We start from the raw sequence: 461,373 nt of genomic DNA on the forward strand, positions 1-461,373 counted from the left end.
TGAAAATGTCAGAAGGATTCACGCAATTACTCCCTTCTATAGGGGTTATTATTGGTTTTATTATTGCTTTTTATAGTTTATCCATAAGCCTTAGAGAATTACCGTTAAGCTTAGCTTATGCGATTTGGTCCGGTGTAGGTACTGTTCTAACTGCAATTGTGGGTATTGTTGTGTGGGGAGATCCATTTGGTATTCTTACTTTTGCCGGAATAGTATTAATAGTAGGAGGAGTGGTATTATTAAACTCTCCTGCCAAAGGTGAAGACAAAGAACGGGCCTGATAAATCAGGCTCTTTTTTTATTTTTAAACGGATGTCATAGATTCCATAAATCGCATAGTTTCGCGATAATGGTATCACTTACCTTTTCCGTAGAATTACATCTTATAGTTTGAGCTACTATTTATCTATAATGAGTGTGTCTGAAAGTGAAGGGAGGGTGTGGTTCTTTTTAATGTGCTCTGGATGATCTCTATTGAAAACGCTACCATTTGAGCACTCTGATAGGTTCGTGAATTTTTGAGAATCTAACATATTTAAGGAGGATTAAAATTAAAATGCGTAACAAGTATGTTGTATGGTCGCTGGTAGTATCCATGCTGATTTCAAGTTTATTCTTGGCTGCGGGCCCACTTAATTTTGTTTCAGCCTCCGGAGGACCAAACCTGACACTCGGCAAAAATGTAACTGCGAGCGGTCAATCACAAACTTATAGTCCTGACAATGTTAAAGACAGTAATCAAAGCACGTATTGGGAAAGTACGAATAATGCATTCCCGCAATGGATTCAAGTCGATTTAGGTGCAAATACGAATATTGATCAAATCGTTCTAAAGCTCCCTTCTGGTTGGGAGACGCGGACGCAAACATTGGCTGTTCAAGGTAGCACAAACGGTTCGACATTCACAAACATTGTAGGGTCTGCGAATTATGAATTCAATCCATCAGTGGCAGGTAACAGTGTTACCATCGACTTTGCCTCAACCAGTACGCGTTATGTTCGTCTGAATGTAACGAGCAACACAGGTTGGCCGGCAGCTCAGCTCTCTGAATTCGAGATTTACGGCGCTAGTGGTCCTATTCCTACTCCAACTCCATCGCCTTCCGGCACTTATGAAGCTGAATCCGCTTCACTGTCTGGAGGAGCTAAAGTGAACACGGATCATGCCGGTTACTCCGGCGCGGGCTTCGTGGATGGATATTTGACACAAGGTGCAACAACGACATTCACGATTAACGTGCCAGCAGCAGGTAGTCGTGAAGTGACATTGAAATACGCTAATGCAAGTGGCAGTGCAAAGACAATAAGTGTCTATGTCAATGGTGCTAAAATTGGCCAGACCTCATTATCTAACTTACCAAATTGGGATTCATGGAGCACTAAAGTAGAAGTTCTTAATCTAAATGCGGGTAACAACACCATCGCATATAAATATGATGCTGGTGATTCTGGCAATGTTAACCTTGACCAAATCACTGTAGCGTCGACGACAACAACACCACCTGCAACACCTGCTCCGACACCGACAGCCACACCAACACCGTCAGCCACACCAACACCAACACCAACACCAACGCCAACAACCACACCAACACCGACGGTCACACCAACAGCAACGCCGACACCAACACCAACACCTGCTCCTGGGAGTAATATTGCTGTCGGCAAGACGATTACCGCTTCTTCCAGTACACAAACGTTCGTAGCAACAAATGCGAACGATAATGACACAAGCACGTACTGGGAAGGTGGCAGCAATCCAAGTTCGCTCACCCTCGACTTAGGGGCGAACCACAACATTACGTCAATCGTTTTGAAGCTGAATCCAGCCTCTGCATGGAGTACTCGCACACAAACGATTCAGGTGCTCGGTCACAATCAAGACACGACTACCTTCGGTAATTTGGTATCGGCTCAATCGTATACGTTTAATCCAGCTTCGGGCAATACAGTAACCATCCCGGTTACGGCAACGGTTAAACGTCTGCAGTTGAATATCACTTCGAACTCTGGTGCCCCTGCTGGGCAAATCGCGGAGTTTCAAGTATTCGGTACACCAGGGGCGAACCCTGATCTAATGATAACGGGTATGTCCTGGTCACCTACTACTCCTGTCGAGACAAGTGCAATTACATTAAATGCAGTTGTTAAGAACAACGGTAATGCTAGCTCCGCAGCAACCACTGTCAACTTTTACTTAAACAATGAGCTCGTTGGATCTGCTCCAGTAGGTTTATTAACTGCAGGCGCATCAACAACAGCCTCAATGACATTAAACACTGGAGCCAAAACCGCTGCGACCTATGCTCTCAGCGCTAAAGTAGATGAGAACAATGTGATTTTCGAGCAGAACGAAGGGAATAACAGCTATACGAACGGGGCATCGCTTGTTATCGCTCCAGTCTCCAGCTCTGACTTAGTTGGTGTGACTACATGGACACCAAGTAATCCAGTGGCTAATAGTACAGTAGGCTTTACTGTAAATCTCAAGAATCAAGGAACCACTGCTTCTGCAAGTGGATCTCATGGTGTTACTGTAGCTCTTAAAAACTCAGCGGGTACCACGATTCAAGCATTTAACGGATCCTATTCCGGGACCCTTGCTGTTGGAGCTTCCGTTAACGTCACGATTCCAGGGACATGGACAGCAGTCAACGGTAATTACACTGTAACCACTACTGTTGCAGTGGATGCTAATGAGGTAACAGCGAAGCAATCAAACAATATAAGCACAACTAATCTGGTGGTCTATGCTTTACGTGGTGCAAGCATGCCTTATAGCCGGTATGATACCGAAGATGCTACTCTCGGCGGTGGAGCTACGTTGAAATCAGCACCTACGTTTGATCAAGCACTAATTGCTTCAGAAGCATCTGGTCAGCGTTATGCAGCTCTTCCTTCAAACGGCTCGAACGTGGGATGGACAGTCAGACAAGGACATGGCGGCGCGGGTGTGACTATGAGATTTACTATGCCTGACTCTTCGGATGGTATGGGACTGAATGGTTCACTTGACGTGTATGTGAATGGAGTAAAAGTCAAAACGGTATCGTTGACATCCTACTACAGCTGGCAGTATTTTTCGGGCGATATGCCTGGTGATACTCCTAGTGCTGGGCGTCCGCTCTTCCGATTTGACGAAGTCCACTGGAAATTGGATACTCCTCTCCAGCCTGGAGATATCATCCGGATTCAGAAGAACAATGGAGATAGCTTAGAGTATGGTGTTGATTTCCTCGAAATCGAACCCGTTCCTACTGCAGTCGCTCGTCCGGCGAACTCCGTGTCAGTGACAGATTATGGTGCTGTAGCAAATGATGGTCAGGATGACCTTGCAGCTTTTAAAGCAACGGTGAATGCAGCTGTTGCAGGCGGTAAGAGCATGTATATTCCTGCCGGAACATTTAATCTTAGCAGCATGTGGGAAATTGGTTCTGCCAGCAATATGATTAACAACTTTACGGTGACAGGTGCTGGAATCTGGCATACGAACCTCCAGTTTACTAATCCTAATGCGGCGGGAGGCGGTATTTCACTCCGTATTAGCGGCAAGCTAGATTTTAGTAATGTTTACATGAATTCGAATTTGCGATCCCGTTATGGACAAAATGCAATTTACAAAGGATTTATGGATAACTTTGGTACTAATTCAATTATCCATGATGTCTGGGTAGAACATTTTGAATGTGGCATGTGGGTAGGCGACTATGCTCATACACCTGCTATTTATGCCAGTGGGCTTGTGGTTGAAAACAGCCGGATTCGGAACAATCTTGCCGATGGTATCAACTACTCCCAAGGCACTAGCAATTCGATTGTTCGAAACACCAACGTAAGAAATAACGGTGACGATGGTCTTGCAGTATGGACTAGTAACACCAATGGTGCTCCGGCGGGTGTAAATAACACATTCTCCTACAACACGATTGAGAATAACTGGCGTGCAGCAGCCATAGCATTCTTTGGAGGCGGCGGTCATAAGGCTGATCATAACTACATCATCGACACTGTAGGTGGTTCTGGTATTCGTATGAACACCGTTTTCCCTGGTTACCATTTCCAGAATAATGCGGGCATTGTTTTCTCAGATACTACGATTATCACAAGTGGTACCAGTAAAGATCTGTATGGTGGAGAACGTGGAGCCATCGATTTAGAGGCATCGAATGATGCCATCAAGAACGTCACCTTTACAAACATTGATATCATCAATACACAACGCGATGCAATCCAGTTCGGTTATGGTGGTGGATTTGAGAATATCGTGTTTAACAACATCAATATTAATGGTACTGGGCTTGATGGTATTACTACTTCACGTTTCTCTGGGCCACATCAGGGTTCGGCAATCTATACTTACACAGGCAATGGTTCAGCAACGTTTAACAACCTGACGACTACGAATATCGCTAACCCCAACCTGAATTATATTCAGAGCGGTTTTAATCTGACGATTCATTAAGCGATAGTGTGAGGGAGGAGTTCTTCGGAACTTTTCCCTTTTTTTATATTGTGGATAGTGAAAATTTAAAACTACGGAGAAGGATATTGACTTGATCAACAAGAAATAAATGGGAAGAGATAGTATTTATCTCATAAGAAATAAATTTTTAGGAATGTGTCGATTTCATCATCTTCCGTTCGTCGTTTAAATAGAAGTCCGGATATCAGACGTTAAAGCGAAGGAGAGATGAAATGCATTTAGTAACTTCAATGGACGGAACTAAGATTGCCTATGACAAAATGGGTCAAGGGCCAGCACTTATATTAGTGACAGGTGCATTTAGTTACCGAAAATTCCCAAGTCAGGTACAGTTAGCTGATCTGTTGTCTGAGAATTTCACAGTCTTCAACTACGATCGACGAGGTCGTGGCGATAGCGGAGATACACAGCCATACGCAATAGCTCGTGAGATCGAAGATCTGCAGGCTATAATTAATGCGGCCGGAGGATCGGCATATGTCTGGGGATTGTCTTCTGGAGCAGTTCTTGCTCTACAGGCAGCAGCGGATGGAGCAAATATTACAAAATTAGCTCTGCATGAGCCTCCATTTGTTGTCAATGCTTCGGATCCCAAGCCGCCTCTAGATTTCGTAATGAATGTTACTGAGCTTATTGCTACAAATCGCCGATCTGAGGCAATTAAGTATTTTATGACTAAAGGTATGGGAGCACCTGCGTTTGTTGTTAAATTGATGCGCTTAATGCCAAGTGTATGGTCTAACCTAATGGCTGTAGCGCACACTCTTCCCTATGATGCTGTTTTATTGGATGGGTATATGGACGGAAAGCCGCTTCCTGCCACATTGTGGAGCACAGTTACCATTCCAACGCTGGTCCTCGAAGGTACGGAGAGTCCTGTTGGCTTACGGCATGGTGCTCAGGCAATAGCTAAAGTACTACCTAATGCGAAACTATTAAGTAAAAAGGGGCTCGGTCATACGAAGAAACTCAATACAAGGATCATTTCAACTGAGCTTACTGCATTCTTTATGGGAAATTAATAATAGGAGGGATACACCTATGAGATTTATGATGATTGTTAAAGCTACCACAGATTCAGAGGCGGGAATTATGCCTAGTCAAGAACTGATTGATGCTATGCAGAAGTATAATGAGGAATTGGTGAAAGCAGGTGTGTTGCTGGCTGGCGATGGATTGCAACCGAGTTCCAGTGGTATTCGAATTTCATATCCGGAAGCTGGCGGCAAACCGAAAGTTATGGATGGTCCGTTTACAGAAGCTAAAGAAATGATCGCTGGATATACGCTGATTGAGGTCAAATCAAGAGAAGAAGCCATTGAATGGGCTTTACGTATGCCGGACCCTCATGGTTTTGGCCAAGGAGAGATTGAGCTAAGGCAGGTATTCGAGCCGGAGGAAATAATGGACGATCCCGAAACTTTGGCGAAAGAAGCAGCACTTCGTAAACAGGTTGAGGAGCAGAAGCAAGCGTGAGTTTCTCCCATACGCATCGAACGATTGATACGATATGGCGAATGGAATCGGCAAAAATCATTGCGGGTTTAACGCGCATGGTACGGGACGTAGGTCTTGCAGAAGATCTTGCTCAGGACGCATTAGTAATTGCCCTTAATCGATGGCCAGAGACGGGGATTCCAGATCATCCAGGTGCTTGGCTGATGACCACCGCGAAACGGCGTGCGATTGATCTTATTCGCAGGACCAAGCTTCGAGATCAGAAATACGTAGAGGTTGCACATAGCATGGATTTATACACTGAGATAGACATAGATGATGCGTTAGATGAGGAGATCAGTGACGATCTCCTTCGTCTGATCTTTATGACCTGTCATCCGGTGTTGTCACAAGATGCCAGAGTAGCCCTGACCCTTCGACTATTATGTGGATTGACGACAGATGAAATCGCACGTTCTTTTCTAGTCGGGGAATCAACGATTGCTCAGCGAATTGTTCGGGCGAAGAGAACCCTGAGTGCTAACAAGGTTCCTTTTGAGGTACCCGTTCAAGAAGAGCTTAAAGACCGTTTGTCGACGGTGCTTGAAGTCCTTTACCTTATGTTTAATGAAGGATATTCTGCAACCTCTGGAGTGGACTGGATCCGTCCGCTGTTATGCCAGGAGGCGCTGAGGTTAGGACGGGTACTAGCTGAGATTGCGCCTTATGAACCTGAGGTTCATGGACTGGTCGCCCTTATGGAGATTCAATCCTCGCGTTTTAGGACGAGGGTTAATAGCAAAGGGGAGCCCATTCTACTTATGGGTCAAAACCGGGCACAGTGGGATCAATTACTGATCCGCCGTGGCCTGACTGCATTAGAGCGTAGCCGAAAGCTTGGCCGTCCGCCCGGACCTTACTCGCTTCAGGCTGCGATTTCTGCTTGTCATGCACAGGCGTCTACTGCAGCAGAGACAGACTGGATCCGTATTTCTGCACTGTACGAAGTGCTCTCGAGAGTCATGCCTTCGCCGATCGTCGAATTAAACCGAGCGGTCGCCATATCCATGGCGTTTGGCCCAACCTTTGGACTGCAAATAGTGGATGAGCTGAATACTGAACCATCCATGAGGGAATATCATCTGCTGCCCAGCGTTCGTGGTGATCTTCTGCTGAAGCTGGGTCGATATGATGAGGCGCGTACAGAGTTTGAACGTGCCGCATCCTTAACCGAGAATGAACGTGAAAGGATTCTTTTGCTGAATCGGGCGGAAGCGTGTAACTTAGGAACATCGTAGTTAATTCAATAGTATTTTAAACCGATACGTACATAAAGGAGAGATAAAATATGAATCAAGAAGTCATCGATTTTATTGAAGCATTAAAAGAACCATGGCAGGTGGAGTTATCTACTAATCTTCGTGAGGTTGTTCACCAAGCAATCCCAGATGTACAGGAACGAATTCAGTATAAGAAGCCTCATTTTTTGAAAAATGGTAAATACGCAGCAGCTATTTCAACTTCGAAAGATGCGGTAAGCTTTGTTATTTTTAATACGAATGAGCTTGAGTTTCCAGAAGGGATGTTCGAGGGCCCTCCGGAGAGAAAAACACTGAAACTACGAAAAGGGGATACAGTGAATACATCTCAATTAGTGGCTTGGGTCAGCCAATCCTCAGCTTCCCTTTAATTGCAAGATTCATGATGTAGGACGGTATCTCAAACTCATTTGACTTCATGGGATATCGTCTTTTTTGGACGAATTTGGCTCCATCAATACATAATCATTCAATAAATTGTGAAAAATACATCAAGAGCTAGCAATGAAGGGAATGAAACCCATGAAGATATTAAAACAAACTTGTTTGCTACTGCTTACGGTCCTTGCACTTAGTGCATGCTCAAGACCAGTAGCAGATAAATCCCAGCTACCACCTCCAACGGTTGTGCCAAGTGGAGCTGAAGAAAGATTTAGCCTTGAGGAACTTGCCACTTTGATTGGAAAAGAGGATGCTCAAGTTGTCCAAGCTCTCGGCAAAGGCGAACCTAATCGTAATGAAGGTACGAATTCTACTCTTTTATCCCGCGAATATAACGAGAAGATTGTGAATCACGAAGCAAATCTTCAGGTCTCCTATGATCACACTGGAAAAGTGATTGGAGAGACGATTCATTTTGAAGAAGCTACCAAGGAAAAATTAACGCAAGAGATAACGCAACAGCTTGGAGAGCTTACGACTAAGAGTGAAGGTAACACAGCAGATATAGAAAAAGAAGGCGAAGGTACAAACTTTCGTAGGGTATGGCAGACGGATAATGCCAAAATTTCTTTAATTGAATCCAATGGAAAGCTGTCTATTTCCATAGATACGAAGTAACATTCGAATAATGTGAGAAAAAAAAGGACAATACCCATTGTAATTAGACAATGGGTATCGTCCTTTTTTGATGAATAATTAAGGCTTAAGAGGAAGAATTATTGTTTGTTGCGGAGCTTAGACGATGAATTTGCTCTTCCAGAACCGCACTTGCTTTGCCAACAAATTGTGTAATAAGTTCAAGCTCTTCATCCGAGTAGGTGGAAGCTAATTTAAGCATCTCGGCATGCAGGGAAAGGTAGGCATTCCCGACCTCATTATTTTCATACAAAGGGACAATAATTACCTTACGACGGTCACTGGGGTCATTTTGTCTGCGAACAAAACCGTTATTTTCAAGTCGATCAATTAATGCCGTAACACTGCCTGTAGCCAGTCCGGTTAGTTTGGACAGTTCACCAGCGGTGATGGGACCTCTTTCATGGAGGATATCTATGGATAGATAATCATTATTATATAACCCAAGTGAGGCTGCCACATTTTGCTGATATAGTATCGTTCGACTTCCTAGGCCCCGCATACGCAAGGTGAAGTCTTCCTGCTGATTTTTCACTTGATTGTGTCGATCTCTTGACAAAAGAGAGCCCTCCTTTTAAAATATTTATATCTTGATAATCGAGATATAAGACAATAAAGATACTCGATGTACGTGCGATTAATTGGATTCATTTTATCGGAATTATTAAAGTTTTGCAAAAGGTAATGCATCAAGAAGTTTAGAGAGAGGCTGGTGTGCGATCTTATAACGATAAGATTAAATTCGAAATTAAGGAAAAGTGGAGGGAACAAAAGAGAATGGTAAAGAACTTGGAGAAGAAAAATAATGTAGGGATTATTATAGCGGCTCTATTGCTGGCCACACTTATGGCATCCATGGATAACACTATATTAGCAACTGCAATGGGAACAATCGTAGGGGATCTTGGCGGTTTTGACAAACTGATGTGGGTGACTTCTGCTTATATGATAGCTGAGATGGCAGGAATGCCGATTTTCGGAAAATTATCGGATATGTATGGCCGCAAGCGTTTCTTTATTTTCGGAATTATTGTATTTATGATCGGATCTGCTTTATGTGGTACCGCAAACTCTATAGTTCAGCTGAGTATTTATCGTGCGATTCAGGGTATTGGTGGAGGGGCACTCGTTCCAATTGCGTTCACCATCATGTTCGATGTGGTTGCTCCGGAAAAACGGGGGAAGATCGGTGGATTATTCGGAGCAGCTTATGGTATATCAAGTATTTTCGGACCCCTTATTGGCGCTTACATAGCGGATTACATTCATTGGTCTTGGGTCTTTTACATCAACTTACCTATAGGTGTTATTGCCTTCTTTTTGATTGCTTTCTTCTACAAAGAGTCTGTCGAGCATTCCAAGGAAAAGATCGATTACCTAGGTGCGCTTACACTTGTAGCTTCCATCCTATGTCTCATGTTTGCGATTGAGCTGGGTGGAAAAAAATATGCTTGGGACTCTGCTATGATTTTGGGATTGTTCTTAGCTTTTGTAGTGTTTATCGTGGGATTTATTTTTATCGAACGTCGTGCAGAAGAACCCATCATTACTTTCGGCATGTTCAAGAATCGTCTTTATTCTACGAGTAATGTTATGGCTATATTTAGCGGAGCAGCATTTATTACAGCCTCGGTGTACATTCCAATCTACATTCAAGGGGTGCTTGGCGGCTCAGCAACGAATTCGGGTCTTGTTTTACTTCCTATGATGCTCGGCTCCGTTATCACTGCAGCAGGGGGCGGATTCCTGCTCTCGAAGTTCAATTATCGCACCATCATGATGTCGACGTTAATACTACTTGTTTTAGGTATCGCCTTGCTAACCACATTAACACCAGATTCTTCACGGTTCATGGTCACCATATTTATGTTTCTAGTAGGTCTTGGAATAGGTTCTTCATTCTCTGTTCTAAGTAACGCAGCCATTCATGGATTTACAGCAAGGCAGCGTGGGTCCGCAAGTTCGACACTTAGTTTTACAAGGGAGCTGGGAATGACACTCGGCATAACAGTATTCGGTATTATCCAAAGTCATGTGTTTTCGAATAAATTAGCATCCATGTTCAGTAGCGGTGGTGCGGCACCTATAGGGGTAAATTTAAGCGATCCAAGTACTATTTTGACTCCGGATACTCGTGAGAAAATCCCTACTGAAGTTCTTGATAAGATTACAGAGGGTTTATCCTCATCGCTTGTTCACACTTTTGCTTGGGCAATTATTCCGTCTGTTATAGCTCTACTGGCTGCATTTGTGATGAGTAAGGAAAAGTTTGATCCGGCTTCTGAATTGGGAGAGTATACGGCTTCGCATTAAAGGATCGCGTTCATCTTATGCTTCTATAATATTGTAGCGTGAATGCAAATACCAAATAAGTTCTCTACGGCTGCTGACATTTGCTTTGCTAAAAATGGACTTTAAATGATCCTGGACGGTGTATGCAGAAATATGCAGTGCAGAAGCCAATTCTTTAGTGGATAATCCTCGAATTACACCGTGTAATAGCTGTTGCTCACGTTCCGTCAAACCATAAGCTTCAGCAATGATGGGGAGCATGTCAGCAGGACGCGCGGGTTCGAATGAAATGGCAACCTGTTTCTGACCGTTGCTAGTCTGAAGACGACTTGCTCGCACGACTAAATAGGGCCCCTCAGTCATACGAATGCATGCCTTAGCTATCCCCACTGATTCGGAAGGGCTGTTTAACGCTTGCGTGCTTACAGCACGGATTGGACGAGGCAGAACATGAGCCTCGATCATTTCCAATGATCGAAGTTTGTCTATCCAGCGATCCGCTGCGGGATTGGAGGAAAGAAGAGCTAAGTCATCAGATAAAACTGCAATGCCGGAACCGTAATGATCTTCAAGCCAAGTCTCATCTCTCTGTGGAAGCTCAAGACTGAAAGCCCGCATTCTTGCTGCAATCAGAGGGATGAGCGAGGTGATCCAGTCACATTCCTCTTGTAAGAATTTGCATTGATCTGCATTCCTGTACAGCGTCAAATATCCCCAACAAGATTCGCCAAGAATTAGGACTGCACGTAGTTCATCCCCAAAGCCTGCAGGAGACAAAACCTTTCGATAGCGGGCACTCCGCTCGGGTTGCTGCCCGGTTGCTTCATATATTGTAGCGACGAGGAGTCTGCTATTAACCATTTGCTCATAGGTGTTAACATCATCCTCACCGTATTCGATCTGGAACAAGTGGGGATGAATGGACTCTATATTGTCTTCAGTAACCGCTCCAGTAGAAAGCAATGTCTGTGGATCAACATGAGTACAGCAGGCTGCATCAAAGGGAACAGCTTTACGTAAGAGTGACAGCAAGGAAGTACGGTAGTTGTGAGATGAATCAGTAACCATACCTAACTTAATGATTTGTTTCTTTATTAGAATGTATTGTTTATTGGTATTCATTGAGTAGCCCTCTAGTCCTTAATGGATTATATCGAACCCCCACATTTGTGGGATAGTGAACCGATGCGAAATCCGTATAATTGAGAATGATTCTTAATCAACTCTATTATATAGGATACGGTGATAAAAATGCAGGAAAAAGAAGATATTGTTGTCATTGGTGGTTATGGACATGTAGGGCGTACTATATGTGAAATATTAGAGAAGAAATATCCAGGTAAAGTATTTGCTGCAGGGAGAAGTCTTGAAAAAGCAGAGCGGTTCAGTCAATCTACCCACGGCAAGATCAAGCCATTACAGTTAGATATTAATAAGCCGATACCTCCACATTTACTAGATCAAGTGAAGCTAGTCATCATGTGTTTGGATCAAACGAATACGGATTTTGTAAGAGCCTGCTTTCGTAGCGGTACGTATTATGTGGATGTATCAGCGAGCGGTCCGTTTTTATCTCAAATTGAGGTGTTATACGAAGAAGCTGCACGACATGGATCTAGCGCCGTTCTTAGTGTAGGGCTTGCACCCGGAATAACCAATCTAATGGCTCTTGAAGCGGAAAGACTGATAGAACAGACGGAGGAAATCGAAATCGCGATTATGCTCGGACTTGGTGATTCTCATGGTAAGGCGGCGATCGAATGGACAGTGAATAGTTTAGGAGAAAAGTTTGAAGTTAAGCAGAAGAATTGTCAGGTAGAGGTGGAGAGCTTCACCGATAGAAAGTCATATCACTTTGGTGACGATTTAGGGAGTCGCCATGCCTATCGTTTCCCATTCTCAGATCAACAGACCCTTGCCCGAACGCTCAAAGCATCGTCCATCTCCACGCGATTTTGTCTGGACTCAGTTTTCGTTACTAAAATGCTGGCTATAGCCAAAAAAACAGGGGCCGTTCGTTTGTTAAAGACAAGCTGGGTGAACAGGTGGATGGTTCGTGCTATGGAGCGGCTGCATATTGGGAGCGACCAGTTCGCTATCAAGGTTGAGGCTCGTGGAAGAAATCGAGAGGGGAAGCCAATGCATGCTGATTTAATATTGCAAGGAAAGAATCAATCCATTATCACTGCAAAAGTGACAGCAGCAGTATCAAAGATCCTCTATGATTATCCTTTTCCTGGCGGCGTTTATCATATCGAGCAGATAACTGATTTAGCATATATACAAAGAGAATTAGGATCGACGCTCTCGCTAAAGATCCAAGTAAAGGAGCATAATGCAGATTAATCTAAATAGAATAATTTGTGTATAGTTATTTTGAAAGAAGCTTGATTAGTCAAGCTTCTTTTTCGTAACCCAAAAGAGTTTTGACCGTATTAACTGATGAACATTTCATTCAGGAAGAAATTCTGTTCTTCCCTAATGGGTCATGTTAACAAAAAGAGAAGTTGAGGTCATCACCTATGAATGATAAATTTACAGATTACGCCGATACAGGATATTCGATCGCTGAGCAGAAGGCAGCTCAGTATTTTGCATCTCTTCGTGAACAGTTCAAAGAAAAAACTTATGTGTCTACCTTGATTGAAGATTTTCAATTGTGGAAGAAGAACCATATTCATCGCCGTTCATGGTTGTCCTTTTTATCAAGAGGAAAGAGGAAACCTGATTCTCAGGATTATCATAGATATCTAGGATGGCTGAATCAGACCGGTAAATTGGATGATTATTTGGATCGAAGTGTTTCCTATCTTTATATGAGAGATCTGGGGCAAGCTTTGGATTCACCGAATACACAGCTCCGGATTAAGCGTATGGTTGCCGACATTAGAAATCAAATGATTCTTCCAGGCTCCACAAGTTCGGAGGATCAGTCAGATTTCATGAATTTCACCGGGATTTACCGTTGGGCTCAGAAGGAAGGCGTTGAAACGGCCACGATTTGGGTGATAGACAAACTTAAGCGGGTATCAGCACATCTTCCGAAGGAAATGAATCCCGAGCAAGCGCAGCGTAAATTAATCAAGATCATTATTGGGGTGATTCTCCATGTGATGGAAGAGATGGACGATGACGTACCACCTGTGGAGCGATCTAAGAGGATTGGTGAAGCCATTAGACTTGGTTATTCATATGGCCTAACTTATCCATTCATTGATGATCTCCTTGATTCCAGTGTCTTAACCGACCAAGAGAAAGAACAATATTCTCATATGATACGCACTGCGATCCTTAATAGAGTTGTACTGGAATTGGGTGAATGGTCCGGAGAGAACATGCCGTTCATTCGATTTGTACATTCGGAGCTCAAGGAGGCTTTTGAGTATATTAGAGGGTATCAGCGGGAAGAAATGCAGGATGCATTTTTCGAGCAGTCTTTTGTATTTTTCCATTCTCAGGAATTGGATCGTATGAAGGATCTTTCTAACTCTGAATACAGCAATGAAGAGCTTTTCATACCCATCATTTTAAAATCCTCTTCTTCCCGTTTAATTGTCCGATCCGTAATTAGTGCTCCAGCAGATGACGGATTTGATCAACGTACCTTTTTCTATGGGTTATATAATCAGCTGGCTGATGATTTTGCGGATATGTTTGACGATATGAAAGCGGGAGCGGTAACCCCCTATACTTATTATTTAAAATACCGTAGTCAACGTACAGATCTGATCAATCCTTTTGAATTATACTGGACGGTTATTTCCCATTTAATACACACTGTGTATCGCTCTGATCCTAAAACCCGTGAAGTAATATTAGATCGCGCCATTAATGGTCTCAAGCGATGTAAAGAACGTGTAGGAATTGAGAAGTATAAAGAGATCATGGAGATTTTTGCTTCTGGTCAACCAGCATTTAATCGGCTTGTCCAGCAGATGGTGCAGAAAGCGGACGATGTGGATTTTTTCGATAAACTGCTTCGGGATCAGTTGCTTTTGAATCTAAAAAACAGCAAGAAGGAAAAAGCGGAATTTCGAGATACAATTCAAAGGGTCCGCGATCAAATCAATAAACAATTGCTGATAGCCAAGCCAGACGGGACGCCAGAAATGAAAGAGTTGCTTATTGATGCGGCTAATTATAGTCTAGCAGGCGACGGCAAGCGGATAAGACCTATATTGACTTGGGTCATGGGTGTTAACGAATATGGTCTAGATGCATCCGCAATTGTGCCGCTTCTAAGATCTTTGGAATATATGCATACCGCTTCTCTAATCTTCGATGATCTTCCATCCCAGGATAATGCTTCAACCCGAAGAGGTCGTGCAACTCTACACGAAATGTATACTAGTTCAACGGCGGAATTAACCGGACTATTTCTGATTCAGAAGTCGATCGAGGAACAGGCGTCACTTCATTCTTTTGATGCAAAAGCAGTGCTAGCCTTGATGCAATATTCAGCCCAAAAAGCAGAAGATACATGTATGGGTCAGGCAATGGATCTGAATTCTAAGGGAAAAGCATTGACGCTAGAGCAATTAAATATGATTTGCTTTTATAAGACCGGAATTGCATTTGAAGCTTCACTAGTGATGCCTGCGATTCTGGCTCAGGTTAAGAAAACTGAAGTTCTGGCTTTGAAAAAATTTGCCTATCATGCGGGGATTGCCTTTCAGATTAAAGATGATTTGCTCGATTTGGAAGGAGATCATCATTTACTAGGTAAGCCGATAGGTCAGGATGTGGAGAATAACAATTCAACGTTTGTATCTATCCTTGGTGCTGAGGGTGCAAGAAAAGAGATGTGGGAACACTACTGTCTCGCTATGGAAGCGTTAAAAGAGATCCCTCGTAATATTGCTTTTCTGAAGCATTTATTGAATTACATGATTAATCGAAATCGATAATTGATTGTAGAGTGTTGGCATTATTGCCAGCACTTTTTTTATATTTTTTTTGCAGATTATAGTTTATTTGTTTAATTGAATTTTATTGTTTATAATCGAAATTACGTGTATGATGAAGTTGAAAATAGATAAAGGAGGTGTAACTTGTGAAGCTAGGAATTTTCTCAAAAGTATACTTGAACTATGAACTGGAGAGCGCCTTACACAAAATCAAAGCGCAAGGCATGAGTAGCGTTCAATTCAATTTTGCTAATGTAGGACTGAAAAGCTTGCCTAAAGAGATTAGTCAGGAGACCATCCATCAAATCAGAGAAGCAGTAATGAACAGTGGAGTTAGCATTGCTGTGATCTCAGGAACGTTTAATACACTAGAGCTAAATGAGGAGAAGAAAGTTGAAAATCAGCAGTGTTTTAAAAATGTAGTTGAGGCTGCAGCTGCATTAGCTGTTCCGTATGTTTCGATTTCTACGGGTAGTTTGAACCAAGAAAATTTCTGGAGTTCTCATCCTGACAATCATACAGTGAGGGCATGGTCACTATTGCATGATAGTCTTGCGTGGATGCTGAAAATTGCAGAAGAGAACCAAGTAACGCTAATATTTGAACCTGAAAAAGCCAATGTGGTGAGTACGGCAGAAGATGCTTTGAGACTATTACAAGATCTAGATTCACCTTATCTTAAGGTTTTGTATGATGCAGCAAATCTAGTAACCCCACAGGATCATAAGGACCTCTTAGGTAAGATTTCAAAAACGCTAACAGCGCTGAAGGAGCACATTGCCATTGCGCATTGCAAAGATGCTTTTGTAACCGAAGAGAAGATCACTTTTGCACCGGTGGGAAAAGGAAACTTGCCCTTAAAGGAATATCTAAATGAATTAAGTAAGGTTTATGACGGTCCTGTTATTATGCATGGGTTAGCTGAGGACGATGTAGCACATGCTTTGAATTTCTTTAACTAGAATAGGAGGACATGAATATGAAAAAGGAAAACCAATTGTTGAACATCGGCGTATTAGGTTGCGGTCAGATTTCACAAGCGGCGCATTTTGACTCTATAAGGCGTTCACGTAATGCTCACCTTTACGCAATATGCGATGTAGACGAATACTTACTTCGAAGAATGAATGCTATCTATGAACCTGACAAGGTATATATGGATTATGATCAAATGCTGGCGGACCCGAGCGTAGATGCTGTAGTTATTGGGATTGCCGATCAATTACATGTGGAGGCAGCTAAACAAGCCGTGCGTGCAGGTAAACATGTCTTGGTAGAAAAACCTCTAGGTGTATCCATCGAAGAAGTGGAAGAATTAAAAGAGCTTGTGGATCGTACCGATCTCAAAGTGCAAGTGGGGAATATGAAGAGATTTGACCCCGGTATAGTAGCAGCTAAAGAGTTTGTGGATCATGAAATGGGTGAGATTATTGGCCTAAAAGCTTGGTATTGTGATTCCACCTATCGATATACCGTTACCGAGAATGTTCAGCCAGTGATTATATCCGGTAAAAATATAAAGAGACCTGCTGGAGATCCAAAAGCGAACAAGGAACGCTATTATATTATAGGTCATGGAAGCCATTTGTTCGATACCGCAAGATATCTAGGTGGAAATATTGTAAGTTTGAAAGCATGGAATACGCAAAAGTTCGGTGCCTATTGTTGGTTTATTACTGCGGAGTTTGAAAGCGGCTTTGTAGCTCAATTGGATTTGACCATTGCGGTTCGGATGGATTGGCATGAAGGATTCCAAATTTATGGTGAATTCGGATCAGTAGTAGGAAAGACATATAACCCGTGGACATTAAAATCAAGCGATGTAGAAATTTTCAAAGCTAGTGATAACAGCTACCATAGACCGCTTGGAGCAGATGGTCATTTTTATAGATTGCAGATTGAAGGTTTCGCAGATTCAGTTCTGCATAATAAGCCAGGTGTAGGTGCAACGATTGAAGATGGGATTGCTACGATGAGAGCGATGCTCGCTGTTGAAGAATCGGTAAAGACCGGAAATACAATTTATCTAAGTGACGTTTCTGGTCCTTTGTAAAGGAGGGGAGAATATGCCTTACTTTACCTACGAGCACATTCGATTTTATTATGAAGATGATGGAGGGGATGGAGAGCCGTTTATTTTTCTTCATGGTCTGGGCGGTGACATTAATCAAACTTTCGGTTTAATGAAGCAAACAGATCACATACGAAGGATCTCACTAGATTTTAGAGGTCATGGAAAGACTGTGGCGTTTGGACATGCGGATGATTTTTCTTTTAAACAATTCGCCGAAGATGTGATGGCTTTAACGAAACACCTTCATATCCGTTCATTTAATATTGGAGGGATTTCCACAGGTGCTGGAGTGTCGCTTCATTTGGCATTGAGGTACCCGGGTAGCGTTAAGAAGCTTATTTTGTCACGTCCAGCCTGGAAGGATAAGCCGCAAGAGGTGTTGATTCGTGAAGCCTACGCCAAAGTTCATGATGTACTGCAGGATACAGATCCTCTGACCGCTCAAAATAGATACGAAAATTCAGAGGTTTATAAATCTATAAATTCAATATCTACTTATGCGGGTGAATCCCTATTAGGGCAGTTTAAATATCCTTATGTAAAAGAAACCTCGATGAAGTTTGTGAAGCTGCCAAAGGATTGTCCTAATCATGATCGTGAGGCTTGGAAGAACTTAAAGCTGCCCACATTGATCCTTGCTAGTCAACTTGATCCAATTCATCCATACGCCTACGGACGATTACTCTCAGAATATATCCCAAACGCTCAATTTATTGAGATTACTTCGAAAACGATCAGTAGTAAGCAACATAATCAAGATTCTTATGAGGCTATTGAGAACTTTTTAAATGAAAGATGAGCACAAGCTTCAAAGGTGTTCATCTTTTTTTGTACAAATTTTGAAAGTATCTATACTGTAATTACGTTAACGCCGAGTTTGTTATATGTATCAACAATTTTATTGTCTACTATACCTTCAGTGATTAAATAGTCTAACGCGGATACCTTGGCTACAAAAAAAGTAGATATTTTCTCCAGCTTTTCTTTTGTAGCTATGGCGATAACCATGGAGGATTGTTCAAAAAGTTGATTCTTAATGATAGATTCCTCATAAGAGGGAACAGTTATGCCCACCTTTGAATCCAGCGTGGATACGCCAAGGATTGTTAGATCCAAATGGATTTGCTGTATCGCTCTAAGCGTTGCGGCTCCGAATAACACTTGGTTCTTTTTATCGAGGTCTCCACCTAACAAGGTTATACTAGCTTTGGACAACCGGCACAGCGATAACGCAATTGAGGGGGAATTGGTAATAATTCTTCCATCAAAATGCTCAGGGATGTTCTCAGCTACTTTTAAATTTGTGGACCCGCCATCAATAAAAATAACCTTTGCATTCTCAATAAGCGTGCAAGCTCGTTTAGCTAAGTCAGCTTTGGTCTGGCTATTAAATTCTACACGTGAATTGAAATCTTTCATGTCACTAATAAGGCTATGAGCACCACCATGAATTCGTTTGAGAAGTCCCAGCTTCGATAAGCTTTGTAAATCTTTTCGTATGGTATCTTCTGTTACATTTAATTCCTGTGTTAATTCTTGGACAACGACGCGGCCTTCGGTCTCTACTTTTTTTAGGATATACGCCTGTCTGTCAGCTTTTAGCACCGATCCACCTCTTTTCACAAAATGCTTTAAAGGTTGTACTTAACGTTACTATTTTACTACATATGAAATGAATTTGAAAAAAATCAATCGTTTTTACGTTCAACTCCGTCTTACTTATAGATATATGAGGTGGATGCATCTTCCTGATAGAAGATAGAGGGGGTGGTGGAAGGTGGAAAACATAATGGATGAAGTCAGAATGGTAGATTTTGCGCAAATGGATGAAGAAGCTTTTTTTAGTCGATTGTATGTGGAGCATCGAAAAATGTACGCTATTGCCTACAGTTATCTGCGAACAGAGGCAGACACGCTGGAGGTGATCCAAGAAGCGTCATGCAGGGCATGGATGAAACGTAAAAAATTAAAGGATGAACAGTCCTTCACACCTTGGCTGATCCGAATAACGATCAATTGCTGCATGGATGAGCTACGGCGCAAAAAGCGTGTGATTGTAGCGGAGAAGATGGTGGAGGAAGCGGCACAGGAAATGAAGAGTAATGACCGAATTGATCTGGAGCGTGCGATGAATCGGATAAAACCTAAATACCGGCATGTTGTAACGCTTAAATACTACCATGACATGACCACTGTCGAAATTGCCAAAGTGTTAAAAAGACCAGAAGGTACCATTAAGACTTGGCTGCGAGAGGGACTCAAACAGCTTAGGAGCTATTTATAGCAATATTGGAGGTGAACGCGGAATGACAGAAAAAGAAGAACGTATTCTACATAAGAACATCGATGAAGTGCAACAAAATGTCGAAGCAATACAGGAGATGAAAATTTACAACGCCATGAGAAAAGGAATAGCAAAAGGGAAAAAGCAAGAGAAACGGCGCATTTATACTGCAGGAATGGGTGTCGTTGCAGCTGCAGCGGTTGCGTTACTGGTTACATATTCAACAATCGGATTACCGAATAAGGGAGTGGCGCAACCTTCAGTACAATCAGCAAGCACTAAAAACACGGATAATTTCAAAGCTTATCGCTCGTTCTCAAGGTTAGAGCCTGCATTAGCCAGTGCCCTTGAGCAGAATCTCGTTGTGCCGGTCGGTCAAAGTGCGGAAAACAAGGGTTACCGAATAGATGTGACAGGTGCCGTTACAGATGGACGGAAGGTTTATGTTTTATACAGTGTTCAGAACAATACGGACGAAGTAGTTATACACGCGGATTTTGAGCTTCAATTTGAAGGGATACAGGAGTCGCCTCTTCACAAAGGTGCATCATTAAGTATGCTCGCTAGTGAGAGCCGAATTCAACCCGGACAGTCTATGGATTTTATATACTCCACTAATCTTTCACCATCTGTAAAATATCCAAAGAAAGTCAACTATAATATAATTCTTACCGAAACTTCAGATAAGGCTCTCCTATCCAGTAGTAATAAGTATCGGACTAGCCTAGATGTTGCTTTCGAGCTTGATCCTGACATGCTCAAAGCACAGGAACGTATGCTGGATACAGACGGAACACTGACAGTGGACGGGCAAAAGATTAGAGTGAATCAAGTGCAGTATACTCCGCTTAGCACCTATGTGGATCTGGAGTATAATCAAAACAATGATAAACAAATTTTTCAATTAATTAATCCAGTACTGATTACTAAAAAAGGGGACACAGTTGAGAAGTTGTATTACCCCGATATCATTAATTCTGACAATTCCGAAGTCTACTCAGACAACTCCAAGTTCACGTTAGTGTTCAAGAATAGTAAGGGCAGCCAGCAGCCGGATTCTGTGACGTTGAAAGCATTCGGAATTTCGGCAGTCGAAAAGGATCAAATGAAAATTGTCGTGGATCTTAACAAATATCAGCTTATTGAAGCGCCCGGAACTGGACTTGAGTTAGTCACGCCAAAACAAGAGAATAATGTAGAGGAAGGAGAAATCCTCCTAAGACGTAATCTTGAGAATGCTCAATATTTAGAAGGCTCTACTAGACTTGCTGAGACTTTTACTGACGCAAAAGGGAAGGTACATAATAGAGCAACTTCCACAAGCAGCTTCAGCAGCTATACGACTTCTAAGGATGGGTCAGCCGTGAACGAGTTTGGATATAATTTTGGTGCGGAAGCGAAGAACTATCCTCAGCCATTAACGATAACGTTAGAGAAATATACAAATCCAATTATGGATACGCAGGCTGTGGAGTTGTACTCGAAGAATTAGAAAGCAATGAATGATTAAACAAAAGATTGAATTTTATATTAACTCTTTTAGCCGTTGATAATTCTATCAACGGTTTTTCTGTGACCCCACATCTTCATTCTTTGAAATTTAAGAAATACTTAATATATACCGTACTTCTTTTTAAAAAGTTTTACTTATTCTAAGTACATGAAGGAGGTTACTGAAAGAATGATAAACCCAATTATGAAGAAATGGCTCCGAAAGGATGGCTCAGCGGCAATAATGTTCCTGGCACCAAGCGGTATCGGATTCGCGATGTTTTACCTTATACCGTTTGTTATGGGAGTATTCTATTCTTTTATGGACAGCACGATAGAGGGCCACTTTGTAGGGTTTGATAATTACCGAGAGCTGCTAGATAGCGATTCTTTCCGTAAAGCAGCATCTAATACATTTTATTTTAGCGTGATAAGTGTTCCACTAATGCTTGTGCTCTCGTTAGGATTAGCGATGTTATTGAATAAAAATACATATCTTCGGAATTGGCTGAGGACTGGATACGTGTTGCCGCTTGTCGTACCTGTCGCCTCCATCATTCTGATCTGGCAGATGCTCTTCGATTGGAATGGATCGCTTAACGCCTGGCTGAACAACTTCGGTATCGATCGTGTGGATTGGATGAAGACGGATGCAGCTAGAAATGTAATCATTGTTGTTTATTTATGGAAGAACATCGGTTATAACGTGATTTTATTCTTGGCGGGATTGCAGCAAATTCCAAAGGATTATTATGAAACGGCTCAAATTGAAGGTGCTGGACGATTACGGCAGTTTCGCAGTATTACGCTTGTCTATCTAACCTCTTCGATGTTTTTTGTGGTCATTATGTCGATCATTAATTCATTCAAAGTGTTTCGAGAAACGTACTTGATCGCAGGCGAGTATCCGCATGACAGTATCTACATGCTGCAGCATTATATGAACAATATGTTCATGTCGCTCGATGTTCAGAAGCTGACTGCTGCGGCGACCTTAATGTTTGGTTGTATTTTATTGATCGTGTTGGGATTGTTTGCATTTGAACGGAGGCATAGACAATTCATGGAATAGGGGTGAAAAGGTTGTGCCAGTTGTCAAAGTGTTGCGAAAAGGGACATTAACATTCGTCATGGCTATTATTGCAGTCTTGTTATTATTCCCAATTGTGATCACATTCACAAATTCTCTTATGACAGAGAAAGAAATTGAGATCAATTATGGACCTATCGGGCAGATGAATGAGGTGATTGAAGGGAGAGAAGATCCTTTTGTAAATTTAAAATTGCTGCCGGATCAAGTGTCCTTGGACCAGTATACTAAGGTTCTCCTAGACAACCCTAAATATCTGACGATGTTCTGGAACTCAGTATTCATGGTTGTGCCCATCATTGCAGGGCAAACATTGGTAGCAGCACTCGCTGCCTATGCTTTCTCGAAGCTGAAATTCCGGGGACGAGATCCTTTGTTTCTTATTTATGTCCTAACGATGCTTATGCCTTTCCAAGTGACGCTAGTACCGAACTATATTATGGCGGATAAGCTAGGAATATTAGATAGTTCATATGCAATTATATTGCCTGGAATTTTCGCAGCTTTTGGTGTGTTTATGCTCAGACAGTTCATGCTAGATATACCGTATGCGTATATCGAAGCAAGCAAAATGGATGGTGCTGGACATTTTCTGATCTTCTACAAGATTATTATTCCGATGATTAAACCTGGTCTGGCAGCACTCGTCATATTATTGTTCGTGGATTATTGGAATATGGTAGAGCAGCCGCTTATTTTTCTAAATGATCCGTTTAAGCAGCCATTGTCAGTCTTTTTATCGAGGATCAATGAAGGCGAGAGAGGAATTGCTTTTGCTGCATCCATACTTTATATGGCTCCGATGGTGATGCTGTTTCTGTATGCGGAATCGTATTTTATTGAAGGCGTTCAATTGTCTGGTATCAAAGGTTGATTGGAGGAGAATGACGGGATATGGAGTTAGGTATAGAGTCGACTGATCGTAGGCGTAAACGAAATATTCAAGTCGTCTTCATGGTTTTTATGGGATTATTGTTGTTTTTTACATTGTTCAGTAACACAATACAATCTTTGACCTTGCCGAAAGTTAGAACCGAAAAACCAACAAAGGGAAATCTTTTATTTACGATTGAAGGTAGTGGGATATTGCAGCCACTTGCTGAAGTTAAACTTTCGAATACTTCCGGACTAAAGGTCGAACAAATTCTAGTGAAAGAAGGAGAACGTGTAAAAAAGGGACAAAAGCTTATTATCTATGAGAGCAAAACGGCTGAGCAAGAATTGAAAGATGAAATAACAAATTTAGAAAAGCAGAAAATTGATCAACAGAATAGGCAAGATCAGTACATCCAATCCGCACTGGAGGAGGATGAATTCAAAATCAGAAATGCAAGACGTGATATTGAAAAAGGTAAATTAGATATCTTAGCTCAGGAAAATAAGATTAGCGGGCTAAGAAATCGTCTAACTACTGAAAAACAACTATTTTCTCCTTTCGATGGTCTGATTTCAAAACTGAATGCCGTCGAAGGGTTAGCTTCAATGGGAGAACCGGATGTAATTGTATCCAACAGTAGTCGGGGTTACAGATTGGATATTATTATGGATTCCGTGCATTTGTCCAATTTAGAGATTTCTGCTGGAGAAAAGATAGAGGTTGAGGTTTATATGAATCATGGACAAGAAGCCCGGACCCTAAACGGCTCCATTGAAGAAATTTCGAATTCAGAGTCACGTACTGATAGCCCCTCTAGTAATGAGACCGGGAAGACTCAAACCATTCCTCAAAAGAATCTGAGAATAAAAGTCGTTGATCCAGAACTTAAAGGAGGTGAACAGGCTCGGATCAAAATCGAAAAACATTCACTCCAAGAGGGATTACTCCTATCCAATGAAGCTATTCATGAGGATCGCGAAGGTTTGTTTATCTATAAAGTTGACGAGCAGCGGGGGGCACTAGGCAATGTCTTTGTCGCTCAAAAAGTTCGTATTCACTCCAGTGAAAAAAACGAGAAAGAAACGATGATTCAATCGGATATTCTCTATGAGGAGGATTCAATTATTCTGGAAAGTAATGAACCTCTTGAAGATGGGAACCGAGTTCGACTGCAATAAGAAATCATATAAACGAGAAAATAGGAGGAGGAAATCAAATGATTAAAAGGTCTATTTTTGTTCTATTAATGGGTGCTTTGATAATGACAACGGCATGTAATTCCGGAGGTAATGAGAAAGTGGAAAGCACGGGGGAAACGACAACTGAAGAGGGAAAGACAATCTTGACTCTATCCCTAGCAGAATCGAGTGCATTCTATCAGGCGTTAGAAAAAAAGTTTGAAGCGAAATACCCGGATATCGACCTACAAATTAAGGCATATAAAGAAGTAGGAAATGAGTGGGGAGAGAATGGTTATGTAGAATATAAAAAAACAACGAATACAGCCCTACTCTCTGGAAAAGGTGCAGATATTTTTGATGTAAGCGCCTTTTCAATCAATGATTATGTGAGTAAAAAGTTGCTTGTGAACATGAATGATATATTTGAACACGATAAAACGGTAAATAAGAGTGATTTAGAAATGAATGTTTTGGACGCAATGAAGGTAAACGACGGCCTATATTTCATTCCTACCGGGTTCGCTTTTAGAGCGTTCATAGGTGATGGGAATATGATTAAGAACTCTAATGTGAAGATTGATGATAAGAAGTGGAATTGGAAAGAGTTTGGAGAGCTATCGAAGGAAATTATACAACAGGCTGGGAAGGACGGTAAAAACAAACTGTATGCCTTAACGGATTACCCAGCGGAAATGACACTCCAAGAAATGGCTATTGATAATTATAATTTGTTTGTTGATAGTGAAGCGAAACAAGCGAAGTTCGACTCGCCTGATTTTGTGGAGCTGTTGGAACAAGTCAAGAAAATGTATAAAGAACAAGTTTTGACTGCGGAGCCAGCGGAGATAGGTAATCAGCTATTTAACTCCATCGTTATAGGGTCACCAACAGACTTTATCGATGGTCCATATTCTTACTTTGAAAATCCGGTGTACCTTCAAAAGCCACATGCAGGTCAGACTGGTGGTATGAGAATCATTCCTTCATCTTCGCTCGCCATACAAGCCAATACTCCGGTGAAGGAAGAAGCTTATAAGTTTATGACCTTCTTGTTATCTGAAGAAGCACAGTCATTGCAAGATAGAGAAGGATTCTCTTTGCTCCAATCCGTGAACGATAAGAATTTAAACGAGATACAGGAAAAGATGAAAAGTGGAGCATACAAGCTTCCAACCGGAAAAGCAGCTAAGGTTTCTGATGAAGAATTTACTAAGTTTAAAGAAATCATTCATACAGTAGATCAATATGCAGAACTGAATACTAAAGTGCTTTCTATTATTGGAGAGGAGTCCTTATCATTCTTCAGTGGACAAAAATCTGCGGAAGCTGTTGCAAAGTTGATCCAGAATCGAGTAACAATCGTTCTAAACGAATAGATGTATTAAACAGGATTTTGTATAAAGGAGGGGGACTCATGTACAAATCACTAAAGACATATGCTGTAGTTCTGCTCAGCGCAATACTATTAAGCCAACCTTTTTCAAACAGCACATATGCAGCATCGACAAGTGCTTCAGCTACAGCGGTATTCACGCTGGACAAACTTGGTACGATCGCTTTAAAAAACAATGTCAACGTGAAGCTAATAGATATGGATATTATTGAGCAACCGAGCGGCAATATACTTATATACACACTTAGTTATAGCAATGGTAGCAGCTATAGTGTAGCTCACGTTGATTATTTTTCAAGGGTTACTACAACTGGGGGGGCTGTCATTCAAGGCAAACCTGTCACGAGAGATGTCACCAAAAAAAACATCCCTCCAAAGAGTAGCCAAATTGTAACTTACTATGTGAATATTGGACAGTCTACTAAATTGAACGGCACTAAAGTGACCCTATTGAAGTGGGATTTCAGTAGCCAGGATTATCAGAAAAAGCTAGGCGAATTCGCCATTCCGGCAAGTTATTCCGTTGTCGTTCCACAAGGCCAGAGCAAGAAGCTCACGATGGATAATCTGCTAGTAAACATCAAAGCGGAAAGTCTACAAAGGCTTAAAAGAAATGGAAAAGTATATATGAGAGTAGGCGTTAGTTTCACGAATTTGGGTAAAAAAGTGCTAAGCGGTTCCACTTATGTTGCTTACCTGAAATCAGCCGGTGGCTCGGTGTTCGAACTTAAACTGGAGGATGCCAGAAGCAGTATCAATGTACAGTCCCAAGAGAAGAAGACGGTTTACTATTTAACAGAAGTTCCTTCCTATATGAAGACTGAACATATGATATTGCAATTTGCACAAGAAGATGAAGCTTTGAAAATAACGCTTCCTGTTAAATCGTTTAAGCTTCCTGCATTAACAACTGTCGACTTTGCTGTGGCTAATTATGCTGTTAAGAATATTTCTGTTAAGAATAATACGGTTGAAACGCAATTGAAGAGTGCTTCCGTATATTCGGAGAATGACTCCGCGAAATGGAATCTTCAATTCCGTCTTAAGAATCTTGGGAATAAACCTATCACTCTACCTGCATACGAGCTTACAGTTAAAGCTGCTGAAGGATTTAGTATTCCGGTAGATTCAAAAGCACTTGCGAATGTAACCTTGAAACCGCTTGAAGACAAGATCGTCAGTCTCAGGGCGGATGTGCCATTAATGCTTAATCAAGGTACCTTAAAGCTAGAGTGGACGGAACCTGCTGTTGATGACAAGGTTATTTTCCCAACTGCGCTGTATAACATACCTTATGCTCTAGAAAACAATAATCTGATAGGACAAGGGTATTCGGTCGAGAATAGGTACGGGAAATTCATGGTGAAACTTGGATCCTATCAGCGTTTGCCTTGGGATGATGGTGATCAAATCGTAACTACTATCAGCATCCGTAACACCGGCTTATCCTCAGTACAGCTACCTTCTTTAAAAGCTATAGTTAAAGCAGGAATGAGTGATCTTAGCAGTACAGCCCAGATCGTGACCACAAATACGCAATCTATGCTTGCTCCTAATGAAGCGACAGAGATCTATGTGATAGCGAGAGTTCCATATACTTATAGTTTCAATCAGCTAAAGATAGTGTTGCAAGACACCTCCGGAGATGAAGTCACGAAGTTTCTCTCTATGAATACAAATTCGCTAAGTAATGTGATCAATACGATTGCTGCAGGTGAATCTTACCAAGTGAACTCGTTAGGCAGAAAAGCAAAAGTTCGCGAGCGTCGGACAACCACTTATAATGAAAACAGTTCTAGCCTGATCTATACGGAACTGGAAATGATTAACGAAGAACCACGCAAGTCGAAACAGGCACAGCTTGTGGCTTATTACAAAACATCTGACAATCAATTTTTCAAGGCGATGGTTAGCCAATCGACAACTCCAACTAACCCAAATGGTAAAAACCTGGTTACAATCTGGAGTAAACTTCCGCAAGGGGTGAATACGTCAGAGCTTGTGCTTTATATTGGGGAAGGGGTTGCTGACGGTAAGCTTACAGATTTAGGGGGGACATCCACTGGATTTATCAATAGTGTTAAATTAGCACTTACCCCTATGACAGTAATCTCACAGAATAATCTAACAAGTGTCGATCTATTCCCATACAACCTTTCGGTTGCAAATGCAGTGGGTACGACTACTGAAGAGAAAGGTACATTAGATATAGTTATGAATTATAGCTTATTCGAAAAAGACGCTTTTGAAGTAGGTGCCTATGAGCATAAGCTAGTCTTAGAAATTATTGACCCTTACGGACAATCCATGGAGAAGACTTTGCAACTGGGGTCTGATTTGCCAATGGGTAAGAATAAATCATACTCCATCTCATTTAATAGTAACTTCCACAAAATATTAAGGGGAGGAAGCGTTCGTATAAATCTATATGATGAATTTCAGGGTCATAGGATGTTGTTAGGGAGTCAGTCTTACCCGTTAAATTACGTTTCATCTGAACCGAGAACAACTAAAAACACTGACAATTAAAATTGTAGTGAGCTGGGTTAAGAACCAAGTCAAATGTGTTGGCATAATTGCCAGCACTTTTTTTAATTCTCGCATATACTTATGAACTTTTTATGGAAATTCCTTCAATGTATGTTCTTTACATTGACTGTTCTCAGTCTTTTCGTTAAGATTACCTCTGCGCTTCAATGCCAAAAAGCAAAAAAGCTTAAAAGTGTGGAAGCGTTCGATCATTATTTTATACCCAATACAATGTTAAGGAGCATTATTTTCATGGAACGACAGCTTAGTTTCTCAAAAAGCATGATCATCATCGTTTTTATTTTAGCACTTCTATTTGTATCCATCTTTCTATTGAAAGCGGAGCCGCATCTACCGCTTCTCGTAACTACAATAGGCACGGCCGTCTTACTAGGAATGTTTGGTTTCTCTTGGAAGAAGATCGAATCAGCCATTATTCATGGGATACAAACGGCCATAATGCCAATTCTTATCCTCATGCTGATTGGAATTCTGATCGCTGTGTGGATGATGAGCGGTACAGTACCGTCGCTTTTATATTATGGTATGGATTATATTAATCCGGATTATTTTGCGGTGAGCGCATTATATGTCACGATCATCGTCTCGATGTTCACTGGAAGCTCCTTCACGACAGTAAGCACCATCGGCGTTGCTTTAATGGGAATTGCAGTAACTACGGGGATTTCCCCAACTTTGGCTGCTGGAGCAATTATCAGTGGGGCTTGTTTTGGTGATAAAATGTCGCCACTTTCCGATACAACGAATTTTGCACCTGCAGTAGCGGGTATATCCTTGTTTACACATATTCGTAATATGGCATACACTACGGTGCCGGCGCTTGTTATCACCACTCTCTTTTTTCTGTTCGCTCCAAAGGGGAATTCGATCGACTTATCCTCGATTAAAGACATTAAGCTTGCGTTACAAGATGGATTTCATATTCATTGGTTAACGCTGCTATCTCCGCTAGCTGTCATCGCTTGTTCGATCAAGCGGATACCGATCCTGCCTACGTTAGTTGTTGGTATTGTCAGTGGTCTTCTTGTGACGGCTTTGATTCAGCAGCAGACTGAAATCGATGTCTGGTTTAGTGTAATGCAGAGTGGATATAACAGTAATATCGCGAATGAAATGGTTGCTTCTATCGTGAACCGCGGAGGAATGCAATCGATGATGTGGTCGGTATCTTTAATCTTAATTGCATTATCTTTAGGTGGTTTGATTCAGCATTGTGGCGTCATCGAGGCCTTTTTCCGTAAACTCATTCAACCACTCAAGCGTAAAAGCAGCATTGTACTGATGAGCGGAGCGTCATCCATAGCGGTAAATGGCATGACGGGTGAACAGTATCTTTCGATTCTTTTGCCAGGTCAAATGTTCAAAGATGAATATAATCGCCGTGGCATTCCAGCAAAGACACTGTCCCGTACGCTAGAAGATTGCGGTACTCTCGTTAATCCATTGATTCCATGGGGTGTCAGTGGTGCCTTCTTCGCAGTGACTCTGGGTGTACCCGTGATAGAATATGCGCCTTATGCAACTTTCTTATGGTTAAGTCCATTCATCACGTTTGCTTACGCGTTGATCCCTAGATTACAAAGGAACTCATTGGGTAAAGATTAAGAAATCTCAAGATAATGGACACCTAATGCATTGATTCAACGTATATAAAGAATACTATGCGTTGAGTCAATGTGATCAAGCTAGTGATCTAAGCTTAAAAAGTGGTCAATTTATCGGAGGTAATAACAGTGAGTCGCAGTAAGTTACAGGATAGAATCAGATTAGCTAATGTCGAGACTAAGCACGCAGAACAATTTAATAATCTATTACGTTATGTATTTCAAGTGACCAATCGTGATCTGCAAATCTTTGGCTGGGAGAATCGTGAAATCACTCAGGCTAAGTTGCCAGTTCTTAAGTATGCTGATGTTGTAGGTTGGTTTGATGGAGACAAGCTCATCTCTCAGTTAGCCGTATACCCATTTCAGGTTAATATTTTTGGGCATATCTATGAGATGGGTGGATTAACGGGTGTTGGAACCTATCCAGAATATGCCAATTTGGGTTTAATGAATAAACTAATGCTTCATGCTTTAACTAAAATGCGGGATCGTAAACAATCGATATCTTATCTTTATCCGTATTCAATCCCTTATTATAGAAGAAAAGGCTGGGAAATCATCACTGATAAAATCTCATTTGAAGTGCCAGATACACAGTTGCCAAAAATGAGAAATGTCCCAGGAAATGTGGAACGTGTATCCATTGAACATCCAGATATCAAAGTGATTTATGATCAGTTTGCCGTGCAGCATCATGGGGCGATGATTCGTAATGAGTTAGCTTGGGAAGAATATTTGCGGTGGGATTTAGATGATATGACGGTAGGTATTTATTACAATAACAACGATGAACCCATGGGGTACTTGTTGTATTGGGTCGCCGAAGAAATATTTTATATCAAAGAGATGGTATACATTGTTGAAGAGGCTCGAACGGGCTTGTGGAATTTTATTAGTGCGCACTTTTCAATGATTAAGCTGGTTAAAGGGGATATTTATAAAGGAGAACCGTTGTCATTCATATTAGATGATGGGGATATCAAGGAAACGATCGCTCCATACTTTATGGCACGGATTGTAGATGTCCGTTTATTTATCGAACAGTATCCTTTTAAACGGCAGGACAAAGACTGTGAGCTCATTTTTAACTTAAGCGATCCGATGCTGGAATGGAATCGAGGGACATTTTCATTAACTGTAGATAAAGAAGGGAAGGGAACCCTGCGAGAAGGGGGATTAAATCCTTCACTTACGATTGATATTCCTACCTTAACAACCATGTTAATGGGCTATAAGCGGCCAACCTACCTGGCTCGCATCGGACGTATTCAGACGGATGAAGCTACGATTCATTTGCTGGAAGGACTGATTAGACCAGAGCATCCTTATTTCTCTGATTATTTTTAAAATAGGTGAACCTTTGAAGCATACTCTAATGAGTGTGCTTTTTTGCTCTTTTTATAGTAGAATAGTCTCTCAGCAACACAATATGATATGAGGTGTAAGCATGGCAATTAATTTTACTAAACCAATGATCACTAAATTACAACAAGAAATTACCGAGCTCGAAAACAAAATCAAGAGCACACAGAACAAAAAAGAAAAATCTAAATTTAAAATTAATCAATTAGAACAGGATATGAAATTTAGCAAGTCTCACACAGATTTGAGCAGTAAAATGTCGCGAATCAAAAAGCTGAATGATGAGATAAAAACCTTAAATCGTATGCAAGCTGATCTGTCAAAAGAATTAACCGCAAAGAAAAACTCGCTAAAGAAACTCCAAGTGAACGAAACCGCACATGTTACGAATGATCCTGCAAAAGGATAAATTGATTATAGTTTATAGCATAAACGCTTACCGTCCTTATAAGGAGTCGAAGGCGTTTATGCTTGTTTTATCGGCTCATCCGTTTCTCCTCGTAACAATGAATTCTCATGCTTATAGGGCGGGTTGACATATTTCTTTTCACCGATGGAGGGGGTCTCCAGGAGCTTGGGAATGGTTGCTAGCTGTGGATGGTGGACTACATATCGAAGCGCCTGAAGGCCGATATATCCATGTCCGATATTTTCGTGCCTGTCTTTTCGCGAGCCGATGATATTCTTTGAATCATTTACGTGAATGACCTTTAGGCGCTCTATTCCAATTATGCGATCAAATTGATCCAATATGCCATCAAAATCTTCCTTCACATTATAACCAGCATCGTGGATATGGCAAGTGTCCATACAAATAGACAGGCGCTCATTGTGCGTCACTCCATCAATAATAGCCGCAAGTTCCTCAAATGTAGTTCCGCATTCACTACCTTTTCCAGCCATGGTCTCTAATGAAACCTGAACATTTCGTTTATTGGCTAACACTTCGTTTAAACCTTCTACGATCCGAGAAATTCCGGCCTGTGGACCCGCACCAACATGGGACCCGGGATGAAGGACAATTTGTGTTGAGCCTAAAGCTTCCGTTCTTATAATTTCTGATTGAAGAAACTCAATACTATGTTCAAAGACTTGATTCGATTGCGTATTCCCTAAGTTAACAATAAACGGAGCATGCACAACAATATTTGAAATGCCGTTAACTCTCATGTGAGCTTGTCCAGCTTCAACATTCAAAGCTTCAATGGGTTTGCGACGTGTATTATGAGGAGCTCCGGTATATATTAGGAAGGTGGTCGCTCCATAAGATGCTGCCTCTTCACTAGCTCGAAGGAGCATTTTTGGTCCAGTCATGGATACATGTGACCCTAGGAGTAAAGTCATCTGGTTCAACGCTTCCTTTCTTCAGAGAAAGAGACCGAAATTTAGTCACTACATGTCTATTAATATTTGTAGAAGGCCCTAATTATATGTATTTCAGCGCAGGCTAGGTTGTCTCGTCCGTCTATCTCATAAGGGAGACAACCTTACCCACCCAGAATGATCGTTATTCAGCAGCGGTGATCGTCTCGCCTTGGATCGGCTTCAATCCGTTCCCCCACCTAACAGGGATAGAACGAGAGTTGAATAAATCCACTCCGTCAGAGATCTGGAAATGTAAATGGGGCTCACTAGAGTTGCCCGAGTTACCCGTCAGCCCAATGATATCACCTTTTTTGACTTTATCGCCTGGCTTAACTGTAATCGAACCTTTTTTGAGATGTGCTAGATGGCTGAATTCACCACCGTGATCGATGACCACGTTATTGCCGGTTGCCTGGTTTGGATTCATAACACCGACAGGTTCATTATCTTTAATATCATTCATAACCGATACGATTGTACCATCTGCAGGGGCGAAGATTTTTTCCCCAAAGGCATAATAACTTTTGTTTTTTAGCGGATCACCTTTATAAGAATAGTTCTCCTTGGCCTGAATGAAATCATAGGCGTAACGCTGGATCTCTACTTCATAATGATAATTTACGAGAACATTTTCTCCGCCCCAAAATACAAACCAGTCACCTTCGAAAGGCAATGCGTATTCATGCTTACTAAGTTTTGTATCGGTTTCAGGGGAAGATGTCAGTTCTTGAATCTGGATTAATGAAATGGTTCCATCCGGTTCAAACATTCCGATGAGCCCTTTATTACCTGTATCACTCAACCAAGTACGTCGATCAAATCCATTAAGCTGCATATCAGATGCTTTGTTCAGTGTCTGGATATCCTTAGTGAATTCCTTAGCGGTCTCAGCTAATTCAGTTTCACTTACCTCATCCTTCAAAGGCTGGCTAAAGTAGGCGTACATTTCTTTATAGTTCCCTTTAAGCAGAAAATTTGGCAGATCATCAGGCAGGAACATTATTTCGTTTGATTCTACAGCTGAACTGGATGTTTGCTCCACTTTCGCATTATTTTTCATATCCGTTTTTCCTCCTCCACAAGCTGTTAATAGTAAGGCAAGTGATCCTATTGCCAAAACTGTTTTTGCTGACATTCAATATCGCCTCCCAATAGTCAAATTATAGCAAATGAGTCTTAGCTCTTCTGAAACACAGTATTAATACGATCTTAACTTTTGGTGTAGTAGACGAATACGAATTAAGCTTCTGTTAAGGTAAGTGCGATTGATAGCGTCAAGAATCATGCTATGATGATAAAAAAAAAGGGCTATTTGGAAAGGGAATTTCACAATGAATGAAGCATCGATTTTACTTGTAGATGATGAGCAATCGCTTTTGGAGATTATGGAGACTGTACTACGCAAGGAAGGTTATTTGAATATTGATACTGCGGTGACGGGTGAAGAAGCGATAAGCGCTTGCGAAGCCAAAAAATATGATTTGATTGTATTGGATGTGATGTTGCCAGGGCGCAGTGGAATTGAAATCTGTCCTTTTATCCGGCAGACGACGGACGCACCTATCCTGTTTCTTACGGCTCGAACCTCTGATTTTGATAAGCTGACCGGATTTGCTATAGGTGGAGATGATTATATCACTAAACCCTTTAATCCACTTGAAGTTGTCGCTCGAATAAAAGCGCAGTTGCGGCGATACTTAAGTTCACCTGCTCCATCAGGTACTGATAAGATCACAGCGACAGTTCACAGCAAATCTGCGAACGTTTACGATTACGGGAGATTTAAACTGGATGAGACGGCAGGGGAGCTGATGGTTGAGGGTGAGTCGGTATCTTGTCCGGCACTTGTATTCCAATTGCTGCTGTTCTTATGTAAACATCCCAATCAAATATTCAGCAAAAGTGAATTATATGAAAAGGTTTGGGGTGAAGAAGCCTTAAGTGATGATAATACGGTCATGGTGCATATTCACCGCATAAGAGAGCGTATAGAAGCTGACCCATCCGATCCGAAGTATATCGTTAATGTTAGAGGTCTTGGGTACAAATTGGTTAAAGTAGAACGCCAAGAATTGTCTGCGCCATGAATATTAAGCGCCGTTTAACGTTAAAGTTTGTTCTACAGCTGGCAATTACGGGCATGGTAGTTCTCGCTATTTCTGCCATAACATTTACTTGGATTTTGCTGCGGTTTCTTGATATTAGTCTCACGCGTGATTTTGCCAATGTGGGTCTTGAACAATTGGTAGAATCTTCTAAGATTGATGAGGATGGCATACATTTTTCTCCGAGTTTACTGGAGCAAGTGAAGAAAAATAAAGGATGGCTACAAAGTCTAAATGAAGATGGGCAAGTTGAGAGTGCCTATAATACACCTAAAGATGTACCCATTCAATATGGTCCTGGCGAAGTAGTTGCCTATTGGACGGGCACTCAGCCGTTTCCTTATAATCTGGCATTATGGATTCAAGAAAAGGATGGTAAACAGCTCGCACTGGTGTATGGTGCGCCTAATGTATTAGGTCCACTATTAAAGAAAGTGAGTGAGGGGACATTTGCTGTTGCGAAAGGGGAACCAGTACTTCCTGATGAACTTGAAAAAGAAATTAAATCGGCCCAAGCTTTTGTTCAACTTATAGATTCAGCAGGCAATGAAGTGGTTTCTTATAATAGACCTAATATGATACCCACTCAGTACTCCGTTCAAGAGCTTGCACTTCGCACCCTGTACAGTGAACGATATGGGTACCATGTTCTTTCTTCTTTTGATAAGGAGTCAGGTCGTACTTGGATCGTGGGAGAACCCAATATCAAAGGGACAGATCCAGGCAAAAAAATGTGGGTACCAGAAGAAGTTAAAGTCGTGATCATCGGTTCATTTGCAATGCTTATCGCTTTATTGATCGCGTTTGTGTTGCTTTCCTTATGGCAAGCACATCGTTTTGGTGCGCCAATGCTGCATATGCTCGTATGGCTCGATTCCATCGGAAATGCCATTTATACAGAGCCAACGGATCGTAAAGGACTTCGTCGTAGTCGAACACCCGCCTTAAAATGGAGGAGAAGGTACCGTGTTTTTGCTGATGTGATGGTTTCAATTGAGAAATTATCGGCAACCTTGAAGAGTGATCAAGTCATGCGGGAGGAGACGGAGAGCTTACGCGAAGAATGGATCGCTGGTGTTACTCATGATTTGAAAACCCCATTATCCTCAATCACAGGATATGCTCATTTACTGGCAGAACCAAAATACGATTGGTCGAAAGAGGAAGTTCGTAAGTTTACAACGACTATGCTAGATAAATCAGCCCATATGGACATGCTGATCAGTGATCTTGCAATGACCTATCGTCTAAAGTCAGGAATTAAACCACCTGAAACGATGGAAGTTGAATTGAACACTTGGCTGCAACAAGCTCTCGAACAAGCTGCTGCCAATCCTGCCTACGGGAAGCAGCGAATAGTATTTCTACCTGCACAAACCGAAGTAAGAGCTCAATTGTATACGCCATGGTTAGAGAGGGTTGTCAACAATTTAACTGCAAATGCGCTGCTCCACAACCCATCGGATACGAAGTTGACCGTTTCGCTTATTCATAAAGATAGGAACACCGGATTTATCATTCAATTTGCTGATGACGGCGATGGAATGGATGAAGAAACAAAGATTCGGCTATTTGAACGATATTATCGAGGAACGGATACAGCGTCTACCTCCAACGGTTCTGGGCTCGGCATGGCGATTTCTAAAGGACTGATCGAATGTATGGGGGGCCAGATTACTGTCGAGAGTCACGTAGGTAAAGGAACGGTTATTAAGTTAATATGGAGCTGATATCTTCATTCAAGCCCTCGCTGTATTCCAACCGGATACCGCGAGGGTTGTTTGTATTTATTAGGATGAGTCAAGGCTATAAAAATAAAGGAGTTGACATCTTTTTTGAATGTAACTACAATGGTTACAGGTTAACAATTATTAAGAGGATAAAATTTATCCTAATTTGAGGAGGATTTTAAAATGAAAATAGCTGTAACAGGAGCAACAGGTCAATTCGGATCATTGGTGATAGAGTCTCTACTTAAAACTGTACCCGCAGGGGACCTTGTAGTTAGTGTCCGGAATCCAGATAAAGCAAGTGATCTTAAAGCGCGTGGTGTGGAAGTCCGTCATGGTGACTTTGATAAGCCGGAAACATTGGATGTAGCGTTTGCCGGTGTGGATCGACTGCTAATTGTATCTTCAGATGGAGATAACGAGACTCGGATTCGCCAACATAAGGCAGCTATTGATGCAGCCGCTAAAGCTGCTGTTGGATTCATTGCCTATACAAGCGTAGGACATGCAGAGAAGAGTGAGCTGTTCCTTGCTGAAGTACACCGTGTAACCGAGGAAGCCATTCGAGCTACCGGAATTCCATACAGTTTCCTTCGCAACAACTGGTACATGGAGAACGAGATTGGATCTATCCAAGGCGTCGTAGCAGGTGCCCCATGGGTAACTTCTGCTGGTAGTGGTAAAGTTGGCTGGGCAGCACGAGGAGATTATGCAGAAGCTGCTGCTAATGTTCTAGCTGGGGAAGGACATGAGAATTCTGTCTATGAATTGTCTGGCAAGCCTTTAACACAAGAAGAATTGACTGGAATTATAAGTGGCGTAATTGGTAAAGAAATTAAAGTGCTGCAAGTTGACGACGAAGCTTATGCGAAAATCATGGCTGAGGTTGGTGTACCAGAAGCTGCTCTGCCATTCGTTGTTGCGATTCAACGTGGTATTCGCGAAGGATGGCTGGATATTGAAAGTGGCGATCTAGAGAAAGTACTGAATCGTCCAGTCACTCCGTTAGCGGATGTTATCAGTGATCTTGTGAATAGTCTGCAAGCTTAAATAATATATCAAGATTTAAGGCTTCTTCTCGGTGAATAACCAGAAGGGGCCTTTTTTGTGTATCGTTAACATCAATGATAAAGGTTTCGTGAAGTAATAATAATGATATAATAGGAAACATATGTGAACTATTGGTGTAATGAAAATGATTGAATTGAAGAGAAGGGGATGAATATCAATGAGGACAAAAATTTGGATGGCTTCTGGTGCAGTAGTTGTTGTTGCTTTAGGGGCAGTTTTATTTGTGGGGGGAAACGATAAAAAATCACCCGCAGTAACCGATACATCTAACGTTAAACAATTAGTGCAGGAATATAGTTCAAGCAGCATGAAAAACCTCTCTGCTTCCATCACTTCAGAGCAGCTTATTGTGACCGACAGCAACAATCAATCAACCAAATATGACTTACCCAAAGATGAGTTTTTTGTTTCCATCGCACCATATGTTAAGAATACACACCCGTGTGCAACACATAGCTTGACTGGATGCCAAGGGGAATTAACAGAACAAGCGTTTAATGTATATGTCGAGGACACTGCGGGCAACGTGGTTGTGGATCAAACTATGAAGTCCCAATCTAACGGATTCATTGATCTTTGGTTACCTCGTGATAAGAAATATAATGTAACTATTGAACAGGATGGTGTAAAAGCGAAAGCCGAGTTATCCACGTTTAAGAGTGATAATACATGTGTAACGACCATGCAATTAGTAGAGAGCATCTAAGCATCAGAGACAGTGAAGTCACTACTTCCTCTGAAAATTCCATATCGGACCTGCCATTTTAAATCCTTCCATTTCATGAAACCTTGATCAAATAGGTTCGAATTATAGGAGGGTTTTTCTATGTAAGAATAAGGTAAAGATTAATTATAGTGATTTTCCACCTCCTGGAAATGGTATAATCTGCTGGATATCAAGAATCGAGTTTTATAGGGAGTGTTGTTATGCTTAGTTTTAAGAATACAACATTTGAAGGGTATCGTCGAAAAACTCAAGGGTGATTCTCTATGAAAAATTTTAGTGTGTACTTCATTTTTGGGAGGAGACAGAGGAATGGATAAAGATCTGATCATCGGGGATGTTTTGCAGGAGTTAGCTGGTACGCGTCGTATGCTGGAGAAGCTGACGCAGGAGCATATGACATGGAAACCACACGAAAAGTCAATGAGTCTCGGTGGGCTATCCACACATCTCGTCAATCTGCTAAACTGGCAATCAGCCATTCTTCTTCACTCGGAGTTTGATTTGGCATCTGTGCCATATCGACGAGAAGCGCTGGAGAGCCCCGCCGCGGTTCTGCAAGAGTTCGATATGAGCGCTCGCAAGATTGAAGAATTAATTTCTGAAAGCAATGTGGAGACGCTTGGTGCGGAGTGGACACTGCGTAATGGCACAGCGGTTATCCGCCGTCAGACACGGGCAGTCGCGCTTCGTACCATCGGCTTGAATCACATGATTCACCACCGGGCACAGCTTGGGGTATATTTCCGACTTCTAAATATACCAGTGCCGGGCCTTTACGGACCCTCTGCAGATGAATTAGCGAACGCCTAATAAATGAATTTCTTAATGAGTTAAGGATCGGAAAGTTGAAAAAAACAAATCGGCATGATAACATGGATACAAATTAATGATCGGAGTTGAAAAGTATAGTGTAGTAATTATTCTTGCGACACATGATGAATAAAACAACAAAAACGGTTTATTTCGTTTGTTTTATTTTTTGTATGCAAGAAAGTTACTACTTCTTTTCACTCGAACAATATATCCTTATCTAACTCCATTTGGGGCTAGATTTGCTGTATTTATTTGAGTCACAAGAAAGTAACTTTCTTGTGGCTTTTATTTTTTTCATACAGGAGGATACTTATATGTCATTAATAAATGTTACAAATCTAACCTTTGCCTATGAGGGCAGCTACGATAACATTTTTGAGAATGTTAACTTTCAAATCGATACTGATTGGAAATTAGGATTTACCGGAAGAAACGGCAGAGGAAAGACCACCTTTCTGAGTTTATTACTCGGAAAATATGAATACAGCGGAAATATTTCTGCCCATATTAGTTTTGAATATTTTCCTTTTCAGGTGGATAACAAGGAGCTTAATACCATTGATGTGATCAGCGAGATTTTTCCGGATTATATTCATTGGAAATTAATGCGTGAACTTTCATTATTAAAGGTGTCTGAAGATGTGTTATATCGGCCCTTTGATTCATTATCTAACGGAGAGCAGACGAAAGTGCTGTTAGCCACTCTATTCATTAAGGAAAATAGCTTCCTATTGATCGATGAACCTACCAATCATTTAGACATGACGGCAAGAAAGCTGGTCAGTGATTATCTCAATACGAAAAGTGGATATATTCTGGTCTCTCATGACAGATCTTTTCTTGATAATTGTGTAGACCATATTTTGTCTATAAATAAGACGAATATAGAAATTCAAAAAGGCAATTTTTCAAGCTGGTGGGAGAATAAAGTCAGACAAGATAACTTTGAGCTGGCAGAGGACGAGAAACTCAGAAGAGATATTAAACGCTTATCTGCTTCTTCTAAACGGACAGGCAACTGGTCACATGAAGTGGAAAAAACAAAAAACGGAACGAGAAATTCCGGCTCAAAGGTGGATAAAGGCTACATTGGACACAAGGCCGCTAAAATGATGAAACGCTCTAAAGCCATTGAGCAAAGACAAAATTCTGCGATCAACGAAAAGTCTAAGCTTCTTAAAAATATCGAAAATTCTGAGAACCTAGAGATTACACGGCTTGACTATCATAAACGTCAACTTGCTGAGCTAGACAATATTTCGATTTTTTACGGTGAAAAAAAGGTTTGTTCAGACGTAAGCTTCACAATCGAGCAGGGTGAGCGTATTGCTCTGTCGGGTAAAAACGGCTCAGGTAAATCAAGTATCATCAAATTGATGTGTGGTGAGGATATAGATTTCACAGGCACTCTCACAAAGGATAATCAGCTTATCATTTCCTACGTATCCCAAGACACCTCTAATCTTCAGGGGAATCTAACGGATTATGCCAGAGACAACGGAATCGATGAAAGTCTGTTTAAATCTATTCTACGAAAGCTTGATTTTTCTAGAATCCAATTTGATAAAGACATATCCACTTACAGTGGTGGTCAAAAGAAAAAAGTACTGATTGCCAAAAGTCTTAGTGAGAAAGCTCATTTGTACATTTGGGATGAACCGCTTAATTTTATTGATGTCATTTCACGTATGCAGATTGAAGAGCTGTTGCTTGAATACACGCCAACTCTTGTTTTTGTGGAGCATGATCGGGAATTTTGCAACAATGTTGCTACGAAAATCGTTGAACTCCACTAAGAACTTTTTCCAAAGATAGTTAATCTCAAAACCACTAGACCAATATAATTATATTAATAAAGTTAATTATTATATATATTCCAGTTTTCCAATGTACTATAATGATATAGATGCATTGTTAGCATGTTATTAAAGGAATGAAGATTTCAAGAAATAACCTATAGAATTGAACAACAGGAGGAAATAAGTTGAGCACACAGAATGTGGGAATTCCATTAGAAGGTTTTGCAGAATTTAGCCGGACAGTAGCCGCTGAAGGTGCAGTGCTGGTGAAGAATGATAATCAGGTTCTTCCGCTTGGCGAAGGTGACAATGTTGCGATTTTCGGCAGATCACAAGTGAATTATTATCGCAGTGGTACTGGTTCCGGCGGTAGTGTCCATGTTACTTATACGACTAATTTATTGGATGGTCTTCGCAGTAAGAAGAACCTTACAGTTAACGAAGAGCTGGCTGCTGTCTATGAAAAGTGGATTGAACAGAATCCATTTGATAATGGTGGAGGCGCATGGGCTGCAGAACCTTGGCATCAGAAGGAAATGTCTTTGAGCAATGAATTGGTTTCCGAAGCTAGAAACAAATCGAATAAAGCCATTCTTGTAATTGGACGCACGGCAGGGGAAGATCAGGATAATGCTGATGCACCGGGCAGCTACCAATTGACAAATGATGAACAGGCAATGCTGAAGCAGGTAACTACATATTTTGAGCAAACAATCGTTGTCCTGAATGTCTCCAACATTATTGATATGAACTGGATGAACGATGAAAGCTATAAATATCCAATTTCAACTGTGATTTATTCATGGCAGGGTGGTATGGAAGGCGGAAATGCGATTGCAGATGTGCTGTCTGGAGAGGTAACTCCAAGTGGTAAACTGACGGATACAATCGCTTATTCCATCAATGATTACCCATCAACACAGAATTACGGCAATGAATTTACGAACTTGTATCAGGAAGATATCTATGTAGGATATCGTTATTTCGAGACATTTTGCCCAGATAAGGTTCAATTTGAATTTGGTTATGGTTTATCTTATACAACTTTTAGTATCGAGCCAGAAGAAGCTAAATTGATTACCAAAGAAGGCGAGTCTTTCATTGAAATCGGCGTAACCGTTACCAATACAGGAACTTCCTTTGCTGGTAAAGAGGTTGTTCAGGTCTATTATGAAGCTCCGCAAGGTAAGCTTGGTAAACCAGCTAAAGCTCTGGTGTCATTCGGTAAGACGAAAGTTCTTGAACCGGGTGAAGCACAGCGCCTTACCGTGAGTTTCTCAGCTCATTCTATGGCTTCTTATGATGACGCAGGCGTAACAGGACATGCTTCTGCCTATGTTCTCGAAGAAGGTACGTACCGCTTGTATGTGGGAACAAGTGTTAAACAAGTGGTGGCAGTAGGTGTTGAGGGTAAAGACGGCTATGTCGTTGAGGCTCTTCAAGTTGTGGAGCAATTGCAAGAAGCGCTCGCGCCTACAGAAAGCTTTACGAGAATGATGCCAGGTGCTCAGAAGGCGGACGGTTCGTACGAGATTGTTTATGTTGAAGTTCCTAAACGTAAAATTTCGTTGGCTGAGCGAATTGAAACTAATCTTCCAGAGACGATCTCACAAACAGGTAATAAAGGATATAAATTAAGAGACGTATATGAACAGAAGGTTAGCATGGAAGCCTTCATTGCACAGCTCAGTGATGAGGATTTGGCTGCAATTGTACGTGGTGAAGGGATGAGCAGTCCTTTAGTTACACCGGGCACGGCTTCTGCATTTGGAGGCGTAAGTGACAGTTTATTTAATCTCGGAATTCCAGTGGCTTGTACAGCTGATGGTCCTTCAGGGATTCGTATGGACAGCGGAGCAAAGGCGACTCAAGTTGCTATCGGAACGCTTCTTGCAGCTACTTGGAATGCGGAATTGGTAGAAGAGCTTTATGTTATGGAAGGGCAAGAGTTGTTAAGAAATAACGTGGATTCCTTGCTTGGACCTGGCCTTAATATCCGACGCAGTCCGCTTAATGGACGTAACTTTGAGTATTTTTCAGAAGATCCTTTGATCTCTGGGGTGTTCGCTGCTGCATGTACTCGCGGTATTTTGAAAGGCGGCTCAACCGCTACGATGAAGCATTTCGCTTGTAACAATCAGGAGAAACATCGTAGTAAAGTAAACGCCGTGGTGTCTGAACGTGCACTTCGTGAGATTTATTTGAAAGGTTTTGAAATCGCCGTGAAGCAGGGCGGTTCGAATTCTATAATGACCTCCTACAATCCAGTTAATGGACACTGGGCGGCTTCGAATTATGATTTGAACACCACGATTCTTCGTGGGGAGTGGGGCTTTAAAGGCATTGTAATGACTGACTGGTGGGCGATCATGAATGATGTAGTTAATGGTGGACCAGCAGATCGGAAATATACAAATTGGATGGTTCGTGCACAAAACGACCTCTATATGGTTGTACCTAACTATGGTTCAGAAATTAACGGATGGAATGATAACACCATTGAGTCCTTGGAAAATGGTACGTTAACCCGTGGAGAGCTCCAACGTTCTGCCATAAACATTTGTGAGTTTATCATGAATGCACCTGTATTCTCGAGAAAACAGGAAATTGTAGAAACTGTAGAGTTCTTTAAAGCTAATCCTTCACTTACTGGAGAACAAGCTCAATCCTTATCACAGAATCCACAGGTTAAACCTGTCGTAGAAGGATCGACTAGCTTTAAAGTGGAACAGGCTGGTCAATACCGTATCCTGGTGCATATCATGTCAACGGAACCTGAGCTGGCTCAAAGTGCGTGCAATGTATCAGTGAATGATCAATTGATGACAACCATTCAAACAAATGGTACTGAAGGTCAGTGGATCAGACAAAAGCTTGTGAAAGTTGAACTCGAAGCAGGTCTTTATGATATGAAATTGGAGTTCATCAAACCAGGTTTGCAGATCGATTGGATTGAATTCAATAAAATCGACTAGGTGTCATGTGTTAATGTTGGAATATTAACCATTTCTAAAAACCGCGATATTTTTTCGCGGTTTTTTTTGTTGTACTTATTGTTGCGGGGGGATCATATATTTCATTTCCACTGCTCTACATGAGTATGGAGGGGTGATTTCAACTCCTTTATCGGATACTAAAATATGAGGAAATTGCCCGGTACACCAACTATGGTGTGTCGGGCTTTTTGCAGATTATATACTTTACAAATACTTGTCTGCATGTACTTGTGTTTGTTCGAATAAGTTAGAAAGTAGGACCAGGACAAACCATAGGTGGAGATGCGTAGAAATGGGGATGCGTAAACAAAGCTTTATTCGTGGCACGTTCATTTTAACCGTGTCGTCATTTTTTACAAAAGGGCTCGGATTTTTGAATGGCGTTTTGCTGGCACGTTTCTTGGGAGCCGAGGGGGTAGGGCTGCTTATGATTGCTCATCCACTGCTACCCTTGTTTATTACGTTGACAGAGCTGGGGCTTCCTGTTGCGATTTCAAAGCTTGTCTCAGAAGCTGAGGTTAAGCAGGATGAAGCGCGAGTAAAGCGAATTCTCAAAGTATCTTTAAGTATTACGGGTACGTTGAGTATTATACTAACTTTAGTGGCTCTATTTGGCTCCAAATGGATCGCGTCGGTTTTTTTAGCCGATCAGCGGGCGTATTATGCTATGGTCGCTATTACGCCGATCATTCCAATTATTGCGATGTCAGCTGTACTGAAAGGTTATTTTCGTGGAAAACAGAACATGAACCCGCTGGCCTTTTCCGATATTATTGAGAATTTGGCGCAAATCATTGTCATTATCGGTGTTGTCAACGTTTTACTGCCTTATGGGATTGCTTATGCAGCCGCGGGCGCTATGGCGGCTTCCGTGATCGGCGAAGGTTTTGGTTTGCTCTATTTGTTTGCTGTCTTCAAATGGGCAAATCGAGGGAAAATCAAACCCGCCCCACCGCCTAATTCAAGTTTTTCACCCAAAGGAGACACTACGTTGAGAGATCTGCTGCGCATCGGCTTACCGATGACAGGCAGCGGTTTTATTCATTCTCTCTATCATGCGTTTCTCCCATTGCTGATTACGAAAAGTCTAGTCCTGTTTGGTGTGGGGGTTGAGATGGCGACTAAGCAATTCGGACTTTTAGCGGGATATGCTCTCCCCATGTTGTTTCTCCCCAGCTTCTTCACACAATCGTTGTCCACTGCATTAATTCCGGCGATCAGCGAAGCAAGTGTGAGCAATAATAGCAAGCTTATGCATAGTCGTATGGATATGGCTATGCGATCCGCGCTTATTGTAGGTCTTCCATGTACAATCATCCTGTACTTATGGGCTGTACCATTAACTACTTTGATCTATCATTCGCCAGAAGCGGGCGAGCTGCTAAGGTTGATTGCCCCCTTATTTTTCCTTTATTATTTTGGAGCACCACTGCAAGCGATTCTTCTTGGTTTGGGGAAAGCATCAACCGTCATGTGGAACCATATTCTTACAAATATTTTTGAAGTGATTGCGATCTTTGTTCTCGGTTCTAATATTGGCATCGAAGGGGTTGCTATAGGGTTCGGACTAGGGCTTTTGCTGCTGACACTGCTGAATTTTATGTCTGTGGCAGGAACGATCGGATTTTATTTTGACTTTCGCATTGTATTCAAGGTGGGCGCTGGAGGAATTATCATGACGATTTGCGGGATGACGGCTCACGGTATACTGGAACGAATGGACCTGGGGCAGATCATTGAACTGTCCGGAGCGCTATTAGTTTCATTGATCACCTATGCTGCAACATTGCAGGTAACCCATGCTTGGGAACGGTCACCGAAACCACCGACGATTACGCCTGTTTCTTGAAAGGGGATATTTCGGTATCATGCTCCAAAAAGTAAATCGAATATGATGTAACCCTCTGTGTAACAGTATGGAGGCGGATGAAGGTAACGGGGAGCAGCGAGGTGTTTAACTGTATTTTGTACAGCTATAATCATTCAAAACAATTGCGCATTGAAAAATACCCCAAATGACTCTCTTTTTAAGGAATAGTTTCACTGGAGTCCGTAACCTAACTGAAAAGCCTAAAAACAGGCAAATAGTGTCTTCTGGGTCAGAAAAGCTCTGAGCTTGATCAAGACTGGGTGATTTAGAAGGAAGTGTAACGGACAAAAGTATTCAACCCCCGGTTCATAACATCAGAGCAACGATTCTCCAATATAGGTTGATCGCTGCTCTGATGTTTTTTACGAATTTTGTTTGAACTGATGAATACATACCGGAGCGGGGTATTGGAAAGGGGAGCTAGATCCAAAAAAGGATTACATAAGGCGCGATCTAGCTTTTATGAGACACCTTGTGAAGTGAAGCAGGACTACGCTAGTTATTACCGAGTATTATCCTTGGCCGTATTTTTTTCTAAAATGACTCAGTGTGAGTAACGGCCAGATATAGCGATAACTATGATAATTGGAATAGAAATTACCGGGGAGACCAGCGCCTGTTGGATAAGAAGTTTTCCAATCCTCTTCATGAATAGACATGATTAATCTTTCAATTCCTTTTTCCACCGCTGCTGTTGATTTCGGCTGAATGGTGATGAGTGCGTCAAGCGCCCATGCGGTTTGGGAAGGCGTACTTTCGCCTAATGGTACATACTTCAAAAGCCGATCACTATGACAAGATTCCCCCCAGCCACCATCCGAATTCTGTATGCTTAGAAGCCAATTCGCTCCTTTTTGCAATGTATCATGTTCCAGTGGCAGGCCAACTGCCTGCAATCCTGTTAAGGCAGCCCAAGTCCCATAGATGTAACAAACGCCCCATCTTCCGTACCATGAGCCATCCTTCTCCTGATGCTGAATCAGCCATTTCACACTTCGCCCGATGAATTCGTTTCGCGTATCAAGGTCGGCAAAGTTCCCGAGATACTCCAAGGTGCGCCCGGTTAGATCTGCCTCCGAGGGATCAATAGCAGCAGATTTAGCCCCATCGATTGCGAGCCAAGTGAGCATTTCTTTATTGGTGTTTTTTTCAAAAGCTGGCCAGCCCCCGTCTTTATTCTGCATCGATAGGACCCAGTTCAGTCCACGATTCCATGACTCTAGATAGGATGGCTGAGTTATTGATAAACTTCGAATGGCTCGTAAAGCAGCGGTCGTATCATCCACATCCGGATTAATCGTATTAGATTCTGAGAAACCCCATCCCCCCGGAGTCGTATCCGGATTATGAATACTCCAATCAGCAGTTTTATGTTGTTGTCTAGTCAGCAGATACGAAGTAGCACGTTGAATCGCGAGATAATGATCGGGAATTTGTGCCTCCTGCAAAGTATAAGCGATTAGAGCCGTATCCCATATCGTTGACGGAGAGTTTTGAATTGTTATTTTACGTTCAGAACGGCATTGCATCGAGGTAAGCCCATCTATTGCATTCGTAATCAGAAGATGCTGCTGGTCATAGTCCAGAGCCAGAAGGGCATACACCATAAGAATTGTACTAGTTGCGTAACTGTATAGAGTCCCGTCTGATTCAATCCGCTGGAGAATAAACTGTTCTGCTTTAGTTCGGGCAACCTCGTGAATGTAGCGAGGACTTCCAAGAAGTCTGCTTAGGCCAGTTTGAATAACGTCCTGCAGCTCATGATATCCACGGGAAGCGGGTTCAACATCTTCAATGCGTGTGTCTATGAGATCAGATAGATCAGGAGCATTCGCTGTTGAGATCGAGAAACGTCGATCGGCCATGATAAGCATAGGCGTGAGATGCACTCTTGAGTAGCCAGAGAACTCAAAATAGTTAATAGGAAAATAAGACGGGAATAACAGAACTTCTAGGGGAATCGAAGAGATCGATAAAGGCCATTTGCTCTGACCAGTAGCTGCGAGAATGACTCTGGTTAGGATGCTAGTTACTTTTCCAATTCCACCTTTGGATTGAATATAATGCTTTGCGCGCAATATCGGCTCATCTGTCACCTTACTGTACCCAGAATAGAGAAGGGCGTAGTAGGCTTCAACCGAGGTGGATAAGTTACCATCTTCTTCATCTCTATACAATTGCCAGAATCCAGCGGACTGTTGCTCAGCAAGAATACGATCATGTAGTTGTCGAATCAGGGCTTCATTCTGTACGTTCAAAATCCGAAAAAGAATGATGACATAGGCATCGATAACGATTCCATTTTCAAAACAAAAGTGCCAAGATCCATCTTGCTGCTGTTGATCAATCAGGAATGCCGTTAAACGCTCGATCTCATTATCTACTGTGCTCAGTATAGAATTCATTCCTTAGGTACCTCCGAGGTCCTTCATTTTTAGTATTATATGATGGATGAGAGGTTGAAATGAAAAAGGACTGTAAAGTTGCTTTATGCAACCTCACAGCCCTTGATACTATGTTAGCTAATCAATCGGTTAATTTTCAATCACGATACGGTTCAGCTTAAGATTTACGGGGGCAGCAATCGTGTCACCAACAGGGCATTTGCTTTCTAAAAATTGTACGAATGCTTCGACCTTCTCGGCAGGGGATGGGGTCTTTATGTAGAATGTATATCGAATATCGGAATAGCCGGGACGGACTTCAGAACGGTTAAAAAATCCATCGAGGTCCAGATCACCTTCCACGTCTACTCTGAAATCTTCAAGCTCTACCTCAAATTTGGAAGCATAAACTCGAGCCACAATAGATTGGCAGGCCCCTAAAGAAGCAAGCAAAGCTTCAACAGGATTCATTCCTGTATCCGTACCCCCAAGATTTTGTGGTTCATCGATGACGAGCTCGAATTGTCTTGCTTTTGTAATGACTTTAACCCCATCTTGTAAATGGGCAGTTGCTTTGAAAGTTTGAACATTTGGCATTTGTCTACACTCCTTCTTCTGGACAACTCAATTATGATTAGATGTTTCGAATTTTATGTAATTCATAGTATTTTTCTAGGAATTGTTTAGATTATAGTTCTATTCTTTGTACCTTGTCAATACTTGATTAGTATTATTTGGATTCTTACATCTTCATGAGTTGGATTTTGTTAAAAAGTATGGGGAGGAGATAAAGTGTCAAATGAAATTGAGCGCTACTTGAACAGTCCTATGGTTAAAATTCTAGGGGGAGCAATAGAGTTAAGAGATGATCGAATAAAAACTAAATGGAAGACTGAAATAAAACCATTTCTTCTTGCACCGAATCCTGTAACGGTGGATCTATACAATATTGTTACTAAAAAAACAACGAAGTCATCCGTCGAAAATCTTAAACCTGTGGTGAATGTTTCTTGGAATGATGCTATTTCTTTCTGTAATCTGCTTTCTCAGAAGGCTGGATTGAAAGAAGCTTATATTATAAGTGACGATGGAGATCATATTATTTGGGATAGGGAAGCGGGTGGCTATCGACTTCCAACAGAAGCAGAGTGGCAATATGCATGTAAAGCAGAAACTACTGGCTATCAATATGGCGAGCTAGATAAGATAGCTTGGTACAATGAAAATTCAGATGGTGAACTCCATGTTGTAGGGTCGAAAGAACCGAATGCATGGGGGCTTTATGATATGTTGGGGAATGTTTGGGAGTGGTGCTGGGATTTATATGATGAACAAGTGTACGGCTCCTATCGGATTTTTCGAGGAGGCAGCTGGGCTGAAGAGGCCAGGGGCTGTGGAGCAACCTGTCGTCGTCGTAGCCATCCCACATTTTGTGTGGATGATCTTGGATTTCGTCTTGGTCGATCTTTATAACATTAATTCGTCTCTACATTAATCAATTCACATTAACACAGAAAATGATTGTTCCTAAAATAGACTTACTACAGGAGGTGCTTCTAGAATTAGAAAGTTTGTAGCTATCTCCGTTGTAATTATTACTCTGCTCGTTCTAGGAATGTACGCAGCACTTCAGTTTAAATATAATTCACTTGAGAAAAACTTAAGAGAATATTTGATCACTGTTGAAGGATACTCTGAATCTGATTTACTGAGTATTAAAGCTAAACTGAGCTCAATGCCGAAGTTCCCTGTATATGTTAGATTTGCTAATGAACCAGATACGGATTATATTTTCACAGACAGAGATGCATCAGATTGGAAGCAACTAGATCCTAAGGAGCCGCAAAGATTAAAGAAGGTTAATCAATAGTTGAGATATAGCAAAAAATCTTGGTCAGTAAAATGAATAGCATCTCTCCAAGCTGACCGCACTCTGTGCGGTTTTTTCTTTGTGGATCTTGCTAATGAAAAAGATAACTTGACAGATAACAATCGGACGTATACATTTGTATACATAAACGAAACGTATACATATGTATACAAATAAAAGGAGGAGTAAATATGCGTGATGGACATTTCGAAAAACGCGGTCATAGAGAACATGGGGAACACAAAGACCGTGGAGAGCATAGAGATCGCGAGCATATGAGCAGACATGGGATGGATTCTATGGATGGTCCCCCCAAAAGTGCTCAAACTTTTCGTCGCGGCAGAGCTCTAGCATTTTTGGAAAAGCTTAATGTGAATCGAGCCACTTTACAGCGGCAGCTGCAAACACCGGAGCTGGATTCGATCAAGCAAGTGATTAGCGGTGAATTGAAGGCAACGGAAGCGATTATTGAAGAGTTTATCCATATTTTTCAGATTCATGAAGTAACGCCGGAAGACAAAACTGTTGGCGAAATTAAAAAAGAGGAGAATGATCAAAAAAATGAAAACCATTGATCTTATAAAAACCCGTAGAAGTATTAAGCAATTTAAGGCGGATTCGATTCATGAGGATGATTTATTGAATTGGCTGGAAGCAGCTAGTTATGCTCCAAACCATCGTATGAACGAACCTTGGGAACTCCTATTTATCGGGCCTGAGACTAGAGCTAAATTAAAGCATAAGACGAATTTTGGAAGTGCTCCTGTCGTTCTTGCTATCTTATCTAAACCTGGTGCAACAGCGTTTGAACGTGACGAGAATGTTATGGCTGCCGCTTGTTTCGCACAGAACTTCTTATTAGCTGCACATGAAGTGGGGGTTGGAGCATATTGGGCTTCTTTAGGTGCTTTACCTCATAATCGTGAAATTCTAGGTGTCCCGCAAGATTACGATGTGATTGGACTATTTGGTATTGGATATCCGGAGGAAATCCCAAATGCTAAACCAAGAACACCGATGAAATCAAAAATCACATATTTATCTTAAAAGGTGATGGAATGTGGAAACTTAAGAGTTACTTAAGGCCATATTGGGTGTGGTCTGTGTTAGCACCACTTATGATGATGCTCGAAGTGTTTATGGATTTGCTTCAACCTACACTAATGGCGAGCATTGTGGATCATGGGATTATGACGAAAGATTTATCACATATTTATTCGACGGGATTGACCATGCTCGGAGTAGCATTTGTCGGTCTAATTGGTGGGGTGGGCTGCACCGTTTTTTCGAGCATCGCCTCACAAAATTTCGGGAATGATTTACGGATTAACCTGTTTGAACATATTCAGAAATTCTCAAACAAGAATCTGGATCAATTGAAGACGGGCTCGTTGATTACTCGTTTAACAAACGATGTGGTACAGCTACAAACCTTTGTTCAGATGATTTTGCGGAATATTCGCTCTCCATTACTATTAATTGGCAGCTTGATAATGGCTATACGGATTAGTCCTTCGCTGACCCTTATCCTTGTCGTTGCCGTGCCATTGCTGGTTGCAATATTATATGGGTTGATTCGACTTTCTTTCCCTTTGTTCGAGAAAATGCAGGTCAAATTAGACGGCGTCAACACAGTATTACAGGAAAATTTATCGGGTATCCGTGTAGTCAAAGCCTTCGTCCGTGCTAAGCATGAACAGAAACGGTTTAATACAGCTAATAAGGATTACACAGAAACTGCGATAAAAGCGGTGCGATTAATGTCGTTAAATATGCCGCTCATGATGCTTGTGCTCAATGTCAGTATCGTAGCTGTTCTTTGGTTTGGTGGGCTGCAGAGCTGGAACGGCTCGCTGCCGGTCGGTCAGCTAATTGCCTTCATTAACTATATCACTCAATTGTTGATGTCTATGCTGATGTTGAGCAATATGCTCACTTTCTTCTCGCGTGCAAAGGTCTCCGCTGATCGGGAGAATGAAGTGTTTTCTACGATCAGCGAGATTACAGACGTAACCGAAGCTAAAAAAGATAAGCTACAAAACGGTCGAATTGTATTTGACAACGTTTCCTTTGCCTATGATCCTGCGGATGAGAACCTCGTTTTAGATGGCATCAATTTCACTGCTGAGCCAGGTGAAACTGTAGCCATTCTTGGAGCCACCGGCGCTGGTAAATCAACCTTGGTGAGCCTCATTCCACGCCTTTACGATGTATCTTCTGGATCAATCACAATTGATGGTTCCGACACTCGGCAAATTTCTTTGGAACATTTACGTCGCAAGATCGGTTACGTTATGCAGCAAGCCATTCTGTTCAGCGGAACAATCCGTGATAATATCCGATATGGCAGACCGGAGGCTACGGATGAAGAAGTGGAACAAGCAGCAAAAGCTGCTGAAGCTCACCATTTTATTTTAGAGCTACCACAGGGTTATGATACAGTGCTTGGCCAACGAGGCATCAACTTGTCCGGTGGGCAGAAGCAGCGGCTTTCGATTGCAAGGGCGTTGTTAATTCAGCCAACAATTCTCATCATGGATGACAGTACGAGCGCGCTCGATGCGGCGACAGAGTCGCGAATTCGGCAAATGTTAAAAAAACGGCTGAGTAGCAGCACTAATATAATGATTGCTCAGCGTGTCACATCAGTGATTGACGCGGACCGCATTTTAATTCTAGAAAATGGCCGAATTGCTGTACAAGGTACACATGATGGTCTAATGAGTAGCAGTGAAATTTATCGAGACATCTGGAAATCGCAGATGAAAGGGGAGGAGGTTCCTTATGTCAAAGCATGATAACGGCATGAACACCCCTCCTATCACTAGAGCAGGCGGATTCGGACCAGCAATAGGACCGGGATCTGGCCCCGGACGCGGCGGCGCTGTGCCAATCGTGCGCGCCAAAAATCAAGCGAGCACCCTTAAACGCATCTGGACTTATTTGAATCGTCAACGGTTCGGGTTAATCATTGTATATGTATTTACTGTGTTGAATGCACTTCTTTCATTGATCGGACCGTATCTCATAGGTAAAGCGATTGATACTGCGGTTATTCCACACGATTATCAGGGTCTTATTCGGTTTTGCATACTCCTTATTGGCATTTATGGGCTAGGCAGTGTAGTTGCCTGGGTGCAAGCATACGTCATGACATCTGTTTCGCAGAATACTGTTTTTGAGCTGCGCCGTGATCTGTTCAGCAAGTATCAGCAGCTGCCCATTAAGTTTTTTGACACTCGTGCTAACGGAGAATTGATGAGCCGGGCAACTAACGATATAGAAAGTGTATCCAGCACACTCAATCAGAGTGTAACCCAATTGTTAAATAGTTTAATTACACTAAGCGGCTCACTCGTTATTATGTTAATGATGAACGTTCCGTTGACTGTAGTCTCATTAATCACGATCCCGCTCGTTTTATTGGCTAGTCGAAAAATCATTGGTTTAAGCCGCACTTATTTTAGAAATCAGCAGCGACATTTAGGTGAACTTGGCGGGTTCATCGAAGAAACCATCAGCGGACAAAAGGTGGTCAAACAATACAGTAGGGAAGAGTCAGAAGTTAAACGATTCCGAAAAATAAGCGGAGAACTGAATAAGGTCAGCATTAAGGCACAAATCGTATCAGGATTAGTGGGACCCGTGATGAACATGATTAATAACCTTGGATTTGCGATCATTGCCGGGGTTGGGGGCTGGATGGCGTTCCATAACATGGCTACGGTTGGTATAATCGTTAGCTTCCTTACCTATTCCAAACAGTTCGGTAGACCCATTTCTGACCTTGCTAACCAGTACAATTTAATTCAATCTGCAATCGCCGGTGCTGAGCGTGTGTTTGAGGTTTTGGAGATGCCGTCCGAATACGGGGATGAAGAAAGTGAGGATCTCCCAAGATTAACAGGGGAGGTTGTTTTTCAGGACGTTTCTTTTGCTTACAAAGCGGATTCCCCGATTCTGTCGGGCGTTACGTTTGAAGCAAAACCTGGGGAGAAAATTGCACTCGTTGGGCCAACAGGAGCAGGTAAGACAACCATCGTTAACCTGCTGATCCGATTCTATGATTTGAATGGCGGTTCCATACGAATTGATGGTCGCGACATCCGAGAGCTGGATAAAAATGCACTTCGTAGTCAACTAGGGATGGTGCTGCAAGATGCGCATGTATTCTCGGGAACGATTCGTGAGAATATTCGGTTTGGCCGACTCGATGCGACCGATCAAGAGATTGAGCAGGCGGCTCAGCTAGCCAATGCGGATGCTTTTATCAAAAGATTGCCGCATGGTTACGAGACCCTCCTCAATGCAGAAGGAAGTAATTTGAGTCATGGTCAGCGCCAGCTGTTAACGATTGCTCGCGCAATTTTAGCTGATCCTGCCATATTAATTCTTGACGAAGCAACCAGTAGCGTGGATACACGTACGGAAATGCACATTCAACAAGCAATGAAGAATTTGATGAAGGGTCGAACAAGCTTTGTAATCGCCCACAGGCTTAGTACGATCCAGGACGCCAATCGCATACTCGTGATCCAGGGTGGAGGAATTGCTGAGCAAGGAAGTCATGAGGAGCTTCTTGCGATGCAGGGCGCCTATTACGAGTTATACAATACCCAGTTCAAACGAGCGATTTAAAGAAACATTTGTATGGCTTATGAAAAAACACTGACTTGGATCAGTGTTTTTTTGTTAGCGAGGTGACCACAGACCATCGAATTGACCGCCGAAACGCTACATTGTATGCTACTACAAGATAATGTAAACAAGGAAGTGATTATTTGAGCCATTCCAGCTATGAACAGCTTGAGACCGAAGGCAAACTACCGTTTGATGTTTCTTTACATAGTGTCAACTTTGTGCCGAATCACTGGCATATGAGTGTGGAGCTGATTTTTGTGCTGTCCGGCAATCTAGAGGTTTCGACCGGAAACCGTCAATATAGGCTTAAAGAAGGCGATATGCTACTCATTAACCAGTGTTACGTGCATGAAGTTATCGGATTAGATCAGAATATCATCGCTACCTTTCAAATCCCAACAACCTATCTTAAGCAGCATATCCACAATGTGGAGAAGATCAGCTTTGAATGTTATTCTGCTGAAGTCGGTCCTGAGAAGCAAAATGGCTTAGATAACATGCGTCAGCTCATGGCTGAAATGGTACAGCTGAAGTACAAAGGTGGAGAAGCCTATGAACTGGGGATGGAAGCACGTATGCTTGGGTTATTCTCTGTTTTGGTCAAACAGTTCAAGCTGCCAAATTCCGGCGAAGCGATGAATATAAAATATATGGAACGAATGATGAGCATCATCACTTATATAGATGAACATTATAAAGACCCGGTGTCGCTGCAGACAATCGCGGAACGAGAGTATTTGTCAGTGCCGTATTTGTCCAAATTTTTTAGTGAGAACATTGGGGTCAACTTCCAGACTTACTTAACCAGCATTCGTTTAAAAAATACCGTAGAAGCCCTTTTAAGAGATCAAGAGCATTCGCTTGCTGAGCTGGCACTTGAGCAGGGCTTTCCAAACGCAAAATCTTTTTACGCTGCATTCAAAAGCCGATATCATATTACACCACATGAGTATCGCAAAAAATATCGGCCTCAAACTCATGCGAAACAGGAAGGTTCTGCTTCCGGCTACTTAGCATTTAATCAATCCAGCGCACTGGGTATTGTTCGGCAATTCCTCCGGCGTAGTCAGTCTCACCAACTTGAACCCGTACATGCGGTTGTTCAGCTGTCTGCGAGTATTCCTTTAGACAGGATTCAGCGGCAAATCCAGCATAGCTGGAAAAATATCATTACGATTAGTAAAGCAAATGAAGGACTTCAAAGTGATGTACAAGCTCATTTGAAATATGTACAAGAGCGGTGTCCGTTTCGCTATTTGCGTTTTCATGGAATTTTTGATGATTCAATGATGGTGTACAGGGAGGATCACGAAGGGCAGGCACATTATAATTTTCGCTTTGTCGATCAGTTGTTTGATTTTTTGTTATCGATCGGCTTGAAGCCTTTTATAGAACTGGGGTTTATGCCTTTTGATCTTGCAGCAGACAGCAGTAAACATGTGTTTTATGAAAAGAGTTACGTGAGTCCGCCTAAATCCATGGACCGCTGGTGTGAATTGGTAGATCGGTTTATTCGCCATTGTCTCTATCGGTACGGTCTTGAAGAGGTGGAAAGCTGGAAGTTTGAATTCTGGAACGAACCGGAATATGGTTTGTTCTGGCCTGCGACGGAAGAAGCGTACAACGAATTGTATGCCCGAACGTTCGAGACCCTTAAATCCATCTCTCTGAACCTTCAGATTGGCGCTCCCGGTAGAATTATTACTCTGAACTCCAATGCGTTTTGTGAACAGTTTTTCGCTTTCTGCAAAGAACGGGGTTGTCTTCCAGACTTTATCCCGTTACATTTTTATCCGCATGAGGACATGGATGATCTGCTTAGTAAAAATTGGGAGCCTAAGGAACGATTAAGTGAAAAAGAAATATCTCCGCTTACAGTAGAGGGGTTCAACAAAGTGTCCCCAAACCCCGATTATTTGAAGGAATCGCTGGAGCGTGAAATCGGACTGCTCGCTGAGCTGGGACTTAACGGACAAGAGCTATATTTAACCGAATGGAATTCAACGGCATTTCATCGCGAACTGACCAATGACACATTATATAAAGCTGCATATATCGTAAAAAATATCATCGAAAATCTCGACAGCATCAGTGGGTTCGGATATTGGGTACTGAGTGACAATATTGAAGAAACAGCGGCTTCATCCCGGATATTTCATGGTGGACTTGGACTTATGGCTCAGTATGGAATTTCGAAAGCGGCTATGAATGCCTATGAAATGCTCGCTAAGCTGGGGAATCGGCTAGTCGCACATGAAGAGGGTTATATCGTGACAGCTGGAAGAGGTGGTTATCAGATTTTGGCTTATAATTACTGTCATTTTGATGATTTGTACGCGCTTGGTGATACTTCATTCATTACACCTACTAGTCGTTATAATGGCTTCAAAAACGAGAGGCTTCTTAAAATTGAGCTCGCTTTAACTGGATTACCATCTAGCAGATATAAGCAAGTGAATCATACGATCAACAGGGCACATGGCAGCAGCTTTGACAAGTGGGTAGAAATGGGGGCTCCACCCGTTCTGACTGCAGAGGACACTGCTTATCTAAAAGCTGCCTCTCTTCCAGGTAGACAGATTCAACTTCTTGAAGTAGGTGAAGAGCTTTCTGTTGTTATTAGAATGGAACCTCATAGCGTAGAGCTCATTGAGCTGACTCCATTGTTTTGAGAAAATGAGTCAATTTTTAAGCTTCATCTTGATGAATGATATTGAAACGCTTTCATTTAGATTAAAAATGAACCTAAAAGTGTGTAATTGACCACCTCTCCTCCAAGAGGTGGTTTATTTTATAATCAAATTGTAAACGTTTTCTAAAAGGACGAGGAGGAATTACAATGACTGGAGCATCGATTAAAGGGCAGGTTCACACCCCTTTTCGTAGATTGACCTTTGGTATTCTGCTTGGTTACGGCATGATGATGCTGGCACTGATGACACCTGCCACCTTGCTGCTGACCTTTAAAATGATTGAAGTGGATCCGAATGGATATACCTCTTCCTATGGACTGGTTGCAGGAATAGGTGCATTCTTTGCTCTTATCGGAAATCCGATTGGCGGTGCACTCAGTGACCGAACCCATCTTTCGTTCGGACGGCGGCGCACGTGGATTATCCTAGGTCCACTAGTTGGCTGTGCTGCGCTGGTATGTACTGGTTTCGCCAAAGAGCCTTGGCAGATCATGATTAGCTGGGCAGTCGCACAATTTTTCTTCAATGTAGGGATGGCAGCCTATACAGCGCTTATTCCAGACCAAGTACCTCAGGAGAAACAAGGGACAATCTCCGGATTAATCGGTCTCACTATTCCAATCGCTATGACGGTAGGGATGATCATGATGACAGTGATGACCTCAGTTTCTTCAGAAATTAAGTGGCTTTTGCTAGGCGTAATCGGCATCATAGGTCCACTTCTCAGTACATTGATTATTAAAGAAGGTAAAGTAGAACTTGTTCCCAAGACACATAATCAAATATCGCTGGGTAAGAAGCTGAGTGCGATTTTTCCTAGTCCACGTAAATTCCCGGAATTCTCTTGGGCTTTCGTATCCAAGTTCCTGATCATGATGGGATATTGTAGCACTTTATACCTCACAGTCATGCTGGTAAACCGGATGGGACTTACGGAAGAGCTGGCCACCGCAAAGGTTGCTACGATTAATATCGTTATGCTAGTGGGTGTTGCAATTACAAGTATCTTCGGTGGGGTGTTGTCAGATAAATTTGGTAAGCAAAAACCATTCCTGATTGTTTCAGGGTTCATCATTGCTATTGGGGTTCTGTTGTTTGCCTTTGTGCCAAGTTATCCGGCCTACATTGCCGGAGCTGCAGTGATCGGATTGGGCTTCGGCTGCTTCTCAGCCGTAGATATGGCACTCGTTGCACGCATTCTTCCAAGTAAAGAGGATTCAGCCAAAGACTTCGGGATTATGAACGTAGCTAATGCCTTGCCACAGTCCATTGTTCCAGCAATCGCTCCTGTGCTGTTAGGCATCGGCAGTTGGACCTTCTTTTACATCTTCCTTGCCTTCTGCACTATACTCGGTATGCTGGCAGTGAAGCCACTTCCAGAAGTGGGAACAGAGAAAAGAGCTCAAACTGCTGAACTAACAGCTGTCGAAGTGCAATCACAAAAAGCCAATCTGGTCTAAGAAAAAAACAAACAAGAAAACAGTGGAGGGAAACCATATGAATCAGAGAGAGACTATTAACACTAGAAGCCTTCATACCATTTCTTACGTAAGCAATAAGGGCGGTCCAACCTTGGGTTATTCCCCTGATTCTGGAGTGCAGATTCTCGAACAGGACGGACTGTTCTTCAAAGATCTGAATCGTAATGGCAAGCTGGATAAATATGAGGACTGGCGATTGACGCCGCAAGAGCGGGCTCAAGATCTAGCTTCACAAATGAGTATTGAACAAATTGCTGGACTCATGCTGTATAGTCGTCATCAATCCATCCCAGCACTTAGTAGCAGCTGGTTCTCAGGAACATATAACGGTAGATCCTATGAGGAGAGCGGAGCTAAGCCTTGGGAGATTACCGATGAACAATTAGCATTTCTGGCACAGGACCATCTGAGACATATTCTGGTGACCACCGTGGAGAGTCCAGAAATAGCTGCTCTGTGGAACAATCAGGTGCAGGCATTTGCAGAAGGAACCGGCCTTGGGATTCCAGCCAACAACAGCTCCGACCCACGCCATGGCTCAGATTCTAGCTCAGAGTTTAATGCTGGAGCTGGTGGGCAAATCTCCATGTGGCCGGAGACGCTGGGCCTTGCGGCAACCTTCGATCCGAAGATCACCTATCGTTTTGGGCAAGTTGCCTCACGTGAGTATCGTGCACTTGGTCTAGGGACGGCGCTATCGCCGCAAATCGATATTGCTACAGATCCGCGATGGTTTCGTTTTAACGGCACTTTTGGCGAGGATTCGAAGTTATCTGCTGACATGGCAAAGGCTTATGTCGGCGGCTTCCAGAGCTCGGAAGATGACCGGGAGATTAACGAAGGCTGGGGATATGACAGCGTGAACGCTATGGTAAAACACTGGCCTGGCGGTGGTTCCGGGGAAGGCGGAAGGGATGCACATTATGCTTGCGGCAAATATGCTGTCTATCCGGGCGGTAACTTTGATGAACATCTTATTCCTTTTACAGAAGGAGCTTTTAAGCTGGATGGCCCAACCAAGCAGGCTTCAGCGGTCATGCCATACTACACAATTTCTACAGATCAAGATCAGTTGAACGGGGAGAATGTCGGAAATTCTTATAGTTCCTATCTTATTACCGATCTGCTTCGGGATAAATACGGTTACGATGGCGTTGTGTGCACAGATTGGCTCATTACAGCAGACGAATCAGATAGTAAGGATTCCTTTCTCAGTGGTAAACCTTGGGGCGTAGAGGGTATGTCTGTCGCAGAACGGCATTACAAGCTCTTGATGGCAGGCGTTGACCAATTCGGCGGCAATAATGAGATGGAGCCCGTCCTTGAAGCATACCGAATGGGAGTAGCTGAGCATGGAGAGGTATGGATGCGGAATCGCTTTGAGCGGTCAGCTGTTCGGCTTCTACTTAATATTTTCCGTCTGGGTCTCTTCGAGAACCCGTATTTGAAGCCTGAGGAGAGCGCTCAGATTGTTGGGAATCCTGAGTTTATGCAATCAGGCTATGAAGCACAGCTGAAGTCGATCGTGCTGCTGAAAAACAAAAATCGGGTATTGCCGTTGGCAGCGAAACAAACCGTATATGTTCCGAAACGTTATACTCCAGCAGGAAAGGATTGGTTCGGCAACCCAACGCCGGAAAAGACAGAATATCCGGTGAACCTGGATGTTGTGTCTAAATATTATCATGTGACAGATCAGCCGGAAAAAGCAGACTTCGCTCTTGTCTTCATAAGCAGTCCTAAATCAGGAGTAGGCTTTAGTCAGGAAGATTCTGAGCAAGGCGGTAACGGCTATGTGCCCATTAGCTTGCAATATAGACCGTACACTGCGGAACATGCTCGGGAGCAGAGCTTAGCTGGAGATGCGCGAGATAACGATGTACTTAACCGTTCTTATAAAGGAAAAACCGTTGTTACGCATAATGAGAGCGATCTGGATCGTGTCCTTGAGGCTCGCAAGCTGATGAAAGACAAACCGGTAATTGTGTCGATGTTATTGTCCAATCCTTCGGTTGTTGCCGAATTTGAGGGAGAGGCTGATGCTATACTTGTTAATTTTGGGTTACAGGATCAAGCACTTATGGAGGTGTTAACGGGTGCCGAGGAGCCTTCGGGATTGCTCCCAGTACAAATGCCATCAGGTATGCAAACGGTAGAAGAGCAGCTGGAAGATGTGGCACATGATATGGAATGTCATGCGGATTCAGAAGGAATTGTATATGATTTTGCCTTTGGAATGAATTGGAATGGTGTTATAGAGGATGAAAGAACGAAGAATTACAGGAAATAAGAACCGTTCTGCGGAAAAATAAAAGCAAAGCACCCCCTGAAGAATTTATCAGGCGGTGCTTTGTATATCAATCGGTTTTTCCGATGGTGGAGCTATAAATTCCTTTCCAACAAAGTCCCAAGTTGTTCAGCCAAGACTTGATGTGTCACAGGCTTCTCATTCTTGAACCACCATTCCACTACCCCTGCATAAGCCGATGCCACAAAACTAATGATAACCTCTTCATTTAATCCGTGGTTTATCCCTTCCGTTACATTTACTTCATGTCTAAACTCTTTTTGAAGAAAGGTTAAGAACCGATTACGGAAATAAGGGGCGCCTTTGCTCGCAAGCATCATAGAGAAAAATGAATAATGATTATCGAAGTATTCCGTCCACTTCAACGTGGCCTCGATGAAATCTAATTCTGCTGCCGATTCGCAAAGTACTCTAAGAACTTCTATATGTTCCTCGATAAGCTTGTCTAACAAATCATATTTATCCTGATAATGAAGATAAATGGTTCCTCGGCTTACATTTGCCTTGTCGGAGAGATCCTGTATGGTAATGTCGTCAAAATTCTTCACGGACATCAGTTCAATAACAGCTTTTTTAAGTGCTTCTTGTGATTTAAGAATCCTTCTATCCACTTTAGACATTTGATTTTCTCCTTACTTTCAAAAAAAATGAACACTTTTATAGGACCTGTTCAGTATTGAACAAAACACACACATCGTACAATTGAATGTCTTCTATAACTGTTTATAATAATAGACTATGGTCTATTAATGAATCAACATATAATATCGAAAGGGAAGAACGTCTACAAAATCTACAGGGAGAAATTGAAAAAAATGGTGGAACAGCCATCTGTAAAGTGACAAACGTTACCTCCCATGTACAAATGGAAGAGCTGGCTGCTTATACACTTGAGAAATTTGGCCAAATTGATGTGAACATCAAAGCACTAATTTTCAGAAAAAAGCGCGATGCGAAAAATGCATCGCGCTTTTTTAACTAAATACTAAGTAATCAATCCCGCCAAATGCAAAATCTGCTTCAGACGATCTATATCCACATAGATATCTTCGAATCCCGGAAAACGAATAGCAGGATCTGGCCAGCCTTGACCATACATCATGTAATAATCAAGAGCGTTATGGTTGCTGATCATCCAATACGTTGGAACGACATGCTGTTCATGAACAATTTCAATAACTTGTGTTCCAGATTGACAAAAAGCCAGATTGGCCAGTCCAGCGCCATGTGCTCCCATGATTACCTTTGCCGAAGCGAATAACTGGATTTGCTGGGCAACCGTCCAATCCTCAAGATAAATAGGTTGAATGCTATATTCTTCAAGGCAGCGTATAACTTCCTCTTCATTGACCAAGCGCCTGGTGCTTGCTTTGTTTCGAGAAATATAAATACGCTCAGGTGTAGCGAGTGTTGATTCCCTATGAGGCAGTAATAATTTACGTAGCGTATCCGTGGTCCACGGGGGATAGTGGGAATTCATCATCAAAGAAGGGACAAGTAGCTGATCAGCTTCAAAGTAAGTTTGAGGATTTGTCCGGATTACTGAAGACTCTGATATACCGAGCATAGCCCAGGTTTGTTCCACAAATGGTCCATATGGATTTGGATTCATGATGATAGAGGTATAAGGAATTCCACTCGTTTTGAGCATCGCCAGCCTAGGGAGCACATCATACAACCAGTGGAAATAGTTATGGCTTCCGCAAAACGTCAACACAGCCACGGTTCCTTCTAAATATTGAAGTTTTGGATCATTCCACCGATGGAACACAGGGTGCTCCTCTGCTTCTAGCATTCTATTTTGAACGGCGTCATATTCTTGTGACAGATCAAAGATCAGCTTTCCCTCCGGAGACAGAACAGCACCAGATTCTCCCCATACCCTTCCACTCGAGATGGTGGCTACGTATCCGCCAAACGGCTGTAAACAATAAGGCGTCAGTGCAGGATGAATACTCGATTCAATGCATTTAGGAGCGGTGAACTCGGCCACCTGACCGAAATCAAACGGAATAACCTGTCCAGCTTCATGGATAGTTCTTTTTTGTCCCCATGCTGTTTCAAGTTCCAAGACGCTCCGGTAATATCCAGAGGGCGCTCCCCCGTTCACAGAAAAACTCATCGTTTCACCTCTTTTGACCAATTAGAACTCCAGAAACATCATTAAGCTATTCTATGGAACAAAGAACTTAACGACACAATTCCTTCTGAAAAGGGCGAGTGAACAGAGTTTGAAGGAGTCAATTTTATAAATAGCTTGACTTGGAGTGAACTCCAAGTGAAATAATAACAGTTATCAGCAAGTGAACCTTACCATCTATTGAAAGAGAGGAATCATTGTAAATGGACTATGTGAAACTTGGCAATACTGGGTTAGATGTATCCAGGTTGTGTCTAGGCTGTATGAGTTTTGGGGTAGCAGAACGTTGGATCCATCAGTGGGTACTTGATGAGGAGCAGAGTCGGCTGATCATAAAAAAAGCTCTAGAGCTCGGAATTAATTTTTTTGATACAGCTAATGTGTATTCTGACGGAACGAGTGAGGAGATTCTTGGACGAGCACTCAAGGATTATGCTAATCGAGATGAAATTGTCCTCGCCACTAAAGTCTATAATCGTATGCATGAAGGCCCCAATGGTGCTGGGCTTTCCCGAAAAGCAATTATGAGTGAAATTGATAAAAGTCTTAAAAGATTGGGTACGGATTATGTGGATTTGTACCAGATCCATCGCTGGGATTATCACACACCTATCGAAGAAACTATGGAAGCTCTTCATGATGTGGTTAAGGCGGGTAAAGCGAGATATATTGGTGCTTCTGCTATGTATGCTTGGCAATTTCAGAAAGCTTTATATGTAGCGGAGAAAAATGGCTGGACCCGATTTGTATCCATGCAGAATCACCTCAACCTCATTTACCGTGAAGAAGAGCGTGAGATGTTGCCACTTTGTAAGGAAGAAAAAATCGGTGTTATCCCGTATAGTCCGTTGGCTTCTGGTAGATTAACTCGCGACTGGGCAGTATCAACCCATCGTTCTGAGACTGATCAAATCCAAAAATCCAAATATGATGGAACTGCAGCTGCAGATCAATTAGTTGTGGAAAGGGTAGCAGCGATCGCCGAAAAATATGGTGTTCCGCGGATTCATATCGCCCTTGCATGGCTGCTTCAGAAAGAACCGGTTACTGCTCCAATTATTGGTGCTACGAAAATGTCACATATCGAAGATGCTGTAGGAGCATTATCCATTATGTTAACACCTCAAGAAATTACGTTCTTGGAAGAACCCTATACACCGCACCCAATCATTGGTTTTAATTAATACCGAGCACCGGAGGATAACGAAATTATGACCATTACAGAAGTAAGTGAAAAATTTAATCTTACGCCGGATACGCTCCGCTATTATGAACGCATCGGTATTATTCCACGTGTAAATCGCAATAAAAGCGGTAATCGAGACTATTCGGAAGAAGACTGCAGGTGGATTGAACATATCAAATGTATGCGAGGCATTGGTCTTCCAGTTGAAATCTTGATTAAGTATGTTGAGTTGTACAGGCATGGGGAGGAGGCTAATCATGGTAGGGTAGAGCTCCTAATTGAGCAGCGGAAGCAACTTGTATCTAGATTGGAAGAGATGAATAGAGTATTGGAACGGATGGATGAAAAAATTGAACGATTGAGTAAACAATAAGTCCTCTTTTGAGGACTTATTGTTGTATTAAGGATGTTTTTTTATGATTTTTTCCGATAAGCCTTAGGAGACATACCGTAGGTTTTGGTGAATTGTCGTGTAAAGTAATTGCTATCGCTAAACCCGCTTTCATGTGAGATCTGAGTAATACTGAAGTTAGAATGCTTCAACAAGCTGCAAGCCCGTTCCAGACGCAATCGATGGAGATAGGAGATAGGAGTCGTCTGATAGTAAGAGCGAAAGATTCGGTTTAAGTGTCTAATAGATATCCCTGAGTGTGCGGCGATTTGATCCAGCGACAACGCTTCAAGATAATGGTCTTCCATAAAAGAGAGCGACTTCGCCAAATGTATTAGATGATTATCCTGGCTGCCTTTATCCTGTTTTTCATAATGCCTTGCTAAATAGACAACCAGTTCCATAAACCGTGAGACGAGCAACGTCTGATATCCTTGAAGCTTGTGGTTATATTCTTCAATCATACCGGCAATGAGTGCAGTGACAAACTCCAGCATGGGAATTGGCAAGCTTAGTTTACTTGTGTAGGCATGTTTATGACGATACAACGGTTCCAATACAAACAGCGCCTGAAAGCCGTTCGAAGTTCGCAGATCCGATCCAGCCGTCGAGAGCATTTCAGGCTTGTACATAATATTACAGATCTTAAAATCCTGAGGATCTTTAAAAGCATGTGGGGTTGAACCGTTAATCACAAAAACATTCCCCTTCTTGATGAATGATTCTTCGGTATTCACAATATGAGTAGCAGTACCACTCAAGACGATTACGAGCTCTGAAAAGTCCACATGTCTATGAAGGTCAGTATCATTGTCGTGAAAGCCGTATTGAATAAAGAATGGGAATTTCTGGTCTGATGTAAACCAATTCAAATAAAATTCGCTCAATTCGTAACCCTCCAAAAGCATGTCTAGATGAATGTCTATATCATGCTATTTTACGACTGGATAATCAAGGTTTATCGTTTAGTTAGTGGAGTATAATCCTTGACATAGATGCAAATGTTCAACAAAAGGAGAATGCTTCATGAAATATAACAATCCGATATTACCAGGTTTTTATCCAGATCCAAGCATTTGCAGAGTAGGCGAGGATTACTTTTTGGTAAACAGTTCATTTGCTTACTCTCCGGGAATACCCATTTGGCATAGTAAAGATTTAGTCCATTGGAAGCAGCTCGGGTATTGCTTAACACGTGATTCCCAGCTTCAATTTGATAAATCGGTCGTGTCTGGAGGGGTGTGGGCACCAACCATTCGTCATCATAATGGTCGATTCTACATGGTGACGACAAATCAGGATAGCGGTGGACATTTCTATGTTTGGACGGTGAATCCAGCAGGTGAGTGGTCGGATCCTATTTATGTGGATCAGGAAGGGATTGATCCGTCCCTATTTTTTGACAATGGAAAAGTATATTTTACAAGCACTGGCATCAAGGATGGTATGGGAATCTACCAATGTGAGATTGATATTGAAACGGGCCATAAGCTGTGCGATTCTCGTTTGATATGGACAGGCAGTGGCGGTAAATTTCCTGAAGGACCACATCTTTATAAAATAAATGGCTACTATTATTTAATGTGTGCTGAAGGCGGGACAGAATATGGACACATGGAAACCATAGCAAGAAGTAAATCACCCTATGGACCCTATGAATCCTCACCCCGGAATCCCATTTTGACTCACCGGAGCTCGGATTACCCTATACAAGCTACGGGACATGGCGATCTGGTAGAAGCACAGGATGGCAGCTGGTGGGCGGTATTTCTAGGGATTAGACCAGTAGGATATCCATATCGACATCATCTTGGCAGAGAGACATTTCTTGCTCCGGTCCATTGGAGTGAAGATGGATGGCCGATGATTGGAGATCACGGTGTTGTTGGATTAGAAATGGAAGCTGACACTCCACCACCAGTGCTATGGGAAGACGAGCCTGAGACCGATGATTTTAATCCATCTGATTTAGGAATGAGCTGGAATTTTATTCGCAATGCTAAAAAAGTCGATTGGTCTTTGCAGGAGCGACCAGGGTGGCTAGCATTACATGGAGCGGATGTGAGATTATGCGAACAGGGAACGCCTGCATTTATTGGCTGTAGACAGCACCACTTGGTTTGTGAAATTTCCACTAAAATGGAATTCAACCCACTAGATGGTGATGAAGCGGGTCTTGTTGTGTTTATGGATCAGATGTATCACTACACAATCGGACTAACCCAGGTAGAAGGTGAAAATGTGATTACGCTGGGAAGACAAGTGGGTAGCATAAGTGATGTGAAATATTCTTCTCCATTTGAAGACACAGTCGTAGAATTGAAGATTCAAGCATTACCTGAGAAATATTTGTTCTCTTATCGAGGTGCAGATCAGTTATGGCATCCACTAGGTGAAGCGGAGACACACTTGATCTCTACAGAAGTGGCAGGCGGATTTACCGGAGTGTTCTTTGGGATGTATAACTACTCTACCAACCGAACAATCGCATATTATGATTGGTTCCGCTATCAAAAGGAATAACAATCCCAAAATATGTTAAATTAAGAAATGGCGATGCTCGGGATGTTTCCCTGCACCGCCATTTCTTGTATTCGGCAATAGCTTAATTTTTCCGTATATAATCTATATACCAGTGCTGATTGTGACCGCCGTTATCACTCCATTGAATGGCCTGCGCACCGCTGGTTTTATCTTGTCCCGATATATCCAATAACTTGCCACTGGCTCGGTTTTTAATTTTATACATGTTTTTTTCACCGGTTGGAATAAGCTCCCACTGTTGGTTCCACCCGTTATTGCTCGGCCATTGAATAACACTGGCCCCATCGGATGAAGATGCTCCGTTGACATCCAATAAATCTCCGCTAGCTATGTTTCTGAAATTATAATATCCGTTTTCTGCAATTTCGAGATACCATTTTTGATACTCTGCTCCTTGATCGATGTATTGTACGATAAGTGCACCGTCTGCTTGTGAATCCGCTCCGCTGACTGACAGCACGTTATTGCTGTGTTCATTGATAATTTTGAGAGGAATTGGCACTCCAGCGTGCGTCGTTGAAGTTAGTGCGAGTGATGATGCAGATACAACTAACACAAGTGCCAAAAACATTTTCACCCCGTACCTAATTTGAACTCGTTTCATGAAAATACACTCCTTCTTGAATTTTATTTAATTTCTTAACTTGCGACCTGTTCATTTTAAAAACAAGTTTTATGTATACAATTTAATCACCTCCTAAATCAGTAAATATAATGCCTGTCATTTGATAGAATTTGAAAAAGGACTCTATCCTCAAAAGTAAATAGATAAAATATAATTAAATAATGGTTCATTTGCTAAGAATATACTTTAATATCAAATAATGAGTCAATATGATTTTTTTCGCTATTTATATAAAAATAATACTATCAACAGCTTTAAATGAGCATATCAAAAACCAAAAAAATACTCATCGGACCATAAAAAGACACGGATACAAGTCAGTGTTTTTTGTGGACATTTATGATATTTCACTTCTTTGTTCAGTGCTAAAGGAAATATCTTCTTGTCTACTTTTTAAGATATTCTTGGTAAGGTAAGGGGATATCAAAAATAAAAGGTGATGAATTGTAATGATTAAGAAATACTGCTTGTTCTGTGATGAGATGGTATCCATTACATCGGAAGGTGATTACGATAGATTTTTAGGCTGTAATTGTTCTCCTGACGGGTTCTATAACTTATTGAGAGACAGCTATGAGCCTATAAATTCTCTCGCGCATCCAAAGAAACGCGATATGTTTCATGTGATATCGGCTTATATACGGGAGCTGACAGATCGTGGAGAAAAGGTCAGTCTATCGGCCGACGATTTAGAATCCATTGTAAATTCCTCGAAAATACCAGTGACGATTGAAGATAAAGGAAACCGTTTACTGCAATACTTATACAGACATTCTGAAGCCCCTGGGGAATCCGTTGTTATTCAGCCACTCTCCAGTAGCTATAACCTAACGTATTCGCCTAATCTGCAAGAACTGGTATATATCATAGATAAGCTGATTAACGAGCAGTTTATGATCAGGGAAGGCATGACCTTTAAGCTGACGGACAAGGGATGGAATGAAGCTGCCGCAATCGCAGGAGGCAAAAAATTAAAACCCTGTATCGTTCTATTGTCAGATGCGGAGGATTTGCACACGGAGTGGGTGGATAAGCTGCTTCCTAAAATCGAGCAGTTTGGTTATATACCACGGTTACTAAGGCATACGTCAATGCAAAACCGTGAACCGTATTCTTTGGAGCTTATAGAGGAGAGTAAACTGATTATCGCTGATTTAACCGGCCAATCTCCTGAAGTGTATTTTACTGCAGGATATGCGCTCGGGTTGAACATTCCAGTGATTTGGACTGTGAACAGCAGCGATGCCAATGATCTTTTTGTACAAGTGAAAAATATCCGTCCAATCGTTTGGGATACAGCTGAAGAGCTGGTAGTCTTACTCCAGCAGAAATTGAGTTTATAGAGTCCATGTCAAATTTAAAATGAACATCCAACGCAGAAGAAGCCGCGAAAAAATTGCGGCTTCTTTCTTTTTGCTATAAAAGTTAATATCCCCACACAACGCTATTACGAAATCTTTTTTCTATTATTGAGGACTGACCCGAGACCTACGAATAGGAATGCTACAATACTGCAGAAAAAAAATAGGTAACTAAGCGGAATTAAAAAAAAAGCCGGCTCATGCAAGATTCCATCCGGTCCCACGCTTGAACCCACCATACGTGAGATCATTAAACAGATGATGCTTAATAATAATGGTGAAGCGGCTATTAGATATTTCTTTTTCATATGACATTCTCCTTTGCTTGATTATCATATAATACACAAAAAACACTCGCAAATCAACATTAATTTATTGTAATTCGATATATCATTGTTGTAAATCAAATGAATTGATTTGTGCTTGGAATTGGAATTGAAAATGGGGACTTGACCATAATTGCTGGTGAGGACTATTATTTGGTTTAAACAAATTTAAGTAAGTCTCAAGGCATTATTTGTATAGAAGGTCGCTCTAAGTCGGATGGATTGAACTGTAACAGATAAATAGAAAACGGTTACATCCAATGCTTCGATAGTATGAAGGAACGGCGTTCTGATCATTTGTATGACTTTTTAAATTTGTCCAATCAGTGAATGAACATAATAACAGGGTTGAACAGCTGCAAGGGGGCAGATATGAAACCAATATTTAAGATTATGATTGTAGATGACGAGATGCTGGTTAGACAAGGAATTAAACATCTTTTGGATTGGGAACAAGAAGGGTATCGAATCGTCGGAGAGGCCTCTAACGGTGTTGAAGCACTGAGTATGATGGATGAGCTGAATCCTCATATTATTATTACGGATATCGTAATGCCAATAATGGGCGGGGAGAAGCTAGTCAAGATCGTTAAGGAGAAGTACCCACACATTGAAGTAATCGTCTTAAGCAGCTTCAGTGAATACGATTATGTCCGTTCCACATTTCAAAGTGGGGTAGCAGATTACATCCTTAAGCCGAAGCTGGAAGCCGATTATCTGTTGTCCATCCTAAATAAAACTACAGCTAAGATGGCAGGGATGAAGATAAGCGATCCAGGGGCCGATCCAGAGGAAAAGCAGCTTTTGTTCGCGATCGAGAAGCTCATGACGGGATATGAGTCAGTGCTAGAATCTGATTTGCTTCATTCCAAGTTTCCACACGCACAATTTGCATTTTTCGGAGCAGATATGAAGCATATTAAAGATTCTGGTGATAAGTTAACGTTCGCAAATGAAATCGAAAGAGGAATTCAAAAGTTAGCTTTGGACGATGTTGTGTTTATTCGGTTAAAGTTTGTTAACGACTCGGTCATTTATTTGCTTAACGTTAATCCAGAACATTGGGACGAGCTTGTGATTGAACTCCGTTATCTGATCTCAGAAATAGAACATCGTGTGAGAGAAACACATTTTATTATCAGTCAGAGCTTCGCGGACTTTGAGTGTCTTGGTGAGATTTATCGAGACAATTACTTGAAGCTTACACGTTACAGTTTCTACTTGCCAGAACGAAGTCTGATTGAGAATGATCATTTGCCGGGTCTTCCAGGAGCATATCAGGAAATTGACATGGGAGAATTAATGGATCAGTTGAGACGTAAGCAATTCCAGAAGGCATTTACAGAGTTTCTTGAATATGTCCATCTGCGTTCAATGGATTATCGCATTGATATTTTCGAATTTAAATCGCTATTGGGGAACTTTATATTTAACGTAGCGACCACGCTTGGAAAAATGAAGTGTGAGATCGGAGGTCTGGAGGAGACCAAATACGATTACTTCCGAAAAATAGATGAAGCGATGTATGCAAGTGATGCTATTGCTGTTACCGAAGCATTCATTCGAGAAGTTGAGCGCACGATTGGTGAGACGAATTCATCGGTTAACCCCAATATGACAAAGCTACTCGAATATATTCAGAATCATTATGCAGATCCGATCACACTGACAGGGGTAGCTAGACAGTTCCACTTCAATGCTTCTTATTTATCGAGTTATTTTACTGCCCATAATGGCGAAGGCTTTAGTGAGTACCTGAATAAAGTCCGTTTGGAAAAAGCTATGGAATTGCTCGAGTCAACAGAAAAATCAATTTCTGATATTAGCGCAAGCGTGGGATATTCAGATCAGAGTTATTTCACCAAGGTGTTTAAAAAGCAGACTGGCATTTCTCCAAGCCGGTACCGGAGACGGGACGTAGAGCAGCCATGATTGGAAATTTCATTAACAATATTAGAAAGCAGGGCTTATTCCTCAAGCTGTTTCTCGTGACCCTAATTAGCATCGTAACTGTATCACTCTTGACGCTGGCTATTACAATTAGTATGTCGGAGAAATTATTTTTACAGACCTTTAGTATTACAAACGGCAAACTGCTGAATCAGATGAAGACAAATCTGGAATCGTATAACAACATTATCGCTACCGGTGCTACTATGATGGCTCAAAATGAAGCTATCCGGAACTATTTATCTAGCGGAGAGACGGATGCAGTAAATCTTGCGATCAAAACATATCACATGACAGAGGGCATGCGGGCAATCCGCTCTAACCTCAGCGCCATTGATGTTGGTATCATGATCGTAGGTGTAAATGGCAGGAGTTATTCAACAGATCCTTGGTATTGGGACATTTCCGCAGATGAACTAATGGCTCACCCAATAACGAAGGAAACCATATCCCATCCTGATCAAATCCTGTACCAGCTCGATCTAAGGGAAAATAAAGAGAACGTGAAAGAGCCTATGCTGGTAGCTTCCAAAGCTTTATTTGATCATTCGACCGGAAGAATTTATGGCACCATGTACGTTGCCATTCGTGATCGAGATTTCAAGCCCTTTTACGCTAACTTTACGAGTGAGGGTAATGACGTCGTTCTGCTGAATAAGAAGGGATTAATTGTATCCAGCAGCAAGACAGAAATGATTGGGCTCCGCGATAAAAAGCTGCTGCAAGAAGTAGAGGATGGAGGTAAAGATGGCGATTCTACCTATGTGATGGGGAATGAACGAATTGTTTTCTCGGAATACTTACCTGAATTTGATTTTTATATGGTGAACCTGATAGATAAGAACGCCGTGACCGGACAGATGGTGAATGCCAAAGCGGTGACACTGACAATCATGGCTATCGTGGCAATATCGCTCATTATTGTTTTTTTGATTACCCGAAAAATGACGAAGTCCTTGCGTGTACTCGTTAAACAGATGTCGAGTATTCCTACAGGTGATTTCGATAATCATGTAGATGTCACTAATAGTAGTTATGAAGTTAAGGAGTTAGGTAACGCCTTCAATTTTATGCTTGATTCACTTCATGATTATGTTGATAAGCTGATGGAGACTCAAAAGCAACAACGTAATGCGGAGCTGGCGGCACTCCAAATGCAGATTAACCCACATTTTTTATATAATACGCTGGCTTCTATCAAATTTCTGGTGCAGCAGGGCAATAAGGAAAAAGCAGCTGGAACGATAAATTCACTAATCTCACTCCTGCAAAATACAGTAAGCGATGTTCATTCTACCATTCCTGTTAGTCAAGAATTGGAGTCGTTGAAGCATTATGTGTATATCAATCACGTGAGATATGGTGAGAAGATCCGTGTGAATTACTTTGTGGAGCCAGAGAGCTTGGATTATCATATGCCGAAGCTAATTCTTCAACCTTTTATCGAAAATGCATTCTTTCATGCATTCAACCTTAAAGATGAGGGAAGAATTCTCATCATGATTTCCGTGCAGGAAGAGCAACTAGTATGTGAAGTTGTAGATAACGGTGATGGAATGGATCTTGACCCGAATTTGCTGGAAGAGGAGCAGCTACCAGCTTCGAAGCACAAACGCCAACTGTTCTCCGGGATCGGTATACGGAATGTGGATGACAGAATCAAATTGTTATACGGTGAGAGATACGGGATTAATATTACAAGCAAACGGAATGAAGGTACACAAATCGTTGTTACGCTTCCATTGTTAAAAAACTAAAAATTTTACATGAATCTAAAAATAGTACCAGAGTCGATATGAGAATCAAAATAGGACCCAATAATATCACCAAAGCTAACAAAGATACTGCCAAAGAAAACGAATACAAAATGATAAGATGGAGGCGTAGCAGAGAAAACGCTTCCATCTTTATTATTTTTCAGACTATCAAGGGGGTTTACGTAGTGAAAAAATTATTATCCGTAATGCTAGCTAGTGTGGTTCTACTGTCGGCATGTTCCACAGGTGGAACGAAAAATGAAACGAGCAACTCTGGTAACTCCGGTGCCGAAGGTAGCAGCAAGCCAAAAGAGATTACAGTTTGGGCTTGGGACCCGGCGTTTAACATTGCCGCTATGAATGTTGCCAAAGATGCTTATGCGAAAGTTAATCCGGACGTAACGGTTAACGTCGTTGAGAACGCGCAAGCTGATATCGTTCAAAAGCTGAATACGGGGCTAAACTCTGGTTCCACGAAGGGTCTGCCTAACATTGTGTTAATCGAAGATTATCGTGCACAGAGCTTCTTACAAGCATATCCAGATTCTTTTTATGAATTGACGGATGTTGTAAAGGCTGCTGACTTTGCGGATTATAAGATTGGCCCTACCAGTGTTGACGGCAAACAATACGGTGTTCCGTTTGACTCTGGCGTAACTGGAATGTATGTACGGACAGACTATCTCGAGCAAGCAGGCTACAGCCTGGATGCATTACAGGATATCGACTGGAAGCAATATATCGAGATCGGTAAAGCTGTAAAAGAGAAAACTGGCAAAAGCATGCTAACACTTGATCCGAACGATCTTGGACTTATCCGAGTGATGATCCAATCGGCGGGCGCATGGTATACCGGAGATGATGGTCAGACTCCGACCATAGAAAGCAACCCTGCTTTGAAAGAGGCACTTGTAATGTACAAAGAAATGATGGATTCCGGTATCGTAAAAGTAATTTCAGACTGGAGTCAGTTTGTAGGTGCATTCAATGGTGGTGAAGTGGCTAGTGTACCTACAGGTAACTGGATTACACCTTCGATTAAAGCAGAAGCTTCTCAATCTGGTAAATGGGCAGTAGCTCCACTACCTAAGTTAGGAGCAACAGAAGGCTCTGTTCACGCTTCCAACCTTGGAGGTAGTTCCTGGTACGTAATGAATGTAGATGGTAAAGAAGCAGCAGCTGAGTTCCTATCTAAGACTTTTGCCTCTGATGCTGAACTGTATCAGACGTTGAATACAAAAGTTGGTGTTATCGGCACCTTGAAAGCTGCGGCGAGCGGTGAAGCTTACTCAGCTGCGGATGAATTTTTCAAAGGCCAAAAGGTCGTATCAGACTTTGCAGCATGGACCGAGCAAATTCCTAACGTCAACTATGGCATGAACACTTACGCAATCGAGGACATTATGGTTGTAGCAGTACAATCTTATCTAGGTGGCAAAGATGTAGACACTGTTCTGAAAGATGCGCAGAAGCAAGCGGATACTCAAATTCGCTAATCGCACTTAGGCTGTACAACCGATGCCCTTGCTCCTTCTTCTCCTGTAAATTGGATTTATACAGAAGGATAGGTAGCAGGGGCTTTCATCTCTAATATATAAGACAGAAGGGTGCGGAGTGGAGTGGAAACTATAAAGACAGGGCTAAGCCCGCAGAAACATAAGAGCTCTAAAGGGTCACGGCAGATCCGTCTGACGGGTTGGTTATTCGTCCTTGTGCCGGTCATTATGATCAGTATTTTCTATTTTTATCCAATGATCCAAGCGTTAATTCTATCCTTTAAGACGGGTAGAGGCAACAATCTTCAGTTTACCGGACTAGATAACTATATTCGATTGTTTAGCGATACTACTTTTCTTACTGCCGTCAAAAATACATTTATTTATTTGATTATTCAGGTTCCAGTCATGCTGGTACTGGCGCTCTTTATCGCCGTCCTGCTAAATGACGATAGACTGAAATTTAAGGGTTTTTTCAGAACGGCTATATTTCTGCCGACGGTAACCTCACTTGTAGCGTATTCCGTTGTTTTCAAGTACATGTTTGGAGCCGAAGGGATCATTAACAAATTTCTGGTGAATCTTCATCTAATCAGCGAACCGATTCAATGGATTACCGACCCCTTCTGGGCCAAAGTTACCATCATCATTGCTATCACCTGGCGCTTTACTGGCTATAATATGATTTTCTATTTATCATCCCTGCAAAATGTAGACAAATCTATTTATGAAGCTGCTCACATAGATGGCGCTAGTGCATTTACTCAATTTTTCAAAATCACAATTCCTCTATTGAAACCGATTATCTTGTTTACGACGATAACATCGACCATTGGAACACTTCAGTTGTTTGATGAGGTGGTTAACATCACGAAAGGTGGACCCGGCAATGCAACTATGTCGATTTCCCAATATATTTACAACCTTTCTTTTGAATACACACCTGACTTTGGATACGCTGCAACCGTCTCCTACTCGATTGTTGTAATGGTACTCATTCTGACGCTGATTCAGAACAAAGTAGGAGGAGACAAGAGATAATGAAAACTAAACGCATGTTTACTTACCTGTTTCTAGTCATCGCTGCGCTGATCTCTATCTTTCCATTTATCTGGATGGTTATTAGTGCCACAAATCAGTCGGTTGATGTAACTAAAGGGACATTACTTCCGGGTACGCATCTCTTTAAGAATATAGACAATCTCTTTAGTTCAGTGGATATGTGGCAGGCTCTTTGGAACTCTGCAAAAATCTCTGTTGTTACTACTTTACTTTCACTATTGGTAGCATCTGCGGCTGGATATGGTTTTGAAATGTACCGCAGCCGTGGTAAAGATATCGTATTTAATATCTTACTAGCCTCTATGATGATTCCGTTCGCGGCAATCATGGTACCTCTGTTTCAAATGTTCGCTAAAGTATCGAGTGTTGTGCCGTTCCTTGGTATCGATACAGCAGCAGCAGTTATTCTGCCGACATTTACAACAGCATTCTTAATTTTCTTCTTCCGTCAAAATACAAAAATGTTTCCTAAAGAAATGATGGAAGCCGGTCGCATCGATGGTCTTTCGGAATTTGGTTTATTCTTCCGCATATATATGCCAACGATGAAATCAACTTATGCTGCCGCGGCGATTATCACCTTCCTTAACAGCTGGAACAACTATTTATGGCCTTTGATCGTATTGCAATCACCAGAAAATATGACCGTACCATTGCTAATATCGAATCTTGGATCGGGTTATGCGCCTGACTATGGTCTGATTATGTCCGCGATTGTCATTACGACTCTGCCGACTGCCCTTGTATTCTTCATGATGCAAAAGCAATTTGTGGCTGGGATGACGGGTTCAGTTAAATAAGCTAACGATCATTTTAAAGCAGAAGGAGGAAAATTAGATGAAGCAGCAGGTTGAACGGGGCGTTGCTCCAAGTCTGGAATGGTTGTCAGACCCTTCCATTTATGCAGTAGGCAGAATACACGCGCACTCCGATCATCGGTATTACGAGACGAAATTTGAAGCTGAAGGGCTTGGAGATATGCGTTGGCGCCATAGCCTGAACGGAAGCTGGAAATTTTGCTACGCCCACAATGCTATGGAACGACAGGCGCATTTTTATAAGGAGAACGTGTCCTGTAGAGGGTGGGATGATATTGAGGTTCCTGGACATATCCAGCTTCAGGGTTTCGGGCAGCCTCAGTACGTGAATACGATGTATCCATGGGATGGTCATGAGCATCTTAGACCTCCAATGATATCTGAGGATCACAATCCTGTAGGAAGCTATGTTAAATATTTTGAAGTGCCTTTAGGCTGGGAGCAACGTCCACTGTATATCTCTTTTCAGGGAGTTGAATCCGCTTTTTATATCTGGCTAAATGGGGAGTTTATTGGCTATAGCGAGGATAGCTTTACGCCGAGTGAATTTGATCTGACACCGTACTTGACGGCAGGTGAGAATAAGCTGGCGGTTGAGGTCTATCAGCGCAGTACCGGAAGTTGGTTGGAGGACCAGGATTTCTGGCGCTTCTCCGGAATCTTTCGCGATGTGTATCTATATACTGTGCCTGATGTTCACGTGCGGGATCTCCACGTTCAGACCGATCTGGATGAGAAGTTTGAGCAGGGAACGCTAACGGCTGTATTGCAGTTGATGGGTGAGTCTGCTTCGAAAGTGGTCCTTGAACTTAAGGATAAGGCAGGTAATCTTGTAGTTCGTAGTGAGACTGGAGTTTCAGGAGATTCCGTTTCGCTTACGGTTGAGGCATCAAAGGTTCATCTGTGGAGCGCAGAAGATCCTAATTTGTATACCCTTTATGTATCTGTCTTCAACGCATCCGGGGATCTTGTGGAAGTCGTGCCGCAAAAGGTTGGATTTCGAAAATTCGAGATGATCGATAAGATTATGCACTTAAATGGTAAACGTATTGTATTCAAAGGTGTCAACCGGCACGAGTTTAATTCGCGCTTCGGACGCAGTATTACGAAAGAAGATATGCTGTGGGATATAAAGACCTTGAAACAGGCGAATATCAACGCTGTAAGGACGTCGCACTATCCGAATGAAACACTCTGGTATGAGCTGTGTGATGAATACGGTGTGTATGTTATTGACGAGATGAATTTAGAGTCGCATGGATCATGGCAAAAAATGGGCGTTGTAGAACCGTCTTGGAACATACCGGGCAGTAAGCCTGAATGGCAGGATATCGTAATGGATCGTGCGATTTCCATGGTGGAGAGAGACAAGAACCATCCATCGATTCTGATTTGGTCCTGTGGCAACGAGTCTTTTGCCGGAGAAGTCATTCGGAACGTAGCGAATTATTTTCGTGAGAAGGATTCTACGCGTCTGGTTCATTACGAAGGGGTGTTCCATAACCGGGATTATGATGATGCGAGTGATATGGAAAGCCGGATGTATGCGAAAGCAGCAGATATCGAAATGTATTTAAAAGAGAATCCATTAAAGCCATATATTAGCTGTGAATACATGCATGCGATGGGGAATTCCGTTGGAGGATTGCATAAATACACAGAGCTAGAGCAGAAGTATCCAATGTATCAAGGTGGATTTATCTGGGATTTCATGGATCAGGTCATCGTAAAAAATGATCGATATGGCAAACCTTATATGGCTTATGGTGGAGACTTCGATGACCGTTCAACCGATTACAACTTCTCCGGAAACGGAATTGTGTATGCGGATCGCAGATGGTCTCCGAAAATGCAGGAAGTGAAATTTCTATATCAGAACGTCAAGCTTTCCCCTGATTGCTATGGGGTTATCATCAGAAATGAGAACTTATTTGTTGGCTTGGATGCTTATAAATTGAACTATTGTCTGAATTATGAGGGCAAGGAATTCCATCGTGGCATTGTATTCGCCCAGGTTAAACCCGGAGAAGAAAGATATGTAGAACTTGATTTACCAGAGACTAACCTATCTGGTGAGTATAGTTTAGATGTTTCTCTTGTGCTCAAAGAAGATTCGTTATGGGCAAGCGCTGGTTATGAAATCGCTTTTGGACAGTATGTATTTCAAGTGGAGAACAAGTCAGAAGATGAGGTTACAACACAGCCTAAGGTAAGCACTAATGTAAATGATTTTCGCGTAGTTGAAGGGGATGTAAATATTGGCGTACACGGTCGTGACTTCTCTGTAATGTTCTCGAAGCAGGCTGGTACACTAATATCCGTCAAATATTCAGGAAGGGAAATGATCTCTTCGCCGCCGGCACCGCTCTTCTGGAGAGCGATGACAGACAACGACAAGGGGGCGGGAATGCATTTCGACTCTTCCACTTGGTATGCTGCAAGCTTGAGCCGAAGAACCTTAAGCTTCGAGCTTATGGAAGAAGAAGACCGAGCGACTGTGACTTACGTGTATAAACTGAGTGTGTCAGAGGGAGTACGAGTAAGTGTAACTTACACGGTGTTCTCCGATGGGAGCATAAAGGTAAAATCAAGCTACCATGGAGAGCCGGGTTTACCGAAGTTTCCCCTCTTTGCTTTAACCTTCAAGGTGCCAGCGGATTATTACCAGCTGAATTGGTATGCGAATGGGCCAGAAGAAAATTATATTGACCGTTCGTTTGGCGCGAGATTGTGTCGCTTTCAGAATCATGCGGTGGACAATGTATCGTCCTATTTGGTACCGCAGGAATCAGGCAACCGTACAGGTGTGCGCGAAGTATCCGTAACCAACGATCTTGGTCATGGGATTATAATATCCTCACCAGTATCAGCCCCTGTTGAAGCCAACATATCGCCATATTCGGCAATGGAACTGGAGAATGCGACGCATCATTATGAGCTGCCGAACATTCATCATACCGTTGTTACGATTGCCGGTCGTCAAATGGGCGTTGGCGGTGATGACAGCTGGGGAGCACCAGTTCTTGATGAATATTTAATTGATCCATCAATAGATTTGGATTTTGAATTTACAATTCGCAGAGCATAATTAGAGACGGATAGCAGTTGCCTCAATGGATAAGGTTGGGGCAACCAAATCCTTTTTGTGAATGATGTAATAGTTTATTTATACATATTTGTAATCGTTTACATTTTATAGGGGAGGTGTTTGGAATCTAAAAAATAGTTTGCAATGTTGATCGGAAGATAGTAAAGAAGTGGTTTCTATGATTATTTTTATGAGAAGGGGGTAATCTGGATGATTACTACATTTAAACGAAGGTTGACCATGTCTTTTCTTTCTATTTCTTTAGTCGCACCTATGTTTATGGGTTTAACAGGTCAGAAGGTAGATGCAGCGAATACTACGATTAAATTAGATCCAAACCATATGAAGCAATCTTGGGAGGGGTGGGGAACCTCACTTGCCTGGTTCGGTAATATCACTGGTGGTTGGAACGATAAAGTCAAAAATGCAATGGCTGATGCACTATATTCTCCAGACGGATTGAATTTTAATATTGCTAGATATAATATAGGCGGCGGAGAGAATCCTGCTTACAATACGATGCGCCAAGGAGGGGAAGTACCCGGATTCTCTCCATCACCTGGAGTATTTGATTGGGCGCAAGATGCTAATCAGCGTTGGTGGCTGCAGGCGGCTAAAGAACGAGGTGCCAACATTCTGGAAGCGTTCTCGAACTCTGCTCCGTATTATATGACGGAAAGCGGAAGTACGACTGGTCACTGGGATTCGGGGAAAGACAACTTGAAGCCGGATGAGTACGAGAACTTTGCTAATTATTTGACAGAAGTGGTTAAGCATTTCAAAGATGACTGGAATATTGACTTCAATTATTTATCACCAGTGAATGAACCTAGTACGAGTTACTGGGGATTCGGTGGGGGTCAAGAGGGTTCCCACTGGGATGTTGGTTCTCAAATGAAGATCATAAATACGACACGTGCTAAATTGGATGCAGCAAATCTACAATCTGTACAAATAGCTGCCATGGATGAATCTATTCTGGACACCTTTGTAAGTAACTGGAACTCTTATGATGAGACAACTAAAGCTAATGTTGGTAAAATGAATACCCACTCCTACGGTGGTTCAAAGCGAGCTGAGATCAGAGATGCCGCCAAAGCTGCAGACAAAACGTTGTGGATGTCTGAAGTGGATTTAGGTCCTTCTGGGGTTGCTCACGACCATGATGATTTCGAACCAGCACTAGCTTTGGCAGAAAGAATTATGACGGACATTACTTGGCTAGAACCTACGGCGTGGATCACTTGGCAAGCGTTTGAAAGCGAGAAGAATATGCAAAAGGATAAGGAGAACATGAACTGGGGTCTCCTTCATGCAGATTTCGACACGCAAGAATGGTGGTATACGAAGAAGTATTACGCCATGCAGCAATTTAGTAAATTTATTCCGCAGGGTGCACGTTTCATAGAGGATACCGACGATAACACGTTGGCCGCTTATGATCCTTCAACTAACAAAATTCATGTTGTATATAGAAATCCTAACGTAACCAGTCAAAATATTTCCTTAGACTTGTCACAGTTCGATACGATCTCTGGAGATGCAACGCCTTATGTTTCTTCCGCGACAGAGAATGTCGTACAGAAGACTAAAGTTCCTGTTCTGGATAATATGTTGCAAACGACTGTTGGAGCAAAATCCATCACAACCTTCGTAATTGATGGCGCTACCTATACAAGCGACTCTCTAATTCCTCAGAGTGATATGACGGCAACAGCAAGTAGCGCTCAGTCTGGTGAAGAAGCTGAGAGAACATTGGATGGAGATGCTTGGACAAATTGGCACACTTCATGGGACCCTTATAATGCGGGACCGCATTCGATAACCTATGATCTTGGAGCCGAATATGATGTCAACAAGCTGAGTTATATGCCTCGGCAAGATAAAGATGAGAACGGTATTGTAACGAAGTTTACCATCGAAGTGAGTTCGGATGGCGATAACTTCACACCGGTTGCGAAAGGAACCTGGAAGAACGATAAATCCGAAAAAACTGCAACGTTTTCTACGCAGAAAGCGAAGTTTGTAAGGTTAAACGTAGATGAAAGTAATGGGTCTGGAGCACAGTACGCATCGGCTGCAGAGATAAATATTATGAGAAAGTCCAATTTCACAGTGGATACGACTTCACTCGCTAATGCAATTTCTAGAGCAGAAGACTATATCTCAGCTAATAACGCAAATGTAAATGTATCGGATTTGCAAAAGTTGGTGGTTGAAGCCAAAGTTGTTCAAAAGAACACTTTAGCAACACAGGAAGAGATCACACAAATCCTTTACAAACTGAACGTCGAATATAGCGTTTTAGGCCAAGGACTTATCCCACAAAGCCAGATGACGGCAACGTCTGACAATTCCGCATCTGAGGATGGACCGGAGAAGACTATTGATGGCGATCTTTGGACTAAATGGCATACTGCATATAACAACGATTATTCAACACTTCCGCATTCCATTACTTATAATCTCGGTAAAGCATATAACGGTATCTATAAACTTCAATATTTGCCACGACAGGATGTAGACTGGAATGGTGTAGTCACTAAGTTCGAAGTTTCTGTAAGTGACGATGGTGATAAATTCACCAAAGTAGTTGCAGAAGGAACTTGGAATGCCGATAAGACAGAGAAAACAGCAACCTTTAATGCGCAGGGTGCTAAATATGTTAGATTTACTGCACTTGAATCGAGAAGCGATGCAGGTAAGCAATATGCATCTGCTGCAGAGATCAATATTTTTAACAAGCAGGGATATAAAGTGGATTTCTCCAGCTTAGACAGCGCAATTCAAGCTGCAGAGAAGTTCAAAATAGATTCTGGGAAAGATGAGTCTTACTTCAAGAATCTGGACGCGATCCTTAGTCGAGCTAGTACTCTGCTAAATAGCGCAACAGCGACACAAGAAGAGATCGCGAAATTTGCCAGCCGTATCTTAACTGAAATATCCAATATTCAAAACAGTGATCCAAATATTAAGGGAATGAGCCTTTTCTATACACCAGAAGCTTATTACGCGAATCCAGCCAATCTAATGGTGGATAACGACATATCTACCTACTTCGAATCGAACTGGGACAAGAATGGAGTGAAGTATAAATCTGGCGATTATATCGTTGTAGATCTGGGTGAGAGTATGCGTGACGTTGGTAAGGTGCTTGTTACACCAAGACAAGACAAGGCAAACGGCCGCATCAAACAATTCAAAATCTATTACAGCGATGTGAATCTGAAGGATTTACCTGCTGACGCTGTCGGTACGCAAGCTTATTTGGACGAGAATTTCAAATTTGCAGCAAATGGTTCTTTTGATGACTATAGCACGAGTGTTCAATCCGCAACGTTCAAATCCGTTGAAGCTCGGTATATCGCGATTCAGGCTATAACTACTGGCGGTGACGGTAACACACTCAGCGCTGCAGAAATTGCAGTTAGTCAGAAACAAACAGCGACTTTTGATACTAGTAAACTACAATCAGCAATCGATCAATTGCGTACGTTGTCAGACATTAGTCCAAAAGTGGAAGCTGCGATAGAAAAGAAAATTACAACGATCGGTGATCTTAGTGATTTAACCGAAGAAAGCATTTCGCAATACACCAGACAGATAAATGACTTATACAATCTCTATTTGACTGTAAATAACAGAAACTCCATTAAGAGCGGTGAAGTATGGTTGGATACGGAAGGCGTGCCTATTCAAGCACATGGCGGAGGCATTCTGTACAACGAGAAGAATAAGACATATTACTGGTACGGTGAAGACAAGACGGAAGGTTATCTTCCTACTGGAGTTCACGCATATTCGTCCAAAGATTTGTACAAATGGCAAAATGAAGGCATTGTATTGCCTGTCTTCAATAACCCTCAACTTGGCGAAGCTGTAGTGCCGGCTGGAAATGACCTGCCATTATATCTAGATGAAAATTCTGAAACGTACAAGAATAGCGGGGTTCCATACGATCCGGATAGGAAAGTAGAAATTAAAAGTAAAGATGAAGATTATACAGGTAACATGAAAGCGCCAAACAATACGCTCAGTAAACATAATTCACCAGCTCGAATCGCTGAGCTAAATGCGCTGTATGCGAATTATTCGAATAAAGAGAAGCAAAAGATGTATAAAGATTTCAACTGGGATAAAGTTGTCGAGCGTCCTAAAGTCGTCTACAACAAGAAGAACAACAATTATGTGATGTGGTGGCATCAAGACGGACCGATTGCTGGCGAATATTGGACAGCAGAAGGTGGTGTTGCTGTCAGTGATTCGCCGACTGGGCCATTTAAATATCTCGGCACATCCCGATTGCCAAATGTAGGTGATGAACATGGCAATGAAGGAATGCTTCGTGATATGACCTTGTATGTCGATGACGATGGTAATGAAGCGACGGATGACAAAGCCTACTTGATTTTTTCTTCCGAAGAAAATGCTACGACCATAATCATGATGTTGAACGATGATTATACTGGTCCAGCCCAGAATGAGAAGGGTGAATCCTTAGAAGGAACTCACTATGTGAGAGCGTTTAAAGATTGGAGAGAAGCACCAACGATCTTTAAGCAAGACGGAGTCTATTATATGATTACGTCCGGTTTGTCCGGTTGGGATCCTAACGAAGCCCAATACCGCGTCTCCACTGAGGGAATGTTTGGACCGTGGGAAAATAAAGGCAATCCTATGGTTAATGACAATAGAAATACCTTCAGGAGCCAAAGTACGTTTGTACTGCCTTATCGGGATGGTAATGGTGTTCTGGTACCGAATAAATTTATCTTTATGGCCGATCGCTGGTACCCGAGTAATTTGAGTGATTCCAGATATGTTTGGCTTCCGATTGAACTCGATAACGAGAATCGCAGAATTGCGGTAAGTTGGCATGATGAGTGGGATACTTCTCTATTCAAGACCGGTACGACTATTAACTTCAATAGTAATGGAGGAAGTTCAATTTCTTCCTTGTATGGGGTTGAAGTCGGTACGAAAATTACTGCACCGTCAGAACCTACTCGGGAAGGATTTAAGTTTGTAAATTGGTATAAAGACGAAGCACTAAGTACAGTATGGGATTTCACTAAAGATACGGTCCCAACAAATGATATTACTCTCTATGCGAAATGGGTGCCTGTAGCTGCACCAGTGATTACAAATATCATGCCAGTCAATGTAGCTACAGTAACTGGAACTCCACCAGTACTGCCAACAGTCGTAACGGCTGTTTACAGTGATGGAACAACCCAAGACAAATCAGTTGTATGGGATGTAATTGATCCTTCACAGTATGCCGAAGCGGGTAGCTTTAGTGTAAGTGGAGCGGTAGACGGCACAGTGATCCCAGCTGTTGTGAATGTGATCGTAAGCGATGATGTTAATAGAGCACAACTTGCCGCACGAATCGCAGATGCACGAGCCATTCATGATTTAGTCGTGGAAGGAACGGCTGTTGGTCAGTATGCAATAGGTTCGAAACAGAAACTGATGGATTCGATCATGGAGGCACAGCAAGTGCTTGACAATGATTCAGCTACACAGTCTGAGTTAGAACAAGCAACAATTGATTTGAATTCAGCAATTCAAGTATTAGAGGCTTCAAAGAATCAACATGTTAAAGTACAGTCTATCTCAATCACGAGCGTTTCGTCGTCCATTGAAGTGAAGAAAGGAACTCTGCAGTTACAAGCGGAAGTCCAACCGGCTAATGCTACGAACAAAACCGTTACGTGGGCGGTCTATGAAGCAGATGGAAAAACTTTAGCGGATAAAGCAATCATCAATACAAATGGGTTGTTAACGGCTGCGAAGAACGGCGTTGTGAAAGTCGTTGCAACATCCGTTGATAACACCACAGTTTACGGAATAAAAGAGATTATGATAAGCGGTCAAAATGACAGCCCAGAGCCTACTCCAAGCCCAGGAACAAATCCAGGCAACCCAACGACATCAACGAGTCCTACACCTACACCAACGACCCCTCCTACAAAAGAAGATCCACATCGTTATGTGCCAACTGGTAAAGAACTACAAAATGAAACTGCACAGAACGGAACAACAAGCCTGACCATTAACATTGATAAGGAAGCTTTAGCGAAGAAGTTAGAAGCACTTAAGCAAGCAACAGGAACCCCTAATCTTGACATCGAGATTCAGGGAATGAATTCATGGAATGCAGTCAATTTGCCATTGGATGTCTTGTATAACAGCTTGAAAGCAAATAAGGAAACAATCATAACACTAAGAAGCCATTTAGGCAGTTATGAACTTCCGCTTGCCAATCTGAATCGTGATGAACTTGAGAAAGCTGCTAAAGTTGCGGGTGCAACCTTAATCATTCGAATGGATAATGTGACTTCACAGCATGAGCAGAAGTTTGAACAATCCATAGTAGAAAAAGGGATGAAACGAGTAAGCGACATCATCGCGTACAAAGTCATTCTTAAATCGAATGATAAAGAAGAAGAGCTTCAACGTTTCGGAAATCCGTTTATGACACGTGTCATAAATATGGATGGCGTTATTCAAGATCCATCGACTGCGACCGCTGTTATGTTCGATCCGGTTACAGGACAAATGCGTTTCGTACCATCGGTGTTTAATGTGAAGAACGGCAAGACTGAAGTCTCGATCTTCGGACATGAAAATGGTCTATACACCATCGTTCAGAACAAGAAAACATTCGATGATATGATTGGACATTGGGCACAAAAGGATGTTGAAACCTTAGCCTCTAAACTGATCATTAACGGAATGTCGGATCGGACGTTTGCACCAGCAGGCCAAGTTACACGTGCTCAATTTGCGGCACTACTGGTAAGAGGACTAGGATTATCGACGGAGTCGTTAACGAATATGTTTGTAGATGTTAGTACAACTGCGTGGTATGCACAGGATGTGAATACAGCAGCGAAACTTGGTTTGGTTCAAGGCGTTGGTGAAGGGAAATTTAGTCCGGATTCACGGATTACGAGAGAACAAATGGTTGTGATGATCATGAACGCTGTTCAGTTTGTCCAAGGAACAGAAAGCGTCGAAGCAAGTCAACCATCCTTTGCAGATCAGGCTCAAATATCATCCTATGCTCAGGAAGCAATTGCGGCAGCAGCAGAAATAGGATTGATTAATGGCAAGACAGCAATAACATTTGCACCAAAGGATATGACAACTCGTGCTGAAGCTGCAGTTGTTCTGAGAAATGTATTGTATTACTTGAAGTTTATGAACAATTAGAATGTTAAAACTGCGCCTGATCTCTATATTGGATTAGGCGTAGTTATATTAAAGTGAGTTGTTTCTAGTATTTTGAAATCATATTAATTTTCAAGCCCAGCTCGAAGGTTTTAACTGTGAAGGAGACTTCAATCGAGAATGATGCTTTGATGGCAATATGAATACAATCGTAGAGATTGTAAAAATGAAAAAATGTAAACGATTACAATAAATTTTGTAAATACAGTTGCTAGGCTCTTTACACCACAAGTAGGAGGAACATATCATTTATGAAAAAAATCAAAAGAATAGCGTTGTTTAGCTTAGTAGTAATGTTATTCATATCATGCCTTACAATAGGTCAAACTCAGGCAGCTAATGCAAATGAGTTTAATGGTGTAGGTACTTCATTCGCGGACGGATTGGATGTTGCAACTCAAAAAAGACTGGCAGAGGCACCGCGAACAGTTGAAGCATGGATCAAGGTACCAGCTAATTTACCTAGCGGTCAACGAATTGGAGTTATTTTAGGTAATTACTTTGATAACTACTACGATGATATTTCTAGATTTAGCTTTGAAGTTAATCAAAATTCCAATCCAAGAGTTTATTGGAAATCTGGTTTGGGTAATCCAATCGATTATGTGGCTACAAATGTAAATGTAAAAACTGGTGATTGGATGCATCTTGCGATTACTCTCGATGAAGTAGGAAACAAAGCTGTAACATACGTTAATGGAGAGAAGATGCATGAAGAGCAATTTAAGGTGCCACTGCCTAAGGATCGCCCAGCTCGAGAAATGAAAATTGGTTCGGACTATAGAGGGTACACGAATGGTAAGCCATCTATGAAGTTTAATGGTGAGTTAGCTGATTTACGTGTATGGTCTGATGTTCGCACAGCTGAAGAAATCAAAAACAACTACAATGGTTATTTGCAGGGTGATGAAGCCAGCTTAATGGGAAATTGGAAGCTGGCTAATCAAATTGATGGTAAGTATGTTGACAGCTCTTTAGAGCAAAACCATGTAACACTATACAATGAAGAAACAACCAACTGGCTTGATGGTGAATTTCCGGAAGGCGACTACTCTATTGCTATTATTCCTGACACCCAGTATCTTGTACGATACCATCCGGAAGCCTATATGAAGCATATAAACTGGATTAAGGAGAATGCGGAAAAATTAAAGATTAAGCTTGCTATTCAGGTTGGCGACTTGGTTGACGAGCCTAATAGCACTGAGCAATGGGGAGTTTCATCAACAGGGATGAGAATGCTCGATGATGTTGTTCCTTATGTTTTTTCGCCAGGAAATCACGATATGATTTTAGGTAAGTCTACCTTAACTCGTGACACAACAAAATATAATCAGTTCTATCCGTACAGTAAATATTCTGCAGAACCAGCATTTGCTGGTGCTTACCGAGAAGGGAAAATGGATAACACCTATAGTAAGTTCAATATTAACGGTGTGCGCTATTTGGTACTGGTTATGGAATTTGCCCCTAATGATGCTGTACTGGCTTGGGCTGATCAAGTTATTTCTGAAAATCAGGATCGAAAAGTAATTATTAGCACGCATTCATACATGTATCATTCAGGTGAACAGATTAGTACAAGGCATAAGGACTATCCATCCAAGGATATTGATGATGGCAATAACGGCGATGATATGTGGAATAAGCTTGTAAGCAAGCATAAAAACATCGTACTAGTGACGTCGGGTCATATCGGTTACCCGGATATTGTAGTAAGAGAAGATATTGGTGAACATGGAAATACCGTTCAGCAAGTGCTGGCTGATGCTCAATTTATGACTAGTGATCTAGGTATGATTATGCTAATGACCTTTAAGGAAGGTAGCAACAACGTTGATGCTAACTGGTATTCCGTTACGAAGGAGAAGTTTTATCGTGCTAGCAACCAGTTTTCAATGGATTTAAACTTGTATGATGGGAGTGAGCCAGATCCTGAGAGAACACCCATTGAGTTTAGGACAGAGGATCATTCGGTTAAAAAAGGCGAACTTGTTACTGTTCCGATTACTGTTAGCCAAGCATCTAAAATGACAGGTGTCGAAGGCGTGGTTCAGTATGACAAAGAGCTATTAACGTTGGAAAGCTTCGAATTTGTTGAATTTAAAGAAAATGAGAGTCACAATGCATCTATTGCTGGAAAAGTTAGCTTTGCTGGAATTGCACAGCGTGCAATTGGAACTGATGAGAATACGGTAATTGCTAATCTGACATTCCGCGCAAAAGCAGATGTAACAGGTGAGCAGGAGACAAATATTTCTTTCTTTAATGTACAAGCGATTGAGAAAGGTACGGCAGGGCAGGCCGTATTTGTTCCAACTACTGCGGTAGGCTCCAAAATTACACTTAGCGGAAAAGCGATACGAGATTTATTTGACCAGAAAACATTTAATATTATGGTCAAGCATAGTAGCTTAAATATGGACGTAGATGGTGGATCTTATAATAATGGCGCAAAAATTATTCAATGGTCTAAGGGTCAGGGGGTAAATCAGCAATGGACATTTATTAAGACGGGTCCTGGATACTACAAAATTGTTTCTCAACATAGCTCTAAGGTGCTCGCAGTACAGAATGCATCAATGGAAAATGGTACTACAATTGTTCAGCAAGAATATTCAGAAGATGAAAGTTATTACGATGAATGGTCAGTCCTTGAAATAGAAAATGGCTATTACCAATTGATCAATCGAGCTTCTGGAAAAGTAATAGGCATTAGTAATGGCAGTACAGGTGGGGGAACATCATTCACACAAAGCGAGAATATTTCAGCAGATTATCAAAAGTTCTTCTTGTCGTTAGATCGAAGAATCAATCATGACTGGACAGGAACAGGTCAAAATCAGCTTGAATATAGCTCAGGCTGGGGGTCTTGGGATACCCATTACTCTAATACGAAGGATGCAAGTGTAACGTTACGCTTTATTGGAACTCAAGTGAAATTGTATGGTGCGAAGGGCAAGGATCAGGGGATTGTTGCGATTTCTATTGATGGCGGACCAGAAACACTTGTGGATGCTTACGCTTCATCAAGACAGGATGGACAGTTGCTCTTCGAAAGTCCAACAATGACGAATAAAGAGCATGTGCTAAAAATTAGAGTGACAGGAACTAAAAATGAGGAAGCAACAAATACTTACTACACGCTTCATTATATTGATCTCTTTTCCAGAGTAGATCGTTTATTAGAGTCCATTGCAATCACAACTATGGATAAAGAGATTACAACAGAAGGTGGGACGTTGCAATTTGAAGCGACGGTTCTTCCTGAAAATGCCGTGAATAAAGATATCATCTGGTCAGTGTTCGAAACAGATGGTAATGCGACTGATAAGGCGACTATTAGTACGGATGGTCTGCTTACCGCAGTGAAGAATGGTGAAGTTAAAGTAGTAGCTACCGCGGCAGTAGGCACGGCTGCGAATAGTGGAAGCGCAGTTGATAAAAAGATCATTGTGATCAGCGGTCAAAAACTAGTTAACTCGATAACTGTGGTCAGTGAAACTGGAGCAACTGAAATTACGACGAAGGGTGGTAGCTTACAGCTTAAAGCAGAAGCTGAGCCAGCAAATGCAGCAAATAAATCTGTAACGTGGTCGGTTTATGAAGCAGATGGCACAACAGTAACTACTAAAGCAACAATTAGTGAAAGTGGTGTACTGACAGCTATGAAGGATGGTGAGGTTAATGTCGTAGCGACAGCAGCCGATGGATCCGGAGTATTCGGAAGCAAGATCATTACGATTAGCGGTCAAAGCGATACGCCAGACCCAGACCCAGTGAAGGTCGAAACAATTACTGTAACAAGCGAGGGAAATGCTACAACAATAACGGCAAAAGGCGGCACGTTGTCAATGGAAGCGACGGTTCTTCCTGCGGATGCAGCAAACAAAGTTGTAACATGGTCAGTGCGTGAAGCAGATGGCACAACAGTAACTACTAAAGCAACAATTAGTGAAAGTGGTGTACTGACAGCTATGAAGGATGGTGAGGTTAATGTCGTAGCGACAGCAGCCGATGGATCCGGAGTATTCGGAAGCAAAATCATTACGATTAGCGGTCAAAGCGATACGCCAGACCCAGACCCAGTGAAGGTCGAAACAATTACTGTAACAAGCGAGGGAAATGCTACAACAATAACGGCAAAAGGCGGCACGTTGTCAATGGAAGCGACGGTTCTTCCTGCGGATGCAGCAAACAAAGTTGTAACATGGTCAGTGCGTGAAGCAGATGGCACAACAGTAACTACTAAAGCAACAATTAGTGAAAGTGGTGTACTGACAGCTATGAAGGATGGTGAGGTTAATGTCGTAGCGACAGCAGCCGATGGATCCGGAGTATTCGGAAGCAAAATCATTACGATTAGCGGTCAAAGCGATACGCCAGACCCAGACCCAGTGAAGGTCGAAACAATTACTGTAACAAGCGAGGGAAATGCTACAACCATAACGGCAAAAGGCGGCACGTTGTCAATGGAAGCGACGGCTCTTCCTGCGGATGCAGCAAACAAAGTTGTAACATGGTCAGTGCGTGAAGCAGATGGCACAACAGTAACTACTAAAGCAACAATTAGTGAAAGTGGTGTACTAACAGCTATGAAGGATGGTGAGGTTAATGTCGTAGCGACAGCAGCCGATGGTTCCGGAGTATTCGGAAGCAAGATCATTACGATTAGCGGTCAAAGCGATACGCCAGACCCAGACCCAGTGAAGGTCGAAACAATTACTGTAACAAGCGAGGGAAATGCTACAACCATAACGGCAAAAGGCGGCACGTTGTCAATGGAAGCGACGGCTCTTCCTGCGGATGCAGCAAACAAAGTTGTAACATGGTCAGTGCGTGAAGCAGATGGCACAACAGTAACTACTAAAGCAACAATTAGTGAAAGTGGTGTACTGACAGCTATGAAGGATGGTGAGGTTAATGTCGTAGCGACAGCAGCCGATGGTTCCGGAGTATTTGGAAGCAAGATCATTACGATTAGCGGTCAAAGCGATACGCCAGACCCAGACCCAGTGAAGGTCGAAACAATTACTGTAACAAGCGAGGGAAATGCTACAACCATAACGGCAAAAGGCGGCACGTTGTCAATGGAAGCGACGGCTCTTCCTGCGGATGCAGCAAACAAAGTTGTAACATGGTCAGTGCGTGAAGCAGATGGCACAACAGTAACTACTAAAGCAACAATTAGTGAAAGTGGTGTACTGACAGCTATGAAGGATGGTGAGGTTAATGTCGTAGCGACAGCAGCCGATGGTTCCGGAGTATTTGGAAGCAAGATCATTACGATTAGCGGTCAAAGCACAAGTGGTGGCGGTAACGGCAATGGCGGAGGCAATAATGGTGGAGGAAACAACGGCGGTAGCACGACAGAGCCCAGTGTCGGAGATCCAACGGTGTATGAATCTAAAGGTAGTGAGCTTACGGTTAATGCAGCTGATAACACAGTGAAGGCCCAGCTGGATGCAGAAGTCTTTATGAAGAAGGTTCAAGCATTCGAAAAAGCAGGAGAAAATACAGGCTCGGTGCTGAGCATCAAGGTTTCTGGTTCTTACGCAGGCTACGAGATAGCGATTCCAGCGGAAGTAATAAACCGCTTGGCGAACAGCAAGCCTGATGCTGTCATTAAAGTGAATAGTTCAATAGGAAGTTATGCATGGCCGGTTTCTGAATTGTTAGGGGAAGGCCTTGATCTAAACGGACAAGTGATTGTTCGTATTGAGCAAGCAGACCGGGCAGTACAGAAAGGTTTGGAAGAAAAGCTTGCTGGTAGCGGTACAAGGATACGAGGTGCCGTTGTTAGTTATGGAGCAAAGCTGAAAATGAAGGAAGCGACAACGGAGCTGACACCAGCGGGGTATGTGGAGCGAACGCTAAACTTAGATGGTGTAGTAAGTAATCCGAATGAAGCGACGGTAATGAAGTACGATCCGGTAACGGGAGAACTTCGTTTTGTCCCAGCCGTATTTACGTTGAAGGATGGTAATACGGTGGCGACGATTCAACATAATGAAAATGGCCTGTATGTGATCGTAGAAGGGAAAAAAACGTTTACAGATATGCAAGGTCACTGGGCGCAGGCTGATGTTGAAGCACTTGCTTCTAAGTTGATCATTAACGGAATGACGGATCGGACGTTTGCACCAGCAGGCCAAGTTACACGTGCTCAATTTGCGGCACTACTGGTAAGAGGACTGGGGTTATCGACGGAGTCGTTAACGAATATGTTTGTAGATGTTAGTACAACTGCGTGGTATGCACAGGATGTGAATACAGCAGCGAAACTTAGTTTGGTTCAAGGCGTTGGTGAAGGGAAATTTAGTCCGGATTCACGGATTACGAGAGAGCAAATGGTCGTGATGATCATGAACGCTGTTCAACTCGTTCAAGGAGATCATAGAACTGAAGCTCAATTGCGCACTCCATTTGCCGATCAGGACCGAATCTCTGGTTATGCTACCAAAGCCGTAACAGAAGCAGCAAGCAAAGGATTAATCAAAGGCAAAACAGAAACAACATTTGCTCCGCAAGATGCAGCCACACGTGCTGAGGCTGCGGTGATGATCAAACAAATTTTGCAATACTTGAAGTTTATGAATAAATAGAGTTAATGCTGCGCTTGATCTCTATGTTGAATCAGGTGTAGTAGTTACATTTGGTAATTATATTGAATTAAGCCTTTTATCAAAGAGAACTCTTTAGCAAAACGTTTACTGAATTAGTGCACCGAGTCTAGGTTTTGCATAAAAATTCTTTTCTCTGACTTGACATCAATCTTATCTCATTAAGTAACGTTAGTGACTTATTAGTGACAGCGCTTAATTAATTTAATGAACGAGGAGAGAACGATTTGAAATTAACTAGAATATTTACAACCACACTTGCAATTGCGATATGTTCAATGAGTTTCTTGCATTTATTGGCTGTACCTGTTCATGCTGATTCTAATTCTGGATGGCCAAGGTCCGTTATTGTGCCAATTCCTGAAACAACGACTGGTGTTTCGGAGCCAGTAATCAGTTTGAATGGAACATGGAAGGCGACCACAGACGTTCCGGAAAAATTCTGGGAAAACAGTGTTGATCCTTCCTCATGGAGAGATATACAAGTGCCAGGTGAAATGAACCTACAAAATTTTGATATTTCTCTCGACACTGAGTATCCCTACAAAAAGCTTGTTAGCATCCCTGCCGACTTTAGCGAAAAAAAGGTTATCCTTCGATTCGAAGCCGTATTTAGTGATGCCAAAGTGTGGGTAGACGGTAAGCTGGCAGGAGATCACTCAGGCGGCTTTACCGCATGGGATTGCGATATAACGAGCTTTGTAACTCCTGGGGAATCTGCATGGATAACAGTAGGAGTAACCGAAAAATCGGATGACATATCAAATGCATCTGGATATGCCAAACACAATATCGGCGGTATTCTTAGAAATGTTAAAATGATGGCGCTTCCGAATGATTATGCAACCCGGTTTCACGCATCAACAGATTTCGATTCCACTTATGAGAATGCAAGACTAAATGTTACAGTAGCTATGAATTTCAACGAGGGCCAAGATGCTACTGTTAATCTGAGTTTGAATGACCCTCAAGGAAATAGTGTAGAGATTAGTCCAAGTTCAGTTAATCTAGCGGCAACGAATGCAGAACAAGCGGTAAGCATTCCTGTATCTGTTCCACAAAAATGGGATGCAGAGCACCCTAATCTTTATACATTAAATGCCAATATTGTTATTAACGATAATGTTGTCGAAACACTTACAAAAAAAGTTGGCTTTAGAGAAGTTGTAAAAGCAGGAAATAAAGTATATGTCAATGGAAATGAAATTAAACTAAGAGGCGTTAATGCGCATGATGCACATCCAACCTATGGACGTGCAACGACAGATGAGCTAGATGCGGAGCAAGTTAAACTTTATAAAGATGCCAACATCAACTTTGTTCGAACATCGCATTATCCGCGCTCGGATGCGTTCCTAGATGCTGCTGATTTATACGGTATGTATGTGCTAGAAGAAACAGCAGTAGTTTGGCAAAATGGCCATGCCGGCGAGAATCCGTATACGGTGAACGATCCGGCGTATACAACTAGATATATGAATCAGTTTGCCGAAATGATAGAGAAGGATTTAACGCATCCTTCTATTATCATCTGGTCTTTAGGTAACGAAACAGATTGGGGGTTAAACTTCGATAAAGAGCTTGAATATGTAAAAGCTGAGGATCCGACTAGACTGACTATCGTAAGCTGGGGAAATGCTGCAACAGATATCTTTAGCTTTCATTATCCAGATTATAATGGCAATATGGCACCCTCAAATTGGCAACCAAATCTCGCAGATGAATATGTACATGTGAACAGTTATAACGTAAATACACAAAAACGAGACCCTGGTGTTCGTAATTTTTGGGGAGAAAGTCTAAAAAGGTTTTGGGAAAACATCTTTACTACAAGTGGAAGTCTAGGAGGAGCGATATGGGCCTCACCGGATGATGTATTTGAATCCCCTATTAACGGTTCCATAGGTTACGGGGAATGGGGAATTATTGATGGATGGCGTCGGGTGAAGCCTGAGCACTGGCTTACGAAGAAAGCATATTCACCGATCCGTACAACAGATACTTCTGTTACGAATCCTGGAACTGGAAATCCACTTCTTATTCCAGTGAAAAACTGGTTTGATAGCACGAATTTCAATGAGATTTCTTTTAACTGGCAAGTAGGTACGGATTCAGGCAGCGTAACTGATCTTAATCTTGCCCCTCATGCTGACGGAACGCTGATCATTCCAGCTCGAAATTGGAAGGAAGGCGAAATATTAAATATTAAAGTTTATCAAGGAAGCAGTTATATTGACGAATTTAATCTGCCGATTGGATTTGTGGCCAAGACATTCTCGAGCCCACAGGGACCTGCCCCTATCATTTCGGAAAATGATAGTGAGATTACGGTTTCTGGAACGAATTTCGATATCTTTTTCAGTAAGACAACAGGAACGATTACGAACGGCTCATACGAGGGAAGTACAATTATTACAGGAGGACCGAGACTGAATTTAGGCAATGTCACACTATCTGACTGGAGACTCTCAAGTATTAGTCATTCTACGGCAGGCAATGAAGCCGTGATTAATATTTCTGGCAGTTATGGTGCTGTTGAAGCTGGCTTTACAGTAAAAGTAGATGGTAAAGGGCTCATTACTAACCAATATAGTATCAAAAATCCTCCAGGGGATGTAACAGAAGTGGGAATTGCATACGATGTTTCTCCTTCCGTAGACAGGCTAAGTTGGGATAGACAAGGTTTGTGGTCGGCATATCCATCTGATCATATCGGCAGAACGACTGGTGTTGTAAATAGAGATAGTGGTCATTATGCCGAATTTGGAGTTCAACCTACATGGTCATGGTCCGAAGACATGCAAGATTTCTTCCTATATGGATCCAACGATCAAGGGGGACGAGGTTCCAATGATTTTAGAAGCATGAAAGAAAATATTTATTATGGTTCTGCCATTGTTGCGGATTCAAACAATAGGCTGCGGGCGGAATCTAACGGCACTGATGCTTTCCGAATGGAAACTTTGAAGACAGAATGGGTGGATGATACAAACGATAAACTTTCTTACAGTGGAACATGGGATTCTCACAATGACTCGGATGATTATCAAGGTACAGAAAAATTTAGCAATAGTGTCGGTGCCTATGTGGAGCATACGTTTGAAGGATCAAGTATTAGCCTTATAGGCCCTAAAAACAATAATATGGGTAAATTTGATATATATATTGATGGAGAGCTTGATGCTTCTGGAATAGACGCTTATGCACCATCTAAGCTGTATCAGAAAACACTATATAGTAAAACAGGTCTTGCAGAAGGTCCACATACGATCAAAATCGTTGTAACAGGGGAGAAAAATGAAAATGCGAGTGATGCGTATGTAGTCATGGATGTATTTGAAGTGTCATTGCCTTCAACATCAATGATTGTGAATAATGAGTGGAGTTATACGGATTTGGACTGGGGAAATTATGAAACCTCAATCTCTGTTTCATCAGGCTATACGAACACAGTGAAAGTGAGACTAACGGACAATGATCTCAATGACTTCTACAAATTTGACGACACAAGTAGCAGTGTGGCGTACGGTGAAGGATGGAAGACGTACCCAGACGAACATGCATACCAACAAACGAACCATTATAGCAATACTGACAATGCGACCGCAACGTATACCTTTTACGGAACCAAAGCAAAGTTTTATGGGTTTTTGAGAGATGATTTGGGTAAAGCAGATATTTATATTGATAACAAGCATATAAAAACGATTGATTTGTACTCGTCTCATATGCAAAGCGATGTGATGCTTTTTGAAAGTGACTTACTTGATGAGGGCACTCATACTTTGCAGATCAAGGTTAAAGGTGAAAAAAATACATCTTCAACCAACACTTATATCATTGTTGATGCTTTTGAGAGTGATGGTTTGAATATACTCACGGACACGCCAACATCTACTGTCAGTTTTGACAGCAACGATGGCAGTGAAGTGGAAAGTATTACAGCAACACGGGGGTCCACAATTGCTGAGCCAACAGCACCAACGAAGGACGGTTCTATATTTCTTGGCTGGTACAAGGATGAAGAATTAACAGAGAAATGGGATTTTGCAACTGATATAGCACCAGATCAAAATATTACTTTATATGCGAAGTGGGAAACTGAAGCTACGTTTGTAAAGGTGGAATCGATTACTCTAACTGGCCAAAATGATTCAGTAGTGATTGATGTCAAAGGCGGCAGTCTGCAGTTAACTTCAGAAGTGCTCCCAACTAATGCTACGAAAAATACGATTGTGTGGTCCGTATATGAAGCCGATGGCGTGACATTAACAGATAAAGCATCGATAAACACAAGCGGTTTGCTAACAGCTGTTAAAGACGGAGTAGTTAAAGTCGTAGCAACAGCAACAGATGGTTCTAATGTTCATGGAGAAATGGTTATTAGCATAAGTGGTCAAACGGACATTATCGATCCAGGCACTGATCCTTTGAATGTTGAAAAGATTAACATCACAAGCTCAGGTAATGTGTCCACAATTACTGCTAAGAATGGAACTTTGCAACTAGGCGCTACCGTGCTACCTGCTAATGCTACGAATAAGTCGGTAACATGGGCTGTATACGGAGTAGATGGAAGAATAGAAACGGATATCGCAACCATTGATGTAACCGGTTTGCTGACGGCTGTGAAAGATGGAACTGTGAAGGTGGTAGCCACAGCAGTGGATGGTTCTGGTGTTCAAGGAGAAATGCTTATTACCATTAGTGGTCAAACGGATATTATCGATCCAGGTACAGGTCCAGGAACGGGCGTAGATCCAGGCAACCCAACGACATCAACGAGTCCTACACCTACACCAACGACCCCTCCTACAAAAGAAGATCCACATCGTTATGTGCCAACTGGTAAAGAACTACAAAATGAAACTGCACAGAACGGAACAACAAGCCTGACCATTAACATTGATAAGGAAGCTTTAGCGAAGAAGTTAGAAGCACTTAACAAAACTACAGGAACCCCTAATCTTGACATCGAGATTCAGGGAATGAATTCATGGAATGCAGTCAATTTGCCATTGGATGTCTTGTATAACAGCTTGAAAGCAGATAAGGAAACAATCATAACACTAAGAAGCCATTTAGGCAGTTATGAACTTCCGCTTGCCAATCTGAATCGTGATGAACTTGAGAAAGCTGCTAAAGTTGCGGGTGCAACCTTAATCATTCGAATGGATAATGTGACTTCACAGCATGAGCAGAAGTTTGAACAATCCATAGTAGAAAAAGGGGTGAAACGAGTAAGCGACATCATCGCGTACAAAGTCATTCTTAAATCGAATGATAAAGAAGAAGAGCTTCAACGTTTCGGAAATCCGTTTATGACACGTGTCATAAATATGGATGGCGTTATTCAAGATCCATCGACTGCGACCGCTGTTATGTTCGATCCGGTTACAGGACAAATGCGTTTCGTACCATCGGTGTTTAATGTGAAGAACGGCAAGACTGAAGTTTCGATCTTCGGACATGAAAATGGTCTATACACCATCGTTCAGAACAAGAAAACATTCGATGATATGATTGGACATTGGGCACAAAAGGATGTTGAAACCTTAGCCTCTAAACTGATCATTAACGGAATGTCGGATCGGACGTTTGCACCAGCAGGCCAAGTTACACGTGCTCAATTTGCGGCACTACTGGTAAGAGGACTAGGGTTATCGACGGAGTCGTTAACGAATATGTTTGCAGATGTTAGTACAACTGCGTGGTATGCACAGGATGTGAACACAGCAGCGAAACTTGGTTTGGTTCAAGGCGTTGGTGAAGGGAAATTTAGTCCAGATTCACGGATTACGAGAGAGCAAATGGTCGTGATGATCATGAACGCTATTCATCTCGTTCAAGGAGATCATAGAACTGAAGCTCAATTGCGCACTCCATTTGCCGATCAAGCAAGTATCTCTGATTATGCTACCCAAGCCGTAACAGAAGCAGCAAGCCAAGGATTAATCAAAGGCAAAACAGAAACAGCTTTTGCTCCGCAAGATACAGCCACACGTGCTGAGGCAGCGGTGATGATCAAACAAGTTTTGCAATACTTGAAGTTTATGAACTAGATAAATGTTTAAAAATTGTGCTCGGCTCACACTGAACTGTGGACCGAGCACAATGATTATCAACTATTTATATAAGGAGGAGTGAATGATCTTGATTAAAATCAAACCTTTAGCTAAACGTTTAACTGTGAGCGCTTTATCATTGAGCTTAATTATTCAGAATCCTATATCAGTTCCCATAGCTAAAGCAGAACCTGTAAGCGCAATCAATAGAATGTCTGATGCTCCGGAGAATAAATTGTCCCTATGGTACCGACAACCGGCGATAAATTGGGAAACGGATGCGCTTCCAATTGGCAATGGCCTTATGGGAGGGATGATCTTTGGTGGCATCGAGCAAGAACGGATTCAGTTAAATGAGAAAACGTTGTGGTCCGGTGGTCCAGGTTCTTCTTTTGTATATACTTGGCCTTCCACGGATGATCCAACGACTTCTAACCCATATACATTCGGTAATCGTGAGGGTGGTGCGGATCATTTAGAGAGTGTCCGAGCTAAACTCCGCGCGGGGGATATCGATGGTGCTCACAAAGAAGCGGATGAGAATCTTACAGGCTTGAATGAAGGCTTAGGAAGTTATCTAACCTTTGGTGACTTGTATCTGGACTTTGAGAAGTCCTCAACAACCAATGTAGAGAATTATCGCCGGGAGCTTGATCTTGAAGACGCGATATCTCGAGTTAAATACACGCTGGATGGAGTAGAGTATACACGAGAATACTTTGTCAGTTATCCAGATAAAGTAATGGTTACTCGCCTGACAGCCAATCAGCCGGGTAAGCTGTCCTTGGATGTACGCCCGACAAGTGCTCAGGGAGGGACCGTCACGGCGAATGGCAACAACATTAATATTAGAGGTAATGTACTAGACAACAATATGCTATATGAAGGTAACTTCCGCGTCCTAAATCAAGGTGGAAATATAACATCAGGTAACGGAAAGATCCATGCAGCGAATGTAGATTCATTAACCATCCTTACATCATTAGGCACCAACTATGCTAACAGCTATCCTAATTATAGAGGCACTGATCCGCATAATGAGGAAGTGGCGATATTGGATGCCGCTGAGAGTAAATCTTACGAAACATTACTTGAGAATCATAAGAAAGATTATAAGTCATTATTTGATCGTGTGAAATTAGATTTGGGCGAGTCCAAGCCTACGATTCCGACAGACGAACTCTTAGCCACCTATGCAGGAACGAAAAGTAAAGCGCTTGAGGTTTTATTTTATCAATATGGCCGATATTTGTTGATTTCATCTTCTCGTCCCGGTTCACTACCGGCCAACTTACAGGGCGTGTGGAATAATTCTAATAGAGCGCCTTGGAGCAGCGATCATCATTTTAATATCAATATTCAAATGAACTATTGGCCAGCGATGGTAACGAATCTCTCGGAGACAATGACACCACTGATCGATTACATAGATTCGCTGCGTACTCCTGGGCGTATTTCTTCCGAAAAATATTATGGCATTTCTAATGCGTGGTCGATTGGAGTGGCAAACAATCCGTTCGGATATACTGCGCCGGGTTGGAATTTTGATTGGGGCTGGTCACCTGCATCCAATGCTTTTATCTCGAATAATATTTGGGAGAGTTATAAATTTTCCGGAGATATCGATCTACTAAAGTCACGTGTTTATCCAATATTGAAGGAAACGACGCGATTTTGGACCCAGTATTTAGTAGAAGATACGGATGGGACATTGGTATCCACACCTTGTTACTCACCAGAGCAAGGTACGATCAGTACAGGATGTGCCTATGACCAGCAGCTTGTACAAGATTTATTTACTAACTACTTGGAGGCAAGTACAACATTAGCTGTCGATTCCGATTTTCGTGAGGAAGTTCAAAGTAAATTAAATCAGGTGTCTCCAATCAAAATAGGAAAGTACGGTCAAATTCAAGAATGGAAAGAGGACATCGACGATCCGAATAACAAGCATCGCCATTTGTCCCAACTAGTTGCTTTATATCCAGGCAAGCAAATTAACAAAAATACACCTGAGCTTATGGAAGCTGCCAGAGTGTCATTGCAGCATCGCGGAGACGAGGGTACCGGGTGGAGCAAAGCTAACAAAATTAACATGTGGGCTCGTGCGCAAGATGGCACACATGCACATACGATTCTGGAAGGTCAGCTTACTGGAAGTACATTAAACAACTTATTCGATACGCATCCGCCATTCCAAATCGATGGCAACTTCGGAGCTACGTCCGGCATGTCTGAAATGCTGCTACAAAGTCATTTGGACAATATTGATGTTTTGCCAGCGCTCCCTGCTTCATGGCCGAAAGGAAGTTATTCGGGCTTGGTTGCCCGCGGGGGATTTGAGGTTAGTGTGAATTGGAACAATGCTAGAGCTACAAGCATCAGTGTCAAATCTAATAAAGGCAATCGTGCAGTTGTTTCTTATCCAAGCATAGCTGGAGCAACTGTCATGAATCAAGCGGGACAAAATGTAAAGTATTCCGTAGACAATAACAATCAGATTTCTTTCGACACTCAAGTTGGAGACGTTTACACGATTGGTTCAATTCCTTTACAAGATGGACAATTGTTGACAATGACAATGAAAAATAGTGGTCATGTGCTAGATATTGAAGGGGCATCGGAGCAAGAACAAGCAGCGGTTGTTCAAATGACAGCAGGATCGTTATCACAGAGTCAGCAGTGGTATGCAGAAAGCGTAAGTGATAGATACTACAAAATCACAAATAGCTTGAGTAGTAAAGTGATTGCTGTGCTAGATGAATCAATGTCTGATGGTGCAAAGCTCGTTCAACAAACCTACACTTCAGACAACTCTTATAATGATGAATGGCTTCTCGTTGATAAAGGGAACGGTTATTCTCAGTTGGTTAATCGTGATAGTGGTAAAGCGCTTACAGCTTCAAACACTAGCATAGGGACTGGGAAAGAGTTGATCCAATCTTCAATCACAGATTCTGATGAGCAATTGGTGAGAATCGATCCTGTGAGAGACTTTTTTGATCAGCAAAAGTTCAATCTAACCGTCCAACACAGCAATCTTCGTATGGACGTGAACGAGGATTCTAAATCAGATGGCGCCGCTATCATACAATGGTCCGAAAGTTCGGGTCAAAATCAACAATGGATGTTTATGAAGACAACCCCGGGTTATTACAAAATTATCTCAATGAGCAGTTCAAAAGCACTTACTGTAGAGAATGCATCAACAGAGGAAGGTTCAGGAATCATTCAAGCCACATTCACCGATGATGCAACCTACAATGATGAATGGTCAGTTGTAGATGCTGGTGATGGCTATTATCAATTGAGAAATCGGGCTAGCGGCAAAGTGATCGAAATGCCAAATAACAGTGTTTCTAGTGGTGAACAATTCGTACAAAATAAAGCCGGTAAGGGGAGTAACCAGAAGTTTGCTTTTTCATTAGATAGAACCGTGAACGACAATGCAACCGGATCATGGAATGACCAGTTTGTATATGGCTCGGGATGGGAGTACAGTGCATTCGAATCCGGGGCATACAATCGTGACAATCATTATTCAAACGAGACGGATTCATATGCGTTCTTGCGTTTTAATGGCTCTAAAGTGCAATTGTATGGGGCTAAGAACAATAATCAGGGTATCGTTGCATTCTCTATCGATGATGGTCCTGAACAACTGGTTGATACTTACGCCTCTTCGCGTTTAGATCAACAACTGCTCTTTGAAAGCTCTGAGATGTTGAATCAGGAGCATGTACTCAAAATTCGGGTGACAGATCAAAAGAATGACAATTCGAACAACACATATATTTCAGTTGATCGAGCGGATATTCAGTCTCGTGTAGTTAAGAGTGTGGACAAAGCCGAAGATTATTATATACAGACTATAGAAACAATTAATGGAGTTAATCATAGCGTAATCACCCTGAATTATAAAGGTGAAGACGCAGGTGATGCAGTAAGAGCGGCAATCGAGGCTGCCAAAGCGGCGCAGAAGCCTGTCATCCTAGACTTTCCTACAGAAACGTATCATTTTAAAGCATCAACCGCAAATCAAGTGCAATATTTCATTTCAAATACAACCACAAAAGAACAGACACCTAGTAGCACTCGTAAGGTAGGTCTTATATTCAAGGATATCGATGATCTTACCATTCGAGGGAATGGTTCGACCTTGTTATTCCATGGTGTGATGACACCTATCGTATTCGACCATGCAACAAATATTAAAGTGAACGGAATTAACATTGATTTCAATCGTCCTGTCGTATCGGAGATGACTGTAACTGAAGTAGGCAACAACTACATGAAAGCGAGTATACATCCGGATTCATGGTACTCTATTCAGAATAATCAATTAGTATGGTTCGGTGAGGAGAACTGGACAGAGAACGGAACACAAAATGTACGCGCTGTGCAAGAGTATAACCCAGCTACGAAACAGACATGGAGAGTGGCCAATCCTCTAGACGGCACAACAAGCACGAAGGATCTCGGTAAACGGGAGGTGCAATTCAACTTCACTAAGAATCCAAATTTGTCGGTAGGAAACACGTTTCAGTTTCGGGATACAACAAGAAGAGAACAAGGTGCGTTGATCTATCGAAGCAAGAATATTGCGTGGTCAGATGTTAACTTCTATGCTGCACCTGGGCTTGGAATTATCAGTCAATATAGTGAAAATGTATCGCTCGATAACTTGAACTTTGCACCTAAGACAGGCAGTGGACGGACGAACGCATCAATGGCAGACTTCTTGCAAGTTTCTGGAGGCAAGGGTGAGATTCGGGTGTTAAACTCTTATTTTTCCGGAGCTCACGATGATGCGATTAACATTCACGGCACTCATCTGCAAATTGTGCAAGTAACGTCATCCAATCAGGTCAAAGTACAATTTATGCATCCTGAGAGTTGGGGCTTTGATGCTTTTGCTGTAGGAGATTCGATCGAATATATCAACAAGTCGACTTTACTTTCGAAGGAAAGTGCAGTGGTCACCGATGTGACACGCCTAAATGATACTCAAATTGTTCTTACGCTAGATAAACCGGTACCTTCTTCGATAACTGCGAATGAGTATGTCGTTGAAAATGCCACATGGACGCCGAATGTCACCGTTAAGAATTCAACATTTGAATCGATACCGACAAGAGGTCTCCTCGTAACAACGCGCGGCTCTGTTCGAATCGAGAACAATACGTTTAATGGCATGCAGATGAGTGCGATCATGATCGCACATGATGCTAGTAGCTGGTACGAATCAGGAATGGTGAAGGACGTCTTGATCCGTAACAATACGTTTAATAATAACGGTAACGCGGTGATTAGTATTGATCCGAATACTTCCCTGACGAATCCCGAAAAGACCGTGCATAGTCATATTGAGATTGACGGCAACCAGTTTAATAAGGTGGGCGGCAATTCTGAGATTTATGCAAAGAGTGTAGACGGGTTAAAGTTTACGAACAATACTGCAACTCAAGGTGGTTTTGAACTTACATTTGATGCCTCTAAAGCTGTTACTGTCACGGGGAATAGTTTTAAAGAAAGTGATGTTGACAAGAAAATCAACTTCAATCGCATGATCCCTGGTACGGATTCTGTAGAAGCAACTCAAGGATTTATTGTCACGCGAACGAATGATTATACACCTGCAGTTACAGATCCAAATGATATTCCGCAAAGTGAAATGACAGCTTCATCTACCAGTAATCGCAGTGGAAACGAAGCGGATAATGCCATAGATGGAAACCCTTCAACCATCTGGCATACTGAATGGGATCCTATGGCGGATTTGCCGCAATCGATCACCCTAGATCTTGGAAATACGAGAATCATATCTAAACTAAAGTATTTGCCAAGACAAAATGGGGAACAAAACGGGAACATTACTTCTTATGTATTATCAACCAGTTTAGACGGAACAACATTTAAACGGTTTACAAGCGGAAGTTGGGATGATGACAGCACCGAGAAAATCGCAGAATTCGCTCCGGTCGCTAGTAGGTATCTGAGACTTACTGCTATCGAAGGCCATGGTGGATTGGCTTCAGCGGCAGAGATTAACATTACGAAGAATGAGATGGATGAGGACTATCAAGCCCTTAAAGCGCTCATTACAAGAGTCCAAAGCAAGCACGACGGTGCTGTAGAAGGGACTGAAGATGGTCAGTATCCAGAAGGCTCAAAACTTACATTGCAAAAAGCCATTGATCAGGCGAAGAAAGTACGCGATAGCTTATCTGTTACACAGCAGCAATTACAGCAAGCGGCGAGTGACTTAACTGCTGCGTTGCAAGTGATGGAAGATAGCATCAATAAACATGAGATGGTTCAATCGATCACGATTACAAGTGAATCATCAGTGATTACTGCTAAGAACGGAACTCTCCAATTAGGCGCTACTGTACTGCCTGCTAATGCAACGAAAAAGTCGGTAATATGGTCTGTGCATGAAGTAGATGGCATAACAGCAACGGACAAAGCGACAATTAATCAAACCGGTATGCTAACGGCTGTGAAAGATGGAACTGTGAAGGTGATAGCCACAGCAACGGATGGCTCTGGTGTTCATGATGAAGTGGATATTAGCATTAGTGGTCAAACGGACATTATCGATCCAGGCACAGATCCAGTGAATGTTGGAAAAATAATCATCACGAGCTCAGGGAATGTGTCAACGATTACCGCTAAGCACGGGACTCTCCAATTAGGCGCTACTGTGCTACCTGACAATGCAACCAATAAGTCGGTAACATGGGCTGTATATGGAGTAGAAGGCACAACAGAAACGGATATTGCAACCATTGATGTATCCGGTTTGCTCACGGCTGTGAAAGATGGAACTGTGAAGGTTGTAGCTACAGCAACGGATGGCTCAGGTGTTCAAGATGAAATGGATATTACCATAAGTGGTCAAACGGACATTATTGATCCAGGCACTGATCCTGTGAATGTTGAAAAGATAAACATCACAAGCGCAGGAAATGTGTCGACGATTACCGCTAAGAACGGAACCCTTCAATTAGGCGCTACTGTGTTACCTGACAATGCAACTAATAAGTCGGTAACATGGGCTGTATTCGAAGCCGATGGCCGCACACCTACGGATAAAGCAATTATTGATGTAAACGGGTTGTTGACAGCTGTGAAGAACGGAACTGTAAAAGTGGTTGCCAGTGCAATGGATGGTTCTGCGGTTCATGGATTTAAGGAGATTGTGATTAGCGGTCAAAATGACACTCCTGACCCTACTTCAAGTCCAGAGCCTACTCCAGATCCAGGAACAAATCCAGGTAACCCAACGACATCAACCAGACCAACGCCATCACCTACACCAACGATCCCTCCTACAAAAGAAGATCCACATCGTTATATTCCAACAACTAAAGAACTACAAAGTGAAACTGCACAGAATGGAACAACGAGCCTGACCATTAACATTGATAAGGAAGCTTTAGCGAAGAAATTAGAAGCACTTAACAAAACTACAGGAACCCCTAATCTCGATATCGAGATTCCAGGAGTGAATGCATGGAATGCAGTACATCTGCCGCTTGATGTTCTGTACAACAGCATGAAGGCGAATAAGGAAATAATCATAGCTTTTAGAAACCATTTAGGAAGTTATGAACTTCCGCTTGCCAATCTGAATCGTGAAGAACTTGAGAAAGCTGCTAAAGTTGCGGGTGCAACCTTAATCATTCGAATGGATAATGCGACTTCACAGCATGAACAGAAGTTTGAACAATCCATAGTAGAAAAAGGAATGAAGCGAGTAAGCTACATCATTGCGTACAAAGTCATTCTAAAATCGAATGATAAAGAGGAAGAACTTCAATGTTTCGGAAATCCGTTTATGACACGTGTCATAAATATGGATGGCGTTATTCAAGATCCATCGACTGCGACCGCTGTTATATTCGATCCGGTTACAGGACAAATGCGCTTCGTGCCATCGGTGTTCACAGTGAAGGACGGAAAGACTGAAGTCACAATATTCGGTCAAGCAAATGGTCTATACACCATCGTTCAGAACAAGAAAACATTCGATGATATGGTTGGACATTGGGCGCAAAAGGATGTTGAGACCTTAGCCTCCAAGCTGATCATTAATGGAATGACGGATCGGTCGTTTGCGCCAGCAGGACAGGTCACGCGTGCTCAATTTGCGGCATTGTTGGTAAGAGGAATAGGGTTAACTACGGAGTCATTATCGAATGTATTTGCAGATGTTAGTGCCACGGCGTGGTATGCGGAGGATGTGAATATAGCTGCGAAACTCGGGTTAGTTCAAGGCATAGGCGAAGGGGAATTCAGCCCGGATACAATCATTACAAGAGAGCAAATGGTCGTGATGATCATGAACGCCGTTCAGCTCATTCAAGGAGATTATAGAGTAGAAGCTCAAATGCGGACTCCATTTGCTGATCAGGACCAAATCTCTGATTATGCTAGCGAAGCGGTAACAGAAGCGGCAGAGAAAGGATTAATCAAAGGGAAAACAGAAACAACATTTGCTCCGCAAGACGCAGCAACACGTGCTGAGGCAGCGTTGATGATTAAACAGCTTTTGCAATATTTGAAGTTTATGAATTAAGTAATATTAAATAGGCTCGGTTCAAACGATAAGTTTGAGCCGAGTTTTTTTGTTGCGTTGGAGCATCTAAGTACTCAGTCAGTTAATGGAATTGAGAGAATGAATTCAGTTCCTTCTCCTGATTTACTTCGTACATTTACATCACCGTTCATCGAACGGATCAGTTGATAAGAAAGCGTAAGTCCCAAACCGGTACCTTTGCTTTTAGTTGAAAAATAAATGCTTCCCAGTCGATCCATCTGCTCGCTGCTCATACCAACCCCATTATCAATTATTATTATTTTTGCGAATTGGGATTGACGCTCAATACGGATGCTCACAATTCCTGTTGAATGAACAGTGCAAGCTTCTATCGCGTTTTTGATGAAATTTATGAATAGTTGTTTGATTTCAGTAGGATTTGCAGATACATATAGTTTATCCTCCAAGGGGTGCATCTCCAAAGTAACGTTATTCATATTGGCGTACGGCGTTATGATGTCTACAATAGAGTAGATTTGCTGCACAAGTTCAATTTTCTCTACCATAGAATGATTGGGTTTAGCTATCGATAAATATTCAGAAAGAATAACTTCTGTCCGCTTAATCTCTTCAAGGCAAATTTCAATATATCTCTGACTCTTTTCTCTTGTGATCGAATCATCCTTCAATAATTTTAAAAATCCCATAACGGCTGTAAGTGGATTACGGACTTCATGAGCTAGAGAGGCTGCGACATGAGCAATCGTTTCCGATTTTTCACTTTGAAGATACCTGAGATATAATTCCTTATCAGAAACTGCTTTATTAAAAAGGGAAATCAATATCCAAATTCCGAGGAAATTTTGTACTGGCATAACGAGGATATTGAACTTTAAATGCTGTATCGTGTATTGGTATTCCGTTGCAAACATAGTACCTATTGGAATAATGGAAAAGCATATCCCTGCAATGAGTGTAATAAGCTTTCGGTACTCGGAACGACGACGGTATAGATTGGATAACAATGCGGATATGGAGAAAGTGATGGAGAGAATAATTATCGCTGAATATAGTCCCTGTCCACCTATAAGGAGGCGGTATACTAGAAACTCAACGATAAGAAAAACTCCAGTAGTTATGCCTCCATACACCATACCGAAAAACATGATCACGTAACGAATGTCGAATATGATTCCATCTTGTATACTAGCAGGAAAGGTCATCGACATAAAAAGACATATCATGCAGGTGATCGTGATAAATTGTTTTGAATAGTTAACGGCTTTGTCACGATAGTAAATGGTATAAAGGACAAAAGGGGTTAGGGCAAACAATAATTGCAGTAAAATATCCTTAACATACAGCATATTAGCCCTCCCAATAGTTTAGAAAGAATTTGATATACTGTTTATTCGTTGTGACTATGAATTCCTCCTTCTGAGGGAGTGATGTAAAGGCACTAAAAATAACTATTGAGAAGAAAGTTACATATACAGGAAGAATTATACTGTGCGTGCGAAACCTGTCGTTTAATCATTTCAAATAAAAAGGCTGAAGAACAACTTTTAGTAATTAAAAGTTGTTCTTCAGCCTTTAGTTGATCATTTCATCTGAGTTTACTCAATCTTAGATATTCCACCACTGATCAGATTCACCTTGATATCAATCTTGTCGATGCTGCTTGAATCGAGCGGTAAGATTCCTTTATCATTCAGTTTGTTCCACTTTTTTGGAAGATTACGATAGAATATGCCTGAGAGTCCATATACATCGGCATTTATTTCTAAACCTTTCAAGTAAGTTTCCCTAATCTGATCATCAATTACTTTTATTGCTTTCAGTTCAATATCTTTTCGATTAAGGTTTGCGCTCAATTCCGGAAGAGTGCCCTGCATAGACACTTTAATATCGAAGATAGGTTTGCCATGCTTCATCTTGGGTTGAATAGAGAATTTAAGTTTGTTCATGACGATCACAGCAAGTACTTCTTTGTCATCTTTGATTATCAGAGGCGTTCGTTGCGTCTTTTTTTCCAGCCATCGAACCCCTAATATCTCTTTAGACTTCAGGCAACCTCGAAATTGCTCATTTTGCAGAAAGCAGATCCCCGACATGCTAATGTTAGGGGAAGGTTCCTTATTACTGGTCCAGTCTGGCGCAACTTCAAGAAAAGGTAATCGAACCGTTTCGGCTTTCTCTCTCCATTTCCATATAAACTTGTACAGATACAACGGAGCGACAACCGAGCTCTGTTCATAGGTTCGCATGGGACTGTTAAGCTGCGAGTAGATCACTGACAGATCGGCGATCGACGGGGTAGTCAGCACTTCTTCCATAGGTTCGTTGGTTGCCATGGTCCAAACGGTATATCGAAATTCATAATATCGATCCCAAACGTCCAATACTTGATTGATGACGCTACCCTTCTTTAGCGCTGCTTCACTAAATACGATTGTTTTCACATTACTCCAGATAATTCTTTGTGGACTAGTGGCATATAAATTAAATATTGCCGCATCAAACGAATCTCCTTCTGCTTTCCCTATGAAGGTTTTTTGTTCTAGGCTCTGCCCCGCCTCTTTTTTCGCAATGCCACTAAAGTTAACCATTTGAATATAAACAACGACTTTGTTATCTACATAATCGACGCCTAATGTATTCACATAGATCATATGCTCAATTTCTTTTGATCCCCAACAACCTGTAAGCAGCATGGAGAGCAGAGCAGTAACAAGCATGCACCGGATCAATTTCATGATCGATCTCGTCCTTTATTTCCCGTATTGTCCGTGAACTTTCCCTTTCCCCACGGCATTCTGAAAATAACCTTATAAAATTCCTTCCAGTGAGGCGGGGATAGAGGGGAAAGATAGTAGGTGCCGAAAGAACGTAAATTGACCATAAAGAGGATCAGTGCAAGCAGACATGTCATCGTACCAAACAACCCCAGAAACCCGCTAATGATGAGAATAGTAATTCGAAGCAAGCTAACAACGCTAACTAATGACTGGTTGACCAATGTAAAGGTAGCCAATACTGAAATGGCTATTACCACAATCGTACCTGGACCTGCAATGCCGGCGCTAATGGCTGCCTGACCGATAATTAAACCTCCAACTACCGATAAGGTCTGGCCATAAGCAGTAGGTAATCTCATCCCTGCTTCCCGAAAAATCTCAAATAAAATGAGCATCACAATCGCCTCCAAGGGAGCCGGAAGAGGCACGCCTTGTCTCGAATTTACTAACGTTGCAAGCAGCGTAAAGGGGATTTGATCTTGATGAAACGTAGTAAGCGCGATCCAAAAGCCCGGCAAAAACAGGGAAAGCATAACCCCTAGGACTCTTAATAACCTAGTAAAAGCAACAAAGATGTTTACCATATGTGCATCTTCCGAAGTATTCAACAAGAAGCTAAAGCTCACTGGCGCTATAATCACAGTAGGCGAACCATTCGTCAAGAGCACAAATTTGCCATGAAGCAGTGAATTCGCAGCATAGTCAGGTCTGCCCGTATATGCGAATAATGGAAAAAACGAAAATCCAGTCAGACTTTCTTCAAGCTGGGTGCTACTCACCAATCCCTGGATTTGAATGCCGGTTAGTTTTGACTTGATCTCATCTAGTACATGAGGTTTAATCGTTTCCTTGAGATATAAAAGATGAACTTCAGTCGCGGTTTGGATTCCAATACTGAATTGTTCAACAGCCAGTAATTCGGTCTTAACTCTTTTTCGAATAAGGGCAATATTGGTAAATGATTCTTCCGTAAAACCATCCTTAGGCCCTCTTGTGGACACTTCTGTATTGGGTTCTTCAGGTTGCCGTTTAGGTGGATCAGCCAATTTCACAACATAGTATTGATTCGATGGCGTAAAAAGAAGGAAAAGATCACCATTAAGCACAGTATCAATCATTGAAGCATTAATCTCTTTTGATGGAAGGGGGGTCATGTGAAACGGAACCTTTTGCATAAGATCGAGTTCACGTGATGTGAGAATAGATTCCGGGATCTTTTTTAATTCCGGGATGATATATTCTTCCACTTTGATTTCATCGCACAACCCCTGGCAATACACCAGTTGAACGGCATTGTCCGAGTCAGACAAAGAGATAGTTAGTCTCTTAATGTCTGAACTTGAACCAAATACTCGTTTGAACAAATCCTCGAACGTATTGGATTCCTTTTGCTCAGGCTCTTTCATGATGTTGCTTTCCCCTTTCGTTGAGCCAAGCTAATCAGCCCTGCAATAATTACAGAAAAAGCGAGTACCCCCCAAAAAGAAAAGGGAAGTACATAGTGAGCTAACATACTCAGAAAAAATTGGTCACTAAATGGAATGGCTGTGAACACTACAATAGCAAAAGAAATGCTTCCAAGAACCAACATTTTCACTTTTTTACTTTGAATTTGGAGTATATCGAGAATTAGAAACATAGTTAGAGAAATTCTCAGAAAAGCACCACTGAACCATTGATAAACGCTAAAAAAATCTAGATGCTCAATGTATTGTCCAATCGTCAGCAATCTCCATTCTTCATACGTGGGAAATCTGAGTTTATCAGCCTCATCCGGACCAAATTCAACAATTGCACCAATTATCGGACCCATGGTTAAACCTAAGATAAGCAGGATCATGATCATAAACGATAGATATGACAATCGCGATTTGATGTGATGTTGCATAAAGAAAAGCATGATGACCTCAACAAAACCTGCTCCTACGTACACGCTCCCTTTCCAAACGGGCTGCATACCGTGCTCAAGCATCGGTCTTAGTAAGGAATAATCTTTATGAGTTGTATTAGAGAACATTATAAAAAAACCCAATATAACAACAAAAGGCAGCAAAATAGCAGCGGTATTCGCGAGGGAGTGAATACCTAAATAAGCATTTATCACAGAAATCAAAAGTAATACGAACGTAAGGACCAGTATAGGTGTCTCTGGTGAGAAGGTCAGATGCACCCAGTATACAGTGTCTCTAGTTGTAAGCATGCATAAGACAAACAAATATACACTAGCGACTACCGCAAGAATACGGCTCACGATTGGAGGGTAAGCTTTAGCCAGCCAAGCGAAAAGATGCTGTTTTTTGATTTTAGTAGTACTAATGTGCAGGATAAAGATCCAAACTAGCGCACATGCCCCAGCAAGCAGCACTGAGATCCAGGCGTCACGTTTTGCCGCGTCCAATAGGATGGGGATGATAATGACATGATTTAGAAGGCCTGTACTCAGCATAATAATCATGATGGATTGAATAAACGTAATATTTGTTTTGATTTTCCTCATCCTCCTAAATAAACCGGACCCACCGTCTACCTTATAATGCCATTCTTGGAGGTGATTTATTCTGAGAATTGAGCAGTGCAAAACGTAAAGAGCCGAGCGGATATCGGCTCGGCTCAAAGTGTTATTATTTAGCGCTCCATAAGGCAACACGATCCTGCACATATTTGGTGTAGCCTTTTTCCATTTTTTCTACTCCGGCTTTCTCCAAAGCTGCCATGTAGTCAGCCCAGATTTTATCGAAATCTGCTGGTTTGGCAAGAATGGCTTCCGGAATACGTTTCCATGTAATATCTCTCATTTTGTTACCTAAAATGGTGACCTCATCTTCACCTGGAATCGCGATATTCCACGCTGCACCATAGGCCTTTTCAGTGAATTCTTCTTCTTTCGGGAATAGATCCTTCCAAGTGGTTGCCTTGTAGGCAGCTAAAGTTTCTTTCTCAACATCGCTATACCCAAGTACAAGTTGTTCCGGGAAGTTTTTAGTGTAATAATTTCCACTTGCATCCTTAGCGCCGTCTCCGTAATGAACCATCATATTCCAGTAGAAGCCGATTCCTGTTTCCTTGGTGAAGGCTGTGTTGTCATTGTTGATGCGATCTTGTACATCTGTCGGAACGATCCGTTTGCCGTTCTCTACCACGTAATGCTTACCTTCAATTCCCCAGTTATTCAAGATTTGTCCTTCATCAGAAGCGAGAAAATCCAGGAACTTAATTGTACGAATTGGATCCGGATTTGTGCTGGAGATCGAGATGCCATAACCACCCATGAAGCCGGTAGGCCAGAAGCTAGTTTCCTTGTATTCTTTCGTTAATGTTACCGGATAATGACCATAAGTTTGATCGAACTTTCCTGCCGTTTTCAACGCTTGTTGAGCATCATTATAATCCCAATCTTGATCAATCAAGCCAAGCACACGTCCTGTGGCTACTTTAGCTTTGTACTGGTCATACTTTTGCACGAAGCTCTCTTTGTCTAGCAATCCGATATCATTCATATGATTCAGCCAGCGGAAATACTCTTTCTCCTCCGGACGGCGAAAGTGGTAGATCGCCTCATGTGTCTGTTGATCTACGTAATATTCCCCGTCATCCGAACCGCCTGATGTTGCAACAGCAGGGTTAGTGACGGAAATGTACATATGCCAATCATCCGCGTTCAGGGAGACTCCGATGTTCTTGTTGCCGTTCTCATCAGTTGGATGTTTCTCAAGATAGGCTTTAATTACATTCTCATAATCGGTGACTGTTCTGATTTCAGGGTATCCGGCTTCCTTCAAGACGCGATGTTGAAGCTCAAATCCGCCGCCAGCCACGAATTTCTTCTCATCAACCGCTGCCCAGGTAGGAATGGCATAAATCGATTGATCTTCATTCGTGTATTTTGCCCGGGCAAGGTTGTCACCAAGCACACGTTTAATATTTGGTGCATATTTGTCGATTAACTCCGTTAAATCGATGACTGCTCCAGCATCTACAAGTTTACCGATATCAGCTTTGGCAGATATGATATCCGGATAATCACCACCAGCAGCGATTAAGGCGATTTTTTGTTGTGGATCACCTACCGCAAATTCCGCATCGAGTGTGACGCCTGTTTTCTCTGTAATCACTTTACTGATGTCGTCTTTCATATTGTTCCAGTTCGGATTTGGATCTTCAGCGAAGAAGGAGAGTGTAAGCGGGCTTAAATCTTCGGCTTGTGCAGTTGCTTCCGCGGTAGCCTCTGCAGTGGCACTAACTTCATTCGTTGGTTTAGTTCCTTCGTTGTTATTAGCTGTTTTGTTGCTTGATCCACTACAACCTGCCAGCACACTAATAAGTAAAGTCAAGACCATCAACATCACATGCGATTTTACTGTATTTCTTGTCATGAATAGAAACCCTCCCTTTTTCTGGTCAAAAAATATATTGTGTATACAGGCTGAGCCTGCTTATACCATTAGCGTACTAACTCTTTACTGAACCCAAAGTCATACCTTTAACAAAGTAGCGCTGCAAAAACGGATAGACGATTAGAATAGGCACAGTGACTACGATCGTGATTGCCATTTTGACTGATTCCGGAGAAATTTGTGCCATAACCTCTGTCATATTGCGACCTCGGAAATTGTCTGCATTAGTTGTCGTACTCTGTATGACCTTCATTAGCTCGAACTGGAGGGTAGTCAACGCATCCTTGGAACCATTGTAAAGATAAGTATCAAGCCATGAATTCCATTGGCCAACGGCGAGGAAGAGAGCGATGGTTGCCAGCGCAGGTTTGGTCAGCGGAAGAATAACCCGCCAATAAATCGTGAAGTCATTAGCCCCGTCCAACTTAGCGGATTCCTGCAGCGCATAGGGCAAGCCATCGATAAAGGAACGGATGACAAATACATTAAATGCGCTGACTAGACCGGGGAGGACATACACGCCAAAGGTTCCTATCATATGAAGATCTTTAATCAGTATGTAGCCAGGGATGAGACCACCTGAGACATACATCGTAAGCGCGAGAAATGTAGAGACGAACTTTCGGGCTTGGAAGTCTACCCGACTCAGAGTGAAAGCTAACATGGAGGCACTGACCAACCCAAGAATCGTGCCAATCAGCGTACGTAATATAGAGATTTTGAGTCCGGTCATCAGCCCGGAATAGGCAAAAATCGTCTCATAGTTCTTAATAGTGAAGACGCGTGGATATATCGTAATTCCACCCTTAATGCTGTCTGTGGAGTCGTTAAAGGAAATTGCTAACACATTCAGAAAAGGATATAGCGTAACTATGGTCACTACAGTGATCGCAATATAGACTACCAGATCGAAAATGCGGTCCGACCATGACACGGCGGCCAGTTTTTTACTTAGCATAAGGGCCTCCTATATGATGCTTTCTTTTGTTATTTTTTTGAATATCCCGTTGGCGACAAACAGCAGAATCACACTTACCACAGAATTGAAGATATTAATGGCTGTACCGAAGGAGAACCGGCCCATGCCAAGCCCGTAGTTCAATGCGTACAGATCCAGCGTCTGTGAGTAGTCGCGCACCAGGTTATTGCCAAGCAGGAACTGCTTCTCGAACCCAATGCTAATTAAATGTCCGATGGAAATAATGAGCAGAATAATGATGGTTGTCTGAATACCTGGAAGTGTAATGTTTCGTACTTGCTGCAGGCGACTTGCACCATCTACTCTTGCTGCTTCATAAAGCTCAGGACCTATACCTGAGATGGCTGCAAGGTAAATGATTGTGTTCCACCCGGTTTCCTTCCAAACATCAGAAGCTGTGACGATCCCCCAGAATAAATGACCTTTAGCCATGAATTGTATAGGTTCACTAATAAGATGCAGACTTAGCAGCAGGTCGTTTACCGCACCGTTATCGGTAGAGAGCATCTTGGTAATAATTCCGGCAGCAACCACCCAAGATACGAAGTGGGGGAGATAGGAGACCGTCTGCACAAACCGTTTCAGAAACTGAAGCCGTAGCTCGTTCAGAAGGATAGCAAAAATGATGGGAATAATGAATCCAGCAAACAAGCCCATGATGCTCATAGCGAGTGTATTGCGAAGTGCATTAAAGAATTGATCATCTTGAAAAAGCTCTCTGAAGTACTGTAAGCCGACCCATTGTTGATCGAAAAAGGATTTCCCGGGTTTGTATTTCTGAAAAGCCATCGTCCAGCCCCATAAAGGCAAATAATTAAATACAAATGCCCAGAGCACAAATGGGAAGGCCATCATATAGAGGTATTTCTGCTGTATAAAAGTTGGCCAAAAGCGTGAAACAGACTTCTTCAGCTCCGGTTGATCTTTTGAGGTAATCGCTTTCATTTATGTCCCTCCTTCGATATGCCATAATCATAATCTACAGAAAGTGAAAGAAACACCCGAATATTTTATATAAAAAACAGGGGTATATCTGCTATTTTCGTAAGCGTTTTCTGAAAAATATTGAGTCTTTTTCAATTCTTTCTGCGGTAGTCGGAGGGAGAGACACCTACATGCTTCTTGAATTTTTCACGAAAATAATCTACATCACTGATGCCCACTTCGTTTGCGACCTGATGGATTTTGTAGCCTTGAGTAAGCAGTTCCTTGGCCTTCTCCATGCGGACATTATCTAGATAGCTGTTAAAAGAATACCCCGTGCTATTCTTAAAAAGCTTACCTAGATAAGCGCTACTATAACTAAATACATCCGCTAGCGTGTCGAGCTTAAGATTCTTATTATAATGTCGATGGATGAGATCCAGCATCCGCTTTAGGAAGACCTCCATATCGTCGCGGATAATGCCTTTTGCATAATACTCAAGAAGAGTGGAGGCATAGCGCTGCAATTGAGGCAGAGAGGTATGTTTATAGATTTGTTCAATTTGCTCATCCATGTTGCTGTGCAGAGGACTCAGCTCCTTATATTGAAACGAGAGTTTGTTGAGTAGATAAGAGACGATACGCACATAACGCGATTTCACGGCCATCTCGGAATAATCGGCGGTAATCATAAGTTCTCCAGCTTCTTGAATCAGGGTGAAGAGTAACGCGCAACTGCCGGTATCCATACAAAAAAACATCCGTTCTAGAACGGACTCCAGCCTATTCTCTATTTCCTCTGGACTAACTGTCAGCCCATTCTTTATTTTCATGGAATCCGGTCCAATCATCCCCGTCTCGTCATAGAAGAAATGCTCTTTCATCCTTGCCAGCGCCGATAGGTGGGAGACGGAGATATCCTCCAGAGAGTTCACCATATCACCTGCGGTGATGATACATTCAAGTTCATGGTCAAATACTACTTGCTGTATATTCTGGACCATTAACTTATGTACAAGTTCTTTCTGAAATGAGGGCTGAAGCAGAACCCCCAAATAAGAATCTAGCAAGAATACTATGCCCCAGTCATTTTCTTCAAAGCTTTTTGCAAGTCTCGCCTTTACGACTGATGAAGGTCCATGATCCGCATTGTCCTGAAGTATCAGCCTAATCAGAACCACTTGATAAGAATCCCATAGTAGTTCTGCATCAAGAACGGTTGCCTCCTTTATTGACGGAGTCTTCGCACTTCGATCCATTAACAAGGATTGAACTAGCATTTCCCGGTTCCATACTTTGACTGCGGCCTGTTTCTTACGATCAGTAATACGTGCATCCAGCTCAATGGACAGATTCTCCAAGTATAGCTGTAGTTCATCTTCATCTACAGGCTTGAGCAAATAGGTATCAATGCCAAAGGATAACGCTCGCTTAGCATAGTTGAAATCCGCATAGCCACTGAGGATGATGATGTGCATTTCCGGATCAAGTGCTCTCAGCTCTTCAACAAGCTCTAGACCATCTCTACCGGGCATACGGATATCTACGATCATTAAATCAGGGGAGTAAAGTTCATATTTATGTTTAGCCTCAATGGCATTTGCGGCGGAATCGATGACTTGATATCCAAGTCTCTCCCAGTCTAGCAGAGCAACTAGTCCTTCACGGATCGCCAGCTCATCATCCACTATCAACACGCTATACATAAGAATCACTCCTTAATGGAATCGCAAAGCTGATTTGCGTTCCGAATCCGATTTGACTTGCTAAGGTCAGCCCAAATTGTGGACCATAGGTCAGCTGCAGCCGCAAATGAATATTGCGCATCCCAATATTATTAGTTTCATAGTCATCATTGTTGTTCAACATCCTCCTAATTTCTTGTATCCGTGTTTTTGAAATACCCACTCCATTGTCAGATACCTGAACCTTTAGAGAACTGTCTTCTAAGCGGATTTCCACCCGGACCATGCCGCCTTCAATTCGATTCTCCAATCCGTGGATGACACAATTCTCTACCAGGGGCTGAATAATTAAAGGGGGAATTTGAAAAGGATTCGCCTTTGGGTCCACAAGTAGCTCATAAGTGAGTCTGTCATCATAGCGGAATTTTTGGATGACTAGGTAACTGTTTACGGTTTCTAGCTCACTTTGCAGACTGATCCTCCCATTGCCGACCTCAAGGTTTTTACGCATCATTTTTCCCAGCAGTCGAACGACTTGAGAAATATCCGCTTGTCCTCTGACAAGAGCTTTCATGCGGATTGATTCTAGGGCATTGAAGAGGAAGTGAGGATTGATCTGGCTGGCCATCATCTTGAATTTAATTTCATTTTGCTTAAGTTGAGTCGCATTTTTCTGTCGATTAGATTCTTGTACCTCACTCATTAGTTCATTAATGTTCCGAACCATATGATTGAATTGTCTGGCAAGCTGACCGATTTCATCTTTACCGTCAATAACAAGCGTGGCTCCTAAATTTCCCGCAGCGACCTTAGAAATATGTTTGCTCAAATGTAGCATCCTTCCGGTGAGTAGCCGCGAGACATAGTAAATCAAGAGAATAGCCATAATCATTGCCGAAAGAATTACAATTGAAGCTAGAAAGATAATTCGGTTGGGCTCATCGACGATGCTTGCTACAGAAAAAATGGAAATGATACGCAGGCTATTCAAGCTTCCTCCAGGTTGCCAGTGATCGATCACCATTTTGAAGGGTTTGCCATCAATGGTTACATCGTGGGGACCTTGCCCTGTAGCGGATAAGGTTGCTAGGTCAATATTCGACAGTGATTTATCTTGTGTATCTACACGATTTGAGGCGACAATATTATCGTTCTCATCCATAATAAGAGTTTCAAAAGATTCTTGGTTGAGGATCGCATTGAGCTTTTTGGTATTCACATTCACGACTAGAACACCGGTGGTTCTCGCCTTAAAAAAATTGACCTTTCGGATTAAACTTAAATAATATTGTCCATTACGGTTGTCTCGAATATAATTCCACAATACCAGTCCCCTTTGGGCTAGTGCGGTTTGGTACCATTGTTCCTGCGTAACACTCTCATTCGTCTGTAGAAACTCCCAGTTGTTGAGAACCGTTGGGTTATCGATATATAAGCGGATACTGGAAACTTCGTTGTATAGTCGAACAAAATCACGGAAATCAGGATAGTTCCAGTAAGCTTCAACAACATCATAGACAGACTCATAACGATGATTGGCAACCTCTTCAAGTCGGCTATCATTCGATAGGCGATAAGCAATATCAAGCGGGATGTTGAGCATTTCGCCAGTCCGTTTTTTCACTCGATCCACGTTGGCTGTAATCTGCTCAAGCGCATTAGCCATTGCCATATTCCGTAGTTCATTTGTAAGGAACAGCCCTACAATTAAGACCGGGATTAGAACAACACAGCCAAATGACAGAAATAACTTCGTTCTGAGTCTTAGATTATTCATAAGAGTGATGATACGAGCATACACGACTAATGGCCACCTCCTGCAACAGAATGTTAACGCTTACATAAAAGTATATCGTTAAACGAACTTCCATTATATGTGATCATTTAGGGATTTATTGTCTTCTGTTATGGAGTTTTGGAATGAAGATATATTATATAAAAATCTATAAAAAAAAGAAAACCACTGATCTAGTCAACTAGATCAATGGTTTTTTTCATCCAATTGAATGGTCTCGATTTTCTTTACCGAAGAATAATTCTTAAATCAGAATGCGGATCCTTATGAGGATTTGGTTTGAATGACAGACTCATTCTTTAAAATAGGGTGTAATCCCTTTTGAATATAGGTTCTCTACTAACTTGAAAAATTCTTCTGACGATAAATCCTTTTGACGCTGGAGCCAAAGACGAAATAAAGAAAGGGCAGTTGTCAGGTAAAACTCAATGAAGTATGGCGTTAAGGATTGGTTTTGCGGAACGTTTAATTCTAATTGATCCAAAGTGATTTCTTTTTTTAAGCGTTTTAAAAAACGGGCACTTCCATAATCACCCAAAAGGGCATTAAGAACCAGGAGATGTTCTTTTTTATCCAGACAATAGAGCGTATCTTGAACCGTATCCATCGATAGCTCTTTATTTGCCAATTCTTTTTTCATTTCATTCAATAGGTCATTTTCAACAGAGTCTAACAATTCGTAAATATCAGTAAAGTATTGATAAAAGGTGCTGCGGTTATATCCTGACTTATTCGAAATTTCCTGAATCGAAATTTTCTCAATCGGCTTTTGGCTATATAACTCACAAAAAACTTCTACAAACTTTTGTTTTCTCCGTTATTTGGGGTTGCTTTTTCATGTTTCCCTCCTACTAGCGAATAAGAATATCATCCGACAAATCATAAAAAACTGATGGTTGATCAAGGAATAATGAAGATTTATAATCACATCATACAACATGTTGTCGGATAATCAAAAGGGAATATTAATAAGTAGGGGTGGTTTATATGTCAGCAAAACAAGATAGAATTTTAATTTTTGGTGCAGGTGTCATCGGGAGCATTTACGCAATTAAGCTTATTGAAGCTGGGTTTGACGTTAGCTTGTTTGCACATTCGAATAGATATAAATCATTAAGAGAAAATGGCCTGCAGTATATAGAAAAAGGTACAGTTAGATCGATACAAGTGAATGTCATTGATACGCTCGAAAATGACGATGTATACGATTTTATTTTCGTTACCGTTCGTTATGATCGGTCCGAAGCAGCGTTGTTAGTGCTAAAAGATAATCAAAGCAAAAATATAGTTACGATGACTAGTAATTCAATTGGATTTTCTTCGTGGCTGGATATCGTAGGGGATAGACTTTTACCAGCTTTTCCTGGCTTCGGCGGACAGATTAAAGATGGAGTATTGCATGCTCGATTTCTACCAAAGTTTATAGCGGCAACTGCATTTGGAGAAATTAATGGTGTAGTGACAGAACGCATAGAAAACCTTGCAAAATTATTTAAAAATGCAAAGCTTCCCTACGTTATTAAAAAAGATATGCAAGCGTATCTAATCACACATTCCGTATCAGACATTGCCATGTTGAGCTTTTTGCATTCTGAGAATAAGATCATTGACAAAAAAACAACCAGAACTAGAAAGACGGCACGCAAAATAATATTTACTTTAAAAGCGTATCTAAGGGCAATTCAAAAAGCTGGCGTTTCAATTGATCCACCAATGCTTAAAATGGTGCTTAAATTTCCAAACTTATTTCTGGACCTCTTCTTTATGACATGGCTACGAACTAAAATGGTTAGGGATATGATGTTGCCGGATTATGCGAATAATGCTAACAATGAGATTGTGCAGCTGAATAATGATTTAAAGAAATTTTTAAGTCAACATGTTATCAAATCAGAAATACATGTTCAGTAATTTTTTGTTAAAATATTATAGTATTGTGGAGGGGCTTGTAATGAACTTAATTAATCTGATATATGACAAGTAAAAGGGGGACGCTAAGTCCTCTTTTTTTGTATGTTATTTCTTTATATTTCCATTTATAACCACAAAAGAACAATACTTTTTGGGGTAAAACCTTTAATTTGAACAGATTAAATTGTACGTAAGCTATGATAAACTTCTATTTGAAATCGCTTACAATTATATAAATGGAAGGATGTGGTGATCTCGGGAGTTTTACCAAACAACAAAGAAAACCACAGACGATTGCTTGGAATACTAGAGGTCAGTCAAGTAGTATGTAATCAAAAAAAACTTAGGAGGTAGATTATGTTTAAGATGAATAAGAAAATCTTGACTGTATTATTCGCAGCTACTATGAGCTTTAGCTTGTTTGCAGCAACTACAAATGCAGCGACAGATTATTGGCAAAATTGGACTGATGGTGGAGGAACAGTAAATGCTACGAATGGATCAGGTGGGAATTACAGTGTTACATGGTCAAACACCGGGAACTTTGTTGTTGGTAAAGGCTGGAATACCGGATCACCAACAAGGACAATAAACTACAATGCCGGGGTCTGGGCGCCGTCCGGTAATGGATATTTGACACTCTATGGGTGGACGAGAAACTCACTCATAGAATATTACGTCGTTGATAGCTGGGGCACCTATAGACCAACTGGAACATTTAAAGGTACCGTGACCAGTGATGGTGGAACATATGACATCTATACGACTACCCGAACCAACGCACCTTCTATTGACGGCACTGCAACTTTCACTCAGTTCTGGAGTGTAAGACAGTCGAAGAGAGCAACTGGGAGTAATGTTGCTATCACTTTTAGCAATCACGTTAACGCATGGAAGAAATATGGAATGAATTTGGGAAGTAGTTGGGCTTACCAAGTGTTAGCTACTGAAGGATATCAAAGTAGTGGGAGCTCTAACGTAACGGTGTGGTAACAGGTAAACTGTAGCCTCTTAATCGATGATAATACTAAGGACTGCCGGTCTCACAACCGGCGGCCTTATTTATTCCGAAAGAAGACTTACATACTACTAACGACTTATTATGTTCCTATCCGTTCAAAGGAGATAAATCAATGAGAAAACTATTGAGTTTCCTATTCATAGCAACAATAGTTGTTATCAGCGCTTGCTCACAAGAAAAGCCTGAAACGAGTAATGACAATGTATTTGTAAAGGGAGGGACTTTTATAGACACAAAGTCCAACTACAATGGTGCAACCCTATCGAGCTTTTATATCGGTAAATATGAGGTAACTCAAAAAGAATGGATTGAGGTAATGGAAAGTAATCCCTCAGAATTCAAGGGCGACAATTTGCCGGTTGAAATGGTTAGCTGGTATGACGTTGTTGAGTACTGTAATAAGCGGAGTATAAAAGAGGGTTTAACACCCTATTACAATATAGATAAGAATAAAATAGATACAAATAATAAGAGCGAAAACGATAATATAAAATGGACCGTAACGATCAATGAAGGTGCTAATGGTTATCGATTACCGACAGAAGCAGAGTGGGAATATGCTGCAGGTGGAGGTCAATTAAGCAAGAGTTACACCTACAGTGGAAGCAATAATGCAGATGAGGTAGCATGGTATTGGAAAAACGCTGGAGATAAATACTTATCGGGAGAATGGAACTGGCCTATCATTGAAAACAACAATAATAAAACAAAAAATGTTGGTGTCAAACAGCCCAACGAGTTAGGACTTTATGATATGTCAGGGAATGTAAGGGAATGGTGTTGGAACTGGTATGGGGATAGGGGAAGCGATGTCGGATCTTACCGGGTTGTGAAGGGCGGCGGTTGGATCGGCAACATCACCAACAACGAGATATCTTTTCAAGGCAAGTTCGACGCAAATGGCATGGGACCTGATCAAGGCTTTCGTGTGAGTCGTGGTGAGTAAACGGCGGGAAGGTTATTCACTTTTAAGTTAAGACTCCATTTCGTAGGCAATGATAAAATGATCTAGCCAATAAGCAGCTTCCGGTACTCTACCGGAAGCTGCTTATTTAATTTCGTTTATTTCCAACTACAAAAGATCTAAACTTTTCACGGTACAAGCTTTAGTTTATGCATATGAAAAAATTAGGACAATGATTGAATCTAATTGTTTTCGCTTACATTAATATATATGGAATAAAAAGGAGGTTGATCAAACAGGTTGCACAGCATCTTAGTAAGACTAGTTGCAGTATAACCAAGAGGAGGACAGCAAATAAAACAGAAGAGAATGCGTTTATTTTTAGTAATCATTATTTGTTTTATGCTTGCATTGCCTGCAGTAAGTGTAAATGCCGCAACAACGATCACATCTAATCAAAGCGGCACCCAAGACGGCTACTACTATGAGCTATGGAAGGATTCCGGTACCACGAGTATGACTCTTGATAGTGGAGGTACATTCAGTGCTCAGTGGAGCAAAAAATGGTCTCAATGAAGTGTTATGGAACGTTGACTCCCAGGACTGGAATGGAGCCACTACCGCCCAGATTGTAAATGCTGTGGGTACAATGCAAAATGGCGACGTGATCCTTATGCACGATCAGTACCAAACTACGGTTCAAGCGATTCCACAGATTGCACAGAATCTCAAGAACCGCGGTCTTTGTTCAGGCATGATCTCGACGAGCACAGGCAGGGCAGTCGCACCTGATGGTGGAGGCACAACAACAACACCAACCTCCACACCAAATCCAGGCACAAGCACAAAAATAGAAGCTGAAAACATGACTAAAAGTGGTCAGTATACCTCCAATATAAGCTCACCATTCTCCGGAGTTTCTTTATACGCCAACAATGATCTAGTGAAATACACACAGAATTTTACGACCGGTACCCATAATTTTTCACTCCTCGGGGCTTCGAATAACTCTAATATGGCGAGAGTCGATTTGAAAATCGGTGGAGTGACCAAGGGCACCTTTTACTTCGGGGGAAGCAGTCCCGCCGTTTATACTCTAAACAATGTCAGTCATGGAACCGGAAATCAAGAAATCCAGCTCGTCGTAACAGCTGATAACGGGACATGGGATGCTTATCTTGATTATCTGGAAATCCAGTAATATTCCAAACACGGAAAATGGAGCCGGACTGCTTAATGTAGAGACAAAATGAAAAAAGCAACCTACCAGCCATGACTGGTGGGTTGCTTGCCTTGTATAAACGGAAAATTTATTTATCTGTTTAAATTACAACCTATCTCTCAACAACGGTCTCACCTTCAATTAACACAGGCTGATAATAAGTGTTGTTTGGAAGGTCTTTTTTTCCTTGTAGTTTCTTAATGACCCAATCCGCTGCATCGCGTCCCATGGCTTCTTGTGGGTGTGTCAAGGTGGTTAGTTTGATGTTCGCGTTTTTGGCGATATAGGAATTATCTTGTCCGATAATCGATAATTCCTCGGGAATAGTGATGTCCAGCTGTCTGCAGGCATGAACCACTTCCAACCCAACCTCGTCGTTATAACAAACAATAGCAGTGAGCGTATCTCTATTTTTATTCAGAAAATCCTTCAAGTCTGTAGATAACGTCTGTTTTGTCTCCGTATTGAATGAAAAAATCTGCTCAGGATAAAATCGTAATTTGGATTCTCCGAGTGCTTTAATATACCCTTTCATCCGATACTTTCCTTGTAAATCATCCATTTTTGCAATGAGCCCTATTTGGGTGTGCCCTTTGGTTATCAACTCTTTTGTTGCCAAATAGCTGGACTGTACATCATCAAGACAAAGGTACGGCAGTTCTATTTCTTCATAAAAGGCATTAATCATTATAATCGGAATATCCTGTTCCTTAAAAGAAAGGTAGTAAGCAATATTGGGGTTATATAGATTGCTTTTCGTCGGTTCAATAATTAAACCATCTACACCGTAGGACAGCATCATTTCAAGGGCCTTTTTTTCTTGAGCAACATCGTTATTTGTACTAGCTAATAGTAGAGAATAATTATCCTCATTTAGCCGGCTCTCGATCCCACGGATAATGGAAGGAAAGATATAGTCGGAAATATAGGTCGTGATTACACCGATCGTCTTCTTATGGGAACTCCCGCCGGTCTTCAAACGATATTGGTTGCTTACATAAGTACCAGATCCTTTTTCGCTTCGCAGGAAGCCTTCGTTGGAAAGTTCTAAAATTGCTTTTCGAACAGTCTGCCGGCTAACTTCGTACATGGACTGCAAGGCAGATTCAGTAGGGATTTGTTCACCAACATTGTAATCTCCCGAAAGGATTTTGCTTTTTATGTCATCTAATATCACTTGATACTTTGGTTTCATGTAATTCCTCTTTCCATTCTTGTTCGCTAAGTTATTCGTATATTCGGTAAATTTGTATGTACAAATTATAGCATGACAACGAAAAAAATAGAAAGGGGCTCTTTTTTTTATACAGTTAAATCATTATTATCTCCATATTTGTATGTATATATAACTATTGAATTGACAAATGTACGTACAAAAAATTATACTATAGCTGTCAATTAAGAAAGCAAATTCTTATCATGACCTTTTAAAAAAGCGCTCTCAGAGAGGTGACAAACGTGATATCGAATCGATTAAGCATCGAACAAGCGATTAATAAGGGAGAAACTTCGCTTGGTATTGAATTTGGGTCCACGCGCATTAAAGTTGTACTTATCGATCATAGCTTTCAAACGATCGCTTCTGGAAGTTACGAATGGGAAAATCAGTTGAAGGACGGTTTTTGGACGTACAACTTGGAAGATATTATCAAAGGTCTGCAAGACGCCTATCGCGAGATGAAGGAAGAAGTTGCACAAAAATACGGAATTACCCTTCAAACGGTTGGTTCAATCGGTTTTTCTGCAATGATGCATGGATACATGGCTTTCGACGAGCGCAATGAACTGCTTGTTCCATTCCGGACTTGGCGTAATGCAACTACGGGTGCGGCTGCCAAAGTATTGACCGATCTGTTTGGGTTTAATATCCCAGAACGCTGGAGCATAGCTCATCTTTATCAGGCGATTTTGAATGAAGAAGAACATGTGCCACAGATACGTTTTGTTACGACACTAGCAGGATACATTCATTGGCTATTGACTGGAAATAAAGCACTTGGTGTTGGTGATGCATCCGGTATGTTCCCAATTGATGAAACTACAGGAAATTTTAACGCTTCCATGATACAGCAGTTTGATGAACTGGTTGCAAGCAAAGCTTATCCGTGGAAAACCAGTGATTTACTTCCTAAGGTGTATGTTGCAGGAGAGCAAGCAGGTATTTTAAGCGAAGCGGGAGCTAAAATTCTGGATCCATCGCTGCATTTACAATCAGGTATTCCGCTTAGTCCTCCAGAGGGGGATGCTGGAACCGGGATGGTTGCAACGAATAGCGTAAGAAAACGCACCGGGAATGTATCTGTAGGAACCTCTGTTTTTGCCATGATTGTATTAGAAAAAGAACTTTCCAAGGTTTATCCGGAAATCGATATGGTTACTACTCCGAACGGAAGTCCAGTGGGCATGGTTCATGCGAATAACTGTTCAAGTGACCTCAACGCCTGGCTCGGGTTATTCCGCGAATTCTATGAAGCCATGGGACACAAAGTGGATGCCAATAAATTGTACAGCGTGCTATTAAATAAAGCTTTGGAAGCAGATCCAGATGCCGGTGGATTACTAAGCTATGGTTATCTCTCAGGAGAGAATATTACTGGGTTAGAACAAGGTCGTCCGCTATTTGTCCGCTCGCCGGAGAGCAAATTCAATCTGTCCAACTTTATGCGTACACATCTATTCAGCGCCTTTGGTGCTTTGAAAATTGGAATGGACATTTTGACGAAGGAAGAGAATGTAGCCATTGATAGTATTTTAGGCCACGGCGGCTTATTTAAGACTCCGGTAGTGGGTCAAAAAATGATGGCAGCTTCAATGAATGTTCCTGTTTCCGTAATGTCGACTGCCGGTGAAGGCGGTGCATGGGGAATGGCTATTCTTGCCGCTTACATGATGAATAAAAATCAGGAAGAAAGTTTAGAAGACTTCCTCGATCAAAAAGTGTTCAAAGATGTTAAGGGGGAAGAAATTCATCCAGAGGCAACCGACATTAAAGGATTTGAAACCTTTATCGAACGTTATAAAAAGGGTCTGGCGATTGAGCAGTCCGCTGTTGACAATTTAGTGTGAAAATGGAGGTAGCAAGATGTTAGAACAACTTAAAGAAGAGGTTTTTCAAGCCAATCTGGAATTGCCGAAACAAGGACTTATTAAATATACATGGGGAAATGTGAGTGCAATTGATCGTGAAAGTGGATTATTCGTAATCAAACCTAGTGGTGTAGATTATGAAACAATGAAAGCCAGCGATATGGTAGTTGTTGATCTGGATGGCAATGTGGTTGAAGGAGATATGAGACCTTCCTCCGATACACCTACTCACGCCGTGCTTTATAAGCATTACTCCGAGATCGGGGGAATCGTGCACACGCATTCCACTTGGGCGACCATTTGGGCTCAAGCAGGACTAGATGTTCCTGTCATGGGAACGACCCATGCTGATACCTTCTATGGTTCCATTCCTTGTGCGCGTTTCTTGACGCAAGAAGAAGTCGATCGTGGTTACGAAGCGGAAACGGGTAATGTAATCATCGAGACCTTTGAACAACGTGGGATCGATATTATGGCGGTTCCTGGTGTTTTACTTAAAGGACACGGACCCTTTACTTGGGGGGGAAATGCGAAATCGGCGGTAATAAACAGCGTAGTTTTGGATGAAGTATCCAAAATGAATTTGTTTGCAAGAGAGCTGAACCATTTTGCTGAGGAGTTGCCACAACGTATTTTAGATAAACATTACTTGCGAAAACATGGAAAAGACGCTTATTACGGACAAAAATAATTAAACCACAAAATTACGAAAAGAGGATGAATATGTCAACAGCAGTAGCAAAAGAATTTTGGTTTGTCGTAGGTTCACAACATCTTTATGGCGAAGAAGCATTGGCTGAAGTTAAGGCGCATGCCCAAACGATGACAGATGCTTTGAATAAAAGTGGAGTTTTGCCTTACCCACTAGTATTGCAGGATTTGGCTGTCAGCGCAGATAAAATCACAAACATCATGAAAGAAGTCAATTACCGCGATGAAGTTGCCGGTGTTATCACTTGGATGCATACCTTCTCACCTGCAAAAATGTGGATCCGCGGAACTAAAATGCTGCAAAAGCCTTTGCTACATCTAGCTACGCAATATAATGAAAGTATTCCATGGGCAACCATCGATATGGATTTCATGAATCTAAATCAAGCCGCTCATGGTGACCGTGAATATGGTTTTATTAACGCCCGGTTGAACAAACAAAACAAAGTGGTAGTAGGCTACTGGGAACGTCCTGAAGTCCAAAAGCAAATTGCAGAATGGATGGACGTAGCCGTTGCTTATAACGAAAGCTTCAATATCAAGGTCGCTCGCTTTGGTGACAACATGCGTAACGTTGGCGTAACCGAAGGAGATAAGGTTGAAGCCCAAATTCAATTTGGATGGACTGTTGACTACTTTGGTATTGGCGATCTAGTACAAATCATTAATGAAGTTAAAGAAGAAGAAATCGACGCCTTGTTCGCTGAGTATTCAGAGCTGTATGAATTTGATTATGGGACTAACAGCAAAGAATCTTGGGAAGCTAGCGTAAGAGTTCAAGCAAGCTATGAAATTGCTATTAAACGTTTCCTTGATCAAGGTGGCTACAACGCCTTCACATCGAACTTCGAAGATTTACACGGAATGAAACAACTTCCAGGACTTGCTGTTCAACGACTGATGGCACAAGGCTATGGTTTTGCTGGAGAAGGAGATTGGAAGACTGCAGCTCTCGATCGCTTGCTTAAAGTGATGAGCCATAACCAATCCACTGGCTTTATGGAAGATTACACTTATGAATTGACGGTTGGCCAAGAATCCATTCTACAATCCCATATGCTTGAAGTAGATCCTACTTTGGCAAGCAACAAACCAAAAATTATCGTATCTCCACTAGGTATTGGTGGTAAAGACGATCCAGCACGTTTAGTATTTGACGGTAAAGCAGGAGACGGTGTAGTTGTTTCCATGGCTGACTTCGGTACGCATTACAAACTATTGATCAATGAAGTTACTGCTTTCGAACCAACGGTTCCAGCTCCCAACCTTCCAGTAGCTCGTGTACTTTGGAATGTTAAACCTAACTTCCAAGATGGGGTTAAAGCTTGGATCGAAAATGGTGGCGGTCACCACACCGTAGTTTCATTAACGCTTACAACAGACCAAATTATTGCTTATGCAAAACTTGTAAACTTGGAATATGTAGTTATTAAATAATAGCAAAGCTTTATTACGATTAATAGGACTCCATTCCTCAATAGGTTCGAGGAATGGAGTCCTATTTTTTTGTTCGATTTCCTTCAATAGATGCGATAATTTCCACTCAAAGCCAGTAAACTAAAAAAGTACAGACAGTTGTCATAGTAACGACGGAGTCCAGTGCGCAATGGTGTATCCCAAAACAAACGGACAAAATGCTCTGCCTCCGGGCCATTAGAAGCAAGGGAAGCCATGGCATTGGTCGCCAACAGACCTGTCGGGTGCAGCGCCGGTTCGTCAAAGGGCTGTCCCTCAATGGTATACCGCCTGTAATCGGAAACTTCGATATTCCTAAAAAAAGCCTGAATCCGGTTACATTGATCGACCTGCCAGATGTCCTTTTGGAACCAAGCCCAGTCCAGACCAATATTAGCCGCTACCCGGTAAGCATCACTGAAAAAATGGCTGAAATCACCATGAGGCTGTGGTTCTGCCGGGGACCCGTTAAAATTAGCATATTCGGGAGCAAGGCCAGTTATCGGATGGCATGCAGTATGCAGATATGTGCGGCTGGCTTCCGCGGCTTCTCGCCAAAATATGTGGTCACGTTCGTCTGCCCACAAGGCGAACAAATTATAGAAATGGGGGAGATGGTAAGACGGATCACTGAAGGTGGATTCCGGTACGAATTTGATCAATTTCGTTTCCGCGTCCCACATTGAGTCGCCATCTCCTGTTTCAGTTTTATGTACACAAGCATGTAATATCGTTCGGGCCTGCTCAGAATAATTATAAGGTTCCGGACCGTTCCCCCAACGTTTTGAGGCAAAAAACAGAGCCATGGCGAAAAACTCTTCGCCGTCCGGTGCAGGTCCCTGAGAAATCCTTGTACCGTCAGGCTTGCAGTGCCAAGCAAAGTAATTGGCATAGCGACCTTCTTTGTGCTGCATAAACGTCTTTGAGAAGTTCCATAGACGATCAAACTCTTCTTTTTTATTCATTTGAACGGCCATCATCATCCCGTAAGACATTCCTTCCGACCGAACGTCTAGATTACCTGTATCCAGGATATAGCTTTTATCCTCATCCTGCGGATAGTATATTCGTACGTTCGGATCTCCGTAAAACAAATCATTCCAAGTTTCATTGAGTTTAGCGTTGATATCATCTTCAGAAAAGCCGAGCTCCTTAAATATATTGCGATATTCCCCTGTATAAAAAGAACCTTGTTGTGTCATTGTCATCAAAAACGCCCTCCTGTGAACTACAGCATGCAGTCCATTTTAATAAAAACTAAGGATGGATAGTTTGAATGGTGCCATCATCGTTGTATCTCAGCTCTGTATATTTTACAGAACGCTTGTTGTCAGCTCCACCAGACAAAGAACTGTCATGATAAAATAAATACCATTTCTCTTTAAACTGAACAATAGAATGGTGCGTTGTCCAGCCTATCACTGGAGAAAGGATTTTCCCTTGATATTCATAAGGTCCAAGCGGATCTTTACTGATAGCGTATACAATATTGTGGGTAGTACCCGTGGAATAAGAAAGATAATAATAACCGTTATATTTATGAACCCATGGACCTTCAAAATATCTTCTCTCTTCATCTCCAGCAAGAATCGGATTTCCGTTCGTATCGATGATGGATATTTCTCTAGGCTCACTTTCAAAGCTCAGCATATCCTCGCTCAACTCCGCTACAATAGGTCCAAGAGCTGGTGCCTTTTCAGACGGCCCCTCGGCATCCGGAACAAATGAGCCGGTTTGCCATTTTTCAAGTTGACCTCCCCAAAGACCCCCAAAGTATATATACGATTTACCATCATCATCAACGAAAACGGCGGGATCAATGCTATAACTGCCGGGAATGTAGCTTGGTTCAGGTGTAAATGGTCCGGAAGGTGAAGCTGAGGTGGCGACCCCGATACGGAAAATATCGTCATGGTCTCTGGCTGGGAAAAACAAATAGTAGGTATTGTTTTTGTATGCTGCATCCGGAGCCCACATTTGCTGCTTAGCCCATGGAACATCCTTCACATGAAGCACTTCACCGTGGTCAACACAAGGGGAGCCATCTCCATCAATAGAAAGAACATGGTAATCCTCCATATTATATTGGTCACCATTGTCATTAGAGATCATTTCGTGATCCAGGTCATGTGAGGGATAAATATAAATTTTGCCTTCAAATACATGAGCGGAAGGATCCGCAGTATAAATATGAGTTACGAGAGGTTCATTGGGCTGCACAGGCTTAGTCAAGTCATTTCCTCCTATAAAGTTAATCGCTTACAAAGTTAATGGTATAAGAACTTTAGGACTCTGTATATATAGCAACTATAGTTTATACCCCACAAAGTTTAGGACATAAAAAAGAACCTTTATTCAAAGGTTCTTTTTTTACTACTGTCTTTGTCCGTGGAATTGTCGATGAAGTTCCCGCACTTGTTCTGCAAGCTCCGTTACAGGGCCATCTACGACCGCATTATGGATAACTTCCTGAATGGTCAAATTACGGACAGGTGATGCTGCAATGCCCATTTCGCTTAACCACTGTGATAATTGCTGCGAAGAGCTGGCATATACAATCCTTCCTAATTGAACCCAACCGTGAGCCGCCGCACACATAGGGCAATGTTCCCCGGAAGTATAAACAGTTGCCTGCATACGTTCTTCCAGTGACATATTCTGAGCTGCCCAGCGAGCTAAAGCGAATTCGGGGTGCTGAGTATGGTCACCACCGCCTACATGGTTACTGTCTTCGGCCAAGACCTCTCCATTTGCTGAGACCAGGATGGAGCCGAAAGGTTCGTCCCCAACCTCGAGTGCAATTCGGGCAAGTTCAATACAACGCTGAAGATGTTTGATATCTGTATCGTTTATCATTATGATAGAGCCTCCTGAAATTTAATTTATAGATAAATCTCACGAACAGTAGGCCTAAGCCTGTTTGTTCACCGCATTCTTCTATGTTAGCATGTAAAGTATTCGATTAAAAATATGTTATGCAATTTCAAAATAGGGAGGACATCTAGAAATGAAACACCCATTTATATTAAATGCGGTATGGAACGGTGGTCGTAATAGTGATGGAACGATTGAAGCTGGACAACTCAAGACTCAAATCTCCATTCCGAAAGAAATGGGCGGACCAGGAGTTGGAACGAATCCGGATGAGATGCTACTGGGTGCCGCGGCAACCTGCTATCTCATTACACTAGCAGCTATGCTGGAGCGATCAGGGCTTACGACTTCCAGCCTGACGTTAACATCAGAGGCGACAGTGGATGTAACAAATAACATTTTTACATATGAAGCGATCAAACATTCACCCATCATCACACTTACCGAAGATGCCTCACAGGACGATATTGATAAAGCAATTCGTATTGCCTATAAAGCAGAAGGCTCTTGTATGATTTCCAGAGCTGTAGCAGGAAACGTACAAATTACCACAGAGCCAACAGTGCTAACATCAAGTATGTAAGGTTAAGTTATAAAGGAGTTATCCCTTAGGAATCAGAGAGGAGAAATTAACTTTGAACGTTGAGTTGTATAAGGATTTGATTAAGGATGAACGTGGGAATTATTACGTAGCGGTACAAAAAGAGGGCAATGAACTGACCTTGGTAAATGCAATGCTTGAGCGTTCTTATCAGGACCTGCTGGAATTTAATGAAGAGTTTAAAAAGAAATATGCGGAATACGAGCACCAGTTCATCGGCAAAGTGATTATGGATAAGCTGCGGCACGATGTTGTGTTCGCGTCCAAAGAAGACGGCCATGGACGAATGTATAATCTGGCAGCGATTGCCGGCGATTACAAGGTTACTTTTATTGATATGATTGAATTTTACCGAAACCCTCGAGTAGGACGTAGCCATGACAACGACATCCATTAAGCTTAGCGTTTTGGACCTTGTACCTGTATTTGATAATGTGGATGCAAGCTTTGCTTTAGGACAAGCGGTGGAACTGGCTCAAACAGCTGAAAGACTGGGATATACTCGTTATTGGGTTGCCGAACATCATGATATGCCGGGCTTAGCGTGTACCTCCACAGAGGTGTTTTTATCGCATATCGGAGCGAGAACACAGCATATCCGCATCGGATCGGGAGCTTTATTGCTGCCGCACTATAAGCCGTTAAAAGTAGTGGAATCTTTTCATTTGTTGGCAAGTTTATATCCGGGACGCATCGACCTTGGGTTAGGCAGGGCTCCTGGCGGTGCTGCTGAAGTAAGCTTAGCACTAAGCGGAAATTTTCTCGAAAATGTTTGGAAAATGCCGGAACTGCTTAAGGGAGTCACCGAATTGTTGCAGGGGAACTATTCATATGAAGGACGTCAGATAACCGCCCGTCCGACTCCATCCGAATCGCCAGAGCTGTGGATGCTAGGCACAAACAAGAAAAGTGCGGCATATGCTGCCGAGTTTGGAGCATGCTATGTGTTTGGTCAATTCATGAGCGATGTAGCTGGGGAAGAGATTTTGCAAGCTTACCGTGAAGCTTTTATCTCTTCTTCAGTTAATGCTAGCTCTCGGGCCATCGTAGCTGTTGGCGTTATTTGCGCCGAGACTGAGGAAGAAGCAGAGCGGCTAGCCTCTTCCGGTATGACATTATTTCAACAAGAAGGCTCAGCCGAAGAGAAATCTAAGCTTTTGGAACGCAAACTGCTGATAGGCACACCCAAAAGCATCAAAGAAAAGCTGGAACAGTTATCTCACTTGTATGGAGTTGATGAATTCATTATCGTTACTATGATTCCAAACTATGAGAAACGGTTGCATTCGTTTGAGTTGCTTGCCCGTGCTTGCTTGAATTCTAACTAGCCCTTTCTTCATGCAATGATGCTAAAGGAGGTCCACATAGATGCAGACTCATACTTCTGACTCCATTAAAATCCCTCCCGGATTTTGGGCTGGATTAATTCAATTAGGGATAACCGCTCAAGATATAGCCAGTAAAGCATGTCTTCCCCTGAGCCTTATCACGGAGTCAGAAGTCACCACAGCCCAATATTTCGCTATCTGGCAGGCATATTCGGATCTCGTTGGAGATACCGCTGAGGGAATCATCAAGCTAGCAACCGTTTTTGAAACCACACAATATCCGCCGACCGTCTTAGCCACTTATCATGCTAAAGATTATCGCGACGCTCTAAACCGAATGGTGCGCTATAAACGAATGTGCCCTCCAGAAAGCTTGCATATCGTCGAGGAGGGAGAGTTGTGTACAATATCTCTTATAACGAAGAGTTGCTAGAGATTCTGACTCCCGTTTTGGATCGGACACTTGCTGAACAGCAGGGCAGTCGCTCAATTACTGAAAGAGTCAAATGGATTATGAAACGCAGCCTTAGCGGAGGCCAACCCGAGATTCAAACCGTTGCTAAAGAGCTAAGGATGAGTGCTCGTACCTTACAGCGGAGGCTTACTGAAGAAAATACGAGCTTCAAGCATTTGCTGACACAAGCCAGACATGAGCAGGCGCGAGCGTATTTAGCAGATCCTTCCCTCGATGTTAAAGAGGTGGCTTTCTTGATCGGATATGAAGATCAAAACTCGTTCTACCGTGCCTTCCGACTTTGGGAAGGAGATACTCCTTCAAATTGGCGTGTTAAACAAGAAGTTTGGCGCAAGACACTAGTTACTGAATAATCCCGGTAAGATAGTATAAATACTACCCGATGCTCAGTACAGTTCTTGAGAAACTGCTAATTAACTCGCCATGATTAAAGGAGAAATGAAATATGGATATGGGATTAAATAATAAGACAGCTTTAATTACAGGATCTACAAAAGGTATTGGTAAAGCTATCGCCTTTGAACTTGCCAACGAAGGCGTTAATGTACTAATAAATGGACGTGATTTGAAAAGGTAGAACAAACAGTAAATGAAATTAAAGCAAAATTTCCGGAAACTTCTCCACTGAATGCTACAGCCGATATTGTAGATATGGAGCAAAGAGAAGCTTTATTTGAAAAACACTCCCATATCGATATTTTAGTTAATAATAATGCCGTCAGCTCAAATGCCACAGTATGCAATGACCAAATCAATGCTATTATCATTAGCAAAAAGCTTATCTAAATTAACAATCGGAACAGAAGTTACCGTCCATACTATCATGCCAGGACCAACACTCTCTGAAAACGTGTACCAAATCATTGATGGAATGTACCCAGATGAAGCGTTGACCTTTTCAGAAAAAGAGAAAAACTTCATGGCTAAAAACTTACCGCAATCTGAAATACAGCGATTTATTAACCCTAATGAAATAGGTAGACTAGCAGCGTTTATGAGCAGTCCCTATGCCTCTGCATTTAAAGGTTCTCCGATCCGTATGGATGGGGGCATGGTACCTACTATTTTCTAAATGTAGTATCGATACACAAAAAGCCACTCCTTATGGAATGGCTTTTTTTATTTGATATATTATTCACTGTCCTCCGGTATAACAAAGGATACCAAAGTACCTTCATCTTGTTTACTTTGAATAAAAAGACCCTGACCATACAATTGCATCAGTCTTCGATGGGTGTTAGCCAGTCCGATGCCACTTTTAGCTTTCATGGTCGGTTCCAGCAATAACGAGAGCGTTCTATGATCCATACCTTGCCCATTGTCCTCCACTTCGATCTTTACAGCATTGTTCAGACGTGTGATCCGAATATAAACGGTACCCCCTTGTTGACGCTTGAGCAGACCATGCTTGATAGCATTTTCTACCAAGGGTTGGATGGATAGAGGGGGTAACAGGATATTAATGTCTGGATCTACCTCCCAAACAACGGAAATTCGTTCTGCAAATCGTGTTTGTTCAATATACAAATAAGATTCTACCAGCTCTAGTTCATGAGAAAGGTTCACGAGTTCTCCGATATTTAAAAAGTCAAAGCTGATTCGCAAAAAGGAAGTAAATGCAGTGATGAGCTCTTGCATCTTTTTAGTATCCATATCACTGAGTGCCGCAATAGAGTTCAATGTATTGAACAAGAAATGGGGTTGAATCTGTGCCTGTAGATAAGCCGCTTCAATACGCACCCGTTCATTAAAAGAAATTTTCATCGCTGTTAATGCTCGAATGCGATATTTGAGTTCAACTGCATCCACCGGTTTGGTAACATAATCATTTGCGCCGGAGTAGAATCCAGTGTAAATATCCTCAGGTTGAGTGCGGGCAGTCAGCAATAGTACTGGAAGCTCATATAGGGAATAACGAGCGCGAACCTTTTGCGTTAATTCATATCCTGACATATGCGGCATCATTACATCACTAATCAGTAAATCCCAACTCTTTTTATCTAGCCAATCCAGTGCCTCTTGCGCTGAGTTCACTGTCGTAATGAGATAAGGTTCGTTTTCGAGTATGCCCTTTAGTACATTCAGATTAACAGGGTCATCATCTACCACCAAGAGATTCACTTTCGCATTTGTAAAGAGTGGCGGGATTTTGTCAGTATGTTGATTAGTTTGTTCGGAAATCCCCCATTCAGCCATCTGCTTATAAATATCATCTGGAGTATACGTTGTTATAGGTGCAACCTCTCTTACTATCTGTTCGCTATAGGAATCAGCAAGGGGGAGTGCAAAACTGAAAGTAGAACCTTTGCCGAGTTCAGAATGTATGCTCAAGCTGCCACCATGAAGTTCTACCAACTGCCTACTAATGCTTAGTCCCAGTCCAATTCCACGCCCGTCATTTATTCCGTGAGGGCCTTGCTCATAGGGGAGGAATACTCGCGCCAGGGTCTCTTCGGTCATGCCTACTCCGGTATCTGTTACATATATAAAGACATGAGCGTCTTTTTCCTCAGCTGAAACAGAAACAAGTCCTTGCTCGGTGTATTTGAGCGCGTTGTGCACTAGATTTAATAATACTTGTACTAGTCGTTTCTCATCCGCAAGAATAGGAGGTATAGATTCTGGTATGTTCATGGATAGCCGTACCGGTTTGCCTTCAATCAAATATTGAAGCATATTGATGACTCCGGGAACCACCGATTGAACCAAAATAGGCTCCTGATGCAAAATAACGCGATGCTCTTGAAGACGTACTACATCCAGTAAATCACCAAGCATATGGGACATACGGCGGCTGATAGTAATCAGTAACTCCATATCTTGCCGACTACTCTCGTAGAGTCTATCCTTTTCCTTCGTTATTATATTTTGCGCGATATTCATAATTCCATGAACTGGTGTTCGCAGCTCGTGAGAAGTATTGGCGAGAAACTGATCCTTGAGTTTGTCCGCTTTTTTCAGCTGTTCATTTAGCTCCATGTTCTCTTTGGCATTCTGAAAATACTTTTTAAACCAATAAGCTGAGAAGCCAACGATGGCGGCAATAATATCCACAGGATAGTAGACAATTGAATAATGGCCGTTATTATCCCACAAATTCCATAACAAATTAGAGATGATGGCCGCACCTGATATCAGTAGAAAAACAACATCTTTTTCATCATGCCTTTTGAACAATAAGCACCCCAAGCTATATATTAACCAGATGAAGGGGATATACTGAAACACTTGAATGATTCCCCAGTGAATCGATGTACTGACCAAATAAGCAGGAACGATAAATATAAGTAAGGTATAAAGGAATAGACACCACGTGTAAGCACGTAACCACTTGTTGACTTCGGCACCTGAGGTGAATTTCCTGAAAACAAGCAGAATAAAAAGGTTCTGCCATAAGAAGGCGATTAAACGGATTTTTAATGACCAAGTGTAATTAATCGGCAGTAATGCTAGAACTAAATTGTCATTTCGGGCTAAAAGGATTACGGCTACAGATAATGTCATTAGCCCTACAAGAAACAGGGCACGTTCTTTAGGATTAAATAAATATAGAATACAGGCATACAGCCCATGTAGTAGCAGAATGATTGCAGTAAGCATTTGAAATCCAACGGTATAAAAATTTGTCCGGTTAACCACTTCCTGAGAGCCAAAGAAAATAGGCCCACTAATACCGCCTTTATAGGGGTGATCAAAGTTTGCTACCTGAATAAGTACATCTATTTCTGTCATGTTTTCCGAAAAATATGATGCTGTAAATGAGGTGGTTCTTGGTGCATATGTATTGGCATCGAGAGAAACTGTCCCATTATTGAGAATAGGGGTACCGTTAATTTCCACACTGGAGGCGGAATAAATTTGTTTGATCCAGAACGAGATAGGCTCCTGAAGCGGTTCTACCAAAATACGCAGACGGTAAGTCCCGTATCCATATGAAGTTGTCTGATCAGTTCCGATAGCGTGGCTCCATTTCCCAGGAACTTGAAGCGCTTGGGATTGCTTTGGGATAGTGGAAGTCTTGGATGAAACAAATTGCGAAGGATAGAAGCTCCATTCACCATCTAGCCTGAATAAGTTAGCTTTCTCCAGATCCTGGCCACGTAAATCCAGTACACCGTTGCTAATCATAGGTACATTGTTGGAAACCTTAAATATGCTGAACCAAATGCAGCGTAGGCCAAAGAGAATGCTGATAAAAAGTAGAATGACTGCTAATTTGTTTAGGATCGTATTATTTTTCATGAGAACATTATAGCAAATAATTCTAATCTAGATTTTAAAATGGATTTATTTATATAAGATGAGCAAATGCCAGCAATGATCTTAAAGGACAGTATAGTTATAATTGTTTTTTATAAACAATAACTTGTAAATATTGTTATTATTAGAGAGGGAGTTTTCATCGCTAAGAGGTCAAAACTCTGCAATAGGTAATGCACTGAACAGAAAAGGAATGAACCTAATGCCTAAGGAAGAAGTGTTAAAAGGCGGTAATGTAAATCATATAGTCCGTATGGCGAACACTGTTCGCCGCCCTATAGGTTATTGGAGTCCGAATGTTCATGAACTACTCAAACATTTGGAACAACAGGGCTATGAGGGAGCACCAAAGTTCCTCGGAATCGATGATTCTGGTCGTGAAATATTGACATTTATTTCTGGAGAAGTTCCAGGGAATAATTATCCAAACCTTGAACCGTATATGTGGACGGACGAAACGCTTGTGGGTCTGGCACATCTTATACATCGTTTCCATGATCTGACTACAGTGTTCAGACCCAATATGGAGGACAGATGGCAGCTTAGCTATGCTGACGATGCCGAACATGAAGTGATCTGTCATAATGACGCAGCCTTGTATAATGTTGTCTTTCAAAAGGAGGCTCCTGTGGCGCTCATTGATTTTGACATGGCAGGGCCAGGTCCGCGTATGTGGGACATTGCGTACACCCTTTACACATCTGTTCCACTTGCGAGTTTTGCACCTGATCATACTTCTGGAACCATAGTAGCATACCAATATGAAATACATGCCGTAGAGCGACGTCGGCGAATTCATTTGTTTTTTGAAGCTTATGGAATTCCCGTCCCAAATAATCTGCGACAGTGGATTAAACAACGTTTGATAGTACTGTGTGATACATTGAGAAATGGTGCTGCTGATGGGAATCCTGCCTTTCAGAAAATGGTTGACAAGGGTCACTTGGCCCACTATGAAAGTGAGATTCGGTTTGTAACAGATCATTTCGAAGATTGGATATAAAAATCGGATATTCCGCTCACGGACAGGATCATTGAATAAAATTAAAAAAGTATACCATTAGAATTGAGGTCTGAGAATGAGTGTAAAACGAATTGTCACAAATATTAAAACGCAGAATGTTTCGGCAGCAAAAAGCTTTTACCAGGACGTACTCGAGCTTGATTTATTGATGGATCATGGTTGGATTGAAACATACGGCTTACTCGGGAAGGAGAACATTCAAATAAGCTTCGCATCAGAGGGCGGCTCCAATACGCCTACTCCTGATCTATCGATTGAAGTTGATGATGTCGATGCTGTGTTTGAACGTATGAAGAGTGCTGGATATACAATAGAATATGGACCTGTTGATGAGCCTTGGGGTGTTCGGCGATTCTATGTCCGCGACCCATTTGGCAAACTTATCAACATCCTTGCTCATGGACATTAGATAAACGATCACGGCGTGCAGAAATCTAGATTATTAAACAATCATGAAACGATAGTGGAGGAGCTTCCTATAGGGTAGCTCCTTTTAATTTTAAACTAACGGGCAGGATAGTCACAATGAGACTTTGAGACTTGGTTTGATTCCGGATAAATAAAAGTTGCAAAAAGGAAAAATATTGCTATACTAAGTTTAAACGTTATTTAAAACGTTATTTAAAATGTTGTTTAAATCAGAGGAAATATACTTGGAGGTTGCGTATGGAGACAGACAAAAAATTGGAAACAAAAGAGAAGATTATGCGTGCCACACTGGAGTTGACCAAACAAGAAGGCTTTGAAAGGATCACTATAAAAAAAATTGCAGAAGCCTCAAGCACGAATGTCGCTCTAGTTAACTATTACTTTGGGTCCAAAGAAAACTTGTTTAGCGAGTCCATCAAATTGATATTGAACAGCTTTCAGCATACCTTTGCCATACTTGACGATTTCTCTATATCCTCACGGGATAGATTGAGGCAATTTTTGCTAGATTATTTGCAAGTGATCCGTCAATATCCCGAATTGCTCTCCAGAATCATCCTGATGGGCAATACCGTTTTCTCCTCCCAGCATGAATATGGATCATTTTTGAATCTATTGGGGTTTCCTAAGATACAAAATACTTTAAGAGAGTTAACCGATGAACAGCAGCCAGAGCACCTGATGACCATGACGATGCAGATTTTTGGAGCGCTTTTTCTACCGGCACTTATGAGTCCTATTCTAGAAACAGGAGCTTCCGTGAAGATTGCACCTATAGAGGAACAGATTGACTTGCTCTTTGAAAGATACTTTCATTAATAAACTCAGATTGAGGTGATTAAATGAATTTTTTGAGAAAATATTGGCAGGATATTGGACTATTCATTGGCATTGTTATATGCATTTATCTTCTAATGAACTGGGAAACAATACCGCGGATAAACAGCATATTATGGTTAAGCTTTGTGGCGATCCTTCTTCATCAGTTTGAGGAATACCGCTGGCCAGGGTACTTTCCAGGCATATTTAATATAGCCCTGTTTAAAAGTGAATCCCCTGACAACTATCCGTTAAATAAACAGTCGGCAATGATTATTAATGTGGTCATCGCCTATGTGTTCTACTTGCTCCCTGTATTCTTCCCGTCAGTAGTATGGCTGGGGATGGCACCTGTTTTAATGGGCTTTTTCCAAATCATTTTCCATGGAGTCGTAATTAATATAAGAGCAAAAAGCATGTATAATCCAGGATTAGTCTCCGCAATTATTATACATTTGCCGATAGGGATCTGGTACATTAACTACATATATGAGCATCATTTAATAACCCTATCAGACTGGATTTGGAGCGCGATTTATTTTGCCATAGCTGTTTATATTTTAATAGTGAAAGGAAATACATGGATGAAAAACAAAAACTCCATTTACAAATTTTCGCAAAAACAGTTAAGGTCTTTTCACAAGTATAATAAAGGTTAAATATGATACTTATACAGGTCCTCATAACTCATTAGAAGGTCCAGTTGTTATAACTCTTGATGTAAAATTAGACGGGGTTAATGTAACTAAAATTGAAGGATGATTATTTTCTCAACTAACGGGAAACGTTAGCTCAATAACACACAATGATGAGTAGGTGCTTCGTATCCTGCTCTTTTTTATTAAGCTAACGGGCAGGATACTGATAAAATATACCGAATGTTAAAATAAGAAAAACAAGACGTGGAGGGGTAAGTTTGACTGAGGATTTTTATTGCGATGAGGTATTAAGTGGTCGTACTTCTGTACAAAAAGTATTTGAAACTGATAATGTTCTTGCATATCATCACACTCGCCCTTTTTATCCCGTTCACATTGTTACGATTCCGAAGAAGCATATCTCATCTCTTCTGACACTGGAACAAAGCGACAATGAGCTCTTAATTGAGTTGATGGACGTTGTTAAAAAGGTTGCATCGCAAGTGCAGTCTGAGTATGGAGCTTGCAGGGTGTCGACTAATTTGGGGAAGTACCAAGACTCAAAACATCTTCATTTTCATGTAATCTTCGGCGAACCATTACGCTAATCGTATTTGTCTTGCTCGCTAAACTAACGGAGACGGAGAACGTTGGTGGAATAGCGGTTGCTTCTGCAGCCGTTTTTTATTTGTTCAAATAACGGGCAGGTTAACGCAACAATTCATTCAATCGCTCCTGTCGTCTTAACCTAGCAATAAATAGATAAGAGGAAGATCATCGAGGCGAGTGGGACGTGCGGTTGCGCACATCGGTTTTTCGAAGATAAAGAGAGGAAGAGCGGAACATGAATGTGGAAGTGTATACGTTAAATGCGTTTGCGAAAGGGGAGCGTGGCGGTAATCCAGCAGGCGTTGTCTTGGAGGATGGCCTTTCTCTGGATGCTGCCGAAATGCAGCTCATAGCGAAGGAATTGGGCCTTTCGGAGACGGCCTTTATGGAAAAATCCCTGCTTGCGGATTACAAAATCCGCTATTTCACCCCCGCCAGCGAAGTTGATCTGTGCGGACACGCCACGATTGCTGCATTTGGACTAATGCATTTGCTGGGTTTGTCAAAGGAAGGGACCTCCTATTCGATAGAAACCAAGGCAGGGATTCTGGATGTCGATATTAGCTCCGAGGGTCTTGTTTATTTGTCACAGGCTTTACCTCAATTTCTTGAAAGGATATCCTGTGAGGAAATCGCCCCATCTTTGGGGATGGATGCCGAGGGTCTGGAAACCGGGTTGCCGATCCAGATTGTATCGACGGGCCTGCGGGACATTATGATCCCGATTCGCAGCAGGAAGCTCTTGAATGAGGTTCAGCCAAATTTTGATGCCATAACCGCCATCAGCGAAAAATATGATGTGGTTGGATATCATCTGTTCACGATGGATACTCCAGACGATGCTGCTGCGGAATGCCGGAATTTTGCGCCGCTGTACGATATTCCCGAGGAGAGCGCGACAGGAACATCCAACGGTGCCCTGCTCAGCTATTTGTACCAACATGGCCAACGAACTTTGCGGGAAGTAGAGAATGTCATGTTCAGGCAAGGGTATTCGATGGATTGTCCTTCTGAAATCAAGGCAGGATTGCGCCTGAGCGAGAGCGGTGAAATCAATCAGGTTCGGGTCGGCGGTGCAGTGGCTGGCATTGAACGAAGACATATCATGATATAAGCGGAATTAAAAAGCCTGTTTGCAGCCACCGTACCATAGGGGGCAAATAGGCTTATTTTGCTACTGCGAGGCTAGATAGCAGAGGATGCTTGCGTAAACAGACGGATTAACAGTTCTTCATCCAACCTGTCGTTTTCCTTGATTTTGATCGTTTTGCGTTCCTCGAGGCCATCGAACAAGCCCCTCCCGCAATGCTAGGCCGTTTGCGTTGAAGATCGTGAACGACACGTAGTTGCATTGAACTAACGGGGAACGTTATTGGAATAGCGGTTGCTTCGGCAGCCATTTTTTATTTGTTCAACTAACGGGCAGGATAGTTGAAGATTAATTACGGTAAACCTTACCATAAGTGGCGGCGAAAAATTGGGTAATTCAGAGGGCATAGGTGTTTAATAAAACGCTAAATATGCATATAGTAGATAAAGAAGTTAAAAATAAAACTCAGTTATCAGGGGAATACTTTAAAGCCGTTAACCCTTCTGCTAATGAAGCAGAGGGGTCCTTTTGTGTTCCAAGAATAAAGCTGATAAAAGTGTGAAGTTTACGATTGCGATCTAGTAGTTGTACCGTTAGCATATAGTATGATGAATTGATTCATTAGGCAGATAAGGCCAATAAGATAAGTTAAATTTTTAAAAGGAGAATGAAAATGAAATTTAACGATTATTTTGAAACAATCCCGCATCTTAAAACCGACAAATTAATATTACGTGCATTTTGCAGCGATGATATAGACACCTATTTAAGAATTATCCACGATCCACAGGTACAGCAGTTCTTAGGCGGAGGAGTTAGCCTTTTCAACAAAGAACCGCATATATCAAATTGGCTGAACAATATTAATGGTAGACTTCTTAAAACAAAAACAGTATTTACATGGTGTGTGGAGCTTAAAAAAGAAAATAAGCTAATAGGACGAATTGATCTAGGTGGATTTGTAAAAAAATCAATGGCTGAAATATCCTACTATTTCTCTCCAGAATATTGGGGAATGGGATTTGCATCGGAAGCTGTGAAGGAAGTAACCCGTTTTGGATTCGACGTTTTAAGATTGCATAGAATACAGGCAATGGTTATGTCGGAAAATATACCTTCATTAAAGGTATTGAAAAAGGCGGGATTTACTGAGGAAGGAGTACTAAAAAAATATTTATTTGGTAAGGAATTTCATGACACTGTTATGCTGGCGGTGGTTCGTGAGCAAAATTTGAATTAAGAAAAGTATTAGGATACAATGATGAACCTAGTTAATCAGACCATCTTATTGCATACATTGCATAGTTATATAACATAACTGCAAGGAATGTAAGACCGAAAATTATTAAAACAGGTGAAGCAGTTGAACATTCAAACAGAAAGACTTATTATAAGTGATTTTTTGAAGGTAGTGCATTGAACTAACGGGACACAATAGCTCAAGACAATATGATGGTAGCTGGCATGATGGTCAGCTGCCGTTTTTATTAAAGTAACAAAATAAAATTGAAGACTAGGAAAAGTTCCCTTTAAAACACAAGGAGGATTTTCATGGATAATAATCTGAATCAAAAGTTCGAAATTTCAATTACGCGTGTATTCGATGCCCCTCGCGAACTGGTATTTAAAGCATGGACAGAGCTCGGTCATTTCGCGATATGGTGGGGACCAAAGGGGGGCACCTTCGAAGTCGTTAAAATGGACGCTCGATCAGGTGGCGAGTTTTTAGGTATTCAAACGTCTCCTGACGGAAATCAGGTTATGTGGACAAAATTTGCATACCAAGAGGTTGTCGAACCTGAGAAAGTGGCTTATATCCGATCCTTTTCCGATGAACAAGGCAATACGGTCCGAGCGCCTTTTAGCGTGATCTGGCCACTTGAAATTATGAATAACATAATGTTAGAAGATGACGAAGGTAAAACTGTATTAAGACTGAAAGGTTTCCCTGTGAACGCTTCAGCTGAGGAACAGGAAGCCTACAGAGGTATGGCACCAAAGCTTCAACAAGATCTTGAGGGTACTTTCGATAAACTTGCCGATTATCTTGCCTTCCTGAATTAAAATGCGAAATAAAAAGTTAATCGGCCCGAAAAGACTTAATCACTTTGAACATTACATGCATTGCGCTAACGGGGAACGTTAGTTCAATAAACTAGCGGCTGTCTGGGTTTCTGCCGTTACTAGGAAGTATCGTCATTAGACGATAACAGAGAGGGTGTATTCATGAATACACCCATCAGGGTGGTAACGCGAAATCAACTCCGTCCCTTAAGGGAGGAGTTTTTTGCGTTCTTATAAATGATTTTAAGAAGGATTAATTATGTTCCAAAAAATCTATGCTTTCGATCGTATTCTGAGCCAGAATATATTTATTGCTGTAAGGACTTCTTGCCGAAAGAAGGGGTATGCAGGTGCACTGGTATTTGAGTTAAGTTTTCTTCTTTTTGGGAAGATTGTTTGTTGATATCAAGTTATCAAGTTTAATAGTATTTCACATATTTCATAAGCTCAGCGATCCCTAAAAACTGCTTCATTAATTGACTATTTAATTTTTGTAACGCAAGCTCGAATGACATTTCTAATTTTTTATAGTTTTGTGTCTCTATTTCATTCAGGAGTTGTTTCATATTCTCGATATAATACACGGTCTTCCTTAGACTGCTGATTAGTATAATCTTTCTTAAATCGGTTACAGTATAGAGCCTATAGCCGTTGTCTTTGTTTCTGTTAGAAGTAATAAGGCCTTCTTGTTCCCAATGTCGAATGGCTGAAGGCTTAACGCCTGCCATTTGTGCAACTTCACCAATAGTCATTGCATTTGTGACCTCTAAATCGTTGTATTTTGATAAATCTGCGTTCCGGAACATTTGTAACACATCCTCTAACTTATACTTTTCCGTTTGTGTATTATGCTGTTCCTGATTGATTGACCACAGTGCATCCTCAATTTGCCGAGCTTTAATCTTTCTCATCACATCGTACACAACTGGAATCTCATATCCTTGTAAAAGTGCCCGAATCGTAATAAAAGCTTGGACATGAATGTCTGTATAACACCGGCGATTGCTAGGAGTCCTTGGGACTTCGGGAACTAAGCCTTGATCTTCATATCTTCTTAATGTAGTGGTACTTACATTTAATTTCTTAGCTATCATTGTTGGTGTATAATTATCTCCCATAATCGTCATCGCCCCAGAACATTAAAGTTAAACCTTCAAGTGCTACAACAACATTAAATCTAATTTAATTAGATATATCAAGGCTTAGTATGGGATAAACCGAAAGATTGCATGAATGTTATATGATATTTTTATAAAATAGTAAGGAGAGGATTGTTTGAAAAAAATCATACGATTAACCAACCATTCAGCAATAGAAGTAGGATTGACAGGAGGATCAGATCGTCCAACCATTATGTTACCTATCGCTAAAAAATCCGTGTACAATCAGGAGGCAGAAAATCTAAAGCTATGGGGCGTAGATCCTGAATTAGGTAAACATTTTGTTGAAGGTCTCGCGGATACGTTTCAAGTGCTTTATTTTGATTATGAAGGTCATCTCTTTCAACATCCAGTGGATAACGTAACCGTAGACCATATAGTGAAGGATCTGCTCCTCATTGCTGATGAAATGAACGTTAAGAGCTTTAGCTACTACGGTTATTCTTGGCTAGCTTTAATTGGACTACAATTGGCTATCAGAACAAATCGTCTGGAAAGCTTGGTCATGGGAGGTTTTCCGCCTTATAATGGTCCCTATCAAGAGATGCTGACTGTAACTCAAAAAACACATACCCAAGCTTTGAATAATCAAAATGAGGCAGCTGAAAAAAGCTCTATTGAAACAGAGTATCCTGATGAGATAGACTGGGACAACATCAAAGTATCAATGGATACCCGTGTAACAGCTCAATTTGTTGCCTTATACGAGAGCCTCACTGCTTTTGATGATCGTAGTATTCACCATTTGCTTAGTCTTCCAAAATTAGCTTTTGCAGGAGAAGATGATACTATCGTATATGGTGAGAATTTTGGGAATGTTACCGTTGATATTGCTGGGATATTAAAGAAGAATACGACGAAGCTGTGTGATTTAGGCTGGGATGTTGAAATGCTAACGGGAACCCAAATGGATCATACAAAAGCTATGCAACCAGCCTTGGTCATACCATTAATTAAGCCCTGGTTTATAAAACAATTATGAATACAGACTGGACTGTAATTCGGGAGTAGTTGTACCCCAGCTGTAAATGAAAGTGAGAGGGTTACAATTAAGAAGCTTATTTTGCAAGTAGCATCATCGGTTTTAGCATTTAGTTTACTCGTTGCCTGTAACCATCAACAAGTCAACTCATCTACTCAGGAACAAAAACCATCAGAGGTTAGCTTATTTCCAAAAAACGATCTCATGGATTCCATTGTAATTGACGCTGTAAATGAGGATAAATCAATTCGGGCGGAACAGCAAACGGAAAAGGGAACATTATTGATGATAGCCAAAGGTAGAGAAGAACTTGGGCATTTGGTCGTTTCGAGCACGATGGGACAAGAGGGTGATCAGACCTTTCAGAGTAATTACTCTATTATCTACAGACAGGGAGATCAGGATAAAGTCTTAATGGAACTACCCAATTACTTATTTTTCCGACCATCCAGCAAAAAAATATCCTTTGAGAAGCTGAGTTTTAAAGAAGCTGAGGTTTACATCCTTACTCCTCAATATCAAACAGGTCATGGCGTGGAAGGATATATTTTCGCGATTGATAAGCAAAATGAAGATGTATTCCCATTAGAAATTGTAAACAAGGATCAAGTCTCGAAAACACTTCTTTATTCAGAAGCACAGCCTGTACCAAGTGTCGAAAATAATATCTTAGTAGTCCATCCACCAGTTGGAGCAGGTACACAAGAAGCAGATGCAAAAGATATCTTTTACAAATTGGAATTACACAATAAACGGTTAGTGGCTGAATAGCATGATTTGAACAAAAAGAAGGTCAGTTCACGAAATCGCAGAGCGTCTATGCTTCTACCTTGAAGCTGCAGCAATTCCTCTATAGTTTCTACTTTTAATATTTTGGCCGGTGTTACCCGTTAAAGGGTACACCGGCTTTTTTCATAGGAATCAAAAGGATAAGATCACACGTCATATTATTGGCATTGAATGTCGAAGCTTATGAAGACATACAATGATTTCCCGCACTTGTACATAAGAAAAAAATTTTTTGCAACCAAAACCCTTCTTTTCTTACTTTATAAGTGAGGCCTTAATCAAACTGAACGGAAGTGATGGAGTGGACGATAGTGAAATCATACAGCTGTACTTTGCCCGCAATGAAACAGCAATAGAAGAAACATCCAAAAAATATAGAAATTATTGTACCAAGATTGCTCATAACATTCTGTCTAATTTTGAAGATTCGGAAGAATGCGTGAACGATACTTTTCTAGGAGCGTGGGAAACGATACCGCCGAAGACGCCTGCTAAGCTCTCATCTTTTTTGGGGAGGATCACACGAAATATCGCGTTAAATAAACACGATTATTACATGGCCAAAAAGCGGAATAAAACATTCGATACGATTCTTGATGAATTAAATGATTGTTTATCCTCTCCAGACAATGTCGAAAGTCAATATGAGGAAGAACAAATCGCTGAATCTATAAGCAATTTTCTGCTGAAGATTAATGAAGATCATCGGAATATTTTTCTTAGACGTTACTGGTATTCCGATTCTTTGGCTGATATCGCAACTCGATTCTCAATAAGTGAAAGTAAAACGAAATCGGTTCTTTTTAGAACACGAAAAAAACTCCAATTATACCTTATGAAAGAAGGCTATATCCTATGAATAATAAAGATCTATTTAAGACTATTGGTTATGTAGACGGCAATCTGGTGGAAAAGGCCAACACTGCGAGGCGTACTAATAAGAGAACATATGCGAAGTGGGGAACCATGGCTGCTTGTGCTGCACTTGTGTTAGGAGTGGCCATTTATACATCTCCTCTAAAGTCATCATTAACGAATTCACCACAAATCTCGCAGCAAACGCCAGTTTCAGCTCCTACCGGAGTTCGAAAAATTTTAAATTACAACGGATTTCGTTATGCATTCGTAAGTGATGGTGCTCAGTTTAAGTTCACAGGAATGAAGCCTGAAAAATCACTTGGTACCATAGATTTTGATATTAACCAAGAGATCGGGAAGAACAATGGAGGAGAAGTTGTAGAAAAGGATTTTTCGTCTACGTTCGCTGTTGGAGGTAAGTTATATGAAATTCCGACGTACCCATCCCAATTCCGCATCGCTGTTAAAGTTGAGGAGCATTATTATTTGGCAGAAATCGTGGCGAAGACTAACGATTCTACGATGACCGCTAAGGAATATCTGGATATGTCTAATCTAAAAGAGCATGCAAAAGATATCCATGTTCTTAATCATGTGGGAAATGACGTGTTAAAGAAAATGACAGATCATGCTTCTGTGGAGTCTATCATTGATGGATTGTACAGCGCAAAAACAGCTGATTTAAGTAATAAAGAATACGAGGCTATTGCAGAGGCGCAATCCCTAGGGAAATCGTATCAGCTAAAGTTCAATCTTAAGGACGGAACCTATATGGGCATGTATATCATTCCTGAATTAAAAGTCGTATCTATAGGAGATGCTTACTATCATTTGCCTGACGCCTTCTTTGAGCAATCCGGCGAACTTTTTTCAGGGCTTAAACAAGAAGTGTTGCCGCTTTATTGAGTAAAGGAATCCTGAGCTAGAGAATTACCGGAATATAATTAATTTGGAATAAGAACGAATGATAGGAGGGCGTATGCTCCTCCTTTTTCGTATGATGTCGTATTAGAAATTGAAATCAAAATACATAAGATAGAACGTCTTGGAAAATTAAATATTCATTTCTTATTTCTTTAAAAATAAATAATAAAATTTTAAGGTTATTGACGCGACACCTTTTGGTGTCCTATAATCAAATAGACACTAAATGGTGTCCAATAGGGTACTGATGAAGTATAATCGGTCACACTACAGGTAATATTACGGAAAAGGTGGGGGTGGTTTTGAACGATAATAGTCAAGTGAGGGATGTATATGACGCTGTTGCAGATCCAACAAGGCGAAAATTACTTCAAATCCTGGCTGATGTTGATGAATTACCCCTACATGAAATCACGGTTCATTTTGAAATGGGTCGTACTGCAGTTTCTAAGCACTTGTCTATTCTTAAAGAGGCTGATCTTGTAGTTGCTCGAAAGGTTGGTAGAGAAACGAGGTATCGTTTGAATGCCAATCCATTGAAAGAAATTCGGGATTGGGTATCTTTTTACGAAGGATTCTGGAAAGAAAGAATCGATAAACTAAAACTTTTATTGGAGGAAGAATAATGAAACCAGATGTATCCTTAGATTATCAATTTACAAGCTCCATCGAGAAGGTATGGAATGCTTTGACGGATTCAGATACACTTGCGAAATGGATTTGGAGCAATGACTTTAAACCAGTCGTAGGGCATAAATTTCAATTTCGTGCAGAGCCAAATGAATGGTGGGACGGTATTGTAGATTGCGAGGTTCTCGTAGTAGATGAGCCACATACATTATCCTATACTTGGCATAGTGCCGGAGAAGGTACAACAGTTACTTGGACTTTGAGCAAAGAGGAAGATGGTAAGGTTCATCTGCATCTTGCTCAATCTGGATTTAGTGAGGAGACCAAAGCTCGCCAAGGCGCTATTGAAGGAGCTAAATATGCTTGGGCGAATATGGGCAGTCAGCTTGAAAAAGTATTAGCAGAATTGTAAATTCAAGAATAGGGCGCTTTTCTGAAACACGGAAAGTGCTCTTTTTAATGGAAAAAATCATGGCAATACTAAATGAAGAGAATGGAGATGAGATGATACCACTATGAAAATCAACCGATTAATTGCGAACAATATTAATAAGCTAGATGCAGTATTACCTGTAGACCAATCCCTAGGGATTGCTGGTTTATCCGGATCTGGTAAAACCACCTTTTGTCAAACCATCGGCGAAGAATCCAAGAAACGTCTCGTTTCTTTATTACCAAAGGCAGAATATCAGTATTTATTCCCTAACATTATGGAGACTAATTTCAGTACGATTCAGATGGAAGAAATGCCACTCGTACTTTTTCTAGGGAGATCATCTATTTCTTCCAATCCTCGTTCAACCATTGGCACACATACGGGTGTGTTCACAGAGATTCGAGTTGCGATTGCTGAACAATATAACCTATCGCCAGAGGTTTTTTCATTTAATAATGAATTAGGCTGGTGCCCAGATTGTAAAGGTCGCGGCACTACTAAAAATGTCGAATGTAAAAAGTGTAAGGGTAAGCGATATAATCACGAAACTGAACAATACAAAATGGAGTTATTAGACCAAGACAAGAGTATTTCCGATATTAATGACTTAAGCATTGAAACCATTTTTTCTCTAGCAGAAGTTCTAAACATTAGTGAAGGTAAACAAAACATTCTAAAGAACATAATCCATATGAATATTGGTTATCTAACCTTAAATCGTATAATGGGTACCTTGTCAGGTGGAGAGTTAACACGACTTTATTTGGCAGAATTCATGGCAACCAGTGAAAATACAGTAATTATCATTGACGAAATCTCTGTGGGTCTGGATCACCAAACCCTTTTAAAAATATTAGAGCAGATAAAACAACTAGGATTTAAGAATCAAATTTGGCTTATTGATCATTCGGATACCGTATTAGACATAACGGACGAGCAATTGTTCTTTGGACCAGGAAGTGGTAAATATGGCGGGAAAATCGTTGAAGAATCGCCACGTCCAGCGCCCATCAATGGAGAAATAAATCAGGCAGCTCCAACTGAATATTATCATTTTCATGATCTTTACTGTCGTAATATTCAAATCGCCGAAATTCAGATTCCTCGTAATAGACTTGTAACGTTCACTGGGGAATCTGGCTGCGGTAAATCTACATTGGTCAATGAGTGTATGTCCAAGGTTTTTGTGAAGCGATATCCCAAGGATAAGCTGGTGATTGTGGGGCAGGATCGAAATCAATCGATTACCAGCCGGTCTACGGTTGCGACTTTTCTTGATATTAAGAGAAAGCTCACAAAATATAGCGAAGAGATTGATGATATTTTTCAGCGCTCAATTGAAGATATTATTGATGAACTGCCAAATGAAGACATCGCTCATAAACGTTTAAGTTTATTGATCAAGCTTGGGCTGGGTTATTTAACGTTGGAAAGAAAAACACAGTCTTTATCCACAGGTGAATTTCAATGTGTTCATTTAGTCTCCGAGTTATTTTCAGGTTCAAGAAACCCCAATACACTTTTCATTTTTGACGAGCCTTCCAAAGGGTTATCACAAAATATTCTAAATCAATTCATTGATAGCATTAGAGTCATTCTTCAGGACGAATCGGTCTCCATAATGATGATTGAACATAACTCGTATATGCTGGAAAACTCTGATTTTATCGTTGATTTTGGTAAAAGACAGCTTGAACCTGTTGAGCATCTAGAAGTTGTCGGTCATCAAAATTATTATCTCGAGCAAAACAGTGAAGATCATGTCGCACCATTGCAGATTTCTTCAACACTGCGTCAACAAAATGGCATTAACTATTTAAAAGAAAATCAAATTGCCTACTTTAAAAATGCGGAAAACGTTTATAAAGGTGGCATCTTAAAAAGCTTATCCTCTATGGCGCGTTTGATATATGGTGAATATGAATCAGATACCATTGCACCTGTCATCGCCATTGATCTGGAAAGACACTTATATAGTCAATATACTTTTCTATATGAAATTGGTGGCTTGATCAACCAAATTGTAACGGCACATCCAACTAATAAAGATACAAATAGCTTCGATTTCTATAATCAAGACAATCATTGTCCATGCTGCAAGGGGCGTCGAGTCATTGAAAAATTTGATTTTGAAGTTGTTCTTCAGGATCAAAATGTGCCATTTTGGGATGGCTTATTACATCCAGATGCAATGGATATTCTGAAATTCTATCAATTCCCCAAAATAAAATTCATCTTTGATGAGATTAAGAATGAACTCGGACAAGATATCAGTAAGAGTTATAATGAGATGACGGATGCAGAAAAGCATACTTTTTGGTACGGATATTGGGAAAAGTCATTTTATGATAAAGTAAGCAAGGCAACGAGGACTTGGGAAGGCTTTAATTACATCATTGGGAACTACATGGTGATATCGAAAGCGATTATTAAAGAGCATATTAAACAATCCAAAATACTGATTACCTGTCCAATCTGTGAAGGAACCGTACTAAATCATCATAAGAAGCTAAAGTTTGGCGACACAGATATTCGTGAGATCATTGGACTACCTCTTGATCAAGTGATCAGTACCGTTGGCAAATTACCGGTGCTTGAAAAAATGAAAGCTATTGTCGGCGGTGATATGGTTCTAGCAGAGGATGTCTCTCTATTGCCTAGGAAAATACAAGTTGCTCTAAAAATGCTTGAACTTGAAGTAGCGAGCTTTGCGCACTATGAAATGGTATTACAAAATGCACTGCCATTCTGGGGCGATATTAGCGGCAGTATTGAATCTATTAGCTTGAATAATCAGATCACGATTTGTGATTTTGAGAATATCACCGAAACCAGAGAATACATCATTGATAAGTTTTTCACGAATGGAAAATACAAAAAGCTGACCTATGTTTATGAAGCGTTTGGTTACAAAAAACTGGTCACTCTAATTAATAAGATAAAAGCTAGTCAGCCATGTCCATTCTGTAAAGGAAAGAAAGTCATATCCGAAGATGGACTTCACGATGGCGTTTATAAGTTAACGATTCCATGTGTTAGTTGTTACGCAAGTGGCATTAATGATGAAGGGCGTAAAGAAATTGTCGAAGGCATTGACGTACAGACCTGGCTTACAGGTAACGTTAGTGATGTCGTGACTGAAAGCTCAAATATTGAAGCTGTAGCAGATATTCCAATTTTCAATCGTATTCGGGAGCTAAATAAACAAGAAATGATGGCCGTTTATCATTACCTTGAAAATAATTAGTTAACCTAATGAAACCGCGCTTTGCGCGGTTTTTTATTATGTGGACACACATTTGGGATAGCAAACGATGTGACATAACTCACAATTTAGACACATCTTATTAATAGGGATAGCTACATTGAGCTATAGGCATGCAACTTCCTTTTCTTTACAATTAGGCAAATGATAGATTAGAGAATGAATTGCTGATAGGGGGTGAACAATGGTTATACGCAAAAGTTTCTGTCACCTCAGAGTAATGCTAATGATGTTATTCAGCCTTTTCTTAATAATCACGACCTACAGTGGGAGTGCCAGTGCAAATACTACTTCGAAAGCGATTCCACTCCAGCCGATTATTAATGCCGCCCAAATCGGAGATTCGATTACTTTAGCTCCAGGTACTTACCTGGGTCCGGTTCAAATTGATAAAAGGCTGACGATTAGCGGGGATGGAAGGGCAACACTATTAAATTCATCTCCCGATGCTGAGGTTGCAGTTATGATTGAGGCTGATGGGGTAAAGCTTCAAGGACTTAATATACAGCAGCATAACGGGGGAGAAGCAGCAGCGATTCGGGTGGAAGCCGATCAGGTAACTTTGAAAGATTTAGTCATACATACATTTGGCTTTGGCATTATGCTACGTGAGTCTGATAGTGGAGTTATAGTAAACAATAAAATCCGTTGGTTTATACCTAAAGGTGCTGCTTCGGGAATAAGAGGTAATGGCATCGATCTCTATAACTCTCATGGTTCAGATATCAGAGAGAATGAAATCTCTTATCTCCGAGATGGCATTTATTTAGAGAAGAGTCGCAATACAAAGGTTGATCACAATCGGCTCTATCATTTACGATACGGTGTTCACTGTATGTATATCAATGGATCATCTGTTACGAACAATATTGGAGAATACAACATTACTGGCGCGATGGTGATGGGAGTGAGCGACGTTATGGTATCAGGAAACTCTTTCCGTAAACAAAATCAGAATGTTCATTCTCAAGGAATCCTGCTCTTTGACGTTCGTACCTCTCAGATTGTAAATAACCTCGTGGAAGGAAATCGGGTAGGAATCTATATGCAACAATCCTCCGACAACACTCTCCAGAATAATATGGTGCTCCGAAATTATATTGGGATTCAATTTGAGGGTTCTGAAGGAAACCGCTTTCAGAATAATGCTTTTATTGCAAATGTGATTGAAGCACAGGCAACGGATTCTAAGAATAATAAGATGACGAGAAATTATTGGGATTCATTCGCAGGGCTGGATGTATCGGGTGATGGCATAAGTGATCTGCCATATGCTATTAATCCATTTTATCAGCAATTAGTTACAGAAAATGCTGCTTATCAGCTCTTTTTTCAATCACCGGGCATGACATTTTTAAGCGATCTGTATACAAATGATAAAGAACAATGGTCCACCGATCCAGAGCCGCTTATGCAATTGGATTCAGTTCATGCAGATGTTGGACAAGTTAGTGAGGGGCAAGGGTCGGTGATGGTAGCCGGTTGGCTGCTTTTGTTTTTCTCTGTGATCACAATACTATATATGGGGGTATTACGGTTATGAAAAAATGGAGTTTAATGCTGATGTTGATGGTGGGTTTGTTAATTCTAGCGGCTTGTGGTTCCAAAAAGTTTGAACCTTTGGCGATTAATGAAGAAGTTGATATTTGCGCGATTTGCAATATGCAGGTTAAGGACGATGCCTTTGCTACTCAGCTAACAACGAAAGACGGGAAGAATTATAAGTTTGATGATATTGGTTGTATGAATGAATGGAAGAACAAGAATGGAACCAAAAACATCGGAAAGGATTATGTCCGTGACTATAACGACAAAGAATGGGTGGAATTCAGTAAGGCAAGCTTTGTCTATGATGAGACACTACGCACACCTATGGCTTATGGAGTTATCAGCTTCAAGGACACTGCTTCAGCCGAAGCTTTTGTGAAGGAACAAGGTGTTGGCAGCGTTCTGTCAGCAAGTGATCTGTCCAAGCATGAATGGAAACAAAATACGGATATGATGCAAATGGATATGAATGGCGGAGAAGGTCATATGGACGAGCATAAGTCTGAGGAAATGGAAGGTATGACATCGGATAAAGAGATGGATATGTAATGGTTGATATCCTGCAAGTCGCACGCAGAGAGATTAAAATGGGGTTTCGAAATCCATGGGCTTATTCTTTTTTGGCATTATTTTGTGCGTTTAGTCTTGGCTTACTGCTGATTAATGCACAAAATGAGATTCAAGGCTACACCGCAGTTACAGGTTCCATGCTAAGTCTGATTTTGTATCTGCTGCCGCTTATGACCTTATTCCTAGGCTCTTTTTCACTGACCTCAGAAAAGGAAGAAGGTAGTTGGCAGCTTTTATCTACTTATCCAATAGGAACGTTGTCATTTATTCTTGGCAAGTATGTGGGGCTGGCTGTCGTATTACTTACGGTTGTGGCTTTCGGCTATGGTTTAATGGGAATGATTAGTGGATTCTTGGGCATGGCCTATGATTCTACTACTTACTTTCTATTCTTGTTGTTTTCCGCAGGACTTGTTTTACTATTCTTGACCATCGCCTTGTTTATCGGTTCATTATCAAGAAACCGCTGGCAGGCGCTGACTGTTTCTGTTGCTGTGTGGTTTTTCACAGTAATAGGGTGGCCGACCTTTTTGATCGCCTTTTTAGGTTTAATGCCTTATCTCTGGATTAAGCCCTTACTGGTCGTATTCACAATACTCAACCCAGCAGAGCTTGTTCGGTTATTCGTTGTAATTAAGCTGGGCGGAGGTTCAGTACTGGGACCTGAATATTACCAATGGGTAGAATGGATAAATGGTTCGAAGGGTAGTTTGTTGTTTATGGGAGTCTGTCTAGTCTGGATGTTGAGCTCGATCCTGTTTGTATATTGGATATGGGAAAGGGGGCGCTCTCGTGGATAACCCCTTAGTGAATGTAAGAGGAATTTCTAAGGTTATTAAAAAGCAAACAATAGTTGAAGAGATTAGCTTTCAAATCCACACTGGGAGCATACTTGCACTATGTGGCGGTAACGGGGCTGGCAAAAGTACCGTTTTGCGAATGGTTGCGGGTATTCTTCAGCCTTCGGTGGGCGAAATCTCAGTGGGTGGTTTATACTGGCACAAATCACGCAAACAATTCTCGAAACAAATTGGTTTTATGCCGGATGATTATCAATTCAATCAGGGGCTGTCGGCAGAGGAAGCTCTGACTTTTTGGGCCGCTCTCCGTAGGGTACCCAATCGCAAAACGAGAGTAAACGAAGTCCTTGGCTTAGTAGGTCTACAGGATAAACGAAATCGTCTGGTCAACACCTTTTCAAAGGGAATGCGTCAGCGTATCTTATTTGCTCAGGCATTGCTGGCCAAACCTTCGTTGCTAATTATGGACGAACCCACAAACGGTCTTGACCCTTTCTGGATGAATGAATTCGTAGACCTCCTCCAAAGAATCAAGGAAGAAGGGCATACTGTTATTTTCTCCACACACCAGTTAGAAATCGCTGATAAGATCGCAGATCAGATTGTCTTTTTAAGTCATGGAAGAAATGTTGGTTCAGGTCCGACCAAAGAATTTCATGCGAAATTTGGTTCTTTGTATACAGCCTTTAATCATAGTCTGGGTCTGAAATGAGCATGCGTCGAATCATTGCTTTGCTGGTGATCATCGCAGCTGTCACGACTGTTGTATGGGTATTTAGCCATAATGAAACAAGAGATTCATTTGAGAGGATTGCAGTGGGCTCTATCGCTCCCGAATTTGAAGCTACAACTATAGAAGGCAAAAAGGTTCGTCTAAGCGATTTCCAGGGACAGATTGTGGTGCTTAACTTTTGGGCTTCCTGGTGCACTTCATGTGTGCGAGAAATGCCCCTTCTGAATGGCATTCACAAATCCACTAGTTCTCAAATCGAAACCTTGTTTATTAATGTTGGTGAGTCTAAAGGGACTGTATCAGAATATCTTAAGAATCATAGTTTTTCTTTTCCAGTTGTCATCGATGTTACCGGAAAAATATCTACTTCGTTCGGAGTTAGTGCGCTTCCTGCCACGTTTATTATAAACGGAGAGGGAAAGATCAAAGAGGCTATATTAGGCGAAATCACAGATTTCCCCTTAATGCAGCAGTGGCTGGAGGATGCTAGAAATCATAACTGATCAACTCATATACATATTCCGGTATACAGCTGGAGTGAGATTCTCGAACCGTTTGAATGTTTTAATAAAATAACCAGTATCACAAAATCCTAAATCATCGCTCACTTGATTAATAGGTGCGTCTGTGGTTTCCAGCAACTGCTTGGCCCATTCAATTTTGAGCCTGGCAACGAAGAGGGAGAAGTTCTCGCCTGTTTCTTTTGTAAATATGCGACTGAAATAACTGGGGCTGATATGACAAAGCTTGGCCATTTCTTTTAGGCTGAAATTTTCATTTTTGTGCGCATAGATGTAATCGAACGCAGGCTGAAGCACTGCATTTGAAGAGACCAACTTTTGTGCTCCATTTTTCAATTTGGTCTCAATAAGCGCTCCTGACAACTCTTGCTGCAGAGACTGAATTTTGCGATAAGTAAGGTCTGTCTCCTCGAAAGATTCTGCTGAAGAAGATATATCGATATCTGTGGTCAGTACTCTTTTGTACAAATCAACGGTAGTACGCTTTTGAATGGCTTCTTCCACGATGTAAGTACTTAACTGTAGAAGTAGGTCCACGCACTTGGTTACTTCATCGTAGGATAGGACAGGAAGTGCTTCGTAATCCTCTTTGAGCGCTTGAAACTTCATGTTCGACTCAACATTAGGCGGCCTAGATACTATCTGCTCCAGCTGTGACACATCCGGTTCACGAAGCTTAAGCTGTCCGGCCATAATTGCACCCAAATATTGATCGTCAATAATAATTGGAATCGCGATATCGATAATATTGAAATGGCATAAATAAATATAAGGCTTGTTCTGGCGTACAGCTTCAATGCCGGCACGAGCATCACATTTTTGACAATAAGGAGAGAGATTAGAATCTTGGCGAACGCCTTGGCAGAAAGGCTGACAGAAGCTGTGCTTAGTCACGGGAACGCCTTTATAATCTACGGTAAGAATCGCCATTTTAGTCACGAGTGATAAAGAATCCTGCAGTTTCTCCCATTTCTTCAAATCAATTATTTCTTCTAAATTAAATCGAGATTTGGTCATCACGATATTCTCCTAGGTAAGTTATAGAAACATATTGAACATTATAGCGAATTTTTGCTCAAAAGGACAAGATAATACTATTCCTTAATAAGAAGACAAAAAAACTCGGTAAGAAAACGCTTTATTCTGATCTTATTGTTTCATGCATACCGAAATAGAGCAATCTATAATAATAACTATATACAACCTAGGAGGAATGAAAATGAGAAGAGCGTTTATCAGTCCGACGAAATATGTGCAAGGTGAGAATGAACTTTTGAATTTAGGATATTTTGTAAAAACATTCGGTGATTCCGCACTGCTCATTGCACATCCAGATGATGTTACACGTGTAAAAGATAAATTGGAGTCAACTAAACAGAAATTTAATATAACGCTTGTTGAAAGTGGCTTCCATGGGGAATGCTCAAGACAAGAAGTCGCAAGATTACAGGCTCTGGCTAAGGAACATCAATGTGCATGTACGATTGGTTTGGGTGGAGGTAAGGCGATTGATACGGCAAAATGCGTAGCAGAAGGTGAAGCATTGATTATCGTTCCAACGATAGCAGCAACTGATGCACCAACAAGCCACTCCGCAGTACTCTATACCCCAGAAGGTGAGTTTGATGATTATGCTTATTTCAAGCAAAGCCCAAGTGTAGTAATGATCGACACAACAGTCATTGCCAAAGCACCAACAAGATTTCTTGTTGCAGGGATGGGAGATGCACTCTCCACTTATTTCGAAGCAAGAGCTACAGCAAATTCTTATTCCAATGTGAATGCGGGATTACCTTGCGGGGTTCGTGAAGGTGTTTGTGGGGAAGCTAAAGGAACGATAACCGCACTAGGTCTTGCCAAACTGTGTTATGACACTTTACTTGAAAATGGGTTCAAGGCGAAGCAGGCCTGCGATCTGAATATCGTAACCCCAGCCTTGGAGAATATCATCGAAACGAATATTTTGTTATCGGGACTAGGCTTTGAAAGTGGAGGTTTGGCTGCGATTCATGCGATCCATAATGGTTTAACAGCTTTAGAAGGAACGCATCATTATTATCATGGTGAGAAGGTAGCCTTCAGTACAATTGCTCAATTGGTGCTTGAAAATGCAGACCGTACCGAATTAAGAGAAGTATTGGATTTCTGCCTGTCTATTGGGCTTCCGGTGTGCTTAGCAGATATCGGAGTGGAGCAAGTAACTTACGAAGAACTTCTTGAGGTTGCTAAAAAAGCTTGTATTGCTGAGGAATCGATTCATTCGATGCCGTTCCCAATTACAGAAGAAGCCGTAGCATCGGCGATTATGGCTGCCGACCAATTAGGCCGTCAATACAAATTAAGTAAGGAGCTTTAAGATGAAGAAAATTATGAATAAGCCGGAAACGCTAGTCCGAGAAATGTGTAATGGACTTGTCTTAGCGCATCCTGAGCTGGATTTCAACGATAAATTCAAAGTGATTTCTAAAAAAGAGATCAACACCGATAAAGTTACACTTATAAGCGGTGGTGGAAGTGGGCATGAACCGGCCCATGCCGGGTTCGTAGGCAGCGGTATGCTGGATGCAGCCGTGTGTGGCGATGTGTTTGCTTCTCCATCCCAGATTCAGGTCTACCAAGCGATCCGTAGCTCTGCTAGTAAAAAGGGAACGCTGCTTATTATTAAGAACTACAGCGGTGACATCATGAACTTTAAAAATGCGGCTCATCTCGCAAGTGAAGATGGCATACAAGTGGAATATGTCAAAGTAGACGATGACATTGCCGTTGAAGACAGTCTCTATACCGTAGGGAAACGAGGGGTGGCCGGAACTGTTCTCGTTCATAAAGTAGCCGGGGCTGCGGCAGAAGCAGGACTGTCCCTGACGGAAGTAAAAGAAGCGGCGCAACATGCGATTGACCATGTTCGCACCATCGGCTTCGCCTTTACATCTTGCACCGTTCCTGCTAAAGGAACCCCAACGTTTCATATCGAAGAGGATGAGATGGAATACGGCGTAGGAATTCATGGTGAACCTGGAATTCGCAGAGAAAAAGCCGTGTCAGCGGATGAACTGGCGCAGCGAATGGTTACGTCCTTGCTGAGCAACTTGCAAATGAACGATGAGTCGCAGCAAGAAGTTGCTGTTCTGATCAATGGATTTGGTGGAACACCACTGCAAGAGCTTTATTTGTTGAATAATTCTGTGATCCGTGAATTGACAGCAAAGAATAAGCAAGTGTTTAAAGTATTTGTCGGCAACTATATGACCAGTATCGATATGGCTGGCGCATCAGTGTCAATTATGAAGCTGGATGAGACGCTGAAGAAATGGTTGTCTGCTCCGTGTGATACACCGGCATTGTCGGTTAAAGGTTCATTTGAGCCTGTGAAATATACGGAAGTCATCAAGGAAGAGAAGGCAGACAGCACGGTATCCTTCAAGAATAATACGGATGCTGAAGCAGCGGTAATTAAGAACAACCAGTTTTCCTTACAAAATATCGTATTTTTGATTGATCAAATGAGTGAGGTCATTATCGAGAATGAGGTACCGTTCTGCGAGCTAGACTCCCACGCCGGAGATGGTGATTTTGGGATGAGCGTAGCCAAGGGCTTTAAGCAGTTGAAAGTAGAATGGGAAGATATTCTAGCTAATCATCACAGCAATATCGGTGACTTCCTTGATGCTTGTTCATTGATCATTATGGAGCATTGTGGAGGAGCTTCCGGGCCGATCTGGGGATCGGGCTTCCGCGCTGCAAGCAAGACTGCGCAGCAGAAGCAGGAGTTATCCATTCAGGAATTTGCCAATATGATGCAAGCTGTAGTCAAAGGGATTCAGGATACGGGTGAAAGATCCTTCGGGAGAGGTGCTGTCGTTGGAGACAAGACATTAATTGATGCGCTTGTGCCTTTTGCAGATGCCTGGACACAAGCCGCAGAACAAGGCGAAGATATAAAGCTGGCAGCTGTCAAAGCTGCTGAGGCGGCAGTTCTCGGTGCACAGAAGACTTCAGATATCGTTGCCCGTATGGGAAGAGCAGGTACGGTAGGTGAACGCAGCATTGGTTATCCGGATGCAGGAGCTTACGCGCTTGGAGTTATTTTCACAGAGCTAGCTAAAGCGATGAGATAAGAGATAATATAAACTGAATCCGGATCTGAATAATGCTACGAAAGTTAAAAGCTGATTAACAGAAATCGACTTCCCCTTATCCATTAGGATGAGGGGTTGTTTGTATTTGGAATCATACGCTAACACTCCTCATAAACTGTTCGTTGCAGTTTAGCTAATGTCTCGAATATAATGATACAAATGATAATCGTTATCATTTAATACATGAATAAAGGTGATCTCCTCATGATAAAACACTACATTGGGGTTACAGCGTACTACAGATCTGCTGAGGGTATGAATTAATGACAAGAAAATCAATTCATAACATCTATAACGGGTATTTCAATGCATTGTTTGAGACTCCGTCTATAAGGGACACCACAGAGCGAATGCATTTTTCACAACCTAGTGACCATGGATACGTCGATAGGGTTATCACATCTTCCGGGATCGAAATTGTAGATAGTGATTACCGTTTCACTGAGGATCGTTTAGTCCGAGTTCAATCCGAAGCAGCTATGATTGAGCTAAGCTTTTGTCTACAGGGCAGCGGAGAAGTTCATGTAACAGGCAATAGTCACGAGTTGGTGCCCGACAGTTGTTCATTGCAGCTCATGCGAGATTTCCAAGCCGAATTTCACTATCGCAGTGCTGAACCCATCCGTTTACTGTCCATTGGTGTACCGGTAACACTGTTCGATTCATGGATGGTAGAGCAAGGATCTCCACATACTTGCAGTTTATCCGGGCTGTTAGATGCACAATCTTTTCGTATGTTCCGTATGCCTATTCTTCCAGAAACCTCCCGACTATTGGTTCAATTGAGAGATTGCCCATATCATATCTCAATGCGCAGGTTATACGCAGAGGGTAAGGCATTAGAACTGCTTTCCGCATATTTTGGCGCTTTTCTTTTTGAGCAGAAGCATACAAAACGTAGCTTGCATTTATCTCGCAGTGACCGGGAAAGCGTTCGGAGAGCGAGGGAAATCATACTCGAGCAAATGGCAAACCCTCCATCACTTATAGAGCTGTCCAAGCTGGCAGGTATTAACGAATACAAATTAAAAGTTGGTTTTAAGGAAGAGTACGGTACGACTGTATTTGCCTATTTACGGAACAAACGTTTAGAAAAAGCATGGGAAATCATGCGTTCCGGGGAGAGTAGTGTTAGTCAAACAGCGACGATGGTAGGTTACAACAACTTCAGCCATTTTGCGGAGGCATTTCGGAAGCAGTATGGAATAAATCCTTCTGAAATAACAAAAAAACGTTAGACAACAAATAAATATCCGCCAAACCGTTATTCAATCCCTCTGTCGGTAGTTCAGCCCTATCAGCAGAGTGTATGATCGGACTTGCTAGTAGTGAGAATGATTATCAACAGATTGGAGAGGGTTGGAAAAAATGTTCAGTTTAAAACGTATCTCTTTTGTCGGAATCGCCTTATTCATGATGGTGATGTTGTACGGATGTGGCAATTCAAGGCAGGAGGCTCAAGGAGAGAACTCCCCACCTGCGGTAAAATCTGATCCCGTCGCTACGAATTCCTCCGAAACACGTACCATTAAGGACGCCAAAGGAGATGTTGAAATACCGGTAAACCCGGTTAGAATTGCTGATGTATCTGGCTCAACTGAAGAACTTTTAGTGCTTGGATATAAACCTATGATTACCGGGAATACAGACATGGCTAATTCACTGGAAATCACACCTATTCTAAAAAAAGAACTGCCTAATGTAACGCCCGTTGGATGGTTTCAAACGGAAGTTAACTTAGAAGCGATCAGTGCAGCAAGTCCTGACTTGATACTGGCAGGGCCTACGCAAGAGAAAATCTATGATCAACTAAATATGATTGCTCCAACAGTGAGGGTTCCTTATGGCTTTAATGCTTTTAGAGAGCGGTTTGCCTTTGTTGCAGAGGTACTTGATAAGAAAACAGAAATGGATGAGTGGCTGAAGACCTATGATCAACGTGCTCAACAACTGCATGATCAAATCACAAAGATAACTAAAGAAGAAACGTTTGCAGTAATCGAAGCTACAGAGAAAGAAATCCGGATCTATTCCCGCACAGGTATTGCAGATATGATTTTTAATGATCTTGGATTACTCATCGCGCCAGGAACACCGGAACCAGACCCATGGGGAGGAAAAGTAACAAGTCTAGAAGCATTGTCTACCTTTAATCCAGACCACATCATTTTATTGTCTGATAATGACCGGAATGTTCTAGACCAAAGTAAGGTCTGGAGCAGCCTAAAAGCTGTAAAATCGAAAAATATATATCGCATGACAAGCAGACAAAATTACAATGAAGCATTCTTTGCATTAGGGAAAGAGGCTTTGCTGGAACAAATCGCTGAACAAATCAAGGAACATATCAACAAGTAAAGCTGTTCTGTTTAAAAATGTGTAGCTAAAAAACACTGATCCTAATCTGGATCAGTGTTTTTTAAGTTCGAGATTCTTCCAACTTTATGAATCTAATCAATACATTCAATTTTCCTATAAAGGTTTTTTCATGAAAGTCAAAGAATTTGTATATGCTGCATGATTCGCTGGAAGTCAGAACTTGGAAGCTGATTGTCGTGAATTTGATTTTTGGTGTAATGTTGATTAATCTGATAGGTGCGCCTATCATAGCATTGATTACGAATACTTCCATTTGGGCTAGATTAACAAGTGTGGTGATCTTTCTTCCAGGTGATATCATTAAAGCGGTTATTGCAGCCATCATTGCGATATAGCTTAGAATAATCCGCAGGTTTTACATAATTATGAATCAAGAGGAGATTTGATAGGATTATGAATGGTAATTAACTGGATATGATGTAGAAAACAGCACCAAGTAAACAACAATAAATTTTTGAAAAGAAGAGGGAAGCTTTATGCAAAGGATTCAAAATTCTAAAATGTATTTTATATTTATTCACATATTTTTATTGATCTTATTGTGTACCTCAATGTATGCCTATTCTCCATGGATTCGTACTAAAGTGAAGGAAATTCTCGAGCCTGCGGACAAAGTCTATACCATTGCTCACCGTGGCGCTTCGGGATATGCTCCTGAGAATACTATACCTGCATTCGAACTAGCCATTGATATGGATACCGATTATATCGAGTTAGACATTCAGTTAACTAAGGATCGTGTTCCTGTTGTTATTCACGATGAAACTATTAATCGTACGACAAATGGAACGGGGTATGTTAAGAATTATACTTTAGAGCAGCTTTCGAAATTAGACGCTGGCTCTTGGTTTAACGAACAATATCCAATGTTTGCTAGGGATCAATATGCTGGATTACGCATTCCGACTTTAGAAGAGATATTTGAAAGGTTTGGAAAAGAAGTGGACTATATGATTGAGATTAAAGATCCCGCTTTGAATCCGAATATCGAAACCATATTAAACGAACAAATTGAAAAATATAATCTGTCTGATCATGTTTCCATACATTCATTTAGTGAGGCGAGTTTACGTAAGCTTCATTCGATTAACCCAGAGATCCCGCTTTATCAAATTGTTTGGTATAATATTCCGGTTTACAAAGTACCAGAATCTTTTATCAATCGGGTGAAAACTTATGCAGTTGGTATTAGCCCTAACTTTCAAAGAATAAATTCCTCCTATGTCGCACAGGTGAAAAATTCGGGTCTAAAGGTATTTCCGTACACAGTGAATTATCAAGTGAATATGGACAAAGCCGTGGTTTGGGGTGTAGACGGGGTACATACCAACTTTCCTGACCGTTTTAATGAAGTGATTAAGAATAATAAGAAGTGAGGAAGTACGGAAACGGGAATTCAACTATCGGAAATTCATATACCGAATACATCGATTTCAGAGACAGGATACCATGTTTTTGAATTTACGTCTTTAAAAAATACTTGAATAGTATAGGTGCCTTTTGTATTAAACGAATAAGTAAATTCGTTAGTTTTGAACCAAAAGTTTTCTTCACTCTTCTTAATTTGTTGATTATCGATAGTTTCTGTTTTATCTGCGGGATCAGTGATCGTAAGTTTTATATCTGAAATTTCTGTTTTTAAATGATCTACTTGTAATAAGGTTGAAAAGGCAAACCGTGCAGGGCTTTTTACCTTACCGAAAATCTCTCCATTGTTATCAAGCAATACCATGTTCACATTTGGCTTGTAGATTCGAACCGTTTTACTTGTTTCATCTAAAGCGATTAAAGCAAACAAATTTTTAGAGAGCTGTTCAACAGGTAAGAGAATGTCCCCCTCGGATATTACTGCTGCCTGTTTTTGTACCACATTATTGAAATATAATGAAACTTCTGATTGGTTCGATGCGGCATAAATCATTGTTCCCGGTAGAATCATTATGCAAAGTGCTAATATAGTCAGTTTAATTATTTTTCTCAATGAAATCTCCTCCTATATTTTTGTTATGTTAATTATACCCATAAGATGGAAGATAGTTTCTTTTATGCAATTAATAAAATAAAAAAAGGTCAGTAGAGGGGATTACCCTTTCCTGACCTTTTTGGTGTTAAAATTAAGGAGCGATAGCAAGTACAAGACTACTTCCTTTGTTCACCCTAACTAGAACCCTCTCACACTGCTTGGGGGTACTTTTCTATGTTTTTTGAAAGTCCGGCTGAAATAGTAGATATCACTGAAGCCAGTTGTGGTAGCGATTTCAGAAATCGTTAACTGGGTATGCCTTAGCAAATAATCTGCACGATCTAAACGGACAGCATTTATATATTCCGATATCGTATGACCAGTTAATTCCTTGAAGAGACGACTGAAATGGAAGCGGCTTAGCCCTGTTAGTGCCGCAAGTTCGTCAACTTGAATGGGCTCCTGGTAATGGGTATCGATATAACGCAAAACAGGTGCGAAGCGTTCAACGGTTTGAATACGTCTTTCTTGCTCAGCCTGTGAGAGTACGGTGACGATATGTCTGCGCAATAGCAACGTTAGCAGGCGGTATAGCTCGGACTTCACGGCCAGCTCATATCCAAATTCGCGAAGTTCCAGTTCCCGAATAATAGCCAGCGCACAGTCTGTAATGTGCTGATCCCCCCGGATATGATTACGTAACAGCAGCTGGTTCTGCTGAATCGGGGCGATGAACTTGGTCTCGGCAGCGTCGCTTACCGCACTATGCAGCAAAGAAGTATCTGCAATAATCGCATAATACAATAAATCAGAAGAAGCGCTCACCCCATAATGCAGCTCGTTGCTGTTCACAGCAACTAAATCACCAGCCCGTACGTTGATCGGTGTTCGTCCGCATTCAAAAACAGCCTCACCGCTTTCAATAAACAGAAACTCAAGATGCTCATGCCAATGATGTGGGAACAACAAAACTCCCTCTTGGTTGAAGCGCTGGGTATGTACTTTAATCGGAAACTCGGGATCCGGCATGTCCATGGGTTCCTGTAGATGTTTATCATAGTCCAACATATATTGACTGCACCTCCTATAGCACAATTGTACAAATGAAACCGCAAGGTTCTGCATGGTGTTTAGGGTTGAAATCATTATAATACGAATCATAACCTATGCAAAATAAAGGAGAGAATATTTATGGATATGATTAAAATTGGAGTAATAGGAACCGGCTCTATCTCCAGCATGCACTTAAGTGCTTATCGGACTAATCCGCAGACAATCATATATGCGGTTTGTGACCTGAATGAAGAGCGTGCACGAGCTGTTGCTGCTGAGTATAACGTGGAGAACGTATACACGGATTATCGTGAATTGCTGGCTAATTCCGAAATAGATGCAGTCAGCATCTGCACATGGAACAACTCTCATGCTGAGATCAGCATCGCGGCACTTGAGGCAGGCAAGCATGTACTTGTGGAAAAGCCGCTTTGCCGCACGGTGGAAGAAGCGCTTCAGGTTCAGCAGGCAGTGGAAAAGAGCGGTAAAATTTTGCAAGTAGGCTTTGTACGACGTTATGACTCTAATGCCCAGCTACTTCAGACATTGGTGGAACAAGGAGAATTCGGCGAAATCTACTATGCGAAGGCAACGACGTTCCGGAGACTTGGTAATCCCGGCGGCTGGTTCAGTGATATTGAACGCTCCGGCGGCGGACCATTGATTGATATCGGCGTCCATGTGATCGATCTATGCTGGTATTTGATGGGCCGTCCGAATCCAGTATCAGTAAGTGCCAATACTTACCGGAAGCTCGGCAATCGTTCCAATATCAAGAATCTTTCTTTCTATAAAGCCGCTGATTACGACGCAGCGAACAATACGGTGGAAGATTTAGCAAATGCACTAATTCGTTTTGAGAATGGAGCTTCGCTGATGGTTGATGTTAGCTTTACACTGCATGCCAAAGAAGACGAGCGCTCAGTCCGCCTGTACGGTGACAAGGGTGGGTTTGAAATTGATCCTGAGATAGTCCTCGTCAAAGAACAGTCGGATACGATCGTCAATATCTATCCGCAGACCGATCATAAGGGGTTTGAGTTCAACAGTGCATTCCAGAATGAGATTAATCACTTTGCGAACAACATCAGCAACGGCTCTACACCGATTAGTCCTGTGCAGGACGGCGTTACAATCATGAAGATTCTCGGCGCGATCTATGAATCCGCTGCCAAAGGCGAAGAGGTGAAACTATGAAGCTAGGAATCAGTACCTACAGTTTGCATTCAGCTTTTTCAACGGGTGAGCTTACGCTTGAAGGAGTCATTGAGACGATCGCCGATCTGGGCGCGGAGCATGCGGAGATTGTACCCTTGGGCATCAATTTGGTTGAGAATCCTGAGCTAATTGATCAGATTGTACGAACAGCAGCAGGTCGTGGACTAGAGTTGTCTAATTATGCTATCGGGGCGAATTTTGCCGGTCTGGAGACAGCGGAAAGACAGCGTGAAGTCGAACGGGTAAAGCGGGAAGTAGACGTCTGTGCGGCGTTAGGCATTCAGCGGATGCGGCATGATGTAGCCTCGTCAAATGATCTATCAATTACGCACTTTTTGGAAGAGCTTCCACATTTGGCTGAAGCCTGTCGGGAAATTGCCGATTATGCCGCAGGTTTGGGCATCACAACCAGTGTGGAGAATCATGGATACTTTATTCAGCACAGCGATCGTGTACATGCGTTGGTTCACGCAGTAGGAAGAGATAACTTCCGTACAACACTCGACATTGGTAACTTCCTGTGCGCAGATGAGAATCCGCTTATTGCTGTGACTAACAATATTAAGCTTGCTTCGATGGTACATTTCAAAGATTTCTATATTCGTCCGCAGGATCGCCAGCCTGGCGAAGGCTGGTTCCAGTCTACTGGTGGGAACTGGTTGAGGGGTGCCATCGTTGGTCATGGAGACATCGATATGCCGAGTGTCATTCGAACCGTTAAGGAAAGCGGCTACGACGGATATATCTCTGTAGAATTTGAGGGAATGGAAGAGTGCCGTAAGGGGACAAGACTTGGGCTCCAATACATCAAGCGGGTTTGGAACCAAATCTAATTCATTTTAAAGGAGGATTATTACCATGGTTAAACCAATTATCACTAACAAAATCGGCGTTATCGTAGACAGTTTTCAGGTCGGAGTAAAAGAGGGGTTGCGCAAGGCAAAAGAAGCAGGGGCTGATGGAGTTCAGATTTATGCGGTGCAAGGTGAATTTGATCCCGCTAACCTTTCTCCTTCAGCCCGCCGTGAATGGAAGGAATACATCGCTTCACTGGGTCTCGAAATCTCTGCCCTCGTTGGAGATTTAGGCGGACATGGATTTCAGGACCCTGCACAGAACCGTGCCAAAATCGAAAAGTCCAAACGCATTATGGAGCTGGCCAAGGAGCTAGGTACAGATATCGTAACTACACATATCGGTATTGTTCCCTCTGACCACACCAGTAAAATTTATGAAACCATGCACATCGCCTGTGAGGAACTAAGCAGATACGCGCATGAGATGAATTCTTACTTTGCGATTGAGACTGGGCCAGAACCCGCTGCGCGTCTGAAGACGTTCCTCGACGGTTTGGGTTCCAAAGGGGTTTCTGTTAATTTTGACCCGGCCAACATGGTGATGGTGACTGGTGATGATCCCGTGCAAGGTGTTCATACACTAAAAGACTACATTGTACACACCCATGCTAAAGATGGTCTCAAACTTGCCGATATCGATCCGCGCGATGTTTACGGTCAATATGGTTATGAAGCACCCGCATTAGACCATGAGAAGATGGCTGAAATGGCCGAGACCGGCTCGGCGTTCCGTGAAGTTCCACTTGGAGCAGGTTCTGTCGACTGGAACAATTATCTGCAAGCGCTGAACGACATCGGTTATACAGGTTTCCTGACCATAGAACGGGAAGTTGGCACTAATCCAGAGGAAGATATCCGCCAGGCTGTGAATTTTTTAAAGGCTTTTCGGGTCTGAACATGGTAGTGATAATGATTAAATAGTTCATCCAACCTTTGGGATAAAAGAGTAGCTGCCTTACAGGAGAACAGGCCTGTACGGTGGCTTTTTTTATTGCTACAAACAATTTTACTTAGTTCAGGATAAGAATCTGATCCATTTACTACAGGCTAGGTTTGATCTAATTAATACTTTTTAATAGGTATTAAATCTCATTTATTGCAACTTTATCCTCTATTTGGCGTTAAAGAAGAGAGAACATGAAGGGGGAGCCTATATGAAAAAGATAAATCTACTAGCCCTTTTAGCAGTCATTTCAGTAATCATTGTTGGATGTATCAATACAGGGAATAAGGATAAAGCGAATCAACCACTAATCGATCTGAGTACTGTTAATTCCATTAAAGTCCAGAATGTTGGCGGTGAATCGATAACCATAACGGACAACAATTTAATAGAACAATTCAATGAAGTTATACATACTGCTGAGTATGACAGCGCCAAGCTTGATATTGCAGCACCCGATTATGAAGCTATTGTTGAATTGAAGAATAAAGAAAACGAAAAGTTCTCATTCTGGATTCTAGGTGAGAATAATGGTCTTTTCACCAAATCAGGACAAAATGGACATTACAAGCTGCCGGAAACAAAAAAAGTAGTTTTACTTGACTTATTTCAACCCAATGAGCAACAAGTAGAAGCCGATAATCTAAAAATTGACGAGGAAATCAAGCGAATCACAGTAGCGAAATCTCTAGCACATGGTTCAGTGAATGCTAACATAAAGGCTGAATACATAGATGATGAAAGCATAGAAACTTTCGTCCGAGCCATCCGTACCGCTGTACAAATACCAGGAAATTTAAATACCGCAACGCCTAACTATGATATTGTTCTAATTTCAAATAATAATAAATATGCCTTTCATCTATGGATTAACGAAACAAGCGAGCAAGGCATGTTAATGAATGTGAACGAAACGAGCACAGGCTACACACTTACTAAGGAATCAACTGTCGAGTTAAAAAAGCTTATATTCTTGGAAGCAAACTTTAAGGGTCTGGAGTTTAATGCAGTACGGAGCTCAAATGGAGAACTGGTGGCTAAACCAATTGGCATAACCGAAAATAACTATCTATTAAACGGTGGGGCAGTGGTTGAATTACAAGGAATCTTATATCACACCATTCATTTTTTCTATGGCGACCATAATGCAGTTAACGCTTTACTAGCCCATGATCCTGCTACGGATGAGGTGATGGTAAAATGGAGCGATGAGCTGATCGATACCGATAACCGTTGGAACAATGCATTTATGAACAACTATAATATGCTAATCAAGTTAGACGAGGATCATCTATTATTTCTGGAATCGGATCTGACGAAAGAAGCTGGGAAATATCATTTGTCCTCTTATAATGTTGTTACAGGAGATATTGAACGACTTCGGGAAGACTTTTGGCCGCTTTCTGATGATTATGACTACATCTATAAATTCCAGTGGAATGCTGATGAACAAATATTATTTATGCAAAGTTACCTCGGCAATGTATGGTTCTTTGATCTGAGGAAAGGAAAGGACGATGTGCATCTTCTAAAATATCCGGTAATCCCTCACTCGACGACCGGTGCGCCATCCCTGTTTCCTTCACCAACCTTTAAGAGATTTGTACATGATGATGAGAGCGGCCAATTAACCTTTTATGATAATAAAGGAGCTTCGCTACGTACTGTGCCGTTACCACACGAGCAATATGTACCTTCTGAGAAAATAAAGTGGAATTCGGCGGGCACGATTGCCTGGATGGATACAGCAGGGATGAACCAAAACCGAATCCATGACATCGACATCGATTATTTGAAAATAGCTCCACAAAAAATTAATTTTTATAATCAGGATGGGCTTCCCATCAGCTCTATTAAGACTGAAAGCGACCATGAAGATGCAGCGGTTGAAGTTGTAGGATGGATGGACGCTAATGTAGCTGTGATAAAATCCTATTCAGTAGAACTTTTGAACAAGGATACTATAGGGCTGAAGGTTAAGAATGTTTCTTATTATCTCTATGATGTAAAGAAGAAGCAGAAGGGGGCTAGCTTTTCGTCCATCCCCTCCAGCGCAACTGTAATTTTAGATCATCGCATGGATAATGCAGATAATGAAGGCAATATCACTGTGAGTTTTAAAGAAATAACCTATAAAAAAGGAAATTAAATGAGCCTCGGAAGTTCGCCGCAATGATCACATAAGATCATTGGGAAGCTTCCCGAGGCTTCTTTTTTATAATTTCTAGACAATGGTTAAGAAGACGTTATATTCATCGAGTTAGTCTGTCTCGAATTTTATAATTATCCTGCTGTAGTACGGACTGAGGTTAGTAGGTCTAGTTGGAAACCCTGTACCAGGGTTTCCCCGTTCATAAGATCGGTCTCATACGCCCGTTTGAAGCCTAAGCGATAGTAGAGCTTGATTGCTGAAGCCATCATTTCTGAAGTATGCAGATTTAAAGTGATGGCACCCAACTCACGAGATCTCCTAGCAGCTTCGTGAATTAGATGGGTTGCAACACCGAGACCGCGAGCGGATGGAGATACGGCAAGCAGGCGTAGGATAGGGGAGTGAATGCCTAACTCTGGTTTACCGTAAGCCGTTTCTGAGGAGCTAAACAAGAGTGCGCTACCAATGATTTTCTTGTTGATTTCAGCGATGATCCGCATGATCGGGGCATCGCCATGGACAGATTCAAGAAGTGATTTCCGGTACGCTAGCCACAACGGCTCGGGCATGATTTCCGAATATTGGTGGTAAGCGTCCAGTATCACTTCAGCGATGGCATCACGGTCATTATTCTCAGCTTCACGGATAATAATCTTTTGTGACATAATCTCGCGATCCCCTTTCAGTTAATGTATAGTTCATACGAATGAAGTCATTATAAACGATAATTCCGAGTTATATAAGGGGTATTTTATTTTTTTGATAAATGAATAGAAAAGCTCTATATGAAATAAACATAACAGTCGATTACAAAGGGATTCACTATAGCTTCTGCAGTTTCAAATTTTAAATTATTAATCATTTATGAAGGAAATTTTGTAGAAATCCGATTATTTTACACGGAATTTAAGTTGACAAAAAATAGGGGGGTGCATAAGATATAAACAAAATCTATAGGAAAGCATCGTTATATTTCATTGTTTTTTCATCGGAATAGTAAAATTAATATTAGTTTAGGGGGATTAGGGATGAACATTGAAAATATTGAGGCTTTTGTCTACATTAACCATTATGGAAGCTTCAATAAAGCGGCCGAAGTCCTATATATCTCTCAGCCGACAGTTACGGCACGGATTCAATCGCTCGAAAGGGAATTGGATTGCAGAGTGTTTGATCGGTTAGGTAAGCAGATTAGCCTAACGGATAAAGGTAAGCAATTTCTTCCCTATGCCCAGCAGATTCTCCAGATCTATCAGAACGGTAAATATCAGGTTCAGGCCAAGGGGAATATTCCAAATGAACTGAGGATCGGCAGTACTGTCTCGGTATCCAATTATTTAATGCCGCATCTGATGCTTCATTTGAAGCGCAGGTATCCGCATATCACGATCAAGCTGACGACAGCTTCTACGGAAGTATTGATTGATAAGCTGAAATCGAAAGAGCTAGATCTGGCTTTTATTCGTAAGGTCGTAAATCCAGCCATTCAAGCCTTTCCTTTCTGCGAAGACCCCATTTCGCTGTATGTAGAGAAGGGGCATCGCTTAGCTAAGGCACAACGTACATCGCTGGAAGATATTCGCCAGGAGACGTTAGTCTTTTTTGAATGCGGGTCTTTGGATTGGATGCGACTGCACCGAGTATTTGAAAGCATGGAACAGCCGCCGAAGATTGAATATCAGGTGGATAACCTGGAGACAGCCAAGAAGCTGGTGTTGAAAAAAGCTGGCATCTGTTTCCTTCCGGCACTTAGTGTGCAAGAGGAAGTAGCGGCTGGGACGTTAGTACGGGTGGATATTGCGGAGACGGAAGGCATCTCCTTACGAACCAGCCTGATTTCACTAAATGGGGAGAACGCTGAATTCATAGAAACCCTGCTTGAACTCGGTATTGGTAAAACGGGAGATCGACTAATTGTATAGATGTATTAAAAAACTCTATTAGCGCATGGACACATGCAGTGATAAAGTTAATTGCATATAATGACGACTATTTCGATAGGAATTATAAATTTAATTTCGGAAGGGTGGAGGGCTTGCGATGAGTGAGACATACAGACTGGCAGAACTGAAAGATGCGGAGATTTTGCTTGAGGTTACATATCGTGCGTATGAGCTGATTCGTGAGCTCCGGCTGCATTGGCCGGCGGCTACAGCTGACTTGGCACTTATTGAAGACAATATTGCTACGAATGAGTGTTATGTGCTTGAAGTTGATGGAACGATAGTTGCGACGATAACACTTTCAAAAGAAGAAGAGATTAAGAAGATTAGCCCACTGCCTTTTATTAAATGGTTTGCTGCTCATCCGGATTACAGTAACAGAGGTTATGGTGGAAAGCTTCTGGATTGGGTGGAAGAGCACATTATTGCTGGACAATTGGGTTCGGCTGCGGTCACGCTGGCAACGGCGAAGAAGCACCCATGGTTAGTTCAAATGTATGAACGCCGGGGGTATGAACGGTTTCTGGAACTGGATCAGCAGAATGGTGACGGCATTATGTATCTGATGAAAAAAACACTCTTAGATAAACCACAAATCATTCAAAGGGGATAGAACAATGAAAAAGTTCATTTCATTAGTAATTGCATCGTTATTGACAGTGGCGATAGCAGGCTGCGGAAATAACAGCACGAACAGTAGTCAGAATGGAAATGCAGCCGAAGCTTCGGGAACGGCAAATGGTTCGACAAAGGTAACTAAGATCATCGTAGGCACGGGTACTGCTTTTCCGAAGGTCTGCTTCATAGATGAGAACGGCAAGCTTACAGGCTTCGATGTGGAACTGCTCAAAGAAATCGATAAGCAGCTGCCTGAATATGAATTCGAGTTTCAAACCATGGATTTCAGCAATTTACTGCTGAGTCTGGAAACTAAAAAAATCGACCTGGTTGCCCATGTCATGGAGAAAAATCCGGAGCGGGAGTTGAAATATTCTTTTAACAAAGAAGCCTATGCCCACTGGAGAAACCGCATCGTAGTGGCGAAGGATAATGATTCGATCCAATCACTGGATGATCTTAAAGGAAAAAAGGTATTAGTCGGTGCGACAAGCGCACAAGCGCAAATTCTGGAAAACTACAATAAAGAGCATGACAATGCGATTAATATCGTGTATCAGAACGGTGCAGCGAATGATACCGTCGCACAGATTAGTACTGGGCGTGTGGACGCTACGCTGGCTGCAGATTTTGTCCTGCCGATCATTGATCCGCAGAGTCAGCTAAAAGCTACGGGCGACGAGTTGTCCTCCGCGGACATTCTCTATGTTTTCCGTAAGGATGATGCCGATTCACAAAAGCTGTCAGATGCGATTGATAGTGCGATTAAAGAGCTGAAGACAGACGGAACACTGGGTAAGCTGAGCACGGAATGGCTGGGTGCGGATGTTACAGCGGATTCGGTTAAATGATTGAGCCGGTGAGCACGGGAAGGGAGGGAATATATGGGCGCACAGTTTGATATCAGTTTTGTATTTTCGTTTTTGCCTAAGTTACTAGGGACTTTAAGCACCACGCTTCTGATTGTCGCCTGTTCTCTACTGACAGGAATTATTGTCGGCTTTCTCGTAGCTCTGCCAAGACTTTATAAAGTGCCTGTGTTAAAGACCCTCTCCGAAATCTATATTTCTTTTTTTCGGGGAACTCCGATTCTTATCCAGCTCTTCTTGTTTTATTATGGTCTGCCTGAAATCATGAAGCTGGTCCATGTGGATATGACCCGAACTCCTGTACTTGTCTTTGTGATTCTAACCTACGGTCTGCATACGGGTGCATACATGTCCGAAATGATTAGGGCTTCTGTGATGGCGGTGGATAAGGGGCAGGTGGAGGCTGCATACGCTGCGGGGATGACGGGGTTTCAAGCTTTTACACGAATCGTGCTGCCCCAAGCGCTAGGTATAGCAGTTCCTGTATTCTCTAATCTAGTAATTGCACTACTGAAAGATACATCATTAGCTTTTACCCTCGGGGTGATGGAAATGTCAGGTAAAGCTCAGACGCTTGGCAGCTTAACACAGCATTTTATTGAAACCTATATCGCGCTTGCACTTATCTATCTGGTCATCAGCTTTACGATTGAGAAGCTGCTGCTTGTAGCAGAACACCATCTGCTGCGGCATGAAAAGCGAAATACGCCTGAGAAAAAATTGTTTAAAATCAACAAAAGCTGGTCCTACCGACGCATTATTGCAGAATTGGGACCGGGCAAAGGAGGCACCAGATTATGAAACTGGACCCATCGTTTATATGGACTGCTCTGGTACAAATTCTGAGTGCAATTCCTACGACCTTATATATTACGGTTGTCTCTGTATTGATTGGTTTTGTGATTGGAGTGGCTGTAGCCTTGATCCGGCTATACAGAGTTCCACTGCTACATCCGCTGGCCGTCGGTTATGTTACGTTCATCCGCGGGACACCGATGTTGACGCATCTGCTGCTTATATATTTTGGGCTTCCTGTGCTGATTGATGGTCTAGCGGTGCATTTCGGCTGGAGCTTTAGGTCGGTTTCGATTCCGATGATCGGTTTTGCTTATATTTCGTTCTCGATTACTGCTGGAGCTTATATGTCCGAGGTCGTCCGTTCCGGTCTGCTCGCTGTGGATCGTGGTCAGCTAGAAGCGGCCCACTCTATCGGTATGACTACGCCCCAAGCACTAAAGCGGATTGTTTTTCCTCAAGCGCTGGCGGCAAGTCTGCCTAATCTATCGAATTCGGTAATCGGCATGCTGCACGGATCTACCCTTGCTTTTACTGTTTCTGTGGTGGATATCAATGCTAAGGCACAGATTGTGGCTTCAACGAACTGGAAGTTTTTTGAGGCTTATCTGGCGGCAGCACTGATCTTCTGGGCACTAACATTTCTGATCGAACGCGTGACGTCGGTCATTGAGAAAAGGATTAATCTGTACAATCGAGGTGGAGTAGCATGATCAAGCTTGCGCAAATTTCGAAGTCATTCGGTCGGAATCAGGTATTAAACAATATAGATTTAACGGTGACGAAGGGAGAGGTTGTCGTCATTCTCGGCCCCAGTGGCTCCGGCAAAACGACTCTCTTACGCTGTGTGAATTATCTGGAGAGGCCAAGCAGCGGAGAGATCGCCATTGGAGATTTTAAAGTGAACTGCAAACATGCCCGCAAAAAGGAGATTCATCAGCTTAGGCAAAAAACGGCAATGGTATTTCAGCAGTACAATTTGTTCCGTCATAAAACCGCGCTGGAGAATGTGATGGAAGGGTTGTTAATTGTCAAAAAGCTTCCGAAGGACGAAGCGAGAAAGCGGAGTATAGCACTGCTTGAAAAGGTTGGTCTTGCCAGCAAGCTGGACGCTTACCCGAGTCAGCTGTCCGGGGGTCAGCAGCAGCGTGTAGGGATTGCCCGAGCCTTGGCGCTTGAGCCAGAGGTTATATTGTTCGACGAACCAACATCGGCGCTGGACCCTGAGCTAGTGGGTGAGGTGCTGGCTGTTATCCGAAAAATTGCCAAGGAAGGCATCACAATGATTGTAGTCACCCATGAAATGGGGTTTGCTCGTGATGTGGCGAATCATGTGGTTTTTATGGACGGAGGCGTCATTGTTGAAGAAGGAACGCCGACTGAGCTGTTTAATCATCCGCGCGAAGAAAGAACGAAGCAGTTCCTGAAGCGAATCACACCTGAATTTAACTATTCCATATAGGAGGAAAAACAATGGCTATTACAATCAGCGTACTTGATCAAAGTCCGATCTATCCGGGAGAAACGCCAGAGGAAGCATTCCAGCATACCATTAAGCTGGCACAACTCTCTGAGGAGCTTGGATTTCATCGATTCTGGGTTTCCGAGCATCATGACTCTGAGCAGGTAGCCGGTTCTTCTCCAGAAGTACTCATCTCACATCTGCTGGCCAAAACAGAACGCATCCGCATTGGCTCCGGTGGCATCATGCTCCAGCATTACAGTCCGTACAAGGTGGCGGAGAACTTCAATGTGCTGTCTACGCTCGCTCCTGGACGAGTGGATCTCGGAGTGGGACGTGCTCCCGGCGGTCTCCCGCGCAGCACACAAGCGCTTCAGCAGGAAAGAACCGAATCCCCTAGCTTAACGGACAAAATCATCGAGCTGGAGAAATATGTGCATAACCGGCTCGAAGAAAACCACCCGCTGGCTGGGTTGAAGGCAGGTCCCCTTCCTGGTATTCCGCCCGAGCTGTATGTGCTTGGCGCGAGTGTAGGCAGTGCAGAGATTGCTGCTGAACTTGGATTACCTTATGTGTTCTCCCTATTTATTAATAGCGATAAGACAGTAGCGCTAGATGCTATTCGTGCTTACCGCAGCGGTTTTGTTTCTTCACAAGGCAGACAACCGCAAGCAATTATCGCTTTAGCACTAGTGGTGGCTGAGACCGAAGAGGAAGCAAAAGAACTGGCGGGTGCACATAAGCTGATTCGGATTCAGCTGGCAAGCGGGAAGAAGCTAACCGTTGGAACCCGGGAACAGGCGGAGGAGTTTGCCCGCCAGAGCAATGAAGCATACACGATTGAAGAGTTGGAACCAGAGATTACCAAAGGAACAAAGAACTCTGTACGTGAACAGCTGTTGGCACTTTCAGAGGCATCCGGTGTTGAGGAGTTCATCATAACTACGAATGTGCAGCCATTTGACAAACGGTTCCGCTCCTTTGAGCTATTGAGCGAAGCAATCGCTGAAGTGCCGGCAGAGGCATAAGCGGGCGGATCAGGATCACACAACAAATCGTTTAAAGGAGGGTGACTGTATATGACTAGTAAAGCTAAAGAGCTGAGTGCGGAAGCACTTGGAGAAGAATTAATCGGGATACGCCGTCATCTGCATCGGCACCCGGAACTGTCGAACGAAGAATATGAGACAACAAAATATATTATTTCCCTGCTGGGGCGGGCAGGAGTCAGGGTCGTAGATTACGGTCTGTCTACCGGAGTGATCGCAGAAATTGGGGGCAAGCAGCCCGGTCCGGTCATCGCGCTGCGCGCAGATATCGATGCCTTGCCAATCCAGGAGGAAACTGGAGCAGCTTATGCGTCGTTGTATCCCGGCAAAATGCATGCCTGCGGACATGATTTCCATACGGCTGCCTTGATCGGTGCCGCCTATCAATTGAAGCAGCGAGAGGGTCAGTTACTAGGAACGGTACGCCTGTTGTTTCAACCGGCTGAAGAGAAGGCGCAAGGGGCACAGCGGATCATTGCTAGCGGGGCGCTAGAAGAAGTCCGGGCAGTAATCGGGCTGCATAACAAGCCGGAACTGCCAGTCGGAACGATCGGTATTACGTCGGGCCCTTTAATGGCAGCGGCTGACGGGTTTGTGATTGAAGTGCAGGGTGGCAGTTCTCATGCTGCCGTTCCAGAAGCTGGGATAGACCCGATTGTAGCTGCTTCGCATATCGTGACTGCATTTCAATCCATTGTAAGTCGCAATGTCAGTCCCCTACAAAGTGCGGTGGTCAGTGTGACGCAGATTCACAGCGGAAATTCATGGAATATCATCCCCGAAAAAGCCGTGCTTGAGGGTACAATTCGTACCTTTGATGAAACGGTGCGCAGCAAAGTACTTGACCGCTTTCGGGAAGTGGCGACTGGTGTGGCAGCTGCTCTTGGAGCAAAAGCCACTGTCCGCTGGATCGAAGGGCCGCCTCCGGTCATCAACGACGCCGCCTTAGCGGCGTTAGGGGTAGAGTCGGCTGATGCTCTTGGCTACCGAGCGGTCAAACCAGAGCTTTCACTGGCCGGAGAGGATTTTGCCTTCTATCAGCGCGTGGTACCGGGATTGTTCGTCTTTATAGGTACTGAAGGAAGCCAAGAATGGCATCATCCAGCCTTCAATCTGGATGAACAGGCACTCCCTGTGGCAGCACGTTTCCTTGCGGATGCGGCTGTACGTTCCCTTGAGTACTACAATTCCGGTGGAGGTGCAGAATTATAGCTGAACATAAGAGTTACGATGTAATTATCGTAGGCGCAGGCTCGATGGGCATGAGCGCTGGTTACAATCTTGCGAGGCGCGGAGTGAAGACGCTACTAGTGGATGCCTTCGATCCTCCACATACACAGGGCAGCCATCACGGGGAATCCCGGCTGATCCGGCATGCTTACAGCGGTGATCCCGCCTACATTGATTTAGCTTTGCGGGCAGATACACTATGGAAAGAAGCGGAACAGATGAGCGAAACAGAACTCCTTGTCCGCTCTGGCGTCTTGAATCTCGCGGATAGCGCAGTGTATTCCTTCAACGGTCCTCTCGAAGAAGCGAAGAAACGGAAGGTGCAGGTCCATCATCTGGATGCCGAAGAGATCCGGCGGCGCTGGCCGGCATTGAACATACCGGAATCATTCGCGGCAATGTATGAACCAGATGCCGGATATTTGTACAGCGAACGCTGTATTTCCGCCTACCGTCAGCTTGCCCTTGGACATGGTGCGGAACTGTTGACGAACACTCCAGTAGTGAATGTCACCGCTCGCGAAGGCAGCGTTACGGTTCATACGACAAATGGCGATTATAGCGGAGCGGCAGTTATTCTTAGTGCCGGAGCTTGGTTTGGCAAATTGGCACCTTTTGTACATTTGCCGATTAAAGCAATCCGCAAAGTTGTGGGCTGGTTTGAGAGCTCCCCTGCTTTTGCTGCTGGTAATTTCCCTGGCTTTACGTTAGGAGCAGAGGAAGGTGGCTATTACGGATTTCCCAGCATTGATGGAGCTGGCCTGAAGATCGGCCGGCATGATACAGGGCTGGAATGGAAGCTGGGTACACAGCTTGCCCCGTTCGGCAGTGAAGCCAGCGATGAGGGTGACCTCCGCAAGGTACTGGAGTCTTACATGCCCGGTGCTGCTGGTCGATTGCTAAAAGGTTCTGCATGTAAATATGAGCATACGCCTGATGAAGATTTCATTATAGACTGCCATCCGCTCCATTCCAACGTGCTGATAGCTGGAGGATTTTCGGGGCATGGTTTTAAATTTTCTAGTGTTGTGGGTGAAATACTGGCTGACTTAGCGATCGGCGGAGTTACAACTCATAACATCCAGCCTTTTTCGTTATCTCGTTTCGCACCACCGGATCATTCGCGAACAAGTCTTATATTGGAGGGGATTTAATGAGCAGAGTTCAAATCAGTGATTATCTAAGGACGTATCATCAATTAGTAAAGTCGACCGCCGGGTTAACGGAGGAACAACTGAAATGGAAGGCAGAACCCGCCAGTTGGAGTGTGACTGAGGTACTGACTCATCTGGCTGATCACAGCATCGTAGTTTCGTTCCGCATTCGTGATATTCTCGCTGCTACGACTACACAGCTTCCAGTCTTCAATCAGGATGCTTGGGTCAGCGGTCAGTACGCCAACAGCGGCAATGCTTCCGACAATCTGGAGCTGTTCCGCAGCCTGCTTTACTATAACAGCCTCTTGTTTGAACGGCTTAGCGAAGAAGATTGGGAGAAAAGCGGAATTAATTTCAAGGGGGAGGCTGTGAAAATTTCCGATATCGTGCACGGCTTCACTGGACATGTGGAGAGACATCTTGGCCAGATCGAGCGAATCAAACAGGGCGCAGCTAATGCATCGTTTGTGCAATGATTGCTTCCGAAGTCAGTTTTGCATGAAGTGAAATCAAGGAAGCGTATGCTCACAAAACTTTTAGGAGGAATGAACATGACCAAACCAAGACAACTGAAGCTGGGTGCACTGCTGCATGGGGTAGGAGGCAGCACGTCGATGTGGCGCCATCCAGATGCCAAACCAGATGCCAGTGTAAACTTTGAATTATACAAAGAGTGGGTACAGAAGGCAGAAGAAGGCAAGTTGGATCTGATCTTCATCGCAGACGGTCTGTACATTAATGAAAAGTCCATTCCTCATTTCCTTAACCGGTTTGAGCCGCTGACCATTCTTAGTGCACTCGCAGCCGTCAGCACTAACATCGGTTTAGTTGGTACCTTGTCTACCTCCTACAGTGAACCGTTTACTGTAGCGCGTCAATTCGGATCACTGGATGTAATCAGCGGAGGCCGAGCCGGCTGGAATGTGGTGACTTCACCGCTGGAAGGCTCTGCCTCGAATTACAGCAAAAAAGAGCATCCTGACCATGGCAAGCGCTACCGCATTGCCACCGAATATTTGCAGGTCACGCGCGGATTATGGGACTCTTGGGAGGATGATGCGTTTGTCCGAGACAAGGAATCAGGTGTATTCTTTGATCCGCAAAAAATGCATACCCTGGACCATCAAGGAGAGTTCTTCTCCGTGAAGGGACCGCTGAATATTGCTCGTTCGAAGCAGGGGCAGCCAGTCGTGTTTCAAGCAGGCTCCTCGGAAGTCGGTAAGAATTATGCCTCCAAGGAAGCAGATGCTATCTTCACTGGACACGAAACACTAGAAGATGCCCAAGCATTCTATAACGATGTTAAGACACGGGTAGCTTCGTTTGACCGGAACCCGGATGAGGTGCTGATCTTCCCTGGAATCGCTCCAATCATCGGTGACACGCCGGAGGAGGCAGAGCGCAAATACCAGGAGGTTGCTGGCCTTGTAACGATTGAGAATGCACTGAACTACTTAGGCAGATTCTTCGAGCATCATGATTTCTCGCAATATCCGCTGGATGAGCCGTTCCCTGAGCTTGGCGAGTTGGGGCGCAATAGCTTTCAGAGCGGCACGGATAAAATCAAAAAGGATGCGAAGGAGAGAGGCTTGACGCTTCGACAGGTCGCCTTGCAATCGGCTACCCCACGCAGCAGCTTCATTGGCACACCGGAGCAAGTAGCTGATCAGATTCAAACTTGGTTTGAGAGTGGTGGGGCAGATGGATTTATGATCGCGGCTGCCGTCCCTAACGGACTGGAGGAATTCATCGATCGGGTAGTACCGATTCTGCAGGAGCGGGGTTTGTTCCGCACTGAATACGAAAGTGACACGCTGCGTGGAAACCTCGGCATTCCGTTGCCGGAGAACCGCTATTCCAAAGCTTCTCAGCCAGCAGGGCAAATTTGACGATTGATCCAGTATTCGCAATCCACCAAAACTCGAATATTGCGGAGATGATGCATTACGCCGGCCAGCTGCAGGATGAAATGATTGAATACCGTCGTGATTTGCATGCCCATCCGGAGCTACTGTATGATGTCGTTCGCACTTCTAATAAAGTAGCAGATTTGTTAGAGGAGTGGGGGATCACAGTACGTAGAAATGTCGGTAAACATTTCGGAATGGGGGTGGTAGGCCTCCTGCAAGGCTTAGCAGACAATGGCAATAGTGGGCCCACTCTTCTTCTTAGGGCAGATATGGATGCCCTGCCGATACAAGAGTGCAATGAGTTGCCTTACAAGTCAGTCAATGACGGCATCATGCACGCCTGTGGCCATGATGCCCATACCGCTATGCTGTTGGGGGCTGCCCGAACCTTGGCAGCCTTCCGGGAACGATTGATGGGTACGATCATTTTCGTCTTCCAGCCAGCTGAGGAAGGCGCGGTCAAGAGTCCGCTTGATGGAAGATTACTCTCAGGCGGCCGCGATCTCATTGAGGATAACGTGCTGGAAGGTGTCGACTATGCCTACGCGCTACATGTCCTGCCAGAGCTTCCGGTCGGAACGCTTGGTATTCACCCTCATGATGCCATGGCAGCGTCCAGCCATTTTAAGGTGGAATTTCAGGGGACATCCGGTCATCATAGTGCTCCGCACAGAGCTGTAGATGCGATCCAGATGGCGGCACGATATATAGGAGAGATTAACGGAATGATGGCTAATCGAATCGATCCCCAGGAGGCGGCGGTGTTGGCCTTCGGAACGTTGCAAGCTGGTACTGCTATTAATGTGATCGCTGAACACAGTGAACTGACAGGAACGTTCAGAGCATTTACCAAGAGTACGGTAGCTGCGATTACAAATGGTTTACAGCGCCATGCTGCAGCTATAGCTGAGTCTTACGGAGGGAAATACAAGCTGGAGCTGCGTGAAGGAATTGCAGTAGTGAACAATGGGGAAGCGGTGCAGCAGGTGCTTCATGCAGCCCGTGCAGTTCTAGGTGAGGATCAGGTAATACTTTTGGAGCAGCCAAGTCTGGCTGGTGAGGATTTTGGTTGGTATCTTGATAAAGTTCCTGGTGCCTTCGCCTTTATCGGTTGCGGCAATAAGGAGAAGGGAATTCTCCATGCTATCCATCAGCCACAGTTTAATATCGATGAAGCGATGCTAGGTCATGGTGCGAGTATACTGGTTAGACTCGCAATACAGCATAATGGCTCGGCCGGCGGTAAAGAAACGTAAAAGGTACCCAACTAGGGTACCTTTTACATTTGTTTAAGCTTGTCAACTCACCAGAAATACGTTTCGAATGTGTAACCGTTTTTCCCAAAGAAAGTTATCTCCCCGCTTGTCACTTCCTCAGGAATGTCAAATAACATGCCTTGTTTACCCGCGATATCATAGGTGTGAGTTACTTTCTTATCATGAACTTTGTAACTTACTTCGAAATGACTGAATTGCTTCTTAAGACCTTGATCGAACATACCAACACTAACGAGTTGTCCGCTCCTCTTCACTTGGACGTCGTCTCCATCATCCCCCATGCCTAAATCCATACTCCAGTCCAAACTACCGTTTTTTAAACGATCGACGTATTTCAACGTAAGCGATTCTTCGCCATCTTCCTCTTCGATATGTAAGAGTACAGCTGTATATTTATCAATAATCCGAGAGTCCAGAACTGGGAGTCCGCTCAAAATAGCAAATTCAGTTAACTCCTGCTCTGTTATTGCCTCTCCTGAGGGATCATCCATCTCGATAGGTTTCATTCCTAGCCAATCTTCCCACTCCTCAGGAGATTCGAGTTCAGCACGAAAGTCATCATCCGTGGTAATGATGGCTGTTCTAGTTGCTACATCCCAATCAACGGAAATCCCGATTCGTTCCGCAATAGCGCGCAATGGAACCATAATGTCACTGCCGGAGAGATAAGGTGTAGGACTTTTCCAATCAATCCAAACGTCAGAATCCTCTATATCTTCGTTGTAATCGCTAAACATATAATCACTTTTATCCGGATAAATAGAAAGTGCTCCGTTAAAATGTGAAATAAAAACATGCGGATAAGGGTTATCTATAAACTTCGAAATATCGGCTTGTATGTCGGGATGCTCAAAAAGTTGGGTTGGAACGAACGTTTTTCCCTCTATTAACGTAGGCAACTCATCTTGAAAGGAAAAGTTTATGCCATTAATTGTGACGGAGGGTTGGATTACAGAACGTTGGATAGAATCGGATAACTTCGGTACAACCGAAGCCGATGCAAAGATCGGAGTCGAATTGGAAGCCGATAAGAAAAGAATAAGTAATACGTTCATGAAGCGGCGGTTGTGCATGAATACAAGTCTCCTTTTTTTGTTTATCACTTTAATAATCAAATCAATATCCTAAATATACCATGTGGAGATTATTATAGGGGATTCTTAGCACAAGGCTTAAATCGAGTTGTTTTTTCTTAACAGGATCATTAGTTTGACATTATGCAAGCACTTAACTATACTTATTATAGTGACTTACTTAATTATATTTAATCGACAAATCATAAATGAATTCTTACTTCTTAAAGAAAAGAGGGTAATCATGGAACGATATCGGATCAATGCAGACAACGGCTTAGAGTTTGGACTTTATACATTAGGTGATCATCTAGCGAACCCTGAAACTGGGAGCCGAATATCTGCCAAACAACGCATACGTGAAATTATTGACTTGGCTCAATTAGCGGAGCAAGCAGGAATTGATTTTTTTAGTGTAGGAGAGAGTCATCAAGAGTATTTTGCTACTCAGGCGCATACCGTTGTGCTGTCAGCTATTGCACAGGCTACTAAGAAAATGAAAATAGGTAGTTCATCTACGATTATAAGCACCTCTGATCCGGTTAGGGTGTACGAAGATTTCGCTACAATTGATTTGATCTCAAATGGTCGAGCTGAAATAATAGCTGGCCGTGCCTCTAGAGTGGGGTTATATGAATTATTGGGCTATGATCTTAATGATTATGAGGAATTATTTGAAGAAAAATTCGACTTGTTATTAAAGATAAATGAAAACGAAGTTATGAATTGGAAGGGAGAATTTCGTAACCCTCTCAAAAATGCAAGAATCCTCCCCCGTCCTGAGGGAAACTTACCGATATGGAGAGCTGTAGGGGGAACTTCTGCCAGTGCGATCAAAGCAGGTATTGCAGGTGTTCCTATGTTTTTGGCCCATTTAGGGGGTCCCGCAGTCTTGTTTAAAAGATCCATTGATGCTTATCGTGAAGCTGCAAGCCAGAACGGATTCGATCCGTCGAAGCTGCCTGTAGCGACTGCTGGATTCTTTTACGCGGATGAAACAACACAGAAGGCACAAAGAACCTATTATCCATATATAAACGAAGGAATGAAATTAACCAATGGACGTGGTTTTCCTAAACAGGCGTTTGCTCAAGGAGCCGATCCGCGCGATGTTATGAATATTGGCAGCCCACAGGAAATCATTGAAAAAATTCTATATCAACATGAACTCTTCGGCCATCAACGATATATCGCACAAATGGATTTTGGTGGCGTACCTTTTGAAAATTTAATGAAAAACATAGATTTAATTGGTTCTGAAATTCTACCAGCTATTAAAAAATATACGGCAAAAAAATAAACTCCAGGAGGTCAGAATTATGAAAATCGTAGCATTATCAGGGTCAAAGATAGGATCGAAAACCAGAATCGCTATGAATTACACAATAAATTCGTTTCATGAAAAATACAAAGATGCAGAAGTTACGCTTCTAGATCTGGCGGAGTATGATGTTCAATTCAGTGATGGTCGCAATTATCTGGAATACGAAGGGGACACCAAGTACGTAATTCAAACGATCATGAAAGCAGATGTTATCGTAATCGGAACGCCTATATTTCAAGCTTCCATCCCAGCAACACTAAAGAATATATTCGATTTAGCACCCGAAAAAGCATTTCAACACAAGGTTGCAAGTATGCTCGTCACGGCAGGATCTGCACGCCACTATCTGGTAGCTGAGCAGCAATTGAAACCGATATTAGCCTATATGAAAGCGCAAATTGTTCAAACGTATGTATTTATAGAAGAGAAGGATTTTTATCGAAAAGAAATAGTAAATGATGATGTGCTATTCCGTATAGACCGCTTAGTGGAAGATACCTATGTACTCTCTGAGACCTATGCCAAAATTCGAGAGGCTGAAGAAGCTAAATATGGTTTCTAAGAAAGATCGAAATAGGCTAACATTTCGCAAACTAGTTACTATTTTCCAAGTCACCCTTCATCCTTTAGGATGAGGGGTTATTTGTACAATTTCGTTCCAATAAGGCTCCCAGCTGTTCTGCTAATACTTGATAGGTTACTGGTCTTTCGTTCGTAAACCACCATTCAACTACACCTACATACGAAGAAGCTAAAAATTGTACGACTAGATCCTTATTTAATCCTTCGTTTTTACCCTTTGTGATATCCACTTCGTCTTTGAACTCTTCTATAAGAAATTCCAGAAAACGACTCCGGAAGAAAGGGGCTCCTTTGCTAGCTAACATCATGGAGAAAAAGGCATAGTTACTCTCAAAGTATTCTGTCCAAATCACGGACCCCGTTACAAAATCCAAATCAGAGGCTGCTTCACATCTTTCACGAAGTTCATTGATATGCTTCTCGATAAGCTTATCAAGAAGATCATATTTATCCATATAGTGAAGGTAAATAGTACCACGGCTCACGTTTGCTTTATCAGAGAGTTCCTGAAGGGTTATATCATCAAAATTTTTCACAGTCATTAGTTCAATGACTGCTGTCTTCAGGGCTTCCTGTGTTTTTAGGATTCTTCGATCGACTTTAGACAATTTGCTCACCGAACTTTCTTTATTCATCAACAAAAGAGTAAGAATTCATTATATAACATACTATAACGAGCTCATCAATGGGACATCTGTTTATAAATTTATATAAAAGAATCGCGAATACGCATTAGGAAATAAACAATTTCGATGGTTTTGTTTATTAATGTACAAATCGCATCAAATTAACAATTGGCATCAAATTTAATCTGATTATAATAATAGACATGTGATCATTATTGTAATTATGCGTATTAAATATTCGTCACAACTACTCATGTGCTAAGTATTCCAGCAGCTAAATCGGAATAAGAAGTTTGGGAGGAAATGATTATGAACAATCGCACATGGCTTATCACCGGTGTGAGCAGTGGTTTTGGTTATGAGATGACGAGACAGCTTCTTGAAAAGGGCAATAAGGTTATCGGTACTGTTCGTAACAAAAGCAAGGTCGCTGACCTCATTGAGAAGTATCCCGAAACCTTCAGTTGCGAGATTCTAGATGTGACCGATGTTCCTGCCATTCGAAATCTTGTCGATAGATCTTTTGAAAAGTTTGGACGAATCGACGTTATCATAAGCAATGCTGGTTATGGACTTTTCGGGGCTGCAGAAGAACTCTCTGACGACGAGGTTAATCATATCATTGCCACGAATCTAACAGGGTCCATCCAGCTTATTCGTTCAGCTCTCCCGCATTTGCGCACTCAGGGTGGTGGACGCATTATTCAGATCTCCTCCTATGGCGGGCAGGTCGCCTTCCCAGGAAATTCGATGTACCATGCGACCAAGTTTGGGATAGAGGGCTTTTGTGAGTCCGTTGCTCAGGAGGTTGAAGCTTTTAACATCGGTATTACATTGGTGGAGCCGGGAGGAGCCCGTACCGAGTTCCGTTATGGGAGCGCACAGGTAACGAAACTCATGACAGAATACGAAGGCAACCCAGCACATAACTTTTTGAACATGCTGGACACTTCTAAGAGTTTAGCTCCTGGAGATCCTGTGCGGATGGCTGCCCGAATCATAGAAAGTGTTGAATTAGAACCGGCACCGATGCGAATGATACTTGGATCTCATGCACTGGCAAGCACGATTTCGACCCTCAAAGCTCGTGTTGCCGACTATGAGAAGCAGACTGAACTGACAGCTTCTACTGATTTTCCAGCGGGAGAGTAAGAGGATTACAGTGCTCTAATAAACATTAACTATAGGCAGAAAGTAGGAATCAACGATGAAAAATGAACAACTTAGTAGCAGCACTATTTTTCCTTTAGGGGCAAAGGTTAAAGCAAACTTTACGGGTGACGCTTATTTGCAAATGGTGTTTACAGATCCGAAGCCGCTTAATACCGCAATTGGTAATGTAACCTTTACTCCAGGCGCACGCAATAACTGGCATGCTCATCAGGTTGGACAAGTTCTGTTAGTCACTGGTGGAAATGGCTGGTATCAGGAAGAAGGAAAACCTGCTCAATTGCTCGAAATAGGTGATGTGGTCAACATCCCACCTAATGTGAGACATTGGCATGGCGCGACAAAGGATAGTTGGTTCGTTCATTTGGCTATGACTCCAGGCGAAACAGAATGGTTTGAAGCTGTAGCGGATGAATGGTTTGAAGCACTGTAAGAACTAAAATTCATTTAAACATAGAAATGGAGGCTTGCTTTATGGAACATATCAAATTTGGAAATACGGGAATGGACGTCTCTCGGATTTGCCTTGGTTGTATGAGCTTTGGAAAAGTGCTGCCTGGAGGGCACCAATGGGTGCTCGATGAGGAGAACAGTCGTCCTATCATTAAAAGAGCGCTTGAGCTTGGCATCAATTTTTTTGATACAGCTAATATTTACGCAGGTGGTTCCAGTGAAGAGATTATCGGACGTGCGCTTAAGGACTATGCGAATCGGGATGAAATTGTACTTGCCACGAAGGTCTGGGGCCAGATGCGTCCAGGTCCTAATGGTGGTGGGCTTTCTCGAAAAGCTATTATGAGCGAAATAGATAACAGTTTGAAGAGACTTGGGACCGATTATGTGGATCTCTATATCATTCACCGCTGGGATTATAACACACCCATTGAAGAAACCATGGAGGCCTTGCATGATGTGGTGAAGTCTGGAAAGGCTAGATATATCGGTGCGTCTGCTATGTATGCTTGGCAATTCCAAAAAGCATTACATGTGGCCGAGACAAATAGCTGGACTCGCTTTGTATCCATGCAAAATCACCTTAATCTCATCTACCGAGAAGAGGAAAGGGAAATGATGCCACTTTGTCAGGATCAAAAAATTGCGGTAACTCCTTATAGTCCTCTGGCATCAGGAAGATTGATTCGCGATTGGTCGGAAACAACACGCAGATCCGAAACCGATCTCATTCAAAAATCAAAGTATGATTCAACCGCTGATGTAGATCGATTAATTGTTGAGCGAGTAGCGTCGTTAGCAGAGAAACGAGGTGCCCCACGTACTCATATCGCACTTGCATGGCTGTTGCAAAAAGCTTCTGTAGCTGCTCCAATTGTGGGCGCGACGAAAATTGCTCAGCTCGAAGATTCAGTAGATGCTCTATCGGTGAAATTATCACCTGAAGAAATTTCATTCCTTGAAGAGTTGTATGTTCCTCATCCAATAGTTGGAGCTCAGTAATGAGGACTGGGTAAGTTGTCACTTAAACGTAGACCTTTTCGCCGTCTTTGTGCATCCGAATATTAAAATAAAGCCGATGATCTAAACCAAAAGATCATCGGTTTTTTGTTTGCTAAATAAGATAACGGACCATGTATCTTTTAACGTAATTCACTTGGAGTCCGTTGTTTAATCTGTTTAAATACTCTGTTAAAGGTACGGATATTAGTGAAACCGCATTCCAGTGCGATATCTAAAATGGATTTGTCTGTAGTCAGCAGCAGCTGTTCTGCTTGGTTGACTCGGATGTTGCTAAGGTATGCAATATAGCTCATACCCGAAAGACTCTTGAAGAAGCGGGAGAAATAAAAGAGGCTCATATTGGCTTGCCTTGCGGCGTCAGCAAGTGTGATGGGATGCATGTAGTTGACGTCGAGGTATTCAAGAACCCCTTGCATAATCTTCATGTTAGTGATGCGTCTTTTATCTTTCTGTGGATTAATCTTATCCAAGGGAACATGCCGTAAAATGAGTCCGCTCCACTCGTGCAAAAGTCCAATGATTACCTGTTCATGATATTCCAGCTTCTGATTATATTCGTCCATAAGTTCCTGCAGGATCAGAGAAAGACGGTTGTTGATACGGACTTCTTCTTCTCGTGTTGCTATTCGTTTCTCCATAAATGGGGAAGTCAGCCTCACATTCAAAGGCCATCCACCAGGAAAGCCGATTAATGAAGGATTGAATATCACCATCATTATCTTGGAGCTGCTGTCTTTACTGTCATAGTAGTGGATGTCTCCGCTGCTGCATATAGCCATATCTCCCGCTTTCAAGATCCTCGTTTCGGAGTTGATTCCCATCCGAATTGAACCTTCAAATACATAGACTATCTCAAGATCGTTATGCCAGTGGGCTAGAAAATCAATATCATTAGACATTATTACAGTGAAGGGGAAAGTCGAATGGTAAGTTCTATTTTCGTGGAAGGCTTTCATGAGATCTCCTGTTCATGTGGTTTGAATTTTAAGTTCATCTCTAAAACTTAGCAAAAAATGACCATTCCTACAAGTGAAATGGCGAGCACACCTCTCTGATCTGGATTACAATTTCATCAGATGGACGAAAGGTTGATTACATATATAAAGGAAAAGGAGATTGCAGGATGACGAAGAAAGCATTGATTGTAAAAGGTGGATGGGATGGGCATGAACCAAATGAAGTAGCCGCAATTTTTGCTGGCATTCTAGAGGCTGAAGGCTTTGAAGTTGAAGTGTCTGATACGCTGGAGAGCTTCAACAGTGCAGAGAAGCTTACGGATTTAAGCCTTATTGTACCGGTATGGACCATGGGAGAAATCAGTAATGATCAGGTATCCTCAGTTCTGAAGGCAGTAGCTTCTGGAGTAGGAATTGCCGGTTGTCATGGAGGGATGTGCGACTCTTTCCGTAACAATACAGAGTGGCAATTTTTGACCGGGTCACAATGGGTAGCACATCCATTTAACGATGGGGTAGAGTACGAAGTTAATATCATACATTCTGGATCCAGTCCCATTGTGGAGGGCATCCAAGACTTCAAGGTGAAATCGGAACAATATTATTTACATGTAGATCCTGCAGTGGATGTCTTGGCAACAACTACGTTTGTAATGAGTGAGGGTGAGCATTCAGCAAATGGTGTCATCACGATGCCCGTTGTATATACGAAGAAATGGGGAAAAGGGAAGGTTTTCTATAATTCACTTGGCCATCATGCAGACGTTTTCGATATACCGGAAGCCAAGGAACTGATGCGAAAAGGCTTTTTGTGGGCGGCTAACTAAAACTGAGATAAGGTGGGAATGAACTTGCGCAAAGTGAAGGTAGGTATAGTCGGCTGCGGAAACATCAGCAGCATTTATTTTGAAAATTTGAACGGGACTTTCGTTAATACTGAGGTTTATGCTTGTTCCGACTTGGATAAAGGTCGTGCAGAGCATGCGGCGGAGAAATATGGCGTTCCTCATGTATGGACGACAGAACAATTACTTGCTTCGGAAGAGATTGAAATAGTCGTTAATCTAACAACGCCTAATTTTCATTTTGACGTGTGCAAGCAAGCCTTGCTAGCTGGCAAGCATGTGTATGTGGAGAAGCCCTTATCCCTTTCCCTTGAAAATGGCACTGAGCTAGTTCGTCTGGCGAAGGAAAAGAACCTGTTCCTTGGCTGCGCACCAGATACTTTTCTTGGAGGCGGTCTGCAAACCTGTAGGAAGCTGATTGCGGATGGTTATATCGGGGAGCCGGTGGCAGCAACTGCCTTTATGCTTTGTCATGGACATGAAAGCTGGCATCCTGATCCGGAATTTTATTATAAAGCCGGTGGAGGACCCATGTTTGACATGGGACCCTACTATCTAACTGCGTTAGTATCTTTGCTGGGCCCAGCTAAAACAGTATGCGGCATCACTAAAACCTCCTTTGCTCATAGAACGATCACGAGCGACAAAAAGTTTGGCAAAGTCATTGATGTAGAGGTGCCCACACATGTTGCTGGAACGATTGAGTTTGACAGTGGCGCTGTGGCAACCATGATTACCAGCTTTGATGTTTGGCACAGTACTTTACCGAGGATCGAAATCTACGGATCGCAAGGAACCTTGATCGTACCGGACCCTAACAACTTTGGAGGGCCGATCCTTTTACGCCCGGCACACAGCTCGGAATTCCAAGAGATCCCGCTTATCTACAATTATGCAGATAATAGTAGAGGCATAGGAGTAGCAGATATGGCACACTGCATCGACACGGGGGAGACTCCTCGTGCAAACGGAGAACTCGCCAATCACGTACTTGAGATCATGCATGCATTCCATACAAGTTCCGACTCTAAGCAATATGCTCAACTGGTAACCAGCTGCGAGCAGCCCAAGCCATTGCCGCTGGGCTTAGTCAATGGGTATTTAGAGTAGCAATTTCCCAGAGCAAATACTAAATGTACGCTGCAGATAATCAGCTTTTAAAAAGGGTGGAAGACAGATCTTTAAGTCTTCTACCCTTTTTGGTTTGATGAATCGCAGCATACACCAAATCTTAACCATACACTTACCAGACAGGTCTTGATCTCATAGTAGATTTATCTTCATTTGCTTTATATACAAGTGTTGTTAAATCATCTTTGAGCATTTGCAGTCGTTCAGTTCCTATGATTTCAATCCAACGTTGCTCAATCTCAGTTAGTATTTCCTCTTTTGCTTTCACTGCTAACCAACCTCGCTCAGTCAAAACAATGATTTTTCCTCTCTTGTCAGTGGGATGATTTTCGCGAATTACATAACCACTTTTCTCAAGATAATCTACCATTTTACTTACAGCTTGCTTCGTGATTCCTAAATATTCGGCTAATTCTATACCTGTTGCTCCGTTTGGAGCAATACACTTAAACATAAAACCATGTACAGGTCTAATATCTGCAAATCCTAATTCACGCAATCTATCATGTAGTTCATTAATTGATGTACTAAAGGATAATGATAAAAGTGTTGTCAGATCCAATTCACTAAAGACTTCCTGAGTCATACATAAAACCTCCTTAAATAAAGTCAACTTAGTTGACTTTGTACGAAATACATTGTACTATGCGAAAAGTAGTCAATCAAGTTGACTATATTTTCTGTTGTGAAAGAAACAGGAATCACTGAAACAGAATTAATAAATTATGGAGGGTTCTCATGACTAATATTGTTAAAGTTAGAGCAAGTGTATTTATTCCAACACCGTGGACTGATCCTAGGAAGGATGAAGCAACAGGAAACGTAATCCATTTTGAAGGTGACTCACGTGAATTTACACCCTATGCTGTCAACGCTATGCGCTCCAGAGTGGAACAAGAAGTAGTTGTAGATTTTTACAAAAAAGATATTTTCATATATGCAAACACTGGTATTACAACAGAAAGAGTCACTACTCCAGATGGTTCTGTTAATAAAAAAACAGGAAAAGCTACTACAGAAGGTATTTTGTGCACTGATATTGTGTGGGGCTCTGAAGACGTTAGGTTTCAAATGAGTGCAAGTGCTAGCAATCCATTAAATGCATTTGCACCTCCAGTTGACTATCTTTTAATAGTTCATATTCAAAAGGATGGTACTGTCAATATGCAAGGAGCACATGATGGATTTCCTTGTTTTGAATTTTATAAACAAGTGAACTTTGGAACGTTCGAACAAATTTATACACATGATTACAGAGTAACTAGTGATACTCCTGAAGCTATGGCTGGAGAAATGGAGTATAGCTTCAAAAAAATATTATAAACAACATAAGAGTGCACATCAGGAGGAACAAGGAATGACAACAGTTTTATTTGTAAAAGCAAACAATCGACCAGCAGATCAGTCGGTAAGTGTTAGATTATTTGAGTCTTTTTTAGCGAGCTATAAAGAATCACATCCAAATGACACTGTAGTAGAGCTGGATTTATACAATGAGGAGTTGCCTTACGTAGGTGCAGATATGATTAACGGAACATTTAAGTCTAGTAGAGGATTAGATTTAACAGTAGAAGAAGCAAAAGCAGTAGCTGTTGCTGATAAGTATTTAGATCCATTCCTTGCAGCTGATAAAGTCGTATTTGGGTTCCCTTTATGGAATTTAACCATCCCAGCTGTACTACACACATATATTGATTACTTAAACCGCGCAGGCAAAACATTTAAATATACGCCAGAAGGTCCAGTAGGGCTTATTGGAAATAAAAAAATAGTGTTATTAAACGCAAGTGGTGGTGTGTATTCTGAGGGACCAAAAGTTGATTTAGAGATGGCTGTTAAATATGTAACAAGTATGATGAACTTCTTTGGTGTGAAAAATATAGAGACTATTATCATTGAAGGGCACAGCCAATTCCCTGATAAGGCAGAAGAGATTATTGTCGCAGGGCTTGAAAAAGCTGTTAAAGTATCAAGGACGTTCTAATTAACCAAGCGTGTATCAGTCTATATAGGGCAGTACCAACACTTTTATAGCGATGGTGCTGCTTTTTTATTCGCCTATTTCACTATTTTTGGGGAGTACGTAAAGTCGATAGAAAGAAGGATTACATTACAATGGAACGTTTATGGACAAAAAACTATATCATGCTGACCCTTACAGCTTTATTACTATTTAGTGGATTTTATTTACTAATGCCAACATTGCCTATGTTTATCAAACAACTAGGTGGAAGTGAATCTCAAGTTGGATTAATAATTGGAGTGTTTACAATATCGGCAGTAATTTTTCGTCCTATTATTGGAGGATTAATGGATCGGTTTGGTCGACGTGCATTTATAATAAGCGGATTACTATTTTTTGCTATAACCATGTATTTTTATGATTGGGTAACAGGCATTATATTTTTAGTAATATTACGTATCCTTCATGGAGTCAGCTGGGCAGTTGCTACAACTTCGATAGGAACGGCTGTGACTGATGTTATTCCACAATCTCGTCGTGGAGAAGGAATGGGATGGTATGGACTAGCAATGACATTAGGAATGGCGTTAGGACCAATCATTGGTCTTTGGGTAACAAAATCTTATTCATTTCATTACCTATTTCTTCTATGCACAGCATTAGCTTTGATTGCATTCATTCTTGGATTTGGTGCAAAAATACCAACAGTTCAAAACACATCAAAAAAACCAATATCATTTTATGAAAAAACAGTTTTACCTATCGCTATCGTTACATTTTTCTTATCATTTACTTTTGGTGGTATTACAACTTTTTTACCACTTTTTGCGGCAAATATTGAAGTTAACACGGGTACTTTTTTCTTAGTGTATGCAGTCACACTTACAGTAATTAGACCACTTACAGGGAAGATATCCGATAAGTATGGGGAAGGGGTCATTATTGTACCTGCTCTTTTCATATTGATAGTCGCACTATTCGTCCTAACAATGACTAAAGGAATTGTTGGAGTGGTTATTACAGCTATTTTGTACGGAATTGGATTCGGATCAGCTCAACCAGCGCTTCAAGTAGCGATGATTCGATTAGCCCCACCAGCGAAAAGAGGTGTAGCGAACGCTACATTCTTTACTGCTTTTGATTTAGGAATTGGTTTAGGAGCTATACTCCTTGGATTTGTTTCACTGCTTATGGGATATCAGATGGTATTTATTACTTGTGCTATATCTGGGTTTATTAGTCTGGTGTTTTTTATATTGTTTGTAAAAAAGACACTAAAAACAACCTGAACCTTCGTTATCAATAAGACAGTAAACTTGATTTCATGGGTTTATATGATAGGATTTTGGATGAGGCAAGGCCCTATTAAGATTAAGAATAGGAGGTTAGGTATGCAAGAAAATACATTGATAGCCTCGGATTTCAGGTTTTCAATTAATCTCCCTGAAGACGCTATCGCTTCCTGGCATCAAGAACTTGAGGTAATGTACATCTTGCAGGGAACTGGGGTACTACAGTTGGATGACAATCAGTTTACCTATGAAGTTCAGCAGGATGACATTATTGTATTGAATAGCTACCAACTGCACGCTTTAAGTATGAAAGGTTCGGGCAAGGCGCTGTCGCTGTTTATCTCGCCGGCATTTTTGGCAGCTTTTTGTCCTGAGATTGAAAGTATAATTATAGAGTGTAAGTCTTTTCTATACCCTAAGGACGAACAAGCTCGCTTTAATGTAATCCGAAGTGAGTTCGCCAGTGTATTCCAGGCCTATTACAAAAACGAATCTCGTTTACCTATACTAATGCGTAGTCGTGTAGGTGTACTGCTGAACAGTCTAGTGCATACTTTTCTTGAGCAGAACAAGCAGAAGGATCCCTCCAAATCCTCAAGTAAGGAAAGATTGCGCAAAGCAACCGACTATCTCCACCGACATTATCGGGAAAGTATTACTCTGAGTGGACTAGCCTCTACTATCTATTTAAGTAGCTCCTACCTTTCCCATTTATTTCAGAAACAGCTTGGCCTTACTTTTACTGCCTACCTTACAAATGTCAGACTGAGTCAGGCAGTGGCACTTCTTCGTAGTGAAAGAACGATCACGGACATCGCCTCAGAAGTTGGATTTCCAAGTACCAACGCTTTGATCGACGCCTTCAAACGGCGCTTTGGTGTTACACCAGGGCAATACCGTCTAGTAAATGAGCATGATGCGACAGATCCACAGGAGAACAGAATGGTCACAGCGGGATTTTCGACCGATTTCACTTCACTAATGCGGCATTTGCATCACAACGAGAACTCCATTGTCCAACCTCAGGTCAATGAGGGATATGATCTTCATGTGGAAACTGGCCGTAAGATTCGGACGCTGAGTCATAACTGGCGGACATTGATTAATGCAGGTTACGCCAAGGATCTGTTGAATGGCGCGGTACAGGCGCAAATACGAAAGCTGCAAAAGGAGATTGGCTTTCGCTATATGCGCTGCAAAGGTCTGTTAGACGATGACATGATGCTGTATGTCAGGAAAATGTCTGGTAGCGCAGATTATAACTTTGTTTATGTAGATGAGGTAATGGACTTCATGCTTTCAGTGGAGTTAAAGCCTTATGTTGAATTTAGTTATATGCCTTCTGCATTAGCGAGGGAAGCCGTGTTTCCATTTAAGAGGCCAAGCATCCTTTCTATGCCTGAGCATCTAGACAAATGGCTCGACCTTGTGACTTCCCTTGTTAGGCATTTCATTGATCGGTATGGGATTGAGTCCGTGCGGGAATGGAGATTTGCTCCTTTCGTGAGTCCAGAGTTTTCAGGATATGGTGTGTTTACCATGGAAGAATACTGGGTGCTTTACCGTGAAACCAGCCACGCCATCCGTGCTATCGATCCGCAGCTACATATTGTTGGTCCAGGAAGCAACATTGATTCTAGTAATTTTATCAGCGAATTCCTAGTGTCTTGCAGTAAGGGGAATTGTTTGCCCGACTCTCTGGCTCTACGTGCTTATCACAGCATCTTACCGGGTCAAGAAGACACCGGTCTTCAGCTCATGGCAGAGGATGAAGCTTTTCCACTTGCGGTAAGCGGCGATGAACAGTTTATGAAACACGCGTTACATAAGGTCAAAAAGCTGTTGCGTCAACGTGGTTTCGCTAGTCTGCCCGTGATTCTTGAAGAGTGGAGTAATAACATATGGCAGCGTGATTTGTGTAATGATACCTCCTACAAATCTGCTTTTCTTTTCAAAAATTTTCTGGAGAATTACGACCACTTTGAGGCTATGGGATACTGGTCGCTTAGTGACCATATGGAGGAGATTGTTCCTTCGTCGGATCTTTTTCATGGCGGGTTTGGTTTATTCACTCGCGGAGGTTTGCCCAAAAGCTGTTATCGGGCGCTGCAATTGTTGCGTTATGCAGGAAGCGGTCTGATAGCTGAAGGTGATGGGTATTTTATAACTTCCTCGAAAGGTGAAATACAGATATTCCTATATAATTATTGTCATTATGATACTCTATATCGCTACCGTCATACCACTCACTTGACTCAAACCGAACGTTACAACGTGTTCAATATACGCAATACCCGTCAGTATCACATTCGTCTAGACGGCTTAACGCCGGGTGTTTATACAGAGCGAAGGTATTCAGTAGGTCCGGCTGGGGGAAGCGCCTTTGATGAATGGTTGAATATGGGGGCACCTAAGGACATGCGTCCAGAAGAATGGTCTTATCTTGAAGGTCGGTCCCTGCCGTTATTTCAAATGCGTTCGCTGCAGGTGACAGCAAATTTTGTGGTAAATGCTGTTGTACAACCACATGAGGTACAAGTGATTAGATTAACACGTTAAATAGAGAATAGTATAACAAGGATGACTTTAGTGTTGTCCTTTTTTGTTTTTTATATTGTATTTTTGCTCTCGACATCATTTTTGAAATCGTTTTCAATAAAAATGATAAAAGAAGGATATAACAAAAGAAATAATACGATATTTTTTCTGCAAACCCAAACCTATAATTGAGTTATGGCAACCAATACAAATCGCCGCAAATCATTTTACCATACAACATTTGAAAAGGAGTAATCATCATGGAACGTAAATATTCGCAACAGCTTCTTACATCGATGCTAGAAAGGCAACATGTAATTAATGAAAATGGACTGGATATCCTGATTAAGCCTATTCCTGAAACCGATGCGCCTGGCGTGCTGGATCCTCGCTTTTATCAAAGTATGGAGTCAATCCTAAAAGGCTTCAAGGGAATGCTGGTTAAGATGATGTTGAAAGGCAGCCGAAAGAAAAATATCCAAAAAAGTGCAGCTCAAATGCGCAAGATGATGAATGGCGTGAACAGCATTCCGATTACTGAAGGTGTTGATGTGAAGCATACTACCGTTCAAAACGGTGATGTTGCTGTCCCAGTGCGAATTTACACTTCGCAGAAGAAGAGTGGAGAGTTGCAGCCAGTGTTCTATTACATCCACGGAGGCGGTTTCGTAGCAGGAGGACCCGAAGTAGTAGAGGAGATGTGCAAGCTTGTGGTTGCAAATACGGGCTGTGTATCGATTCAGGTTGATTACCGCTTAGCTCCGGAGAACCCATACCCCGCTGGGCTCGACGACTGTTATACCGTGTTGAAATGGATATATGCTCACGCCGAAGAATTTAATGGTGATCCGAATCGCATCTGTATTTCCGGTGATTCCGCAGGTGGGAATTTAGCCACGGTATGCGCAATGAAAGATCGGGATGAAGGAACGCAGATGGTAAAGGCACAGGCACTACTATATCCAAGCGTGGACGCAGCAGGTATGCAGGAACATATGCAGCGCAGAGATGTTTATGAAATATCCCCGTCTCAGGATAAAGAGATTAGATCAATATTGGATCTGTTGAGCGGTGGATTAGGAACTGTCGGCTTAGGTGAATATTTGGGCGTACCCGATGATACAATCCCTCATGTGAGCCCGCTGCGAGGAGATCTGAAAGGGATGCCGCCTACCATTATTTTGTTTGGCGAATATGACTTTCTGCGAATCGAGGATGATGCATATGCCTTAAAGCTGAAGGAGTCGGGCGTCAAAGTGAAAACGGTACGGTACAAAGGACTTTCTCACGGCTTTGCCGATCAGGTGGGGGTCACACCGCAAGCGGAAGATAGTTTGATTGAAATTGGGAATTTCATGCTGGAGAATGTGTAATAAATTATATTCAAAAGCCGCTCATTGCGGCTTTTTTTATTGTTCTGAGATTACTATTAAATCTTGTCATCAGGCACATTCATGCTACGGCTATATTGGAAGATTAGACCTGTCGTCATTCAAATGAGTGTTAACCACTCTACTGAATTATCTGGCTTAATATGCTAAGCTTTACATAGTAGAGCATTATACTGCTAGAGTTCAGTGATTACCATAATAGGAGTGATATTTTGCAGACAAAGATCAACCTAGAAGGCGAATGGAAGTTGCAATTGGATGAGACAAAACAGGGACTAACCTTGCCTTTTACAGATGTTATCACACTGCCGGGAACAACGTCATACGCACGTAAAGGACCAAAGAACGAGGAAGTTTTAGTAAGCGCTCTAACCGATGAATATTTGTTTGAAGGACAAGTCTGGTTCGCAAGAGAGGTATTCATTCCGGATGAGCTGGCCGGTAAGGCCTGCTATCTATTTTTGGAACGGACGAGACTTACGACGCTTTGGCTGGACAATACGGAGATCGGTAGCCGTAATAGTCTGAACACCCCGCATATATATGAATTGCCGAAGCTACAAGCTGGAATTCATACAATCACCGTCCGTGTGGACAATATCGATTACCCAACCAAAGGCGGACATTTGACTTCACAGGATACCCAGACCAACTGGAATGGAATTACCGGTCGTATGGAGCTTCAGTTCTATGGGGAATCGCAGCTTACTAATATCCGACTGGAGTCGAATCTGGCTGAACGTACGGTTCGTATTACAGCAATTTTGGACAGCAACAGTGAAACTACGCTTGCGGTGTCTGCCCAAAGCTTCAATAGTAAAGAGACACACGCGGTGGACGAGCGTGAGTTTCCTGTTTCACCGGGGCTTTTTTCCGTCGATTATGTGCTAGGCCAAAACGCGTTGCTCTGGAGTGAAGGCGCTCCCAATCTTTATAATATAACCCTTGTTTTGAAAGACAGGGATGGACATATTACTGACCAACAGGAGCTTATCTTTGGTTTGAAGGAATTCCGAGCGGAGGGCGACAAGTTTACAATCAACGGAGAGAAAACCTTTCTCCGCGGCAAACATGACGGCCTGATATTCCCGCTCACCGGCCATGCCCCAACTGATGTCGAGGAATGGGTAAGAATCCTTGGCATTTCCAAGTCCTACGGTATCAATCATTATCGCTTCCATACCTGCTGTCCACCGGAGGCTGCATTTACCGCTGCGGATATGCTTGGGATCTATATGCAACCAGAACTTCCATTCTGGGGTACAATCACGGAAGAAACCGATGATGGCCATAATCAAGCAGAGCAGGATTATCTGATCAGTGAGGGTTATGCCATTCTCCAGGCCTTCGGCAATCATCCCTCCTTCGTGATGATGTCCCTTGGTAATGAGTTATGGGGCAGTAAAGCTAAAATTGATTCTTTCCTAAAGGACTATAAAGCGTTCGATAATCGGATTCTCTATACACAGGGCTCCAATAACCACCAATGGGTACCGGAAATTCTGGAACATGACGATTTCTTCAGTGGGGTACGCTTCTCCAGAGACCGACTATTTAGAGGCTCTTATGCCATGTGTGATGCACCACTAGGACATATACAGACTGCCTTGCCGAGTACAATGAAGGATTATGATGATCAAATCGTACCTTTGGATCTCTTAAATGGAGAGAAGATCGAAGATACAGCTGGCGGTGAGATCCAGATTCAGTATGGTACCGAAGCCAAGACCGTGAAGGCAGATGAGGCTTCCGGAGAATGGATACCGCACATTCCTGTTGTTTCGCATGAGATTGGACAATACGCAACCTATCCAAATTTTGAAGAGATCGAAAAATATAACGGACCACTCAAGGCCGAGAATTTCAAAATTTTCCGTGAACGCTTGGAAAGTAAGGGACTGGGGCATTTAGCCGCTAAATACTTCGAATGTTCAGGGCAGCTGGCCGTAGCCTGTTACAAAGAGGAACTTGAGGCGGCATTCCGCTCCCGGCGGCTTGCCGGCTTCCAGCTCCTGGATCTCCAGGATTTCAGCGGTCAGGGAACAGCATTAGTAGGTGTCCTCGACGCCTTTATGGATTCTAAAGGAATGATTAGCCCTGAGGAATGGCGAACCTTCTGTAATGATGCCGTTCTGCTGGCGAGATTTCCTAAGTATAACTATGTCTCCGGTGAACCGTTCGATGCTCATGTAGAGCTCAGCTGCTTCCGCAGCGGTTTGCCAGATACACTTGAATTACGTTGGGAACTAACTGTGGATAACGGTATTTTGACAGAAGGGACAACCGAGGTGAACGTTCCTGCAGGAACGAATTACATCGATATCTGCGATTTGGAAATAACGCTGCCTGTAGTTGACCGGATGAGTACAATCGTATTGTCTCTCTCGATACAGGGGACAGATATTCGTAAGAGCTACGATCTATGGATTTACCCAGAAAAGAGCGGCAATATGCTGGAAGGCATCCATGTGTTCGACAAGCTGTCTAGTGATGCGCTTGCACTGCTGGAGCAAGGTGAGAACGTGCTGCTGATGCCGAAACCGGAAACTCTCCAAAATGCTGTCGAGGGTTATTACTGCACAGATTTCTGGTGTTACCCAATGTTCCGCTCTATCTCAGAGAGCATGAACCGGCCAGTTCCTGTGGGTACCATGGGGCTGTTAATTGATAACAGCCATCCTGTATTCCACGAGTTCCCTACCGAGGAGTATTCAACCTATCCATGGTGGAATATCGTTCAGCACTCAAAATCCATTATCATGGATGAAGCTGATCGCAGTTGGAATCCCGTGGTGCAGACCATCGACAATTTTGAAAGAAATCATAAGCTTAGTTTCCTCGTGGAATGCAGCGTAGGAGCAGGCAACTTACTAGTGTGCGCTTTAGATGCAGATAAGGTAAGCGATACGCCTGAAGGAAGACAGTTCTTATCAAGCCTTGCGGGATACATGAGATCCGCAGCGTTCAAACCACAATACAAAGCAACTGTTAACGAGCTTCTTGAGTTAATCAAGTAGGGGTTTGCTAAGACTCTTCATTGTATTTCATATGGATGAACAGAACACAGGGACAGTGCTCCTTTATATACGATGGACCGTTTAACAGCAGAGCAGCGATTCTCTAAGTCACGAGAGAACCGCTGCTCTTTTTGTGCTAGTTAGGAGGCAGACTTCAACTTCAACAGTGTAAACATCCTCTAGCTTGTGAGAGTTTCGAACTCCAGTGAACCTATTGCTTAGAAAGAGGCTCAATTACAGAGTTTTTTATGCGATTAGCGACTATAGGGTCCGTTAGCATTCTAAAAGTGTAATAATACTGCGCTTAGGGTCATCTCAGTCCGATAGGTGCTACGTCGTTGCAAGAGTTCTTGAATCTCAAACTAAACAAAAAGCAAAGGAGATCCCAAGTGGCCATTCACAGCTTGAGGGAACTCCTTTTTCGCGTTCTACAAACGGCTTGTTTCTAGAATGGTTGTTTGTATTTATCTGCAACTGCGCAGATTAACAAACGATTTCACAGGGTTAGGGGCCTTCGAAAATGATAACCCGATGCTATCATTGGTAATGAAGCTGGATGAATAGAATTGTAAGCGCATTAACCGATGGCGCCAGAGCCGTTCTTAGTCATGAACAGCGCCAAATTAAGCAGGATTTGGGGGAACGGGAGAAGACATGAAACAAATTTTATTGAACGATCTAAAGTGGGAAGTCAAAGGGTACTGGCCTTGGGTTCCGTTAAAGGGCACCAGCATGGAGCTAGGGCAGGAATTGATGGGAGTTACAGACTGGATGCCAGCTACTGTGCCGGGTGGAGTTCATTATGATCTCTACAGACAGGGCTGGATTAGCAATCCTTATGAAGAGTTGAACAGCTTAAGCTGTGAATGGGTAGAGAACCGTTGGTGGGTTTACCGCACGACTTTGAAACATCCTGAGCTGAAGGCATCCCGAGTTGAACTGGTCTTTCAGGGGCTAGACTATGAAGCAGCTGTTTACGCCGACAATATCCTGTTGGGTGAACATACGGGAATGTTCGAGCCTGCTGTATTTGATGTTACAGATCTCCTCTCGGAGCGGGAGAGTCTGGAAATCTCAGTGCTACTGAAGCAAGCACCGGATGAAATGGGGCAAATCGGTAAAACTTCGGCCACCTTTACGCAGAAGAGCCGTTTTAATTATAAATGGGATTTCTCCACCAGGTTAGTTAACGTCGGAATCTGGGATGATGTGGTACTGAGGGTTCACCGGGATTGTTCTTGGCAAGACGTGTCGATCACTACAGATGCAGAGCTTGGTGAGAATGACGGACAGGGGTCTGGTCGAATTTCTATTCAGGCAAGCATCAAACAGATGGCTAGTCCTGAATATGCACTGGCGATGACAGCTAGCATCACTTGTTCTGATCCGGAGGGGAATCCGCTGGTGGTTCAGACATACTCGGTTCTCGTGGGAGAAGTTCTGAACGCGGAGCTTGATATTCCTGAGCCTCAGCTATGGTATCCGAACGGCTACGGAGAGCAACCGCTCTACAGCCTTGAGCTGAAGCTGCTGGACGAAGAGGATATGGTGCTGGATACCCGGAGGTTACAGACAGGCATCCGCAAGCTCGATTATATCCTTAATGAAGGAAGCCCCGACAACGCACTACCTTATACGGTCGTGATCAACGGGCGCAAGATTTATATAAAAGGTGTAAATATGACACCCTTGGATCATCTCTACGGAAATGTGACGATCGAACAGTATCAGCAGATGATCTATTTAATGAAAGCGGCACATATCAATCTTGTTCGGGTATGGGGCGGCGGAATCATTGAGAAAAAAGCCTTTTACGATTTATGTGATGTGAACGGCATTATGATCTGGCAGGAGTTCATTCAATCGAGCTCCGGCATAGATAATATTCCGTCCAAGCAGCCTGAGTTCCTGGAACTGCTACACACAACGGCTTGCACCGCACTCCGTGACAAACGCAATCATGTATCGCTGACGGTATGGAGCGGTGGTAATGAATTAATGAGTGAACCGAACAAGCCATCAGACCTCAGCGATTCCAATCTGGCGATGCTGAAGAGTCTGGTGGAGCAGTATGATCCGCAGCGGCTCTTTCTGCCGACCTCGGCATCTGGTCCGGTGGAATATATTACGGAAACCAAGGGCCAGGGTCATGATGTTCATGGCTACTGGAAGTATATGGGCAACCCGTATCACTACGAATTATATGGCAGTAACGATAATCTGCTGCATAGTGAATTTGGAGTGGACGGTCTGAGTTCTCTCAAAAGCCTAGAGAAATTTCTGAATGCTTCCAACCGCCAGCCTGTCTCGATGGAGCAAAGCGCGGTATGGAGACATCACGGGGAGTGGTGGGATACGCTAAGCCGTGAAGAAGAAATGTTCGGTAGCATGACTGATTTGAAGCAGTTCTCCGCTTGCAGCCAATGGATGCAGGCAGAAGGAATACGCTTCGTGCTGGAGGCTAACCGTCGCCGTAAATTCCGGAATAGCGGCAGTATTGTCTGGCAGTTCAACGAGCCATGGCCGAATGTGTCTTGCACCAATCTTGTAGATTATTATGGTGAAACTAAAATGGCCTACCACTGGGTGAAACAAGCCTTCCGTCCGCAGCATGCTTCGCTAGATTATCGCAGCCTACTTTTAACGCCTGGTACTAGATTTCATGGAAATGTATTCGTGCATGGTGTGGATGGAGGCAAGGTAAAGGTTGATGCAGAAGTGCTAGATGCAACGGGCAGAAGCCTATATCGGCAAACCTTCGAGGCAGAAGGAGACAAAGATCGTGCTGTCTGTGTTGGGGAGTTGAATTTCAGCGTGCCTGAGCCTGAGGATCTATTATATTTTGTCAGATTGTCATTCCGGAACATTGAAGAAGAATCGCAGCAAAATTTATATGTGTTCTCTACCGCTAACCAACATCTTTATGCCCCAGCACTTGATCTTACAGGTGGCAACCTTCAGGTGCGGCAGGAAAGCTTATGGCAACCTACTGGTGTAGGAAAGATAAGTCACCAAGCTCACTTCACTCTCCATAATACTGGTAGTGAAGTACTGTTACATGTACATGCAGAGGAGAAGGGGGACCGCTACTGGATGGAAGCAGAAGAACAGTTCCTCACCCTTTTTCCAGGAGAAAAAAGGACGGTGACGGTTACTTGCACACCAAAACTGTCGGGAGGATTTCTGGCTGGGGAGAATTACTGTAGTACCGACGGTCTGCCAGAAATTAAATTTTGCTCGTTTCTGACAGCACATGGCGATACGATACCAGATGAAGGAGAAGGAATTTATGAGTAAATCATTGTGTTTTGTACCGGGGAAATACGTTCCGCTAAGTCGTTTTATTCTGAGTGGTGGATCTGAACCCATTGCTCTACCCATTACTAGGGCTGTGGCCGAGTACTTAAAAATGCACGATGCAGAACTACTACTGGCCTGCTTGCGGAGCGGTGAAGTAACTTATCACAAAGCCGGTTGGTCAACCCTGCGAGAGGATACAGTCGAGGCTGAAAAGGCGGAAGGAACCCAGAATTCAGAGGAAGGAGTGTTCGTATTGGTCAGTCCGTTACTGATCAATACGCTTCCAGTAGTGTCACACTGGGATAACAGTGCTGCTGAGGGGAAAGGCGGCTTCCGTTATGGTGGGACCGACGGCATCGGGACCCTGCGGATGGACGAAGCTGGAGAGAAGGTTGTAGCTGAGCATGTACGGCTCTATAATAACGATCCAGATAGCCCTTATGTATACAATACCGAAGATTATCAGTTGTTCGGCAGTAACGAAGGGGATAAAGAACTTAAAACCCCGCAATTTGAACGCTATATTGGTGACCGCTACAGTCTCTATGCAGTAGATGATTTAGTTGCCATCTCCTTGAGCGACCGTATCCTTAAGACCTTCGGGTATCCGGTGGTCTACCGTAATGAATCCGCTGACGATGGGGCTCTTTTAAGCAATGCGCCTGTGTTTCAGCTCATTAGCGGCAGTCTGTTAGTTACGAAGAATGGTCAGCATAGCCTTGCGTCCTATATTTTGCCCCCCAATTGGAGTGCGAAAAACGTTAAGGGCTATCCGCTGTTATTCAACGGTTATTATGATGCCAATGAAAATACCTTCAGCACTGTAGGTCCCTCATTTCTGGAGATCATCGGAAAGACTCTGGCCAGCACAGGCAAAGGTGTTGTTGGTGTTCTCTGGAACGGCGGAGGTTACATCGGCAGCCGCTCTCTGCAAAGCTCCATTTACGCCGGCATTGGGGCGGCAATTGCCAGAGGCCAAGATAGCTATGGTGGTGATGCGGAGCAGGTTGTGGCCGTGGGTGGCTCACGCGGTGGGCTGACCGCGTTGCTGGCGGGAGGCAATCCTCTAAGGCTGCCGTACCGGGTGCGGTACACATTGTGTTATGCACCTCCGCTAATTCTGAATGGGCTTACCCGTGAGTTTGCGGAAGGGGCATGCCCGTTGATCTGGCATGTGGCAGAGGTGGACACCGGTTACCGGGATATCTGGAAGAAGGACTGGCGGCATCCTCAGACCGGAAGATCAGGTATCGAGACTCTGCTACGGACACTAACGGGAGCTGGTGACTCTGCAAGTCTGCGGGAAACGACCGGACTGGAATCCAATTTCTTCCTAGACGGCCTTAAAGCGAGCGGCACTAAGCTACTGATAAACCACGGCACGCATGATGCCTTTACCCTCAGCCGATTCAGCTTTGCCTTCGCGGCCTTGGTCCGGAGTCGCGGCATTCCACTTCGCCATGAGATCGGCTACCGCTTCGGGCATAACAACTGCACGGACCTTTACGAGCAGGCTGCTCTGTGTCTAAAAGCTATACTACAGGAACAGGAGCTTGAATTCACGGGGACGGTGCATTATCGAAGACGCAGTTCAGCTGCGGGCGAGTGGGAGCAGACGGAACGTTTTGTTCCGGTTCATCAGCCAGTTTTTCTGGAGGCACCGAAGTTCGTTGCGGTGGGTAGTCCAGTGGCTTGGACTCTTTATGGAGAGCCGGGAATGGAATACCGCCTAGAGCTGGGAATCCTAGATCAGCAGGCTTGGGAACAGAAGCAGCAGGTAGTCCGTAATGAGTGCATTACCCTCGCGTCCGGTGTTTTACCTGACAAACAGCATCCTCTTGAACTCTGCTCATGGCAGGATGGGGTAAGTCAACTCGCTGACGGGCAGCATGCGAGTTATTATCTCTATGAGTTATCTTACAGGCTCAAGGGTGAACAGGACTGGAACGTAGTATCTCCATCCCGTGTGCCGCAGCCCGGCGTGGAGCCGCAGGCGGTACTCCGCATTTTGGAGGAGCAGCCCAATCCGGCGAGCGAAGCATTTCGAGCGGAAGCAGCCGTCCTATGCATTAGCTCAGGGCTAAGTGAGGCCTAAACAAAACGTCATACCATGAACATAAGCGGTGTACGACCATTCCGGTGCGTACATCGCTTTTTTTGAAATATAAGAAAGTATAAGTTTCATACCATACACAATCTCTTATATTTCTCGCATGATTGCTTGCCAGCAAAATAAGTAGCTTTACAAACGCTTTCGCAGGGTTACCGGATTTCGAGGTTTTGTAGGAAGCGCTATCATTTAAATATAACAACTATACAACGCCTGACCGGAGTGAATTCTTGGCTTCGGGAGGAAGGAAGGACAGGAGCATGATTGGAAAAACCACTGAACTAAATCCTTTAATGACTAAGAAAAAGAAAGGTTATCCTGTGCGGCGTCTATTTAGAGATTGGTCATCTTGGATATTAATTGTCCCTACGCTGTTTGCCTTTTTCTTTTTTTCCTGGCAGCCGCTGGTCAAGGGCATTGTGCTCTCTTTTTTCAATACAGAGGGTTATAATGCCGTAAGCTTTGCCGGACTGCAGAATTACAAGGATGTGATACAGAACTCAGCGTTTCAGCAGACACTGACCAACTCTTTCGTGTATGTGTTCTGGTCGCTGCTGATCGGTTTTGCTGTACCCATTATAGTCGCAGTTGTGATCAATGAGCTCAGGCATGGGAAATCGTTTTTCCGCTTTTCGGTCTTTTTTCCGAGCATGGTTCCCGGCATTGCTGCCTCGATGTTATGGATGTTTCTGTTTGAGCCTGGGAAGGGCGGCGTGCTGAATATTATGCTGAGTGCTCTGGGATTCCCGGTGCAGCAGTGGCTTCAGGACCCAGACATGACGATTATGCTGATTATTTTCACGATTACCTGGCGGAATTTTGGTGGAACGGTACTGCTCTATCTAGCCAGTCTGCAAAGCATTAATCATGATCTGTACGAAGCGGCTTCCATCGATGGTGCGAATGTATGGCGGAGATTTAAAAGCATCACCATTCCGCAAATCTCCAGCATGATCGGATTGATGATGATTTTGCAGATTAGCGGTGTATTTCAGATTTTCAACGAGCCTCTGGTCATGACCGAGGGTGGGCCAAACAATGCTTCGATGACGTTGATGCTGCAAAGCTATTATTATGCGTTCCGAAGTTTTGAAGCAGGGCATTCTATGGCGCTGGGGGTTATTACTTTTCTTGTTCTGATGGTGCTAACTATTATTTATTTCCGGCTGGATAAGAAATTGAACAGGGAGTAGAAGCTATGAAAACAAAAGAAGCATTTGGCATTATCGGCAATATAGAATACAGGTCACCTTGGGTACGCGTGCTGTATTGGTGCATGTTCATTCTGATGATTGTGCTTGCCGCCGTCTGTATTCTGCCTCCGGTCTGGATTATGGTTTCGAGTCTTAAAGACATCAAAGAGTTTTATGCGATCCCGCCAACCCTGATTCCTCGCTCATTCAATGTAGGCAAGCTATGGGAGACCTGGCAGGAATTTAACTTTCTCAGTTACTATCTGAATACGGCTTACTTAGCTGTTGGTTCTGTACTGTTCTGTCTTACGTTTAACGGGCTGGCAGGATATTTTTTTTCTAAGCTGAAGCCTCGAGGGAGTGCACTGCTGTTTGCCCTGATCGTGTGGACTATGATGGTTCCGAATACAGTCGGTATGGTGCCGCTGTTCAAAAACCTGATTGATTTTCCACTGCTGCACTTGAATCTGACCAATACCTACTGGCCGATGTGGTTTATGGCTGCTGTGAATCCGGTGGTAATTCTGATCTTTAAAAACTTTTTTGATACCATTCCACTGGCGCTGCTGGAAGCGGCCAAAATTGACGGAGCGAGCACCATCGGCATTTTTATCAGGATAATCCTCCCGCTTAGCGGACCAGTTATGGCCACAATTACGATACTAACGATGAACAGTGTCTGGCAGGACTTCTTCTGGCCTTTTATGGTGCTGAAGGATAAATCGACCTGGTCGGTCATTGTGGCGATCTATAATCTGAAAGCGACTTTGCCGCAGGACATTCAGTTTATTGCGCTGACGTTTGCGATTCTGCCGCCGATTATTCTGTTTGTTTTTTTCCAAAAGTACATTATGAACGGACAATCCATGGGCGGCAGCATTAAAGGGTAACATCACCCGATCACAAACCATTTCACAGTTTTGCCCCGTAGGGTGCTGCAGAAGGTGCGTGGTAAGATGATTTCAGATTTAAAAGAAAGCGCTTTACATGTTGTGAAGAATGCTTTAACAATAAGACTAGGGGGAATTACATTGAGAATCGAACACACCAAAAAAATTACAGCTACACTGGCGCTAACGCTGCTCCTTACGGCCGGTCTGGCTGGTTGCGGAGGTTCCAAAGAAGAGAACGCCGGAGTGAATACGGAGGAAGCGAGCAACAAACAGGTGACGATCAAGGTCAGTAACTGGCCGAAGCCGAATGAGGAAGCCAAAATCGCCCAGTATGAGCAGGTTATGGCGAAGATGAAAGCTAATTTTCCGGATATCATTGTGGACAAGGATGAATGGGGTTATGACGTCAGCTCTTTCCTGCCTAAAGCGGCCAGCGGTCAGCTTCCAACGGTTTACGAGACCTTTTTTACAGAAACAAGCAAAATTATCAAGGCAAATTACGCAGCTGATATAACGGATACTATGAAAAAATACGGCTATGATCAGGCGATCAATCCAGATCTGCTTAAAATGGTTACTAAAGACGGAAAATATTACGGGATTCCGAAGGACGGATACGTCATCGGCATGCTCTACAATATGAATCTCTTCAAGGAAGCTGGTTTGTTGGACGATAAAGGCATACCAAAGTTCCCTAAGACATATGATGAGCTGGCAGAAACCGCGCAGATCATCAAGCAAAAGACTGGTAAGGCGGGAATGTTCCTACCAACAAAAAGTGGCCAGGGCGGTTGGATGTTTATGAATATTGCCTGGGCTTACGGCGCGGAATTCGAAAAACAGGTAGATGGCAAATGGCAAGCGGTGTTCAATTCTCCAGAAGCAGCGGCAGCACTGCAATATGTGAAAGACTTGAAGTGGAAATATGATGTACTGCCGGACAATAATCTGGTGGATGTTACAAATGATATGTTCCGCTTGTTCGGAACTGATCAAGTCGCTATGAGCTTCGGCACGAATGACTGGTCTCCAGTCATCCAGCAGCAGACCAAAATGTCGAAAGACAACGTAGCAATGTCCGCACTTCCAGTCGGACCGATCGGTAAACCTGTAACCCTGCTCGGCGGTGGTCTATATATGTTCTCGCCTAATGTAACACCTGAGCAGATTGATGCTGGATTCAAATGGCTAAAAACCTACGGATTCACTCCGGAATCCTCAGAAGAGGCATTAACTGGTTGGGATATCGAGAAAAAGACACTGAGTGATCAGGGGCTGATCGTAGGCCCTTACGGACTGCGGATTTGGACAGATGAGAAACGGATCGGTGAAGAACAGAAGATTCTCGACAAATACAACAATGTGAACCTAGATTTGTTCCGTGATTATATGGACAACGGCAGTAAAGGCATGCGGGCAGAAGAGCCGGTCAACGCTCAGGAATTGTACCAGAAGCTGGATATTGTACTGCAAACCGTCCTAACGGACAAAAACGCAGATCCACTGGAGATTTTGACTAAGGCTGCTGAAGAATTCCAACGTGATTATCTCGACAAGGTGAAATAAACACAGTCAAACGGCGGCGTCGTCCTTCTTAAGGGCGGCGATGCCGTTTCTGCGTACATTGCCAAATTCTACTCTAAGGGATAAAGAAGAGGTGCATTATATGGCAGCAAAAGAATGGGGAGACTGGAGCGCGCGTTGGATCTGGCCTTTGGATGAGGAAGGGACAGAAAGTTGGGAGCAGCAACACGAGCGAGTGTATTTTCGCAAAATGTTTGAGCTGCCAGCTGGAGCCGAGAGGGCCTACAGTCTGAATTTGGCCATTACTGCTGACAGTCGCTACAGACTCTTTGTTAACGGACAGCGTTTATGGGCCGGTCCTTGCAAGGGTCATGGTCATGTACACTATTATGAGGAGTTCAATTTGGACGACGTTTTGCAACCAGGTATAAATGTGATTGCTGTTATGGTAGTTCATTATGCTGGGACTTCGCCATTTGAGCTGGGTGAAGACGGTCCTCTATCGATTTGGCGCTCGCAAAAAGGCGGCTTGCTTGTAGAAGCGGATGTTATGAACAATGGTCAGCTTGTGCAGGAACTCAATACGGATACCTCATGGAAAAGCACTAGGGACCACAGCTACCGTCTTCAGCCGTTTCCGATTATGCGCTGGATGGGCGGATTGGAAGAGGTGGAGGGGGACATGTCGCTGTTGGATTGGACTCTGCCGGAATATGACGACAGCGCCTGGCTAGCCGCAGGGATTGTACAGCCGGTGCGGGATGATTATGGTCAATTAACCCCCTGGCAATTGGCGGAGCGACCGATTCCGCTGCTGTATGAGCGCGAGCAACTCTTCCTGAAGCTGATGCGCAGCAGCAGTGGTGAAGGGGAAGCCCTTTTTGAAAACGGGCATAGTCTGGAGCTGCGGAATGAAGCTGGTGGAGCCTCGACGCCATTAGCAGGAATACACGTGGAAGCGGGACAACAACTCTGGCTGGAGCTGGATGCAGGTGAGCTAATCACAGCTTATCCGCAGCTTAAGCTTCTTGGAGGGAAAGGTAGCCGGATCACCCTACTGTACGCCGAGTGCTACGAAGAAGAGACTGGGGATGACGAGATCCGTCGCAAAGCTGTCCGCGATGATATGCAGGAGCATGTGTTAAGAGGCGGATATGACAGCTACCATCCAGCCGGTTTTGGCACCTCGGTGCAGATGGAAAGCTATGAGCCATTCTGGTTTCGTACCTTCCGGTATGTCCGGCTGGAGGTGAATACTGGAGCTGAGCCTTTGACGATATCCGGCTTCAGTTATCGGGAGACCGGATATCCTTTGCTGCCGGAAGGAAGCTTTCATTGCAACGATGAACGATATAACCAGCTCTGGGAGCTGAGTGTCCGAACACTACAACGCTGCATGCATGAGACCTACGAAGATACGCCGTATTATGAACAGTTGCAATATACCATGGATACCAAACTGATGATGGAATTTACGTACCTGTTATCAGGAGACGACCGATTGGCACGGAGGGCAATGGAAGATTATAGGGCTTCGCAGCTGCCAAACGGCATGTTGCAAAGCCGCTACCCCTCTGTGCTGCCACAGGTCATCCCCTCCTTCTCTTTATATTGGATCGGGATGCTTCATGACCACTACAGATCCTTTGGAGATCTGGCTATCGTAAATCGGTACCGACTGCCACTGTTATCCGTATTGGACTGGTTCGATCAGCGGCTGACACCGCAAGGTCTGGTGGACAGAACGCCTCGCCAATATTGGAATTATTTTGACTGGGTAGAAGAATGGCCACTTGGTGCACCAGACTGTACGGATGATGCACCTGCAACCGTGCTTAGCTTGATGTATGCAGCCGCGTTGGAGCAAGCGGCTGAATTACTTGCCGCCAGCGGGTGGACGCAGATTGCATCTGAGTTGCGTCAGCGCAAAGCCGCGGTCAACGCTGCGGTACTGGATTGCTGTCGCCAATCGAACAGCTTGATGTTCCGCGACAGTCCGGCGGCAACAGCGGAAATGCAGCTTAGCCAGCATACGCAGGTCTGGGCGATTTTAGCTGGCACGGTGGACGCTGTAGAGGGGGCAGCACTACTAGAGGCTACAATGGCTGACACATCACTGGCTAAACTTTCGCTGCCGATGAGCTATTATCTTTTTCGCGCGTTGGAACATTGCGGATTGTATGACCGCTCCTTCGGACTATGGGCTCGTTGGATGAAACAGCTGGATTTGAACCTCACTACACTCCCCGAAATGGATTCTGTTGGAACCAGAAGTGACTGTCACGCCTGGAGCGCGCTGCCGATCACTGAGTTCACAAGAGGGATATTGGGTGTCCGGCAAGGGATAGAGGGAATAACCGTAAAGCCACATTGCGGCGAACTGCAACAGGCCAGTGGAACCGTAAGCACAAGTCTGGGCCTAATACATGTAAAATGGGAAATCCGTTCAGAAGCGGATATGAAAAACTTCTACATGGAGGCTGCCTGGCCAGCCAGTACGGTAATTACAATCATCCTGCCAAATCATGAAGTGCTGCTGACAGATGCAGGTTCTTTTTATAAGGAGATCGACATTAGTCACTTTAGCTGATAGTCTGATTTCAATTGATCTTCGTTTTCGTTGATTCATACACCAGAGGGGGATGGGGTGTTATATGTTCAGATCATTCGGCCGCAACATCCGCCTTGTCCTGGTGCTGTTTATTACCGTTTACATTGCCGCTTCGAGTTTCATTTTGTATCGTACTATGGAGCATAGAAGTTTGGATATGTTGCGGCAGTTGTCCGTTCAATACACTGGCCAGCAGCATAAGAACACTCTTTTGTTCATGAACTGGCTGGAGGAGACCTCGAAGCTTATCTCCAATAATCAGGTGGTACAAAACGCTCTGAAAAAACCAGCGTACGACGGAGCGATTTCTCCGATACTTGAGGGCATTCGCTCCTCTAGCAGTGACATTCTCGGCATTTATATTTGGGGTGAAGCAGGGGGGACGTACTCCTCGAGCAATGTGTCTGGGCTTCTCCCCTTTGCAGAGATCAAGAAAGTTCCGGGAATGGAACAATTTCTGGATAATCAGGAGCAAACTTTGCGCTGGACGGTGCTAAACCGGGAACATCTGATGAACGCACCTTCTGATCTGCGCGACCGTCTGCTGCTTGAGGTAAAAATTCAGAACACGGAGGGGCAAATTTTAGGTCTGCTCTCGCTCGAAGTTGAGATTGACAAGCTGTACAGCTTCTATCTGTCAGGTAAGAATACGATCTACGGCGGGAATGAAGTTTATCTGCTGACAAGTAACGGAAAGCTATTGAATGCGGCGGATGTGCCCATGAAGCGACTGCAAGAAATTAAAACAGCGCTGGCCACACCAGAGAAGGATAATCCAGCTATGCCGGAAGAACAAGATAGTTCTAGTAGCGGTGCTATGGATTTGTTGGAGCGTGAAACGGCCGACGGCTTGATTTTGCTCTATCCGCTGCCCGAATCGGACGAGCGGATAGTCACCTATATCTCTGCAGACGGGATGAATGCAGAGCTGCGGACATTTAAGTATTTAATGATTGGATTAAACATTGTCGTGTTCATAGTGTTCTGGTTGCTGATTTCAATGCTTAGTGGCAGTATTGTTAATCCGCTGAAACAGTTGTATTTGAAAATTAACTCCACGATGAAAGACTAAGATTGGCAGTCGGAATGGCAGACAGAATCTATGAAGCATTGGAATTTCAGGCTACCCGCTAAAATCTGCAAAAGGTCACTGGCTAGCAGTGCTTATATCTACTCAGACAAAGAGGTGTCCCCAAAAGCAATGAATTGATTGCTTATGCTTGGGACGCCTTTTGGTGTTTTTAATAGAGTAGAGAATGCGATGCACAAACTAACCTATGCTTCAACATATCTCGCTCTGGCAGATTAAACTAGTGTCCAAATACACTTAATCGTCTGCTCTTAGTAAAATAGGGTGTTTTGAAAGTCTCTAATTCGTCTGACTCATCTGATTCACTCTAGAACGTTTAACTTACGGGGACTGAAAAATAAAGTATCAGACCGGGAAAATAAATCAATAGACTGACGAGGCATTACACTTACGAGCAGTTAATGTCACAAGAGGAAATAGCAGGTTGATATCAAATTAGTTTGTCTGAATAGTTAGAATTTTAATATTTCGATGATATAAATTAGGAAAATGACTGGTTCTCTTGGTGTGAAGATGTATCTGAAGATGAATTGCTTAAAGCTCGTATTGGCGGTGTTGGAGGAATCTTAAAAACGCTGTTTCACATCGTTTATTGGGAATATAGTTGGATTCACAGCGTATTGCAAGGAAAGGAAAAATTTGAGCAAGAGTCCTTCGAGGCTTACAGAAGTCTGAAGCAGATACGAGATTTATCAATACAGTTTCACGCAGAAGTGGAGCCATTTGTTACGTCATGGATACCGGAGATGGAATGTAAAGAGCTGACACTTCTACGTGATAATGGTGAATGGATAACATATAAGCATGGAGAAATCATGCGTCACGTCATCGCTCACGAAATACATCACATTGATGAGATGTTCGTATGAAACCATTGTTAAGAAGCTTTCGTCAATTTCATTCATTTGAATTAATCAAATGAATGAATTATACTTGCAATGTAACAGGTTCATTCATGACATCTATTGGAAGGGAGCCATTCGCATGTATACGGTTGGATGATGACAAAAGGCAACGATCAGCAATGAACTCTGGAAAGAAATAATTGTTAGGAGGAGAAAGAGGTATGAACAATCAAGATACTAGAATCCCTACCTACTCACTTGAGGAAAGAGATCGTAGATGGAATATTGCAAATCAGCTAATGGAAGAAGAGCATGTGGATGTATTGATTGTGTATGGAGATCGAGAAGGTGCGTTCCCTGCTGTATTTAACCCGGACACCTACTTTACGAATGAGCGTCCAGGTTCTATTGTCATTTTCCCTAAGAATGAAGAGCCGATCTCAGTTGTCTTTTTAGCCACTGCTGTGGAAGATCATATTCAAGCTGGATATACGAATACGCAAGGCTGGATACGCCCGGAAAATATGTATGTCGGAAAAATGGGTGCGCACATTGTCAAGATTATGGAAGAGAGAGGACTTACAAATAAAGCATTTGGTGTGATTGGCTTAGAGCCTTATCCTCCCTATTACTTTGATGGAGCCATGCCCTATAATACTTGGCAAACGATCCAAAAGGGATTACCGAATGGGACCTTTAAGTCTGTGGGACACAAATTTTTCGCACTGTCTTCTGTGAAAAGTCAGGAGGAGATCGAGGTATTAAAATGGTCAGCGAACGTTGGGGAAAAAATGTGTCAGGCGATGCTTGAGGCAACGAAACCAGGCGTGAGAGAAAATGAGATCTATGCGGCAGCGATGAATGCTTGTGCGATCCATGTCGGGTTCACGACAACGATATTAATGGGATCAGGACCAGAGTTCGTAGGATGGGGATTGCCCGCATGGACATATCGACCAGAGCGGCCACGGGTGATCCAAGAAGGAGATATTATTTTGGCCGAGGTATTTTCATCATTCGGAATGCTGGAGACGCAGCATCAGCCTTCAATCGCTGTAGGAGCTGTGCATCCGGATTTTGAGCGGGCGGCAGCGGCAGCGAGACAATCGTATGAGAACGGAGTAAAAGAACTGCGGCATGGGGCTACTTTCGGAGACGTGGTCAAAGCGATGAATGAGCCAATGCGTGAAGCAGGAGGCTGGCACGTTCATCCGCTTATTCATTCCATTAGTCCATTTGGTCTTATTGGGGTTGGCGATGAGATTGCACGGTTGCCTGAGGCGAGAGAGTACGGGAAAGTGCTGCCGATCCCATCCATAGGGTTAGAGACCGAACTCAAGACAGGAATGGTGTTTGCATTTGAGCCGAATTGTGCGATTGGTAAGAAGGTCATTAATCTTGGCGGAACGGTGATCGTGGGTGAAGCTGGGGGGATTGAACTAAATAAAAATTCTACTCATCTGATGAGGGCAACTTGGTAAAATAGCAAAAGGGTACGTATAGAGGAGTGTTTATGTCTTTGTTACGTACCCTCTTTTTAATGAGAATAGCCGCTGCATGTACGAATCGACATTTCGCCAAGCTCCTTGGCGATCAAAGCAACGTGTGCTTCATCCAAGTCTTGAATCCCTTGGCGTCTGAAATAGGTTTCCTTCGCCACAGAGAACGCAACCGATTGTCCAATAATTGCATGTGCGATTAATATCGTTTTTGGATCTTTTGCGTCTAGATCCATTAATTTACTCACCAAGACGGCAATCATCTGATGTAGTGGCTGGAAGAATTGTTCATACAAAATGTCATAAGCCTCTGTAGGCTGCAACTGCTCTCTTGCGATAAATACACTTCTTGCATTGGCTTCATGATTGCCAATCATCGTCTTGGAAAATTGCGTCATGACTTTTTTAAGAGCTTCTGTGGCTTCTTCTTTTGACCGTTTCTCAATCTCTTCTGTCTCAATTAGAGCTTGCTTCAAAAAATCATCTTGAACGGCTTCTGTCAAGCGACGGGCAACCGCTAAGTACAATCCTTTTTTTCCACCGAAATAATACGGAATCGCCGATTGGTTCACACCAGCTTCATGTGCAAGAGTCCGCGTACGTACGCCTTCATAGCCATTTAATCCAAAGATCCGTAGCCCTGCTTCTAATAAACGAGTTTGGGTGGAGTCTTCATTTCCTTTATTCATATCGCTGCTTAGGTTTGTATTCAATGTCCATTCCTCCATACTGTTGAGTATAATTAATTCAAATGAATTAATCAAACTAACTTCCGTTATGAAGTGCGACACGTAAAACAAAAAGGCCCATGCTGGTGTACATGCTGTGAAAATGCCAGGCAGAACCGCCCATTCCATGGAAGTTGCTTTTGGTGTGGTGGCCAGTCAATACCCTCAAGGATTGGAAGAATGTGTTAAATGGTGATTCTACGTATATCTATGCACAGTATTAAGCACGTAGCTGTCTATTTAAGAAAATCACGGGAAGATGGTGAGTTTGAAGACGTTCTCTGAAGCATAGGGATACCCTTCTGACCTTGGTAGAGAATCGAAATTGGACCTATAGGCTGTATGAAGAAGTGGCCTCTGGTGAAAAGTTAGAGTCCCGTAAGGAAATGAAGAAGTTACTTCGGCATGTTGAAGACCAGCTCTATGATGGAGTAGTGGTCATGGATATTGACCGTTTAGGGCGTGGAGAAAACAAGGATTAGGCACTCATTAAAGATACATTCTTAAACTCAGAAACGGTCATTATCACACCAAACAAGATATACGATCTGGAAATAGACAATGACGATGTATCATTTGATTTCATGTCCATTTTTGCCAGAATAGAACACAAAACGATTAAGCGAAGAATGAAGCAGGGCAAAGAGGCTGGGGCGAAGAAAGGCATGTGGACAAACGGAAAGCCACCGTTTCCATACTATTATGATAAGAACACAAGGTCGGTACTGGTGGATGAAACGAAGCGTCCGATTTACCGAGCGATTGTTGAAAATATTTGAATGGAACAAACCTTGGTCATATTGCCATTTGGTTGACGGATAACAAGATACCTACGCCATACAACATTAAGCCCGATGGAAGAATAAGGGATGGTCAAATATTACGGTTCAAAGATTGCTGGCAAGTGAGATCCATTTGGGTTATATCACTTATGGCAAAACCCGTTCCAAGCGTGGTCAGGTGGAACTTGTACCTGAAGAAGAGCGGATTAAAGTCATGGGAACACATGAAAAGCTGAAAACGCCTGAAGAACATGAAGACTTTATGGAGCGGCTGCTTAAGAATTGCATGCTGAACCCCAATTCAAGGCGTAACATTTTTCCTTTGTCAGGGTTGCTGTATTGTGAAAAGTGCGGTTCACGGATGAGATTCCGAGTAGGTGAGAATAAAAAGCAAGGGCAGCACTGGAGTGCATTGTGCTATCACCAGTACAAAGACGGAAGCAAATGTGAGCAGCGTGGCAAGGTAATGGATGTTGACTTTTTCAATACGATATATGACCGGATTATTCATGTAGACCCGAACATTTTACGGGAGATTGAATTGCATGGAAGTAGGTACAATGATACTCAAGTGATCATCGAGGTCAAAGCGCAGGAATTGAAAAAGCAGAAGCGGGCGCTGGACAAGCTGCATGAATCGTATGAAGAGGACATGATAACGAAACAAGTGTTTTTAGAGCGTAAAGCTATCCGGTCTAGACAGATACAAAAACTGGAAGAAGAGTTAAAGGATTTGCGGAAGGTTGTAGTAGATGAAGGGAATTATCCGACTGTGGAGCAGATATATGAGCGGATAGGTGAGTTTAGGGAGTTGTGGGATTTAGCAGTGTCGAGTGAGGAAAAGAATAAGGCGTTGAAGAAGCTGGTGGAGCGAGTTGTGTATAATCGGGAAGGTAATCGGGTGGAGTTGACGGTTTGTTATAGATGATTCAATTTGAAATACGTTGTTGACTTCTGGAAAATATACCAGAAGTCTCTTTTAATATAGTACAATCTACCTATAATTATAGTTTGTCAGAAATATGGAGATGAAAACACAATGTGGCCTTTAGGAGAATATGAAAGACAATAACTTTTGGTCTGCTTATTGCTGATTATCGTCAACAGTTAAATAGAGAATATATTCTTAATTATATAAATAGATTTAACTACAAGTCTGGTAAGTATATTAACTTCTACCTGCCAGGCTATTTTGAAGAAGAGATTTAGTTCTCAGCAAATTATCAAAATTAAAGATAAAAAATACTATTTTATTGAAGATAAGTATACGGAGTTTTTAGAGAAACTCGAAACTGATTTTGATCTTGAATATATATATAACCCCAGATTAATTCTTATGGAATATGAGCAGGGGAATTTTAAAAGGACTAAGAGAATAATAATTGAGCTAGATAATGAAGGAGCAGATATCAAGAAAACAGGGGAGCTATTTGAAACAATTTTTGATATAGCAAAAAGAAATGTGAATATTAAGGATTTCTCTAAAGTATTGACATTACATGAGTTTGAAAATGGATTATTTGATCGAATTGTATAGATAGTAGATAACAAATTTTTGAATGAAATTGTAGATAGCCATAGCAGGGTGAAAAAATATAAAATAACATAAAAATATGTAGACATATTTTATCTAGGACTACATTGATTTAATTAGGAGGCCATATAGTATTATGACTACAACAACAGTTTTAGAAGAGAAAGCCAGAAGAATTGCGCAAACTTCTGAGAAAGCACAATTGTATTTGGATAAAATATATTTTCCTTACATAACATTTCAAAGTCAAGAAAAACACTTGAAATCTTTTTCTGATCTAATAAAACAGTATGATTATGAGGGGATCTACAAAAGTAATAATGAAAAAAGCGGTATTTTTTATTCAATTCTAGGTTATCAATATGATGAACTAGATAGATTGTTCTCAAAGAATACAACCTATTGTCTAATCATAATGCTCCGTTTACTTGAATATAACAGGCACTTAGCTCTTGTTCTTGCAAATTGGTCTAGAAACTTTGAAGATAACAATAGTAATTATATTAATGAAATTGTAGATGTGTTTTTGAAAGAATTACTTAGAAAACTTGAACATGGCAAAAATGAATCAGAGATTTATTTGTTATATAGGCATTATGAAAATATGTTGGCCCTACATCTGCGTGGAATAGAACTGGTTATTGAACGAATGGTATATTTAAGCTCTAAACGAGTCTTTACCATTTTTGATGAAAATTCTGATGAAATAAATGAAATGGATATTAATAAAATTTTTGATCTTGCATTTGATCTTGCAAATTTATATAATTACAAATTACTTTATACAATTGGTGATTTTAAAAAAGAAGAGCTTGTTTTGGATTCAAATGAAGGAATTGTTTTTCCAATTGCTAATTCAATTTTTGAGGATCCAGATTATGCTTACTTTAACTATATAACAACTTCACGTAGCGTTGATAAAAGTTTCATGTTTGATAACGACGATTTGAATGGGAAAATAAAACTTTATTATGGACTTACTCCGGAAGAAATGTTAATCCTGCTTGATAAGTGCAAGCGTGAAAATCTTACTGAGACATTTATTACAGATAAAGAAGCGTTTATTGATTTTATAGTCCAAAATACACAGTTTCCAACAGAAAATGTTGCTACCTTTGTGGAAAATTTATGTTTCAAATTAGAAAAAAATGAGTTTCACATTGAGGGAGCGTCAAGAATAAGAAAAGTCAGTAGAAGATTTTTAGTAGAAATGGATGGCTTTTATATATTTCCTTTTGGACTACTGGTTAGCTCGATATTTAATATCCTTACTGATTTAATAACTGGGGAAACAGAGTTTAATGAATTATCAAAAGAATTAAAAAAGCATATGAAAGAGAATAATAGAGAGTTCGAAAATGAAGTTTTCAAGATTCTTCAATCTATTCCTGGTGCAATTGTAGAAAAAAATATTCACGCTCTTAAATATCCTGGAGGTAAGATTGCATTTCCGAAAGAGATAGACATAGTTTTATTGTATAACTTTAAAATTTATATAGTAGAATGTAAGGACATACCGTTAAAGACAGATATGAAAAAAATAAGTAATTTTGAATCTAAGTTAAGGGGAGATTTTAGCCGCAAATTATCTGAAAAAATCAAAGAAGCTGATACTCACAAAAGATTATTATTAAATCACCTAGGAGACAAAAAGGAAGCTTATATTAATTCAGAGGTTCAGGGATTTTTTGTACTTAGCAGCTTTTTTAATACCGATATCAAAAATTCTGAATATCCTATTGTGCTGCTCAAAGACTTGGAAGACTTATTGAAAAACAATGAAATATAATTAGTGTCTCTCTTGGTGTTGATATTGCGTTGCGCTACGGTATTGGAAAGAAGAAATGAGCATCACATTAATAAAAAAGGTAGTTGGGCTTTACAAAAATATTTAATCTAAAGTCTGAGAGCAATCATAAAAGGTAACTCATATCATATGGAGTTACCTTTTTATTTTCACCTGCGTCCTTCCCACCAATTTGGCTAAACTAACCCCAAGCAATACTTTACCCCAATCCCACCGAAACGAGGTGATGCCCCATGACAACTCACAAAGCACCCAATAGATTAGCCAAGGGATAGTCACCGCATTTGCTGCAACACGCACATAATCTGGTAAACTGGTTCCCTTGGTCGGACGAGGCTTTCGAAATAGCCAAGCGCGAGAACAAGCCTGTCTTCCTTTCTATTGTGCATAGCTATTTATTGAACCACACGTACCTGTCATTGGTCAGTTGTCTGTATGGGCGAGAGAAATTGGGCGGGAACCGATCACAGCGAATCTACTTCGTAGGGGCTTGTTCAACTATTGGGCTGGATAACGTTATGGTAAGATAATGCAATAGAACATATGGGGTGAAAAAATGAGAATGTATGCTCTTCTTACAGAACCAATAGGGGACATCAGTAAGGTAATGATTTATGAATCAAAGTATCGTGTTTATTTATTTCTATTTGAAACTCATGAAAATAAGGGTGCAAATGCTGACTATTGTTATGAAACATTAGAAGAAGCAATGGAATTCTGCAATGAGGAACTAAACATAGTTGAGGAACAGTGGGTTGTTATTAACGATCCTAAAGACGGGGAACAACACGATATTATTTACTAAACCAGTATTGACAGCATTGAGCAAACAGGAAACGTTTCTGAAACGTAATAGCGGCAGTCCAGGGCTTCATTTTCCCCGCGACATTGAGCAGAATACCTACCCACACTGCTCACACGTCAAAAAAAGAAATCGTTCTTTGTGAGAAAAGTGGAAGTACCACCTACCTCTCAAAAAAGGAACGATTTCTTTGTAGTGTCCGCATTCATTAACAATCTTAGTTAATTGGGCAGCTCCTTCTTCAAGCTAATCGTAACCGTGGTGCCTTGCCCCGGAGTGCTGGAGATGCTTAGCCCATATTGAGGACCGTATTCCAGCTTGATCCGTTCGTCCACATTTCGCAACCCATATCCGCTCTGGAACAGCACATCTTCCTTAGCTTGGCTAAGTGTCGCGCCGTTGGCAAAGCCGACTCCGTCATCCGTCACTGTAAAGCGAATCTCATCCTCCAGCAGCTCGCCTTTAATCCAGATTCTGCCCATGCCACGTTTCTCGCTGATGCCGTGCTTGATCGCATTCTCTGCGATTGGCTGAAGAATCAGCTTTAGAATGCGGACTTTGTGCAGCGATTCCTCAATATCGTATTCAATCTCGAATTTATTCGGGAAACGCATTTGCTCGACCGTCACAAAACTCTCCACCAAACGAATTTCTTCGTCGACTGTAACGAATTTATCGCCTTTATGCAGGCTAATCCGAAAAAAGGTCGCCAGAGAAGAAATCAGCCGCTCAATGTCGGGCTGCTTCTTCAGCCGGGCAATCCAGGCGATCGCATCTAACGTGTTGTAGAGGAAATGAGGATTGATCTGCGACTGCAGCGCAGTCAGCTCCGCCTTTCGCTGCTTCTCTTTTTCCTCATCTTTTTCAAGCATTAATTGGCTGATCCGTTCTACCATCTGATAGTAGCTGTTCTCTAGCTGGAAAATCTCATCGACCTGTGCCCGCTGCTCATAGACAGCTGCTAAGTCTTTTTTGCCAAACAGACTCAGCTTCTTCTTCAAGTTCAGTAGTGGTCGGGTGATTTTGGCCGCCAGATAAAAGGAAAGAATCAGTAGCACAATGAAGGTAACACTGGCGAAAAGAAGGGCATTTCGGTTACCCTTGGCAATTCCCTCCAGCAACTTATGGCTAGAAATCACACTGGTGAACTCCCAGCTAACGCCAAGCGTTTCCAACCTAGGATTCAAAGGATAAGTAGCAATGATATAGGAATTCCCGTTACCTGACCAGGTGCGGTAGCCTTCTTTCTGACCCGGACGAAGAGGGGCGTTCTCCTCCAAAAAATTGCCCAAGAGCCGCTTGTCGGGGTGAGATATAATCCGGTCGCTGGAAGTCAGGAAGGAGTAGCCAATGCCAGTGAAACTGGAGGAATAAAGATCTGCCAAGGCGGCTTCTCTGACATAGATGATGACGACCCCGATATTTTGCCCCGTATTGAAGTTGCGGAATTGCTGTCCGAAGGGGATATAGGCATTACCGTCGCCATCTCGTTTGATTTCACCGACAACAGGCATGCTGCTCTCCTGTATACGTTTAATGAACAAGGCTTCGGGAACCTCGAGCATCTGCTCCTTGGACTGATAAGAGTAAAGCATATTATCATTGGTGTTGATGATTACATTGCCCACCAGATCATTCTGTGCCAGCATACCGTCGATGATAGCCCCGATCCGTGATTCCTTGTCTGCTGCCGGTAGGGAATCGTTATTAATGATCTGGTAAATGTCGCTGTTCACAAGAAACCGCAGGAACAACATCTGAATGTCATCGACCATCAACTCCACACTGAGCCCAATTTGGCGCTGAGTCTGGACCACATGGCGATACAGATCCTTTTGCAGATAGGTATAGGAATAGAAGTTAAAAATAACAAGCATCAGCACCAGATGCAGAGACAATCCCACTAACAGGACAACAACAATCCGACTTTTGATCTTGAACCTCCGCATCCAAGAATCCATCCGGTTGGCCATCGTTAGCTTAACCATAGGTTTTTGCATATTCGCTCGGCGGGATGCCCGTCATCTTTTTGAAAATCTGGCTAAAGTATTTGGAGTCGGTGAAACCAACCTGATTGCCAACCTCATAGACCCGGTACATCGGATTGCGTAGCATACGTTTGGCTTCTTCAATCCGATATTCCGTCAGACATTCATAGAACGTCTTGTTCAAATCTTTGCGGAATAGATGCATTAAATGGGTTGGACTGACGAACACCGCAGCAGCAACCATCTCCACGGTAATGTTCCCAGCATAATGCTCCCGGATAAAAGCGAGGGCGTCTCTGATTTCACGCCGGCATCGAGCTCCGGCCTCTTCCTCAGCGTACAACACGCGTTCAATACCAGACAAGGCACGCTGCGCAGCAAGCACAGCCTGTTTGTATGAATCTACGATTCCGTTCCATTTTTCAGTTGGTTTGCCGATGCCAACGCTAAGAGCCTGGCCGAAGTGCTGCTGGCTCCATTCCGATAGCTGCTTACCTAATCTGCGGGCAGAATCACCGGCAAGCTCAGGTTCATCGGTTCGGAGAATCATAACCCACTCCAGATGACTATCGCGGAATAGACAGAGCTGTTCAAAAGAATACGCTTCCAGAATAACCGCTGCTTCATCCTCTAACGCTTTGCCTACATCAGTTCCTTGAAGACCATTATCAGCAGGGAAGGCTATGGACAGCGGCAGCATAGCTTTTCCTGGTTCCAATTGCAGCTCCAGCAGCTTTATTTTGCTGGTAATGAATTCCTCACTATGCAGCTGGCCATGCAGTAAATCCTGCCAGAATTGTTTGGATATCGCGGCAATTTCCTCATTAAGCTGTGAATATCGCTTGGAGAGTTGCTTTTTCCCCAGGATTTCTTCGCCAACGCTTCGTACTGTATCTGCGAGTTCTTCTATATTAATGGGCTTCAGCAAATAGGTGGAGGCACCATAACGTAATGCAGCCTGCGCATATTGAAATTCGTCATAACCGCTAAGTACGACAATGCCTACGAGCATGTCCTGCTCCCGTATTTTCTCGATAAGTTCAAGACCGTTCATATACGGCATACGGATATCGGTAATAATCACATCCGGGCGGTGCTGTAGTGCAAGCTCCAAACCCTCCTCGCCATTGCTGGCTTCTCCTATGATCTCGACGTTGTATTCTGCCCAGTCTATGGTTTGGGTGATGCCCATACGGACGAGATATTCATCATCTACTATAAGCGCTTTTAACATTGGCCTCACCTCGAAGTAGTTTCTAATATGTCTTACAGTCATTATAAACATGAAACCTCTTTTAGAGGAGCGGTAATTTCTCAGTTGTCAGGATCACAAACGATTTCGCAGTATGTTCACCGGTGGCTAAGTACAAAAATGTCCGCATAGCGGAAGCTCTAAACATTTCAACAGCTTAACAAACCGTTTCATAGGATTCCATCCTAACTTTTGCAAAATGTACTGTGATAGACTTTAACCGTAAAAGAGCGGTAAGCGCTTTTATAAATACATGACATCGAAATTGAACGCTGTAGGAGGAGTACCCTTGATACAAAATTCATTTATTCCATTCGGGTTTCAATATTACCGTTCCCCAACCCCATTCCGGGATCAATGGGAGAAAGACCTAAGCAACATTGCCGGGCAGGGCTTCAATTGTGTGAAGTATTGGGTGCAGTGGCGCGCCAGCGTGTCCAAAGAAGGGATCTACCAGTTCGATGATATTCAGGAGCTGATGGATATTGCTCAACAGAATGGCTTAAAGGTCATTTTGAACGTGATTTTCGATGTGGCGCCAGCCTGGTTTTATAAAAAACATCCTGATTCCAAAATGATCACAGCAGACGGTTCCGTTCTGGAACCAAGGGCAATTAACTGCCGCCAGATTGGCGGAGCTCCTGGACCTTGTTATCACCATGCAGCTGCAGCCACGGAGAAGGCGAAATTTCTGGCGGAAACAGTGAAGACTTTCAAAGATCATCCTGCACTCTGGGTGTGGGATTTATGGAATGAGCCTGAGCTGACGACAGGGATTAAGCGCAAGCTGTCATTTGACAACCAGGTATGTTATTGCGAGCACTCAGTGCTGGCATTCCAAGAATGGCTGAAAAATAAATATATTACTCTGGTAGCTCTGAACGAATCATGGCAGCGGACTTACGGAAGCTGGGAAGAAGTAGAGGCACCGCGTGGGCAAGGCGTATTCAATGATTTGGTGGACTGGCGGCTGTTCATGTCTGGTACTTTGACAGTTGAGCTGCGGAGCCGGGTAGATACTGTGAAGTCACTGGATCTGCTGCATCCTGTTATGGCACATACTGTGCCAGCTCCTATTTTTAATATGATTACAGCAGGATCAGACGACTTTAAGCTGGCTGAGCCCTGTGACCTGACAGGCAATAGCCTAGGGTCCTCAGCTTGGTCGGCTGATCTACTGATCTCTGCCGCCAAAGGCAAACCGATCATCAACTCAGAGATTCATGCACTGCCTGGCAATACGGCGATGAAACCGCGCCAGCCGGAGCTGCGAGAAATGAAGCGGCATATTCTGACCCCGCTCGCCCGTCGCATCACGGGATATCTGTTCTGGCAGTATAGACCGGAGGTATTAGGACAGGAGGCTCCGGCTTGGGGTAGTGTGTATTTGGACGGAAGTCCAACCCCATGGTACAAGGATATGGCCCAACTAAATAAGCTTGTGCAAGACAATAAGCAAGAGCTTTTACAGGCAAAACGGCGTGGGGACGGGATTGCTATTCTATTCAGCCCACAGAACCAAATCGCAAACTTTGCTGCCCATGATCATTTGGACACCTATAACGATTCCCTGCAAGGCGTCCATAAACTGCTACATGATCTTAATTATAAAGTGGAATTTCTGCATGAGTCGGATGTTACGGAAAAGACATTGGACCAATACCGCTGCCTGTGGATGCCTTATCCACTGTATCTGAACCGTAAACTGTGTAACCTCCTGCGTGAGTGGGTTGAAAAGGGAGGCATATTGATTTCGGAATGCTCCTTCGGAGCGCTTCAGGCAGAGAATGGCTGTCACAGCTATACAGTTCCCGGTTATGGATTTGATGAAGTCTTTGGGGTTCGGGAGACTTGGATTCATTCTGCCGAGAACCTGGATCATAGCTATCATCAGGTAGCATTCGAATCACGGACGGCGATCCCACTCCTTAATGTAATGAAGCACAGCAAGGAAGGGGACGCAGCTGCAGATGATAAGGCACACGGCTCCTATTACAAATCAGATATTTCGCTGCAAAGTCATGTGAAGGTCCTAGCCGAATTTGCCGAGGACAACATGCCTGTGTTGACGGCCGCCGCTTATGGCAATGGGCGTGCTGTGTGGTTCGGTACCTTACTTGCGGCTGCATACTGGCAGGATGGACATACCGGAACGCTCCAGTTGGTGCGCGATCTTTTACAGCAGGAATTGAAGCTACAGCCGAATGTGCAAGTAAGCGGAGGTGTCCGCGCTGATCTTTCCGAGTGGGAAGTTGAAGAAGACAGAGGTGCGTTCCTCTATGTGCATAATGAAGGGAACACGTTGGCAGAAGCCAAAGTTACGCTGCCTGCCAATTATACTTCAGCAGAGCCATGGTTTGACGATGGGAATGCCAAAATTCAGCCAATAAATCCGTTTGAACCTTTAACAACCCAACTGTCTATATGGTTAGAAGCTGGAGATGTTCAAGTATTTCGATTATCTTAGCCGGCAGCAGTTAAGGTCGGAGATTATAGAGCTGGTGTAAGCCAGCCAAAGGAGTGTATCCATTTGGGTTTGTTAGATTATGTTAATCCTTTACAGGGGACTAAGTCGGATTTCCGCTACTCACACGGCAATACTCTGCCGCTTACAGCGATGCCATTTGGCATGGCGGCTTGGAGCCCACAAACCCACGAAGCAGGGGGGACCTGGTTCTTCCATCCGCACCATCGCCACCTGGAGGGCATACGATTAACTCACCAGCCCAGTCCTTGGATCGGAGATTATGGACATCTAACACTGTTGCCGCAGACTGGACCGTTATTGCTCAGTCCTGATTCGCGCTCATCTTCCTTTAAACCGGAAGAGATGCAAGTGTCTCCACACTACTTCGGTGTGTCTCTTCAACGATATCGTACCCGACTGGAGCTGACCCCTACAGAGCGCTGTGCGGTGATTAGAATAACATACGCTAAGGGACAGCAGAACAGGCTCATAATAGCACCGCTTAAAGGCGAGTCTCAACTCACCTTTCAACCGGAGAAACGCAGGATCATCGGCTTTACAAGAGGCCATACCGCCGGGGTACCCGATAATTTCGCGATGTATTTCGTCTTCCAATTCGACACAGACATCCTCATGGAGGATTCGGGAATCTTTGACGGGGAGTACCAACCTCTAAGGACGTATGAAGGAACCGGCGATAAGCTGGGCGCATACGTAGAATTAAACATACCGGAATCCGGTGTAATAGAAGTGAAATGCGGCACTTCCTTTATTAGTGGGGAGCAAGCGCAATTGAATCTCGATCGGGAGGTTGGTGGGCACAGCTTCGGAGAGATCTTGAGCAAAGCAGAGGCAGGCTGGGAAGAACGGCTGAGCCGCATCGTTGTCGAAAGCGCGGATGAAGAGAACCTCCGTACCTTTTACAGCTGTATGTACCGGATCTGCTTGTTTCCTAGAACATGGCATGAATATAACGAGCAGGACGAGCAAATTCATTACAGTCCTTTTAACGGCAGCATTTGCCGGGGTCCAATGTATTCAGATATCGGAATGTGGGATGTATACCGGACTAGCTTCCCGTTATACAGTATCCTGTTTCCATCCTTGCTCGGTGAGATCATGCAGGCTTGGACATTAGCTTACGGTGAAAGCGGTTGGCTGCCAAAATGGCTCTCACCAGGCGAACGCAGTGCCATGCCCGGCACACTGATCGATGCGGCAGCTGCGGATGCCGTGGTTAAGGGCATCGGTGGCTTCGACGTAGAGGTATTATATGAAGGTTTGCTGAAGCATGCAGATCGTCCAGCTACAGACGAGAAGCTGGGTAGACGGGGGCTAGAATTGTATTTGCAGCACGGCTATCTGCCGCATGATCGTTTTCATGAAAGTGTAAGCAACACGCTGGATTATATATACGGAGACTTCTGTATAGCCCAGATAGCCAAAGCACTCGGCAAAATGGATGATTATGAGCGTTTTATGGACCGGGCGCAGAATTACAAGCTGCTGTTTGATCCAGAGGTTGGTTTTATGAGAGGCCGTAACGAGGACGGTACTTGGCAGGAAGGATTTGATCCTTTAGCGTGGGGTGATCCGTTCTGTGAAGGTGGGGCTTGGCAAGGGAGCTGGTCAGTTCCCCATGACTTCCCGGGATTAGCCAGTCTGATGGGTGGCGAGGAAGCTTTTGTTCGGCGTCTGGACCAGTTAATGGCCGAGGAACCGCTATTCAAAGTGGGATCTTATGGCTTGGAAATTCATGAAATGTCGGAAATGGCTGGGGCCGATCTAGGGCAGTTTGCCATAAGCAATCAGCCCAGCTTCCATATTCCTTATATTTTCGCCAGACTCGGGGCGTTGTCCAAAACACAGTACTGGGTTCGCAAAACCATGGCTAAACTGTTCAACAGTGGAATGGATGGGTTACCCGGCGACGAGGATAATGGCAGCATGGGTGCCTGGTATATTTGGAGCGCCATCGGACTGTATCCGTTAAGTCCCGGAATTCCCGAATATGTGCTAGGCAGCCCTCTATTTGATAAAGTAACGATTCAGCTTGAAAATGGGCGGCAATGGGTCATTGAAGCGCAAAACAACAGCCCTGCCAATGTGTACAGTAAATCGGTCCACTGGAACCATACGCTTTGGGAGCACCATTCTTTGCCTCATGAAGAGATTATCAAAGGCGGCGTCCTGAGCTTCAGTATGTTTTCGGGTTAGCCCCAACATAAGAGCAATGCTAAGCAGTCCGGAATATTTCGGGCTGTTTTTGTTTTTTGGATGGAGTGAAATTGCTCTTTTTGGTCAAATCGTGAAATGGCAAACCATTTCGCAGCATTCCCGCCTGTTTTTTCAAAGGTAACATGTCTAATATCGAAGAGAATGAAAGCGCTTAATATGAGTGCAGAGAGGAGGAATCAACTTATGACTTTAAGACTTCATTCCAAAAGAAATCGACTTATCACTATTCTATTCGCCCTGATTGCGGGAAGCCTGCTGCTGATTGGCGCGATGAATGTGCAGGCTCCACAAGCAAAAGAATCACTTCTGACCCTTAACGGACAGGAGGTCACTGCAGCGGAGTTCAATTGGCATCTTCAAATGAATCGGGCACTGACTGCTGATTACTTCAAACAGACCTACGATGCCGACTACTCAGAGAAATTCTGGTCTACCGACTATTCCGGCGAAAAACCAATCCACAGGTGGATAAAAGAATCCCAGACGCAGCTACTGACGAAGCGGATGGAGTTGCAGCTTGCTCAAGAAGCAGGAGTGGTATCGGATATCAGCTTTAAAGGTTTTCTAAAAGGAATGGGGCACGAGAATCAACGGAGGAGTCAGGCGGTAGCGAATAAGGAAGTGGTGTATGGTCCTCTTCATCTGGAAGCGCAGGCCTATTACAGTTATTACATGAGCAACCTTGAGGATGCCACGATTGAGGCAATGCGCAGCAACGGAGGTATCGTGATTTCAGATGAACAGGTAAGGCTGGAATATGAAGCAAATCTAGCTGCTAAATATTCTCGGCCGGGAGCTATACGTCTTGAATGGGCGTCACTGCCTTTTGGTCCGGAAACAGAATACAAAGATCAGCAGAAGGCCTTGGAGAAAATGGAATTGCTCCGGGCAGCAGTAATAGCAGCAGAAATAAGATCAGACACAGGCATCCATCAGCAGGCAAAAGAGCTGGGTATAAACGTGGGCGAAGTCAAAATAACAAGTGCTTCCCGACGAACAGCAGCGCTGGAAAATCCTAAGGTATTGCTTGCAGCAGAGCAGCTTGCACCTGGACAGATTAGTGGCTTGTTTGCTGAAAATGGGGCTATTCATCTACTTTACTGTCTATCGATAGAGGATGCAGGAGTTGAACCTTTCGATCAAGTGAAGGATGCTATCACGCTTCATTTGGCGCAGCAAAAATTTAGATCCATGGTGGACGATAAGTTAGGCAAAGCTATCGCAGAATGGAATTACCCGATGGCCGAAAGACTCGCAAACCAAGCCAATCAATAAATATTCAAGGGGGAATCCTACAACAATGTTAAAAAAACTCGCAAAATCACTGCTAATGATAATGCTGATCTTCACGACAGTGTTCCCTGTAATGGGTGCTTCTGCCCATGCTGAAGAGACGTATGCCGATGATTTCTCTGCTCTGCCAGCAGCGGAGCTGCGTTCGGAGAATTGGTTGATTGACAGCAGCAATCCTCAATTCTTCGGCGGAGATGCTACGCGGTTGGTCAGGACATCCACGGATACCGGTTATGCCGTTTATTCATTAACAGGAATTCAGTCGTTTACGCTTCAGGCCTATTATTTCTCTGGCTCAACCGCCGTAATCAAGTTCTACGGATCGGGCGATGCGACAGCGTGGACGGAGCTTCCGTCCATTAATGACAGTCCTACAGCAACCGGTTCTGGTTGGTATGGAACAATATACACGCCCGCAGGTGCACTTCCGAATGATATCAATTATCTCAAAATCGAGATCAGCGGCGACCTCGACACCTGGCTGATGCAGCTCGGACACCTTACAATTTCCAATGTATCACGTGCACCCCAAACGATTAACGATGAGCTTGATGACGTTTCACAGCTCTATGCATTTAGTACAAATTGGTCTTTAGATACAAGCAATCCCGCTTTTTTTGGTGGAGATCATTCTCGTGCGGTGAGAACAGCAGATTCGGCAGAATCACTTGTGTACCATTTGCATAATTTGCAGCATTTCATCGTCCGTCTGCATTCCTTTGCCGGGTCTAGCGGAAGCATCAAGTTCTATGGATCGGCGGATGCATCCACCTGGACAGAGATTTCAGCAATACATGAAGCTCCACAATCTACAGGAGATGCAGCTTGGACCGGGACGAATTATACCCCAGCACAAGGGATTCCTTCCGGCATTCATTATTTAAAAATAGAGCTCAGCGGCGATTCCGCCCCTTGGCTGATGCAGCTAGGATCGGTCTCCTTGTCCAACCGCTTGCCTGGAGATGGAGGGAACAGCGGTGGAGACGGAGATTATTACGTCGATTCATTTGCAGGCAGCGACAGCAATGATGGAAAAACACCTGAGACAGCCTGGAGGACCTTCTCTGTAGTTAACCAGACTACCTTTGATGCTGGAGACCGAATTTTGTTAAAGAAGGGTGGAATCTGGAACGAACAATTATATCCTAAGGGTAGCGGAACAGACGATAAACCGATAACAATCACTTCCTATGGCAGCGGAAGTAAACCGACTATCAATGGTGGAGGCATGGCCGGAGCAGCTGTATACCTGCGTAATGCCTCAAACTGGGTAATTCGGGATCTTGAGGTTACTAATTATGCTTCCGAGAGAGGAACGGTTTACCGGGAAGGCATAATGGTGGAGAACGCAAACGGAGGAACTTTAAGAAATATCCGCATCCAGGATAACTATGTTCATGATGTATCAAGCAGCTTCCGTTATCCGACAGTTTCCGGTGCAGAAGGTGGTCCACATGCGTTCGGTGGAATCTCCTTATATGTGGGCGGAACGACGGGCACGGACAAATTTGATGGGGTATGGATCGAAGGTAACACGGTCGAACGAATTGGACGGACAGGAATTGTGGTATGGGATCAGCGTTTCAACGGAGCCGACTATGCTACGGTCAATGTTACGATCCGCGGAAATTATGTCAAACAAGCAGACAGCGACGGCATCCTCACCTTCGGTGCGGACGGAGCGTTAATTGAGCATAACATAGCAGAAGAAGGTGGGAACTACTCCGAAGAAGGCGAGTTTAACGGCTCAGCCGCAATCTGGCCGACCCGGGGCAAGAATAATATCGTGCAGTTTAATGAGTCCTTTAACACAAATAAACCAGAGGGAGATGGACAGGGCTTCAATCTGGATATCGATACTATGGACAGTGTAGTTCAATATAATTACAGCCATGGCAATAAGGGCGGATTCATGCTTTTTGTCGATGCCCGTTTAACTCCAGGAGTGTTTACCGGCTCCTCTAACAATGTAGTCAGATACAACATCAGCCAGAATGATCTGACGCATACGTTTAATTTTGCAGGCGGGGTTACGCCGGATACGCAAATCTATAACAATACGATCTATATCGGCACTGGGCAAAACACCAAAATAATCGACCATGAATGGGACGACGCGGGAAATATCAACGCTCCCTATACGTTCAGGAACAATCTGGTCTACAACCTTGGACAGGGAGGTTATAATCTGCCCGGGGTAAATGGCAGCTTCGACCACAACCTGTTGTATGGAAATCATCCAGTAAGCGAGCCGGAAAATACGAATCCCGTCACAGCGAATCCGCTCTTGGTTGCTCAGGGCAGCGGTGGAATTGGCTGGAATACAGTGAACGGTTACAAACTGAGAGAAGGTTCTCCTGCACTTGGTGCTGGTGCTATTATTGCAGATAATGGCGGTCGGGACTATTGGGGAAATGCTGTTTCTGCAGAAAATCCACCGAATATCGGAGCCTATAATGGACCCGGACTTGATCCTGCCACACTGCCTGAAGCACCTGTAGATGATCTGCGATTATATTTTCAAGGCTTAAAAATTGCTCCTCATATTACAGATGGTAGAAACGGAGGCATATCCCTTCAACTTCAGTTTACAAACAGTTCTGGAGTAGACCCTCTGAGAATTAACAAAATTTCCTGGAAAATAGGGGAAGGAAGTGGCCAACTCAGCGGTAGCGAGTCGCAACTAGCCGAAATCGCTCCGAATAGCGGATTTACTTATCCAATTCCTTTGCCGGGATTCTCTGAAAGCGTTAAATATCCACTAGAGTTGACAGTTGACCTTGAAGGTTATGAGACAGTTCACCTCAAGCAAAACATAGATATTAACCGGATGCAGCATCAGTTAGACACAGGAACGCCCACGCTGATTGATCTTGCAGACGGAACCCCTTTGTTGAGCGGGTATAACGGTGTGGAAGATCTTAGCGGCACAGCACAACTCCGCTGGGATGCAGATCACATTTATTTAACCGCCGACATCCGTGATGATGTATTCAGCCATAACGCTTCCGGGATTAATATTTGGCAAAATGACAGTATTCAATTCAGCCTTGCTCCCGGTGTACCGGGCGATAGCCAATCCTGGTACGAATATGGAATATCGCAGACGCCAGAGGGACCACAAATTTACCGTTGGCTGTCTATGAAGGGAGCCGCTACCGGAGTGTTGACCAAGGGAACACTAAGTGTAACCCGAAATGAAGCGACTAAGATTACCTCATATGCACTGGCACTGCCGTGGAGCGAAGTAAGTCCAATTCGAGGAGCGGGAGGCAATGTCTTGAGCTTCTCGATGTTGGTCAACGATAATGATGGTGAGGGCCGAAAAGGGTATATTGAGTGGGGATCAGGCATTGGCGCTGCGAAGGATCCGGCACTTTTCCGCACCTTCCAGCTTATGAATGTCGAAGATGAGGAGGAGACACAACCGAGTGATAATGCTGATTTAAGCCTTTTGAGTATAGAGGGTTCAGAAATTCCCGGGTTTGACCGGAACACACTCACCTATACAATAAATGTACCCTTTTCAAAAACAGCCGTGACTGTAACAGGGATACCTCTAGATCCGAAAGCCAAATTAACAGTAACTGGCGGAAGTGAACTTAAGGTAGGAGAAAATAGCGTCGATATCAAAGTTACGGCTGCAAACGAAACAACAACAAAGACCTACACTTTGAAAGTGGTACGGAGTGAAGACCACGGGAGAACGGATACCCCCAGCAGTTCGTCTGGCAACAATAATGGCGGGAACAATAGTAACAGTGGAGGGAAAATAGTTAATCCAGTGAATATAATCTCAGCCGGCCGTATTCAGATTCAGGCTTCACCTGATACTGAAGGAATACGCCTTGCACAGCTTCCTACTGGAGAAATTCAAAAAGCGATGAAGGGTGTGCAAGATGGTGCATTGGTACTTGAGCTTACTAAATTAGATGCCACAGCTAAGGGTGTAACCTTTCAATTGCCCGTTACCGAACTGAAAGATAATGTTACCTCTCTTACAATAAAAGCAGGTGCAACCACCGTAACGTTCCCAATTGACAAGATGGGTAGCAATATTCCGGAGGGTTCCAAGCAGTTGGAGCTGTCCATTCATTTTGTTGATCCTTCAACCCTTTCTGTTGCATTAAAAGAGAAAGGGAAAACGCATGCCGTGTACCGGATCTCCTTGATGGTTGATGGAAAGCAAATAGAAACATTAAGTCAATCTGCGGCAATGAAGGTATCGTTTGGATATAAATTGAATCCAAGTGAAGCGCCGAATCAAGCCATCGTCTATTCTATTACCCGCGAGGGGCTGGCGGAAGTGGTCAAGAACTCCAAATACGTTTCAGGTACAGAGAGCATCACCTTCACAACCCGGAACTTCGGATTATACGCTGCAGCGAATGGAGATATACACTTCTCTGATGTCAATTCGGACTTCGCTGCTATCCTTGAAGCGTTGGCATCTCGTGATTTGGTGCACGGCACAGGCGATGGCAAATATGAGCCTGCCCGCCAAATCACAAGAGCGGAGTTTGTTCAACTGCTGGTATCGGCACTGGACCTTCAGGCTGAGAACAGCAATACTTTCGAAGATGTGAGTCCAGACGCTTGGTATTACCAAGCTGTCTCAACAGCTCAGGCACTGAAGCTGGTTAACGGTCGCAGCGAAGGCTTATTTGGCGCAAAAGAACCGATTACTCGCCAAGAAATGGCTGTTATTTTGTTTCGCGCTCGGAGTTTAGCTGCTCTTCAGCCGGATTACTCCAGCAAAACCGTAGTATTTGCTGATCAGAAGCAAATCGGAGCTTATGCCAGGGAAGCAGTTGAGTACCTGCAGCAGTCAGGGATAATCAATGGTTATTCCGACGGAACCTTCAGACCACTGAATCTAACCACCCGTGCGGAGGCTGCTGCTTTGATTTATAGAATTATGGGATTGTAATCATCACAAAAGAGCTGGAGCCTACTGTATTTGGCTCCAGCTCTTTTTCTTGCATGTATAAGAAATTATTCCTTCAGGCTGGCCACACAACATATCTCATGTCCGCGACGTTCGCCTTGCCATTTGGCCAATAATGCCATTCGCTCTACAAATGGAGTATTCGGCCCATAGTGAGGATGTGCATCGATCAATACATCCGAAACAGAGACCAGCTGCCGCGTGAATATCGAAATGATCTCAAATCCAGCCTGATTGAGTAATTCACGCACATTAGCGTCCGTGTAATGATACAGGTGATCGGGTTCAATAAATAACGGTGATTCAGGTCCGTAGACTTCGTTGGTTAATGAATGGCTGTTAGGAATACTGAAATATATTTTCCCTTGCGTTGTCAAAAGATTACGAATATCCTTCAAAAATGCAAATGGATCGGAAATATGCTCAAGCACATGCCAGAACACTACCGCATCATAACGAGTAAGATCAGGATTTTCAGCCGAGTCATCGTCTTGGGTGCTTTTCCATTCATCTTTAACCAGATCCACACCGTATTTATATTTGGCATAGGCTCGTGACATTTGTGAGGGTTCAATGCCAACCGCTCTCCAGCCGCTATTTCCAGCAGCATGTAAAAATTCACCTGTTCCAGAGCCAATCTCTAGCAATGCTCCTTTTTCTGGACTGAACATTTCCAGCAGCATTAAATTAAACAGAGCATGGTCGGAATAGGTAGCTTGAGCATATTTTTCACGCGTTGCAATCCATTCTGTATTATAAATATCTGCGATTAAGCCGGTTGTATCAACCTCCGCAATATTCGCTCTAAAGATAAGACCACAGTTGCTACACCGCATTAACGTAAACGAATGATACTCATGGAATACGGTGATAGCTGGGGCAGGGCCACACAAAATACATTGCATATAAAATACACCTCCGTTAATCGTTTCACATATTCCTCCCAGGCCACTAGCTGGGGTTAGGCATCATAGTTCAATTGAAGTGCTTGGAGTGGGTTTTATTTCTTTCATTCTATTATCAATCTCGATAGAATATGCTCGTCACACTGATCCTAAATAAGGTCAAACTTCAATAGATTTATAGTATAGCTTTCTAGGACTTTATATTAGGTGGAGCGGATATTGGGAATCCTTCTGTTGTCGATGCGCATGATTGTAAAGGATGAAGAAGCAAGCATTGTTACAATCCATGATTACGCCAAAAGATTGTTGGCTTCGGAAATGCCTGTTAATATTGGAAATAGAATCATCTCTTAGATTGGAGAGTCAATGATATGAAGGTCATTATTTTTGGAGCTACAGGTATGGTTGGTCAAAGCGCGTTGCGTGAATGTTTGATGGATGGTAGAGTTCAAGAAATACTTACGATTGGGCGTAAAAAGACAGAGCATCAACATACAAAACTAAGACAAATTCAACTATCCAATGTAGCTGAATTATCAAGTATAGAACATGAAATCACAGGTTATGATGCATGCTTTTTCTGCCTTGGGGTTTCCTCTGCTGGTATGAAGGAAGATGAATTATGATATCGCGCTATCCGCCGGAACAACATTAGCAAGATTGAACCCTCAAATGACCTTTATATATGTTTCTGGAAGTGGGACGGATAGTTCGGAAAAAGAACGCTCTATGTGGGCGAGAGTGAAAGGGAAGACAGAAAACGATCTGTTGAAGCTACCTTTTAAGGACGCATATATGTTCAGACCAGGTGTAATTCTACCCCTATATGGCATACAATCCAAAACAAAAGTGTATCAGATTTTTTATGATGTGATGAAGCCACTTTATCCCTTGCTAAAGAAGTTAAACAGTGTCATTTCATCGGAACAATTGGGACGAGCTATGATTCAGGTAACGATTAACGGTTATCCAAGACCCAGAATAGAAAGCAATGAGCTCAAATCCATGATCAGGAGATTAAATCAATGAACATTATCATTAGACAAGAAAAAGCTCAAGATATTAACGAAGTCTACCATGTAGTCCAAAAATCATTTGAAAATGCGGAACATTCAGATCATGATGAGCACAATTTGGTAAATAGACTAAGGAGCTCGACAAAGTTTATTCCGAAGTTATCTCTTGTAGCTGAATATGAGAATAAGATCGTCGGTCATATCCTTTTTACAGAAATTCTAGTGGGTGATCAAACTCTGGTTGCGCTTGCACCTGTTGCAGTACTACCAGAAATGCAAAGCAAGGGCATAGGGAAGCTACTGATTACTGAAGGCCACAAAATCGCAACACAGCTTGGATATAATGGCTCTGTCGTTTTGGGTCATGATAAGTATTATCCGAAGTTTGGTTATAAAAAAGCTAGTCAATTTGGTATAGAAGCACCTTTCGAAGTTTCAGACGATAATTTTATGGCCGTTGAGCTTATAGATGACGGTCTCTCAGATGTCCATGGCGTTGTCGAATACGCTAAAGAATTTTTTGAAATTAGATAAACGTAAAAAAGTGGAGCAAATGCTACGGCAGTTGCTCCACTTTTTTATTTGTTTACAGGATCAATTAACACCTTTAAAAAAAGGATTGTGAAATATCGAGACTGAAAACGGCTTGACGAACGACACTATCCTGTATAAAATGAAGCAGTGATTTAGTAAATTAGTAAATAAGTAAATTAGTAAATAGGAGTGGTGCAATGAAAATACCAACAACGTTTAAACATAATCCTGTTGTCATGTTGGAGAGTTTTGAGAAGGTGTAAAAAATAGTAAAGGATATGGGGAATTAAAATGTTTTCTAATCGTTATGTTCGAACAATTATCCTCTCCCGTGTGTTATTGCAGCTCGGAATATGGATCCGGAATTATGCCGTCCTTCTTTATGTATCTGAATTGACGAATAATAATCCGGTAGATGTATCTCTGATATCGGTTGCCGAATTTGCACCGATCTTTCTTTTTGGTCTTATTGGTGGGACCTTTGCCGACCGATGGCGGCCGAAGAGAACCATGGTATGGAGCGATTTGTTATCTGGCTTGTCCGTCGGGGTGGTGCTGATTGCGGTCATGAATGGCGAATGGATTGCGCTTCTTATCGGATCTTTTGTATCTGCCAGCTTATCTCAATTTTCTCAGCCTTCGGCGATGAAACTGTACAAGAGACATGTGCCAGCTGAACAGCTGCAAGGCGTTATGGCGATGTCCCAAACCCTTGTCGCTGTCTTTACGGTTTTGGGACCCGTTATCGGTACGTTTATTTTTATTAAGTTTGGAATTCACGTATCTCTGATCCTGACAGCCGTTATGTTTCTGGGCTCTTCGCTTATATTGTCTTCCCTTCCTCGGGATGAAGAAGAACCGAAGTCAGATAAAGCCAGCGGCTTCATCAAAGAGTTAACGGCTGGCTTGCGTTACATCGGGTCGAGTAAACCCTTAAGAACACTTAGTTTAACTTTCTCGGCGGTGGGTTTGGCATCAGGACTAACTCAGCCGCTTCAGATTTTTCTTGTCATCGAGAACTTAGGTAAGGACAAACAATTTCTTCAGTGGCTTGTGATGGCTAGTGGGGCAGCCATGTTAGTAGGCGGAGCTGCAATAATCGGGATAGCCAAAAAAGTAAGGCCACAGCTATTGCTTTTGATAGGCTTACTCGTCAATGCCGTCTGTACGGTTGGAATGGGTGCTTCTAAGCAAATTTGGCTGACGATTATTTTCTTGGTGATCAGTGGTTTGTTTTACCCTTGCATTCAAGGAGGGATTCAGACACTTCTTGTGCGAAATACCGAAGGGGCCTTTATTGGCCGAGTTTCAGGAGCAATCATGCCTATTTTTATGGGAATGATGGTGGTTGGCATGTTCATTTCCGGCTACCTAAAGGATACGTTCTCCTTGATGGGCGTATTTATGGCGAGTGGTGTATTTGTGATTATTGGTGCGCTTTTTCTGCTTCCTATTGTGGTTAAGAAAAGAAGTAAAGTGGAGCTGGAATCGCTGGGAAAATGAAAATCCAACTACAATTTCCATGAATTTATTATCTACGATAAGGAGAGAAAGATATGGATATGAATAAACGCAAAGAGCTGATCGAGGAGTACAAACAAATTAAGATTTATATGGGTGTTGCTCAAATCAAAAACCAAATCAACGGCAAAATATTTATCGACAGCTATCCTAATTTGAAAAACAAATGGCTTACCCTGCAAATGCAGTTGGATTCAGGGAGATTTGCAAATGCCCAGCTCCAGAAGGATTGGAAAGAATTCGGTGCGGATGCGTTCACCTATGAGGTACTAGAACAGAAGGAGATAGATAAGGTAACTGATATGCGCTGGGAACGGAAGAAAATCTTAAAGCCATGGTTAGAGAAGTTACAGCCCTACGGAGATACAGGTTATAACAAACCACGAATTGACTAACGATGAAATCCAAGATAAGATGAAACCGTCGTTTAGTAAATTAGTAAAATAGTAACTGGAAGGAAGAAAAAAAACATGAAAATACCTACAACTTTAAAACATAAGCCTGTTGTCGTATCGGAGAATTATGAGAAGGTTGACGGCCGAATGGCTGGAAACACAGATGCTAAAGGTCTTTCCTTAGGATTGGCGCAGTGGAATGATAGAGGAAAGGTCGATATTTCGGCTAAGGTATGGAGATATACCGGGGAAAAATGGTCCAGACAATCGGAAGAACTGCCTCTTCATCGCGTGCTTGATTTGTCCATTTTAATTTGCCGGTCGTTGGAACATTTCCGTGAAGCATATAGATATGAGAATTTATATGACCCGGAGCAGCCCGTCATCGACAGAGTTGGACTGCAAGGGGATGCCATGACTGTGTCAGTATGTACGGATAATGAGCGAATTAATGAAGATATTAAGCTGTTCAATCAAGCTCTAAGTGATGACGATGAAATGATCGGTGAGCGTCTGAGCACGTTATCCAAAATATTGAAGGATATGGGATATTAAACAGAAAGTGGCCGTCAATCGGGGCTAAGAAGCCTTCGTGACTGCCACTTTTTATTATAATCAGCATATATACTGCCAGGACAAAAAGTAAGTCATAAAAAACAAATGATAGCTATAGTCAATTTTCCTCTGCGACGAATAGCAGGCTTTAAATCAGAGGTATTAGTTCTTGGAGGTGTACCGGAACAGGTAGACGTCATTCTATTGAAGTGGTTTTATGTTGATTAACGCAAAGAGGAGTTGTTGTGATTCCAAAGCCTGTCCGGGAAGAAAGCCTGTTCTTTTCACATTGAGATCCTGTAATGGTAAAAGCGTTAAGTACTAAGAAGCTGGATATCTAATTTTTCTTAGGATCTTGTTGGTTTTGATAAAAGATGGGTTAACCATAATTAAGGGGTTAACCCATCTTTTATTTATAAGAACACCCTTAGCCTTGTACAGTTCATTCTATTTTGGAGGTTTAAGAATAAAGGCAGCTAAAATTTGTGAATTTCGCATTATAATCTTGGTCTTCTCCAGTGGCGTACAAACCAATAAGCACACCTGTGAACCCTCCGGCTATTTCAGAGGATAGATATTTGGTTTGCGCAGCTCCGAGTAAGATCTCAGTACCATCTACCTGGATATAAAAGTGATAATGTGTTGGACTGCTTTTGATAATTAATGAAGCATGGTTGCACTGACTTATATTTTTTGTTTTTTCAATGGATTTGATATCTCCGATATTCAGCCGTTCGATAATCTCATAACCCTCTGGATGTTTACGCAAGGCCAAGTCATAATGGTGATTTTCGTCCATGTAAAGTGTAATTCCGGCTTCACCATTCGTAAGGCTGACTTCGCATGAAATAATCGCGTTAAAGTCTTTTTGACGAATACCAATAAATGTCGGGGTAGCCGGGATATCTAACGTTACAGCAGTTCCTTTAAGCTTTATTTTATCAGCTTCTAACCTATAATTTTCTGTAACCGGGTGACGCAGGTAACACCAGTCCAAATTCCAATCTGTGTTCTCGAACGTAAAGACTCTTTTCTCCTGCTGAATGACTTTGTCCGCAATACGATCAGTCTCGAAACTTATAAGAGTGGTACCTTCATGACCTGCTGTAAACCATCCCTCCTCGCCAAAGGTAATCGGAGTTAGAAAAACCTCGCGCCCCAAATGGTGATAGGTAAGATACTGACCAGTCTGCCGGAATCCAAGATGTAACAGCCACCAATCCCCCTCATGGTCTTGTACCAAATCTCCATGTCCAACTCCCTGAAGCTCGTAACCGCCTAAATTTCGATTAGTCAATACGGGGTTATGCGGGTAGGCTTCGAATGGACCAGTAGGAGAATTTCCCCTTGCATAAGTAACCATATGCCCATATTCGGTTCCGCCCTCAGCTGCTAGCAGATAGTATTGTCCATTAATTTTGTATAAATGAGGACTCTCCAAATAACGCCCACCGGATCCTTGCCAGATTGAACGGCTTGGCGACAGCTTCTGCCCGGTTTCAATTTCAATTTCACATTGGACTATACCATTAACTCCGTAATCGTCTGTCCCATTACTCATGAAATATGTTTTGCCGTCTTCAAAATACAAATCTGGATCAATACCGCCTTGATTTACATTAATCGGATCAGACCATTCGCCGTAAATATTGTCAGTCCAGACATAGAAGTTCTGGCGCAAAGTGTCATTAGTGGTCGTCATGTAGAATCGTCCATTATTGTACCGCAGGGTGGGGGCGAATACACCACCGGAGCTGTCCACAATATCCAGTTGAATCTGGTTCTTTCGGGTTAAGCAATGACCGATTTGGGTCCAATTAATTAAATCTTTACTTTCAAAAATCGGAACACCGGGAAAATATTGAAAGGAACTGCAAACCAAATAATAAGTGTCTTCAACTTTACATGCACTGGGATCAGGATAAAACCCTTTGATCACCGGATTATTGTATTTCATTTCTCCACCTCATTAATAAATTCATATAAATAAGAATTCAATATATTTAACTACTAAGAAAATTAAACACTATTGCTTATAGGTTTTCAATGAATCAGGGTTGAAGATATACGTTATATTTATTAAATTAATATATATGTAATTTCAATAAGCACAGGTCAGGTGATTATGATGATGATCAAAGCAAACGGCGAAGCAAAATTCATGGCGTTATATGAAGCGCTGGCAAGCGAAGTCAGATGGAGGATTATGAGCCTTATTGCTGATAATGAAATGAATGTGAAGGAGATTGCGGCTAAGTTAGAGCTTAGCCCTTCCATAGTCACTATGCATATCCGAAAGCTCGAACAAGCTGGACTTACAGGAAGCCACAGGGTACGCCTAAACGGAGGAACGCACAAAATGTGTTTCCTTAAACAAAAAAGAGTTGAAATCGAACTCCCCACTGCCACTCAAACCCCGAGGATCAGAGAGCAGACCATTTCAGTCGGTCATTATACCTCATTTGATGTCCATCCTACATGTGGTCTTGGGACACAAGAGAAAGAAATTGGGGTTTGGGACGATCCCCGATATTTTCTCGATCCCGAGCGGGTCAACGCTGGCATTTTGTGGTTTGGGAGAGGTTACGTAGAGTACAAAACGCCTAACTACTTACTTGCCGGTCAAATGCCCGAGGCCATCGAGATTTCAATGGAAATTGCTTCTGAAGCGCCAGGCTTGAGAGATCATTGGCCTTCGGATATTGAGTTCTTTTTTAACGGTGTAAAGCTTGGAACTTGGACCAGTCCAGCAGACTTTGGAAGAGCGGCACGAGGCATATATACTCCGGATTGGTGGCATCGGAATGTAAATCAATACGGGTTATTGAAGACGATCCGCATTGACACTTCGGGCACATTTATTGATGAAGAAAGGATGTCGGACATTACTGTCGCAGATATTTTGCTACGGGAACAATTCTGGACGCTTCGGTTCGCAGTTGACGAGAAGGCTGTTAATGTTGGTGGTTTGACACTTTATGGGGCTGGATTCGGTAACCATGACCAAGATATTTTAATTCGTGTGTACCTAGGAACGATGACCTAATGAAGCAGGATATTTCAGTTATAGTTGTTTTCTCCATCCAGTTTATCAGCTGGAACTGGTAAACTATCCATATATTGAAGAAGTTGAGAGGAGAGATATTCTGAATTATAACGAGGTTATTAAAATCGCTGATACACACTTACTTCCATTAGTGATGGAATTGTACGGATTGGAAGGTTATGAAATCAGGCTTATCAATGCACATAAAGGAGGACGGAATATCGCATATAACTGTGATAAAGCTGATTCTGAAGCAAAAATAATCAGAATTGCCTTCTTAAGTGACAGAAGCCGAGAAGATATTTTGGGTGAAGTGGAATATATCAGGTATTTGTACGAGCATGGCGGCAGTGTTTCGAATGTAGTCAACTCCCAGAAGGGGAACCTGTTGGAAACGATCACTCTTAATAATCATACCTTTTTTGTCTGCTTGTTTGAAAAGGCCAAGGGGAGCATGCTCGTGGAAAATCATTATCGGTATCGGGAAGGCGTTCCTATTACTGAATACTATTATAACTGCGGCAAAGTCCTTGGGAAAATGCATCACTTATCGAAGGGATATACGCCTGTCCATTCTCGGTATAATTTTTTTGATAAATACAATGCCGATTATATAGATAAGCTAATACCTGACTCGTTATCTCTGCTGAAGGAGAAGCTGGTAGATCTCCTTACAACCTTAGAAGGGATGGACAGGAATCACGAGTCTTTTGGGATGGTACATTTTGATTACTGCGATGGGAATTATATGATCGATTTTGATACAGGGCAAATAACTGTTTTTGATTTCGATAATTCCTGCTTTTGTTGGTATATGTATGACCTGGCAAATCTCTGGACACTTGGAGTGGGCTGGATACAATTTGAACTAGACGTCTTTAAACGCAAAAAGTTTATGGATGATTATTTTAAAACAGTGCTTGAGGGCTACAGATCCGAGACCAGGATCGAAGATTCGATGTTAGACACATTGCCATTATTTATCCAAGTAACCCTCATGGAAAACATTGTTGATGCATTCGAGGTAATGCGGAACAATGGTGAAGAGCCGGAATGCGATGAAGAGCTGTCATATCGTATAAAATGTCTAGAAGACGATATCCCATATGTAGGATTTTTCCATGAATTTTACTCATGTGATGAACCCTTTGAGTATGAGGAACGAGATATTTAGGAAGATGGTGTTTTTGATATGCTGCGGATAATTTCATAGTAGACTCGAATAAGCAGGAGTTGGAGTAAAATGACTTACGAAAAACCGGAATTGACCATGAGTGAAATTGAAAAAGTACTGTGGAATCATCTTGGACAGGGAGCGGCTGAGATTACACCGTTGTCTGGCGGCAACATTAGCAACGTGTTTTCATTTATTTTAGAAGGAAAAGACTATGTTGTGAAATTCAGCGATTTGGAACGAGCATATGAGACCGAACAATTTGTATCCAATTTGATACTCGATCAAGGTATTCCTTTCCCAAAATGTTTGGGGTTAGGGAGGACTAATCAGTTAACCTATTTGATCATGGAGCGAATGGAAGGTCGCAATCTATCCGATTTTACAGCAGAGGAACAAACCCGTCTGATGCCAGAAATTATCGGCATTTTAACAAGAATGGCCGAAACGGATATTGGTGGAACTAACGGGTATGGTTGGATCGGACCAGATGGTAATGGCTCCTATTCATCTTGGAAAGACTTCGTCATTGCCGTAAATGCGGAAGATCAGACGGGGACATTCTGGGAGAATTGGCATGAACTCTTCCGCACGTCTTGCTTGGAGAGAGAAGTATACGAAGAAATCTATAGTCGTTTGATGACATACGTACCCTATAATGAATTTAATAGAAGCTTTATACACGGAGATTTTCAACAGTGGAATATTTTGTCCAACGGAACACGAATTTCCGGCATTATTGATGGAAATTGCATGTATGGCGATTCTCTCATAGACCTTGCGATTCTCGACAAGCATATGCCTTGGTGTGATGTCATTAACGCGTATCAAAACTATCAAGAGAAAGCTAGAATAGTGACCCCGAATTTTGAGGAGCGGCTAATCGGCGCCTATTATTTTAAGGGACTCGATGGACTTCGTTTCTATGCTAAGATGGGCTGGACAGATGCTTATCAGGACACACGGCATTTTCTTTTAAACCTGAAAGCTTAATAACAGAACGCTTTACATTTGAATGGATACAAGGTAAACACTTCAGTATAAATTGATTTCATGTAAGATGACCAAATCATATACATATACTAGCCGCATAGTTGCGGCTTTTTGTATATAAATATCAAATTTCTAATTACTACTAGGATTATTGATCCTAGAAATGATGCTTGTTATAGAGCTTCAGGCTTACAATCTGTAATATTTGCACCTGGACTTGTCATTAATCCACTATCTAGAGCTTTGTCCAACTTGATAAAATGTAAGCGCAATCATAAAATTATCGATTGGAGGAGTACGGCATGAAAAAGATTGGTGCAGGTTTTATATTCTTATTTGTGATGTGCGTAGCATTATCCACTACTGCGTTCGCTAAACAGCCTTATTCATCCTACTGGTTTCCAGAGCAATTGCTTCAGTGGAGTCCTGCATCCGACCCGGATGCGGTATTCAACCGAAGTACAATTCCGCTGCAAGACCGCTTTGTGACAGATGGAGTCAATGCTCATGCGACAAAAGCGCCAAAAGTTATGGCTTTATCAGCACTGAACTCTGGAACAAGTGGTGTGCCGTCACAGGGATCAGACAAATTTGGAGCTAATACGTTTACTTATTGGCAATATGTTGACAAGCTGGTTTATTGGGGCGGATCTGCCGGAGAAGGGATCATCGTACCGCCAAGTGCTGATACGATCGACGCAGCACATAAGAATGGCGTACCGATCGTCGGAACGGTGTTCTTCCCGCCAACTGTTTATGGAGGGAAATATGAATGGGTGAAGCAAATGCTTCAGCAGAACAGCGACGGTTCCTTTCCTGCTGCAGACAAGCTGATCCAGGTTGCGAAGTATTACGGATTTGACGGTTGGTTTATTAACCAGGAGACTGAAGGTGGAACACCGGCTGATGCACAGAAAATGAAAGCTTTCCTAAGTTATCTAGAATCGCATAAATCTGCATCTATGCAAATCGTATGGTACGACTCTATGACCAAGGAGGGCAGTATCAGTTGGCAAAATGCACTAAATGACAAGAACGCAATGTTTCTGCAAGACAATAATAAGAAAATATCAGACAATATGTTCCTGAACTTCTGGTGGAAAGATCTTAAAAGCTCAGCAGAGAAGGCCAAAAGTTTAGATAGAAGTCCGTATGACCTGTACGCAGGGATCGATGTTGAAGCCAAAGGCTACGATACGAATGTGAAATGGAATCTGCTGTTCCCGGATGGTCAACCTGCCGTCACTTCCCTTGGTATCTACCGTCCAGACTGGGCTTTTAACAGCGCAGAAAGCATGGAGGATTTCTTCGCACGCGAGAACAAATTCTGGGTGGGGCCAAACGGGAATCCAGGTAATACCGTTAGCGATCAGGCCTGGAAGGGGATCGCGAACGATGTGATAGAATCATCCCCTGTAAATAAGCTGCCTTTCATCACCAACTTCAATACTGGAAGCGGACAGAAATATTATGTCCGAGGGCAGCAGGTGCGAGATAAGGGATGGAACAACCGGAGCCTGCAAGATATTCTGCCAACATGGCGCTGGATCGCAGACAGCAAAGGTACTTCACTTACTCCGGAGCTTGATTGGTCCGATGCGTATTACGGTGGCAGTTCGCTGAAGGTATCAGGTGATCTGAGCCATAACAATGCGACACATCTAAAGCTCTATAAGACAGACCTTAAAATTGAAGCAAGTACAAAGCTTTCGATTACTTATAAAACGCTGAATAAGCCTAGCTTGAAGGTAGGTCTTGCTTTTGCAGACCAACCAGACCAATTCATCTTTCTTAACGTGAAGGATAAGACAGCCCCAGGCTGGACTACCGAAACTTTGAATTTGACCCCCTACAAAGGGAAACGAATCGTAGCATTGTCACTTTATTTTGATACCAAGGATACGATTAGTAATTATAGTATTCAAATTGGTCAGCTCTCCATCCAAAATGCCAACGACCCGGTTAAAACACTACCGGCTGTTCGCGATCTGAAGGTTACTCAATCCGATTTCCGCGATGGAATTTATGGAGATGCTAGATTAGAGTGGAAACCACTTGACCAGCAGGTGAAGCAATACGAAATCTATCGAGTACTGCCAGATGGTAGTGAGGTATTATTGGGCGCAACGCCAAATCATGTGTTTTACGTTCCTGAGATGAGAAGAATAGACAAAGAAACGCTCACAGCATTAAAGGTTGTTGCAATCAATGGAAGATACGAGCAAGGTCAGGCTTCCAGCGTGAAGATCAGCTGGCCAGCTTATCCGAAGCCGATTGCAGAGTTCAAGGCAGATCGGACCTTGGTAGCTCCAGGTGAGAGCGTAAACTTCACCGACCTGTCGACCGAAGTGACAGAAGAATGGTCATGGAGCTTCGAAAGCGGTAGCCCAGCTGTCAGCACATCGAAGAACCCGGTTGTAACGTTCAATCAGGAGGGCATATATAACGTGTCACTAACTGCAACCAACAGTTCGGGCCAAGACACAATTATGAAAAAGGCGCTCATTACAGTGAGTAAGGAAGCTGGTGCGGTGAAGAATTTAGCACTTGGAAAACCTGCAACAGCCGATCATGCATGCGGAGATAAGGAAGGCGCGCCAAACGCAGTTGACGGTAAAGTGACGGATAATAGCAAATGGTGTGCACTTGGAAATCTGCCTCATTGGCTACAAATCGATCTAGGAGCCGAGCATCAAATCAGCACTTTTATCATCAAGCATGCTCAGAGTGGAGGAGAATGGTCCGGGTTTAATACAAGCGATTATACCATTCAGGTGAGTAACGACGGAACGAACTGGACGGATGTTGTAAACGTGCAAGGAAACTCGGCAGCTGAGTCGACAGACGCGATTGCTTTGGTGAAAGCTCGCTATGTAAAATTAATAACTCTTAAGCCCTCACAAGGAGCCGATACAGCAGCACGAATTTATGAGTTTGAAGTCTATGGGTTGTAGTTCGGTTCGAACCATGATTTTTGAATAACAAAAAATAGCGGGAAACACAAAAAAGAACCTGAATAGCTTTCAGGTTCTTTTTTATTGCATATAAAAAGACACGATGATATAATCGGATCACGATTACAAAAAATATAAAGGCATAGATAATACATCTTATATTTATAATATACCATGCAGCTAAACTCTTGTCAAATTTTTTCTCATTTTAATGGTTAGGAGAGATATTGTATGCGTTCATTGGTTCTTGGTTTTCAGGAAATAGAAACCACACAGCTTTTGCACGTGGGCGGAAAAGGGTTGAATTTAGGGCGATTATCAACTATCGAAGGAATAAAAGTACCAGAAGGATTTTGTGTTACAACAGTGGGCTACCAAAAAGCCATCGAAAAGAACGAAAAGTATCATATTTTATTGGATCAACTATCCATGTTAAACGTAGACGATCGAGAGCAAATTGGTGAAATCAGTAAGAGGCTTCGACAACTCCTTATGGAAGTAGAAATTCCTTCCGATGTTGTGACAGCAGTTACTCACTATCTCTCCCAACTTGGTGAAGAACAGGCTTATGCAGTACGCTCTAGTGCAACTGCTGAAGATTTACCACATGCCTCTTTTGCCGGTCAACAGGACACCTATTTAAATATCATCGGAAGAGAAGCAATCATGCAGCATATAGGCAAATGTTGGGCATCTCTATTTACGGATCGCGCGGTAATCTACCGCATGCAAAATGGATTTAACCACAGACAGATATATTTATCTGTTATCGTGCAAAAGATGGTTTTCCCTCAGGCTTCAGGGATTTTATTCACAGCGGATCCGATCACTTCTAATCGAAAGCTGCTATCTATTAATGCCAGTTTTGGGCTTGGAGAAGCTCTGGTCTCTGGCTTGGTATCTGCCGATTGTTATAAAGTACAGGAAGAGGAAATCGTCGATATGATGATAGCCACCAAAAAATTGGCTATCTATGGATTAAAAGAAGGTGGAACAGAGACCCTGAAAATCGATCTCGATCAGCAAAAGACTCAAACCCTTTCCGAACAACAAATTTTACAACTGGCACGCATAGGTAGAGAGATTGAAACTTATTTTGGTTGTCCGCAAGATATCGAATGGTGTTTGGATCATGATACTTTTTATATTGTTCAGAGTCGGCCAATCACTACTTTATACCCGATCCCTGAAGTAAATGATCAAGAAAATCACGTTTACGTTTCTGTCGGTCATCAACAAATGATGACGGATCCCATGAAACCACTAGGATTGTCTTTTTACCTGTTAATCACTCCTGCACCCATGCGTAAGGCCGGTGGAAGGTTGTTTGTTGATGTTACACATATGCTGGCTTCACCTGTCAGCAGAGAAAATTTCATAAATACCCTTGGGAAATCCGATCCGCTCATAAAAGACGCATTTATGACCCTAATAGAACGAGAATATATAAAATCGTTACCAGATGATAGAAAAGAACAGAGTCCCGTTAATAGCAGTAAAGATAGTTCGTCAGAAGGTTTTCAAGCATTAATCGAAAATGATCCGGCAATCGTTTCTGATTTGATTAAGAACAGTCAAACGTCGATAGAAGAATTAAGACAAAACATCCGAACGAAATCAGGAGCAGATCTATTTGATTTTATTCTTGAAGATCTTCAGGAATTAAAGAAGTTCTTATCTGACCCACAAAGTACAAAGGTTTTTATGACTGCTATGAACGCTTCGTCATGGATTAATGAAAAAATGTACGAGTGGTTAGGTGAAAAAAACGCAGCAGATACGCTTTCTCAATCTGTTCCAAACAACATTACCTCGGAAATGGGTCTGGCGCTTTTGGATGTTGCAGATGTGATTCGTCCTTACCCGGAAACAGTTGATTATTTACAACATGTAAAAGATGATAATTTTTTGAATGAACTGGTTAAGTTTGATGGTGGACAGGCAACTCAAGATGCAATCTATGCTTATCTCAACAAATTCGGAATGCGATGTGCCGGTGAAATCGATATTTCGAGAACTCGTTGGAGTGAAAAGCCGATTACACTTGTCCCCATGATTCTCAGTAATATCAAAAACTTTGAGCCTAATGCTGGCAATCGGAAATTTGAGCAAGGCCGACAGGAGGCTTTAGAAAAAGAACAAGAGCTATTAGATCGATTGAAGCAATTACCGGATGGAGAACTAAAAGCTGAAGAGACAAAACGAGTAATCAGTTTTATCCGGAATTATATCGGTTACCGTGAATATCCAAAATACGGAATGATTAACCGCTACTTCATTTATAAGCAGGCTTTACTGAAAGAAGCCGAACAACTTGTACAAGCTAGTGTTATTCATGAAAAAGAAGATATATTCTATCTCACCTTTGAAGAACTTCACGAAGTCGTACGCACAAATAAACTGGATGATCAGATTATCAGTAAACGAAAAGACGATTACAATTTTTTTGAAAAACTTACTCCGCCACGTGTAATCACATCTGATGGTGAAATTATTACAGGTGAATACAAACGAGAAAATCTGCCAGACAAAGCGATTATAGGTCTCCCTGTTTCTACTGGAGTAATAGAGGGGCGAGCTCGTGTCATCTTAAACATGGAAGAGGCAGATCTGGAAGATGGCGATATATTAGTCACCGCCTTTACTGACCCTGGCTGGACATCATTGTTTGTATCTATTAAAGGCCTGGTCACCGAAGTTGGCGGACTGATGACCCATGGAGCCGTTATCGCTCGTGAATATGGCTTGCCAGCAGTTGTCGGAGTGGAAAATGCCACCAAGCTGATAAAAGACGGGCAACGAATTCGTGTGAATGGAACAGAAGGTTATATTGAAATATTGTAGAGGTATTTAAAAATAAAAATAATTATCGATGTTCTCTTTCGCTGGTCTGAAATTCGGTTTAATGTAGGAAAAGAAAGTAAATAATATGGGGATATGGACAACCTCCGGAAACAAAGCCAACTTATATTTGCAAAAGGAGAGTTCGAAGTAATATTCCTTGACGTGAATATTCTTCATGAGGTATATTTAAAAAGCAATAAATTATCCCGCTAAGAAGGAGAGTATAACTTATGATTAATAAAATTGGACAAATTATGTTATATGTAAATAACCAAGAGGAATCCAAAAAATTCTGGACAGAAAAGCTAGGATTTGAGGTGATTTTAGACGAAACAAATGGCCCTATGAGATTTATCGAGCTTGCTCCGAAAGGTGCAGCGACTAGCATTGTTCTTCATAATAAAGAGTTGGTTGCCCAAATGAATCCTGAAATGAATCTCGGAACACCTTCTTTAATGTTCTTTTCGGATAATTTTGATCAATTGAATCGAGAGTTGAAGGACAAAAATGTTACGGTTGGAGATATTGTAGAAATTCCCGGTGGAAGAGTATTCAATTTCGCAGACGGTGAAAATAACTACTTTGCGGTAATGGAAAAAGGACAATAAAATTGAGTGAACATGCAATAAGACTATAGTTAAATAAATTACGTCAGCAGCTAATCAAAATGATTAGCTGCTTTTTTATTCCCATTATGACCGTTATAAACTTCAAAATCTTACTTGTTAAGTAAAGAATATCATGTTATTCTGCAAATAAAGAGGAGATGATCAGATGTTTGAAAAGGGGTCGTTCCAACCCGTTCAAGCCACTAAGTTAGTGGACGATGTTGTTAATCAAATACAACAAAAAATTTCAACAGGAACAATCCTGCCAGGAGACAAATTACCTCCAGAACCTGAATTAATGCAATTATTTAATGTAGGGCGATCAACGATAAGAGAAGCAGTCCGTGTGTTAGTTCATGCTGGTCTATTGGAGAAAAAGCAGGGTTTTGGAACTTACTTAAAATCCAGTCCTATTATTCAAGAACCACTTACCCATCGTTTACTTCGTGCAGAATTGATTGAGGTCTTTGAAGCTCGAAAAATGATTGAATTAGAAATCGCAAGATTAGCAGCTCTACGGCATGATGACACTGACTTATTCAACATGCGAAAACATTTGGATACAAGAGATATGGCTCTAAAGCAGAATGATCGTGAACTGTATGCCAAATCGGATATAGAATTCCACATGGCTGTAGCGATGGCAAGTAAAAACGCTGTAATCATTGACTTATATAGAACGTTTACTCATATTTTGTCAGATGCAATGAGTAAATTAAACCGTAATTATAGTTCCCATGATCCTCAATCCGATTACCATGAACAAGTGTATGAATCTATTAAAAATGGGGATTCAGATCAAGCAGTACAATCGACGCTCAAAATTTTAAATGGAACACTTTCTGAGCTATAAGTTCAATATAGACATTCATGTAGAGGAGGAATTTGGGCATGATTATATCACTCAAAAATGTATCATGGCAACGTGATACAACAATGATCTTACGCGATATGAATTGGGAAGTGAAACAAGGGCAACACTGGTGTATCGTCGGACTAAACGGTTCAGGCAAGACGACGATGCTGAACGTAGTGAACGGCTATATATGGCCGACGACTGGTCAAGTCGAAGTGCTAGACCACCGCTTTGGCGATGTGGATCTTAGAGAGTTACGGAAGCGAATCGGTTGGGTCAGCACCTCGCTGCAACAGAAGCTATACGGCCACCAGACTGCGCTGACCATCGTCCTCAGCGGAAAATTCGCAACTATCGGTTTATACGACAAGACGAATGAAGAGGATCAAAAGCAAGCCGAGGAGCTGATGGAATTTCTAGACTGCTCTTCCTTAGCCGCTCGTACATACGATACCTTGTCGCAAGGTCAGCGTCAGAAAGTCCTCATTGCACGCGCACTTATGGCCAATCCAGATCTATTGATCCTTGATGAGCCTTGCACAGGACTCGATATTTTTGCCCGAGAACAGCTGTTGCAAATGATTGAGAAGATTACGAAGCAGCCCAACGGACCAACTTTGCTGTATGTAACGCATCATATCGAGGAGATAACACCATGCTTTACACATACTTTGCTGGTGAAGAACGGAGAAATCTATAAAGGGGATGAGACAGAAAACTGCTTGCAGTCGGATGTGTTGAGCGATTTCTTTGATACTCCTGTTGAAGTTCAGGAGCATCACAATCGTAAGTGGCTTACACTTGCCGGTGATAACTAGGATAGGTTGCATGTCCATCTTATAAAACAACAAAAGCTGCTGAGCAATTGCTTAGCAGCTTTTGTTGTTTTTGAGCTAAATTTTAACACTGACTTCTCCATTTGAAAGATATTCCTCGTCACCATTTTCATATCTGACTTTCAGATGGCAATCGTTATCGATATCAATGGCTGTTGCCTTAAGCTGTTCATTATTCTTTATCACTGTTACGGGTTTTCCAAGTGAAATTAACCGTTTTCTATATTCGGTAAGAAACAATCTGTCCGTTAATTGCTCATAATATCTCATGAAATTGTTCAGTACTTCTGCTACCAGTCGGTTGCGGAGATCACCATAAGAATTGTTTTCAGAAATTACAGTTGTTGCAATCTCGGTAAGGTCGTTAGGAAAGCCGTCGAACGGTAGCGCTACATTGATACCAATACCAAGAACGGCATAATCAAGCCAGCCGTTTTCCAGTGACACGGATGCTTCAGTAAGAATCCCACACACCTTTTTACCTTCCATGAAGACATCATTCACCCATTTAATCTGCGTTTCTTTACCGGATACGCTCTCGATGGAAAGGGCGACTGCAACAGCGGCGCAAGTGGTCAGCAGAGCGGAATCTGTTGCTGATAGCTTGGGACGCAGCAGGATACTCATATAGATACCCGTTCCCGGTGGAGAAAAGAATTTTCGGCCCATTCTCCCGCGTCCAGCGGTCTGTTCTTCGGAAAGGATCACCTTACCCTCAGCTTCTCCATTTGAGGCAAGGCTTTTTACGGCTTCATTCGTTGAAGATAGTGTCTTAAAGACTTCTAAACGTAACTTTTGCTCCTGGGTATCCAGATATTTTGAAATTGCACTTGCAGATAGGATATCTGTTTGAGGTGACATGGAATATCCTTTATTAGTTACAGCTTGTATGGAATATCCGTCTGTCTGTAACGATTTTATGGCTTTCCAGACAGCGCTGCGCGTCACGGATAACTGAACGGCTATTTCTTCGCCGGAAAAGTATTCACCCTTATTACTGTCGAGCAAGGCAAGAATATGTTCTTTTACTGTCATGAACTTAAACCTCCAAAAGTATAACTCTCCGACCAAAACCCATTGAATATAATAACATCCAACGATTGCGACTGAATACTCTAATTCTATATAACAATTGGAAAAACTCAAGCTTGGTATTTCATTCTATTGTGAACTATAAATTAATTTTTGGTTTACAATCATGAATATCTCCATTATAATTCAGCTTACTGGACGTATTTACTAACCAGAATACAATTATTTATATCCAATGGAGGTCAATTTTTTGAAGACAAAAGAACTTATTTATGCTGCATTATTCGCAGCACTTATCGCGGTGCTGGGCATGATTCCACCCATCCCCCTCGGCTTCATCCCCGTTCCGATCACTGCCCAGACGCTTGGCGTCATGTTAGCTGGATGTTTTCTGGGGAAACGGATGGGCGCCCTCAGTCTAGTCATTTTCATCATTCTAGTAGCCATTGGACTGCCTGTTCTGACTGGTGGCCGCGGCGGAATCGCAGTGCTCATTGGTCCTTCTGCAGGATACATATTTAGCTTCCCTATCGCGGCCGGCCTTATCGGCTGGTATTCTGAAAAAATCTGGCCGAAGGTCCGAACTTGGAAGCTGATAGCGATCAACATAATCTTTGGTGTATTACTAGTGAGTCTGATTGGTGCACCAGTCATGGCATTAATAACCAATACGTCGATCTGGGCTGGACTTGTCGGAGCGTTAGCCTTTCTTCCGGGGGACATCATCAAAGCCGTTATAGCAGCCGTCATAACGATGCAGCTGAAAGCAATTAGCCCTATTGAAGAAAAAACACAAATATAAAGTGATTTAAAACTCGGGTAAAAGAAACCCGAGTTTTTTTATTGAAAAATAATATGGTTATAGATGTGAATTTGTTTATACTATAAAAATTAAAATGATATTGAAATAGGGTGGATAACAATGGATAAGGGATTTAATTTAGCTAGCCAACTATTAACGCTGCTTGATACGGAACAAAGATGGTTTACCTTAGCCGAAGTGGAAAAAAGTTTAGGAATCTCAGATAAGACAATACGGAAGATGGTGGAGGAAATCAGTAAGCAACTACCCTCTACTGTAACCATTGAAGTTTCTAGAGGTAAGGGAATCGTTCTTTTACGTGATGGGCAAAGTACGATAAGTGAAGTGATTTCTTCTATGTTCAGACAAACCATTTTTTATCGGCTGATGCATTTATTGTTTACGAATGCTGGTCGAATGTCTGTGGAGGAGCTTTCTGAAGCCATGTTTATGAGTACCTCGTCATTGAAAAAGCTGATTGTGGAATTAAATAATAATGATCTAAAAGCGTATAAGTTACGCATTAGTTACTCTACACCTGTGATCAAAGGGAATGAAATGAATATTCGATATTTTTATTGGAATTTATATTGTGATGCGTATGAGTTTACAGGATGGCCCTTTGCGAATGTCGATTTTGCTTATATAAATCAGTTGATCACAAATATAGAGAATGAGAATAACATTGTATATTTTATCAATTCCAAAAGGAAATTGTCCTTCTTGTTGGCAATTGTAATAGAAAGAGCTGGGAAAGGAAATTGTGTAACCATCGACGAAAATGCATACCCCTGGGAAAAGGGAATGTTTTATATACCAGTGAGAGCCATAGCAGAGCGTCTTGAAGAAAAGCTGTCTATCGAATTTCCAAAGAGTGAAATATTCTTTATGCAATCCATGGTTAGTCTCAGCCAATATCATTATTATGAAGGGTCAGAGATCACTCCGATTAAAGAAGTCGAATTACACAAGGATAAAGAAGAATATCAAATGGGGAATCTGCTTCTAATGTTGTTGGCAAAGGTATACCCGAACTTGGATATGCATGAACGATTTATCTTGGAGATTTACGGGTTCTTTGACAAGTTATTAATCGAAAATGCCATTCCGGAATGGATGATGATTTCGAAAAGTCATTTAACAACATATGTAGAGCAGGAGTGCCAGCAGATTTATCAAGAAATGCAAACCTGTATGCAAATGTGGAATAAAACTTACCCTTCCGTTCTCTTCAATAATTTTCATTTAACAAAACTAACCTTAATTGTCCGTTCGAGTTTACGTTATAAGAGTAAGAGGGCTTTCTTAGTGATCGGGGAGGAATTTTCAATTCGTCATTACATAGCAGATTTGATAAAGAAGGAAATAGGGGATCAGTTGATCCTTAATACCTCCATTATGAAAGGGCTAACCGACGAGATCATGCAGCAAAATAATATTGATCTTGTCATTAGTAATATCCCGGTTGCACTAAAGACCGTGCCTGTTGTTATTATTTCTACGATCCCTTCTAAAAGAGATTTGGACAATATCCGTAAAGAATTGCTTTTATAATTTGACCAATTATTTTCCGTTACCTACGTAAGTTTTTGGTCTAGTTTGTAATGTCAAAAAACCTTATGCTCAATCTAGTTTCGAAACTGATTTTACTTGAGGGCAAGTAGAAAGTGATTTCGGTAAACCTCAGTTTACTATTAAAAGTTGGAGGAAGAACTATGAGTAGGCATTTAGGTGCAAATAAGGGAGAAATAGCAGAGCGCGTTTTGCTCCCAGGAGATCCTTTACGTGCAAAATTTGTAGCAGAACACTTTTTAGAGGAGGCTAATTGTTATAACGAGGTAAGAGGGATGTATGGATACACTGGATTATACAAGGGTGTACCGGTGTCGGTTCAGGGGACAGGGATGGGAAATCCATCGATGAGTATCTATGCTACAGAATTGATCGTCGATTATGAAGTTAAGAAATTGATTCGCATTGGTACATGTGGTGCGATGCAGAGTGAAATTAACATCCGCGATATTATAATAGCCCAAGCGGTGTCTTCAGACAGTAATATGACGGAGAAGATCTTTCATGGTTGTAATTTTGCACCTACAGCAGATTTCTCATTGTTAATGAAAGCGTATCAACAAGCACAAGCTAAAAATGCAAATATTTTTGTTGGTAACATTTATAATTCTGATGAATTCTATCGTGAAAATTTAGATCGACTTCACAAGTTTATGGATTTTGGAGTATTAGCAGTAGAAATGGAAAGTACAGCCCTATACACTTTAGCCGCTAAATATGGCGTAAAAGCGTTATCGATTTTAACAGTCGGCAGTCAATTGCTAAGACAGGAACACCTGACTCATAAAGAAAGTGAACAATCCTTTTATGAAATGGTCGAAATAGCCCTTAACACAGTCATTGATGGCTGATTTATGGATAAGAGCAGTGTTGTTAGAAAAGAGAGTGAGAAAGAAATGAAGGTAATACTGTCAGGATTGCAGTGGATGATTTTTATGATCGCTGGTGCAATTGCTGCACCCATTGCTATCGCAGATTTATATAACTTAACACCCATAGAAACTTCCGGGCTTATCCAGAGCACAATGATTACTTTAGGGATAGCTGGATTTTTACAAGGCCTGATGGGTCATAAATTCCCTATCCATGAAGGTCCGGCAGGGTTATGGTGGAGCATTTTTACGATTTACGCAAGTTTAGTGGGGGGACTTTATTCTTCTAACAATGGTGCTTTACAAGCTTTAAGTGGGGCGATGATTATTAGCGGTGTGTTATTTATCCTAATTTCAGCATTTAAGCTAATGGATAAAATCGCTCGTCTATTTACTCCCACCATCACTTTTATTTATTTACTTTTATTGATCTTTCAATTAAGTGGATCTTTTATGAAAGGGATGATGGGGATTACCATAGCCCACACCACGTTAGATGTTAAAGTATTCATCCTTAGTGTGATTGTGGTTTGCATTACTTTTTGGTTAGGAAAAAGTCGCTTTGTAGTACTCAGCCAGTTTTCAATAATTTTCAGTATATTAATAGGCTGCCTATTATTTATTATCTGCGGTAATATACCAGTGTTTTCTCATGCGGATACTCTATTTAAGCTACCGAAAATATTCCCATTTGGCAGACCTCAATTCGATGCCGGGACAATCACTACTGCATTTTTATTAACGCTGTTATTAATAACCAATGCAGTTGCGTCGATCCGTTTGATGGAGACCGTTATGAAACAAAAGCAAGTGGATCATCATCGTTATTTGCGCGCCGGGTTTACTTCTGGAATTACGCATCTTATTAGTGGCGGTTTAGGAGCGGTCGGTTCTGTCCCTATCTCGGGAGCGGCGGGATATGTTGAACAAACAGGGATGAAGGAGCGCAGATCATTTTTAATTGGATGTTGTTTTGTGATCTCAATATCATTGTTTCCGCCAATAATGAATGTTATATCAGCGATTCCAGCTCCCATAGGCTATTCCGTTACCTTCGTCATTTTTGTGAAGATGGTCGGACTAGCGCTAAAGGAATTGAAGAAGGTCATTCATGAAGAACGAACATTTATCGTTAGTGGAATTTCCCTTTTAGTGGGTGTGGGATTAATGTTTATCCCTTCATCAGCTACGGCCCATTTATCTCCGATCGTGATAGCCATTTTAAATAATGGATTAATATGCGGAAGTCTGTTGGCGATTATTTTGGAACAAGGGTTAATGTGGAAAGATGCATTTCGATATGAGGATTCCAAGAAAATTAACCGATAATTTGGAGGGCTAAAAATGCATTATCTAATTTCTATTGCTGGTTTGGTCATTGTTCTATTACTGGCATGGCTAGGAAGTAACAATAAGAAAAAGATTAAATATCGACCAATCATTGTAATGATTGCTATTCAGATCGGTTTGGGATTAATTATACTAAAAACAAGTATAGGTGAGTTCTTAATTAAAGGGTTTGCCGATAGTTTTGCAAAATTGCTTGGATACGCCAATGAAGGGACTGACTTTGTTTTTGGTGGGATTGCAAATGAAGGGGCCCATACATTTTTCCTTTATGTTTTGATGCCAATTGTTTTTATGTCGGCATTAATTGGGATATTGCAGCATTACAAAATTCTCCCGTTCATTATCAAGTATATTGGTTTGGTACTAAGTAAAATAAATGGCATGGGCAAATTGGAGTCTTATAATGCAGTTGCAGCCGCAATTGTAGGACAAAATGAAGTGTTTATTTCGGTGAAAAATCAGCTTGGATTATTACCAAAACATCGCTTGTATACATTATGTGCGTCTGCAATGTCGACGGTATCCATGTCAATTGTTGGTTCATATATGACGATGCTAGAACCTCGGTATGTAGTAGCTGCATTGATATTAAACCTATTTGGCGGATTTATCATTTCATCCATCATTAATCCTTATGAAGTTACAGCTGAAGAAGATATTGTTGAAGTTCAGGTAGAAGAAAAACAAACGTTTTTTGAAATGCTGGGCGAATATATTATGGATGGCTTTAAAGTAGCCATAGTAGTTGGTGTAATGTTGGTTGGTTTCGTTGGGATCATTGCATTAATTAACGGGGTCTTCAGCGGAGTATTCGGTATCTCGTTTCAAGGAATTTTAGGGTATGTCTTTGCACCCATTGCCTTTCTTATCGGTGTCCCATGGCATGAAGCTGTTGATGCAGGCAGTATCATGGCGACAAAGCTTGTTGCGAATGAATTCGTTGCTATGCTTGACTTTGTTAAGATCCAAGATGGTTTAAGTGGGCGTACTACAGCCATTGTCTCGGTTTTTCTAATCTCATTTGCTAACTTTGGGTCCATTGGTACCATTGTGGGTGCAGTGAAAGGCTTAAATGAAAAACAAGGGAATATTGTGGCTCGATTTGGATTAAAACTGTTATTTGGCGCCACACTTGTAAGCGTTTTATCCGCTCTGATCATCGGTATCATTTTTTAGTTAAACTTAGCGGATTTTCGTTATCGTTATGAATTCTGCACAAGACATCTTTGTATATAAAAAGCCGCTTACTTAGCGGCTTTTTTTGTTGTGATATTGAACAATTATTAAGATAGGAAATAGGAAAAAGAATAATTGATTATCAAATGGGTTAATTAAAGAAGAACCGCCAGTTTTTACTCTTTTTCCGAGTCAGATAGCAAAAGTATTGACAACCTGTATATACAGGTTTAAACTGTGTGAAGTGTTTGAACTTGTATATACAGGTTTAAAATTTGACATAAAGTAATTCTTTTGGAGGTGTTCAACTTGAGTCAGTCCCAGTATTCGGAGTGGTGGCGCCGGTCCACGGTGTATCAGGTGTACCCGAAGAGCTTTAAGGACACTACAGGCAACGGAACAGGAGATATTAAAGGACTTATTGAAAAATTAGATTATTTGCAGCAGCTTGGAATTGATATTGTCTGGTTACAGCCGGTCTATGTCTCGCCACAACATGATAACGGTTACGATGTTGCGGATTATGAAAATATCAACCCGGATTTTGGTACGATGGAGGATTTCGACGAGTTAGTACAGGAACTGCACAGACGTGAAATGAAGCTAATGATCGATATCGTGGTTAACCATACTTCAACAGAACATGAGTGGTTCAAACAGTCCATTTCAAGCAGAGATAATCCCTATCGTGATTACTACATCTGGAAGGACCCGGCTCCGGACGGTGGCTTACCCAACAATTGGCAGTCGAAGTTCGGAGGTCCTGCCTGGCAGTTTGATGAAGCTTCGGGACAATATTATCTTACTCTCTTCGATAAAACCCAGGCGGATCTGAATTGGGAGAACGAGAAGGTACGTAGAGCAGTGAATGATATGATGCTATTCTGGGCTAAAAAGGGTGTCGACGGCTTCCGCATGGATGTAATTAATTTAATCTCCAAGGATCAACGCTTCCCTAACGATGACGGGAGTGTTCCACCGGGAGATGGACGCAAGTTCTATACTGACGGTCCACGGGTTCATGAATACATCAAAGCGATGTACGAAGAGGTATTTGGTCCGTATGAGATGGTGACGGTCGGAGAGATGTCCTCAACTACATTGGAGCATTGCATCCGATACTCGAGTCCTAAAGAGCGGGAATTTTCCATGACTTTCAATTTTCATCATTTAAAAGTCGATTATCCGAATGGACAGAAATGGGAGCTAATGCCCTATGATTTTGAGGCGATGAAAAGCTTGTTCACAGAGTGGCAGACCGGAATGCAGAAAGGTCAGGGCTGGAACGCCTTATTTTTTAACAATCACGATCAACCGCGTGCCCTCTCCAGATTCACTGATGATAAGGTCTACCGTGTAGAGAGTGCCAAGCTGCTTGCAACAACTCTGCATGGCCTTCAGGGAACACCTTATGTGTATCAGGGGGAAGAAATCGGGATGCCAAATCCGGTATGGAAGAGCATCGATGAGTTCCGTGACATTGAGTCACTGAATATGTACCGTATTTTGTGTGAACAGGGGAAAAGCCCTAAGACTGCCCTGAGTATTCTTCAGGAACGTTCACGGGACAATTCCCGTACGCCGATGCAGTGGGATGACAGCCGAAATGCCGGATTCACCACAGGTACTCCATGGCTGAAAGTTGATGAGCGGTATTCGGACATCAATGTGCAGAAGGAGCTAGCCAATCCCGATTCCATCTTCCATCATTACCGCAAGCTGATTGCGCTACGCAAGGATTATGGGATATTCATTGAAGGTGTATTCAAGAGACTCGATGATGGTCATCCTGAAGTGTTCGCTTACGCCAGAACAGGTGATGGAGAGGCGCTTGTAGTGGTCTCGAACTTCAGCAGTAAAGAGATTACCTTCCGCTTTGAAGATAGTCACTGGGCAGAGTTATCATCAAGTGGTAAAGACGAGCTTCTGATTGGAAATACAACAGAAACACCTGCATTAACACAAGAGCTTCAGCTTAGTCCTTATGCTTCCTACATGTGGTTAATCCGCTAACGAGGTGTACTTGAGAAGGAGCACAAATCAATTATGTAAGGAGTGAAAATATGGCTATAGACCGCAAAAATGTTGAGGATATTGTACGGGCAGTTGGGGGCAAGGAGAATATAGAGGTTGCGACACATTGTGTAACCCGGCTGAGATTCTCGCTGTATGATGAGAGCAAGGTGGATTCGGAAGCCTTGGACCGCAACGAACTAGTAAAGGGACAATTTTCTAGCCAAGGGCAGTTTCAGATCGTTATCGGACCGGGAACTGTAGATAAAGTATACGATGAAATGATTCAGATCACTGGCGGTTCTCGTTCTTCCAAAGATGAAGTGAAATCCGCTGCTGCCCGAAAACAGAATCCGCTGCAGCGTGCGATCAAGACGCTGGCTGATATATTTATTCCTATTCTTCCAGCTATCGTAACCGCAGGTTTGCTGCTTGGGATCAATAATATTTTGACCGGGCCTGGTATCTTCTTTGATAATCAGTCGCTGGTGGATGTCTATCCCGCATGGAAAGACATTGCTGCGATTATTAATACGATTGCCAGCACAGCTTTTACCTTTTTACCAGCACTTATCGGTTGGGCAGCTGTTACACGTTTCGGCGGAAGTCCTCTGCTCGGGATCGTTTTGGGTCTCATTCTCGTGCACCCAGATCTTTTAAGTGCCTATAACTATGCAAGTGCTTCCACTGAGGGTACTGTTCCAACCTGGAATTTGTTCGGCTGGCATTTGGAGAAGATCGGTTATCAGGGACAAGTATTGCCAGTGCTGGTTTCGGCCTATATTCTGGCAAGGCTGGAGAAGTTCCTCAACCGCCGGGTGCATGATTCCATTAAACTGCTGGTTGTTGCGCCAGTGACTCTACTGATTACCGGTTTTCTGGCCTTCACCATTATCGGTCCGGTTACGTTTGGCATTGCCAATGCCATCACCTCCGGCCTGATCTTTGTATTTGATCATTTTGCGCTTCTTGGTGGCTTGATTTACGGCGGATTCTATGCGCTTCTGGTCATCACCGGTATGCATCATACCTTCTTGGCGGTTGATGTGCAGCTCATCGGCAGCGAGGGCGGCACTTTCCTCTGGCCGATGTTAGCGTTATCCAATATTGCACAAGGTGCTGCGGCACTGGCAATGATGTTCGTAGTCAGAGAACAGAAGGCAAAAGGCTTGGCGGCTACATCTTCCGTCTCTGCATTCCTCGGTGTGACGGAGCCGGCGATCTTCGGAGTGAATATCCGCTATCGTTATCCTTTCATCTTCGGGATGATTGGCTCAGGGATTGCCGGTATGCTTCTTACCGTTAATCAGGTTCGCGCTTCTTCCATTGGCGTAGGCGGGATTCCCGGCTTCCTTTCGATATTCCCGAACCAGTGGGGCGTGTTCTTCATTGGCATGCTTATTGTTCTCATTGTGCCATTTGTCGCCACTGTACTCTACGGCCGTTCTGTGGTGGGGCGTTCCGAAAAGAACTCAGCTACAAAGGCTACTACTGTGAGCGAGACAGATAATTTGAACAGCCGCCATATAGTTCAAGAGTCACAGGAATCCGTGAATATTCTGGAGCTTATCTCTCCGCTCAGTGGAACTGCAGTATCCCTAGAACAGGTGCCTGATCCTGCCTTTGCCGAGAAGCAGATGGGCGAAGGCGTTGCAATCGAACCTTCTGAGGGTAAAGTATATGCACCCTTTGATGCTACAGTAGCACATGTGATCAAGAGCAAACATGCGCTTATATTGGAGCATGCCAGTGGTGTACAAGTACTCATCCACGTTGGAATAAATACCGTGTCGCTTAAAGGCAGTGGTTTTACCACACATAAGAATATTGGCGACAAGGTGCAGGCAGGCGAGCTTCTGCTAGAATTTGATATGGAAGCTATCCGCGCAGCAGGTTACCCTTTGATTACTCCAATCATCATTCCTGCAGGTCAGGATATGGTGAAGAAGATTGAGGAGAAGACTGGACCAGCTGCAGCTAGACAATCTAGCATCTTGACTATTCATCTCAAGGGTTGATACAGGCTATATTGGCAAAGACTTTATATTACAGAAAGACAGCCCCTGGGGGCTGTTTTTCTGTAAATATAAGAATTCATATGTTCCACGCTATAAATTCCCCTCCAATTGAATCGATGCTTCTAAAGGCATGACGTGATACAATAAAGGGCGGTGATCAAAATTGAGAGAAAATAAATATTTGCAAATTTATAATGAGTTCAGCAACCAAATTCTTTCTGGACAACTGGTACCGGGAACCAAACTGCCCTCTGAAAGTGAACTTGCTGAAGCTTACAGCACTTCACGAGAGACCGTTCGCAAAGCGCTGAACCTGCTGTTCCGTGAAGGATACATTCACAAAATTAAGGGCAGAGGCTCCTTTGTGCTTGATATGACGAGAATGGATTTCCCCGTTACCGGTCTGATTTCATTTAAAGAGATGGCCGATACACTGGGTACTGCCTCACGGACACTGGTAGAGCGGACGATAAATGAGCCGGCAGGCTCCACGCTTGCCAGACATCTCCAGATTCCGCCTGAAACCCTGGTTTGGAAAGTTATTCGTGCCAGAGAGATTGAAGGTGATCGGATCATTTTGGATAAGGATTATTTCCGAGCGGATATTGTTCCATTCCTAAGTGAGGAAATCGCGGAAGGCTCACTCTATGAATATCTGGAGCAGGAGTTGGGGCTTAAAATCAGTTATGCGAAAAAGCTTATATCCGTTGAACCTTCTACAGAGGAGGATCATAGACTGCTTGATTTGAAGAGTTACACGCATATTGTAGTAGTACGAAACTATGTTTATTTGGAGAACACGGTGCTTTTCCAATATACCGAGTCAAGGCATCGACTGGATAAATTTCAGTTCGTGGATTTTGCTCGAAGGGTGAAACGTTAAGCTAAGCTTAAAGAGGGGTGTCCCAGTTTGGGATACGCCTTTTTTTCCAAAAAGGCACTATATTACCAATACAAGAAGGCTTGAGAAGTTCATTCCTACGTTCGCAAATAACGATATATTAAGAAAAAGGCTGCCCACAGAGACAGCTTTTTTATATGCCGTTCTAAACAACAAGCTACCCCTGGCGATTCCTCATTACTCATAAAGCATCTCTCATATTTTTATATGTAATTATAGTTAATCGCTTCTGTGAAAAATAAGAGGAACAGAGATTTATTCCAGTCTTTCTCTTAATGAGGTAGAGGGATAGAGACAATAAAACGCCTAAATCGTAATGACGTGGATAAGGAAAGTTGATTTCAATTTTCTTATGGTTGAAGGCAAAACCATGAATCGTCTTCTGGAACTGAGGAGAATACGAAAATCCACACTTGACATTATAGGGTAGGGGGGTATAGTATTACTGCGTTGGTATTAAAAATTTTAATTATTGGTTACAAAAGGAGGAGGAAGAAAATTATGAATAATCAAGCACAGACTTTACCGCAAGCCGATCCCAAACGCTGGATGGCGCTGGCCTTACTATGTCTTGCCAATTTCATGGTGATCATGGACACATCCATTATCGGCGTTGCACTGCCAGCCATCAAAGAAGCGCTCGGCTATACGCAGGCAAGTTTACAGTGGGTGTTTAATGCGTATGTCATTTTCTTTGGCGGATTATTGTTACTTGGTGGTCGATTGTCCGATCTATTTGGTCAGCGCCGCATATTCATGTGGGGATTTTCCATTCTAACGTTAGCTTCCTTGCTGGCAGGACTCGCTTGGAACGAGGAAGCACTTAATGTTGGTCGCGCCCTACAAGGATTTGGTTCCGCGTTAATAGCCCCATCCGCGTTAACGATTGTTATGATGCTCTTCGGTGGCAACCCCAAAGAACTAGGGAAAGCATTAGGCTTCTGGGGCGCATCAGCTGCTGCTGGCGGTTCAGCCGGCGTGTTTCTTGGCGGGGTCATTACCGAGTGGCTCAGCTGGCAATGGACCTTCCTCATCAATGTACCCGTTGGCATTATTGCATTACTCCTGTCGCCTGGACTTTTAGCCAAGGGAATGCGAAGAAAAGGCAGCATTGACGTCATTGGCTCCATCTTCGTCACAGCGGCTTTGGTTTTGGTGGTATATGGCATTGTTACTGCAGAACACAATGGATGGGGAGCGCCATCCACGTTGTGGACGCTTATTTCAGGAATCGTGTTATTTATCCTGTTCCTGATCGTTCAGGCAACTAAAAAAGAACCGCTTGTTCCACTGAAGATTTTTAAAACACCCAATCTGGCTGCAGGCAATATCGCGCTCATTATGCTGGCTGGGAGTTGGATTCCGCTGTGGTATTTCCTCAATCTCTATATGCAGCAGGTGCTAAAGTTTTCTGCTTTCGCCGGCGGAGTCGGCTTACTGCCGATGACGGTCCTAATTACTATCTTCATGATTTTGATTACCGGTAAATTAATCGGAAAATTCGGAATAAAAGCAAACTTGGTCATTGGATTGATTGCACTCGGGGGTTCGATGCTTCTGTTCGCTAGCAATACGCCGGTTGATGGGAACTTTATCGTTAACGTGCTTCCAGCTTCCTTGCTTGGTGCACTTGGCATGTCACTTGCCTATATTCCGGCTACGATGTCCGCCATGTCGGGGGCTAAACCCGAAGAAGCAGGGCTTGCATCGGGTCTCGCCAATACGAGCTACCAGATTGGGTCAGCTATCAGTTTGGCCATCATGGTTGCGATTGCGGGTTCAACAACTGCTTCCCAAACCGGTATTGACCCGGTCTCCGTGCTAAACGAAGGCTTTCAACAAGCTTTTATGTGGTCCGGTATCGTCGCTCTTGCAGGTGCTGTGCTAGCGTTTCTATTTATCCGTTCACCTAAGCAGGGTGAAGCAAGTGACAAGGTAGCTATGTAACCAATGAATCGAGCTCCAGTGCCTAATCAACGGAGTTGACAGGACTCCATCGAATTAACAAACTTATATTTTATGTATATAGGGGTGTGGAGTATTTTAAAAGAAAAGGGGATTCCGATGAGCAAAGAATCGATACTCTTTGAACAAGTGATACAGCAAGATCAGGGCTTTTGCTCACCTGGAGAGGATAAGCGCAAGAGCCATCATTCCGATCAAGCCAATAGCGATCTGCTCAACCGATTGAATCGAATCGAAGGACAGGTCCGTGGCATTAAAGGCATGATTGAGAAAGATATTTACTGTGACGATATGTTGAATCAGATCTCTTCGGTGCAAGCATCATTGAATGATGTCGGGAAGCTAGTACTTGAATGTCATATGAAAAGTTGTGTCATCGAACGGATTCAAGTAGGGGATACGGAAGTATTAACGGAATTCATGAAGACGATCAATAAACTGATGAAATAAAGGTCGGACCGCTTTCAGTAATGATACGGCTTTTATGCCATCATTATTATAGGGTAAGGGGAGGCTTTGCGGCTGCAGCGTGTCAAGATGCGCTCTGCATCTTCGAATTTAGATTGAAACGGAGTTGCAATAACCATGAAGAAGAAGATACTCCTCGTCGCTGCTGCGGTAGTCGCTTTTAGCGTATTGGCTGCATGTGGTAAAGCGGAGGACAAGAAGTCAGCAAACGGAAATAACCATGCCGGGCATACAGCAAGCAGCGGGCAAGAAATCGCCGAGAAGCATACAGGAAATGAGAAAGAGGAGGCGGGAGACATGGAGCACGGAGGCAGCCACGGCAATCACGGCGCAGCTGCGAAGCCTTCATTGGAGGATCTTAACGTATCGTTTACCTTCCCCACAGGCACCGCAAAAGCAAACGAAGAAACGGAATTGACTATTCAAATTACGGATAAGGACGGGAAAACGGTCAATAAGTATGATATCAATCACGAGAAATTGCTTCATCTCATCATCGTCAATCACGATTTGTCATTCTTTAACCACATTCATCCCGAGTTTAAGGGAGACGGCACATTTACAGTGAACACTTCGTTCCCGGCTGGAGGTGAGTACAAGGTGTTTGCGGACTTTATTCCTACTGGCGGTGCCAATTCCACGCTTAGCGAGTGGTTGAAGGTGGAAGGCAAGGAAAGCAAACATGCCGCGATTACGCCCGAAGGGAAACTGGTGAAAGTAGTGGGTGGCAAGGAAATTGAACTGGCCTTGAGTGGTACGAAACCAAACGAAGAAGTGACATTGACCTTCAACATTCGCGATGCGAAGACGAAGAAGGGGATTGATAACCTGCAGCCTTATTTAGGAGCGGTCGGCCATGTTGTGATTCTATCAAAAGATGCGAATCAATATCTTCATGTTCATCCAATCGATGAGAAAGCTACGGGACCGGATGCGAAATTCGCGACTTCTTTTCCGCAAAGCGGGATGTATAAATTATGGGGACAATTTCAGCATAACGGGGAAGTGTTCACCGTACCATTCGTCGTTGATGTGAGGTAAGGCGAATGATCATGGGATAAAAGACGATGCTGGCGGTATCATCTGCTATTCAAGTCGGGGTAAGTCGCTTTACGCCGAATCTGCTTACCAAGATAGTTATGATTTGTTCCTGTCGTATCCACGCGATCGATTTATACAAGGAGCAGGCGAAAGGGAAAGAAAGTTTAGCATGTTGTGGACCGAATTAAATCGAGCAGTTAAAACAAATTAACGCGTAAAGGAGCGAACATTTATGCTGAAAATCGATTCGAAAACACCGATTAAAATTTACACGATTCCAACTTGCAGCGATTGCCGATTTGCCAAGCGCTACTTTAATGAGCATCAAATTCCCCTACATCGATTTCAACTGCGAAGAAGATGTGAATTATGCGAAGGAAGTGCTGGAGCTGACAGGCAAGCAGATCGTACCGACCATTGTCATTCAAGACAAGGTATTCGTTGGTTTCTCTGAAAACTTGAACGAGATAAGCAATCTTCTGCAAACTTGACTGCTAAAATGATGGAAGTATGGTAGACAAAGGAGATTAGCGATGAGTGCCCTTCCTTTATAAGGAAGGGCTTTTTTGAATAGAACGATTATATAATTATCATCGACCTCCAATGTCTACAGTTATTTATGTGGTAAAATTAGGATAAGTGAATCTTGGGAGGCGAGTAAATTGAGTCTCGATCTTGTGATGATCATTTTTCTACTGTTCTTAAATATTCCAGTATATAAAGTATTGTTTCGCGTGTTCTTTGTGGATAATGATGATTATAACGATACGATTAGACATACTTTTACACCTAACATCGTTTCATTATTCCGAGGAGAGTATTGGAAGGATAGAATGAATACGGCAAGACTTCAGTTTTTTATTATTCTTTGCGTTGGGATCATTGTTTTAGAATACCTTGTTTTGAATAAAGTATTTGAAATTCTTGCATAAGCTCCGCTCTATTATGGAAAACTTCTGTAGTGCGAATAAACTGCATGATTCCATTTTGGGAGGATAGCATTATGACAAATCAGGATCCGCAGGAGCTTCTTAAGAGTAAACACAAGCTAGATGAGCAGAAAAGGCAGTTCACAAATTTTGCCCGAAGTGCTTCCGGTCATGGTGAAGTAGAAGCAGGCCAGGAATTCAGTAATGATCGAGTGCCTGACGATCAAAACCGCATGAAATCTGTTGAGAACAGACAAGATTGATCTTAAAAAATCTATTAAATAAGCCGATCCTTTTCTGGATCGGCTTATTTAATAATTATTACGTTGTAAGGTGTTGTTTGAATAGGTATCGGATACTAGCGTTTTCTTGCTTTAATTACAGAAGTTACAGGAAGCATTTTTGCTTTTTTTTAAAAAAATCGCTTTTATCGTCCCGCGACTGCATAAGTTATCATCAGATTGCTCAATCATTTGCTCAATGATACATGGATCCGATAATGTTAGCGTACTTTCATCAAGAGATACTGAAAACCAAGATTCATCGAAATAACAATTTTTAAAAACTAGCATTTCATTTTCTGTATAAACACATTTGTGTATAGGGTGAGACCATCTGTAAATAAATGATCCATCTTTTTTTAAGGTAAGAAGCACTCCGGCTAAAGGTCGGTTGTCCAGCTTATAGCATAAATCGAATAAACAAAGTCAAAATAATCCTCTGGTAGTTTTCTTCCATGGGAAAACAGATCAATTTTGCTGAAATTAAATTCTAGCTATAGCATAGTCCAATCCCAACTATAGTTCTTACATACGTTAAAGAGAGACTGGTAGTTTTTTAAATCTTTAATTATGGGAATTAAGGGAGGATTCGTTAGAATGGCAATTTTATCATCAGGACCTATTGATAATGGTACTGTGAGCGGTTTAAGGCCTACTGAGCAAGTGACGGTCAAGATCGATAACCGGGATGCACTGAATCAGTCCGCTATTCTGATCCAAGGGTACAATTTAACCCTCACAAGGACTTTGTATGTAAGCGAGCTTATTACGGCTTCTCCAGACGAGGTGATCACAAGAAATTACTTTGCCAATCTGGATGCCTTTGAGTTTGTCTTTACAACGGAAGGTCTCGCTGAATTGCAAACGGAAATCTCCGTGTGGGGCAAAAACTCAGCCGGGGAGCTGGTTACCGCCCACCGTCTTGTCTCATCCGAACTGCTGGGAGCTGAAAATAGGGGAGCCACAGGCTCCGTTAACCGCATTTATGTTTCCAATTTCAATAGCAATGATGTTTCTGTGATCAACGGAGTAACAGGTGCGGTGATAGTAGTCATCCCTGTAGGCGTGAATCCTGCGGGAGTAGCCATAAACCCGTTAACCAATCGTATTTATGTTGCTAATTTGAACAGCGACAACGTATCCGTTATCGACGGAGCGACCAATACGGTGCTGGCCACCGTTCCTGCCGGGGATGGAGCAGGTGCAGTCGCGGTCAATACCTCTACCAATGCTATCTATGTTGCCAACTTTAATGATAATACTGTTACTGTCATTGACGGATTAACCAACACTGTCGTGACTACCATTATTCCCGCCGGCGGTTCTCCTTTTCCAACGGGGATCGGCGTGAATTCCTTAACCAATACTATTTATGTAGCTGATTTCAACTCGGATATTGTTACCGTCATTGACGGGGCTACGAATATGGTTATTACACAGATTCCCGTTCAGGTTAACCCGTTCCGGGTCGGTGTTGATCCCTTAACGAACCGGATTTATGTCTCGAACTTCACCAGTAACACCGTTTCAGTCATTGATGGAGCCACCAATACCGTGATAACTAACTTGCCTGTAGGAACGACTCCGGCTGAATTGGGAGTGAACATATCAACCAATGCCATCTATGTGCCAAACCGGGATGACGACAATGTGTCGGTGATTGGCGGATTAACGAATACGGTGATTACTACCATTCCGGTCGGGAATAACCCTAATGGTGCAGGAGTTAATCCATTGACTAACCGCATCTATATCACCAATCAGGATGATAACACGGTATCGGTCATTGATGGGGTTACCCAGGCGGTGATTAGTGTTATTCCTGTAGGTGCACGTCCGTTCTCAATCGGTGTCAATCCGTAGGAGGCAAGGACAAAGAATTTAGTACACTCTAAATTCTGTTCTTCATCTTACCGCAGGGGGTGAATTATACGATGGAAATAACATCGGCAGAAGAAATCATGATTCTGTTATCGAGCATGGACAAAGAGCATTCTGTAGCACGTATCTACGTTCCGGGCATAGGTGAATTCACGATTGTACTGCAGAAAAAAGAAGGCAACAGCGGGGCAGCAGCAGAAGAACGCATACCGGCAGCAGGGTTAACAAGGAACCCTTATCTTTAGAAATTTCCAGTAAATCAGCTTTCTTCCGGTAAGGAAGAGGCTGATTTTGGGGTTTGTATCTGAGGGGCGTGATTGCTGATTATACACCTTATTCCTGGGACATTAGGGTAGTGTATTCGATAATCTGAAAAAATGAGATACTTCCCATAAATCTCATAGGCGGCTGGTTCTTTCATCCGTCGCACCGCTGGTTTTAAGATCGAGGGACAAGAACATAGTCCCTTTAAAAGTCGCTAAAACAGCAGCTTATTTTGCCTAACCGTATATACACAGTTTCTTCCTCCCGCTAAAATATACTCCCCCCGTTCAATATGAACATTATTTCCTAGAACAGTTTTAAATAGATGTAACTCATTCTTGCATAACCCGGTACATACAGCAGCAGCTTCACAGATCGGGCAATGTTTCTCAATGAATAAAAGACTGCCATCATCCTGCTCCTTAACCTCGGCCATATAACCTTCATTTGTTCGAATCTCGGCCAGTTTCTCCAGCTTCACTCTAACGTCTGCTGTATCACCAAGATGCTGAAGATATTGTTCTTGCATATTCTTATTTCGAACAGCCAGCAGCTTGTCCAGCCCCTCATTTCCGAAAGCTTCTTTCATGGAATTGATCAAACTGATGGATAAATCCGAATATCCGCTTGGAAAAAATCGATCGGCCGCAGGTGTTAAGATCCATAGCTTGGTGGGTCGCCCCATGGGACGGGACTCTTCTTTATTAGTAACCAGCCCTTCTTCTTTCAGATCATTCAAATGTTGACGAATAGCCATTCCAGATAGCGAAAACTGGGAGGAGAGTGCCATAACATCCATTCCCCCTTGCTGCTTTAACAGATCAATGATCGCTCTTCGGGTCTTGGTTGAGACATCCTTTTTGGTATGATTTTGGCTCAAGGTGCACCTCCTTTTGAAGCAACTAAATCTATATCACAGACTACATTTTAAACAAAAATGTTGACAAAGTCAAAGCTGAACTGTAGCTTAGACATTATAAACAAAAATGTTTACTAAGTGTCCGGATACGATATATACATACCAATTTTCTTGGAAGTCACATTTCATGCCGTCTAATCATCAAAGCATTTTCAGCCCACGTTATTTTGTACTATCCATAGGTATTATTCTGTCAGTGATGGCATTGGATAACCACCATTGCCCCTTCAAGTGCTGTAGATTTGAACGGCCTTAACATGTTTGGCTGGATATTAAGTACGTATCTGCTTGCGTAGATTATCGGGACTCTAGTCGTCGGTCGAATCATAGATAGAAGAGCACCTGCAGTACCGTTCACTATCACACTTCTTTTGATTATCATTGGGCTGATCGCTGCCGCAACATCAGGCAATACGTATACCAAGATAGGAACGGGTATCCAATCTTTAGGTTTGAAAAACAAATAAACGAAGGAGGAGTTCACAATGATCATCGAGGTCAGTGAGAAGGCATCAGAAAAAATCGCCGAAATCTTATTAAGTGCGAATATCCGAAATCCATTTCTTAGAGTGGGTGTTGATGAAGGGGGATGCAGTGGATTATCCTACACCCTAATCGTAGATGAACAGCAGGCAGAAGAGGACATTGTATTAAATAAAAAGGATTTTAGTATATTGGTTCACCCGAATAGTATCCCATATATTGACGGTCTTGAAATTGACTATGAAGAGAGTGGAATGGTAGGCGGATTCACTATGAATAACCCTAATGCAAAAGCTTCATGTGGATGCGGAGCCAGTTTCAGAATGGCCAATTATCGTGGCGAAATAAAAAAATGTGATTAAACAGCAGAAAGGAGAGAAGAGGAATGATATCATTTGCAGTATCCGAAAAAGCATTGGATTCATTTAAGAATGAATGGGGTTTGGAAGAGGGCCAATATGTAAGAATTTATGCAAAATATTCCGGTGGAGGCTCAGATGCCTTCACTGTTGGAATTAATGCAAGTGCTACACCGATCGATCCCGCATGGGTTCAATCCATTGGCGGATTTCATTTCTTTGTTGAAAACACTGATGTTTGGATTTTACAGGATGAACTTCTTCAAATTGATTGTAATGAAGACGGCATATTTTCAACCAAAATCTCCTGAGCATCTTCTTGAGTGCAATGTACAGTAGAATATCTACTACACTTCTAGCAATTTCGCACGCTTTTGTCTATACTATTTTAAATAAATATCAGAATGGGATCTGATTTTAACAGAAGCAGGTGCAGAACATTGATAAATTTGGACAAATTAGCAAAGGCATTTACTAATGGTGTCTATGATATAGAAGATAGAAGCAGATTAGTCATCCAGCCCAAAAGTTTATTAAGTGAATTTACCACCGTTAAGCATGGATTTCTGTTTATCATTCGCGGGGGAGCCAGAATACGTGTGAATGGAACCGTATATGAATTACGGCCAGGGTCAGTTTTTCATGCGGCTCCAGGCATGCAAATGGATTCGCAGGTTATAGGACAATCAGAGCTTGAGTATTACTCCCTTTTTTATAAATTGGATATGCCAGAAGAAATGAATTGTACTACCGAATTTGACTCTCATTTCAAGCTGGAGCCAGGAGCCAATCTAAAAATTATTGAATTACTAATCATGCTTCATCAGAATACCCATCTATCCGGAGAAATTGGAAAGCTGCGTATCAAAGAGCTGTTCTTAAGCCTAATGCATCAGGTTCTGATTGCTTGTAGTTCCAGAGAGAACGACAGTTCACCGAATCAAAGGATGGTAGACGAAGCCCTTGCATACATTAAACTACATTATATGAATTCACTTACACTCGGTGATTTAGCGGAACGGCATGCAATGAGTACGAACCGCTTCTCTTACTTCTTTCACAAATACACGGGGCTGCGTCCAATTGACTATGTCGTTAATTATCGTATGGAACGAGCCTGTGACTTACTCAAAGCAGGCAATTTTCCTATCCACGAGATTGCGGACCGTGTCGGTTATGACAATCCGCTGTATTTCAGCCGATTATTTAAAAAGAAATTCGGTGTTTCTCCCTCTGCCTATAGATAATTAGATAATATACATATCGAGTTTCTTATACTTGAATTAAGTCTGCAGCTACTGGTGATGAACCAGAAGTGCAGACTTTTTTATTTAGATTAAATAATGATGCATGTAGAATTTGAGATTTGTACATTTGAATTTATTTAAATTTTTGATAAACTCACCCTTGTAACTGAGAATCATTATCAGTAAATTGATTTATAAATGAAAGGCTGGTAGATATGACAGGAAAAAGACAATTATGTATTGGGTTGTCCTTAAATGCAACCTGGATGAAAGGAGACGGCTGGCGGCACCCGGATAGCGGAGTCGAAAAGATGGGGTCTATCGAATATTATATTGATTTGGCAAAAATGGCGGAGAATTCTAAGCTCGATTTTCTTTTCAGGGCTGATTATCTGTATGTTAGCCCACAGATGTTAGGGGATTCCTCTAATTTCGGCAGCCCGGACCCTGCATTGTTTTTTGCAGCGATAGCCCGTGAAACCGAGCGGATCGGACTGGTGACGACGATTTCTACCACTTTTAATCCGCCTTATGTTGTAGCAAGACAGCTTCAGTCTTTACACTGGCTGAGCAATGGACGTGCCGGCTGGAATATTGTCACTTCTATTGAAGGCGCCGATAATTTCAGCGAGTCACCTATGCCTTCACCGGAAGAGAGATATGCCAAGGCAAAAGAGTTCACGGATGTCGTAAGCAAGCTGTGGGAGAGTTTTCCGAATGAAGCGATTGTTATCGATCGTCAGTCGGGTATGTTCTCGGATAAGGATAAAGTAACTGCTATAAATCATTCCGGGGAATTTTTCAGTGTAAAAGGACCGCTTACTTTGCCTGCTCACAAGTCAGGAACGCCACCGCTATTTCAAGCCGGCGCTTCGGATATTGGACGGAATTTCGCTTCTTCCGTTGCAGATGCTATTTTTGCAGCAATGCCGGATATCGAATCAGGAGTGGAGCTAAGAAATGATCTGAGAAAAAGAGCGGCAGAGCAGGGACGTGATCCGGATGCCATCAGAGTTTTGCCGGGCTTATATTTTTTTCTGGCTGATACGCGCGAAGAAGCGCTTGAATTACATAAGACCGCACATGCGAATTTAAGTCTTGAGCGCAGACATGCTTCGCTTAAATCGGTGTTAGGTCTTGATTTAACTGATTATTCCATAGATAGGCGCGTAACTGCCGATATGTTACCTGATCCAAATCAGGCCGTCCGCAGTCGGACACATGCTGAACTATTGCGGCGGTATATTATCAAAAACCAGCCTACAGTGAAAGAGATCCTGGACAGGCCGGAGGTTGTCGGATCTGCTCATTGGGTATCTGTCGGGACAGTCGAGGATGTACTGAACGATATAATTGAGCGGTTTGAAGCGGGGGCTATGGATGGCTTCATCGCCTTGCCGGGCGGTTCAGAACAATCTATGGAACTGTTTTTTGAGAAGCTGGTACCGAAGCTGGTTGAGAGAGGCTTGTTTCGAAGTGAATATACGGGGTGCACTTTTCGTGAGCATCTAGGGATATAAAAAAAGAGAGTTGAGGCGATTGAATGATGCATGAAGAGGAAATGTTTGATGTTACGTTACGATTATTGGCGGCGGTCCGGCCGGATTATTTGCTGCATTTTATAGTGGACTCCGCGAAATGAAGACCAAAATCATTGAATTTCAGCCTGTACTTGGCGGCAAGGTGCATGTCTATCCGGAAAAGATGATATGGGATGTGGGAGGCTTACAACCTATTCTTGGCTCGCAGCTTATTGAACAAATGGTTGCGCAAGGGATGACGTTCCAGCCGGAGGTTGCTTTTAATGAAAAGGTCACATCCATCTCGAAAGATGAAGCAGGTTACTTTATATTGCACACGGCCGCAAACCGGAAGCATTTCACTAGAACTGTAATATTGGCCATTGGAGGAGGCATTCTGAAGCCGATCAAGCTTGAAATCGAGGGTGCCGAAAGATTTGAAATCACAAATTTGCATTATACGGTGAAGTCACTTGCCCGCTTCAAAGAGAAGACTATTCTAATATCGGGTGGCGGACATTCTGCTGTTGACTGGGCGAACGAACTGGCCCCGATTGCCAAGAAGGTGTATTTAACGTACCGGAAAGAGAACTTAAAGGGGCATGAAGCCGATATTTCACGCTTGGCGAACAATGGCGTAGTGTGCTTGTTAAATACTTCAATCGAAAAATTGATTGCCACACCGGATCACGAAAGAATAGGGACAGTACTGCTAAAAAGCAATGACAACGGAGAAGCATTTGAGCTGTCCGTTGATGAGGTCATCATTAATCACGGCTATGAACGCGACAAAGAACTGCTGGTGAACAGTGAAATTAAAATTGATCTGTGGGAACATCGGATTTCAGGATCAGCAATGAGCGGGACATCCGTGCCGGGCATTTATGCGGCAGGTGATGTTCTGCATCATGAAGGAAAGCTGCACCTGATAGCGGGAGCGTTCCAGGATTCTGCCAATGCAGTAAACCAGGCCAAACAATACATCACGCCGGAGGCAAATTCGACCGGGATGGTGTCTTCGCACAATGACCTGTTCATACAGAAAAACCGTGATTTAATGAAGCATTTATACAGATAGTAATGATAACAACTCAAGGGGGAGCCAAATGAATAGACTATTTGGATGGATTGCATCCTTAATTATAATAGCAGGATTACTGGCTGGATGTTCCGAAACTTCAGTCACATCTGCACCTGAAGTCGGCAAGATCGAGGAAGCGGGATGGCCAAGAACAATTACAGATGCCAGCGACAATGGAGTGGTGCTCAAGACACGACCTGAGCGGATAGCGGTTCTTCATCCTTTGTATTTGGATTACTTTTTTGCTCTAGATACGCCTCCAATCGCATCAACTAACGCAGCAGAAGCAATGAAAGATTTCGCTACTTTACAACCTTATGCCGGAACTGCTGAGATTATTGATTTGGGCAATAGCAATGCGAATCTGGAAATGATCATGGATGCAAAGCCTGATGTGATTGTAACCTTCAAGGGTTCTGTTGATAGCAATTATGATGAGTTGAATAAGATTGCACCTGTCATCTTAATTGACTACACCGATACCTGGGAAAAAACGACGATGCTGTGTGCTCAGATTGTTGGGAAAGAGACGTTAGCAGAACAAGCCATTAAGGAAACACAAGAAATGATAGCCAATACGAAAAAACAGTTAAATAGTCTTGAAAATAAGACCTTTGCCTTGCTACGGGTCGATGGAAAAGCCAATTTTAATGCTCAAGGCTCTAAAAACACGATGTACTACAATCAAACAGTGGGCTTTGGGTTGTTGCCACCAAAGGGATATCCCGAGGAGGGCGGGGCACTTTCTCTGGAGGGTCTATACAGCATGAATCCCGATTATATTATTATCCAGCATGATATGGATATCGCAAAGGCGGCCATCAAGGAGAAGGAAACTTCAAAAGCGTGGAACTCACTGGAAGCAGTAAAAAACAATCATGTTCTTATCTTTGATAATTCACTAAACAGCGCAAGTATCCTGGCTGTCCGTTTGGCAGCAGATCATTTCCTGCAATTGGCGGCTGAACAATAATTTATTATACAACAATCCGATTGACGCTGCTGGGCGCAATCGGATTGTTGTTATTTAGATAAATATCTTGGCCTGTTGTTTGGTGAAAATAAAATATTAGACTGCAGCTGTTGTCGATCCAATAACGTTCCCCGTTAGCATAATCACCTTAAGTGACAAGGTCATCTTACCGTCTGGTAAACGAGGCCTATTGCTCCAGAATCAAAGGTCTTGTTTTCGATTAGCTTAAGATTGATCTTCTCCTTGAGACCTTGGAATAACGGCAATCCCTTACCGATCAGAACGGGAGAAACCGTAATTTTATACTCATCAATTAAATCAAGCTGCATGAGGTGGTGTGCGAACCTAGGACTGCCGAGGATAACCATATCCTTGCCTGGCTGCTGTTTGAGGTTATTGATCTCTTTCTCGACATCTTCTTTCACGAGTCTGGAATTATTCCATTCGACTTTCTCCAGCGTCGTGGAAAATACGATTTTAGCTGTCTTTTTGATCCACTCGGCATGATTCCGTTCATGCTGCGAAGCTGATGGGTTCGAAGGCACAGATGGCCAGTAACTATGCATCATCTGATAAGTCCCACGTCCCCAAAGGACAGTGTCGGCAGTACTCAGAATTTCTTTCGCATGATTCTCCAAATCAGCATCGTAGGAAACCCAGCCAATGTCCATTTCACCATTCGGCCCTTCTACAAAACCGTCAAGCGATGCGTGAAGAAATAGAACGAGTTTTCTCATTTTCAGTTCTCCTTTGTTCATGAGGGATATCTACATTATACATTAACTACATTTTAGCAGTTTTCTTCAGTCTAGAACTTAAAATCTTTAGACAACTGTTATTGATAATGGTTATCATTTATGATGAGTATTAGACAGATAACGGAGGGGTAGTCATTATGCACAAAAGCAATCAAATATTGCTTTGGGACCAAGCGACGGTCAAGTTATTGGATGTGCGCCGTATTGAAAGGGTTCAGGGCGAAATTCTTCATAAATATAAGATTCCTGCCAGTATATTTTTACTTTCGGTACAAGGGAGCGCTCAAGTTCAATTAGATCAGTCTGAATTTTCTTTTACAGGATTTCAAGTCCTGCATAGCGGGAAAGGAGCGACCCTTAATATTGTTCCGACAAGCAAGAATTTTGATTACTATATGATTTATTACCGTGCATGGATGCAAGAGGAGGATCTGTTCCAAACACAATATTGTTTTTCCCCTGATGCACCCATTTTACTTTATAACAAAATGCAATTGATGTATCAAAAATGGAACGAGCAAGAAGAGAGACTCAACGTAAAATCACTTTTTTATCAATTCATTCATCAGGTTTTAAAAGAATTACATAGAAAAGAGACTGAGGTGAAACAGACCAGTGTTGCTGTCCAAGTAATCACCTACATTCAGGAGTACTATGCGGAGCCAATTACATTAGATTCGCTTGCGGAAGTATTTAATTTCAGTGCTTATCATTTGTCATCCTTGTTTAAAGAGTACACAGGTATGAGTCCGATTGATTACTTAATTCGGTTTCGGCTTGAACTTGCAACAGAGCTTTTAATGACAACAGATGCTTCGGTCGGAGAAATATCAGCAAGTGTTGGTTATAAAGACGTATATTATTTCAGCCGAATTTTCAAGAAAAGAAAAGGTGAATCCCCTGCACATTTTAGAACAAGAGAGTTACAGCGGCATAAAGTTGCTGAAAGTCCATTAAACTTCCCCACATCCTCTATTTTTGAACCCATCGTTCAACAGTATATTAATAATGATAATCATTATCATAATACGGAAAAAGGGGAATTACATATGTTTAAAATGACAAAATCTCAGACGACGGCAGCTTTACTGCTTTGCAGTTCTCTATTATTAGGTGCTTGCTCAAGTGGGACGGGTACTGCTACGAAGGAACAAAGTAATGGGAATGGAACCGTAAATCAAGCAACATCAGAAGAAAGTACGAACACTCGAATAGTATCAACGCCTAAGGGAGATGTGGAAGTACCAGCAGAGCCGAAAAGAGTGGCGGCTGACCAATATATGGGGCATTTATTGAAATTAGGAATTGTACCCATCGGAGCAAGAACGTTTATGCTGGATGAAGGCTGGATGGAAAAAGCGGACATACCCAAAGAAACGATCGAGAAAATTGAGGATTTAGGGGATTTTCCTTTAAATTTGGAAAAATTAACGATGCTAGATCCGGACTTAATTATCGGTTCGATCGATGAGAACATAGAACAATATGAAAAAATTGGGACCACTGTTTTTCTGCCTTATTGGGAGGGGTTAAAAACAGCAGGGCCGCTTGATAAATTTAGGAGTGTAAGCAAAATATTCGGAAAAGAAAAAGAAGCAGAAGAATGGATTACGGAATATGAACAGAAAGTAGCTGAAGCAAAGTCGAAACTTACCGGGGTTATCAAGGAAGGGGAAACCGTTTCGATTGTTCAGTTTTCACAAAAGGCCGTGTACGTCTTAGCGGCAAAGGGCGGAAATTATGGTTCTTCCACTATATACAATATGCTGAAGCTACCTCCAACAGAAAGTGCCAAAAATATGGCAGAGGGGTTTGAATCCATTTCACTTGAAGTGCTTCCAGAATATTTAGGTGATTATGTTTTTGTATATAATGGCGATGCGGATGCAACCAATAAAGCAATGGAAAGTAACATATGGAAGGGCATCCCTGCAGTGAAAAATGGCAAAGTTTATTTGTATGGCGATAATTATCATGATGAATTCGTAATGGAGGATCCTTTTTCATTAGAGCTTCAGCTTGATACGATTGTGAATTTGTTACTTGGCACTAGTAAATAGTTTAATAGATATGGCACATCTGAGCGAAACGGAATTCACCTCCAGAATAAATTAAATAACCGCTCCGTTTGGACTGTGGATCAGGCCGTTCCTGATAGGAAGTGGAGGAACTCCGAGAGTGAGGTTGTCCGGTACCACATAAGGCTTTGTCCAATGAGCAAGTGCCTTGGTCGACATCATCCACATAAAAATTCCAAGCGCAGCATTCAAAAGAGGATTTTAATCAATGGATATTAATGACATTGACATCTATAGGTTTTTCTAAAATAATAGAATGTAATTGAATACTGGTACCTTTAATTCAGTCCAGAGAGGCTGACAAGGACAGCGGATTTTTATAATCACGTGAGAAGCAGGGCATATTCCGTCAAGGGATGCTCTGTGTCTTAGCGCGGATTATGATGAACAAAAGAGGCTACTTGTCAGTTTGATCTGACGAGTAGCCTCTTTTGTTTCTGCTTTTTTGGTATCAGGACACTTTATACTGGGGGTATTCTGATGAGTAAACAAGATCAAGAGTTTTCGTGGCAAGCGGTGCCGAAAACGCAGAGAAATCATTTTGGAAAAACGTTCTCCGTCATGTTAGCATTCACTTTCTTTTCCGCAAGCATGTTGGCAGGGGGAACGTTAGGGGTCAGCTTGACATTCATGGAGTTCATTGGAATCGTGCTTGCCGGTAATCTGGCACTCGGCATCTATACCGGAGCATTGGCACATATCGCTGCCAAAACAGGTCTTTCCACGCATTTGCTTGCAAAATATGCGTTCGGTGAAAAAGGCTCGTACCTTCCTTCTTTCCTCCTTGGCTTCACACAGGTCGGATGGTTCGGTGTCGGTGTAGCTATGTTCGCGGTACCGGTCGCCAGAGCGATGGACTGGAATGTGTACCTTTTGATCTTCGTGTTTGGTCTCGCAATGACGGCATCAGCCATCTTCGGTATGAAGTCGCTCGTCATTCTGGGTTATATAGCAGTTCCGGCCATTGCTATTCTCGGTGGTTACTCCGTGTTCGAAGGAGTAAACACGCTGGGTGGTCTGCAAGGGTTGCTCGATTACTCACCAACAGAGTCGCTCACCGCAGCAGCAGCATTGACCATTTGTATTGGGTCATTCATTAGCGGCGGAACGTTGACGCCCGATTTTGCCCGGTTTGCCAGAACATCCCGGCAGGCGGTTACTGCAACGGTCATTTCGTTCTTTCTAGGGAACTCACTTATGTTCCTCTTCGGTGCAGTCGGCGCAATGGCTTATAATTTGGCAGATATCTCGGAGGTCATGTTCTTGCAAGGATTGCTCATTCCTGCGATCATCGTACTGGGGCTGAACATCTGGACAACTAACGATAACGCACTTTACGCTTCCGGGCTGGGCTTTGCCAATATCACTAAAATTTCGAAAAAGTTCTTCGTTATCGTTAACGGCATCGTGGGTACCGTATTTGCCATGTGGATGTACAACAATTTCGTAGGTTTCCTGAATGTGCTGGGCGCGGCGATACCGTCCATCGGGGCGATCATCATCGCAGACTATTTTATTGTGAAGCGCAGAAACTATAAACCATTTGCCGACATGACTTTCAAAAATGTAAACTGGATCGCGATGGTGGCTTGGGTTATCGGCGTGGCCTTCGCCCAACTGGCTCCAGGAATAACACCACTTAATGCACTGATTGGAACAGCGGTTGTATACACCGTGATAATGCTGATCGTTGCTAAGAAAGAAACCAAAGAAAAGGGGAATAAAAATGATTATACAGAACGCAAAATTGCGGGGTAAAGAAGGTTTATGGAATATTGTTGTGAAAGATGGGAAGTTTGAGCTTATAACGCAGTCAATGGAACTAACTGCGAATGAGGAAGTAATTGATGTTAACGGCTCACTTGTGCTGCCGCCGTTCATTGAACCTCATATTCACTTGGATACAACGTTAACAGCAGGTGAGCCGGAATGGAATTTGAGCGGAACACTGTTTGAAGGCATCCAGCGTTGGTCAGAACGCAAGGCCTTCCTGACGCATGAAGACGTCAAAATGCGTTCCAAAACTGCATTGAAGTGGCAGATCGCGCAGGGTATCCAGCATGTACGAACACATGTAGACGTTACTGATCCAAGCTTAACCGCTGTAAAAGCGATGCTTGAAGTGAAAGAAGAAATGGCACCGTTCATTGACATCCAGCTTGTCGCTTTTCCACAGGAAGGTATTCACTCCTTCCCGAACGGCGTGGAATTACTAGAAGAGTCGCTGAAAATGGGTGTTGACGTGGTGGGTGGTATTCCACACTTCGAATTCACAAGAGAATATGGCGTTGATTCGATGAAGGTTGCGTTTGACCTCGCTGAAAAATACGACCGTCTGATCGATATCCATTGCGACGAAATCGATGACGAGCAATCCCGTTTCTTGGAAGTTGTAGCCAAAGAAGCTTACGAACGCGGGCTTGGCTCCCGTACGACAGCAAGCCACACGACGGCGATGGGGTCATACAATGATGCATATACGTACAAATTGTTTAGATTACTGAAGATGGCTGACCTAAATTTCGTCTCCAATCCTCTGGTTAACATCCATCTGCAGGGACGCTTTGACACTTATCCGAAAAGAAGAGGATTAACTCGCGTCAAAGAACTGCTGGAAGCGGGACTTAATGTATGCTTCGGTCACGATGACATTTTTGATCCATGGTATCCGCTTGGCACAGGCAACATGCTTCAGGTGCTGCACATGGGTATTCATGCTTCTCAGTTGCTCGGATACGATCAAATCGTAAATTCAATCGATCTTATTACGAAAAATAGTGCAAGAACGTTGAATATCGAGGATATGTACGGCATTGAAGTAGGTAAACCTGCCAACTTCATCGTTCTTGAAGCAGAGAACGAGTATGAGACCATTCGTAAACAGGCCGGAGTACTTTATTCGTTCAGAGCCGGGCGCAAAATCGCGGAAACAAAGCCGCGAGAAACTTCGATCATTCTTGAGAACGGTTCGGAGAAGATTACTTTCAATAAATAATCGAATGAAGTATGTGCTCCATCAAGCAGAGCCTGCTTTTTAGCCAAAAATCCCCTCATGATATTCAGGAATATAAGAGATCACCTGATTGTGAACTCTTCCTGTATACATGGGGGGATTTTTTTGCTTGTTGTGTTTGACCATTTTTCTATTGCAGGACATTCCGAACCCAAACTCCAGTATCACTAAGACTTTTTTCATAGCTTATTTCCAAGATTCGACCTTGTTTTCACCCACTGTATAGGCCGAAAGTATAAATTTACAACACTTTACAAAAATCTATGTTTTTCCTAATCCTTATGAGATAGCATATTAGACGAAAGCGGTGGACAATTATGGAAAAATCCACCGATCTATATCTTAAGGAGGAAGAATATGAAGGAGAAGCGTTCAGGTTGGAATAAGAAGCTGCTAAAAAGCATGCTGGTTGCATCTGTTGCCGTACCCCTGCATTTATTCGCATTCGGAGCCGGCTCGGCGATATACGCCGAGGGACCAAGCGACCCCGCCCCATTCATTGAAGCCAAAGTGGTCAACGAGCATGCAGGCCAGAAAATTCTGTTTGACAATACCCACGCGCAGACGGCCGGAGCGGCCGACTGGGTTATTGATGGCGCTTTTTCCGATTTTGGTAATGCGCTTGCGCAAGAAGGCTATTACGTCAAAGAGCTTCGTAAGACCACTCCGATTACGCTAGGCGATCTTTCCAGCTATGACGTCTTCGTCGTGGCCGAATCTAACATTCCATATAAATCCAGCGAGCAGGCAGCTATGGCGGAATACGTGGAGAACGGCGGCAGCATCTTCTTCATCGGCGATCATTACAATGCGGACCGCAATAAGAATCGCTGGGACGGCAATGAGGCATTCAACGGTTACCGCCGCGGAGCTTGGGACAACCCGGCCAAAGGCATGAGCACCGAAGAGGCCGGTTCCGCGGCAATGCAAGGCGTGGTCAGCTCCGACTGGCTGGCGGAAGAGTTCGGCGTCCGGTTCCGCTTCAATGCACTCGGTGACATTAACGCGACCAACATCGTGGCTCCCGATCAGGCCTTCGGTATTACATCAGGAGTATCAAGTGTAGCCATGCATGCTGGCTCCACGCTGGCAATCCTCGACCCGACCCGAGCGAAGGGCATCGTCTATCTGCCGAAAACCAACAATGCTTGGGGCAACGCGGTGGACCAAGGTGTCTACAATGGCGGCGGCGTAGCGGAAGGTCCTTATGTGGCCGTGGCGAAAAAAGGTGCCGGCAAAGCCGCCTTTCTCGGCGACTCCTCTCCAGTCGAGGATGCCACGCCGAAGTATTTGCGCGAGGATACCGGTGCCAAAAAAACGACTTACGATGGCTTCAAGGAGGCTGACGATGCTGAGCTCCTGGTGAACACGGTTAACTGGCTCGCCGAACAAGAGAGCTATACGGATTTCACCAAGGTAAGTGGCCTGACGCTGGATCAGCCGACTCAGCTGCTGCCGTTCGAAGAGCCGGCGCTTTCCACTGAGCCTCAGCCAGAGCCATGGGCCGCTCCGAATGCCGGCTACAAATGGTTTGACCGCACCAGCTACAAGGCGGGCTCTTACGGCGGACCGGCAGCTACTGCAAGTGCGGTGTACAATTTCACGCACCAAACGGTGCTGCCGAACGCGCAGGATTTCCAGATTCGTGTCAGCGCAGATAATCTCCCTGCCAATACGAGCGTATCAGGCTTCCAATTGGGTATCTACCAGGTGAGTAGCGGTGCCCAGATCGCCAAGATCCAGAACAGTGACGGCACTTGGCCGAGTAGCTATGCTTACAGCGCCAACTTTAGCCTGACTTCAGACTTGAACGGCCATGCCTACAAAGATCTGACCGTACAGATCAAACCGGGCACCACGGCTGCATCCAATCTGCGTCTGCGCCAGAACGGAACGAACCTGAAGACCGAATCAGTAACGCTCGGTAACGTCCCAGCAGAACCGCTTCCGGACGAGGAAGATCCGATTCCAGCGACCGTTTCCATCGGCGAAGCCCGGACCAAGATTGTTGGATCCTTGGTGACGGTTGAGGGGATCGTAACGACTGAGCCAGGTATTTTCGGCGGGCAAACCTTTTATCTGCAGGATGAGACCGGCGGACTTTATGTCTACCAGAGCCAAAGTGGCTTCCATGCCGGCGACACGGTCAAGGTAACAGCGTCCACGGCGCTGTACAATTCGGAGCTAGAGTTGACCGAAGTTGTGCAGATCGAGAAGACCGGCACTGCGAAACTGCCCGAGTCCATTGACGTGCCGTCAGTGAACGATACCAATCAAGGTCAGCTGCTCAAGCTTAAAGACGTGAAAGTGACGAATATTATCACAGCCACTCCAAGCGGTTCTTTTGAATTTGACGCCATCGCCGATGGCGGGACAAGCAATCACATCCGGGTGGATGCCCGGACGGGCATCACGAAAGACAGCTTCCCTTATGCGGAAGGACAGAAGCTCGATATTACGGGCGTAGCCGCGATCTTCAAAGACGTATACCAACTCAAACCTAGAAGTCTCGGAGACTTCAGCATTGTGGAAGAAGTGGGGGCTCCGGTAACGACGGCGACGCTGTCGGCAAATCCGAACGCTGAGGGGTGGTTGAAACAGCCCACCGAAGTGACCCTGAAGGCCGACTCCGATACAGCTAAAGTTTATTACTCGCTGAACGGCGGTGCGGAAGCCGTATACAGCACTCCGTTGACCGTAAGCAAAGATGGACGGCATACGCTGTCTTATCATGCGGTTTCGGGCAAGGGAAAGGCGGAAGAAACTAAGACACTGAGCCTTAATATCGACACGGTTTCACCGACAGCGGAGCTGACGGAGTCCGGTCATGCGGTCGGAGATGTCGAGGAGGAAGCCCAGCTTAAGTTTGTATTGACTGCCGAAGATAATCTGTCTGGCGTCACCTCCAAGCAGCTTCTGCTGGATGGACAGCCCATAGCTGACGGACAGACCCTGAATGCTGCGGAGCTGGGTACCGGGTCCCATACTGTAAACTACATCGTGACCGACGCCGCAGGCAATACTGCCGAAAAGAGCTACACGTTCCAAATTACTGGCGGAGCGGCGCTTGCAACTGACAAGCCTGGACAGCCAGTGTTGTCTTCGAACAGCGGCTACGGTTATGGACTCAGTGACGGTAACTTTACCGTCACCATGAACCTCTGGTGGGGCAATAACGCTACCAGCTACAAGCTTTATGAGAATGGCACACTGATCGATTCCAAGTCTCTGAAGGATGTATCTCCGTCCGCGCAGACGGCAAGCATAGCGCTTTACGGTAAGCCGAATGGCACCTATATATACACAATGGAGCTAACCAACAAATACGGCACAACCAAGAGCCAGCCGCTCACGGTGACGATCCGCGATGCCGCACCGGGCAAACCGGTCCTGGCCCATGACAACTGGGACGGAGACGGCTCTTATAAAGTAACGATGAATCTGTGGTGGGGCACTAATGCCACAGAGTACCGCCTTTATGAGAACGGGCAACTGATCGACACGCAAGCGCTAATCGCCAACACGCCTTCTGCGCAGAGCGCTACGACTGATGTCACTGGCCGCGCTTCAGGCAATTATGAATACCGGGCGGAGCTGGTTAATGCAGCGGGAGAGACCCTAAGTGATATCATCAAGGTAACAGTCAACAAATAATACGATGAGCGTTTTAAATCTTGTAAGAAGTATTCCAAGATGTTGCATTCCGATTTGCTGTTGATCTAAATATGTCTCCAGGAGGTGCTTATATCTTTCAGATATAACGCCTCCTTTTTGACTTGTTCATATTCCGTTCATATTGTCGTCACGATGAGTACATCTTAGTTGATTACACTTTGAATATGTCGTCAAGGCGGCACTTCAGATACAGAGACAAGGAAGGGAAGAGATGAACGTGGCAAATAAGGTAGAAATAAAAACAACTGGGACTAAGAGCCACAAGAAACGGAACCTATGGTTAAAAATAATCGGAGGTATTGTGGGGGCGCTCGTGCTGTTCATGGGCATCGTTTTTATCGTTGATGCAATCAGCGATGGGGTAGAGAAAAAGAAAATCGAATCCTATGGCCAGTATGTCAATGTGGATGGGAAAAAGATGAATGTGCTCATTCAAGGGAGTGGAGAACAAACCGTTGTACTCCTACCGGGACAAGGAACCCCGTCGCCTGCACTTGATTTCAAATTGCTGATCGATGAAATTACCCCTAATTATAAAGTCGTGTTGGTCGAGCCTTTCGGTTATGGTTTGAGCGATGAAACCGAGAAGGAAAGAACGACGGAGAATATAGTAAGTGAGGTTCACGAAGCTCTGCAGCAACTGGGTGTTGACAGTTACATTCTAATGGGACATTCCATCGCGGGACTTTACGGAGCGACCTATGTGAACACTTATCCGGATGAAGTTCTTGCTTTTGTCGGCATCGATAGCAGCGTTCCCAATCAACCCGGGATGGATGTCAAATTACCTTTGAAATCCATGCAATTTCTTCAAAAATCAGGTCTGATGAGATTGTTCCAAAAAGTGAGCGGAGATGCGTATAAATCGCTTGCATTCGATGAGCATACCAAAGAACAGATGCGTTTGATTTCGAATCAAGTCGCGACCAATCCAACGTTGATGAATGAACTGAGCCACCTCGGTTCCAATTTTAAAAATGGAGAAAAACTCACAATGCCAAAAGACTTGCCGTTGCTTCTCTTCGTTCAATCGAATAATGAGCACAATAAACAGTGGATTCCGCTTCATGAAGAGCAAGTCAAACAATCCGCACAGGGGAAAATGATCCCGATGGAAGGTTCTCATTACCTGCATCATACAAAATACAAAGAAATCGCTGAGGAATTCAAAGCTTACATGAAACAAATCCAATTGTAGAGTTGATAATTAAACTGCGGAGCCAAACTTGGTTCCGTAGTTTCTTTCTTTTTCCATTCTAAAAAAAACAATTTTTCAAACCTTATTCCTGGGACATTGGAGTTTGGTATACATCGAGACAAATCTTGGTCATCTCATCAATGGATTTTGCAAAGTCGGATTGTATCCATTTGAGGAGAACATTATAGAGGGCCCCCGCTTTAAAGTATATTCGGTACACATTTTCATCGCTTTTGTCGTGAGCAGTAGAGAGCATCATTTCATTCAAGCAATCCAGAATTACATCATCAAACTTTGCGCTTTGAAGTGCTTTGTAGATGTTCCGCTGCTGAAAAATAACTTCAAAAAGCACTTTAATAAATTTTTGAGGTTCTTTGGCTTTGCCTGTTATTTCATTGGTGTAAGGTAAGAGTTTTTGATTGATTTCGAAAATAAGCGAATCGACCAAATCCACCAGGATCTCTTGCTTAGAGGAATAGTTGTTGTAATAGGCCGTTCGAGAGACCCCTGCGCGCTTCACAATATCGGTGATGGTAATTTTGTTAAAAGGCTGTTCCTGGATCAAGTAGACTAATGCCGTACAGATGGCTTCTCTTGTCAAACGGTTGGTTTCTTTATTGGAACGATGCTGAGAGATATTTGGGCTGTATAATTCATGATTTGAGATGACATTTCCCCTCCGTTTGTACATTCTGGTGTTCATTTTATTGTTTTTCATGAGTCTTTTCAATATGCTAACACCATAAGGCATTACAAATGTAATGTCAAAATAGTAGTAGATAAAATGGGAGGGCGTCATGTTAGAAAACTTATATAGACGATTGTCAGCGGTGCTGCTTTTGATCCTTGCACTCTGTGCTACAGTATTCATTGGCAAAGAAACGGTAATCTCGATAGTGACCATTACCCTTTTGTTAGCGGAATTAGGCATCTCCTTTTTACTTTTAAAGAAACGTGAGAAGTTACATGTGGTGTTAATTAGTGCGATGGTGGCAGAAGGGTTGTTCTTACTAACAAGAGAATTTTGGCTGCTTGCGCTTTCTATCCTGCTGCTGATCGTAGCGGGCATATGGAGAGGACTCTTTGGGCAAAAGGTGAGCAGAAGAGTCACTCCATTTCTAGTGGTTCGTAAAATATTATTCAGCATTGCTGCTCTTATCGTTACTGCACTTTGGGGTATTGGAATCTATGCAAAACCTATTACAACACCTGTGGCATTAGCAGTTGACGCGGCTGTGACGATCGATGAACGTAAATTGGATTCTGCAGCAGTGATGCTGAAGGATATTGAAGTAATGAATTCTTTTGGAAGCCGTACAACCGGCTCTGTGGGACATAATCAATTTATTGCATGGCTGGAGCAACAGGTAACGGATCTGGGGCTGAAAGTTTATCGTGATCACTATACTTTTGACCGATGGGAAGAAAAGAGCAGCTCTTTAATGATTGATCAGCAGTCAATTCATGACTCTTCAGCTTTTCCTTATTCCGGGGAAACTGACGAAAAGGGGGTAACAGGTGAGCTGGTATATACGAAGCGTGGTGAGTATGACCAGGCCAGCGGAAAAATTGCTGTCATTGAAATTGAGAATTTCAGAAATTTCCCAAGTGGGATCGTTATGAACATGCGGGATTCATCTCCAATGGAAAGCCAAATTGCCCCAAATGAAGGCGATCTAGTCCTCACTACAGCTTTAAAAGAAGCTAAATTGCAGCAAGCGAAGGAAATGGGTGTGAAAGCTGTTGTTGTTGTCTGGAAAGGGGTATCCGACGATAAGGTTGAAAAGCAGTATGTGCCTTTTACTACAGATTATGTTGGAATTCCTGCGATCTGGGTCAATGAAACGGAAGGAAAAAAGGTGATCAGTGCAGCCCAGGAGCACAAAGAAGGTACGGTTATTTTAGAAGCGGAAATACAAAAAAATGCTCCAACAGAATCCTTTTATGTGAAAATTGACGGGAAAAATAAGAATGAAGCGATTATCATAAATACCCATACGGATGGGATAAATGTGGTGGAGGAAAATGGTGCTGTGGGCATGCTGTCCATGATTCGTTACTTACAGCAGGAGCAGCCGGAACGTACGATGATTTTCGCTTTTGTGACAGGCCATTTTAGATTACCGGATTTCAAAGGATCTTCTCAGGCGACTTCCACTTGGATGGAGGGGCATCGAGAGCTCTGGGATGGCAAGCAAGGCCATATAAAAGCTGTAGCTGGAATTACGGTTGAGCATTTAGGCAGTATGGAGTGGAAGGACGATGATACGGGTCACTATAGACCAACTGGAAAAATAAGTACAGAATACACCTATGCGGGGAATGAAATGATGGCGGCCATATGGCTGAAAGCTATTGAAAAGACCGACGGCACACGTACTGTATTATTACGTGGACATAACAAGTTTGAGTTTGGAGAGAGTCAGCCTTTATTTGAAGCAGGGATACCGGTGATTGGCTTCATTCCAATGCCCGACTATCTGCTCGTGGATAGTGAAGACAGAGAGATGGGCAAATTTGATGCAAAGCTCATGAATACACAAATTATATCGTTACTGAAAGCGGTCAAGATAGTGGACGGAATGGAGACGACTAAGCTTGGAAAGTCAGATGGGTATTCTTTTTTCTATGGCCGTACTAAATGATGAATTGGAGATTGGCTGATGATTAAGAACTTAGTACCAAAAGAAAAGGAGAAAAAAACTACATGTTGATCAAAAGTGTTAAGGATCTTGAATTACAAGAGTTTACAACTTGCTTTAACGAAGCCTTCTCCGATTATGTAATTCCATTTCATGTTTCTTCGGAGTATTTAGCTGATAAATTTGCAGGTGCGGGAGTTAATTATCAGATGTCGTTTGGTGCTTTTGATCAAGAGAAGCTGGTTGCATTTGTTATGCATGGCATCGGGGATCGTAACGGCGAAAGTACTGCATTTAATACTGGTACAGGAGTCGTTCCTTTATATAGAGGGAGACGGCTAGTCGAACAAATTTATCGTCATGCTCTTCCCATCCTTAAAGAAGCTCATATTCAAAAGTGTTTGCTTGAAGTGATTCAAACGAATGATAAAGCTATAAAAGCGTATACCGCCATAGGATTTCAAATTCATAGAGAATTGGCTTGTTTCAAGGGGCGTATTGATGTCACCCTTCAGGACGATCATAGACATACATTCATTACAATGGTTCGACCGGAAGAATTCGATTGGACATCGGTACATTCTTATTGGAATTTTGAACCTTCTTGGGAACAATCTGTTCATGCGATTTTACGAAACCCGCATTTATACGATGTGGTCACGATAAGGGAAGAGAATAAGATTTGTGGATACGCGGTAATAAAATCGGCTAACGGAGCAGTTGTACAATTCGGTATTTTGCGAGAAAAAAGAAACCAGGGATTTGGGCGTTCCTTATTTCATTGGATGGGAGAGAGACATTCTATCATCACCGTTAACAATGTAGACAAAAGAGATACAAATTCTATACGTTTCCTTCAAAGTGTTGGTCTTGACGTATACATCGAGCAATATGAAATGGAGAAAGATTTGTCATGACGAAGATGACATTAGCTTTAATTCAAAAACACTGATGATTTGAGTCAGTGTTTTTTTGTTGCAGAAGGGGGTATATATTAGAGGTAAAAATGAGGAAATATTGTTTTTTTCTAACATCGAAGTAGGAGGAGACTTGTGAAATCATATATACGCTATTGAATCAATAGCTCTTTTGGGTTCTTTTTGTGTTATTCACTGAGTTGTCAGAAAGATTTGACCCTTTCTTGAACGTTTAGGGATAAAGAGATATCTGTGATTGAATTACTTGCAATTTAAGATAAGATGATTTTAATCATTAGGTCACGTTATTAATTTGACTGCTCAGTATCAGGTAAATCAGGCTCGCCAACTCTTGCTTTGTGAAATTTTTCTCTTTTTTACATAGCAAAGAACGAGGAACGTCATACTAAAACGAACAGGCAACGATGTCGCTGAGCCCTGCTAAACCTGATATTGAATACAGCCTAAGAGTTAGCCGGCCTAATCATAAGCATCAAGTTATGACGAAAAATGAACAGAGTTTGAAGGGAGCAGTAAAGAATGGCAATTGATACGGTGCTATGGAGCAGGCTGGTGACAGGCTTGACTCTCGGGTTCCACGTTATTTTTGCGACGATTGGCGTCGGTATACCGCTAATGATCGCTATAGCAGAGTTCATCGGGATCCGAAAGAAAGATCCCCATTATACACTTATGGCGAAGAGGTGGTCTCGGGGATTTGTCATTTCTGTAGCGGTTGGTGTCGTGACCGGTACAGCGATTTCACTACAACTGGCACTGGTGTGGCCGAATTTTATGAAACTGGCTGGGAATGTTATCGCTCTTCCGTTATTCATGGAAGTGTTTGCGTTCTTTTTTGAAGCCATCTTCTTGGGCATTTATTTGTATACGTGGGATCGGTTCAAAAATCCGTATATCCATTGGCTGCTGACGATTCCTATTGTCGCCGGGGCAGGCATGTCTGCCGTCTTTATTACGACGGTGAACGGATTCATGAACCAGCCTGGAGGCTTTGTCATGGAAGCAGGCCAATTCACAGCGATTGACCCAGTGCAAGCGATGCTGAATACGGCGACGTTCTCCAAGGTGTTCCATGTATTAAGCTCGGCCTATTTGACAGGAGCTGCCTTGTTAGCCGGTATTGCAGCCTTTGCGATGCTGAGAAAAGGGGTATCCGCATACCACAAAAAATCCTTGAATCTCATGATGGCGGTTGTTTTGGTGTTCGGCTTGCTGAACACGTTAGCTGGAGATGTGTCCGCCAAGTTTTTGGCCGAGCATCAGCCGGAGAAGCTTGCAGCGGCAGAGTGGCATTTTGAGACGGGTAGCGGTGTGGATTTGGTTTTAATGGGATGGCTGAATGCAGAGCATGAAGTTCTAGGGGCTCTTCATTTGCCGAAGGTGCTCAGCTTTCTGGCCTTTGGAGACTTTAATGCAGAGGTAACGGGGCTGGAGGAATTCCCCAAGGATGAATGGCCACCGCTTCTCGTTCATTATCTGTTTGATTTAATGGCCGGAATCGGATTTGCTCTGCTCGCGATAGCAGTCCTATATTTCCTGTTTGTGTTCTGGAAAAAGCGCAATGCGCTTAACAAGTGGATGCTTAGCATCATCGCACTGATCGCACCGCTCGCTTTTCTAGCTGTAGAGCTAGGCTGGTTTTATGCAGAGGTTGGGCGACAGCCGTGGATTATCCGTGGATATATGCGTGTAGAGGAGGCTGCCACGACTTCACCGAATGTAAGAATTATATTCTTCGCCTTATTGCTCTTGTACATCGTACTCGGCAGTATGTGTGTAATCGTGCTAAGACGCTTGTTCAACAATAATCCGGCAGAAGTTGAGATGGAGAAATGGATGAAGGAACATCCTAATCAATCTACGGAAAAGGGGGGCACTGAATGATGAGTTACGAAATAATTGGCATCTCGGTGCTCTGGCTGTTCTTGTACGGCTATTTAATTATAGCTTCCATTGATTTCGGTGCAGGATTCTTCGCCTTTTATGCTCGTTTGACTAAGCAGGATCATCTCATTAATCGTCTGATTTCCCGTTATTTATCACCCGTTTGGGAGATCACAAATGTATTTTTTATCTTTTTCTACATTGGCATCGTCGGATTTTTTCCGGACACGGCCTATTATTATGGCTCCGCGCTGCTAGTTCCGGGAAGTATTGCAGTTATTCTTCTTGCGATTCGCGGTTCGTTCTATGCTTTTGAAAATTATGGTTCCAAGAAAAACATAGTCTATCTTTTTTTGTACGGAGCTACAGGCCTGCTTATTCCGGCTTCGTTGTCAGTGGCGCTAACTTTGTCTGAAGGCGGCTTTATTGTGAAGCAGGCTGAGTCAGTTTCTCTGGATTACTGGGCGCTGTTTACCAATCCGTTATCGTGGAGCATAGTTGGACTGGCAATCGTGTCCGTTTTGTTCATAAGCGGCTCATTTCTGACTTTTTACGCATCTCGTGCAGAGGATCATTCCGCGTTGAAGCTGATGCGGAACTACGCCCTGTTTTGGAGCACACCGACGATAATTCTCGCACTGACAGCATTTATCTATTTGGGCCAACACAATGAACGGCATTTTCAAAATATGATGGATTTATGGTGGTTGCTGGCACTTTCCGTTGCTTTCTTCATGATCGCGATGTGGCTGTTATATAACGGACGCCGTTACGGATTAGCTTTCATATGCATCATGTTGCAATTTTTCTGTGCTTTTTTCGCGTATGGGATTGGGCAATACCCTTATATTCTTGATCCGTATATCACGATTCAGAGCAGTGCAACTTCACCAGCAATGGGCTTAGCGTTAGTTGTTGTATTTATCGGCGGTCTATGCCTGTTGATCCCATCCCTTATCCTGGTCTTCAAACTCTTCCTGTTTGATGCGGATTATGTAAAAGGGAAAAAATAAAGCTGATTAATCCATTACGGCATGTTTGAGAGTTCTCTACAAGCCTATATATAAAGGAGGTGTGATCTGTGAAGAGGAAATCCAGTCTGATTTCTCAGCAAATGTCTTCACAAAGGAAAAATATGACCCTCCTCGCGGTCATTTCGCTTGCGCTTGGTACAGCTATTGTGAGTCAGGCAGGGCTGCTTGCTGAAGCAGTCCAAAGGATTTTTGTGGAGAGAGCTTCATTTTCATCGGTTATCCTGTTGCTTGGCATACTTCTGGCTGTTATGGCTGTACGCACACTGTTGTCGTATGCAAACGGTAAAGTTGGTTTGCACATGGCTGCCACTGCCAAGACGAATATGCGAGCGGCTGTGCTGCAAAACTTGACCCACGCTTCCATGCCGTCAACCCTTCGTGGACAGACCGGAGGGAAGGTCAGTATTGCTCTGGATGCTGTGGATGAGGCTGATAGTTATTTCAGTCAGTACATGCCGCGGATGATGGAAGCTGCTATCATCCCGATTCTAATTTTGGTCGTTACTTTTATCCAACATGCTAACACTGGTTTCATTCTATTGTTTACAGCTCCGTTCATCCCGCTGTTCATGATTTTAGTGGGTCTGAAAACGAAGAACAAATCTGAAGAAAAATATGCACAACTTGCTGAGTTTTCGGGGACGTTTCTGGATTCTCTTCAAGGGCTGGTGACGTTAAAAATATTTGGACGGGCACACCGTCAGCAACAGAAAATTGAACACAGTAGTCTGAGTTACCGTGATGCCACAATGGGTATTTTGAAGATTGCATTTACGAACACCTTCATGCTGGAATCGATCGTGATGCTAAGCATAGGCATTGTCGCTCTTGAACTGGCCATCCAGTTGCTTGTTTTCAAATCTATGACGTTCCACACCGCTTTTTTCGTTTTGCTGCTCGTTCCCGAGTTTTACAACCTGTTAAAGAATACGGGAACGGCCTTTCACAGTGGCCGAACAAGTATGGGCGCAGTACGTAAGGTGGAACAGATGCTTGAAGAAACGGCAGGGGAGAGCATGGACGCGAAAGGCAATGAAGGAACATTAACATTTGGTGGAATCGACGAGAACGTCAACATGGGTAGGGTCGACAAAACAAGCAAATTGGAGCTTGCCCATACCAATGATCTTTTAGTTCCGCCATCCATGGAAATTGACCATCTCAGGTTTCAGTATGCACCAGATTCATTCGAGCTTAAGACGGGTCGGATCCAGTTTAATCCGGGAGAACACATTGCGATTGTAGGTAAAAGCGGTTCCGGCAAAACGACTTTGCTTCATCTCATCGCCGGTTTGCTGAAACCTGCAACGGGAACAGTCCTGGTGAATGGAAGCCCACTCTCGCAATACGATGAGTCTGCTTGGTTCGAACATGTTAGCTACATTACACAGCATCCCTATATTTTTGCAGGTACATTTTCTGAAAATATTGCAATTGGTGCTCGTGAGAGCATCTCCAAGGCAGAAATTGAGCGGGCGGGGGAGGAAGCAGGACTCGCTGCGCTTACAGCCCAATTGGAGCATGGATTTGATACCTTTGTTGGTGAAGGAGGCAGGGGTCTGTCTGGTGGGGAGAAGCAACGGCTTGCCTTGGCACGCGCTTTTTTGAAGCGGCCTGCCATCATTCTGTTTGATGAACCTACAGTTGGACTGGATTTGCACACCGAACGGGTACTGCAACGCTCCATAGCCAAACTGGCAAAAACGGCTACGATGATTACGGTGGCTCACCGATTATATACGATTCAACAAGCCGACAAGATTTTATATATGGATAATGGAGTGTTAGTGGACTCTGGACGGCATGACGAGCTTATGGAGCGCCTGCCTCAGTATGCCGAGATGGTTGATGTACAGCGGAAAAGGGGGGTATCCTCATGAATGAGCTGGCTGTTCTGTCAAAAGCGATGATTCAGGAGCGCAAGGATATCATTCTTTCCATTTTGTGTGGATTTATCGCCGGCATAGCCGGTGTGGCACTCTTTTCCGCGAGCGGGTATCTAATTTCACAAACGGTATTTGCGCCACCGCTTTATACTTTGATTGTACTAACCTCGATGGTCAAACTGCTTGGTCTGCTCCGGGCGGCGAGCCGTTATGGAGAACGCTTGTACTCTCACCGGGCGACATTTTCCATGCTTAGCCGTTTACGTACTTCCTTTTTTGCCAAGCTTATTCCTTTAACGCCTGGTATTTTGAACAAGAATCGAAGCGGGGATCTGCTTGCGCGGATCGTTGGGGATGTGGAAAGTTTGCAAAACTATTTTTTGCGAGTTGCTTATCCTCCGATCATGGTCGTCATGGTATTTTTGGCTACGGTGCTGTTTACTTCTACCTTTTCGATCTGGATTGCCGTTTTGTTTGTACTAGGTATGCTGATAACGGCATTCGTTGTACCAGGAATTGTGTTACTCGGGCAGCGGAGAGTACATGGACGCGTTCGTGAGCAGAGGGCGCAGCTGTCCACGGAAGTAACCGAAGTGTTGTACGGTTTCCGGGATTTGAAAGTATACGGGCAATTGGCACAGCGGGAGGAGCAGCTTCAGCATGCTTCCGCTGTATTGGCAACTGAACAGCAACGAGCAGCCGGGCACTTACTGCGCGGGCAATCGATGCACACTTTTGTTACATTTCTCGTTTCCTGGGGAGTGCTGACGCTTGGTGCCTATTTGATTATGGAAGGAGCGCTTGCAGGCGTATTTCTTGCCATGTTGGTCATGGCATCACAAACCGTATTTGAAGAAGCGACGGCTATGGCCACATTACCCGCGTATAAAGAGGATAGCGAACATGCAGCCAGACGACTGACCGAAACGGTACAGACCATAGATGAGCAGTCTTCGCAGCCAAGCGGCATTTTGTCTGTTAATGATGCTGTTAGGATAGAACTATCCGGGGTTACGTTTCAATATGAAGGGGAATGGAGACCGGCACTTAGGGATATGTCTCTGCACATTTTACCTGGCTCCAAAACTGCGATTGTCGGGCCGAGTGGGTCAGGAAAATCAACAATTATCGAATTGCTGCTCAAGCTGCGAACACCAACGGCTGGAGATATACGTTTAAACGATATTTCGGTAAAAGAACTGGATGAGGCTAGCATTTGGAAAACGGCTAATGTGGTGTTTCAGCAAAGTCATTTCTTCCGGGGAACGATCCGGGACAACCTGCTGCTGAATGGAGAAGAACATGCTGACGAACAATTGTTAGACGTGCTGGCTAAAATGCAGCTGCCTGATACATCTTTGACCGATAGGGTATATGAAAAAGGGGAGAATCTGTCAGACGGCGAGAAGCAGCGACTGGCTCTGGCGCGAGCGATGCTCCGCAAAGGACGGTTATGGCTTCTGGACGAACCAACTTCATCGCTGGATTATGTGACTGAGCAACATGTTTTTAAGCATCTCTACGCACAGGCGGCTGATGATACGCTCCTCTTGATTTGTCATCGGCTTACCGGCTTGGAGGAGATGGACCAGATTGTGGTCATGGACCAAGGCAGGGTAGTCGAAACGGGTTCCTATTCGGAGTTGATGAGACAAAAAGGTTATTTTTATGAGATGAAAAAAATTGAACAGCAAATGATCGGTGAAGTTGAGGACTGATGATTTAGTGACCTCGACTTCCCTAAACTTCATCTCCTGCAACTATCTTACTTAAAATATCAGAAGTAACCCGCAGGAAAAATTTCTACAGGTTGCTTCTGATAAATTCTAAAAACTATACCCTCGCCTTGTTTTAAAAGTAACCTATTCTATAAGCCTCGCAAAGGCTTAATAAGCCTACCTATTTTACCCACCTTGCCGGGTGACTTTCTTATGCTCGATCTATCCAATTTGAATTTTGGAGATCCTTTTTTTGACACTATAGTATTTCTTAATTTTGCTGAACTATTGATTCCATTCGTAAAAGTCAAAGTATAATTCTGATTATTTCCAACTCTGAGCTCACGGAAACCTACCCTGTTACAGCCTGTGCCCTGGCATCTTTCTACCCAACACATGTCGAAGACTGTGTTAGGAATATACGTGTAGTAATTACCGCTCCACGTATTTCCGGAATTGTCATACGCGTAATAATAGTATCTTTGATTAGCAGATGACCCAGTTACTATAAGTGAACTTCTACCTGGGACTAATCGGTACCACCCCTTCTTAACATAAGTGGTAGGGCTACAATTTGGATCATAGTGAGCAATAGCAAGCCAAATATAGTTAGGGGTATTATTTTGTACATAAAAACTCATTTATATCACTCCATTCTATAGATTAAATACAATGTTAATATATGTAAAAATATAAAGGAGTGAAATAGACAGATAGAGAGGGAGTTAATAAAAATAGGCTCTCGGGAGTTGGGTGCTAGGACTAGGTCAACATTCGGAATCGTACCCGATGTTGCACAAAGGCAAAAGATACTATTAAATCAAGCACCCTCTTCTATCACAAGTAGAAACAGTCTTGGACTGAATAGGAAAGTCCAAGACTGTTTCTGCATTTTTTCGCCTAACGTTTCGAGATAGATTTTCTGCCAGCAGCAGGCCGTACAACTCGCAGACCTTTAATAGGAGAGGTACTCCGGCCAACATTCTTCTTTTTACCAGGAACTGCCGTGTTGACATTTAAAAATTTAGATTGACTTTGAATATTACTAGATACAATATTAACTGTATAATTTCTGAAGTTACCAATCCTGATTTTTCTCAATCCTAGCCTTCTACAAAGCGGTGCATCACAGTAACCTGCGCCACCACAAAGTTTGAAAGCATTTTGCGGTAGAGTGAGATAGTTAACACCTGACCATACAAGACTCCTATCTGTAGATTCAGCATAGTAATATATCTCTCGATTGTTGACTGCCCCACTCAATACCTCTATCGTTTGACCTGGATTTATTGTGTACCAACCTACCGCTTCATACCAGCTGGGCCAAGGTATCAAGGGGATAGAGCCCTGATTACAGCTTGCAGAGGAGTAATATGCGAAGGCAACATATACGGTTAAACTCGTATTGTTACGAAAACTAAGTCCCATTGCATTCAGCTCCTTTCTTGTTAATAGAATAAAGTATGCAGTTTAATAGAAGAAGGAAATGGACATCAAGAATACAATTTCGAATCGATTGGGCTGCTCATGAGTAAACTGACGATCTGGATTTATGAAGTTCTAGCACTACTTATTACAGTTTTATTTCACCAATCGTACCTAGATGAATATCTAAAACAAAAGACTGATTAATTCTCTTGCGGTGTCCAGAAAGCCATTTTATGGCTGTTTAGGGCACCTTTCGTTTTTTTATATAAGATTTAGGTAAACATCAAAATCCGTTTTTTCTTTGAATCTACTAAAGAAAATGTGATGATACATAGTCATGATATTCCTAAGGTTTATGATGGCATACTCTTTGAAGTAATTAGCTATGGCTTAATCCATGAACAATTGCTGTCACATTTTGGGTCGAGCTCTTCGTTGTATAGAGTGAAAGGGGGGGGAGACAGCTTGAATGATACGGAGTTAAGTCAGATCATAGCAGATGTGTTGGATGGGGACACAGAAAAATTCGAAAAAATCATGGAGGTTTATCAAAAACCGATTTTTCTCTACTGTTATCATATGCTGGGCAATTATGCCGAAGCTGAGGATAACGCACAGGAAGTATTTTTGAAGACATTCCGCACCTTGAAGAAATATACCCAATATCAAATAGATTTTGGCGCCTGGGTATACAAGATTGCCTACCATCAATGTATCGACATCATCCGTAAGCGAAAGTTGGTGAAATATTTGCCTTTCTTTTACCAGGATGAGAAAGAAAATAATGAAGTCGACTTGCATATTGAAGCCAACTATTTTGATGAATCCGTACATCAAGCCATGGCAAAATTATCGGCGGAAGAGCGTAATTTGTTAATCTTACGTTGTGTCGAGGATAAAAGCTACCAGGAGATCGGATTGATTCTCGGCAAAAACAGTGCCAGCCTTCGTAAAAAGTATGAACGTGCATCTGCAAAATTTCGAAAGTATTATGCTCAAGTGAAGGGAGTGGGAGTGTATGAATATGGACAGGGATCGGGATTTGAAAAGACTGTTTGATGACCCGCGCATTCCCGACGCCGACTTGACAGGAAAAGTAATGAGAATATTACATGCTAAGCCAAAAGAAAAGGAGAGGTTTTTTATGAAATATAAAGTTGTTTTGACTGCGTGTGTAGGGATGATGTTAATGGCCTCCACGGGTTATGCGGCAGTTCAATATCATTCTTTGACGAATAAGGATGGCGAAGTCGTATATGAGACTAAATCGACGAAAGATTACGGAAAAACAGAATCGAAAGATGAGATAGAGCGTTACAAGGCATTTTATGAACTTAAGGATAAGGTGCTAAAGAACGGGGAAGCTGGGCTGTTCTATATGGTTGCCAATAATCCGAATCATGAAACAATTCTTGGAACGAAGGTGACTATCTTCCAAGATCTTTCTCAATTGAGAGATAAGATTACGGATAAATCCATTAAGATCGCAGACAAAGTCAATGGAAATTATACATTCCAAAAGGCGGACGTAATCTTTAAAAATGCTCAGGAAGTGAATCCTCCTTCTTCGGAAGAAAAAAAGAAAATGGCAGAAAAGCTGAGAAAGCAGGCGGAAGAATCCAATCAGGGATATGCCATGATGCCGGTTGAAATGACAGATCAGTTTTTCCTTCTCTTTGCTACGTATCAAAATGGCGAAGATAAAATCGGGGTTAATATCACTAATCTGAGTGGAAAGAGCGATCCTACAATGTATATTGACGAGAACGTTGAATTTAAGCAGGAGAAGGTTCAAGTGAAGGGAGTAGAAATGCTGCATACAGAATTTGCTCCTTCGCAGACGCACGAGCTGAAATGGATATACGAGAGCCGAGACAAAAAGGTGAAATACGCCTATACTTTACGTGCAGACATAAATAAAGTAAGCAAAGAAACCCTAATGAAACTTGCCGAAGGCTATTTGGAATAATAAATACAACAACAACGGGAATCCTCCAATCCAATACTGGGATTCCCCTTTAGTAAGTCATAATTCCTTCTCCATTTTTTATCATTATCGTTTCAAAACACCGATTTTAATTCCGTGGAACAAATCAAAAGAACGGCCGCTGTTCACATCGTTTGCGACAGGGCCGTTTTTTCTTTTTCGTAGGCTAGCTTCAAATTGCTATTCTTGCCAAACACTCATAGGGTCCCATGGCTTGATCTGATTGCTATATTTCCCAGCCAAAAAAGCTTTCATATCTTCCAGCTTAGCAGGCACCTCGTTCCAAATTGGAAGGGGTGGTAACCCTCGTTTGCTTTTCAATAGGATATCCACTGTAACATACAAGCGTTCTGGCTGAATCCAATGAAGGAAGCGGGAAATATCAATTTGCTTGGTCAGGGACAAGGAATCAATTTCGTCATTGTAATGCTTGTTGAACTCGCTGATCAAGTTCAGGAGGTAGTCTCTCTGCTCCTTCACGAATTCCAGGCTACAAATGGCGCCATGCCCTGGAACAACGATTTCGGGTTTAATTTCATCAATAATGCGATCAAGCACTTTAACCCAATTGAGGGTTCCCTCTTCGCTGTATGCCGTACAACCGTTAAACACGACATCGCCAGCGAACAGCACTTTTTCTTTTGGCATCCACAACAGCAAGTCACTGTCAGAGTGGGCTGGAGCTACGTTGTAAATCATAACTTCCGTATCGCCAAGACGGATGTTGATATCGTCCTTTATCTCAATATTCGGGTGCACCCATTCTACGCCTTCCAGGTCGAATCCTTCAAATTCCGCTGCAAAAAACCGCTCGCCCGGAGTAGATTCCGTAGAATCCTTTCCTCTTCTGATGACGCTGTCCATCCAGGCGATATTTTCGGTGAGGCGCTCTCTGGAGGCTTCCTTGTGCATAATAATGCAAGCATCTTCAAACACTTTGTTTCCCCAGGCATGGTCGCTGTTATAGTGCGAGTTCACCACATATGCGGGAGAGCCGCCGTTGCTTACTTCCATAAAAGCCTCTCTCATTTCCCGCGCATGGAACAAATCGAAGAACGTGTCATACACCAGCCCTTCACCCTTGTTGATGAACCCGGCATTGGCCCAACTGATCCCGCGATACGGCGAAATACCGGCAAAAACGCCATCTGCGACTTCAATAAATTTAACACGAGGTTTTTGGATAATACGTCCATACTTCATGAAAATTCTCCTTTTTCGTATATGTTTTTGGGGTAAGGCATACTGACTATGGCTTTATTATAGAGAACGGAAAACAGAAATGCAAGCGAGTACTTGCATGCATTTATACTGTACGATATGATAGTAACAGAACAACATCACACTACATGGATGGAGGCGCTTAACCATGAAACTAGTAACCTTTCAAACCAAGACATCCCAGGAACCTTTGTTTGGGCTTGTAATTAACGAGAAATTTGTCGTGTCTTTTGCCGCAATCATGAAAAAGCAGGGAACTTTCGTTGACAGTCTTGAAAGTATGGACAGCTATCTTCATTATTTGCCGGCAAGTTATGATGCCGCTAAGGAAATGATGCAATATGCTGTCGAACAGTTGCATCAATTCAATGAAAATGAAATCAGCCCGATTGCAGCGGTAAAACTGCTGCCGCCAGTTCCGAATCCGGCTGCGCTTATCGATTTCGGGCTGACACTAAGACATCTGAGAAATGCTGGCGTAAATCTGCTGCAAAGAGAATATACAGGGCCGGAAAGAGAAGAGCTTAAACAAAAAATTGCTGAAAAATTCCAGCAAGATCCGAATAAAGTAACATTCAGTTATTACAAATGTAACCATAATGCATTAATTGGCGATGGAGATACGATTCATTGGCCTTCGTACTCTTCCTACCTGGATATTGAGCCGGAGCTGGCTTTTGTTACAGGGATGGAGAACTGCATTGCAGGTTATGTTATTTTTAATGACAGTACTGTCCGCGATGTGCAATGGCCGGATTTTCAGGGGCTGACCGGACCGACGCGCTGCAAAGATTTTGATCGCAGCAAAGGAATAGGGCCATTTCTGGTTACGCCGGATGAAATCGACAATCCGCTGGTGCTGGATGTGAATGTATGCATCGGGGAGAGACTGCACTGGAAGGGGAGCACATCCGAGTATTCTGCACACCCTGCAAAAGTGATGGAGGAGGTTCTCAAAGTTTTCACGCCGCTCACGGGCACGATTATAGGAATGGGGACGGTACCGGATTGCTGCGCAATCGAGACCGAACAATGGCTGTTGCCCTCTGACCGAATCCAGATTACATTTGATAAATTAGGCACGCTCACGCAATTGGTCCCTGATCATGTCAAGATTACGGAACCAAGCCGGTGGGAAAAAAGAAGCGATTTGCTTTAAATAAACGTTTATGAAAATGATGAACCCCGACCATGCTGCATATGCAAAACTTGTAGTAGAATAGGATTAACATATGCAAAAGGAGAAATACAATGCAAACTTCAGACAGAATCATTGAAGCCGCGACACAGCTCATCAAAAAGAATGGCTATCGGGGAGTAAGCACCAAAGCCATTGCAACGGAAGCTAAAGTCAATGAATCTACGATTTTTCGGCAATTTGGAAGTAAGCAAGGCATATTGGAAGCCATCATTGAAAGACATTCGGATATCCCGCAATTTGAGAAGCTGTTAAAAGAGGACGCGACCGATAATCCGGAAGTTGATCTGCTGAATGTAAGCCAGCAGTACCGTTTGTTTTTCCATAAAAATGCGGACATCATTTTGATTGGCATCCGCGACAAAGGAATGCTTCCCGAATTAGACAGAGTGCTAGCCGATCCGCCGGCGAAGCTTCACTCCTTGCTGGTTGAATATTTTCAACGCTTGCAGAATAAAAAAGTTATAGCCAGACAGGATGAGCGCCTTGTCGCAATGTCTTTTCTCTCGATGTGCTACGGATTTCAGATGAGCGAGCTGATTCACCGGCAATATCAATCCCAACTCGTCACCGAGGAAGAGTTCTACAAGCACAGTGTCTCATTGTTTGTTAAAGGAATTTTGGCTCAGTCATAAGCACTATTGATTTATTTAATGAGAAGTCTAAATTTACGTGAACAGGCTGAGTCTGGAAACTCGGTGTTACAATCCATTCATCTAATGGAAGAGCATACAGCGACGGTTGATGATGTGGTAATTATTAAGCATGGAACAATCGTTGCAGATGGAACATTGGAGAAGTAAAAGGTAACCCTTCCACGCTGGAGGATGCCTTTTTTGCTCATGAATGTAGTTTTTAGTAATAGAAAATAAAATACGTGGATGCATTATATAAAAAACATGACTCATTAAATTAAGCCCAATTTTTTCTAGGGCTTTTTTTGTTTGGGACCTCAGGATTGTATTTGGTCTATACTCAAACTTTCGAGTCAGAGTTATTGTACGAGCTTTAATGCAAGACAATCATGCCTATTGTATTGGAATTATCCAAGGCTGTACTTACTTAAAATCTTATAAGAAATTCTTGAAATCACAGAAATTTATTCGGGTAGTGGGATGCTATTATACAAATATAAATAAAGACGAGGTGATGATATGCAAGCAAAATTGGCAGCGGACGCCATTCCCCTCACCAAAAAGCGAAATTCATGGATAAGAACGATAAAAAAGTATAAAGTGATGTACGCTCTCTTGTTCCCGGCATTACTTTACTTTGCCGTATTCAAATACATTCCTATGGCGGGAATCATTATTGCTTTTAAAAACTATAACCTAGCTTTGGGACTATGGGATAGTCCATGGGTGGGATTTAGAAATTTCACAGATTTTATGAACGGCGTTTATTTCTGGGACATCATGAGAAATACGATAATCATATCGTTGTATAAGCTATTGTTCGGTTTCTCAGCTCCTATCATACTTGCTTTGCTGCTCAATGAAGTTTATACCCAATGGTTTAAGAAAATCGTACAAACGATCACTTATTTACCCCACTTTCTATCATGGGTCATTGTTTATGGAATGATGGTGGCATTATTAGCCCCAGGGGATGGTCTTTTTAACATGATTTTGAAGGAAGCTGGAGTTGAACCCATCTCATTCCTAACGGAACCTGCCTGGGGCAGACTGCTGATCATCTTATCTGAAATATGGAAGGATATTGGATGGGGAGCGATATTGTACCTTGCAGCATTAGCAGGAATCGATCCAAGCTTATATGAAGCGGCTAGAATTGATGGCGCTTCCAAATGGAGACAGCTATGGCATGTAACACTTCCCGGCATTCGAGGCGTGATGATTCTGATGCTGATCCTTAAATTAAGCCATATTCTGGATGCTGGTTTTGACCAAATATTCATGTTTGCCAACAGCTTTAATCAGGAGAAGATCGACATTATCGACACATGGGTATACCGTGAAGGGCTCGAGCGACTTAAGATTGGCTTGGCTACTGCTGTGGGATTGTTTAAAGCGGTCATCGGATTTGTTTTAGTGTTGGCAGCGAATAAGCTCGCCAAAAAATTCGATGGGCAAATTTGGTGAGGTGGTTATCAATATGATCAATTTGACAATCGGAGAGAAAGTCTGGCAAGCAGTCGTTTATTTTATTCTTATTTTGCTAGCTCTACTTTGCTTACTACCCTTTCTATATGTGGTTGCTGTTTCAGTGACGCCAGAATCGGAAGTGTTAAGAAGAGGAATTGTTATTATACCAGAAACCTTTACCTTTCTAGCCTATAAAGAAGTATTCATTTCTCATGGTATCGGGCAGGCGTATAAAATTACATTGTTTCGAACAATAGTAGGAACTGCTCTCAATGTGTTCTTTACGGTAATTGCGGCATATCCGTTATCCAAAAAATATTTGCCGGGTCGAAGCCCATTTTTACTATTCATTGTCTTCACCATGATGTTTGGGGGAGGATTAATTCCGACTTATTTACTAGTCCGCTCTCTGGGATTGCTAAACAGTCCGTGGGTATTGATTATTCCAAATCTCATTAGTGCATTTAATCTGGTGATCATTAAAGGCTTTTTCGAGCAATTGCCTGCTGAAATCGAGGAATCAGCGAGGGTAGACGGTGCAAGTGAGCTCCAGTCGTTATGGCGGATCATTCTACCCCTGTCCTTGCCCGTCCTTTCCACAATTTCCTTATTTTACGCAGTCGGGCATTGGAATAGTTATTTCGATGCTATTGTTTATATCAATGATTCCAACTTAATGCCGCTTCAAGTGATCTTGCGCAACATCCTGCTTAACGTCGCAACACAAAGTGCTGATTCGCTTGCCAATACCGGAGCTGTTAGTACGTTCGCTATACAAATGGCAGCAGTTGTCGTGACTACAGTTCCGATTTTGATCGTTTACCCATTTATGCAAAAGCATTTTACCAAAGGTGTACTCTTGGGATCGGTTAAAGGTTAAAAAGCTATTCCAACCTGAGTTGTTACGGGGAAACCGTGATAATATAGAAGCAAAGGAGAGGTCATTATGCAACGTAAAGCGATTACATTTGCTATTCTGACAGCAATGGTCGGCGTGGGAACAGTATTGTCAGGATGTGGGGACAAAAAAGAGGTTACATCGTCAGCTACGGGTAATTCACAAGGCCAGTCTAGTCCCTTTGAAAAAAAATTGAAAATTTCGATGTTTAACCAAGGCACTTTCAATGCAGCTGCTCCGATTCCTCCTCGTGAAGAAGATATCCAACGCCAAATGTTGGAGAAAGCAGTAAATATCGACTTGGAAATGATGATTCCTCAATCAGGTCAAGCAACGACTAAATTAAATACGCTCATTGCTGGAGGAGATATTCCAGATTTGATTTTCTTGAAAAGCCGGGCTGATCTCGCGCAATATTATGACCAAGGCGTTCTTGCGGATTTGACACCGTATCTGGATCAATTTCCTGAATTACAGAAACGTTTTAGCAACGACTCCTGGGAGGCGATGTCCTATCAAGGAAAAACCATTGGGGTTCCAGGTTATGATAATGTAAATGGTATCAGTCGAAGCTTCTTCATTCGCAATGATTGGCTGAAAAAGCTGAATATGGAAGTGCCAACGACACCTGACGAGTTATTCGAAGTTATGAAAGCCTTTACAGAGAAAGACCCCGACGGTAATGGCAAAAACGATACTTACGGATTCATAGGCGGCATGAATAAAGAAGGCAATCTGCAAACCTACGGCTTCGATAGTTTGATGTGGATGTTTGGCGTCAATCCTCCATCAGCCATTGATGTGAAAGACAATGAACCGGTGTTCCTGTATACCGACCCAAAAATGAAAGAGGCGCTCGCTTATATCAATAAAATGATGGAAGCTAAAGTTGTAGATCCAGACTGGGTGACAATGAATACTCCCGATTTGTTGGACCAAAAGTTGTTTAAGGGTAAAGTTGGCTTCATGATAAGAGATGCACGCAGGCTGGAACCGGATTATCAGCAGAAAATGAAAGAAATCAGTGGAGAGGTGCCGGAATGGATCGTCATTCCTCCAATGATAGGTCCTTATGGTGATCAAATTGTAGAGAGAAAATCGTTCCAAGGCAATTCATGGGCCATATCCAAGAAAGCGGATAAGGACAAAATCATTCGGATCTTGTCCATGCTGAATTATCTCTTTACGGACAAAGAAGCATATCCGAATTTTGCATACGGAATTAAAGGAATTCATTGGGATTTAGTGGACGGCAAGATCAAGAATAAAACCTCCGAATTATCAAAGGAAATGAAAGAAAAATACCTATGGGTTGACCATTATAGAATGCCGCGTCGTGGTGATGATGCTGAGTACTTCAGCTTCCAGAATCCTAAGACGGCAGAAGCTTTTGAGAACAATCAGAAATACGTGGCGCCTACTTTGCCCGGGAATTTATTGACTGAAGACCCGAACGATACATTGGCAGCTGACCGCCAACGTTTCATTAATGAAAGTTTGGTCAAATTTATGACCGGAAAAGATCCTCTTTCTAACTGGGAGAATTTCCTCAATACGTTGGATACCAAGTTTGACATGGAGAAATATAAGGATACAGTAATCAAGCAATTTAAAGAAGCGGGCTTAATTAAGTAAATCAAGTAGAAACGGCTTCGCCGTCCTTTTAAAGGACGGTACCGTTTCAGCGAGAAAGATAAGGAACATTTATGCGCGAAGCATATAAATTCTTATCTTTTAAACAAAGAGAGAGGCTATAAATAGCCCCTCTCTTTATTGAAATATAAGAAAGTATAAGTTTTACTTTATACTTTATCCTTCTATTTTTCGAAGAAACGCTTATCGTCCTTAAAAAGGACGCCGAAGGCGTTTCTTCTTATCATATGCTATTATTTGTTTAATACAGATTTAAAAGGAAGATGATAGATGCGAAGAAGAATCAGCTTGCCTTTAAAATTATTTTTTATCGTTTTTGCATTTGTATTAAGCTGCATAATCTTGATAAGTCAATTGTCTTATCACTATGTCCAAAAGGAAATAAGAAAAACTGACATTTATTACACTAACCAAATACTAGACAAGGTAGATCAGTATTTCACAGTTAATTTTTCCTCCTTCCAGACGATACTGTTCTCGGTCGAAACATCGGTGAAAGCCAACATTGACAATACAGAAGTGATTAAAAAGCAATTAAGAGAGCTGTATGAACTCAACAGTAATTACGTCAGTAATATTTATTTGATCAAAAGCGATTTATCCATTCTAGGCGGGAGTACACCTACCCGAATATTCGATGAACCTTTAGCAGAAAGAGAACCTTTGTTTGATGCGGCTGACAAGAACAGAAGGACTACATTTGTCAGTGATCCTTACAAATCTAAATATTCCGGCTGGACAGTTACGATGGTTCGATATCTGAACAGTGCTCCGTTTCCTATGGCCATTGCGGTAGATTTGGATCTAAATGCCATTGAAGAAACCTTGTTCAAGATTAATAAAAAAGAACAAATGGATTTGGCTCTAATCACCGCATCGGGAAAAATCATTGCCGGATTTTCGGAAAATAAAGGACCCATGAATATTCAAGATCATACTTTTTCAATCGGTGACACGTCAGCGGAACAAATTCTGGATACTACAGAAACAAGCCTTCAACTACATACCAAGGATGGTATTCCAGTTTCCCTTCTGAAAAAACCGACGGAGAAATTCAACTGGACCATCATCTCGATCAACGATGAATCACGCTTGAAAGCTGCTTTGTCCAGATTGGAAACCTATTATATCGGGCTTCTAGCTGCAGGTCTTCTCTTAAGTCTGTTCATTTCCTTTTTTATTGCCAAATATATAAGGACCCCTCTCTATGCGCTCAAAACAAAAATGAAGCGGGTGGAGCAAGGCCTCCTGACAACTACAATATCGATTAACCGAAACGATGAGTTTGGAGATCTCTCCCGAGCATTCGATCGTATGCTGCAGCAAATTGTGGAACTGATACGGGGAGCAGAGCTACATAATGAACTTGAGCGGAAGCTGGAAATCCAAGTGCTTCAGTCTCAAATAAACCCTCATTTTCTGTATAACACGCTTGGTTCTATCAGCAATGTCATACGACTCGGACAAATAGAGAAAGTAGATGTGGTGATCGAGTCTCTCATTTCAATATTGGAATATGGGATAGCTGATGCTTCGGAGAAGGTTTCACTGCGTCAGGAATTGCAAAATGTATCGGACTATATCGCGATTCAGAACATCCGCTATAACAGGAACTTCCACTTGATTGAAAATATCGAAGCAGATTTAATAGATTTCCCAGTTTTTCGAATGCTGCTGCAGCCGCTTGTGGAGAATAGTATCTTCCATGGTTATAACGGAGGGGGGATCGAAGGCCCTATTACTATTCATGCGTACAGGGAGGGCGGCATCGTCATCATAGAAGTAGTGGATCAAGGCGAGGGAATTCCAACTGATAAAATAAAGCATATTTTGATTTCAGAACCGAGTGATGTGGAAGTGAAAAGGAAAAGAATCGGGTTAAATAATATTCATGACCGAATCAGACTTCACTACGGAGAACAATTCGGGCTCCAAATCATAAGCATACCTAAGGAAATAACCCGTGTTCAAGCCTTATTCCCAGCAGGCTCGTTTAAAGGAGATGCATGATGGTGAGAGACTACACCTGCTTCATTGTTGACGACGAAGATCTAATCATTCAGAGATTGGAATTGTTTTTTAACGAACTCTCCCATAGGGATAAGCGATTTCATTTAGTGGGAAAAGCGAATAATGGGCTGAAGGGGATAGAGGAGATAGAGAAGCTTAAGCCGGATATCGTGATATCTGATATCGTTATGCCGCGAATGGATGGAATTTCCATGATCGAGCAACTAAAACCAAAGCTTCCCCATACCCAATACATTCTTTTGACCGCCTATTCATCCTTTGAATACGCTCAGAGAGCTATTCAAGCCAACGTATTGGAGTACATTGTTAAGGTTCCGCTCAGGGATGCAGATTTAGATCGTGCTTTAGATAAGGCAGCCGGGATTTTAAATGAGGTTAAGAAAAAAGAAGCGGAATTTCAATCGTTAAACGTATCCGTACTTGAAAATAAATATAGAGTCCGCAAGCAATTTTTTAACGAGCTTATCAGAGGCGAAATTCCTTCTCATCGGGCATCGGATTTTGCCAATCGCATGCAATTCCATTTCTTTCAAGCCAACTATTGCTGCTTTATTGTTGAAATGAATCTGTATGAAAGTTTCCGAAACGATTATTCAGCGTCTGATCAAAACATCTTGAAATATGCGATTACGAATATAATCGAAGAAACTGTGGTGAACGGTGGCAGAGGTGTAGCTGCGGATCTATCCGATAATCGTTTTATTGGTTTTCTTTCCTGGGAAAATAATCGCAGCGATATGGATACGGAATATGCTTGCCATTCATTGGGCAGTCAGATCGTCTCCCATTTACATCAATATTTGAATCAAAGGGTATCCGTAGCTTTTGGAGGTCCGCACCGAGGCTGGGAATCCATCAAACAAGCTTACATGGAAGCTAATAACGTGAGTGAGGATTTCTACTATCATGAAGAGAAAGTAGTCAAAACACCCATGCATCGGTTCCATTACCGTAATGACAAAAAGGAGGACTTTCAGCTGAAACTGGCTGATTTTCTCACATGGGTACAAAGGAAAGTTTCAAAGGAAGAGCTGGAAAAAGAACTCTCTGCTTTAAACCAATTTGTGACGGATTATAAAATTCATAAGTCCATCATGGCACCTATGCTTCAAGGCTTGTATAGAGACATAACTGCGAAATTTAAATCGGGGAACTCGTTGACCACGGATGCATCAGAGTTTCCCATAAAATTCATGACATTTCGGGAGCAGCTTGCCTATATCGGCGACTTCACATTCGAATATGTACACGCTGGCCAACTTTTACATCGTATAGAAATCATGAGTGCTATGCGGTTTATAGAGAAAAACCTTAAACAGAGATTAACGCTCGAGGCGATTGCTGAGGAAGTGAATTTAGCTCCATCGTATTTTAGCAGCTTATTCAAAAAAACAATGAACGAGGGCGTTATCAGCTATATCAACCGCAAAAAAATTCACTTAGCTCTCGAGCTATTAAATGTTCAGGATTATTCTTTATTGGAATTGTGCGAGGAAGTAGGAATTGTGAATGAAGGTTATTTTTGCAAATTATTTAAAGAATATACGGGTGATACGCCTAAGCAATATCGGATAAAAATGACACGGTATGAATCCAAATAAGGTTGCAAAAAATGTATAAATTTCTCGCGAAATCATGTAAAAAAAAAGGCATCAAAAGGCTTACCATGATAGAAGGATCTAATCATGGAGGTTATCAAAATGGAGCTTATTAAAGCAGATGTAACCGTCGTAGGCGGAGGTATTGCTGGGATATGCGCTGCCATTGCTGCCGCACGCCAAGGGCTGCAGGTTTCACTTATTAATGATCGGCCGGTTCTTGGAGGAAATGCGAGCAGCGAGGTCCGGGTTCATATCAACGGGTCAGCATATCTCGGAAACAGTCCATCCTATTATGCACGCGAGGGCGGATTGGTGGAAGAACTCAAGTTGAAGATTTTTCACTATAATCCGTTATACAACAAGAAGCTTATGCTTTCGCTTTCGGATACCGTCTTGTTGGATATGGTTTATGCTGAGCCTAACATTTCTCTATTTCTGAATACATGCGTGCATGAAACGGGCATGGAGAACGGCAGAATTAAATGGGTGGAGGGCCTTCAATTGGCTTCCGAAAGAAAATTTCGTTTCGAAAGCCGAACCTACATCGATTGCTCCGGAGATGGAGTTGTCGGATATCAAGCTGGCGCTCACTTCCGCTGGGGTAGAGAAGCCAAGCATGAATACAAGGAAGAATTGGCTCCTGAAGTGGCGGACCATTACACCATGGGCGATACGATCCTGTTTCAAGCCCGTGACGTAGAATATTCCGTTCCATTCAAAAGGCCTGGCTTTGCGTATGATATTACGAAGTTGGCTTTTTTCGATAGTATCAGAAAAGGCTTAAACCATCGGGCTTTACCAAGAAAAATCAATGGGCTTGGCGGATTGTGGTGGCTGGAATATGGTGGACATATGGATATTATCAAGAATAATGAAGACATCGCATTGGAACTACGGAAATTGGTGTACGGGATTTGGGATTATATCAAAAATAGCGGCGAATTTGATGATGTAGACAATCTCATCTTGGATTATGTATGCCCGATTCCTGGAAAGCGGGAGTCGAGGCGGTTCATAGGGGATCACATGTTGTCTCAGAACGATCTTACAGCAAAGCCGCATTTCGAAGATGCTGTATCCGTCGGTGGATGGTATATGGATTTGCATGCGAATAAGGGCATCTACGATGAGGGGCCAGCTACAGCATGGAATTTCGTGCCAGGATTGTACAATATCCCTTTCCGTAGTTTATATTCACGAAATATTCCTAATCTCATGTTCGCTGGTCGCAACATAAGTGCTACCCATGTGGCTTTCGGATCTACTAGGGTAATGGCAACCTGCGGTTGTATGGGGCAGGCGGTTGGAACGGCTGCTTCGTTATGCTTGAAGTATGAGATAGACCCCGCGGCCATAGTCGAATCTCATATGGAGGAGCTGCAGGCGCTGCTACTTCGAGATGGCCAAACGATTGTAGGGCTTCAAGAGGAATTGAATCCTTACTTCGCTGACGGATTAACTATTCGTGCCTCGTCTCAGCGCAGCTATGATAATCTTCATCCAACTGAAGAGATTTCCTTGGAGAAAGGGTTATGTTTGGTCTTGCCGATTCAGACATCCGTGGCTGAAAGTGTACGGATCAAAATTAAAAATAGGTCCGAGCATTCTGAAACTTTGCATGTAAAGCTGTTTGGCGGGGAACGGAAGGAAAACTACATTCCCACCAGCGAGTTGAAAGATTACCGCTTGGTTATTGCAGCCGGTCATGACGACTGGATTACGCTAAACTTGGGCTGCGAGAAACCGGCTGATGACAAAATCTACATCGTATTGGAAGGTACGGCGAGCCTTGCCGTCTACGGCAATGAAGAAAAAATAACAGGAGCGGTCAGCTTCCATTATAGGCCGGAAGAGCCATCCAGGCTGAAGAAATTCAATAAGAGCATTTGCTTCAAGGATCTGTTACCGACCCAGAGTATGTATAATCCCGAGAATGTCGTCAACGGCTTCTCCAGACCTTATGGTCTACCGAACGCTTGGATTTCTGAACGTACGGAAGAACAGGAATGGTTGGAATTCTGTTTTGCAAGCCCCAAAAATGTAGACGAAATCCATCTTGTTTTCAATTCACAGTTGGATTTGGAGCATTTCAACGACCCTATCGAGTCCCTTATCCAAGATTATGATATGACCTTGACCTTAGAAGACGGAACCGAGAGGACAATCATAACTCGTGGGAATTATCTCACGTTGAATAAACATAAGGTGGATGCGAAACGTGTAACCCGAATCCGGATTAATTTCTGCGCAACGTATGGTTCGCCTTATTTTGAAGTGTTTGCAGTAAAATTGTTTACTCCTAAAATTGATAAATGAGGTCAGGTGAAGTAACGATGAAGGAATTATTCCCACGTAATGGGCTCCCCAATATAATTCAGAAATTGGAAAATGGGGATACCGTAACAATCGTCTATTTCGGCGGCAGTAATACCCGTTCTGAAGGCTACAGGGTCATGACGGCGGATTGGCTTCGTGAGAAATATCCTAAGGCGGATATCCGCTCTGTGAATGCAGGCATTAATGGGACAGGATCGGATTTGGGCTGTGCCCGTTTGGAGACAGATGTACTGCGTCATCGGCCTGATCTAGTATTTGTTGAATTTGTCGGTAACGATGGCGGAGATCCCGAATCCAAGGCGCGGATCGAAGGGATTGTCCGTCAGATCCGCAAGCGGAGCCGGTTTACCGATATCCTGTTCGTTTATACGCTGAAGGAGCGGGATGTGGCCTTATTTCAGTCTGGGGAATACCAGAAGGGGGCTTTAATGCAAGAGGAAGTGGCCGACTATTATGGTATTCCTTCGATTCATCTCGGCGTAGCGGTCAGTCACTTGGTGTCGGAGGGAAAACTCGTTTTTACCTCAAGGGAAGACGTGTCCATTTCTGGAGCACTTGTTTTTACGCATGATTCGATCCATCCGACTATTCCCGAAGGACACCAGATTTACACGGATACGATCACCCGGTCATTTGAGGTAATTATCGAACTCAGAGGTCATCAGGGAAGGTTAGTACATCACTTACCTCAGAATCCGTTGGTTCCGGCTAATCCTTGGGAGTATGCGACCATGCTGTCACTGGATAGTCTTACTACTTTTTCCGCAGGATGGTCTTACATGACGCCCGATGATTTTGCTTTAGTGCGTGAGTACAATTGGTTGTTCCCCGGCCTATGGCGAGCAGTCGATCCTGGAGAGGCTATCACGGTGCAGTTCGAGGGCACCCATATCGGGTTATTCGATATCGGGGGGCCTGATTCTGGCAGATTGAAGGTGTCGGTGGATGGTGGGGAACCCTTTATTATCGATCGATTCACACTACACAACGATCATAATCGAAATCAGTATGTATTCTTGCCGGAGCTCCCGAATGGAAAACATACGGTTCGCTTTGAAATCGATACCGAGAAGACAGACAAAGCGGCCGTGTTTGAAGCATGCGGCAATGAACGAAGTAGAGAGCACGTAAGGCAGCATCCAGATTGGTATGATCAAACGGTGATTCAGCTTGGGAAGTTGTTATTAGTGCAGCCGCCATTATAATTAATCATTAGGCTGTGTACAATTGGTAGACCTACATCATAACTGACTGCAGTTGAGCGGGCAGTTATGATGTAGGTCTCTTTTTTAAAGGACGACAAAGTCGTTTCTTCTTGCTTAAAATCTTATAAGAAATTCTTAAAATTAAAGAAATTTCACAGTTCTGTAACATGCTATGATAAAACCGACAGAGCGGGCTTAGCCAGAAGAATAAGGCTAATTGCTTCTTTACGATCTTTGAACAAAGGAGGGCAATATTATTTTGTAAGCGTTATCAACACAAGGGAGGCTGTGAGTTGTATGATAAAAAGGAAGCTGTTTTTCTTAATCGTTTTCATCGTGACGATATTAGTTCCTTTCAGCCTAGTCGGAATAAGGACCGCTTACGCGGAGCCCTTACCGTATAAGACGATTATCATCGATGACGGGAGCATCACGATCAATGATGTTGTGACACCTGATGTGGGTAACGAGAATAACGGATATTCAGCTCCGAATTGGACCACAAGTACAGGGGTGAAGGGATATGATAACTCCAGTTCTAAATATACGAGTACAGCAGGCAGAACGATATCCTGGAATCCACGATTGGAAGCGGGAACGGCGAAAATTTCGTTATACAAACTTAACTGGGAAGATAAAGCAGATAGCAATGTGAAAATTGAAATTGTCCACAATGGAACGACGGATGTTCTCTATATGGATTTGCGGCCTTCATTTGGTGCTCCTGCGGGATGGGTTGATTTGGGAGAGTACTATTTTTCCGGAGTTGGTAAAGAATTCGTTAGATTAACTCGGTCTACCAGCACAACCAGCACGATAATTACGCGAGCTGATGCGGTCAAGTTCGAAGGGAATATTCAGCAAAAAGAGCCGTATAAGACGATCATCATTGATGATGGAAGCATCACGATTGATGATGTCGTCACCACTGATGTAGATAACGCAAATAACGGGTTCTCCGCTCCTTATTGGACTACAAGTACGGGAGTGAAGGGATATAATAATTCCAGTTCCAAATTTACCGATGCAGTAGGAAGAAGCATCACATGGAATCCGCGATTGGAAGCAGGGACGGCGAAAATTTCATTCAACAAGCTTGATTGGGCGGATAAAGCAGACAGTAATGTTAAAATTGAAATTGTTCACAATGGGATTACGGATGTCATGTTTATGGATCTGAGGCCCTCGTCGGGCCCATCGGCCGGATGGGTTGATTTGGGGTCCTATTATTTCAGTGGTGATGATAGCGAATTTGTCAGACTGACTCGAACGCAACCTACGACCGGAAAGATCATTACGCGGGCCGATGCGGTCAAGTTTGAAGGGAATATCCGGCAGCAAGCTCCGCCGTTGCCTCCGCTGCGCAGCCGTTCATTGGCGAATCTCAGTTACACGGAAAAAGGCAGCATCGAGAATGCCAGCTACAAAGTAACCTTCTATGAAGCAGCTTGGGATGGTGGCAAATCCATCGTTCGTGATTTGTTCTACAAGGACTCGGATACGGGGAACTGGGTGCCTGTCAATAATGTGGCGGAAAGACTTGAAGAGCAATGGGTCTTATTAGATGGGAATGCGGGGAGTCTAACCAATTACTACGATACGATGAACAAACGCTGGATTACATTCGACGAGATTGATTTCCCTGACAGCCACACGGCGATATTAACCGATTCTTCACATGGAAGCGATTACGATTTACAAGTGAACTGGTCCATGTCAGGGGACAAACCTGATGTTTCCTTCGCCTTTACACCCCGCCGGGATGGCAATTATGTGATCGGCTATCAGTCTTTCACTACAGAGCAGATCTCTGGTGTCAATGAAGTATTAAATGGTTTCAGGTCACACGCCAAAATGGTAGGTTCGGTGGAATCAACAAGCTTAAGGGAGCTAAGCGCTCCAATGAGTCTGGTTGAAAAGAATGACGGTTCGGGGAATCCTTTGACGTATGGGGTATTTGTACCTTCGGATGAGCTTCCGGTTGAATTTGAACCGACGGGAGGTGTTACGAAACAAAGGCTTGGCATGAGCCTTGTCAACAACGAAGGCAGCGTGCAGCCAATCTTGTATGCTCCTCAATTTGGGACTTATTCGCAAATGACCGCAGAAAGCACTTATCAATTTCATATGGGACTAATCGCTCAAAAAAGCAATTTGTATGAGTCCTACGCGGATATTCTTCGCAATGAGTATGGTTACTCCGCATACCGGGAAAATGTATCAGATCAGTCGCTTACTGACGCGATGTTCAATATGATCGATTTACTTAAGATAGAACCGCAAGGGGATGACTCTGTTGATTATGTCCCGTCACCCAGCGGATGGTGGAGCCGTGCCAAGGGCTTTATTGACATCGAAAACGAGGATAGTGTTCGAACAAGCTCGAATGCGGTTCTTTTGGGGGCTTACTATTTGACTGGGGATGACCAGCTTTACGATACGAGAGCATTGCCGTCCGTCCAGTATGGCTTATCGCGAAATGGTATAGGTTGGTCGCCGACGCAGAAGCCAGTATACGGTGTGCCGTCGTTATGGAAAATGGCAACCTTGCCATTTGATTTTTCTAGCGTAGCCGCTGTCAATCAGATGATGGGGACTACGGCAGGAATTGGAGCGCTGGCACAGGAAGAGTACCTCGTGCGTGATCCTGACCAGAAAGACCGGGGTCCTGTCATTCAGCCCCTGATGATGTATCGTATGACGGGAGATGCGCAGTATTTACAGGCTGCCAAGGATGCAGCCGACAGCTATATCATGCAGCATATTGATACACCTGCATCCGTAAATGTGAGTAAAAATGAATTCATTTATTATTATAGCAAGCTGTGGATGGAGATCTTGGAGCTTTACGAGGAAACTCAGGATCCCAAATACTTGAATGCTGCTTATAAAGAAGCCAAACGGTATGCAACGATGTTCGTTGCTCGTCCGGTTCCAGAAGGTGCCGTTACGATTCCGCAACCTGAGACGTATAATTACGCGGAGTCGTTCCATTGGCCGGAAAGTGGTAAATATCAATATCCTCGGATCAAGCTCCCAGAAGATGTAGCCGGAGGCGTACAAGCGGATAGTTGGCTTGTCTCTCCCAATGGATTGACGTTTGAAGCGGGAAGTACAACTGGTTATTATCGGATGAATGCTCAGGAAGCTCCATTCATGCTGAGATTGTCGCTCTATACAGGCGATAAATTGCTGCAGGATATTGCTCATAATGCAGTCATCGGACGATATTCCAGCTATCCAGGTTATTACTATAAGGGCTTCGCCATTAGTCAACTTGAACCGGAGTTTCCTCTGGAAGGCCCAAGCGGGGCTACATCCATCTATTATCACCATATACCGGGACAGCTCGGGCAAACGATGGATTATTTGATCAGCGAACAATCGTTGAAATCGAATGGAAGTATTACATTTCCTTCTGTATTTGAAACTAATTTTCTATGGTTCAAATATCACCTCTATGGAAATAAACCAGGTCATTTTTACGGTAATTCCAACGTTTGGCTCTGGATGCCTAAGGGGATAATTCAGACCAACCATTCTCAATTGAATTGGATAACGGGAGAGAGCGGGAATAAATTCTACATCGGGTTAAGCAACGAATCGGCAGCTGAAGTTCAGACTCCGATCGAATTGAATGCGCAAATCATTGGGTTCAACCCGGCACAAGATTATACCGTAACCATCATCCGCGACAATGGCACACCAGAGCAAGCGGTTATGAGTGGCGGAATCATTCAAGCCACGGTTTCAAGCAAGGGAATAACCGCTATCATTGTGGAAGGACTCAACATTGAAGTGCCGCTGCACCAGGTCAGAACTGCTGAAACATCGGATGCAAGCTATTTCTTCGATATCCACAGTCCAATAGATGCGGTTAAAGGCATGCTGATCGTCAAGCCCGACGAAACGGCCTACGATGCTTATGTGCAGGCAAAAACGACGAAACCAGCGACGATCCATTATTCCTTGGATGGCGGGGCTACGTATACAACCATTCCAGATAAGATCTATCCGATGGAATGGTCGATACGGGTAAACGATTTATCCCAAACCTTCACTTATTATGTGGAATCGGACGGGAAACAGACCCGCAAGCGGACACTCTATCTGCCTGATCAGGTAACCGAAACTCCAGTTCAACCGGGTTGGCAGGAGGGTTCATCTATCATTGTGGATAATACGGAGGCAGAGACAGAAGGCGTCTGGATACGGGATACAACGGCTAACGACTATTACTATGATAACTATGTGTATACCAAATCGACTGCCGGCACAGCGACAAGTAGAATTAAATGGCGACCTGAGCTGCCAGAAAGTGTTACTTACAGTGTGTACTATAAGCTTCCGCAAATAACCGCTGCTAGTGAAAATTGGGCAACGAATGCCTCATTTACCGTTTATTATAGCGGAGGCTCCGAGACGGTTACCGTAGATGAGACAGCGGCCAATGGGACTTGGGTGTACCTGGGTGCTTATCCTTTTGCAGCAGGCGATAGTGGGTACGTGGAATTAACCAATAAGACCAATAAATCACGGGTAGTTGCCGATGCGATGATGTGGGTGGACCCGAACAAGATACCGCAATTGGAGTCTGCGGTGATCCTGTCGAATCGGAACGAACTGCAGATGACTCAAACCGCACAACTAAGCGTAACCGGCTATTTGGATAATGGTCTGATTGGTGATCTATCACAGGCAAATGTGCAGTATTTCGTTGATCGAACCGATCTGGCTGAAGTGGACAGTAGCGGTTTGTTGACCCTTCTAAGTCTCGACGGGGAAAAGGATCACATTGAGGTATGGGCCACTGTAACGATTGACGGGTTGACCTTAACAACACCGCCTTTGACAATTGCGATCAGGGACTTAACGGTTATTGTCGACAGCACGAATACGACTGGGTTGTACACGACAGAAGGGTCTTGGAGTCAAAGCAATTTATCCGGATACAAAATTGGTGTGAAATCCCGTTACTCTACCGTTCAAGGATCATCCGCGACGTGGAAAGGACAGTTTCCAGAGGGGAAATATACGGTCTCCATCTACAAGCTCGTCCATACGACGGCAAATGATAATTATGTCAAAGTGGAAGTAAAGCATCAGTCGGTTACCGAGGTCACGTATATCGATGCAACCGTTGGCTCGTCGGGTTGGGTTAATCTAGGAACGTTCGACTTTACTGGAGACGGCAGCGAGTATGTTCGTTTAACAAGGGTTACTCCGACAACGGTAGATCCGCCAACTCTACCTGCCGATATGATTTATACCAGGGCTGATGCAGTCAAGTTCGAACGGCATTCCAGTAGTCTGCCGTTGCTTGCAAATGGGGTACCAGGTAAACCTACACTATCGAATAATAGCGGTGTAGCGACAGGCTTACATGATGGCAATTATGAGGTTACGATGAATATGTGGTGGGGAAACAATGGCACATTGTATAAGCTGTACGAGAATGGCCAATTGATCCAAACGAAGTCACTCGCGGATGTTTCGCCAGCTGCCCAGACTTCCATTATTCCTATTCAAGGAAAGCCGAATGGAACCTATGTGTATACATGTGAGTTATCGAATTTGTATGGAACGACTTCATGTGATCCACACACCGTCACCGTGACTGATGCGAAGCCCGGCAAACCTGTTTTGTCTAGTGACAACTGGGATCAAGATGGGGACTATAACATTACTGTTAATATGTGGTGGGGCACGAACGCAACACAGTATCGATTATATGAAAATGGCGAACTTATTGAAACGCAATCTTTATCTTCACAAACACCAAGTGCTCAATCGGCCACTACACAAATTTCAGGGAAATCGCCTGGCATCTATCAATATCGCTGTGAGTTTATGAATGGAAGTGGAACAACGGAAAGTGATACTATACAGATTATTGTAAAATAAACCTATGAGCTGAGTGGATGAGAACGATCCATTCGGCTTTTTTATTTCTTGGAATTTAGTATTGAACTATGTTGTTGCGAACGATAAATCGAATAAATGATCAAGATCAGGATATAAGAGTGGAGGGGGACATCCAGCTTTCGGGATATTCAATCTCTGGTGAGAGATACGAGCGAACACTTCGTATTAGAGATGGTATCTATTTTTCTATATTCGAAGTGAAGTCCAATATGTCTGTGTATCCAGTGGTAATATGGTTTATAGAACCGTCGCTGGCTTAAACAAAAAAAGCCTGACGGATTCATATCCGCCAGGCTTTGTTCAATTAAGACCCGTAAACCTCAAAATCGAATATCGAATATCCGTATACGGTACCTCTAGCAGTACACAGCACTCTGACGTAACGTCCACTATTTGCAGTAAATGTAATATCGTCAATAGAACCATCACCGGTCGTTGTTACGTAAGCATCCGTCCATGTTGTTGCATTGTTAGATAGCTGAACTTTGTAGCCTTTAGCGTAAGCGTCTTCCCAATTCAACTTGACGCGGTTCACACTTTGGGTTGTACCCAAATCGACGTAAATCCATTCATTATTGCTTCCTTCCATGCTAGCCCAACGGGTAGTAGAGTTGCCGTCTGTTGCCTTGGAAGCTTCAAATCCTGCACCTTCGATAGAGCTGGCTATCGCTGTCTTGCCTAGCGCAAGGTTGGTGCTGTCAGAAGGAGTTGGATTTGTAGTTGCTGTAGCGGTATTGCTGTTAGCAGACAGGTTGCCTGCGGCATCTACAGCTTTCACCGTATAGCTGTAAGCTGTAGATGCGGTAAGACCGGTATCGCTAAAGGATGTGTCTGTAGGTGTGCCTACTTCCAAACCGCCACGCAATACCCGATAGCCGGTTACTCCGACATTATCAGTGGAAGGAGTCCAACTCAGATTGATTTGGCTGCTTGAAGTTGCTGTTGCAGTCAGATTCGTTGGATCTGAGGGAGCTTGTGTATCCGCAGCACTGTAGGTAGGCTTCCACCAGTTACCCGAGATGAACAGTAGGTTCAGCATGTTAAAGGAGTCGCTGAAGTAGCTTTCCTTTTTATTCTTCATCCAGTCCCATCCTGCATTGACCCAAGCTTGATGCGTGCTTGTAGTCGTCGCTGCGGAGATGAAAGGCGCTACGAATACCGCTGTTGCATAAGTCCCACGATTCGCACCGTTCAGTTGGTAACCGTCCTTCACATTGTTCGGATTGTTGCCTGTTTTTCCTTTGATCCATACTACCATTTTATTAGCGATATCCTTACCACGGGTGTCTCCGTACAAGGCGTAATCCATTACGATACGAAGTGGTACACGGCTTGCATTGTAGTTGTATTCATTTGTTTCAGGGAACTCTTCCAAATAGTTTGGGGGGGCCGGCTTAGGCGGGTTGCCTACCACAAAGTCCGAAATCAGACCTGTGCTAGACGAATAAGCTGCTGTAAATTGGCTGTATACGTTATACAGATTGTTGATGACATTTAGCCAAGTTGAATCTCCAGTAACTTCATTGAAAGCCCGTAGATGACTGAGCATCCAGTCGGAGGGACGCGTATTCAAGGCGCTCTTCGTATCCCAGTCACCAAGATTCAGCCTGTTGTTAGTTGTCACATTGCTAAGCTTAATAGCGCCAATCATCTTTTTGGCTTCAGCCAAATAATTGATCGTTCCAGTCGAGCCCCATTGGCGATCAGCTAGAATAAGGGAGTAGGCGATATCGAGGTCCCCATCTGTTGCTGAACCGAAGTGCCCTTGAGCCCCAGTACTATCTGCTATTACCCATCCCATCAGGTTCGGATTATTAGAGCTCTTGAACGCTCTAGCCGTTTTGAACAAACCGTCATAGATTGTTCTGGAATTCGTATCGTATCCAGCCATTAGCACGGTAATAACCATACCGTATCCTTGGCCTTCCGATGTGCCGAGAGGATCGAAGCCGTCCGCTTCGCCAGTAATATCACCTTTTACATAGTACCCTCCGGGCAGCGAGGACAAGTTGTTTTTAAGATAAGTAGCCTTCCAATAGTCATAGTAGGAAGATACAGAACTGTTCATCGAGGATTGACTGACGTGGTTTGGTTTAATGATACCCGGATAGCTGACTTGTTGAGGAAACGGTTTCAATTCACCCGCTCCATGAGCTTTCCGTTGAAGCGGTGCAGGGGCGGCTAATGTCGCTAGAAGCATAACCGCCGAAAGCATGACAAGTAACATCACTTTCATTGTGCCTGAGGTCGATTTCATTGAGTACATAAAAATTCCTCCTTAAGTGATGGTTAGTTTAATTAACGTCAATGAATTCTCCTTCCTTATAGAATGATCTCCAAAGTAAAACGCTTAACAATAAGTTCTATACATGCCTATAAAGTTTAAGCGCTTTAACTTTAAGACGGAAGTGACATTTCACTTATATGCTGAAGAGATTTGAAGATACACGCTTCAATAGGGGATCATCGCATCCTCAACGTCACTATTATCACTTTCATTGTGCCTGAGGTCGATTTCATTGAGTAAACAAAAATTCCTCCTTAAGTGATGGTTAGTTTAATTAACGTCAATGAATCCTCCTTCCCTATAGAATGATCTCCAAAGTAAAACGCTTAACAATAAGTGCTACACATGCCTATAAAGTTTAAGCGCTTTAACTTTAAGGTGTAAGTGACACTTCACTTATATGCTAAAGAGATTTGAAGATATGCGCTTCAATAGGAAATCATCGCATCCTCAACGTCACTTTTCACCTATAGGTAGAAATTGCTAACCCAGCAGCATTACTTATGCTCCAATGTATCACAACTATTTTCGCCGTGTCTAGGTGTTTGTGAATAAAATTTAAAAATTAATATTCATTAATAAAAGCGTTTACACCAAACGACAGATCCTTTATAAGATATTGATCTCCTAGCACACACAAAATTGCGAACTAGGACTGTTTTTTTATAAGTCAAATTTGTTTTAATTCAGTCTAAATAAGCGCTTACATTAGAGGACAGCTAAACTTACAATTATGTCTAACCATTTAAATTTGGGAACTTCTCCAACAACGGCGATGAATTTCACTGTCATAGGCTTTCTTGAAAAGCTAGGTTGAATATTTGAAAGGGGGGGCGTCATGGGGTTTACTAGACGAAAAGCAACCGTGATTATCTTGTTTACCACTCTGATTGTTCTTGCTTTACTCGTGTTGAGCTTAACTAACAAAAAGGAGGAGCTACCGGAAGATTGGATATTTACAGTTGATGGATACGCAGTAACAGAGGAAGAATTTCAATTTTATGTCAAGGAGCAAAGAGCTATAACGGCAGACTATTTCTTCAGAACTTATGGGGTCCAAGTAGATGAGGGCTTCTGGACACGTCAATACGGAGAAAATCATGAAACCCCAACTGAATACGCCAAAAAATCTGCAATGACTGCATTGCTAAAGACCAAGCAGGAGCAATTTATTGCAGATGAGCGGGGGATCGCCCCTTACAAAAGCTTTGATGAGCTAAAATCCGACATGGAAGATGAAAATGTTAAGCGAGCTAAGATGGATGATTCAGAAGGGACTTACTATGGATTGCCTCAGTTTGATTTAAATCAATACATGCAATATTTAAGTGGCGCCCGTTGGCCGGATTTGGTAGAAACGCAGGTTAAAAAAACGAAAATGAGCGAAGCAGAGTTGCAAGTTGAGTATGCATCAAAAAGTGCGGAATATGTTCGTGTTGCAAATGAATTGACGGCTGCGTTAGCGACAGCGGGACAGGCCAAGGAAGAGAAAGTGCTAAACCGTTTGGATATATCCAAAGAAGAAACCGAGTCTCTTAAGTTCTGGGAGTCTTTAGCTGCTGCTTCTGTAGGTGAGACAGTAATTGGTAAATATATGGGCGAGGATGTCGTTGCCACATTAACCACAAAACCGGAAATCACCAAGCTTAAACTGGAAGAAGTGAAAGATTCCATTCTATACGGATCGGCGGAGTCTGACTTGCGAGCGTTAATTGCAAATACGAATAAGTTGAAGATCGTATATAACGGTAATCGATTCAGTGAATTAGTAGTGAACTAGAATAGTTATGTTTTTAAGTTTATAAAAATCTATGTCTATTGAGGCTTCCATAGATGCAGATTTTTTATAAAGTATTAATTTATTAATTTCAAAGGGAGGAAGTTTTTGGATGATACGATCGAAATGGATGCAAAAAGCTTTGTCGATGATTACGGCAACTTCGTTGGTGTTCCCTGGTCTGTTCGGCTTGGCGCCTTCATCTGAAGTGTCAGCTGCGGGAGGGGGCGAATCTTTTGACTCTGTTGTACTAGAATTGACACAAGCGGCTGGTCAGGCAGGCAGGGTGAATCTTACCTATAAAGGTTCGCCTTTAAGCAGTCTCGTGAAAGGACCGGTTATTGACGAGGTTAATTATGATTCCAGCAATGCGAATCTTTTAACTGTTAATAATCAGGGGAACATTACTTTAGCTAGCGGTTATACATTTGCGTTGCCAGGTGCTCCAGGCATCCCGGTGACAATCACGGCCGCGGCGAGTTATTACCATGACTCAGATGTATTATTCATGGAGGATTTCGAGAACAACAATGGTCCAATGACATCAACTGGGAAATTAGGTTCGTCATACACGCTTTCCGATGCTCAGTCTCGTTCCGGATTGAAAGCGATTACACCTTCGAATGATACGAATAATGAAAATGTAGCCCAAGACGTGGCATTGCCGACAGGTAGCAATTATAAGATGACAGCATGGTATTTTGACCCGTATCCTGATGAGGAGAAGACAGCGACGGATAGAACTCAATTTGCTATTGTAGATGGCAAAAATGCCACCTTTGCCGGGACATTCTATCAAAGTTCAGAGGCTGATGTTATTCATAACCCGACTAGATATACTTGGGCATATGCACCATCATCAGCGGGTACAGCAGGCAACCGTTGGAAAGATAGCGGGGCTTTACGTTCCACAGGCTGGCATAAATTCGAGTGGCTCATTACACCGAATGGTGCGACTTTACAAATAGACGGAACATTAATATCCGATTCAGCGCAAAGTAATATTTACAAAGCTATGAAGAGCGGTACAACCATTCAGCCTAAAATAGCTGGAGGATGGAACAACCAGTCAGGTAACAAAGCTTATATTAAAAATAAACATCTAATCGACGATTTTTATGTTGTTAAAGATGTGGCTACAACAACAGGAACCAGAACATTAACATTAAATTTGGTACCTCCCGGTGGATTGCCAAATTTAGAAATAATCACTCAGCCAACAGCGGCAGAAGTGAAACAAGGTGAGACAGCAACATTTAGCGTTGCGGCATCAGCCGCTGCTTCAGCATATCAATGGTATGTATCTGACGACGAGTCTGGCTTGAACGGGACAAAAGTCAGCGGAGCTGATAAGGCGCTATTAACGCTTCCCAATGTGGACGCAGCTTCACAACAAGGCAATTTCTATTATTGCGAAGTGTCTTCGGCAGACGGAATTGTGATGAAATCCAATGCTGCACCGTTGTTGATAACCACCAATACACAGGTGAATGCGCCAATTAAACCGACGCTTGACTCGGACACGGGCATTTATAGTGGCGCTTCCAATTACGGTGACACCCTTGTAACACTGTTCAAAGACGGTGGACCTGTTGGTTATTATTTATCGAAAAATGGAGGACCCGACCAGCCTAACAATCATGAAAGGCATCATGTTCTACCCTATGCAAGGGCACTAGGAGTGGGCAACTACACGGTTACAGCCATTGCCATTAATAATGCGGGGGACATCAGTGAAGAAGTTGCAGCATCCGGAATATTAAAGATCGAGAAATTGCCTGTACCGGTAAATGTCAGATGGAACGGCACATACGCTACATGGGACCGCGTCGCTAACGCATCTGCCTATTCGGTTCAACTCTTCAGTAATGGAGTGGCTAAAGGAAGCCCGATTGCAGCAACAAGCAATGATGCGGCTTTGTTCCCGACTTTAAATGATACATTTAAAGTAAAAGCAAACGGCAGTGCAACGTCACGATTCTTGGACTCTGATGAATCAGGAGAGAGTGCACAATATTCAGCCAACATTGCACTAATTCGCCAGAGCGATACTTTACGGGCAGGAGATAGAACACGGTTAATCGTTGACACTGCTGATGTGTTCGTTGCTGATAACATCAGCTTCAGCCCGGCAGATCAAGACAAGGATAAGATTGAAGTTGATGATGCCGGATTCGTGACGGTTAAAAAAGGTTATGTTCCGACAGGGAACGAAGAGGTCACTGTTCAAGTGAGCGTTGATTACTTCAATAAGGCTGACACTATGTTTTACGATGGATTTGAAGGGGAGAAGAAATTTTCAAATGGTGCGAACGGATATGTTCACAGCGATGTGATGTCCCGTACCGGAGGAAAGGCCGCAACATCAAGCGGCGCCGGTCAGGTGGCTACTGTTCCAGGTACCTATAATTACACCCCTGCAACCGGTAAGACAACAATCGTTACTGCTTGGTACTATGATGATGGCAGAGCGGCTTCCAATGACCACGCTGTCTTTGGTTTAACCCCATCATCCAATGAACATATCGCAATAAATTATGGCAATGGAGATGGCGATTGGGCCGCAAATCTGACCAATTACGCAGTCAGACCCGGTTCATCCGGGAGATTCTATCCTGTAGATGTCAAGCGAAGCGAAGGCTGGCATAAATTCCAATGGTTCGTTACATCAACGGGAACGACCTATAAAATCGATGGACAAGACATTCAAAGGCAATCAACAGATGGCGGCAATTTTGATACCCTAGTTAAGAACAATATTTCCAAGATCGATGCATTGCAGCTTGCTACGAACTGGGGCAACAAGGCTGGAACGATTAAGGATATACAGAACAAGCACTTTATCGATGACGTATATGTTATCGATAGTGGAATAACAGCCCAAACCGGAACATCTTCTATTACGCTAAAGCTCATGCCCAAAGAGTATAGCCACTTGGAAGACAGCACATATGTTATTGGTCTGGACGACTATAATATCACCGTAAATCCTGATTTAGCAGATCTAGCTGGAGTGGAGATCGGCGCTGTAACACTGCAGCGGGATGTGGATTATACGGTTAGCGGTAATGTATTGAAAATTAACAAAGAATCATTCGCAAGAAATAATATCGTGCCAGGAAAATATACCATTAGACTGAATCTGAATCCTGCCGAAATCACATTCGAGTTGAACATTCTACCACTTGAAGTCCGTGATTATTATTTCTCCAATAACGGTGACGATCATGCAGATGGACGCACACCGGCTACGGCATGGAAATCAATCTCCAAGATTAATGAATATGTATTTATGCCAGGTTCAACCATTTATCTGGATGCAAATAGCGTATGGAACGAACAAATCAAACTGCGCGGCGATGGTGAGGAAGGAAATCCGATTACGCTTACAAAATATAATACGACCGACCCTAACCAACGCCCGATAATTAATGGTGGAGGAACAGCGGCAAGCCCATCAGGCATTTCCTTAAACGGTACAATTGAGTTATATGACGTTAACTATTGGGTAGTCAGTGGAATTGAAGTAACGAACATCGGCAATAAAGCAGGTGACGGCCGTTCCGGTATCGCTGTAATGTCACGAATTTCCAAGCTGGGACAAGGTCAGTTTAATATTCAAGATTATGCTGATGCTCGTATGCAAGGAATCGTCATTCGAGATAACTACGTTCATGATGTTAATGGGCTGCACCAAGCAAATGGAGCAAGTAAGGTATCCGGCGGCATCATTATTAATGGTTATGTAGATATATTGGTTGAAGGTAATAAAACCCTTCGCTGCGATAACGAAGGTATTCGCAACAATGCCTACGGGCCAAGCAATCCAGGGACTAATAACACAGGCATTACTTGGAGTAACTCAAGCTATCCTTGGGCATCAAACGCTGTGTTTAGAAACAACTGGATTTCTAGTTCGGTTGGAGATGGCATTGTCATGTCCGGCGGGAACAACTCCCTTGTGGAACGAAATGTGGTCACCGACAGCGGATACAGCTATTTAAGCGATAAGAGCGGCAACCTGGTTACGAACTGGGGGCCAAATAATACAACGCCAACATATCTAGGTTCGCAAAACTATGCGGCAGCGTGGATTATGGCAAGTAAAGGCACGATCTTCCGCTATAATGAAGCCGTGGATAACCCTTATCATGCTAGTAATGACGGTATGGCTTGGGACATTGACAACTATTGTCAGGACAATGTGTATGAATACAATTACAGCCGAAATAACTATGGCGGTTGGTACTTACAGATGAATGCTGCCAAGGGCAATATCGTTCGCTATAACATTAGCGTGAACGACGGTCGCAGCCCGGATTTTAACAAGAGCTTTAACAGTCTTATATTACTTGCGGGAGGTTCTTCAACGAGCGAGGAATTAAGCGGATTATACTATAACAATGTCATCGTCACACCATTGAAGAATAGCAGTTCGTTAGTATTTGATCCGACGGCCTCCAACTTGCATATTTATTTCCAAAATAATATTTTTGCCTACACTGGGGCAAACAACCAGGTTGGTCTGAAAGGCGGGGGAACATCAGCTTCATTTGCAGCCGGACGTTTTACGAACAACATTGTATATCCGGCTAATCTTTTTGGTAGCATGAACGCAGGCGGAGGCGGGTATCTAGGTGCAGGCGTAACAGCAACTGACAACCGCTATGTATCGGAAGAGGAACTTAACTCTATATTAAATGATTATAAATCTGCGCCGGAACATTGGATTACCAACAGCGGAACAGTTGATGCCAAGCTTGATTACAGTGTGATGAACGGGTTCCGTCTTGCTGACGGTAATAACCTGGCCTATGGTGCAGGTGCCGAGATTGTAAGCCCATATGTGGATCGCGCGAACGCTCTGCCTCATATGACGGAGAGAACAGACTTCTTCGGCAATCCACTTAGCGGCAGAACGCCTTCCATCGGCGCACACAACCCTTATGCGGTAACTTTTGATTCCAACGGTGGCAGCGAAGTGGTGAAGAAGTTCGCAGATATGGGCGGGACAATTAACGAGCCAACAGCGCCGACAAAAGAAAACACTGTTTTCGGCGGTTGGTATCAAGATGCAGCATTAAACGATATCTGGGATTTCGTTGCTGATCCTGTTACAAGGGATATTGAATTATATGCGAAATGGGTTGAAGACACAGGTACTGCGCCAATGATTACGACGAAATCGCTTGCTGATGGTAAGGTAGGACAACCTTATTCGGCAGTTCTTACCACTGACAGCGATAAGCCGATCAAATGGGCTGTTGTAGATGGTCAATTGCCATCAGGATTGAGCTTGGATGAAGATGCAGGTGTTATCTCGGGTACACCGGATCAATGGGGTCAATTTACATTTAAAGTTCAAGCTAACAATGACGCAGGCAGTGACTCGAAACCGTTCAATATAGTGATCACTGAAGATGTCTCAGTTGACACAGCTCCGGAGATTATCACAAAGACTTTGCCGAGTGGCAAAGTTGGACAACCTTATACGGTAACATTAGCGGTATACGGCAGCGAACCGATTACTTGGAAGGTCCAGGGAGGAGATTTGCCAGTAGATTTGAACCTAGATGAAGCAACAGGCGTTATCTCGGGTACGCCTCAAGAGGCAGGATATTACGAATTCACTGTTGGCGCAACGAATGATTTTGGTATAGATAAGCGAGTATTGAGCATCGAGATTAAAGAGGATAAGCCAGTGGAAACAGCTCCGGAGATTATCACTAAGAATCTGCCAAGCGGCAAAGTTGGAGAACCTTATACGGTAACATTAGCGGTATACGGCGACGAACCGATTACCTGGACAGTGAGAGATAATTATTTACCTGCAGGGTTGAAATTAGAAGGAGCTACGGGTGTTATTTCAGGGGTCCCTAATGAAGCGGGAACATACAAATTCACTGTTACGGCTTCTAACCATGCTGGCATGGATACGATAGAGTTAACTATCGTAATTACTGCAAATAATAACGGCGGAGGATCAGGTGGCCAAATCAGCACGCCGACTCCTTCTCCAGAATCACCGGTAGCAGATCTTATTAATGCTACAATCAAAGAGCAGCTGATGAAAGGCAATTCCATTGCATTGACGATGTCAGCCGGAAAAGATGAGCTTGAGATTCAAAACGATACGATCGGTGCGATTATTAAAGCCAACAAACCGCTAACCGTTACGAATGACACCGTATCTGTTGAATTGTCCCCTGAATTGTTGAAGCAGTTGAATACAGGCAAGAGTATGAAGGTTGTCATTAAACCTGTAAATGATAGAGACGGAGTTATAGGGCGGGGATATGAGTTGAAGATCTTCGCAGATGGCCGGGAAGTAACTGATTATACAGGGCTTATACCAGTAACCTTCGATCTGACAAAAGAGAAGTTGTCGACTAACGATATTAGCATGTTATGCGGTGTCATGCTTCGATTAGACGGTAACATGGAACGCTTAGGCGGCAAATATGACCATGAGACAGGTAAATTTACCTTCACGGCAAAAGGACTAGGCTATATCTTTGTAACAACCAAGCCTGAACCTGTGAAATTAGAACTTACTCTAGGTAAGAAAGGGTATAAATTAAACGGAATTGAAATGAGTATGGATGTTGAGTCGATAGTAGTTAAAGGCAGAACTTTAGTGCCACTGCGCTTCGTTGCTGAGAGCTTAGGAGCAAATGTAGGCTGGGATAACATTACGAAAACCGTAATGATTACCTTGAAAGGTCAGACTTTGTCTATAGCGATCGGTGAACTTGCACCAGGAATGGATGTTCCAGCTGAACTTGTAAACGGACGTACTATGCTCCCGTTACGCTTCATTGCTGAGTATTTTGGTGCAGATGTATTCTTCAATAATACTACGAAATCCATTAGTATCATGAAGTAGTATTCGCTAACAATAGCAGCTACACACGAAACCCTCTAACATGCACTGCAATGTTAGAGGGTTTCTATTGTGCGCCCATCGTGGACGACAACTTGGCGGTGAACGTCCGCTACAGGCTTGGCAGATCCAATCAGTTAGACGGGTCTCTTTTCTATAAAACTCTATTAACGAACGATAAAATTGTCTTAACTGGAAACAATTCTTTGGGTTGTGTTAATCTGTCTAATAGTGAATTCAATTTAGAGCGAGGGATGTTACTTGAAAAGAAACGTATTATACATTGAAGATAATGAGAAAATAGGCAGCTTTCTAAAAGAAGAATTGGAACAGCGAGGATTTTCAGTTCAGTGGCTGCTTTCTGGTGAAGGCGCTGAAAAAGAAGTAAATCAGCATGAAATCGTTATTTTGGATATCATGTTACCCGGTTTAGACGGATTTACTGTGGGGAAACGATTAAAAAAGGCAGCTCCTGCTGTTCCTATTTTGCTGTTAACAGCTCGAACATCGATAGATGATAAGGTAGAAGGTTTACAATTTGCTGATGATTATTTAACGAAACCATTCCATACGGATGAATTAGTTGCAAGATTAGAAGTACTAATCCGTCGAAGTGGCGGAACACATTCCGAACGCATTTCATTAGGAAATTATATTGAAGTAGATTCAGAAGGCCAAATGGTATTTGACAAACGCACAGGAGAAGAAATTATATTAACAGCGAAGCAGCATCATATTTTAATGTACTTCTTACGCCACCCTAATCAAGTTTTACCAAAAGAACAAATCTATGAAGCCATCTGGGAAGAAACATATATAACTGGCGATAAAACACTAATGGTACATATCCATCGACTGCGTCAAAAGCTGGAACGTCATCCAGATTCCCCAGAGATTATTGAAACGTTGAAGGGAATAGGCTATCGGGTGAAACTATGAAACAGACTAAATCATTATTTCGTCATTTTCTAAAAGGACATTTTCTATTTATCTTTTTACCTCCAATTATACTTATTTTCTTATCTGCGTTCATTGAATCTCCTATTAATGGAGAAGAGCTGAATGCGTTAAATCTATTTTACGTTGTACTACTTTTGTTTGGTTTTATTATTGTCGCATTTGTTCTAATATCCTGGATTTTCTTCTTAAGACTTCGTAAACGTCTCACCCGCTTACAGGAGGCCATGTCATTTTCAGCTAATCATAACTCATTTCCTAGACCAATATCTGTTCAAAGTGATCGTATGGATGAAATAGACCAGTTAGGCAATTCTTTTAATTGGATGATTCAGCAGCTTGAAGACAGCCGCAAGCGAGAACATGAAGAGGAATTATTACGACATCGACTTATAGCGAATTTATCTCACGACTTACGAACGCCACTTACCATTTTGAGAGGACATGTCACCCGATTAAATAAAGAATCAATGAGTCTAGAAGGACAAAATTCATTAACAGAAATAAATCATACGATTACAAGAGTGGGGGATCTAATGGATGATTTACTTTCCTATACATTGCTTACATCAGGGAAACATCCTTTTAGGCCCACTTCAACAGATATTGGACGTTTAGTAAGAGCATCTGTTGCTGCGTGGTATCCTGTATTTGAAGAAAAAGAAATCCAGATCGAGGTTGATTTACCGACAGAGGCGACTTTTTATTGGGAAGCAGATCCTAAATGGATGACACGGGTTCTGGATAATTTATTTCAGAATATTCTTCGTCATGCAGCAGAGGGGAAATATGTAAATATTGTGGTTGATGTAGAAAAAGAACACATCATTGTTGCAGACAGAGGTCCAGGTATGGATAACTCTTCCTATGAGCGTGGGGCCGGGATTGGTTTATCGACTTCAAATTATATGTTGAAAAAAATGAAGCTGAAAGCTGATTTTACATCAAATGATAGTGGCACAAGGGTAGCTATCGGAAGAGCTTAACCTAAAGTTAACCCAGAAGTAAACAGCATGATAACCGAGATGTAACTTTGCTTCTTTATAATTAGAACCATAACAGAAAGGAAGTGTTATGGTTGCTTACAATTAATAACTTAGTCAAACATCGCGGAACTAGGGAAATCTTATCAGGTATCAGTTTTAAAGCTAGACCAGGTAGAGTAACTGGTTTTTTAGGTCCAAATGGGGCAGGTAAAAGTTCTACACTTCGCATCCTGCTTGGATTAGACCGCGCTACCTCAGGGAGTGCACTCATTAATGGAAAGCCATTCGCAGAATTACATAATCCTCTAGTAACAGTAGGTGCCGCACTTGATGGCTTTGGAGCTCATCGTATGCGAACAGGACGGGCACACTTGCGTTGGATTGCACGTGCTGCAGGATTGTCTAACTCACGTGTCGAGGAAGTTTTGGAAATAGTAGGTCTTACTAATGCCGCCGGGAAAAGAGTTGGGCAGTATTCTCTTGGTATGGGGAGAAGACTGGGAATCGCAGCTGCGCTACTTGGTGATCCAAAAATATTGATTTTAGATGAACCCATAAATGGGCTCGACCCAGAAGGAATTCGGTGGATTCGGACATTTTTACGTGAACGTGCTGAATCTGGAAATACGGTGTTATTATCCAGTCATCTAATGGGAGAGCTTGCAGAGACGGTTGATGATGTGGTGATTATTAAGCATGGAACCATCGTTGCAGATGGAACATTGGAAGAAGTAATAGGTAACCATTCCACACTGGAGGAAGCCTTTTTTGCCCTGACATCTGAATATACAGGTGATGTTGTATGAGAGCATTTAATGCGGAACTATCTAAATTGTTCTCCTTACCGGGTATTTGGCTTGCTTTTCTCATTGGAGCGTTTGCACCAGCGCTTATTGCTGCCTTGGACAGCATAGCACAAAAAGAGGAGATTATAGCTGGAGTTAGCACGCGGCTATCGGAAGTTGGCTATATCGGGTTAGCTCTTGGTGTGCAAGGCGTTATTATTCTTGGTGTGCTTGCTGTCAGCAGTGAGTATTTGACAGAGAGCAGTGAATCTGGTGGAGGACAACAGATAACAACGAGTTTAACTGTTATTTCATCCCGGTTTCATTTTTTACTGGCAAAAGCAGGTGCTGTGACTGTGATCAGCATACTGCTTTGTATTGTTGCTATTATGACAACTGTGTCAGTAACGCATCTTATTCTTGGTGAATATGCCCCTGTATTTGAATGGTCCAGACTTATCGGTGCAGTTTGTTACTGGACATTCACTGCTCTTTTAGCACTTGGAATTACTTTTCTAACTAAGAATGGCATCCTCCCGCTTGCTGTGCTCATAATAAATTCATCCGTTGTATCATTTAGTGTCCTGATGTATAGGGTTACAAAGTTGGCGTTTTACTTACCAGATAGGGCTGGGGCTGAAATGTTTATGTTTACGGACAACACGTCCACAGGCACTTTATTCGACGGGTTTCACACCCCCTTCACAGGCGGTTTAGTCATGTTTGCCTGGGTACTCGTTGTTTTCATTGCTGCAGCTGTTGTATTCCATAGGAGGGATGTTGCAGCATGAGTGTCTCATCTAGTAGAAAGATAACACAAATCCTTGGTGCTGAACTGGATAAATTAGTTACATTACCATTGATATGGTTCACTCTTATGGGTACATTCATTCTAAATTTAGTTTTAGCCGCAGCTTTTACTTCTGTTGGTCTACAAGGGGCAACAGGTACGCAAAATATACTGAATATAGGACTTGCTTCTATGGGATATCTTCAAGCAGGGTTCATTATTCTTGGAATCTTAGCTACTTGTTCGGAGTATACTGGTGGACAGATTCGAACTACTTTAATTACGATACCTTGGCGTGGGTTTCAATTATCCACGAAGCATTTGGCATTGGCGATTATAACCATTCCTGTGGCGTTTATTATTGCTGCATCTGGTGTACTCTATACTTTTATTATGATGAGAGACACAACAGTAGTGATAGAAATAGACACAATGATAACAACATTAATAGGTGCAACGGGCTATCTAACATTAACCACACTTCTCAGTGCAGCTGTAGGTGCTTTATTAAGACGAACCACTCCTGCTTTAGTGGTACTACTTGGTTATTATTTCATTGTCAGTCCATTGACGAGGGTTTTTCTACCTAGTAATAAAATTTTTTTGAATTATTTTCCGGATACGGCAGGATCTTATATGTATATGCCGTCTTCCTCTGATGAAATAAGTGTCCTTACACCAATGCAAGGGACAGGTATTTCAATGTTATGGACACTGAGCTTTATTACAGTAGCTATTGTATTTTACCGTAAACGAGATGCCTAGTTTTAGGTTTTATCATTTAGAAAATAAGGAAATGAATTTGCCACTTAGCGAGAAAGTAGACAAGAACATAGCCCATTAGAGCCATGCGCCACGCGCGGGTTTGCTGTTTTAAGGGACCAAGTTCTTGTGCTTTTCCCTGGCCAAAAACTTGGTCCCTTTGCCGATTTTATATTTATCTAATCAGTAAAAATGCTGAGAAACATTCGTAATATTATCCCTTATAAAAATACCCGGTCATGGAAAAAGATTGCTAGAATCAACCGGCGAAGTGCTCAGCGAGTGCTTGGGGGATCATCACTATGTGAATGGTTAATTGGAGGATTTCTTTACAATAGAGTAGAAGAGCCAACCAGAGAAAATTTCATTTATAGCCCCTCCTTTATCAAACTCCAGATGCGCTCAAACCTATCTTGGTAGTCTGGTAAATTCCATGATTCTTTGAAGGAAGGGAGACTAAATACCGCAAACGCTGATAGAATTGCCTCGGCACGCTCTAAGTGGGGATCTTGATAGTCCATGAACCCATCGATAATTTGGTAGGAGTCCCAGAGAACGTCACGTAATACCAGTGGATTGCTGTCCACATATTGTGTATTGAGGGCAAACATTTTGGGATTTTCGTTGTAAGCGCGTTTTTTGGCGTTAACAAAGGACCAGAGCCACTCGTGGAGCACATCCCTTGGAGTGGTTAAATTAGTTGTGTTTATTTTGATTTGTTCTGAAATCATCCGGTTGAACCAGCTTTTAGACACAGCTGCCCAGAGTTCTTGCTTATTTTTAAAATGTTTATAGAGCGCTGCATGGGTGATGCCTAATTCATCGGCAATTTGAGAGAGCGTCACTTCGGATTTTTCCGTTCGTTCAATTAATGCCTCAGCTGTTTCAATAATAAGATCTTGTGTGATTTTGGCCATTTGTTTTGGCAGGTGAAATGGGTATTTTGAAGCAATCATTTGCTATCAAGCCCAGCGTAGCACCATGCTGCCAACCCTTCTTTCTTTAATGAATTCATTAATCGTAGTATATAAACCTGCCTGTAGTGTAGCATAATACAACACCAAGTAACAATTATTGACTTTTGTAACCACGGGAATTATGCTTAATGAGCGGGTTACAAATAAACAAAAATGTAACTAACCATTTGTGTATAGGAGGTGATAAATTATGAAAGCAGCGGCTGTTAATCATTTGGAACTGCTTATCGCTACTGGGAGCGTGAAGTTAATCCAGGATTATAAGTTCCCGTTGGTACTCGGTAACGAGCTCACAGGTATTATTGAAAAGGTTGGCGAAAAAGTTCAAGGCTTCAAAGTAGGTGACGCAATTTATTCACGCCTACCTTTACAAAAAATTGGTGCTTTTGCAGAATACGCAGCGATTAATGCTGATGCTGTCGCACATTTACCACTTAATCTGGATTTTGTAACCGGCGCGGCTGCGCCCTTAACAGGATTGACGGCTTAGCAAGGTTTGCATGAAGAGTTAGCTGCTAAAGCTGGCGAAAGTGTGTTTATTCCCGGGGGCTCTGGTTCTTTTTGCCAAATGGCTATTCCTATCGCCAAAAGCATGGGGCTCAAGGTCATTGTCAGTGGTAATCCACAAGCACGTGAACGGACAATGATGGCTGGAGCTGACCAATACATTGATTACACGACCGAGAACTATTGGGAACAACTCAGAGATCTTGATTACGTGATTAATACCTTGGGACCAGGCGAATTTGATCATGAACTTTCCGTTATTAAAGCAGGTGGTCGCCTTCTTTCTTTGCGAACCGGTCCTAACAAACGATTCGCCGAGGCTATGGGCTTGTCAGGTTGGAAACAAAAGCTCTTCGCGATTGCTGGAGCGAAGTATGTCCACAAAGCCAAGAAGAAGAAAATTCAGTATCATTTCATTTTTGTTCGCAGTAATGGAGAACAATTAAAAAGAATTACAAAAATTATTGAAGAAAACGGGATTGTTCCAGCGGTGGATCCCACAGAATTCCATATTGAAGATATTAACAAAGCTCTGAATCTCGTTGCCACAGGTCATCCCAAAGGAAAAGTCATTATCCAATTTTAAAGAGAGTATCCAATGAAGACTGCTCAAATCTTGAGGTATTCCTTTCTTTCATAAATGGTCTAGTTTATGCTGCTGCAAGAAATCCGGAAAACATTGATATTCCAGGTGTTACACCAGTAAAGCTTGATATCACCAACCCTCAAGAGGTTGCCACATCTGCTCTAATCACTAAGGATGTTATGCTTTTGATTAACAATGCAGGATCATCTACTGGAGCCTCTTTGCTGGATGATGATATGGAAAAAAGACAGTTGGAATTTGATACACATTTCTTCGGTATGCTTTCCATGGTTCGTGCTTAGCCTTATGTTACAAGGTGCACTTGCCGGTGGCGTTCCTGTGCTATACCCACATATTTTTTTCTCAATTATTCGGTAAAAATAAAGTATTAGACTTTAATCAAATTTCAAAAAATGCCCATCGAACTTTATCGATTTAAACCAAAACAAAAAGAAGCTCTGAAATAACAGAGCTTCTTTTTGTTTGAAATAACGATCATTGGTTGGTGAAACCTAAACCCGTACTTGTTTGATTAGCATAGTTTTGGTTATATCCGATATTTGCGTTGTTATTACTCATGAAATTATTGGAGTTACTCTCGATTTGGTTACACACTTGAATCATTGATTGTAATTACTGGATAGCAACCTGGTGTCCTTGTAGTGCCGATTGAATCGTATTAGCAGCTTGTCTTTCACGTTGAGCTAATAGATCTAACTGATGAGCATTTTGCTGTTCTTGTTGAAGCAACCGTTGGTAATTCTGACTTGCCTGCTCCGTTTGATGAATTAGCTGTTGAATAGAGTTTTTAATTTGTTGCGTGGATTGGTATGACATTTTATTACCTCCTTTGTTTTTTTAATCTTAGATTAGATTGGTTAAATCGATATAAAATTAAATATGTAAATTTTTTCCTCCATTGCAAAAGTAAGATACCGTTTCTTTAAAAGGCTAATCCGAGGTCTTGAAAATAATCTGCACGACCTGCAAAAAGACATTTTATGTTTAAACTGCTGTTACTCAGATAATAATGGGTTTTAGAAGGAGTTTATATCCGATATTCTTCAAATTTAAATATGGTTTTTGTATATGAACATTCAACAGCAGACTACCTAATGTTGGCCTAATAGGGTGATTAAAATGTGGAAAATTATTGTTTCATACCTTCCGGAATGGAAAGTTTTTATGCAGGGTTTTATCGCATTTTTCATTCCGTATATTATTTCAAGATTTTTTAATTGGATTAGTACTTCAAAGAGGATTAATGAAAATGAAATGGTGGAAATAAAAGATGAAACATCAGACCATTTTACAAGTGATTTCACCTTAGATCTTGAACTTGTGAGGAAAAAAATCGGTCATAACTCGGATGTAAACTTTAGAGAGTTCCACATAGGAGGAACAGGCGTTTGCGCAGCAGTCATTTTTGTTGACGGGTTGTCAGATAAAGAGCTCATCGAAAAACACATTATGAAATCACTTATGGTAAGTTTTTCCGAAAAATACAGCCAGGAGTCATCTTTTGTGAAAGGGGACATTTCAAAAGAGTTTATTAAAAATCAAATCCTTTCCATTAGTGAATTAACAGAAGTGCCTGACTTAAATGATTTGGTGTCCAAAGTATTAACAGGATCGACAGCACTGTTAGTTGATGGAGTGCCGAATGTGCTAATTCTCGGTACAACCAAAGAGAAATCACGAAATATTGAGGAACCAGTTTCTGAGGTATTGGTTAGAGGTCCACGGGTAGGTTTCACAGAAACTCTAAGCGATAATACTGCCCTTTTGCGACAGCATGGTGATAATCGTGACTTATCAATCATCAATTTTCAAGTTGGACTGCGTACAAAAAAAGAACTGGTCATCGCCTATATCAAAGACATAGCTGACCCTGATTTAGTCGAAGAGCTTAAGGGCAGAATCAAAAAAATAAATATTGATGATGTACCGGAATCAGGCTATGTAGAGCAACTGATCGAAGATAATTACCTCAGTCCTTTTACACAAGTACAGAGCACGGAGCGTCCCGACCGAGTTTTTAGTGCCTTGACGGAAGGACGAGTGGCGATCTTGTTAGATGGGACGCCATTTGCCTTGATCGTTCCGGTTACATTTAGTATGCTGTTGCATTCACCGGAAGACTATTATGAGCGTTGGTTACCTACTTCTCTCCTCCGTCTTTTACGTTATTTTGCCGCTTTTATTTCTCTTTTTGGACCTTCCTTGTACATTTCGTTTGTATCGTTTCACCAAGGATTAATCCCAACCAAACTAGCCTTAACTATCATGGGAACGAGGGAAGGAGTTCCGTTTCCCGCAATAATAGAAGCACTGATAATGGAAGTAGCCATCGAAATTTTTCGGGAAGCTGGGCTACGCTCACCTAAGCCTATTGGCCCGACAATTGGGATTGTCGGCGGGCTGGTCATCGGGGAAGCTGCCGTACAAGCTGGGATTGTTAGCCCATTTATGGTGATTGTAATGGCATTAACTGCCATTTCTTCCTTTGCCATCCCACAATATAGTGCAGGGATTACATTACGCATGCTTCGTTTTGTAGCCATGTTTTTCGCTGCTATATATGGATTATACGGGGTTGTTTTGTTTTTCCTTTTCGTTTGCAGCCATTTGGTGAAGTTGAAGAGTTTTGGTGTGCCTTATATCAGTCCGATCGTTCCTTATCGAGTAAGTGATTGGAAAAACTTTATGGTTCGTATACCACTTATGATGAAGAAACGCCGTCCAAGATAATGTATACGAAAGATTCCATTCGCAAAGGAATAGTCGCTATGAAAGGAAATAACCAACCATGATAATCAGTTCAAAAGATCGAATTACGACTTCACAAGCAGTTGTTATCCTCGTCAATTATATTCTTGCAGCGGGGATTCTCACACTGCCCCGAGTATCAGTGGAAAAGGTGAAAACGCCAGATGTTTGGATTAGCGTTTTCTTAGGAGGGCTGATCGCAATGATTGCAGGGGTAATCATCGTGAAATTAAGCCAGCAGTTTCCAGGAAAAACTTTTTATCAATACTGCCAAGAAATTGTGGGTAAATGGGTGGGCGGGATCCTTAGTTTAGTTATTGTTGGTTACTTTTTTACAATTTCAGCATTTGAAGTCAGAACAATGGCAGAAGTAACAGGTTTTTTTTTGCTGGAAGGTACTCCCACCTGGGGTATGATCCTGCCGTTTTTGTGGGCAGGCCTCTATCTGATCATAGGCGGGATAAACCCAATCGCCCGTATGTTTGAAATAATATTCCCTATTACGATCATCATTTTTTTGCTGGTTACCTTTATGAGCTTAGGAATATTTGAGATAGATAATCTTCGCCCGGTTTTAGGTTTGGGGATGCTACCCATGTTAAAAGGGATAAAGACAGCCTCACTCGCATTTTTAGGTCCTGAAATTATGTTGCTTCTTGTAGCGTTTTTGAAACAGCCTAACAAAGCTGTAAAAGTCGTTCTAGTTGGGATATCCATCCCCTTGATCTTTTACGTTTTAACCGTGGTAATGGTAATAGGAGCCTTATCTGTGGATGGAGTGGTCACAAGGACATGGCCTACACTTGATCTTATAAGAAGTTTTGAAATAACCGGTTTAATTTTCGAACGATTTGAGTCTTTGTTGCTTGTGATTTGGATTATGCAAATTTTTGCAACATTTACCATTACCTACTATTCGGCTGCATTAGGGCTAGCTCAACTCTTCAAAAAGGACATTAAACCATTTATATATGGCTTGATACCGATTATTTACATAATTGCTATGTTTCCGAAAAATATCAATGATCTATTTAAACTTGGCGATAGAATTGGTAATGTCGCCATATTTTTATTTGGCGTCCTGCCACTAATCTTACTTTCAATTTCAAGATTGAAGGGTGAAAAGCATGAAACTAAGTCATCATAATGTACGGTTCTTCTTGGTTTCGCTGATATTTCTTATACTCCTGCCTCTTTCAGGATGCTGGAGCAGTAAAGAAATTGAAAGCTTAGGACTAGTTGCAGGTACTGCAATGGATTTAGAAAAAGGAGAAGGTATTGGGGGAGAGTTGGAACAAGAAGACAGTTATCCTAATAGAGATCTGTTTATTATAACCAATCAATTTGTCACCTCAGAGACAACTGGAACTGGAACAAAAGGAGGTTCATCACAACAAAAGGCTTATAAAAACGTTTCTGAAACAGGCGATGCCATCCTTCCCACTTTACGTAATATGATATTAAGAATCGACAAACGTGCTTTTGCTGAACATTCAAAAGTGATTGTCATTGGAGAGGATCTTGCACGTACTTTGAATCTGCAACAGATTTTGGATTTTTTTCTTAGGGAAATGGAGATAAGACCAAGTGGTTTCATTCTAATCGCAAAAAATCGTGCAAGTATAACACTAGAATCGAAGGAACCAAAAGACATTCCAGCGTATCAACTCGTTGAAATTATACAAGGTCACAAAAGAACCACAAAGATTTTGCCTCCTATGACATTGGCCAAATTAGAGGGAAAGTTGCATTCAGGATCCAGTTTTCTTTTGCAAAATGTGATCTCGGCGAATGGGAAAAATAAATTTGCAGGAGCTGCTGTGATTGAAGGAAAGACAAAAAGATTGCGTGGTTTTTTGAATGAACAGGAATTACAGGGCTTAACCTGGATAACCGGAAAGGGGAAAGGCGGCTTAGTTGAAAGCATTGATGAAGAGACAGGTCAGCCAATTATATACGAAGTATTGAAAATGAAAAGTAAAATTATACCTTATGTTGATGGAGACAGCATCTCATTTAATATAAAAATCGAGTCTGAAGGAAGAATTGCTGAAAATTGGATTATTTCGGAGGAAGCATTTAAAAATGAATTTCTGAAAAGAGCTGAAAAGGCTGCTGAAAACAAGGTGGAGCGTTTGGTGAAGAATGTATTAGAAAAAATACAACAGGAATACAAAGTAGATGTTTCTGGGTTCGGAAATAAATTGAGAATTGAATACCCTTATGTATGGGAAAAGGTCAAAAAGGATTGGGATCAAACATTTAGTAAAGTTCCTATCAAGTATGAAGTAAAATTAACCATCAAAGACTATGGGACAGTAGGTAATTGATGCCTTATGTTCAATAACTACTGAATCACTACTCTGGAACTTTAGTTTTGTCGTGCCCAATTCTTATAGCCTTTCAGTTCTTCACGGAATATAAAAATCCAGTGGGAAGCCAAAGCTTTAACGTTACCATTCCAGTTAAATCCGCTATGACATACAAATGGCATGGGAAGGCCTCCCAGACATAAAGGGTTATAAAGAAGAAGCCGCGCATATCGCAGCTCCTTCTTTATGTGCGCCTAACATGTGCGCTATCTATAGGGTTTAAGTCCCGAATGGAGAAAGCAGTAGCAGCCATTATCTTAAGGCAAAGGTGTCCACCGTGAGGTGGAATCTGAAGGAAGCCAGTGGAAATCTCCGGTTTGAGGAACACGAACTTCATAGAAGGCTAGTGTACGTTGGATGAGGTTACCTGGGAGATCTGTGCGAAAGACGAAATACCCTCGTAACCCTGCCCGTCTATGTTCAGCCATTCCGCAGTGGAACTTAACTAAAGCCCGCCCTTCCTTTACACTACTTGATTCTTTGACAGTACGAGAAGTAGAAAATTTTCATACTTTTCTGGAATATACGTTAGGCAATTCTGAAGTTACAATAAATCGTAAGCTTTCCTCCCTAAAGTCGTTATTTGATTAACTTTAGAACAAAGCAGAAACTCCAGATTGGAAGCCGTATTTGCAGCGAAATGTAATATTCTTGGTTCAGGTCTTCGGTTATCTGAAGTTGTAGGATGTAATCATGATGATCTTGATCTTCTTAAAGGCCTGGTGAGAGTAATACGAAAGGGCAACAAAGAGCAATACGTGTATTTTAGTGAGCGGGCATTAATGGATTTAAACAATTATCTAGAAGTTAGAGAATCACGGTATAAACCAGATAAATCAGCATCGTTCTTGTTTATGGCTGCACCGGTTGGACGCAAAGGAACTAATCGCCGTTTAAATCAAAGATCTATTGAGAAGCTTGTTGAAAAATACGCACGAAATTGCTTATGGAAAGCCGGCCTTATCCGTGCATGCGTTAAGGCACTCATTTGCAACTTCATATCATAAGGAGAATAATGATGTACCTAGATTAAAGAATCAATTAGGACATTCATCTATTCAAACCACAATGATTTATACACATTAAACTGACGAAGAGATGCGAATAGCAGTTAATAAAATGGACCAATTATAAATACTGAATAGTATAGATTAATGACACAAAGTTCCCTTCTTGATAGGTGAAATACCTGTTTAACTTGAAATGAAATACATTATACTATATAAAATCCCTAAGTTTCTTACTTAAACAGCGGATAGTAGGGGACTTTGTGTCAATCAATGTAAGAGGACAAGAACATATGCCTATTGAAATCCACGCTGGGCAGGGTTTTATTAATTTATAGGTACAAGTTCTTGTCCTTTGCTCGAGACAAGAACTTGTACCCTATTGCCGAAAATGGACAAGAACATGATCCTATTGCCACGAGCCTTATTTTGGTAAAATTAAACCATTCCTATGGGAATCACGAATTGGTACGAGAGATTTTGGAGCGATATCCAAACAGGAGTAACCAGTACTTCAGCAAATACTGAAGAATTTTTCGGCGTTTTCTAAGAAAAGCATGTAAGTAACAAGAATGTTGTACGAATAATATCCGCGATAATCGCGGTATTATCGGAATATATTATTGTCATTTCTCATTGTCAAGATTATGTCCCGAATACGTTTGAGATCAAGAATTTTTCCCATTTTCCAATAGATAGATTAAAATTGTTCTATTAGCGAGGGTAACATTTGCATTGGTCTTTCGATGGCTCACAGCATAAAACCAAGAAAGATGGAGATATTCAAGTCCAGAGTGTGATGAGTAAAGGCATGATTTCGGATTCAATCTTTTACAAACAAATCGTTTAATAAGCTTTTAAGTGACTAAAATGTCACTTCAATGTCACTTTAATGTCATTTTGGGAAGATATACTAAACCCATCGATGAATTATTAAAGGAGATATTATGGAAGTGAAATTACGGAAACTCCTCTTTGTAGGAACAATTTTGTACACGCTGTTGATATTATATTTTATGTTTTTTGCTTTCAGTAGATTAGATCATTGGAACAGCGATTATGGATACACATTTATACTTGTTCCAGAAGGAGTTCCACTTCGATTTCCAAAACTAACTTTTTCATGGGTATACAACTTTGGAAACATTGCTGCCTTTATCCCTTTTGGAGTAGTAATTCCTCTGTTGTATCGTTCCAGTTTTGGGAAGTTCATATCCTTTTTTGTCTTGACGATTCTCGTTCTGGAAACGATGCAAGCTTTAACTCATCTTGGCAGCTTTGATGTAGATGATGTTATATCCAATACATTAGGTGCAGCGATTGGATTTATCGCCTATAAAGTTGGATGTTCTTCAAAAATTTCTTATAAAAAGCTTATTGCTTCAGCCCTATCTATTGTTGTTCTTCTTGTTGGAGTAATCGTGATCTCGGAAACCATCAATTATGTTGTAGCGAAAAGAGAAAGCCCAATTCAAGCATTACACGATGTGAAAGAAATGAATGGAACCATGCCTATGACTGAAAATCTTCCAAGTTTCACCGTAGCAGGCAAGAAAATAGAACCCAAAATGAACGTGTATTACAGTGAAGGGGATAAAAGAAAATCATACACCTACATCTTGGGGAACAAAAAAGATGTGACGTTCTATTCTTATTTTGGCATTCCAGACAAGGGAGATTCCAAGGGAGAACTCACTATATTGGTAGATGGAAACCAAAGAGTTCATTATCAGTACAATGAACAATATAATAATGGAGCAGAACCTTTAAATATACCATTTTATGACAAGGTGAACGAAATTACGATTATCGTTTCCGGGAATGCTAAACTATGGGACGTTGGATTCAGTGAAATGAAGCATTGGTGGGAGTGAAGAACAAACACGCAACATATAGAAACCGCGATAATCGCGGCAAGGCTGTCAGGAAAGTCTCGACAGCTTTTTTTATATCATAACCATTTAATACAGTACCGCGTTAATGTTACCAAATGATTGTCCAATACGTTTCATTGCGTCCGCTCGTGACACGTCCCGGACCACCTAAGAGTATGAGAATACACCAAGCTGGAAGCGATTCAGGGCTAAGCGTATATTTTCGTTAAAATGTTGGCGGGTCCCCCAACTATAGGATTCTGTGCATATAAGATCTGACCTACAAAATTGGCTTCAAGCAATATATGACCAGGGCAAGAAACATAATAATTAAAATGAACATAGGGAGTTGCGAAAATGAAATCTTGCTAAAACATCTAAGGTCGGATGTCGTTTTGTTTATTTCTCCAAATGAAAAGGATCATGTTGTTGATGCTTTTGTTTTAAGAATATTGAATGCTGTATATAAAAATAGCAACAGAGATGTTTCTATGCATATTCGTGAGATGTGAGTGACTTTTTTAAGATTTGATGTTCATTCCAAAAATTGGAGATAAGAAGTTAGAATATTTGATGGCGATTTTAGCTTTTGACGATTTATCAAGGTTTCATCTTTTTATATAAAGGAGGGAGAGTGCACTCGACAAATGGGAGAACACATAAATCCGAAATGTCGGAGTGTTTGCTGCTGTCTTCGGGAGACAGCATTCCGCATTTGCCGGGAGTGAACCGATTGAACATGGAATTAAAAAACGAAGAGAACAGCCTGATACGCATTTCATGCCAGGCGATACAGCTATCTGGGCGGATGTGGTGACGGTACTGCTGAGAATGTTGAATCTTAAGGAGTTGAATCGATTATGAAAGCTTTAATTATTTCGGATATTCACAGCAACGTCAAGACACTGGAATCGATCCGCAAGGCAGAATCCGACTGTGACGTGATTTATTGCGCGGGAGATCTTGTAGACTACGGACCTTTCCCACGGGAAGTTATCGATTGGGTGCATAAGAACGATGCGAATTGTGTTCGCGGCAACCATGACGACATTATTATCGACCTGTACCGAAACGGAAATAGCGGTCATGATGTGGCAGAGGATGAGATCAAGTGGGCGCATTACAATGCAAGGCTGCTCGGCGAAGCGGAAATTTCCTTCCTCGAAAGCATACCGGTCTACTGCACATTCGAGATGGACGGCTATAGCTATACAATGCAACATCTGTACGAAAACTATTTGACGATTGATAGCTTGCCCAAGTACGATGCTTTCTGGGCGGAACGCAACGTCAGGACAATTGGGACCAAAGAGGATCGCCGCATTATTTTCGGACATACGCATCGCAGATGCATTCATTATTTGAGTGACGACAGTTTGTGGCTGAATCCGGGAAGCGTGTCCTACCGCCGTCGCGACGATCCGTCGAAAGAAGCGCACTATTTCACGATTACCGATGGCAAAATAGCGATGAAAAGTCTTGTCTATGACCGCACGCCTTTGCTCGAAGCGGCACAAAAGTTGCTGTTGAAAGAAGAAGAGATGAAGGTTGCGTACTTCTTTTTCGGGTAAGCGGGCGGCAGAGCAGGCAACAACAATGGGGACGTATCCACGATTTGGTGTCGGGATACGTCCTTTCTCATTTATTGTACACCGGCAGGTTGCGATTTAAAGCTTGCAAGGCGGTAATTCCCGCTCATTTTTGCGCCTCAGTTTACATTTTTATGATTGCTTCATTTTTTTACACTATGGCATGGGAAACGTATCTTTCATAATAGAGGTTGTGAAGTTGCGGATATGATCCTGCAGAGGCTGCGGTTCATATCCGCCTATTCTATAGGAAGCAGGTGGAAAATGACTACTATTTATTGGGTATCGAGTAGCGACGAGTTGGCGGCAGCCATTGGCCGGGCAGAGCCTGGTTCTTCGATCTTGTTGGCAGACGGCGTTTACGAACGGAATGAAGACTATATTATTGAAGGCAAAGTAGGATCGGACACCGCAATATTAAGCATTCGCGCTGTAAATAAAGGAAAAGCGATAATCGCTGGAGAATCAAGTATACGCATCTTGAACTCTGCTTATGTAGAGGTATGGGGACTGCATTTCCAGGTCGGGCAGCGTGAATCTATCATTCTGGACGGTTCGCGGCATGTGAGGATTGCGCGGAATAGATTTGAGCCGCGACAGGTTGGGGCGGAGTATAGCCTGCTGTCTGTGCTGGGAAGCGGCAGCGGCTGGAACCGGATCGAACGCAACGAGTTCGGGCCAAAGGCCGACCTCGGACCGCTCGTTGTTTTTGATGGCGACGGTGAACAAATCTCGCAGCATGATGTCATTGAATATAATTATTTTCATCATATAGGCCCGCGTGTCGTCAATGGGCTTGAAGCGATCCGGCTCGGCCTGTCCGGTATCTCTCTCTCGAACGGCTATATTACCATTCAACACAACCTGTTTGAAAATTGCGACGGAGAGCCCGAGATTATTTCGATAAAAAGCTGCTATAATACAGTTCGGTACAACACGTTCCTTAACTCCGCCGGCCAAGTGACAGCGCGTCACGGACATGGAAATCGCTTTCATAATAATGTATTTATCGGCGATGGCGTGAAGGAAGAAATGGGTGGATTTCGCATTTACGGAAACGACCATCACATTTTTGATAACTATATGGAAAACTTGACGTTGGATGCGCTGCTCATTGACGGCGGCAACTACGATGGCGGATCGGACGGCTATCCCGAGGGGCCGACGCAGGAGGAACTGAGGAAACATTGGCGCGTCTATCGAGCCAGTGTAGTGAATAATACGATTGTCAATTGTCGTCACGGCATTACGCTCGGCAAGCGGATTCCTTATGCGCCGGAGCAATGTGTAATCGCTTACAATCGAATATACGGCAAGGAGCAGCCGGCCATCTATGAATACCGGCCGTCTCCGGTGGTTTGTATTAACAATCATAAAGCGGATGTCGCGGATATTCGTTGTCCGGCTATTCTGACAAGAACTGACGTCGGTCCCGATTCCGACTAAAGCTAATATGGAGGAGAACCTATGGCCCAAACTCGAAACCGGTGGACAATCTATCTGAAGCAGCTCCGGCATAAAAATCGCAGCGTATACATGACCTGGATGCTTTCCTACGTCTCAGTGCTGCTCGTGCCCATTCTGATCAGCGGCGTTATATACGGCGCGACGCTGAACGTTGTAAAGGCTGAAATTAACCGTGCCAACCAATCTATTCTTCTTCAGATGGAGCAAGCCATAGATAGCCAGTTCAAAGGAATCGAGAATCTAAGCCTCGAGGTGAGCCTCAACAGGCGAATCGCAGCATTTATTTCGGCCGATACCAATCTGTCTGATTCGGACCACTACGATGTATACCAAATCGCTAATGATTTGCGCGTATACGAAATCGCTAACGATTATCTTGAAGGTATTTATATTTACTACAAAAATAGCGATACGGTCATCGCCCGCAACAACCGTCTGAACATCGAAGCGTTATACGACCATATTCGCCTTGAAGAGCATATGCCGTTCCAGTCGTTACGAGAATATTTTGACCAAGGGTACATTAAAGGCTACCACTCCGTTGTTGTGTCTGAAGAGAATGAGTGGCGGCCTACGGTCATGTATGCCCAAAATGTGAACTCGACAATCATGAATCAACCTGGAGCTGTCTTGCTGTTCATGATTGACCGCAGTAAGCTGCTAGAGCAAGCTTCGGCACCTGAGAAAGGTACGATCTTTATTCTGGATGAAGACAACCGGTTCATTGCGTCTACGGGCGAGTCGCTGTCGGATCCTGCTCTATTATACAGCGATATGTCGAAAGAATCGGGACAACTTGAGATCGAGACTGCCGGTCGTCGGCTTGTTGCATCCTACACAACCTCCTCCATTACGGGATGGAAATATGTGATGACGCTGCCGGCGAACGTATATCACCAGAAGATGAACGTGGTAGAGCAATTGACGATCGCCAGCATCTTGCTTTGCCTTATTGTTGGCGGTGGCGTGACCTATTGGCTCCTCAAACGGAACTACCTGCCGATCCATGCGCTGATCCAGAGCTTGTCGTTCAAGGCGGGTTTTACCTTTGATCGCGGCTCCAATGAATACTCCTTTCTGGAGCAGGCGCTGAGCAGCACCTTCCATGAGAAGGAGGAGCTTCATTACAAGCTGAATCAGCATAACAATACACTCAGATCGCACTTTTTGCAGCGGCTGCTGAAGGGGCAACTCGACAGCCATATCCCGTTGCACGAATCGTTCTCAGCCTATGATCTGCGTTTCCCGCTGGGCGGATTTTCTGTTATATTGCTGCGCATCGAGCACTTCGGCAAGTTCCATCGGAAGGATGAGGATCAGGTCCATAATAAGCGGTTGCTGCAATTCCTGATCGCCAACGTGGTCGAGGAGGTCGCGCGAAAGTCAGTAAACGCCTATGCGGTAGAGCTGGACCAGGAGTTACTCGCCTGCATCGTCAACCATCAGCTTGCATCGCCGACGGAGCAGCGGGGGGAGCTGGGGCACATCGCGGAAGAAACGATGTCGTTCATCTCCAATCATGCCCATGTCCAGTTGACCGCTGCCATCAGCGCACAACAGGAGGGCGAATATGGCATCTTCCAGGCGTTCCAGGAAGCGATTGAGGCGATGGAATACCGTATCATTGCAGGCAGCGGGGGCATTATTCATTATGGGAACCTGAGCGGCAACGACAACCTAGGGGCTGCTCCAGGTGGTTATTTTTATCCGCTCAAGGCCGAGCAGCAATTGATCGTTATGGTTCGCGAAGGGCAGCTTGATAAGGCGAAAGCCTTCGTCGGGGAGATCATTCAGAAAAATGTGACGACGGAGCCGTTTCCTTTTCATACTGCCAAATGTCTCATGTTCGATCTAATGGCTACGCTGCAAAAAGTAATCGGCGAAATCCGCATCGCGGGCAAGCCGGATATGCCTGACGGAGTGCGCGCCATCGAACGACTGATGCAATGCCAGACGGTAGGGGAGATGCGCAGCCAACTTTACGATATGCTAGAGCTTCTGTGCGACTACGTTAATAATAACCGCGAATACTGCAGCAATCCGCTAATCGATAAGGTCATGAAATATGTCAACGAGTATTACCAGGACGAGAACCTGAACATTTCGATGATCGGGGAAGCCTTCTCCATGACGCCGTCGTATGTTTCCAAACTGTTCAAGGACCTTGCCGGCGAATCTCTGCTCGATTATATTAACAAGACGCGGCTGGTACAGGCCAAATTGCTGCTTATCGGCGGGAAATATACGGTCAGCGAAATATCGCTGAAGGTTGGTTACAACGATGTGAATACCTTCCACCGCATATTCAAAAAATTTGAAGGGATAACGCCCGGGCGCTACAGGGAAGTCAAGTAGCTCTAGGGCTTTTCTTTTCAAGAAAAAGTAGCAAACATACGGTTTTGTTACCCTAATTTTTGAGAAATTGCAGTATATTTTAGGTTTTAACGATAGCTTGCGGCACCGGATTAACGATATGTTGAAAGCGTATTCACACCAACTTATTCGAGACGAAAAGAACGGAGGGCACAATGGCGAAAAATCGCAACATCAAGACTCATAAGAGGCTGCAGTTCACACTGGGGATCGCAATGGTACTTTCATTGTTGTTAACCGCATGCTCCAGTAATGGGGGCTCTGGAAACAAGGATAAGACAGAGCCGACTCAAAACGCCGTCAGCAATAAGGGCGGCGAGGGCGTAAGCAAAGGCAACGAGGGATCGGATATGCCGGTGTATCCGCTGGATACGAAAGATACTTTCTCATACTGGGCTCCAATCAACGGAAACCTGATTACATTTACAACGAATCTGGCGGAAGCGCCGATCGGAAAGGCGATTGCAGAAGCTACCGGCGTGAAAGTGAACTACATCCATCCGACCGAAAGTCAAGCTGAAGAGCAGTTTAATTTGTTGCTGGCTTCCAGCAAGCTGCCGGATGTGCTGGAGTACGACTGGAGTATTTATCCGGGTGGACCGGAAAAGGCGATTTCAGACGGGGTTATCGTACCGCTAAACGATTTGATCGACCAATATGCGCCTAACCTGAAGAAGATGCTGGAAGCTAATCCAGAGCTGGATAAAATGGTGAAAACCGACAGTGGCCAATATTACGTCTTCCCGATGGTGCGAAACGAGGAAGGATTAGTCTTCCGCGGACCAATGCTGCGCAAAGATTGGTTGGATGAGCTAGGGCTGCAATTGCCTGTAACGATAGACGATTGGCATAAGGTTCTGACGGCGTTCAAAGAGAAAAAAGGCGCCGTAGCACCGCTGACGGCGCTATACGCGAACAAAATGAATTTGCAGGACGCGTTCTTCGACGCATACAAAACATCGCACGGCTTCTATATTGACGACCTAGGCAAAGTGAAATACGGTCCGTTAGATCCGCAATACAAGGATGTTATGACGCTGTTCCGCCAGTGGTATTCCGAAGGGCTGATTGATAAAGACTTCCCGATCGTCGAGCGCGACACGCTGGATAAGCGGCTTCTGAACGGTGAGTCCGGCGCGACTGTTTTCCTGCTGGGCGGCGGCATGGGCAAATGGCTGGAGTCCGGTAAAGCCCAAAATCCGGCTTTTGATCTTGTAGCGGCTCCTTATCCGGTATTGAAAGCAGGCGAAAAACCTTTCACCGGACAGCGTGATTTCAAATATAACCCGAAAGCAAGCGCGGCCGTGACGACATCGGCGAAAGACCTGGAAACGATCGTAAAATGGCTGGACTTCGCATTTAGCGAGCAAGGAACCATGATGTACAACTTCGGCGTTGAAGGCGAAAGCTACACGATGGACAACGGCGTTCCGAAATTTACCGATATGATCGTAAAAAACGATAAGTACACTTCACAGCAGATGTTGGCGCAGTATACGGTTCCGAACGGTCCATTTCCGATGCATGAGCAAAAAACGACCAACACGTTCCCACAACAGGACGAGGCGGTCCAGATTTGGTCGGAGACTGATGCGGCGAAACATATTTTGCCCGCGTTCATTACGCCTACTGTAGATGAGAGCAAGAAGGTAGCGCAGACGATGACGGCAATCAACACGTATCTGGAAGAAATGTTCATCAAATTTGTAATGGGCAACGAGCCGCTCGACAAGTTCGACAGCTTTGTAAAGCAGCTGGAAGATATGAGGATTCGTGATGTAATCGACATCTATCAAGGCGCTTTGGATCGCTACAACAACAGATAACTCCATGTATCGTCCCACGGCTGGCTGCGGGCTGCCGTGGGGCAAGGGAATGGTGCAGCCATCCCCTGCCGATAATGCTGGATTTGGATAGGAGGAGTAGGAGATGGCTCAATTGAAGCTGGGACGCAGCAAAGTCACGCATGCCGGTCGTCTGCCGCTTAATATTGCGAAAGACATGGTTAAGAACAAGTATTTGTACATGATGCTTACTCCTGTTTTGTTATATTTCATTATTTTTCATTATTTCCCGATGTACGGTTCGATTATTGCGTTCAAGGATTTTAACCCCCGGCTTGGAATCGGGGGCAGCGCGTGGGTAGGACTTGAGCATTTCAAAGACTTTTTTGGCGGGATGTATTTTTGGCGGGTGTTAAAAAACACTCTGATGATTAGCTTGTACGATCTCATTTTCGGTTTTCCCGCTCCGCTTATTCTCGCCTTGTTGCTTAATGAGGTGAAAAATGCACTGTTCAAACGTTCGGTTCAGACGATTACTTATTTGCCGCATTTTATTTCACTTGTCATTATTTGCGGCATGATCAAGGATTTTACGAGCAGTGACGGAGTCATTAACGATATTATCGCATTTTTCGGTGGTGAGCGGGTTACGATGCTGCTGGAGCCGTCTTTTTTCCGGACAATCTTCGTTTCGTCGAATATATGGCAGCATATAGGCTGGGGTACAATTATTTATTTGGCCGCGCTGTCTGCGATCGATCTCGAGCAATATGAAGCTTGCAAGATCGACGGGGGTGGACGCTGGAAGCAGATGCTACATATTACCCTACCCGGTCTGCTTCCCGTTTTCGTTATATTGCTCATCTTGAACATTGGCCGAATTATGAGCGTTGGCTTCGAGAAAGTTATTCTGTTGTACAACCCGACCACTTATGTGACAGGGGATGTCATTTCCTCTTATGTGTACCGGATCGGGCTTCAAGATTTTCAATTCAGTTTCAGCTCCGCTGTCGGATTGTTCAACTCCGTGATTAACTTCGCGCTTGTTATCGGCTCCAACTGGATAAGCCGGAAGTTGAACAATACGGGTTTGTGGTAGAGGAGGGTTCGCATGCGAGTAAGCTTGGGTGAACATATATTCCGGGTTTGCAATACGCTGTTTTTGTCCGCGCTCATGATTGTAACAGTGTACCCAATTCTATACGTGACATTTGCTTCATTCAGCGAACCAGCGCTGATGATGGCGCATAAGGGCATTCTTTGGAAGCCGCTGGGCTTCTCGCTTGAAACATATGAGGCGGTATTCAGCAACCCGATGATCCTGCTCGGCTACCGCAACACATTATTTATTGTCATTGTAGGCGTGGCTCTCAATTTGCTGCTTACTTCTTTTGCCGCATACGCCTTGTCCAGAAAAACATTGCAATATCGCAAACAGCTTACGTTGTTTATCGTATTTACCATGTTTTTCAGCGGTGGATTAATTCCGTTCTACTTGCTGGTCAGAGGGTTGGGCATTACGGACACACTGTGGGCGCTGATCCTGCCTACCGCAATAAGCGCATTTAACCTCATTATCATGCGAACATCGTTCGAGGCAGTGCCGGATGCGCTAGAAGAGTCGGCCAAGATCGACGGCGCCAACGACTTTGGCATTCTGTTCCGCATCTTCCTGCCGCTATGCAAGCCCGTGCTTGCAGTGGTAGGCCTGTATTACGGAGTAAGCCACTGGAACTCCTGGTTTAACGCCATGATCTTCCTTCAGGATCGGTCGCTGTATCCGTTGCAGTTGATCCTGCGAGAAATTTTGATTATTGGCGAGGCAAACTCCATGGCGGAAGGAGCCTCCCAGGATGAGATCATCATATTGGGCGAGACATTGAAATACGCCACGATTATGGTAGCAACCCTTCCGATTTTTCTGGTCTATCCGCTATTGCAAAAATATTTTGTGAAAGGCGCCTTGATCGGTGCCATTAAAGGTTAGGAGAAAGGGTGGAATTCAGAGATGAGCAATGAAAATGTGAAACTGAAACCATCCGAGCTGACGGCTTGGTGGGATAAAGTGAAGATTAAAGTTGATCATATGATCGAAGCGGGCTGGACAGAAGCGCCACATGTTTCGGCGGCGGGCAAATATGACCAGATCAAAGTGGATCAGTGGATTTCAGGCTTCTGGCCGGGCATTCTGTGGATTCTGTACGATATGACCGGCGAGCAACGTTATCGGGAGGAGGCGGAGCCTTGGGACGAACGCTTGGAGCAATGTTACTTGCGGGACAACCATTTCCACCACGATGTTGGCTTTCAGTTCCTGCCGACATCGGTTATCCGCTACAAGCTGACCGGCGACCCGAACGCTCGGCGGCGCGGCCTGTTCGCCGCCAACTATCTGGCGGGCAGGTACAACTCGGCAGGACAGTTCATTCGAGCCTGGCCCCGCAACCAGACGGGTTGGTCGATCATCGATTCGATGATGAATTTGCCGCTTCTGTTCTGGGCGAGTGAAGAAAGCGATGATCCGCGCTTCAAGCATATTGCGGTTGCCCATGCAGATATGGTGCTTCGCTCATTCATCCGAGGCGACGGCTCGGTGCATCATATCGTTATCTTCGATCCGGAGACGGGCGAAGTGGAGCGTTATGACGGCGGACAGGGCTTCGCGCCGCAATCGTCCTGGTCGCGGGGCCAAGCTTGGGCGCTCTACGGGATGAGCTGCGCTTACCGCTATACGGGAGAAGCGCGTTACTTGAATGCGGCGAAGGGTGTGGCGCATTATTTCATCAGCGCGTTGGCGGAAGACGATGTGCCGCATTGGGATTTCCGTGCGGCGACCGACTTGACGGACGAGCCGCGCGACACCTCAGCGGCGAGCTGCGCAGCATCTGGCTTGATCGATATCGCGTCGCAGGTGGCTCCTGAGGAAGCCGCTTTATATCAGCGCGCGGCCACGCGCATTCTTCGCTCGCTGTCGAACAACTACAGTACGCTCGACAAGCCGGAGTATGAAGGCATCCTGCTCGGCGCAACCGGTCATAAGCCAGTCAATACCAACATCAACGTATCGCTGATTTACGGCGATTACTATTATATTGAAGCTTTGGCGAAGAGCAAAGGCTGGAGCCAGCATGTTTTTTAAGCGGAATCATAGGCCGTAATCACGAAGCCGGGAGGACAGGAAGCTCCTCCCGGCTTCCGTATTCTTGAGAGGAGGTGCCAGACGGAACGAAGGGAATAATTCAATAACCATCATTTCATAATGGAAAGGATGAAAATGAATTATGGGAACCAAAAGTATGACGTGCATTATTTTGATCTGTATGCTGGTTGCGTTAATACCAGGAACGGCGAGGGCGGCTGATACGAAGTTCACAATTGGCAGCTCCAACGTGACGGCGAGCGGAGATGACGGCAACGTTCCAGCCAACACGGTGGACGGCGATTTCTTAACACGGTGGTCGGCGAATGGCGACGAGCAATGGATCCAGTACGATTTGGGCGTAAATCGCAAATTGTCTTTCATCAAAATTGCATTTCTGAATGGGTCAAGCCGCACTTCTACTTTTGATATTTTGACGTCTACGGACGGTTCCACCTTTACGACCGTCAGCAGCGGAGTTGTGAGCAGCCTTGTGGAAGGTCTGCAAACGTTCGATTTTACGGATGTCGATTCTACCCGCTATGTGAGGATCGTTGGGCACGGCAATTCCTCCAACCTGTGGAACAGCTATTCTGAAGTTGAACTCTACGGCACCGCGAGCGGATCTCCGCCAGGCGCAAGCAAGCTGGCAATTACCGTGCCACAACTTATGGCCAGCGGAGATGACGGCAATATCGTCGCGTATACAATCGACGGCGATCTTAACACACGCTGGTCAGCGAGTGGTGAAGGGGAGTGGGTCCAATACGACCTTGGATCGAGCAAGCGTGTGGAATACGTGAAGATCGCCTTCACCAACGGGGCGGAGCGAACTTTCGCTTTTGATATCCAGACTTCATATGATGGCTACAACTTCAGTACAGTGCTTTCGGGAGCGGTCAGCAGTCTGAGCAACAGCTTGCAGACGTTTGATTTTGCCGATGTTGCCCCCGTCCGCTACGTTCGTATTGTTGGCCATGGCAACTCGCTGAACGCCTTGAACAGCTTTGCCGAGGTCGAAATTTATGGTAGTGATTCAAGCGGCAGCGGTAGCGAAGGGACGGTCGTCGAAGTTAGCACTTCCACGCAGTTGGCTGCCGAGCTTGCAACCGCTACGGCGGGTAAAACGATTGTGTTGGCAAACGGCACGTATTCGCGTACAAGCCCGTTTGCTGTTCAGAACAAAAACGGCACTGCCAACGCGCCAATCGTCATTAAAGCGAAAAACCGCGGTCAGGCTATCATCTCGGGAGCGTCAGGCTTCCGCGTCGAGAACTCCTCGCATGTGGTGCTGGACGGATTAAAGTTTACGAACACAAGCAATGGCGCAGTGGTGTTGGAAGGCTCGCACCATGCGCGACTGACCCGTAATACGTTTGCGCTTCCCAGCTCGGGGAGCGGCCTGATGTGGCTGCAAGTGCGGGGCACGAACAGCCATCATAACCGCATCGACCGGAACGACTTCGGACTGAAGAGCGACACCGAACCGCTGATCGCTTACGAAGGACAGGATGGCTCAGGGCAAATTTCGCAATACGATATTATCGAATACAACTATTTCCATGATGTAGGCCCATGGGTTGCTAACGGCAAAGAGACAATTCGTCTCGGCTTGTCGGGTCTTACGCTCTCCCACGGCTATAATACGATACAATACAATGTATTTCAGAATTGCGATGGAGAGCCGGAAATCATATCGGTCAAGAGCAGCAGCAATTCGGTGCGCTTCAATACATTCCGCACGTCCAAGGGCAGCCTGACGCTGCGGCATGGCCATAACAACAGCGTATATGGTAACTTCTTCCTCGGGGACGGTGTGGAGTCGGATCAGGAAGGCATCCGGATGTTCGGCAATGACCATAAGATTTATAACAACTACTTTGAGAATTTGACTGGCGAAGCAATCTACTTGCCTAACGGAGACTTTGACGGCGGTACTGGAGGCTCCCCTCCAAATCCGACGGTCGAACAATTGCGCAAACAATGGAAAGTTTACCGGGCGCTTATCGTCAACAATACGATTGTAAACAGCAAAACCGGTATCGTCATCGGCTCGGGCAAAGCGTATGCTCCGCAGGATTCCGTCGTGGCGAACAATATCGTATACAACAGCACCGGCACGCTTTATTACGAGGCGGCGACAACGAATACGCTGTTCCAAGGTAACATCGGGTTTGGCAGCACTATTAGCAACATATCGCGCAGCTTGGAGCAGATCCGAAATATCAATCCGCTGCTGACTGCGGTGAACGGCATTCAGAAACTGTCCGCGAGCAGCCCGGCAATTGCTGCAGCTGTGGGGACATACGCGTTCGTGCTGGCTGATATGGACGGTCAAATGCGGGCGACAGCAGATGTGGGGGCGGACGAATATTCCGGCGCGCCTCTACTGAATCGCCCGCTAGCGGCCGACGATGTGGGGCTGAATACGCCTTAGGATCGATATATGTGCAAGCGTGCCGGCGGTTAGTTCGCCGGCATGACTATGTCGATCCATTGATGTATGGAGCAGTCCTGTTATTCACTTCATTCGGAAGGATGGGAGACCATGTTTCACAGTAATTATGGAGCAGCGGGAAAAAACGAGGTGACTGCACATGCATACTAGCACAATGTTGCCTGCTCCGCGTGGCGGCGGCTTCCGTATGGAAGGTTATTGGGTATGGTGCGGTTCCGTCGTGCAGGGCGAGGACGGCAAATTCCATATGTTTGCCTCGCGCTGGCCGAAGACACTGCCGATGCATCCCGGCTGGATGACGGCTTCAGAGATTGTCAGGGCAGACTCGGATACCCCCGAGGGACCGTACCGATTCTGCGAGGTGGCGCTTCCAGCGAGGGGAGCGGAATATTGGGACGGACGCTGCACACACAACCCCCATATCGTCAAGCACAACAACAAATATTTGCTTTATTATACGGGTTCGACCCATCCTCTAAGCGATCCAGAGCCGCCCGGGAATTTCGGGTTAACCGATCCTCAATGCATCGTGGCGCGGGCGAACAAACGGATAGGTCTGGCTATAGCGGACAGCGTTTTGGGCCCGTGGCGCAGAGCGGATGAACCGATATTGCCAACACGTCCCGGCCGATTCGATAGCTTTCTAACCTCCAATCCGGCTCCGTGTGTCAGGGAGGACGGTTCCGTGCTGCTGATCTACAAGGCACGTCACTACGAAGGCAACCTGCATGGCGGCATGACGATTGGCGTTGCGTATGCGGATCACTACGAGGGGCTGTACCGGGTGCTGAGTGACGAGCCGGTGTTTCCTCCAGAGTCGTTCCATATCGAAGACCCTTTCATCTGGCAAACAAACGAAGGATACAATTTGATCGCCAAAGATATGGAAGGGCATCTATGCGGAGAAAAATACGGCGGCATCTACGCCAAGTCGCCGGACGGACTGAATTGGAGCTTGCATGGGCAGCCGCAAGGCTATTCCCGGACGGTGCGTTGGGATGACGGTACGGTGCAGACGCTGGGCAATCTGGAGCGGCCGTTCCTGTTGTTCCAGAACGGCAAGCCGACTCATTTGTTCGCGGCCGTCTCGGACGGCAGTGATGGTTTTAAGGACGCTTCCGATACGTGGAACATGGTTATACCTTTGAAGCAATGATTCACTGGGGCTGTTGCAGATTATGAACCGGCTTGTGGACAAGGGCAATACAGTTATCGTTATCGAGCATAACCTTGACGTCATCAGTCAGGCGGATTGGATTACCGACATGGGGCCTGATGGCGGCAGTAGGGGTGGCCAAATTATATTTGAGGCGAACCTATACATTTCATTTAAGCGAAACATTCTTTAACAGGCAAATATTTAAAATAATCATGGCTTTTCTGATTGAATCAGACTGTTCAAGCACTAAACACTTGATATGATAGTCCGACTTAAGTAAGAATATCAAATCAGATTAAAAATTGTTTTAAACCTCCTAGCCACCTTGCGTACTAAAATGAAGAGACCCCTTAAAGTTAGACAGGTTATTTAATTAGGCAACTTGTTGGGCCTGAGTTCGGTACTGAACTCAGGCCTTTTAATTTTGTTTTAATTCGCTTGTTGTAATAATCGATGTAATTTAATAGCTCTTGTTTAAAATGTGCGATACTTTCGAATTCCTTTAAATATAGAAATTCAGATTTCATGATGCCAAAAAAGTTCTCGATGACGGCATTGTCGTAGCAGTTACCTTTACGGGACATACTTTGCTTGATGCCGCGTTCTTCGAGAGCATGACGATACTGTTTCATCTGATTGTGCCAGCCTTGGTCAGAATGAATAAGAGGTTTATCTTCATCTGATAATCTATCACGATAACTTAGACTATATTTTAAATAACATCTTACGGTTAATAGGATGATCTCTGCTTCAAAACGCTTCCATTTAGACAAATCTAAGTCTGTTTCCAAAATAATTGCCCCATCCCTTAACTTCAGTTCAATCATCATTAATTTGAGCTATGCACCACAACTCCGCTGCATCGTGCTTGTGATCTAGAGGCGTCCTGCATGCCTGTTGTTCAATATAGAAAATGCAGGAAAATTGAACATACTTCATGAAATTTTGAAAAAAACAATTGACCTTAGGTCAGACCTAGGGTTTATTGTTTAGGTATTCCAAGCCGCATTCCTTAGGAGTGACGCTAACCGGATGCTTCACAGGCATTTTGGGTTCTTCGTTCTGAACCATTGAAGTCTATACTTATAGAGGTGCTTTATTTTGGTATATTAGTTTTATCGGATTAGGATCTCACTCAGTTCACAATGGGAAAAGCTGCTGCTATCTATTGAGCGATATTCTTGAATATCGTAATCGCCGTGAAACTTTTGGTGGTTATTGCCTGGGTTGTAAAAACAGATGATTCAATCGTCACGTCATAAAGCGAAATGGATTAAGGGAGAGGATGCGGCATGAGTCAAGCGAAAGAGCGGATAACTGCCTTTGATTTTGCAAGAGCATTGGCGATCTTCGGCATGGTAATGGTGAACTATAAGCTAGCGATGCAGGCAGAGAGTGGCGGACCTGCATGGTTGCAAGCGATAGCGGGCCTTTTTGAGGGGAGAGCATCCGCCTTGTTTGTCGTGTTGGCTGGTATTGGGGTGGCATTAATGACCTCGAAAGCCCGTAACTCAATGACCTGGGAACTCATTCCTCAAATCCGGAACAGCTTGTACAAGAGAGCTGCTTTTCTGTTTATATCTGGCGTGCTTTTATTGCTAATAGGCTGGAGTGCCGATATTTTGCATTATTATGCGGTATTTATGCTTGTAGCTGCAGTCTTGATCACCGTATCCGATAATATAATACTAGTTTTGTTTTCGATAATCCTGATAGCATCGCAGTTGTTTTTAGTCGTATTCGATTACAGCAAGGGATGGGACTCGAGTTTTAAGGAATACATGGGCTTTTGGACGATAGAAGGGTTTACTCGCAATCTGTTATTTAACGGATTTCATCCCATTTTTCCTTGGCTGAGCTTCTTCCTCATCGGCATGTGGATTGGCAGGAAGCGTTGGCTGAATAAGGAAAACCGTTCGAAATTACTAGTATATTCGTTGTCAGGAACGGTTGTTTTTGAATCGATTTCTTTCTTCTTGGTTAAATGGACCTCCCCAATACTGAGTAAAGAAGCAGCAACTTATCTTTTTGGAACAAAACCGATGCCGCCCACAATGCTGTATGTTTTCTCTGGCATTTGTTCAGCTGTCGCCATCATTGCGATCTGTCTTTATGTGGTCGATAAATTTGAAAATTCCCTTCTGACACAGGCGATGATCCATACAGGACAGTTATCGTTAACCCATTATATCGGGCACGTAGTGATCGGAATTGGTTTTCTTATGACAGTGGGTTATTTGGAAAACGGAAGTCTTTCTTTTGCAATGGCATACGGAACCGTTTATTTCATTATCTCTATTATCTTTTCGAGTCTGTGGAGAAAGTGGATGAAAAGAGGTCCGATTGAGCTGATCATGAGAAAATGGTGCTGAGTGGTGTATGGTCCGGGGAAACCACCGATGGCCGGGTTATGGCGGTCCTGATGCGATGGCCGATAAGGTAAGCCTTTATCAACGACAAGACCTGTCTGAGAAGATCATTCGCCGAAAATTGAATGAAGCGGGAGTCACTCTGCATGGCGGAGATTCTCTTTTTTATTTTTCAGAAGCCGATGAGAACGTCTTGCTGCAAGAAAACCTGAAAGGAGACTTTCACAGGTTAACCGAGCAAGATAAGGCTGCTTACTCTGAGTTCGAATCCTAGCATATATGGAAGCTGAATTATTCCAAATTGTCATTGCGTACCTTTTCCCGTTCCTTTAAATATAGCAGTTCAAATCGATCATCATTTTGTTTATAGAGTTCCGTGTCAGTGAGGCTAAAAGCATTACGTTGGGAGCTTCCATTGGTGATTGGTTTATCTCTTAATGGGGGATACATCAGCTCATATGGAGTGGAATCATATTCGCTTTGCTTGCTTTCATGTTGATTATGATAAAAATTAAAGTTTTTAGTTCAAGAGCCACATAAGACCCTTTTTCGAAGCTCAACAGGCGCTACTATATCGGCAGCCTGTTGGGCTAGATGTATTGTCAAGCCAAGTGCGGGAGCGGACCTTCTTGAACGCTGTTTTATCGATTTACCCACTCATCCATGGGCTGTTTTCTATTCTCTCAACAGTCGTGTTAGTGGAATACACTTGTGCAGAGTATCTGTTTTAAAAAACTATAAGTGATTCCTTTTTAAGGTTAATGTAAGGTTCCTTTAAAACTCGTGTAAAGTAAGAGCTTTATACTAGTCTTTGTACATACTCGAAGATCTACGATCATGATTAGGAACTTATCATTAGGAGGAGCAACATGAATAAACTTAAACATTGGAATACTAAACTACCGAAGTGCATGATTGCCGGCAGTCTTGTTGTCGCATTAAGTACAGGCCCTGTTTTCGGGACGGGATTAGCGATGGCGGCGAAACCAACGATTCAGAACGATTCGTTGCTAGAAGTCGATGCGGCTGTTCATCAGCTTGCGCGCTATCAAGTAGACGCAAGGCTTGATGAGAAGAAGATGACAATTCACGGTACAGAAACTGTGACCTATCGAAACAACACGAAGGATACACTGGACAATATTGTATTTCACACCTTTGCAGATGCAAACCGTTCAAAGGAAACACAGTCGGGTATGTTCGAAAATACAAATGAACGAATGGCAAAGGAAAATCCGGATAAGAAACCTGAAGATTTCCTGGGCGGCATAGACATCAACAATGTGAAGTCGTTAGGTCAACCCTTGAAGTTCGATAATACGAATCAGGCACTTAAGGTTGCATTGGGACAAGCATTGCAGCCCGGGCAATCTATCACACTAGAACTTGAATTCGACGTAAAAATTCCTTATGGCTCACAGCGGTTGTCCCATTACAAGAATATCATCAATGGCGCTCATTGGTTCCCTGTGCTTTCTGTCTATAACCCTGCAGATCATACGTGGGACAAAACTCCTTACAGCACTACATTTGAATCCGATTATTATGATTCTGCGGATTATCAGGTAACCATGAATGTACCCGCCGATTACCAGATTTCCATGCCTGGAACACTGACCGTACAGGATGCCGAAGCAGGCCGCAAGGTGGTAACGGCCACTGCGAATAATACGAGAGAATTTGTCTTCTTCACGAGTCCGGATTTTAAAGTAGAAAGTGTTACACGAGATGGTCTGACCATACAATACTATTACTTTGATAATCAGAAAGACAAAAAACAGATTATCGATCAATATATTGATCAAGCGTTTAAAGTCATTAACTTCTTCAGCGAAAAATATGGTAAATATCCTTATCCGGAGTTCAGAATTGTTGAATCGTACGTTGAAGGGATCGCTGTTGAATTTTCGCGAATGATTCAGATGGGCATGATCGCGGGTCAGCCAGATATTTCAAACCATTCAGCATTTGTCCATGAAATTGCGCATCAATGGTTCCACGCATTAATTGGAAATAATTCCGAGAAGGAATCATTTCTAGATGAAGGATTTGCCGATTTCTCTATGGTATATTTCTATGAGAAACAAGGAAATCCGTTAAATGGATTCAAGGTGATTCAATTCGATGAAGTATCGTTAGATAGTCCGCTTGATGCGACCAATGATAAGGTTGGCGATTCTCCCGACGCCATTTTTTATAAAAAAGGCCGTCAAGCCATCTATGAGTTGTATCGTACGCTTGGCGAAGAGAAGTTTGATGAGTTGATGCAGACATATTTTGACCAGTATGTATACAAAAATGCGACGATCGAAGGACTGCTTCAGGTTGTTGAGAACAAAGCGGGCAAAAAGATCAGAGATGATTGGGAAGCGGATTTACGCCAGCCCAATTATTCGTTGAAGTCTGAATATCGTCTAACAGCGGACGAGGAAGCCGCTTATATGAACGAGCAATTTAAATCAATATACCATTCGGTGTTTGTGCAGTTTCCAGAGGTTCCGTCTGAGACGATGAGCCGAATTATCGATAAAACGTTGCAGGGCGAGCCGCTAACGATTATCTTGAGCGACCGTTTGACATCGGACAAAGCAACAAAACAACAGGATCAACTGCTCAACCAGTTTCAAGGCTTCTTCCAAATAGCAGGAATAAAGCCAACGATTATAACGGAACGTCAAGTATTAAAAAACAAGCTTAAGAAGGAGCTAGGGGACAGTAATATCATTGTCATCGGCAAACCGGATGCGAATGGGTTTGTACAAGCCTTGAAGTCCGGCATCATCAAGCGTGCTGATACAGTCGGTTTTAAATGGCAGGAAATCATGAATAAGTCTAATCAATCCGGAGCCTACATTATCAAACATCCGTATAACCAGAATCGTCTCATGTTGCATTATTTTTGGACAGGGGACCAATTGAGTAATCAGACGGAAGATCCATTTATGGCTAAAGCATTGGAATCATTGAATTTTTCAAACCATTTCTATCAATATTATGTTCTGAATAACACAGGTAAGAGCAGCAGCGAACAAAAGATCGAAAATCCGTATGCGAAACTATTTGCAGAATAATAAATCATAGGGCAATCTTATTCCCGAGGGAGTTCCATCCGCACAGCAGGTGAAAATCTGAAAAACAAACGTTTGTACTGTTTTCGGGAATTAACTTTCAAGGATCATTTCGTGTGTTCCATGGCAGCCAAAACGTAGCGAACTTGGATAATTTCAAGAACACCGGTTAATTTGGGCTTGCTCAAAGTTAACCGGTGTTCTTTTTTATTTTTACGAGCTTTAAAATTGGAGAAAATTCTGTGACTTTTAATTGACACTAAACATAAAGGAATATGTTGAGCAAGAGAATGGAGAAGAGGAGGCTATGTTTTAGAATGAAACACAATGCAGGTTGACAAGATCAGACCACAATTGTACTATTTAAGTGTGACTACAGATGTAGTTATAACTTGATTTTGGAGGGTTTAGGCATGACAAAAATACCACCCATCACGGATGCGGAGCTCGAGGTGATGCGCGTATTGTGGGCCAGTCCGAATTGTCCTTCCAGCCAGGTCGTCAAGCAATTGGCGGAACAAGTGGGGTGGAGCCCGAATACGACAAGGACGCTCCTGAACCGTCTAGTGCAGAAAGAAGCGGCGGGAACAACACAGGAAGAGGGATCCAAACGGAACTTTTTGTTCTATCCACTCATCAGTGAACAAGAATATTTGAAGTCGGAGACTAAATCGTTCATGAAGAAACTGTATGGCGGCGCCTTGAAGCCCATGCTCGCTAATTTTTTGCAGGATAAGAAGCTGAACGAGAAAGAAATTGATGACTTGAAAGCTTTGTTTGACGAGAGTCGCAACAACGATGATCGATAAGAAAATTGATTAAAGGTAGAACCATTCAGCCTAACGTCGAACCGCCGCGTAAATCGCGGTTTTTTTATTAGTATAATTTCACAAAATTACCCAGCATACAATTGAGACGATGCAACACCCCCTAAATAAAAACTAATCTATGTGAAGACCGGCATCGCCGATTTAATCTTCCATGACCTAGGACTGCTTTCAACGCCAGGTACGCCGGAACCGGAACCTTGGGGTGGAAAAAACAGCAATAACGAATCCATCGTACGATCAAACTGCTCTCCGGAGGAGTTTTTTTATTTCATGGATACTCGAAAAGGATCCGATAAAATAGTGTTGACAATTTATAACTACAACTGTAGTATTAAATTATAACTACAAGTGTAGTTTTAAAAAAAGATCAAAGGAAGGAGTTTTCCACATGAAAGCAGCATCAAAATTAGCCATCGCAACCCTCAGCAGTGTTCTACTATTGGGTTCATCGATGAACCTTGTGGTAGACGCGGCTTCTTCCAAGTCAGCCCAGAAGTCGACGGCTAAAAAAGCAGCCGACCTAGCTCCAACGGCAGCGGAAAAAAAGGTGGTTGACGCAGAAATTAAGAGAGTGAAGGATTTGACCGCCAAGACTGGAGATACCTACGTCATGTATTATAAGTACAAGGCACTCAACAGCGGACTTGATCTTAACTACTGGGGGCTGACGAAGGAATACTTTTCCTTTGAAGAATATCTCCAGAAAGCATCAACCTTAAAAGGCGTTGTCTTGCAAAAGCCCTCCAACCTGCCAGAAGGTTACACTTTCTCCAAAGCGAGAATCGGAGGACCCTTGGGAGGCAAGTTCATCGATGATTTAAGAGCCGAAGGGAAGAAGAGCGGCAAACCGGTCTACACGAAAAAAATGGACTGGAAAGAAGCAGACGATATTCGCCTGGAATACACGAACGGGGAAGATACGCTTGCGATTACGAAGTTTGTGGTGGATGCGAAGGAAGGGAAGAAGAAAGGTTATTTTGACGATAACCTTCCGGCAAACATTTTCCCAAAATACATTTATTGGCAAGATGGCGGCAAATTCGGATACAGCCTTTCAACTTCATCCGATATCACCCGAGAACAGAAGATTGAAATTCTAAAAGCAGCGGTCAAGAAGTGATAGGTTGCCTCGAGCATGCGCAGCAGTTCGTCCATCCTATGCATTCTGCGCAAGTTAGATTTGGAGGTTATATATATGAACCGAATACCATCCATAACGGATGCAGAGCTCGAAATTGTGCGGGTATTGTGGCTAAATCCAGATTGCTATTCTAGTGAAGTTGTTCAACAAATGACGGATCGAATGGGCTGGAGCCCGAATACGACCCGAACGCTTCTTAGCCGACTGGTACAGAAGGAAGCGGCGGGCGTGAAGCTGGTGCAGAGTTCGAGGCGTATGCAATTATTTTATCCTCGGTTCAGCGAGCAAGAATATCAGCGCTCCGAGACTACTTCCTTCATGGAGAAGATGTATGGTGGTTCCATTATGCCGATGTTGGCTAATTTCCTCCAAGATAAGAAGCTGAATACGCAAGAAATTGAGGATTTGAAGACGTTATTCGACAATAACGGTAGAATTGGGGAACTAGAAAAGAGAGAATCTGAATGAGTACAAGCTTATACGAAACTGTCGTGTCATTCTTCGGCTGGGTGATCCAGGGATCGTTCATGGCAGGCATTCTGGTCATGCTGATCTTGATTCTGCAATTCTTATTCAATAACAAACTGGAAGCCAGATGGAGATATTTGCTCTGGATACCCGTGGCGATCCGCTTGCTGCTTCCTTGGGCACCAGAGTCTTCTCTTAGCCTTTATAATGTATTGTCTCTGGAATCCTTCATGCCTGGCATTCACCAGCAAATGCAAGATCCATCGATAAGTGCAAGCGAGACAGGAGAACTAGTAAAGGGTTCCGTGGCGGAGAAACATGGAATTGTCGTTGGGATAACGGAATTAACCGCAACCACGGATACATCGGGAAGCAAGCCGGAGAGCCATTTCTTGTGGAATGAAATTACATCCATGGGCTTTGTTCCAGTCTTGGTACTGATCTGGCTTACGGGTGTACTGCTTCTCGTCGCGAAAACCATATACGATCAGCTGCGATTGCAACATGCCCTGCGCGCTGGTAGCCGTATAGAAACGCCTTTGTTATTGGCCTTGTTCCATGATACACGGCAGCAGCTCGGCGTGAAGCGCAAAGTTGAATTTTTTTCCAGCGAGCGTATTCCCGGTCCGGCCGTCGTTGGGTTTTGTAAGCCGACAGTCGTCATCTCTCCAAGTCTACTGATGTCGCTGCATGAAGGACAGCTTCAGTATATTTTGGCGCATGAATTCGCTCATGTCCGTCGCAGGGATGTAGCCGTGAATTGGATCATGCACTTGATTTTGATTCTTCATTGGTTCAACCCACTTGTATGGCTTGCAGTGAACAGAGCGCGACAAGATCAAGAGATGGCCTGTGATGCCTTCGTGCTGGATCGGATGAGACCACAGCAAAATAATGCGTATGGGCAGACGATCATCCAAGTGTTGGAACATTTCTCGGGAGATCATCGCCTGCCGGGACTTGCCGGCCTCTCTGCGACACATAAACAAATGAAAAGGAGACTTATCATGATCAAACAATTTAATAAAAAATCATATCGCCTTTCTATCTTAGGGATGACAATCATTCTCGCGCTTGGCAGCGTGACGCTGGTCAATGCCAAGGAAAAAGATGATGGGAACGCAACGTTAGCTGTTTCGGTACAATCAGAAGCTGGGGATCGTCAATTAGATATCACCTACCCTGAGGAATTCAATGGCTCTAAGGTAGACCGTGCGTTGTATAAGCAAGAAATGGATAAAATGAATAAACTAGCGGCGGATGCAGCTAAGGCACTTCCTGCAGAGGATAAAAAATATATCGACGATGAAATCAATCGCGTGAAGGAATTGGTTAAAGAGACGGGTGACACGTATGTCATCTACCATAAATATAAAGCGTTGAACAGCGGACTTAATCTTAGCTATTGGGGGCTGACGAAGGAATATGCTTCCTTTGATGAATATCATCAGAAAGCATCAACCTTAAAAGGCGCTATCTTGCAAGATCCTTCCAACCTGCCAGAAGGCTACACTTTCTCCAAAGCGAGAATCGGAGGACCCTTGGGAGGCAAGTTCATCGATGATTTGAGAGCTGAAGGGAAGAAGAGCGGCAAACCGGTCTTCACGAAAAAAATGGACTGGAAAGAAGCAGACGATATTCGCCTGGAATACACGAACGGGAAAGATACGCTTGCGATTACGAAGTATACTGTGGACGCCGATGGAAGCAAGAATAATGGATTTTTTGACGATGATTTACCGGCAAATGTTTTCCCAAAATACGTTTTTTGGCAAGATGGCGGTAAATTTGGATATAGCATTTCAACCTCATCGGATCTATCACGACAAGAGAAGATCGAAATTCTGAAAGCTGCAATTAAAAAATAATATCTCAAGGCAGGCGCCCATATCACCCTAGAACTAGGGTCGATATGGGTTTTTTATGTTGGAACAATTGATATAAGTGAATGATTATCTTAGTAAATTGCTTATCATATAAAACGTGAGGTGAGTGATGGACAGTGGACGGCAACACTGTGGTTTGCTTCGATGGATGAAGTTACGAACTATTACTGTCCAATGACACAAAAGTGCCTAAATTGTGGTTTATTGACTTAAAGTTACCTAAATAGTCGCGCTATGATGATTTATGCAATAAGAAATGTCCTTTGTGAAAAGTCTAAGATAATTAAAAAGGACAGGGAAGGGATCCGCTCGGAGGTAAGTCACCACAGACCAGTCGGAAGGAGTAAGGAAGAAAGCTAAGAGATCACATCGTTAACTGTGATTAGAAAATCTATTCTTTACTGATCGTTCTCAATATGTTACATTTACTATTAGGGAGGGAATCGAATGGCAAGAAGCAAAGAATTCGAAGAGAACGAAGTATTAGATAAGGCGATGAAGCTTTTTTGGGAACAGGGTTACGAGAAGACATCTTTGACAGATCTTGTAGAGCATATGGGAGTTCATCGAAGAAGTTTATATGACACATTTGGCGACAAGCATACGCTGTTTTTGAAAGCCATGGACCGTTTTCGCGATAAAGTGAATGCTGAGCTTACGAGGGAAGTTAAACGTTCCAAGACTGCAACTGAGGCACTTCAGCTTATCTTTAGTTTCATAATAAATGGTGAAGAAGATTCGCCCTCAGGCTGTTTGATGGTGAATTCAGCGGTGGAATTAGCAATGCGCGATGCCAATGTGGATTTGAAGTCCACTGAATCGTTCACATTATCAGAGAAGCTGCTCAAAGATATTATTCTGTGGGGGCAGCAGGATGAAGAATTTAGCTTGGATTACAATGCCGACGATCTAGCGGAACATCTGCATTCTGTTTGTGTGGGGTTAAGGGTAATGACAAGGACCTCCGTGCCTAAAGAAAAATTACATCGAATAGCCGATTTATCAATTAAACTTTTACATAAGTAATTATTATTTAAATATAATTGCTTATGCATATTCTAGAATGATTGTTCTCATAACTGAGTGTTGTCTCGTTTATAGATCTCTTTAAACGATCCTTCTTGTATATTTTTTAGAATGATCGTTCTCAAAATATGTTTCTTTCCTTGCTTTAGTTTTCTTTCATGAATGATCTATTCTTGTGTACATTTTAGAATGATCATTCCCATATAGTAGTTAATAGATGAATAAAAGGAGTAAATAAAATGATAATTTCTGAACAAGTGGCATTTGTAACTGGAGCAAACCGAGGTTTTGGCCGCCATCTCACCCTTGAACTTCTATCCAGAGGGGCTAAGGTTTATGCAGGTGCAAGAAATCCGGAAACCATTGATATTCCAGGCGTTATACCTGTAAAGCTTGATATTACCAACACTCAAGAAGTTGAAGCAGCTGCTATCCTCGCTAAGGACGTTACGCTATTAATCAACAATGCAGGATCATCTACTGGCGCTTCTTTGCTGGAAGGTGATGTGGACAAAATACAGTTGGAGTTTGATACGCACTTCTTCGGTACGCTATACATGGTTCGTGCTTTTGCACCGATCATTGAGAAAAACGGGGGAGGATCGGTTTTAAATATTCTTTCCGCATTATCTTGGTTTAGTTCCGGAACTGCGGGTGCTTATACAGCCGCGAAGGCTGCAGCATGGGCATTGACGAACGATTTACGTATAAACTTGTATCCACATAATGTGAGAGTAGCAGGATTACATGTTGGCTTTATGGAGACAGACATGACATCCAGCTTAGAAGTTCCCAAAGTAAGCCCTGCAGATATCGCAAAAATAGCTATTGATGGCATAGAATCTGGCAGTTTTGAAATTATTGCTGATGATAACAGCCGAATGATACAAGGTGGACTTGCAGGTGGCGTTCCTGCACTGTACCCTCATCTTTCTTAATAACAATTTCATTTCTAACTTAATTTATAGAGGAGACTACAAAATGAACAAATTGTGGAGTAATACGAAAATTGGAAATATGGAATTACCTCATCGATTAGCAATGGCACCTATGACACGTAGTAGAGCACAAAAGGACGGCACACCGGGAGAACTAAGCTCCCTTTATTATGCTCAGAGAGCATCAATGGGATTAATTATTAGTGAAGGTACACAACCTTCTGATGATGGACAAGGTTATTTAAATTCACCTGGCATCTATACTGAAAAGCAAATAGAAGGTTGGAAAAAGGTTACCGATGCATTACATGAAGCAGGGGGCTTTATGTATATACAATTAATGCATGTGGGCCGTATATCGCACCCCGACAATACTCCGCATCATCGACAAGCAGTTGCACCTTCAGCGATCGCACCTGGTGTAGAAATGTTTACTGATAAAGGAATGCAGGAAATACCCGTTCCACGAGAGCTAAGCGAAGAAGATATTCAAAATACTATTGCAGACTTTCGAAAAGCAGCTGCAGCAGCTATTAAAGCAGGTGCTGATGGGGTTGAAATTCATGGAGCCAACGGTTATCTAATTAATCAATTTATTGGTGAAAATTCTAATAAACGAATCGATAAATACGGTGGATCTGTGGAGAATCGTGCTCGTTTTGCAATCGAAGTAACAAAAGCAGTAGTTGAAGAAATTGGAGCAGAAAGAACCGGTTTCCGTATTTCACCAGGAACACCTCTTGGTGGGATTGATGAAGGCGCACAAGGACCAGAGGTTTATCGCCATCTTGTAAAAGAATTAGCTAAGTATAATTTAGCATACCTCCATGTTATGCATTTAGGGAATGAAATACTGCTCCGTGAAATTCGTTCAATTTGGTCAAATCCATTATTGGTCAATCGAGCAGGGCGGGCACTTGAAGATATTAGTGTAGATATTGATAGTGGTACTGCTGATGTGGTGCCAGTCGGTATCTGGTCTTTAGCTAATCCGGATTTTGTGGAACGTCTAAAAAAAGGAACACCTTTAAATGAAGTTGATCCTAAAACATTATACGCTGGTAACGGAAGCTTAGGTTATACAGACTACCCTATAATGGAAGAATTAAAAGCTCAACAGCAATAAGAATAAGTGAAACCACAAATGGCGTACAACTGAAAATTGTACGCCATAAGATTTGCAAATGGAAAGGAAGCTGGCACAACATGAGAGCTGCTCAAATACAGAAATACTCAAAAGAAATTCATTTGGAAATAAACAATGTTAAAATACCGAAAATCCATAATCGTGAGGTACTCGTTAAAGTAGAAGCTGCAGGTGTAAATCCTTTAGATATTCTTATTTTAAATGGCAGTATCCGAATGATTGCTGATTATGATTTCCCATTAACATTAGGCAATGAACTTTCTGGTGTTATAGAAGCATGTGGTAAAGATGTTGTTGATTTTCAGGTTGGTAACCGAGTTTATACGAGGTTGCCGGTGAATAAAATAGGAGCTTTCGCTGAATATGTGGCGGTCAAAGATGAAGCTATATTTAAAATGCCTAAAAATCTATCCTTTATTGAAGCAGCTGCGGTCCCACTTACTGCTTTAACAGCTTATCAAGCATTGAAAGAAGTGCTCAACGCTCAGCCTAATGCAAAACTATTTATTCCTGGCGGAACTGGCGGATTCGGTGCTATGGCAATCCCTATTGCTAAAGCAATGGGGTTATACGTTATTACAAGTGGCAGTGAAAGAGGTCGATCACGTGTACTGTCGATTGGAGCAGATGAATTTATAAATTATAAGGAGGAAAACTATGCTGAGGTTCTATCCAATATAGATTATGTTATAGACACCTTGGGTACAAACGAAATAAAAAGGGAACTTGATATTTTAAAACCTCAAGGAAAATTAGTATCATTGAAGGCTTTACCAAATTATCGCTTTGCCGTTGAAAATAATCTTCCAATGTGGAAAAAAATGTTGTTTGCTTTAGTAGGTGCACGTTTAGACCGTTTAGCAGCAAGAGATAAAAAAGAATATCACTTTTTATTTGTGCAAGCCAATGGAAGACAGCTACAAGAGATTACTAGCCTTATTGAAAATGACAATATTAAACCTTCAATTGATTCTACTTACAAATTTGATGATATTAATAAAGCGTTACAACAAGTTTCTACTGGTCACTCACAAGGCAAAGTTATTGTAACTTTCTAAGGGAGAGAGCGAATCTAGTCGACTGTCTGTGACCGAGAAGATGACTACTTCGTTTCACTCTGCATACGGTTTGATGAACGACTGAGACGTGCTTGGTAGTTTGCTCAGCAGCTACCTCGTCCATTTCAAGAGATGGCGGATTCGAATGGGAGAGAACAAAACAAGGTTACCCAGCGAATTGGATCCCAATCAGCCACAACCTTTACTAGACGAGAGTACGGCTCGGACCCTAAAATCTAGCGTGTAACGGTTCGTAAAAAATTCCATCGAGGGATTGACTCGTACTTGTATCTCGAAGATAAATTGACTGAATTAGAACAACATTAAAGAACCGCTACATAAGAGAATATCCATTTTGAAGATGTCATCGGAATACTTATTTCTGAAATACTAATAATTAAAAGCAATGCTAAGAAGAAATGCGTGATATGTTAAATAGGGTTTTTCCTGGCAAAATCGTGATTTATTAATATCGAAGGCTATTACCTAATGGAGATAGTCTTTTTACATTGAGGAAAATTTTATTTTTTTGAAGATCAATTTTTTGTTATCATTATAGGGAGGGTGACATTTATATTTATGTAGGTAACTTTTTGTCATTGTATGTCAGAAGACAAGAACATAGTCCCATAAGAGCCCGCGCCCAGCGCTGATTTTCTGATTTATGGGACCAAGTTCTTATCCTTTACTCAGGACAAGAACTTGGTCCCATTGCCGAAAATGGACAAGAACATGTTACTATTGCCGATTTGATTATCTAATGTATGTCTTACACCGACTTGACGCAGGCCACAGGTGTCGAATGCTCGCCTATACTCGCGTTCGGAAACAAGGAAGCGTTTGGAATCTGCTGGCGGACGGCATTTGTGTGAGTGATCAGAATAGACCCGGACGTAAAACCATTCCTTTGTAAAGGTGGTGCCCCGAAACGGGAAGCAAACCCAAAAAACATAGGACAATTATTCCTGCTAAGTTATATAATATAAGAGGAAAGTAATATGCTGCTTTTGCTACCTGCGACCTATTCATGAAATGTCTTAGCAAAATTGGTAGATGCTTTACTATTAATAATTAAGCGGGGAGAAGGCTATATGAAACGAAAGAGTTGGATTTATTCGCTAATGCTAGCAATTATAGTATCGGTTGTATTCGGGGTTGGCAGTATTTATGCGGCTGCACGGAACATCACCGACATTGTCAAAGTGACCAAACCTGCTGAGATAAAAGTTGGGGAGTGGAAATCATACGAAATAGCCATCACTGACTGGACCGATGCAGACGTTACGGAACATGACTTCACTCCAATCTCTTCAGATGAGAATGTTGTCAAGGTCGTACGAAAAACGCAATGGGTTTCTGAACTTCATGCAATAAATAAAGGGAATGCTACCTTAACTGTCAATATTGGAGAAAAGTTTGAACCTTATGTATTCACTGTTCAAGTGGTGGATGATTATACAGTCATTCCTGAACCAACTAAGCCGGTAGTTATAAAGGAACCTACACACGAAGAAATTATGTTACAGGATCTTGAAGATTACATTGAGCAGTTGCAGCCATTAGGAAGCTATGAAAAGAAAGCCATAACTACGTTAAATCAAAATAGTTTCCTGAACGATTCAACAAGAAAAACAATCTTTCTTACTTTAAACAATACTGTATTGCCCAATTATACTAAATTTGTATCCGGGTTGAAAAACCTCAAAGCTAATAATGTAGAGTTGAAAGAAATACATACCTCCTATCTGGCAGGAGCAAAACTCCAGTTGGAAGGGTTCACTATAATGCGGGACAGCTTGAGGACGACCAAAATAAATTGGTCCAAATTCAATGCAGGTGAAAAGAAGGTGGCAGAAGGAATTAAGCAATTGAACAAATCCGAAATGCTTCTTGACAAGTATGCAATTAAATATGTCAAATAAATAAAATAATAAACAGAACCCTTAAAGTGCTTTAAGGGTTCTGTTTATTATTTTTGAGGGGCTTGTGCCAAATATATAGACCATTAAGGCATGCCGGCAGGGAGCTGGGGCACGAATGCTTCAAGAATGTAGATTATGTCTTAAAGATAAAGTTCTTATAAATTCTCACATCAGCACAAAGCTAACTTCAAAATGGCTTTTAAATACCAAGAGGTTAAAGGTAAGAGCGCTGAAAGTATAAACTTTAAGATGTATTATGAGAATACAATCAACACAAGAATCACTGAATATCAATGCCCCAATCATAGCTTAAGAAAAAAGAAAGCTATTTCAAAAATGAAATCCTATGTACTAGCACGGATATCCATTGATTATCCAAAAAATTATGAACTGATTAATTACGTAAATTCTTATATAAAGAAGCATGATTATTGAAAACTGCTCCAGTTGAGTTGTTTTTTTATGGCCAGAATAGGGGCTTTGTCGGCAAAGGGACTAAGTTCTTGTCCTACAAGGGACTATGTTTTTGTCCGCCGACATTTGTACAACATCCTAGATGTAAACAGGGCTTATTCCAACTCATAGACATATGTACAAAATACGGGTTTTGTGAGGAAGTAGTAAATAAATTAATGGAGCAAGCCAATTTAAACCAAACTAATGCTAATTAGCTGTCCATAATTGATATCTATACAATATTCAAAATTGTTCATAATAGCTTCCCTTTCATGAACAATTGAATCTCTTTTTAGATATTGATTTGTCTCTAACGAATATTAAACTTTATAGTGTATCAGAATCTCGGATTAAACTCTGTGTGTTATGTTTATTGTTGATTGTTCTTTTCGTACCTCTTAAATAAAAAAGCTAATTATTACCATTAATTAACTTATATCAGTATCTTCATACACGTTCAGTCTTATAGCTTCAATTTTAAAACATTTCTTTAGCTATCCTTAATTGTCTTTCCCGTTCTTTAGTGGCAGCCTCAGCCACCGAGGAATTATTGGATATGTTTACCATTTTAACAGCATAGTCACTGCTTACCATAGCGTGTCCTCTCATATGTCCAGTTGCAATAGCTTGTGCAAAAGAACGAGCAGCATACTTACTTGCTTCGCTTGTGGACTCTTTCGCTAATTCATTGACTATGAATCCAACTTTTCTTAAGTCAAAGGCTCTGATACCACCAGATATACGTTTTTCTAGCGTTTCTATCCCTAAATCAATTCGCGGGTCATTTATAAGATGTTGATCCAGATGATCCAGGTGTTCAACAGCAACGCTCAAAGCCCATTTGGCCAGGAACTTCTGCGGTAATTTTTCAAGTGTCTCTTCAAGTTGATTTCTTAATTCAATATTGTCTACAATCTTTATCTTAGGACTACTGTAAGTAAATTCGTTAGTTGATTTTATTTGCTGCTCATGTTTATTCCAAGCATATTCCCCAATGTTCAAACGATCTCTCCCCCATTACAGCACAGCACTCTTTAATTGTTTCAGATCTTCTTTCATAAAAAGCGTGTACCACACTGAAAAAATGTAAATTAGCCAGATTCTACGCGAATAATCACCTTTATTACTCCGATGCTGGATAAACATTTCTTCGATGATATTCATATTGAATATTTCTTCAATACCACTATAGCGTATTTGCTCAAACATTATATCTGAAATCGGGGTCTTAAGCCAATCACGAATCGGTACGGGAAATCCTAATTTCGGGCGATTCACAATAGCATCAGGAACAATTCCTTCCATAGCTTTACGCAAAGCGAGTTTTGTTGTATTTTTGCCAATTCGATTGGAGACTGGAATTTTACTAGCCGTTTCAAAAACCTCTTTATCTAAAAATGGGACTCTTAATTCCAATGAATGTGCCATAGACAGCTTATCTGCTTTTGACAAAATATCGCCAGGCAACCAAAAATTCATATCAATAAACTGCATTCTTGTCGTAGGATCTAGGTGCACTGTCTTATCATAAAAAGGCTTAACGATATCCGTCGGATGTAAAAAGCTATTTTGAGCGTGTACCGACTCATGGAGCAAGTTCATTTTTCCGCTTTTGTTAAAGATATTAGCATTACCGAAAAAGCGTTCCTCTAAAGGTGTCAGCCCCCGAAGTAAATAGTTTTTTCCATAAAAATGATATGGATATATAGACAATGATTTTCGTAACGAATCCTTTATGAAATTGGGCATCCATGAAATGGGTCTTAACGCATCTGGCTCTTTATAGATTCGGTATCCTCCAAATAATTCATCAGCGCCTTCCCCGGATAGGACAACCGTGACATAATCTTTTGCAAGCTGATTTAGATGATAAAGAGCGATGGCGGAAGGATCCGCGACAGGCTCATCTAGATGCCATACTGTTTTCGGAATACTATCAAAAAAGTCTTCTGTAGATAAAATGTGAAAATAATGATCCGTTCCCAGTTTAGCTGCCGTTTGATTTGCAATGATGGTTTCATTGTTTACCCCTTCAAATCCAATCGAAAAGGTCTTTGTGGATTCTTCTGCTTTCATCATTGCAGCTATAGCTGTGGAGTCAATTCCACTGGACAAAAAACACCCTCTATTCACATCACTTTGTAAATGAAGGTTTACAGACTCTTTCAATTTCCACTGAATTTCCTCCGCATAGTCTGCTAAAGATCGTTTTACCGGATGAAAATGGGGTTCCCAATATTTCTCGATCTTCATTTCACCTTCAGCGTTAACAAATACTCGCTCTGCAGGTCCTAATTTATGAATATGTTCAAACATCGTATCGGGTTGCGGCACATACTGAAAAGTTAAGTAGCTAAATAAACTTTGATACTGAAGCTTTCTTGGTACTCCGTGAACTGCAAGAATGCTTTTAATTTCCGAAGCAAATAAAAGGTTATTCTCATCTTTGTAATAATAAAAAGGCTTGATGCCAAAATGATCTCTGGCAGCAAAAAGCGTCTGTTCCTTAACATCCCAAATCGCAAAACTAAACATTCCTCGTAAATGATGGACACAGTCCTTACCGTATTCCTCATATAAATGCACAATGACTTCTGTATCTGATTGCGTTTGAAAGTGATGTCCCTTTAACTTAAGCTGATCTCGTAGTGTTTTATAATTATAGATTTCACCATTAAAAACAATCCAAAGGGAACGATCTTCATTCGTCATCGGTTGATTTCCATCACGTAAATCTATAACGGATAACCTACGAAAACCGAGCCCAATTTGAGAATCGAGCCATACGCCTTCATGATTAGGACCTCGGTGATTCATTGCACCTGTCATTTGTTTTAAGGTTTCCTCTTGCGGGGGTTGTCCATTACATTTTAAGATTCCTGCTATTCCGCACATGCTATTGTAGTCCTTCCTATAGTAAAGATTAGGATATAGAGTGCCCACAATTGCGTTGATCAATCATCTTTTTTTCTAAACGATTTACTTTTTTATAATAAATAAAAAAAGAAAAGCCTGAATGAACAAGCTTTTCTCGAAGTAGTTATGTTGGTTCTTTTGCAAGGCTATTCTCAATCCTTATCTTATTCATGTGTAATATCCTTACGATCTAACACCAAATTTCTAAGACGAACCAAAGGAGCTTTAGCATCATCTACACTTGTGTATAGTGTAAGTTCAAATTGGTAAACCCCGTCCTTAAACGGTTCAACTTGATTATACCAATCCCGAATGTTGCCTCCCAATATTTTGATAAAATCATCATCAACAGGTAGTTGATAATCTGAAGGTAAAATCAATGATATAGGTAATGTACCAAATCTCAAGTTACCAATTAGTTTTTGTTGGTACCGTGGTTTTACCTTAATAATTGATTTGTCTATCTTCGAGCCTGTATTCATTTCTCCATACAAACTTGTAAATAATGCAGTAAGATGTTCATCCAATGAACGTCTTACTAATTGCCCTCCTGCTGCTCCTATAGCTGCTATATGGATTGTTGGGTATATATCCAATTGAGGTGTTAATTTCATTGGGAATCGAATGACAGGTGTTCTATATACAAAATTCTCATTCGTTGTTCTTCCTGGAACGAGTTCCGCATTCCGAATCACCATTAATCCAGCCCATGCATCTTGTAAATAAGCTAAATGTAAATCATCAAATTGGATAATCCGTTTCGTCTTTTCCATTCCGTCCGTCCAACTTAAATACTTCATCCCTCCACCTGGGTTATCTAATCGATACACATAACTATTGTCGGCGATTTTCTCCAGAGTACAGCCTTCAATTTGCAGCTTAGGAGCTAGATCTTTAAGCTCCACTGGTACAGATACAGGACTGAGAATCATGTTGAGAAGCTGTTTTTCACCGTTGTAATCGCATTGTGCTTGTAGAATTCTAAAGCGATATTCGGTATCAGAAATTACGCTCATCGCCCTTCTGTTTCCATGTTCATACCATTCTTTCCAAGAAGATGCTACTGGAATTGCTAATGTCATGAAAGAAGATACGATCTTCAGCAAAAGCTCCTCATCAATATTATCTTGTTTTAGAACCTCTTCCATTTTTTTATATACTTGTACACATCGAGTGAGTTTATCATAAAAGTCTTCTACCTTCATAAACGCAGCATTAGATTTCTGATTAAACATCACTTGGCATTCCAGAATATCTTGTGAAGCATATTCTCTTTCAAACTCAAATCCATATCTCCATTTCACGGCTGTTTGCACCGTAGTTTCCTCAGATGTAGTGTTTAGACCCTGAAGCATTGAAACTCCTTCATGTCTAATCATTTTAGGTTCATCCGGATAAAAACGAAGTGGTATCGGAACTGTTACACCTTGAGCTATTTCAACTTGCTCCAGAGGGTGAATAAAACTTAGCCAGGAGGAAGCCTTATAACCATCAATATTTGGAAGGCTTCCTATTTCGTGCTCTATATGTTGGATTTCATAAGCCAAATCAACCGTTACACTGGATTGACATTCAGCGCACTTCGCATCGAATGTAAAACTAAGAGCACTATCCCCTTTCTCTAGTAGTACTTTAGAATTCGAGGTTTGATAAGCTGATTCAGTTCCACCCTGCTCCTCATTTCGTAGAGGTTTGGTATTTTTTTGAACCTTAATGCCCCCATACAATTGTGGAAGCTGTGCCTGAGAGTCGGTACATGGACTCCAAGGAACGGAAACTGGAAACGAGACAATGGTCTCAATGTCATAGGCATTAGTTAACTTTATCAGCAAATGCTGTTTAAGTTTCTCGGCAGCATCGGCTTTTAACTTTTCCATTGGAACATTAATTCGCTCACTCTCAGTAGGTTCTAGTATGGGGTCAAGTGTTTCCGGTATGATCTTAGCTAATTGTTCCTTTAGACTAAGTATACTTCTATACATAGGTGGATCTTTCTCATACACTTTGCATCCCATGGAAGCTGACAATAGATTTTCTATTGCACTTAAATACAATCTTGCCCAATTATCCATATCAATCGGTCCGATTAATTGATTCCTATATATCCCCAATGTTCCAGTAGCCCCATCAAACTCAGGGATGCTAACAAGCCGGGAAATCTTACTTTTGGACATTAACTTTGGCGCAAAAAATATCGGATAAGCACCGACCGTATATCGCAGTCCTTTCTTGTCCCCACAAGTGGCATCTGGATCATGATCTGTAATTCCAGGTTTTGCAACTCGGACAGCCCATAGTTTATCAGCATCTGTTCCTGTACTGCCGAACCTAGTTCTTCCCATGGCCACTTTCAGATCATAAGCATCCATATTGAATACCATCTCAAAGTTTCTTGCGAATTTCTTCAGAGAACGCATCTTAGGATCAGAGTCCACTAAATTGTTTTCTTTGATCATCGGTCGAATTTCCGAAACAGCGGCTCGAACAGTGTCTTCGTCTTTGAAGTTTATATCCACTAAATCAATCGGACGCTCTATAAACAAGAGTACTTTTAATTCATAAATATCCAATGGATTCGTATCTTCGATGAGCCAATCGAGTGACTTCCTAATTTCACTTTTCCCATCACAGTCGAGAGGATTTAACAGGTTATTTAAGTAGATACAGCAATCGGTGATAAAAGCTTTTAATTCGTCAGTTTGAACGGTGTCAAATAAATGATCTGCATACTCATCAAGACTGGTTTGCACTTTGTACGAAACTAAAGGATTACCAGTCTCGTCACACTGGCATAGCTGATAATAAATTTTTGTGTAAATTAGCATGTCTGCTTCCAACCGCTTAAGATAGACCCCGTACTCTTCATTTGGCTGTTGTTTATATAACTCAAAATTCAACAGAAGTTCGATATGCAATCTCCGCTTCATCTCTTTTACACTAAATGTGTAAGAAGTCGTTATACCAGGCCACTGTTCAATAGCTAATAAACGATCAGTAAATCCAATTGGGATTTGAATGAAATTTGGGAATTGTTTCATCACCAGTTGGTTTCCAAAGTAATCATGCCAAAAGAAATCGATTTGAACCGTTTTTCCTATTCCGGAATAGGGATTCAAGTCAAACTCCGGCACACAATAGTTATTCGGAACCGTAGGCATACAATTCAGTGGATTATATTTCGCATAAGGGAAGATAGGAACTACGTTCTCATACTTCCCCTCATCATCATTTAAACTGTGAATAGCAACTGGTAGTCCATCAATGCTCTGACAAAAATCCGAATTCCCTCGAATACGATATCCTAGTAGTCGATAAATCTGTTCCAAATAATTCTCGATAGTATCGTTATCTGCTACCTCATCCCTGAGGACTGAGAAACCTACATGCCCCACAGGCATCGTGTTAACCTTTTCTTGAATGGGCCATGAAACGTCAAGGAGATCACCGACCAGAAAGAGGTTCTTTAGATTCCTGTTTTCCCATAGTAAAGATTCCAGAGATACATCATAACTCTCAGATATAGACAGAAGGGTTTCACTTCGGGCAACAGAATGAACAAACCCACCGGATTTCGGAATAGTAAGCTCAATCGTATTAAGTAGCTGATTTTGAAGAAGACGTCCCGTATCCATGAAAGGTAAGCTTAGGCGAGAAGAAATCCTCATTAGTGTATCATCGTTATTAGCGATCGTTGCTCTATTCTTGGTCAGACTCATATAGAGTGGTGCTGACTGTCCAGACATGGTTATTAAGCAATTTGAATAGGTATCCAAGGTTGTTGAGTTTACTTCGTTCAACAGGATCAGACGGATTTGACCTATGCCCTGTTCATTAAAGATCTCTTCGGGAAGTGTATTCCCATTATTCTCATAATGGAGATAGAAGCCTCCAGAACGAACGATACTACACTCCCATGCCCATAGAATACTTTCATACGTATTCTGAAAAGATAAACCATTCATCGGATTGGTTTCTGTAGAAAGGTTGCTTTTCACAACGGTAGGTATACCTTCACCTAGAGTCCATTCACCACTTTTCGTTGAATAACTCACCTGTATTTCTGGATCCCCTTGATTGGAAGTCAGCCATCTTTCTAAAAGAGTTGTACCGGCTTCATCCGTACCTACTAGTTCAAACAGTGCTCCATCTAGCTTGACTCCAGTAACACTATCCCTTTCCGGCAGCTTCTTCAGCGATACATTAATCATAACACCTGACCGATAATCAATGGCGCCGTCCCCGTTACCATCCTGGTTCACTTGAGCATACAAAGATGAATTTATTGGGCTTTGTTTCGCTATAAGTCCTAGCAGGCTGTTGGGGAAACTCCATAGCTGCAAATTACCTACTGTTGTAGGGGAAACAAGTGTATACCACTTTGTAACTTGCTTCATGGTAGGCAATATCCCAATACCAGACATTGTTTTGATGCCATTGTTCGCTTCGATTGTCAACTCTTGGATGTTTGCGATATCCTCTCGTAGGAGGCTCACACAGATTTCATTAGTCTCAATATTAGACGAATCGTAGAGACGAACCCAGGTTTGGTTTGAGGATATCTTAATACCGTAATCGTTACAATCAGGCACCTGAGTAAAGATTGGTAAAAGAAACTGTTGACCCGTCAGTTGGTAAAGAGACATGGTGGAGACCGGAGGATTGCCTGTACATACCATTGAAACATTATTTTCAAATCCGTCTAGTTTGGGTGGCCGCATACCGCTTAACAATGAATGGCTCGCCATTGCTGAAATATCAGAGCTTTTAGACTCCAACTCGGTTTTTATAGCATCCCATTCTAAACTGTTATCACCCTTAAATAGATCCATTGTTGCTTGAAGTCCTTGTTTAGCGAGTGAAACAAAGAAATCTTCGAACAAGACTTTAGATGCTGATTTTTGACTTGTAGTCCATGAATAGCTGCGTTTTGATATCGATTGACCAAGTTCCGATAAATAACGTGCTCGGACTTGTGAGAAATGTAATCTAAGATTATCAAGATATACTGGTGTTAACTCGTTGTATAAGCTAAAGTCTACATCTACGGGCGAAGTCCCGTTATAATAGGGAACTCGCATCGAAAGGGCTGGAACCATTGGGAACACAGAAATATCGCTCAAATCACTGCCAGGTTGATGGATTTGGATCGCACCTTCATCAGTGAAAAAATATTGAACTAAATGATCATAATCCATCGGAGTCCCGTTTGTTTCATCCCTGAACCAACAAAGTGCATCACTAACAACTTGCTTAGTGATAATAGGGTTACTTTGGTCCAGATCCCCTTGACCAAAGGCTTGTAATACCCATAAGAAAAGTGATTCTAACAAGCCTTTAAATTCATCTTTCTTTATATAAAGCATTGCAACGTAATGAGCATTAACTGAATCCGTCTCTTTCGGTTGATCTACTGTAAGCTGAGGAACAAAATACGTCTTGATCTTAATTCTGCGATTTATCGGAAGCTGTTTCCAAACGGGTGCTTTACACTCATTTGTAATGTATGGTGCAATTAGGCTCTCACCCTCTATTATCCACGGTGCCTTACTCCCTCCTCCAAGATCAACCGATTCATTCACATCTGTATGAAAAGAGCTATAGGCTGTGATTTTCACACCACAAATTTTAATACGATACTTAATGGATACATCCACAGTCGCTATTAGTTCGAGAACCAGGTTCTTGTAAGCAGCGATCAGAGTACGAATGACCAGGTTAACAGCTATGTTAAGATCAGCCATCACAAAACCAAAATCCACACTTCCATAGATTCGTCCAATGACACCAAGCATTGCATCTAATGAAAAATAACGTTCCTCCTTATTTGCGTTATCGGGATGAAATGTTGCGAGAACACCCTCAAAGACGCCAACCGCACTCACATTAAATCCTGCCTTTAGAACTCCTTTATTGAAGTCCTTACCCACTCCAAGAGCCATACCTAAACCAAAAGCTAAGACTTGTCCAAAATGGCCATTCGTTGCTATTGGAACATACTCTGAAGCATCCGATTTCAATCGAGCCAAATAAAACCCACCGGCACCTGAATAATATGGGGGAGCTTGAATGGTGAAAGATCTTGAAAAATCGAGATCCCGAGGAAAACCTACGTCAATCTCAAAATCACCATTCGTGTAAATTTTGATGCCAAATATCGGAATGATTATCGTAAACGGTGGGGTTTGAATATATCGCATGGAATCTGGAAGTGTTAGTTCAGCTGAGTAAACCCCCTTGGATTCTGAAAGCTTAGTGTACATAACCTCCAACTCAAGACCGTCGAACAGCTTCGCCAATTCACCCTTTAATGCAATCTTTAACCCATATAACTTGGGATCATTAAAAACAAGCTGCATATTGAGGAAATAATCCCCTGTGTTGTATTGTAACAAATTAAACTCCGTACCCATCAGCCACTGGCTAGCCGCATCATAAGGTAATTCAGCTGATCCGGCTCCATTTTGAAAGGCACATTTCATCGCGTTGACCGCATCACCCACGGAATCAAACTTAGTTTGATTCATGGTGTATCTTTGCGCTAGTCCTAGCCACTCAAGGTCAAACGTTGTTGAAAAATCGGGGAACAATTTAATGTTAGGCTGCTCTTTTGGGTCACTAAGATCCCATTCAAGGTCGGACTGGTTAGTTGTAATAGTAACAAATACGTGATCTAAGTTATCTTTGTTAACGTTAAGTTTTTTCAAATCTAACCCCAAAATACTTATGTTCAAATCTGTCTCTAAAGTAACCTTTTCAGCAGGTCCTAAATCAAAAAGAACGGAAGCTGGCCCCACCTTATCTAAGAGCTGGTCTAAGGGTTCAGGCAGATGGAAGTAAGGTCTCCCTGTTAACTTCATCATAGCTGTCAGTAGGAATCTTATGTTATTACCTGTAAAAGCAAAACGCATATATTCTTGATCTGGTGAGTAATCAAATTTCATACCTTCCCATTGAACCTTATATATTGGAGCTCCACTTAGAATATAAGTTAGACACACTTGTGCCCCTATCCTTGGTATCTCCACTTCCGTTTCAATCGTATAAGTGTTATGGGTGGAGCCTCCCTCAATCTTTAATACGGCATCGATTTCTAGCTGTAAAAATCGTTCATTAATTTTCCATTTGAAATCAGCGTATATACTATACGAATCGTTATCTGCATTATCAGTGATTTGATATTCAAAGGTTATACTGTCAGCAATTACATCTGAGAATGGCCATGAAGGCACCAAATCACTCATCTTGACCTCTTTCAAAGTCATCCCCTTCAATAACCAACCCACTGAATTCGGCTGAGCTTCCACATCAAAGCTCAATGGTCCAATCACTACTTTCCCTCGAAACACGTAATGATATCTTATCTGGTTAATATAACTGAATTTGTGCCATTCGAAGGTAGGATCTTGAATTTGAAAATTCAAGAGATTGAGGTCACTCTTCCCAATAAGTATAACTTTATAGTCACCATTCAAAGCATTTGTAATGGTCAAATCCATTTGTTTGATTGGAAAGTGTAAGGTTCCAGGCAGGTTGATGACATTACCTTCAAATGTATTTAGAATATCGTTCACCTGAATCGTGTCATTTTCTGCATCAAAGATCCCGTGAAAAGAAAGATCTTCTTCTAATAAAAGAACGGCTTCCTTGAATCCACTTACTAATATGCGCCCTCGAACAATCAATTCCTGTTCACCCGGGTGGAGACAATCCCCAACCTTCCAATAAATCTCCGGGATCATAGAGAGATTCCCCACCTCCCATGCTTGGGTGGAAGCAACAGTTATCTCATGACAAATCATCTGATGATTAGTTCCATTTAGAGTTACTTTATAATCTAACAGCGTCATTTCAACAAAAAAAGATAGCATTTTAGAGGGAATTCCTTTAAACCAATTTCGTCCTTCCATGAGCGCAAATACTTGAGGAGGAGTGATTAATTCCCTAACATCTCCTAAGCTTAGTTGGTAGTTACCGTCTGTGAGCTGCTCCAACCGTACCTTAATTAGTGACCCATTCGGAACGCGTAGTTCAGCTACCAAAAAAGCTTTGATTCGTACATCATTAATTGATAATCCTAATCCCGGATTCAATACATTTAAAAAATCTGGCATGTTCGTCATAACGCCAGAAAGTTGTTGTATCCATTCCCAGTGTGGCAACTCTTTACGTAATAAGCCTTGAACATCAAGAGGAGTATAGAACAAATAAAGCTTCGAATCTGGAAGGTAGGCTTTATAGGATTGAAATAGCTTATCCTTAACTGAAAAATCGCACACTAAATTTTGCCCTTTTTTCAAATAAGGAATAAACTGGCCTCCTTCAACTGGATAATCAGTCAAATCCGTAGTTGTAAAGAAGAACGTAATGCCATTCATCTCTAACAAGTCCAGCGGTGATGGTGGAAGTCCTGGAAAGCTATCGCGTAGTTTCCATTTCGAACCGAATTCTGCTGCAAGAACAATTTTCAATTCTGTTCCATCCCAGATAAATTCAACAGCTATACGTGTGGTCTTTTTTAATACTTGCATAGAGCCTTTGAGCTTCAGATGAGTTGCAGTTGCATCATCAATTACGGGATTAGTTATGACCAAGACATCGTCAGTTGCGACTCCAAACGAATTCACCAATAATTGTCTCAACGTCACAAGATCAGTAGGAGATATCAAATTAGCTTCAGCCACTGCTTGATACAATGATTTCTGCTCCATTAATTTCTGGCTTAAAATAAAAATACTCATGGTACCCTCCTTAACAAATTGGATTAGTGGAATCTTTTATATAATTCGCATACCAGCCAAGCCCGTTGGTTTGATCGGCTGTAGCTCCAGGGGGAGGCTGTAGGCCAAAATTCATCGTACCTCCAGGTGGAAATTTGAAATCCAAAAATTGTAAGCCTACATTATTAAATTGCATCGAGTATGATGTTGTACCGCTACTTGGATCTGCTGTTAACACGATATCACCGATACCCATTTTAATAACTCCCTGTAAATTAAAGAGCTTGCCCTGTTCTCCCCCTCCGGGTAATTGCAATCCAAGAAAGAAGTTATATTTCGGACGTTCAATATTCACGGGAGCATTTGATTTGGTCCACGCCAACAACACACGAGTAGTGAAAAGTGTATCCGCTGCAAGCATACCCGCATTCCCCAGATCCAGCTCAAACTCAAAGCCTGACCAAGGTCCTTTAATATCAAGAGGCTGTGGTACAGAAATTGCAGTGTTAACGAGGATAAGTGGGATATAACCCAATTCTGAGGGCAATTTTCCAGAAGAAGCGAACGATACAAACCTTTTAAATTTTAAAGGCAATCCAAAGATCAAACTTTCCTTACGTGGTTGTACTTGTTCAGGGGTTATCAGGATATCTGAAGTATCCATCCAGATACTATCCCGTTTCATTGTGGATTCATCAAAGACAAGGCGGATCAGCTGTTTCGAGAATGGAAGTCCGGATTTCTTCGATTTGCTTGCATCCTCCACACTTAAACTGCCATACGAGAAAGCATCAAGTCCTTTAATGTTCTGAAAATCCATAAATCCCATAAGATTAAACCTTGTTTCAAATTTGGGTCCATTTGCTATTTGTACAGTATCAATGCTGGCTCCAGAAATCTCCACATGATGGAATACACTACTCTCCAGCTGACATTTGTTTGATTTCGGGGTATTAAAGATGTAGAGATTGGTTTCACCGTGATTTTCTCTACGCCCTGTAAAGAAAATTGATGTTAAGCCTGATGATACAGTGAGTTGATCTCCCTGCGAAATTACTTCGTTTACCGATTCCTCAAATATATGTTTTACTGTCAACTGTACTTCGCTTGTAAAGTCTTGAATCTCTGAGTTAAAAAAAAGTGCACGTACAGATAAAACTTTAAAATCGAAATCATCTTCAGTGTATACAGGAATTGGGTTTCCAAAGTTGTTCACCTGTTCGTAAACTGGATCCATATAGTGAACTAAAGCGAATAAAGAGCTATCCTTTTCGAGAACGATCTTCCCATTCACTTCCTCAGGAATATTCACATTAATACCTATATGATGCGCGTGAAAGAGATCCTTCTCCATCCCGGCATTCAACACTTTCAAATCACTCGGCATTGCCTTTTGTTTAATGTCTACCTTTAAAGCTAATATCCCAGTCCAACTGGCTTGTTGAATTTTATGATTAAAAAGAGCATAGAAAGGGTCCTTTTGCGTTAAGGCATCCTCGAAATATTCGCGCAACCAAGCAGAAAGCGCGAATAATTCACCGTTATCAGATTTATTAAACGTATCCGCGTTAGTCCAATTTTGCGGTTTTTCTACTAAATCCTTAAGCGTTCCTTCACAAAATTTCAAAATTATTACATTCTGATAGTTGCCGTATTTATTGTCATCCTTTTTATTGTTGATATGGAACGGCCATTCCGAAATATCTATTTCATCCATAAATTGACCAACAAATGGATCCAGCGGATTAGTGATGACAAGAAATAACTGATTGGTTAAAAACGCACTTTTCAGTTGCGAACTTATCATTCCTAATTTCAGGTATTGAGTAGTCCCTGTGCCGTTAGCTATTTGTGCTAATAAAATACTCTCCCAATTATCATTTATATCTGCTTCAACCAGTAGACCTTGTGGAGTTGTCGTTTTTCGCAATTCACCCTCAATAGTAGGAAAAGTAATGACCGCATGATTTGATAGTCCTGTAATATTTCGTTTACGGACTGGATGAATAACCTGGTATTCATACTGAGTCGCTACCTCATCCTCAAAATCTGATATATCACTGTTCTTCATACCCACGTATGGAACAAGAGGATATAGATGCTCTGCAGTTAACAGGGAAGTTTTTTGTTGATCGTAAATTAATGGACTGGGTAAGTTTGGTGGTGTTAATCGTACTTCTGTTGTTTTAAATAAAACAGCATCTTCAGGTTGGGAGACGTAGATATTCTCTTGTGATTGATTATTTTGGACAGAAATCCATGAAGTTGTACGATGAGATTGTAACAGCTCCGGAATCGTCGCATCACCACTTGTGAACCTTTGTTCTTCAAGAGAAGGAACAGGAAATATCGGGGCTAACGCCGGTTGATAGGAAACAAAATTAAGTATGTGCCCGTTTCTGAAACCTATAGTTTCAGTGCCGGATAATCCACAGAGTAAATGTCGCACATCCTTAGTTCGCTCGCTTAGTTTCGCCATCTGAATTTGGAAAGGTCCACCTGGAGTCCAGTACGGTTCATAATCGTTATCCTCCAGTCTAAACTCAGAGCTAAAAACTATAGGTTTTAACATAATGGGATGTCCGAAATCGGAACGAAAAGGAGTCTTAAACAGATTAATGTTTATATCAGTACTTTCATCTGGTAATATTCCAAACCGGAAAGCTGTTGGAAGCTTTTCTTTGGCGAGTGGGAAAAGCGGATTTAAAACACACTGAAAGCGGTATGGTGTATCGGTATCTCTAGTTCCTGTTATTCCGAAATGCTGGCTTTTTGTTTTTTGTTTTCCGGCTTCGTCATAGAAAAAATGATAACGCAAACCTACAGGTAACTGGGTCACAGGTAACTCTGGAGATGGATAGAAATTTAATCCTTTATCATTTAATTTCGCTCGTGTATCAAACTTAAATGAACCTGACTCTTTGCCATGAAGTGCTAGGACTAAGTTTTGAATCCCTACTTGTATATAACTAATTTCTACAGAAGAATTAGTATTAGAAAGGAAATTAATTATCCCTTGATCTCCATACTGATTAAACAGAAATTGATTGCCTGCAGTCGGATGAACAGAGACCCTTTCGATAAATTCAAGCTTCAGGCTCGTGTTGTTAATAAATAATGGGTCGTTAAACTGTGATATTCCACTACCACCATTAACATGTGATACAAGATAGCAGTTTTTTATTACAGCCTCGCCTCTATCGCTACAGTCACACCAAAAAAAGTACCTAGACACAAACATTGGACTGTCACTCTCATAACAAGGACCTTGCTGATTGTTCATATGTTTCAATATGGAATCCAGAAAGGCATTATGGTCTGCAGGTTCCTTTTCGCAAAAAACGTAACTGCCTATGTTATATGACCAGGATTTTTCTAAAGTTATGGATTCGGGAGTTGTCCCTCGTGCAACAAAACCAACCCATAGTCCTTCCGCTCCATGATGTCTATATAATGAGCCAGTTGAGTTTGTGAATATCCGATCGAAAAAATCAATAAATTCATGATTAGGCTGAATCATATGAAGTCCCCCCTCGTTGAATATGTCTTAGCTCTAGTGTTTCATTATGAAATGATATTATTCATAAGAATTAGTGTGAAAATTAGAACATATAAAAAAACGTCGAATGATTCACTATATGAATCGTTCGACGTTTAATGTTACTATTCGCCAATAAGCTGCTTAACGATCTTCGCCCCCTGTTTGCGTAAGGCATCGTAATCGTATACTTCTTTAATTTCACCTAACTGGCTTTCAATAGTAGTTAGATCATTCATTTTAAAATAGTTACTCAAAATCTCGTACGGTGTCATTCCTGGTTTCTTCCCAGATACATCTTCTATCGCTTCTTTCCATGGTAAGTTTGCCTTATCCATCGTTAGCTCCAAAGCAGCCCCAGTTTCATAACGGATACTTCTTTCTAAGAAAGAAGGCGACTCCGCTTGTCCGTTAGCAATAAAATCATATGCTTGCATAAATGTCACATGGTAAGGCTCCTGCTTGGTGGCCAGCACCATTAAATTACCACCAGTTAACTTACTATAACGATATTCCAAATACCTTGCAGAACCTTCGATAGCCTCTGTCTTCGCCTCGCCAATTAATTGCGGCCATTTATAGTATCTGTAATTTCGTACAACTGTCCAATCATGTAAATACTGTTGAACGAGTTCAGGATTGCTTTCAGCCATTGCTTGATCCAACAGTTTGAATTCAATACCCATCAATGCGTAATTTTCTTCATTTATAGGATAGTTTTCGATATGCTCAGCACCATTGGCATCATACGTCCAGTCTTTTTGTTTGAAGATATGAAACCCTTCGTGCAATAAAAAAGAAGAAAAATCAAAATACAGCGCGGGATCGCTAAACATTTTGGGATAATACTTAAAATACATTGTTTCCATACCTTTCAGATTTAGCGTTCCAAAATTAGCTGGAAACCATGCTGAGAGGGTTGTCGGTGAAAAACGACTGATCCGATATACCTTCGGTAAGCCCATCGACTCAGGCAGACTGATTTCTTGAGCAAAAATCCCTTTCTTCATAGGCACATTCACGGCAAACCCTTCGCTACGAAACAGACCGCTATCCTTAGTCGTTCGTACCAGTAACAAGGGTTTGGAGTCAAATCGATAATCCTTATTCCAGAGCTGATCACTGGATTGCTCAAAATGGTTATACAACTCGGATAACTCTGTCAGCATCCGCCGATCGGTTTCAGACAAGGATTCAAACGTAGTACGGTAGGTCTTATTTAATAAAATCGATACCGTGCATATTCCAGCTATTGCTGCCAATATCGTTAATAGAATGTTTCTTTTTCTATTTCTTTTGCTCATGATTTACCTCGCTGTTTATCTCTTGTTATATGAGTAGTATGATATAAGCTAAAAAAAACGTCAAATGATTCACTATATGAATCGTTCGACGTTTTCTTATTCACTCTTATTTTATCTCACCCATGAAGTTTCTGAAGTTCTCCACGATTTCTTTCGATCGGGTATGGTGTAAATAATGATCGCCTTCAAACATCATCATCTTCCCATGTAAGGAATCTTTGATCTGCTCTTCGTGTAAAGCTGCCCAACCCTCAACATCCGAATTATCTTTTACTAAGAAGAACATCACGGGAAGTTCTTTAGGGAACTTTAAGTTTTCTGCGTCTTTGAAGTTGCTTGAGAAATGATCTGCTTCGTTGATGATATTTGGATTCATCATGTTTTTAAGCGAAAGCATTCTATTTTGCTCTTTCGTTTTAGCATCAACATCGGGTGCAATGATTTGATCAGGCGAGAGTTTAACCAGCAATCTGTAGAAACCTGATTGTTTAAGTGATTTTAAGGCTGCTGTTGGAAGTTCATCGCCGGCTCCTTGTGCCGGAACACTGCTGTCGATCCCTACGAATGCACTAACTTCGTTTTTGTATTTGTTTACATAGTCTAGAGCATAAATTCCGGATATGGAGTGTCCCATCAGAATATAACGGTCTATATTTAATTGTTGTAAACTTTCATGTAACTCACTCACTATATTTTCAGTACTTCGTTCTTTTTCGGTGATATCACTTAATCCATAGCCAAATGGCTCAATCACAACCACTTTGTAAAATGGAGATAACTCGTCTACAAGCGGCTTAAAATCAATACCCGGCGCTGCAGTTCCATATCCTGGTAATAATACTACCGTCTCTTCACCATTTCCATGAATCGTGACGTTCATGTTTTTTCCATCTACAGGTACAAGCTGACCATAGGGTTCAATTTTTCCTTTCTCGATTTTGTTGCAGATCACATTAACAGTAAAAACAATGGCTAGAAAAAGCGCTATGGCTATGACTATAACTCCTATTGCTTTCAGTAAAAAGAAAAATGTCTTTTTCATCATGTAATTCCCGCTCCCCACATATTTATATCTTCTCTTGTGTCCATTTCATTCTAACAATCCAGTCTTAGATCCTGTGAAACACAAGTTTAAGTGAACCTTAACTTTCAGCATCAGCTAACAAAATCAAATTAAGATTCCGTTAAGATAACTTTTATAAATATGATTCTACTTTCGTCCATTTGATATCATAAAAAAACACCTTTAGATATTCGCTGATTAGCCCATAAGACCATTCAACGATATTCTAAAGGTGTAAATTCACTTCATTAGCTAAATATTAGTTCAAAGTTTCTTTACGCGATAAACGAATTTTTTCAGGCGTAACATCATTTCCCTCAGGATCTACAATCGTTACTCCCGATAGACTGTTACGAACTTGTCCACGAATTTCACGCAGATAATCTTCACGCAAAGCGATCTGTTCCACCCATTCACTTTTTGTCAGACCTTCTTCACGTTCTTTCCTGGCTAGTTCATTAATACGAGTCAAACTGGTAATCATCTATGTTCCTCTTTTCTAAGTTTTGATTAGCTTGCTAATAAATTTACAACCATCTGTTTCATAAGCCTTCTTAATAATAAACGTTCTTCGGGTAAAATTCCTGTTAATAATTTATCCAGTTGCTTATTCCATATACGTTCCACAGGTTCACAAAGATTACGTCCGGCTGGAGTTAGATACACTCGGCTTACTCTGCCATCTTCAGGATCTCTTTTTCGAACAACAAACCCATGACTCTCAAGTGACTTCACCATATTCGTAATAGTTGGAGGCTCACAATTCAGACTTTCGCTTAACTGGATCTGTGTCATTCCATCTGATCTCCATAACCGGCATAATAACTGTTCTTGACCCACATGAAGATTAAATTCTCTAAGCAATGCTGCATAATCTCTACGCATTTCCGCTGAAATTCTATCCAGTAGTTCTCTTATCTCATCTTCAATCACAGCTTTTTCCCCCGAACCACCTTACAAATTAATTAGCATGCTAATTATATCATGTTTTTAAGAGGATTTCAAAGGTGGACGATTTTTAGATATCACCCACCAACGAATCCTCTTTAGGTTGGTACTTCATCGTATAGAAATGGTCTTCAATTACTGTTTCTCGGGAGTCTCACTTCAAAGATTGTCCGCACCACACTGCTTTGCGCAGATACGGCTCCATTATGCTGCTCTACTATATTTTTAGTAATAAACAAGCCAAGTCCCGTACTTCCTGTTGGATGTGTTCGTGCACGATCACCCGTGTAAAACATATCAAAAATTCGTGGCAGCTCTTCCGGCTCAATACAATTTCCATAGTTAATTACTTCAACGACTACCTCGTTAGCGTCTAAGTAACCGTGAATATCAATAAATTGACCATCGTTTCCGTATCGGGCCGCATTCGTAAGAAGGTTCTCAAATACACGTGCTAACAATTCCCCGTCACCGTAAATTATCAGAGGTTGTGTCATATCCAATCTGGAGGATAGGCCATTTTTCTCAAAGACTGGATATAATTCTTCATTTAATTGTAAGAGAAGCTCACTGAGATCAATCGAGGATTTCTCAAGCTTAAGCTTGCCGTAATTCATTCTTGTAATTTCAAACAGCTCATCAATCAATTTTTCTAAACGTTGAGATTTAGTATAAGCAATCGTCGTGTAATGCCTGGTCTGTTCAGGGGTTAATTGATTGTCTTTCAAAATAAAATCCAAATAGCCGATAACCGAGGTTAGGGGTGTACGCAAATCATGCGCCAGGTTCAACACGAGTTGATCTTTACTGCTCTCGGCAATGTCTCCCCGCTCAATGGCTTCTTGCATATTCTCAATGGCTAGATTGAGATCATGACCAATCATCCCAAATTCATCTTTGGAGGGTATATCTACTCGTTCGGAGAAATCACCTGACGCTAGTTGATGAATCCCCTTTGATATTTCTTTGAAGTATTTTGCATACGGCTTAGTGAATAAGAAGAAAAATAGAATGGCTAGTGGTATAAAGATAATTAAAAATGTATTCACATCTCCAATATCTCTTATTACATAGCGAACTTTGGTTAGTGGATTCTCAAACTTCACCTCAGAGTGATAATATCGCTGGAGCGCCTTATAGATTAAAAAGGTTATCCCACCGGATACTAGCATACTGGCCATCAGCAGCATAATCATTTTTGTACGAAAACTATAAATCATTTTAGGCATTGGATGTATACCCTTCCCCTACAGTATTTATCTTTGTAGAGATAATGGTATATGAATTCAATCTAAATCTCAAATTATTAACATCAGAGATCCTTCTTCTCAAAAATCCGCAATGAAATGAGATAAGAACAGCTGAGTAAAAACACGTACGCGAGTCCTAGTATGATATAAGGAATAAAGCTAGACTTCACGCCAGAACTCTGCCAGTTCTCCAGGTCAGGAAACCATTGAAGCAAGCTACCAATCACATTCGGACCAACCATTATAATCATCATAAAAACGAGATTAACTACTTGCGTTCCTTTAGCACCTAACCAGTAATGAATCGGTAAATAAAGCATAGCTAGGAGTGGGAAAATAGATATCGCAATACCAACCTCTTGCCAAAAATGAGGGGTTACTTCTTTACCTGTCATAATAATCAGGAGATAGGTAAAAGCAGTTGCTGCCAGCCCAACAAGCGCATACGGAAGGATTGAGAAGTATTTAGCACGGACAAGCTCTTGTCTCCGCACAGGGAGATTAACGAGAAACCGTTGCGTCATCTGCTGAGTATCCATAGAACAGGAGCTTATCAACAACAGCATGGGTGGCATTACCGTAAATAAACTGAAACTATGATAGTTCGAATAAGCTATAAAGATAAAAAAAGGGATCAGCAGCATCAGAAATTTACGCAGAAGAATGAAGTCTTTTTGAATAAGATAAAATGAATGATACACTATAAGTCCTCCTTAGCTTATAACTCTTCCCTGCAAAACAATCTTAGTGAAATCTTATATGAGTAGTACAAGATGAATAGATAAACGATCCCTATCAAACCTATCTGCACCAGATGATCTTGCAGCTTTAAATGGGTTATTTTTGAGAAAACTGATGAATGTGAGAGTGAAGATCCAGCATTTATGGTGGTTATCGTTATAACAACATTAAAAAAGATATTGAAGTAATAGTTTTTGTAACCAAGCCAATAATGAATCGGCAGATAAATAGACGCAGTCAAAGGAATCATAAGTAACGTTAAAGATACCCCTATCCAATACACTGGGCTAATGGAATATCCAAATGAAAAGGAAATTAGAAACAAAGCAAAAGAGCAAACCAAACCGATGAAACTATAAGGAATTAGTGATAAGTATTTAGCCAAGACAATCTCTTGCCGACATACTGGCAGTCCTATAACAAACTTTGTGTTGTTATTCTGTGCATCCATTGAACAGGAGTATACGAGCAATAGTAAAGATTGAAAGGTAGCAAACATACTGGAGCTATCCAATTGTACATATGCAACAAACAAAATACTCAAGAAAAATAAAGGGATAAAATTCCGTAGGAGAATAATGTCTTTCCGAATCAACAGCAAGAGATTAAACATACAAAGCGTTTCCCTTTACTGTAAAATACATGATTTCTTCCAGAGTAGGTGTCTCGCATATGGCATGATCTCTAAAGAATCGTTCCCCCTCAGAGCGATTGTTCAGAAGACCCTCGAAACCAACTTCCGTCTCTCTAAGCCCGATGAACCATTTTCGCACATCCCGATCAAGCAACTCCTTGTTGCCTTTTACCAGCATGTATTTATTAGGGAGAGATTCTTTCATCTCATTAAAAACTAACCTCCCCTCATTCACAAAAACAATATAATCCGCTATCCGGTCTAAATCAGTCGTGTTATGCGTGGAGAAAAGAATAGATTTCTTCTCATCCTGGATATGCTCACTAAGCAGATCAAGCAGTTCTCTTCGGAATATGGGATCAAGACCTGCAGTAGGTTCGTCCATGATGAGCAGATCTGCACCGTGTGATAAAGCAATGGCGAGCGAATACTTCATTTTCATCCCTTTAGAGAGTTCTTTAATCTTTTTCCGCGGGGAAAGCTTGAACATCTCTATGTATTTCCTATAAGTCTCTTTATCCCACTGACTATAAAAGGGGGCAATCATCTTACTCATCTGATCGATGGTTAATTGATCGTAAAAGTAATTCTCATCAGAAACATACCCAATTCGATCTTTGTACTTTGCATTCTTTACGGACGTTTCTTTGCCAAAAATCTCGATATTTCCTTGGTCGGGTTGTACCATACCCATCATCATTTTAATTAAAGTTGTTTTCCCTGCCCCATTGGGTCCTATTAACCCCGTTATATACCCTTCCTTGATACCGAACGTAAGTTCGCATAGGCTAAAATGGCCATATTTTTTAGATATTTGATTCAATTGAATGACATCGTTCATTCTGTCTCCTCCTCATACAGCAATTTCAACATCTCACTGAACTCAGCAAAATCAATCCCTAACAGCTTACTCTCATCAATAATTTCCTTCATTTTGTTCTCCATGATCCGTAGCCGCTGCTCACGAATAAACTCCTGATCTGCACCAGAAACAAAGGAGCCTTTTCCCACAATGGAATTGATAAGGCCTTCTCTCTCCAGTTCTTCGTAAGCTCTTTTTGTTGTAATTACGCTAATCTGCAGCTCTTTGGCTAACAGTCGAATAGAAGGTAAAGGCGTACCTGAGACTAACTCTCCTTGCAGGATCATCTGGCGGATCTGACTTACAATCTGTGCATAGATGGGTTCACCGGAAGTGTTGGATATCAATATGTTCATGAACTCGTGCCCTCACTCCTAGTTTATGTGTATTCAATGTATATATGTAATATATACACTATACTCATTATTGTCAATGATCTTTCAAATCCACACAAAACAAGCCGATTCCTATGAACTAAGGGTCAGCTTGCTTGGCATACAGCGTATTTAATCATCATCACATCAATCCAGCACTTCTTAAAAAGCGACTAACAATGTCCATCTGATAGCGAATACGAAGGTCACGGTCAAGACTCCAGCAGGTTTCCACAGTAAATGCTTTCGCTCCTATGATACGGGAGACGGCTGCACGTGACGAGCCGGGGCGCTCTCGTAAACGGATATTAAAATGATAAGAAGTATTAGCGATTGTACGATTAATGTCTTTTAAGATACGTCTTGCCGTAACTGTACCTTGGCTCCCCGGTTTAATGATAATAGACTGACCGAGTCGTTTCGGATTTCTTTGAGATAAACCGTTCGCTTCATGGAGATCAAGGTACCAGGTGGGACGATAAAGCCGTACTAATTGAAGCAAGGCTATGGATAACGGATGTTTGGCAGATCCATTCCGAGTACGTGGGAACGTTCGGTTCAAATCCGGCACGCCACGAATTCGTTTGCGATAAGCTCTTTGATTCATAAGAGGAACAATAATAAGTGTACCTCGGTAAATATATAGTTCTCCTTGTCTTAAGCGATACACGAGGTTTTGAGCAGCACGTATGCTTCCCGTTTCATTCCCGTGTATGCCGGACACCACCATAAACACAGGACCAGGGAGCCCACCTCTGATCACATAATAAGGGGTGGCATGGGATGTGGACGATGCTAAGGTATAATTCTCAATGATCATCATGCTTCACCTCCGCATTTAGGTGTCCATATATTTGTATTCCGTAGGACCCCAGTTGTCCTAGACTGATAAGCAAAAAAAGCCTGATTTCTCAGGCTTTCTAAGTATTACTTTATAGATATAGGCAATTTATTTATACGCGGGCAACCAATCTCCATGGGCTGTGATCAGCTCATCACACATATTCGTAATGTCATCCATCGACAGTTCGGCGGCAGTGTGCGGATCGAGCATAGCTGCGTGATAAATATGCTCTCTCTTATGAGTAATCGCTGCTTCAATTGTTAACAATTGTGTATTAATGTTCGTACGATTCAGTGCGGCACACTGCGGAGGCAGATCTCCCACGAAGGTTGGAGTGACACCACTGCGGTCTACAAGGCACGGAACTTCTACACATGCTTCTTTCGGAAGATTGGTGATAAGACCTGTATTCATAACATTACCACCAATTTTGAAAGGTACATTCGTTTCGATGGCTTCCATAATGTAGGACGCATATTCATGCGAACGTTCATGTACAAGCTCTTTATTATTTACTAATTCTTCACGCATTAGCTGCCAGCGTTCAATTTGATCTACACAGCGGCGTGGGTACTCGTCGAGTGGAATTTGAAACCGTTCGATGAGCTCAGGATAATTACGTTTGATAAAATAAGGATGATACTCTGCGTTATGTTCTGAAGACTCCGTAATATAGTAACCAAATTTAAGCATCATTTCATAACGAACCATATCCCCGTGATGCTCTTTCTGCTTCTCGGCAGCGCGGCGTTTGATTTCCGGATATAAGTCCTCTCCGTCCTTCGTAACCTCGAGTAGCCAAGCCATATGGTTAATCCCTGCAATCTTAGCCTGTACACCCGTCTGATCCATTCCCAGATGCTCGAATAAGCCTGGAATACAATGCTGTACGCTATGACATAATCCAACAGTGTTCACACCACCATAAGTGTTCATCACATTGGTCAATACTGCCATTGGATTCGTATAATTCATGAACAGAGCATCTGGACAAACCTCTCTCACATCTGCCGCAAAATCAAGCATGACAGGAATCGTGCGTAAGTTGCGGAAAACACCACCGATACCAACCGTGTCCGCAATCGTTTGACGCAAGCCATATTTCTTCGGAATTTCAAAGTCTGTAATGGTACAAGGATCGTAACCCCCGACCTGAATCGCATTAATCACATATTTAGCTCCGCGCAAAGCTTCCTTACGATCCGTATAGGATTTCACGATACAAGTACTGCCACTACTTGCTTTTATATTACTCAGCATATTCTCGGAATCTTTTAGGCGCTGAAGATCAATATCATATAGGGCAAGCTCAAAGCCTTGAAGGGCTGGAGTTCTCATGCAATCTCCTAAAACATTCTTTGCAAATACAGTACTACCCGCTCCGATAAATGTAATTTTGGACATATGAAATATTCCTCCTTAAGTAGTAAGTTCTACGGTCTCGACATCGCTAGCCGCTCAGAAAACCTCGATGAATTTCCCTTATAAACACTAGAATGTCAGAGGATCTCCGTCTCTCTCTTCACTATTCACTATAAATGAGAGCGGTCTCAATGAGTATGGAGAAATACAATTCATATATGGATGTTTGTTGCATTTAAGTGATATGTCCTATAATCTAATTGTAATTCAAATCATGTATAGGAGGTCAGAAGCAAATGGCTTCAGAGCATTATCATTTCTCAGCAGGGCTTAATCTTGCTCCAGATGAACCCGACCTGACTGTATTGTTCAGCGGTGAAGGCAAACCGGTTCCTGGACATAAAATGGGGCCATCCGTTCACGATTACTACCTTATACATACCGTAATAGATGGAAAAGGCATATTTCAGAGTGGAAGTAACTCACAGGTATGTGGTACAGGAGATACCTTTGTTATTTTCCCAGGGGTATTATTCAGCTATCAGGCAGACATGGAACAGCCTTGGACTTATGTATGGGTGGCCTTGCAAGGGGAAGCCGTTCAACAGCTATTTAAAGAAGTGGGGATTACACCGGACAAGCCGTTAATACACATAAATAACCTTATAGAAATACATAACTTGTATGAGCATATTCGTTTTTCCTTTCAGCAGTCTGCTTATCCAAGGTTGGAAAGTTTGGAGGCTTCTGGGTGGCTGCGCCTTCTGATGCACAAATTCGGTCTTGCGAACATAAGTTCGCTCACCCCTAAATCCGCACAATTACCGGATGTTATCGACCGCCAGATCAATCAAGCGATCCGCTGGATCTCTCTCCAATTTCATCAACAGATCAGTATCGACCACATGGCATCCTCTCTTGGTTATCATAGGGCACACCTCTCTAAGGCCTTTAAGCAAAAGATCGGAATGTCACCCAAGCAATATTTGTTAAAGGTTCGCATGGATAAAGCAAAGGAACTGCTTGGAGGAACGCTCACCATCGACCAGGTATCCTCTTCGGTCGGTTTCAATGATGCGTTATATTTCTCCAAGCAGTTCCGTAAGTGGAGCGGTATGTCCCCCAGTGAATATCGAAGCCATCTTCGATCTGGCACATGATTGCTTATGGGTTATTTCATGGCTTTTGATAAACTCGAGGTGACAAACGCTGTCTTTCCTTCACAGTAAGCATCCATATCGTAGCGATGTTGTTCCGCCAAATGCTGTTTGACTTCTGCATATGCTTGACGTGCTTCCGCATTTGAACGGAGATAGTCTCTAAAAGCGATATGCTCCAAATACCCTTTTCCATCCTTAGGGCATACATACAGATGATATTTCATGAATTCGTCCGCTTGACGTCTTTTGAAGGCTTCCCTGCCCTCGATTCCCAAGTTCCCTTGATGTTCATAACCATGCTGTTGTAAACGTTCTATGATTTGTGGGAGTACATCGTAGCTATCCATTACAAGATCAAGATCTATGATGGGTTTAGCAGCGAGTCCTTCAATGGAAGTACTCCCCACATGCTCTATCGTAATAATGAGGTCGCCAACATAAGATAACAACTGTTCTTTTATTCTATCGAATTCTACCTTCCACTCTGGATCATACGGGACAACTTCTACGACTTTCGTCTTCTGAGCGATGCTCATGCACCTCCTGCGTTGAATGTCTTCTTCTCAATTCCTCTATAGACTATCCATATGCATATAGCAGCCACAATTAGCATTCCACCCATCAGACAGACGCCATTCCAGCCCCAATGCTGCCATGCAAAGCTTCCAAGTGTTGATCCAATAGCTCCACCTGTAAAAGTGCTAACCATAAACACCGTATTTATTCGGCTGCGCGCCGCCGGCTCAAGTGCATAGATCCGTGTTTGGTTACTAACCTGTGACCCTTGTACTCCAAGATCCAAGATAATAACACCGGCAATCAGGCTCCAAATTGTAAATCCAGCTAAACCGAAGAATCCATAAGCAATCAATGTCAGCAATAGTAGTATACCTACTATCTTTTTCGGTGCGATCCTATCAGCTAACCTACCGATAAATGGAGCACCCGCAGCACCTGCTACACCAATCAACCCAAACAAGCCTGTGATAGAGCTACTATAGTGGTAAGGTTCACCTTCTAGAAAGAAAGCCAGTGAAGTCCAGAACACGCTGAAGCCACCAAACATACAAGCACCAATCAATGATGCTTCACGAAGCGTCGAATATCTGCGAATCAAATTCCCCATTGATTTCAATAGATCTGTATAGGATGAATTATTTTCTGGTTTCGTCTTTGGAATTAGTTGGTATAAGATAAGGGATAACAATAGCATTATAGCTGCGGCAATCCAGTACATGGCTCTCCAGCCGAACATATCTCCTATAATTCCGGATATTGTTCTTGCCAGCAAAATACCAAAAAATAGCCCGCTCATTACGGTTCCAATAACCTTACCTCTTTCTTCTGGCAAAGCGAGCTCCGCCGAGAGAGGAATGATGACCTGCGGCACGACCGTAGTTATGCCAATAGCAAAACTGGCAATATACATCCAAATAAGGTTCTGAGCTGTAGCGAAACCAACAAGTGATAGTGATACAGCAATAAGAAGTCCGGATATTAGTGTTCTTCGTTCACGAATGTCGCCCAACGGAACAAAGAATAACATCCCAAGCGCATAACCGATCTGAGTAAGCATCGATACATATCCTACTGCGTTAGAGGATGCATGGAATGTTCGTCCTATATCGGCCAAAAGGGGCTGATTGTAATACATATTTGCAACGCTTAATCCTGATGCAATGGCTAAAATAAGTATGAATTGTTTAGTTAGGCCTCCTCCTACACGAACTGCAGCGGGTGTGATAGATTGTGTCATGAAATTCTGTGCCTCCGATTACGTATGCTGCATCAAACAGCAAGCTTTATTTTCCTAATACATTATAGCAGTCACTGTCAAGCTGACGTATTTCTGCGATATAATAATTATCCTAAATATAATGATCTGCATAAGTGCAATTTATATTGAAATATATTGAGCGGGGAGTAAATAACATGCACCAGAATGACCGAATTATGACCAGATTGCGCAAAAAACCGTTGAAGAATGTCAGTTTATTAAAAATGCTAACCTCATTCCATGAAGTCATGGAGTCTCATCTTGTGGAGCAAGGAAATCAATGGGGTGTTTTATTGCTTCTTCCTGCTTCAGCGTACGCATATGATCATAGAGTATATCCTCAAGCGGATTACATCGTATTTATGGATTACAGCAGCCCAGATGTATTTCCGGCTCTGTTACAATTGTTGCCTCCACAAGCAAAAATTGTTTTTAAACTGCAAGACGTGAACTATAAAGAGGCATTATCATCACATTTTTCAATGGAGAAAGTCCGGGGGTTCTACTCATACAGTACAGCTGAGGGACAAATCTTTCCGAAGGACGAAGATGTTGTTATCAGCCATGTGGTTAACGACAGATTAATTCCGCTGTGGGCCGCTAATCATTACACGAAAGACGAAATAGAAGACTATTTTCAAAACGGGGCTTTTTCCGTGTCAATTTTCCTAGACAACAATCCGGTCAGTACCTGCTTAGCGTTCCGTAATGAAGAAACCATCTGGGAAATCGGTGCTGTACATACTTTAGAATCCTCTCAAAGAAACGGGTATGCGAAAAAGGTGGTCCAAACCGCCATACAAGAAACGTTAGAACGAGGGTTTATTCCACGCTATCATGTGCTTGAAACAAATCAAGCTTCCATCAGACTAGCTGAATCTATTGGACTCATTCCTTGTGTACAGCTTGAACACTGGATTAACTACATCCAATAACACGCTTGATAGGAGGTGATTTGAATGAGTTATGGGCCGAACGAGAATCAAAACTATTATCCTCCCCCGCCCCCACCAACACCGATGAATGGCAAGTCAATTGCTGGTTTCGTTTTAGGAGTACTTTCCATAATTGTTCCTTATATTGGATTTTTGTTAGGGATTGTAGCGGTTATTCTGTCTGCCCTGTCCCTTAAAGAAATACGGATTCGGTATGAGCAAGGAAGAGGCTTAGCTATTGCGGGTCTGGTATGCGGGATTGTCGGCACTCTACTTTACGCCATAATCATTTTATTTTTCGTTATTTTTATATACGCTGCTTCTAGTTACCCATACTGATCTACACACAAAAAAAGATCTCTATAGCCACCCTAATGGCTGCAGAGATCCTTTTTCCTTTCCTATGAACAAAAATTCAGTAGGTTCCATTGTTAAGCTGCTGACGATACTCCGTCGGAGTTACTAGGAACCGCTTGCGGAACATCTGTGTAAAATGTCGCATGTCCTGATATCCAATACGTTCGGCGATTTCTGCCACCTTAAGCTTCGAGTTCACTAGCAGCAGCTTGGCTTGCTCCAATCGTAAGGATGTCACGTATTCTTTATAGCCTTGACCCGTCTTCTGTTTAAATAATTGACTGAAGTAGACCGGATTCAGAAATACAACGGAAGCAATCTTTTCCAAAGTAAGGTCTTCGAAATAGTGTTCTTTTACATATTGCAATGCGATGTCGATGGCTTTTTCGCCACTACCTTTCGCTGGCGTTAAATCCAATACTTGCGAATTCACTGCCTCTCTTAAGCTCGTTACGATCTGAGGGACAGTATTTATATCGTAGCTAAGTCCGGAATGGATCATTTGGAAAGGTGTTTTTAAATATTGCTTCAAATAGGTCCGCCCATCTTCCAGAAAAGATTCTAATCGTGCTTCTTCTCTTAAGGTGATTAATCCCAGCAGACTCTGGCGGTCATAGCTGACCACAAAACCGCTCCCGTCACGCTCTATCAGCTCAGTTAACACATTTTCTACAATAAAATGTTCTATCCGAATGTTTTTATCACCCGCATCCATTTGTAGCAAAATCAAATAGAAACATTGATGGTCTTCTATTAATTGGCTGATGTCTAAATTACCAAGATTAAAACCAGAAGCGAGCCTCTGAAATACACCTTCTCTTAAATATTTCAGACTTGACCTTAATCGGTCTTCATCTTTAATAAGCTTATGATCCTGCTCTATTTCTAGCGATAAGTTACTAATAATCTCAAGTAGCTTGCTTTTACCGATCGGCTTAAGTAGATAATCTCTCGCTCCAAGACGTACTGCCTCCTGCGCATAGGCGAACTCACTGTGTGCAGAGATGACCACCCATTTGACATAAGGATACCGCCGCTTAGAAATCCTCATGAACTCTAGGCCATTCATACCGGGCATAAGAATATCTGTTAAGACGATATGGATGGACTGTTCCTCCATAATCTTGACAGCTTCTTCTGTCGACGCAGCAACATATACACAATAATCTGGATAGATACTTCTTATAGTGCGCTTAATGCCTTCTCGGATCGCCCGTTCATCATCAGCTATGAGAATGTTCACGACTATGCTCTCCTTCCTGCGGAATCGGCAGCATGATAGCAACCTCGGTTCCTTCTCCAGGTAAGCTTCGAATCACAAGACCATAGGATTCTCCGAACATATGCTGGAGCCGTCGATGCAGATTTTGAAGACCGATTCCCATTTTTCCATTTTCTTTCGTTGTTGGTCGATCCAAGGATTCCACCAGCGCATTCAGCTTCTCTGCATCCATACCTTTGCCATTATCTTGAACGACGATGTTCAGCACTCCAGTTTCTTCAAGTATACTCACCTTCAGAATACCTTGACGATCGAGCGATTCCAAGCCATGTTTTACAGCATTTTCAATGACGGGTTGTACAGTCATCTTGGGAAGGCGAACCTCAAGCCATCGTTCATCTATATTTATCTCAATCCGTAGACGACCTTCCAGCCGAATAGAAATAATATTTAGATAGTGCCCGATTTGTTCCAGTTCTTCTCGTAACGTGACTTCTACGTCAACTTCCCAATGACTGCTGTACCGGAACATCGAAGATAGCGAGAGAACAAGTTCACCCAGTTGCTCATTCCCTTCCTCATCCAGCATCCAATAAATCATATCCAGAGTATTGTATAGAAAATGTGGGTTCACTTGAGATTGTAAGGCATGAAGCTCAGCATTCTTCTCACTGACGGAAGAAAGTTTTACCCGCTCGATTAGTTCTTCGATTCGGCGAACCATCCGATTAAACGAAGCAACAAGAATATTAATCTCTTGATAAGATGAAACATTCACCATTCCCCGAAAATTACCGATCTCCACTTGCTTCATCTCTCGAATCACCTTTTTAAGCGGCAAAGAAATCGTTCGTGAAACAATAGAAGCTATCAAAGTAGAGACGAGAACAAGAATCGAAAATACAATGAACAGATAACGTTTCATCTCTACCAACTCTACATTTAGGTCGCGATTAGGAGTGATACTAAGCACCCACCAACCAGAGAAGGACAGTTTAGAAGCGACAAGTAGACGGTTGGCTGTCTGTTCGACCACAACATTCTGGGAGTTTTGCAAAGACGGTAGCTGAGTTAAATCAGGTTCCTGATCTTCGGCAGAGGATACGAATCGTCCATCCTGCGACATTAAATACACCTGGCTATGCTCACCCAGCTTCACATTATCCAGCGCATCCAGAACAGGCTTCGGATTCGTCTCGTACAGAACAATGCCAATCGGTTTGTGTTCATTGAGATCGTAAATCTGACGGCCGAAGGCAAACACAGGACTATCCTCCACTTTATCGATAAGAGAATGTTCATAGACGCCGAGCCAGACCATTTTACCGGAGGAAGCTTGCAGCTGATGGTACCAATCTTCCTTCATATATTCGGGATCAACCACATTCATATAGTTTCCGTAATTATAGATCTTACCTTTATCTGTAATGACATGAATACCTACGAGATCATCCCGAGAATAAAATATAGCTCCCAAAATATTGGTAATCGTCTGTTCATTGATGTATGCTACCGCGGGCTCTGTGCTTGTCTCATTAATCAAACGTATCAATTCAAAGTTATTGCTGAGTGATTTAGAGAGACTATCATACCCTTTGTACAGTAAGCTGAATAGATCCGCTGTCTGGGCGACATTCTTCTGCGACAAATCACTTATTTTCTCATGAAACTGTACGGTTGTCCGGTTGTAATAGAGCAGACTCACAATTAATAGAATGCTAGACATGCAAAAAAGAAACAGCAAAAACAATCGATGGTGGATGGAATGAAAGCTGTTTCTCAAAAAGGCTTCCCTCCTCAAACTCATCTGTCCTGCTGCTTCTTCATTATAATTCCATTATTGTAATTTGCAATATAGATTTATCCTTTTACTGCGCCCGCCACCATTCCTTTTGTAATCTGATTGGATAAGAAGAAATAGATTAAAATGACGGGTAAGGCACCCATCACTAAAAATGCACCGATATTCCCATAGTTTACAGAATACTGACTAACGAATGTGTACACACCAAAGGGCAAGGTCTTCAATTTCTCGGAGGAAATGAAGGTGGCCGCTAAGATATACTCATTCCAAATGTTGATGAACGTTAGAATACATACAGTCATTACAGGTGGTACAGATACAGGAAGAATGATCGTGCGGAAGATCCGATATACGCTCGCCCCATCAATAAAGGCTGATTCTTCAATTTCATGCGGAATGCTCTTCATAAAGCCACTTAATATGAACACCGCTATTGGGGTTGAAAAAGCTACATAAGGCAATATGAGCGATAAGTGTGTATTCAGAATATGCATATTTTTGAAAATGATCATCAGCGGAAGCAAGGTGGCCTGCATGGGAATCATCATCCCCATTAAGAAGATCGTCATGACCAAGTTGCCGTAACGCCAACGGAACCGTGAGATCGCGTAAGCTACCATCGAGCTAAGCAGGATGACGAAGATCATCGTTACACCGGTAACCACTACACTGTTAGATAAATACTTTAAATAGCTACCGGACTTATAAGCCTCGCTATAGTTATGCCACTGAAATACTTTTGGAAATGAGAAAAAACTTCCTCCCAAAATCTCTTCATTGGTCTTCAAGGAATAGAGCATTAGCCATAGCAGAGGATATAGCTGGGTAACGACAGGAATCGCAAAGAGAAGATACACGAGTCCTTTTTTAAAATATAAGAACGTATTAGTTTCACGGAATACATTATTCTTATATTTCTCGCTTAAACGCTTACCGTCCTTGTAAGGACGCTTTGGGCGTTTATGCTTGACATTCCGCATGATCGCGCACTCCTTTGCTAACTGAATTTTTTCTCTAGCTTATTAAAGATAGTATTAATGCTAGCAGTAAACACAAGGCACAGTATGACCAAGAACGAAGCGATAGCACTACCATATCCATATTTAAAGGATAAGAAAGAACTATTGTACATATGTGTGGAAATAACATCTGTAGCATGAGCGGGTCCACCGGCTGTCATAACCATTACGAGATCAAAAGCCTGCAAAGATCCTATAAAAGCGAGTACGATAGATATTTTAAAGATTGGAATAATCAGCGGAAAAGTAATATATCGATCGGCTTTGAATCCGTCAGCCCCATCAATCTTTGCCGCTTCATACAGCTCATCCGGGATATTCTGAACACCGGTATATTGAATCAGCAAATGGTAGCCAAAATATTGCCAAAGAGATACTGCATAAAGCGCAAACATCGCAATTTTAGGTTCTGTGATCCAATTGTGAGTCCAGCTATCCAGCCCAAGAGAGATCAGGACGCCATTCAACATCCCGCCCATGGAGACAGGGTCATAGATCGTTTTCCAGAGCTGCCCAATGATAACCACCGACAAAATAACCGGCGTAAAGTAAATAGAAACTAAAGTGTTTCCTTTTCTCACGTACCGATTTAGCAGGATAGCCATCAACAAACAAAATGGAATTTCCACCATAGAAGCCACAGCATAGAGTAACGTTCTCTTTACAGATGGCCAAAACACTGGATCATGAAAAAACATCTCTTTGAAATTAGCAAGTCCAGCAAATGTTTTCGTAGTCGTAATTCCGTCCCATTGCAGCAATCCTGTATAAAAGGATACTAGGATAGGAGCAAACACCAAGCACACATACAAAAGCAGGCAAGGTAACACGAAGACAGCGATTGTGCGCGCTGGAACCTTTAGTACCTTCATTATTTCCGCCCCCTAGAATGTAAACACGATGCGAAGAAGCGTTTAAGCACCCTCGCATCGCGTTTTCAAAACCTTCTTATTTATTAGCTTCAAATGCGGTTTGATGTTCTTTAGCTACTTGAGCGGAATCCACTTTTTGAACAAAAAGATTTTGGATACTGCTCAGATGGACTTGTGCCGTAGCTGGGTTCATGGTGTTGTCAAAGGCCAAGTCGCCACCTTTAACCTGATTGAACAATCCTGAAATGTTGATCGCCAGATCAGAATATCCTGCGCCTTTCAGGTCCCCATCCACTTTTTGACCAATCCCTACAGCATTTTTAAGTTCAAATTGTTTTTTAGGAAGATTCAGTGTAAAGAAATTCAAGAAATCTTTCGTTTCTTGTAAATGCTCACTGTTCGCAGAAATCGCAAAGGCGCTACCTGGTGCGAGCATGAATTCATTTGGATCCCCTTTACCATTAACACTTGGGAATTGGAAGGCTCCTGCTTTACCAGCAACTGAGGATGCGTCAATTGCACCTGTTTCCCATGAACCGATAACCCACATAGCGGCTTTACCGGATTTGAAGATATTACCACCTGCATTAGCATCGATGGAAGTTGCTCCATCTGGGAATGCACCTGCTTGCACGAGGTCTTGGAAACGATCTACAGCTTCTATGAAAGCAGGATCTTCAAATGTTTTTTTGCCATCAAGTACATCTTGAAGGAAACCAGGTCCTCCATTGGTGCGAAGCAGGATATTCATGAACAAGAATGAACCCGTCCAGGAATCTTTTTCACCGATCGCGATTGGCGTAATGCCTTTTGCTTTCAAGGTTTTTACATCTTGGAGTAATTCATCGAATGTTTTAGGAGTGTCTGCGATTCCCGCTTGCTCGAAGAGTTCTTTATTATAGTAGACTACCTCGATGTTATTACCATCTGGCAGCGCATAAACATTACCATCGAAGCTGTAGTAATCAAGTAGACCGGATTGATAAGTGTCCTTCAGTCCATTTTGATCCAGCATGTCATTCAGAGGAGCAAACAGCTTTGCATCAACGAAAGGTTTCATTTGTGCAGCCGGGTTAACAATCGTAATATCAGGAATTTCTTTGGAAGCGGCTTGTGTTTTCAATTTAACCTTTTGCTGGTCCGTATTTAAAGTATCCAGTTCGATGTGAATGTTAGGGTTTTCTTTTTCATATTGGTCAACTAATTCATGAAGCATCTTATAAGAAGGTGTTGCTGGATCCGGGTAAATATTTTGAAAAGTAATCGTGACCTTCTTACCGCTTTCGGTTTTTGTAGTTCCGGCATCTGGAGCATTCGTAGCTGTATTCCCTTTCGACTCTGTAGCGCCTTTACTCTCGTTGTTGTTTGAATTTCCACACGCTGCCATACTTAAAACCAAAGCTGCTGATAACGCAATTGTTGAAGTTGCCTTCATTTTTTTGCTGACCATTGTTTGACGCCCCCTATTTTCGTTATAGGCTTATTATTGTACTGTTAAGCGCTTTCAACAAGGTGTCAAATTTAAGATATATGGTTTGTTTTTTCTAGAAAAATACAATATATGTCCGAACATAACGAAACACCCGCTAATTGGGGTGCTTCGATTAAAAGTAGCTTTCGATATTCTGTCTGGAAATTCGTTCAATCAGATGTTGTACCAAAATCGGTAATCTTAAGCTTTAGATCAAAGGTCACTGGAATCCGAGTAAATTCCTCGTCCCAATGATCCTTAATCTGTTTCCAGACATGAGGCCTTTCAATGCTAAACCAATCTCCGAATCCTGCTACATCCACTTTGTAAGTGGATTGCATTTTGTTGATAAGAGCATTGATTTGTTGGGTTAATTTTTCTTCGAATATCTTCTCTAGTTCTTTGAAATAATCAACTTCCGAGGAATGCGCATCAACATCCCAATTCTCAATTAGGCGTCCAGTGGACTCAATTGCAACATGAAATGATATCTTCTTATCATCGGTCTCTTTCAGCGTAATCTTACTCTTAACGGATTTAATCTCATAAGTAATCGACTCGTTCGACTGATCATATGCTTTGAGACTCCCTCCTCTTATATCCCCCTTGATCCAGGCAATACTCTCCACGTCATTTTGGTCGAGATTTCCGATCCAATGTCCTGTATCTCCCTTGATTATACCGGCTCCGGAAAATTTGACCTCACCATGTGCCTCTATAACGTTCTGCAACACAAAGCTTTGCTTGGAGTACATAAGCGCATCTAGATTCGATAGCGTTATGCCCTTCATAACTTTACTGGTTCTGAAATTGTTACGGACCATCTCCACCAGCCGGAAGGAAGGAATCTCCTCCTCAGTCGTCATAAGCGAATCGGACGCGAGCCCCTGGCTAAGAAATATGAGACAGCTGGGACGGATATCGTTATCTCGGAGTACAAAATCCATTAACTGTCTGATCTTCGCCTTTTGCACTAGATCCTCTGATATGACGATAACCTTAAGGTGATGGCCTATAATCGGACGGTTCTTGCGAATGGAGAACTGACGGAATATTTCAAGCAGAGAATCCCCTGTTTCTGAAATATTGTAAAAATGGGTTTTGGTTTTTTCGCCTTCTTTACCGGAGTTCCCGATTGTTCTTTCAGGCACAATTTGTACGGTTGCCGTAAGTTTATTATGCTTTGGGTAGCTCCCTCCACGCTCCTCAAATTCCCGTTCGAGCGTTCTAGGTTCCCCCTTATCAAGCGCCAATCCCGTAATAACACTCAGGTCTTCAATCTCTTTACTGCTCCAACAACCAGGCTGCGTAAGCAGAATCATGAATATTATTAGTAAGTGTATTACTCTCTGTCTAAACATTCTGCTTGAGTCCTTTCTTCCTGATCAGTAATACGATCGACAATAACAGTGGCAACAACATAAAAATCAGCACACCCATATAGCCAATCGATTCACCAAGACTGAAGACATCGTTGATGCGTTGAGGAATCATCGTGCAGATGAAAATTACAGGCATTAAGGCGAACATAACCGGATGGATCTTCAGATTAAACACTTGCGAAATTCCAAGTGACGCATTAAAGAAAAAACTGCAAAAATTGCAGAACATCTGCATCAGCCATATGACTAACAAAGGAAATTCAAATCGTTCAAAAAAGAATCCTGAAATTTCCAAGCTTCGTACCAAATCTATCGTAGGCCAGGTACTGGTGATTACAGAATTGATGGACAGACCTCCAATAACCATTACAACAGTTACCAAATACAGTACCAACGGGATACAGAATCCGACCATCATCCCTTTAACCGCTTCCTGCGGATGCTCCATAAAGGCCGTCATGATCATAACAACCTCACATCCAGTAAAGATCAGGATGCCCGACTTCATCCCCCGAATGACCGGCATCAGGCCTTCACTCATAAAAGGGCGTAAATGATGGATATCAAATATTCTGGAGCTTAAGATAAAACAAATAATCAGAATAAAGATACTGATCGGAAACACAATTTGAAACACACGGGCAATGGAATTAATCCCCCCATACACCAAATAGGTGCCTACCCAGATGAACGGCATCACAATCGCCCAAATTGGAGTCCCTTCCAGAAGAAAGAACAACGTTACTTCCGCCAGTACTCGGATTTCGAAGCCCGCAATCACAATAAAGTACAGAATCAACAAAGAACTCAGTACACCACCCGGAAGATTTCCAACAATTTTTTTAGAATACTGAAAGACAGTTTTACCTGGAAATTGCTGGCTAAGCTTCACCATAACCATTATCACTATAAACACGACAATACCACCCAGCACCACAGAAACCCAGGCATCAGGAGTCTGTACAGCCTTGACAAGATCTCTTGGCAAGGTCAAAATTCCGGCACCCAGCATTGAATTGGTCAATACTATGGCAGCTTGCGAGGTTGTGATCTTGTCATCCGTACGTTTGAACACTGTGGTCTCCCCCCTGCTCCTGCAAGAATACATTCTCTAGGATTTGCGATTTTTCTTCTGGGTCTTCAGCATCTCCGGTCTTCGCTTCATAATGGATAAAGGTGCACGGATAAATAAATCCTTCCAGTCACTTACCCGAAAGGGCGAGATAGGTGTGATGTAAGGCACCCCGAAGCTTGAAAGGCGAGTCAGATGACTGCAAATCAGCAGGAAGAACAGGATGGTTCCGTACATGCCCAGGACCGCTGCAAATAACATGCCTGCGAATCGTAAGATCCGGAGGGTAATTCCAGCACTGTACATCGGTATGGAAAACGAAGAGATCGCTGTCACTGCAACGACAATTACTAGAAATGGACTTACAATACCGGCCTGTACCGCGGCATCTCCAATGATCAGACCTCCGACAATTCCCATTGCCGGACCTATGGGCTTCGGCAGACGAATTCCAGCTTCACGTAAGATTTCAATGGAAATCTCCAGAATCAGTACTTCAATTAAAGCAGGAAAGGGTACACCTTGGCGTGCTTCAATTATGGAAATGGCCAGCTGAGTAGGAATTAGTCCCGGATGAAAGGAGATAAAGGAAATATAAAGCGCAGGGGCTAACAGAGCCAGAAATGATGCGCAAAACCGTAACACCCTTAAAAGGGTACCTGGAAACCAGCGCTCATAGTAATCCTCGGGAGACTGTAAAAGCATACTGAACGTCACTGGAACAATGAGTGCAAACGGTGTGCCGTCCAGCAAAATTGCAATTCTCCCCTCTAATAAAGAGGCAATCACTCGATCGGGTCTTTCCGTATTCTGTGTTTGCTGAAACGGACTTAAATAATCATCCTCGATTAACTGCTCCACATAGCCAGATTCCAGAATGAAATCCATATCAATTTTGGAGATCCGTTCATTCACTTCCTGTAGCAGATCAGGATTTACAATGTTTTTCATATAAGCGATAACTAGACTCTTCTTGATTTCGCTACCTACTTCAACCATTTTCATTTCCAGATTCTTATTAAGACCTTGGCGCCGTAGCATAGAGGTATTCTCACTGAGCACTTCGGTAAAGCCAATCCGGGGTCCCCGCAGTAAAGCTTCCGAGGTTGGCTCAGTTATTGCGCGCACTGCTCCATGTGGAAAGCCCACCAGAAGCATCTCATGCATGCCTTCGACAATCAGTGCAGTGTATCCAAACAGGACAGACTCCTGCAGATGGTCTAAATCTCTAGCATCACTAAGCTGAGCCAGCGGGAGCATATTCTGTTTCATATAGGTGTATATTCCTTCCGAAGCTTGCATTTCACCGGCAAACATCAGATTTTGCAACACCTGTTGATTGATTAGCTCTTCATCCTGCATGCCCTCCACATAGACCAATGCGGCACGTGCCTGAATACCTTTGACTGAAAATTCACGAAAATGCACATCACTATTCCCCCCCAAGGCCGTTCTTATCGCCGCTAGGTCGGTATCATAATCTTGCGTAAACACTGTAGACGCACCCTGCTGCTGTTTTACTCCCTCATTGTCTGCCTTCTTATGTTCCTCCTGAGAGTCAGCTCCTGACTCCTTGGAACGTCCGCTTCCAACATAAAAATACAAATGCTTGTAAAGGTAATATAACCCTATGGGAAAGAGCAGCGTGATGGCTGCCTGCATAAAAACTGTCCAATCTGGAATATAAGAGACTATTTTAGACCACATCGTTATCATCCTTTAATAGGAATCTTCTAGATACTATTCTCTGCCTGCCCTGTTTTTATACAACTTATGGAATAGGAGGAAAGTCTAGATCGGCACAAGGAGATACACGTTGCTGTGCGTCCGAACATAAAGAGACGCCCGCATAAGCGGGCGTCTCGATTAAAAATATTTAAGATAGTTACTGTGGTTGCCGCCATTGTTTTAGTACTTCTAGCAGCCCTGGAACATCTAATCCATCCAAAGAAAAAGCTTTGCGCAGCAGCTCATGCGGGATGAACTCGTCATACTTTCCGAGGTAGGGTGCTTCATCTGGAGATAACAATGTTAAAGGATCAACGGCAGCCATACTCTCAGCGATGATCTCCGCTTCCAGCGTTTCTGCATCTGTTTTGCCTGCAACCACCATATAATAAGGTTCCATCGGCACGATAGATCGAAGTCCCTGTGAGCTCTTCAAATTGTTTTTGAGAAGGCGCTCTAGTGTACGGAATTGCCGACTACCCGCCCACGGTAAGATAAACATCGAATCTCCACCTGCCGGCATAACGGAACGTTCAAGCATTCCACTTTCCTTCGCTAAACGACGAGCTCGTTCAAGCCGCGCAGCCGCACTCGGAGCAAGATACGGATACAAGGATGTTGCGCCTAACACTTCACGTATTTTGGTCATAATTCGTGTATGCACATCCCCGCCCGCTCCAAGCCACAACGTATCCACTTTACCGCGTGAGGTTTTTACATAAACAGCTTTATGTCGATTATCGACCTCTTCTACCTTCCAGAGCTTCCCTGCCAGAGTAAAGCAGTAACCCGGTGGTGGTACTGTTGTGATCGAACCGATCTCTTCAGTCCCGTTATAGACAACATGCTCTTCATCGTCTTTGAAGACTGCGTAGAAGCGGAAGTTGTTCACGATCTTCTCCCCCGCCATCCCAATAATCAAGCTGCCTTCATCCATCCTCTCGATTTGTCCCATGCCCAGCATATAAGTCATGAAGGTATCGTAGTCCGCAGGATCAATACTATTGAAGGAAGGTAAGCTTAGTACAGCCTCCTTTAAATCCTCCGGCTCCGCCTCCCCCATACTCTTCAATATGCTCATCGTCTGATGGTATAACAGCCCTACTGGCAGCTGGCGCACCACCAGTGGTTCAACCCACTTCTCGCGCACATATAGCTCAATAACCGCAATCGCTCGAAGCAGCGTCCAAGGCATCCGTGCCGGAAGCTGCGCTTCCTCATCCTCTTCCTCGGGCGTGACAAAGATCATCTCGGATGCGGCGTCACCGCGCCTGCCCGATCGGCCGAGTCGCTGCACAAAGCTTGCGCAGCTATAAGGAGCGCCGACCTGGAGCACCCGCTCCAGCTCTCCTAGATCAATGCCCAGCTCCAGCGTCAAAGTTGCTGCCGCAACTGCAGGTCCGGAGCCTTGCCGCAGCGCGGCTTCCGTCTCTTCGCGGAGCATCGCGGAGATGCTGCCATGGTGAACGTGAAAAACATCCCGTTCCCCACGCTTCGCGGCCGTTCTCCGCAGCTCAAGGGTTGCCGTCTCCGCATCCGAGCGGCTATTCGTGAAGATCAACGCTTTCTTAAGATGCGTATGATCATAAATGAAATCGTAATAAGACTGCTTCGCGCGTTCTAAATGCTCCGCCTGCACTTCATCCCGTGCATCCGGGAAAGAGAAATGCTCCACACTTAAACGGAGCTTACGCCCGCCCTGTGGAGCGGACACCTCTACGCTCTCCCGCGTCCCTGCCGCCAGCCACTCCGTCACCGAAGCATAGTCACTAAGCGTAGCCGATAGACCGATTCTACGCGGATGACATCCCGCCATTCGTGAGATTCTTGCCAGCTGACTCAGGACCTGAATTCCCCGATCAGCACCCATAAAGGCATGCACCTCGTCAATGACAATATATCGGAGATCATGGAACAGTGCCGGGATAGCATTCGGACGGTTCATCAATAGTCCTTCAAGCGATTCAGGGGTAATCTGTAGCACGCCGGAAGGATTCTGCACCAGCTTCGTCTTATCGGCTTGCGGAACATCCCCATGCCAGTGCCATACCGGAATATTGCCTTCACGGAGCAAATCGTTCAGCCGTGTAAATTGATCGTTAATCAATGCTTTCAGAGGAGCGATATAGAGAATACCAACCGAACCGGAAGGACGTTCATACAGCTCAGTAAGCGCTGGAAAAAAAGCCGCCTCTGTCTTACCTGAAGCTGTACCCGAAGCAATCAGTAAGTGATGCGGCGTTTCAAACAGTACACGACAGGCATCCACCTGCGCCTCACGCAAAGTTTCCCAACGGTTCTTATAGATAAACTCTTTAATAAAGGGAGCCAGCCTATAAAACGGATTATCACTCATAATTCAAACTCCGCGAGGAATCCATCTAACTCATTTTGTTCAGTATCGGCAGGTTTAGAGGTTCGTTCGCCCACTAGCTTCTCGAAAGAGATCTCCGGATGCTGGTGTAAGGTGTGAAGTAGATCCATGAAATCACGCACCACTTCACGCGGAGTCAGGAGCTCGTCTGCCCCTAATCTGCCCACAGCTTCTTCCATAAAATGAACCAATTGTTCCTGTTTTAACTGTGCTTCGTAACCATAATGAAGGGCATGGATATCTCTAAGCTTTTGCAAAAGGATCAAAATTTCTTCATGTGAGAGCATGTCCAGTGCAATAATAGGCCCAGTATAATTGTTCAGACCTGCTGCGCCGTATCTTCCTGCAACTAATCTTGAACGCAGCGCTTCATAACTAAATAATCCACGCCGTCCATCCTCCACAAATTGCGGAGTCCCCCCTATAAAAATCCCTAAGCTTTCTGCCTTGCCCTGCATCGTATCGTTGAACATCGTAAGCAGCTTTTCATAGTTACTCTGACGTGAGATACTGTTCGTGATTTTGTAGAGATTGACACCTTCGTCTATGAACAGCAGCAGTCCCTTATAACCGATAGCAGAAGTGAATTCCGCCCACAGCTTCATATAATCATACCAATTATCATCATCAATAATCACGCCAACACCAAGTGCTTTTCGTGCTTCCGTTCGAGTAGCGAATTCACCTCTTAACCAGCGAAGGGAATCCTGCTTCAATTCATCGTCAGCGAGCTTATGGGCATTCCAATAAGAAGCCAGCACTTTGGCAAAATCAAATCCATGCACCAAACCGCGCATTTCGGAGGCTACAGCATAGATTCGTTTCTCTACCTCGTCTCCAAGCTGAGGGTGATCAGGGCCATATTCATTCTCTTGCATCACAGACTGCTGAAGCGTAATGATCCATTTTTGCAAAATAATCTCCAGAGCGCCTCCATCTGGACGCGTCCGGGTAGACAAATGACTCATCAGCTCTCGATATGTAGCAAGACCTTGTCCTTTCGTTCCCACTAATCTTCGTTCAGGGGATAGATCCGCATCGGCTACTACAAAATCCCGATCCATCGCATAATTACGGATCATCTGCAAAAGAAAGCTTTTGCCGCTACCGAATTTGCCGGTAATCAGCTTAAAAGCAGCTCCACCCTCCGCAATATTATCCATATCTCTCAATATCGCTTCAATCTCTGGCCGGCGGCCAACGGCTATATGCTCTAGTCCGATACGCGGAACCACACCGGCTGTCAGTGAGTTGACTAGCGCTGTCGTCATGCGTTTGGGTATTTTTAAACCATTCATCCAAAGTTCACCCCATTAAATATTAAGCAGATAAATTTTATAATCTTCTGCAATTTCTTCGCCATCTATAATCAAATCACCAAGAATATCCATTGCGATATCATTGATCTCATCAATCAAGAGCTCTGACATCGTACCATTTGCAGCCGCTAGCTTTTGTATGGTTTGTGTTCCATCCTCGTTCATAAGCGTAATCAGAGCTTCGTGTTGGAGTGGACTTAAAGCATTAGAGAACTGCTCCCACTCCGTATCTACGTTAGCAGATTGAATTTCTTCTATAGTTAATTCAGGCTCAAGAGACTGAAGCGGTACAATGATTTCATCTTCAATATCTTCAAATTCTTCTTTTTCTACTACTTCTTCAAGCTCGGATTCCTCATTAGTAATCTCAAAACCGCTAGCCTCAAGTTCTTCCAGCTCATTCATTTCATCAACCGTAAGCATGGTTCGTACAATCTCGGAATCACTCTGCAGCCTTTCAAGCTTCTCACGATCAATAACTACTGCCGGCCCCTTATCTTCCTGTTTCTCTTTCTCAAATTCCCGCTTCAGAAAACGAGTGATAAGGTCATCCATATCCGCATCCACATTAACCCCTTTGAGCCGTCCTCGATACCCCAGCAGTTCCCGTAATTTATTCTCAGTTAAACGGAATAGCCTTGTAATCAAACTGCGAAGCGGTGGAGATTTACTGATACGCACAACCGGTATAAGTACTGAATAGCCATATAGCGAAATATCATATACGGCGCTACGAAATAAATAACGCTCCCGCATTACTGAGGGGCCTGGTGGGAACATTTCAACCAAATTCGAGCCATGTTTCCGACTGACATAAGCGTTGATTAATGCCACTACCTGTGGAATATATCGTTCGAGGGCTTCTTTACCTTCCCCCATATAAAACTTCGATTTACTAATATCGTAGTCCGACATTGCTGTTAATACCGTAAAGGTTAACTGCTCAGGAGCTACAGTAAGACATCTCTCTAACTCTAGCTCTGCCAAATCTCCGGCAAGACCGCGTGAACGAGCAACGATTAAAGATAGAGGCACATCCAAATGATGAACAAACGAGAAGTCTGCGATCCAACCACCCAAATATTGATCCAGACGTTTATAATTTTCACGATAAGCTTCCCAGATTTGACTGAGCTGCTTATAGCCATCATAAGGATCTTGCCAACCTACACCATTAATAAGCTCATACACGTGCAGAAAAATATATGAAAGATCCGTTTTCGGATATCTACCCTGTCTAACTTCATTGCGCCAATAAAAATACCATCTACTTTGCGTGCCCGTCATATGACCATACGTTGGCCAGTAACTCTTAAAAGGAATAAATAGCGCCGAATCCTCGGTTCTATGTTCCAACTCCTTCGCTCTAGCTACAAACTGACCTTCGGTGGTTGTCACAGGCTCCGGCGTGTCGGTCTCCAGATCCCAAAGCTGAAGCTGTAAAGAAGGTTCAGACGATGCTTTAGGCTTTCCTACATTTGCAGTAGATAACTTTGGCAGCGCTGGTTCTGATGAATTTCGCGGGGGAATAGGAACATTTTGTTCCGTACTTTCCCAGACTAATTCCGTGAAATGAGGCTGATTCCTATCCTTACTCATGTTCGATCGCTCCGTTCTTATAAAAGAAGGACGAATGCAAGCATAACGCCTTCTTTGCGGGGGCCCTAAATATATAGTAGTTTCTAATGTTAAAAAAAACGGCCCTGTTCACAACTGTGAAGGAACCGTTTTGTTCTTATTAAATTTTAGCATTGTTGGTAGATTAACATCAAGTATGTAATGAAGAATTATCCTTTACAGGAGCTCCGTTCCCTTTGTCTCTTTTCCTAGGAAGAGCACCGCTAACGCACCGATAATAATCGTTACAAAAAATAACATGAAGATCGAGCCAATCGCTATAGATTTACCTACCAGCACCCCTACTAACAAAGGAGCGATGATGCCGCCAATCCGGCCAAAGGAAGTCGCTAAACCAGCGCCTGTTGAACGAATAGTTGTTGGGTACAACTCTGGTGTATAAGCGTACATACCACCCCATGCTCCGAGATTAAAGAATGATAAGCAGATTCCAGCAGCCATCAGCATGCCTTCTGTAGTTGCATTTCCGAACCATGCCGCACTAACGGCAGTGAACAGCATATAGATGACCAGGACAAACTTACGTCCGAACTTTTCGATGAAGTAAGCGGCAGTAAAGTAACCCGGCAGCTGAGCTAGCGTCATGATAAGCACGTATTCGAAGCTTTTAACCAAGCTGAAGCCTTTAAGTACCATAACTGTAGGTAGCCATAGAAACATCCCATAATACGAGAACACTACAGTAAACCATAAAATCCACAGCATAATCGTAGAACGACGATACTCTGGTGACCATACTGTTGTGATACGTTTTTTCAAGGACACAGGCGCCTTCTTGATCTCAGCAAACTTCGGTGAATCGTCTATAGCGCGTCTTAAGTATAGAGCGTATAGAGCGGGAACAGCACCAATACCGAATGCTACACGCCAGCCATAATCAGGAATAACAAAGAATGCAATTAAAGCGGAAGCGATCCATCCAACCGCCCAAAAGCTCTCTAGTAGCACAACCGCACGGCCTCTCTCACGGGCAGGCATACTTTCAGACACTAATGTTGAGGCGACGGGCAGTTCCCCACCTAGTCCAAATCCAGCGATAAATCTAAGTACACAGAGTATTCCGAAGCCTGTTGCAAAAGCCGATAACCCACTCGCAGCCGAGAAAATTAGGAGTGTCCATAGAAGTATCGGTTTACGTCCAAAACGATCGGCTAATATCCCTGCTGCCGCAGCACCCACAGCCATGCCCACGGAGTTAATACTTGTCAATATACCTATCTGCTCCGGTCCCAGATTCCAATCCTTGGCTAAAGCCGCTACAACAAAAGAAATCATCCCGACGTCCATCGCGTCGAACATCCAGCTTAAGCCTGCACTGAAGAGTAATTTCCTTTGCTTCGGATTCCGCAGCAGTGTCATTTGATTCACTTCTAAGCCCCCTTATATCCAACATATATCTTATGAAACTTACTTTTGATTGTTTCACTTATACATATTAAAATTGAAGCGTTCAAAAATCAAGAAATAAAGCTGCATTAAAGTATTGTCTGGCAAGCGATTGAAAATAACAGGTCTGAACAGCTATCGTGGCTATCAGAAGTATGTTGCGGACAGACTCTCTCTGAGATCTCGTAAGATGCGTCAGCCGATTGATCACACGATCTGTGGAACTTCTAAGCAGGGAATCTTCTTTCCAGGAGAACTCCTTGTGTAAAAGTTGATCTACTTTACATTGGGTTTGTATAGTTGGATTGCTCTTGATCTCTTCAAACAGTCCAGCATATGCGTAATACAGCCTTGTCGGTTCTATAAGATCATTATCGTCTCGATCTGGCTTTAAGAACATTAATCGGAATAGCTGACGAATACTTTCGAAATTTAGGGCCGATTTGAGATCATCGATCATAAACAGAAGTGCTGCCTGATTAACTGAATACTTCTTTCCTTCTCTTGGAGAACCGAGATACTCCTTAAAATCACGCTTCACCCAATTTTGCATAGTAGTCACAGTCAAAGTGGAATACTCTATTAGATGGCCTAATGAAGCAATTTCACCGAGTGAAAAGCCTTTTACATCATGCCCCTTAATGATCTTTTGAAAAATGGGTGGAACATCTGTAGATAAAAAAGCGGGTAACGAAGTCCCCTTTTGTACTTCATCAAGATGAAATTTAGTCCATGCCTCTTGGAGGATATTCAGCGGTTTCCGGTCTGATAATCCGGTCAATGAGAGCAGAAGACTGGACATCTCCACACGAGTCAATGCAAATGATTCCATATCTGTTTCCCTCCACCATTTGATATTTCTCTGAAAAGTTCGTAGAATAGTTCATAAGAACTCATAATATGAGTATAACCTATTTTAGGAACGAAAGGGATGGTAAAGATTATATGGGTATAGGACTTAGTTTGACGTTGGTGGCTATTTTGATTATTTTAACCGCTTTTTTTGTAGCAACGGAATTTGCATTGGTGAGACTTAGAGGTAGTCAGATCAGTCAGATGGTGATCGAGGGAAAGAAGAACGCGCTAGCTGTACAACGAGTGTCTGCTAATCTTGACGGATACTTATCTGCTTGTCAGCTCGGGATTACAATCACTGCACTGGGTATTGGTGCACTGGCAGAGCCAGCGTTTGAGCAGTTGCTCCTTCCGGTATTCGACTGGGCTAATATTAGTCCAAGTGTGAGTCACCCTCTTGCGTTCTTATTCGCATTCGTCATTGCAACATTCCTACACGTCGTTGTCGGGGAACTTGCTCCGAAGACAGTAGCTATAAACATTCCGGAAAAAATCGGTCAAATTACATCACCGCTGATTATTTGGTTCTACAGAATTTTGTACCCACTCATTTGGTTTATGAATGGTTCCGCAAATCTGCTTGTTCGCCTTTTCGGGATGAAGCCTGCCAGTGAGCATGGAGACGCTCATAGTGAAGATGAGATTCGTTTGATCTTATCCGAAAGCTATGAAAGTGGAAAAATCAATAAAGCTGAATATGGCTATGTCAACCGTATCTTTACTTTTGACGAAATGTTGGCCAAAGAAATCATGGTTCCACGAACGGATATGGTATGTCTTTTCACCAATCATTCATTGAAAGAAAATTTCGAGATTATTCGTAAGGAACAATATACTCGCTTCCCGGTTGCAGAAGGTAGCAAGGATAATATCATCGGAATGATTAATACGAAACAGCTTTATTTGCAATATGACAATAACCCTGATTTTGATTTCAAAGGCTTGATTCAGCCAGTCCTAACCGTATCTGAGGTAACACCTGTTAAGAACCTTTTAACACGTATGCAGTTGGAGCGGGTGCATATCGCCCTGCTGCTTGATGAATATGGTGGAACGTCTGGACTCATCACGATTGAAGATATTTTGGAAGAAATCGTTGGTGAAATTCGAGATGAATTTGACGGTGATGAGCGCAGAGAAATTGAGAAACTAAGCGATACAAATTATCTGTTCGATGGTAAGGTATCTTTAATTGAGGTCAAGGAGCTTACCGGTCTTGATTTCGAACATGAGGAAGTGACAACGATTGGAGGCTGGTTATACAGTCATATCCCAGATCCGGCCGTTGGCAAAAGCATTGTACATGACAACGTAACCTTAATCATTCGTGAAATGAACAGATACCGTGTACGCAAGGTTGAGGTCATCATTGAGACCACTGGTGATACTGAATCGTCAGAGCTTGAGAATTCATAAGCTTTTAATCATAAAAAAAAGGATAGAGTTATCAGATTAAATCTGATCCTCTATCCTTTTTTCTTTTATCAAAATCTTACTCATGTAATATTCATCTACCCATTGGCCATCAATTACATGTGATTTTCTTTTCGTCCCTTCGATCTCAAACCCATTTTTGATATATAGCGACATAGCTAGCTCATTATGGGTCATAACTGTTAGCTCTAACCGAACAATTTCAGTATTCTTAGCCCATGCATCCAGTTCTTTGAATAGCCCTGTACCGATCCCCTGACCTTGATACTGTCTTAGAATGCCAATGACTATGTACGCACTATGACGATTGCGTCTAACACTTCCACCTCTAACCGATATATAACCTATCAAATGGTTATCAACCTCTGCCCCAATAAGGATTGAAGTATCTGCTGAAGCGAAGGTTTCGAGCATCTCTTTGACCTGATTTAGACTGGATTGTCGTTCATCCGGCTCTAATAACATAAATTTGGATTCCTGATCCAACTGATGCTGTAAACGAAGTAATGCTTCTGCATCATTTGGAATCAGCTTTCTTGATGTAATGACCATATCTTACTCCTCCGAGCTGCAAGGTTCTTAACAACGACAGACCATAATAACATTACCGTCAGGATCTTTAAAATTAAACCAATGGTCATGCTCGATATCCGTAAGAATCTCTCCGCCATTTGCTTTCACATAATCATAAGCAGCATCAATATCTTCGGTATTTAGATGAAAAGAGGGGATATTAAGAACGGACTCAGAAGTGTAAATTTTGCTGTCTAATACGATTTCTGGTCCTTGCATGGGGATCACGTATAGATGCCCGAATAATACTTCACCATCCAAAGGCAAACCAAGCAATTGGCAATACCATTCTTTGGATTTCTCAATATCCTTTACCGGAATAAAAACTGCACCAATCTGATTCAGAATCGGACTTACCACCATTAAGAAAGCCTCCTCTTTAAAGTTGCAGAATAGGGTGTTATTCTAGAATAATTCGATAAAATATGTCAATTACCTCCCTCCACTTAGGGAAGGTCTGGCAAGTTATGTTATAATTTTGTGTGCACTACTCTAATTTCACGTATGACAGGAGAATTGAATTGGCTAATCTGAACTTCGGTGGATTGAAATTAACTCCACCAAAAGTCTTATCACTAGGATTTGTAATACTTATCACTGCCGGAACTTTTTTACTTAGTTTGCCGGTCGCCTCAGTAGAAGGGCATATTTCTTTTATTGATGCATTATTTATGGCTACATCGGCAACCTGTGTTACAGGTCTGGCAGTCATTGATACGGGCACACAGTTGACTACTTTTGGACAAGTTGTTCTACTCGTATTATTTCAATTTGGGGGATTGGGTTTTATTACGATGGCCACCTTGATTACTTTGGTCCTTAATAAACGCATATCCTTTAAAGAGCGAATTCTTATGCAAGAATCTATGAACCAGAATTCCATGCAAGGTATTGTCCAGTTGATCCGCAGAGTCCTGATCTATTCCCTTGTTATTCAGCTCACAGGTGCCATCATGTTTGCTGGTAGGTTTATGATGGATATGTCTTTCGGGAAAGCTGTATATTATGGAATTTTTCACAGCATATCTATTTTTAATAATGCAGGCTTTGATTTATTCGGTGACATTCATGGGCCCTTTAGTGGACTTACTCGTTTTGTAAATGATCCTATAGTGAATTTCACCTCAATGATCCTCATCTTTCTTGGAGGGGTCGGTTTTATCGTCCTATCTGATGTTTTTGACTTTCCAAAACGCAAAAAGCTTACTCTACATTCTAAGGTTGTTCTTTCGACCTCTATGATATTGATTGTCATTGGGGCTGCTCTATTTTTCTTACTAGAATTTAATTCTACGCTGAAGCCCTTGAGTGCAGGTGGAAAGATGATGGCTACATTTTTACAAGCGATAACACCACGTTCAGGTGGCGTCACTACAATTGAAATTCCACTGATGCGGGAATCAACGCAATTTCTAATGATTCTGCTAATGTTCATAGGGGCTGCGCCTGGATCTACTGGTGGGGGAATTAAGATTACTACGTTCGCTGTTCTAGTGGCTGCGGTTTCTGCAAGACTAAGGGGTAAAGAGGATATTGTAATGTTTCGTCATCGGATTGCCAAAGAAAATGTCTATAGAGCCGTGACGATGACATTGATGTCTCTAATGTTAGTGGTCATTGCTACGATGTTGTTATCTGTGACAGAAAAGGCTGACTTTCTTGCTGTACTCTTTGAATCCGTATCTGCATTCGGGACTTCTGGTCTCTCCATGGGACTTACTCCAGAATTGACTACGGCGGGTAAAGTACTCATTATTTTTCTAATGTTTCTGGGTCGGACAGGTCCGCTTACTCTAGCTTATGCACTCAAACCTAAGGGTAGTAAGGAACTTTACAGATATCCTGAAGGTAAGATTACAATCGGATAAGGCGAGATGTAACCAGCGGCAATGAATATTGCCGCTGGTAATCAATCAACACTTGTATGTTTTACTCTTCAACGATCTCTTGTTTATCTAGTGCGGCATCAAGCAATTGATTGTATACATCGTCATCATTTTCAAGTAGCGCGTCAGTTTCTAAGAACTGCTCTTCACTTCCAGGCTCACCAGCAAAGCTTAGGCTGTAATCCCATTCCGTTCCTCTTGTACTGAAAAAAGTAATCTCATATGGAGCCTTATGGTTTTCGAGAGTAAATATCGTCCTCCCTACATAGCTTTTATCCTCTTTACGGCTCATTTCAGCACTTACGATCTCTAAATTCATCCGCTAATCTTCCTTCCATTCATCAAATCATTTCCCCTTTCAGTATAGCATTGAAATGAATGTAATTCCTCAATTTACACTGTAAATTCCATGTAATTGACTTTTTTCATCCGGCGGTTAATAATTTAGTACAATACTTGTAAAGTACCAAACTATTAGTAATTGGAGGAAATATCGATGACTGATTTCGAGGCAAAGCTTAGTAAATATGCAGATTTAGCTGTGCAAATTGGGGTTAACGTTCAACCAGGGCAAATTCTGGTGGTGAATGCACCTATTCTTGCAGCTGATTTCGTTCGTATGATTACCGCCAAGGCATATGCGATTGGAGCAAGCTTGGTGAAGGTGAACTGGAGTGATGCAAGCATTACACGCCAGCAGTTTGAACATGCTGCACCAGAAGTGTTCACTGAGCCTCCTACTTGGTACGCAGGTGAAATGACCGAACTCGCCGAGAAGGGCGCGGCTATTCTTAACGTGATCGCGGAAGATCCTGATGCACTTAAAGGTATTGATCCTGTACGCATTTCAAATTATCAAAAAGTACGGGGAGCCGCACTCACCAAATATCGTGAAATGCAAATGTCCGACAAAGTTAGCTGGAGTATTGTTGCCGTACCTTGTCAGGCTTGGGCGGATAAAGTATTCCCGGATGTTCCAGCTGAAGAACGTGTAAGTAAGCTATGGGAAGCTATTTTCCACACCGTACGTCTTGATCGTGAAGATCCAGTAGCTGCATGGCAAGAACATCTCGACACCTTAGATCAAAAAGCAAATGTACTCAACGCAAAAAAATATAAGAAACTGCATTACATAGCACCTGGTACGGACCTAAGCATCGAGCTTCCAGAAGGTCATATTTGGGCACAAGGTGACAGCATTAATGCGAAAGGTCATTCTTTTGTAGCCAATATGCCTACCGAGGAAGTATTTACCGCTCCTCTAAAGACTGGTGTAAATGGCACCGTACGAAGCACCAAACCTCTTAGCCATGGCGGCAACATTATCGATGGATTCTCTATTACTTTTGAGAACGGACGAATTGTTAGTGTTAGTGCAGAGCAAGGACAAGAAGCACTAGAGCACCTCATTAGTATGGATGAAGGAGCAAAATACCTAGGTGAAGTTGCATTAGTTCCACATAAGTCCCCTATCTCAGAGTCCAATATTCTTTATTACAATACCTTGTTTGATGAGAATGCATCCAATCACCTAGCTATAGGTATGGCTTATGCTTTCTGTTTAGAAGGCGGTAAAGATATGACTCCGGATGAACTGATTGCACATGGATTGAATAATAGCGTTACCCATGTGGATTTCATGATCGGTTCTGCGGAGATGAATATTTACGGAATTACTGCTGATGGAACAGAAGAACCTGTATTCCTTAATGGAAACTGGGCGTTCTAATAACTGTAAATATGAAATAAAGACTAGAGATATTGAAAGGAGTAGAAACTATGTTGGATTTCAAGCAAAAACTGGAGAATTATGCATTGCTGGCAGTGAAGATTGGGGTTAATATCCAACCTGGACAGACCCTTGTTGTAAATGCTGACATCGTTTCCGCAGAACTAGTGCGTCTTGTAGTACGTAAAGCTTATGAAGCGGGTGCGAAGCTAGTCAAGGTTAATTATAGTGATGAGGTTGTTACACGTGCTCGTTATGACCTCGCTCCATCCGATTCCTTTTTGGAACCGCCACAATGGCAAGCAGATGAATTGGAAGACCTGGCTAAAAAAGGTGCAGCATTTCTATCGATAACTTCAACGAATCCCGATCTATTGAGCGGTGTTGAGTCAGGAAGAATTGCGGATAATCAGCGGATCTCTGGACAGACATTAGCTCCATATCGTGAGTTGTTAATGGGGAATCACGTAAGCTGGAGTATTGTAGCATTCCCATCAGCATCGTGGGCAGCAAAGGTATTCCCTGATGCATCACCTGATCAGCAGATTGATTTGCTATGGGATGCTATCTTTAAAGCTACACGTGCGGATCAAGCTGACCCTATTCAAGCATGGAGTCAACATTTAGATGGCCTGAAGGCACGTTGTACTGCTTTGAATGATAATAAGTTCCGCAAGCTGCACTATACAGGACATGGAACCGATTTGACGATTGAGCTACCAGAAGGGCATATTTGGTGTCAAGCAGGAGCTGTCAATGGCAAAGGAGTCCCTTTCCTAGCCAATATCCCTACAGAAGAAGTATTTACTGCCCCACTGAAGTCTGGTGTGAATGGTAAGGTAAGCAGCACTAAGCCGCTTAGCTATGGGGGTAATCTTATTGACAATTTCACCCTCACCTTTGAGAACGGCAAAGTAACGGATTTCACCGCTGAAAAAGGTTCAGAAACGCTAGCTTCCCTTATCACGTTAGATGAAGGCTCTGCTTATCTTGGAGAAGTAGCTTTGGTGCCTTTCCACTCCCCGATCTCCGAGAGCGGAATTCTATATTACACCACATTATATGATGAGAATGCCTCCTGCCATTTGGCGTTAGGTGCAGCATATGCCTTTACCCTTCAAGAGGGTACGACAATGACCAAAGAACAATTGCAGGAAAAAGGAATGAACCAAAGCCATACACATGTTGATTTTATGATGGGTTCACCTGAAATGAGCATTGATGGTATTAAGGATGATGGAACAACCGTACCTATCTTCCGTGATGGAGATTGGGCTTAAATTGTTCGCTTATATTATTGAATAAATAAAATGCCAAACAACCTGCTTGGTTCCTCTTCCGAGGACAAAAGCAGGTTGTTTTTTATTGTATACTAGATATCCAGAAAATAAATAGTCCAAATTTGAATAAAAGTTCAATATTTGTTCACACTATTGTTGATTTCCGTTCACAAATATGTCACAATACAGTTAAGGATCTAATTTCCAAGGAGGGGATTATCATGTTGAGAGACCCAATATCCAATGAAATTGACAGCGTTGAAGAAGAACAGCTCGAAATTCAAGCACCGGTGGATTCAAGAATTGTTGCATCTAATGCAATCAAATATACCGCCTATGTTATGCTGTTTTTCGGATTCTTGTATTTCCTGATTGCTTACTTGGCACCTATGTTGGAACAATAATGTGATGGATATGATTTTATTAGAAAACGCTTACGGTTAATCACTCTCATGGGAGTAGTGATTAACCGTTTTTATTTCCATGAGAATGCTTTGTTCGTCCAGGCTATTGCTGTAGGCGACCATATGCCATTCATTTTGGAATGTAGCCAAGCTATTGCCTCTTCTCTATCGCCTTCAAATGAGGAAAGACCGTTATCTTCCATCCAGTGGCTTACAGTCTCAAACGAGGTACTGCTCCAGCCATTTTTCTCACCTTCTGCATTTTGGCGTTCTTTTACACCTGAAATAACGATGTCCAGCGATGCCTGAAGCTCCGTAACCGCATTATCAAAAGCCGTCTTCTTTTCTTTAGCCTTCATATCAGCTTCAACACGAAGTATACGCGTATCAATCCCTTGATGTTCACGGATAATTTGTAGTAAAGTCACTGCTTCTCTGCTGGCCAATCCGTCATTATAACGTTCTTCTATAGATTTAGTACTACCTACAGCTGCCACAAATGCTGGAAACCACTCCCTAGAAACCAAGATAGCTTTCTTCTTAACAAATTTACCGTATCCAGCCAGGCCTTCACCAGGAAACCTTACACGCCATGACCATGGATCTAGCTCTGAACCCGTATGCCAATTCTCCGCTTTCGTTAATCCATTTAAAGATGGGTGCTCAGGAATCAGAGTGGCAAGCGGCAAAATCCCAATCTTGGTAACGATTTCTGCAGTTTCCTCAAAGGTGATAACACTTTCCTCTTCATATCCCTTATACATCACAACATCATCTCCTATGTACTCCACTATTTAGACTTCATATTTCCGATCCCAGCAATATATGTACTGATGAGCCGAGATAGGCTTACATTCGTATCAAGCGCCATTCCAAAACCGCCCTTTTGTTCCAAAGAGGCAAAGCCATGCAGAATACTTCGTAACCCGCGTACTGCATGAATTTCTCCTTCCTCACCCAATTGATAATCCTTCATCACATGAATGATAAGCTTCAAAATATGATCACTTACCGTTTCCAGCTCCGTATTTGCCTGTTCAGGGGCTCGCAACGTTGTCTCGTATAATCCAGGTCTGCTTCTAGCAAAGTCCACATACGCTCGCCCCATCGCCTGTACAGCGGCGTCTCCACTAAAGCCTTTAGCTGCGTTGCTCATTGCATTGGAAAGCTCCCCTAGTCCATAAATTGCAAGTTGTGTGCGCAATTCCTGTAGCCCGTTAATGTGATTGTATAAAGACGGAGAACGAACACCTAATTTGTTAGCCAATGCGGCTAAGGTTACGGCCTCTATCCCTTCATGATCGGCGATTTCTGCTGCTGCAATAACTAGCGTACGACGATCTAATCCTGCTCTAGGTGACATTTTAATTACTCCTATCTTGAATCATTTGTACTTTATGAATAGCTTTCTCCATGGTTTGTACTGGGTTTCTAAGTAAGTCTCCATGTCCAGTAGCCAGTATAGTCGGGGAAGCCTCTAGAAGCTTAATTGCACTTTTTAATGCTTGATCTTTACTCCAGGTTGCCAGAGCCGGAAACGGAAACCAAGGAATTACGGTTCCTGAAACTGCGGTTCCCCGGAAGGTTTGAAAAGCATCTCCAACGATAACAGCGCCGCTTCGTGAATCAATGAAAGACATAGATCCAGGGGTATGACCAGGAGTTAGAATTGCTGTTAATGAACCAATGGTATCTCCATCATAGAGCAATACATCTGGTCTCGTTGTTACCTTCTTGGGCACGCCTCCCTTTATAGGAGTCCGAGGTTCTCCCTCACGAAGTGAACGATCTCCACTAAGCAATGCTGCATCCCTTTCTGAAATGTACACCTGAGCCTCTGGAAGCTGTCTCTTTAGCTCATCCAGTGCACCTATATGATCATCATGAGCATGCGTCAATATAATACGAGTGATCTTTTTATCAAGCTTCGCTGCGGTATCTATAATTCCTTTTACACTGAACGGCATTGCCGCATCTATCAAAGTCAACTCATTCTCTTCCTCAATGATGTAACAATTCACAGGAAAAACTCTTGGCATCCAAGTTAGCTGTAATAAATGACCTTCACGCGTTACTCTCATCATTACCCCTCCATAAAACTAATGGTATTAGCTTAAATATAAACTAATCACATTAGTTTTACAAGAGTGAATTTTTCACCCAACTAACCCTCTAGACTTTTGTCCGCATTTTTATTAGATCTCTTAATAATGAACCACTGCATCCATGTAATCCCAACGAAAAATATAACGGAACCCACAAGGGTGCTCATGATACTTTTAGCAATATCCAACTCCCCGGCTTCTCTAAAATCAGATAGGAACATTAAAGCGGCCCATATTAACGTACTGACAGCTCCCCCAATTAAATTGATTTTCTTATACCGTCTTACATCGCCTTCTTTACTCGGTAGCAGATATATTCCATTTTTTACGGAACGAACAGTTATATACAAACACCCTGCCATCACAATCACAAACGTATCCAACCAATACTTAATGTCCCATTGCAGAATAAACACTTTTACCAAAAGACTAACCATAAAGCTCACTAACACAATCATAAAACCATGCGTACTAAACTTCTGAATTTCACTGATAATCCGCTCATCCTTAATCCTTGTCCTGCTCACCCTTATTCCTCCCAAAAAATATCGTTTAAAGATCGATCCAATGCCTTGCAGATAGCTATGCACAACTTAAGCGTTGGGTTATAGTTCCCGGCTTCAATCAGACCAATCGTCTGTCTTGTAACCCCTACAACTTCCGCTAACTGTTCTTGGGAAAGATCTTTTTGTATACGTGCCAGTTTCATCTTGATGTTCTTGTTCTCCCCCACGCTTTTCCCTCCTTATTTAATTTCATCCACTTAACCAAATTGTAATCAATATCATTCATTATGTACATTATATATTGCTATAAACATTTAACGCGATTTTGCTATCCAACCATACGACATTAGGAGCTTGAACTTACAACAAAAAAGCACCCCTTCGGATGCTTCGGATATATATTCTTTTAATATTCATTATTCAAATACCGTAAAACCTTCTGCTTATTCCACTACATCGTTCTCTGGATAGCTATCAATGATCTTCAATAGTGCAGAAGCATCCGTTCGTGGACGGCTGTCTGGCACAGTCTCCGGGTATCCGGCATGGATCATAGCTATGATCTTCTCTCCAGGCTTCACACCAATTTTGTTACGGAATTCAGGATTATTGATATAAGGATCGGTCTTCCAAATCGTTCCCACACCTTGCTCCCAAGCCGCTAGCTGGAAGTTCTGCACAAGTGCTGACGCTGCTGCAAAATCCTCATCCCACTCTCTCTGCCGAGGATCCTCAGGCATCACCACAATTAACGTTAATGGAATATTTGAGATATATTCTTTTCGCTTAGCAGCCACTTCAGGATCAGAAAAAGCACGTTTCACGAAAGCAAATGCCGCTTCAGCCAAGAACTTTGTACCATCACCTTGAAAAGCAATAAATCTCCACGGCTCACGCACCCCATGGTTCGGCGCCCATACAGCTACATTTAACAATTCCTCTAAGAGACCTTGTGGCAGTGAATCTTTTTTAAAAAGCTTAATAGAGCGTCTTTCTCTTATTACTTCAGCTACGCTATTCTTTTGAGTCGGTTGAGTTTGTGTCATGAGATCCACTCCCTATAATAATAATGATAATCATTATCATTAATGATACAGTATCTATCTGCCTTTTGCAAATAATAGAAACAAAAAACACCGTTCCCTAAGGAACGATGTTGAAAGGCTTCAGCCGAAACGACCCATAATATATTCTTGTGTCATTTGATTCTCTGGATTAGTAAAAACCTTATCCGTCTTATCGTATTCTATAAGGGATCCCAGATAGAAGTAAGCCGTATAATCAGAAATCCGTGCAGCTTGCTGCATGTTGTGTGTCACGATTACTATGCGTAGCTCTTCTTTTAACTCCTTGATGAGCTCCTCTACTTTACCAGTGGAAACCGGATCTAGTGCGGATGCTGGTTCGTCCAAGAGTAGAATTTGTGGGTTAACTGACAACGCTCTTGCAATACAAAGGCGCTGCTGTTGTCCACCGGACAAAGCTAATGCTGAATCTTTTAACCGGTCCTTCACTTCATCCCACAACGCTGCTTTACGAAGGCTGCTCTCTACAATCTCATCGAGTGCTTTTTTTCCTTTTACCCCATGGTACTTCGGTCCAAAGGCGATGTTATCATAAATGGATTTATAGAACGGATTGGGCTTTTGCCAAACCATACCGATCTTCTGACGCAGTTTGATAACGTCTGTCCCAGGAGCATTAATATCAACGCCATCAATCCAGATGCTTCCTTTGGTTGTTGATCCGGAGATTTCGTCATTCATACGGTTCAGTGAACGAAGAAAGGTTGATTTACCGCAGCCGGATGGGCCGATCAGTGCAGTAACCGTATTTTCAGCAAAAGGAAGACTAATCCCCTTTACTGCCTCATATGTTCCATAAAAAATACTCAGGTCCTCGGTTTGAAAAGATTCACGCACTGCTGTTGCCGACGTTCCCATCGATTACTCCTCCTACATCTCTACTTTAGTTTTTAGGAATTAGTTCATTCTTTTTGAAGCTGTAAGCTTACGATAAATAAATCTACCGAAATAACGTGCTGCCAAGTTGAAGATTAACACCATAATTACAAGTACTGCTGAAGCTCCCGCAGCAATTTGCGCGGCATCGGGAGCAAGGCCTTCACTATTTACCTTCCAGATATGAACAGCCAGTGTTTCAGCTGGACGGAAAGGATTCAGTGGTGAGTTCGGACTAAGTGGATTCCAGTTAGTGAAATCTAGTCTTGGGCTACTCATTCCTGCAGTGAACATCAACGCGGCTGCTTCCCCAAAGACACGGCCAGCAGACAAAATAGTACCCGTAATAATCGTTGGTAATGCTACTGGGAACAACACGGAGGTTACAATTTTCCACTTAGACAATCCTAGTGCAAAACCAGCCTCTTTTTGTTGCTTCGGAACACTACGGAAAGCTTGCTCAGTAATCCGAACCATCAGCGGTAGATTAAAGACCGTCAATGCCAGTGCTCCAGAGATTAAGGAAAAGCCAAGATTAAAATAGTTAACAATCAGCAATAGACCAAACAAGCCGACTACGATTGAAGGGAACGAAGATAATACCTCAACAATTAAGCGAATAAAGCCGGTGATTTTTCCCGGACGTGCATATTCAGCCATGTAAATACCGGCACCCAGTCCTAGAGGTACTGTAATTATTAGCGTGAGTACCAAAAGGAATAAGGAGTTGAATAGCTGAGGGCCAATTCCTCCACCTGCTCGAATTTTTTGCGGTGCAGAGAATAGAAAATCCCAACTAATGTGACTAAGACCTCGAAAGAGGATATATCCTAATAGACCAACCAGAATAGCTACGATGAGTAATGCGAAAAACACAATAAGGCTTGTGGCAATTTTATTTACGGTTCTCGGCTTCAAATTTTATTTCTCCTTTCAAGCAGTCTCACAAAGAAGACAAATACAAAGGTCATCAGCATAAGAACCAGTGCCATACTCCACAGAGCATTATTGTGCGCAGAGCCCATGGTTGTGTTCCCCATTCCAAGCGTGATTACACTCGTCAGGGTAGAAGCTGATTCAAAGAGTGATTTTGGTACGAATGGCGCATTCCCGATAACCATCTGTACAGCAAGGGCTTCACCGAATGCACGTGCCATCCCCAGTACAATACCAGTCATAATAGCAGGAAACGTTGTCGGAATAATCACTCGAGAGATCGTCTGCCACCGGGTGGCACCAAGCGCATAGGAGGATTCCTTTAAATTTTGCGGCAATGAAGCCAGCGCGTCTGCAGCCACGCTTGTAATCGTCGGAAGAATCATGACCGAGAGCACAAGCGCGCCTGCAGCTACCCCGATGCCTTGACCAGGCAGGTTGTTGCGTAGAAACGGTACAATAACACTTAATCCGATGAAACCATAAACAACTGAAGGGATACCTGCCAACAGCTCGATTACGGGCTGAAGCAATTTTTTGCCCCATCCTGGGACAATCTCAGTCATGAACAGCGCAGCGCAAAGGCTAAGTGGACTAGCAATCAATGCTGCAAGTAGAGTAACTAAGAAGGATCCAGTAATAAACGGAAAAGCACCAAAGGATGGCGTATCTGCTTCAGGTGACCACTTTGTTCCGAATAGAAAATCAGTAACGCTAACATCACCGCTTGTGAAAGTTGAAATCCCTTTAGACGCCACAAAATATACCATCGATACAATGATTGTTATCAATAGCAGTACACAGAAGGACATATATGTACGTCCCACAAAATCTTCAATATGATGTTTCTCGATGCGTGAGTTCTTTAGTTTCACCCTCAATTGCTCCCTCTTTCTAAAGTGAAAAGAGAGGCAGATGTATCCGCCTCTAATCACTTGAGATTCTAATCCTTACTAATTACTTAGAAGTGAATTACTTAGCTGTAACATTTCCTGCAACGTCACGAGTCACTTGCATTTTTACTGCTGGAATGTATCCAAGCTCAACGACTTCACCTGTTTGTACTTCGTCTGTCAAGAAAAAGTCAAGGAATGCTTTTACTGTTTCATTTGGTTCGCCGTTTGTGTACATGTGCTCGTAAGCCCATACTGGATATTTACCAGAAATAACATTGTCTACAGATGCTTCTACACCATCAAGGCTAAGTGTTTTGATTGAATCATCAAGGTATGAAAGAGCCAGATAACCGATAGCCCCTGGAGTTTCTCCGATCATTTTCTTAACAGTACCGGAGGAATCTTCTTGAATCGATCCTGGGATATCTTCAGTTTTAGTTCCAAGTGCAAAGCTTTCAAAGGTTGCGCGAGTACCGGAGCTGCCTGGACGGTTGATGATTTGGATTTTTTGATCCGCTCCGCCAACTTCTTTAAAGTTTGTAACTTTTCCTGTGAAAATATCGATAAGTTGTTGCTTAGTCAAGCTGTCTACGCCAGCATCCGGATGAGTTACTGCTGCGATCGCTACTACTGCTACTTGATGATCTACAAGAGCTGCTGCTTTTTCTGCATCTGCATCTTTTAGTTTTTCTTCTGCGAATACGTCAGAGTTACCGATATCTACTTGTTTCTCAGCTACTTGAGTAAGACCAGTACCACTGCCGCCGCCTTGAACTTGAATGTCCACACCAGCATTTTTATCCATGAAATTCTCGGCTACCAGCTCAACCAATGGTTGTAATGCTGTTGAACCTGAAGCTAGAATCGAACCACTTATTTTAGCGCCGCTACCTTCATTTGTAGCTGCAGCGTTTCCTCCCGTGTTGTTTGCCCCACCATTACCGCAAGCTGAAAGTGCTAGTACGCTTGTTAAAGCCAAAGTCATAACCCAAGATTTTTTGAATTGCATTGTTTTGTCTCCTCCTAAATGTTTTGTTAGCACGGCTTCCTCATACAGTTCATACGGAACTGGCTTCGCAAGCTTTAACATGGTGTTGTGGAGCTTTGGCCCCCATATGCTTGTTTACTGTAAAAGTGCATTGTACGCATATGTTATTGTTGTTGTCCGGAGCTTCTTAGCCCCTCTGACTCTTCTTATTCTAGAGCTCGTTCGTTAGAGAAACTTCTTAACTTTGTAAAGCCAACGATAAAAATACCAATAGAAACTATATATATGTATAGATTTAATCTATAATGGAGATATAATTTGTTATCCAACTTAGCATTGTACGGAGGAAAGTCATGAATATTATGAAGTTAAAGATCGTTATCCTACTTGAAAAATATAAGAAAGTAACTGATGTAGCCGCTGAATTAGGCCTTAAACAACCCACAGTATCTTTTCATATGAAGAATCTAGAGAATGAATTTGGAACGCCTTTATTCCAATATCGAAGTGGAAGAGTACTGCTCACAGATGCGGGTCGGGCCCTTTATCAATATGCGCTCAAGATTGTCTCACTTACAGCCGAAGCTGAACGTACTGTTAAACAGTTTTCTTCACCAACACAAGGTACTTTAAAGCTGGAAGCAAGTTATATACCTGCAACTTATATTTTACCTAAAGCGCTAATCCAATTCATGAAACAATATCCTGGGATTAATAATTCAATGACGATCCAAAGTGATACTTTGTTAAAGGAACGACTCCGAAGCCGAGAAATTCAAATGGCTATTTTACACACTTCTGATTGGCATGATGAATCCTTTAACTTTCAGCTGGTTGTCCGCGACGAGCCTGTGCTCATTTTTGCCCCTGGTCACCCTTTTGCAACTATAGAGAAGTTAACACCAGAACAGATCGCGCTTGAGCCTTGGATTCAGTATGAGGGTGGTTCTTGTTTACGGGGATTTGCGGATCAATGGTCAGAAATAAATCATATTCGCTTGTGGAACCGATCCGAGTTGAATTCACCTGAAACACTAAAGAAGTTAATTAGCGAGGGAGATGGCGTAGGCATTTGTTCTAGAGTTAGCATTGAAGCAGAACTTGCGTTAGGTCGTCTTTGTTATGCTCCTCTACCGGGAGTTTTGCCTGAGAGCGGTGGTTTTGTACTGGCTTGGCGAAAAGATCATATATTAACACCGTTGCAGCAATCTTTTGCCGATATATTAAACAACAACTAATAGGTCCTCCTATTTTATAAAAGGGAGCGCCCAAAGCCAAAATGGTTTTGAGCGCTCTTATTTGCTTATTCTATAAAGGGAAACATTAACTTTTCATTCTCACTTGTGTACATATTTTCCTTCGTAATGAATTCGGAGCCTGTATCCATAACAGGAGCTACTTTGTGACCTGAAACGACTTCAAGTGCAGTTTTCACTGCCAAGTATCCCATAGTAAAAGGTTTTTGAATCACCGTTCCCAGCATCGTTTCGTTCTCCAGCAACTGAACCTCACTACTTGAATTGTCGAACCCAACCAGCTTCACTTTTGATTTCAAGCCCATATCCATAATTGCCAGTCCCGCACCTAATGTAGAGGGCTCATTGAGACCAATGATTCCCTTTAGTTGTGGCTGATTCTTTAGAAGATCAACAGTTAATTGATATGCCTTCTTCGAAGATCCGTTACTGTAAAGGGTATCCTGCACAAGATTAACTCCATTCTGAGATAAAGCATCCCGAACCCCTTTCTCCCTTTCGATAGCTGTAGCGGAGCCTGGTACAAAATTCATAATGGCGACTTGATCGTCGCTTTGAATATTTTCAATCAACTTCTGCGCTGCTTTACGGCCTGCTTCATAATTATCTGTGGCAATAAAGCTCTCCGATACACCGCCGTTCAGTCCCGAATCCACCGTAACAAGAGTGATACCAGCAGCCTTAATCTGCTCTGCAACCGGAACGAGACGATAATAGTCGGTAGCAGCCAAAATAATGGCATCGGGCTTCTCCTCAATCGCCTGTTCCAGTAATTGAATCTGCTTATCTACATCTAGCTCGGTATCTGTTCCTACCGTATGGACATCTGCACCGAATTCCTTGGCAGCAGTCGCCACCCCTTGTTTCATTACCTCCCAGAATTCAATACTGGTATCGATAGTCTTAGGAACGTAGATAATGGTTCTGACCTTTGGATCAAGATCGTTCATAAACATACGATAACCTACCCACCCGAGCGCTACAATGAAGATTACCAGTAGAGCAGACAAGCCTATTTTCGACCATAGTGAGCTCATGGATTCTCCTCCTCATAGAGCGCAGGAATTCTTAAAGTGACCGTCGTCCCTTCTTCCATTTCACTCGTAAAAGACAACCCGTAATGGTCACCGAAATATAGCTGAATGCGATGGTTCACATTTGCGACGCCAACCCCGCTGCCAATCCTGTAATCTGCCTTTTGAAGCAATAACTTGTTCATCTGCTCTGGATTCATACCAACACCATTATCAATAACCTGAATGGTAATATCGTTTTTCTCTTTTTTACCTCTAATCAGGATGTGCCCTTGCTCAGGATTATGCTTTATCCCATGATAAATCGCATTTTCAACTAAGGGTTGAAGGACCAATTTCAATATACTGCATTCAAGAATGTCTTCATCCACTTCTATCGAATATGTGAATTTATGGCGATAGCGCATATTCTGAATCGTTAGATAGTGTCGAATATGTTCTAATTCTCTTGCGATCGGAATCAATTCCTCGCCCTCACCAATCGTAGAACGCATCAGCTTCGATAATGATGAGGTCATTTCGACCACCTCCTCCATCTTACCGGTCTCTGCCATCCAGATGATCGAGTCTAGCGTATTGTACAAAAAGTGGGGCTTAATCTGTGCTTGTAATGCCTTCAACTCACTCACACGCTTCATCTCTTGCTCCATCACAATCTGACTCATCAACTCTTTAATCTTCATAATCATCAGGTTAAATGTTCGGGCAAGCTTGCCAATTTCGTTCGGGCTCTCAATTTCCACACGAATGTCGAACTCTCCGCGTTCAGCTTTTTTCATGTTTATTTCTAGATTCTTAAGTGGCTTAGTTAGTGCGTACGAAAGAAGCACAGATATAGCCATGGCAAAGATGAGACTTACAGCTCCCCACAAGGCAGCTGTACCTTGCATCTGCTGTTTGTTAGCAACCAGGTCATCCGGATAGGTCACCCCCACAATCTTCCAACCAAAGCTGGTTGTATCCACCGTGTACAGCTTCTGTTCGTTCCCAGTGTTCACCGTAACCGACCCGCTTTTAATCCCAAGAACGGTTTCCAATTGCTCAAACTTAAGCTGCGAGTAGATCAGCTGCTGTTGAGGATGATAGACTAGGCTCCCTGACGGATCTACGATGAATACATAGCCGCGTTTTCCCAGTTCGATTTGTTTGCACAAATTGTTAATTACGCTGTAATTAAGATCTACAAGTAGCACACCTTGTCGATCTGCTTCCATTTCTGTAAAGGTATCTGATAGCTTTCTACTGATCGACACTACCCATCGGTATTCATCTTGAAATAAGTGCTGCACATGTGAAGAGGAGACAGCCACTCCCGTCTGGTTCAAAGCTTGCTGATACCACTCTTGAGCAATCAACTCAGGAAGCGGTTTCAAAACCGCGTCCAGTCGATCTGAAACCGTTATACCCTCCGAGCTTGCATACACTATAGAAGAAATGTCGGTGCGGGATTGGACGACAGATCGAAGATATTGGCTGGCTAACTGCTTATCTTTGACTTTCCCTTCTTGTCCCGAACTCGAATCTTTTACATATCTCTCAAGATCACTACTAGTTAATACCAAAGCAGCAATACTCTCCATGTTGCTAATATAATTCTCGATGTTCAGTTTTACTTGTTCTATTAATTGTGAAGTATAGGCTACGGAATTCCCCATGACGGCAGCTGAGGAGAGTCGGTATGAAGTATAGCTCAGAACTATAGTTGTGCAGAGAATAAGAAGGGAAAAAGAAATAGCGATATTATTATGAATACTTCGACTTCGGAAGAAGCGATGAGGGTTCATAGAAGGAGATTTTCCTTCTGTCGCTGTCGATACTCCTTCGGTGTGATCCCAACATTACGTTTGAAAATCACACTAAAGTACTGAGGATCAGCATAGCCAACTCTAGCAGCGATGTCATAAGTCTTCAACTGTGTGACGGTAAGGAGCTCTTTAGCTTTTTCCAAACGGAGACGAGTCAAATACTCAATAAAAGTCTCTCCAGTATGCTGTTTAAAAGTCGCACTGAAATAACTGATGCTCATAAAAATATGGCTGCACAGCTCATTAAGTGAAAAGCTGTCATTACAATAATTCTCCCGAATATAAGCTTCTGCTGCTTTCATCTGAGAGGTTCTGACGGTTGTTCTTTGTTCCGATAGCTTGAGTATCAACTCATGGCAAGTTCTCTCCAAATAATTCCTAGCTTCATCTAAAGTCTTAAGGGCTGCAACCTCAGCAAACATATTATGCGAAACAAGCTCTGTATTTGGGAATCCTATATCGACTACATAGTTCATTAGAGCAACGAGCATTTGGTAGATGCTACTTCGGCAGTCTTCTATAGAAGAGCTATTGCTCTTTAGCTCCTGAAACCATTTTGAGAGGACCTCCGAGATCGCTGATGCTTTACCTGTCTTCAACGCGGATATGAATTGCTTTTCCCATGAAGAGAAATGTGCTTGATCCAATCCTTTGCCGAACTCAAGGTCCTGTATGGAGATAACCTTATCTATGCCTAAAAGATATCGGTATTCTATGGATGAAATCGCTTCCTGGAATGATTGTGGAATTTGCTGTAAATCAGCGTATTTTCTACCGATGCCGATGGTAGCCGTCAGCTTCAAGTACTTGTTCAGGCTGGTTTGTACTTGATCTGCAAGAAGTTGTGTTGTGACTTCGATCTCATCGGAATCCCCTGATAATATCGCAGCGAATTTCCCATCTCTCGTCTGAAATACGACACCGCCCTGCTCCTTCTCAAGTTGCTCCTGCACAATGTTAAAAGCTGCAAAGCGCAGCAGCTCAGCATCAGAAGCAATATCCAGGCTACGATTGTCCATTTCTATATCGATTACGATTGCAAGGTTAGCCTCACCTTGCAGCTGTATATGAAAATAATTCATTTTATTCTCGATCTCGTCGTTTTTCATACGAGTAGTAACAAGCTTCTCCAGAAAACGTTCGCGAAGCAAAGGAAAGCTCTGATTTAATTGCATACGAAGCTTAGCGATATTGGCCTTTTGTAAATGCTCTTCATCCAAATCCTGCTTCATCTTGCTTAGATATTCGGCAAACTCACGAGCATTAATTGGTTTTAACAAATATTCCGTCACCTTCAAGGTTATAGCCTGTTTAGCGTATTCGAAGTCTTCATAACCAGTTACGATAATGACCTTCATGTCCCGGTATCGTTCCATTACAGCTTTAGCCAATCCTAGTCCATCCATAAAGGGCATGCAAATATCTGTAATAATCACATCCGGTCGATACTGCTCGACTGCATCAAGGGCATCTCTGCCGTTATCGAAATCTCCAACAAGTTCAAAACCATGATTATTCCATGCTATCTTCTGTTTAATCCCCTCACGAACCTCGTCTTCATCATCAACTAGAATAATCTTATACATCCAACACCTCCTCAGCTATTGACTCAACGAGTGCATGTAATGTAAATGTTTACCTTTTGGGATAAGCATAATAGAGGTTGCCTTCTTGAGGCAACCTCTATTATTAATCTCTTCTATTCGTACAGCAGAGGTTTGATCTCATCGGAATCTATATTGTTCTTATCGTACCAGTGAAACCCGGTATCAATATTCTTTTCTACGGTTTCCCCTTTAATCGCCTGAACAGCTGCCTTCACCGCTTGATACCCAATACCAATGGGGTCCTGTGTAACAGCGCCAGCTACAACACCACTACGAATAGCATCCATTAACTGTTTACCGGAGTCAAAGCCGATAACCACAATCTTACCACCCATCTGTAATTCATTTACTGCATTAGCTACTCCTACTGCAGATCCTTCGTTTGAGCCATAGATTCCTTTAAGGTCCGGATTGGCTTGCATCATCGCTTTTGCAAGATCCGTGGACTTCAACTGATCTCCGCCGCCATATTGCGGCTCTAACACTTCAATATCTGGATATTTCGCTTTCATTTGTTCTAAGAAGCCATCTCGACGCTGTTGACCTGTGCTGCTTGTTTGGTCATGTACAACTAAACCTACTTTACCCTTTTTGCCGATCAACTCAGCCATTTTATCAGCTGCCAAAGCTGCTGCCGCTTTATTGTCAGTCGCTGCGGTTGCTACAGGAATATCGCTATCTACACCAGAGTCAAAGCCAATGATTGGAATATTGTTTTCCTTTGCCTTATCCAGATATGGAATCGCTGCTTTGCTATCTAGAGCTGCTAACGCGATTGCTGCTGGTTTCTTATCTAGCGCCGTCTGCAGCATCTCAATTTGTTTATCTACCTGACTCTCATTTTCAGGTCCTTCAAACGTAATCTCGACATTAAACTCCTTGGCAGCCTTCTCGGCTCCTTGCTTCACCGCTTGCCAGAATTGATGCTGGAAGCCTTTTGAAATGACTGGGATATATGGTTTGTCTGAACCGGATGCACTCTTTTTGCTATCACTGTTGTTACAAGCACCAAGTAAGGTAGTAGCCAATAACAAACTGGCAAGCATGATAATCCCTCTTCGACGTTGTTTCATTTAAATCTTCCCCCTCGTCATTTGCTTTGTATATCACTCCGAATGGAGATAATACCTCGTTCATTGCTTCCGTCTACGAAGAATATCAGCATACACTGCTATGATGATTACAACACCAACAATGACTGTCCGCCATTCCTGAGCAACGGACATAATCTGTAAGCCATTCGTCAGTACACTCATAATCAGTGCACCAATAATTGTACCTAGAATAGAACCTACGCCCCCGCTTAAAGATGTGCCTCCAATGACGACAGCCGCTATAGCTTCAAGTTCATAACCAGTGCCAAGTGATGGTTGGGCTGAATTTAGACGTGATGCCATCAGGATACCAGCGATTCCGCTGAAAATCCCTGTGATGGTATAGATCACAATCTTCCATTTGACCGTATTCACACCTGATAAGCGAGTTGCTTCTTCATTGCTGCCAAGTGCAAAGTTATAGCGTCCAATAATGGTCTTCGATAAGATGATGCTTGCGATAACACCGAGCAATAGGAAGATTACGATGGTGTTAGGAATGCCTGGGATCATCTTGCCCATTGCAATCTTGGCAAAAATCGGATCATCATTGAAATAAATCGGCTTGGCACCCGTTATGACAAGTGACAATCCTTTAGTGACCATCATGATCGCTAGAGTAGCAATGAAAGGTGGAATATTCATTTTCGCCACCATTAAACCACTTATAAAACCGCATAGTGCACCAGCTAGAATCCCGCCTACAATTCCGAGTGGAACAGGTAGACCCCAGAATGTAATGATGACGCCAACCATCACCGAGGAGAAGGTCATCACAGTACCCAAAGCAAGGTCGATCCCGCCCGTAATAATTACAAAGGTTGCGCCCAGCGCTAATACCCCAATTACAGCTGTCGAGACGAGGATTCCAACTAGGTTAGAAAACTGAAAAAAGTTACTTGATGCTACGGAAAATACGATGACCAGAATGATCAAACTTGCGAATGCTAGTAATTTTTGTTTAAATCCTGATTGCGCCCCGGTTTGCTTCGAGCTGATAGGCTGGCTAATCCCTTTATCTGCGATCTTCATGACCTTGACACCTCCGATAAACTCTTGAACGATTATGAACGCATCGTCGCATATTTCATTATCGCTTCTTGCGATGCTTCTTCTGCGAGTAGTTCACCAGTTATACGTCCTTCACACATGACAATAATGCGATGGCTCATTCTTAGAATCTCTGGGAGATCTGAAGAGACTATAATGATCGCTTTTCCCTCACCTGCTAGCTGATCAAGCAACTTATAGATCTCACTTTTCGCTCCTACATCAATACCACGTGTTGGCTCGTCGAAGATCAACACATCGCAATCTCTTGTTAACCATTTCCCGATAACTACTTTTTGCTGATTCCCACCGGATAAGAATTTGACTTTTTGACTTACACTTGGAGTCTTGGTTGCTAGTGCTTCCGCATGCTGCTCCGCGGACTTTCGCATCTCCCGATCCCTCATCCATCCGAATGCATTACGGAATTTATAGAAGGAAGCAATCGCATTATTCATGCTAATGTCCATATCAACAAGCAGCCCGTAGCGTTTGCGATCTTCGGACAAATAGCCAATTCCATGCTGCACGGCTTGATGAGGCTGTTTTATACGAACCGTATTTCCATGCAGCTTAATCTCACCCTTATCGATAGGATCAGCCCCAAATACGGCACGAACAACCTCAGTACGTCCAGCGCCCATTAATCCAGCGAAGCCCAGAATCTCACCTTTATTCAGATGAAAGCTGATATCCTTCAACATTTGCCCACTGGATAAGTTACGAACCTCTAGTACGACTTGCTCTGTCTGTAACGAAAGCGTTGGCTTCGACGTTTGATACAGTTCACGACCAACCATCATGCTAATAATCTGATCAATGGTTATTGAATCCGTCCGAACAGTATCCACGTAACAACCATCCCGCATGACTGTAATGCGGTCTGTGATCCGTTTCAACTCATCCATGCGGTGAGAGATGTATATAATACCTACACCTTTTTCTCGTAATTGCTCGATCATACGGAATAACTCGTTAATTTCCGTATCTGTCAACGCTGCAGTTGGTTCATCCATGATCAGTACCTCCGCATTGAAGGACAAAGCTTTGGCGATTTCAACCATTTGCTGATTAGCAACTGTCAGATCTGAGACCAAAGTCTTCGGATCTAGTTTTAGATTCATCTGATCAAACAGTTCCTGCACCTTACGATTTAGCTCCAGATCATCAACGAACCATTTCAGTGCCTTGCGCGGCTCACGACCAATAAATATATTTTGGGCCACTGTAAGATGCGGCATTAGATTCAGTTCCTGATGAATGATACTAATCCCGAGTTCCTGCGCAGCGCGAGTATTAGCAATCTCCACCTCAGATCCCTTGTACCACATCTGACCCGCATCCTTGGAATAGACTCCTGTTGCAATCTTCATTAAGGTAGACTTTCCTGCGCCATTTTCACCGACTAAGGCATGCACTTCCCCACGCTTCAGCTCAAATTGACATTGATTCAATGCATGAACACCAGGAAAAAATTTATCAATCCCCGCCATTCGTAGTAATACTTCGTCCATTTCATATCCACCTCAAATCCTTTATGAATGCCTTTTTGTAAAGTAATCGCTTTCAAATGTTGAATGTAAAATTATTGTATTACCTATAAGTTTCCAAAGTAATGGAATATTCTCCGTAAAAAAGTTTAAAATTTTATGTTTTGAAGCAAGCAAAAAAGACCACACCGTCCTTTTACGGACGAAGTAGCCTTTAGATCAGCTCATATGTGTATAACAGTTGTAATCCTTACATTCGAATAGCCTACAGGATCTGCCCCTTTCCAGCCACCAAGGTGAATGTCTTTGGTATTCCTTTATCATAAACATCCGAGGATAGATTGGGTTCTTCGATCAATTGGCGGATCACAAGCCCTGAACTGGCAGCAGCAGTTACAATTTCTCCAAGTGTCCAGCGGCGCCAATATACAACGCTATGTTCCTGTTCGGCTATTGGTTTGCCTGTGGAAGGCAAATACTTAGAGTACGAGACCTTTTTTTCTTCCAATGTCGTATCGAAATAGTCCCCGCTAACTTTGTGCTTACGAACCTTCGCTGTAGAACCCTTAGAGGATATCAGCTTAGTTGTCACAGGATGGAAATCACGTAGAACAAAAATCCCACCAGGAGAAAGTAAATGGTGGACGGTTTCCATAAACGGTGCTAGGTCGGTAAAGTAGTGTACAATTCCTAATTCAGCAAATACGATATCATATGAACCATCGAGCACGTGATCTGGCAGCTTAAGAACATCTGATACGATATAGTTAAGCTGAACACCTGCTTCTTGTGCGAGATCAGCTGCATAACGCGCATTAGCTTCTGAGAAGTCAGCAACAGTAACATCCGCTCCAAGTAATGACAGCGCGACTGCTTTCATACCGTTTGATCCCATGAGATTCATCATCTTTTTACCCTGTACATCTCCAAAATAAGAAGAGAGCGGGTACAGCTTAGCACTTGGTTCCTTGATTAACTTGGCTGAAGCCTCAGACGGTGTACCAAATCGGGCAACCCAAGCTGTGTACGTGTCTTCGTTCCATAGTTCCTCACTCGTTGGCGCAGTGCCTTTTCCAGGATGCAGTTCTAAATTTTGATCTTGTTCTTCCATACCTTGCGACCCCTTTATGATTAAAATATCTGTTATGAAGCATTCTGAATGGCATCTGCCACCTGAATCGTTTTCTTTCTTCCAGCGTACAAATATACGCCCAGTCCTAACATAACCAAAAGTCCACCTGCCCATTGTAGCGCAGTTAATTGTTCACCCAAGAGCAGATAAGCAAGGATACTAGCCCCCACTGGTTCTCCTAAGATGTTCATAGATACCGTAGTTGCGGATACATACTGAAGCAGCCAATTAAATAAAATATGACCAAACACCGTAGGAACCACTGCTAGCAATAGGAAAATCCCCCACTCTTTCGCAGGATAATTGAAAAAGGAAATCCCCATAATCAGATTGTATATGGCAAACACACCAGCCGCTGATAAGAAAACTATCAAGCTGTACAGGTATGAGGGCATGCGCACTACAAGCTTTTGACCGATAAGCATATGCATAGCTACCGCTACTGTTCCTCCAACCGATAACAAATCACCTTTAAGATTATCTGCAGAGATACCAATATCTCCCCAACCGATAAACACTACTCCGCCAATAGCAATACTCAGCCCCAGAATAGCAGACACAGCCGTTTTTTCCTTATACAAAAAATAAACGCCCAGCATAATAAACACTGGCTCCAGCGCCATGATCATCGTTGAACTAGCTACCGAAGTATACTTCAAAGAGCCCATCCAAAGCAAAAAATGTAGAGCTAGCATAGTGCCTGAGAGCACTAGCATGATCCAGTCTTTTTTACGAAGAGCGAACGCTGCTCCGCTGTATGGTCTTGCAAAAGGCAACATCAGCAGCGAGGTGAACAACAGCCGATACATTCCTTGTATAGATGCTGGCGCTGCAGACCACTTAATAAAAATGGCGGAAAAAGAGATGGCCACAATCCCAATCAACATTAAAATCGGAATAGGAAGTGGCGGTTTTTTAAGCTTCACATGGTACGCGTCCTTTCACTATCTTAAGTCACTTATGTTAATTTAACGCAGACCGTGAAAAAATGCATCTATTTTCATTAGATTTCACTAAAAAAAAGCATAAGCAATGTCATTTCTGACGAGAGCTCATGCTTCTTAAAGGCTAAGGTTTCAAAACCACCTTTATGCAATCCTCTTTTTTCTCACTAAAAATGTCATAGCCATGCTCCGCTTTGCTGATAGGCAAGCGATGTGTAATGATATCTGTGGGATCAAATTTATTCTCTTTAATCATCTTATATAGCAAAGGCATATAGTGGATCACTGGAGCCTGTCCCATTTTTAAAGTAATGTTGCGTTCGAATAGATGACCCAAAGGGAACATATTGTAATTAAGCCCATAAACTCCTACAAGCTGAATAGTTCCGAATTTACGTACGATATCCGAGGCCATTCTAAATGCACTGAGTGAGCCTCCCTGTAGCTTCAGAGTGGTTTCCACTTTCTCCAAAGCAGATATTTTGGCGTCCAAACCTACACAGTCAATAACTACATCTGCGCCCCCATGTGTTATCTCCTTCAAATGAGCTTCAATATCCTTAATCTCTTCAAAGTTGTAAATTTCGACATTATTGGTCAGCTTCGCATGCTGCAGACGGTAGCCAATATGATCAACCGCAATGACTCTTGAGGCGCCTTTGATCCAGGCAAATTTCTGAGTAAGCAGTCCAACAGGCCCGCAGCCGAGAACAATGACTGTATCCCCTGGCTTCACTCCGCCGCTTTCGACTCCCCACCAAGCAGTAGGCACAATATCAGATAAGAAAAGAATTTTCTCATCTTCCATTTCTGCATCCTCAGGAACGACAAAAGGGCCGAAATTACCATAAGGTACCCGCAGCAATTCAGCTTGCCCGCCAGCAAAGCCGCCATAAGTATCAGAATAACCTAAATAACCGCCTGTATCCTTGGCCTCGTTAGAATTGTCGCATTGACTCTCCATCTCATGCTGGCAGAAGTAGCACTGACCACAGGCTACATTAAAGGGAATAATGATCCGGTCGCCTTTCTTGACTTTAGTTACGTCTGGACCGGTCTCCTCAACAATCCCCATGGGCTCATGACCAATAACATAGTCATCATGCATACCTGGAATTTCACCGTTAAAAATGTGCAGATCTGAGCCACAAATCGCTGTAGAAGTAATTCGAACAATAATGTCATCCTTTTTTTCAATCTTCGGATCAGCAACCTCTTTAACTTTCACTTTCTTCTTCCCTTGGTAGGTTAATGCTTTCATGCTGTTAATCCGCTCCTTTGAAGTATAGCATAGGATAGAACGATAACGTGTCTTCTATGTTATAACCCATTACCTTATCCTCTTATCCATGAAGAAGCGGAGAATACATCATAAGCGCATAATTATCCGTTACAGCTTCATCTCCAAGTAGCTCTCCGGTCCGTGTATATACTTTTCGACTAATCTTGTTACTGCGTATATACCCTCCCCAAGGTTCTAAACTAATCCTATGATCACTTTCGTACACTTCATATTTATAAAGGGACTGCTCATCGCATCTCCATTCCCCATGCAAATGGCTGTCATCCAGCCAGAGCTTTAATTGATACGTTTGATTCGTGTTATTCTTCACTTGAAGATCCAAATAATTATAAGAACAGGTGGCCCCGCTTCCAAATGGCTGTGTACGCTGTTCATCTGGAAATACATCATAGCTGTGCCGATGCCGTTCTGTAACCGTAAGAGGTGTATGCAGTGTCATCCAGTAGATCAGATTGGACAACTGGCACAGTCCCCCGCCGACTCCAGAATGGAAGCCACCATAATGAAGCACCATCCCGTCCAGATACCCTTTTCGCTTACTGGGCTTACCGATGCTTCTCCAATAGGAAAAAGTCTCACCCGGGCGCACCAAGAGCCCATCTAGTTTCGCTATCGCCAGACGTAAATTGGTTATTTTATTGTATTGAAGCACCATATCTACATTCCGTAGACTTCTTAATAACGGTGTAGCATGAGTCATCACTTCATTAGATAAAATTCCACTAGTGCGCTGCTTCGCCACCTTGCTGCGGCTAGTGCACCATTTCAAATATCTTTTCCAAATAAAATATCGCTTTCCGGCAAATAGTCTAAGTCGAGAACGCTGAATAGGTTTCATGGCAGCCTGAGGTGTACTCATCTAGAACTGAACCTCGCTTTCAGCTCGTAACTGGGCGAATCTCCCTCCGATTACTGCATTATGATGCTTAACGATCTCACTACTATTGAGAACCCCATTATCAAAGGTGCTATGAGCATCTTGGACGAGAACATTCTTATACCCCATACTGTATGCGCGTCTTATTGTCGTATCTAGGCAGAACTCACTTTGCATCCCACAAATCACCAGATTCGTGATCCCCAGCTTCTGTAGCTCCTCTTGCAGTTCGGTTCGGTGAAAAGCATCCCAAGTAGACTTCTCCACAATAACTTCACCTTCCTGCGGTGTGATACGGTGACTGATCTGCCATGTGGACGTACCTTTTGTATATTCCTCATCTTCGGTGTGTTGAATATAAACTATTGGAGTACCTGCTACCCTAGCTTTGTTCTGAAGGGAAATAATTCTCTCCATTACACCCTCTTCATCGTACAGCTTTTGATCAGGATAGGAGAACATAGCTTCTTGAACATCGATAATTAATAGTGCAGTTGAATTTCCCATTTAGTACCTCCTACAACTTTTATGAAAATCATACCAGATTATGGGACATTCTATCTACCTATTTAAAGGCTTAAATCAATAAAAAAAGGGCATCTGCTGAGCAGACACCCGTTACATTTAAATACTTTTTACTTGCCACGCTTATTATGC

The 461,373-nt window shown here is 42.6% G+C and carries 342 protein-coding genes and 18 pseudogenes (2 of these 360 cut by a window edge); 250 read left to right on the forward strand and 110 right to left on the reverse strand.

Annotated features, from left to right (window positions below; all coding sequences use genetic code 11):
- The 7 genes from MKY52_RS26925 to MKY52_RS26955 form a co-directional block, all read left to right on the forward strand.
- On the forward strand, positions 1–281 hold the 3' portion of the coding sequence (locus MKY52_RS26925) for a DMT family transporter (RefSeq protein WP_341054730.1). 70 nt of this gene lie to the left of the window's left edge; the window shows 281 of its 351 coding nt (coding positions 71–351); its start codon lies off the left edge, out of view; its stop codon occupies positions 279–281.
- 275 nt (positions 282–556) lie between these two features.
- Complete coding sequence (locus MKY52_RS26930) at positions 557–4,462, forward strand: discoidin domain-containing protein (RefSeq protein ID WP_341054731.1); 3,906 nt, start codon at positions 557–559, stop codon at positions 4,460–4,462.
- Between the two features lie 233 nt (positions 4,463–4,695).
- Complete coding sequence (locus tag MKY52_RS26935; RefSeq protein ID WP_339248043.1) at positions 4,696–5,505, forward strand: alpha/beta fold hydrolase; 810 nt, start codon at positions 4,696–4,698, stop codon at positions 5,503–5,505.
- A gap of 19 nt (positions 5,506–5,524) precedes the next feature.
- Positions 5,525–5,959: a YciI family protein gene (locus MKY52_RS26940; protein WP_341054732.1), complete on the forward strand. Its 435-nt coding sequence runs from the start codon at positions 5,525–5,527 to the stop codon at positions 5,957–5,959.
- Complete coding sequence (locus MKY52_RS26945; protein ID WP_341054733.1) at positions 5,956–7,218, forward strand: RNA polymerase sigma factor; 1,263 nt, start codon at positions 5,956–5,958, stop codon at positions 7,216–7,218. Before MKY52_RS26940 ends, MKY52_RS26945 begins: the two co-directional genes overlap by 4 nt.
- 50 nt (positions 7,219–7,268) lie before the next feature.
- A complete protein-coding gene (locus tag MKY52_RS26950) occupies positions 7,269–7,610 on the forward strand; it encodes a DUF1801 domain-containing protein (protein ID WP_341054734.1) in 342 nt (113 codons plus the stop codon).
- A 151-nt stretch (positions 7,611–7,761) separates the two neighbouring features.
- Positions 7,762–8,298 (forward strand): hypothetical protein, encoded by a 537-nt coding sequence (locus MKY52_RS26955; protein ID WP_341054735.1) that lies wholly within the window; start codon positions 7,762–7,764, stop codon positions 8,296–8,298.
- An 85-nt stretch (positions 8,299–8,383) separates the two neighbouring features.
- On the opposite strand, the gene MKY52_RS26960 is transcribed toward MKY52_RS26955, so the two are convergent.
- The gene (locus MKY52_RS26960; protein WP_341055648.1) at positions 8,384–8,818 is read right to left on the reverse strand and encodes a MarR family winged helix-turn-helix transcriptional regulator; all 435 of its coding nucleotides are present in this window, start codon (positions 8,816–8,818) and stop codon (positions 8,384–8,386) included.
- 275 nt (positions 8,819–9,093) lie between these two features.
- Between MKY52_RS26960 and MKY52_RS26965 the strand changes: the two genes are divergently transcribed.
- On the forward strand, positions 9,094–10,629 hold the full coding sequence (locus MKY52_RS26965) for an MDR family MFS transporter (RefSeq protein ID WP_341054736.1): 1,536 nt from the start codon (positions 9,094–9,096) through the stop codon (positions 10,627–10,629).
- A gap of 15 nt (positions 10,630–10,644) precedes the next feature.
- Here MKY52_RS26965 and MKY52_RS26970 read toward each other — a convergent pair whose 3' ends face one another.
- Positions 10,645–11,730, reverse strand: a complete 1,086-nt coding sequence (locus tag MKY52_RS26970; protein WP_341054737.1) for a helix-turn-helix transcriptional regulator — start codon at positions 11,728–11,730, stop codon at positions 10,645–10,647.
- A 129-nt stretch (positions 11,731–11,859) separates the two neighbouring features.
- Between MKY52_RS26970 and MKY52_RS26975 the strand changes: the two genes are divergently transcribed.
- The 5 genes from MKY52_RS26975 (at position 11,860) to MKY52_RS26995 (ending at position 18,388) form a co-directional block, all read left to right on the forward strand.
- Positions 11,860–12,954: a saccharopine dehydrogenase family protein gene (locus MKY52_RS26975; RefSeq protein ID WP_341054738.1), complete on the forward strand. Its 1,095-nt coding sequence runs from the start codon at positions 11,860–11,862 to the stop codon at positions 12,952–12,954.
- Positions 12,955–13,130: 176 nt separating this feature from the next.
- Entirely contained in the window at positions 13,131–15,515 is a 2,385-nt protein-coding gene (locus tag MKY52_RS26980) for a polyprenyl synthetase family protein (protein ID WP_341054741.1), read from the forward strand.
- A 146-nt stretch (positions 15,516–15,661) separates the two neighbouring features.
- Positions 15,662–16,477: a sugar phosphate isomerase/epimerase family protein gene (locus MKY52_RS26985; RefSeq protein WP_341054743.1), complete on the forward strand. Its 816-nt coding sequence runs from the start codon at positions 15,662–15,664 to the stop codon at positions 16,475–16,477.
- Positions 16,478–16,494: 17 nt separating this feature from the next.
- Positions 16,495–17,568, forward strand: a complete 1,074-nt coding sequence (locus tag MKY52_RS26990; protein WP_341054745.1) for a Gfo/Idh/MocA family protein — start codon at positions 16,495–16,497, stop codon at positions 17,566–17,568.
- A gap of 13 nt (positions 17,569–17,581) precedes the next feature.
- Positions 17,582–18,388, forward strand: a complete 807-nt coding sequence (locus tag MKY52_RS26995; protein ID WP_341054748.1) for an alpha/beta fold hydrolase — start codon at positions 17,582–17,584, stop codon at positions 18,386–18,388.
- A gap of 50 nt (positions 18,389–18,438) precedes the next feature.
- Here MKY52_RS26995 and MKY52_RS27000 read toward each other — a convergent pair whose 3' ends face one another.
- On the reverse strand, positions 18,439–19,194 hold the full coding sequence (locus tag MKY52_RS27000) for a DeoR/GlpR family DNA-binding transcription regulator (protein ID WP_341054750.1): 756 nt from the start codon (positions 19,192–19,194) through the stop codon (positions 18,439–18,441).
- Positions 19,195–19,378: 184 nt separating this feature from the next.
- Here MKY52_RS27000 and MKY52_RS27005 point away from each other — a divergent pair, with 184 nt between their 5' ends.
- From MKY52_RS27005 to MKY52_RS27050, 10 genes are all read left to right on the forward strand, one after another.
- Entirely contained in the window at positions 19,379–19,873 is a 495-nt protein-coding gene (locus MKY52_RS27005; RefSeq protein ID WP_341054752.1) for an RNA polymerase sigma factor, read from the forward strand.
- 22 nt (positions 19,874–19,895) lie between these two features.
- Positions 19,896–21,365 (forward strand): DUF4179 domain-containing protein, encoded by a 1,470-nt coding sequence (locus tag MKY52_RS27010; RefSeq protein WP_341054755.1) that lies wholly within the window; start codon positions 19,896–19,898, stop codon positions 21,363–21,365.
- Between the two features lie 204 nt (positions 21,366–21,569).
- Complete coding sequence (locus tag MKY52_RS27015) at positions 21,570–22,436, forward strand: carbohydrate ABC transporter permease (protein ID WP_341055650.1); 867 nt, start codon at positions 21,570–21,572, stop codon at positions 22,434–22,436.
- Between the two features lie 58 nt (positions 22,437–22,494).
- Positions 22,495–23,328 carry a carbohydrate ABC transporter permease gene (locus MKY52_RS27020; protein ID WP_375105398.1) on the forward strand — a complete coding sequence of 278 codons (834 nt, stop codon included), beginning with the start codon at positions 22,495–22,497 and terminating at the stop codon, positions 23,326–23,328.
- Positions 23,329–23,348: 20 nt separating this feature from the next.
- The gene (locus MKY52_RS27025; RefSeq protein ID WP_341054760.1) at positions 23,349–24,509 is read left to right on the forward strand and encodes an efflux RND transporter periplasmic adaptor subunit; all 1,161 of its coding nucleotides are present in this window, start codon (positions 23,349–23,351) and stop codon (positions 24,507–24,509) included.
- 38 nt (positions 24,510–24,547) lie between these two features.
- Entirely contained in the window at positions 24,548–25,888 is a 1,341-nt protein-coding gene (locus MKY52_RS27030; protein ID WP_341054761.1) for an ABC transporter substrate-binding protein, read from the forward strand.
- A 38-nt stretch (positions 25,889–25,926) separates the two neighbouring features.
- The gene (locus tag MKY52_RS27035; protein WP_341054763.1) at positions 25,927–28,434 is read left to right on the forward strand and encodes a hypothetical protein; all 2,508 of its coding nucleotides are present in this window, start codon (positions 25,927–25,929) and stop codon (positions 28,432–28,434) included.
- Between the two features lie 252 nt (positions 28,435–28,686).
- Entirely contained in the window at positions 28,687–30,060 is a 1,374-nt protein-coding gene (gene nhaC / locus MKY52_RS27040; RefSeq protein ID WP_341054765.1) for a Na+/H+ antiporter NhaC, read from the forward strand.
- Between the two features lie 128 nt (positions 30,061–30,188).
- On the forward strand, positions 30,189–31,409 hold the full coding sequence (locus tag MKY52_RS27045) for a GNAT family N-acetyltransferase (RefSeq protein ID WP_149644492.1): 1,221 nt from the start codon (positions 30,189–30,191) through the stop codon (positions 31,407–31,409).
- 100 nt (positions 31,410–31,509) lie between these two features.
- The gene (locus MKY52_RS27050) at positions 31,510–31,833 is read left to right on the forward strand and encodes a hypothetical protein (RefSeq protein ID WP_341054766.1); all 324 of its coding nucleotides are present in this window, start codon (positions 31,510–31,512) and stop codon (positions 31,831–31,833) included.
- Positions 31,834–31,889: 56 nt separating this feature from the next.
- Here MKY52_RS27050 and MKY52_RS27055 read toward each other — a convergent pair whose 3' ends face one another.
- Positions 31,890–32,768: a deoxyribonuclease IV gene (locus MKY52_RS27055; protein ID WP_341054767.1), complete on the reverse strand. Its 879-nt coding sequence runs from the start codon at positions 32,766–32,768 to the stop codon at positions 31,890–31,892.
- A 163-nt stretch (positions 32,769–32,931) separates the two neighbouring features.
- Positions 32,932–33,924, reverse strand: a complete 993-nt coding sequence (locus MKY52_RS27060) for a M23 family metallopeptidase (RefSeq protein WP_341054769.1) — start codon at positions 33,922–33,924, stop codon at positions 32,932–32,934.
- A gap of 196 nt (positions 33,925–34,120) precedes the next feature.
- Here MKY52_RS27060 and MKY52_RS27065 point away from each other — a divergent pair, with 196 nt between their 5' ends.
- The 8 genes from MKY52_RS27065 to spoVB all read left to right on the forward strand — a co-directional run bounded on the left by MKY52_RS27065 (position 34,121) and on the right by spoVB (position 45,879).
- Positions 34,121–34,876 (forward strand): response regulator transcription factor, encoded by a 756-nt coding sequence (locus tag MKY52_RS27065; RefSeq protein ID WP_341054771.1) that lies wholly within the window; start codon positions 34,121–34,123, stop codon positions 34,874–34,876.
- Positions 34,873–36,624, forward strand: a complete 1,752-nt coding sequence (locus MKY52_RS27070) for a sensor histidine kinase (RefSeq protein ID WP_341054773.1) — start codon at positions 34,873–34,875, stop codon at positions 36,622–36,624. The genes MKY52_RS27065 and MKY52_RS27070 overlap by 4 nt, the downstream gene beginning before the upstream one ends.
- Positions 36,625–36,807: 183 nt before the next feature.
- On the forward strand, positions 36,808–37,674 hold the full coding sequence (locus MKY52_RS27075) for an SDR family oxidoreductase (RefSeq protein WP_341054775.1): 867 nt from the start codon (positions 36,808–36,810) through the stop codon (positions 37,672–37,674).
- Between the two features lie 178 nt (positions 37,675–37,852).
- Positions 37,853–38,401: a CueP family metal-binding protein gene (locus MKY52_RS27080; protein WP_341054778.1), complete on the forward strand. Its 549-nt coding sequence runs from the start codon at positions 37,853–37,855 to the stop codon at positions 38,399–38,401.
- A gap of 330 nt (positions 38,402–38,731) precedes the next feature.
- Positions 38,732–39,232: a DinB family protein gene (locus MKY52_RS27085; RefSeq protein WP_076285748.1), complete on the forward strand. Its 501-nt coding sequence runs from the start codon at positions 38,732–38,734 to the stop codon at positions 39,230–39,232.
- A gap of 317 nt (positions 39,233–39,549) precedes the next feature.
- Complete coding sequence (locus tag MKY52_RS27090; protein WP_341054781.1) at positions 39,550–41,031, forward strand: Lsa family ABC-F type ribosomal protection protein; 1,482 nt, start codon at positions 39,550–39,552, stop codon at positions 41,029–41,031.
- A gap of 188 nt (positions 41,032–41,219) precedes the next feature.
- Positions 41,220–44,009, forward strand: coding sequence for a glycoside hydrolase family 3 C-terminal domain-containing protein (locus MKY52_RS27095; RefSeq protein ID WP_341054784.1), 2,790 nt, complete (start codon positions 41,220–41,222; stop codon positions 44,007–44,009).
- A 313-nt stretch (positions 44,010–44,322) separates the two neighbouring features.
- Positions 44,323–45,879 (forward strand): stage V sporulation protein B, encoded by a 1,557-nt coding sequence (gene spoVB, locus MKY52_RS27100; protein WP_341054788.1) that lies wholly within the window; start codon positions 44,323–44,325, stop codon positions 45,877–45,879.
- Positions 45,880–46,412: 533 nt separating this feature from the next.
- Here the strand turns inward: spoVB and shc are convergent.
- Together shc and MKY52_RS27110 are read right to left on the reverse strand one after the other, a co-directional pair.
- The gene (shc, locus tag MKY52_RS27105; protein ID WP_341054791.1) at positions 46,413–48,305 is read right to left on the reverse strand and encodes a squalene--hopene cyclase; all 1,893 of its coding nucleotides are present in this window, start codon (positions 48,303–48,305) and stop codon (positions 46,413–46,415) included.
- A gap of 129 nt (positions 48,306–48,434) precedes the next feature.
- Complete coding sequence (locus MKY52_RS27110; protein ID WP_042188137.1) at positions 48,435–48,881, reverse strand: OsmC family protein; 447 nt, start codon at positions 48,879–48,881, stop codon at positions 48,435–48,437.
- Positions 48,882–49,112: 231 nt separating this feature from the next.
- Here MKY52_RS27110 and MKY52_RS27115 point away from each other — a divergent pair, with 231 nt between their 5' ends.
- From MKY52_RS27115 to MKY52_RS27150, 9 genes are all read left to right on the forward strand, one after another.
- A complete protein-coding gene (locus MKY52_RS27115; protein ID WP_341055652.1) occupies positions 49,113–49,757 on the forward strand; it encodes a formylglycine-generating enzyme family protein in 645 nt (214 codons plus the stop codon).
- A 106-nt stretch (positions 49,758–49,863) separates the two neighbouring features.
- Positions 49,864–50,154 (forward strand): hypothetical protein, encoded by a 291-nt coding sequence (locus tag MKY52_RS30435; RefSeq protein ID WP_405176747.1) that lies wholly within the window; start codon positions 49,864–49,866, stop codon positions 50,152–50,154.
- Positions 50,155–50,345: 191 nt separating this feature from the next.
- Positions 50,346–50,729 (forward strand): hypothetical protein, encoded by a 384-nt coding sequence (locus MKY52_RS27120; protein ID WP_341054794.1) that lies wholly within the window; start codon positions 50,346–50,348, stop codon positions 50,727–50,729.
- Positions 50,716–51,201 (forward strand): nitroreductase family protein, encoded by a 486-nt coding sequence (locus MKY52_RS27125; RefSeq protein WP_341054796.1) that lies wholly within the window; start codon positions 50,716–50,718, stop codon positions 51,199–51,201. The genes MKY52_RS27120 and MKY52_RS27125 overlap by 14 nt, the downstream gene beginning before the upstream one ends.
- Before the next feature lie 11 nt (positions 51,202–51,212).
- Positions 51,213–52,952 (forward strand): ABC transporter ATP-binding protein, encoded by a 1,740-nt coding sequence (locus MKY52_RS27130; RefSeq protein WP_341054798.1) that lies wholly within the window; start codon positions 51,213–51,215, stop codon positions 52,950–52,952.
- Positions 52,939–54,792, forward strand: coding sequence for an ABC transporter ATP-binding protein (locus MKY52_RS27135; RefSeq protein ID WP_341054801.1), 1,854 nt, complete (start codon positions 52,939–52,941; stop codon positions 54,790–54,792). Before MKY52_RS27130 ends, MKY52_RS27135 begins: the two co-directional genes overlap by 14 nt.
- Before the next feature lie 143 nt (positions 54,793–54,935).
- Positions 54,936–57,467, forward strand: coding sequence for a GH39 family glycosyl hydrolase (locus MKY52_RS27140; RefSeq protein ID WP_341054803.1), 2,532 nt, complete (start codon positions 54,936–54,938; stop codon positions 57,465–57,467).
- A 167-nt stretch (positions 57,468–57,634) separates the two neighbouring features.
- Complete coding sequence (locus MKY52_RS27145) at positions 57,635–58,948, forward strand: MFS transporter (RefSeq protein WP_341054805.1); 1,314 nt, start codon at positions 57,635–57,637, stop codon at positions 58,946–58,948.
- A 37-nt stretch (positions 58,949–58,985) separates the two neighbouring features.
- Positions 58,986–61,259 (forward strand): glycoside hydrolase family 3 protein, encoded by a 2,274-nt coding sequence (locus MKY52_RS27150; RefSeq protein WP_341054806.1) that lies wholly within the window; start codon positions 58,986–58,988, stop codon positions 61,257–61,259.
- Between the two features lie 92 nt (positions 61,260–61,351).
- Here MKY52_RS27150 and MKY52_RS27155 read toward each other — a convergent pair whose 3' ends face one another.
- A complete protein-coding gene (locus MKY52_RS27155) occupies positions 61,352–61,897 on the reverse strand; it encodes a TetR/AcrR family transcriptional regulator (protein ID WP_341054808.1) in 546 nt (181 codons plus the stop codon).
- 365 nt (positions 61,898–62,262) lie between these two features.
- Positions 62,263–63,399, reverse strand: coding sequence for a glycosyltransferase family 61 protein (locus MKY52_RS27160; protein ID WP_341054810.1), 1,137 nt, complete (start codon positions 63,397–63,399; stop codon positions 62,263–62,265).
- Positions 63,400–63,620: 221 nt separating this feature from the next.
- On the opposite strand from MKY52_RS27160, the gene MKY52_RS27165 reads away from it, so the two are divergent.
- Both MKY52_RS27165 and MKY52_RS27170 read left to right on the forward strand, forming a co-directional pair.
- On the forward strand, positions 63,621–64,601 hold the full coding sequence (locus MKY52_RS27165; RefSeq protein WP_341054812.1) for an aldo/keto reductase: 981 nt from the start codon (positions 63,621–63,623) through the stop codon (positions 64,599–64,601).
- Positions 64,602–64,628: 27 nt separating this feature from the next.
- The gene (locus tag MKY52_RS27170) at positions 64,629–64,976 is read left to right on the forward strand and encodes a MerR family transcriptional regulator (RefSeq protein ID WP_341054813.1); all 348 of its coding nucleotides are present in this window, start codon (positions 64,629–64,631) and stop codon (positions 64,974–64,976) included.
- A 41-nt stretch (positions 64,977–65,017) separates the two neighbouring features.
- On the opposite strand, the gene MKY52_RS27175 is transcribed toward MKY52_RS27170, so the two are convergent.
- Entirely contained in the window at positions 65,018–65,881 is an 864-nt protein-coding gene (locus MKY52_RS27175) for a helix-turn-helix domain-containing protein (protein ID WP_341054817.1), read from the reverse strand.
- 139 nt (positions 65,882–66,020) lie between these two features.
- Here MKY52_RS27175 and MKY52_RS27180 point away from each other — a divergent pair, with 139 nt between their 5' ends.
- The gene (locus tag MKY52_RS27180) at positions 66,021–67,517 is read left to right on the forward strand and encodes a glycoside hydrolase family 43 protein (protein WP_341054820.1); all 1,497 of its coding nucleotides are present in this window, start codon (positions 66,021–66,023) and stop codon (positions 67,515–67,517) included.
- An 82-nt stretch (positions 67,518–67,599) separates the two neighbouring features.
- Here the strand turns inward: MKY52_RS27180 and MKY52_RS27185 are convergent, their stop codons facing one another.
- Entirely contained in the window at positions 67,600–68,142 is a 543-nt protein-coding gene (locus tag MKY52_RS27185; protein ID WP_341054822.1) for an RICIN domain-containing protein, read from the reverse strand.
- Between the two features lie 470 nt (positions 68,143–68,612).
- On the opposite strand from MKY52_RS27185, the gene MKY52_RS27190 reads away from it, so the two are divergent.
- A complete protein-coding gene (locus MKY52_RS27190; RefSeq protein ID WP_341054824.1) occupies positions 68,613–69,506 on the forward strand; it encodes a hypothetical protein in 894 nt (297 codons plus the stop codon).
- Positions 69,507–69,610: 104 nt separating this feature from the next.
- Here MKY52_RS27190 and MKY52_RS27195 read toward each other — a convergent pair whose 3' ends face one another.
- Complete coding sequence (locus tag MKY52_RS27195) at positions 69,611–69,832, reverse strand: DUF3955 domain-containing protein (RefSeq protein ID WP_076285730.1); 222 nt, start codon at positions 69,830–69,832, stop codon at positions 69,611–69,613.
- 390 nt (positions 69,833–70,222) lie between these two features.
- On the opposite strand from MKY52_RS27195, the gene MKY52_RS27200 reads away from it, so the two are divergent.
- The 10 genes from MKY52_RS27200 to MKY52_RS27245 all read left to right on the forward strand — a co-directional run bounded on the left by MKY52_RS27200 (position 70,223) and on the right by MKY52_RS27245 (position 108,532).
- Complete coding sequence (locus MKY52_RS27200; RefSeq protein ID WP_341054825.1) at positions 70,223–71,782, forward strand: response regulator transcription factor; 1,560 nt, start codon at positions 70,223–70,225, stop codon at positions 71,780–71,782.
- Positions 71,779–73,557 carry a sensor histidine kinase gene (locus MKY52_RS27205; RefSeq protein ID WP_341054827.1) on the forward strand — a complete coding sequence of 593 codons (1,779 nt, stop codon included), beginning with the start codon at positions 71,779–71,781 and terminating at the stop codon, positions 73,555–73,557. The genes MKY52_RS27200 and MKY52_RS27205 overlap by 4 nt, the downstream gene beginning before the upstream one ends.
- A gap of 185 nt (positions 73,558–73,742) precedes the next feature.
- Positions 73,743–75,053, forward strand: coding sequence for an ABC transporter substrate-binding protein (locus MKY52_RS27210; RefSeq protein WP_042188169.1), 1,311 nt, complete (start codon positions 73,743–73,745; stop codon positions 75,051–75,053).
- 228 nt (positions 75,054–75,281) lie between these two features.
- The gene (locus MKY52_RS27215; RefSeq protein ID WP_371915743.1) at positions 75,282–76,094 is read left to right on the forward strand and encodes a carbohydrate ABC transporter permease; all 813 of its coding nucleotides are present in this window, start codon (positions 75,282–75,284) and stop codon (positions 76,092–76,094) included.
- A complete protein-coding gene (locus MKY52_RS27220; RefSeq protein ID WP_341054828.1) occupies positions 76,094–76,915 on the forward strand; it encodes a carbohydrate ABC transporter permease in 822 nt (273 codons plus the stop codon). The genes MKY52_RS27215 and MKY52_RS27220 overlap by 1 nt, the downstream gene beginning before the upstream one ends.
- A gap of 37 nt (positions 76,916–76,952) precedes the next feature.
- Positions 76,953–80,021 carry a glycoside hydrolase family 2 TIM barrel-domain containing protein gene (locus tag MKY52_RS27225; protein ID WP_341054829.1) on the forward strand — a complete coding sequence of 1,023 codons (3,069 nt, stop codon included), beginning with the start codon at positions 76,953–76,955 and terminating at the stop codon, positions 80,019–80,021.
- Between the two features lie 210 nt (positions 80,022–80,231).
- Positions 80,232–87,242 (forward strand): discoidin domain-containing protein, encoded by a 7,011-nt coding sequence (locus tag MKY52_RS27230; protein ID WP_341054830.1) that lies wholly within the window; start codon positions 80,232–80,234, stop codon positions 87,240–87,242.
- A gap of 269 nt (positions 87,243–87,511) precedes the next feature.
- The gene (locus MKY52_RS27235) at positions 87,512–93,865 is read left to right on the forward strand and encodes an Ig-like domain-containing protein (RefSeq protein ID WP_341054831.1); all 6,354 of its coding nucleotides are present in this window, start codon (positions 87,512–87,514) and stop codon (positions 93,863–93,865) included.
- A 245-nt stretch (positions 93,866–94,110) separates the two neighbouring features.
- Complete coding sequence (locus MKY52_RS27240; RefSeq protein ID WP_341054833.1) at positions 94,111–99,945, forward strand: glycoside hydrolase family 2 TIM barrel-domain containing protein; 5,835 nt, start codon at positions 94,111–94,113, stop codon at positions 99,943–99,945.
- Between the two features lie 85 nt (positions 99,946–100,030).
- Positions 100,031–108,532: a glycosyl hydrolase family 95 catalytic domain-containing protein gene (locus tag MKY52_RS27245; protein ID WP_341054834.1), complete on the forward strand. Its 8,502-nt coding sequence runs from the start codon at positions 100,031–100,033 to the stop codon at positions 108,530–108,532.
- 74 nt (positions 108,533–108,606) lie between these two features.
- Here the strand turns inward: MKY52_RS27245 and MKY52_RS27250 are convergent, their stop codons facing one another.
- The 10 genes from MKY52_RS27250 to MKY52_RS27295 form a co-directional block, all read right to left on the reverse strand.
- On the reverse strand, positions 108,607–109,860 hold the full coding sequence (locus tag MKY52_RS27250) for a HAMP domain-containing sensor histidine kinase (protein WP_341054836.1): 1,254 nt from the start codon (positions 109,858–109,860) through the stop codon (positions 108,607–108,609).
- Positions 109,861–110,109: 249 nt separating this feature from the next.
- Positions 110,110–111,249 (reverse strand): Ger(x)C family spore germination protein, encoded by a 1,140-nt coding sequence (locus MKY52_RS27255; RefSeq protein ID WP_341054837.1) that lies wholly within the window; start codon positions 111,247–111,249, stop codon positions 110,110–110,112.
- Positions 111,246–112,697 (reverse strand): spore germination protein, encoded by a 1,452-nt coding sequence (locus MKY52_RS27260; RefSeq protein ID WP_341054838.1) that lies wholly within the window; start codon positions 112,695–112,697, stop codon positions 111,246–111,248. Before MKY52_RS27260 ends, MKY52_RS27255 begins: the two co-directional genes overlap by 4 nt.
- Positions 112,694–113,788 (reverse strand): GerAB/ArcD/ProY family transporter, encoded by a 1,095-nt coding sequence (locus MKY52_RS27265; RefSeq protein WP_341054840.1) that lies wholly within the window; start codon positions 113,786–113,788, stop codon positions 112,694–112,696. Before MKY52_RS27265 ends, MKY52_RS27260 begins: the two co-directional genes overlap by 4 nt.
- A gap of 124 nt (positions 113,789–113,912) precedes the next feature.
- Complete coding sequence (locus MKY52_RS27270; RefSeq protein ID WP_341054841.1) at positions 113,913–115,664, reverse strand: ABC transporter substrate-binding protein; 1,752 nt, start codon at positions 115,662–115,664, stop codon at positions 113,913–113,915.
- A gap of 76 nt (positions 115,665–115,740) precedes the next feature.
- Positions 115,741–116,643, reverse strand: coding sequence for a carbohydrate ABC transporter permease (locus MKY52_RS27275; RefSeq protein WP_341054843.1), 903 nt, complete (start codon positions 116,641–116,643; stop codon positions 115,741–115,743).
- A gap of 9 nt (positions 116,644–116,652) precedes the next feature.
- Positions 116,653–117,609: an ABC transporter permease gene (locus tag MKY52_RS27280; RefSeq protein WP_341054845.1), complete on the reverse strand. Its 957-nt coding sequence runs from the start codon at positions 117,607–117,609 to the stop codon at positions 116,653–116,655.
- A gap of 131 nt (positions 117,610–117,740) precedes the next feature.
- Positions 117,741–119,294 (reverse strand): response regulator transcription factor, encoded by a 1,554-nt coding sequence (locus MKY52_RS27285; RefSeq protein ID WP_341054848.1) that lies wholly within the window; start codon positions 119,292–119,294, stop codon positions 117,741–117,743.
- A complete protein-coding gene (locus tag MKY52_RS27290; RefSeq protein ID WP_341054850.1) occupies positions 119,287–121,074 on the reverse strand; it encodes a sensor histidine kinase in 1,788 nt (595 codons plus the stop codon). The genes MKY52_RS27285 and MKY52_RS27290 overlap by 8 nt, the downstream gene beginning before the upstream one ends.
- 286 nt (positions 121,075–121,360) lie before the next feature.
- Positions 121,361–121,717, reverse strand: a complete 357-nt coding sequence (locus MKY52_RS27295) for a hypothetical protein (RefSeq protein WP_341054852.1) — start codon at positions 121,715–121,717, stop codon at positions 121,361–121,363.
- A 338-nt stretch (positions 121,718–122,055) separates the two neighbouring features.
- On the opposite strand from MKY52_RS27295, the gene MKY52_RS27300 reads away from it, so the two are divergent.
- The 5 genes and pseudogenes from MKY52_RS27300 to MKY52_RS27315 form a co-directional block, all read left to right on the forward strand.
- Entirely contained in the window at positions 122,056–122,979 is a 924-nt protein-coding gene (locus MKY52_RS27300; RefSeq protein ID WP_341054854.1) for a ketopantoate reductase family protein, read from the forward strand.
- 357 nt (positions 122,980–123,336) lie between these two features.
- Entirely contained in the window at positions 123,337–123,972 is a 636-nt protein-coding gene (locus MKY52_RS27305) for a glycoside hydrolase family 11 protein (RefSeq protein WP_042188200.1), read from the forward strand.
- A 140-nt stretch (positions 123,973–124,112) separates the two neighbouring features.
- Positions 124,113–124,946, forward strand: coding sequence for a formylglycine-generating enzyme family protein (locus MKY52_RS27310; RefSeq protein WP_341054856.1), 834 nt, complete (start codon positions 124,113–124,115; stop codon positions 124,944–124,946).
- Positions 124,947–125,258: 312 nt separating this feature from the next.
- Positions 125,259–125,462, forward strand: a pseudogene (locus MKY52_RS30440) (glycoside hydrolase family 11 protein); the annotation flags it as partial.
- 1 nt (position 125,463) lies between these two features.
- A pseudogene (locus MKY52_RS27315) lies at positions 125,464–126,105 on the forward strand (carbohydrate-binding protein); the annotation flags it as partial.
- 133 nt (positions 126,106–126,238) lie between these two features.
- Here MKY52_RS27315 and MKY52_RS27320 read toward each other — a convergent pair.
- Positions 126,239–127,321: a GntR family transcriptional regulator gene (locus MKY52_RS27320; protein ID WP_341054858.1), complete on the reverse strand. Its 1,083-nt coding sequence runs from the start codon at positions 127,319–127,321 to the stop codon at positions 126,239–126,241.
- 263 nt (positions 127,322–127,584) lie between these two features.
- Here MKY52_RS27320 and MKY52_RS27325 point away from each other — a divergent pair, with 263 nt between their 5' ends.
- From MKY52_RS27325 to araA, 3 genes are read left to right on the forward strand one after another with little or no spacing between them, the layout of a single operon-like run.
- Entirely contained in the window at positions 127,585–129,192 is a 1,608-nt protein-coding gene (locus MKY52_RS27325) for a xylulokinase (protein WP_341054861.1), read from the forward strand.
- A gap of 16 nt (positions 129,193–129,208) precedes the next feature.
- A complete protein-coding gene (locus tag MKY52_RS27330; protein ID WP_341054864.1) occupies positions 129,209–129,904 on the forward strand; it encodes an L-ribulose-5-phosphate 4-epimerase in 696 nt (231 codons plus the stop codon).
- A gap of 32 nt (positions 129,905–129,936) precedes the next feature.
- Positions 129,937–131,361 carry an L-arabinose isomerase gene (gene araA, locus MKY52_RS27335; protein WP_341054867.1) on the forward strand — a complete coding sequence of 475 codons (1,425 nt, stop codon included), beginning with the start codon at positions 129,937–129,939 and terminating at the stop codon, positions 131,359–131,361.
- 83 nt (positions 131,362–131,444) lie between these two features.
- Here the strand turns inward: araA and MKY52_RS27340 are convergent, their stop codons facing one another.
- The 3 genes from MKY52_RS27340 to MKY52_RS27350 all read right to left on the reverse strand — a co-directional run bounded on the left by MKY52_RS27340 (position 131,445) and on the right by MKY52_RS27350 (position 134,235).
- A complete protein-coding gene (locus MKY52_RS27340) occupies positions 131,445–132,587 on the reverse strand; it encodes a glycosyl hydrolase family 8 (RefSeq protein ID WP_341054869.1) in 1,143 nt (380 codons plus the stop codon).
- Between the two features lie 49 nt (positions 132,588–132,636).
- Positions 132,637–133,611, reverse strand: coding sequence for a glycoside hydrolase family 43 protein (locus MKY52_RS27345; RefSeq protein ID WP_341054871.1), 975 nt, complete (start codon positions 133,609–133,611; stop codon positions 132,637–132,639).
- A 141-nt stretch (positions 133,612–133,752) separates the two neighbouring features.
- Positions 133,753–134,235, reverse strand: a complete 483-nt coding sequence (locus tag MKY52_RS27350) for a nucleoside deaminase (RefSeq protein ID WP_341054873.1) — start codon at positions 134,233–134,235, stop codon at positions 133,753–133,755.
- A gap of 151 nt (positions 134,236–134,386) precedes the next feature.
- Here MKY52_RS27350 and MKY52_RS27355 point away from each other — a divergent pair, with 151 nt between their 5' ends.
- The 5 genes and pseudogenes from MKY52_RS27355 to MKY52_RS27375 all read left to right on the forward strand — a co-directional run bounded on the left by MKY52_RS27355 (position 134,387) and on the right by MKY52_RS27375 (position 137,729).
- The gene (locus MKY52_RS27355) at positions 134,387–134,836 is read left to right on the forward strand and encodes an OsmC family protein (RefSeq protein ID WP_341054875.1); all 450 of its coding nucleotides are present in this window, start codon (positions 134,387–134,389) and stop codon (positions 134,834–134,836) included.
- Between the two features lie 52 nt (positions 134,837–134,888).
- Positions 134,889–135,251, forward strand: a complete 363-nt coding sequence (locus MKY52_RS27360) for a hypothetical protein (RefSeq protein WP_042188220.1) — start codon at positions 134,889–134,891, stop codon at positions 135,249–135,251.
- Positions 135,232–136,182 carry an LLM class flavin-dependent oxidoreductase gene (locus MKY52_RS27365; RefSeq protein ID WP_341054877.1) on the forward strand — a complete coding sequence of 317 codons (951 nt, stop codon included), beginning with the start codon at positions 135,232–135,234 and terminating at the stop codon, positions 136,180–136,182. The genes MKY52_RS27360 and MKY52_RS27365 overlap by 20 nt, the downstream gene beginning before the upstream one ends.
- Before the next feature lie 40 nt (positions 136,183–136,222).
- Positions 136,223–137,010: pseudogene (locus MKY52_RS27370) on the forward strand (helix-turn-helix domain-containing protein).
- Positions 137,011–137,102: 92 nt separating this feature from the next.
- Positions 137,103–137,729: pseudogene (locus tag MKY52_RS27375) on the forward strand (SDR family NAD(P)-dependent oxidoreductase).
- Positions 137,730–137,788: 59 nt separating this feature from the next.
- On the opposite strand, the gene MKY52_RS27380 reads toward MKY52_RS27375, so the two are convergent.
- The gene (locus tag MKY52_RS27380; protein ID WP_341054879.1) at positions 137,789–140,785 is read right to left on the reverse strand and encodes an ATP-binding protein; all 2,997 of its coding nucleotides are present in this window, start codon (positions 140,783–140,785) and stop codon (positions 137,789–137,791) included.
- Between the two features lie 334 nt (positions 140,786–141,119).
- Here MKY52_RS27380 and MKY52_RS27385 point away from each other — a divergent pair, with 334 nt between their 5' ends.
- From MKY52_RS27385 to MKY52_RS27420, 8 genes are all read left to right on the forward strand, one after another.
- The gene (locus MKY52_RS27385; protein WP_341054881.1) at positions 141,120–141,920 is read left to right on the forward strand and encodes a phosphotransferase; all 801 of its coding nucleotides are present in this window, start codon (positions 141,120–141,122) and stop codon (positions 141,918–141,920) included.
- Positions 141,921–141,996: 76 nt separating this feature from the next.
- Positions 141,997–142,350, forward strand: a complete 354-nt coding sequence (locus MKY52_RS27390; RefSeq protein WP_341054883.1) for a VOC family protein — start codon at positions 141,997–141,999, stop codon at positions 142,348–142,350.
- A 257-nt stretch (positions 142,351–142,607) separates the two neighbouring features.
- Complete coding sequence (locus tag MKY52_RS27395) at positions 142,608–143,189, forward strand: TetR/AcrR family transcriptional regulator (RefSeq protein ID WP_341054885.1); 582 nt, start codon at positions 142,608–142,610, stop codon at positions 143,187–143,189.
- A 23-nt stretch (positions 143,190–143,212) separates the two neighbouring features.
- Entirely contained in the window at positions 143,213–143,848 is a 636-nt protein-coding gene (locus tag MKY52_RS27400; RefSeq protein WP_341054887.1) for an HXXEE domain-containing protein, read from the forward strand.
- A gap of 257 nt (positions 143,849–144,105) precedes the next feature.
- Entirely contained in the window at positions 144,106–144,435 is a 330-nt protein-coding gene (locus tag MKY52_RS27405) for an HIT domain-containing protein (protein ID WP_042128707.1), read from the forward strand.
- Positions 144,436–144,671: 236 nt separating this feature from the next.
- Positions 144,672–145,550: a PhzF family phenazine biosynthesis protein gene (locus MKY52_RS27410; RefSeq protein WP_341054889.1), complete on the forward strand. Its 879-nt coding sequence runs from the start codon at positions 144,672–144,674 to the stop codon at positions 145,548–145,550.
- A 649-nt stretch (positions 145,551–146,199) separates the two neighbouring features.
- Positions 146,200–146,766 carry a GNAT family N-acetyltransferase gene (locus tag MKY52_RS27415; protein WP_341054891.1) on the forward strand — a complete coding sequence of 189 codons (567 nt, stop codon included), beginning with the start codon at positions 146,200–146,202 and terminating at the stop codon, positions 146,764–146,766.
- Between the two features lie 311 nt (positions 146,767–147,077).
- Complete coding sequence (locus MKY52_RS27420; RefSeq protein ID WP_341054892.1) at positions 147,078–147,590, forward strand: SRPBCC family protein; 513 nt, start codon at positions 147,078–147,080, stop codon at positions 147,588–147,590.
- Positions 147,591–148,009: 419 nt separating this feature from the next.
- On the opposite strand, the gene MKY52_RS27425 is transcribed toward MKY52_RS27420, so the two are convergent.
- On the reverse strand, positions 148,010–148,708 hold the full coding sequence (locus tag MKY52_RS27425; protein ID WP_341054894.1) for a MerR family DNA-binding transcriptional regulator: 699 nt from the start codon (positions 148,706–148,708) through the stop codon (positions 148,010–148,012).
- Between the two features lie 157 nt (positions 148,709–148,865).
- Here MKY52_RS27425 and MKY52_RS27430 point away from each other — a divergent pair, with 157 nt between their 5' ends.
- From MKY52_RS27430 to MKY52_RS27485, 12 genes are all read left to right on the forward strand, one after another.
- Positions 148,866–149,732: an alpha/beta fold hydrolase gene (locus tag MKY52_RS27430; protein WP_341054896.1), complete on the forward strand. Its 867-nt coding sequence runs from the start codon at positions 148,866–148,868 to the stop codon at positions 149,730–149,732.
- A gap of 81 nt (positions 149,733–149,813) precedes the next feature.
- Positions 149,814–150,503 (forward strand): hypothetical protein, encoded by a 690-nt coding sequence (locus tag MKY52_RS27435; protein WP_341054898.1) that lies wholly within the window; start codon positions 149,814–149,816, stop codon positions 150,501–150,503.
- A 319-nt stretch (positions 150,504–150,822) separates the two neighbouring features.
- Positions 150,823–151,380 (forward strand): RNA polymerase sigma factor, encoded by a 558-nt coding sequence (locus MKY52_RS27440; protein WP_042193899.1) that lies wholly within the window; start codon positions 150,823–150,825, stop codon positions 151,378–151,380.
- The gene (locus MKY52_RS27445) at positions 151,377–152,285 is read left to right on the forward strand and encodes a hypothetical protein (protein ID WP_341054899.1); all 909 of its coding nucleotides are present in this window, start codon (positions 151,377–151,379) and stop codon (positions 152,283–152,285) included. The genes MKY52_RS27440 and MKY52_RS27445 overlap by 4 nt, the downstream gene beginning before the upstream one ends.
- A 314-nt stretch (positions 152,286–152,599) precedes the next feature.
- Positions 152,600–152,929, forward strand: a complete 330-nt coding sequence (locus MKY52_RS27450; RefSeq protein ID WP_445671035.1) for an ArsR/SmtB family transcription factor — start codon at positions 152,600–152,602, stop codon at positions 152,927–152,929.
- Positions 152,929–153,345, forward strand: a complete 417-nt coding sequence (locus MKY52_RS27455; RefSeq protein WP_042127759.1) for an SRPBCC family protein — start codon at positions 152,929–152,931, stop codon at positions 153,343–153,345. Before MKY52_RS27450 ends, MKY52_RS27455 begins: the two co-directional genes overlap by 1 nt.
- Positions 153,346–153,448: 103 nt before the next feature.
- Positions 153,449–156,616 (forward strand): ATP-binding cassette domain-containing protein, encoded by a 3,168-nt coding sequence (locus MKY52_RS27460; RefSeq protein ID WP_341054903.1) that lies wholly within the window; start codon positions 153,449–153,451, stop codon positions 156,614–156,616.
- Positions 156,617–156,818: 202 nt separating this feature from the next.
- The gene (locus MKY52_RS27465) at positions 156,819–158,177 is read left to right on the forward strand and encodes a right-handed parallel beta-helix repeat-containing protein (protein WP_341054904.1); all 1,359 of its coding nucleotides are present in this window, start codon (positions 156,819–156,821) and stop codon (positions 158,175–158,177) included.
- Positions 158,174–158,731, forward strand: coding sequence for a nitrous oxide reductase accessory protein NosL (locus tag MKY52_RS27470; RefSeq protein WP_076286794.1), 558 nt, complete (start codon positions 158,174–158,176; stop codon positions 158,729–158,731). The genes MKY52_RS27465 and MKY52_RS27470 overlap by 4 nt, the downstream gene beginning before the upstream one ends.
- On the forward strand, positions 158,731–159,552 hold the full coding sequence (locus MKY52_RS27475; RefSeq protein WP_076286793.1) for an ABC transporter permease: 822 nt from the start codon (positions 158,731–158,733) through the stop codon (positions 159,550–159,552). Before MKY52_RS27470 ends, MKY52_RS27475 begins: the two co-directional genes overlap by 1 nt.
- Complete coding sequence (locus MKY52_RS27480) at positions 159,545–160,264, forward strand: ABC transporter ATP-binding protein (protein ID WP_341054906.1); 720 nt, start codon at positions 159,545–159,547, stop codon at positions 160,262–160,264. Before MKY52_RS27475 ends, MKY52_RS27480 begins: the two co-directional genes overlap by 8 nt.
- Positions 160,261–160,788 (forward strand): redoxin domain-containing protein, encoded by a 528-nt coding sequence (locus MKY52_RS27485; protein WP_341054909.1) that lies wholly within the window; start codon positions 160,261–160,263, stop codon positions 160,786–160,788. Before MKY52_RS27480 ends, MKY52_RS27485 begins: the two co-directional genes overlap by 4 nt.
- Here MKY52_RS27485 and MKY52_RS27490 read toward each other — a convergent pair whose 3' ends face one another.
- Positions 160,789–161,823, reverse strand: a complete 1,035-nt coding sequence (locus MKY52_RS27490; protein WP_341054910.1) for a PocR ligand-binding domain-containing protein — start codon at positions 161,821–161,823, stop codon at positions 160,789–160,791.
- A gap of 202 nt (positions 161,824–162,025) precedes the next feature.
- On the opposite strand from MKY52_RS27490, the gene MKY52_RS27495 reads away from it, so the two are divergent.
- From MKY52_RS27495 to MKY52_RS27520, 6 genes are all read left to right on the forward strand, one after another.
- Positions 162,026–163,162 carry a glycerol dehydrogenase gene (locus tag MKY52_RS27495; RefSeq protein ID WP_042188270.1) on the forward strand — a complete coding sequence of 379 codons (1,137 nt, stop codon included), beginning with the start codon at positions 162,026–162,028 and terminating at the stop codon, positions 163,160–163,162.
- Position 163,163: 1 nt separating this feature from the next.
- The gene (gene dhaK, locus MKY52_RS27500) at positions 163,164–164,924 is read left to right on the forward strand and encodes a dihydroxyacetone kinase subunit DhaK (protein ID WP_341054913.1); all 1,761 of its coding nucleotides are present in this window, start codon (positions 163,164–163,166) and stop codon (positions 164,922–164,924) included.
- Positions 164,925–165,208: 284 nt separating this feature from the next.
- The gene (locus MKY52_RS27505) at positions 165,209–166,183 is read left to right on the forward strand and encodes a helix-turn-helix transcriptional regulator (protein ID WP_341054915.1); all 975 of its coding nucleotides are present in this window, start codon (positions 165,209–165,211) and stop codon (positions 166,181–166,183) included.
- 130 nt (positions 166,184–166,313) lie between these two features.
- Positions 166,314–167,303 carry an ABC transporter substrate-binding protein gene (locus tag MKY52_RS27510; protein WP_341054918.1) on the forward strand — a complete coding sequence of 330 codons (990 nt, stop codon included), beginning with the start codon at positions 166,314–166,316 and terminating at the stop codon, positions 167,301–167,303.
- 152 nt (positions 167,304–167,455) lie between these two features.
- Complete coding sequence (locus MKY52_RS27515; protein WP_341054920.1) at positions 167,456–167,659, forward strand: biotin transporter BioY; 204 nt, start codon at positions 167,456–167,458, stop codon at positions 167,657–167,659.
- A 141-nt stretch (positions 167,660–167,800) separates the two neighbouring features.
- Positions 167,801–168,700, forward strand: coding sequence for a glycerophosphodiester phosphodiesterase (locus MKY52_RS27520; protein ID WP_341054923.1), 900 nt, complete (start codon positions 167,801–167,803; stop codon positions 168,698–168,700).
- Positions 168,701–168,735: 35 nt separating this feature from the next.
- On the opposite strand, the gene MKY52_RS27525 is transcribed toward MKY52_RS27520, so the two are convergent.
- Together MKY52_RS27525 and MKY52_RS27530 are read right to left on the reverse strand one after the other, a co-directional pair.
- Positions 168,736–169,305 carry a hypothetical protein gene (locus tag MKY52_RS27525; RefSeq protein WP_076299739.1) on the reverse strand — a complete coding sequence of 190 codons (570 nt, stop codon included), beginning with the start codon at positions 169,303–169,305 and terminating at the stop codon, positions 168,736–168,738.
- Positions 169,306–169,485: 180 nt separating this feature from the next.
- Positions 169,486–170,355: a helix-turn-helix domain-containing protein gene (locus MKY52_RS27530; protein WP_042188277.1), complete on the reverse strand. Its 870-nt coding sequence runs from the start codon at positions 170,353–170,355 to the stop codon at positions 169,486–169,488.
- Positions 170,356–170,478: 123 nt separating this feature from the next.
- Between MKY52_RS27530 and MKY52_RS27535 the strand changes: the two genes are divergently transcribed.
- The 4 genes from MKY52_RS27535 (at position 170,479) to MKY52_RS27550 (ending at position 175,507) form a co-directional block, all read left to right on the forward strand.
- Positions 170,479–171,537 carry a Gfo/Idh/MocA family protein gene (locus MKY52_RS27535; protein WP_341054925.1) on the forward strand — a complete coding sequence of 353 codons (1,059 nt, stop codon included), beginning with the start codon at positions 170,479–170,481 and terminating at the stop codon, positions 171,535–171,537.
- The gene (locus MKY52_RS27540; RefSeq protein ID WP_341054929.1) at positions 171,534–172,391 is read left to right on the forward strand and encodes a sugar phosphate isomerase/epimerase family protein; all 858 of its coding nucleotides are present in this window, start codon (positions 171,534–171,536) and stop codon (positions 172,389–172,391) included. Before MKY52_RS27535 ends, MKY52_RS27540 begins: the two co-directional genes overlap by 4 nt.
- Before the next feature lie 25 nt (positions 172,392–172,416).
- Positions 172,417–173,310, forward strand: coding sequence for a sugar phosphate isomerase/epimerase family protein (locus MKY52_RS27545; protein WP_076299742.1), 894 nt, complete (start codon positions 172,417–172,419; stop codon positions 173,308–173,310).
- Between the two features lie 259 nt (positions 173,311–173,569).
- On the forward strand, positions 173,570–175,507 hold the full coding sequence (locus tag MKY52_RS27550) for a hypothetical protein (RefSeq protein WP_341054931.1): 1,938 nt from the start codon (positions 173,570–173,572) through the stop codon (positions 175,505–175,507).
- Positions 175,508–175,641: 134 nt separating this feature from the next.
- Here MKY52_RS27550 and MKY52_RS27555 read toward each other — a convergent pair whose 3' ends face one another.
- The gene (locus tag MKY52_RS27555) at positions 175,642–176,175 is read right to left on the reverse strand and encodes a GNAT family N-acetyltransferase (protein ID WP_341054932.1); all 534 of its coding nucleotides are present in this window, start codon (positions 176,173–176,175) and stop codon (positions 175,642–175,644) included.
- A gap of 363 nt (positions 176,176–176,538) precedes the next feature.
- Here MKY52_RS27555 and MKY52_RS27560 point away from each other — a divergent pair, with 363 nt between their 5' ends.
- The 12 genes from MKY52_RS27560 to MKY52_RS27615 all read left to right on the forward strand — a co-directional run bounded on the left by MKY52_RS27560 (position 176,539) and on the right by MKY52_RS27615 (position 187,799).
- A complete protein-coding gene (locus tag MKY52_RS27560; protein ID WP_341054933.1) occupies positions 176,539–177,432 on the forward strand; it encodes a LysR family transcriptional regulator in 894 nt (297 codons plus the stop codon).
- Between the two features lie 118 nt (positions 177,433–177,550).
- Positions 177,551–178,066, forward strand: a complete 516-nt coding sequence (locus MKY52_RS27565) for a GNAT family N-acetyltransferase (RefSeq protein WP_341054935.1) — start codon at positions 177,551–177,553, stop codon at positions 178,064–178,066.
- A 4-nt stretch (positions 178,067–178,070) separates the two neighbouring features.
- Entirely contained in the window at positions 178,071–178,922 is an 852-nt protein-coding gene (locus MKY52_RS27570; RefSeq protein WP_341054937.1) for a transporter substrate-binding domain-containing protein, read from the forward strand.
- Positions 178,923–178,955: 33 nt separating this feature from the next.
- The gene (locus tag MKY52_RS27575) at positions 178,956–179,741 is read left to right on the forward strand and encodes an amino acid ABC transporter permease (RefSeq protein WP_341054939.1); all 786 of its coding nucleotides are present in this window, start codon (positions 178,956–178,958) and stop codon (positions 179,739–179,741) included.
- Positions 179,738–180,448, forward strand: a complete 711-nt coding sequence (locus MKY52_RS27580) for an amino acid ABC transporter permease (protein ID WP_341054942.1) — start codon at positions 179,738–179,740, stop codon at positions 180,446–180,448. Before MKY52_RS27575 ends, MKY52_RS27580 begins: the two co-directional genes overlap by 4 nt.
- Positions 180,445–181,197 carry an amino acid ABC transporter ATP-binding protein gene (locus MKY52_RS27585; protein WP_076286779.1) on the forward strand — a complete coding sequence of 251 codons (753 nt, stop codon included), beginning with the start codon at positions 180,445–180,447 and terminating at the stop codon, positions 181,195–181,197. Before MKY52_RS27580 ends, MKY52_RS27585 begins: the two co-directional genes overlap by 4 nt.
- Positions 181,198–181,208: 11 nt before the next feature.
- Positions 181,209–182,225, forward strand: a complete 1,017-nt coding sequence (locus MKY52_RS27590) for an LLM class flavin-dependent oxidoreductase (RefSeq protein WP_341054943.1) — start codon at positions 181,209–181,211, stop codon at positions 182,223–182,225.
- Between the two features lie 51 nt (positions 182,226–182,276).
- Positions 182,277–183,458 carry an amidohydrolase gene (locus MKY52_RS27595; protein ID WP_341054944.1) on the forward strand — a complete coding sequence of 394 codons (1,182 nt, stop codon included), beginning with the start codon at positions 182,277–182,279 and terminating at the stop codon, positions 183,456–183,458.
- Positions 183,455–184,630 (forward strand): N-methyl-L-tryptophan oxidase, encoded by a 1,176-nt coding sequence (solA, locus tag MKY52_RS27600; protein ID WP_341055654.1) that lies wholly within the window; start codon positions 183,455–183,457, stop codon positions 184,628–184,630. The genes MKY52_RS27595 and solA overlap by 4 nt, the downstream gene beginning before the upstream one ends.
- A complete protein-coding gene (locus MKY52_RS27605) occupies positions 184,630–185,109 on the forward strand; it encodes a DinB family protein (protein ID WP_341054946.1) in 480 nt (159 codons plus the stop codon). The genes solA and MKY52_RS27605 overlap by 1 nt, the downstream gene beginning before the upstream one ends.
- A gap of 75 nt (positions 185,110–185,184) precedes the next feature.
- Positions 185,185–186,522 (forward strand): LLM class flavin-dependent oxidoreductase, encoded by a 1,338-nt coding sequence (locus tag MKY52_RS27610; protein WP_076299754.1) that lies wholly within the window; start codon positions 185,185–185,187, stop codon positions 186,520–186,522.
- On the forward strand, positions 186,519–187,799 hold the full coding sequence (locus MKY52_RS27615) for a M20 metallopeptidase family protein (RefSeq protein ID WP_341054948.1): 1,281 nt from the start codon (positions 186,519–186,521) through the stop codon (positions 187,797–187,799). Before MKY52_RS27610 ends, MKY52_RS27615 begins: the two co-directional genes overlap by 4 nt.
- A gap of 47 nt (positions 187,800–187,846) precedes the next feature.
- Here MKY52_RS27615 and MKY52_RS27620 read toward each other — a convergent pair whose 3' ends face one another.
- Positions 187,847–188,893, reverse strand: a complete 1,047-nt coding sequence (locus MKY52_RS27620) for a stalk domain-containing protein (protein WP_341054950.1) — start codon at positions 188,891–188,893, stop codon at positions 187,847–187,849.
- A 244-nt stretch (positions 188,894–189,137) separates the two neighbouring features.
- Here MKY52_RS27620 and MKY52_RS27625 point away from each other — a divergent pair, with 244 nt between their 5' ends.
- Entirely contained in the window at positions 189,138–190,193 is a 1,056-nt protein-coding gene (locus tag MKY52_RS27625) for an LLM class flavin-dependent oxidoreductase (protein ID WP_341054952.1), read from the forward strand.
- A 19-nt stretch (positions 190,194–190,212) separates the two neighbouring features.
- Entirely contained in the window at positions 190,213–190,779 is a 567-nt protein-coding gene (locus MKY52_RS27630; protein WP_341054955.1) for an NADPH-dependent FMN reductase, read from the forward strand.
- A gap of 64 nt (positions 190,780–190,843) precedes the next feature.
- Here MKY52_RS27630 and MKY52_RS27635 read toward each other — a convergent pair whose 3' ends face one another.
- Positions 190,844–191,407, reverse strand: a complete 564-nt coding sequence (locus MKY52_RS27635; protein WP_149645636.1) for a TetR/AcrR family transcriptional regulator — start codon at positions 191,405–191,407, stop codon at positions 190,844–190,846.
- Between the two features lie 327 nt (positions 191,408–191,734).
- On the opposite strand from MKY52_RS27635, the gene MKY52_RS27640 reads away from it, so the two are divergent.
- The 3 genes from MKY52_RS27640 to MKY52_RS27650 are packed head-to-tail and all read left to right on the forward strand — an operon-like array spanning position 191,735 to position 194,050.
- A complete protein-coding gene (locus tag MKY52_RS27640) occupies positions 191,735–192,577 on the forward strand; it encodes an SDR family oxidoreductase (RefSeq protein ID WP_341054957.1) in 843 nt (280 codons plus the stop codon).
- Positions 192,578–192,632: 55 nt separating this feature from the next.
- Positions 192,633–193,028, forward strand: a complete 396-nt coding sequence (locus MKY52_RS27645; protein WP_341054959.1) for a cupin domain-containing protein — start codon at positions 192,633–192,635, stop codon at positions 193,026–193,028.
- 41 nt (positions 193,029–193,069) lie between these two features.
- Positions 193,070–194,050 carry an aldo/keto reductase gene (locus tag MKY52_RS27650; protein ID WP_341054961.1) on the forward strand — a complete coding sequence of 327 codons (981 nt, stop codon included), beginning with the start codon at positions 193,070–193,072 and terminating at the stop codon, positions 194,048–194,050.
- Positions 194,051–194,190: 140 nt separating this feature from the next.
- Here MKY52_RS27650 and MKY52_RS27655 read toward each other — a convergent pair whose 3' ends face one another.
- On the reverse strand, positions 194,191–195,027 hold the full coding sequence (locus tag MKY52_RS27655) for an AraC family transcriptional regulator (protein WP_076299762.1): 837 nt from the start codon (positions 195,025–195,027) through the stop codon (positions 194,191–194,193).
- A gap of 167 nt (positions 195,028–195,194) precedes the next feature.
- On the opposite strand from MKY52_RS27655, the gene MKY52_RS27660 reads away from it, so the two are divergent.
- Both MKY52_RS27660 and MKY52_RS27665 read left to right on the forward strand, forming a co-directional pair.
- Positions 195,195–195,854, forward strand: coding sequence for a ThuA domain-containing protein (locus MKY52_RS27660; RefSeq protein ID WP_149645640.1), 660 nt, complete (start codon positions 195,195–195,197; stop codon positions 195,852–195,854).
- Positions 195,855–195,878: 24 nt separating this feature from the next.
- Positions 195,879–196,982, forward strand: a complete 1,104-nt coding sequence (locus tag MKY52_RS27665) for a Gfo/Idh/MocA family protein (RefSeq protein ID WP_341054964.1) — start codon at positions 195,879–195,881, stop codon at positions 196,980–196,982.
- Positions 196,983–197,115: 133 nt separating this feature from the next.
- Here MKY52_RS27665 and MKY52_RS27670 read toward each other — a convergent pair whose 3' ends face one another.
- Complete coding sequence (locus MKY52_RS27670) at positions 197,116–197,589, reverse strand: MarR family winged helix-turn-helix transcriptional regulator (protein WP_076286766.1); 474 nt, start codon at positions 197,587–197,589, stop codon at positions 197,116–197,118.
- A gap of 152 nt (positions 197,590–197,741) precedes the next feature.
- Between MKY52_RS27670 and MKY52_RS27675 the strand changes: the two genes are divergently transcribed.
- From MKY52_RS27675 to MKY52_RS27745, 15 genes and pseudogenes are all read left to right on the forward strand, one after another.
- Complete coding sequence (locus MKY52_RS27675) at positions 197,742–198,326, forward strand: DUF3238 domain-containing protein (protein ID WP_341054965.1); 585 nt, start codon at positions 197,742–197,744, stop codon at positions 198,324–198,326.
- 34 nt (positions 198,327–198,360) lie between these two features.
- On the forward strand, positions 198,361–198,987 hold the full coding sequence (locus tag MKY52_RS27680) for an FMN-dependent NADH-azoreductase (RefSeq protein WP_341054967.1): 627 nt from the start codon (positions 198,361–198,363) through the stop codon (positions 198,985–198,987).
- 131 nt (positions 198,988–199,118) lie between these two features.
- Positions 199,119–200,255 carry an MFS transporter gene (locus tag MKY52_RS27685; protein WP_341054968.1) on the forward strand — a complete coding sequence of 379 codons (1,137 nt, stop codon included), beginning with the start codon at positions 199,119–199,121 and terminating at the stop codon, positions 200,253–200,255.
- Between the two features lie 102 nt (positions 200,256–200,357).
- Complete coding sequence (locus MKY52_RS27690; RefSeq protein ID WP_341054969.1) at positions 200,358–202,817, forward strand: GH39 family glycosyl hydrolase; 2,460 nt, start codon at positions 200,358–200,360, stop codon at positions 202,815–202,817.
- 239 nt (positions 202,818–203,056) lie between these two features.
- A complete protein-coding gene (locus tag MKY52_RS27695) occupies positions 203,057–204,169 on the forward strand; it encodes an alpha/beta hydrolase (RefSeq protein WP_341054971.1) in 1,113 nt (370 codons plus the stop codon).
- A 230-nt stretch (positions 204,170–204,399) separates the two neighbouring features.
- Positions 204,400–207,204 carry a glycoside hydrolase family 2 TIM barrel-domain containing protein gene (locus MKY52_RS27700; RefSeq protein ID WP_341054972.1) on the forward strand — a complete coding sequence of 935 codons (2,805 nt, stop codon included), beginning with the start codon at positions 204,400–204,402 and terminating at the stop codon, positions 207,202–207,204.
- Between the two features lie 654 nt (positions 207,205–207,858).
- Positions 207,859–210,501: a glycoside hydrolase family 2 protein gene (locus MKY52_RS27705; RefSeq protein ID WP_341054973.1), complete on the forward strand. Its 2,643-nt coding sequence runs from the start codon at positions 207,859–207,861 to the stop codon at positions 210,499–210,501.
- The gene (locus MKY52_RS27710) at positions 210,494–212,599 is read left to right on the forward strand and encodes a hypothetical protein (RefSeq protein WP_341054974.1); all 2,106 of its coding nucleotides are present in this window, start codon (positions 210,494–210,496) and stop codon (positions 212,597–212,599) included. The genes MKY52_RS27705 and MKY52_RS27710 overlap by 8 nt, the downstream gene beginning before the upstream one ends.
- 275 nt (positions 212,600–212,874) lie before the next feature.
- Positions 212,875–213,807: a carbohydrate ABC transporter permease gene (locus MKY52_RS27715; RefSeq protein WP_218640913.1), complete on the forward strand. Its 933-nt coding sequence runs from the start codon at positions 212,875–212,877 to the stop codon at positions 213,805–213,807.
- A 5-nt stretch (positions 213,808–213,812) separates the two neighbouring features.
- Positions 213,813–214,697 carry a carbohydrate ABC transporter permease gene (locus tag MKY52_RS27720; RefSeq protein ID WP_283907397.1) on the forward strand — a complete coding sequence of 295 codons (885 nt, stop codon included), beginning with the start codon at positions 213,813–213,815 and terminating at the stop codon, positions 214,695–214,697.
- Positions 214,698–214,838: 141 nt separating this feature from the next.
- A complete protein-coding gene (locus tag MKY52_RS27725; RefSeq protein WP_341054977.1) occupies positions 214,839–216,266 on the forward strand; it encodes an ABC transporter substrate-binding protein in 1,428 nt (475 codons plus the stop codon).
- 100 nt (positions 216,267–216,366) lie between these two features.
- Positions 216,367–218,814 carry an alpha-L-rhamnosidase-related protein gene (locus MKY52_RS27730; RefSeq protein WP_341054978.1) on the forward strand — a complete coding sequence of 816 codons (2,448 nt, stop codon included), beginning with the start codon at positions 216,367–216,369 and terminating at the stop codon, positions 218,812–218,814.
- Positions 218,815–218,878: 64 nt separating this feature from the next.
- A complete protein-coding gene (locus MKY52_RS27735) occupies positions 218,879–219,907 on the forward strand; it encodes a cache domain-containing protein (protein WP_341054980.1) in 1,029 nt (342 codons plus the stop codon).
- Between the two features lie 521 nt (positions 219,908–220,428).
- Positions 220,429–220,794 (forward strand): annotated as a pseudogene (locus MKY52_RS27740) (DinB family protein); the annotation flags it as partial.
- Between the two features lie 197 nt (positions 220,795–220,991).
- Positions 220,992–222,251 carry a M24 family metallopeptidase gene (locus MKY52_RS27745; RefSeq protein WP_076286753.1) on the forward strand — a complete coding sequence of 420 codons (1,260 nt, stop codon included), beginning with the start codon at positions 220,992–220,994 and terminating at the stop codon, positions 222,249–222,251.
- Between the two features lie 56 nt (positions 222,252–222,307).
- Here MKY52_RS27745 and MKY52_RS27750 read toward each other — a convergent pair whose 3' ends face one another.
- A complete protein-coding gene (locus MKY52_RS27750; protein WP_340969519.1) occupies positions 222,308–222,982 on the reverse strand; it encodes a CerR family C-terminal domain-containing protein in 675 nt (224 codons plus the stop codon).
- 317 nt (positions 222,983–223,299) lie between these two features.
- Here MKY52_RS27750 and MKY52_RS27755 point away from each other — a divergent pair.
- The 8 genes and pseudogenes from MKY52_RS27755 (at position 223,300) to MKY52_RS27790 (ending at position 227,925) form a co-directional block, all read left to right on the forward strand.
- Positions 223,300–223,776, forward strand: a pseudogene (locus MKY52_RS27755) (recombinase family protein).
- Positions 223,777–223,867: 91 nt separating this feature from the next.
- Positions 223,868–224,047, forward strand: a pseudogene (locus MKY52_RS27760) (recombinase family protein); the annotation flags it as partial.
- 18 nt (positions 224,048–224,065) lie between these two features.
- Positions 224,066–224,707: a zinc ribbon domain-containing protein gene (locus MKY52_RS27765; RefSeq protein ID WP_341055656.1), complete on the forward strand. Its 642-nt coding sequence runs from the start codon at positions 224,066–224,068 to the stop codon at positions 224,705–224,707.
- A 264-nt stretch (positions 224,708–224,971) separates the two neighbouring features.
- Positions 224,972–225,316 carry a hypothetical protein gene (locus MKY52_RS27770; protein WP_341054982.1) on the forward strand — a complete coding sequence of 115 codons (345 nt, stop codon included), beginning with the start codon at positions 224,972–224,974 and terminating at the stop codon, positions 225,314–225,316.
- 133 nt (positions 225,317–225,449) lie between these two features.
- Positions 225,450–227,102 carry a nuclease-related domain-containing protein gene (locus MKY52_RS27775; protein WP_341054983.1) on the forward strand — a complete coding sequence of 551 codons (1,653 nt, stop codon included), beginning with the start codon at positions 225,450–225,452 and terminating at the stop codon, positions 227,100–227,102.
- Positions 227,103–227,404: 302 nt separating this feature from the next.
- Positions 227,405–227,512, forward strand: a pseudogene (locus MKY52_RS27780) (DUF255 domain-containing protein); the annotation flags it as partial.
- Positions 227,513–227,538: 26 nt separating this feature from the next.
- Positions 227,539–227,634: pseudogene (locus MKY52_RS27785) on the forward strand (DinB family protein); the annotation flags it as partial.
- Between the two features lie 42 nt (positions 227,635–227,676).
- Complete coding sequence (locus MKY52_RS27790) at positions 227,677–227,925, forward strand: hypothetical protein (RefSeq protein ID WP_042188352.1); 249 nt, start codon at positions 227,677–227,679, stop codon at positions 227,923–227,925.
- A 218-nt stretch (positions 227,926–228,143) separates the two neighbouring features.
- Here the strand turns inward: MKY52_RS27790 and MKY52_RS27795 are convergent, their stop codons facing one another.
- A complete protein-coding gene (locus MKY52_RS27795; protein WP_341054986.1) occupies positions 228,144–229,871 on the reverse strand; it encodes a cache domain-containing sensor histidine kinase in 1,728 nt (575 codons plus the stop codon).
- Between the two features lie 31 nt (positions 229,872–229,902).
- A complete protein-coding gene (locus MKY52_RS27800; RefSeq protein WP_341054987.1) occupies positions 229,903–231,144 on the reverse strand; it encodes a response regulator in 1,242 nt (413 codons plus the stop codon).
- A 307-nt stretch (positions 231,145–231,451) separates the two neighbouring features.
- Between MKY52_RS27800 and MKY52_RS27805 the strand changes: the two genes are divergently transcribed.
- The 4 genes from MKY52_RS27805 (at position 231,452) to MKY52_RS27820 (ending at position 242,090) form a co-directional block, all read left to right on the forward strand.
- Positions 231,452–233,629, forward strand: a complete 2,178-nt coding sequence (locus MKY52_RS27805) for a beta-galactosidase (protein WP_341054989.1) — start codon at positions 231,452–231,454, stop codon at positions 233,627–233,629.
- A gap of 57 nt (positions 233,630–233,686) precedes the next feature.
- Positions 233,687–235,846, forward strand: coding sequence for a GH92 family glycosyl hydrolase (locus MKY52_RS27810; protein ID WP_341055658.1), 2,160 nt, complete (start codon positions 233,687–233,689; stop codon positions 235,844–235,846).
- A gap of 204 nt (positions 235,847–236,050) precedes the next feature.
- Complete coding sequence (locus tag MKY52_RS27815) at positions 236,051–237,142, forward strand: peptidylprolyl isomerase (RefSeq protein WP_341054990.1); 1,092 nt, start codon at positions 236,051–236,053, stop codon at positions 237,140–237,142.
- Positions 237,143–237,167: 25 nt separating this feature from the next.
- Positions 237,168–242,090, forward strand: coding sequence for an S-layer homology domain-containing protein (locus MKY52_RS27820; protein ID WP_341054992.1), 4,923 nt, complete (start codon positions 237,168–237,170; stop codon positions 242,088–242,090).
- A gap of 65 nt (positions 242,091–242,155) precedes the next feature.
- Here the strand turns inward: MKY52_RS27820 and MKY52_RS27825 are convergent, their stop codons facing one another.
- Positions 242,156–243,013: a class I SAM-dependent methyltransferase gene (locus tag MKY52_RS27825; protein WP_341054994.1), complete on the reverse strand. Its 858-nt coding sequence runs from the start codon at positions 243,011–243,013 to the stop codon at positions 242,156–242,158.
- 219 nt (positions 243,014–243,232) lie between these two features.
- Between MKY52_RS27825 and MKY52_RS27830 the strand changes: the two genes are divergently transcribed.
- The 8 genes and pseudogenes from MKY52_RS27830 to MKY52_RS27865 all read left to right on the forward strand — a co-directional run.
- Positions 243,233–243,367 (forward strand): hypothetical protein, encoded by a 135-nt coding sequence (locus MKY52_RS27830; protein WP_341054996.1) that lies wholly within the window; start codon positions 243,233–243,235, stop codon positions 243,365–243,367.
- 17 nt (positions 243,368–243,384) lie between these two features.
- Positions 243,385–243,639: a hypothetical protein gene (locus MKY52_RS27835; protein ID WP_341054998.1), complete on the forward strand. Its 255-nt coding sequence runs from the start codon at positions 243,385–243,387 to the stop codon at positions 243,637–243,639.
- On the forward strand, positions 243,629–244,042 hold the full coding sequence (locus MKY52_RS27840; RefSeq protein WP_341054999.1) for a hypothetical protein: 414 nt from the start codon (positions 243,629–243,631) through the stop codon (positions 244,040–244,042). The genes MKY52_RS27835 and MKY52_RS27840 overlap by 11 nt, the downstream gene beginning before the upstream one ends.
- Positions 244,039–244,563, forward strand: a complete 525-nt coding sequence (locus MKY52_RS27845) for a GNAT family N-acetyltransferase (protein ID WP_341055002.1) — start codon at positions 244,039–244,041, stop codon at positions 244,561–244,563. The genes MKY52_RS27840 and MKY52_RS27845 overlap by 4 nt, the downstream gene beginning before the upstream one ends.
- 291 nt (positions 244,564–244,854) lie before the next feature.
- The gene (locus MKY52_RS27850) at positions 244,855–246,066 is read left to right on the forward strand and encodes an MFS transporter (protein ID WP_341055003.1); all 1,212 of its coding nucleotides are present in this window, start codon (positions 244,855–244,857) and stop codon (positions 246,064–246,066) included.
- 53 nt (positions 246,067–246,119) lie between these two features.
- Positions 246,120–246,479, forward strand: a complete 360-nt coding sequence (locus tag MKY52_RS27855; RefSeq protein ID WP_149645663.1) for a GIY-YIG nuclease family protein — start codon at positions 246,120–246,122, stop codon at positions 246,477–246,479.
- 75 nt (positions 246,480–246,554) lie between these two features.
- Complete coding sequence (locus MKY52_RS27860; protein WP_341055005.1) at positions 246,555–247,034, forward strand: DUF6530 family protein; 480 nt, start codon at positions 246,555–246,557, stop codon at positions 247,032–247,034.
- A 99-nt stretch (positions 247,035–247,133) separates the two neighbouring features.
- Positions 247,134–247,262, forward strand: a pseudogene (locus MKY52_RS27865) (hypothetical protein); the annotation flags it as partial.
- 232 nt (positions 247,263–247,494) lie between these two features.
- Here the strand turns inward: MKY52_RS27865 and MKY52_RS27870 are convergent.
- Positions 247,495–248,991: a glycoside hydrolase family 43 protein gene (locus tag MKY52_RS27870; RefSeq protein ID WP_341055008.1), complete on the reverse strand. Its 1,497-nt coding sequence runs from the start codon at positions 248,989–248,991 to the stop codon at positions 247,495–247,497.
- Positions 248,992–249,165: 174 nt separating this feature from the next.
- Here MKY52_RS27870 and MKY52_RS27875 point away from each other — a divergent pair, with 174 nt between their 5' ends.
- The 8 genes from MKY52_RS27875 to MKY52_RS27910 all read left to right on the forward strand — a co-directional run bounded on the left by MKY52_RS27875 (position 249,166) and on the right by MKY52_RS27910 (position 260,327).
- Positions 249,166–250,080, forward strand: a complete 915-nt coding sequence (locus tag MKY52_RS27875) for an ArsR/SmtB family transcription factor (RefSeq protein WP_339804314.1) — start codon at positions 249,166–249,168, stop codon at positions 250,078–250,080.
- 154 nt (positions 250,081–250,234) lie between these two features.
- Positions 250,235–251,254: a phosphotransferase enzyme family protein gene (locus tag MKY52_RS27880; protein WP_341055010.1), complete on the forward strand. Its 1,020-nt coding sequence runs from the start codon at positions 250,235–250,237 to the stop codon at positions 251,252–251,254.
- Between the two features lie 69 nt (positions 251,255–251,323).
- Positions 251,324–252,247 carry an aminoglycoside phosphotransferase family protein gene (locus tag MKY52_RS27885; protein WP_341055012.1) on the forward strand — a complete coding sequence of 308 codons (924 nt, stop codon included), beginning with the start codon at positions 251,324–251,326 and terminating at the stop codon, positions 252,245–252,247.
- 302 nt (positions 252,248–252,549) lie between these two features.
- Positions 252,550–255,201, forward strand: coding sequence for an endo-beta-N-acetylglucosaminidase (locus tag MKY52_RS27890; protein ID WP_341055014.1), 2,652 nt, complete (start codon positions 252,550–252,552; stop codon positions 255,199–255,201).
- 231 nt (positions 255,202–255,432) lie between these two features.
- Positions 255,433–258,045, forward strand: a complete 2,613-nt coding sequence (ppsA, locus tag MKY52_RS27895) for a phosphoenolpyruvate synthase (RefSeq protein WP_341055015.1) — start codon at positions 255,433–255,435, stop codon at positions 258,043–258,045.
- 230 nt (positions 258,046–258,275) lie between these two features.
- Entirely contained in the window at positions 258,276–258,653 is a 378-nt protein-coding gene (locus tag MKY52_RS27900; RefSeq protein WP_042188380.1) for a VOC family protein, read from the forward strand.
- 166 nt (positions 258,654–258,819) lie between these two features.
- Positions 258,820–259,506: a FadR/GntR family transcriptional regulator gene (locus tag MKY52_RS27905; RefSeq protein WP_149645670.1), complete on the forward strand. Its 687-nt coding sequence runs from the start codon at positions 258,820–258,822 to the stop codon at positions 259,504–259,506.
- A gap of 38 nt (positions 259,507–259,544) precedes the next feature.
- Complete coding sequence (locus MKY52_RS27910; protein ID WP_341055018.1) at positions 259,545–260,327, forward strand: ABC transporter ATP-binding protein; 783 nt, start codon at positions 259,545–259,547, stop codon at positions 260,325–260,327.
- Positions 260,328–260,402: 75 nt separating this feature from the next.
- On the opposite strand, the gene MKY52_RS27915 is transcribed toward MKY52_RS27910, so the two are convergent.
- Positions 260,403–261,380, reverse strand: coding sequence for a biotin--[acetyl-CoA-carboxylase] ligase (locus MKY52_RS27915; RefSeq protein WP_076283744.1), 978 nt, complete (start codon positions 261,378–261,380; stop codon positions 260,403–260,405).
- A gap of 247 nt (positions 261,381–261,627) precedes the next feature.
- On the opposite strand from MKY52_RS27915, the gene MKY52_RS27920 reads away from it, so the two are divergent.
- From MKY52_RS27920 to MKY52_RS27985, 14 genes are all read left to right on the forward strand, one after another.
- Complete coding sequence (locus MKY52_RS27920; protein ID WP_076283743.1) at positions 261,628–262,179, forward strand: biotin transporter BioY; 552 nt, start codon at positions 261,628–261,630, stop codon at positions 262,177–262,179.
- 120 nt (positions 262,180–262,299) lie between these two features.
- The gene (locus tag MKY52_RS27925; RefSeq protein ID WP_341055021.1) at positions 262,300–263,733 is read left to right on the forward strand and encodes a helix-turn-helix domain-containing protein; all 1,434 of its coding nucleotides are present in this window, start codon (positions 262,300–262,302) and stop codon (positions 263,731–263,733) included.
- A gap of 161 nt (positions 263,734–263,894) precedes the next feature.
- Positions 263,895–264,602: a purine-nucleoside phosphorylase gene (gene deoD / locus MKY52_RS27930; protein WP_341055024.1), complete on the forward strand. Its 708-nt coding sequence runs from the start codon at positions 263,895–263,897 to the stop codon at positions 264,600–264,602.
- A gap of 3 nt (positions 264,603–264,605) precedes the next feature.
- Entirely contained in the window at positions 264,606–265,952 is a 1,347-nt protein-coding gene (locus tag MKY52_RS27935) for a purine/pyrimidine permease (RefSeq protein WP_341055026.1), read from the forward strand.
- Between the two features lie 15 nt (positions 265,953–265,967).
- The gene (locus MKY52_RS27940; protein ID WP_341055027.1) at positions 265,968–267,149 is read left to right on the forward strand and encodes a NupC/NupG family nucleoside CNT transporter; all 1,182 of its coding nucleotides are present in this window, start codon (positions 265,968–265,970) and stop codon (positions 267,147–267,149) included.
- A gap of 309 nt (positions 267,150–267,458) precedes the next feature.
- Positions 267,459–269,162: an alpha,alpha-phosphotrehalase gene (gene treC / locus MKY52_RS27945; RefSeq protein ID WP_341055029.1), complete on the forward strand. Its 1,704-nt coding sequence runs from the start codon at positions 267,459–267,461 to the stop codon at positions 269,160–269,162.
- 50 nt (positions 269,163–269,212) lie between these two features.
- On the forward strand, positions 269,213–271,180 hold the full coding sequence (treP, locus tag MKY52_RS27950; RefSeq protein WP_341055030.1) for a PTS system trehalose-specific EIIBC component: 1,968 nt from the start codon (positions 269,213–269,215) through the stop codon (positions 271,178–271,180).
- Between the two features lie 163 nt (positions 271,181–271,343).
- Complete coding sequence (gene treR / locus MKY52_RS27955) at positions 271,344–272,063, forward strand: trehalose operon repressor (RefSeq protein ID WP_341055032.1); 720 nt, start codon at positions 271,344–271,346, stop codon at positions 272,061–272,063.
- A 519-nt stretch (positions 272,064–272,582) separates the two neighbouring features.
- On the forward strand, positions 272,583–274,028 hold the full coding sequence (locus MKY52_RS27960; protein ID WP_341055034.1) for an MFS transporter: 1,446 nt from the start codon (positions 272,583–272,585) through the stop codon (positions 274,026–274,028).
- Positions 274,029–274,145: 117 nt separating this feature from the next.
- Positions 274,146–274,496: a metal-sensitive transcriptional regulator gene (locus MKY52_RS27965; RefSeq protein ID WP_341055035.1), complete on the forward strand. Its 351-nt coding sequence runs from the start codon at positions 274,146–274,148 to the stop codon at positions 274,494–274,496.
- Positions 274,497–274,631: 135 nt separating this feature from the next.
- Entirely contained in the window at positions 274,632–275,555 is a 924-nt protein-coding gene (locus tag MKY52_RS27970; RefSeq protein WP_341055037.1) for a hypothetical protein, read from the forward strand.
- A 317-nt stretch (positions 275,556–275,872) separates the two neighbouring features.
- A complete protein-coding gene (locus tag MKY52_RS27975; protein ID WP_341055039.1) occupies positions 275,873–276,046 on the forward strand; it encodes a glutaredoxin family protein in 174 nt (57 codons plus the stop codon).
- 171 nt (positions 276,047–276,217) lie between these two features.
- On the forward strand, positions 276,218–276,487 hold the full coding sequence (locus MKY52_RS27980; RefSeq protein ID WP_341055041.1) for a hypothetical protein: 270 nt from the start codon (positions 276,218–276,220) through the stop codon (positions 276,485–276,487).
- 71 nt (positions 276,488–276,558) lie between these two features.
- A complete protein-coding gene (locus tag MKY52_RS27985; protein WP_042188410.1) occupies positions 276,559–276,747 on the forward strand; it encodes a hypothetical protein in 189 nt (62 codons plus the stop codon).
- A gap of 95 nt (positions 276,748–276,842) precedes the next feature.
- Here the strand turns inward: MKY52_RS27985 and MKY52_RS30445 are convergent.
- A pseudogene (locus MKY52_RS30445) lies at positions 276,843–277,249 on the reverse strand (class I SAM-dependent methyltransferase); the annotation flags it as partial.
- 113 nt (positions 277,250–277,362) lie between these two features.
- Here MKY52_RS30445 and MKY52_RS27990 point away from each other — a divergent pair.
- A complete protein-coding gene (locus MKY52_RS27990; RefSeq protein WP_341055043.1) occupies positions 277,363–278,628 on the forward strand; it encodes a YncE family protein in 1,266 nt (421 codons plus the stop codon).
- 71 nt (positions 278,629–278,699) lie between these two features.
- Positions 278,700–278,891, forward strand: coding sequence for a hypothetical protein (locus tag MKY52_RS27995; RefSeq protein ID WP_149645696.1), 192 nt, complete (start codon positions 278,700–278,702; stop codon positions 278,889–278,891).
- A 233-nt stretch (positions 278,892–279,124) separates the two neighbouring features.
- Here MKY52_RS27995 and MKY52_RS28000 read toward each other — a convergent pair whose 3' ends face one another.
- On the reverse strand, positions 279,125–279,790 hold the full coding sequence (locus tag MKY52_RS28000; protein WP_341055045.1) for a helix-turn-helix transcriptional regulator: 666 nt from the start codon (positions 279,788–279,790) through the stop codon (positions 279,125–279,127).
- A 524-nt stretch (positions 279,791–280,314) separates the two neighbouring features.
- On the opposite strand from MKY52_RS28000, the gene MKY52_RS28005 reads away from it, so the two are divergent.
- The 6 genes from MKY52_RS28005 to MKY52_RS28030 all read left to right on the forward strand — a co-directional run bounded on the left by MKY52_RS28005 (position 280,315) and on the right by MKY52_RS28030 (position 285,492).
- Positions 280,315–280,674, forward strand: coding sequence for a HesB/IscA family protein (locus tag MKY52_RS28005; protein WP_445671036.1), 360 nt, complete (start codon positions 280,315–280,317; stop codon positions 280,672–280,674).
- Between the two features lie 23 nt (positions 280,675–280,697).
- Positions 280,698–280,982: a HesB/YadR/YfhF family protein gene (locus MKY52_RS28010; RefSeq protein ID WP_341055048.1), complete on the forward strand. Its 285-nt coding sequence runs from the start codon at positions 280,698–280,700 to the stop codon at positions 280,980–280,982.
- Positions 280,983–281,111: 129 nt separating this feature from the next.
- Complete coding sequence (locus MKY52_RS28015; RefSeq protein WP_341055050.1) at positions 281,112–281,918, forward strand: helix-turn-helix domain-containing protein; 807 nt, start codon at positions 281,112–281,114, stop codon at positions 281,916–281,918.
- Between the two features lie 215 nt (positions 281,919–282,133).
- Positions 282,134–283,438 carry an NtaA/DmoA family FMN-dependent monooxygenase gene (locus MKY52_RS28020; protein WP_341055051.1) on the forward strand — a complete coding sequence of 435 codons (1,305 nt, stop codon included), beginning with the start codon at positions 282,134–282,136 and terminating at the stop codon, positions 283,436–283,438.
- Between the two features lie 61 nt (positions 283,439–283,499).
- Positions 283,500–284,516, forward strand: a complete 1,017-nt coding sequence (locus MKY52_RS28025) for an NAD(P)/FAD-dependent oxidoreductase (RefSeq protein WP_445671049.1) — start codon at positions 283,500–283,502, stop codon at positions 284,514–284,516.
- Positions 284,517–284,544: 28 nt separating this feature from the next.
- Entirely contained in the window at positions 284,545–285,492 is a 948-nt protein-coding gene (locus MKY52_RS28030; protein WP_076299808.1) for an ABC transporter substrate-binding protein, read from the forward strand.
- 161 nt (positions 285,493–285,653) lie between these two features.
- Here the strand turns inward: MKY52_RS28030 and MKY52_RS28035 are convergent, their stop codons facing one another.
- Positions 285,654–286,229, reverse strand: coding sequence for a dihydrofolate reductase family protein (locus MKY52_RS28035; RefSeq protein ID WP_341055053.1), 576 nt, complete (start codon positions 286,227–286,229; stop codon positions 285,654–285,656).
- Positions 286,230–286,387: 158 nt separating this feature from the next.
- On the opposite strand from MKY52_RS28035, the gene MKY52_RS28040 reads away from it, so the two are divergent.
- The 5 genes from MKY52_RS28040 to MKY52_RS28060 all read left to right on the forward strand — a co-directional run bounded on the left by MKY52_RS28040 (position 286,388) and on the right by MKY52_RS28060 (position 296,214).
- Positions 286,388–288,310 (forward strand): AraC family transcriptional regulator, encoded by a 1,923-nt coding sequence (locus tag MKY52_RS28040; protein WP_341055055.1) that lies wholly within the window; start codon positions 286,388–286,390, stop codon positions 288,308–288,310.
- Between the two features lie 498 nt (positions 288,311–288,808).
- Positions 288,809–290,086 (forward strand): cytosine permease, encoded by a 1,278-nt coding sequence (gene codB / locus MKY52_RS28045; protein ID WP_341055057.1) that lies wholly within the window; start codon positions 288,809–288,811, stop codon positions 290,084–290,086.
- A complete protein-coding gene (locus MKY52_RS28050) occupies positions 290,055–291,323 on the forward strand; it encodes a cytosine deaminase (protein ID WP_341055060.1) in 1,269 nt (422 codons plus the stop codon). The genes codB and MKY52_RS28050 overlap by 32 nt, the downstream gene beginning before the upstream one ends.
- A 375-nt stretch (positions 291,324–291,698) precedes the next feature.
- Entirely contained in the window at positions 291,699–294,995 is a 3,297-nt protein-coding gene (locus tag MKY52_RS28055) for a chitinase N-terminal domain-containing protein (RefSeq protein ID WP_445671037.1), read from the forward strand.
- A gap of 232 nt (positions 294,996–295,227) precedes the next feature.
- Positions 295,228–296,214: an alpha/beta fold hydrolase gene (locus MKY52_RS28060; protein ID WP_076283719.1), complete on the forward strand. Its 987-nt coding sequence runs from the start codon at positions 295,228–295,230 to the stop codon at positions 296,212–296,214.
- An 82-nt stretch (positions 296,215–296,296) separates the two neighbouring features.
- Here the strand turns inward: MKY52_RS28060 and MKY52_RS28065 are convergent, their stop codons facing one another.
- Positions 296,297–296,944 carry a TetR/AcrR family transcriptional regulator gene (locus tag MKY52_RS28065; protein ID WP_341055062.1) on the reverse strand — a complete coding sequence of 216 codons (648 nt, stop codon included), beginning with the start codon at positions 296,942–296,944 and terminating at the stop codon, positions 296,297–296,299.
- 67 nt (positions 296,945–297,011) lie between these two features.
- Here MKY52_RS28065 and MKY52_RS28070 point away from each other — a divergent pair, with 67 nt between their 5' ends.
- From MKY52_RS28070 to cydC, 6 genes are all read left to right on the forward strand, one after another.
- Positions 297,012–298,859: a hypothetical protein gene (locus tag MKY52_RS28070; protein WP_341055064.1), complete on the forward strand. Its 1,848-nt coding sequence runs from the start codon at positions 297,012–297,014 to the stop codon at positions 298,857–298,859.
- A gap of 62 nt (positions 298,860–298,921) precedes the next feature.
- Positions 298,922–299,773 (forward strand): GNAT family N-acetyltransferase, encoded by an 852-nt coding sequence (locus MKY52_RS28075; protein ID WP_341055065.1) that lies wholly within the window; start codon positions 298,922–298,924, stop codon positions 299,771–299,773.
- A gap of 540 nt (positions 299,774–300,313) precedes the next feature.
- Positions 300,314–301,678 (forward strand): cytochrome ubiquinol oxidase subunit I, encoded by a 1,365-nt coding sequence (locus MKY52_RS28080; RefSeq protein WP_341055066.1) that lies wholly within the window; start codon positions 300,314–300,316, stop codon positions 301,676–301,678.
- Positions 301,675–302,691, forward strand: a complete 1,017-nt coding sequence (locus MKY52_RS28085; RefSeq protein WP_339286590.1) for a cytochrome d ubiquinol oxidase subunit II — start codon at positions 301,675–301,677, stop codon at positions 302,689–302,691. Before MKY52_RS28080 ends, MKY52_RS28085 begins: the two co-directional genes overlap by 4 nt.
- 68 nt (positions 302,692–302,759) lie before the next feature.
- Positions 302,760–304,592 carry a thiol reductant ABC exporter subunit CydD gene (gene cydD, locus MKY52_RS28090; RefSeq protein WP_341055067.1) on the forward strand — a complete coding sequence of 611 codons (1,833 nt, stop codon included), beginning with the start codon at positions 302,760–302,762 and terminating at the stop codon, positions 304,590–304,592.
- Positions 304,589–306,316: a thiol reductant ABC exporter subunit CydC gene (gene cydC / locus MKY52_RS28095; RefSeq protein ID WP_341055069.1), complete on the forward strand. Its 1,728-nt coding sequence runs from the start codon at positions 304,589–304,591 to the stop codon at positions 306,314–306,316. The genes cydD and cydC overlap by 4 nt, the downstream gene beginning before the upstream one ends.
- 149 nt (positions 306,317–306,465) lie before the next feature.
- Here cydC and MKY52_RS28100 read toward each other — a convergent pair whose 3' ends face one another.
- Complete coding sequence (locus MKY52_RS28100) at positions 306,466–306,957, reverse strand: DUF1036 domain-containing protein (protein ID WP_341055071.1); 492 nt, start codon at positions 306,955–306,957, stop codon at positions 306,466–306,468.
- A gap of 259 nt (positions 306,958–307,216) precedes the next feature.
- On the reverse strand, positions 307,217–307,744 hold the full coding sequence (locus MKY52_RS28105; RefSeq protein WP_341055073.1) for a DUF1036 domain-containing protein: 528 nt from the start codon (positions 307,742–307,744) through the stop codon (positions 307,217–307,219).
- Between the two features lie 465 nt (positions 307,745–308,209).
- Between MKY52_RS28105 and MKY52_RS28110 the strand changes: the two genes are divergently transcribed.
- A complete protein-coding gene (locus MKY52_RS28110; protein ID WP_042188431.1) occupies positions 308,210–308,803 on the forward strand; it encodes an RNA polymerase sigma factor in 594 nt (197 codons plus the stop codon).
- A gap of 85 nt (positions 308,804–308,888) precedes the next feature.
- Positions 308,889–309,713 carry a hypothetical protein gene (locus MKY52_RS28115; protein WP_341055075.1) on the forward strand — a complete coding sequence of 275 codons (825 nt, stop codon included), beginning with the start codon at positions 308,889–308,891 and terminating at the stop codon, positions 309,711–309,713.
- 198 nt (positions 309,714–309,911) lie between these two features.
- Here the strand turns inward: MKY52_RS28115 and MKY52_RS28120 are convergent, their stop codons facing one another.
- Complete coding sequence (locus tag MKY52_RS28120) at positions 309,912–310,934, reverse strand: MBL fold metallo-hydrolase (RefSeq protein ID WP_341055076.1); 1,023 nt, start codon at positions 310,932–310,934, stop codon at positions 309,912–309,914.
- A 166-nt stretch (positions 310,935–311,100) separates the two neighbouring features.
- Between MKY52_RS28120 and MKY52_RS28125 the strand changes: the two genes are divergently transcribed.
- From MKY52_RS28125 to MKY52_RS28175, 11 genes are all read left to right on the forward strand, one after another.
- Complete coding sequence (locus tag MKY52_RS28125; RefSeq protein ID WP_341055078.1) at positions 311,101–312,111, forward strand: fumarylacetoacetate hydrolase family protein; 1,011 nt, start codon at positions 311,101–311,103, stop codon at positions 312,109–312,111.
- 92 nt (positions 312,112–312,203) lie between these two features.
- Complete coding sequence (locus MKY52_RS28130; RefSeq protein WP_076299839.1) at positions 312,204–312,785, forward strand: TetR/AcrR family transcriptional regulator; 582 nt, start codon at positions 312,204–312,206, stop codon at positions 312,783–312,785.
- Positions 312,786–312,803: 18 nt separating this feature from the next.
- Positions 312,804–312,953: a hypothetical protein gene (locus MKY52_RS28135; protein WP_341055080.1), complete on the forward strand. Its 150-nt coding sequence runs from the start codon at positions 312,804–312,806 to the stop codon at positions 312,951–312,953.
- A 351-nt stretch (positions 312,954–313,304) separates the two neighbouring features.
- The gene (locus MKY52_RS28140) at positions 313,305–314,252 is read left to right on the forward strand and encodes an ABC transporter permease (RefSeq protein WP_076283686.1); all 948 of its coding nucleotides are present in this window, start codon (positions 313,305–313,307) and stop codon (positions 314,250–314,252) included.
- A gap of 13 nt (positions 314,253–314,265) precedes the next feature.
- Positions 314,266–315,135, forward strand: coding sequence for a carbohydrate ABC transporter permease (locus tag MKY52_RS28145; RefSeq protein ID WP_313636918.1), 870 nt, complete (start codon positions 314,266–314,268; stop codon positions 315,133–315,135).
- Between the two features lie 66 nt (positions 315,136–315,201).
- Complete coding sequence (locus MKY52_RS28150; RefSeq protein ID WP_341055083.1) at positions 315,202–316,788, forward strand: extracellular solute-binding protein; 1,587 nt, start codon at positions 315,202–315,204, stop codon at positions 316,786–316,788.
- A gap of 288 nt (positions 316,789–317,076) precedes the next feature.
- On the forward strand, positions 317,077–318,816 hold the full coding sequence (locus MKY52_RS28155; protein WP_341055084.1) for a sensor histidine kinase: 1,740 nt from the start codon (positions 317,077–317,079) through the stop codon (positions 318,814–318,816).
- Positions 318,813–320,438 carry a response regulator transcription factor gene (locus MKY52_RS28160; RefSeq protein WP_341055086.1) on the forward strand — a complete coding sequence of 542 codons (1,626 nt, stop codon included), beginning with the start codon at positions 318,813–318,815 and terminating at the stop codon, positions 320,436–320,438. Before MKY52_RS28155 ends, MKY52_RS28160 begins: the two co-directional genes overlap by 4 nt.
- A gap of 99 nt (positions 320,439–320,537) precedes the next feature.
- The gene (locus MKY52_RS28165; RefSeq protein ID WP_341055087.1) at positions 320,538–322,754 is read left to right on the forward strand and encodes an FAD-dependent oxidoreductase; all 2,217 of its coding nucleotides are present in this window, start codon (positions 320,538–320,540) and stop codon (positions 322,752–322,754) included.
- Positions 322,755–322,771: 17 nt separating this feature from the next.
- Positions 322,772–323,980, forward strand: coding sequence for a GDSL-type esterase/lipase family protein (locus MKY52_RS28170; RefSeq protein ID WP_341055088.1), 1,209 nt, complete (start codon positions 322,772–322,774; stop codon positions 323,978–323,980).
- Positions 323,981–324,277: 297 nt separating this feature from the next.
- Positions 324,278–329,884 (forward strand): golvesin C-terminal-like domain-containing protein, encoded by a 5,607-nt coding sequence (locus MKY52_RS28175; RefSeq protein WP_341055090.1) that lies wholly within the window; start codon positions 324,278–324,280, stop codon positions 329,882–329,884.
- 325 nt (positions 329,885–330,209) lie between these two features.
- Here MKY52_RS28175 and MKY52_RS28180 read toward each other — a convergent pair whose 3' ends face one another.
- Both MKY52_RS28180 and MKY52_RS28185 read right to left on the reverse strand, forming a co-directional pair.
- A complete protein-coding gene (locus MKY52_RS28180; protein WP_341055667.1) occupies positions 330,210–330,926 on the reverse strand; it encodes a galactose-binding domain-containing protein in 717 nt (238 codons plus the stop codon).
- Positions 330,903–332,051 (reverse strand): annotated as a pseudogene (locus tag MKY52_RS28185) (glycosyl hydrolase family 8); the annotation flags it as partial. The pseudogene MKY52_RS28185 and the gene MKY52_RS28180, both read right to left, overlap by 24 nt.
- Positions 332,052–333,030: 979 nt before the next feature.
- Between MKY52_RS28185 and MKY52_RS28190 the strand changes: the two are divergent.
- The 7 genes from MKY52_RS28190 to MKY52_RS28220 all read left to right on the forward strand — a co-directional run bounded on the left by MKY52_RS28190 (position 333,031) and on the right by MKY52_RS28220 (position 345,135).
- Positions 333,031–333,972, forward strand: coding sequence for a hypothetical protein (locus MKY52_RS28190; RefSeq protein WP_341055091.1), 942 nt, complete (start codon positions 333,031–333,033; stop codon positions 333,970–333,972).
- A gap of 109 nt (positions 333,973–334,081) precedes the next feature.
- Entirely contained in the window at positions 334,082–340,855 is a 6,774-nt protein-coding gene (locus MKY52_RS28195) for a stalk domain-containing protein (protein ID WP_341055094.1), read from the forward strand.
- Positions 340,856–341,113: 258 nt separating this feature from the next.
- Entirely contained in the window at positions 341,114–341,791 is a 678-nt protein-coding gene (locus tag MKY52_RS28200; RefSeq protein WP_042188454.1) for a response regulator transcription factor, read from the forward strand.
- On the forward strand, positions 341,788–342,795 hold the full coding sequence (locus tag MKY52_RS28205; protein WP_341055096.1) for a sensor histidine kinase: 1,008 nt from the start codon (positions 341,788–341,790) through the stop codon (positions 342,793–342,795). The genes MKY52_RS28200 and MKY52_RS28205 overlap by 4 nt, the downstream gene beginning before the upstream one ends.
- Positions 342,796–342,878: 83 nt before the next feature.
- Positions 342,879–343,601: an ABC transporter ATP-binding protein gene (locus tag MKY52_RS28210; protein WP_445671038.1), complete on the forward strand. Its 723-nt coding sequence runs from the start codon at positions 342,879–342,881 to the stop codon at positions 343,599–343,601.
- A complete protein-coding gene (locus tag MKY52_RS28215) occupies positions 343,598–344,371 on the forward strand; it encodes an ABC transporter permease (protein ID WP_341055100.1) in 774 nt (257 codons plus the stop codon). Before MKY52_RS28210 ends, MKY52_RS28215 begins: the two co-directional genes overlap by 4 nt.
- On the forward strand, positions 344,368–345,135 hold the full coding sequence (locus MKY52_RS28220) for an ABC transporter permease (RefSeq protein ID WP_341055103.1): 768 nt from the start codon (positions 344,368–344,370) through the stop codon (positions 345,133–345,135). Before MKY52_RS28215 ends, MKY52_RS28220 begins: the two co-directional genes overlap by 4 nt.
- A 365-nt stretch (positions 345,136–345,500) precedes the next feature.
- Here MKY52_RS28220 and MKY52_RS28225 read toward each other — a convergent pair whose 3' ends face one another.
- The gene (locus tag MKY52_RS28225) at positions 345,501–346,088 is read right to left on the reverse strand and encodes a TetR/AcrR family transcriptional regulator (protein WP_341055105.1); all 588 of its coding nucleotides are present in this window, start codon (positions 346,086–346,088) and stop codon (positions 345,501–345,503) included.
- Positions 346,089–346,299: 211 nt separating this feature from the next.
- On the opposite strand from MKY52_RS28225, the pseudogene MKY52_RS28230 reads away from it, so the two are divergent.
- Positions 346,300–347,202: pseudogene (locus MKY52_RS28230) on the forward strand (NADP-dependent oxidoreductase); the annotation flags it as partial.
- A gap of 633 nt (positions 347,203–347,835) precedes the next feature.
- On the opposite strand, the gene MKY52_RS28235 reads toward MKY52_RS28230, so the two are convergent.
- Positions 347,836–348,039, reverse strand: a complete 204-nt coding sequence (locus MKY52_RS28235; RefSeq protein ID WP_445671039.1) for a hypothetical protein — start codon at positions 348,037–348,039, stop codon at positions 347,836–347,838.
- Between the two features lie 438 nt (positions 348,040–348,477).
- Here MKY52_RS28235 and MKY52_RS28240 point away from each other — a divergent pair.
- The 3 genes and pseudogenes from MKY52_RS28240 to MKY52_RS28250 all read left to right on the forward strand — a co-directional run bounded on the left by MKY52_RS28240 (position 348,478) and on the right by MKY52_RS28250 (position 352,301).
- Positions 348,478–350,015 (forward strand): annotated as a pseudogene (locus tag MKY52_RS28240) (spore germination protein).
- On the forward strand, positions 350,012–351,118 hold the full coding sequence (locus MKY52_RS28245) for a spore germination protein (RefSeq protein ID WP_341055111.1): 1,107 nt from the start codon (positions 350,012–350,014) through the stop codon (positions 351,116–351,118). Before MKY52_RS28240 ends, MKY52_RS28245 begins: the two are co-directional and overlap by 4 nt.
- The gene (locus tag MKY52_RS28250) at positions 351,099–352,301 is read left to right on the forward strand and encodes a Ger(x)C family spore germination protein (protein WP_341055113.1); all 1,203 of its coding nucleotides are present in this window, start codon (positions 351,099–351,101) and stop codon (positions 352,299–352,301) included. The genes MKY52_RS28245 and MKY52_RS28250 overlap by 20 nt, the downstream gene beginning before the upstream one ends.
- Before the next feature lie 41 nt (positions 352,302–352,342).
- Here MKY52_RS28250 and MKY52_RS28255 read toward each other — a convergent pair whose 3' ends face one another.
- Positions 352,343–352,465 (reverse strand): hypothetical protein, encoded by a 123-nt coding sequence (locus MKY52_RS28255; RefSeq protein WP_341055114.1) that lies wholly within the window; start codon positions 352,463–352,465, stop codon positions 352,343–352,345.
- A 349-nt stretch (positions 352,466–352,814) separates the two neighbouring features.
- Here MKY52_RS28255 and MKY52_RS28260 point away from each other — a divergent pair.
- The 12 genes and pseudogenes from MKY52_RS28260 to MKY52_RS28315 all read left to right on the forward strand — a co-directional run.
- Positions 352,815–353,429, forward strand: a pseudogene (locus MKY52_RS28260) (tyrosine-type recombinase/integrase); the annotation flags it as partial.
- Positions 353,430–354,297: 868 nt separating this feature from the next.
- The gene (locus MKY52_RS28265) at positions 354,298–355,224 is read left to right on the forward strand and encodes a VanZ family protein (RefSeq protein ID WP_341055116.1); all 927 of its coding nucleotides are present in this window, start codon (positions 354,298–354,300) and stop codon (positions 355,222–355,224) included.
- Positions 355,225–356,084: 860 nt separating this feature from the next.
- Complete coding sequence (locus tag MKY52_RS28270; protein ID WP_341055119.1) at positions 356,085–356,795, forward strand: metallophosphoesterase family protein; 711 nt, start codon at positions 356,085–356,087, stop codon at positions 356,793–356,795.
- A gap of 156 nt (positions 356,796–356,951) precedes the next feature.
- Complete coding sequence (locus MKY52_RS28275) at positions 356,952–358,259, forward strand: polysaccharide lyase 6 family protein (protein WP_341055120.1); 1,308 nt, start codon at positions 356,952–356,954, stop codon at positions 358,257–358,259.
- 21 nt (positions 358,260–358,280) lie between these two features.
- A complete protein-coding gene (locus MKY52_RS28280) occupies positions 358,281–360,635 on the forward strand; it encodes an AraC family transcriptional regulator (RefSeq protein WP_341055121.1) in 2,355 nt (784 codons plus the stop codon).
- Between the two features lie 173 nt (positions 360,636–360,808).
- Positions 360,809–362,479 (forward strand): extracellular solute-binding protein, encoded by a 1,671-nt coding sequence (locus tag MKY52_RS28285; RefSeq protein ID WP_341055122.1) that lies wholly within the window; start codon positions 360,809–360,811, stop codon positions 362,477–362,479.
- Positions 362,480–362,582: 103 nt separating this feature from the next.
- The gene (locus tag MKY52_RS28290) at positions 362,583–363,536 is read left to right on the forward strand and encodes an ABC transporter permease (RefSeq protein ID WP_042188470.1); all 954 of its coding nucleotides are present in this window, start codon (positions 362,583–362,585) and stop codon (positions 363,534–363,536) included.
- A 12-nt stretch (positions 363,537–363,548) separates the two neighbouring features.
- The gene (locus MKY52_RS28295) at positions 363,549–364,424 is read left to right on the forward strand and encodes a carbohydrate ABC transporter permease (protein ID WP_341055123.1); all 876 of its coding nucleotides are present in this window, start codon (positions 363,549–363,551) and stop codon (positions 364,422–364,424) included.
- A gap of 21 nt (positions 364,425–364,445) precedes the next feature.
- Positions 364,446–365,576 (forward strand): glycoside hydrolase family 88 protein, encoded by a 1,131-nt coding sequence (locus MKY52_RS28300; RefSeq protein ID WP_445671040.1) that lies wholly within the window; start codon positions 364,446–364,448, stop codon positions 365,574–365,576.
- 142 nt (positions 365,577–365,718) lie between these two features.
- Positions 365,719–368,013, forward strand: coding sequence for a chondroitinase-B domain-containing protein (locus MKY52_RS28305; RefSeq protein WP_341055125.1), 2,295 nt, complete (start codon positions 365,719–365,721; stop codon positions 368,011–368,013).
- Between the two features lie 160 nt (positions 368,014–368,173).
- Positions 368,174–369,190, forward strand: a complete 1,017-nt coding sequence (locus tag MKY52_RS28310) for a glycoside hydrolase family protein (protein ID WP_341055127.1) — start codon at positions 368,174–368,176, stop codon at positions 369,188–369,190.
- Positions 369,191–369,200: 10 nt separating this feature from the next.
- Positions 369,201–369,403, forward strand: a pseudogene (locus MKY52_RS28315) (hypothetical protein); the annotation flags it as partial.
- Positions 369,404–369,558: 155 nt separating this feature from the next.
- Here MKY52_RS28315 and MKY52_RS28320 read toward each other — a convergent pair.
- A pseudogene (locus MKY52_RS28320) lies at positions 369,559–369,879 on the reverse strand (IS3 family transposase); the annotation flags it as partial.
- 606 nt (positions 369,880–370,485) lie between these two features.
- On the opposite strand from MKY52_RS28320, the gene MKY52_RS28325 reads away from it, so the two are divergent.
- The 13 genes and pseudogenes from MKY52_RS28325 (at position 370,486) to MKY52_RS28385 (ending at position 385,046) form a co-directional block, all read left to right on the forward strand.
- On the forward strand, positions 370,486–371,565 hold the full coding sequence (locus MKY52_RS28325; protein ID WP_341055129.1) for a DUF418 domain-containing protein: 1,080 nt from the start codon (positions 370,486–370,488) through the stop codon (positions 371,563–371,565).
- Positions 371,566–371,572: 7 nt separating this feature from the next.
- Entirely contained in the window at positions 371,573–371,836 is a 264-nt protein-coding gene (locus MKY52_RS28330) for a hypothetical protein (protein ID WP_341055131.1), read from the forward strand.
- A gap of 86 nt (positions 371,837–371,922) precedes the next feature.
- Positions 371,923–372,102 (forward strand): annotated as a pseudogene (locus MKY52_RS28335) (MFS transporter); the annotation flags it as partial.
- 329 nt (positions 372,103–372,431) lie between these two features.
- On the forward strand, positions 372,432–374,633 hold the full coding sequence (locus MKY52_RS28340; protein ID WP_341055133.1) for a M1 family metallopeptidase: 2,202 nt from the start codon (positions 372,432–372,434) through the stop codon (positions 374,631–374,633).
- A 410-nt stretch (positions 374,634–375,043) separates the two neighbouring features.
- Positions 375,044–375,439 carry a BlaI/MecI/CopY family transcriptional regulator gene (locus tag MKY52_RS28345; protein ID WP_076283655.1) on the forward strand — a complete coding sequence of 132 codons (396 nt, stop codon included), beginning with the start codon at positions 375,044–375,046 and terminating at the stop codon, positions 375,437–375,439.
- Positions 375,440–375,848: 409 nt separating this feature from the next.
- Positions 375,849–376,580, forward strand: coding sequence for a hypothetical protein (locus tag MKY52_RS28350; RefSeq protein ID WP_341055135.1), 732 nt, complete (start codon positions 375,849–375,851; stop codon positions 376,578–376,580).
- A 75-nt stretch (positions 376,581–376,655) separates the two neighbouring features.
- Positions 376,656–377,069 (forward strand): BlaI/MecI/CopY family transcriptional regulator, encoded by a 414-nt coding sequence (locus tag MKY52_RS28355; RefSeq protein ID WP_341055136.1) that lies wholly within the window; start codon positions 376,656–376,658, stop codon positions 377,067–377,069.
- The gene (locus MKY52_RS28360) at positions 377,066–378,937 is read left to right on the forward strand and encodes a M56 family metallopeptidase (protein WP_341055138.1); all 1,872 of its coding nucleotides are present in this window, start codon (positions 377,066–377,068) and stop codon (positions 378,935–378,937) included. Before MKY52_RS28355 ends, MKY52_RS28360 begins: the two co-directional genes overlap by 4 nt.
- Before the next feature lie 465 nt (positions 378,938–379,402).
- Positions 379,403–379,981 (forward strand): TetR/AcrR family transcriptional regulator, encoded by a 579-nt coding sequence (locus MKY52_RS28365; protein WP_076298628.1) that lies wholly within the window; start codon positions 379,403–379,405, stop codon positions 379,979–379,981.
- Between the two features lie 239 nt (positions 379,982–380,220).
- The gene (locus MKY52_RS28370) at positions 380,221–380,919 is read left to right on the forward strand and encodes an SDR family oxidoreductase (RefSeq protein ID WP_076298629.1); all 699 of its coding nucleotides are present in this window, start codon (positions 380,221–380,223) and stop codon (positions 380,917–380,919) included.
- Positions 380,920–380,962: 43 nt separating this feature from the next.
- Positions 380,963–382,045, forward strand: a complete 1,083-nt coding sequence (locus tag MKY52_RS28375) for an alkene reductase (protein WP_149647789.1) — start codon at positions 380,963–380,965, stop codon at positions 382,043–382,045.
- A gap of 80 nt (positions 382,046–382,125) precedes the next feature.
- The gene (locus MKY52_RS28380; RefSeq protein WP_341055140.1) at positions 382,126–383,124 is read left to right on the forward strand and encodes an NADP-dependent oxidoreductase; all 999 of its coding nucleotides are present in this window, start codon (positions 382,126–382,128) and stop codon (positions 383,122–383,124) included.
- 1,091 nt (positions 383,125–384,215) lie between these two features.
- Positions 384,216–385,046 (forward strand): hypothetical protein, encoded by an 831-nt coding sequence (locus tag MKY52_RS28385; protein ID WP_341055141.1) that lies wholly within the window; start codon positions 384,216–384,218, stop codon positions 385,044–385,046.
- 933 nt (positions 385,047–385,979) lie between these two features.
- On the opposite strand, the gene MKY52_RS28390 is transcribed toward MKY52_RS28385, so the two are convergent.
- The 15 genes from MKY52_RS28390 to MKY52_RS28455 form a co-directional block, all read right to left on the reverse strand.
- The gene (locus tag MKY52_RS28390; protein ID WP_341055142.1) at positions 385,980–386,504 is read right to left on the reverse strand and encodes a putative immunity protein; all 525 of its coding nucleotides are present in this window, start codon (positions 386,502–386,504) and stop codon (positions 385,980–385,982) included.
- Between the two features lie 15 nt (positions 386,505–386,519).
- Positions 386,520–388,397, reverse strand: coding sequence for an asparagine synthase (glutamine-hydrolyzing) (gene asnB / locus MKY52_RS28395; RefSeq protein ID WP_341055673.1), 1,878 nt, complete (start codon positions 388,395–388,397; stop codon positions 386,520–386,522).
- A gap of 185 nt (positions 388,398–388,582) precedes the next feature.
- Entirely contained in the window at positions 388,583–397,156 is an 8,574-nt protein-coding gene (locus MKY52_RS28400; protein WP_341055145.1) for a hypothetical protein, read from the reverse strand.
- A 10-nt stretch (positions 397,157–397,166) separates the two neighbouring features.
- On the reverse strand, positions 397,167–400,655 hold the full coding sequence (locus MKY52_RS28405) for a hypothetical protein (RefSeq protein WP_341055147.1): 3,489 nt from the start codon (positions 400,653–400,655) through the stop codon (positions 397,167–397,169).
- Between the two features lie 143 nt (positions 400,656–400,798).
- Positions 400,799–401,977, reverse strand: a complete 1,179-nt coding sequence (locus MKY52_RS28410; protein WP_341055148.1) for a hypothetical protein — start codon at positions 401,975–401,977, stop codon at positions 400,799–400,801.
- 106 nt (positions 401,978–402,083) lie between these two features.
- Positions 402,084–403,022 (reverse strand): alpha/beta fold hydrolase, encoded by a 939-nt coding sequence (locus tag MKY52_RS28415; RefSeq protein WP_341055149.1) that lies wholly within the window; start codon positions 403,020–403,022, stop codon positions 402,084–402,086.
- 277 nt (positions 403,023–403,299) lie between these two features.
- Complete coding sequence (locus tag MKY52_RS28420) at positions 403,300–403,524, reverse strand: DUF896 domain-containing protein (RefSeq protein WP_042188496.1); 225 nt, start codon at positions 403,522–403,524, stop codon at positions 403,300–403,302.
- 26 nt (positions 403,525–403,550) lie between these two features.
- Positions 403,551–403,973 carry a MarR family winged helix-turn-helix transcriptional regulator gene (locus MKY52_RS28425; RefSeq protein ID WP_231573276.1) on the reverse strand — a complete coding sequence of 141 codons (423 nt, stop codon included), beginning with the start codon at positions 403,971–403,973 and terminating at the stop codon, positions 403,551–403,553.
- Between the two features lie 146 nt (positions 403,974–404,119).
- Positions 404,120–405,217 carry a HAMP domain-containing sensor histidine kinase gene (locus MKY52_RS28430; protein ID WP_341055151.1) on the reverse strand — a complete coding sequence of 366 codons (1,098 nt, stop codon included), beginning with the start codon at positions 405,215–405,217 and terminating at the stop codon, positions 404,120–404,122.
- 83 nt (positions 405,218–405,300) lie between these two features.
- Positions 405,301–405,939, reverse strand: a complete 639-nt coding sequence (locus MKY52_RS28435; protein ID WP_341055153.1) for an ABC-2 transporter permease — start codon at positions 405,937–405,939, stop codon at positions 405,301–405,303.
- A 17-nt stretch (positions 405,940–405,956) separates the two neighbouring features.
- Positions 405,957–406,592 carry an ABC-2 transporter permease gene (locus tag MKY52_RS30450; RefSeq protein ID WP_445671041.1) on the reverse strand — a complete coding sequence of 212 codons (636 nt, stop codon included), beginning with the start codon at positions 406,590–406,592 and terminating at the stop codon, positions 405,957–405,959.
- Entirely contained in the window at positions 406,585–407,454 is an 870-nt protein-coding gene (locus tag MKY52_RS28440) for an ABC transporter ATP-binding protein (RefSeq protein ID WP_341055155.1), read from the reverse strand. The genes MKY52_RS30450 and MKY52_RS28440 overlap by 8 nt, the downstream gene beginning before the upstream one ends.
- A complete protein-coding gene (locus MKY52_RS28445) occupies positions 407,451–407,831 on the reverse strand; it encodes a GntR family transcriptional regulator (RefSeq protein ID WP_094869071.1) in 381 nt (126 codons plus the stop codon). The genes MKY52_RS28440 and MKY52_RS28445 overlap by 4 nt, the downstream gene beginning before the upstream one ends.
- Before the next feature lie 160 nt (positions 407,832–407,991).
- Positions 407,992–408,669, reverse strand: coding sequence for a succinylglutamate desuccinylase/aspartoacylase domain-containing protein (locus MKY52_RS28450; RefSeq protein ID WP_341055675.1), 678 nt, complete (start codon positions 408,667–408,669; stop codon positions 407,992–407,994).
- A 129-nt stretch (positions 408,670–408,798) separates the two neighbouring features.
- Positions 408,799–410,097, reverse strand: a complete 1,299-nt coding sequence (locus tag MKY52_RS28455) for an alpha-glucosidase/alpha-galactosidase (RefSeq protein WP_149647467.1) — start codon at positions 410,095–410,097, stop codon at positions 408,799–408,801.
- A 254-nt stretch (positions 410,098–410,351) separates the two neighbouring features.
- On the opposite strand from MKY52_RS28455, the gene MKY52_RS28460 reads away from it, so the two are divergent.
- Positions 410,352–411,215, forward strand: coding sequence for an AraC family transcriptional regulator (locus MKY52_RS28460; protein ID WP_341055159.1), 864 nt, complete (start codon positions 410,352–410,354; stop codon positions 411,213–411,215).
- A gap of 11 nt (positions 411,216–411,226) precedes the next feature.
- Here the strand turns inward: MKY52_RS28460 and MKY52_RS28465 are convergent, their stop codons facing one another.
- Together MKY52_RS28465 and MKY52_RS28470 are read right to left on the reverse strand one after the other, a co-directional pair.
- Positions 411,227–411,751: a GrpB family protein gene (locus MKY52_RS28465; protein ID WP_445671042.1), complete on the reverse strand. Its 525-nt coding sequence runs from the start codon at positions 411,749–411,751 to the stop codon at positions 411,227–411,229.
- The gene (locus MKY52_RS28470) at positions 411,748–412,971 is read right to left on the reverse strand and encodes an MFS transporter (protein WP_341055160.1); all 1,224 of its coding nucleotides are present in this window, start codon (positions 412,969–412,971) and stop codon (positions 411,748–411,750) included. The genes MKY52_RS28465 and MKY52_RS28470 overlap by 4 nt, the downstream gene beginning before the upstream one ends.
- A 176-nt stretch (positions 412,972–413,147) precedes the next feature.
- On the opposite strand from MKY52_RS28470, the gene MKY52_RS28475 reads away from it, so the two are divergent.
- Both MKY52_RS28475 and MKY52_RS28480 read left to right on the forward strand, forming a co-directional pair.
- Positions 413,148–413,927 carry a GNAT family N-acetyltransferase gene (locus tag MKY52_RS28475; protein WP_341055162.1) on the forward strand — a complete coding sequence of 260 codons (780 nt, stop codon included), beginning with the start codon at positions 413,148–413,150 and terminating at the stop codon, positions 413,925–413,927.
- Between the two features lie 24 nt (positions 413,928–413,951).
- Positions 413,952–414,266, forward strand: coding sequence for a DUF4190 domain-containing protein (locus MKY52_RS28480; protein WP_076298693.1), 315 nt, complete (start codon positions 413,952–413,954; stop codon positions 414,264–414,266).
- 76 nt (positions 414,267–414,342) lie between these two features.
- Here MKY52_RS28480 and MKY52_RS28485 read toward each other — a convergent pair whose 3' ends face one another.
- The 13 genes from MKY52_RS28485 to MKY52_RS28545 form a co-directional block, all read right to left on the reverse strand.
- Entirely contained in the window at positions 414,343–415,527 is a 1,185-nt protein-coding gene (locus MKY52_RS28485) for a response regulator (RefSeq protein ID WP_341055163.1), read from the reverse strand.
- On the reverse strand, positions 415,508–417,289 hold the full coding sequence (locus MKY52_RS28490) for a cache domain-containing sensor histidine kinase (RefSeq protein ID WP_341055164.1): 1,782 nt from the start codon (positions 417,287–417,289) through the stop codon (positions 415,508–415,510). The genes MKY52_RS28485 and MKY52_RS28490 overlap by 20 nt, the downstream gene beginning before the upstream one ends.
- 77 nt (positions 417,290–417,366) lie before the next feature.
- Positions 417,367–418,290 carry a carbohydrate ABC transporter permease gene (locus MKY52_RS28495; RefSeq protein ID WP_256716236.1) on the reverse strand — a complete coding sequence of 308 codons (924 nt, stop codon included), beginning with the start codon at positions 418,288–418,290 and terminating at the stop codon, positions 417,367–417,369.
- A 17-nt stretch (positions 418,291–418,307) separates the two neighbouring features.
- Positions 418,308–419,201 carry a carbohydrate ABC transporter permease gene (locus MKY52_RS28500; protein ID WP_042188566.1) on the reverse strand — a complete coding sequence of 298 codons (894 nt, stop codon included), beginning with the start codon at positions 419,199–419,201 and terminating at the stop codon, positions 418,308–418,310.
- Between the two features lie 76 nt (positions 419,202–419,277).
- On the reverse strand, positions 419,278–420,651 hold the full coding sequence (locus MKY52_RS28505; protein WP_340969814.1) for an extracellular solute-binding protein: 1,374 nt from the start codon (positions 420,649–420,651) through the stop codon (positions 419,278–419,280).
- 191 nt (positions 420,652–420,842) lie between these two features.
- Positions 420,843–422,033 carry a Ger(x)C family spore germination protein gene (locus MKY52_RS28510; RefSeq protein ID WP_341055166.1) on the reverse strand — a complete coding sequence of 397 codons (1,191 nt, stop codon included), beginning with the start codon at positions 422,031–422,033 and terminating at the stop codon, positions 420,843–420,845.
- Complete coding sequence (locus tag MKY52_RS28515; RefSeq protein ID WP_076283628.1) at positions 422,026–423,129, reverse strand: GerAB/ArcD/ProY family transporter; 1,104 nt, start codon at positions 423,127–423,129, stop codon at positions 422,026–422,028. The genes MKY52_RS28510 and MKY52_RS28515 overlap by 8 nt, the downstream gene beginning before the upstream one ends.
- 36 nt (positions 423,130–423,165) lie before the next feature.
- Positions 423,166–424,833 (reverse strand): spore germination protein, encoded by a 1,668-nt coding sequence (locus MKY52_RS28520; protein ID WP_341055168.1) that lies wholly within the window; start codon positions 424,831–424,833, stop codon positions 423,166–423,168.
- A gap of 178 nt (positions 424,834–425,011) precedes the next feature.
- Complete coding sequence (locus MKY52_RS28525) at positions 425,012–427,210, reverse strand: DEAD/DEAH box helicase (protein ID WP_341055170.1); 2,199 nt, start codon at positions 427,208–427,210, stop codon at positions 425,012–425,014.
- On the reverse strand, positions 427,207–428,526 hold the full coding sequence (locus MKY52_RS28530; RefSeq protein WP_341055172.1) for an ATP-binding protein: 1,320 nt from the start codon (positions 428,524–428,526) through the stop codon (positions 427,207–427,209). The genes MKY52_RS28525 and MKY52_RS28530 overlap by 4 nt, the downstream gene beginning before the upstream one ends.
- 15 nt (positions 428,527–428,541) lie before the next feature.
- The gene (locus MKY52_RS28535; protein ID WP_341055173.1) at positions 428,542–430,146 is read right to left on the reverse strand and encodes a TerB N-terminal domain-containing protein; all 1,605 of its coding nucleotides are present in this window, start codon (positions 430,144–430,146) and stop codon (positions 428,542–428,544) included.
- Positions 430,147–430,341: 195 nt separating this feature from the next.
- Positions 430,342–431,544, reverse strand: a complete 1,203-nt coding sequence (locus MKY52_RS28540) for an MFS transporter (protein WP_042193977.1) — start codon at positions 431,542–431,544, stop codon at positions 430,342–430,344.
- A gap of 91 nt (positions 431,545–431,635) precedes the next feature.
- On the reverse strand, positions 431,636–432,403 hold the full coding sequence (locus MKY52_RS28545; protein ID WP_341055175.1) for a DUF1836 domain-containing protein: 768 nt from the start codon (positions 432,401–432,403) through the stop codon (positions 431,636–431,638).
- A 113-nt stretch (positions 432,404–432,516) separates the two neighbouring features.
- Between MKY52_RS28545 and MKY52_RS28550 the strand changes: the two genes are divergently transcribed.
- Positions 432,517–433,842 carry a hemolysin family protein gene (locus tag MKY52_RS28550; protein ID WP_042188579.1) on the forward strand — a complete coding sequence of 442 codons (1,326 nt, stop codon included), beginning with the start codon at positions 432,517–432,519 and terminating at the stop codon, positions 433,840–433,842.
- 36 nt (positions 433,843–433,878) lie between these two features.
- On the opposite strand, the gene MKY52_RS28555 is transcribed toward MKY52_RS28550, so the two are convergent.
- A complete protein-coding gene (locus MKY52_RS28555) occupies positions 433,879–434,412 on the reverse strand; it encodes a GNAT family N-acetyltransferase (protein ID WP_341055176.1) in 534 nt (177 codons plus the stop codon).
- A gap of 27 nt (positions 434,413–434,439) precedes the next feature.
- Entirely contained in the window at positions 434,440–434,793 is a 354-nt protein-coding gene (locus tag MKY52_RS28560) for a VOC family protein (protein WP_341055678.1), read from the reverse strand.
- Positions 434,794–434,954: 161 nt separating this feature from the next.
- Here MKY52_RS28560 and MKY52_RS28565 point away from each other — a divergent pair, with 161 nt between their 5' ends.
- Complete coding sequence (locus MKY52_RS28565) at positions 434,955–436,301, forward strand: TrkH family potassium uptake protein (RefSeq protein WP_341055177.1); 1,347 nt, start codon at positions 434,955–434,957, stop codon at positions 436,299–436,301.
- Positions 436,302–436,362: 61 nt separating this feature from the next.
- Here the strand turns inward: MKY52_RS28565 and MKY52_RS28570 are convergent, their stop codons facing one another.
- Entirely contained in the window at positions 436,363–436,638 is a 276-nt protein-coding gene (locus tag MKY52_RS28570) for a hypothetical protein (protein ID WP_042188584.1), read from the reverse strand.
- 177 nt (positions 436,639–436,815) lie between these two features.
- On the opposite strand from MKY52_RS28570, the gene MKY52_RS28575 reads away from it, so the two are divergent.
- The 3 genes from MKY52_RS28575 to MKY52_RS28585 all read left to right on the forward strand — a co-directional run bounded on the left by MKY52_RS28575 (position 436,816) and on the right by MKY52_RS28585 (position 439,732).
- On the forward strand, positions 436,816–438,048 hold the full coding sequence (locus tag MKY52_RS28575; protein ID WP_341055178.1) for an aminopeptidase: 1,233 nt from the start codon (positions 436,816–436,818) through the stop codon (positions 438,046–438,048).
- 50 nt (positions 438,049–438,098) lie between these two features.
- Entirely contained in the window at positions 438,099–439,328 is a 1,230-nt protein-coding gene (locus MKY52_RS28580; protein WP_341055179.1) for an aminopeptidase, read from the forward strand.
- A 221-nt stretch (positions 439,329–439,549) separates the two neighbouring features.
- A complete protein-coding gene (locus MKY52_RS28585) occupies positions 439,550–439,732 on the forward strand; it encodes a hypothetical protein (RefSeq protein WP_042128123.1) in 183 nt (60 codons plus the stop codon).
- Positions 439,733–439,803: 71 nt separating this feature from the next.
- On the opposite strand, the gene MKY52_RS28590 is transcribed toward MKY52_RS28585, so the two are convergent.
- The 10 genes from MKY52_RS28590 to MKY52_RS28635 all read right to left on the reverse strand — a co-directional run bounded on the left by MKY52_RS28590 (position 439,804) and on the right by MKY52_RS28635 (position 447,145).
- Positions 439,804–440,496, reverse strand: coding sequence for an AlkZ-related protein (locus tag MKY52_RS28590; RefSeq protein ID WP_341055181.1), 693 nt, complete (start codon positions 440,494–440,496; stop codon positions 439,804–439,806).
- A gap of 26 nt (positions 440,497–440,522) precedes the next feature.
- The gene (locus MKY52_RS28595) at positions 440,523–441,095 is read right to left on the reverse strand and encodes a TetR/AcrR family transcriptional regulator (protein ID WP_341055183.1); all 573 of its coding nucleotides are present in this window, start codon (positions 441,093–441,095) and stop codon (positions 440,523–440,525) included.
- A 1-nt stretch (position 441,096) separates the two neighbouring features.
- Positions 441,097–441,813: an MBL fold metallo-hydrolase gene (locus MKY52_RS28600; protein ID WP_341055680.1), complete on the reverse strand. Its 717-nt coding sequence runs from the start codon at positions 441,811–441,813 to the stop codon at positions 441,097–441,099.
- Between the two features lie 83 nt (positions 441,814–441,896).
- A complete protein-coding gene (locus MKY52_RS28605; protein ID WP_341055184.1) occupies positions 441,897–442,364 on the reverse strand; it encodes a DUF6773 family protein in 468 nt (155 codons plus the stop codon).
- 2 nt (positions 442,365–442,366) lie between these two features.
- Entirely contained in the window at positions 442,367–442,546 is a 180-nt protein-coding gene (locus MKY52_RS28610; protein ID WP_042132222.1) for a helix-turn-helix transcriptional regulator, read from the reverse strand.
- Positions 442,547–442,786: 240 nt separating this feature from the next.
- A complete protein-coding gene (locus MKY52_RS28615) occupies positions 442,787–443,389 on the reverse strand; it encodes a nitroreductase family protein (protein ID WP_341055185.1) in 603 nt (200 codons plus the stop codon).
- Positions 443,390–443,509: 120 nt separating this feature from the next.
- Positions 443,510–444,286 (reverse strand): phosphate ABC transporter ATP-binding protein PstB, encoded by a 777-nt coding sequence (pstB, locus tag MKY52_RS28620; protein WP_042188599.1) that lies wholly within the window; start codon positions 444,284–444,286, stop codon positions 443,510–443,512.
- Between the two features lie 39 nt (positions 444,287–444,325).
- Entirely contained in the window at positions 444,326–445,222 is an 897-nt protein-coding gene (gene pstA, locus MKY52_RS28625; protein WP_042128135.1) for a phosphate ABC transporter permease PstA, read from the reverse strand.
- Complete coding sequence (pstC, locus tag MKY52_RS28630) at positions 445,219–446,121, reverse strand: phosphate ABC transporter permease subunit PstC (protein WP_042128137.1); 903 nt, start codon at positions 446,119–446,121, stop codon at positions 445,219–445,221. The genes pstA and pstC overlap by 4 nt, the downstream gene beginning before the upstream one ends.
- Positions 446,122–446,212: 91 nt before the next feature.
- Positions 446,213–447,145 (reverse strand): phosphate ABC transporter substrate-binding protein, encoded by a 933-nt coding sequence (locus tag MKY52_RS28635; RefSeq protein ID WP_042132223.1) that lies wholly within the window; start codon positions 447,143–447,145, stop codon positions 446,213–446,215.
- 332 nt (positions 447,146–447,477) lie between these two features.
- On the opposite strand from MKY52_RS28635, the gene MKY52_RS28640 reads away from it, so the two are divergent.
- Positions 447,478–448,362 (forward strand): LysR family transcriptional regulator, encoded by an 885-nt coding sequence (locus MKY52_RS28640; RefSeq protein ID WP_341055186.1) that lies wholly within the window; start codon positions 447,478–447,480, stop codon positions 448,360–448,362.
- A 65-nt stretch (positions 448,363–448,427) separates the two neighbouring features.
- Here the strand turns inward: MKY52_RS28640 and MKY52_RS28645 are convergent, their stop codons facing one another.
- The 12 genes from MKY52_RS28645 to queE form a co-directional block, all read right to left on the reverse strand.
- Positions 448,428–449,417, reverse strand: a complete 990-nt coding sequence (locus MKY52_RS28645; protein ID WP_341055187.1) for a substrate-binding domain-containing protein — start codon at positions 449,415–449,417, stop codon at positions 448,428–448,430.
- Complete coding sequence (locus MKY52_RS28650) at positions 449,414–451,198, reverse strand: cache domain-containing sensor histidine kinase (RefSeq protein ID WP_341055190.1); 1,785 nt, start codon at positions 451,196–451,198, stop codon at positions 449,414–449,416. The genes MKY52_RS28645 and MKY52_RS28650 overlap by 4 nt, the downstream gene beginning before the upstream one ends.
- Positions 451,195–452,805 carry a response regulator gene (locus MKY52_RS28655; protein WP_341055191.1) on the reverse strand — a complete coding sequence of 537 codons (1,611 nt, stop codon included), beginning with the start codon at positions 452,803–452,805 and terminating at the stop codon, positions 451,195–451,197. The genes MKY52_RS28650 and MKY52_RS28655 overlap by 4 nt, the downstream gene beginning before the upstream one ends.
- 113 nt (positions 452,806–452,918) lie before the next feature.
- Entirely contained in the window at positions 452,919–453,899 is a 981-nt protein-coding gene (locus tag MKY52_RS28660) for an ABC transporter substrate-binding protein (RefSeq protein ID WP_341055192.1), read from the reverse strand.
- A 60-nt stretch (positions 453,900–453,959) separates the two neighbouring features.
- Complete coding sequence (locus MKY52_RS28665; protein WP_076283610.1) at positions 453,960–454,952, reverse strand: ABC transporter permease; 993 nt, start codon at positions 454,950–454,952, stop codon at positions 453,960–453,962.
- A gap of 32 nt (positions 454,953–454,984) precedes the next feature.
- Positions 454,985–456,484, reverse strand: coding sequence for a sugar ABC transporter ATP-binding protein (locus tag MKY52_RS28670; protein WP_341055193.1), 1,500 nt, complete (start codon positions 456,482–456,484; stop codon positions 454,985–454,987).
- A gap of 241 nt (positions 456,485–456,725) precedes the next feature.
- Positions 456,726–457,571 carry a class I SAM-dependent methyltransferase gene (locus MKY52_RS28675; protein ID WP_341055194.1) on the reverse strand — a complete coding sequence of 282 codons (846 nt, stop codon included), beginning with the start codon at positions 457,569–457,571 and terminating at the stop codon, positions 456,726–456,728.
- 32 nt (positions 457,572–457,603) lie between these two features.
- Positions 457,604–458,518 (reverse strand): DMT family transporter, encoded by a 915-nt coding sequence (locus tag MKY52_RS28680; protein ID WP_341055196.1) that lies wholly within the window; start codon positions 458,516–458,518, stop codon positions 457,604–457,606.
- Between the two features lie 142 nt (positions 458,519–458,660).
- Positions 458,661–459,797: a zinc-dependent alcohol dehydrogenase gene (locus tag MKY52_RS28685; protein ID WP_341055197.1), complete on the reverse strand. Its 1,137-nt coding sequence runs from the start codon at positions 459,795–459,797 to the stop codon at positions 458,661–458,663.
- Positions 459,798–459,879: 82 nt separating this feature from the next.
- Complete coding sequence (locus tag MKY52_RS28690; RefSeq protein WP_341055199.1) at positions 459,880–460,698, reverse strand: VanW family protein; 819 nt, start codon at positions 460,696–460,698, stop codon at positions 459,880–459,882.
- Complete coding sequence (locus MKY52_RS28695) at positions 460,699–461,223, reverse strand: cysteine hydrolase family protein (RefSeq protein ID WP_341055201.1); 525 nt, start codon at positions 461,221–461,223, stop codon at positions 460,699–460,701.
- Positions 461,224–461,351: 128 nt separating this feature from the next.
- Positions 461,352–461,373 carry the 3' end of a 7-carboxy-7-deazaguanine synthase QueE gene (gene queE / locus MKY52_RS28700; protein WP_341055203.1) on the reverse strand. The gene runs 701 nt beyond the window's last position, so 22 of the gene's 723 nt are visible here — the last part of the coding sequence; its start codon lies beyond the right edge, outside the window — the gene reads right to left on this strand; the stop codon is at positions 461,352–461,354.

Origin of the sequence: Paenibacillus sp. FSL P4-0184 (assembly GCF_038004625.1) — a bacterium.
Taxonomy (GTDB): domain Bacteria; phylum Bacillota; class Bacilli; order Paenibacillales; family Paenibacillaceae; genus Paenibacillus_AQ.

Coding starts and splice junctions, on each gene's coding strand:
- MKY52_RS26930 (WP_341054731.1), top strand. CDS start 557: ATGCGTAACAAGTATGTTGTATGGTCGCTGGTAGTATCCATGCTGATT.
- MKY52_RS27715 (WP_218640913.1), top strand. CDS start 212,875: ATGATTGGAAAAACCACTGAACTAAATCCTTTAATGACTAAGAAAAAG.
- MKY52_RS27350 (WP_341054873.1), bottom strand. CDS start 134,235: ATGATAAACGATACAGATATCAAACATCTTCAGCGTTGTATTGAACTT.
- MKY52_RS28615 (WP_341055185.1), bottom strand. CDS start 443,389: ATGACACAAACTCAACCGACTCAAAAGAATAGCGTAGCTGAAGTAATA.
- MKY52_RS27720 (WP_283907397.1), top strand. CDS start 213,813: ATGAAAACAAAAGAAGCATTTGGCATTATCGGCAATATAGAATACAGG.
- MKY52_RS27150 (WP_341054806.1), top strand. CDS start 58,986: ATGAATCAGAGAGAGACTATTAACACTAGAAGCCTTCATACCATTTCT.
- MKY52_RS28505 (WP_340969814.1), bottom strand. CDS start 420,651: ATGGTCAGCAAAAAAATGAAGGCAACTTCAACAATTGCGTTATCAGCA.
- MKY52_RS28375 (WP_149647789.1), top strand. CDS start 380,963: ATGAACAAATTGTGGAGTAATACGAAAATTGGAAATATGGAATTACCT.
- MKY52_RS28350 (WP_341055135.1), top strand. CDS start 375,849: ATGAAAGCAGCATCAAAATTAGCCATCGCAACCCTCAGCAGTGTTCTA.
- MKY52_RS28590 (WP_341055181.1), bottom strand. CDS start 440,496: ATGTATAAGGGATATGAAGAGGAAAGTGTTATCACCTTTGAGGAAACT.
- MKY52_RS27010 (WP_341054755.1), top strand. CDS start 19,896: ATGACAGAAAAAGAAGAACGTATTCTACATAAGAACATCGATGAAGTG.
- MKY52_RS27965 (WP_341055035.1), top strand. CDS start 274,146: ATGAGCAAAGAATCGATACTCTTTGAACAAGTGATACAGCAAGATCAG.
- MKY52_RS28410 (WP_341055148.1), bottom strand. CDS start 401,977: ATGAGCAAAAGAAATAGAAAAAGAAACATTCTATTAACGATATTGGCA.
- MKY52_RS28450 (WP_341055675.1), bottom strand. CDS start 408,669: ATGATCATTGAGAATTATACCTTAGCATCGTCCACATCCCATGCCACC.
- MKY52_RS27005 (WP_341054752.1), top strand. CDS start 19,379: ATGGATGAAGTCAGAATGGTAGATTTTGCGCAAATGGATGAAGAAGCT.
- MKY52_RS28340 (WP_341055133.1), top strand. CDS start 372,432: ATGAATAAACTTAAACATTGGAATACTAAACTACCGAAGTGCATGATT.
- MKY52_RS28195 (WP_341055094.1), top strand. CDS start 334,082: ATGATACGATCGAAATGGATGCAAAAAGCTTTGTCGATGATTACGGCA.
- MKY52_RS27320 (WP_341054858.1), bottom strand. CDS start 127,321: ATGAAACCAAAGTATCAAGTGATATTAGATGACATAAAAAGCAAAATC.
- MKY52_RS27860 (WP_341055005.1), top strand. CDS start 246,555: ATGAAAATACCTACAACTTTAAAACATAAGCCTGTTGTCGTATCGGAG.
- MKY52_RS28175 (WP_341055090.1), top strand. CDS start 324,278: ATGATAAAAAGGAAGCTGTTTTTCTTAATCGTTTTCATCGTGACGATA.
- MKY52_RS27850 (WP_341055003.1), top strand. CDS start 244,855: ATGTTTTCTAATCGTTATGTTCGAACAATTATCCTCTCCCGTGTGTTA.
- MKY52_RS28675 (WP_341055194.1), bottom strand. CDS start 457,571: ATGGAAGAACAAGATCAAAATTTAGAACTGCATCCTGGAAAAGGCACT.
- MKY52_RS28455 (WP_149647467.1), bottom strand. CDS start 410,097: ATGTCCAAAATTACATTTATCGGAGCGGGTAGTACTGTATTTGCAAAG.
- MKY52_RS27125 (WP_341054796.1), top strand. CDS start 50,716: ATGAAAACCATTGATCTTATAAAAACCCGTAGAAGTATTAAGCAATTT.
- MKY52_RS27540 (WP_341054929.1), top strand. CDS start 171,534: ATGAAGCTAGGAATCAGTACCTACAGTTTGCATTCAGCTTTTTCAACG.
- MKY52_RS27075 (WP_341054775.1), top strand. CDS start 36,808: ATGAAAATAGCTGTAACAGGAGCAACAGGTCAATTCGGATCATTGGTG.
- MKY52_RS27765 (WP_341055656.1), top strand. CDS start 224,066: ATGCTGAACCCCAATTCAAGGCGTAACATTTTTCCTTTGTCAGGGTTG.
- MKY52_RS28430 (WP_341055151.1), bottom strand. CDS start 405,217: ATGCCTAAAATGATTTATAGTTTTCGTACAAAAATGATTATGCTGCTG.
- MKY52_RS27575 (WP_341054939.1), top strand. CDS start 178,956: ATGGGCGCACAGTTTGATATCAGTTTTGTATTTTCGTTTTTGCCTAAG.
- MKY52_RS28520 (WP_341055168.1), bottom strand. CDS start 424,833: ATGTGGTCTAAAATAGTCTCTTATATTCCAGATTGGACAGTTTTTATG.
- MKY52_RS28555 (WP_341055176.1), bottom strand. CDS start 434,412: ATGGTCATTACATCAAGAAAGCTGATTCCAAATGATGCAGAAGCATTA.
- MKY52_RS27220 (WP_341054828.1), top strand. CDS start 76,094: ATGAAAACTAAACGCATGTTTACTTACCTGTTTCTAGTCATCGCTGCG.
- MKY52_RS28440 (WP_341055155.1), bottom strand. CDS start 407,454: ATGAACGATGTCATTCAATTGAATCAAATATCTAAAAAATATGGCCAT.
- MKY52_RS27245 (WP_341054834.1), top strand. CDS start 100,031: ATGATCTTGATTAAAATCAAACCTTTAGCTAAACGTTTAACTGTGAGC.
- MKY52_RS28545 (WP_341055175.1), bottom strand. CDS start 432,403: ATGGAATCATTTGCATTGACTCGTGTGGAGATGTCCAGTCTTCTGCTC.
- MKY52_RS28085 (WP_339286590.1), top strand. CDS start 301,675: ATGATGAGTTACGAAATAATTGGCATCTCGGTGCTCTGGCTGTTCTTG.
- MKY52_RS27710 (WP_341054974.1), top strand. CDS start 210,494: ATGAGTAAATCATTGTGTTTTGTACCGGGGAAATACGTTCCGCTAAGT.
- deoD (WP_341055024.1), top strand. CDS start 263,895: ATGAGTAGGCATTTAGGTGCAAATAAGGGAGAAATAGCAGAGCGCGTT.
- MKY52_RS28685 (WP_341055197.1), bottom strand. CDS start 459,797: ATGAAAGCATTAACCTACCAAGGGAAGAAGAAAGTGAAAGTTAAAGAG.
- MKY52_RS28400 (WP_341055145.1), bottom strand. CDS start 397,156: ATGAGTATTTTTATTTTAAGCCAGAAATTAATGGAGCAGAAATCATTG.
- MKY52_RS27420 (WP_341054892.1), top strand. CDS start 147,078: ATGGATAATAATCTGAATCAAAAGTTCGAAATTTCAATTACGCGTGTA.
- MKY52_RS28660 (WP_341055192.1), bottom strand. CDS start 453,899: ATGAAACAACGTCGAAGAGGGATTATCATGCTTGCCAGTTTGTTATTG.
- MKY52_RS27620 (WP_341054950.1), bottom strand. CDS start 188,893: ATGCACAACCGCCGCTTCATGAACGTATTACTTATTCTTTTCTTATCG.
- MKY52_RS27840 (WP_341054999.1), top strand. CDS start 243,629: ATGAATTATGATATCGCGCTATCCGCCGGAACAACATTAGCAAGATTG.
- MKY52_RS27695 (WP_341054971.1), top strand. CDS start 203,057: ATGGAACGTAAATATTCGCAACAGCTTCTTACATCGATGCTAGAAAGG.
- MKY52_RS27675 (WP_341054965.1), top strand. CDS start 197,742: ATGACTAATATTGTTAAAGTTAGAGCAAGTGTATTTATTCCAACACCG.
- MKY52_RS27565 (WP_341054935.1), top strand. CDS start 177,551: ATGAGTGAGACATACAGACTGGCAGAACTGAAAGATGCGGAGATTTTG.
- MKY52_RS27490 (WP_341054910.1), bottom strand. CDS start 161,823: ATGACCAAATCTCGATTTAATTTAGAAGAAATAATTGATTTGAAGAAA.
- MKY52_RS27070 (WP_341054773.1), top strand. CDS start 34,873: ATGAATATTAAGCGCCGTTTAACGTTAAAGTTTGTTCTACAGCTGGCA.
- MKY52_RS28170 (WP_341055088.1), top strand. CDS start 322,772: ATGAAGGAATTATTCCCACGTAATGGGCTCCCCAATATAATTCAGAAA.
- MKY52_RS27200 (WP_341054825.1), top strand. CDS start 70,223: ATGAAACCAATATTTAAGATTATGATTGTAGATGACGAGATGCTGGTT.
- MKY52_RS27230 (WP_341054830.1), top strand. CDS start 80,232: ATGATTACTACATTTAAACGAAGGTTGACCATGTCTTTTCTTTCTATT.
- MKY52_RS27975 (WP_341055039.1), top strand. CDS start 275,873: ATGAGCATCAAATTCCCCTACATCGATTTCAACTGCGAAGAAGATGTG.
- pstB (WP_042188599.1), bottom strand. CDS start 444,286: ATGGGAACGTCGGCAACAGCAGTGCGTGAATCTTTTCAAACCGAGGAC.
- MKY52_RS28385 (WP_341055141.1), top strand. CDS start 384,216: ATGAAACGAAAGAGTTGGATTTATTCGCTAATGCTAGCAATTATAGTA.
- MKY52_RS27555 (WP_341054932.1), bottom strand. CDS start 176,175: ATGTCACAAAAGATTATTATCCGTGAAGCTGAGAATAATGACCGTGAT.
- MKY52_RS27090 (WP_341054781.1), top strand. CDS start 39,550: ATGTCATTAATAAATGTTACAAATCTAACCTTTGCCTATGAGGGCAGC.
- MKY52_RS27520 (WP_341054923.1), top strand. CDS start 167,801: ATGCAAAGGATTCAAAATTCTAAAATGTATTTTATATTTATTCACATA.
- MKY52_RS28050 (WP_341055060.1), top strand. CDS start 290,055: ATGATTATACAGAACGCAAAATTGCGGGGTAAAGAAGGTTTATGGAAT.
- MKY52_RS27775 (WP_341054983.1), top strand. CDS start 225,450: ATGACTACAACAACAGTTTTAGAAGAGAAAGCCAGAAGAATTGCGCAA.
- MKY52_RS27570 (WP_341054937.1), top strand. CDS start 178,071: ATGAAAAAGTTCATTTCATTAGTAATTGCATCGTTATTGACAGTGGCG.
- MKY52_RS28645 (WP_341055187.1), bottom strand. CDS start 449,417: ATGAGCTCACTATGGTCGAAAATAGGCTTGTCTGCTCTACTGGTAATC.
- MKY52_RS28070 (WP_341055064.1), top strand. CDS start 297,012: ATGTTAGAAAACTTATATAGACGATTGTCAGCGGTGCTGCTTTTGATC.
- MKY52_RS27390 (WP_341054883.1), top strand. CDS start 141,997: ATGAGTGTAAAACGAATTGTCACAAATATTAAAACGCAGAATGTTTCG.
- MKY52_RS27455 (WP_042127759.1), top strand. CDS start 152,929: ATGAAACCAGATGTATCCTTAGATTATCAATTTACAAGCTCCATCGAG.
- MKY52_RS27655 (WP_076299762.1), bottom strand. CDS start 195,027: ATGAAAGCCTTCCACGAAAATAGAACTTACCATTCGACTTTCCCCTTC.
- MKY52_RS27505 (WP_341054915.1), top strand. CDS start 165,209: ATGACAAGAAAATCAATTCATAACATCTATAACGGGTATTTCAATGCA.
- MKY52_RS28150 (WP_341055083.1), top strand. CDS start 315,202: ATGCAACGTAAAGCGATTACATTTGCTATTCTGACAGCAATGGTCGGC.
- MKY52_RS26940 (WP_341054732.1), top strand. CDS start 5,525: ATGAGATTTATGATGATTGTTAAAGCTACCACAGATTCAGAGGCGGGA.
- MKY52_RS27180 (WP_341054820.1), top strand. CDS start 66,021: ATGAAATATAACAATCCGATATTACCAGGTTTTTATCCAGATCCAAGC.
- MKY52_RS28030 (WP_076299808.1), top strand. CDS start 284,545: ATGAATAGACTATTTGGATGGATTGCATCCTTAATTATAATAGCAGGA.
- MKY52_RS27425 (WP_341054894.1), bottom strand. CDS start 148,708: ATGGGAGATAATTATACACCAACAATGATAGCTAAGAAATTAAATGTA.
- MKY52_RS27995 (WP_149645696.1), top strand. CDS start 278,700: ATGGAAATAACATCGGCAGAAGAAATCATGATTCTGTTATCGAGCATG.
- MKY52_RS27905 (WP_149645670.1), top strand. CDS start 258,820: ATGTTTGAAAAGGGGTCGTTCCAACCCGTTCAAGCCACTAAGTTAGTG.
- MKY52_RS27960 (WP_341055034.1), top strand. CDS start 272,583: ATGAATAATCAAGCACAGACTTTACCGCAAGCCGATCCCAAACGCTGG.
- MKY52_RS28530 (WP_341055172.1), bottom strand. CDS start 428,526: ATGAATGGTTTAAAAATACCCAAACGCATGACGACAGCGCTAGTCAAC.
- MKY52_RS28035 (WP_341055053.1), bottom strand. CDS start 286,229: ATGAGAAAACTCGTTCTATTTCTTCACGCATCGCTTGACGGTTTTGTA.
- MKY52_RS27280 (WP_341054845.1), bottom strand. CDS start 117,609: ATGAAAGCGATTACCTCAAAAGATCAACCGGAGCTGAAGAAGTCTGTT.
- MKY52_RS27270 (WP_341054841.1), bottom strand. CDS start 115,664: ATGACAAGAAATACAGTAAAATCGCATGTGATGTTGATGGTCTTGACT.
- MKY52_RS28480 (WP_076298693.1), top strand. CDS start 413,952: ATGAGTTATGGGCCGAACGAGAATCAAAACTATTATCCTCCCCCGCCC.
- MKY52_RS27485 (WP_341054909.1), top strand. CDS start 160,261: ATGAGCATGCGTCGAATCATTGCTTTGCTGGTGATCATCGCAGCTGTC.
- MKY52_RS27475 (WP_076286793.1), top strand. CDS start 158,731: ATGGTTGATATCCTGCAAGTCGCACGCAGAGAGATTAAAATGGGGTTT.
- codB (WP_341055057.1), top strand. CDS start 288,809: ATGAGTAAACAAGATCAAGAGTTTTCGTGGCAAGCGGTGCCGAAAACG.
- MKY52_RS27940 (WP_341055027.1), top strand. CDS start 265,968: ATGCATTATCTAATTTCTATTGCTGGTTTGGTCATTGTTCTATTACTG.
- MKY52_RS27185 (WP_341054822.1), bottom strand. CDS start 68,142: ATGAAACGAGTTCAAATTAGGTACGGGGTGAAAATGTTTTTGGCACTT.
- MKY52_RS28345 (WP_076283655.1), top strand. CDS start 375,044: ATGACAAAAATACCACCCATCACGGATGCGGAGCTCGAGGTGATGCGC.
- MKY52_RS27545 (WP_076299742.1), top strand. CDS start 172,417: ATGGTTAAACCAATTATCACTAACAAAATCGGCGTTATCGTAGACAGT.
- MKY52_RS28255 (WP_341055114.1), bottom strand. CDS start 352,465: ATGCCATTTGTATGTCATAGCGGATTTAACTGGAATGGTAACGTTAAA.
- MKY52_RS27085 (WP_076285748.1), top strand. CDS start 38,732: ATGGATAAAGATCTGATCATCGGGGATGTTTTGCAGGAGTTAGCTGGT.
- MKY52_RS27020 (WP_375105398.1), top strand. CDS start 22,495: ATGGCTATTATTGCAGTCTTGTTATTATTCCCAATTGTGATCACATTC.
- MKY52_RS27530 (WP_042188277.1), bottom strand. CDS start 170,355: ATGTTGGACTATGATAAACATCTACAGGAACCCATGGACATGCCGGAT.
- MKY52_RS27300 (WP_341054854.1), top strand. CDS start 122,056: ATGTCAGCAAAACAAGATAGAATTTTAATTTTTGGTGCAGGTGTCATC.
- MKY52_RS27310 (WP_341054856.1), top strand. CDS start 124,113: ATGAGAAAACTATTGAGTTTCCTATTCATAGCAACAATAGTTGTTATC.
- MKY52_RS27385 (WP_341054881.1), top strand. CDS start 141,120: ATGCCTAAGGAAGAAGTGTTAAAAGGCGGTAATGTAAATCATATAGTC.
- MKY52_RS28330 (WP_341055131.1), top strand. CDS start 371,573: ATGGTCCGGGGAAACCACCGATGGCCGGGTTATGGCGGTCCTGATGCG.
- MKY52_RS28510 (WP_341055166.1), bottom strand. CDS start 422,033: ATGTTTAGACAGAGAGTAATACACTTACTAATAATATTCATGATTCTG.
- MKY52_RS27915 (WP_076283744.1), bottom strand. CDS start 261,380: ATGACAGTAAAAGAACATATTCTTGCCTTGCTCGACAGTAATAAGGGT.
- MKY52_RS28695 (WP_341055201.1), bottom strand. CDS start 461,223: ATGGGAAATTCAACTGCACTATTAATTATCGATGTTCAAGAAGCTATG.
- MKY52_RS28405 (WP_341055147.1), bottom strand. CDS start 400,655: ATGATTCAGCCTAATCATGAATTTATTGATTTTTTCGATCGGATATTC.
- MKY52_RS28580 (WP_341055179.1), top strand. CDS start 438,099: ATGTTGGATTTCAAGCAAAAACTGGAGAATTATGCATTGCTGGCAGTG.
- MKY52_RS27835 (WP_341054998.1), top strand. CDS start 243,385: ATGAAGGTCATTATTTTTGGAGCTACAGGTATGGTTGGTCAAAGCGCG.
- MKY52_RS27165 (WP_341054812.1), top strand. CDS start 63,621: ATGGACTATGTGAAACTTGGCAATACTGGGTTAGATGTATCCAGGTTG.
- MKY52_RS28225 (WP_341055105.1), bottom strand. CDS start 346,088: ATGATTGCTTCAAAATACCCATTTCACCTGCCAAAACAAATGGCCAAA.
- MKY52_RS27050 (WP_341054766.1), top strand. CDS start 31,510: ATGGCAATTAATTTTACTAAACCAATGATCACTAAATTACAACAAGAA.
- MKY52_RS27415 (WP_341054891.1), top strand. CDS start 146,200: ATGAAATTTAACGATTATTTTGAAACAATCCCGCATCTTAAAACCGAC.
- spoVB (WP_341054788.1), top strand. CDS start 44,323: ATGGGGATGCGTAAACAAAGCTTTATTCGTGGCACGTTCATTTTAACC.
- MKY52_RS27795 (WP_341054986.1), bottom strand. CDS start 229,871: ATGCGGAGGTTCAAGATCAAAAGTCGGATTGTTGTTGTCCTGTTAGTG.
- MKY52_RS28690 (WP_341055199.1), bottom strand. CDS start 460,698: ATGAGTACACCTCAGGCTGCCATGAAACCTATTCAGCGTTCTCGACTT.
- MKY52_RS27195 (WP_076285730.1), bottom strand. CDS start 69,832: ATGAAAAAGAAATATCTAATAGCCGCTTCACCATTATTATTAAGCATC.
- MKY52_RS28040 (WP_341055055.1), top strand. CDS start 286,388: ATGCACAAAAGCAATCAAATATTGCTTTGGGACCAAGCGACGGTCAAG.
- MKY52_RS27685 (WP_341054968.1), top strand. CDS start 199,119: ATGGAACGTTTATGGACAAAAAACTATATCATGCTGACCCTTACAGCT.
- MKY52_RS28305 (WP_341055125.1), top strand. CDS start 365,719: ATGGGAACCAAAAGTATGACGTGCATTATTTTGATCTGTATGCTGGTT.
- MKY52_RS27135 (WP_341054801.1), top strand. CDS start 52,939: ATGTCAAAGCATGATAACGGCATGAACACCCCTCCTATCACTAGAGCA.
- MKY52_RS27745 (WP_076286753.1), top strand. CDS start 220,992: ATGAACAATCAAGATACTAGAATCCCTACCTACTCACTTGAGGAAAGA.
- nhaC (WP_341054765.1), top strand. CDS start 28,687: ATGGAACGACAGCTTAGTTTCTCAAAAAGCATGATCATCATCGTTTTT.
- MKY52_RS27625 (WP_341054952.1), top strand. CDS start 189,138: ATGGAACGATATCGGATCAATGCAGACAACGGCTTAGAGTTTGGACTT.
- MKY52_RS28470 (WP_341055160.1), bottom strand. CDS start 412,971: ATGACACAATCTATCACACCCGCTGCAGTTCGTGTAGGAGGAGGCCTA.
- MKY52_RS26935 (WP_339248043.1), top strand. CDS start 4,696: ATGCATTTAGTAACTTCAATGGACGGAACTAAGATTGCCTATGACAAA.
- MKY52_RS28125 (WP_341055078.1), top strand. CDS start 311,101: ATGAAACTAGTAACCTTTCAAACCAAGACATCCCAGGAACCTTTGTTT.
- MKY52_RS27340 (WP_341054869.1), bottom strand. CDS start 132,587: ATGACAATGACACAACAAGGTTCTTTTTATACAGGGGAATATCGCAAT.
- MKY52_RS27660 (WP_149645640.1), top strand. CDS start 195,195: ATGACGAAGAAAGCATTGATTGTAAAAGGTGGATGGGATGGGCATGAA.
- MKY52_RS27815 (WP_341054990.1), top strand. CDS start 236,051: ATGACTTTAAGACTTCATTCCAAAAGAAATCGACTTATCACTATTCTA.
- MKY52_RS27065 (WP_341054771.1), top strand. CDS start 34,121: ATGAATGAAGCATCGATTTTACTTGTAGATGATGAGCAATCGCTTTTG.
- MKY52_RS27935 (WP_341055026.1), top strand. CDS start 264,606: ATGGATAAGAGCAGTGTTGTTAGAAAAGAGAGTGAGAAAGAAATGAAG.
- MKY52_RS27610 (WP_076299754.1), top strand. CDS start 185,185: ATGACCAAACCAAGACAACTGAAGCTGGGTGCACTGCTGCATGGGGTA.
- MKY52_RS26975 (WP_341054738.1), top strand. CDS start 11,860: ATGCAGGAAAAAGAAGATATTGTTGTCATTGGTGGTTATGGACATGTA.
- MKY52_RS27470 (WP_076286794.1), top strand. CDS start 158,174: ATGAAAAAATGGAGTTTAATGCTGATGTTGATGGTGGGTTTGTTAATT.
- MKY52_RS27790 (WP_042188352.1), top strand. CDS start 227,677: ATGAGAATGTATGCTCTTCTTACAGAACCAATAGGGGACATCAGTAAG.
- MKY52_RS27235 (WP_341054831.1), top strand. CDS start 87,512: ATGAAAAAAATCAAAAGAATAGCGTTGTTTAGCTTAGTAGTAATGTTA.
- MKY52_RS28550 (WP_042188579.1), top strand. CDS start 432,517: ATGGGTATAGGACTTAGTTTGACGTTGGTGGCTATTTTGATTATTTTA.
- MKY52_RS28585 (WP_042128123.1), top strand. CDS start 439,550: ATGTTGAGAGACCCAATATCCAATGAAATTGACAGCGTTGAAGAAGAA.
- MKY52_RS27465 (WP_341054904.1), top strand. CDS start 156,819: ATGGTTATACGCAAAAGTTTCTGTCACCTCAGAGTAATGCTAATGATG.
- MKY52_RS28010 (WP_341055048.1), top strand. CDS start 280,698: ATGATATCATTTGCAGTATCCGAAAAAGCATTGGATTCATTTAAGAAT.
- MKY52_RS27640 (WP_341054957.1), top strand. CDS start 191,735: ATGAACAATCGCACATGGCTTATCACCGGTGTGAGCAGTGGTTTTGGT.
- MKY52_RS28310 (WP_341055127.1), top strand. CDS start 368,174: ATGCATACTAGCACAATGTTGCCTGCTCCGCGTGGCGGCGGCTTCCGT.
- MKY52_RS28020 (WP_341055051.1), top strand. CDS start 282,134: ATGACAGGAAAAAGACAATTATGTATTGGGTTGTCCTTAAATGCAACC.
- MKY52_RS27410 (WP_341054889.1), top strand. CDS start 144,672: ATGAATGTGGAAGTGTATACGTTAAATGCGTTTGCGAAAGGGGAGCGT.
- MKY52_RS28540 (WP_042193977.1), bottom strand. CDS start 431,544: ATGACACTGCTGCGGAATCCGAAGCAAAGGAAATTACTCTTCAGTGCA.
- MKY52_RS28100 (WP_341055071.1), bottom strand. CDS start 306,957: ATGAGTTTTTATGTACAAAATAATACCCCTAACTATATTTGGCTTGCT.
- MKY52_RS26995 (WP_341054748.1), top strand. CDS start 17,582: ATGCCTTACTTTACCTACGAGCACATTCGATTTTATTATGAAGATGAT.
- MKY52_RS27120 (WP_341054794.1), top strand. CDS start 50,346: ATGCGTGATGGACATTTCGAAAAACGCGGTCATAGAGAACATGGGGAA.
- MKY52_RS28265 (WP_341055116.1), top strand. CDS start 354,298: ATGGAAGTGAAATTACGGAAACTCCTCTTTGTAGGAACAATTTTGTAC.
- MKY52_RS28205 (WP_341055096.1), top strand. CDS start 341,788: ATGAAACAGACTAAATCATTATTTCGTCATTTTCTAAAAGGACATTTT.
- MKY52_RS26960 (WP_341055648.1), bottom strand. CDS start 8,818: ATGCGGGGCCTAGGAAGTCGAACGATACTATATCAGCAAAATGTGGCA.
- MKY52_RS27400 (WP_341054887.1), top strand. CDS start 143,213: ATGAATTTTTTGAGAAAATATTGGCAGGATATTGGACTATTCATTGGC.
- MKY52_RS27925 (WP_341055021.1), top strand. CDS start 262,300: ATGGATAAGGGATTTAATTTAGCTAGCCAACTATTAACGCTGCTTGAT.
- MKY52_RS27990 (WP_341055043.1), top strand. CDS start 277,363: ATGGCAATTTTATCATCAGGACCTATTGATAATGGTACTGTGAGCGGT.
- MKY52_RS28420 (WP_042188496.1), bottom strand. CDS start 403,524: ATGATTACCAGTTTGACTCGTATTAATGAACTAGCCAGGAAAGAACGT.
- MKY52_RS28365 (WP_076298628.1), top strand. CDS start 379,403: ATGGCAAGAAGCAAAGAATTCGAAGAGAACGAAGTATTAGATAAGGCG.
- MKY52_RS28600 (WP_341055680.1), bottom strand. CDS start 441,813: ATGAGAGTAACGCGTGAAGGTCATTTATTACAGCTAACTTGGATGCCA.
- dhaK (WP_341054913.1), top strand. CDS start 163,164: ATGAAGAAAATTATGAATAAGCCGGAAACGCTAGTCCGAGAAATGTGT.
- MKY52_RS27560 (WP_341054933.1), top strand. CDS start 176,539: ATGAACATTGAAAATATTGAGGCTTTTGTCTACATTAACCATTATGGA.
- MKY52_RS28460 (WP_341055159.1), top strand. CDS start 410,352: ATGGCTTCAGAGCATTATCATTTCTCAGCAGGGCTTAATCTTGCTCCA.
- MKY52_RS27970 (WP_341055037.1), top strand. CDS start 274,632: ATGAAGAAGAAGATACTCCTCGTCGCTGCTGCGGTAGTCGCTTTTAGC.
- MKY52_RS28115 (WP_341055075.1), top strand. CDS start 308,889: ATGAAATATAAAGTTGTTTTGACTGCGTGTGTAGGGATGATGTTAATG.
- MKY52_RS27260 (WP_341054838.1), bottom strand. CDS start 112,697: ATGAAAGAGCCTGAGCAAAAGGAATCCAATACGTTCGAGGATTTGTTC.
- MKY52_RS27845 (WP_341055002.1), top strand. CDS start 244,039: ATGAACATTATCATTAGACAAGAAAAAGCTCAAGATATTAACGAAGTC.
- MKY52_RS27855 (WP_149645663.1), top strand. CDS start 246,120: ATGGATATGAATAAACGCAAAGAGCTGATCGAGGAGTACAAACAAATT.
- MKY52_RS27395 (WP_341054885.1), top strand. CDS start 142,608: ATGGAGACAGACAAAAAATTGGAAACAAAAGAGAAGATTATGCGTGCC.
- MKY52_RS26980 (WP_341054741.1), top strand. CDS start 13,131: ATGAATGATAAATTTACAGATTACGCCGATACAGGATATTCGATCGCT.
- MKY52_RS28355 (WP_341055136.1), top strand. CDS start 376,656: ATGAACCGAATACCATCCATAACGGATGCAGAGCTCGAAATTGTGCGG.
- MKY52_RS27460 (WP_341054903.1), top strand. CDS start 153,449: ATGAAAATCAACCGATTAATTGCGAACAATATTAATAAGCTAGATGCA.
- ppsA (WP_341055015.1), top strand. CDS start 255,433: ATGCGTTCATTGGTTCTTGGTTTTCAGGAAATAGAAACCACACAGCTT.
- MKY52_RS28595 (WP_341055183.1), bottom strand. CDS start 441,095: ATGTCACCTAGAGCAGGATTAGATCGTCGTACGCTAGTTATTGCAGCA.
- MKY52_RS28145 (WP_313636918.1), top strand. CDS start 314,266: ATGATCAATTTGACAATCGGAGAGAAAGTCTGGCAAGCAGTCGTTTAT.
- MKY52_RS27705 (WP_341054973.1), top strand. CDS start 207,859: ATGAAACAAATTTTATTGAACGATCTAAAGTGGGAAGTCAAAGGGTAC.
- MKY52_RS27590 (WP_341054943.1), top strand. CDS start 181,209: ATGGCTATTACAATCAGCGTACTTGATCAAAGTCCGATCTATCCGGGA.
- MKY52_RS28250 (WP_341055113.1), top strand. CDS start 351,099: ATGAAACTAAGTCATCATAATGTACGGTTCTTCTTGGTTTCGCTGATA.
- MKY52_RS27800 (WP_341054987.1), bottom strand. CDS start 231,144: ATGTTAAAAGCGCTTATAGTAGATGATGAATATCTCGTCCGTATGGGC.
- MKY52_RS27445 (WP_341054899.1), top strand. CDS start 151,377: ATGAATAATAAAGATCTATTTAAGACTATTGGTTATGTAGACGGCAAT.
- MKY52_RS27680 (WP_341054967.1), top strand. CDS start 198,361: ATGACAACAGTTTTATTTGTAAAAGCAAACAATCGACCAGCAGATCAG.
- MKY52_RS27330 (WP_341054864.1), top strand. CDS start 129,209: ATGTTAGAACAACTTAAAGAAGAGGTTTTTCAAGCCAATCTGGAATTG.
- MKY52_RS27650 (WP_341054961.1), top strand. CDS start 193,070: ATGGAACATATCAAATTTGGAAATACGGGAATGGACGTCTCTCGGATT.
- MKY52_RS28155 (WP_341055084.1), top strand. CDS start 317,077: ATGCGAAGAAGAATCAGCTTGCCTTTAAAATTATTTTTTATCGTTTTT.
- MKY52_RS28380 (WP_341055140.1), top strand. CDS start 382,126: ATGAGAGCTGCTCAAATACAGAAATACTCAAAAGAAATTCATTTGGAA.
- MKY52_RS27365 (WP_341054877.1), top strand. CDS start 135,232: ATGACAACGACATCCATTAAGCTTAGCGTTTTGGACCTTGTACCTGTA.
- MKY52_RS28300 (WP_445671040.1), top strand. CDS start 364,446: ATGAGCAATGAAAATGTGAAACTGAAACCATCCGAGCTGACGGCTTGG.
- MKY52_RS27255 (WP_341054837.1), bottom strand. CDS start 111,249: ATGAAATTGATCCGGTGCATGCTTGTTACTGCTCTGCTCTCCATGCTG.
- MKY52_RS27190 (WP_341054824.1), top strand. CDS start 68,613: ATGATTAAGAAATACTGCTTGTTCTGTGATGAGATGGTATCCATTACA.
- MKY52_RS27055 (WP_341054767.1), bottom strand. CDS start 32,768: ATGACTTTACTCCTAGGGTCACATGTATCCATGACTGGACCAAAAATG.
- MKY52_RS28290 (WP_042188470.1), top strand. CDS start 362,583: ATGGCTCAATTGAAGCTGGGACGCAGCAAAGTCACGCATGCCGGTCGT.
- MKY52_RS27880 (WP_341055010.1), top strand. CDS start 250,235: ATGGAATTGTACGGATTGGAAGGTTATGAAATCAGGCTTATCAATGCA.
- MKY52_RS27170 (WP_341054813.1), top strand. CDS start 64,629: ATGACCATTACAGAAGTAAGTGAAAAATTTAATCTTACGCCGGATACG.
- MKY52_RS27035 (WP_341054763.1), top strand. CDS start 25,927: ATGTACAAATCACTAAAGACATATGCTGTAGTTCTGCTCAGCGCAATA.
- MKY52_RS26955 (WP_341054735.1), top strand. CDS start 7,762: ATGAAGATATTAAAACAAACTTGTTTGCTACTGCTTACGGTCCTTGCA.
- MKY52_RS27890 (WP_341055014.1), top strand. CDS start 252,550: ATGAAAAAGATTGGTGCAGGTTTTATATTCTTATTTGTGATGTGCGTA.
- MKY52_RS28220 (WP_341055103.1), top strand. CDS start 344,368: ATGAGTGTCTCATCTAGTAGAAAGATAACACAAATCCTTGGTGCTGAA.
- MKY52_RS27515 (WP_341054920.1), top strand. CDS start 167,456: ATGCTGCATGATTCGCTGGAAGTCAGAACTTGGAAGCTGATTGTCGTG.
- MKY52_RS28120 (WP_341055076.1), bottom strand. CDS start 310,934: ATGAAGTATGGACGTATTATCCAAAAACCTCGTGTTAAATTTATTGAA.
- cydC (WP_341055069.1), top strand. CDS start 304,589: ATGAATGAGCTGGCTGTTCTGTCAAAAGCGATGATTCAGGAGCGCAAG.
- MKY52_RS28005 (WP_445671036.1), top strand. CDS start 280,315: ATGATCATCGAGGTCAGTGAGAAGGCATCAGAAAAAATCGCCGAAATC.
- MKY52_RS27580 (WP_341054942.1), top strand. CDS start 179,738: ATGAAACTGGACCCATCGTTTATATGGACTGCTCTGGTACAAATTCTG.
- MKY52_RS28135 (WP_341055080.1), top strand. CDS start 312,804: ATGAGAAGTCTAAATTTACGTGAACAGGCTGAGTCTGGAAACTCGGTG.
- MKY52_RS26970 (WP_341054737.1), bottom strand. CDS start 11,730: ATGAATACCAATAAACAATACATTCTAATAAAGAAACAAATCATTAAG.
- MKY52_RS27355 (WP_341054875.1), top strand. CDS start 134,387: ATGAAACACCCATTTATATTAAATGCGGTATGGAACGGTGGTCGTAAT.
- MKY52_RS28445 (WP_094869071.1), bottom strand. CDS start 407,831: ATGAACATATTGATATCCAACACTTCCGGTGAACCCATCTATGCACAG.
- MKY52_RS27160 (WP_341054810.1), bottom strand. CDS start 63,399: ATGAGTTTTTCTGTGAACGGGGGAGCGCCCTCTGGATATTACCGGAGC.
- MKY52_RS28295 (WP_341055123.1), top strand. CDS start 363,549: ATGCGAGTAAGCTTGGGTGAACATATATTCCGGGTTTGCAATACGCTG.
- MKY52_RS26950 (WP_341054734.1), top strand. CDS start 7,269: ATGAATCAAGAAGTCATCGATTTTATTGAAGCATTAAAAGAACCATGG.
- MKY52_RS28105 (WP_341055073.1), bottom strand. CDS start 307,744: ATGGGACTTAGTTTTCGTAACAATACGAGTTTAACCGTATATGTTGCC.
- MKY52_RS27735 (WP_341054980.1), top strand. CDS start 218,879: ATGTTCAGATCATTCGGCCGCAACATCCGCCTTGTCCTGGTGCTGTTT.
- MKY52_RS28285 (WP_341055122.1), top strand. CDS start 360,809: ATGGCGAAAAATCGCAACATCAAGACTCATAAGAGGCTGCAGTTCACA.
- MKY52_RS27605 (WP_341054946.1), top strand. CDS start 184,630: ATGAGCAGAGTTCAAATCAGTGATTATCTAAGGACGTATCATCAATTA.
- MKY52_RS27275 (WP_341054843.1), bottom strand. CDS start 116,643: ATGCTAAGTAAAAAACTGGCCGCCGTGTCATGGTCGGACCGCATTTTC.
- MKY52_RS28495 (WP_256716236.1), bottom strand. CDS start 418,290: ATGCGGAATGTCAAGCATAAACGCCCAAAGCGTCCTTACAAGGACGGT.
- MKY52_RS27645 (WP_341054959.1), top strand. CDS start 192,633: ATGAAAAATGAACAACTTAGTAGCAGCACTATTTTTCCTTTAGGGGCA.
- MKY52_RS26990 (WP_341054745.1), top strand. CDS start 16,495: ATGAAAAAGGAAAACCAATTGTTGAACATCGGCGTATTAGGTTGCGGT.
- araA (WP_341054867.1), top strand. CDS start 129,937: ATGTCAACAGCAGTAGCAAAAGAATTTTGGTTTGTCGTAGGTTCACAA.
- MKY52_RS28270 (WP_341055119.1), top strand. CDS start 356,085: ATGAAAGCTTTAATTATTTCGGATATTCACAGCAACGTCAAGACACTG.
- MKY52_RS28635 (WP_042132223.1), bottom strand. CDS start 447,145: ATGCAATTCAAAAAATCTTGGGTTATGACTTTGGCTTTAACAAGCGTA.
- MKY52_RS28280 (WP_341055121.1), top strand. CDS start 358,281: ATGGCCCAAACTCGAAACCGGTGGACAATCTATCTGAAGCAGCTCCGG.
- MKY52_RS28160 (WP_341055086.1), top strand. CDS start 318,813: ATGATGGTGAGAGACTACACCTGCTTCATTGTTGACGACGAAGATCTA.
- MKY52_RS28360 (WP_341055138.1), top strand. CDS start 377,066: ATGAGTACAAGCTTATACGAAACTGTCGTGTCATTCTTCGGCTGGGTG.
- MKY52_RS27595 (WP_341054944.1), top strand. CDS start 182,277: ATGACTAGTAAAGCTAAAGAGCTGAGTGCGGAAGCACTTGGAGAAGAA.
- MKY52_RS28190 (WP_341055091.1), top strand. CDS start 333,031: ATGGGGTTTACTAGACGAAAAGCAACCGTGATTATCTTGTTTACCACT.
- MKY52_RS27550 (WP_341054931.1), top strand. CDS start 173,570: ATGAAAAAGATAAATCTACTAGCCCTTTTAGCAGTCATTTCAGTAATC.
- MKY52_RS28080 (WP_341055066.1), top strand. CDS start 300,314: ATGGCAATTGATACGGTGCTATGGAGCAGGCTGGTGACAGGCTTGACT.
- MKY52_RS27885 (WP_341055012.1), top strand. CDS start 251,324: ATGACTTACGAAAAACCGGAATTGACCATGAGTGAAATTGAAAAAGTA.
- MKY52_RS28570 (WP_042188584.1), bottom strand. CDS start 436,638: ATGAATTTAGAGATCGTAAGTGCTGAAATGAGCCGTAAAGAGGATAAA.
- MKY52_RS27265 (WP_341054840.1), bottom strand. CDS start 113,788: ATGAGGAAAATCAAAACAAATATTACGTTTATTCAATCCATCATGATT.
- MKY52_RS27285 (WP_341054848.1), bottom strand. CDS start 119,294: ATGTATAGCGTGTTGATAGTGGATGATGAGCTGGCGATCCGTGAAGGA.
- MKY52_RS27145 (WP_341054805.1), top strand. CDS start 57,635: ATGACTGGAGCATCGATTAAAGGGCAGGTTCACACCCCTTTTCGTAGA.
- MKY52_RS27825 (WP_341054994.1), bottom strand. CDS start 243,013: ATGCAATGTATTTTGTGTGGCCCTGCCCCAGCTATCACCGTATTCCAT.
- MKY52_RS27910 (WP_341055018.1), top strand. CDS start 259,545: ATGATTATATCACTCAAAAATGTATCATGGCAACGTGATACAACAATG.
- MKY52_RS28215 (WP_341055100.1), top strand. CDS start 343,598: ATGAGAGCATTTAATGCGGAACTATCTAAATTGTTCTCCTTACCGGGT.
- MKY52_RS27225 (WP_341054829.1), top strand. CDS start 76,953: ATGAAGCAGCAGGTTGAACGGGGCGTTGCTCCAAGTCTGGAATGGTTG.
- MKY52_RS27250 (WP_341054836.1), bottom strand. CDS start 109,860: ATGCTGTATGTTAAGGATATTTTACTGCAATTATTGTTTGCCCTAACC.
- MKY52_RS28670 (WP_341055193.1), bottom strand. CDS start 456,484: ATGGACGAAGTATTACTACGAATGGCGGGGATTGATAAATTTTTTCCT.
- MKY52_RS28465 (WP_445671042.1), bottom strand. CDS start 411,751: ATGAGCATCGCTCAGAAGACGAAAGTCGTAGAAGTTGTCCCGTATGAT.
- MKY52_RS30450 (WP_445671041.1), bottom strand. CDS start 406,592: ATGTTTAATCTCTTGCTGTTGATTCGGAAAGACATTATTCTCCTACGG.
- MKY52_RS28650 (WP_341055190.1), bottom strand. CDS start 451,198: ATGAACCCTCATCGCTTCTTCCGAAGTCGAAGTATTCATAATAATATC.
- MKY52_RS27155 (WP_341054808.1), bottom strand. CDS start 61,897: ATGTCTAAAGTGGATAGAAGGATTCTTAAATCACAAGAAGCACTTAAA.
- MKY52_RS27060 (WP_341054769.1), bottom strand. CDS start 33,924: ATGTCAGCAAAAACAGTTTTGGCAATAGGATCACTTGCCTTACTATTA.
- MKY52_RS27215 (WP_371915743.1), top strand. CDS start 75,282: ATGATCAGTATTTTCTATTTTTATCCAATGATCCAAGCGTTAATTCTA.
- MKY52_RS27495 (WP_042188270.1), top strand. CDS start 162,026: ATGAGAAGAGCGTTTATCAGTCCGACGAAATATGTGCAAGGTGAGAAT.
- MKY52_RS26965 (WP_341054736.1), top strand. CDS start 9,094: ATGGTAAAGAACTTGGAGAAGAAAAATAATGTAGGGATTATTATAGCG.
- MKY52_RS28535 (WP_341055173.1), bottom strand. CDS start 430,146: ATGAGTAAGGATAGGAATCAGCCTCATTTCACGGAATTAGTCTGGGAA.
- MKY52_RS27305 (WP_042188200.1), top strand. CDS start 123,337: ATGTTTAAGATGAATAAGAAAATCTTGACTGTATTATTCGCAGCTACT.
- MKY52_RS27015 (WP_341055650.1), top strand. CDS start 21,570: ATGAAGAAATGGCTCCGAAAGGATGGCTCAGCGGCAATAATGTTCCTG.
- MKY52_RS28525 (WP_341055170.1), bottom strand. CDS start 427,210: ATGAGTGATAATCCGTTTTATAGGCTGGCTCCCTTTATTAAAGAGTTT.
- MKY52_RS28165 (WP_341055087.1), top strand. CDS start 320,538: ATGGAGCTTATTAAAGCAGATGTAACCGTCGTAGGCGGAGGTATTGCT.
- MKY52_RS28060 (WP_076283719.1), top strand. CDS start 295,228: ATGAACGTGGCAAATAAGGTAGAAATAAAAACAACTGGGACTAAGAGC.
- MKY52_RS28325 (WP_341055129.1), top strand. CDS start 370,486: ATGAGTCAAGCGAAAGAGCGGATAACTGCCTTTGATTTTGCAAGAGCA.
- asnB (WP_341055673.1), bottom strand. CDS start 388,397: ATGTGCGGAATAGCAGGAATCTTAAAATGTAATGGACAACCCCCGCAA.
- MKY52_RS28610 (WP_042132222.1), bottom strand. CDS start 442,546: ATGAAACTGGCACGTATACAAAAAGATCTTTCCCAAGAACAGTTAGCG.
- MKY52_RS28415 (WP_341055149.1), bottom strand. CDS start 403,022: ATGATGAAAAAGACATTTTTCTTTTTACTGAAAGCAATAGGAGTTATA.
- MKY52_RS27585 (WP_076286779.1), top strand. CDS start 180,445: ATGATCAAGCTTGCGCAAATTTCGAAGTCATTCGGTCGGAATCAGGTA.
- MKY52_RS27985 (WP_042188410.1), top strand. CDS start 276,559: ATGACAAATCAGGATCCGCAGGAGCTTCTTAAGAGTAAACACAAGCTA.
- MKY52_RS28370 (WP_076298629.1), top strand. CDS start 380,221: ATGATAATTTCTGAACAAGTGGCATTTGTAACTGGAGCAAACCGAGGT.
- shc (WP_341054791.1), bottom strand. CDS start 48,305: ATGAATTCTATACTGAGCACAGTAGATAATGAGATCGAGCGTTTAACG.
- MKY52_RS27730 (WP_341054978.1), top strand. CDS start 216,367: ATGGCAGCAAAAGAATGGGGAGACTGGAGCGCGCGTTGGATCTGGCCT.
- MKY52_RS28475 (WP_341055162.1), top strand. CDS start 413,148: ATGCACCAGAATGACCGAATTATGACCAGATTGCGCAAAAAACCGTTG.
- MKY52_RS28235 (WP_445671039.1), bottom strand. CDS start 348,039: ATGTCATACCAATCCACGCAACAAATTAAAAACTCTATTCAACAGCTA.
- MKY52_RS27510 (WP_341054918.1), top strand. CDS start 166,314: ATGTTCAGTTTAAAACGTATCTCTTTTGTCGGAATCGCCTTATTCATG.
- MKY52_RS27030 (WP_341054761.1), top strand. CDS start 24,548: ATGATTAAAAGGTCTATTTTTGTTCTATTAATGGGTGCTTTGATAATG.
- MKY52_RS27380 (WP_341054879.1), bottom strand. CDS start 140,785: ATGATTAGCAACGGTGTACTGGATTTACGTGGCCAGGATCTGGAGAAA.
- MKY52_RS28640 (WP_341055186.1), top strand. CDS start 447,478: ATGAATATTATGAAGTTAAAGATCGTTATCCTACTTGAAAAATATAAG.
- MKY52_RS28575 (WP_341055178.1), top strand. CDS start 436,816: ATGACTGATTTCGAGGCAAAGCTTAGTAAATATGCAGATTTAGCTGTG.
- MKY52_RS28140 (WP_076283686.1), top strand. CDS start 313,305: ATGCAAGCAAAATTGGCAGCGGACGCCATTCCCCTCACCAAAAAGCGA.
- MKY52_RS28665 (WP_076283610.1), bottom strand. CDS start 454,952: ATGAAGATCGCAGATAAAGGGATTAGCCAGCCTATCAGCTCGAAGCAA.
- MKY52_RS28130 (WP_076299839.1), top strand. CDS start 312,204: ATGCAAACTTCAGACAGAATCATTGAAGCCGCGACACAGCTCATCAAA.
- MKY52_RS28500 (WP_042188566.1), bottom strand. CDS start 419,201: ATGAAGGTACTAAAGGTTCCAGCGCGCACAATCGCTGTCTTCGTGTTA.
- MKY52_RS28055 (WP_445671037.1), top strand. CDS start 291,699: ATGAAGGAGAAGCGTTCAGGTTGGAATAAGAAGCTGCTAAAAAGCATG.
- MKY52_RS27535 (WP_341054925.1), top strand. CDS start 170,479: ATGGATATGATTAAAATTGGAGTAATAGGAACCGGCTCTATCTCCAGC.
- MKY52_RS27080 (WP_341054778.1), top strand. CDS start 37,853: ATGAGGACAAAAATTTGGATGGCTTCTGGTGCAGTAGTTGTTGTTGCT.
- MKY52_RS27205 (WP_341054827.1), top strand. CDS start 71,779: ATGATTGGAAATTTCATTAACAATATTAGAAAGCAGGGCTTATTCCTC.
- MKY52_RS27875 (WP_339804314.1), top strand. CDS start 249,166: ATGATCAAAGCAAACGGCGAAGCAAAATTCATGGCGTTATATGAAGCG.
- treP (WP_341055030.1), top strand. CDS start 269,213: ATGGCTATAGACCGCAAAAATGTTGAGGATATTGTACGGGCAGTTGGG.
- MKY52_RS27115 (WP_341055652.1), top strand. CDS start 49,113: ATGGTTAAAATTCTAGGGGGAGCAATAGAGTTAAGAGATGATCGAATA.
- MKY52_RS28245 (WP_341055111.1), top strand. CDS start 350,012: ATGATAATCAGTTCAAAAGATCGAATTACGACTTCACAAGCAGTTGTT.
- MKY52_RS27025 (WP_341054760.1), top strand. CDS start 23,349: ATGGAGTTAGGTATAGAGTCGACTGATCGTAGGCGTAAACGAAATATT.
- MKY52_RS27670 (WP_076286766.1), bottom strand. CDS start 197,589: ATGACTCAGGAAGTCTTTAGTGAATTGGATCTGACAACACTTTTATCA.
- MKY52_RS27900 (WP_042188380.1), top strand. CDS start 258,276: ATGATTAATAAAATTGGACAAATTATGTTATATGTAAATAACCAAGAG.
- MKY52_RS27870 (WP_341055008.1), bottom strand. CDS start 248,991: ATGAAATACAATAATCCGGTGATCAAAGGGTTTTATCCTGATCCCAGT.
- MKY52_RS27820 (WP_341054992.1), top strand. CDS start 237,168: ATGTTAAAAAAACTCGCAAAATCACTGCTAATGATAATGCTGATCTTC.
- MKY52_RS28655 (WP_341055191.1), bottom strand. CDS start 452,805: ATGTATAAGATTATTCTAGTTGATGATGAAGACGAGGTTCGTGAGGGG.
- MKY52_RS28075 (WP_341055065.1), top strand. CDS start 298,922: ATGTTGATCAAAAGTGTTAAGGATCTTGAATTACAAGAGTTTACAACT.
- MKY52_RS27630 (WP_341054955.1), top strand. CDS start 190,213: ATGAAAATCGTAGCATTATCAGGGTCAAAGATAGGATCGAAAACCAGA.
- MKY52_RS27110 (WP_042188137.1), bottom strand. CDS start 48,881: ATGCCAAATGTTCAAACTTTCAAAGCAACTGCCCATTTACAAGATGGG.
- MKY52_RS27690 (WP_341054969.1), top strand. CDS start 200,358: ATGCAAGAAAATACATTGATAGCCTCGGATTTCAGGTTTTCAATTAAT.
- MKY52_RS27130 (WP_341054798.1), top strand. CDS start 51,213: ATGTGGAAACTTAAGAGTTACTTAAGGCCATATTGGGTGTGGTCTGTG.